At 68.1% G+C, this 373,605-nt stretch carries 337 protein-coding genes, 1 tRNA gene, 4 pseudogenes and 1 riboswitch (1 of these 343 cut by a window edge); of the genes and pseudogenes, 125 read left to right on the top strand and 217 right to left on the bottom strand.

Annotation, left to right across the window (positions count from 1 at the left end; genetic code table 11):
- The 7 genes from ACFVWG_RS04865 to coaE form a co-directional block, all read right to left on the bottom strand.
- On the bottom strand, positions 1-190 hold the beginning of the coding sequence (locus ACFVWG_RS04865) for a class I SAM-dependent methyltransferase (protein ID WP_391541802.1). 710 nt of this gene lie to the left of the window's left edge; 190 of the gene's 900 nt are visible here — the first part of the coding sequence; the start codon lies at positions 188-190; its stop codon lies off the left edge, out of view.
- A 4-nt stretch (positions 191-194) separates the two neighbouring features.
- On the bottom strand, positions 195-2,300 hold the full coding sequence (gene uvrB, locus ACFVWG_RS04870) for an excinuclease ABC subunit UvrB (protein WP_391541803.1): 2,106 nt from the start codon (positions 2,298-2,300) through the stop codon (positions 195-197).
- 63 nt (positions 2,301-2,363) lie between these two features.
- Complete coding sequence (locus ACFVWG_RS04875) at positions 2,364-3,158, bottom strand: hypothetical protein (protein ID WP_391541804.1); 795 nt, start codon at positions 3,156-3,158, stop codon at positions 2,364-2,366.
- A 28-nt stretch (positions 3,159-3,186) separates the two neighbouring features.
- Positions 3,187-4,071: a hypothetical protein gene (locus ACFVWG_RS04880; protein WP_391541805.1), complete on the bottom strand. Its 885-nt coding sequence runs from the start codon at positions 4,069-4,071 to the stop codon at positions 3,187-3,189.
- A 41-nt stretch (positions 4,072-4,112) separates the two neighbouring features.
- A complete protein-coding gene (locus ACFVWG_RS04885; RefSeq protein ID WP_391541806.1) occupies positions 4,113-5,138 on the bottom strand; it encodes a hypothetical protein in 1,026 nt (341 codons plus the stop codon).
- Complete coding sequence (locus ACFVWG_RS04890) at positions 5,135-6,340, bottom strand: PrsW family glutamic-type intramembrane protease (protein WP_391541807.1); 1,206 nt, start codon at positions 6,338-6,340, stop codon at positions 5,135-5,137. The genes ACFVWG_RS04885 and ACFVWG_RS04890 overlap by 4 nt, the downstream gene beginning before the upstream one ends.
- Positions 6,341-6,421: 81 nt before the next feature.
- The gene (gene coaE, locus ACFVWG_RS04895; protein WP_391541808.1) at positions 6,422-7,030 is read right to left on the bottom strand and encodes a dephospho-CoA kinase; all 609 of its coding nucleotides are present in this window, start codon (positions 7,028-7,030) and stop codon (positions 6,422-6,424) included.
- Between the two features lie 16 nt (positions 7,031-7,046).
- Here coaE and ACFVWG_RS04900 point away from each other — a divergent pair, with 16 nt between their 5' ends.
- A complete protein-coding gene (locus ACFVWG_RS04900) occupies positions 7,047-7,679 on the top strand; it encodes a hypothetical protein (protein ID WP_391541809.1) in 633 nt (210 codons plus the stop codon).
- 75 nt (positions 7,680-7,754) lie between these two features.
- Here ACFVWG_RS04900 and rpsA read toward each other — a convergent pair whose 3' ends face one another.
- The 3 genes from rpsA to ACFVWG_RS04915 all read right to left on the bottom strand — a co-directional run bounded on the left by rpsA (position 7,755) and on the right by ACFVWG_RS04915 (position 11,277).
- Positions 7,755-9,251: a 30S ribosomal protein S1 gene (rpsA, locus tag ACFVWG_RS04905; RefSeq protein ID WP_391541810.1), complete on the bottom strand. Its 1,497-nt coding sequence runs from the start codon at positions 9,249-9,251 to the stop codon at positions 7,755-7,757.
- Between the two features lie 249 nt (positions 9,252-9,500).
- Positions 9,501-10,376 carry a phosphotransferase family protein gene (locus tag ACFVWG_RS04910; protein ID WP_391541811.1) on the bottom strand — a complete coding sequence of 292 codons (876 nt, stop codon included), beginning with the start codon at positions 10,374-10,376 and terminating at the stop codon, positions 9,501-9,503.
- Between the two features lie 22 nt (positions 10,377-10,398).
- Entirely contained in the window at positions 10,399-11,277 is an 879-nt protein-coding gene (locus ACFVWG_RS04915; RefSeq protein ID WP_391541812.1) for an SGNH/GDSL hydrolase family protein, read from the bottom strand.
- A gap of 131 nt (positions 11,278-11,408) precedes the next feature.
- Between ACFVWG_RS04915 and ACFVWG_RS04920 the strand changes: the two genes are divergently transcribed.
- From ACFVWG_RS04920 to ACFVWG_RS04935, 4 genes are read left to right on the top strand one after another with little or no spacing between them, the layout of a single operon-like run.
- Entirely contained in the window at positions 11,409-11,975 is a 567-nt protein-coding gene (locus tag ACFVWG_RS04920) for a TetR/AcrR family transcriptional regulator (protein ID WP_391541813.1), read from the top strand.
- On the top strand, positions 11,972-12,487 hold the full coding sequence (locus tag ACFVWG_RS04925) for an SRPBCC family protein (protein ID WP_391541814.1): 516 nt from the start codon (positions 11,972-11,974) through the stop codon (positions 12,485-12,487). Before ACFVWG_RS04920 ends, ACFVWG_RS04925 begins: the two co-directional genes overlap by 4 nt.
- 9 nt (positions 12,488-12,496) lie before the next feature.
- Positions 12,497-13,297 (top strand): class I SAM-dependent methyltransferase, encoded by an 801-nt coding sequence (locus tag ACFVWG_RS04930; RefSeq protein WP_391541815.1) that lies wholly within the window; start codon positions 12,497-12,499, stop codon positions 13,295-13,297.
- Positions 13,294-14,457: an acyltransferase family protein gene (locus ACFVWG_RS04935; protein WP_391541816.1), complete on the top strand. Its 1,164-nt coding sequence runs from the start codon at positions 13,294-13,296 to the stop codon at positions 14,455-14,457. The genes ACFVWG_RS04930 and ACFVWG_RS04935 overlap by 4 nt, the downstream gene beginning before the upstream one ends.
- Positions 14,458-15,586: 1,129 nt before the next feature.
- Here ACFVWG_RS04935 and ACFVWG_RS04940 read toward each other — a convergent pair.
- A pseudogene (locus tag ACFVWG_RS04940) lies at positions 15,587-16,843 on the bottom strand (alpha-(1->3)-arabinofuranosyltransferase family protein); the annotation flags it as partial.
- Positions 16,844-16,928: 85 nt separating this feature from the next.
- Between ACFVWG_RS04940 and ACFVWG_RS04945 the strand changes: the two are divergent.
- Complete coding sequence (locus ACFVWG_RS04945; RefSeq protein WP_391541817.1) at positions 16,929-18,185, top strand: lipopolysaccharide biosynthesis protein; 1,257 nt, start codon at positions 16,929-16,931, stop codon at positions 18,183-18,185.
- On the opposite strand, the gene ACFVWG_RS04950 is transcribed toward ACFVWG_RS04945, so the two are convergent.
- From ACFVWG_RS04950 to ACFVWG_RS04960, 3 genes are read right to left on the bottom strand one after another with little or no spacing between them, the layout of a single operon-like run.
- Positions 18,115-19,089: an ABC transporter permease gene (locus ACFVWG_RS04950; protein WP_391541818.1), complete on the bottom strand. Its 975-nt coding sequence runs from the start codon at positions 19,087-19,089 to the stop codon at positions 18,115-18,117. The genes ACFVWG_RS04945 and ACFVWG_RS04950 overlap by 71 nt on opposite strands.
- Before the next feature lie 2 nt (positions 19,090-19,091).
- Entirely contained in the window at positions 19,092-20,006 is a 915-nt protein-coding gene (locus tag ACFVWG_RS04955) for a carbohydrate ABC transporter permease (protein WP_391541819.1), read from the bottom strand.
- A gap of 5 nt (positions 20,007-20,011) precedes the next feature.
- Entirely contained in the window at positions 20,012-21,751 is a 1,740-nt protein-coding gene (locus ACFVWG_RS04960) for an extracellular solute-binding protein (RefSeq protein ID WP_391541820.1), read from the bottom strand.
- Between the two features lie 159 nt (positions 21,752-21,910).
- On the opposite strand from ACFVWG_RS04960, the gene ACFVWG_RS04965 reads away from it, so the two are divergent.
- Positions 21,911-22,381 (top strand): NUDIX domain-containing protein, encoded by a 471-nt coding sequence (locus ACFVWG_RS04965; RefSeq protein ID WP_391541821.1) that lies wholly within the window; start codon positions 21,911-21,913, stop codon positions 22,379-22,381.
- Between the two features lie 54 nt (positions 22,382-22,435).
- On the opposite strand, the gene polA is transcribed toward ACFVWG_RS04965, so the two are convergent.
- The gene (gene polA / locus ACFVWG_RS04970) at positions 22,436-25,168 is read right to left on the bottom strand and encodes a DNA polymerase I (protein WP_391541822.1); all 2,733 of its coding nucleotides are present in this window, start codon (positions 25,166-25,168) and stop codon (positions 22,436-22,438) included.
- A gap of 57 nt (positions 25,169-25,225) precedes the next feature.
- On the opposite strand from polA, the gene ACFVWG_RS04975 reads away from it, so the two are divergent.
- Positions 25,226-25,645 (top strand): PaaI family thioesterase, encoded by a 420-nt coding sequence (locus ACFVWG_RS04975; protein ID WP_391541823.1) that lies wholly within the window; start codon positions 25,226-25,228, stop codon positions 25,643-25,645.
- On the opposite strand, the gene ACFVWG_RS04980 is transcribed toward ACFVWG_RS04975, so the two are convergent.
- Positions 25,608-26,228 carry a GNAT family N-acetyltransferase gene (locus tag ACFVWG_RS04980; RefSeq protein ID WP_391541824.1) on the bottom strand — a complete coding sequence of 207 codons (621 nt, stop codon included), beginning with the start codon at positions 26,226-26,228 and terminating at the stop codon, positions 25,608-25,610. The two genes, ACFVWG_RS04975 and ACFVWG_RS04980, sit on opposite strands and share 38 nt — an antisense overlap.
- Positions 26,229-26,359: 131 nt before the next feature.
- Here ACFVWG_RS04980 and ACFVWG_RS04985 point away from each other — a divergent pair, with 131 nt between their 5' ends.
- Positions 26,360-27,100 (top strand): DUF554 domain-containing protein, encoded by a 741-nt coding sequence (locus tag ACFVWG_RS04985; protein ID WP_391541825.1) that lies wholly within the window; start codon positions 26,360-26,362, stop codon positions 27,098-27,100.
- Positions 27,101-27,224: 124 nt separating this feature from the next.
- On the opposite strand, the gene ACFVWG_RS04990 is transcribed toward ACFVWG_RS04985, so the two are convergent.
- The 10 genes and pseudogenes from ACFVWG_RS04990 to ACFVWG_RS05035 all read right to left on the bottom strand — a co-directional run bounded on the left by ACFVWG_RS04990 (position 27,225) and on the right by ACFVWG_RS05035 (position 36,219).
- Positions 27,225-27,932, bottom strand: coding sequence for an ABC transporter ATP-binding protein (locus ACFVWG_RS04990; RefSeq protein WP_391542142.1), 708 nt, complete (start codon positions 27,930-27,932; stop codon positions 27,225-27,227).
- 38 nt (positions 27,933-27,970) lie between these two features.
- Positions 27,971-28,945, bottom strand: coding sequence for an ABC transporter ATP-binding protein (locus tag ACFVWG_RS04995; RefSeq protein WP_391541826.1), 975 nt, complete (start codon positions 28,943-28,945; stop codon positions 27,971-27,973).
- Entirely contained in the window at positions 28,942-30,654 is a 1,713-nt protein-coding gene (locus ACFVWG_RS05000) for a branched-chain amino acid ABC transporter permease (protein WP_391541827.1), read from the bottom strand. Before ACFVWG_RS05000 ends, ACFVWG_RS04995 begins: the two co-directional genes overlap by 4 nt.
- On the bottom strand, positions 30,651-31,610 hold the full coding sequence (locus ACFVWG_RS05005; RefSeq protein WP_391542143.1) for a branched-chain amino acid ABC transporter permease: 960 nt from the start codon (positions 31,608-31,610) through the stop codon (positions 30,651-30,653). The genes ACFVWG_RS05000 and ACFVWG_RS05005 overlap by 4 nt, the downstream gene beginning before the upstream one ends.
- Positions 31,611-31,964, bottom strand: a pseudogene (locus ACFVWG_RS05010) (branched-chain amino acid ABC transporter permease); the annotation flags it as partial.
- Positions 31,965-32,047: 83 nt separating this feature from the next.
- Positions 32,048-33,289, bottom strand: a complete 1,242-nt coding sequence (locus ACFVWG_RS05015) for a branched-chain amino acid ABC transporter substrate-binding protein (RefSeq protein ID WP_391541828.1) — start codon at positions 33,287-33,289, stop codon at positions 32,048-32,050.
- A 394-nt stretch (positions 33,290-33,683) separates the two neighbouring features.
- On the bottom strand, positions 33,684-34,271 hold the full coding sequence (locus tag ACFVWG_RS05020; RefSeq protein ID WP_391541829.1) for an ANTAR domain-containing response regulator: 588 nt from the start codon (positions 34,269-34,271) through the stop codon (positions 33,684-33,686).
- A gap of 16 nt (positions 34,272-34,287) precedes the next feature.
- Complete coding sequence (locus ACFVWG_RS05025) at positions 34,288-35,016, bottom strand: transcriptional regulator (protein ID WP_391541830.1); 729 nt, start codon at positions 35,014-35,016, stop codon at positions 34,288-34,290.
- 158 nt (positions 35,017-35,174) lie between these two features.
- Positions 35,175-35,260, bottom strand: a tRNA-Leu gene (locus ACFVWG_RS05030).
- Positions 35,261-35,664: 404 nt separating this feature from the next.
- The gene (locus tag ACFVWG_RS05035; RefSeq protein ID WP_391541831.1) at positions 35,665-36,219 is read right to left on the bottom strand and encodes a TetR/AcrR family transcriptional regulator; all 555 of its coding nucleotides are present in this window, start codon (positions 36,217-36,219) and stop codon (positions 35,665-35,667) included.
- A gap of 84 nt (positions 36,220-36,303) precedes the next feature.
- On the opposite strand from ACFVWG_RS05035, the gene ACFVWG_RS05040 reads away from it, so the two are divergent.
- Both ACFVWG_RS05040 and ACFVWG_RS05045 read left to right on the top strand, forming a co-directional pair.
- The gene (locus ACFVWG_RS05040; RefSeq protein ID WP_391541832.1) at positions 36,304-37,194 is read left to right on the top strand and encodes an SDR family oxidoreductase; all 891 of its coding nucleotides are present in this window, start codon (positions 36,304-36,306) and stop codon (positions 37,192-37,194) included.
- Positions 37,191-37,538 (top strand): darcynin family protein, encoded by a 348-nt coding sequence (locus tag ACFVWG_RS05045; protein ID WP_391541833.1) that lies wholly within the window; start codon positions 37,191-37,193, stop codon positions 37,536-37,538. Before ACFVWG_RS05040 ends, ACFVWG_RS05045 begins: the two co-directional genes overlap by 4 nt.
- 59 nt (positions 37,539-37,597) lie before the next feature.
- Here ACFVWG_RS05045 and pyk read toward each other — a convergent pair whose 3' ends face one another.
- From pyk to hisI, 17 genes are all read right to left on the bottom strand, one after another.
- A complete protein-coding gene (gene pyk / locus ACFVWG_RS05050) occupies positions 37,598-39,049 on the bottom strand; it encodes a pyruvate kinase (RefSeq protein ID WP_391541834.1) in 1,452 nt (483 codons plus the stop codon).
- Positions 39,050-39,148: 99 nt separating this feature from the next.
- Entirely contained in the window at positions 39,149-40,684 is a 1,536-nt protein-coding gene (locus ACFVWG_RS05055) for a metallophosphoesterase (protein WP_391541835.1), read from the bottom strand.
- A 165-nt stretch (positions 40,685-40,849) separates the two neighbouring features.
- Positions 40,850-42,316 carry a glutamate synthase subunit beta gene (locus tag ACFVWG_RS05060; RefSeq protein ID WP_391541836.1) on the bottom strand — a complete coding sequence of 489 codons (1,467 nt, stop codon included), beginning with the start codon at positions 42,314-42,316 and terminating at the stop codon, positions 40,850-40,852.
- The gene (gene gltB, locus ACFVWG_RS05065) at positions 42,316-46,854 is read right to left on the bottom strand and encodes a glutamate synthase large subunit (RefSeq protein WP_391541837.1); all 4,539 of its coding nucleotides are present in this window, start codon (positions 46,852-46,854) and stop codon (positions 42,316-42,318) included. The genes ACFVWG_RS05060 and gltB overlap by 1 nt, the downstream gene beginning before the upstream one ends.
- A gap of 278 nt (positions 46,855-47,132) precedes the next feature.
- Positions 47,133-47,921, bottom strand: a complete 789-nt coding sequence (locus ACFVWG_RS05070) for a hypothetical protein (RefSeq protein ID WP_391541838.1) — start codon at positions 47,919-47,921, stop codon at positions 47,133-47,135.
- Between the two features lie 310 nt (positions 47,922-48,231).
- Positions 48,232-48,957, bottom strand: coding sequence for a VIT1/CCC1 transporter family protein (locus ACFVWG_RS05075; RefSeq protein ID WP_391541839.1), 726 nt, complete (start codon positions 48,955-48,957; stop codon positions 48,232-48,234).
- The gene (gene lgt / locus ACFVWG_RS05080; protein WP_391541840.1) at positions 48,950-50,164 is read right to left on the bottom strand and encodes a prolipoprotein diacylglyceryl transferase; all 1,215 of its coding nucleotides are present in this window, start codon (positions 50,162-50,164) and stop codon (positions 48,950-48,952) included. The genes ACFVWG_RS05075 and lgt overlap by 8 nt, the downstream gene beginning before the upstream one ends.
- Positions 50,165-50,248: 84 nt before the next feature.
- Positions 50,249-50,956, bottom strand: coding sequence for a DsbA family protein (locus tag ACFVWG_RS05085; protein ID WP_391541841.1), 708 nt, complete (start codon positions 50,954-50,956; stop codon positions 50,249-50,251).
- The gene (locus tag ACFVWG_RS05090) at positions 50,953-51,432 is read right to left on the bottom strand and encodes a DoxX family protein (protein ID WP_391541842.1); all 480 of its coding nucleotides are present in this window, start codon (positions 51,430-51,432) and stop codon (positions 50,953-50,955) included. The genes ACFVWG_RS05085 and ACFVWG_RS05090 overlap by 4 nt, the downstream gene beginning before the upstream one ends.
- Positions 51,429-52,088 carry an SCO family protein gene (locus ACFVWG_RS05095; RefSeq protein ID WP_391541843.1) on the bottom strand — a complete coding sequence of 220 codons (660 nt, stop codon included), beginning with the start codon at positions 52,086-52,088 and terminating at the stop codon, positions 51,429-51,431. Before ACFVWG_RS05095 ends, ACFVWG_RS05090 begins: the two co-directional genes overlap by 4 nt.
- 7 nt (positions 52,089-52,095) lie before the next feature.
- A complete protein-coding gene (gene trpA, locus ACFVWG_RS05100; protein ID WP_391541844.1) occupies positions 52,096-52,923 on the bottom strand; it encodes a tryptophan synthase subunit alpha in 828 nt (275 codons plus the stop codon).
- Positions 52,916-54,130 (bottom strand): tryptophan synthase subunit beta, encoded by a 1,215-nt coding sequence (gene trpB, locus ACFVWG_RS05105; RefSeq protein WP_391541845.1) that lies wholly within the window; start codon positions 54,128-54,130, stop codon positions 52,916-52,918. The genes trpA and trpB overlap by 8 nt, the downstream gene beginning before the upstream one ends.
- 75 nt (positions 54,131-54,205) lie before the next feature.
- Positions 54,206-55,012 carry an indole-3-glycerol phosphate synthase TrpC gene (gene trpC, locus ACFVWG_RS05110; RefSeq protein WP_391541846.1) on the bottom strand — a complete coding sequence of 269 codons (807 nt, stop codon included), beginning with the start codon at positions 55,010-55,012 and terminating at the stop codon, positions 54,206-54,208.
- 14 nt (positions 55,013-55,026) lie between these two features.
- Positions 55,027-55,281: an HGxxPAAW family protein gene (locus ACFVWG_RS05115; protein ID WP_391541847.1), complete on the bottom strand. Its 255-nt coding sequence runs from the start codon at positions 55,279-55,281 to the stop codon at positions 55,027-55,029.
- A 56-nt stretch (positions 55,282-55,337) separates the two neighbouring features.
- Complete coding sequence (locus ACFVWG_RS05120; RefSeq protein WP_391541848.1) at positions 55,338-55,904, bottom strand: Trp biosynthesis-associated membrane protein; 567 nt, start codon at positions 55,902-55,904, stop codon at positions 55,338-55,340.
- The gene (locus ACFVWG_RS05125; protein ID WP_391541849.1) at positions 55,904-57,394 is read right to left on the bottom strand and encodes an anthranilate synthase component I; all 1,491 of its coding nucleotides are present in this window, start codon (positions 57,392-57,394) and stop codon (positions 55,904-55,906) included. Before ACFVWG_RS05125 ends, ACFVWG_RS05120 begins: the two co-directional genes overlap by 1 nt.
- On the bottom strand, positions 57,391-57,720 hold the full coding sequence (gene hisI / locus ACFVWG_RS05130) for a phosphoribosyl-AMP cyclohydrolase (protein ID WP_391541850.1): 330 nt from the start codon (positions 57,718-57,720) through the stop codon (positions 57,391-57,393). The genes ACFVWG_RS05125 and hisI overlap by 4 nt, the downstream gene beginning before the upstream one ends.
- Before the next feature lie 94 nt (positions 57,721-57,814).
- Between hisI and ACFVWG_RS05135 the strand changes: the two genes are divergently transcribed.
- Positions 57,815-58,897, top strand: a complete 1,083-nt coding sequence (locus tag ACFVWG_RS05135) for a dipeptidase (RefSeq protein WP_391541851.1) — start codon at positions 57,815-57,817, stop codon at positions 58,895-58,897.
- Here the strand turns inward: ACFVWG_RS05135 and ACFVWG_RS05140 are convergent.
- Positions 58,894-59,760, bottom strand: a complete 867-nt coding sequence (locus ACFVWG_RS05140) for a GNAT family N-acetyltransferase (RefSeq protein WP_391541852.1) — start codon at positions 59,758-59,760, stop codon at positions 58,894-58,896. The genes ACFVWG_RS05135 and ACFVWG_RS05140 overlap by 4 nt on opposite strands.
- A 527-nt stretch (positions 59,761-60,287) precedes the next feature.
- Between ACFVWG_RS05140 and ACFVWG_RS05145 the strand changes: the two genes are divergently transcribed.
- A complete protein-coding gene (locus tag ACFVWG_RS05145) occupies positions 60,288-60,590 on the top strand; it encodes a Fe-S cluster assembly protein HesB (RefSeq protein WP_391541853.1) in 303 nt (100 codons plus the stop codon).
- 103 nt (positions 60,591-60,693) lie between these two features.
- Here ACFVWG_RS05145 and ACFVWG_RS05150 read toward each other — a convergent pair whose 3' ends face one another.
- Together ACFVWG_RS05150 and ACFVWG_RS05155 are read right to left on the bottom strand one after the other, a co-directional pair.
- Complete coding sequence (locus ACFVWG_RS05150; protein WP_391541854.1) at positions 60,694-62,490, bottom strand: ABC transporter ATP-binding protein; 1,797 nt, start codon at positions 62,488-62,490, stop codon at positions 60,694-60,696.
- On the bottom strand, positions 62,487-64,331 hold the full coding sequence (locus ACFVWG_RS05155; protein ID WP_391541855.1) for an ABC transporter ATP-binding protein: 1,845 nt from the start codon (positions 64,329-64,331) through the stop codon (positions 62,487-62,489). Before ACFVWG_RS05155 ends, ACFVWG_RS05150 begins: the two co-directional genes overlap by 4 nt.
- A gap of 100 nt (positions 64,332-64,431) precedes the next feature.
- On the opposite strand from ACFVWG_RS05155, the gene ACFVWG_RS05160 reads away from it, so the two are divergent.
- Positions 64,432-65,073, top strand: coding sequence for a TIGR03085 family metal-binding protein (locus tag ACFVWG_RS05160; RefSeq protein WP_391541856.1), 642 nt, complete (start codon positions 64,432-64,434; stop codon positions 65,071-65,073).
- Here the strand turns inward: ACFVWG_RS05160 and ACFVWG_RS05165 are convergent.
- From ACFVWG_RS05165 to ACFVWG_RS05180, 4 genes are all read right to left on the bottom strand, one after another.
- Positions 65,059-65,658 carry a DedA family protein gene (locus tag ACFVWG_RS05165; RefSeq protein WP_391541857.1) on the bottom strand — a complete coding sequence of 200 codons (600 nt, stop codon included), beginning with the start codon at positions 65,656-65,658 and terminating at the stop codon, positions 65,059-65,061. The two genes, ACFVWG_RS05160 and ACFVWG_RS05165, sit on opposite strands and share 15 nt — an antisense overlap.
- A complete protein-coding gene (locus tag ACFVWG_RS05170) occupies positions 65,655-66,419 on the bottom strand; it encodes an MBL fold metallo-hydrolase (protein ID WP_391541858.1) in 765 nt (254 codons plus the stop codon). The genes ACFVWG_RS05165 and ACFVWG_RS05170 overlap by 4 nt, the downstream gene beginning before the upstream one ends.
- A gap of 3 nt (positions 66,420-66,422) precedes the next feature.
- Complete coding sequence (locus tag ACFVWG_RS05175; protein ID WP_391541859.1) at positions 66,423-68,537, bottom strand: alkaline phosphatase family protein; 2,115 nt, start codon at positions 68,535-68,537, stop codon at positions 66,423-66,425.
- Positions 68,538-68,708: 171 nt separating this feature from the next.
- Complete coding sequence (locus ACFVWG_RS05180) at positions 68,709-70,010, bottom strand: family 43 glycosylhydrolase (protein WP_391541860.1); 1,302 nt, start codon at positions 70,008-70,010, stop codon at positions 68,709-68,711.
- A 118-nt stretch (positions 70,011-70,128) separates the two neighbouring features.
- Between ACFVWG_RS05180 and dacB the strand changes: the two genes are divergently transcribed.
- On the top strand, positions 70,129-71,703 hold the full coding sequence (gene dacB / locus ACFVWG_RS05185; protein ID WP_391541861.1) for a D-alanyl-D-alanine carboxypeptidase/D-alanyl-D-alanine-endopeptidase: 1,575 nt from the start codon (positions 70,129-70,131) through the stop codon (positions 71,701-71,703).
- 40 nt (positions 71,704-71,743) lie between these two features.
- A complete protein-coding gene (locus tag ACFVWG_RS05190; RefSeq protein ID WP_391541862.1) occupies positions 71,744-72,694 on the top strand; it encodes a GNAT family N-acetyltransferase in 951 nt (316 codons plus the stop codon).
- Between the two features lie 44 nt (positions 72,695-72,738).
- Here ACFVWG_RS05190 and ACFVWG_RS05195 read toward each other — a convergent pair whose 3' ends face one another.
- Together ACFVWG_RS05195 and ACFVWG_RS05200 are read right to left on the bottom strand one after the other, a co-directional pair.
- Complete coding sequence (locus ACFVWG_RS05195) at positions 72,739-73,371, bottom strand: hypothetical protein (protein ID WP_391541863.1); 633 nt, start codon at positions 73,369-73,371, stop codon at positions 72,739-72,741.
- Positions 73,364-73,870: an RNA polymerase sigma factor gene (locus ACFVWG_RS05200; protein ID WP_391541864.1), complete on the bottom strand. Its 507-nt coding sequence runs from the start codon at positions 73,868-73,870 to the stop codon at positions 73,364-73,366. Before ACFVWG_RS05200 ends, ACFVWG_RS05195 begins: the two co-directional genes overlap by 8 nt.
- A gap of 109 nt (positions 73,871-73,979) precedes the next feature.
- On the opposite strand from ACFVWG_RS05200, the gene ACFVWG_RS05205 reads away from it, so the two are divergent.
- Positions 73,980-74,561, top strand: coding sequence for an ArsR family transcriptional regulator (locus ACFVWG_RS05205; protein WP_391541865.1), 582 nt, complete (start codon positions 73,980-73,982; stop codon positions 74,559-74,561).
- Positions 74,558-75,835: an MFS transporter gene (locus ACFVWG_RS05210; protein WP_391541866.1), complete on the top strand. Its 1,278-nt coding sequence runs from the start codon at positions 74,558-74,560 to the stop codon at positions 75,833-75,835. The genes ACFVWG_RS05205 and ACFVWG_RS05210 overlap by 4 nt, the downstream gene beginning before the upstream one ends.
- Here the strand turns inward: ACFVWG_RS05210 and ACFVWG_RS05215 are convergent.
- From ACFVWG_RS05215 to hisF, 5 genes are all read right to left on the bottom strand, one after another.
- Positions 75,802-76,452, bottom strand: a complete 651-nt coding sequence (locus tag ACFVWG_RS05215; protein WP_391541867.1) for a hypothetical protein — start codon at positions 76,450-76,452, stop codon at positions 75,802-75,804. The two genes, ACFVWG_RS05210 and ACFVWG_RS05215, sit on opposite strands and share 34 nt — an antisense overlap.
- Positions 76,453-76,510: 58 nt before the next feature.
- On the bottom strand, positions 76,511-78,091 hold the full coding sequence (locus tag ACFVWG_RS05220) for an MFS transporter (protein WP_391541868.1): 1,581 nt from the start codon (positions 78,089-78,091) through the stop codon (positions 76,511-76,513).
- Positions 78,091-78,600: a MarR family winged helix-turn-helix transcriptional regulator gene (locus ACFVWG_RS05225; RefSeq protein ID WP_391541869.1), complete on the bottom strand. Its 510-nt coding sequence runs from the start codon at positions 78,598-78,600 to the stop codon at positions 78,091-78,093. The genes ACFVWG_RS05220 and ACFVWG_RS05225 overlap by 1 nt, the downstream gene beginning before the upstream one ends.
- 78 nt (positions 78,601-78,678) lie before the next feature.
- Entirely contained in the window at positions 78,679-79,152 is a 474-nt protein-coding gene (locus ACFVWG_RS05230; RefSeq protein ID WP_391541870.1) for a MarR family winged helix-turn-helix transcriptional regulator, read from the bottom strand.
- Positions 79,149-79,910 (bottom strand): imidazole glycerol phosphate synthase subunit HisF, encoded by a 762-nt coding sequence (hisF, locus tag ACFVWG_RS05235; RefSeq protein ID WP_391541871.1) that lies wholly within the window; start codon positions 79,908-79,910, stop codon positions 79,149-79,151. Before hisF ends, ACFVWG_RS05230 begins: the two co-directional genes overlap by 4 nt.
- Before the next feature lie 121 nt (positions 79,911-80,031).
- Between hisF and ACFVWG_RS05240 the strand changes: the two genes are divergently transcribed.
- From ACFVWG_RS05240 to ACFVWG_RS05250, 3 genes are all read left to right on the top strand, one after another.
- Positions 80,032-81,558, top strand: a complete 1,527-nt coding sequence (locus ACFVWG_RS05240; RefSeq protein ID WP_391541872.1) for a M1 family metallopeptidase — start codon at positions 80,032-80,034, stop codon at positions 81,556-81,558.
- A gap of 102 nt (positions 81,559-81,660) precedes the next feature.
- Positions 81,661-81,987: a hypothetical protein gene (locus ACFVWG_RS05245; protein ID WP_391541873.1), complete on the top strand. Its 327-nt coding sequence runs from the start codon at positions 81,661-81,663 to the stop codon at positions 81,985-81,987.
- Positions 81,984-82,370 (top strand): hypothetical protein, encoded by a 387-nt coding sequence (locus ACFVWG_RS05250; RefSeq protein WP_391541874.1) that lies wholly within the window; start codon positions 81,984-81,986, stop codon positions 82,368-82,370. The genes ACFVWG_RS05245 and ACFVWG_RS05250 overlap by 4 nt, the downstream gene beginning before the upstream one ends.
- Positions 82,371-82,417: 47 nt before the next feature.
- Here the strand turns inward: ACFVWG_RS05250 and ACFVWG_RS05255 are convergent, their stop codons facing one another.
- From ACFVWG_RS05255 to priA, 6 genes are all read right to left on the bottom strand, one after another.
- On the bottom strand, positions 82,418-85,894 hold the full coding sequence (locus tag ACFVWG_RS05255) for a phosphatidylinositol-specific phospholipase C domain-containing protein (protein WP_391541875.1): 3,477 nt from the start codon (positions 85,892-85,894) through the stop codon (positions 82,418-82,420).
- A 531-nt stretch (positions 85,895-86,425) separates the two neighbouring features.
- Positions 86,426-87,361 (bottom strand): lysophospholipid acyltransferase family protein, encoded by a 936-nt coding sequence (locus ACFVWG_RS05260; RefSeq protein ID WP_391541876.1) that lies wholly within the window; start codon positions 87,359-87,361, stop codon positions 86,426-86,428.
- A complete protein-coding gene (locus ACFVWG_RS05265) occupies positions 87,361-88,941 on the bottom strand; it encodes a lactate racemase domain-containing protein (RefSeq protein WP_391541877.1) in 1,581 nt (526 codons plus the stop codon). The genes ACFVWG_RS05260 and ACFVWG_RS05265 overlap by 1 nt, the downstream gene beginning before the upstream one ends.
- Positions 88,942-88,974: 33 nt before the next feature.
- Positions 88,975-90,174: a zinc-binding dehydrogenase gene (locus tag ACFVWG_RS05270; RefSeq protein ID WP_391541878.1), complete on the bottom strand. Its 1,200-nt coding sequence runs from the start codon at positions 90,172-90,174 to the stop codon at positions 88,975-88,977.
- Positions 90,171-92,474, bottom strand: coding sequence for an HAD-IB family hydrolase (locus tag ACFVWG_RS05275; protein ID WP_391541879.1), 2,304 nt, complete (start codon positions 92,472-92,474; stop codon positions 90,171-90,173). Before ACFVWG_RS05275 ends, ACFVWG_RS05270 begins: the two co-directional genes overlap by 4 nt.
- A complete protein-coding gene (gene priA / locus ACFVWG_RS05280) occupies positions 92,471-93,244 on the bottom strand; it encodes a bifunctional 1-(5-phosphoribosyl)-5-((5-phosphoribosylamino)methylideneamino)imidazole-4-carboxamide isomerase/phosphoribosylanthranilate isomerase PriA (RefSeq protein ID WP_391541880.1) in 774 nt (257 codons plus the stop codon). Before priA ends, ACFVWG_RS05275 begins: the two co-directional genes overlap by 4 nt.
- A 203-nt stretch (positions 93,245-93,447) precedes the next feature.
- Here priA and ACFVWG_RS05285 point away from each other — a divergent pair, with 203 nt between their 5' ends.
- Positions 93,448-94,182, top strand: a complete 735-nt coding sequence (locus ACFVWG_RS05285; RefSeq protein WP_391541881.1) for a hypothetical protein — start codon at positions 93,448-93,450, stop codon at positions 94,180-94,182.
- Positions 94,183-94,199: 17 nt separating this feature from the next.
- Positions 94,200-95,348, top strand: a complete 1,149-nt coding sequence (locus tag ACFVWG_RS05290; protein WP_391541882.1) for a cytochrome P450 — start codon at positions 94,200-94,202, stop codon at positions 95,346-95,348.
- A 134-nt stretch (positions 95,349-95,482) separates the two neighbouring features.
- Here ACFVWG_RS05290 and ACFVWG_RS05295 read toward each other — a convergent pair whose 3' ends face one another.
- Entirely contained in the window at positions 95,483-96,268 is a 786-nt protein-coding gene (locus tag ACFVWG_RS05295; RefSeq protein ID WP_391541883.1) for a sulfite exporter TauE/SafE family protein, read from the bottom strand.
- 50 nt (positions 96,269-96,318) lie between these two features.
- Positions 96,319-96,552 (bottom strand): hypothetical protein, encoded by a 234-nt coding sequence (locus ACFVWG_RS05300; protein ID WP_391541884.1) that lies wholly within the window; start codon positions 96,550-96,552, stop codon positions 96,319-96,321.
- Positions 96,553-97,394: 842 nt separating this feature from the next.
- Between ACFVWG_RS05300 and ACFVWG_RS05305 the strand changes: the two genes are divergently transcribed.
- A complete protein-coding gene (locus ACFVWG_RS05305; RefSeq protein WP_391541885.1) occupies positions 97,395-99,260 on the top strand; it encodes a hypothetical protein in 1,866 nt (621 codons plus the stop codon).
- A 21-nt stretch (positions 99,261-99,281) separates the two neighbouring features.
- On the opposite strand, the gene ACFVWG_RS05310 is transcribed toward ACFVWG_RS05305, so the two are convergent.
- From ACFVWG_RS05310 to ACFVWG_RS05345, 8 genes are all read right to left on the bottom strand, one after another.
- Positions 99,282-99,692, bottom strand: a complete 411-nt coding sequence (locus ACFVWG_RS05310) for an HIT family protein (RefSeq protein WP_391541886.1) — start codon at positions 99,690-99,692, stop codon at positions 99,282-99,284.
- Positions 99,693-99,697: 5 nt separating this feature from the next.
- Entirely contained in the window at positions 99,698-101,461 is a 1,764-nt protein-coding gene (locus ACFVWG_RS05315; protein WP_391541887.1) for a proline--tRNA ligase, read from the bottom strand.
- Positions 101,462-101,560: 99 nt separating this feature from the next.
- Positions 101,561-101,932: a DoxX family protein gene (locus ACFVWG_RS05320; RefSeq protein ID WP_391541888.1), complete on the bottom strand. Its 372-nt coding sequence runs from the start codon at positions 101,930-101,932 to the stop codon at positions 101,561-101,563.
- Between the two features lie 24 nt (positions 101,933-101,956).
- Positions 101,957-102,781 carry a GNAT family N-acetyltransferase gene (locus ACFVWG_RS05325; RefSeq protein WP_391541889.1) on the bottom strand — a complete coding sequence of 275 codons (825 nt, stop codon included), beginning with the start codon at positions 102,779-102,781 and terminating at the stop codon, positions 101,957-101,959.
- Positions 102,782-102,816: 35 nt separating this feature from the next.
- Positions 102,817-104,052: an MFS transporter gene (locus ACFVWG_RS05330; protein WP_391541890.1), complete on the bottom strand. Its 1,236-nt coding sequence runs from the start codon at positions 104,050-104,052 to the stop codon at positions 102,817-102,819.
- A complete protein-coding gene (locus tag ACFVWG_RS05335) occupies positions 104,049-104,522 on the bottom strand; it encodes a GNAT family N-acetyltransferase (protein WP_391541891.1) in 474 nt (157 codons plus the stop codon). Before ACFVWG_RS05335 ends, ACFVWG_RS05330 begins: the two co-directional genes overlap by 4 nt.
- The gene (locus ACFVWG_RS05340) at positions 104,519-105,163 is read right to left on the bottom strand and encodes a VOC family protein (protein ID WP_391541892.1); all 645 of its coding nucleotides are present in this window, start codon (positions 105,161-105,163) and stop codon (positions 104,519-104,521) included. The genes ACFVWG_RS05335 and ACFVWG_RS05340 overlap by 4 nt, the downstream gene beginning before the upstream one ends.
- Positions 105,160-105,324 (bottom strand): CopG family transcriptional regulator, encoded by a 165-nt coding sequence (locus tag ACFVWG_RS05345; RefSeq protein WP_391541893.1) that lies wholly within the window; start codon positions 105,322-105,324, stop codon positions 105,160-105,162. Before ACFVWG_RS05345 ends, ACFVWG_RS05340 begins: the two co-directional genes overlap by 4 nt.
- 52 nt (positions 105,325-105,376) lie before the next feature.
- On the opposite strand from ACFVWG_RS05345, the gene ACFVWG_RS05350 reads away from it, so the two are divergent.
- Positions 105,377-105,751: a VOC family protein gene (locus ACFVWG_RS05350; RefSeq protein ID WP_391541894.1), complete on the top strand. Its 375-nt coding sequence runs from the start codon at positions 105,377-105,379 to the stop codon at positions 105,749-105,751.
- Here the strand turns inward: ACFVWG_RS05350 and ACFVWG_RS05355 are convergent.
- On the bottom strand, positions 105,727-106,767 hold the full coding sequence (locus ACFVWG_RS05355; RefSeq protein WP_391541895.1) for a LacI family DNA-binding transcriptional regulator: 1,041 nt from the start codon (positions 106,765-106,767) through the stop codon (positions 105,727-105,729). The two genes, ACFVWG_RS05350 and ACFVWG_RS05355, sit on opposite strands and share 25 nt — an antisense overlap.
- A 79-nt stretch (positions 106,768-106,846) precedes the next feature.
- Positions 106,847-107,473 (bottom strand): CGNR zinc finger domain-containing protein, encoded by a 627-nt coding sequence (locus ACFVWG_RS05360; protein WP_391541896.1) that lies wholly within the window; start codon positions 107,471-107,473, stop codon positions 106,847-106,849.
- A gap of 53 nt (positions 107,474-107,526) precedes the next feature.
- Between ACFVWG_RS05360 and ACFVWG_RS05365 the strand changes: the two genes are divergently transcribed.
- The gene (locus ACFVWG_RS05365) at positions 107,527-107,892 is read left to right on the top strand and encodes a nuclear transport factor 2 family protein (protein ID WP_391541897.1); all 366 of its coding nucleotides are present in this window, start codon (positions 107,527-107,529) and stop codon (positions 107,890-107,892) included.
- Here ACFVWG_RS05365 and trxA read toward each other — a convergent pair.
- From trxA to ACFVWG_RS05380, 3 genes are read right to left on the bottom strand one after another with little or no spacing between them, the layout of a single operon-like run.
- Positions 107,889-108,224, bottom strand: coding sequence for a thioredoxin (trxA, locus tag ACFVWG_RS05370; RefSeq protein WP_391541898.1), 336 nt, complete (start codon positions 108,222-108,224; stop codon positions 107,889-107,891). The genes ACFVWG_RS05365 and trxA overlap by 4 nt on opposite strands.
- The gene (locus tag ACFVWG_RS05375) at positions 108,221-108,589 is read right to left on the bottom strand and encodes a MerR family transcriptional regulator (protein ID WP_391541899.1); all 369 of its coding nucleotides are present in this window, start codon (positions 108,587-108,589) and stop codon (positions 108,221-108,223) included. Before ACFVWG_RS05375 ends, trxA begins: the two co-directional genes overlap by 4 nt.
- Before the next feature lie 52 nt (positions 108,590-108,641).
- On the bottom strand, positions 108,642-109,037 hold the full coding sequence (locus ACFVWG_RS05380; RefSeq protein ID WP_391541900.1) for a hypothetical protein: 396 nt from the start codon (positions 109,035-109,037) through the stop codon (positions 108,642-108,644).
- A 129-nt stretch (positions 109,038-109,166) separates the two neighbouring features.
- Between ACFVWG_RS05380 and ACFVWG_RS05385 the strand changes: the two are divergent.
- Positions 109,167-109,577: pseudogene (locus tag ACFVWG_RS05385) on the top strand (NUDIX domain-containing protein); the annotation flags it as partial.
- Here ACFVWG_RS05385 and ACFVWG_RS05390 read toward each other — a convergent pair.
- From ACFVWG_RS05390 to dxr, 4 genes are all read right to left on the bottom strand, one after another.
- On the bottom strand, positions 109,549-110,106 hold the full coding sequence (locus tag ACFVWG_RS05390; protein ID WP_391541901.1) for a nucleosidase: 558 nt from the start codon (positions 110,104-110,106) through the stop codon (positions 109,549-109,551). The pseudogene ACFVWG_RS05385 and the gene ACFVWG_RS05390 overlap by 29 nt on opposite strands.
- Positions 110,107-110,321: 215 nt before the next feature.
- The gene (gene ispG / locus ACFVWG_RS05395; protein ID WP_391541902.1) at positions 110,322-111,473 is read right to left on the bottom strand and encodes a flavodoxin-dependent (E)-4-hydroxy-3-methylbut-2-enyl-diphosphate synthase; all 1,152 of its coding nucleotides are present in this window, start codon (positions 111,471-111,473) and stop codon (positions 110,322-110,324) included.
- A 24-nt stretch (positions 111,474-111,497) separates the two neighbouring features.
- Positions 111,498-112,805 (bottom strand): M50 family metallopeptidase, encoded by a 1,308-nt coding sequence (locus tag ACFVWG_RS05400; RefSeq protein WP_391541903.1) that lies wholly within the window; start codon positions 112,803-112,805, stop codon positions 111,498-111,500.
- On the bottom strand, positions 112,802-114,013 hold the full coding sequence (dxr, locus tag ACFVWG_RS05405; RefSeq protein ID WP_391541904.1) for a 1-deoxy-D-xylulose-5-phosphate reductoisomerase: 1,212 nt from the start codon (positions 114,011-114,013) through the stop codon (positions 112,802-112,804). The genes ACFVWG_RS05400 and dxr overlap by 4 nt, the downstream gene beginning before the upstream one ends.
- 70 nt (positions 114,014-114,083) lie before the next feature.
- Between dxr and ACFVWG_RS05410 the strand changes: the two genes are divergently transcribed.
- The 5 genes from ACFVWG_RS05410 to ACFVWG_RS05430 all read left to right on the top strand — a co-directional run bounded on the left by ACFVWG_RS05410 (position 114,084) and on the right by ACFVWG_RS05430 (position 118,140).
- Positions 114,084-114,662 carry a DUF1707 domain-containing protein gene (locus ACFVWG_RS05410; protein ID WP_391541905.1) on the top strand — a complete coding sequence of 193 codons (579 nt, stop codon included), beginning with the start codon at positions 114,084-114,086 and terminating at the stop codon, positions 114,660-114,662.
- Positions 114,663-114,707: 45 nt separating this feature from the next.
- On the top strand, positions 114,708-115,871 hold the full coding sequence (locus ACFVWG_RS05415) for an acyl-CoA dehydrogenase family protein (protein WP_391541906.1): 1,164 nt from the start codon (positions 114,708-114,710) through the stop codon (positions 115,869-115,871).
- Between the two features lie 4 nt (positions 115,872-115,875).
- Entirely contained in the window at positions 115,876-116,763 is an 888-nt protein-coding gene (locus tag ACFVWG_RS05420; protein ID WP_391541907.1) for a phosphotransferase enzyme family protein, read from the top strand.
- Positions 116,764-116,834: 71 nt separating this feature from the next.
- Positions 116,835-117,134, top strand: coding sequence for a DUF6458 family protein (locus ACFVWG_RS05425; RefSeq protein ID WP_391541908.1), 300 nt, complete (start codon positions 116,835-116,837; stop codon positions 117,132-117,134).
- Between the two features lie 226 nt (positions 117,135-117,360).
- On the top strand, positions 117,361-118,140 hold the full coding sequence (locus tag ACFVWG_RS05430; protein ID WP_391541909.1) for a PIG-L deacetylase family protein: 780 nt from the start codon (positions 117,361-117,363) through the stop codon (positions 118,138-118,140).
- Here ACFVWG_RS05430 and rny read toward each other — a convergent pair.
- From rny to ACFVWG_RS05445, 3 genes are all read right to left on the bottom strand, one after another.
- Positions 118,121-119,800: a ribonuclease Y gene (gene rny / locus ACFVWG_RS05435; protein ID WP_391541910.1), complete on the bottom strand. Its 1,680-nt coding sequence runs from the start codon at positions 119,798-119,800 to the stop codon at positions 118,121-118,123. The genes ACFVWG_RS05430 and rny overlap by 20 nt on opposite strands.
- Before the next feature lie 447 nt (positions 119,801-120,247).
- The gene (locus ACFVWG_RS05440; protein WP_391541911.1) at positions 120,248-120,778 is read right to left on the bottom strand and encodes an antitoxin; all 531 of its coding nucleotides are present in this window, start codon (positions 120,776-120,778) and stop codon (positions 120,248-120,250) included.
- Positions 120,779-120,920: 142 nt separating this feature from the next.
- Positions 120,921-123,170 carry an ATP-binding cassette domain-containing protein gene (locus tag ACFVWG_RS05445; RefSeq protein ID WP_391541912.1) on the bottom strand — a complete coding sequence of 750 codons (2,250 nt, stop codon included), beginning with the start codon at positions 123,168-123,170 and terminating at the stop codon, positions 120,921-120,923.
- A gap of 62 nt (positions 123,171-123,232) precedes the next feature.
- On the opposite strand from ACFVWG_RS05445, the gene ACFVWG_RS05450 reads away from it, so the two are divergent.
- The gene (locus ACFVWG_RS05450) at positions 123,233-124,267 is read left to right on the top strand and encodes a helix-turn-helix transcriptional regulator (protein ID WP_391541913.1); all 1,035 of its coding nucleotides are present in this window, start codon (positions 123,233-123,235) and stop codon (positions 124,265-124,267) included.
- Here the strand turns inward: ACFVWG_RS05450 and ACFVWG_RS05455 are convergent.
- The 3 genes from ACFVWG_RS05455 to recA all read right to left on the bottom strand — a co-directional run bounded on the left by ACFVWG_RS05455 (position 124,150) and on the right by recA (position 127,668).
- Positions 124,150-124,563: a hypothetical protein gene (locus ACFVWG_RS05455; protein ID WP_391541914.1), complete on the bottom strand. Its 414-nt coding sequence runs from the start codon at positions 124,561-124,563 to the stop codon at positions 124,150-124,152. The two genes, ACFVWG_RS05450 and ACFVWG_RS05455, sit on opposite strands and share 118 nt — an antisense overlap.
- Positions 124,563-125,084, bottom strand: a complete 522-nt coding sequence (locus ACFVWG_RS05460) for a regulatory protein RecX (protein WP_391541915.1) — start codon at positions 125,082-125,084, stop codon at positions 124,563-124,565. Before ACFVWG_RS05460 ends, ACFVWG_RS05455 begins: the two co-directional genes overlap by 1 nt.
- Positions 125,085-126,591: 1,507 nt before the next feature.
- The gene (gene recA, locus ACFVWG_RS05465; protein WP_391541916.1) at positions 126,592-127,668 is read right to left on the bottom strand and encodes a recombinase RecA; all 1,077 of its coding nucleotides are present in this window, start codon (positions 127,666-127,668) and stop codon (positions 126,592-126,594) included.
- A gap of 252 nt (positions 127,669-127,920) precedes the next feature.
- On the opposite strand from recA, the gene ACFVWG_RS05470 reads away from it, so the two are divergent.
- Together ACFVWG_RS05470 and ACFVWG_RS05475 are read left to right on the top strand one after the other, a co-directional pair.
- Positions 127,921-128,712 (top strand): hypothetical protein, encoded by a 792-nt coding sequence (locus tag ACFVWG_RS05470; protein ID WP_391541917.1) that lies wholly within the window; start codon positions 127,921-127,923, stop codon positions 128,710-128,712.
- Between the two features lie 35 nt (positions 128,713-128,747).
- The gene (locus ACFVWG_RS05475) at positions 128,748-129,314 is read left to right on the top strand and encodes a GrpB family protein (protein ID WP_391541918.1); all 567 of its coding nucleotides are present in this window, start codon (positions 128,748-128,750) and stop codon (positions 129,312-129,314) included.
- Positions 129,315-129,321: 7 nt separating this feature from the next.
- Here ACFVWG_RS05475 and ACFVWG_RS05480 read toward each other — a convergent pair whose 3' ends face one another.
- Together ACFVWG_RS05480 and ACFVWG_RS05485 are read right to left on the bottom strand one after the other, a co-directional pair.
- Positions 129,322-129,516 carry a DUF3046 domain-containing protein gene (locus ACFVWG_RS05480; protein ID WP_391541919.1) on the bottom strand — a complete coding sequence of 65 codons (195 nt, stop codon included), beginning with the start codon at positions 129,514-129,516 and terminating at the stop codon, positions 129,322-129,324.
- Positions 129,513-130,550, bottom strand: coding sequence for an LppM family (lipo)protein (locus ACFVWG_RS05485; RefSeq protein WP_391541920.1), 1,038 nt, complete (start codon positions 130,548-130,550; stop codon positions 129,513-129,515). Before ACFVWG_RS05485 ends, ACFVWG_RS05480 begins: the two co-directional genes overlap by 4 nt.
- A 92-nt stretch (positions 130,551-130,642) precedes the next feature.
- Between ACFVWG_RS05485 and ACFVWG_RS05490 the strand changes: the two genes are divergently transcribed.
- From ACFVWG_RS05490 to ACFVWG_RS05500, 3 genes are all read left to right on the top strand, one after another.
- Positions 130,643-135,235, top strand: a complete 4,593-nt coding sequence (locus ACFVWG_RS05490) for an ATP-dependent helicase (protein WP_391541921.1) — start codon at positions 130,643-130,645, stop codon at positions 135,233-135,235.
- Positions 135,228-136,028, top strand: coding sequence for an Fpg/Nei family DNA glycosylase (locus tag ACFVWG_RS05495; RefSeq protein ID WP_391541922.1), 801 nt, complete (start codon positions 135,228-135,230; stop codon positions 136,026-136,028). Before ACFVWG_RS05490 ends, ACFVWG_RS05495 begins: the two co-directional genes overlap by 8 nt.
- A gap of 84 nt (positions 136,029-136,112) precedes the next feature.
- Positions 136,113-136,550: a DUF4262 domain-containing protein gene (locus ACFVWG_RS05500; protein ID WP_391541923.1), complete on the top strand. Its 438-nt coding sequence runs from the start codon at positions 136,113-136,115 to the stop codon at positions 136,548-136,550.
- Positions 136,551-136,582: 32 nt separating this feature from the next.
- Here the strand turns inward: ACFVWG_RS05500 and ACFVWG_RS05505 are convergent, their stop codons facing one another.
- From ACFVWG_RS05505 to ACFVWG_RS05550, 10 genes are all read right to left on the bottom strand, one after another.
- Positions 136,583-136,876: a helix-turn-helix domain-containing protein gene (locus tag ACFVWG_RS05505; RefSeq protein ID WP_391541924.1), complete on the bottom strand. Its 294-nt coding sequence runs from the start codon at positions 136,874-136,876 to the stop codon at positions 136,583-136,585.
- 163 nt (positions 136,877-137,039) lie between these two features.
- The gene (locus ACFVWG_RS05510) at positions 137,040-137,531 is read right to left on the bottom strand and encodes a CinA family protein (protein ID WP_391541925.1); all 492 of its coding nucleotides are present in this window, start codon (positions 137,529-137,531) and stop codon (positions 137,040-137,042) included.
- Positions 137,532-137,568: 37 nt separating this feature from the next.
- A complete protein-coding gene (gene pgsA / locus ACFVWG_RS05515) occupies positions 137,569-138,186 on the bottom strand; it encodes a CDP-diacylglycerol--glycerol-3-phosphate 3-phosphatidyltransferase (RefSeq protein ID WP_391541926.1) in 618 nt (205 codons plus the stop codon).
- The gene (locus tag ACFVWG_RS05520; protein ID WP_391541927.1) at positions 138,183-139,925 is read right to left on the bottom strand and encodes a MiaB/RimO family radical SAM methylthiotransferase; all 1,743 of its coding nucleotides are present in this window, start codon (positions 139,923-139,925) and stop codon (positions 138,183-138,185) included. Before ACFVWG_RS05520 ends, pgsA begins: the two co-directional genes overlap by 4 nt.
- 96 nt (positions 139,926-140,021) lie before the next feature.
- Positions 140,022-140,774, bottom strand: coding sequence for a helix-turn-helix domain-containing protein (locus tag ACFVWG_RS05525; RefSeq protein WP_391541928.1), 753 nt, complete (start codon positions 140,772-140,774; stop codon positions 140,022-140,024).
- Positions 140,775-140,902: 128 nt separating this feature from the next.
- Positions 140,903-141,481 carry a hypothetical protein gene (locus tag ACFVWG_RS05530; protein ID WP_391541929.1) on the bottom strand — a complete coding sequence of 193 codons (579 nt, stop codon included), beginning with the start codon at positions 141,479-141,481 and terminating at the stop codon, positions 140,903-140,905.
- A gap of 2 nt (positions 141,482-141,483) precedes the next feature.
- Positions 141,484-144,105 carry a DNA translocase FtsK 4TM domain-containing protein gene (locus tag ACFVWG_RS05535; protein ID WP_391541930.1) on the bottom strand — a complete coding sequence of 874 codons (2,622 nt, stop codon included), beginning with the start codon at positions 144,103-144,105 and terminating at the stop codon, positions 141,484-141,486.
- An 80-nt stretch (positions 144,106-144,185) separates the two neighbouring features.
- Complete coding sequence (locus ACFVWG_RS05540; RefSeq protein WP_391541931.1) at positions 144,186-146,276, bottom strand: DUF6351 family protein; 2,091 nt, start codon at positions 146,274-146,276, stop codon at positions 144,186-144,188.
- A gap of 86 nt (positions 146,277-146,362) precedes the next feature.
- On the bottom strand, positions 146,363-146,893 hold the full coding sequence (locus ACFVWG_RS05545; protein WP_391541932.1) for a DinB family protein: 531 nt from the start codon (positions 146,891-146,893) through the stop codon (positions 146,363-146,365).
- Positions 146,894-146,933: 40 nt separating this feature from the next.
- Positions 146,934-147,302, bottom strand: a complete 369-nt coding sequence (locus ACFVWG_RS05550) for a VOC family protein (RefSeq protein WP_391541933.1) — start codon at positions 147,300-147,302, stop codon at positions 146,934-146,936.
- 98 nt (positions 147,303-147,400) lie between these two features.
- Positions 147,401-147,514: riboswitch (SAM riboswitch) on the top strand.
- Positions 147,515-147,530: 16 nt separating this feature from the next.
- Here ACFVWG_RS05550 and ACFVWG_RS05555 point away from each other — a divergent pair.
- Positions 147,531-148,895 (top strand): aminotransferase class V-fold PLP-dependent enzyme, encoded by a 1,365-nt coding sequence (locus ACFVWG_RS05555; protein WP_391541934.1) that lies wholly within the window; start codon positions 147,531-147,533, stop codon positions 148,893-148,895.
- Positions 148,896-148,914: 19 nt separating this feature from the next.
- Here ACFVWG_RS05555 and ACFVWG_RS05560 read toward each other — a convergent pair whose 3' ends face one another.
- Both ACFVWG_RS05560 and ACFVWG_RS05565 read right to left on the bottom strand, forming a co-directional pair.
- Positions 148,915-150,978 (bottom strand): prolyl oligopeptidase family protein, encoded by a 2,064-nt coding sequence (locus tag ACFVWG_RS05560; protein ID WP_391541935.1) that lies wholly within the window; start codon positions 150,976-150,978, stop codon positions 148,915-148,917.
- A 10-nt stretch (positions 150,979-150,988) separates the two neighbouring features.
- Complete coding sequence (locus ACFVWG_RS05565; RefSeq protein ID WP_391541936.1) at positions 150,989-151,540, bottom strand: TetR/AcrR family transcriptional regulator; 552 nt, start codon at positions 151,538-151,540, stop codon at positions 150,989-150,991.
- Positions 151,541-151,594: 54 nt separating this feature from the next.
- On the opposite strand from ACFVWG_RS05565, the gene ACFVWG_RS05570 reads away from it, so the two are divergent.
- Positions 151,595-152,410, top strand: a complete 816-nt coding sequence (locus ACFVWG_RS05570) for an alpha/beta fold hydrolase (protein ID WP_391541937.1) — start codon at positions 151,595-151,597, stop codon at positions 152,408-152,410.
- Between the two features lie 74 nt (positions 152,411-152,484).
- On the opposite strand, the gene ACFVWG_RS05575 is transcribed toward ACFVWG_RS05570, so the two are convergent.
- A complete protein-coding gene (locus ACFVWG_RS05575) occupies positions 152,485-154,011 on the bottom strand; it encodes an alkaline phosphatase D family protein (RefSeq protein WP_391541938.1) in 1,527 nt (508 codons plus the stop codon).
- A gap of 187 nt (positions 154,012-154,198) precedes the next feature.
- On the opposite strand from ACFVWG_RS05575, the gene ACFVWG_RS05580 reads away from it, so the two are divergent.
- Genes ACFVWG_RS05580 through ACFVWG_RS05590 form a run of 3 tightly spaced genes read left to right on the top strand, consistent with a single transcriptional unit; the run spans position 154,199 to position 157,244 of the window.
- A complete protein-coding gene (locus tag ACFVWG_RS05580) occupies positions 154,199-155,266 on the top strand; it encodes a fatty acid desaturase family protein (RefSeq protein ID WP_391541939.1) in 1,068 nt (355 codons plus the stop codon).
- Positions 155,267-155,322: 56 nt separating this feature from the next.
- The gene (locus tag ACFVWG_RS05585) at positions 155,323-156,393 is read left to right on the top strand and encodes a fatty acid desaturase family protein (protein WP_391541940.1); all 1,071 of its coding nucleotides are present in this window, start codon (positions 155,323-155,325) and stop codon (positions 156,391-156,393) included.
- Between the two features lie 8 nt (positions 156,394-156,401).
- Positions 156,402-157,244 (top strand): hypothetical protein, encoded by an 843-nt coding sequence (locus ACFVWG_RS05590; RefSeq protein ID WP_391541941.1) that lies wholly within the window; start codon positions 156,402-156,404, stop codon positions 157,242-157,244.
- On the opposite strand, the gene ACFVWG_RS05595 is transcribed toward ACFVWG_RS05590, so the two are convergent.
- From ACFVWG_RS05595 to ACFVWG_RS05610, 4 genes are all read right to left on the bottom strand, one after another.
- On the bottom strand, positions 157,198-158,229 hold the full coding sequence (locus ACFVWG_RS05595) for a LacI family DNA-binding transcriptional regulator (protein WP_391541942.1): 1,032 nt from the start codon (positions 158,227-158,229) through the stop codon (positions 157,198-157,200). The genes ACFVWG_RS05590 and ACFVWG_RS05595 overlap by 47 nt on opposite strands.
- 24 nt (positions 158,230-158,253) lie before the next feature.
- Complete coding sequence (locus ACFVWG_RS05600; protein ID WP_391541943.1) at positions 158,254-159,948, bottom strand: ribonuclease J; 1,695 nt, start codon at positions 159,946-159,948, stop codon at positions 158,254-158,256.
- Positions 159,945-160,859, bottom strand: coding sequence for a 4-hydroxy-tetrahydrodipicolinate synthase (gene dapA, locus ACFVWG_RS05605; RefSeq protein WP_391541945.1), 915 nt, complete (start codon positions 160,857-160,859; stop codon positions 159,945-159,947). Before dapA ends, ACFVWG_RS05600 begins: the two co-directional genes overlap by 4 nt.
- A 117-nt stretch (positions 160,860-160,976) precedes the next feature.
- Positions 160,977-161,804, bottom strand: a complete 828-nt coding sequence (locus tag ACFVWG_RS05610; RefSeq protein ID WP_391542144.1) for a metal-dependent hydrolase — start codon at positions 161,802-161,804, stop codon at positions 160,977-160,979.
- 118 nt (positions 161,805-161,922) lie between these two features.
- On the opposite strand from ACFVWG_RS05610, the gene argG reads away from it, so the two are divergent.
- Positions 161,923-163,356 (top strand): argininosuccinate synthase, encoded by a 1,434-nt coding sequence (gene argG / locus ACFVWG_RS05615; RefSeq protein WP_391541946.1) that lies wholly within the window; start codon positions 161,923-161,925, stop codon positions 163,354-163,356.
- 123 nt (positions 163,357-163,479) lie between these two features.
- Here argG and ACFVWG_RS05620 read toward each other — a convergent pair whose 3' ends face one another.
- From ACFVWG_RS05620 to paaA, 6 genes are read right to left on the bottom strand one after another with little or no spacing between them, the layout of a single operon-like run.
- Positions 163,480-164,172 carry an alpha/beta fold hydrolase gene (locus ACFVWG_RS05620; RefSeq protein ID WP_391541947.1) on the bottom strand — a complete coding sequence of 231 codons (693 nt, stop codon included), beginning with the start codon at positions 164,170-164,172 and terminating at the stop codon, positions 163,480-163,482.
- Between the two features lie 27 nt (positions 164,173-164,199).
- The gene (gene paaE / locus ACFVWG_RS05625; RefSeq protein ID WP_391541948.1) at positions 164,200-165,294 is read right to left on the bottom strand and encodes a 1,2-phenylacetyl-CoA epoxidase subunit PaaE; all 1,095 of its coding nucleotides are present in this window, start codon (positions 165,292-165,294) and stop codon (positions 164,200-164,202) included.
- Between the two features lie 26 nt (positions 165,295-165,320).
- Positions 165,321-165,800, bottom strand: coding sequence for a 1,2-phenylacetyl-CoA epoxidase subunit PaaD (gene paaD, locus ACFVWG_RS05630; RefSeq protein WP_391541949.1), 480 nt, complete (start codon positions 165,798-165,800; stop codon positions 165,321-165,323).
- Positions 165,794-166,531, bottom strand: coding sequence for a 1,2-phenylacetyl-CoA epoxidase subunit PaaC (gene paaC / locus ACFVWG_RS05635; RefSeq protein WP_391541950.1), 738 nt, complete (start codon positions 166,529-166,531; stop codon positions 165,794-165,796). Before paaC ends, paaD begins: the two co-directional genes overlap by 7 nt.
- Complete coding sequence (gene paaB, locus ACFVWG_RS05640) at positions 166,528-166,806, bottom strand: 1,2-phenylacetyl-CoA epoxidase subunit PaaB (RefSeq protein WP_391541951.1); 279 nt, start codon at positions 166,804-166,806, stop codon at positions 166,528-166,530. The genes paaC and paaB overlap by 4 nt, the downstream gene beginning before the upstream one ends.
- Positions 166,803-167,720, bottom strand: coding sequence for a 1,2-phenylacetyl-CoA epoxidase subunit PaaA (gene paaA / locus ACFVWG_RS05645; protein WP_391541952.1), 918 nt, complete (start codon positions 167,718-167,720; stop codon positions 166,803-166,805). The genes paaB and paaA overlap by 4 nt, the downstream gene beginning before the upstream one ends.
- A 174-nt stretch (positions 167,721-167,894) precedes the next feature.
- Here paaA and ACFVWG_RS05650 point away from each other — a divergent pair, with 174 nt between their 5' ends.
- Both ACFVWG_RS05650 and ACFVWG_RS05655 read left to right on the top strand, forming a co-directional pair.
- Positions 167,895-169,085 carry a DUF418 domain-containing protein gene (locus tag ACFVWG_RS05650; RefSeq protein ID WP_391541953.1) on the top strand — a complete coding sequence of 397 codons (1,191 nt, stop codon included), beginning with the start codon at positions 167,895-167,897 and terminating at the stop codon, positions 169,083-169,085.
- A gap of 103 nt (positions 169,086-169,188) precedes the next feature.
- Positions 169,189-169,806, top strand: coding sequence for a GNAT family N-acetyltransferase (locus ACFVWG_RS05655; protein ID WP_391541954.1), 618 nt, complete (start codon positions 169,189-169,191; stop codon positions 169,804-169,806).
- Here the strand turns inward: ACFVWG_RS05655 and ACFVWG_RS05660 are convergent, their stop codons facing one another.
- Positions 169,807-170,244, bottom strand: a complete 438-nt coding sequence (locus tag ACFVWG_RS05660) for a VOC family protein (RefSeq protein ID WP_391541955.1) — start codon at positions 170,242-170,244, stop codon at positions 169,807-169,809. It abuts the gene before it with no gap.
- 82 nt (positions 170,245-170,326) lie between these two features.
- Here ACFVWG_RS05660 and ACFVWG_RS05665 point away from each other — a divergent pair, with 82 nt between their 5' ends.
- Both ACFVWG_RS05665 and ACFVWG_RS05670 read left to right on the top strand, forming a co-directional pair.
- Entirely contained in the window at positions 170,327-170,890 is a 564-nt protein-coding gene (locus tag ACFVWG_RS05665) for a winged helix-turn-helix domain-containing protein (protein ID WP_391541956.1), read from the top strand.
- Positions 170,891-170,968: 78 nt separating this feature from the next.
- Entirely contained in the window at positions 170,969-172,684 is a 1,716-nt protein-coding gene (locus ACFVWG_RS05670) for an alpha/beta hydrolase (RefSeq protein ID WP_391541957.1), read from the top strand.
- 451 nt (positions 172,685-173,135) lie between these two features.
- On the opposite strand, the gene ACFVWG_RS05675 is transcribed toward ACFVWG_RS05670, so the two are convergent.
- The 14 genes from ACFVWG_RS05675 to ACFVWG_RS05740 form a co-directional block, all read right to left on the bottom strand.
- Entirely contained in the window at positions 173,136-175,625 is a 2,490-nt protein-coding gene (locus ACFVWG_RS05675; protein ID WP_391541958.1) for an ATP-binding protein, read from the bottom strand.
- A gap of 134 nt (positions 175,626-175,759) precedes the next feature.
- The gene (locus tag ACFVWG_RS05680) at positions 175,760-176,206 is read right to left on the bottom strand and encodes a tetratricopeptide repeat protein (protein ID WP_391541959.1); all 447 of its coding nucleotides are present in this window, start codon (positions 176,204-176,206) and stop codon (positions 175,760-175,762) included.
- Positions 176,207-176,241: 35 nt separating this feature from the next.
- The gene (dapB, locus tag ACFVWG_RS05685; RefSeq protein WP_391541960.1) at positions 176,242-176,988 is read right to left on the bottom strand and encodes a 4-hydroxy-tetrahydrodipicolinate reductase; all 747 of its coding nucleotides are present in this window, start codon (positions 176,986-176,988) and stop codon (positions 176,242-176,244) included.
- Between the two features lie 194 nt (positions 176,989-177,182).
- Positions 177,183-178,184 carry an ABC transporter ATP-binding protein gene (locus ACFVWG_RS05690; protein WP_391541962.1) on the bottom strand — a complete coding sequence of 334 codons (1,002 nt, stop codon included), beginning with the start codon at positions 178,182-178,184 and terminating at the stop codon, positions 177,183-177,185.
- Positions 178,184-179,185 carry an ABC transporter ATP-binding protein gene (locus ACFVWG_RS05695; RefSeq protein ID WP_391541963.1) on the bottom strand — a complete coding sequence of 334 codons (1,002 nt, stop codon included), beginning with the start codon at positions 179,183-179,185 and terminating at the stop codon, positions 178,184-178,186. Before ACFVWG_RS05695 ends, ACFVWG_RS05690 begins: the two co-directional genes overlap by 1 nt.
- Positions 179,182-180,078 carry an ABC transporter permease gene (locus tag ACFVWG_RS05700; protein ID WP_391541964.1) on the bottom strand — a complete coding sequence of 299 codons (897 nt, stop codon included), beginning with the start codon at positions 180,076-180,078 and terminating at the stop codon, positions 179,182-179,184. Before ACFVWG_RS05700 ends, ACFVWG_RS05695 begins: the two co-directional genes overlap by 4 nt.
- The gene (locus ACFVWG_RS05705) at positions 180,071-180,997 is read right to left on the bottom strand and encodes an ABC transporter permease (RefSeq protein ID WP_391541965.1); all 927 of its coding nucleotides are present in this window, start codon (positions 180,995-180,997) and stop codon (positions 180,071-180,073) included. Before ACFVWG_RS05705 ends, ACFVWG_RS05700 begins: the two co-directional genes overlap by 8 nt.
- Entirely contained in the window at positions 180,998-182,605 is a 1,608-nt protein-coding gene (locus tag ACFVWG_RS05710; RefSeq protein WP_391541967.1) for an ABC transporter substrate-binding protein, read from the bottom strand.
- A gap of 1,388 nt (positions 182,606-183,993) precedes the next feature.
- Positions 183,994-185,694, bottom strand: coding sequence for an ATP-binding cassette domain-containing protein (locus ACFVWG_RS05715; protein ID WP_391541968.1), 1,701 nt, complete (start codon positions 185,692-185,694; stop codon positions 183,994-183,996).
- A 132-nt stretch (positions 185,695-185,826) separates the two neighbouring features.
- Positions 185,827-187,140: a M16 family metallopeptidase gene (locus tag ACFVWG_RS05720; RefSeq protein ID WP_391541969.1), complete on the bottom strand. Its 1,314-nt coding sequence runs from the start codon at positions 187,138-187,140 to the stop codon at positions 185,827-185,829.
- Positions 187,137-189,356 carry a polyribonucleotide nucleotidyltransferase gene (locus tag ACFVWG_RS05725; protein WP_391542145.1) on the bottom strand — a complete coding sequence of 740 codons (2,220 nt, stop codon included), beginning with the start codon at positions 189,354-189,356 and terminating at the stop codon, positions 187,137-187,139. The genes ACFVWG_RS05720 and ACFVWG_RS05725 overlap by 4 nt, the downstream gene beginning before the upstream one ends.
- 299 nt (positions 189,357-189,655) lie before the next feature.
- A complete protein-coding gene (rpsO, locus tag ACFVWG_RS05730; RefSeq protein WP_391541970.1) occupies positions 189,656-189,928 on the bottom strand; it encodes a 30S ribosomal protein S15 in 273 nt (90 codons plus the stop codon).
- 114 nt (positions 189,929-190,042) lie between these two features.
- Positions 190,043-191,005, bottom strand: a complete 963-nt coding sequence (locus ACFVWG_RS05735; protein ID WP_391541971.1) for a bifunctional riboflavin kinase/FAD synthetase — start codon at positions 191,003-191,005, stop codon at positions 190,043-190,045.
- Between the two features lie 48 nt (positions 191,006-191,053).
- On the bottom strand, positions 191,054-192,046 hold the full coding sequence (locus tag ACFVWG_RS05740; RefSeq protein ID WP_391541972.1) for a hypothetical protein: 993 nt from the start codon (positions 192,044-192,046) through the stop codon (positions 191,054-191,056).
- Between the two features lie 175 nt (positions 192,047-192,221).
- Between ACFVWG_RS05740 and ACFVWG_RS05745 the strand changes: the two genes are divergently transcribed.
- From ACFVWG_RS05745 to ACFVWG_RS05770, 6 genes are all read left to right on the top strand, one after another.
- The gene (locus ACFVWG_RS05745; protein ID WP_391541973.1) at positions 192,222-193,226 is read left to right on the top strand and encodes a LacI family DNA-binding transcriptional regulator; all 1,005 of its coding nucleotides are present in this window, start codon (positions 192,222-192,224) and stop codon (positions 193,224-193,226) included.
- Entirely contained in the window at positions 193,223-194,845 is a 1,623-nt protein-coding gene (locus tag ACFVWG_RS05750) for an FAD-dependent oxidoreductase (protein WP_391541974.1), read from the top strand. Before ACFVWG_RS05745 ends, ACFVWG_RS05750 begins: the two co-directional genes overlap by 4 nt.
- Before the next feature lie 24 nt (positions 194,846-194,869).
- Positions 194,870-196,996 (top strand): hydantoinase/oxoprolinase family protein, encoded by a 2,127-nt coding sequence (locus ACFVWG_RS05755; RefSeq protein ID WP_391541975.1) that lies wholly within the window; start codon positions 194,870-194,872, stop codon positions 196,994-196,996.
- Complete coding sequence (locus ACFVWG_RS05760; protein WP_391541976.1) at positions 196,993-197,505, top strand: hypothetical protein; 513 nt, start codon at positions 196,993-196,995, stop codon at positions 197,503-197,505. The genes ACFVWG_RS05755 and ACFVWG_RS05760 overlap by 4 nt, the downstream gene beginning before the upstream one ends.
- Before the next feature lie 2 nt (positions 197,506-197,507).
- Positions 197,508-198,779: a hypothetical protein gene (locus ACFVWG_RS05765; RefSeq protein ID WP_391541977.1), complete on the top strand. Its 1,272-nt coding sequence runs from the start codon at positions 197,508-197,510 to the stop codon at positions 198,777-198,779.
- Between the two features lie 106 nt (positions 198,780-198,885).
- The gene (locus tag ACFVWG_RS05770) at positions 198,886-199,899 is read left to right on the top strand and encodes an SGNH/GDSL hydrolase family protein (protein WP_391541978.1); all 1,014 of its coding nucleotides are present in this window, start codon (positions 198,886-198,888) and stop codon (positions 199,897-199,899) included.
- Positions 199,900-199,978: 79 nt separating this feature from the next.
- On the opposite strand, the gene ACFVWG_RS05775 is transcribed toward ACFVWG_RS05770, so the two are convergent.
- From ACFVWG_RS05775 to ACFVWG_RS05785, 3 genes are read right to left on the bottom strand one after another with little or no spacing between them, the layout of a single operon-like run.
- Positions 199,979-200,860 carry an NAD-dependent protein deacetylase gene (locus ACFVWG_RS05775; protein WP_391541979.1) on the bottom strand — a complete coding sequence of 294 codons (882 nt, stop codon included), beginning with the start codon at positions 200,858-200,860 and terminating at the stop codon, positions 199,979-199,981.
- Between the two features lie 13 nt (positions 200,861-200,873).
- Positions 200,874-201,473: a transcriptional regulator gene (locus tag ACFVWG_RS05780; protein WP_391541980.1), complete on the bottom strand. Its 600-nt coding sequence runs from the start codon at positions 201,471-201,473 to the stop codon at positions 200,874-200,876.
- Entirely contained in the window at positions 201,470-201,838 is a 369-nt protein-coding gene (locus ACFVWG_RS05785) for a hypothetical protein (RefSeq protein ID WP_391541981.1), read from the bottom strand. The genes ACFVWG_RS05780 and ACFVWG_RS05785 overlap by 4 nt, the downstream gene beginning before the upstream one ends.
- 52 nt (positions 201,839-201,890) lie before the next feature.
- On the opposite strand from ACFVWG_RS05785, the gene ACFVWG_RS05790 reads away from it, so the two are divergent.
- Positions 201,891-202,955 carry a PEP/pyruvate-binding domain-containing protein gene (locus ACFVWG_RS05790; RefSeq protein ID WP_391541982.1) on the top strand — a complete coding sequence of 355 codons (1,065 nt, stop codon included), beginning with the start codon at positions 201,891-201,893 and terminating at the stop codon, positions 202,953-202,955.
- Between the two features lie 168 nt (positions 202,956-203,123).
- On the opposite strand, the gene ACFVWG_RS05795 is transcribed toward ACFVWG_RS05790, so the two are convergent.
- Genes ACFVWG_RS05795 through ACFVWG_RS05815 form a run of 5 tightly spaced genes read right to left on the bottom strand, consistent with a single transcriptional unit; the run spans position 203,124 to position 206,757 of the window.
- The gene (locus ACFVWG_RS05795; RefSeq protein ID WP_391541983.1) at positions 203,124-203,285 is read right to left on the bottom strand and encodes a hypothetical protein; all 162 of its coding nucleotides are present in this window, start codon (positions 203,283-203,285) and stop codon (positions 203,124-203,126) included.
- A 24-nt stretch (positions 203,286-203,309) separates the two neighbouring features.
- Positions 203,310-204,503, bottom strand: coding sequence for an ABC transporter permease (locus ACFVWG_RS05800; protein WP_391541984.1), 1,194 nt, complete (start codon positions 204,501-204,503; stop codon positions 203,310-203,312).
- Positions 204,504-205,160, bottom strand: a complete 657-nt coding sequence (locus tag ACFVWG_RS05805) for an ABC transporter ATP-binding protein (RefSeq protein WP_391541985.1) — start codon at positions 205,158-205,160, stop codon at positions 204,504-204,506.
- A complete protein-coding gene (locus ACFVWG_RS05810; RefSeq protein WP_391541986.1) occupies positions 205,157-206,230 on the bottom strand; it encodes a peptidoglycan-binding protein in 1,074 nt (357 codons plus the stop codon). Before ACFVWG_RS05810 ends, ACFVWG_RS05805 begins: the two co-directional genes overlap by 4 nt.
- Complete coding sequence (locus ACFVWG_RS05815) at positions 206,230-206,757, bottom strand: hypothetical protein (protein ID WP_391541987.1); 528 nt, start codon at positions 206,755-206,757, stop codon at positions 206,230-206,232. The genes ACFVWG_RS05810 and ACFVWG_RS05815 overlap by 1 nt, the downstream gene beginning before the upstream one ends.
- 88 nt (positions 206,758-206,845) lie before the next feature.
- Here ACFVWG_RS05815 and ACFVWG_RS05820 point away from each other — a divergent pair, with 88 nt between their 5' ends.
- Together ACFVWG_RS05820 and ACFVWG_RS05825 are read left to right on the top strand one after the other, a co-directional pair.
- On the top strand, positions 206,846-207,496 hold the full coding sequence (locus tag ACFVWG_RS05820; protein ID WP_391541988.1) for a response regulator transcription factor: 651 nt from the start codon (positions 206,846-206,848) through the stop codon (positions 207,494-207,496).
- Positions 207,493-208,638: a sensor histidine kinase gene (locus ACFVWG_RS05825; RefSeq protein ID WP_391541989.1), complete on the top strand. Its 1,146-nt coding sequence runs from the start codon at positions 207,493-207,495 to the stop codon at positions 208,636-208,638. The genes ACFVWG_RS05820 and ACFVWG_RS05825 overlap by 4 nt, the downstream gene beginning before the upstream one ends.
- Before the next feature lie 210 nt (positions 208,639-208,848).
- On the opposite strand, the gene ACFVWG_RS05830 is transcribed toward ACFVWG_RS05825, so the two are convergent.
- From ACFVWG_RS05830 to rimP, 7 genes are all read right to left on the bottom strand, one after another.
- A complete protein-coding gene (locus ACFVWG_RS05830) occupies positions 208,849-209,211 on the bottom strand; it encodes a hypothetical protein (RefSeq protein ID WP_391541990.1) in 363 nt (120 codons plus the stop codon).
- A 290-nt stretch (positions 209,212-209,501) separates the two neighbouring features.
- Positions 209,502-210,389, bottom strand: a complete 888-nt coding sequence (gene truB, locus ACFVWG_RS05835) for a tRNA pseudouridine(55) synthase TruB (protein ID WP_391541991.1) — start codon at positions 210,387-210,389, stop codon at positions 209,502-209,504.
- On the bottom strand, positions 210,389-210,832 hold the full coding sequence (gene rbfA / locus ACFVWG_RS05840) for a 30S ribosome-binding factor RbfA (protein WP_391541992.1): 444 nt from the start codon (positions 210,830-210,832) through the stop codon (positions 210,389-210,391). Before rbfA ends, truB begins: the two co-directional genes overlap by 1 nt.
- 100 nt (positions 210,833-210,932) lie before the next feature.
- Entirely contained in the window at positions 210,933-214,163 is a 3,231-nt protein-coding gene (infB, locus tag ACFVWG_RS05845; RefSeq protein WP_391541993.1) for a translation initiation factor IF-2, read from the bottom strand.
- A gap of 68 nt (positions 214,164-214,231) precedes the next feature.
- On the bottom strand, positions 214,232-214,618 hold the full coding sequence (locus ACFVWG_RS05850; RefSeq protein WP_391541994.1) for a YlxR family protein: 387 nt from the start codon (positions 214,616-214,618) through the stop codon (positions 214,232-214,234).
- 45 nt (positions 214,619-214,663) lie between these two features.
- Entirely contained in the window at positions 214,664-215,656 is a 993-nt protein-coding gene (nusA, locus tag ACFVWG_RS05855) for a transcription termination factor NusA (protein ID WP_391541995.1), read from the bottom strand.
- A 1-nt stretch (position 215,657) separates the two neighbouring features.
- Positions 215,658-216,197 carry a ribosome maturation factor RimP gene (rimP, locus tag ACFVWG_RS05860; protein ID WP_391541996.1) on the bottom strand — a complete coding sequence of 180 codons (540 nt, stop codon included), beginning with the start codon at positions 216,195-216,197 and terminating at the stop codon, positions 215,658-215,660.
- 141 nt (positions 216,198-216,338) lie between these two features.
- On the opposite strand from rimP, the gene ACFVWG_RS05865 reads away from it, so the two are divergent.
- The 10 genes from ACFVWG_RS05865 to ACFVWG_RS05910 all read left to right on the top strand — a co-directional run bounded on the left by ACFVWG_RS05865 (position 216,339) and on the right by ACFVWG_RS05910 (position 226,315).
- Complete coding sequence (locus ACFVWG_RS05865) at positions 216,339-216,887, top strand: cell division protein FtsK (protein WP_391541997.1); 549 nt, start codon at positions 216,339-216,341, stop codon at positions 216,885-216,887.
- Between the two features lie 112 nt (positions 216,888-216,999).
- Entirely contained in the window at positions 217,000-217,410 is a 411-nt protein-coding gene (locus ACFVWG_RS05870) for a ferritin-like domain-containing protein (protein ID WP_391541998.1), read from the top strand.
- A gap of 329 nt (positions 217,411-217,739) precedes the next feature.
- Positions 217,740-218,093: a cupin domain-containing protein gene (locus ACFVWG_RS05875; RefSeq protein WP_391541999.1), complete on the top strand. Its 354-nt coding sequence runs from the start codon at positions 217,740-217,742 to the stop codon at positions 218,091-218,093.
- Positions 218,086-219,429 (top strand): class I tRNA ligase family protein, encoded by a 1,344-nt coding sequence (locus ACFVWG_RS05880; protein ID WP_391542000.1) that lies wholly within the window; start codon positions 218,086-218,088, stop codon positions 219,427-219,429. The genes ACFVWG_RS05875 and ACFVWG_RS05880 overlap by 8 nt, the downstream gene beginning before the upstream one ends.
- Before the next feature lie 5 nt (positions 219,430-219,434).
- Entirely contained in the window at positions 219,435-221,786 is a 2,352-nt protein-coding gene (locus ACFVWG_RS05885; protein ID WP_391542001.1) for an FAD-dependent oxidoreductase, read from the top strand.
- A 14-nt stretch (positions 221,787-221,800) separates the two neighbouring features.
- Entirely contained in the window at positions 221,801-222,169 is a 369-nt protein-coding gene (locus ACFVWG_RS05890) for a hypothetical protein (protein ID WP_391542002.1), read from the top strand.
- Between the two features lies 1 nt (position 222,170).
- The gene (locus ACFVWG_RS05895) at positions 222,171-223,412 is read left to right on the top strand and encodes an acetyl-CoA carboxylase biotin carboxylase subunit family protein (RefSeq protein ID WP_391542003.1); all 1,242 of its coding nucleotides are present in this window, start codon (positions 222,171-222,173) and stop codon (positions 223,410-223,412) included.
- Positions 223,409-224,650, top strand: coding sequence for an MFS transporter (locus tag ACFVWG_RS05900; RefSeq protein WP_391542004.1), 1,242 nt, complete (start codon positions 223,409-223,411; stop codon positions 224,648-224,650). Before ACFVWG_RS05895 ends, ACFVWG_RS05900 begins: the two co-directional genes overlap by 4 nt.
- A complete protein-coding gene (locus ACFVWG_RS05905; RefSeq protein WP_391542005.1) occupies positions 224,647-225,885 on the top strand; it encodes an ATP-grasp domain-containing protein in 1,239 nt (412 codons plus the stop codon). Before ACFVWG_RS05900 ends, ACFVWG_RS05905 begins: the two co-directional genes overlap by 4 nt.
- Positions 225,886-225,946: 61 nt before the next feature.
- A complete protein-coding gene (locus ACFVWG_RS05910; protein ID WP_391542006.1) occupies positions 225,947-226,315 on the top strand; it encodes a YchJ family protein in 369 nt (122 codons plus the stop codon).
- A gap of 97 nt (positions 226,316-226,412) precedes the next feature.
- Here the strand turns inward: ACFVWG_RS05910 and ACFVWG_RS05915 are convergent, their stop codons facing one another.
- Complete coding sequence (locus ACFVWG_RS05915; protein ID WP_391542007.1) at positions 226,413-227,303, bottom strand: SDR family oxidoreductase; 891 nt, start codon at positions 227,301-227,303, stop codon at positions 226,413-226,415.
- 85 nt (positions 227,304-227,388) lie between these two features.
- Between ACFVWG_RS05915 and ACFVWG_RS05920 the strand changes: the two genes are divergently transcribed.
- The 4 genes from ACFVWG_RS05920 (at position 227,389) to ACFVWG_RS05935 (ending at position 230,492) form a co-directional block, all read left to right on the top strand.
- On the top strand, positions 227,389-227,964 hold the full coding sequence (locus tag ACFVWG_RS05920) for a TetR/AcrR family transcriptional regulator (protein WP_391542008.1): 576 nt from the start codon (positions 227,389-227,391) through the stop codon (positions 227,962-227,964).
- A 30-nt stretch (positions 227,965-227,994) separates the two neighbouring features.
- Complete coding sequence (locus ACFVWG_RS05925; protein WP_391542009.1) at positions 227,995-228,834, top strand: AraC family transcriptional regulator; 840 nt, start codon at positions 227,995-227,997, stop codon at positions 228,832-228,834.
- A 65-nt stretch (positions 228,835-228,899) separates the two neighbouring features.
- Entirely contained in the window at positions 228,900-229,481 is a 582-nt protein-coding gene (locus ACFVWG_RS05930) for a dihydrofolate reductase family protein (RefSeq protein ID WP_391542010.1), read from the top strand.
- 156 nt (positions 229,482-229,637) lie between these two features.
- A complete protein-coding gene (locus ACFVWG_RS05935; RefSeq protein ID WP_391542011.1) occupies positions 229,638-230,492 on the top strand; it encodes a hypothetical protein in 855 nt (284 codons plus the stop codon).
- Positions 230,493-230,525: 33 nt separating this feature from the next.
- Here the strand turns inward: ACFVWG_RS05935 and ACFVWG_RS05940 are convergent, their stop codons facing one another.
- The 10 genes from ACFVWG_RS05940 to hisD form a co-directional block, all read right to left on the bottom strand.
- A complete protein-coding gene (locus tag ACFVWG_RS05940) occupies positions 230,526-231,017 on the bottom strand; it encodes an SRPBCC family protein (RefSeq protein WP_391542012.1) in 492 nt (163 codons plus the stop codon).
- 14 nt (positions 231,018-231,031) lie between these two features.
- Positions 231,032-231,652: an SRPBCC domain-containing protein gene (locus ACFVWG_RS05945; RefSeq protein ID WP_391542013.1), complete on the bottom strand. Its 621-nt coding sequence runs from the start codon at positions 231,650-231,652 to the stop codon at positions 231,032-231,034.
- Positions 231,653-231,953: 301 nt separating this feature from the next.
- Positions 231,954-232,811, bottom strand: coding sequence for a phosphotransferase family protein (locus ACFVWG_RS05950; RefSeq protein ID WP_391542014.1), 858 nt, complete (start codon positions 232,809-232,811; stop codon positions 231,954-231,956).
- Positions 232,798-233,346, bottom strand: a complete 549-nt coding sequence (locus tag ACFVWG_RS05955; protein WP_391542015.1) for a hypothetical protein — start codon at positions 233,344-233,346, stop codon at positions 232,798-232,800. Before ACFVWG_RS05955 ends, ACFVWG_RS05950 begins: the two co-directional genes overlap by 14 nt.
- A gap of 368 nt (positions 233,347-233,714) precedes the next feature.
- Positions 233,715-233,873, bottom strand: coding sequence for a hypothetical protein (locus ACFVWG_RS05960; RefSeq protein ID WP_391542016.1), 159 nt, complete (start codon positions 233,871-233,873; stop codon positions 233,715-233,717).
- A 276-nt stretch (positions 233,874-234,149) separates the two neighbouring features.
- Positions 234,150-235,538 carry an alkaline phosphatase PhoX gene (locus ACFVWG_RS05965; RefSeq protein ID WP_391542017.1) on the bottom strand — a complete coding sequence of 463 codons (1,389 nt, stop codon included), beginning with the start codon at positions 235,536-235,538 and terminating at the stop codon, positions 234,150-234,152.
- A 108-nt stretch (positions 235,539-235,646) separates the two neighbouring features.
- Positions 235,647-236,288, bottom strand: coding sequence for an imidazole glycerol phosphate synthase subunit HisH (hisH, locus tag ACFVWG_RS05970; RefSeq protein WP_391542018.1), 642 nt, complete (start codon positions 236,286-236,288; stop codon positions 235,647-235,649).
- Positions 236,285-236,884 (bottom strand): imidazoleglycerol-phosphate dehydratase HisB, encoded by a 600-nt coding sequence (gene hisB, locus ACFVWG_RS05975; protein ID WP_391542019.1) that lies wholly within the window; start codon positions 236,882-236,884, stop codon positions 236,285-236,287. Before hisB ends, hisH begins: the two co-directional genes overlap by 4 nt.
- Positions 236,881-237,999, bottom strand: a complete 1,119-nt coding sequence (locus ACFVWG_RS05980) for a histidinol-phosphate transaminase (protein WP_391542020.1) — start codon at positions 237,997-237,999, stop codon at positions 236,881-236,883. The genes hisB and ACFVWG_RS05980 overlap by 4 nt, the downstream gene beginning before the upstream one ends.
- The gene (hisD, locus tag ACFVWG_RS05985) at positions 237,999-239,324 is read right to left on the bottom strand and encodes a histidinol dehydrogenase (protein ID WP_391542021.1); all 1,326 of its coding nucleotides are present in this window, start codon (positions 239,322-239,324) and stop codon (positions 237,999-238,001) included. The genes ACFVWG_RS05980 and hisD overlap by 1 nt, the downstream gene beginning before the upstream one ends.
- Before the next feature lie 143 nt (positions 239,325-239,467).
- Between hisD and ACFVWG_RS05990 the strand changes: the two genes are divergently transcribed.
- The 3 genes from ACFVWG_RS05990 to ACFVWG_RS06000 are packed head-to-tail and all read left to right on the top strand — an operon-like array spanning position 239,468 to position 240,731.
- On the top strand, positions 239,468-240,136 hold the full coding sequence (locus ACFVWG_RS05990; protein ID WP_391542022.1) for an LON peptidase substrate-binding domain-containing protein: 669 nt from the start codon (positions 239,468-239,470) through the stop codon (positions 240,134-240,136).
- A 54-nt stretch (positions 240,137-240,190) separates the two neighbouring features.
- A complete protein-coding gene (locus tag ACFVWG_RS05995) occupies positions 240,191-240,427 on the top strand; it encodes a YlcI/YnfO family protein (RefSeq protein ID WP_132166687.1) in 237 nt (78 codons plus the stop codon).
- Between the two features lies 1 nt (position 240,428).
- Positions 240,429-240,731 (top strand): type II toxin-antitoxin system PemK/MazF family toxin, encoded by a 303-nt coding sequence (locus ACFVWG_RS06000; protein WP_391542023.1) that lies wholly within the window; start codon positions 240,429-240,431, stop codon positions 240,729-240,731.
- Here ACFVWG_RS06000 and ACFVWG_RS06005 read toward each other — a convergent pair.
- Complete coding sequence (locus tag ACFVWG_RS06005; protein ID WP_391542024.1) at positions 240,728-241,537, bottom strand: SDR family NAD(P)-dependent oxidoreductase; 810 nt, start codon at positions 241,535-241,537, stop codon at positions 240,728-240,730. The two genes, ACFVWG_RS06000 and ACFVWG_RS06005, sit on opposite strands and share 4 nt — an antisense overlap.
- Before the next feature lie 62 nt (positions 241,538-241,599).
- Between ACFVWG_RS06005 and ACFVWG_RS06010 the strand changes: the two genes are divergently transcribed.
- A complete protein-coding gene (locus ACFVWG_RS06010) occupies positions 241,600-242,385 on the top strand; it encodes a helix-turn-helix domain-containing protein (protein WP_391542025.1) in 786 nt (261 codons plus the stop codon).
- Here the strand turns inward: ACFVWG_RS06010 and ilvD are convergent.
- Positions 242,382-244,232, bottom strand: a complete 1,851-nt coding sequence (gene ilvD / locus ACFVWG_RS06015; RefSeq protein WP_391542026.1) for a dihydroxy-acid dehydratase — start codon at positions 244,230-244,232, stop codon at positions 242,382-242,384. The two genes, ACFVWG_RS06010 and ilvD, sit on opposite strands and share 4 nt — an antisense overlap.
- Positions 244,233-244,347: 115 nt before the next feature.
- Between ilvD and ACFVWG_RS06020 the strand changes: the two genes are divergently transcribed.
- From ACFVWG_RS06020 to ACFVWG_RS06045, 6 genes are all read left to right on the top strand, one after another.
- Positions 244,348-245,274 (top strand): RNA polymerase sigma factor, encoded by a 927-nt coding sequence (locus ACFVWG_RS06020; RefSeq protein ID WP_391542027.1) that lies wholly within the window; start codon positions 244,348-244,350, stop codon positions 245,272-245,274.
- Between the two features lie 54 nt (positions 245,275-245,328).
- Positions 245,329-246,342 (top strand): SAM-dependent methyltransferase, encoded by a 1,014-nt coding sequence (locus ACFVWG_RS06025; RefSeq protein WP_391542028.1) that lies wholly within the window; start codon positions 245,329-245,331, stop codon positions 246,340-246,342.
- 174 nt (positions 246,343-246,516) lie between these two features.
- Positions 246,517-247,359 carry a helix-turn-helix domain-containing protein gene (locus ACFVWG_RS06030; RefSeq protein ID WP_391542029.1) on the top strand — a complete coding sequence of 281 codons (843 nt, stop codon included), beginning with the start codon at positions 246,517-246,519 and terminating at the stop codon, positions 247,357-247,359.
- On the top strand, positions 247,356-247,766 hold the full coding sequence (locus ACFVWG_RS06035; RefSeq protein ID WP_391542030.1) for a VOC family protein: 411 nt from the start codon (positions 247,356-247,358) through the stop codon (positions 247,764-247,766). Before ACFVWG_RS06030 ends, ACFVWG_RS06035 begins: the two co-directional genes overlap by 4 nt.
- Before the next feature lie 46 nt (positions 247,767-247,812).
- Positions 247,813-249,648: a DNA helicase RecQ gene (gene recQ, locus ACFVWG_RS06040; RefSeq protein WP_391542031.1), complete on the top strand. Its 1,836-nt coding sequence runs from the start codon at positions 247,813-247,815 to the stop codon at positions 249,646-249,648.
- 60 nt (positions 249,649-249,708) lie between these two features.
- Positions 249,709-250,278 (top strand): dihydrofolate reductase family protein, encoded by a 570-nt coding sequence (locus ACFVWG_RS06045; RefSeq protein ID WP_391542032.1) that lies wholly within the window; start codon positions 249,709-249,711, stop codon positions 250,276-250,278.
- On the opposite strand, the gene ACFVWG_RS06050 is transcribed toward ACFVWG_RS06045, so the two are convergent.
- Both ACFVWG_RS06050 and ACFVWG_RS06055 read right to left on the bottom strand, forming a co-directional pair.
- Entirely contained in the window at positions 250,271-251,341 is a 1,071-nt protein-coding gene (locus tag ACFVWG_RS06050) for a serine hydrolase domain-containing protein (protein ID WP_391542033.1), read from the bottom strand. The genes ACFVWG_RS06045 and ACFVWG_RS06050 overlap by 8 nt on opposite strands.
- 16 nt (positions 251,342-251,357) lie before the next feature.
- Positions 251,358-252,236, bottom strand: coding sequence for a LysR family transcriptional regulator (locus tag ACFVWG_RS06055; RefSeq protein WP_391542034.1), 879 nt, complete (start codon positions 252,234-252,236; stop codon positions 251,358-251,360).
- Between the two features lie 98 nt (positions 252,237-252,334).
- Between ACFVWG_RS06055 and ACFVWG_RS06060 the strand changes: the two genes are divergently transcribed.
- On the top strand, positions 252,335-253,036 hold the full coding sequence (locus ACFVWG_RS06060; protein WP_391542035.1) for an SDR family oxidoreductase: 702 nt from the start codon (positions 252,335-252,337) through the stop codon (positions 253,034-253,036).
- A gap of 58 nt (positions 253,037-253,094) precedes the next feature.
- Here the strand turns inward: ACFVWG_RS06060 and ACFVWG_RS06065 are convergent, their stop codons facing one another.
- Together ACFVWG_RS06065 and ACFVWG_RS06070 are read right to left on the bottom strand one after the other, a co-directional pair.
- Positions 253,095-253,454: a VOC family protein gene (locus ACFVWG_RS06065; protein ID WP_391542036.1), complete on the bottom strand. Its 360-nt coding sequence runs from the start codon at positions 253,452-253,454 to the stop codon at positions 253,095-253,097.
- 26 nt (positions 253,455-253,480) lie between these two features.
- A complete protein-coding gene (locus tag ACFVWG_RS06070) occupies positions 253,481-254,335 on the bottom strand; it encodes a helix-turn-helix transcriptional regulator (RefSeq protein WP_391542037.1) in 855 nt (284 codons plus the stop codon).
- Positions 254,336-254,417: 82 nt separating this feature from the next.
- Here ACFVWG_RS06070 and ACFVWG_RS06075 point away from each other — a divergent pair, with 82 nt between their 5' ends.
- Positions 254,418-255,617: an MFS transporter gene (locus ACFVWG_RS06075; RefSeq protein WP_391542038.1), complete on the top strand. Its 1,200-nt coding sequence runs from the start codon at positions 254,418-254,420 to the stop codon at positions 255,615-255,617.
- Entirely contained in the window at positions 255,545-256,333 is a 789-nt protein-coding gene (locus tag ACFVWG_RS06080) for an alpha/beta fold hydrolase (RefSeq protein ID WP_391542039.1), read from the top strand. Before ACFVWG_RS06075 ends, ACFVWG_RS06080 begins: the two co-directional genes overlap by 73 nt.
- Here ACFVWG_RS06080 and ACFVWG_RS06085 read toward each other — a convergent pair.
- The 4 genes from ACFVWG_RS06085 to dnaE all read right to left on the bottom strand — a co-directional run bounded on the left by ACFVWG_RS06085 (position 256,308) and on the right by dnaE (position 263,083).
- Positions 256,308-257,939, bottom strand: coding sequence for a DUF3352 domain-containing protein (locus ACFVWG_RS06085; RefSeq protein WP_391542040.1), 1,632 nt, complete (start codon positions 257,937-257,939; stop codon positions 256,308-256,310). The genes ACFVWG_RS06080 and ACFVWG_RS06085 overlap by 26 nt on opposite strands.
- Positions 257,940-257,990: 51 nt before the next feature.
- Complete coding sequence (locus ACFVWG_RS06090; RefSeq protein WP_391542041.1) at positions 257,991-258,584, bottom strand: hypothetical protein; 594 nt, start codon at positions 258,582-258,584, stop codon at positions 257,991-257,993.
- A gap of 107 nt (positions 258,585-258,691) precedes the next feature.
- Positions 258,692-259,378, bottom strand: a complete 687-nt coding sequence (locus tag ACFVWG_RS06095) for a hypothetical protein (RefSeq protein WP_391542042.1) — start codon at positions 259,376-259,378, stop codon at positions 258,692-258,694.
- Positions 259,379-259,528: 150 nt separating this feature from the next.
- Complete coding sequence (dnaE, locus tag ACFVWG_RS06100) at positions 259,529-263,083, bottom strand: DNA polymerase III subunit alpha (RefSeq protein ID WP_391542043.1); 3,555 nt, start codon at positions 263,081-263,083, stop codon at positions 259,529-259,531.
- A gap of 190 nt (positions 263,084-263,273) precedes the next feature.
- On the opposite strand from dnaE, the gene ACFVWG_RS06105 reads away from it, so the two are divergent.
- Positions 263,274-263,903 carry a DJ-1/PfpI family protein gene (locus ACFVWG_RS06105; RefSeq protein ID WP_391542044.1) on the top strand — a complete coding sequence of 210 codons (630 nt, stop codon included), beginning with the start codon at positions 263,274-263,276 and terminating at the stop codon, positions 263,901-263,903.
- 2 nt (positions 263,904-263,905) lie between these two features.
- On the opposite strand, the gene ACFVWG_RS06110 is transcribed toward ACFVWG_RS06105, so the two are convergent.
- From ACFVWG_RS06110 to ACFVWG_RS06120, 3 genes are read right to left on the bottom strand one after another with little or no spacing between them, the layout of a single operon-like run.
- Entirely contained in the window at positions 263,906-264,814 is a 909-nt protein-coding gene (locus ACFVWG_RS06110) for an RluA family pseudouridine synthase (RefSeq protein ID WP_391542146.1), read from the bottom strand.
- Positions 264,815-264,828: 14 nt separating this feature from the next.
- Positions 264,829-265,452 (bottom strand): signal peptidase II, encoded by a 624-nt coding sequence (gene lspA, locus ACFVWG_RS06115; RefSeq protein WP_391542045.1) that lies wholly within the window; start codon positions 265,450-265,452, stop codon positions 264,829-264,831.
- Positions 265,425-265,880, bottom strand: coding sequence for a TraR/DksA family transcriptional regulator (locus tag ACFVWG_RS06120; protein WP_391542046.1), 456 nt, complete (start codon positions 265,878-265,880; stop codon positions 265,425-265,427). The genes lspA and ACFVWG_RS06120 overlap by 28 nt, the downstream gene beginning before the upstream one ends.
- Before the next feature lie 615 nt (positions 265,881-266,495).
- Between ACFVWG_RS06120 and ileS the strand changes: the two genes are divergently transcribed.
- Positions 266,496-269,642 carry an isoleucine--tRNA ligase gene (gene ileS, locus ACFVWG_RS06125; RefSeq protein ID WP_391542047.1) on the top strand — a complete coding sequence of 1,049 codons (3,147 nt, stop codon included), beginning with the start codon at positions 266,496-266,498 and terminating at the stop codon, positions 269,640-269,642.
- Positions 269,643-269,954: 312 nt separating this feature from the next.
- Here ileS and ACFVWG_RS06130 read toward each other — a convergent pair whose 3' ends face one another.
- Positions 269,955-270,431 carry a MarR family winged helix-turn-helix transcriptional regulator gene (locus ACFVWG_RS06130; RefSeq protein WP_391542048.1) on the bottom strand — a complete coding sequence of 159 codons (477 nt, stop codon included), beginning with the start codon at positions 270,429-270,431 and terminating at the stop codon, positions 269,955-269,957.
- A 46-nt stretch (positions 270,432-270,477) separates the two neighbouring features.
- Here ACFVWG_RS06130 and ACFVWG_RS06135 point away from each other — a divergent pair, with 46 nt between their 5' ends.
- Positions 270,478-270,939: a pyridoxamine 5'-phosphate oxidase family protein gene (locus ACFVWG_RS06135; RefSeq protein WP_391542049.1), complete on the top strand. Its 462-nt coding sequence runs from the start codon at positions 270,478-270,480 to the stop codon at positions 270,937-270,939.
- Positions 270,940-271,044: 105 nt separating this feature from the next.
- Here ACFVWG_RS06135 and ACFVWG_RS06140 read toward each other — a convergent pair whose 3' ends face one another.
- The 18 genes and pseudogenes from ACFVWG_RS06140 to mraZ all read right to left on the bottom strand — a co-directional run bounded on the left by ACFVWG_RS06140 (position 271,045) and on the right by mraZ (position 290,897).
- Entirely contained in the window at positions 271,045-271,815 is a 771-nt protein-coding gene (locus ACFVWG_RS06140) for a DivIVA domain-containing protein (RefSeq protein WP_391542050.1), read from the bottom strand.
- A gap of 168 nt (positions 271,816-271,983) precedes the next feature.
- On the bottom strand, positions 271,984-272,289 hold the full coding sequence (locus ACFVWG_RS06145) for a YggT family protein (RefSeq protein ID WP_391542051.1): 306 nt from the start codon (positions 272,287-272,289) through the stop codon (positions 271,984-271,986).
- Positions 272,290-272,334: 45 nt separating this feature from the next.
- Entirely contained in the window at positions 272,335-272,877 is a 543-nt protein-coding gene (locus ACFVWG_RS06150) for a cell division protein SepF (protein ID WP_391542052.1), read from the bottom strand.
- Positions 272,878-272,947: 70 nt separating this feature from the next.
- The gene (locus ACFVWG_RS06155) at positions 272,948-273,658 is read right to left on the bottom strand and encodes a YggS family pyridoxal phosphate-dependent enzyme (RefSeq protein ID WP_391542053.1); all 711 of its coding nucleotides are present in this window, start codon (positions 273,656-273,658) and stop codon (positions 272,948-272,950) included.
- The gene (locus ACFVWG_RS06160; protein WP_391542054.1) at positions 273,655-274,392 is read right to left on the bottom strand and encodes a polyphenol oxidase family protein; all 738 of its coding nucleotides are present in this window, start codon (positions 274,390-274,392) and stop codon (positions 273,655-273,657) included. The genes ACFVWG_RS06155 and ACFVWG_RS06160 overlap by 4 nt, the downstream gene beginning before the upstream one ends.
- Positions 274,393-275,128: 736 nt before the next feature.
- A pseudogene (ftsZ, locus tag ACFVWG_RS06165) lies at positions 275,129-276,070 on the bottom strand (cell division protein FtsZ); the annotation flags it as partial.
- A 151-nt stretch (positions 276,071-276,221) separates the two neighbouring features.
- Entirely contained in the window at positions 276,222-276,962 is a 741-nt protein-coding gene (locus ACFVWG_RS06170; RefSeq protein ID WP_391542055.1) for a cell division protein FtsQ/DivIB, read from the bottom strand.
- A gap of 33 nt (positions 276,963-276,995) precedes the next feature.
- Positions 276,996-278,456 (bottom strand): UDP-N-acetylmuramate--L-alanine ligase, encoded by a 1,461-nt coding sequence (gene murC, locus ACFVWG_RS06175; RefSeq protein ID WP_391542056.1) that lies wholly within the window; start codon positions 278,454-278,456, stop codon positions 276,996-276,998.
- Positions 278,453-279,541, bottom strand: coding sequence for an undecaprenyldiphospho-muramoylpentapeptide beta-N-acetylglucosaminyltransferase (gene murG, locus ACFVWG_RS06180; RefSeq protein ID WP_391542057.1), 1,089 nt, complete (start codon positions 279,539-279,541; stop codon positions 278,453-278,455). The genes murC and murG overlap by 4 nt, the downstream gene beginning before the upstream one ends.
- Positions 279,542-279,569: 28 nt before the next feature.
- The gene (gene ftsW, locus ACFVWG_RS06185) at positions 279,570-280,814 is read right to left on the bottom strand and encodes a putative lipid II flippase FtsW (protein ID WP_391542058.1); all 1,245 of its coding nucleotides are present in this window, start codon (positions 280,812-280,814) and stop codon (positions 279,570-279,572) included.
- A 15-nt stretch (positions 280,815-280,829) separates the two neighbouring features.
- Positions 280,830-282,266: a UDP-N-acetylmuramoyl-L-alanine--D-glutamate ligase gene (gene murD, locus ACFVWG_RS06190; RefSeq protein ID WP_391542059.1), complete on the bottom strand. Its 1,437-nt coding sequence runs from the start codon at positions 282,264-282,266 to the stop codon at positions 280,830-280,832.
- On the bottom strand, positions 282,263-283,339 hold the full coding sequence (gene mraY, locus ACFVWG_RS06195) for a phospho-N-acetylmuramoyl-pentapeptide-transferase (RefSeq protein ID WP_391542060.1): 1,077 nt from the start codon (positions 283,337-283,339) through the stop codon (positions 282,263-282,265). Before mraY ends, murD begins: the two co-directional genes overlap by 4 nt.
- Positions 283,336-284,730: a UDP-N-acetylmuramoyl-tripeptide--D-alanyl-D-alanine ligase gene (gene murF, locus ACFVWG_RS06200; protein WP_391542061.1), complete on the bottom strand. Its 1,395-nt coding sequence runs from the start codon at positions 284,728-284,730 to the stop codon at positions 283,336-283,338. Before murF ends, mraY begins: the two co-directional genes overlap by 4 nt.
- Positions 284,727-286,250: a UDP-N-acetylmuramoyl-L-alanyl-D-glutamate--2,6-diaminopimelate ligase gene (locus tag ACFVWG_RS06205; protein WP_391542062.1), complete on the bottom strand. Its 1,524-nt coding sequence runs from the start codon at positions 286,248-286,250 to the stop codon at positions 284,727-284,729. The genes murF and ACFVWG_RS06205 overlap by 4 nt, the downstream gene beginning before the upstream one ends.
- A gap of 62 nt (positions 286,251-286,312) precedes the next feature.
- A complete protein-coding gene (locus tag ACFVWG_RS06210; protein WP_391542063.1) occupies positions 286,313-288,568 on the bottom strand; it encodes a penicillin-binding transpeptidase domain-containing protein in 2,256 nt (751 codons plus the stop codon).
- 4 nt (positions 288,569-288,572) lie between these two features.
- On the bottom strand, positions 288,573-289,238 hold the full coding sequence (locus ACFVWG_RS06215; RefSeq protein WP_391542064.1) for a hypothetical protein: 666 nt from the start codon (positions 289,236-289,238) through the stop codon (positions 288,573-288,575).
- Positions 289,238-290,203, bottom strand: coding sequence for a 16S rRNA (cytosine(1402)-N(4))-methyltransferase RsmH (gene rsmH / locus ACFVWG_RS06220; RefSeq protein WP_391542065.1), 966 nt, complete (start codon positions 290,201-290,203; stop codon positions 289,238-289,240). The genes ACFVWG_RS06215 and rsmH overlap by 1 nt, the downstream gene beginning before the upstream one ends.
- Positions 290,204-290,465: 262 nt before the next feature.
- The gene (gene mraZ / locus ACFVWG_RS06225) at positions 290,466-290,897 is read right to left on the bottom strand and encodes a division/cell wall cluster transcriptional repressor MraZ (protein ID WP_391542066.1); all 432 of its coding nucleotides are present in this window, start codon (positions 290,895-290,897) and stop codon (positions 290,466-290,468) included.
- A 427-nt stretch (positions 290,898-291,324) separates the two neighbouring features.
- On the opposite strand from mraZ, the gene ACFVWG_RS06230 reads away from it, so the two are divergent.
- The 3 genes from ACFVWG_RS06230 to ACFVWG_RS06240 are packed head-to-tail and all read left to right on the top strand — an operon-like array spanning position 291,325 to position 295,978.
- The gene (locus ACFVWG_RS06230; protein WP_391542067.1) at positions 291,325-292,314 is read left to right on the top strand and encodes an AAA family ATPase; all 990 of its coding nucleotides are present in this window, start codon (positions 291,325-291,327) and stop codon (positions 292,312-292,314) included.
- Between the two features lie 3 nt (positions 292,315-292,317).
- Positions 292,318-293,604, top strand: a complete 1,287-nt coding sequence (locus tag ACFVWG_RS06235; protein ID WP_391542068.1) for a DUF58 domain-containing protein — start codon at positions 292,318-292,320, stop codon at positions 293,602-293,604.
- 22 nt (positions 293,605-293,626) lie between these two features.
- A complete protein-coding gene (locus ACFVWG_RS06240) occupies positions 293,627-295,978 on the top strand; it encodes a transglutaminaseTgpA domain-containing protein (protein ID WP_391542069.1) in 2,352 nt (783 codons plus the stop codon).
- 104 nt (positions 295,979-296,082) lie between these two features.
- Here ACFVWG_RS06240 and ACFVWG_RS06245 read toward each other — a convergent pair whose 3' ends face one another.
- The 4 genes from ACFVWG_RS06245 to ACFVWG_RS06260 all read right to left on the bottom strand — a co-directional run bounded on the left by ACFVWG_RS06245 (position 296,083) and on the right by ACFVWG_RS06260 (position 299,404).
- Positions 296,083-296,487, bottom strand: a complete 405-nt coding sequence (locus tag ACFVWG_RS06245; RefSeq protein WP_391542070.1) for a DUF3040 domain-containing protein — start codon at positions 296,485-296,487, stop codon at positions 296,083-296,085.
- Positions 296,488-296,759: 272 nt separating this feature from the next.
- Complete coding sequence (locus tag ACFVWG_RS06250; protein WP_391542071.1) at positions 296,760-297,506, bottom strand: class I SAM-dependent methyltransferase; 747 nt, start codon at positions 297,504-297,506, stop codon at positions 296,760-296,762.
- A gap of 849 nt (positions 297,507-298,355) precedes the next feature.
- Entirely contained in the window at positions 298,356-298,829 is a 474-nt protein-coding gene (locus tag ACFVWG_RS06255) for an SAV_6107 family HEPN domain-containing protein (protein ID WP_391542072.1), read from the bottom strand.
- Positions 298,826-299,404: a DUF6504 family protein gene (locus ACFVWG_RS06260; RefSeq protein ID WP_391542073.1), complete on the bottom strand. Its 579-nt coding sequence runs from the start codon at positions 299,402-299,404 to the stop codon at positions 298,826-298,828. Before ACFVWG_RS06260 ends, ACFVWG_RS06255 begins: the two co-directional genes overlap by 4 nt.
- Positions 299,405-299,777: 373 nt before the next feature.
- Here ACFVWG_RS06260 and ACFVWG_RS06265 point away from each other — a divergent pair, with 373 nt between their 5' ends.
- The gene (locus tag ACFVWG_RS06265; RefSeq protein WP_391542074.1) at positions 299,778-300,338 is read left to right on the top strand and encodes a DM13 domain-containing protein; all 561 of its coding nucleotides are present in this window, start codon (positions 299,778-299,780) and stop codon (positions 300,336-300,338) included.
- 10 nt (positions 300,339-300,348) lie between these two features.
- Positions 300,349-300,819 (top strand): YbaK/EbsC family protein, encoded by a 471-nt coding sequence (locus ACFVWG_RS06270; RefSeq protein WP_391542075.1) that lies wholly within the window; start codon positions 300,349-300,351, stop codon positions 300,817-300,819.
- A 1-nt stretch (position 300,820) separates the two neighbouring features.
- On the opposite strand, the gene ACFVWG_RS06275 is transcribed toward ACFVWG_RS06270, so the two are convergent.
- A complete protein-coding gene (locus tag ACFVWG_RS06275) occupies positions 300,821-302,737 on the bottom strand; it encodes an N-acetylmuramoyl-L-alanine amidase (protein ID WP_391542076.1) in 1,917 nt (638 codons plus the stop codon).
- Positions 302,738-302,879: 142 nt separating this feature from the next.
- Here ACFVWG_RS06275 and ACFVWG_RS06280 point away from each other — a divergent pair, with 142 nt between their 5' ends.
- From ACFVWG_RS06280 to ACFVWG_RS06295, 4 genes are all read left to right on the top strand, one after another.
- Positions 302,880-303,491 (top strand): DUF4126 domain-containing protein, encoded by a 612-nt coding sequence (locus ACFVWG_RS06280; RefSeq protein ID WP_391542077.1) that lies wholly within the window; start codon positions 302,880-302,882, stop codon positions 303,489-303,491.
- The gene (locus tag ACFVWG_RS06285; protein WP_391542078.1) at positions 303,491-304,798 is read left to right on the top strand and encodes a phytoene desaturase family protein; all 1,308 of its coding nucleotides are present in this window, start codon (positions 303,491-303,493) and stop codon (positions 304,796-304,798) included. Before ACFVWG_RS06280 ends, ACFVWG_RS06285 begins: the two co-directional genes overlap by 1 nt.
- Positions 304,799-304,890: 92 nt before the next feature.
- The gene (locus tag ACFVWG_RS06290; protein ID WP_391542079.1) at positions 304,891-307,107 is read left to right on the top strand and encodes a HelD family protein; all 2,217 of its coding nucleotides are present in this window, start codon (positions 304,891-304,893) and stop codon (positions 307,105-307,107) included.
- Positions 307,108-307,126: 19 nt separating this feature from the next.
- A complete protein-coding gene (locus ACFVWG_RS06295) occupies positions 307,127-308,569 on the top strand; it encodes an alpha/beta hydrolase (RefSeq protein WP_391542080.1) in 1,443 nt (480 codons plus the stop codon).
- 15 nt (positions 308,570-308,584) lie between these two features.
- Here ACFVWG_RS06295 and ACFVWG_RS06300 read toward each other — a convergent pair whose 3' ends face one another.
- Positions 308,585-310,936, bottom strand: coding sequence for a CocE/NonD family hydrolase (locus tag ACFVWG_RS06300; protein ID WP_391542081.1), 2,352 nt, complete (start codon positions 310,934-310,936; stop codon positions 308,585-308,587).
- 174 nt (positions 310,937-311,110) lie between these two features.
- Here ACFVWG_RS06300 and ACFVWG_RS06305 point away from each other — a divergent pair, with 174 nt between their 5' ends.
- Genes ACFVWG_RS06305 through ACFVWG_RS06320 form a run of 4 tightly spaced genes read left to right on the top strand, consistent with a single transcriptional unit; the run spans position 311,111 to position 315,687 of the window.
- Positions 311,111-312,019, top strand: coding sequence for a hypothetical protein (locus ACFVWG_RS06305; RefSeq protein WP_391542082.1), 909 nt, complete (start codon positions 311,111-311,113; stop codon positions 312,017-312,019).
- Positions 312,016-313,230: an aldolase/citrate lyase family protein gene (locus ACFVWG_RS06310; RefSeq protein ID WP_391542083.1), complete on the top strand. Its 1,215-nt coding sequence runs from the start codon at positions 312,016-312,018 to the stop codon at positions 313,228-313,230. The genes ACFVWG_RS06305 and ACFVWG_RS06310 overlap by 4 nt, the downstream gene beginning before the upstream one ends.
- A 41-nt stretch (positions 313,231-313,271) precedes the next feature.
- Positions 313,272-314,567, top strand: coding sequence for a DUF3500 domain-containing protein (locus ACFVWG_RS06315; RefSeq protein WP_391542084.1), 1,296 nt, complete (start codon positions 313,272-313,274; stop codon positions 314,565-314,567).
- Positions 314,568-314,577: 10 nt separating this feature from the next.
- Entirely contained in the window at positions 314,578-315,687 is a 1,110-nt protein-coding gene (locus tag ACFVWG_RS06320; protein ID WP_391542085.1) for an FAD-dependent monooxygenase, read from the top strand.
- Here the strand turns inward: ACFVWG_RS06320 and ACFVWG_RS06325 are convergent.
- Positions 315,684-316,325, bottom strand: a complete 642-nt coding sequence (locus tag ACFVWG_RS06325; protein WP_391542086.1) for a PadR family transcriptional regulator — start codon at positions 316,323-316,325, stop codon at positions 315,684-315,686. The genes ACFVWG_RS06320 and ACFVWG_RS06325 overlap by 4 nt on opposite strands.
- Before the next feature lie 159 nt (positions 316,326-316,484).
- Between ACFVWG_RS06325 and ACFVWG_RS06330 the strand changes: the two genes are divergently transcribed.
- The 3 genes from ACFVWG_RS06330 to ACFVWG_RS06340 all read left to right on the top strand — a co-directional run bounded on the left by ACFVWG_RS06330 (position 316,485) and on the right by ACFVWG_RS06340 (position 320,241).
- A complete protein-coding gene (locus ACFVWG_RS06330) occupies positions 316,485-318,032 on the top strand; it encodes a sugar ABC transporter ATP-binding protein (protein WP_391542087.1) in 1,548 nt (515 codons plus the stop codon).
- On the top strand, positions 318,029-319,027 hold the full coding sequence (locus tag ACFVWG_RS06335) for an ABC transporter permease (RefSeq protein ID WP_391542088.1): 999 nt from the start codon (positions 318,029-318,031) through the stop codon (positions 319,025-319,027). Before ACFVWG_RS06330 ends, ACFVWG_RS06335 begins: the two co-directional genes overlap by 4 nt.
- 80 nt (positions 319,028-319,107) lie before the next feature.
- Positions 319,108-320,241, top strand: coding sequence for a sugar ABC transporter substrate-binding protein (locus ACFVWG_RS06340; RefSeq protein ID WP_391542089.1), 1,134 nt, complete (start codon positions 319,108-319,110; stop codon positions 320,239-320,241).
- Positions 320,242-320,265: 24 nt separating this feature from the next.
- On the opposite strand, the gene ACFVWG_RS06345 is transcribed toward ACFVWG_RS06340, so the two are convergent.
- Positions 320,266-320,796, bottom strand: coding sequence for a SixA phosphatase family protein (locus tag ACFVWG_RS06345; RefSeq protein ID WP_391542090.1), 531 nt, complete (start codon positions 320,794-320,796; stop codon positions 320,266-320,268).
- A 16-nt stretch (positions 320,797-320,812) separates the two neighbouring features.
- Positions 320,813-321,730, bottom strand: coding sequence for a methylenetetrahydrofolate reductase [NAD(P)H] (metF, locus tag ACFVWG_RS06350; RefSeq protein WP_391542091.1), 918 nt, complete (start codon positions 321,728-321,730; stop codon positions 320,813-320,815).
- 24 nt (positions 321,731-321,754) lie between these two features.
- Between metF and ACFVWG_RS06355 the strand changes: the two genes are divergently transcribed.
- Positions 321,755-322,858: a polyprenyl synthetase family protein gene (locus ACFVWG_RS06355; protein ID WP_391542092.1), complete on the top strand. Its 1,104-nt coding sequence runs from the start codon at positions 321,755-321,757 to the stop codon at positions 322,856-322,858.
- Here ACFVWG_RS06355 and ACFVWG_RS06360 read toward each other — a convergent pair.
- The 3 genes from ACFVWG_RS06360 to thiE are packed head-to-tail and all read right to left on the bottom strand — an operon-like array spanning position 322,855 to position 324,358.
- Positions 322,855-323,280, bottom strand: coding sequence for a barstar family protein (locus ACFVWG_RS06360; RefSeq protein WP_391542093.1), 426 nt, complete (start codon positions 323,278-323,280; stop codon positions 322,855-322,857). The genes ACFVWG_RS06355 and ACFVWG_RS06360 overlap by 4 nt on opposite strands.
- The gene (locus ACFVWG_RS06365; protein ID WP_391542094.1) at positions 323,277-323,699 is read right to left on the bottom strand and encodes a ribonuclease domain-containing protein; all 423 of its coding nucleotides are present in this window, start codon (positions 323,697-323,699) and stop codon (positions 323,277-323,279) included. Before ACFVWG_RS06365 ends, ACFVWG_RS06360 begins: the two co-directional genes overlap by 4 nt.
- Entirely contained in the window at positions 323,696-324,358 is a 663-nt protein-coding gene (gene thiE, locus ACFVWG_RS06370; protein WP_391542095.1) for a thiamine phosphate synthase, read from the bottom strand. The genes ACFVWG_RS06365 and thiE overlap by 4 nt, the downstream gene beginning before the upstream one ends.
- Positions 324,359-324,400: 42 nt before the next feature.
- Here thiE and thiO point away from each other — a divergent pair, with 42 nt between their 5' ends.
- From thiO to ACFVWG_RS06395, 5 genes are all read left to right on the top strand, one after another.
- Positions 324,401-325,543: a glycine oxidase ThiO gene (thiO, locus tag ACFVWG_RS06375; protein WP_391542096.1), complete on the top strand. Its 1,143-nt coding sequence runs from the start codon at positions 324,401-324,403 to the stop codon at positions 325,541-325,543.
- Between the two features lie 109 nt (positions 325,544-325,652).
- Positions 325,653-326,630 carry a LysM peptidoglycan-binding domain-containing protein gene (locus tag ACFVWG_RS06380; protein WP_391542097.1) on the top strand — a complete coding sequence of 326 codons (978 nt, stop codon included), beginning with the start codon at positions 325,653-325,655 and terminating at the stop codon, positions 326,628-326,630.
- 125 nt (positions 326,631-326,755) lie between these two features.
- Positions 326,756-328,699, top strand: coding sequence for a Stk1 family PASTA domain-containing Ser/Thr kinase (gene pknB / locus ACFVWG_RS06385; RefSeq protein ID WP_391542098.1), 1,944 nt, complete (start codon positions 326,756-326,758; stop codon positions 328,697-328,699).
- A gap of 13 nt (positions 328,700-328,712) precedes the next feature.
- Complete coding sequence (locus ACFVWG_RS06390; RefSeq protein WP_391542099.1) at positions 328,713-329,594, top strand: DMT family transporter; 882 nt, start codon at positions 328,713-328,715, stop codon at positions 329,592-329,594.
- Positions 329,595-329,601: 7 nt separating this feature from the next.
- Positions 329,602-330,777: a glucoamylase gene (locus tag ACFVWG_RS06395; RefSeq protein ID WP_391542100.1), complete on the top strand. Its 1,176-nt coding sequence runs from the start codon at positions 329,602-329,604 to the stop codon at positions 330,775-330,777.
- Here the strand turns inward: ACFVWG_RS06395 and ACFVWG_RS06400 are convergent.
- Entirely contained in the window at positions 330,774-331,844 is a 1,071-nt protein-coding gene (locus ACFVWG_RS06400; protein WP_391542101.1) for a glycoside hydrolase family 172 protein, read from the bottom strand. The genes ACFVWG_RS06395 and ACFVWG_RS06400 overlap by 4 nt on opposite strands.
- 50 nt (positions 331,845-331,894) lie before the next feature.
- On the bottom strand, positions 331,895-332,404 hold the full coding sequence (locus tag ACFVWG_RS06405) for a hypothetical protein (protein ID WP_391542102.1): 510 nt from the start codon (positions 332,402-332,404) through the stop codon (positions 331,895-331,897).
- A 110-nt stretch (positions 332,405-332,514) separates the two neighbouring features.
- Between ACFVWG_RS06405 and ACFVWG_RS06410 the strand changes: the two genes are divergently transcribed.
- From ACFVWG_RS06410 to ACFVWG_RS06420, 3 genes are read left to right on the top strand one after another with little or no spacing between them, the layout of a single operon-like run.
- The gene (locus ACFVWG_RS06410; RefSeq protein ID WP_391542103.1) at positions 332,515-335,628 is read left to right on the top strand and encodes a DPP IV N-terminal domain-containing protein; all 3,114 of its coding nucleotides are present in this window, start codon (positions 332,515-332,517) and stop codon (positions 335,626-335,628) included.
- A 2-nt stretch (positions 335,629-335,630) separates the two neighbouring features.
- A complete protein-coding gene (locus tag ACFVWG_RS06415; protein ID WP_391542104.1) occupies positions 335,631-336,455 on the top strand; it encodes a GNAT family N-acetyltransferase in 825 nt (274 codons plus the stop codon).
- 36 nt (positions 336,456-336,491) lie between these two features.
- Positions 336,492-339,077, top strand: coding sequence for a glycoside hydrolase family 97 catalytic domain-containing protein (locus tag ACFVWG_RS06420; protein WP_391542105.1), 2,586 nt, complete (start codon positions 336,492-336,494; stop codon positions 339,075-339,077).
- Positions 339,078-339,088: 11 nt separating this feature from the next.
- Here ACFVWG_RS06420 and ACFVWG_RS06425 read toward each other — a convergent pair whose 3' ends face one another.
- The 4 genes from ACFVWG_RS06425 to ACFVWG_RS06440 form a co-directional block, all read right to left on the bottom strand.
- On the bottom strand, positions 339,089-340,066 hold the full coding sequence (locus ACFVWG_RS06425) for a ribose-phosphate diphosphokinase (protein WP_391542106.1): 978 nt from the start codon (positions 340,064-340,066) through the stop codon (positions 339,089-339,091).
- A 39-nt stretch (positions 340,067-340,105) separates the two neighbouring features.
- Positions 340,106-340,669: an NADPH-dependent FMN reductase gene (locus ACFVWG_RS06430; RefSeq protein ID WP_391542107.1), complete on the bottom strand. Its 564-nt coding sequence runs from the start codon at positions 340,667-340,669 to the stop codon at positions 340,106-340,108.
- Positions 340,670-341,790: 1,121 nt separating this feature from the next.
- On the bottom strand, positions 341,791-342,807 hold the full coding sequence (locus ACFVWG_RS06435; protein ID WP_391542108.1) for a threonine aldolase family protein: 1,017 nt from the start codon (positions 342,805-342,807) through the stop codon (positions 341,791-341,793).
- A complete protein-coding gene (locus ACFVWG_RS06440) occupies positions 342,804-344,177 on the bottom strand; it encodes a class II 3-deoxy-7-phosphoheptulonate synthase (RefSeq protein ID WP_391542109.1) in 1,374 nt (457 codons plus the stop codon). Before ACFVWG_RS06440 ends, ACFVWG_RS06435 begins: the two co-directional genes overlap by 4 nt.
- A gap of 384 nt (positions 344,178-344,561) precedes the next feature.
- On the opposite strand from ACFVWG_RS06440, the gene ACFVWG_RS06445 reads away from it, so the two are divergent.
- Positions 344,562-345,524: a hypothetical protein gene (locus ACFVWG_RS06445; protein ID WP_391542110.1), complete on the top strand. Its 963-nt coding sequence runs from the start codon at positions 344,562-344,564 to the stop codon at positions 345,522-345,524.
- A 63-nt stretch (positions 345,525-345,587) separates the two neighbouring features.
- On the opposite strand, the gene ACFVWG_RS06450 is transcribed toward ACFVWG_RS06445, so the two are convergent.
- Together ACFVWG_RS06450 and ACFVWG_RS06455 are read right to left on the bottom strand one after the other, a co-directional pair.
- Positions 345,588-346,208, bottom strand: coding sequence for a DUF4240 domain-containing protein (locus ACFVWG_RS06450; RefSeq protein WP_391542111.1), 621 nt, complete (start codon positions 346,206-346,208; stop codon positions 345,588-345,590).
- 143 nt (positions 346,209-346,351) lie between these two features.
- Entirely contained in the window at positions 346,352-347,116 is a 765-nt protein-coding gene (locus ACFVWG_RS06455; protein ID WP_391542112.1) for a lysophospholipid acyltransferase family protein, read from the bottom strand.
- A gap of 300 nt (positions 347,117-347,416) precedes the next feature.
- On the opposite strand from ACFVWG_RS06455, the gene ACFVWG_RS06460 reads away from it, so the two are divergent.
- From ACFVWG_RS06460 to ACFVWG_RS06480, 5 genes are read left to right on the top strand one after another with little or no spacing between them, the layout of a single operon-like run.
- Positions 347,417-348,187, top strand: coding sequence for an alpha/beta hydrolase (locus ACFVWG_RS06460; protein WP_391542113.1), 771 nt, complete (start codon positions 347,417-347,419; stop codon positions 348,185-348,187).
- Entirely contained in the window at positions 348,180-348,836 is a 657-nt protein-coding gene (locus ACFVWG_RS06465) for a hypothetical protein (RefSeq protein ID WP_391542114.1), read from the top strand. Before ACFVWG_RS06460 ends, ACFVWG_RS06465 begins: the two co-directional genes overlap by 8 nt.
- A 56-nt stretch (positions 348,837-348,892) precedes the next feature.
- A complete protein-coding gene (locus tag ACFVWG_RS06470; protein WP_391542115.1) occupies positions 348,893-350,122 on the top strand; it encodes a TIGR00300 family protein in 1,230 nt (409 codons plus the stop codon).
- Positions 350,123-350,126: 4 nt separating this feature from the next.
- On the top strand, positions 350,127-350,552 hold the full coding sequence (locus ACFVWG_RS06475) for a YybH family protein (protein ID WP_391542116.1): 426 nt from the start codon (positions 350,127-350,129) through the stop codon (positions 350,550-350,552).
- A gap of 5 nt (positions 350,553-350,557) precedes the next feature.
- Complete coding sequence (locus tag ACFVWG_RS06480; RefSeq protein WP_391542117.1) at positions 350,558-351,307, top strand: enoyl-CoA hydratase-related protein; 750 nt, start codon at positions 350,558-350,560, stop codon at positions 351,305-351,307.
- A gap of 856 nt (positions 351,308-352,163) precedes the next feature.
- Here ACFVWG_RS06480 and ACFVWG_RS06485 read toward each other — a convergent pair.
- From ACFVWG_RS06485 to ACFVWG_RS06515, 7 genes are read right to left on the bottom strand one after another with little or no spacing between them, the layout of a single operon-like run.
- A complete protein-coding gene (locus ACFVWG_RS06485; RefSeq protein WP_391542118.1) occupies positions 352,164-354,425 on the bottom strand; it encodes a glycoside hydrolase N-terminal domain-containing protein in 2,262 nt (753 codons plus the stop codon).
- Positions 354,426-354,454: 29 nt separating this feature from the next.
- On the bottom strand, positions 354,455-355,165 hold the full coding sequence (locus tag ACFVWG_RS06490) for an endonuclease/exonuclease/phosphatase family protein (RefSeq protein ID WP_391542119.1): 711 nt from the start codon (positions 355,163-355,165) through the stop codon (positions 354,455-354,457).
- Positions 355,162-356,301 (bottom strand): ROK family glucokinase, encoded by a 1,140-nt coding sequence (locus tag ACFVWG_RS06495; protein ID WP_391542120.1) that lies wholly within the window; start codon positions 356,299-356,301, stop codon positions 355,162-355,164. Before ACFVWG_RS06495 ends, ACFVWG_RS06490 begins: the two co-directional genes overlap by 4 nt.
- Positions 356,302-356,356: 55 nt before the next feature.
- Positions 356,357-357,331: an ROK family glucokinase gene (locus ACFVWG_RS06500; RefSeq protein ID WP_391542121.1), complete on the bottom strand. Its 975-nt coding sequence runs from the start codon at positions 357,329-357,331 to the stop codon at positions 356,357-356,359.
- Complete coding sequence (locus ACFVWG_RS06505) at positions 357,322-357,726, bottom strand: hypothetical protein (RefSeq protein WP_391542122.1); 405 nt, start codon at positions 357,724-357,726, stop codon at positions 357,322-357,324. Before ACFVWG_RS06505 ends, ACFVWG_RS06500 begins: the two co-directional genes overlap by 10 nt.
- The gene (locus ACFVWG_RS06510; protein ID WP_391542123.1) at positions 357,723-359,033 is read right to left on the bottom strand and encodes an ArsA family ATPase; all 1,311 of its coding nucleotides are present in this window, start codon (positions 359,031-359,033) and stop codon (positions 357,723-357,725) included. The genes ACFVWG_RS06505 and ACFVWG_RS06510 overlap by 4 nt, the downstream gene beginning before the upstream one ends.
- Positions 359,034-359,039: 6 nt before the next feature.
- Complete coding sequence (locus ACFVWG_RS06515; protein WP_391542124.1) at positions 359,040-359,927, bottom strand: SRPBCC family protein; 888 nt, start codon at positions 359,925-359,927, stop codon at positions 359,040-359,042.
- A 105-nt stretch (positions 359,928-360,032) separates the two neighbouring features.
- On the opposite strand from ACFVWG_RS06515, the gene ACFVWG_RS06520 reads away from it, so the two are divergent.
- The 5 genes from ACFVWG_RS06520 to ACFVWG_RS06540 all read left to right on the top strand — a co-directional run bounded on the left by ACFVWG_RS06520 (position 360,033) and on the right by ACFVWG_RS06540 (position 366,216).
- On the top strand, positions 360,033-361,832 hold the full coding sequence (locus ACFVWG_RS06520) for an AMP-dependent synthetase/ligase (RefSeq protein ID WP_391542125.1): 1,800 nt from the start codon (positions 360,033-360,035) through the stop codon (positions 361,830-361,832).
- Between the two features lie 807 nt (positions 361,833-362,639).
- Complete coding sequence (locus ACFVWG_RS06525) at positions 362,640-363,545, top strand: ABC transporter ATP-binding protein (protein ID WP_391542126.1); 906 nt, start codon at positions 362,640-362,642, stop codon at positions 363,543-363,545.
- Positions 363,542-364,315 carry an ABC transporter permease gene (locus tag ACFVWG_RS06530; protein WP_391542127.1) on the top strand — a complete coding sequence of 258 codons (774 nt, stop codon included), beginning with the start codon at positions 363,542-363,544 and terminating at the stop codon, positions 364,313-364,315. The genes ACFVWG_RS06525 and ACFVWG_RS06530 overlap by 4 nt, the downstream gene beginning before the upstream one ends.
- Before the next feature lie 24 nt (positions 364,316-364,339).
- Positions 364,340-365,581 (top strand): sensor histidine kinase, encoded by a 1,242-nt coding sequence (locus tag ACFVWG_RS06535; protein ID WP_391542128.1) that lies wholly within the window; start codon positions 364,340-364,342, stop codon positions 365,579-365,581.
- On the top strand, positions 365,578-366,216 hold the full coding sequence (locus ACFVWG_RS06540; protein ID WP_391542129.1) for a response regulator: 639 nt from the start codon (positions 365,578-365,580) through the stop codon (positions 366,214-366,216). The genes ACFVWG_RS06535 and ACFVWG_RS06540 overlap by 4 nt, the downstream gene beginning before the upstream one ends.
- A 45-nt stretch (positions 366,217-366,261) precedes the next feature.
- Here ACFVWG_RS06540 and ACFVWG_RS06545 read toward each other — a convergent pair whose 3' ends face one another.
- From ACFVWG_RS06545 to ACFVWG_RS06560, 4 genes are read right to left on the bottom strand one after another with little or no spacing between them, the layout of a single operon-like run.
- Entirely contained in the window at positions 366,262-367,089 is an 828-nt protein-coding gene (locus tag ACFVWG_RS06545; protein WP_391542130.1) for a carbohydrate ABC transporter permease, read from the bottom strand.
- On the bottom strand, positions 367,086-368,126 hold the full coding sequence (locus ACFVWG_RS06550; RefSeq protein WP_391542131.1) for a carbohydrate ABC transporter permease: 1,041 nt from the start codon (positions 368,124-368,126) through the stop codon (positions 367,086-367,088). The genes ACFVWG_RS06545 and ACFVWG_RS06550 overlap by 4 nt, the downstream gene beginning before the upstream one ends.
- On the bottom strand, positions 368,123-369,364 hold the full coding sequence (locus ACFVWG_RS06555; RefSeq protein ID WP_391542132.1) for an extracellular solute-binding protein: 1,242 nt from the start codon (positions 369,362-369,364) through the stop codon (positions 368,123-368,125). The genes ACFVWG_RS06550 and ACFVWG_RS06555 overlap by 4 nt, the downstream gene beginning before the upstream one ends.
- A gap of 10 nt (positions 369,365-369,374) precedes the next feature.
- Positions 369,375-370,574: a hypothetical protein gene (locus ACFVWG_RS06560; RefSeq protein WP_391542133.1), complete on the bottom strand. Its 1,200-nt coding sequence runs from the start codon at positions 370,572-370,574 to the stop codon at positions 369,375-369,377.
- A gap of 114 nt (positions 370,575-370,688) precedes the next feature.
- Between ACFVWG_RS06560 and ACFVWG_RS06565 the strand changes: the two genes are divergently transcribed.
- On the top strand, positions 370,689-372,419 hold the full coding sequence (locus ACFVWG_RS06565) for a glycoside hydrolase family 36 protein (RefSeq protein ID WP_391542134.1): 1,731 nt from the start codon (positions 370,689-370,691) through the stop codon (positions 372,417-372,419).
- A gap of 10 nt (positions 372,420-372,429) precedes the next feature.
- Positions 372,430-373,422 carry a LacI family DNA-binding transcriptional regulator gene (locus ACFVWG_RS06570; RefSeq protein WP_391542135.1) on the top strand — a complete coding sequence of 331 codons (993 nt, stop codon included), beginning with the start codon at positions 372,430-372,432 and terminating at the stop codon, positions 373,420-373,422.
- Positions 373,423-373,605: the final 183 nt, after the last annotated feature.

Raw genomic sequence — 373,605 nt, forward strand, 5'->3', positions numbered from 1 at the left:
GTTCGCCGCTCGCCAGCCGCGTGAGCAGGTCGATACCGACCGCGCGGACGAGCGGCTCGGCGTACCGGTCGTTGACGATCTCGGGAGACTCGCGAGACGCGATCGCCCGTGCGGCTGCGGCCGCTGTAGCGGTCGAGCCGACGCCGGATGCGAGGTCCCACGAGTCGCCCTCGTGGCGTTCCGAAACCATCGGGCTACTTGGCGCCGGCGTTGGTCATCTGGCGGAGTTCCTTCTTGAGCTCGGAGATTTCGTCGCGGTAGCGGGCAGCGACCTCGAACTGGAGCTCGGCCGCCGCGTTGTGCATCTGGTCGGTGAGCTGCTGGATGAGGTCGGCGAGGTCGGACGACGGCAGGCCGCCGGCCAGCTCCTTGGCCTTCTCGCCGGCGCGGCCCTTGCCGCCGCCGGGAACCGGAGCCTTGCCGCGGGACTGGTTGCGACCGGAGCCGAGGAGTTCGGCGGTGTCGGCGTCCTCGCGGGCGAGCATGTCGGTGATGTCGGCGATCTTCTTCCGCAGCGGCTGCGGGTCGACGCCCTTCTCGAGGTTGTAGGCGATCTGTTTGGTACGGCGCCGGTTGGTCTCGTCGATGGCCAACTCCATCGACGGGGTGATCTTGTCGGCGTACATGAAGACCTGGCCGGAGACATTTCGGGCCGCTCGGCCGATGGTCTGGATCAGGGACCGGCCGGAGCGCAGGAAGCCTTCCTTGTCCGCGTCGAGGATCGCGACCAGCGACACCTCCGGCAGGTCGAGGCCTTCGCGCAGGAGGTTGATACCGACGAGGACGTCGTACTCCCCCATCCGCAACTCGCGCAGAAGCTCGACGCGCCGCAGGGTGTCGACCTCGCTGTGCAGGTACCTGGTCCGGATGCCCATCTCCAGCAGGTAGTCGGTCAGGTCCTCCGACATCTTCTTGGTCAGCGTGGTGACGAGCACTCGCTCGTCGCGCTCGACCCGGCCGCGGATCTCGTGGATCAGGTCGTCGATCTGGCCCTTGGTCGGCTTCACGATGACCTCGGGGTCGATCAGACCGGTCGGGCGGATGATCTGCTCGACGAACCCGTCGGACTTGTCCTGCTCGTACTGCCCCGGGGTCGCGGACAGGTAGACCGTCTGGCCGATCCGCTCGAGGAACTCCTCCCAGCGCAGCGGCCGGTTGTCCATCGCCGACGGCAGCCGGAACCCGTGCTCGACCAGGGTCCGCTTGCGTGACATGTCGCCCTCGTACATCCCGCCGATCTGCGGGACCGTCACGTGCGACTCGTCGATGACGAGCAGGAAGTCCTCGGGGAAGTAGTCCAGCAGGCAGTGCGGTGCCGTCCCGGTCTCCCGGCCGTCGGTGTGCCGGGAGTAGTTCTCGATCCCGGAGCAGGTGCCGATCTGGCGCATCATCTCGATGTCGTACGTCGTCCGCATCCGGAGCCGCTGGGCTTCCAGCAGCTGGCCGCCCCGCTCGAGCTCGGCCAGCCGCTCGGCCAGCTCGGCCTCGATCGAGGTGATCGCGCGCTCCATCTTCTCGGGCGCGGTCACGTAGTGCGTCGCGGCACCGATGTAGAGCTCCTGCTCCTCGCTCAGCACCTCGCCGGTCAACGGGTGCAGCGTCATCACGCGCTCGATCTCGTCGCCGAAGAACTCCACCCGGACGGCGAGCTCCTGGTAGACGGGGAAGACCTCGAGCGTGTCGCCGCGGACCCGGAAGGTGCCGCGGGTGCCGGCCAGGTCGTTGCGCGCGTACTGCACGCCGACCAGCTTGCGGAGCAGACCGTCGCGGTCCATCTCGTCGCCGACCTTCACGTGGATCATGCGGTTCAGGTACTCGTCCGCGGAGCCCAGGCCGTAGATACAGGAGACGGTCGCCACCACCATCACGTCGCGCCGGGTCAGCAGCGACCAGGTCGCCGAGTGCCGCAGCCGCTCGACCTCCTCGTTGATCGAGGAGTCCTTCTCGATGTAGGTGTCCGTCTGCGGGACATACGCCTCGGGCTGGTAGTAGTCGTAGTACGAGACGAAGTACTCGACGGCGTTCTCGGGGAAGAAGTGCCGCAGCTCGGTCGCGAACTGCGCCGCCAGCGTCTTGTTCGGCTGCAGGATCAGCATCGGGCGCTGGATCTTCTCGGCCAGCCAGGCGATCGTGGCCGTCTTGCCGGTACCGGTCGCACCGAGCAGGACCACGTCCTGCTCACCGGAGTTGATCCGCCGCTCGAGGTCCGCGATCGCGGCCGGCTGGTCACCGGCCGGATCGAAATCGGACACCACCTTGAGCGGCGCCACCATCCGCTGGAGATCTGTCACCTGTCGCATGGGATCAAAGGTACGTGGCGGCACCGACAAAAACTGAAAACCGCAGGTCAGAGGCCCAAAAGGTCAAAAACTCCGCTCGACGCTGTCGTTCATCGACTTGAGGTTGTCCTTGCGGCGCTCGTAGACCCGCGTCTCCAGGCCCACGTCGGTCGCCGTGATCCGGTCCCACTTGTCCGAGTACGACGTGACGAAGCCCTGGTAGTCGATCAGCCCGTTCTTGGCGGTCTTGATCTTGGCGGTGTAGTTCAGCCGGTAGCAGGCCTTGATCGCCTCGTTGGCCGGCTTGCACTCCTCACCCTTGCCGATCACCACGTTCTGCATGCCGTTCGACTCGATGTCGACCAGGTGCTCGGCGAACCCCTTCGCGTCGTACAGCTCGGTCTGGCGGACCCAGAAGTACCCGTCGATCAGGCCGCGCACGTTGAACTGCTGCAGGATGTAGTTCTGCCCGGACCTGGACTTCGGGTCCGGCAGCCAGCCCTTGGCCGGGGTGAACCAGATCCCGCGGCCGACCTCGACGCCGACGTCGTTCGGCCCCTTGGAGTCGTCCGGCTTGGACCCGGCCGGCGGCGTGTACAGGGTGCCCGGCGCATCCGGGGTCTGAACCGCAGCGGGCTGGTCCTCGCCACCGCCACCGGTCACCAGCAGGACGACGCCGACAGCGACCAGTACGACGGCCAGCGCCGCGGCGCCGATGATGATGAACTGGGAGCGGTTCGACTTGGCGGGCCGGCCCTGCGGACGGTTCGGTCCGGGTCCCCAGCCGCCAGGGCCCGTGGGCGTACCGGGACCGGATCCCCAGCCACCGGGTGCGGCGGCCGGCGGCGGGCCGGGAGGCGGTCCGTACTGCTGACTCATAGCTTTTCCTCGTGGTGTCGGGGGTTCGTCACAGGCTGTCGAGAACCGACGTCTTCATCTGGGCGCCGTCCGCTTCGGCCTTGGGCGCGAAGTCGACCCGGGTCCGGAAGTCCACCGCGGTGGCCACCTTGTCCTTGCGGACGTAGACCTCCACGTAGCCCTGCACTGCGACGTCCTGTCCGGCATCGTCCTTGGCGGTGGAGGTGTAGCTCATCGCGATGCACTCCTCCAGGACGTCCTTGGGGCACGGCAGGTTCCGCTCGTCGCCGAGTTTGGCGATCTCGTTCTCGGTCTCGCCCTCGATGATCGCGAGCAGATAGGCCTTCGCCGCGACGTTCTGCTTCTGCCGGACCCAGAAGAACGCCCGCGGCTTGCCGTCCGGTGCGTAGGTGACGAGTTCCTTGCCCTGCTTCTCGGTCTCCAGCACGCTCCAGCCCGGCACCGGTACGACGGACACTCCGAACTCGACCGGGATCGCACCGGCCGGTGGCGTGTACGGCGTGGTCGGCGTCGCACTCGGCGTCGACGGGCTCGGGCCCGGGTCGGCGTCGTTGCCGTCGCCACCGGACAGCAGCACCAGCGCGACCGCGACCATCACGACCACGATCAGCCCGGCACCGATCGGCAGCAGCAGCGGTGGGATCCGCGGCCGCTTCTTCTCCGGCGCCGGGCGGCGCAGCGACGGCGGACCGACCTTGTCGCCCCAGGCCGACGACGTCTCGGTCGCCGGGCCAGGACCACTGGCTGCCGCCGGAGCTGGAGGCGGAACGGCCTCGGTGTCCGGGACCTTGTCACCGGACCACGGCGACCCCGAACCAGCGGGCGCCGGTGGGACCTCGAGGTTCCACGGGGACGGCGGCAGCGCCGGAGCCGGCGCTGCCTCGGTGTCGTCGTCGGGGCCGGGTTTACTCACCCACGGGTTGCTGTCCCCGGCCCCCTTGTCGCGTTTCCCGGTCACTGGCTCTTGAGCACCGACTGCAGCATCGCGGTGCTGTCCGGGTCCAGGGTCGCCAGCTTGTCCTTGCGTCCGTAGACCCTGATCAGCGTGATGACGCCGTCGTTGCGCTCGATCACGCCGACGAACCCGACGATCTCCGTGCTGCCCGACTGGCCGGCCGACAGACCGGAGTAGGCCTGGCTCAGCAGCACCTTGACCGGCGTCTTGTCGCCCGAGCCCGGCGTCAGCGTCTTGATGTCCTTCTTCTGCAGCGAGGTCAGGTTCTTGGTCTCGGCCGCGAAGAGCTTCGGCAGCACGTTCTCGGCGTTCTCACCGGGAGCGGCCTTGAAGACCTGCGTCATGAAGTAGCCCTCACCCGACTTGAGCAGGTAGACGCCCTTGAAGTCCTGCAGCTCCTTGCGGATGTAGCCCGTGGCCGGTTTCACGAAGACGCCCTCACCGACCTCGATGCCTTCATCGACGTTGGTCGGCTGGCTGTTGTCGCCACCACCGCCGGGGGTCGGCGGGGTCGGCTGGACCTGCTTGTCGTCGCCGCCACCGAAGATCAGTGCCAGCACGATGCCGATCACTGCGACCACGACCAGACCAGCACCGGCCAGGTACAGGATCTTGCTGTTGCTCTTACCGCGCGGAGGCTGGCCGCCGTACTGCGGCTGCCCCGGGTACCCCTGCTGCGGGAACTGCTGCTGTCCCGGGTAGCCCTGCTGCGGCGGGTACTGCTGCTGGCCGTAGCCAGGCGGTGGTCCCTGCGGAGGCTGCTGTCCGTACGGCGGTTGTCCGGGCTGCTGCCCGTATCCCGGCTGACCCTGCGGCGGTCCGTAACCAGGCGGCGGCCCCTGCGGCGGGCGGCCCTGCGGAGGCGGTCCCTGCGGAGGCGGACCGTAGCCAGGCGGCGGCCCGTACCCGGGCGGCGGTCCCTGCAGAGGCGGTCCCTGCGGAGGCGGACCGTAACCAGGCGGCGGTCCCTGCGGCGGCGGACCCTGCGGAGGCTGCTGACCGTACGGAGGTTGCTGGTTGCTCATGCCTGCGTCTCCCCAGTCGTCGCGTCGTACCCGCTCGCCGTCGCCGGTGCCGTCACACCGCGGGCCGACTTCGGCACCGAGCGGACGGAGTTGCCACAGGCGGAGCAGAAGTCCGAGTGCGGCAGCAGCGGCATCTCACAGCGCGAGCAGAAGGCCTGGTCGCCGGAGGCGTGGTTGGAGCCACCGCGAGCGGCGGACTCCAGCGCGGCCTCGAGCAGGCCCTTGTGCAGCACGGTCCGGACCCGGATGATCAGCGCGCCCAGCAGCAACAGGCCCCAGACGACACCGAGCACGGCGCCGATGGTCGAGCCGTGACCGCCGACGAAGCCGAGCAGGTAGACACCGCCCTGGAACAGCACGTTCACCGCGATGGCCTGGAGCAGGCCCATCACCCAGCGCGGCGTGAAGCCGTCGTACCCGGCACCGAGTCCGGAGAACTCCGCACCCGCGAGACCGGTGGCCGAGCCGTAGATCAGCGGCTTGATGAAACCGTGCAGGACCACGATCGAGATCCACGTCCCGGCGCTGCTGCCCGGACCGGCGAAACCGCCGCTGATCCAGCCCCAGTGCAGGACGAGCGTCTCGAAGCACGCGTACCCGACGCCGGCCACGACACCGAAGGTGAAGCCGTCCATCAGGTCGTCGTAGCGCGGGCGCGAGGCCAGGTACAGCGGGCCGATCTGACGGATCAGCTCCGAGACGACCGGGACCAGCAGGAGCAGGATCAGCAGGTCGCGTCCGGACGGGCCGACGTCGTTCGCGCCGATCGTGTCGGTGGACAGCGAGATCTTGTCCGACCACAACCAGGTGAAGACGGCCGCCAGCACGCCGGTCAGCACGAAGGCCGCCGTGACGACCGGGATCGGCTCGTCCTCCCACAGGTTCACGTCGTACAGGTAGAGGATGTAGACGATCGGGATCGAGAACGCGGCCACCATGATCGCGACCGGCAGCGCGCCGAGCGCGGCGGTGATGATCGTCAGCAGCAGCGCGACACCGAGCGCGACCTTGTACGTGTAGGGCTGCTTGCCCGAGCCCTGCGGCATGATCGTGGAGACGAGTTTGAACGACGCCACCGGCTCATCCGGCCGCGCCGCATACGCGTTCTTCCGCTCTGTGTCCCCGGACCGCAGGTCGTTGCCACAGTGGTGGCAGTACCGCGAGACCTCAGGGACGTCAGAGTTACAGCGCGGACACACCACGCCATCCTCCCTACATCGGATGTTCGGACCGCACAGATTCTCTTACAGCAGGTCCCGGAATCATCATTTACCGCGCAGGGGTCAAGCTTTCGTTGTGGGACCGTGCCCTCGCAACGTGGCCCACACCTCATCGAGGCGCGTCTCCAGCTCGGCCAGCGTCCCCGAGTTGTCGACCACGATGTCGGCGACCGCCAACCGCTGCTCGCGGGTTGCCTGGCTGGCGATCCGCTGCTCGGCCTCACCAGCGTCCATCTTTCGTTGCCGCGTCAGCCTTTCCAGCTGAACAGCCGCCGGTACGTCGACCACCAGCACCGCGTCGAACTTGTCCGCCTGGCCGGTCTCGACCAGCAACGGGATGTCGTGCACGACGATCGCGTCATCCGGCGCCGACGCCTCGATCTCGGCAGCGCGAGCCCGCACCCGCGGATGGATGACCGCCTCGAGCCGCTTGCGCGCGGCGGCGTCACCGAACACGATCTGCCCGACCGCCGGCCGATCCATCTCGCCTTCAGCGGTCAGTACCTCGGGACCGAACTCCGCTACTACCTCGGCCAGCCCCTCGGTCCCCTTGGCGACCACCTCGCGCGCCAGTACGTCGGAGTCGATCACGATCGCACCTCGCGCCGCCAGCCGCGACGACACCGCACTCTTGCCGGCGCCGATTCCACCAGTCAGTCCTACTCGTAGCACGGACCTACTATGTCTTATGGGGTGGAGGAAGAAACGCCAGGACCTGCGCGAGCTGCAGCACGTCCAGTTGATGGCCGAAGAGGACACCATCGTGTTCGGCGAAGAGCTGACCCGCTTCGGGGATGCTCATGAGCTCGATGCCGATGCCCGGCACGACTACCAGACCGCACTCGACGCCTATGAGACCGCCAAGCGGATCGTCGACAAACTGCAGTCCGTCGAGTCGATCAGCGCAGTGATCGACACCCTCACCGCCGGCCGGTACGCGTTGGCCTGTGCGCGTGCCCGGGTCGACGGCGCGCCCCCGCCAGAACGCCGTACGCCATGCTTCTTCAACCCGCAGCACGGACCCGCCAGCGCGGACGTGGTGTGGACGCCGCGCAACGGCCCGACCCGGCGGGTACCGGCCTGCGCCCAGGACGCCGCGCGGATCAAGGCCGGCGAGGATCCGCCGGTGCGGATGGTCCGGTACGGCGAACAGCAGGTGCCGGCCTGGGAGGCCGGTGCGCCGAACGAGCCGTACCGGATCGGGTTCTTCACCGGCAGCGGTGCCCGCGCGGTGGTCGTCGAGCTGAAGACCCGGATGAAGGGTGAGGGCGGCGGCACCTGGGGCAACGGCTTCCGCGACCCCAAACGCCGCGGTCCTTAACAGCGTTGAAGCAGAACGTGCGGAACCCCCGCACCCAGAAGGATGCGGGGGTTCCGAGCACTACCGGGGAGGGACTCAGCCCTGGCCCGTCAGCTTCTCGCGGAGAGCCTGCAGGGCCTCGTCGGAAGCGAGCGCACCCTCGGCGGGGGCGTCGTCCTTCGGAGCCGCGGAGGTGCCGCCGCCGGTGGCGGAGGAGTACGTGGAGGCCTCGCCGGCCTCGACGTCCGCCGTCTTGGCGTCCTCGATCTGCTTCTTGTGGGCCTCCCAGCGCGTGTGGGCCTCGGCGTACTGCCGCTCCCACTCCTCACGCTGAGCATCGAAGCCCTCGAGCCACTCGCCCGTCTCCGGGTCGAAGCCGTCGGGGTAGATGTAGTTGCCCTGCTCGTCGTACGTCGCCGCCATGCCGTACAGCGTGGGGTCGAAGTCGTCGGAGACGGGGTCGACACCCTCGTTGGCCTGCTTGAGCGACAGCGAGATCCGGCGACGCTCGAGGTCGATGTCGATGATCTTGACCATCACATCGTCGTTCACCTGGACGACCTGCTCCGGGATCTCGACGTGACGCTCGGCCAGCTCGGAGATGTGCACCAGACCCTCGATGCCCTCCTCCACGCGGACGAACGCACCGAACGGCACCAGCTTGGTGACCTTACCCGGGACGATCTGGCCCATCTGGTGGGTCCGGGCGAACTGCTGCCACGGGTCTTCCTGGGTCGCCTTCAGCGACAGCGAGACGCGCTCGCGGTCCATGTCGACGTCCAGCACCTCGACGGTGACCTCCTGGCCGACCTCGACGACCTCGGTCGGGTGGTCGATGTGCTTCCAGGACAGCTCCGAGACGTGCACCAGGCCGTCGACGCCGCCGAGGTCCACGAACGCACCGAAGTTGACGATCGAGGAGACGACACCCTTGCGGATCTGGCCCTTCTGCAGCTGGGTGAGGAAGTTCATCCGCACCTCGGACTGCGTCTGCTCCAGCCACGCCCGGCGCGACAGGACCACGTTGTTGCGGTTCTTGTCGAGCTCGATGATCTTGGCCTCGATCTCCTGGCCGACGTACGGCTGGAGGTCGCGGACCCGGCGCATCTCGACGAGCGAGGCCGGCAGGAAGCCACGGAGGCCGATGTCCAGGATGAGTCCACCCTTGACGACCTCGATGACGGTACCGGTGACGACGCCGTCCTCTTCCTTGATCTTCTCGATCGTGCCCCAGGCCTTCTCGTACTGGGCGCGCTTCTTCGAGAGGATCAGGCGGCCTTCTTTGTCCTCCTTCTGGAGAACCAGGGCCTCGACGTGGTCGCCGACGTTGACGACCTCGTTCGGGTCGACGTCGTGCTTGATCGACAGCTCGCGGGAGGGGATCACGCCTTCGGTCTTGTAACCGATGTCGAGGAGAACCTCGTCCCGGTCGACCTTGACGATGGTGCCCTCAACGATGTCGCCGTCGTTGAAGTACTTGATGGTCAGATCGATCGCCGCGAGGAAGTCTTCCTCCGACCCGATGTCATTGACCGCTACCTGCGGGGTGCTGCGTACTGCGGGGTCGAGAGGTGCCTCGATGCTGGCCGTCATGTGGTGGGTTGCTCCGTGGACTGGTGGTCTAGTCAGGTGCGTATGAGCCGTTGGATCGCATCACACCGCTGGACTGCCTGGAGAGCACAGATTCACCACCGACAAGCTGCGAGCACGAGCCTGCTCCGTCCGAGGTCGCGCAGGCTCATAGCGCATCTCACAGAATACCGGTCTTGACGGAGGCAACACAACCTGGGGCACCCGGTCACTACCGGCCGCCCGCCGAGGTGTCCCGACGTACCGCTCCGCTCAATGTACGACGTCCAGGTCCGGGCGGTCTCCGGACAGGGTCCGCGTGTCCGCCATCCGGGCGACCAGAGCCGCTGCGGAGGCGGCAACCGGGTTCTCCGTCGCCCGCGAAGCGAGGTCGAGCAGGGCCCACAAGTCGGCCGCCCGGCCCAGCTCCACCAGCGGCTCGGCGAGTCCCAGATCACTCCCCCGCAGCCCGCTCAGGACCGCTCCGGCGAGCACGGGGTCGGTCTCGAACCGCAGCAGATTGCCGAGATCGGCGTACGGCGAACCGCTGTGCGTGAACTCCCAGTCGATCAGTCCGGTGATCCGGGCGGTCTCCGGGTCCACCAGCAGGTTCTTCGGATTGAAGTCGCTGTGGACCAGACAGAACCGGTTCCCGGCTCCGTCCAGCAGGTCCTCCGCCTCGGCGAACACCTCGACCAGACCTCCGTGCACGAGGCCGAGACCGGCGGCGTACTCCTCCAGGTCGGCCTTGCCGAACGGCTCGACCGTCAGCTCGCCACCCCGGAACATGCCGGCGGTCAGGAACGGCATCCCGCTCAACCGGGCCAGCAACTCCCCCAGCTGGGTCCCGACCTTCCGGCGCTCGTCCGCCCCGGCCGTCTCCAGATAGACCTGCAGGTTCACCCCGGGCAGCCGCTCCATCAGCAGGTACGGCGGATCCTCCCACGACCCTTCGCGCTTGAGATCGAGGATCCGCGGAACCGGCAGCAGCCCGTTCACCAGTTGCAGCAGCGCCGCATCGACGACCGCGCGCCCGGGGTCCTTCACGTACAACTTCAGGACGGCATCCTCACCGCCTGCAGTCACCGCGAAGGTCTGTCCTTGATAGCCGCCGGTCAGCGGTACGGCGCTCGCCGCAAGTCCATCCACCTGCCCGATCCTGCCAGGACCCTCAAGCCTTCGAGGGCACACCCATCGCAGCAAGAACAGTCGGTACGGCGTTCCGCAGCCCGGCCGCGTTCGGGTGCAACGGGACCAGGCCGTTCGTGGTCACGCTCGGGATCAGCCCCTCGATCCACCGCGTCCCGGCCGGCTTGCACATGTCGTGACCGACGCTCGGAGTCGCCAGGTCGACGTACGTCGCTCCGTGCGCCGCAGCCTGCTCCGCCATCCGCTTGTTCAGCCGGGTCAGCGCTGCCTGCAGATAGTCCGCGTCCTGGCTCCAGACCGGGACGACCGGCCAGCAGCCGCCCTTCCGGATCCCGGTCGGGTAGCCGACCATCAGGATCTTCGCGTGCGGCGCGCGCTGCCGGATCTGTGCGATCACCGTGCCGTAGGTCGGCGCGAACGCGTCGATCTTCTGGGCCAGCTTGTCCACGCCACCAGCGGTGTTGGTCGCCTTGCAGGACGTCCCGACGCCCTCCGGCAGCAGGTTCACGCACGAGAACGCGAGCCCGACCAGGCCGATGTCGTTGCCACCGATCCCGACCGAGACGACCGTCGTGTCGGCACTCAGAGCGTCGTACTGCGGCGCTGCCGTCCCGGCGATGATGCCCGGCTGCGGGTTCGCGAAGTGCGTGGTCGTGGCACCTCCGCAGGTGACGTCGCGGAACGTCGCCGGCTGCAGGTCCTTGGCGATCAGCGACGGATAGTTGACCGCCGAGCGCGCACAGGTGAGCAGTTCCTTGGCCGGCAGCACGAGCGAGCCGGCGGCATACGAGTCGCCCATCGCGACGTACACCATCGGCGGCGCCGCGACTGCTTGCAGAGGCACCAGACCACCCACGACCAGGCCCGCGGTCGTTGCGATCGCTGTCAACATTCTCTTCATGCCGCCGCCTTTGACGTTAAGTGACCAGCCGGTAACAGTTCAGGTGCGGACCAGCTTGAGGAAAATTCACCTTTTCGGCAAGACCTCGGAGCCCTTTGATTTATTTACGCTACTGCAGTAGCGTAAATAGCATGAGCCGAGGCCGACCCCGTGACACCGCGATCGAAGGCAGACTGCTCGCCGCCGCGGCCGAAGAGCTGCGCAACGGCGGGTACGACGGCCTGTCGATCGACCGGGTCGCCGAGCGGGCCGGCGTCGCCAAGACCACGCTGTACCGGCGCTGGGCATCCAAGGCCGAGCTCGTCGTCGCGCTGATCACCACGATGCGCGAAGAGGTCCCGTTCGAGCCGTCCGACGACCCGCGGGCCGACCTGACCCGCCTCGTCAGCACGATCGCCGCCGGACTGTCCTCGACGCCGACCAGCCTGATCGCCGACCTGGCGGCCGCGGCCGCCCGTGATCCCCGCGTCGGCGAAAGCGTCCGTGCACTCTGGTCCGAGCGCCATCGAGCCGTCACCGCTGTCGTCGCGAAGGCGCAGCAGGCCGGCGTGGTGCTCGACCACGTCGCTCCCGCCGTACTGGTCGACCAGCTGGTCGGCCCGCTGTACTACCGGCTCCTCGTCACCGGTGAGCCGCTCACCCCTGAATACGCCCGGACGCTCGTCGTGAGCGTCCTCGGACCTGAGGAGTCCCCATGAAGCGTCGTCTGCTGGTAGGTCTCGGTGCCTTCGTGCTGCTACTCGTCGGCTACACCACCTACACGATCGTCCGGCCCACCGTCCTGCACACCGAGCTCGAGATCGACGCCTCCCCCGACCGGGTCTGGCAGGTCCTCACCGACCGCGCGAACTATCCCGCCTGGAACCCGTTCATCGTCTCGTCGACCGGTGACCTCACCGTCGGCGCGACGATCACCAACGTGCTGCGCGACACCAAGGGCGCGGAGACGACCTTCACCCCCGAGTTGCTGGCCGTCGTACCCGACCGCGAGCTTCGCTGGATCGGCCGGATCGGGTTCGGCGGAATCTTCGACGGTGAGCACGCCTTCCGGATCGAGCCGCTGCCGGACGGCCGGACCCGCTTGGTCCAGGAGGAGACCTTCCGCGGTGCCGCCGTCCCGTTCACGGCCGGCATGCTGCACGACACGATCGAGCCACAGTTCCACGCGATGAACCGTGCGATCGCGACTCGGGCGATCGCCGCTCGGTAGGGTGACCGGGTGGTCGAGCCGCAACGTATCGAGCTGACCGAGGCCGAGAGCTCGCACGCCAGCCGCACCTACTGGGACTCCGCCGCCGCCGAGTACCTCACCGACCACGGTGACTTTCTCGGCGACGACCGGTTCATCTGGGGACCCGAGGGTGTCGACGAGGAGAGCGCCCAGCTGCTCGGCCCGGTGCGTGGCAAGCGCATCCTCGAGGTCGGTTGCGGCGCTGCGCAGTGCTCACGCTGGTTGGTTGGCCAGGGCGCCAATGTCGTTGCCTTTGACATCTCTGTCGAGCAGCTGCGGATTTCACAGCAGCTAGATGCCCGCACTGGCACGGCTGTCCGGACTGTCGCGGCCGACGCGACCGCACTCCCCTATGCCGACAACACGTTCGACATCGTCTGCTCGGCCTTTGGCGCGCTGCCGTTCGTGGCCGACGCAACCACTGCGCTGCGCGAGATCGCCCGCACCCTCAAGCCGGGCGGTCTGCTGGTCTTCTCGGTGACCCACCCGTTCCGCTGGACGATGCCGGACGACCCGTCTGCCGATGGACTGCGGATCGACAAGTCCTACTTCGACCGCACGCCGTACGTGGAGGTCGACGACGCCGGTACGGCGGTCTACGTCGAACACCACCGGACCGTCGGCGACTGGATTCGCGCGCTCACCGAGTCCGGGTTCGTCATCGACGATCTGTTCGAGCCCGAGTGGCCGGCCGGTCACACCCTCGTCTGGGGTGGCTGGGGTCCGTACCGCGGCCGCTTCGTTCCCGGTACGGCGATCTGGTCGGCTCGCAGGGAGGGGTCCGGATGACGCGGCGCAGGTTCCCGGCACTGGACGGTCTGCGCGTTCTGGCCGCACTGGCGATGCTGACTGCCCAGGTCGCTCTGCACAGTGACGCCGGGCCGCTCTCGGGTGTGTTGTCGAGACTGGACGTCGGTGCCGCGGTCTTCTGCGCGATCTCCGGCTTCCTGCTCTACCGGCCGCATGTCGAAGCCTGGTTCGAAGGCACCCTGCCGCCGCTGACCCTGCCGTACCTGCGTAACCGGGCGGTGCGGATCCTGCCCGTTCTCTGGGTGGCCGTCCTGCTGGCCGTTGTCCTCCTGCACTCCGCCGACTGGACGACGTACCTGCAGCACGCCACGCTCACCCAGGTCTACTTCGAGGGCTTACCGGCTGAGGGCCTCACTCAGTTATGGAGCCTTGCGGCGATCGCAGCGTTCTACGTGATCCTCCCGGCACTGGCCAAGCTCCTGACCGGCTACGAGCGGCCGACCCGGCGCAGCGTGCGCTGGCGGCTCAGCGTGCTGGCTGCGCTGACCGTGGTCGGACCGGTCTGGCTGACGATCATGAGCGCCACGCATCACCCGAACGCTGGGCTCTGGCTGCCCGGGTACATCGGCTGGTTCGCAGTCGGTATGGGCTTCGCCCTGTGGCAGGTGGCTCGCAGTACCGGCCGGCTCGGCTCGTCAGCGCTCGACATCCTCACCACGATCCCCGGCACTGTCTGGGGGATCGCCGCCGCACTTCTGCTGCTCGCCTCGACCCCGCTGGCCGGTCCGTACGACCTGTCCGCCGCCAGCCCTGGACAGTCGGCAGTGAAGAGCCTTCTCTACACAGGCATCGCGGCCTGCGTGCTGTTCCCAGCACTCGCCCCGACCGACCGCGCTCTGCACTACCTGGGTGGCAGACCGGCCAGACTGGCCAGCAATCTCACGTACGGCGTCTTCGCCTATCAGGTGATCGCGCTGACGCTGCTCGCCCGCATCAGCACGCAGTTCGTCTTCCTACTTGTTACGACCCTGCTCGCATCCATCGGGCTCGCTGCAGCCAGCTACTACACCATCGAGCGGCCTTTAGCTGGTGTCCGGAGCGACGCGTCCGGCGCCGGTAGAAGATCGCCATCGCCATCACGGCGAGCACTGCAAGCGAGCCAACCAGGAGACCGGCCCGATACGCCCGGTCCGGCATGAACCGTGCGTTGACCAACTGCTCCTCGCCTGCGGGCAACACCCAGCCCTGCTGCCAGCCGGCCACCCGGATCGGCGTCAGCTTGCGCCCGCTCCCGTCGTACGCGACCCAGCCCTTGCTGTAGTTCTGCGCGACGCTCAGCACCGACTGCTTCCCCGAGGCCGGGACTTCGAGCGTCAGTGCGGCCGGGTTCGACCGCCAGACGTTCACACCCTGCACCGGCGTGACGGACACGTCGCCGAAGCCAGCCTTGGTCAGCACGGCCTCGGTCGGGACCAGGCCGCCGTTCGTCAGCACATCCACCTGGTGCCGACCAGCCTCCAGTACGACGGGCGCCGGATCACAGGTGGTGAACGCGACCGGTCGCCGCTGCAGGAGGTCGCGCATCGTCGCGGTCACGCGAGTCATGGTCGCCTTGCCGTCCACCTGCACGACCGGACCGGACCCGCAGGCCTCGCCGACGCGATCGTCGAGCCGCAGCGCCTGCCGTAGCTCGTCCGCACCCACCACACGGATCTCCGAGACTGCAACCGGCTTGGTGAAACCGATCTCAACGATCCGAGCCGTCGACTCCTGGAAGCGCACGTAGCCGTCCGCATCCAGCTTGTGAGCCGTGGCCGGGCCGCCGTCGAAGCTGAGCGTGACGTCGGTGGGCGCAGCAAGCCCCGACTCGGTCCGGAACTGGAACCCGCTCAGCTTCCTTGCCGACGGCAAGGTCAGCGTGAGCGTCGGCTTCCGGTCCGCAGCGTCGGCGACCCAACTGGTCGTGATGTCCTGATCGACGACCGCACCGGGCCGACCTTCCGGCGCAGCGACCGCACGGGAGGAGGCCTTGACCCCGATCGGTCCCGCCAGCAGGCGTTCAAGCGCAGGTCCGTCCTGCGGCAGCGCAGTGCCCTTCAGCTCGTACGACGCGGTCTGCGGCAGGTCCACCGTTCGCAACAGCCCACCCGGCTCGTCAGCGTCCCGCGCCGAGCTCGGCTGACACACCGACCGGCTGTCCAGGTGCAGGCAGGCAGACCGCCCGATCTGCGGGTTCCTGAGTACCAGTGCACTCGGCTGACGCCCAGCAGCCGGTACGTCGACCCGCTCGGCGCGACTCCCCGCGGGCTGATCCACCCCGACCTCTCGCCGCTGCAACCCGTCGGTCTGGATCAACGGCAGTTCGCCCTGCGCACTGCTCAGGTCCGGAGCGGTGATCGCCTCCCGGTCACCACCGAGTGCCGACAAGACGGCCGGTACGTCGCTTGTGCTGCCCTGCACCTCGATGAGCCGCGACTCGGGGATCAGCCGGGCCACGTTCGCCGTACCGACGTCGTAGATCTCCACAGTCGGGTAGGCGTCAACCGTCGTACCGAAATGTGCGACGCGCTTCAGGCCGGCCTCGCCCAGCGTCTCGTGCACAGCAGCGGCCGGAACGGCCAGGTCGTTGCGGATGACGACGTACCGGACGCCGGCGTGGACCAGAGCCTGCTGGAGTGTCCGGTCCCCTACACCAGAGGCGAGACGACGCTCGACCTCGTCATCCAGCCACTGCGGCTTGGCCGCTGGTACGACGAGCACGTTGCCGGCGGTGTTCTGCTTGCGGATCCACCCCCGCCACTGCGCGCTGTCTGGGTCGGTCGTCTCGCCGCGTGGTTGGGCGAGGGCGGCGGTGCGGTCTGCCGGGGTGCCGTACTGCACGACCAGGATCAGGGGGACGAGCCACCAGACGGAGACGGCGAGCACGCACCCGAGCCAGCCCACGGCCACCTTGAGCGTCCAGCGGTCCTGACGGCGAGTGAGCAGCCAGACGGCAGGGAGGACAAGAGTCAGACCTGCGGCGACCGGGTCGGCGCCACCGATCAGAGCTACCGCCATGGCCGACCAGCCGACCCGCCACCAGCCGGAGCGAGCACGCGGCGTCACCAGCGGCAGCAGCACCCACGGAGCCATGGCCAGCGGCCACACCTCTACCGAGGTGATCGACATGGCGCTGAGGAGCAGCGGGCTCAGCGCGTAGAGCAGTGCGACGGCGAACCGCGTCCACGGGACGCCGTACCGCCAGGCGTTGGCCAGCTTCCACACGCCGAGGAACGCGACGCACAGCACCACGCACCACCACACCCGCTGGCCAATCCAGTCCGGCATCGACAGTGCGTGCATCAGCCACTGGAACGGACCGACCGGCCACAGGTAGCCGAAGGCTTGGCTCTGCAGCCGGCCGAGCCCGCTGTCGGGGTCCCACAGGTGCAGCGCGCCGCTCAGCAACGCACTCGGATCATCGATACGGGAGCCGGGCGCGACCGGTCCCGGGGCGCGGTGAAAACAGAGTGCCGACAGCAACAGACAGCCCAGCACGAGCCTCGCTCGCCAGACCACCTGCTCGGACGTTCCTGCCTTCAGCACAGGCGGACCTTAACGGATCAGGAGCACGCAATCGCTGGGCGTGGCCATAGTGATATCGAACTCCCAGCGGCTTACGGTGGCAGCGATGAATTCCGTCACAGAGCCGAGGCACAGCTTCCTCCGGAGTGCCGCCGTGGTCGCGGTCGGCATGGCGATCATGAACGTCGCCGCCTACGGCTTCACGCTGATCGGGACGCACCGCCTGGTCCCGGAGCAGTTCGGCGCGATCACTGCGCTGTTGGGGCTGCTGCTGATCGGCAACGTCGCCTCGCTCGGGCTGCAGGCCACCGGTGCGCGCCGTCTGGCCACCCAGAGCGACGACGGCTCACTGGCACACGCCATGCTGCAGGCCGGCCGCCGTACCGCGACTGGGCTCACTGTGGTCTGTCTGCTCGCCGCACCGCTGATCATGTGGCTGCTGCACATCGACTCGATCATCGCCGTCCTGCTGCTGGCCCCGACGCTCGCCGGGCTGACGCTGATGGGCTCACAGCTCGGAGTGCTCCAGGGCAGCCAGCGCTGGACCGAGCTGGCCGCGGTGTACACGTCGGTCGGGCTCGGACGGCTCGTGTTCGGTGGCGGTGCGCTGTTCATCCACCCATCGCTGGACTCGGCCATGATCGGGCTCGCGCTCGGCGCCGTCGTACCGCCGGTTCTGGGCACTGTCTTCCTGCGCGGAGCGAGCGGCGGCACGCCTGCGGCCGTCAAGAGCCTCCTCCTGGAGACTGCGCACGGCACCCACACGCTGCTCGCGTTCTTCGTGATTGCGAACGCGGACGTGCTGCTGGCCCGCGGCCTGCTTGACGGGACGCACAGTGGTTACTACGCCGCCGGTGTGATCGTGGCGAAGGCTTGTCTGTTCCTCCCGCAGTTCGTCATCGTGATCGTGTTCCCGTCACTGGCCAACTCCCCCGGCGACACCGCCAAGCTCCGCCGCGCAATCCTCGCGGTCGCTGGCCTCGGCGTCTGTACGGTCCTGGGCACCCTCGTTCTGCCTGACCTGGTCGTGAAGGTCATCGGTGGGCCGGAGAAGTACGGATCGCTCGGTCCGTACACCTGGATGTTCGCGATCGCGGGCTCGGCGTACGCCGTACTGCAGATGGTTGTGTACGCCGCCATCGCGCAGCAGGAGAAGCGCGCGGCGCTGGTGATCTGGGCCGGGCTGATCGTGCTCGCGGCCACTGCCGTCATCGTGCTCGGCGACGGCATGGCCGGAGTCAAGACGCTGGTCGCCCTGACCAGCGGTTGCGCTCTCCTGCTGTCAGCGGTGCTCACCAGAGGCTTGACTTCGCGAACTTCCGCGCCAGCGTATTCGCCAGCACCAGCAGAACCAGACCAATGACCGAGCGGAACAGTCCGATCGCCGCGGCGTAGCTGAACTGCGGCACCTGCGACGCGAAGCCGAGCTTGTAGACGTAGGTGTCGAGCACCTCCGAGGTCTGCAGGTTCAGCGTGTTCTGCAGCAGCAGGACCTTCTCGAAGCCGGCGGTCATGATCGTGCCGATGTTGAGGATCATCAGGATCACCGCGACCGGCCGGATCGCCGGGAGGTCGATGTGCCAGACGCGACGCAGCCGGGAGGCACCGTCGACGATCGCGGCCTCATGCAGCTCCGGCGAGACGCTGGTCAGTGCGGCCAGGTAGATGATCGCCGAGAAGCCCATCGTCTGCCACGAGCTCGACCAGACATAGAGGTGCCGGAAGTAGTCCGGATTGTTCAGTACGTCGATCGGCCCGGCCCCGAACAGACCCAGGAACTGGTTCAGGACGCCGGTGTTCGGGTCGACGAGGACCACGATGATGCCGACCACGACCACCGTGGAGATGAAGTGCGGGGCGTAGGTGATCAGCTGCACCGACCGGCGGTACCACTTCCGCCGCGCCATGTTCAGCCCGAGCGCCAGCAGGATCGGCGGCCAGAACGTCGCGAACAGCTCGTAGATCTGCAGCACGAGCGTGTTCTTGATCAGCCGCCCGAACTGGTACGACTCGACGAACCGCTCGAAGTGCTTCAGCCCGACCCACCGGCTGCCCAGGATCCCGTCGACCACGTTGTAGTCCTTGAACGCGATGATCGCGCCGTACATCGGCCAGTAGGCGAAGATCGCCAGCCAGATCAGCGGGACCGCGAGCATCGCGTAGAGCTGCCAGTTCCGCCGCATCCGGGTGCCCAGACCGACCGCCTGCTTGGCTTTGCGGACTCCGGGGCGCGCGGGCGTACGTCGTACCAAGGTGTCGGTAGCCATCGTCAGCCTTTCAGCGAGCCGACCATGGCCCCCTTGACGAAGTGCTTCTGCACAAAGGGGTAGACCAGCAGGGGTGGGATGGTGGCGATCACGATCAGCGAGTACTTGAGCTGCTCCTGGAGCTCCTTCATCCGGATCAGCTCGGCGGTGTCGCGGACCTGGGACGGGTCGAACTGGTTCTGCAGCAGGATCTGGCGCAGCACCAGCTGCAGCGGGAACAGCTGCTCGTTGGTCAGGTAGATCAGCGCGCTGAACCACGAGTTCCACTGCGCGACCGCGTAGAAGAGCAGGTTGACCGCGATGATCGGCTTGCTCAGCGGCAGCACGATCCGCCAGAAGAAGCCGAAGTCCGTGCAGCCGTCGACCTTCGCGGCCTCGACCAGCTCCTCGGGAATCGTGTTCTGGAAGAAGGTCCGGGTGATGATCATGTTCCAGACCGCGAGGGCGGCGGGCAGGATGATCGCCCAGCGCGTGTTCAGCAGGCCGAGCCGGTCGACCACCAGGTACGACGGGATCAGGCCACCGCTGAACATCATCGTGAACACGAACAGGCCCATGATGAGGCCCTTGCCCGGCAGGCCCTTGCGCGACAACGGGTACGCCGCGAACAGAGTCAGGACGGTCGCGAGCAGCGACCCGCCGACGGCGTACAGGATCGAGTTCGAGAAGCCGCTGACGATCGAGTCGTAGTCGAAGACGGCCTTGAACGACTCGATGCTCACCCCGACCGGCCAGAGCCAGACCTTACCGGAGACGACGTTCTTCGGATCGCTCAGCGAGGCGCTGAGCACGTAGACCAAGGGATACAGCACGGCCAGCGTGAACAGGCCGAGGGCGGTGTAGTTGCAGATCATCACGATCCGGTCGGACCGGGTCTCCTGGACCGGCGCGGGTGCACTCGCAGTATCGATTGCCATGCTCATCACCCCTGATAGGTCTCGTAGGCGGCCTGCTGGATCTCCAGGTACGGCTTCAGCCCGATCTGACCGATCCGGCTCTTGTAGTCGTCCCACTGCCCGTCGTCGGCGGGATCGAGCCGGCCGGTGACGAACTTGGCCATCGAGCCGGTCACCTCGGACTTGAGGTTCAGCCCGATCTCGGCGTCCAGTGCGGCCTGGTCGGCCTCGAGCGTGACCGGCGGGAACTGCTGCTCCATCGGCTGCCGATGCGGGAACAGGTGATCCCGGGTCTGCTCGTACAGCGGCGACTCGAACGTCGGCTTCTTCGGGTCCACCCGCTCGGCCAGCCGGAAATCACCGGACCGGTACATCACGCCGTACTGGTCCCAGGTCTTGCCCTTCGTCGCGTCGGTGTTCCACGAGTCCATGCCGTAGATCGACTGCTTGCCGTTGATGCCCTTGTCGCCCTTGGCCGACCAGCGGAAGTCCGGACCGGCGTACGAACGCAGGACGACCTCGAGATCGAGCTGGTAATCGGCCCACCGGACCAGAAGGTCAGGCCGCTTGCACTTGCGGGTCACGACCAGGGTCGACACCTCGAGACCGACCTTGAGGTAGTCCCACGGCGCGACCTGTACGCCGTTCGGTCCCTTCAGCGGATCCATGGTCTCGTACTCGCGCCACCGGGCCTTGGGGTCGACGAGGTCCAGCGTCATCAACGTGCCCCAGTAATAGACGCGCGCGCCGCCGAGAAGCGCGGTACCGGGGTTGTCGCCGTACCGCTTGATCTGGTCCTCGTTCGCGGTGAAGATGTCCTTCGCCAGCAGGCCGTCGGCGTACAGGCCGTGCAGATACTTGAGGCCTTCGCGCCACTCGTCCTTGATGTAGTTCGCCTCGACCTTGCCGTCGTTGACGGCGAGCCACGGATCGCCGGCGTTGTAGAGGAACGAGTTCATGAAGAACGTGTCCAGCGGTGCGTCCTTGTAGCCGCCGAACGGGATCGTCTTGCCGCCGCCGGCGAGGTCGGCCTTCTTGAAGGCGGTCAGCACCTCACGGAATTCATCGGTGGTCTCCGGCATCGCCAGCCCGACCTTGCGCAGCCACTCGGTGTTGAGCAACGCGCGGCCGTTGGAGGCGCGGCAGTGATAGCAGTCGTTGAAGTCGGGGAAGCTGTAGACGCCTTTGTCCGGTGAGACCAGCAGCTTCGGCGTCTCGGGGTAGTCCTTCATCGCGAGCTGGAGGTTGGGGGCGTACCGCTCCAGGTACGGATTCAGGTCGACGAACAGGTTCTGTGCGCCGTACAGGTAGAGCTGCGAGCGGGTGAAGGTGATCCCGAGGAACGCGTCCGGGATGTCGCCGGCCGCCATCATCGCGTTGACCTTCGTCATCGTCTCCGGGTCGTTGCCCTTGCCGGCCACCTGCCGCCACTGGATCCGGATCCCGGTCTGCTGCTCCATCCAGCGGGTGAACTCGTTCTTGTTCCAGTCGCCGACGGTGAGACTCTGCGGGACCACCACGGTGAACGTCGCCGGCTCGGTCACGATCGTCTGCTGCCGCCGCGCCTTCGGCCCGACGTACTCCGGTGGGTAGTTGATTCCGGACTTCACCGGGCCGAGCTCCGCGACCGGCTGGGTCAGGCTCTCCGGCGCCGCGCCGACATCCGCCGTACCGGAGCCGCAACCGCTCAGCAGTCCACTCCCGCCGGTCGCTGCGACTCCGAGTGCTCCGGCCACGAACGTCCGGCGCTTCACGTCCTTGCGCATCTCGCCTCCCGCTACGGTGTGTGAGATATCCGATAGGATCTACGATCGGAATGCCCCGCAGGATGGCAGAGATCGGATCTGTCCGAAAGGGGTGAGTGAGCACCCGTTGCTACTTTCCTCAGGAAAGAAAGTTGCTCCGGGGTTCGCTAGGGTCGTCGCATGACGACCCCGAAGTTCATCCTCGAGCTGCGCGAGAAGATCGGTCACGACCTGCTCTGGCTCACCGGCCTGACCGCCGTCGTCCTCGATGACCACGACCAGGTCCTCCTGGTCCAGCGCACCGACAGCGGCCAATGGTCGCTCCCCGCCGGCATCCTCGAGCCCGGCGAACAACCCGCCGTCGCCCTGGTCCGCGAGATCCACGAAGAGACCGCCGTCCACGCCGAGGTCGAACGCCTCCTCAACGTCGAGTCGTTCCCGCCGCACACCTACCCCAACGGCGACCAGGTCCAGTTCCTCGACCTCTGCTTCCGCTGCCGCCCCATCTCCGGCGACGCCCGCGTCAACGACGACGAGTGCCTCGACGTCCGCTGGTGGCCCCTCGACAACCTCCCACCACTGCGGGAAGAAGAGCTGAGGTTCCTCCAGCGAGCCCTCTCCCCCGACGAGCTGCCGTCCTACTTCTCCTGAACAGCAACGAGCGCCGACCGCGGGTAGCAGCCGGCGCTCGTCGTGCAACAGGTGTTAGTGGGCGGCTTCGTGCCAGGTGCGGCCTACGCCGACGGAGACGTCGAGAGGGACGTCCATGTCGACGGCGGCGCCCATGTCGCGGCGGACGAGCTCTTCCAGCTGGTCGCGTTCGCCGGGGGCGACTTCGAAGACCAGCTCGTCGTGGACCTGGAGGAGCATCCGGGACTGCAGGCCCGAGGACTTCAGCGACGAGTCGACCTTGAGCATGGCCATCTTGATCACGTCGGCGGCCGAGCCCTGGATGGGGGCGTTGAGCGCCATCCGCTCGGCCATCTCGCGGCGCTGGCGGTTGTCGCTGGTGAGGTCGGGCAGGTAGCGGCGGCGGCCGAGGATGGTCTCGGTGTAGCCGCTCTTGCCGGCCTCGAGGACGATGCTGCGCAGGTAGTCGCGGACACCGCCGAAGCCCTCGAAGTACTCGTCCATCAGGCCCTTGGCCTCGTCGACGCCGATCTTCAGCTGCTGGCTCAGCCCGTAGGCCGACAGGCCGTAGGCGAGGCCGTAGTTCATCGCCTTGATCTTGGCGCGCTGCTCCTGGGTGACCTCGCCCGGCTCGACCTGGAAGACCCGCGACGCGGTCACCGAGTGAAAGTCCATGCCGGAGTTGAAGGCCGCGATCAGGCCCTCGTCCTTCGACACGTGCGCCATGATCCGCATCTCGATCTGGCTGTAGTCGGCCGACATCAGCGACTCGTAGCCCTCGCCGACGACGAACGCCTGCCGGATCCGGCGGCCCTCCTCGGTGCGGATCGGGATGTTCTGCAGGTTCGGGTCGGTGGAGCTGAGCCGGCCCGTCGCGGCGATCGTCTGGTTGAACGTCGTGTGGATGCGCGCGTCGCGCGGGCTGATCGTCTTGAGCAGGCCCTCGACGGTCTGCCGCAGCCGGGTCGCGTCGCGGTGCGCGAGCAGGTACGCCAGGAACGGGTGCTCGGTCTTCTCGAACAGCGCCTGCAGCGAATCCGCATCCGTGGTGTAGCCGGTCTTGGTCCGCTTCGTCTTCGGCATCTGCAGTTCGTCGAACAGCACCACCTGCAGCTGCTTGGGCGAACCGAGGTTGATCTCCTTGCCGATCACCTCGTACGCCGCTGTTGCGGCCTCGCGCACACCGGTCGCGAACCGCTCTTCCAGCTCCTCGAGATACGGGCGGTCGACCGCGATGCCGTCGCGCTCCAGCCCGGCGATCACGTCGATCAGCGGCAACTCGACGTCCGCGAGGAGCGCCGTACCGGCCTGCTTCTCGAGCTCGGCGTCGAGCGTGTCCGCCAGGTCGGCGATCGCGCGCGCCCGCAGCATCGTGTGGTCCGCGGCCGGACCGCCTTCGATGTCGTCGAAGCTGAGCTGACCGTTCTCGACCTCTTCGGTCCGGAGCTCACGCTTCAGATACCGGACGGTCAGGTCGGCCAAGTCGTACGACCGCTGATCCGGACGGGCCAGATACGCACTCAGCTGGGTGTCCGAGCTCAGGCCGGCCAGCGTCCAGCCGCGCTCCAGGAAGCCGAGCAGCGGACCCTTCGCATCGTGCAGAGCCTTCGGCTGCTTCGGATCCGCGAGCCACGCCTTCCAGGCGGACTCGTCCTCCGGGGTCAGCACGGTCGGGTCGAACCACGCCGCCGCACCTTCGGTGTTGGCCAGCGCCAGCCCGGTGATCTCACCGGTTCCGCGCCCCCAACTGCCCTGCACCGCGACGCCGACGCGCTCGCCGGCGCTCACGTGCTTCTGCAGCCAGGCCGCGACCTCGCCAGGCTTCAGCTGCACACCATCCAGCTCGAAACCCTGCTCGACCGTCGCGTCGACCTCTTCGTGCTCAGCGACCAGCCGCTCGCGCAGCACCCGGAACTCCAGGCTGTCGAACAGCGTGTGCACCTGCTCGCGGTCCCACGGCACCCGCACCAGGTCGTCGACGGTGACGTCGAGCGTGAGGTCGCGGATCAGCTCGTTGATCTGCCGGTTCCGGATCACGTCGGACAGGTGCTCGCGCAGCGACTCACCGGCCTTGCCCTTGATCTCGTTGACCCGGTCGATCACATCGTTCAGCGAACCGAACTGGTTCAGCCACTTCGCGGCGGTCTTGTCACCCACGCCCGGAACACCCGGCAGGTTGTCGCTCTTCTCGCCGACCAGCGCGGCCAGGTCCGGATACAGCCGCGGCGGGACGCCGTACTTCGCCTCGACCGCGGCCGGGTCCATCCGGGCGATCTCGGAGACCCCGCGCTTGGGGTAGAGCACCGTGACGTTCTCGTTGACGAGCTGGAACGAGTCGCGGTCACCGGAGCTGATCAGCACCTCGAACCCCTGCTCGGAGGCCTGGGTCGCCAGCGTCGCGATGATGTCGTCGGCCTCCCAGCCGTCGATCTCCGTGGTCGGGATCCGGAGCGCGTCCAGGACCTCCTTGACCAGCGACACCTGTCCCTTGAACTCGTCCGGGGACTTCGTCCGGCCGGCCTTGTACTCCGTGTACTGCTCGGAGCGGAAGGTCTTGCGGGACACGTCGAACGCGACGCAGATGTGCGTCGGCTGCTCGTCGCGGAGCATGTTGATCAGCATCGAGGTGAACCCGTACACCGCGTTGGTGTGCTGCCCGGTCGAGGTGGAGAAGTTCTCCACCGGCAGCGCGTAGAACGCGCGGTAGGCCAGCGAGTGCCCGTCCAGCAGCAGGACCCGCGGCCGGCCGTTACCTGCCGCCGCAACCGGATCCTTGGTCGTCGTAGAAGTGTCGGTATCTGGAGCCACACACCGACTCTAGTGGTTCCCTGGGACAGTTTCCGACACGGCGGTTAGGCTGCTGCGGTGACAGACATTAATGCGCTCCCGCCCGGCATGGACGTCGAAGGCAGCCTGCTGCAGCTGATGGGCATCACGATCAGCGAGGCCTCGCCGGAGCGGGTCGTCGCGACCATGCCGGTCAAGGGCAACACCCAGCCGTACGGACTGCTGCACGGCGGCGCGTCCTGCGTGCTCGCCGAGAGCCTCGGCTCGGTCGGCGCCGCGCTGCACGCCGCGTCGTACGGGAAGGTCGCGGTCGGCGTCGACATCAACGCCACCCACCACCGCGCCGTCCGCGACGGGTCGGTCACCGGGGTCGCGACCCCGATCTACCTCGGCCGGACGACCGCGTCGTACGAGATCGTCATCACCGACGACCGCGACAAGCGGGTCTGTACGGCGCGGATCACGTGCCAGCTGATTCAGGCTCCGGCGGGTAGCTGACCGACTCGGCCAGGGCCGGCCGCGCGAGCTGAGCGCGGCGCTGGCCGATCACGGACCGTCGCGACGACAGCAGGGCCAGCAGGTTCGGCGCGTGCTCGGCTGCGAGCCGGCGGGCGACCGTGTGCGTGTTCGCAAAACGCAGTACGCCGGCCTGTCCGAGCCCGAGCCTGGCCAGGAACCGGTTCGCCTCCCGGGCGATCGCCGGTGCGACCACGGCCAGGTGCGGGCAGCTCTCGTGCTCGGCCCAGGCGACCGCCTCGGCGATCATCGCCTTGCCCAGCCCGTGCCGGCGGGCAGCGTCGCTGACGTGCAGGTACTCGACCGTGAGCGTGGTGTCATCGTGCAGCGGGCTGACCGCGGCCCGGCGCAGATAGGCCATCGCGTGCACCTGGCCGTCCAGCTCACCGACCACCAGCCGGCCCGACGGGTCGGCCAGATGCTTGCTGACGGCAACCTCCGCCGCGGCGACGGTGGGCACCCCCGGCAAGCGGCTGGCACCGGTCGTGGTCAGCTCACGCCACAGCGCGACCAAAGCGGCGGCATCACCCCGCTGGGCGTCCCTCACCGCAATGGCAGCTGCCACGGCGACCTCCTGGGTCTGGTCCACCCCCGAGGTGAACGGAACGGGCCCGATATACGCTCGCCCTCGCGCAACAGTAGGCCCTCCGGGGTCACTTGCAAAGCTGCGCCCCGGAGAGTGAGTGGAGACCTGGTTTGTTCATCGGAATCGGCACTGTCGTCAACGTTGCAACGGTTCTGGCCGGGTCGACACTCGGTGTGCTCGTCGGGCATCGACTGAGTCACCGGACCCGTGATCTGGTCACCGACGCACTCGGTCTGGTGACGCTGCTGATCGCGATCACCTCGGCACTCACCGTGGGCGACAAGGCGCTCAGCGACGCGGTCGGCGACAGCGCACCGGTACTCATCGTGCTCGGCGCGATGCTGATCGGCGGCATCACGGGGTCGCTACTCCGGATCGAGCAGCGGCTGGAGGGCTTCGGCGCCTGGCTGCATCACCGGTTCCGCCGGACCGACGGAGAAAGCACCTTCGTGGAAGGTTTTGTTACCGCGTCAATGGTCTTCTGCGTCGGCCCGCTGACGTTCCTCGGCGCGTTGTCCGACGGACTCGGTCGCGGCGCGGACCAACTGTTCCTCAAGGCGGTGCTCGACGGCTTCGCCTCGATCGCGTTCGCCGCGTCCCTCGGCTGGGGCGTGATGGCGTCGGCGCTCGTCGTACTGGTGATCCAGGGCCTGATGACCGCGGTCGGCGCCGTACTGGGCGACGTACTGCCCGAGGCCCACGTGACCGCCCTGGGCGCCACCGGCGGCGTGATGCTGATCGGCGTCGCCCTGCGACTCCTCAAAATCAAGCAGATCGCGGTCGCGGACATGCTGCCCGCCCTGATCGTCGCCCCCCTCCTCGTCCAACTCCTCGTCATCATCCGCCACTGACCAATTTCCCTGGCTAGGCACGGAAATTGGGGGTTCTGCACTCTTGTTCAGAGTGCAGAACCCCCAATTCGACTGGCTAGCCAGGGAAATGCGGTGGGTCAGTCCTCGCCGAGGCTGTGTTTGATCAATCCTCGCCGAGGTAGGCCTTGCGGACGTCGTCGTTGACCAGGAGCTCACGGCCGGTGCCGGACAGTTTGATCTGACCGACCTCCAGCACGTAGCCGAAGTCCGCCCGCTTCAGGGCGGCCTGGGCGTTCTGCTCCACCAGCAGGATCGTCGTGCCCTGCTTCTGCAGCTCGGTCACCGTCGACATGATCCGCTTCATCATGATCGGCGACAGACCCATCGACGGCTCGTCCAGCATCAGCAGCTTCGGCCGGCTCATCATCGCCCGGCCCATCGCCAGCATCTGCTGCTCACCACCGGAGAACGTCCCGGCCGGCTGCTTGCGCCGCTCCCCCAGGATCGGGAACAGGTCGTACGCCGAGTCCAGGTCGGTGCGGACACCGGCCGGGTCCCGGCGCGAGAACGCGCCGAGCAGCAGGTTCTCCTCGACGGTCAGCCGCGGGAAGATCCGCCGGCCCTCCGGCGAGTGCGCCAGCCCGCGGGTGACGATGTCGTGCGCGGCGACGTTGTCGATCCGCTCGCCCTGGAACCAGATCTCGCCGTGGGTCGGCCGGAGCAGACCCGAGATCGTCCGCAGCGTGGTGGTCTTGCCGGCGCCGTTGGTGCCGATCAGCGACACCACCTGCCCCTGCTCCACGCTGAAGCTGATCTTCTTCACCGCGACGATCTTGCCGTAGGCAACCTCGAGGTCGCGGACCTCGAGCATCGCCGTGAGCGGCCGGTCCTGGGTAGTGTCAGGTGCCGTCATGCCTGCACCTCCTCGTCGTCATCGTCGTCGTCCTCGCCGGTGCCGATGTAGGCCTCGATCACCCGCGGGTCGGACTGCACCTCACCCGGTGTGCCCTCGATCAGGGTCTCACCACGGACCAGACAGAGCACCCGGTCACAGAGGTTGAAGATGAACCGCATGTCGTGCTCGATCACCACGACCGCCAGGCCGGCGTCCCGGATCTTGAAGATCAGGTCCATCGCCTGCTTGGTCTCCTGCGGGTTCATCCCGGCCGTCGGCTCGTCCAGCAGGATGAGCTTCGGGTCGGTGGCCAGCGCCCGCGCGATCTCGAGCCGGCGCTGGTCGCCGTACGGCATGTTCCGGGCCAGGTGCTCGGTCGACCGGCCGAGCCCGACGAACTCGAGCAGCTCCTGGGCACGAGCCCGGGTGGCCGCCTCCTCGCGACGGAACTTCGGGCCGTGCAGCACCGAGGTGAGCGCACCCGCCGACGTCCGGCAGTACCGGCCGACCATGACGTTCTCGAGCGCCGTCATGTTCGCGAACAACCGGATGTTCTGGAACGTCCGCGCCATCCCGGCCCGGACGACCGCCCGCGGCTTCGGCGGCAGTCCCGCCAGAGCACTGGCGACCGGCGGAGTCAGGGTGACCGGCCCCGGAGCCTGCTCCGGAACCTCCAGCTCCTCCAGCGTCGTCACCTGGCCGTTGATCGCGACCTTCCGCCGGTTCCGCTGCACCTTCTGGTTCGGCGACGGCGCGAACCGCACCTGACCACTGGTCGGCTTGTAGAGCCCGGTCAGGCAGTTGAAGAACGTCGTCTTCCCGGCACCGTTCGGGCCGATCAGCCCGACGATCTCGCCCTGGCGGACGGTCAGGTTGACGTTGTTGACCGCCAGCAGACCACCGAAGCGCATCGTCACACCGGTTGCCTCGAGCACCGGTTCGCCGACGGTCGGTGCCGCAGTGACCGGCACCGTGTCCTGGACGCTCATTTCGCCTCCTCGACCAGCAGCTGACTCTCGACCGCTTCGGCCAGCTCCTCGTCCTCTTCGTGGAACTCGAGCTGCCGCCGTCTGCTCGCCACCAGCCCCTCGGGCCGGAAGCGCATCATCAGCACCAGCGTGATGCCGAACAGCAGCAGCCGGTACTCCGAGAAGAACCGCAGCTTCTCCGGCAGCAGCTTCAGGATCGTTGCTCCCAGCAACACGCCCGCGATGGTGCCCATACCGCCGAGCACGATCGCGGCCAGCAGGAACGCCGACTCCAGGAAGATGTACTGGTCCGGACTGACCGCGCCGTCCTGATGGGCCTTGATGGTGCCGGCCAGACCGGCCAGGAACGCGCCGACCGCGAACGCGAGCAGCTTCAGCCCGAAGACGTTCACGCCCATCGCCTCGGCCGCCTTCTCGTCCTCCCGGATCGCCACCCAGCCACGCCCGATCCGGCTGTTGTTCAGCCGGGAGAAGACCAGGATGACGCCGCCGGTCAGGATCAGCAGCAGGAAGTAGTAGTTCGAGAACCGGCCGAGCTCGATCCCCAGCGGCGCGTGCGTGTCACCGAAGTTGAACCCGCCGATCTCCAGATCGGGGATACCGGGAATACCGTTCGGGCCGTTGGTCAGGTTCGGGCCGTTGTTGCCGTCCAGGTTGAACATCGCGAACCGGAAGATCTCACCGAAGCCCAGCGTCACGATGGCCAGGTAGTCACCCGAGACCCGCAGCGTCGGCGAACCGATCACCAGGCCCAGCAGCGCGGCCACACAGGCACCGACCAGCACGACCACCAGGAACGGCGGCTTCCAGCCGATCGTCGCGAACGCCGACTGCGACAGCGTCGCCGCGACGTAGGCACCCGAACCCAGGAACGCGATGTACCCGAGGTCGAGCAGACCGGCCAGACCGACGACGATGTTCAGGCCCATCGCGGTGGCCGCGAAGACCAGCACCGAGGTCGCGATCGACATGTTCGCGTCCGACCCGTTCTGCGTGAACGGGAACAGGAACGCCACCGCGAACGACGCCAGCGTCAGCACCTTGCGGTGCCGCTGCCCGGCATGCGAGAGCCACGACATCACGCCGGTGCGGAACAGCGCCACCACAACGGTGGCGATGAACACCAGGCAGAGCACGAACGACCAGGCGTCCTCCAGCCCGAGCGCGTACGCCGCGACGAACAGCAACGCTGCCATCAGCACCGCGATTGCGACGATGTCGGCCCAAGCCGGCAGCCGCGCCTCGCTCATCGCCCGCAGCTGCCGCAACGGCAGCATCCACGCGCACACCGCGATCAGCAGTGCGCCGACCAGCGTGACGTAGCCGCCGGGGTTGACGTTGATCAGACCGTCGGACTCGGTCGAGATCGCGGCCAGCACCAGCACCATGTAGAGCGACAGACCGGCGCCGAGCGCACGCAGGCCGGTGGTCGAGTCCACCCAGGAACCCAGACCGCCCAGCACGCCCTTCTCGATCAGCAGCAGCGCGAGCGCGACCACGGCGACGATGATCGCCAGGATCTGCAGACCACCCGGGTAGAAGTCGATCGACAGATCGTTGAGGATCGTGCCGTCGTAGCTCCAGGACAGGAACGATCCGACGATCACCAGTGCCACACCGGCCAGGCCGAGCGGCCAGGCGATCGGCTTGGCCTTCGGTGCGGCCGGAACCTCCGGCACCGCCGGAGTCTCGGTACGTACGTCCGTCATGCGCGGTCCACCACCCTCGCGCCCAGCAGGCCCTGCGGCCTGAACACCAGAACCAGAATCAGGATCACGAACGCCCAGACGTCCTTCCAGGTGCTACCACCGAACTGCCCGGGGATGTACTGCGTCGCCATCGCCTCGACGACCCCGAGCACGAGGCCACCGACGACAGCGCCGTAGATGTTGCCGATACCACCCAGTACGGCGGCGGTGAACGCCTTCAGACCGGCCAGGAAGCCCATCCGGTACTGGATGTTGCTGTTCTGCAGCCCCTGCGATACACCTGCGATCGCAGCGAGTACAGCGCCCAGGGCGAACGCGACCACGATGATCCGGTCGACGTTGATGCCCATCAGGCGAGCGGTGTCCGGGTCCTGCGAGACGGCCTGCATACCGCGGCCGACCCGGGTCCGGTTGATGAAGAACCACAACACGATGGCGCAGATCGCCAGTGCCGCGACCGTGAAGATCGCCGAGCGCTGGATCGTCACGCCGCCCACGGTGAGCGCCGTACCGGAGACCACGTCCAACTGCGGGAACGGGATGCTCTGCTTGGCACTCGGCCACTCGACGTGAGTGATCAGCGTCCGCCAGAGCACCCAGCCGATCTCGGCGGCCACGACGGCGGACCCGGCGGCGATGGCGAGCGTCTGCAGACCGAAGTGGACCCGGGCGGTCTTCTTGACGCTGACCGACAGCGCCCAACCGATCAGGGTGCCGACGACAGCACCGGCGACGATGATGCCGATGATCAGTGCGTTCAGCTCCCGGACCGCGAGCCGGGCGATGATCCAGAGCAGCACGGCGCCGCCGGCCGCACCGAGCAGCGGGGCCCGGTCGGACCACTTGGACACCGGGTGATTCAGGTTCGGCCGGCCGGGCCGCGCACCCGCGACGAACCCGAGCGCCAGCGCACCGCCGGCGAACACGACGACCGTCCAGGCCGGCTGGTCGTACATCAGCCGGATGAACTCCTGGAGGAACACCGAGATCCCGATCGCGGTGATCAGCGGCGCCAGCCGTGGCGCGTTCCGCAGGGGACGGTACGCGACACGTTCCATCAGCACCGCGGTGCCGACCGACGCGATCATCGCGCCGATGATCATCACCGGCAGGATCCAGACCGAGGTCTTGCCCTCGAAGAACAACAGATATGTGGTCAGTGCGCCGAACGCACCGATCATGAACACCTCGCCATGGGCGAAGTTGATGAGCTGCACGATGCCGTAGACGACGGTGTACCCGACGGCGATCAGGGCGTACAGCGATCCCAGGGTCAGCCCATTGACGAGCTGCTGGAAGAACTGGTCCACGTCGACCTCCCAACTGCCTCAGTTCCGACATGCCACGGGGGCGGGAGGATCACTCCCACCCCCGAGACATGAGGTCGACTTGCTTACTTGGTTTCGAACGCCTTGGTCTCCACGGTGGCCCACGCACCCGCGTCGACCTTGTAGACGGTCAGCACCTTGGAGGTGCTGTCGCCGTACTGGTCGAACGCGACCTTGCCGGTCACGCCCTCGAAGGAGACCTTGCTCATGGCATCGACCGTCTTCTGACGGGCCGACTCCACGTCCGTGGCCCCGGCCAGCGACGTCTTCAGCGCGTTGATGATCGCGTTGGCGGCGTCGTAGGAGTAACCGCCGTACGCGGCGGAGTCCTCCTTGTAACCGGCGGTCTTGTAGTCGGCGAGGAACTTCTTGCCGGCGTCGGTCGAGTCGGTCGGGGCGCCGACCGAGGTCGAGAGGTCGTTGGTGCTGTTCTTACCGGCCAGCGTGATGTACTTCGGGTCCTTGATGCCGTCGCCGCCCATCAGCGGGACGTTCAGGCCGGCGGCCTTCATCTGCTGCGAGAGCGGCCCGGCCTGCGGGTACTCACCGCCGTAGTAGATCGCCTGCGGGCCGGCCGGCTTGACCGCCGAGATGACCGCGCTGAAGTTCGTGTCGTCGGGGTTGATCGTCTGCGCCGCGACGACGGTGCCACCGAGCTTCTTGAACTCCTCGGTGAAGGTGCCGACCAGACCCTGGCCGTAGGCCTTCTTGTCGTGGATCGTGGCGACCTTGGTGATCTTCGCGGTCTCGTACAGGTACCGGGCCGCGAACGGGCCCTGGACCGCGTCGGTCGTGCAGGTACGGAAGTAGTTGGTGTACGGGCGCTTCGGCGCCGTCTGCCAGTCCGCACCCTGGGTCAGGCCCGGGCCGGTGTTGGCCGGCGAGACCTGCACGATGTGCTTCGGGTCGAGCACCGGCTGCACCTGCTGGGCGACGCTGGTGTTCAGCGTGCCGACAACGCCGATGACGTCCTTGTCGCCGGCCAGCGCGGTGGCCGCGTTCTTGCCCGGCTCGGTCTTGCCCTCGTCGTCCTTCGGCACGGCCTCGAGCTTCCAGCCCGGGATCGTGTTGTTGTCGTTGGCCTGCTTGATGGCCAGCTCGACGGAGTGCTGGATACCGAGGCCCAGCGCCGACAGGTCGCCCGACAGCGGCGCGATGATGCCGATCTTGGCGGTCTTGGTGCCGCCGCCACTCCCCCCGGCGTTGTCGCCACCACTGCGAGAACCGCAGGCAGTCAGGGCCAACGACGCAACGATCAGCGACGCGCCGACCCTTACTACGGAACGCTGGTGCACTGTTCCTCCCATGTCTGGATAGTCCGGCCGATCCCCGGACTCCCGCGTTTGCCGCGAGCATCCGCAGGTTAGACCGCCTGGTGCTCCCAAGCGAACAGCGCACTGGCTGTGTTGTGAGGTCGTTACCGCTGTAAGGACCATCGTGCATTCTGAGAACTGTCCCAGCCGTCATCCGATGACACAGAGTCAGTAGATCAGTCGATTGCGTGAAGAATCACGAGTCTGGAATTGCCGCGTTCAGTACCGTCCGTGACAAATCTTCACCAGATATCACCTTCGGGTGACAATCCGTGCCCCTCCGGGCCCCGCACCGCCGGTACGTCGCCCGTCCGCCCCCGCTCGCGGTCGCCCCGACGGGCAGTTCGCCGGATCGATGCCGTCGGCAACCAGACCGCCGGACCGGCACTCAGCTACCGCCGGCCTCGTCCACCACCAGCTCCGCCACCTGCCGCATCGAGACCCGCTTGTCCATCGCGGTCTTCTGGATCCACCGGAACGAGTCCGGCTCCGACAGCCCGAACTTCGTCTGCAGCACCGACTTCGCCCGGTCCACCAGCTTGCGCGTCTCCAGCCGCTCGGCCAGATCCGCCACCTCGCGCTCCAGCTCGGCCAGCTCCACATACCGCGACGCCGCGATCTCGATCGCCGGCAACAGATCCGCCTTCGAGAACGGCTTCACCAGGTAAGCCATCGCCCCCGCGTCCCGGGCCCGCTCCACCAGCTCCCGCTGCGAGAACGCCGTCAGCATCAGCACCGGCGCGATCCGCTCCCCCGCGATCTTCTCCGCCGCACTCAGCCCGTCGAGCTTCGGCATCTTCACATCCAGGATCACCAGATCCGGCCGCAACTCGGTCGCCAGCCGAATGGCCTCCTCCCCGTCGCCGGCCTGCCCGACGACGTCGTACCCCTCCTCGGCCAGCATCTCGGCCAGATCCATCCGGATCAACGCCTCGTCCTCAGCGATCACCACACGCTTAGCAGTCACGGTGAACACTGTATCGAGCCCCCTCTCAACTCTTCGGACCGACGAAGGTGTCGAGCCTGTCCACCCCCTCCCGCCGACTCACCGCGATCACATTCCGCCGCGGCTGCCGCCAAGGAATCCCCAGCACATCCAACGTGTCCGTCAGGATCTTCCGAATGTCGTCGGACTCGTTGGAGAAGTGATAGCGCACGTATTCATACACCTTCTCCCGCCCCGGCTTGCTCGCCCAGTTGACGAACCGGCAACCATCCGAGTGGAACAAGCCCCGCAGCAACTGTTCGGGGTACTTGGCAACGATCTCCAATTGCCAGTCCACCAACTCAATCTTGCGCAGGTGCTTCCGCCCCGGCCCATGCTGCGGAAACAAACAGGGCCAGTGCTTCCACCGCGCCTCAGTCATGATGCAACCCGTTCCGCGTCGAGGCACCGGGCTGGCAGTCGGCTTCACCCGGATGATTGTCTCGGCAATCTCCCGATTGAGGTCGGCGTACCTGGCGTCGTTCACAATCTGCAGCGTGAACACGCCCCGCCGGGCCTTGGCGATGCACCCATCCCCCAGATACCACCCCAACAACAGCGCGTACGCCGCTTCATCCAGGTAGGCGCCATCACACCGCGGACACGGCGTCCCCTGAAACCCGGTCCCCCGCGGCAACCCGCGCCGCTGATACAACCGCCGCCACCGCCGGATCGTCTTGATGGCAACGCCATGTTTGGCCGCATTGGCCCGATCGCTGAACCCCTCGTCCGACATCCGCAACGCGGAATCAACCGTCTCCTGCGACCTGATGTGCCCCATATCTCATGCTCTCGAAGCCCACCGACACTTTCTGTGGCCGGAGCCGAGCAAAGCAGAAGAGCTGAACCCACCGTCGATGGGTTCAGCTCTTGGCCGATCTACGAGAGATCAGATGGTGCCGAGTGTGGGATTCGAACCCACAAGCCCTTGCGGGCAATGGTGTTTGAGACCATAGCGTATGCCGTTCCGCCAACTCGGCCAGGGCACTCCATGAGTACTCTAACTGCTCGATCCGCGGTTGGGAAAATCGACCCCGCAATCGATCCGGCGGCGGCCGACCGGAGGCGCCGGCTGGAGTCGAGCCAACATCGAGAGCCGTCACCAATAAGGCCGCTAGCCGCGGAGGACGCATCTGATTGGGTAGTACCTGGGCGACGGCTGTCTGTCGGAGCATCGCCGACAGGTCTACGCGTTGCGGATCGCATGCGACGACAAGTACCCGCGGCTGACCGACGAGGTTGCGGCGGCGATCACCGCCGTACATCCGAGCCGTCCGGTTCATCGGACGCAGGCCGTTGGGTGCACCTCAGTGGTGTCGTACTGGAAGCACTGGCCTTGTTTGTTCCCGCAGCATGGACCGGGGCCTCCTGGTGGGACCGAGTCCTAGCTCTCGTAGGTGGCGAGGAAGGTGCGGGCCAGCTCGGCGGGTTTGAGGTCGGTCGGGTTTTGGCCGGTCATAATCGCATAGAAGACGGGGCCGATCAGGTGGGTGGCGGCTTGATCTGGGGGTGCGGCCGGTAGGGCTTGGGTGAGGACTGTGCGAGCACTGTCGCCTAGGACGTCTTTGGTGGCTACCAGGCGGGCCACTTCGGGGTCGTGCTGAGCTTCGCCCAGGAGCGCCCGGTAGGCGATGCCGGCTTGGGAGTGGGCGAGGAAGCGAATGAGGGCCTTCAGGTAGGCGGTGAGGTCTGCTTGGGGGTTGCCGGTGGGGGCCACGGCTAGTTCTTCTTCGGCATCGGTGGCGCTGGCTTCGAAGAGGATCTCGGCCTTGGTGGACCACCAGCGGTAGACCGTCTGGCGGGAGACGCCGGCGCGTTCGGCGATGCCTTTCATGGACATGGCCGCGTAGCCGCCTTCGACGAGGAGGTCGTCGACGGCGTGCAGGACGGCTTCTCTGGCTTGTTCGCTGCGCGGGCGGCCGACCTTGGCGTGCTCCATGGCAGCACTATACCTGGACACGGTGACTCGATATTGCTAGATTACTGGACACAGTGCACCGAAATTAAAAGGGAGGGACACGACATGCGTGTCTTCATCACTGGAGCATCCGGCTGGATCGGGTCCGCCACCGTCGACGAGCTGCTCACCGCCGGCCATGAGGTCGTCGGGCTGGCTCGCTCGGACGAATCCGCCGCCAAAATCACCGCGAAGGGCGCGCTCGCACCTCGCGGCGACCTCGACGACCTCAACTCGCTGCGGGAAGGCGCCGGGAGCTCGGACGCCGTCGTACACCTGGCCAACAAGCACGACTGGGGCAACCCGGCAGAGTCGGACCGCGCAGAGCGTGCCGCCGTCGAGACCATGCTCGACGCCTTGGCCGGTTCCGACCGTCCATTCGTGATTGCCAACGGCCTGTCCGGCATCGTCGAAGGGCGCGCGGTACTCGAGAGCGACCCGTCGCCGGCGGTCGGCCCCGGCTCGGACCGAGGAGGCAGCGAGAACCTTGCGCTGGAATCCGCCGTACGGCGCGTGCGGGCCTCGGCGGTCAGGTTCGCACCGTCGGTGCACGGGCGCGGGGACTGGGGGTTCGTCACCTGGCTCGCAGCCGCCGCGCGCAAGCACGGTGTGTCCGGCTACATCGGCGACGGTGAGACCACCTGGTCGGCCGTCCATCGCACGGACGCGGCGCACCTGATCCGGCTCGCCATCGAACAGGCACCGGCGGGGTCACGCCTGCACGCGGTGGCCGAGGAGACCATCACCACCAAGGCGATCGCCGAAGCGCTCGGCGCCGCCCTCGACGTACCGGTCGTGTCGATCGACCCAGCCGAAGCCGGCGAGCACTTCGGAGTCGTCGGCCACTTCTTCGCTACCACGATGACCGCGAAGTCCGACATCACCCGCGATCTGCTCGGCTGGAAGCCCACCGGTCCCGGCTTGATCGAGGACATCACCGCGGGGGCCTACACATGAGCGAACTGACAGCCTTCATCCTCGTCAAGACCCGCCGCGAGTGGCTCGACCTGACTGTGCCCGAGCGCATCGAGGCGTTCGAGACCGCCGTACTGCCGACGGTGCGCGACCGGGTCAGCAATGTCCGCTCGCGTTTCTACGACACCGAGTTCTACTCGGCGCGCGTCACCGACATCTGGGTCTGGGAGGCCGATGACCACGAAGCCTTCCAGCTCGTCATCGAGGCGCTCCGCGAGACGCTGTTCTGGGATCACTACTTCGACATCGTCGAGATCCTGGTCGGAGTGGAGAACGGCTACGCCAAGCACTACGGCACTGCCACTCCCACCACCATCAACGCCTGACTAGCGGCACATAAACAAACGAGGCGGACAGCTGGTCAGCTGTCCGCCTCGAGTGCGTCTTACGGGTTGGGAGTGCGGTAGGCCGGGGCCCGGCCTTCGATGGCGTCACCCATGCGGTGGACGCGGAGGGCGTTGGTGGAACCGGGGATCGAGGGCGGCGAACCGGCGACGATGACCACCAGGTCGCCCTTCTGCAGCTTGCCCAGCTCCAGCAGGCGCTGGTCGACCTGACGCACCATCTCGTCGGTGTGGTCGACGGTCGGGACGATGTGGGTCTCGATGCCCCAGACAACGCTCAGCCAGGCGCTCACCGACGGAACCGGCGTGAAGGCCAGCACCGGGATCTCGGTGCGGTACCGGGCCAGCCGGAGCGCCGTGTCACCGGACTGGGTGAACGCGACCAGGAGCTTGGCGTCGAGACGCTCGGCCACATCGGCGGCCGCGCGGGCGATGACGCCGCCCTTGGTGCGCGGCTCCCACTCCATCTCCTTGATCCGGGACAGGCCGTGTTCCTCGGTCGACTCGACGATCCGGGCCATCGTGTTGACGGTCTCGATCGGGAACCGGCCGACGCTGGTCTCACCGGACAGCATCACCGCGTCGGCGCCGTCGAGGACGGCGTTGGCGACGTCGGAGGCCTCGGCCCGGGTCGGGCGCGGGGCGGAGATCATCGACTCCAGCATCTGGGTGGCGACGATCACCGGCTTCGCGTTCAGCCGGGCCTGGTCGATGATCAGCTTCTGGACCAGCGGCACCTCTTCGAGCGGGAGCTCGACGCCGAGGTCACCGCGGGCGACCATGAAGCCGTCGAAGGCCTCGATGATCTCGTCGAGGTTGGCGACCGCCTGCGGCTTCTCGATCTTGGCGATGACCGGGAGCCGCAGCCCCTCCTCGTCCATGATCTTGTGCACGAGCTGGATGTCGGCACCGTCCCGGACGAAGGACAGCGCGATCATGTCGGCGGGCAGGTGCAGCGCCCACCGCAGGTCTTCGACGTCCTTCTCGGACATCGCCGGCACGCTGACCGCGACGCCGGGCAGGTTGATGCCCTTGTGGTTCGACACCGGCCCGCCGACGGTGACGCGGCAGATCACGTCGGTCGCGGTCACCTCCTCGGCGACGAGCGCGATCCGGCCGTCGTCGATGAGCAGCTGGTCACCGGGTTTCACATCGCCGGGCAGACCGTCGTACGTCGTTCCGCAGATGGTCACGTCACCCGGCACCTCCCGGGTGGTGATGGTGAACCGCTCACCGTAGGTCAGCGTGGCCTTGCCTTCGGCGAACTCGGCCAACCGGATCTTCGGACCCTGCAGGTCGACCAGGATGCCGACGTTCTTGCCGGTCTCAGCGGCGGCGGTGCGGATCCGCTGATAGATCCGCTCGTGCTCGGCATGGGCACCGTGGCTCAGGTTGAGACGAGCCACGTCCATACCGGCTTGGACGAGTTCCAGGATGCGCTCGGGGGCGGCAGTAGCCGGGCCGAGCGTACAAACGATCTTTGCGCGACGCACGTCACAAAACCCTACTCCTACAAGACCACTGCTCCGCTGGTCCACCCCCATTACTGACGGGTTAACACCTTGTGACGAGCCGCGGCAGAGCCTGAAAAGTCAGGAAGGTAAGGGCGTGTAGGCGCCGACGGTGATCTCTCCGGCCAGGCCGGCGGTGACCGTCTGGAGGCCGATCGGCTTGCCGTCGGTATAGGTGACCAGCGTCATCTCCCCCGGCCGCCGCAGGGTGTACCCGAGCGCGAACGCGTACGCCGCTCCCCCGGTGGTGCCATTCGTGTACGTCGTCACCGGCCGCTCGTCGACGACCTTCGTCTCCGGCCCGACCTGCCGGTGCAGATGCCCGGACAGCAGCAGCGTGGCGCAGCCCCGGGCGGCCGTGTCGGCGAACGAGGACGGATCGTGGACGACCATCGTCGAGATGCGCTTGTCCTCGGGCTGGTCACAGGCGATGTCGGCGAGCCGTTTGGACTGCTCGGCGGTCGTCTCGTCGCCGGGGCTGTCCGCGCTGCCGAGGCCCGTCTTGGTCGGGTCGCTGTCGCCCAGGAACCGGATCCCCTCAACCTCGACCGGTTTGCTGTCGAGGACGGTGAAGCCGTTCTTCCGCATCGCGTCCTCGATGTGCCCACCGGCGTCGTGGTTGCCGGCCACCGCGACCACCTTGAGGTCCTTGAAGTGCTCCCGCAGCGAGTGGATGCTGAACACCTCCCAGGACTGCCCGGACGAGGAGTCGTCACCGGCGTCGATCAGCAGCTTCGCGCCGGCCACCTTGGCGACCTCGCTCGCGACGGGGTCCATCCCGATGTTGTCGTGCCGGTCCGAGACCAGCAGCGCGACGGTCTCCTTCTCGGTCGCCTGGTGGATCCGCCCACCGACCTTGTTGACCTGGTCCCGCAACCGCCCGTAGAACGCGGTGGAACGCTCGTACGTCTCGACCGCCGTCTTGATCACGCCCACCCCGCCGGTGGTGGAGAACCCGGACGCTACCTCGACCCGCTTCAGCCGCGGATCGAGCGACAACTGCGGGAGCAGTTCGGCCAGTGGTCGCCATTCGGTCGGCGCGACCTCCGCCGTACGCATCCGTCCTGGCCCGAAGATCGACGCGATCGTGATCAGCATCGCGACCAGGATGACGACCGCGCGGTGCTCGAACCGCCGTTCGTGCCGGTGCACGAGATCCCACAGCTCACGGCGCCGCCGCCGGCCGAGCGACGTCCACAAGGTCGTCACCACCACGACCACGAGCAGCCCGGAACCGGCTCCGGCGACCAGGTTGTCGACCGCCATCTCCTGGATGACCTGCTGGATCCGCGCGATCTCACCGTCGGGCTGGGATGCGATCAGCGCGTCCCGGTTGAGCAACTCGGTCAGGTTATCGGCGTCAGTTTCCTGTACGTCGACGTTCACGCCGATCCCGCCTGGCGTGTCGGTCGCGATCCGCAGCCGAGGCAGTACCGCTCCGAGGTCGAGCGTCGCGTGCCCGTCGAACGTCGGCGAGATCGTTGCCGCGTGCGCCCCAATGGTGACCCGCTCGGAGTCGTGGGAGAACCCCATCGCCCCGATCACCACCGTGGTCACCGCCCAGAGCACGAACAGCCCGGCCCACGGCGCCACCGCGCGGACCCGCCTCCGTGTCACCAACCGTCCAACCACAGTTCCAACCTATCGGCCAACGCCACCCGGACAACCGGCCATCCGCACCGCGTCGTACCGATTTGCCTGGCTGGCCACGCAAATTGGGGGTTCTGCACTCGCAACCACGGTGCGGAACCCCCAACGGCGGTGGCTAGCCAGCGAAATGGGTCAGACGGCCAGGGGGCGGGCGGTGGGTGGGATGGGGGTGGGGAGGGTGGAGGAGCCGGTGAGGTGGGAGTCGACGCCGTTGGCGCAGGAACGGCCTTCGGCGATCGCCCAGACGATCAGCGACTGGCCGCGGCCGGCGTCGCCGCAGGCGAAGACGCCCTCGACCGAGGTGTGGTAGTTCTTGTCCCGCTTGACGTTGCCACGCTCGTCGAGCTCGACGCCGAGCTGCTCGAGGAAGCCCTCGCGCTCGGGACCGAGGAAGCCCATCGCCAGCAGTACGAGCTGCGTGGGGATGGTCCGCTCCGAGCCCTCGACCGGGTTGAACTTGCCGCCCTCGAACTTCACCTCGACCAGGTTCAGCCCGGACACGTTGCCGTCGGCATCGGCCTCGAAGTTCACGGTGGAGACGGCGTACACGCGCTCGCCGCCCTCCTCGTGCGCCGAGGCGACCCGGTAGATCATCGGGTACGTCGGCCACGGCTGACCGGCCGGACGGTCGTCACCGGGCCGCGGCATGATCTCGAGCTGGGTGACCGAGCGCGCGCCCTGGCGGTGCGCCGTACCGAGGCAGTCGGCGCCGGTGTCACCGCCACCGATGATGACCACGTCCTTGCCGGTGGCAACGATCTGGTCCTCGACCGGCTTGCCGAGGGCGACTCGGTTGGCCTGCGGCAGGTACTCCATCGCCTGGTGGATGCCGCCGAACTCACGGCCCGGCACCGGGAGATCACGCGCCGCGGTGGCGCCGGTCGCGATCACGACCGCGTCGTAGCGCTGCTTGAGCTGGGTGCCGGTGACGTCCACGCCGACGTTGACGCCGGAGCGGAAGACCGTGCCCTCTTCCTTCATCTGCTGGATCCGGCGGACGACCTGCGACTTCTCCATCTTGAACTCGGGAATGCCGAACCGCAGCAGCCCGCCCGGCGCCTCGGCGCGCTCGTAGACGGCGACGGTGTGCCCGGCGCGCGTCAGCTGCTGTGCGACCGACAGCCCGGCCGGGCCGGAACCCACGACGGCGATCGTCTTGCCGGTCAGCCACTCCGGCGGTTGCGGCTGGACGTGCCCGGTCTCCCAGGCCTTGTCGATGATCGCCACCTCGACGTTCTTGATCGTGACCGGGTCCTGGTTGATGCCGAGCACGCACGAGGTCTCGCACGGCGCCGGGCACAGCCGCCCGGTGAACTCCGGGAAGTTGTTGGTGGCGTGCAACCGCTCGATCGCCGAGGACCAGTCGTCGCGCCAGACCAGGTCGTTCCACTCCGGGATCAGGTTGCCCAGCGGGCAGCCGCTGTGGCAGAACGGGATCCCGCAGTCCATGCAGCGGCCGGCCTGCTTGGTGATGATCGGCAGCAGCGCCTTGCCCGGTCCACCGGGGTAGACCTCTTTCCAGTCCTGCAACCGCTCCTCGACCGGACGCCGCTCGGCGACCTCACGACCAGTGGTGAGAAAACCCTTCGGGTCAGCCATCAGATGGCCTCCATCATCGCTCGCGTGGTGGCATCCTCGTCCAGCCCGTCGCGCTCGGCGGCCGCCTTGGCCGCCAGCACCCGGGCGTAGTCGCGGGGCATCACTGTTGTAAATCGCGAACCTGCCGCTGACCAGTCGCCGAGCAGCTTGGCCGCCCGTTCCGATCCGGTCTCCTCGTGATGACGCCGGACCAAGTCCTGCAACAGGTCGGACTCGGCCTCGGTGAGCGGGAGCAGGTCCACCAGCTCCTTGTTCACCAGGGCGCGGTCCAGGTCGAGCACGTGGGCCACGCCGCCCGACATGCCCGCTGCGAAGTTCCGCCCGACAGCGCCCAGTACGACGACGCGCCCGCCGGTCATGTATTCGCAGGCGTGGTCGCCGACTGCCTCGACGACCGCGGTGGCTCCGGAGTTCCGGACACAGAACCGTTGCCCGGCGCCACCACTGATGAACAGTTCACCGGACGTCGCGCCGTACGCGATGACGTTGCCGGCGATGATCTGGTCGGCCGCGTCGAACCGGGCATGCCGGTCCGGGCGGATGACGACGCGACCACCGGACAGGCCCTTGCCGACGTAGTCGTTGGCGTCGCCTTCGAGGCGCAGCGTGACACCGCGCGGGACGAAGGCGGCGAACGAGTTCCCGGCCGAACCGGTGAAGGTCAGGTCGATGGTGCCGTCGGCCAGGCCGGCCGCGCGGTACCGCTTGGTGATCTCGTGGCCGAGCATGGTGCCGACGGTCCGGTTGACGTTGCGGATCGCGAGCTGGGCCCGGACCGGTTCGCCGTTCTCGAGCGCCGGCCGGCAGATCCGGATCAGCTCGTTGTCCAGGGCCTTGTCGAGGCCGTGGTCCTGCTCGACGACCTGGTGCCGGGAGGCGCCCTCGGGCAGCGACGGCACGTGCAGGATCGGCGTCAGGTCGAGACCGTCGGCCTTCCAGTGGTCGACCGCGCGCTTGATGTCCAGCACCTCGGCGTGCCCGACCGCCTCTTCCAGCGTCCGGAACCCGAGCTCCGCCAGGTACTCGCGGACCTCTTCGGCGATGAACTCGAAGAAGTTCACCACGAACTCCGGCTTGCCCGAGAAGCGCTCGCGCAGGACCGGGTTCTGGGTGGCGACGCCGACCGGGCAGGTGTCCAGGTGGCAGACGCGCATCATGATGCAGCCCGACACGACCAGCGGCGCACTGGCGAACCCGTACTCCTCCGCTCCCAGCAGGGCCGCGATCACGACGTCCCGGCCGGTCTTGAGCTGTCCATCGGTCTGTACGACGATCCGGTCGCGCAACCCGTTGAGCAGCAGCGTCTGCTGGGTCTCGGCCAGGCCGAGCTCCCACGGACCACCTGCGTGCTTGAGCGACGTCAGCGGCGCCGCGCCGGTGCCACCATCGTGCCCGGAGATCAGTACGACGTCCGCGTGCGCCTTCGAAACGCCTGCGGCAATCGTGCCGACGCCGACCTCGGAGACCAGCTTCACGTGGATGCGGGCCTTCGGGTTCGCGTTCTTCAGGTCGTGGATCAGCTGCGCGAGATCCTCGATCGAGTAGATGTCGTGGTGCGGCGGCGGCGAGATCAGGCCGACGCCGGGCGTCGAGTGCCGGGTGCTGGCCACCCACGGGTAGACCTTGTTCCCGGGGAGCTGACCACCCTCACCGGGCTTGGCACCCTGCGCCATCTTGATCTGGATGTCGTCGGAGTTCGTCAGGTACTCCGACGTGACACCGAACCGGCCGGACGCGACCTGCTTGATCGAGCTCCGCCGAGCGGGGTCGTGCAGCCGGTCGGAGTCCTCGCCGCCCTCCCCCGTGTTCGACTTGGCGCCGAGCTGGTTCATCGCGATCGCGAGCGTGGTGTGCGCCTCGGCGCTGATCGAGCCGTAGCTCATCGCACCGGTGGAGAACCGCTTGACGATCTCGCTGACCGGCTCGACCTCGTCGATCGAGATCGGCTCGCGGCCTTCCTTACTGTGCTGATCTTTGAAGGCGAACAGCCCCCGCAGCGTCATCAGCCGCTCGGACTGCTCGTCCACGCGCGCCGTGTACTGCTTGAAGATGTCGTACCGTCCGCTCCGGGTGCTGTGCTGCAGCCGGAACACGGTCTCGGGGTCGAACAGGTGCGGCTCACCTTCACGCCGCCACTGGTACTCACCGCCGACCTCGAGCTTGCGGTGCGCGGTCAGGATGCCGTCGGCCGGGTAGGCGCGCAGGTGGCGCTGCCGGACCTCCTCGGCGATCGTGTCCAGGCCGATCCCGCCGAGCTTGGACGACGTACCGGTGAAGTACTGCTCGACCAGCTCCGGCGACAGGCCGTTGGCCTCGAAGATCTGCGCACCCGTGTACGACGCGACCGTCGACACGCCCATCTTCGACATCACCTTGAGGACGCCCTTGCCGAGCGACTTCACGACGTTGCGGACGGCCTGCTCGGGCTCGACACCCGGCAAGTAGGTGCCGCGCCGGCACAGGTCCTCGACCGACTCCAGCGCGAGATACGGGTTGATCGCCGCAGCGCCGTACCCCATCAGGAGCGCGACATGATGAACTTCGCGCACATCTCCTGCCTCGACGACCAGACCGACCTGGGTGCGGGTCTTCTCCCGGACCAGGTGGTGGTGCACGGCCGCGGTCAGCAACAGCGACGGGATCGGCGCGCTGTCGGCGTTCGAGTGCCGGTCGGACAGTACGACGATGCGCGCGCCCTCCCGAATCGCCTCGTCGGCCTCGGCGCAGATCTCGTCGAGCCGTGTCTTGAGAGCCTCGCCGCCGCCCTCGACGTCGTACACGCCACGCAGGACCGTGGTGGCCAGGCCGGGCATGTCGCCGTCGAGGTTGATGTGGCGGAGCTTCGCGAGCTCGTCGTTGGTGATCACCGGGAACGGGATCACCACCTGACGGCAGGACGACGGACTCGGGTCGAGCAGGTTCGACTCCGGACCGACGCTCGACGACAGCGAGGTGACGAGCTCCTCGCGGATCGCGTCCAGCGGCGGGTTGGTGACCTGGGCGAACAGCTGCGCGAAGTAGTCGAACAGCGGCCGCGACCGGTCACTCAGCATCGCCATCGGCGTGTCGGTACCCATCGAGCCGATCGGCTCGGTGCCGCTCTTGGCCATCGGGGTGAGGATGACCCGCAGCTCCTCCTCGGTGTACCCGAAGACCTGCTGGCGACGCGTCACCGACGCGTGGCTGTGCACCACGTGTTCGCGCTCGTGCAGGTCGTCGAAGCGGATCAGGCCGCCGTGCAGCCATTCGTCGTACGGCGCCTCGTTGGCGAGCGCGTTCTTCACCTCGGCATCGGTGATGATCCGGTGCGCCGCGACGTCGACGAGGAAGATCCGGCCCGGCTCGAGCCGGCCCTTCTCGGTGATGGTCGCCGGGTCGATGTCCAGGACACCGGCCTCGGACGCGAGGACGACGAGGCCGTCCTCGGTCACCCAGTACCGCGAGGGGCGCAGACCGTTGCGGTCGAGCACCGCACCGACCTTGGTGCCGTCGGAGAACACGACCGAGGCCGGTCCGTCCCAGGGCTCCATCATGGTCGAGTGGAACTCGTAGAACGCGCGCCGCTTCGGATCCATCGTGGTGGCGTTCTCCCACGCCTCCGGGATCATCATCAGCATCGCGTGCGGCAGTGAGCGACCACCGAGGTGCAGAAGTTCGAGCACCTCGTCGAACGACGCCGAGTCCGAAGCGCCCGGCGTACAGATCGGGTAGAGCTGCTCCAAGTCACCCGGGATCAGCTCACTGGACAGGAGCGCCTCACGGGCGCGCATCCAGTTCCGGTTGCCCTGGACGGTGTTGATCTCGCCGTTGTGGGCGATGTACCGGTACGGGTGGGCCAGCGGCCACGACGGGAACGTGTTGGTGGAGAACCGGCTGTGCACGACGCCGATCGCCGAAGCGAGGTCAGGGTCGGTCAGCTCGGGGAAGAACTTGTCCAGCTGGTCGGTGGTCAGCATCCCCTTGTAGGTGATGGTCCGGCCGGACAGCGACGGGAAGTAGGTCTCGGTCTCCTTCTCGGCGCGCTTGCGCAGCCGGAAGGCCATCCGCTCCAGGGCGAGCCCCAGCACCCGGCCGGCCCGCGCCGCCACGAACAGCTGCTTGAACGTCGGCATCACCGAACGCGCCGTGTTACCGAGCAGCTCCGGCGTGGTCGGCACGTCGCGCCAGCCCAGCACGGTCAGCTTCTCCTCGGCCGCGATCTCCTCGATCCGCGCGATCGCCTTCGCGGCGTCGTCGGCCTCGGCCGGCAGGAACGCGATCCCGGTCGCGTACCCACGCGCGACCGGCAGCTCGAAGTCGCACACCTTGCGGTAGTACGCATCCGGGACCTGGATCAGGATGCCGGCGCCGTCGCCGGAATCCGGCTCCGCGCCGGACGCACCACGATGCTCGAGATTACGCAGGGCGGTCAAAGCCTTCGCCACGATGTCGTGGCTGGGTTCTCCGGTCAAGGTTGCTACGAAGGCAACGCCACACGCATCGTGCTCGTGGCGGCCGTCGTACAAGCCCTCAGCTGGAAAGGGGGCGCGACCATACATTCAGGGGCTCCCGTCGTCCTACGGTCAACAACTGGCCGCGGGACAACATTGGCCCAAGCCGGGTGTCCCGAGACTACCTCATGACGCCCGACAGGTGGACAGACATTCCACCGCCGCAACGCCTTTCAGAGTTCACAGTCACGCCCCGTAAGCAAGCGCTCACTGGTTCGTCGACCCATGGTGACACCGTCGGGTGAAATCCGGGAGATGAGAGCGGCGTCGCGGGCCGCTGGGCAGCCGTCGCCTGGTGATCACCTTGAGCGGCTGCGGACGCTGGGTTATGTCATTGAGGAGGCTTCTAGCCAGGCGCTGTAGAAGGCCTGGTAGCTGTCGAAGCGGGTGGTGGTGGCTTGGTGGAGGACGGCGTACTGGCCGTCGGTGCCGCGGAAGGCGGGGCGGTCGAGGGTGCCGTCGCCGAGGAGGACGAGGGCGGTGCGCGCCATCACGAACGCGGTGGTGCTGTCGTCGATGACGGCGTCCAGGGTGAGCTGTTCGGGGGCCATGAAGCGGGTGGAGCCGAACATGCGGCCCATGTCGTTGCGGTAGGCACCTGGGCGGTAGTCGTCGAGGTCCATGACGGTCAGCTGGCGGGTGTCGAAGTCGTAGAGCATCGCGCCGTCGTAGAAGTCGCCTTCGACCCAGCCGGACGAGGTCAGGACGTCGTGCAGGTCGTAGAGCTGGTCGAGGGCTTCGCTGATCTCGTCGGCGGACAAGGCGCGGAAGCGGTCGAGGTGGGTGCCGAGATGATCGCCTTCGCGCCAGTCGAAGACGAGGGCCGGGCCCCACGGAGTCTCGATCAGGCCGTGGTACGCCGGGAGCAGGTCGTGCTCGATCTCGGCGGCGAGGCGGCCGGCGCGGCGGACTGCTTCCTGGCGGCGGGGTGCTGGGGCGAACGGCTTGGGATCATCCGGGATGCCGGGCGTTTTGACGAAGTAGCGGTAGCCGTCGATCGTCACGCCGTACGAGATGTTGCCGGAGTCCTGGGTGTGCTCGCCGAACTCGGCGAAGACCTCGCCGACGCTCTTCAGGTAGGTATCGGGCTGCTCATCGATCTTCGCGGGAAACACCCGCTGGCGGTAGCCGATGCCAGGCGCGTCCAGTTGCCGGGGCTTGAACAGGACTGGTGGGGTTTGAACAAGTCATAACCTGTCCAAACCCCCGGTGGCTTGGGTGCGCCCCGGCCGGATGTGGGTCGTCCGGCATGTTCGGCCGCACGGCAGCTTCGCCGCCGCCGTCCCGCCGGCAACTTGGCCGGATCTCCCCTCAAGTTGCCCCTTCTCCCCTCAAAATTTGAGGGGAGAACCAGCAACCTCAACGGAGATCCCCTCAAATTCCGCCACGCCCCAACCTCGCTGCTTAGCCGTGCGGATTTCGCGCTCAGCCGATGCCGGGGCCGACGAGGGTGCCGACGAAGTAGGTGAGGGCTGCGGCGAGTCCGCCGAGGAGGAGTTGGCGGAGGCCTGAGTACCACCAGGAGCGGCTGGTGACCCGGCTGACGACCGCACCGGCGGCGAAGAGGGCGGTGAGGCTCATGATGAGCGCCGGTACGACGGTCGTCGCGCCGAGGAGGTACGGCAGGAGCGGGATGAATGCTCCGACGGCGAAGCAGACGAAGGACGAGCCGGCCGCGAGCACGGGGCTCGGGAGGTCGTTGGGGTCGATGCCGAGCTCTTCGCGGACGTGTTCGTCGAGGGCCTGGTCGGGGTTGGTGTGGAACTGCTTGGCGACCTTGTCGGCCAGGTCGGGGTCCAGGCCCTTGGCGCGATAGGTCTCGGCCAGCTCGATCTCTTCGTCGATCGGATGACGGGCGATCTCCAGCCGCTCGACCTCGATCTCAGCGCGGGCGAGCTCACGCTGGGAGGCGACCGAGGTGTACTCCCCCGCCGCCATCGAGAACGCTCCGGCAGCCAGCCCGGCCAGTCCGGCGAGCACGATGAACTTGGAGCCCGATTGCGTGCCGCCGTCCATACCGGCGATCAGCGCGAAGTTCGACACCAGGCCGTCCATCGCGCCGAACACGGCCGGCCGCAGCCAGCCGCCGTTCACATCACGGTGCTTGTGGTCACCGTGATGCTCGGGGGAAACCTGCGGACGATCAGTCACGAGCCCCATCGCCCGGTACGGCGGGAGCGGTGGTGTGCGCGGCCTCAGTGGCCTCAGTGGCCTCAGTGGCCTCGGTGCTGGTCAGCTCTCCACTTGCAGCCGGTACGTCGTTCGCCGGGTCGGCGTTCTCCACCACGATCGCCTCCGCATCCGTGACTGCCGCGGCACTTGGTGAGGTTGCTGCGTCGGGGCCGGTTCCACCCGTCGCGTCGAGCTCCGCGTCGGCGGTCGCCGTACCGGTGGCTGACTCGGTAGTGGCTGAGTCGGTGGTGGCTGAGTCGGTGGTGGCGGACTCGGTCGTGGCGGACTCGGTCGTGGCGGACTCGGTCGTGGCGACGATCGGCGTCGGGTGGCCGGCTGCGGGACCGCTGGAGAGGTCTTCCTGGCCGGGCTTGGTCCGGGCGCTGATGATCAGCGCGACGACGGCCAGCACGAACAGGATGATCGACGTCCAGACGTTCAGGCGCAGGCCGAGGAAGTGGTTGACCGTGTCGATCCGCATGTTCTCGATCCAGACGCGGCCGGCGCAGTACGCGGCGACGTACAGGAAGAACGCGCGGCCGTGGCCGAGGGTGAAGCGGCGGCCGGCCAGGATCACGAGGGCGACGACGCCGAGGTTCCAGATCGCTTCGTACAGGAAGGTCGGGTGGAAGGTCGCGAAGTCGGCGAAGCCGTCGGGGCGGTGCGCCGGGTCGATCTCGAGGCCCCAGGGGCGGGTGGTGGGCCGGCCGAAGAGTTCCTGGTTGAAGTAGTTGCCGAAGCGGCCGAAGATCTGGGCCAGCGCGATGCCGGGGGCGACCGCGTCGAGGAAGCCCAGGAACGGGACTCCGGCGCGGCGGCAGGCCAGGTAGGCGCCGAGGCAGCCGAAGCCGACCGCGCCCCAGATGCCGAGGCCGCCGTGCCAGATCTTCAGGGCGTCGATCGGGTGCCGGCCCGCGCCGAAGTAGAGCTCGGCGTCGGTGGCGACGTGGTAGATCCGCGCGCCGACCAGGCCGAACGGGATCGCCCAGAACATCACGTCGGACAGCACCGTCGGCGAACCGCCGCGGGCGACCCAGCGCCGCCGGGTCAGCCAGTAGCCGGCGAAGATCCCGGCCAGGATGCACAGTGCGTAGGCACGGATCGGCAGGCCGAGGACGTGCCAGACACCTTGGCTGGGACTGGGAATGAAGGCCGGCACGATCACGGCGGGGATCAGACTAGACATGGCATCCGGAACGCTACTCGACGGCCCAGCCCACCGGCCAGGAACCCAGGGTCACGATGGGGACTCGGTGCGTGAGACACGTCGTCAGCTCGCCGGCTTCACCGCGTCGTCGACCGCCTTCTGCAGCCCTTCCGCGGTCAGGTCCTTGGTCTCCAGCTTCTTGCCGTTGACGAAGACCGTCGGCGTACCGGTCACGCCGCGCGTGTCGGCGGCCTTGCCGACCGACTCGACCCAGCTGCCGTAGGTGTTGTTCTGGACGGCCTGCTGGAACTTCGCGTCGCCGATCCCGAGCTGCTTGCCCAGCTCGATCAGCTGGTCCTCCGACCAGGTCTTGCTGAAGTCGGCGTACATCTCGTCGGCGTAGCCCAGCGCCTTCCCGTTCGCCGCCGCTGCCGCGAACGCGTTCGCCAACCGCGGTGAGGCCTCCGGGTTCACGAAGGCCAACGGCCAGTACGTGAGCTTCGCCGTACCGTCCTGGACGAGTTTGTCGACCGTCGACCCGGTCATCTCCTCGAACTCCGCGCAGTGCGGGCAGCGGAAGTCCAGGTACAGGTCGATCTGCGCCTTCGCGCCGGCCTGACCGACCGTGACGCCTTGTCCGGACTGTCCCGGCCCCGTGATGACGGCCGGTTCGGTGTGGTTCGTCCCGGTGACCTCGACCTTGGAGTGACCGCGCAGGTACTGGAACCCGACACCGGCCAGCAGCGCCAGCACCAGGACGATCACCACGACGACGCCGGGTGGGACCCGCTTCTTCTGCTCCTGCAGCGGGTTGGCGTTGGTGTTGCTCACGGTACGGCGTCTCCTGTCGAGGTGTTCGGATCAGTTTCCAGCGCAAATCTGCTGGCCGGCTTCGCGCAGAGCCAGATCGCCAGCACGAGCAGACCGACATCGCGGAGGATCTCCTCGAGGTACTTCGTCCGGCCGGGATCGACCCGTCCGCCGCCACCGAAGCAGCCGCAGTCGATGGCCAGCCCGCGCGCCCAGGCGGAGCCCACGGCGGCGATGAACACCACCATGAAAACACCTGCGGCGGCTGCCGAGTGCCGGACACCGAAACCGAGGACCAACAGCAATCCGATCGCGATCTCCAGGAACGGCAGGCCCCAGCCGACCGGGTCGGCCAGCCCCGGCGGCAGGATCTCGTACGCGCGGACGGCCTGCGCCGCGGTCTCCGGATCGGAGACCTTCAGCGCGCCCGCGACCAGCATCACCCCTCCGAGAATCAGCCGTGCAACCAGTGAGACCCAGGCCCCCCGAGGCTTCACTGGTTCGCCTCGACCAGCTTCCCGAAGTCGTGCACCATGTCACCGATCGACGTGTTCGACATCCACAGCACGGTGGCCTTGTCGTCCTTGCCGAACCCGAGCACCTGCGCGCCGTGACCGATCTCGTAGCCACCCGAGGGCAGCTTCTTCATCCCTTCGACCGGTACGCCGACCGCCTGCGCGATGTCCTTGATCGAGGTCAGCGACCCGGTCAGGCCGACGAACGACGGATCGAACCGGTCCAGGTACTTGTGGATCACCGGGCCGGTGTCGCGCGCCGGGTCGGTGGTGATGAACAGCACCTGCACCTGCTTGCGCACCGACTCGTCCAGCTTGGTCAGCGCGGACGCGACATCGGCCATCACCGTCGGGCACACGTCCGGGCAGTTCGTGTACCCGAAGAAGATCAGCGTGACCGGCTTCTTGGTCGAAGTGACCAGGTTGAACGGACTCCCGCCGGTGTCGGTCAGCGTGGCCGCGGGCAACTTGTACGGCTGGTCGAGCGTGGCACCCCGCATCCCGTTCGGGTCCTGGCTGGTGCGGATGATCGCACCGCCGGGGTTGTCGGGTTTCTCTTCCTTGCCACTGCTGCAGCCCGCGAGGGCAAGCAGACCCACCGCGGCAAGGAAAACGGCCGCGTTCCTGGTTCGACTCACAGCTGGCTCAACGTCCGGCCGCCGCTGACGGTTCCCGGCGAACGCCCTCGGCCAGGCTCTCCGTGAGCGATCGCACACCTGCCGGTCCTTCACCGTCGAGCAGCCGCTTCACGAACGCCGATCCGACGATGACCGCATCGGTGAACGCACCGATGGCGGCCGCCTGCTCCGCGTTCGAGACGCCGATCCCGACCCCGACCGGCAGCCCGGTCGTGGCCTTGGTCCGGGCAACCAATGGCTCGGCCAGATCCGAGGCAGCCGACCGGATGCCGGTGACACCCATCACCGCGGTCGCGTAGACGAACCCGCGGCACGCGGCCGTGGTCGACCGGATCCGCGCGTCCGTCGAGGACGGCGAGACCAGGAACACCTTGTCCAGCTCGTTCTTGTCGGCGGCCGCGATCCACTCCGCGGCCTCCTCCGGGATCAGGTCGGGCGTGATCAGGCCCGCTCCCCCGACACCGGCGAAATCGGTGGCCCAGCGATCGACTCCGTACCGCTCGATCGGGTTCCAATACGTCATGACGAGCACCGGTACGTCGGAGTACGCGGCGATCGTCTCGACCGTGCGCAGCAGGTCCTTCACCCGGAACCCGCCGGCCAGCGCGGCCTCGGCGGCCCGCTGGATCGCCGGACCGTCCATCACCGGGTCGCTGTACGGCAGGCCGATCTCGAGCACGTCGACACCGCCGTCGACGAGCGCCTTGATCGCGTCCACGCCACCGTCGTACGACGGGTAACCGGCCGGCAGGTAACCGACCAGACCCGCGCGGCCTTCGGCGTTCGCCTTCCGGATCGCGGTCCCGGCCTTGCCCAGGGCAACTACTTCACTCACGGCCGGCCTCCGGGGCGTCGATCAGGTTGAACCACGAGCTCGCCGTGTCCATGTCCTTGTCACCGCGACCGGACAGGTTCACCAGGAGGGTGGAGTCCGGACCCAGCTCCTTCGCGATCTCCAGCGCACCGGCGACCGCGTGCGCCGACTCGATCGCCGGGATGATGCCCTCGGTCCGCGACAGCAGCCGGAACGCCTCCATCGCGTCGGCGTCCGTCACCGGCCGGTATGTCGCCCGCTTGGTCTCGGCCAGCCACGAGTGCTCCGGCCCGACACCGGGATAGTCCAGCCCGGCCGAGATCGAGTGCGACTCGATCGTCTGACCGTCCTCGTCCTGCAACAGGAACGACCGCGCACCATGCAGTACGCCGACCTGTCCGGCCGTGATCGTGGCTGCGTGCCGACCGGTCTCGAACCCGTCACCACCGGGCTCGATGCCGTACAGCTTCACGTCCTCGTCGGGGATGAACGCGGCGAACAGACCGATCGCGTTCGACCCGCCGCCGACCGCGGCGACCGCGGCGTCGGGAAGCTTGCCGAGCAGCTCGAGCGACTGCGCTCTCGCCTCGTCACCGATGCCGCGGACGAAGTCGCGCACCATCGCCGGGAACGGGTGCGCGCCGGCCGCCGTACCGAGCAGGTAGTGGGTCTTGTCGACGCTGGCGACCCAGTCGCGCAGCGCCTCGTTGATCGCGTCCTTGAGGGTCCGGCTGCCGCTCGTCACCGGGATCACCTCGGCGCCGAGCAGCTTCATCCGGGCCACGTTCAGCGCCTGGCGCTGGGTGTCGACCTCGCCCATGTAGACCACGCACTCGAGGTCCAGGTAGGCACACGCGGTCGCGGTCGCGACGCCGTGCTGGCCGGCGCCGGTCTCCGCGATCACCCGCGGCTTGCCCATCCGCTTGGTCAGCAAGGCCTGCCCGAGCGCGTTGCGGACCTTGTGCGCACCGGTGTGGTTGAGGTCCTCGCGCTTGAGCAGGATGCGCGCCCCGGCCACCTCGGACAGCCGGGTCGCGTCGTACAGCAGGCTCGGGACGCCGGCCCACTCGCGCAGCATCCGGTCGAACTCGCCCGTGAACTCCGGATCGGCCATGGCGCTCTGCCAGGCCTGCGTGAGCTCGTCGAGCGGCGCGATCAGCGCCTCCGGCATGAACCGGCCGCCGAAACGGCCGAAGTGCCCGAGCTGGTCGGGCAGCGTGTTACTCATCCGACAAACCTTCCAAACCCGGCCCAAGGGCACGGGAGAGTCTCTGCCCCGTGCCGTTTGGACCGGCCGGAGAGGTCAGTGCCGCTGCTGGATGGCGGGATGCGATCCGGCGGCGACGAGGTCGGCGACCGAGGCGCGAGGATCGCGGCCGGTCACCAGGGTTTCACCGACGAGGACGACATCGGCCCCGGCGCGCGCGAACTCGATTACATCATGCGGGCCCCGGACCCCGGACTCCGCCACCCGGACCAGGTTGTTCGGGATGATCGGCGCGACCCGGGCGAACGTGGTCCGGTCGACCTCGAGGGTCTTCAGGTTCCGGTTGTTCACGCCGATGAGCTGGGCGCCGGCGTCCACCGCACGCCGGGTCTCCTCCTCGTCGTGGACCTCGACCAGCGGGCACAGCCCGATCGAATGCGCGCGCTCGATCAGCGAGACCAGCGCCTCCTGCTCGAGCGCCGCGACGATCAGCAGGGCCATGTCGGCGCCGGCCGCCCGCGCTTCCCAGAGCTGGTACGAGGAGACGATGAAGTCCTTGCACAGCACGGGTACGTCGACCCGTCCGCGCACCGCTCGCAGGTCGTCCAGGCTGCCGTTGAACCGGCGCTGCTCGGTCAGCACGGAGATCGCGGACGCGCCGCCGGCCTCGTACTCACCGGACAGTGCGGCCGGGTCGGTGATCTCGGCCAGCTCACCCTTGGAGGGGCTGGACCGCTTCACCTCGGCGATCACCGCGATCCCGTCGCCGCGGAACACCGGCATCGGGTCCTTGGCGTCGGGCTTGCGCTGCGCCTCCAGCTTGAGGTCGTCCAGGCCGACTAGAGCCTGGCGCTCCGCGAGGTCCTCGCGAACCCCGGCGAGAATGTCGTCAAGCACAGTCATGGTCCGTCCGCCCTTCAGTGGTCGTCGGTGGGGACGCCGAAGCCGAGCAGCTGCAACACCTTGCCGGCCAGTGCCCCCAGCACCACGATCCCGACCGAGATCCAGAACAGCAGCCAGTTCGGGCCGAGCACCATCGCGATGGCACCGACGGTGAACCCCACCAGGATGATCGCCACCGCGGTCCAGGCCGCGGTGCTGTTGCCGTGCGCGTCGTGGGGAGCCTCGTCGCTCACCCGGGTCGCCCCTTGATCGGCAGTCGTATTGTCCATGGTTGCCGCCACTCCTCGTCGTCGTCCTGTCCTATTGTGGCGGTAGCCCGCCGCGATCAGAGAGTCGGGTCCTCTCCCGCGTCGATCGCCTTCCACTGATCGACCCCGTCCTCGGTGCCGGGGGCTGTTTGCTTGCCGGCGGTCGTCGCCACCGGTTCACGCTCATACCGATCGGTAGGGCGCCTCCATCGATGTGCGGTCACCGCGGTGACCAGACCGGCGAGCAGCAACGCCACTCCTCCGGCCAACGCCGGCCACGGCGCCGGTCCGGCGCTCAACGTGACGGTGTCGGTCACTGCCTGGCTGAGCTCGGGCCGCAACCGGCTGAGCTCCGCGACATCCGGCCGCACCTGCAGCGACACTGCGATCGCCGCGACACCCAGCAGCGCGATCAGTACGCCGATGATGCGGCGGAGCGCCGTACCGGCGAGCTTGGTGACCACAACGGCGACCACGGCGGCCATAGCCAGCGTCACTGGCCCTCTGGTGACGCTGTAGCCGTTGAAATGGATCACCGGCCGCCCGTTGCCCGGATCGGCCGTTGACCACGTCAGATAGGCAGACAGCGCCAGCAGGGCCAGGGCGATCAGAGTGAGTAGGTCGACCAGTCGCTGTGGACGCATCAGACCTCGCTGAACGTTCCTGCGACCGCGATCGCATTCAGCACGGCCGCTGCCTTCGTCCGGCACTCGGCGTCCTCGGACGCCGGGTCGGAGTCGGCGACGATGCCTGCTCCGGCCTGCACGTAGGCCGTGGAGCCGCGCAGGACCGCAGTACGGATGGCGATCGCGGTGTCGGCGTCACCGGCGAAGTCGAGGTAACCGACCACACCGCCGTACACACCGCGGCGCGTCACCTCGAGCTTGTCGATGATCTCCATCGCGCGCGGCTTCGGGGCGCCCGACAAGGTGCCGGCCGGGAAGGTCGCGGTGAGGGCGTCGAACGCGGTCTTGCCGGCGAGGAGCTGGCCGGTGACGGTCGACTCCAGGTGCATCACGTGGCTGTAGCGGCGCACGTCCATGAAGTCGATCACCTCGACCGTGCCGGCCACACACACCTTGCCCACGTCGTTGCGGCCCAGGTCGACGAGCATCAGGTGCTCGGCGCGCTCCTTGGCATCGGCGCGCAGCTCCTCTTCGAGAGCGTGGTCCTCCTCCGGCGTCGCGCCGCGGCGGCGGGTGCCGGCGATCGGGTGCACGATCACCTTGTTGTCGGTGACCTTCACCAGCGCCTCTGGACTGGAGCCGACGATGTCGAACCCGTCCAGGCGAACCAGATACATGTAAGGGCTCGGGTTCGAGCGACGCAGGACCCGGTAGATGTCGAGCGCGGAGGCGGTGGTCTGCAGCTCGAAGCGCTGCGAGACGACGACCTGGAACGCCTCGCCGGCCCGGATCTCCTCCTTGGCCGTCTCGACCGCCTCCCGGTACTCGACGCTCGAGCGCTGCCGGTGCGGGTCCGGCTGCGCGTCGCGATCGGCACGGACCACGTACGACGGGGTGGGCCGAGCCAGGTCGGCCTCCATCGCGTCCAGCCGGCGGACCGCATCGGCGAACGCGTCGTCGACCCGCTCGTCGGTGTCGTCCCAGTTGATCGCGTTCGCGATCAGCCAGATCTCACCGGTCTCGTGGTCGAGCGCGGCCAGGTCGGTCGCGAACAGGAACGTCAGCTCGGGCAGGCCGAGGTCGTCGGTCGTTGTGTCCGGCAACTTCTCCAGCCGGCGGACGGCGTCGTACCCGAGGAAGCCGACCATGCCGCCGGTCAGCGGGGGCAGGTCCGGGAGCCGGGGTGTGTGCAGGATCTCGAGCGTCTCGCGCAGCGCGGCCAGTGGGTCACCGGTCTGCGGCAGGCCGACCGGCGGGTTGCCGGTCCACACCGCCTGACCGTTCCGCTCGGTCAGGGTCGCGGCCGAGCGAACGCCGATGAAGGAGTAGCGCGACCAGACGCCACCGTTCTCCGCGGACTCGAGCAGGAAGGTGCCCTCGCGCTCGGCGGCGAGCTTGCCGTAGACGCCGATCGGCGTCTCGGCGTCGGCGAGCAGCCGGCGCGTCACCGGGATGACGCGGCGGTCCTTGGCATAGTCGCGGAAGGTCTCGAGGTCGGGGATGTTCATGCCGTCACCTTGATCGATCCGTGCTCGAAGCAGCTGCGGGTGCCGGTGTGACAGGCCGGGCCTTCCTGGTCGACCAGGACCAGCAGGGTGTCGGCGTCACAGTCGACGAGGATCTCCTTCACGTGCTGGCGGTGACCACTGGTCTCGCCCTTCACCCAGAACTCCTGGCGGCTCCGCGACCAGAACGTGCTCCGGCCCGTCGCCGCCGTCCGGCGAACAGCCTCGGCGTTCATCCAGCCCACCATCAGCACTTCGCGCGTGTCGTACTGCTGCACGACGGCCGGGATCAGCCCGGCCGCGTCGAAGGTCAGCTCGTCGATACTCACTCACCTATTGTCACCGATGGCTCGGACAGTTCTGACCAGGGAGGGTGTCGATGGACTGCGGGCGTCGGACGAGCAGAGCTGACAGGATGAGTGCATGACGAGTCCGCACCTGGTGATCGACGGGCACAACGATCTTCCGATCGCGTTCTACGAGCTCTGCGAGTACGACTTGGACGCGCACGACCTGAGTGGGTCGGTGCCGCAGCTGCACACCGATCTGCCGCGGCTGCGAGCAGGGAACGTCGGTGCGCAGTTCTGGTCACTGTGGGTTCCGCAGGACGAACACGCTGTACGGCGCACGTTCGAGCAGCTCGACTTCGTGCACCAGCTCGTCGCACGCTTCCCGGATTCGCTGCAGCTCGCGACGACCGCCGATGACGTGGAGGCGGCGATCAAGGCCGGCCGGATCGCGTCATTGATGGGGATGGAGGGCGGCTACTCGATCGGTGAGTCGCTCGGCGTCCTGCGCACCATGCGCACGCTCGGGGTGCGCTACATGACGCTCACGCACAACAACAACGTCCCGTGGGCAGACTCCGCCACTGACAAGCCAGTGCTGGGCGGACTGAACGACTTCGGTGAGCAGGTTGTTCGGGAGATGAACCGGATCGGCATGCTGGTCGACCTGTCTCACGTCTCGGCCGACACGATGCGGCACGCTCTGCGCATCACCAGTGCACCGGTGATCTTCAGCCACTCATCAGCCCGTGCGGTCTGCGACGTACCGCGGAACGCGCCGGACGACGTCCTCGAGACGCTGGCCGGCAACGACGGGGTGTGCATGGTCACGTTCGTTCCGTACTTCGTCTCACAGGAGTACGTCGACTGGGTCGCCGGCGCCGACGAGATCGCCAAGGCCAACGGCCTGAACGCACAGAAGCCGTCGGACCACGAGAAGCTCGGCGAGCTCTACGGCACGCCGAAACCCGTGGTCAGGCTGGCCGATGTGGTCCAGCATGTCGAGCACGTCCGCGAGGTGGCCGGGATCGATCACGTCGGGATCGGCGGCGACTACGACGGGGTTCCGGAGACTCCGGTGGACCTGCCGGACGTCTCGTCGTACCCGCTGCTCTTCGAGGCACTGGCCGAGCGCAAGTGGAGCGACCAGGACCTCGAAAAGCTTGCCGGAGGCAACATCCTCCGGGTACTGCGCGCCTCCGACGACGTGGCGGACTAGCCGTCGCGGCGGAGGTCCCTCAGGTCCTCACCGCGGACGAAGCCGGCGGCCTCGTAGGTGGCGATCGCGCCGACGTTGAAGCCGGGTGTGCAGGTGTAGGCGACCGACGCGCCCATCTCCTGCAGGGCGCGTGCAGCCGCGACCGTGATCGCCTCGCCGTAGCCGCGACCACGGTGCATCCGATGCACGCCCATCGGCTCCAGGTAGCCCGGCTTGCCTTCGCCGGCCGACCACACCGTCACGGCCGCTACTGATTCGCCGAGCTGGTTGCGGCCGACGAGACAGCGCGCATCGGCGTACGGGATGCCGTCCGCCATCGTGAACCACCGCTCGTTGGTGAACGTCGACCCGTCGAACGACTCCCGCTGCACCGTGACTCGCTCGTGCGCCTCCTCAGAGCCGATCACGTCCACTCGCAGTTCTGGTGCAGGCACCGGCTGGCTGAGATCACGCCGTACCGGCACCCACGGCTCGTCGAGGTTCCAGCCCGCCTTGAACAGCACGTCCTTCACCAGCGCACCAGGCGGCGCCTCCACGAACACCTTGCCCGCAACCAGTACGCCGCGCTCCGGCTCCGCCACGTCAGCAGCCACTCGCTCGGCCAGCTCCGCATCCTGCAACGCAGCGGGATCAAACGCGATCCGAATCAGGTCAGCCTCGTCCAGCAACCCCAGTGCGACGATCGCCCCGTCCCGCCGCCACGTCCGGATCGACGCCGCCGCCTTCTCCGCCCCGAACCGCCAGAACCACCCGACGTCCCCGGGGTGCAGCTGATGCGGAGTGTCATCACGCTGCCAGTCCCGCAACGCGCCCACCACATCGCCCAGACCGTCAACGCCGGCCGTCGCCATCTCAATCGCCATCCCCCGATCTCACACCATCCACCCCACCCGCACCCCCACCACCCCACCTTGAGCACGCCTCAACCACCCGCGGCGCGCGGATCTGGTTGAGGGGTGCACAAAGTGGAGAGCCGGCACCTTGAGCACGGGTCAACCACTTGCGGGACGCGGATCTGGTCGAACGGTGCACGAAGTGAATGCGGCGCATCACCTTGAGCACGGCTCAACCACCTGCGCCGCGTGGATCTGGTTGAGGGGTGCACAAAGTGGAGAGCCGGCACCTTGAGCACGGGTCAACCATTTGCGGGACGCGGATCCGGTTGAGGGGTGCACAAAGTCAGCCCGCGCATCACCTTGAGCACGGGTCAACCATTGCGGGACGCGGATCCGGTTGAGGGGTGCACAAAGTGAGTGAGAGGCATCACCTTGAGCACGGGTCGACCACTTGGGGCGCGTGGATCTGGTTGAGGGGTGCTCAAAGTGGGGGTTTGGGGTGTGGGTGGCCGGGCACGGGGTGGGTTCAGTGATGTCTAGAGGTTGGAGCTGTTGTGCTTACCCTGACTGAGAACGCGACCCTGGTGATCAAGAGCATCACGGGGGTCGAGGGCGCGCCGGAAGGTGCAGGCGTGCGGATCTCGCAGGAGAATCCGGCGGATCCGGCGCTGGCGGTGACCACGACGGAGGCGCCGCGACCGGGCGACCAGGTGGTCGAAGAGGCTGGGGCGCGGGTGTTCCTGGAGGAGAACGCGGCCAGCACGCTCGATGACAAGATCCTCGATGCGGCGGTGGACGACAAGGGCGGGGTCGAGTTCCTGCTGGTGCCGCAGCCCGGTGCCGGCGCCCCGGCCTGAAGACCGGGTACGGCGGGGGCACCAACCTGACTGTGGTGCCACGGAGTACCTGAACCCGGTGCGGCCGGTTCGTCCCTCCCAGGGACCGGCCGCACCCGGGGGTTCAGATGGCGCTGCGCTGAGCGATCCAGCTCTCGTGCAGCCGTGAGTAGACACCGTCCGCGTTGACGAGTTCCGCGTGCGGTCCGCGTTCGACGACCTCGCCGTTGTCGAACACCAGCACCTCGTCCGCCGCTTCGGCCGTGGACAGCCGGTGCGCGATAGTGACCGAGGTACGGCCGGTCATCAGTCGCTCCAGCGCCGCATTGACCCGGACCTCGGTGCCGGGGTCGACTGCGGACGTTGCCTCGTCCAGGACGAGCAGGTCGGGGTCTGCGATGTTCGCCCGGACCAGTGCGACCAGCTGACGCTCCCCTGCCGACAGGGACTCACCACGCTGGCCGACTGGCGACTGCAGTCCGTCCGGCAGGGACTCCAGCCAGTCCGTGAGACCGAGTGACTCGAAGGCCGTCAGCAACTCGGCGTCCGTCACCTCAGGACGTCCGAAGCGGACGTTCTCGGCCAGCGACGCGTCGAAGAGGTAGCCGTCCTGCGGCACCATCACGACTCGCTCCCGCAGGGTCTCGAACGAGATCTCTCGCGCGTCCACACCGTCCAGCAGTACGGCGCCGGACGTCGGATCCATCAGTCGGGTGAGCAGCTTCGCGAAGGTCGTCTTGCCGGAGCCCGTCTCCCCCACGACCGCCACTCGCCGATGCGGTTGCAGGCGGACGTCGACGTCGCGCAGTACCAGCTCACCTTCGGGGTAGGCGAAGTTCACGTCCGCGAACTCGACGGTGATCGGTCCGCGCGCCTGCTGCACCCCGTCCTCACCTGGGTCGACCACATCGGCCGGAGTGTTGATGACGCCGAGCACTCGCCTCCAGCCGGCGAACGCGCTCTGCGCATCGGTCAGTACCTGGGTGGCGATCTGCACCGGGTCCGAGAACAGCGCGACCAGGAACATGAACGCGAGGATCTCGCCCAGCGTCGCGTGACCGTCCACTCCGAGCAGCACACCGGCGGTCAGTACACCTGCGTTTGCCAGACCGGCGGCCAGACCGCCGATGGAGAAGGTGATTCCGGTCAGCGTCTGCGCACTGGTCGCCGTACGGCGGTAGTCGTCGACGGTCGCGTCGATCCGGGCCTGCGTGCGCTGCTCGATCGAGTACGCCCGCACCACCTGCGCACCGACCACCGGTTCGGCGACTGCGGACAGCATCTCGCCGACCTTCGCCCGGACCACGCCGTACGCGACCGACATCCGGCGCTGCAGAGCGCGCAGGCTCGCGAACAGCGGGATGAAGCAGACCAGCACCACCAGGGCCAGCTGCCACGAGTAGAAGAACATCACCACGGTCGCGAGCAGCATCTGCCCGAGGCTGACCAGGAAGATGAACCCACCGAACTGCAGGAACTGCGAGACCGTGTCCACGTCCGACGTCACCCGGCTGACCAGTGCACCCCGCCGCTCGGTGCTCTGCGTCAGCACTGGCAGGTCGTGCACGTGCCGGAAGGCCTTGATCCGCATGGTGGCCAGTCCGCGCTCTGAGTTCACTGCAAGCCGCACAGTCGTCAGGTACGACGCTCCGGCGGTCACGACCACTCCGACTGCGCACACCACGACCATCCAGGCCACGAACGACATGTTCGGTCCGCCGGGCCCGGACAGGCCCTTGTCGATGGTCTGCTGGACAGCGATCGGGATGACGATCCGGCCGGCCGTCATGGTCAACGCAAGCAGCCCAGTGATCCACCAGCCCTGCGCGAGCTCGGGTGAGATCCGCAGACCCTGCCGCAGCGTCTCCAGACCACCGGCCTCATCACCATGGTCAAGCCGCGTGGCCTCAGCGGCACTCATGCCCTCACTCCGTCCAGGTCATCAAGCTCTTTGTCCAGCTCGGCTTCTTCGAGCCTGCGCTCGGCGTCCTTCTCGTAGGCGTCCACCAGCTCCCGGTACGCCGCTGAGGTCTCCTGCAGCTCGGTGTGCGTGCCCTGGGCCGTGATCCGGCCCTCGTCCAGGAACAGCACCTCGTCGGCGAGCGAGATGGTGGCCTTGCGGTAGGCGATCACCAGCACAGTGGTCGCCGCAGTCGCGTCCTCGCGCACTCTGGACCGCAGCCCGGCAAGGATGCGCGCTTCGACCTGCGGGTCCACCGCACTGGTCGCGTCGTCCAGGATCAGCAGCCGCGGCCGCCGTACCAGCGCACGAGCCAGTGCGATCCGCTGCCGCTGCCCACCGGACAGCGTCGTACCGCGTTCGCCGACCTTGGTGTCCAGACCGTCCGACAGCGTCTTCACGAAGCCGTCGCCCTGGGCGATCCGCAGTGCGTCCCAGATGTCGTCGTCGCTGTAGTCGCCGCCCAGCGTGATGTTGCCGCGGATGCTGTCGTCGAAGAGGAAGGCCGTCTGCGCCACCAGCGCGACTGACCCCGCCAGCTCACCACTGGCCAGCGCACGCAGGTCAGTGCCGTCGACCTGGACCGACCCCTCTTCCGGATCGACCAGTCTGGTCAGCAGCGTCGTCATCGTCGACTTGCCTGCACCAGTCGGACCCACGACGGCAACTGTCCGGCCGGGCTCGACGGTGAAGTCCATGCCGCTCAGTACGTCGCGGTCCGGCAGGTACCCGAACCGCAGTCCGGACACGTCGAGCCGGGCCGCCGTAGTCGACGTCAGCTGGTCCTCGCCGTACTCCATGCCGCCCTCGGCGGTCAGCACCCGCTGCACGCGGTCCCAGCCGACCACGGACCGCGGCAGCTCTCCGAGCACCCAGCCCAGCGCCCGGATCGGGAACCCGATCAGCGTGAACAGGAACGCGACCTGCACCACGTCACCCGCATCGGCAGCACCAGAACGCACGCGGCCCACACCGACCAGCAGCACGATCAGTACGCCGATCCGCGGCAGCGCGTCGATCACCGGGTCGAACATGCCGCGTGCCTTGTTCACTGCGATGTTGGCGTCCCGCAGCGCGTACGTCGGCGCTCGGAAGCGCTCGGTCTCCGCAGCCTCGCGGCCGAGCGTCTTCACCACCAGTGCACCGTCGAACGACTCATGCGCGACCTCAGACACGTCTGCCCGCAATTGCTGCGCGCGAGTGGCCAGGGGCTGCAGGATGCGCTGGAAGATCACATTGGCCACGAAGACCAAGGGAAAGACCAGACAGCCGACCAGAGCGAGCCACGTGTCGGCCATGAACATCGCCACCGTCGCGAAGGCCAGCATGGCGAGCACACCGATCGCCATCGGCAGCGGTGCGATCACGAACCAGATCGACTCCACGTCAGCGTTCGCGTTGGACAGCAGCTGACCGGTCGGGTGCTGGTGGTGCCACTCGAGCGGCAGCTTCTGGTACTGCCGGGTCACGCGGCGCCGGTACGTCGCTTGGAGGCGGAACTGCATCACCCCGGCCCCGACGCGTCGTCCGACGACGCCGATGGCGCGCAGGATCGCGATCCCGAGGAACAGCGAGACCAGCGCGGCGAGGGCACCGAAGGTGGTGTCACCGCGTTCGAGGGCCGGCCGGATCACGTGGTCGGTGGCCCAGCCCAGCGCCCAGCCGTCGGCCACGGTCATCGCGCCGTACAGCATGCTGGCGACCACCGAGAGCGCGAAGACCCACGGCTCCTCCCAGATGGCGACCCGCAGGACCGCGAACCCACGCCGGGTCGCGCTCCCTTTGTCAGGGACTTTCGGCACGGGCAAGAGTCACTCCAGGACAGTCAGGTGCGAACAGCAGTCACAATCATGACAACGATTGACATTCTGCCATTCCCGTCCGACAACTACGATCGGGAATGTGACTGACTACAGCCGGGTGGAAAGACTTGCTCTGTGTGACCTCTTCGACGAGCTAGGACCGGACCAGCCGACGCTGTGCGAGGGCTGGAACACCTTCGACCTCGCCGTGCACCTGTATGTGCGCGAGTCCGATCCGATGGCCGGTCCGGGCATCATGATCTCCGCGCTCGCCGACACCACCGAGAAGCGGATGGAGCGGGCGAAGGCGAAGCTCGGCTTCGCCGGTGCGGTGAACAAGGTCCGCAGCGGGCCGCCACGCGCCTCCATCTACGGGCTGCCGCTGATCGGGCACCAGCTGAACACCACCGAGTACCTCGTGCACCACGAGGACGTCCGCCGCGCTCAGCCGGACTTCACTGTGCGCACGCTGCCCGCCGACCAGCAGGCCAGCCTGTGGAAGGGGCTCCGGGTCGCATCGCGCGCGATGGCCCGCAAGGCGACGAGCGGCATCGTGCTCCAGCTGCCGGACGGCCGCTCGACGGTCGCCAAGGCACCGGTCGACGGCCGCACGGTCACCGTGATCGGTGCGCCGGTCGAGTTGACCCTGTTCTGCTTCGGGCGGCAGCAGGTGGCCGACGTTCAGATCGAGGGCGACGCAGCGGTCATCGACGAGCTGAAGACCACGTCATTCGGCTTCTGAGGCCGCAGCCGCCGCCCGCTTGTGGCGGAGCTTCTGGACCAGACTGCTGACCACCGTGGTCAGCAGCACCAGACCGATCGCCGCCACGACGCCCTGCCACGGCTCAGGGAAGAGCGCGTAGCCGAGCAGTCCGATCGCCATGTAGACCGCGGCCCACAGTGACGACGCGGCAAGGTCGACCACCGCGAACCGTTCCCACTTGTAGCCGGCCAGACCGGCGGCCAGCAGCACTGGGACCCGTCCGCCGGGGACCAACCGCGACGTCAGCAGTACGCCGATCTCGTGCTCGCTGAGGCGCTCCCGGAGAGCATCCAGCTTCTCGTTGTCGCGCAACCACCCGATCCGCTTCGCTAGCTTCTCCCCGCCGAACCGGCAGCCGGCGTACACAATCAGGTCGCCCACGTACGCGCCGGCGGCACCGGCGATGAGCACACCGACCAGTCCGATCGGATTGCTGTGTGAAGCCAGCACTGCACCTGCCGAGACAGCCGCACCGGTCGGCAGCACGGGCAGGACGGCACCGATCAGTACGGCGCCCGCGAGCGCGAACAGGTACCAGAGGTCGAAGTCAGCGTTCCCTGTCATCCGGCCACCTCGGTCGACTCTCCTGGTACCAACACATCCACCTTCACCGCAGGATCCACCTCAGCCATGGCGGTTCGGAACTGCTCCCCCGGCGGCAGGAACAGTTCGGGCTTGATCCGCTCGAACCCGATCGGCCAGAACGTGCCGAAGTGGATCGGGATCGCCACGCTCGCTCCGACGCGCTGGACCGCCTCAGCGGCGCGCGACGGGTTCAGATGACCGGGCCCGAGAGACGGTCCCCAGCCACCGACCGGGACCAGCGCCAGGTCGACCGGACCCGCCTCAGCCGCCAGGTCGTCGTACAGGTCGGTGTCTCCGGCGAACCAGACGCTCGGCGCGCTGTCGACGCGATAGCCGACCGCAGGTCCGTCGTACGACGACCAGGGCAGGCGGCGACCGTCGTGATGCGCAGTGATCACGGTGATGTCGAGTGAGCCGATCCTGATCTGATGTCCCGGCGCTACCTCGATGCAGCGGTCTGAGAAGGCCGCACCGTAGTCATGGTGGATCAGCCGGGCCGCACCGCGCGGTACGACGAGTGCAGCGTCCGGGTTGACCCGTGGCAACGAGGTCATGTGCAGATGGTCGGCGTGCATGTGTGAGATCAGTACGGCGTCGCACTGGCCGGCCTCTGCTGTCGGCACCGGACCACGACGACGCCGCAGGTGGGCGATGCGTGAGGTCAGTACCGGGTCGGTCAGGAGCCGCGTACCGTCCGCCTCGATCGTGGTGGTCGCATGCCCCCACCAGGTGATCCGCACGCTTCAGGCCTCTACCTTCGTCTCGACCGGCTCCTCGACGTCCTTGCGCTGACCGAGCTTCTCAAGCCAGCCAACCAGCAGCGCATGGACCGCGTCGGAGCCTACGGGAGGCTCCTTCAGCTCCCAGCGGGACGGGTGCACCAGCACCGCCTCGGTCTGCCAGCCACCGATACCGCCGTGGCAGCCGACCAGCTCCTCGAACGCGGCCACCTCCCGTGTGTAGTCGTCGACCCGGCTGACCACGACGACGTCGCCGTTGTGCGGCAGCTCGGCCTGCCGCAGGATCGACGCCGGCGCAAACGGCCCGTACGGCGCCAGCGGGTCCTCGCCTTCGATCCGCCCAGACTTGAGAACCCGGACACCGGCCCGGCCGATCGCGACCGGTCCCTCGGCCAGGGAGTCGACGACGACGAACCCGACGCCCGGGTGCGTCGCCAGGCCGGGGATCAGCTTCGGATGCAGCAGTTCGAGCTCTTCCAGCGGCACCCGTCCCGGTGTGGTCGCCAGGTAGATCAGCGCCAGGTTGCCTGAGGCCGTGACCACCATCTGTTCGTCGGAGTTCACCGCCGGCTCACAGTCCTTCGGCCCCAGCTCTACCTCGCCCCGGCCGGCCTTGCCGTGCAGTGCCTTCCGCGTCACCGAGCCGGCCACGCTGCGACGCAAAGAGAGCTCTGTCAGGAACGCGTTCACCGGTCCCCAGCCCTCGGACCTCCCGACCGCCGCCACCGGTTCACTGGTCGTGTCGACCAGCTCGTCGACCACCTCGGTCAGCGTCCGGCCGTACCGCTGCAGGAACGTCGCTCCCTGGCTCTGACCGTGGTCGGACAGGACGACGATCTCGTACGAGTGCGGGAGGATGTCGATGAACCGCTGGAGCGCACCGAGCACCCGGTCCAGCCCCTCCAGCGTCTGCAGGGACTCCGGCCGAGTCGGACCGGCGTGGTGCGCCACCTCGTCGTAGTCGACGAAGTCGCAGTAGATGACCGGTGTGCCCTTCACCAGCTCGTCGGTGATCAGCGAGACGTTCAGATCGCGCAGCAGCACGTTGGTGATCGCCCGCAGGAAGATGTAGCTGCCGCCACGCTTCACCCGTGGCACCAGGTTGCGCCGGCGCTGCCTGCGCGCCTGGAACAGCTCCTTCACCATCTCGGCGACGCACAGCACCAGTCCGCGGGCAGCACCCTGCGGACTGGAGAAGAACCGGACGTAGCCCCGGCTGCGGCTGTTCGGCAGCGCGGCGCGGCTGAACACCAGCTCACAGTGCTCGGCGTCTCCGGACCAGTTGTTGCTGATGCTGACGCCACCGTCCGCGAGCAGCCCGCGGCCGGTCGACATCCGTGCCTCGATCTCGGCGGCGTCCCGGCCCCGGTTCGTCACCATCACCCGGCCGGTCTCTTTCTCGTACCACCGGAACGCGGGGATCTGGCCGGAGCCGCCGTGCAGGATGCCGGCCTGACTGGCCGGAGTCGTGGCCGGTACGCCGGTGTGCCACTCCACCATCGAGTGCTTGCCGTCACGGATCCAGCCACCCAGATGCGGCAGGTTGCCGGACATCACCATCCAGTTGAGCAGCGGTGCCGACAGACCGTCGATCTGGATGATCAGCATCCCGGTCCTCGGCGCTGCGGTGGCCCTGCGGGCCCGGCGGCGCACCACCCGCATCACCTCGGCGACGTACGCGTCGTCACTCCCGGCGTACGCGAACCAGCCGACGAAGGCGCTGACCGACGACATCACGATCGACACCACCAGCAGTGCCTCGGGACCGCCGTGCAGGTTCACGCCAGGGTCGACGGTGATGCCGAGGTAGACCACTCCGAACTGGGACAGCAGTCCGCCGACCAGTACGCCGATCGAGCCGATCAGGACCGCGACTCCGGCGAGTATCCAGCGCATCAACACGCTGAAGACCGCCAGCAGCACGACCAGCCGCAGAATCGGCATCCGACCGTCGCTGCTGATCTGGGGCAGCGTCCAGAACGTGATGATCAACGAGATCAGGGACAGCAGCCCGCCGACGAGCATCGCCTGCAGACCGCGGCCGGTTCGCCGCCAGTCCAGCCAGAACGGCCGACGTGATCTCCGGTCGCCGGAGACCTGTTCCGGTGGTTTCGCCATGTCCTGCCCGTGCTCCCCGTGCCCGTCCGGTGTGGTGCTGTCGCTGTGGTGCAGTACCGAGCGTACGAGGCGAGGTACCGCCGGGACGCACCGCGCCACGCACCGGACGGGCTGTTCCCGGGTCAGGGCCGGGGTCGTGCCCGGTAGGTCCCTGACCCGACAGCATGGCCGCTACTGCAGTTCCAGGTGGTCCACCTCGGTGTAGAGATCGCCCTTGGAGAGCCGGACGGTGTTCCAGCCGGCATTCAGAGTGACCGGGACCGCGCTCTCCTGCCAGTTGTCCCAGCCGGTGACCGGGTAGCTCACGGAGCCCTGGCTCACACCATTCACCGACAGGCCGTGGCTCGCCGTACCGGCAGAGCCGTTGGCGTACCGCACGTTCAGCGTGTAGCCCCCGGCAACCGGTGCGTAGACCCGGTTCTCCACCCAGGAGTCCGCGTAGTCGATGTAGCCGACCACCTTGCCGTCAGAGGCGCCATTGGCGTTGGCGCGCACCACACAGTGGTTCAGTTGGCCGCTCTCGGACTCGGTCCGGACCCGGCTGCCGCGCACGACCGGGTAGTCGTTCGGCCAGCCGACATCGGCGACGTACAGGTGTCGGTCGTTGTTCTTCCAGCCGTGCATGAACACCTTGTCCCCGACGAAGTCGGCACCACCCGGCCCGCACACGTGGCCGTCGAAGGTCTGGGTGGTCATCAGCGGACGCCCGGCGACGCTCCAGGGTCCGGTCAGGCTGGTCGCGGTCGCGTACGACGTCTGGTAGTTGCAGTCGTTGTAGCCACCGGTCGAGAAGAACAACAGGTAGCGACTGTCGCGCTGGACGAGGTCCGGCGCCTCGATGATCCCGCTCGAGCTCAGCAGCGCCGTGTCAGCGCCGACCAGGGTCCGGCCGTTGTTCGTGGTCTTGGTCAGCCACAGCGTCGACGGCTTGCCGATCGCGTTGCCGTCGTTCTTCCAGACCAGGTAGCGGGTCCCGTTCCGGTCGACGAAGGTGTTGGGGTCGATCGCTCCGCCGAGGTCGAGCGGACAGATGAGCGGTTCGGTCCCGACCGGCGTGAACGGGCCGCGGGGTGACGTGGCGGTCGCTACTCCGATGCACTGGCGGCCGGAGGCCTTGTGCCAGGCGGTGTAGGTCAGCGTGTAGGTGCCATCGGGATTCGGGTACACGTCCGGCGCCCAGGTGCGGCCCGGCTGAGCCCAAGCGGCAGACGGGCCACCAGGCATCGCGTCACCCCGGATCGTCCACGGTCCGCTAGCGCTGGTGGCTGTGGCGACCGGGACGGCCCAGGGGGTGCTGTTGGTCGAGTAGGCGTACCAGGTGCCGTTCTGCTGGAAGACATCCGGATCCGGGAAGTCCTGGGCGACGATGTCGGCCGGGAAGACCGCACCGGCCAGCTCTTGTGCAGCCTGGACAGGAGCAGCGGTCAGGCTGAGGGCCGCGGCAAGTGTCGCCACGAGTAGTCGTCGAAGCATCTGACTCCTTGGAGTGGGGGCGGGACCTGCAGTTTTACATCGATTCACCTAGGGCGCGAGACCCCGTTAGGGTGAAGACTTCAGCTAGTCGGATTCTGCCTGGTCAAGGGAGTGTGGAGTGAGCTATTCACCGTGGGTTTCAAGGCGCAAGCTGCTCGCAGCTGCGGCAGTACTCGCCGTAGCCGCGGGGGCCGTGGTCTCGCAGGCCGTCGGCTCGACCGCGTCGGCTGACGAGACCCCGCTGCAGACCCAGCTGGACCAGCTGCTGACCAACCCGGCCTACACCGGGTCGCAGGTCGGCCTGGTCGTCCGGGACGCCACCACCGGCGAGACGCTGTACAACCGCAACGGCGGCAACCGCCTGATGCCAGCGTCGAACACCAAGTTCTTCAGCTCCACCGCCGCACTCGCAGTGCTCGGTCCGTCGTTCCGCTTCCACACCGACGTGCTGGCGAGCACTCCGGCCAAGAACGGCAAGCTCAAGGGCAACCTGTACCTCAAGGGGTACGGTGACCCGACCACGCTGGAGGCGGACTACATCGCCCTGGCCAAGCAGCTCAAGACTGCCGGTGTGACCCGTGTCGACGGCGACCTGGTGGCCGACGACTCCTACTTCGACCACACCCGTCTGGGCGACGGCTGGGCCGGCGACGACGAGTCGTCGTACTACTCCGCGCAGATCTCCGCACTGACGCTCGCCCCGAACGGCGACCTCGACTCCGGTACGGCGATCATCGAGACGCTGCCCGGCGCTGCGGCCGGTGACCCGGTGAAGCTCAACACCGTGCCGGCGAACGACGTACTCAAGGTCGTCAACACCGCCACCACCGGTGCGACCGGCTCCGCCAGCACTCTGGTCGTCGAGCGTGAGCACGGCACCAACACCGTCCGGGTCAGCGGCTCATTCCCGCTCGGTGCCGCCAAGTCGAGCAAGTGGGTGACCGTCTGGGAGCCGGAGCTGTACGCGGCCGACGTGTTCCGCCGGGCGCTCACCGCCGAGGGCATCTGGGTCCACGGCAAGATCAAGAACGCCACCACACCGACCGGCGCCACCGTGCTGGCCAAGGACGAGTCGATGACCGTCGGCGAACTGATGAACCCGTTCCTGAAGCTGTCGAACAACATGCACGCCGAGCACCTGGTGAAGACCATGGGCGCTGTCAAGAAGGGCCAGGGCACCTGGGCTGCCGGTCTGGCCGTCGTCAACGACTACGTCAAGAGCAAGGGCGTGGACACCAGCACCATCCGGCTCAGCGACGGCTCCGGTCTGGCCCGCAAGGTGAACGTGACCGCGAACTCGATCACCACGCTGCTGCTCGCCGTACAGCAGGAGCCGTGGTTCCAGCAGTGGTACACCGCTCTGCCGATCGCGGGTAACCCGGACCGCTTCACCGGAGGCACTTTGAGTGCCCGGATGCGCAACACTCCGGCCGCCAACAACCTGCACGGCAAGACCGGATCCCTGACCGGTGCCACTGCCCTTTCGGGCTACGTCACCAACAAGGACGGGCGCAAGCTCGTGTTCTCCATGCTAAGCAACAACTACATCACTTCGCCCCGCCCCGTGGAGGACCAGGTAGGCGTGCTGCTCGCCTCCTGGAGTGACCAGACTCCCCCGGCTGCAGCGATCGCACCGCAGACCCGTCAGAGCGACCAGCCGGCTTGTGAGTCGGAGTGGGTCAAGGCCTGTTAAACCAGTCGACAGTACGGCGGTTGTTCTCCACGCTGTGGACATGACCGCCGTACTGCCAGACACCTTCATTGTGCGACCACCTGTCGAAGCCGACGCTCAAGCCGTCTTCGACCTGGTCGCCGCGTACAACACGAGCGTGGTCGGTTTCGCCGACTACACCCTCGACGATGCCGTCGACGAGCTCACCGAGCCCGGGTTCGATCCGACGACCGACGGCTGGCTGGTCTTCGACGGCAACCAACTGGTTGGTTACGGCTCGATCTTCGGCAAGGGCGAGTTCCACGTCCTCGACATGGACGCCGTCACCAGTGACCCGGCCGTCGAGGCCTACCTGCTCGGCGAGATCACCCGGCGCGGCCGCGAACTCGCCGCCGCCCACGGGCACACCTCGGTGCAGCTCGACACCGGCGTCTACCGTCTCGACACCGCCCGCCGCGAGCGCCTCGAGGCCCAGGGCTACCTTCGCGGTACGACGTTCCACCGGATGCGGGTCGACCACCACGGACCCGTGCCCACGCCGGAGACACCTGCCGGCGTCGTAGTCCGTCGAGGCACTCCGGACGAGCAGTCGCAGAAAGCGGCCCACCAGGTGCTGAACGAAGCCTTCGCTGGGCAGTACGGCTTCGAGACGCGGTCGTTCGAGGAGTGGCGCGCCTCCCACGAGGCACAGTCGACCTTCGACTGGTCCGGGATGACGCTGCTCGAGATCGACGGCAAAGCCGTCGCCATGTGCGAGTGCACCGACGCCTTTGTCCCAGACGACAACTGCAACTACATCGGCCGCCTGGGGGTGCTCGACGAGGCCCGCGGCAAGGGACTGGCCAAGTTCCTGCTCCGCGACCAGTTCGCCCTGGACGCTGCCGCCGGACGCACCGGCACCCTCCTGCACGTCGACACCAACAACCCGACCCCGGCGCTGGGTCTCTACCTGTCCGTCGGCATGACGGAGTCTCTCGTCATCGACTCTTTGCGCTGCACGATCGACGTGTGAAGCGACGGCCGGCCGGGGTGGTCGCGGTCCACCCCGGCGAGCCGTCAGTACTGGAGGATGCGCTTCCCCGTCGCGCCGGCGTAGACCGTGCGGGCGCCCAGTAGACGGCGCAAGTTGAGCTGGATCAGCAGAAACTCGCCGTTGGTCCGCGGCGGATAGCACTGCTGCCCCTCGGCCTCGTCCGAACCCAGCCGGTAGCGGTACGCGGCCACCCGGATCGAACTCTCGTCCTGACTCAGGATCCGGACCACCGTGTCCGGAAGACAACTCGAGTACGACGAAGTCATGTCGTACGGCAGTTCGACCGTCAGGTACTCCGGATGATCCGGGTCTGCGTTGACCGCGGCGATCCGGAGCTCACCGGCCAGCACCATGGTCGTTTTGCCGATCTTGAACTCCTTCGGCGGCGGACCGTCGTCCAGCAGGCCCGGCACGATCGGCTCACCCGTGTCAGCATCCAGGGTGACGACCATCTCCGGTCCGGCCGGTGCTGGGTCGGCCTGGGGCCGGTCGATCACCGCGAGCGTGGCTCCACCGGCCACAACGACAGCGGTCACCAGTGCAGCCGTCACCCGGTTGCGGGTCTTCCGGCCGCGGGCGGCGCGTTCGACGTACTCGAACGGCGGCGCCTCCTCGGGCGTCTGCTCGTCGACGTACTGGGTCAGTAACTCACGCATTCTCAGGCACCTCCTTGACCTCCAGCAGCGGCTGTAGCGCCTGCCGCGCCCGGGCCAGCCGGGACTTCACCGTGCCCATCGGCACCTGTAGCTCCTCAGCGATCTGGTCCAGCGGCAGATCTATCACGTGGTGCAGCACCACCACCGCCCGCTGTGCAGGCGGCAGTGTGGCCAGCGCCGACGAGACGTCCAGCGCCTCACCATCAGGTGGCGCCACGACCTCGGCCCTGCGTCCAGTGAGCCGCGTCAGCGCCTTGGCCGCCACCTGCTGCCGGCGAAGCCGGCTGATCAGCGTCCGGACCGCCACCGACCGCACCCACGCCTCCGGATCCTCGTACTTGCTGATCGACTCCCACCGGCCGAGCAGCTTCACGTAGGCGTCCTGCGCCACTTCCTCGGCGTCGGGCCGGGACCCACCGATCGACACCAGGACACCGATCAGCCGCGGCCAGCTCCGCCGGTACAGCACGGCCACATCCGGCACCTGATCCCGATCCACCGAGCTCCCTCTTCCCGCCGCCTGTGGTGATAACACGCGCTACCCCACCACCAGGTTCCACGAAATCCAGAACTTGTCGAGAGGAGATCTGAGAGATTACTCTCGAAACATGTCTCTCAGAAATCCGTACGGCGATTTCGAGATCACCGACCCGCAGGCGATGCGGGCGCTGGCTCACCCCGTCCGGCTGGCCGCGCTCAGCTGGCTGCAACGGCACGGGCCGGCCACCGCGACGCAGCTGTCGGAGCACGTCGGCGCCTCTCCCTCGGTGACCAGCTGGCATCTCCGCCACCTGGCTCAGTTCGGCCTCGTCACCGACGGCCCGCCCCCCACCGGCACCGACAAACGCCAACGCTGGTGGAACGCGGTGAGCCGCGGGTTCCGCTACCAACTGCCGGAAACTCCCGAGGGCGCCGCGGCCGGCCGGCTGCTGCGCGTCGAGGTGATGAACCAGATTCTCGAGACCGCACAGCAGTGGCTGGTCGAGACCGAGCCCGGACTCGACCCCACGTGGAGCCGGGCGGCCGACTCGGCCAACACGCGCTTGGTCATCACGCCCGAGGAGGCCGACGAGATCGGATCCGCGATCGAGCAGGTACTCGCGCCGTACGTGCAGCGCCGGAACTCCGAAGAACCACCAGAGGGCGCCGCCTCGGTTCGCTACCTGCACCTGCTCCTGCCGGAAGCATGAAGCGCCCGGCCGTCACCAGTCTGTGGCGCGACCGCCGGTTCCGGCGGTTCTGGTCCGCACAGTCGGTCTCCGAGTTCGGAGACCGCATCAGTGAACTCGCGCTGCCGCTGATCGCGGTCACCCTGCTCGATGCATCCCCCAGCCAGGCCGGTCTGCTGACCGCCGCCGTCTGGCTGCCGAACCTGCTGTCGCTGTTCATCGGCACCTGGGTCGACCACCGGCCGGACAAGCGGCCGCTGATGATCGCGGCCGACCTGTCCCGGACGATGCTGCTGCTCAGCCTTCCGGCGGCGTACTGGCTGGACGTCCTCACCCTCGGCCAGCTCTACCTGATCGCCCTCCTGGCCGGAGCCGCGCGGGTCGTGTTCAACACTGCCTATTCGGCGTTCTTCGTCCGGCTGGTCGATCGCGACCATTTCCTCGAGGCGAACAGCAAACTCTCCAGCACCCGGTCGATCTCGTTCATGGCCGGACCGGCGGCCGGAGGCGTCCTGATCCAGTGGCTGACCGCCCCGATCGCACTCGTCGTGGACGCGGTGACCTTCGCGTTCTCGGCCCTCCAGCTCTCCCGGACGAAGGTCGCCCCCGCCCCGGCCGAGGCGACCACCGAGTCGTTGCTCCGCCGGGCCCGGGCCGGCATGGGGTACCTGCTGCGGCACCGGTATCTCCGGCACACTCTGGCCTGCTCGACCACGATCAACTTCTTCAACCTGATCGGTAGCGCGATGCTGGTCCTGTTCGCCAGCCGCGAGCTGCACCTGCCGGCCGGCACGATCGGCCTGGCCTTCGGTATCGGCTCGACCGGCGCACTGGTCGGCGCGGTGGCCGCGGCACCACTCAGTCGCGTGATCGGGGTAGGGCCGTTGATCGCCGTCGGCGCGATCGTCTTTCCGGGCGCGATCGCGATCGCGGCGCTCGCCGACGGGCCGATCTGGATGAAGGCCACCGCGCTTGCCGCCGCTCAGTTCGTCGGCGGGTTCGCGGTGATGTGTTACGACATCCCGAACAACTCACTGCAGGCCGCGGTCACCGACGACCGGATGCGCAGCCGGGTCTCGGGGGCCTACAGCAGCATCAATTACGGGATCAGGCCGCTCGGTGCGGTGGTCGGCGGGTTCCTCGGCACCTGGATCGGTGTCCGCGAGACCCTGTTCGTCTCCGCGGCCGGCGGCCTGTTCGCCGTACTGTGGCTGATCCGGTCGCCGATCCTGAGCACGCGCGACCTGGACGGCCTGGAGCCTCAGCTCTTGTCGATGTCGGAGAAGCCGGAGTAGAAGGCGTTGATGCACCAGCCGGAGCTGTCCTGGCGGGCGGAGACGCCACCGGTGTAGATCAGGTGCTTCTCGTTGCCGACGGCCGGGACCTTGGGGACCTCACGCTTGCCGAGCTTCCCGCCGAGCTCCAGCCCGGCCAGGTTCAGCACCGACTTGCCGGAGTTGCCGTACTCGATCACGTAATGGGGGCCCTGGGCAACCGCTGCGTTCACCCGCGGGATCGTCAGCCGCTTGCTCTTCTCGTCCTTGCAGGTCATCGCGTTCGCGGCGGCGGCATTGCGCGCGTTCACCTTGGCGACGAAGGACTCCATCGGCTTCATGTACGCCGGGTCCTGCTCGATCCCCGTCGACGAGGTCGGCACGGACGAGGTGGGCTGCTCACTCTGCTCCGAACTGGGCGGGGCCGACGACGCCGGGAACGTCGAGTTGGGCGCCGGGTTCGCAGTGTCCGAGTCGCCGCCGACCAGGAAGCCCGGCGCGAAGAACGCGGTCACCACGAAGACGATCAGCATCACGCCGAACGCCACGGAGGAGACGATCAGTCCGGTGTTGCGCGGCGTCTGCGGAGGAGGCGACGGCGGAACACTCCATTGCGGCTGCTGGTACCCCGAGCTCATGACACCCTTTCCGGCCAGTGGTCTGTACCGCAAACTTAACCACTGACCGGTTCAGGAATCAGTCGTGCACGGCTCGGTCAGCCAGGTCCTCGATGTCGTCGACCTTCTTCACGGTGGTCCGCAGCGGAACCTCCTTGATGAACAGGACCGCGATCAGGCTGACCGCCGCACACGCGGCCGCGATCAGGAAGATCCGACCGGTCGCATCGCCGTACGCGTGCCGAACCAGCTCCGCCAACTGCGGCGGCAGGTGGTTCACGTCGAGCAGGCTCTGCCCGCCCCCGGACGCCTGACCACGTGCACTCGCCGGCAGGCCGGCCAGGATCAGGTCCTTCACCCGGGCAGCCAGTACGGCGCCCAGCGCCGCGACGCCGACCGCACCACCCAGGCTGCGGAAGAACGACACCGTCGCACTCGAGGCACCGATCTGCGAGACGTCCACCGTGTTCTGTACGGCGAGCACCAGGTTCTGCATCATCATGCCCATGCCGATGCCCATCGACAGCATGCCGAGACCGACATACCAGTACGGCGTGGTGTGGTCGATCGTGCCGAGGATCACCAGGCCGATGACCAGAAGGATGCCACCGGCAACCAAGTAACGCTTCCACTTGCCGAACCGGGTGATCATCTGGCCCGATCCGACCGACCCGATGAACGAACCGAGCATCATCGGGATGGTGAGCAGACCGGCCTCGGTCGGGCTGTAACCGCGGGCGACCTGGAAGTACTGCCCGAGGAACAGCGCGCTGCCGAACATCGCGACACCGACCGCCAGGCTGGCCACGATCGCCAGGGCGGTGGTCCGCTCCCGGACGACCTTGAGCGGGACGAGCGGCTCGGAGACCTTGCTCTCGACCAGGACGGCGAGGGCCCCGAAGACCAGCGTGCCGACGACGAAGAGCGCGGACTGCCAGGACATCCAGTCGAAGTCCGTACCGGCGAAGGTGACCCACAGCAGCGGCAGGCTGGCCGCGATGCTGATCAGGATCGCGCCGAGGTAGTCGACCTGGACCTTGCGCTTGAGCAGCGGCAGGTGCAGGTACTTCTGCAGGATGATCAGGCTGATCACGGCCAGCGGGACGCAGACGTAGAAGCACCAGCGCCAGCCGAGCCACGAGGTGTCGACGATGACACCACCGATGAGCGGACCGGATACGGTCGCGACCGCCATCACCGCACCCATGTAGCCGGAGTACCGGCCGCGGTTACGGGGCGGGATCGCCGCACCGATGATCGACTGGGCCAGCGCCATCAGGCCACCCATCGCCAGCCCCTGCAGGACCCGGGCGCCGATCAGGAACGGCATGTTGTGCGCCGTACCGGCGAGAGCAGAACCGACCACGAACAGCGAGATCGCGAGCTGGACGAGCAGCTTCTTGCTCATCAGGTCGGACAGCTTGCCCCAGATCGGGGTGGAGACCGTGGTGGCCAGCAGGCTCGCGGTCAGCACCCAGGTGTACTGCGTCTGGGTCCCTTGCAGGTCGGCGGTGATCGTCGGCAGCGCGTTGCTGACGATCGTCGAGCTGAGCATCGCCGTGAACAGCGCGGCCAGCAGGCCGATCAGGATCTCGAGAATCTCGCGGTGGGTGAGTTCCGGAGCGCTGGGCGCTTGGCTCCGGGTCTCGGTGACAGTCATCAGTCTCCCGTTGTGTGTGAACGCCTCACGGAGTCGGCGGCCTCGGTGACGGCGCGGGCCAGCCGCTTCAGGACACCGGCGGCCTCACTGAGCGCGTCATCGTCGAAGTCCGCCAAGGCGGAGCGCAGTTGCTTGGTATAGGCGGAGTACATGGCCTCCAGCCGGATCTTGCCGTCGTCCGACACCCGGACCAGCCCCACCCGGGCATCTGCCGGGTCCGGCCGACGGCTCACCAGGCCGTCGGCTTCGAGGGTGGTCAGCTGCCGGCTCACGACGGACGCGTCGACGCCGAGCTTCGCGGCGATCTCTCCGCCGCGCTGCTCACCGTCGACCATCAGGACCTTCAGCACACTGGCGTCGGAGCGGCGCAGGCCGCTGTTGCCCGGCATCAGGTGCTTGTGCTCGATACAGCGCACGGCCCGGATCAACGAGCTGACCCCTTCGATCAGCTCCGAGGCCGACGCGTCCCGCTCTACCCCCGGGACGAGGGGTTCCTGAGCTAGTTGCATAACTCAACTATATACACGAATAGTTGGTTTCTGCAACCATATGTGCGGAGCGAACCGGTCCGGCCACGGAGGGTTACCTCAGGTCAGGTCGCCGTTCAGGCGGCCCAGGAGGCGGCCGAGGTCGGAGAGGTCGTCGGGGTTCCAGCCGTTGAAGATGGCGCGGAACTCGAGCTGGCGCTGGGCGCGCAGGGCGTTGAAGCGTTCGGCGCCGACGTCGGTGAGTTTGAGCAGGCGGGCGCGGCCGTCGTCGGGGTCGCCGATACGTTCGAGCAGGCCGAGGCTCTCGAGCTGGGTGATGCCACGACTCACCGTGGACTTGTCGAGTCCGAGGGACTGCGCGACGTCGGAGGCGCGGACACCGGCGCCGGCACCGCCCATGAACTCGACCTGGGAGATCAGCGCGTACCCGGCCGCGTCCATGTCGGGGTGCACGCGGCGGGCCATCATCATCGAGGCCGAGCGGGCGCGGCGGAAGAGCGCGGACAGCTGCTGCTCGATGTCGGCGACCAGCGGCTCGGGCGCCCGCTGGACCTCGGGGGTGGTCTCGGTCATCGGACCACGATCCCGGCGTCGCGCAACGCCTTCTTGACGTCGGCGATCCGGAAGTCGCCGAAGTGGAACACACTGGCAGCCAGTACGGCGTCCGCCCCGGCCTCGACCGCGGGCGGGAAGTGCTCGGGCGCACCCGCTCCCCCACTGGCGATCAGCGGTACGTCGACCACCGCGCGAACCGCCGCGATCAGCTCCAGATCGAAACCCTTTTTGGTGCCGTCGGCATCCATCGAGTTCAGCAGGATCTCGCCCGCACCGAGCTCGCAGCCGCGCCGGGCCCACTCGATCGCGTCCAGTCCGGCCGACCGCCGGCCGCCGTGCGTGGTCACCTCGAAACCGCTCGGCTGCCCGGGCGAACGCCGTACGTCGAGAGACAGCACCAGCACCTGGTTGCCGAACCGGTGCGCGATCTCCTTGATCACGTCCGGCCGCGCGATCGCGCCGGTGTTGATCCCGACCTTGTCGGCGCCGGCGCGCAGCAACCGGTCGACGTCGCCGACCTCACGCACTCCCCCGCCGACCGTCAGCGGGATGAAGACCTGCTCCGCCGTCCGGCCGACCACGTCGTACGTCGTCTCCCGGGATCCCGAGGACGCGGTGATGTCGAGGAAGGTGAGCTCGTCGGCCCCCTCCGCGTCGTACACCTTGGCCATCTCGACCGGGTCGCCGGCATCCCGCAGCCCGACGAAGTTCACACCCTTGACCACCCGCCCGGCATCCACGTCCAGGCAGGGAATCACTCGCACGGCAAGAGTCACGCGGGCCAGGATATCGGGCGACCCCTGAAACCCCGGTCGAATAGTCCCGTGTTCCCAACTCCTGGCCGGTCCGCTGAATCAGACTGTCCGATGCAACCCCATCCCCTGGAGGTAGTTGTTCATGCAGCGAACGGTGCGCCGGATCGGCGTCACGGCGGCAGTGGCGAGTCTGGCCCTGCTGTCGACGGCCGCGATCAGCACGGCGTCCACGGCCGGAACAGGGACACCGGGCGCTCCCGGCGTCGGTGACACGGTCTTCCCGAACCTCGGCAACGGCGGCTACCAGGCCGAGCACTACCTGATCGAGATGAAGTACGACGCCGCGACCAAGCTCATCGACGCCACGATGACGATGGACGCGCGATCCACCCAGCACCTGACCACCTTCGACCTGGACTCCTACGGGCTCGACATCCGGACCGTGGAGGTCGACGGCGAACCGGCGCAGTACCAGCAGGACGGGCACGAACTGGTGATCACACCAGCCGGCGAGCTCAGCTCGACCTTCACCGTCAAGGTGCACTACCAGGCCGACCCGCGCCTGCTGAAGCCGCCGCTCGGCGGGTTCGTGGCAACGCCGGACGGTTTCAGTACGGCGCCGCAGCCCGACGTCGCACACACGGTCTTCCCGGGCAATGACCACCCGTCGGACAAGGCGAGCTACACCTTCAAGGTCACCGCGCCCGCAGGCACGATCGGTGTCGCCAACGGGTCCAAGACCGGCGAAGAACCCAACGCCGACGGCAGTACGACGTACACGTATCAGTCCCGTGAGCCCCTGCCGACCGAGCTCGTGCAGATCTCCGTCGGCGACTTCGACGTGATCGACCGCGGTACGACGCCCGGCGGCGCGCGGCTGCGGGACGTCGTACCGAAAGCTCGCGTGGCCGACCTCGAGCCCGCATTGCAGCTCACCAAGGGGCAGCTCGGCTGGGTCGAGGAGCGGCTGGGTCCGTACCCGTTCGAGGCGTACGGCCTGCTGCCGGCGAACTCCGATGCGTCGGACGCGTTCGACTTCACCGGGCTGGAGACGCAGACGCTGACGCTCTACAAGCCGAACTACCTCAAGCGGCCGGAGAACCAGATCGGCACCCACATGGTGCACGAGGTCACCCACAGCTGGTTCGGCAACAGCGTCTCCCCCGCCGACTGGGGCAGCCTGTGGCTGAACGAAGGCAACGCCAACTACTACTCGTTCCTCTACCAGTACGAGCGCGGCTGGACCGACACCCACGGCAAGACCACCATGCTCGACCGGATGAAGGAGACCTACGGCAACGGCGACATCTGGCGGGCCAAGTCGGGCCCGGTCGCGAAGCCGAACGCCGCGCACCTGTTCGACGACATCCGCTACACCGGTGGCACGCTGACACTGTTCGCGCTGTCGGAGAAGATCGGGCTGGAGAAGTTCAACCAGATCCAGCTGGCCTACCTGCGCACCTTCAAGAACCGCTCCGCCACCACCGAGGACTACATCGCCCTGGCCACCCAGGTCTCCGGCGACCCGACCGTCCGTCCCTTCCTCGAGGACTGGCTCTACGGCACGAAGGAGCCTCCGATGCCGAACCACCCCGACTGGACCATCACCCCGCCGACCGCCAAGGCGCTGCGCACCATCGACGTGCAGCGAGACCGCTACGACGGCTGATCCGGATCTGCTCGGCCGCCCCCGTGGGTGGCCGAGCAGGCGGGCGGTTCAGATAGCCAGACCGAATCGACGGCGGTGCTACCGGGGTAGTACCGTAGGATCATGGCTGTTGAAAAGCTGAGTGTCTCCCTTCCGGACACCGTCGCGACCCGAGCCCGGCAGGCGGCCGAGCGGGCTGGTCTCCCCTTGTCCGCCTGGCTGGCCGAGGCCGCCGAGACCGCGGCGAATCTGGCCGAAGCGCATCTGGCCGCCGAAGAGTACGAGGCGACCTACGGCACGCCCGATCCGCAGGAGTTGCAGGCCGGCCGCGCGCAACTGGCGGAGGCCGGTGTCATCATCGGCGCGGCCGAAACGGCGGAGTACGCGGCCAGCCGCAGAGCGGCCTTGGCGCGTCTGCTCGGACTGCCTGAAGAGAAGCGGCTGGGATGACCGGCTTGATTCTGGACGCCGGCGCGCTGATCCACGTGGAGAACAAGCCGCGGGGTCGTGTCTACGGCCTGTGCCGTGATGCCCTGGACAGCGGAATTCATGCGCAGATACCGACAGTCGTGCTCGCGCAGGTGTGGCGTGCCAGCGCACGACAAGCACCGATCGCCACGCTGCGAAGGATCTGTCAAACGATCCCCTTCACCGACGACACAGCCGAGGCAGTCGGTCGGCTTCTGGCGCTGTCAGGTACCGCGGACGTGGTGGACGCGGCCGTGGTGGTGGCCGCACTCAGCCACGGTGGAGCAGTGTTGACCTCGGATCCCAGCGACATCAGCAAGCTCGCCGATGCCGCGGGGATCGCCGTACCGCTCATGGTTGTCTGACCCGGAACTGCGCGGCCGTCCCCTGTGGCGACCGCGCAGACGGGTGGTCAGCTAGCCGGGCCGATCAGCTTCCACGGTTCGTGGTCGGGGTCGGGCCCGGTTCCCGGGGCGTTGTTCTGGGTCCACCATTTGGCTTTCCAGACCTTGCCGTTGTACTTCACCGTGACCTGCTCGACCGCTTGGGTGGTCGGGTCGTAGACCTTGGCCGAGTCCCAGTTACCGGCGCTACATCCGCCGGCGGGTGGGGTCGCCGTACCGAGTCCCTTGAGGTTGTCGGTCACCGGCGCGTACGCCGTTCCTCCGATCGACAGGCTCGTGTTCACCGGGCCCGTGATCGGGAGGAAGTAGATGATCGGCAGATCAAGAGTCTTCCCCGCCGGGATGATCTGGCAGTAGTCCAGCGTCGTGCTCACCCGATGGAAGGTCGAACCGGACGTCAACTGCCACTGGCCTCCCTGGTCACCGGTCTGCCAGTTCACGTCCTTGACCAGCGGGGACGTGGACGCCGGGATGTCGAACGACAGCTTGGTGTCCTTACCGCCGCCGAGCGTCCGGCCGGTGTTGTTGGTGATCCGGACGGTCGGCTGCAACGGCCAGAGGTTCGCCGTGGCGGTCGGGTAGTTGACCATGTCCACGCTGATATTCGCTGTCACGGCAGGCGCCGTACCGGAGCTTCCACTGCGGAGATTGTTGTCATAGGCACCTGAATTGCCGAGCTTCTCGTTGAGCCGCGTGGTCAGCGTGTAGCCCATCCCGCAGGGGTGCTGGGCGTCGACTGTATCGGGGCACGCGAAGTCGCCACCGAGTTCCCACATCATCACGCCACCGGCTCCCGTGGACTTCACCAGATCGGTGACCGCGTCGATGCCCTGCTCGTCCTCGGTGGACAGGAACACCTTCTTGTCGTTGTTCCAGAGCCAGGAGGTCTTCGTGGTGTTGTCCCAGTAGCGGGAGTACTGACCGCTCAGCTTGTCAGCGGCGTCATTCGGGTCCAGGCCGACGTTCGGCGCGTACCTGGGGAAGATGTTCTTCTCCAGGTTCTTCGTGTGCCACAAGGGGTTCGTCCCCGAGCCGAGCTCACCGCCGTTGGACGTCTCGTCGTGCCAGATGTTGTCGATCCCGATCGCGCCGTCACCACAAGGACGCCGTACGCCGGTCCCTGGTTCGCAACCGTTCTTCTGCGAGTTGCCCCACAGACCGTTCGTCCCACCGGTGACGTTCTTCCAGCCGCGCGTGTAGTACGGGATGCCGATGTTGACCCGCCCGGCCTGCATGGCGCCGCGCAGGTACTTCATCGCCCAACTCGTGTTGAAGTAGCCGATCCCGCCGTACTCAGGTGTCGAGTACTGGTCAGCGAGTTCCGGGTCCTTGCCGTCGTCGAACAACGCGGCGTTCGGACCGACCACGTCGTTCCAGGTGCCGTGGTAGTCGTAGGCCATCAGGTTGGTGAAGTCTTGATAGTCCAGCGCAGTCTGGTTGGCCATGCCACGCACGAGGTAGCCGGAGGCCGAGGACGCCGAGGTGAGCTGGTAGTACTTGTCATCGGCAACAGACGCCCGGTTGAGTGCATCGCGCAGCGTCTTCATCAAGGCCGCGTACGACGTGGGCAATCCCTTGCGACGCGGATTCGCCGTACTCCAGTCGTTGGGGTTGCCGGTGTCGTCCAGCACGGTCGGGTACTCGAAGTCGATGTCCACCCCGTCGAACCCGTAGGTGCGCAGGAAGTCCACGACCGAACTCGAGAACGTGTCGATCGCACCCTGGTTGACCGAACCGTCAGCATTCGTGGTCATCGAGTAGAACCCACCCGACCCCGCCCAGCCGCCAACGGAGATGAGCGTCTTCACCCGCGGGTGCAGGCGCTTGTACTTCGTGAGCTGGTTGAAGTGACCCTTGTACGGCAGCGACGGGTCCATCTCGGCACCCGTCTGACCCGGCCACTCCATCGTGGTCGCCGCATCGTCGACGCTGATGTGGTTATTGTTCACGGACGCGAACGCGTAGTTGATATGCGTGACCTTCGACCACGGGATGTTCTTCACCAGATAGTGCGGCGTCCCGTCGGCCCCGGTCCGCCCACCGTTGAAGTAGGCAACAACCCGGCGGTCACGACCCTGGCCCAGCCACTCCCGGCCGTCCCCTTGATAGATCTTGCAGTACGGCGTTGCCACGCCCGGCGTCGTCGCCAGACCGTCCGGCCGGCAATCAGCGGCTGTCGTCTTCGACGCAGGCCGCGTGCCGCCGTCGTCACCACCCGGGTGCTGCTCCATCGGGTCGCCGACTCCCCCGTTGTCGTCCACGGGATCCGGGCCGGTGCGGTTGCGCTCGACGATCTCGTCGATCAACCCGCCACCCGGGAAGTCCATCATGATCACGCCGGTCCGCGACATCGACGGCTCACCGCCGAACTTGTCGTCACGACCCGGGTAGAACTCGGGACACCGGCCGTCGGTGTCATGCAGGCACTGGATCAGGAACTCGTTGACGCCGTTCGCGGTCGGCGTACCACCGGCGACGGTGAACGGGTGCGCGCCCGAACCCGAACCGCTGGTGTAGTTCACGTACATCGAGTTCGGCTGGTAGACGTGCTCCTTCTCGCCCGGCCGGCTCAGGTCCCAGACGCCGTTCGTCCGGCGCAGATGGGTGCGGACCTTCTCCCACTTGTCGTCGATGTCGCTGATGTCGTCGACCTGGTAGTCGTCCTGGACCCACTCGTCGTTGGACCCACCGCCGGGATACGGAATCTTCAGGCCGTAGCCGCCGTAGATCCCACCCCGCACACCGCGGAACGTCGTCAGCACGATCTTGCCGCGCGTCTCGCTCAGCTTCGGGGTGTCGGCCTGGTCGGTACCGGTCACCGACGGCGCCCAGAACAGGCTGCTCCAGTTGGTCGCCGGGTTCGAGTTGTCGCCGTCACCCGTGTACGCCTTGCCCTCCAGGTACGACCGCAGCGTCTTCAGCCGCCACTCGTCGTTCCCGTAGCCGTCGGCGTCGTTGCAGGACCCGGTCTCACCGGTGCACTCGGCCTTCAGATGCAGCAGGATCGTCTCGCGTGGATGCGCGGCGAGGAAGTCCCGCGCCTTCGTCAGTACGTCGGTGAAGTTCGCCCACTGGTAGTAGGTCCCGTGGTGGACGGTGAAGCTCATCCCGGCATCGCCCTTGTCCACGCGGACCCGGATGTCGATGGCGCGGATCCCGGCGTTGAACTGCGTGGTCAGCGTCTGCGCGCTGTACCCGTGGTTCTCCTGGGTCTTGGTGATGCTGGTGGTCACAGGGTCACAACTGTCGCCGCCAGTACCGGAGTACCCGCAGAGCGCGAGGCTGTCATGGGTACCGGGGACGGAGAGCTTGTCGAGCGTGGTGTCGCCGGGGACGCGGCTCATCCAGTCGACGTTCGAGGCCGAGGCGCTCTCGATGCTGTTGTAGTACTCGTTAGCGGAGGCAACTCCACTCGTCATCACCAGCGATGCGGCGGTGATCGCGAGCGTTGTCACGGCAGCCAGAAGCAGCCGGGATCTGGGCATGGGTCTTCACCTTCGGTCGACAGGGGGCGGACGTCGAACGCGACGAGCATAGGCCCCATGAAAGCGCTCCCACAATCCCCTGGAAACGATCCCACAACGTTGTAACGCTCCAATCCCACGCCAACGTCCGAACACCCGCAGTACCTGGTCGGCGTGTCTTCGGACGTTGTGGTGTTTGCTGCCGGGGCTGGTGATGCGAAGGCGGGCGAAGCCGCCTTTGTGGTAACAAATGGGCAATAGGCGACCAGGATGTTCCACAAAGCGAGCAACTCCCGGGGACACCTGCGGTCGTCACAGGCTAACGTCCGAAAACACGGAGACGGGCACTCCGGTCCTTCGGACGTTGGCTGAATCCCCCCGTTAACGTCCGAAAACGCGGAGACGGGCACTCCGGTCGTTCGGACGTTAGCCGGGTGCAACGGCAAGGGGAGCGGCGGCTGACCGGGGTCTACTTCCTGACCTTCTCGATCGCCCCTCGCGAGACGACCGACCCGAGTCAACCCTTACCGTCAGGTCGGCCGCCGCGTCAGACTACTTCCAGGCTTTGCGGCGGCTGTCGGCTGCCTGGACCGGGCGGGTGGATTCCCAGACGCGACGCCAGCGGGCGGAGGTGTCGGGGCCGGTCTGGGCGGGCGAGGTGCCCGCGGCGACGCGGCGGCGGGACTCGTACCAGGTGGTCGACTCCTCGTCGAGCAGCGCGGCGACGGCGGCGGCGATGCGCGGGGCGAAGTCACGAGGGCTCTCCCCCTCGGCGGCGTGCAGCGGGTCGCCGTACCGCACTGCGACCGTCGGGCGGCCGGGGACCGGCCAGCCGCGGCCGCGCGGCATCGCGGCGAACGAGCCCTTGATGCCGACCGGGATCACCGGCACGTTGTGCTCGACCGCGAGGTAGGCCGCGCCCATCCGGAAGCGCTGCAGCCAGCCGTCCGGGGAGCGGGTGCCCTCGGGGAAGACCACGACGTTCCAGCCGTCGGCGAGCAGGTCGCCGGGCGTCGCGCTGAGCTTGCCGCCGCGACGCTCGATCGGGAACGTGTTGAACACGATCGCCGAACCGGCCGCCCGCCACCAGGTGTCGAAGAAGTAGTCGGCGGCCGCCGCCATCGCCGTACGGCGACGCATCGCGTCCGGCAACGACAGCAGCAACAGCGGCGTGTCCAGGTGCGACGAGTGGTTCGCCACGATCAGCGCCGGGCCGTCGAGCTTGAGCAGCGAGTCGAGCCCGCTCACCTGCGGCTTGACGGTGCCGTTGACGATCGCGTTCAGCGGGCCCTTCTGGAGCAGATCGCGAACGGCGATCGCACCCGGCGTACGGGCCCACTTGGTCGGGAAGACCGAGGTCTCCTTCGGTACGACGTACGGCTCGGCCGAGCGCGGGACCTGCGCCCGCCGGCCCCAGCGCCAGCCGCGCGCGACCAGCTTGACGTCCTTCGTGGTCTCGGAGGCGAACTTCACCAAGCTGTTCCCCATCAGTGCACGTCCGCGATCAGGTGCGGCGGGTTGTGCAGATAGGTGATCGACGGCGACCGGCCGACCGAGTGGCTGACCATCTCGAGCGCGTCCTGCAGCGTCGAGGCGGAGCGGAAGCCCATCCGCTCGACCGTCTTGCGGTTCGCGCCGACCCAGACGATGTCACCGCAGTGGTCCAGGGCGTGGCTGATCCAGTACCACATGTAGAACGGGTGCACGCCGTGGTACGCGTACGACGTCCGGTACAGGTGGATGTACCACGGGTCCTCGGCGTACTGCTTCTCGAACTTCGCCTCGATGGTGGCCGGGTCGGTGGACTCCGACAGCACCTCCTCGAAGAAGTCGACGTACGACGGGTGGTGCAGCTGGCTGAACTCGTACGGCACCGGGTGGTAGAGGATCAGCGCGCCGTCCTTGCGGACGATCGGGTTCCCCTTGTACGAGTTGAAGTGGTAGCCCATCCCCATCACCGCGGCGAGGATCGGGTTCATCACCGAGTTCACGTTGTAGGGGCTCAGGTACGGCACGCCGATGACGCCGACGTCGGCCTGCCCCTGCACCTCGACCAGGTGCTGACGGTGCACCATCTCGAGCGTCTTCTCGTGCACCGGCTCGATCTTGCCGGCGTTGATCCCGGTCAGCCCGTACGGCGAGCGCACGTCGGTGTAGATCTTGTGCCGGATCTTGCTGCCCGCGGCGGCCAGCCCACGCTTGGCGCCCAGCATCGAGGCCTGGTCCTTGAGCGACCACTCCCACTCCCGCTTCTGCAGGAACCCGAGGCCGCCGGTGAACAGGTCGTTGTTGAGCGTGGTCTCGATCTGGAAGACCTTGACGTGCTCGGTCAGCACCTCACCCATCCGCCAGGCCGAGTGGTGCATCTTCGAGGCCTTGTGGTCCATGAAGGACCGCGAGTGGATCATCGTGTGGCTGTTGTGGTGGTGCTTCAGCGACTTGTACGACGCCAGCCCGATCGAGGTGGACTTGTGGCCGCCGTCCATCGCCACCAGGTTCACGTTCACGTAGACCAGCAGGTCGGACTCGGCCGCCCGCTTGGAGATCTCGACGTCCTCGCCGTGCCGGGTCTGGCCCAGGTGGGTCAGGTTGCCGGCGTCCTCGGCGTCGAAGTTGTAGAGCTTGCCCTCGGGGAAGAACGACCGGAAGATCCGCTCGCCGACGATGTCGCGCAGCTCGTTCGGCGTCAGCCGCCGGTGCAGCGCGTTGGCCGAGATGATCTCGACGTCGTCGACCCCGGCCTGGGCGGCCAGCTCGAGCACCGCCTCCATCACGCGCTGGCGGATGTCCGGCTTCTTCATCGGCGGCAGCGGCAGCGAGATGTCGTCGAACGCGATCGTCAGCCGCATCCCCGCGTGCAGGAGCTCGGGCAGCGGCTCGGACTCGATCGGGTTCAGCAGCGCGTTCTGAATCGCCTCCTCCACGTCGCGCACCGCCGGCAGTGCCTCCGGCGGGTACACCACGCGGGTGCCGAGCGGGAACCGCTCCAGCAGGAAGCCCTCACCGTTGTGCACGATCAACGGCGGCGTGCGGTCGTCCACCTCAAGCACAAAACCTGGCCGGGACATGTCAGAAACCCTCTCGTCGTACGGCGGGCGCCCTCATGAGGCCCTCACATCGAAAGCAACCTTGACCGTGCCGAGGCGGCCGGCCGAATGCGCGTGGTCGAGTGCCTCACGCCAGCGGTACAGCGGGTACTTGGCCCCGACGACCCCGTCCAGCGGGGCCTTCGCGGCGAGCTCCAGCGCGGTCTCGAAGGCCGGGCGGCCGTTCGGCTCCGACGTCGAGGACGCGTAGGTTCCGGCCACCTCCAGCTCCCGGAACCACACCGGGGACAGGTCGACACCGGTCGACGGCATGCCGGACAGGACCACCCGGCCACCGGCCTTGGTGACCCGCAGCACGGTGTCGATCGAGTCCTTGCTGCCGACCGCGTCGACAGCGACGTCGACACCGCCGAGCAGGAACTCCTTGGCGCCGAGGTCCGGCTTCAGCCGGAACGCACCGGTCGCGCGGCGCACGCCCCGGAACACCTCATCAGGCGCGACCACATCGCTGGCGCCGAACGCCCGAGCGAGCTCGCGCTGCTTGGCGTGCTTGGCGACCACGGTGATCCGGCCGGCCTGGGTCAGCTCACGGATCGCCAGCGTGGCGAACAGACCGACTGCACCGGCGCCACTGATCAGCACCGACTGTCCAGCCTGCACGTTGGCACGCAGCGCAGCATGCACAGCACCTGCCAGCGGCTCAACCAGTACGGCGCGCTCGTCGCTCAGCCCCTCCGGTACGGCGTACAGCTGGCTGCGGTGAGCGATCATCACGTTGCCCCAGCCACCGCCGGTGTCCTGGCAGAAGCCTGTCTGCAGACCGGGCTTGAGGTGGCCGACCGTGATCCGGTCGCACCGGTTGGTGTGGCCGGACACGCAGCCCTCGCACAGCTCGACGCCGCGGGTGGCACACGTCAGGACGCTGTCCATGACGACCCGGGTGCCCTTCGGCAGGTCCTCGCAGTCGTCCAGCAGCTCACCGACGACCTCGTGACCGGGCACGAACGGCAGCGATACCACGGCGGAGAAGTACATCTTGGTCGAGCCGAACACCATGCCGAGGTCCGAGCCGCAGATCCCGGACAGGATCGGCCGGATCCGTGCCCAGCCCTCCCGATCGGCCTTCGGTTCGTTGATGGTGACGAGGCGCAGCGGCGCCGCCGGTCCGGTCAGCACGCTGGGGATGCGGCCGCCGACCGCCTTGGCCGCCAGGTACTTGGCCGGCGACCGGTACATCTCAAGGGCCAGCATCATCGGGCGTTCACCCCCGGAAGCTCGAGACGGGACGAAGTGGACGGGGTCTTCCAGTCGACGATCTGCCAGCGCCCCGCCCGCGCGGCGCGGAACAGCGAGACGTCCGGCGAGACGGCGACCGGGTTGCCGACGGTTGCCAGCATCGGCAGGTCCGAGTGGCTGTCGGCGTACGCGAAGGACTTCGACAGATCGATGTTGCCGGTCCGGGCGCGGTGCTTGATCCACGCGGCCCGGGCCTCACCGACCAGCGGCGGCCCGGACAGGTAGCCGGTGCAGCGGCCGCGGTCGTCGACGGCCAGCTCCGCCGCGACGATCTCGTCGAACAACGGCTCCAGCGGACGGGTCAGCGGCCGGATCGCTCCGGTGATCAGGATCGTCTTGTGCCCGGCAGCCCGGTGCTCCCGAATCCGCCGTACCGCAGCGCCACTCAGGCGCTCGAGCACGTGCTCGGCGAGGATCTCGTCGACGATCCGGTTGAGCTCTTCCAGGTCGGCACCCTTGTACCGGCGGTAGATCGCGCGCAGGAACGCACCGCGGTCCTTGCGCTCGGCCGAGACCAGCTTCGGCAGGCGCCGCAGCATCTGCCCGATCTCGCCGACCCGCTGCGGACCGTCCAGCTCGGGCAGCCGCATCCACAGGTAGGTCTCGATCACGTTCGACGACAGCAGCGTGCCGTCCATGTCGAACGCGGCGATGATCTCGCCGTCGTCGGAAGGCTTCACCTTCTTGAGGACGCCCGCGGTCTCGGCCAGCCCCTTGTTCCGCTTCTTGCGGACGACGTCGAGGCGGCGCATCGACTCGGTGATGCTCGGGCAGTGCACTTCCTGGATGTAGTGCTGCCAGTCGACCACCGCGGTGTCGCAGGCGAACTTCACCCGGTCGTCACCCTCGAGCGCGTTGTGCAGCGCGAGCACGTTGTCGTCGATGAACTGCAGCTCGACCTGCGCGTACTCGGAGTACAGGTCCATGTAACGGCGCAGGAAGTCGATCCGGCGCTTCTGCACGTCCAGCTCGCGAGCGAACTTGCGGGCGCGCTCACCCCGCGGGACCCGCGTGACGACCGCGTCCGCGATCTTGTGCGCGCGTTCGCCGTACCGGAGCATCGACTCGACCGAGTCGCCACCGGGGAACTTCCAGACCGGCAGCCGGACCGCGCCGCGCTCGCCCAGGTCGAACGGGTGCTTGGAGAAGTACGCGCGGATCCCCTTGTACAGCTGCTCGAACGTGAGCGGGTTCCGGGCGCCGGAGCCGACGTGGTAGTACTCCGGCTTGTTCAGCTCGGGCTCGGTCGCCATCACCGCGCAGATCGCGCCGACCACGTGGTCGACCGCGACGATCTCGATCACCGCGTCCGGGCTGGCCGGGAACTCCGGCAGCTCACCGCGGCCGTAGGCCAGGATCAGCGGCTCGGCCATCTTGAAGCCCTCGATCCAGCCCGGGTGCGGGCTCTCGACCGCGGACTCGATGATGGCCGGCCGGACGATCGAGGTCGGGAACTTCGCCGAGAACTCCTCCACCACGCGCTCGCCGAGCGCCTTGGTGAACGTGTAGCAGTCGGTCCAGCCGAGGCTGCGGGCGCGCTCGGTACCGGTGTCGACGAGCCGCTTCGCGACCCACTCGGTACGGCGGCGCTCGGTGTCGGCCGCCGCGGTCAGGTGACCGGCGCGGCGGTGGATCTTCTCGGCCGCCTTGCGGAACTTGGCCAGCATCGGCGCGGACCGCGACTGCTCCTCGATCCGGGGCCGCATCGACATCCCGGCCTCGGCCTCGACCCGCCAGTCGACGGTGTGGTCGACCGACGCCTCCGGGATCGCGCCGCGCCGGCGACCGGCCGTGTAAGCGGTGGAGATGTGCACGTAGTGGATCTTGCGATCCGTGCCCTGCCGGCTCTCGTCGATCCGCTCCAGCAGGCTCTTGGTGCCGAGCACGTTGGTCGTGAACGCCTCGTGGATCGGCGGGTCGAAGCTGACGTCGCCGGCACAGTGCACGACGATGTCGAGATCGTTCGGCAGCGCCGGTACGTCGGACAGGTCGCCCTCGACCACCTCGATCCGGGCCGCGGTCAGCGCCTCGGCATCGGCGTACGGGGTGCCCTCGCCGTAGAACGGCTTGAAGATGTCCTTCTTCAGCAACTGCGCCATCCGCATGGCGCCGGTCAGCGAGCCCTTCGGCCGGATGATCGCCACCACGGTCGTGCCGGGCAGATCGCCGATCATCCGGTGCAGCAGTGCCTCACCGACGAAACCGGTGATCCCGGTAACGAGGACCTTCTTGTCCTTCAGTTGGTCGGCCAGACTCACTTGTCGCCTCCACGCGTGAGTTCGAGTGCCTCGGTCAGAGTGAACGCGCCGGCGTACAGAGCCTTACCCACAATGACGCCCTCGACCCCGTCTTGGACCAGCGTGCTCAACGCGCGCAGGTCGTCGAGGCTCGAGACGCCACCCGAGGCGATGATCGGCTTGTCCGTGCGCGCACACAGGTCGCGATACAGGTCCAGGTTGGGCCCCTGCAGCATGCCGTCCTTCGTCACATCGGTGACCACGTAGCGCTCACAGCCGGCCGTCTCCAGCCGCTCGAGCACCTCGTACAGGTCACCGCCTTCCTTCGTCCAGCCCCGCGCGGCCAGCGTCCGGCCCCGCACGTCCAGCCCGATCGCGACCCGGTCGCCGTACTGCTGGATGATCCGGTCGCACCACACCGGGTCCTCGAGCGCCGCCGTACCGATGTTTACCCGACGGGCACCGGTCGCCAGCGCAGCCTCCAGGGAGTCGTCGTCGCGGATCCCGCCCGACAACTCGACCTGCACATCCAGCTTCCCGGTCACCTCGGCCAGCAGTTCACGGTTGCTCCCGCGCCCGAACGCCGCGTCCAGGTCAACCAGGTGCACCCACTCCGCCCCAGCCTCCTGCCACGCCAGCGCCGCCGCCAAGGGCTCGCCGTACGACGTCTCACTCCCCGCCGCACCCTGCACCAGCCGAACCGCCTGACCGTCCGCCACATCGACGGCAGGCAGCAGCACCAGATTGCCAGCCCGGGGCGGTGGGGTGGGGGCCGAATCAGACACAGACATGGGCCACACCCTAGAGGGCGTTGATGGCCGTTTCGTAACCCACTGCCCTCCTGAATCACTCAGAATCAATCTGTCTCAGCAATACCAGTGGAGTAAGTGGTCTACCTGGAACAGGTACTCACAGCAAGCCCCCAGGTAGCTTGCAGGGATCTCGCAAGGACGCGCGGCACTGTCGGTGACACAGCACCGATAGGAGTCTCACCATGAACACAGCGTCACTGAAGAAGAGGTGGATGGTCGTCGCCGGCCTGATGGTTGCCGTCCTCGGCTTCGCCACCGCCTGCTCGGCCTCGACGTCCGCATCGTCGACGCCGTCGTCGACCCCGTCGTCGTCCTCGTCGTCGACCGCGCAACCGCCGGGACCTGGTGGAGCGGGCGGCGAGGGCGGGTCCAACGCTCGATCGGGCGCGGCCGCGGGTGGCACCGCCGGCACCATCACCGAGGTGTCCGACACCGGCTTCACGCTGACGACCGGCGCGGGCCAGGCTGTCACCATCACCCGGTCCGACTCGACGACGTACCTGAACGGAACAGCCAAGGCCACCGCAAGCATCGTCGCCCAAGGCGCGACCGTGCTGGTGCTCGGCACTGCGAACGGGACCGCCATCACCGCTGCCCAGGTGATCGTCCAGTCGGCAGACGTCGGCAGTACGGCGGCATCCACCGCGGCCGGCGTGGTTCCGTTCGAGCGCGGTGCGCCGAGTGCGGCCAAGCAGGCCGGCGCGATCCCGGCGAACTACACCGAGGGATCCGGAACCATCGTCAGCGGGGACACGGCGTACAAGGCGACCGAAGCCGCCCTCGCTGCCTACCCGGGTGGCGTCGTGGATCGTGTCGTCCAGCTCAGCAGCGGTGAGTACGAGGTGCACTACGTCGGCGTGAACTGGCCGCACCACATCTTCGTCGACGCGAACTTCAAGGTGGTCGGTGCCTCGTAAAACGTAGGCTCGTGGGTATGACCACCCTGGCAGACCTGGAACTCGACCCGCATCCCGCACTGGCCGCTGTCCGGCCGGTCGGCTGGGTCGATGCGCTCCAGGGCTGGGTGGTCACCTCACGCACGCTGGCCCTCGCGGTCCTGCGCGATCCGGAGACCTTCACCGTCGACGACCCGCGCTTCTCCACGGCTCAAGTGGTCGGTCCCTCCATGCTCTCCCTCGACGGCTCGGCCCACACCACCCATCGGGCTCCCTTCGAGTCCCCCTTCGGCCTGGCAGAAACCCGCCGCCGCTTCACCCAACCGGTAGAACAAACAGTCGCCGACCTCGTCACCGCACTCCGGGCCACCGCCGCCGTACCTGGTCTGCACGGCCACCCTGAACGCCGGTCCGCCGATTTGCGGACGACGCTGGCCGGCCCGCTCTCCGTGGCGGTCGTCGCGTACTCGCTCGGCCTCCCCCAGGCTTCCGCCGCCACTGTCCTCGACTGGTACACCGCGATCTCCGACTCGGTCACGGGCGTTGCCGCCGGCCGCGCGGTCACCCCCGAAGGCGCGGCCGCCTTCGCCGAACTCCACAAACACGTTGCCTCAGGCATCGAATCCGACGGGCTGCTGTCCACCGCCGCCCACGACCTGACCATCGACCAGGTGGTGGCGAACGCCGCCGTACTGATGTTCGGCGGGATCGAGACCACCGAGGGCATGATCACCAACGCCCTCTGGCATCTCCTCACCCACCCCGACCAGCTCGCCCTCGTCCGGGCCGACCCCACACTCCTCCCCAACGCCCTCGAGGAATCCCTCCGCCTCGAACCCGCCGCGGCCGTCGTCGACCGCTACGCGACCCGCGACATCGAGCTCGCCGACGCCCACATCCGCCGCGGCGACCTCGTCGTCGTCTCGCTCGCCGGAGCCGGCCGCGATCCCGAGATCTTCACCGACCCCGACATCTTCGACGTACGGCGAACCAACGCGCGCCGCCATCTCGCCTTCGCGAGCGGCCCGCACATCTGCCTCGGCATGCACCTGACCCGACTCGAAACACAGACCGCGGTCGCCGCCGTACTGGACCTTCCCGACCTGCAACTCCAGCCCGACTCACCAGCCCCTCGCGGACTCGTGTTCCGCAAGGTGCCCGCGCTCAACGTCGCGTGGAAGGGATGATCCCGTCCGGCGTCAGGACAACGGTCCACAACCCGGGGCTTGAACAGCAACTGGGGGCCTTGAACAAGGTATTGCCTGTTCATGCCCCCCACTGGGGGTACGCACCCACACGTCAGCGGGAGTGCCCATTGAGTTCAGCTGAAGAAGACGTCGTAGCCGAGGCGGAGGATCAGGCCGGAGACGACCACCAGGAAGACGACGCGGACGAACTTGCTGCCGCGAGCCACCGCCGTGCGCGCTCCGAGCAGACCGCCAACCATATTGGCCGCGCCCATGATCAGACCGAGCTGCCACAACGGCGCGCCGTGCAGAGCGAAGATGCCGATCGCGCCGAGGTTCGTGGCCACGTTGGCGATCTTGGCCTTGGCGCTCGCCTGCAGGAAGTTGTACCCGAGCAGTCCGACCAGTGCGAAGATCAGGAACGAACCCGTACCCGGCCCGACCGCGCCGTCGTAGAAGCCGATCACGACGCCGACGCCACATGCCGCGAGATAGTGCTCGCGCCCGTCGAACCGCAACGCGGTCCGCGCCCCGAGCGTCGGCTTCATCGCCGTGTAGATCGCGACGCCGAGCAGCAGTACCAGCACGATCGGCTTGAACCACGACATCGGGATCTGCGTCGCGACCAGCGCCCCCGCCGCCGATCCGAGCCCGGCCAGGATCGCGAGCGGGATCACGGTCCGCTTGTCCGGCCGCACCTTGACGCCGAACGTGACCGCGCTCGTCGCCGTACCGAACAACGACGAGATCTTGTTGGTGGACAGGATCTGCGCCGGTGAGGCGTTCGGCAGCCCCAGCAGCATCGCCGGGAGCTGCAGCAACCCTCCCCCACCGACCACAGCATCGATCCAGCCCGCCGAGAAGGCGGCCAGCACGAGAAAGATCAGGGTCCAGGTGGAGATATCAGGCACACGCACCATTCTCTGGTAATGCCATTGTCCCGAACAACCTTTACGTGACCCATCCCACCTCAGCGCACCAGTACGGCGGCCAGCACCTCGCGCAGCTCGGATTCCGGATCGACCGACGCTCCGGCGGATCGCCAGGCCACGAACCCGTCCGGGCGAACGAGGGCGGCGCCATCCCCCTTGATTCCATAGGCCCGCCAGTACGCACTCGAGGCCCCGAACAACCCGGACGGCCTACGGCTACTGGCGTGGGGCGGCCTCGGGTACGCCAGACAGTACGGCGGGTAGTCGTCCACCGCGTCCGGACCAGCCTCCGATGCAGATCACCAACCCCGCGCCGATCGGCTGCAACGCTCCGTCGACGAGATCCGCGCCTTACAAACGGCTGGCACATTGCCCGCGGAGCTCGACCCAGCCTGCCTGCTGGTCATGCTGATGGGCGCGGCCATCCCCCCGTGATCGAAGGTCTCGGCCAGACCAACCCCGGCTCCCCCGAGTTCATCCGGTACTACGCCGACCAACTCGCCGTACTGACCACCCACCTCGGCCTCGCCCTAACCTCCCAACGTCCGAACGATCGGAGACCCGCTCTCCGGATTTTCGGACGTTGGGAAAGACCCAGAGCTAACGTCCGAACGATCGCAGTACGTGGTCGGCGTGTTTTCGGACGTTAGCCGAGCTCCGTGCGGTCGGGCTCGCTTTGTGGATACCTACTGCCGCTAGGTGGCAGTAGGTACCCACAAACCCGTACCCGGGGGCGACTCGACCGCAGCACTCCATGAATATCCGACGACCACGCCTTCGGATTCATCGCACATTGGCACAGCAGCAGCCTGATCGGCCGCAGCCTCCTCCTCCTCCCACCACCACCGGCGCCGGCGCCGACCCGCGCCGCATTACGGGCCGCCTTTCGCCTTGCTCACCTCAAGCCGCACTCCCTGGCAATTAGTCAAGATCTCTTGTACAAGATCCATTGCAACCCTGAAAACCACCACCTCCAGCCGGCACCTCCAGGCCAACCCGCACGATGTATATCCACTTTTGGCGTGCAATCGATGTGACGTTTCCCCTTGTGGATAAGGCATTCTGGACTCACGGCGATTTGGCGAGGAGCGCATGGCGGCGTAATCTCGAACACATGTTCGAGGGAGATCTGAAGACGCTGTCGACGCGCGACCTACTGGAGTCGTGCGCCGATACCCAGGCGGCTGAGCAGGACGCCGCCGCGCGGCAGCTCGAACATGCCGTGGAGTATGCCGACCGTTTCCATCCTGATGCAGTCGCGGACCGCGCCGACTGCGCGGCCCGGGTGGAGCGCCGAGCCGGCAATGGTCGTGAACGTGCCGTGGTGCTGGGTGGTGATGGATGCCCACCAGTGCTGGAGTTCTGTGTCTCCGAGTTCGGTGTCGTGCTGGGGATCTCTCCCGGGGTGGCTCGGGACCGGATTGCCACTGCCTTGGCGCTGCGGTCGCGATTCCCGTTCCTCTGGGCGCGTCTCCTCGATCGCAAGGCGATCGCCTGGAAGGCCCGCAACCTCGCCCGGGACTGCGAGAAGCTCTCTCTGGAGGCCGCGCTGTCCGTCGACCGCGAGGTCGCACCGATCCTCGACACCATCTCCCCCACTCGCCTGGCCAAGATCATCAAGGCCGCCAAGATCCGCGCCGATCCCGCGCGGGCCAAGGCCGAAGCCGACGCGAAGGCCAAGGAGCGCGGTGTCTGGATCAGCCACACCGACGAACACGGCACGAAGACCACCGTCATCAAAGCCAGTTCCGCTGACACACGACGGCACTACGCAGGCCTCAACGAGATCGCCAAGGCCCTCGTACTCCTTGGCGACAAGCGCGGTATCGATGCCCGCCGCGCCACCGCCGTCGGCATCATGGCCGATCACCCCTATGCCAACGAACTCCTGGCCCAAGCCCGCGCCCACCACCAAACCACCCCCACCCCAGAGCCCACTCCCGCGTCAGAGCCTGCTTCCACCCAGGCCCCGGATCCAGCTTCTGCCCCAGCTCACACGCCGCCGCCGACCGACGGCCTCGCCCCCGCACCCGCTCACCGTCGGGCCGCGGTCACCGGGGGGCCGGCACCTGCGTCTGCACCCGCACAGGCTTGCAAGCCGTCGGGTGACGACGACTTGAGCTGCCTCGACGTCGAATCTCATCCTGATGACGAAGCCGATCGCGACGCACCCCACCCGAGCTTCAGCGATCTCCCCGACCCACTAGACCAACCTTCGGCCTACGCAACCGAACCGTTCGACCTGCGACCCGACACCACCACCGACGGTGAGCCGATGACGGTCGACGAACAGCGGGCACTCACGGCCCGGCTCGCCCAGATCAAACGTGACGCGTACACCCGCGACCGCGACCGGCATCGAGACTGCCGTTGCGGAAACACCTCCGGCAACCCTGCCGGCGAATGCTGTGGCGGCGGATCGGACGATCGATCAAGCGACCTTGCCCGTGGTCGCTCTACCCCGCCACGCCCCGGGAAGACCGAGGTGTACGTGCACCTCACCGACCACACTCTTGCCACCGGCACCGGCGTCATCCGTGCCGAAGAGATCGGACCGCTGCTGGCTGCCCAGCTCACCGAAGTCGTTGGCTACGGCCCCTACATCGTGAAGCCCGTCATCGACCTCAACAAGGCAGTGAGCTCCGACCCCTACGAGGCCACCAACCAGATCCGCGAGCACATCAAGCTCATCCACCCTGCCGAACTGTTCCCCTACGGCACCCGCGAAACCACCAACAGCATCGATCTCGATCACATCAAGCCCTACGACCCCCTCGGGCCACCCGGTCAGACCAACACACAGAACCTCGCGCCGCTGGGCCGCTTCGGTCGCCGCGTCAAGACGCACGCCCGCGGCTGGAAGGTGCGGCGCATCGACCCCCAAACCATCGAGTGGACAACACCCCACGGCTTCGTGGTCCGTGTCGATCCCACCGGAACCCAGCCCGTGCCCACGCCCCCATCGGAGTCCAGCCAATGACGGAACTCCCGCCTACCTATCTCAGCCCTGTCCGCCCAGCTGGAGGTGAACCTCATCCAGAGTCGTCGAGGCCCCTAGATCCTCGGTCCAATCATTCAGCGGGCGGTCGCCCGTCCACCGCGGGACCAGGTGGAAGTGGAGGTGGAAGACCTCCTGACCGCCGGCGACGCGGTTGGCCTGGAGCACGCTGAGACCGTCGGCCGGAAGGCGGTCGATCAGCAGCCGCGAGGTTGCCTGCAGGGCTGCGGCCACAGCAGTGATGGCCTCGGCGGCACCGTCCGAGGTCAGGTCGACGACATGAGCACGCGGTACGACGAGAGTGTGTCCTCGGCGCAGTGGGCGAATGTCCAGGAACGCCACTGCCCGGTCGTCCTGGTGGACGAACCGGGCAGGGAGGTGTCCCGCGATGATGCCGCAGAACGTGCAGTCCACTGAGCTCAGCTGCGGACCGTGGTGACGAGGTGCTCGACGACGTCGGCAACCGGGACGTCGGCGCGCTCGCCGGAGCGGCGGTCCTTGACCTCGATGGTGCCATCGACGAGCCCCTTGCCGACCACGGCGATGGTCGGTACGCCGATCAGCTCGGCGTCCTTGAACTTCACGCCGGGGCTGACCTTCTCGCGGTCGTCGTACAGCACGGTGAGACCGTGCGACGCCAGCTCGGCGGCGATCTCGGCCGCCTTCGCGAACAGCTCGGGGTCCTTGCCGGTGGCAACGAGGTGGACATCGGCGGGAGCGATCTCGCGCGGCCAGACCAGGCCGAGCTCGTCGTGGTTGCCCTCGGCAATCGCGGCCACCGCGCGGGTGACACCGACGCCGTACGAGCCCATGGTGACCGTGACGAGCTTGCCGTTCTGGTCGAGCACCTTCAGGTCGAGCGCGTCGGCGTACTTGCGGCCGAGCTGGAAGATGTGGCCCATCTCGATCCCGCGCGCCGACTCCAGCGGACCGGAACCGTCCGGCGCGTCGTCACCGTCGCGCACCTCGGCGGCCTGGATCGTGCCGTCGGCGGTGAAGTCGCGGCCGTGCACCAGGTTGATCACGTGGAAGCCGGTCTTGTCCGCACCGGTCACCCACGCCGAGCCCTCGGCCACCCGTGGGTCGAGCAGGTACCGGATCTTGGAGGCGTTCTCCGAACCCAGCACGCCCGGCCCGATGTAGCCCTTGGCCAGCGACGGGTTCTTCTCGAAGTCGGACTCCTCGAACGCGACGACCTCGGCCGGCTCGACCTGCGCGCCCAGCCGCTTCTCGTCGATCGCCCGGTCCCCCGGTACGCCGATCGCCAGCGGCTCGCGGGAGCCGTCCGGGTTCACCAGCATCACGATCACGTTCTTCAGGGTGTCCGCGGCGGTCCAGTCGCGACCGTCGGTCCGCGGGTGCTTCGCGTTCAGCGCGTCGACCAGAGTGTCGATGGTCGGGGTGTCCGGGGTATCGACGACCTCGGCCGCCGGGAGGGCGGACGCGTCGACCGCCGGGGACTGCGCGACCACGACGGCCTCGACGTTCGCGGCGTACCCACCGGCGGAGCGGACGAAGGTGTCCTCACCGTTCTCGGCGATCGCCAGGAACTCCTCGGAGCGCGATCCACCCATCGCCCCGGACATCGCCTGGACGATCACGTAGTCGAACCCGAGCCGGTCGAAGATCTTGATGTACGCCCCGCGGTGCGCCTCGTACGACGCGGCCAGGCCGGCGTCGTCGATGTCGAACGAGTACGAGTCCTTCATCACGAACTCACGCCCACGCAGCACGCCGGCCCGCGGCCGGGCCTCGTCGCGGTACTTGTTCTGGATCTGGTAGATCGACAGCGGCAGGTCCTTGTACGACGAGTAGAGGTCCTTCACCACCAGGGTGAACATCTCCTCGTGCGTCGGGCCGAGCAGCATGTCCGCGCCCTTGCGGTCCTTGAGCCGGAACAGGTTCGGCCCGTACTCGGTCCAGCGGCCGGTCGCCTCGTACGGCTCGCGGGGCAGGATCGCCGGGAAGACCAGCTCCTGCGCGCCGATCGCGTCCATCTCCTCGCGGACGATCCGCTCGACCTTGCGCAGCACTCGCAGGCCGAGCGGCAGCCAGGTGTAGACACCAGGCGCCGTACGGCGGATGTAGCCGGCGCGGACGAGCAGCTTGTGGCTCGGGACCTCCGCGTCCGCCGGATCCTCGCGAAGGGTGCGGAGGAACAGCGACGACATACGCAGAATCACGGGAACTCCAAAAGAGATGGAACAAAAGGACGTCTTAGAGGATATCCGTCTCCCGGACCTCGCCCGACCAGTTATCCCCAGGCGGGTTGTCCCCGGGCCTCATTTCGTTTCGCGGGAGGCTTTCAGCGCCCATTTGATCAGCGGCAGCTGGAGCGGCAGCCGCGTCCAGCCGATCGCCTTCGCGCGTGCCGACCCCTTGCGCTGCAGGTCGGTCGCCATCTGCACGTTGGCCGGGAACACGGCCACTAGCAAGCCCGCACTCGCGAGGCCCGCGAGCCTCCGCGTCTTCGGGTGCAGCAATCCGGCCGCACAGGCCAGCTCGGCAACTCCTGACGCGTAAACCAGTTCCTTCTTCCGCGGCAACGCCTTCGGCACGATCCGCTCGTACGGCGCCGGCCGGGCGAAATGGAGGACGCCGGAGACGCCGAACAACACTGCCAGGGCCGTGGTGGTCTTGCTACGGGACGCCATAGGCGCCACCTTACTACCGGGTAATCAGAACAAGATGGTGGCAAACGTCTCGACGGTCCGGAAGCCCACCCGCTCGTAAGACCGCCGGGCCGGAGTGTTGAACGCATTCACGTAGAGCGTGACCACCGGCGCGATCTGCCGGGCCAGTTCGACCACTGCCGCCATCCCCGGCGCGGCGATCCCCTGCCCGCGGTACTCCGGGTCCACCCAGACGCCCTGGATCTGGCACACCCCGGTGCCCACCGATCCGACCTCGGCCTTGAACACGACCCGGCCGTCCTCGATCCGCGCGAAGGCCCGGCCGGCCCGGATCAGCTCGGCCACCCGCGACCGGTAGAAGGTCCCGTCGGGCCCGGTCTGCGGCGGTACGCCGACTTCTTCGGTGTACATCGCGACACACGCCGGGTAGAGGATCGGCAGCTCGACCGGTTCGACCGCGCGGACAAGTGGATCGGGCTCGACGGCCGGCGCGCCCTCGATCACCATGAACGGCTGCTCGCCGCGCACCTCCCGGGCCGGACCCCAGTGGGGTTCGAGCGCGGTCCACAGCAGGTCGACCGAGCGGGCCGGGCCGAGGATCTGGAAACAGTTCCGCCCCCGGCGCAGCGCGTACGCCGCGAAGGCGCGTAGCGCGGGATCGTCGGCGCCGACTGGAACCATGTTCCCGCCGGCATGACACAACGCCTCGAGCACGCCCTTGTCGACGTACCCCCAGACCTCGGCACCACGCCGCGGATCGAGTCCGGAGGCTTGCACAAGACTGTCGACGAACACGTTGACGACCGGGTCACGGGCGATCACCGCGCGCGCCGCCGCGAGGTCACGAGGACCGAGAACCCGTACGCCCACGCGCAGAACCTAGCGGATGAATCACCCAAAGGCACTTAACGGGGGTGCCGCAGCGGTGAGGTCCAGGCCACAATGACGCCGACGAAACTGGCAGTGCCGACCAGCACCATCGCGCTGCGGATGCCGACCTGGTTGCCGAGCAACCCGCCCACCAGCGCGCCCAGCGTCCAGCCGACTGCCCAGGACAGCATCCGGCCGACCATGTTCACCCGGCCGAGCAGATGCTCCGGTGTGACCTGCTGCCGGTAGGAGACCGAGTTGACGATCACCAGCACGTACGCCGAACCCCAGACCAGCAAGGCGAACGCGGCCACCACCCAGTCTGGCGACAGCGGCGCAAGCACTCCGATCACTGCGGACGCCGGGAGCGCGTAGAGCGTGATCACGGCAGGCGTGCGGCGTTTCAGCAGCCGCGGCAAGGCGAGTGCGGCGATGAGCCCACCGATCCCCCACGTCCCCCAGACCAGTCCGAAGCGGAGTCCCGACGTACCGACATGCAGCACGCGGTCGCACCACACGACCATCAGCGCCATGAACCCGCCGCCCGCGAAGGACTGCAGGCTGCCCACGATCGTCATCGTCCGGACGCCCGGGTGGCGGACCAGGTAGAGGACTCCGTCGGAGATGTCCCTGAGCACCACCCGCGGCCGCAGCGGCGCTTGGCCGTCGCGCGGCTCCGACATCGCCCGTACGATCCCGCGCACCGCCAGTGCGGACGCCACGAAGCTCAGAGCATCCAACGCAAGCAGTCCGGCCGGGTTGAGCACTGCCAGCGACAGTCCGACCAGTGGTGGCACGAAGAGCTCGATCAGGCTGGAGGTCGACCAGACTGCTGAGTTCGCTTGTGCCACACGGGCCCGGCCGACCAGCACCGGGAGTGCGCCGAAGTTCGCGCCGTCGAAGAACGTGTAGACCGCCTGTACGACGAAGGCGACCGCCAGCACCTGCACAACCGTCAGTACCCCGAGCAACTGCGCTACTGGCACCGATCCGATCAGTACGGCGTTCACCAGGTCGGCCGTCACCATCACGCGCCGCCGGTTCCACCGATCGGCCAGTGCGCCCGCAAACAGCCCGGTCACCAGGTACGGCGCTGCCTCGAGCGCAGTCACCGCAGCCGTCAGCACGGTTGAGCCACTGAGCCGGTAGACCAGCACCGGCAACGCAATCGCCGTCGCCATCGACCCAGTGATCGACAGCGCCCGCGCCAACCAGTACCGCCGGAAGTCCGGATCGTCGCGCAACCGCACTGGCGGTACTGCTGTCGTCATAGCCCGAGTCTCATCCACATCAGCTCGTCTCCGAGCTCCCGATCCGGAGTCGTGAGCGGCGCTCCGAACCCGTAGGCCTCATAGAAGCCGATCGCCTTCGTGTTGTCGACCATGACATCGAGCAGCAGCTCCGGCGTACCGGCTGGGAGTGCTTTGACCGCAGCGTCGAGCAGTGCCTTGCCTGCGCCCTTCCCCTGCTGGCCCGGTAGTACGTAGAGCTTCCACAGCACCCAGAAGCCGTCGTTCTGCCCAAGACCAGCCATGCCGATCAGTACGCCGTTCTCCTCGGCCACCAAGGTGATACCGGTCCGGATGCCGCGCTCGACCGCCTCAGGCGACCACCACTGCGCTAGCCCGTCGGCGATGAACTCAGGGGACGCCAGACCGGCGTACGCGACCGGCCACGTAGTGAGCCCGATCTGCCGCACCGCGTCGACATCCGCGACCACAGCCCGCCGTACGGCGATCATCCGCGGACAACGACGGTTTGGCCGTCCGGGTCGGTGATCTCGAGAGTGTCGTCAACGCGGGTGGCCTTGTGACCCGCAGCTGTCAGCCGCTGGAGTACGTCGTCCAGCGGCTCAGTGGTGGTGAACTCCAACCGCACCTCGTCGCCGGGCGAACCGAACCGGAAGGTGTCAGTCAGTCCGAGCACGGTCAGCAGCTTCTGCCACCCTGCCTGGCTCGCGGCGTCCAACAACGGCGTGAGCGTCACACGCTCGTCCGGACGGCCGCCGCCCAGCTTGTAGCCGTACAGGTCGTCGTTGCGCTCGTCGATCCAGAGGCTCTCGCCGGCCGGTCCCGACACGCGCAGCACGCGCCCATAGGCCTCGTCCCAGATCGCGACGTCGCCGTACCCAGCACGCTCCAGGGCGTCCTTCAGCCGGTCGATGTCAGCGGCCTCGAACGACAGCCGCGTCTGACCCTGCTGGCCACCGGTCGAGCTGGACGCCGCGCTGTGCAGGGCGACCATCCCGCGCCCGGCCAGCATGTCCACCCAGCCCCCGCTTTCGGACTCGAGCCGTGACTGCAGCCCCAGCGTCTCCAGGAACGCCCGCATCTCCGCCACCTGGTCCGTGAACCGCAACGGCCGCACCACCACGTCACTCATCCGCGTGCCTCTCCATGCTTGTCCAGGTACTCAGTGAGGGCCTGCTCGACCAGAGCCGACAGACTCGCCGCCTCGTCGATCGCCTTGTGCTTCACCCGCCGCACCAGCCCGGGCGGCAGGTACACGTTGAACTGCACCTTCTTGTCACCGTCACCGCTCATGGCTATATTGCTAGCATCCTAGAGAGCTACCAGTCAACACAGGAGAGCGACGATGAATCTGAGCTTCGACCACCTCGGCCTGCTCAGCGACACAGCCGAGAAGAACCAGGACCTGGCCGAGTTCTTCGCCGGCATTCTCGGCCTCGAGATCGACGGCGACGCGAGCCAGGGGTACGCCGAGGTGAAGGCGGGCGCGATCACGATCGCCCTGCACACCGGAGCGATGATCGACGACTTCGGCGCCCACGGCGGCACCCTGCTGCAGTTCCGCAGCGACGACGTCCGCGCCGATGTGGAAGAGATCCGCGGCCGCGGCGGGAAGATCGCCCTCGAGGCGGTCGACACCGATTGGGGCACGACCTCGGCGTACGTCGCCGGTCCGCACGGCGTCCTCGTGGAGCTCTACGAATGGACGACGCGCAAGTAGGTGGTGTCGCGTTTGTGCAGAGTGATCGGCAGTACGACGTTGCGCGGGGCGGCCGGGTTGGCCAGCAGATCGACTGCGGCGCGACCCATGTCGTGGACCGGAAGGGACGCGGCGGCGACGGTGAGCGGAAGGACGCTCGCGGGGCCGGCGTCGTCCATTCCGGCCAGCTCGATGTCGCCGGGGACCTCGTAGCCGAGGTGGGCGAGGTCGCGGGCAGCTGTGGTGACGATGAAGCCGTCTGAGCACAGCAGCACGGTCGGCGGCTCGGAGTGGTTCAGCAGCGCGGCCAACCGAGTCTTGCGGGACTCAGGGGTCAGGAACTGGTGCGTGGTGAGCGCAGTGAGGTCCGGCCGGGTCACAAGGCCGTGGGCGCGGAGCGCTTGCTGGTGACCGCTGAGGCGGTCGCGCACACTGGTGCAGTCGACCTCGCCCCACAGCGTGGCCATCCGTCGGTGCCCTAGCCCGATCAGGTACGTCGTGAGCTCGTAGCCGACGGCGAATTGGTCAGCCAGCACCGCGTCGGTCGGCACATCGGGTTGGTACCGGTCAATCAGCACCACGGGCAGCGAGAGGTCCCGGAGTACCTGCGACGAACCCTCCACTGGGTAGAGCGCGATCCCACTCACTCCGCCGGCCACTGCACGCCGTAGCGCGCGCTCCTGGAGTTCCAGCGAGCCCTTGCTGTCATAGAGGACCAGCTCGAACCCCAACTCCTCGCACCGCGACTCCACGCCGCTGATGATGCCCTCCTTCACCGGCCCTTGCCCGTGAATCACCAGCGCGACAGCACGCCGCCGTACCGGCGCAGGTGCCGACTCTGCAACCGGACGCTCGGCGACGAACGTCCCACGCCCCTGCTGCCGGACCAGCACCCCCTCGGCGACCAGATCGTTCAGCGCGCGGATCGCAGTCGTCGTGCTGACGCCGTACCGCTCACAGACCTCGCGCTGGGTGATGAACGGCCGGTCCGGGGTGTGACCGCCCTGGGCGATCAGTGCGAGCAGTTCCCGCTTCACCTGCTCGTACCTCGGGAGCATGTGCACCGCCCTCGGATCCTTTGCCGCGTTAATGCATTAAACCCTACGGGGGGATCCGCTAGTCGGTGTGGCGGGTGCGGTAGTTGCCGACCTTGTGGCGGTTGCCGCACCGCTGCATCGAGCACCAGCGGCGGTTGCCGGGGCGTGAGGTGTCGTAGAACATCAGGGCGCAGTTGTTGCCTTCGCACATCCGGAGACGAACGACCTTGTCGCTGCCGATGATGTCGATCAGGTCCTGGGCGGCTGCACCCAGGACCTGACGCATGGTGATGGGGGTACGGCGGCGGATCCGGCCGGTCTCGTCGAGCTCGGCGAGCGGCGGTTCGCCGACCGTGGCGTTGATGAGCGCGCGATCCTCGGGGGCCAGCTGCCGCGTGGTGATGCCGGGCAGCGTCTTCGCGTCGGGGATCAGGCCTGGTACGACGTGCCACAACGTCGCGCGGAATTCCTTCAGTCTTGCCAGGTCCGCTTTGGTGACTCGGACATCGTCCGCGGTGAAGGGCAGGTCGGCCGCGAGGTAGGACTCAGCCAACCAGGCGGCCGCTTCGTCAGGGGTGTGCAGGAGTTCGTAGCGGTCCCAGGGCGGCGGACCGCCGCTGAGGATCAGCTCCAGCGCGAAGCTGCCCGGATCGAAGGCGTGGCTCACCCCGTCCGTGCCGGTCAGACGCCTTGCCCCTGGCTTCATGTAACCACTATAGTCGGTGTCTCACACCGGTTTAACCAGTTACAGGAGCTTTCATGTCCGTCACGGAGACCCTGCTCGACCTCGAAGACCAGCTGTGGCGCGCGAACCGGGAAGGCGACGGATCGTTCTACGCCCACTGGCTGCGCGACGACGCGCTGGCCGTCAGCAAGTACGGCATCATCGACAAGACCGCCGCCGTCCCCGGGATCCAGGCCAACCACAATCCCTACCTGAAGACCCCGCGGACGGACGAGAAGGTGATCGTCGTCGACGACCACACCGCGATCGTCACCTACCGCGTCGAGGTCACCGTCCTACTGGACGGCCAGGAACAGCAGTTCCCGTCGTACGCGAGCACCGTGTGGAACAACGGTTCCGGCGACTGGCGCGTCATCTTCCACCAGCAGACGGCCCTCTAGACAGCAGCAAGTAGGGCGTCGTCGAGTTCCTTGAGGAGCTTGGCCTTGGGGCGGGCGCCGACAACCGCCCAGATCGGCTGACCGTGATGGAAGAGCATCAGGGTCGGCAGGGCCATCACGCGATACGCGGCGGAGACGGCCGGGTTCTCGTCCGCGTTGAGCTTGACGACCGTGAGCTGATCGTTGCGCTCGGCACCTATCTGGGTGAGGACCGGCAGGATCTGGTGGCACGGCCCGCACCACTGGGCCCAGAACTCCACGAGCACCGGCTTGTCGGAGCGCAGTACCAGTTCGTCGAAGGTGGTCTCGTCGACTGATTGCAGGTCACTCATGATCGGTTCGTCCTCCAGCTCTCGGCATCGGTCAGGAGGTCGGTCAGCCTGGACCGCAGATCGGTGAGCTCAGCGATCCGCTGATCCACCTCGGCGATCCGGATCCGGTACGCCGTCAGCGACGCCGGGCACACGTCGGCCCGGTCGTTACCGGCGCGCAGGCACTCGATGAACGGGTACGTCTGCTCCGCGGTCAGGCCAAGGCTCAGCAACGCCTTCACCTCCCGCACGATCACCACGTCCTCGGCGTCGTACGCGCGGTACCCGTTCGGCTCGCGGCGCGGCTTCAGCAACCCCTGCGACTCGTAGTACCGCACCGCCTTGATCGTCACGCCGGCCGCTTCCGCCAAGTCCCCGATCCGCATCCCGCCTCCTCTGCCTAGACGCTAAACCCTGCCCCCAGGGTCAAGGTCAAGCCTAGGCTTCGTCGATGCTGCCGTCGAAGCCGCAGCGTTGACACTCGGGGTTGGTGCCCCGGTAGTCGTGCACGTAGCTCCGCGACTGCTGCGCTCTGCACACCGTGCAGGCCACGATCTTCAGGCAGTCGTCACCGGTCTGCTCCTGGTACACGTGCGCGACGTCCGTCTTCTGCTCACCGCACTCCGCACAGGTGAAGACCGCCGTACAAGAATTGCCAGCAGATCTGCGCGGGGCTCCCCAGTCGTGGAACGCCTCCGCCTGCATCTCCAGCTCGCATCGCTTGCAGCGCCGAACCTGCTCGCAGGGATGGCCATCGGAGCGCATGCTCCACGCGTCGACCCGATGGAACGTCAACCGGCACAACAGCGGCCGGCTTGCCTGGAGTTGAGACATCAGGCATTCTCCGTCGCACCACGCCTCGCCGTCCACCTCCAGGAGCGCAGTTGAGCGCACACCTCGGCACGTTCACCGCACCGGGCCTCCCCGCCGACGGACGGCTCGTCGAACGTACGGCGGTCCGCGGCGTGCTGTTCGACGGGCCGCGATTGTTGTTTCAAGTTCCCCGGGGGCGGAGTAGAGGCGGGTGAGTCGTTCGCGGTGGCGCTGGTGCGCGAGTTCCAGGAGGAGTGCGGGTACGACGGAGTCGTGGTCGGCGCGGAGCTGGGCACGACTCGGGAAGATGTGCCGGCCGAGGAGGCGGAGTACGACGTGTTCGGCATGACGTCGTACTACTTCGCCTGCGCAGGCGGCACGGCCATGGGTGCCCAGCAACTGGAGGACTACGAAGCTGAGCTCGAACTGACACCGCGGTGGGTCACCGTCGCCGAGGCTTTGGCAGCCAACCGCGGTGTGCTGGAGAGCGGTGTCGGCGTGACGCGGTGGTTGGTGCGGGAGACCGCCGTACTCAGCTGGCTGAACGCACGAACTGGGTGAGCCACTCCCCCAGGACCTTGGCGCTGGCGTCGACCATGGCGGGCCAGTCGAAGGCGGCGTCGTCGGCTGAGTCGGAGACGTGCTTGACGACCTTCACCGGTACGCCGAACTCGCGGCAGGCGTAGACGACGCCGTACGCCTCCATGTCCACCAGGTGCGCCCGCTCGGCCAGCCGATCCCGTACGGCGGGGTCGGCCACGAACACGTCGCCGGATGCCAGCACCGTCCCGTCACCGCCGTCGACCGGCAACTCCTCCTGCGGATCAAGCCCGATCGCCCGGATCGCCTCGGCGTTCAGGTCGTGGTTGATCACCGAGCTCGGCAGGTAGATCCCGGACAGCCCGTCGCGCAACGCGCCCGTCGTACCGACGTTCAGGACGACGAGGTCCGAGGTATCACGCGCTGCCAGCCACCGCGCCATGGCAACCGCCGCCTGCGTCTTGCCGACGCCAGTGAGCAGCACCGGTAATCCCTCCGGGACATACCTAGCCTCACCCGGCACCGCACTCACCACGACGTATTCGGTCACGCGGAGAGGTTACCGGAGGTCGACTCTCGCGCCTTAACCACGAGCCTGTCGAGATCCCGGCCCCCGCCGTACCGCCATCCATCGGGCGACGCCGGGGCGAACTCCATCTCGACCTCGTTCAAGGCCGCAATGAGCCCGTCAGCACGTCCGCGACTCCACGGCTCTCCGTCGCCGGTACGAAGGTTCTCGATGTCCACGGAGTCGCTCCCGGTCGTTCAGCCGACGGTGACGGTGGGTTCGCCGGTGCTGGTGGTCTCGCCCATTTCTTCGGCGATGCGCATGGCTTCTTCGATCAGGGTCTCGACGATCTTGGACTCGGGGACGGTCTTGATGACCTCGCCCTTGACGAAGATCTGGCCCTTGCCGTTGCCGGAGGCAACACCGAGGTCGGCCTCGCGGGCCTCGCCGGGACCGTTCACGACGCAGCCCATGACGGCGACGCGGAGCGGGACCTCCATGCCTTCGAGGCCGGCGGTGACCTGCTCGGCCAGCGTGTAGACGTCCACCTGGGCGCGGCCGCAGGAGGGGCAGGAGACGATCTCGAGCTTGCGCTCGCGCAGGTTCAGCGACTGCAGGATCTGCAGGCCGACCTTGACCTCCTCGACCGGCGGGGCCGACAGCGAGACGCGGATGGTGTCGCCGATGCCCTTGGAGAGCAGCGCGCCGAACGCGGTCGCGGACTTGATCGTGCCCTGGAAGGCCGGGCCGGCCTCGGTGACGCCGAGGTGCAGCGGCCAGTCGCCTCGCTCGGACAGCAGCTCGTAGGCGCGGACCATGATCACGGGGTCGTTGTGCTTCACCGAGATCTTGAAGTCGTGGAAGTCGTGCTCCTCGAACAGCGAGGCCTCCCAGACCGCGGACTCGACCAGCGCCTCGGGCGTGGCCTTGCCGTACTTCTTCAGCAGTCGCGGGTCGAGCGAGCCGGCGTTGACGCCGATCCGGATCGAGGTGCCGTGGTCCTTGGCGGCGGCCGCGATCTCCTTGACCTGGTCGTCGAACTTGCGGATGTTGCCCGGGTTCACCCGGACCGCCGCGCAGCCGGCCTCGATCGCGGCGAACACGTACTTCGGCTGGAAGTGGATGTCGGCGATCACCGGGATCTGCGAGTGCTGCGCGATCTCCGGCAACGCGTCGGCGTCGTCCTGCGACGGGCAGGCGACCCGGACGATGTCGCAGCCTGCCGCGGTCAGCTCCGCGATCTGCTGCAGCGTGGTGTTGACGTCGGAGGTCAGGGTCGTCGTCATCGACTGCACCGAGACCGGCGCGTCGCCACCGACCAGCACCTTGCCCACCTTGATCTGGCGGGTCTTACGGCGCGGGGCCAGGACGGGCGGCGGCAGCGCGGGCATACCCAGGGAGATGCTCATGGTTCCTTACTCGTTAAGTGGGAGTCAGCCGTTGAACAGACGGATCGGGTTCACGATGTCGGCGATGACGAGCAGCACACCCATCACCACGATCACACTCGCCATCACGTAGGCGATCGGGAGCAGCTTGGCGACGTCGACATACCCGGGGTCGGGGCGGCCGAACAGCTTCGCGAAGCCGCGCCGGATCCCTTCCCAGATCGCGCCGATCATGTGGCCACCGTCCAGCGGCAGCAGCGGGATGAAGTTGAACAGGGCAAGGAAGAGGTTGAGCGAGGCCAGCAGCGTGATCAGGGCATAGAGCTTCTGGCCGACGCTGAGGTCACTGGAGGCCACCTCGCCGGCCACCCGGCTGGCACCGACGACGCTCATCGGGCTGTCCTGGTCCCGCTCGCCGCCGACGATCGACTTGGCCACCCCGACCAGCTTCTCGGGGAAGCGGCCGAGCGCCTTGACGGTGAGGACGGTCATCTCGCCCATCTGGTCGACCACGTAGCCGGGGCCCTGACGCACGATCTTCATCTCCGGCGAGACGCCGAGGAAGCCGACCGAGACGATCTTGTCCGACCCGGCCTTCTCGGTGACCTGGTTGACGATCGTCTTGGTCTGCAGGGTCTGCTGCGCACCGTTGCGCTCGACAACGATCGTGGCCGGCTTGTCGGTGTTCGCGCGGATCAGCGGGGTGAGCTGGTCCCAGCTGGAGATCTGGGTGCCGTTGAACGACACGATCCGGTCGCCGACCTGGAAGCCGGCGGTCTTGGCCGGCGACACCTTGTCAGTGTCGGTGCACTTGCGGTCCGCGGTGGCCTGGCTGGCCGGGATCACGCAGTCGGTGACGGTGGAGACGGTCGTCTGCGCGACATTGGCGCCGTACAGCATGAAGAGGCCGCCGAAGAGCAGGAACGCGATCACGACGTTGACCAGCGGGCCGGAGGCCATCACGATCAGCTTCTGCCACCACGGCTTCTGGTAGAACAGGCGGCCGTCGTCGGCGGGGTCGATCGTCTCGTACTCCGCGGTGCGCGCGTTTTCCGCGATCGACTGGATCGGGCCGGTGCTCGCCTTGCGTACCTTCGCGGGGTCCTGTCCCTTCGCCGGCGGCATCATCCCGATGATCCGGACGAAGCCACCGGCCGGGATCGCCTTGAAGCCGTACTCGGTCTCGCCCCGCTTGGTCGACCAGACCGTCCGGCCGAAGCCGACGAAGAACTGGGTGACCTTCATCCCGAACGCCTTGGCCGGGAGCATGTGACCCATCTCGTGCAGCGCCACCGACACGATGATGCCGACGGCGAAGACCACGATGCCGAGGATGTTGAGCAAGACGGTCATGCGTTGGTGGTCTCCTGTACTCCAGTGATCTCGCGCGCCCGGGTCCGCGCCCAGGCGTCTGCCGCGAGGACGTCGTCGACGGACAGCTCCTCGTACGAGGGTACGTCGTGATCGGTCAGCACCTGAGCGACTGTGTCGACGATCGCCAGGAACGGCAGCCGGCCGTCGCGGAAGGCCTGCACGCAGACCTCGTTGGCCGCGTTGAAGACGGCCGGGGCAGTCCCGCCGAGCGTCCCGGCCTCCCGGGCCAGGCCGACGGCGGGGAACGCCTCGTCGTCGAGCGGCAGGAACTGCCAGCTGCTCGCGGTGGCCCAGTCCCAGGGCGGCGACGCGTCCGGTATCCGGTCGGGCCAGCCGATCCCGAGGGCGATCGGGAGCGTCATCGTCGGCGGCGAGACCTGCGCGATCGTCGAGCCGTCGTGGAACTCGACCATCGAGTGCACCGCCTGCTGCGGGTGGACGACGACGTCCACGCGGTCCATCGGGATGCCGAAGAGCAGGTGCGCCTCGATCAGTTCGAGTCCCTTGTTGACCAGGGTCGCGGAGTTGATCGTCACGACCGGGCCCATCGCGAAGTTCGGGTGGGCGAGCGCCTGGTCGACGGTGACGTTCGCGAGTTCGGACCGCTTGCGGCCGAGGAAGGGACCACCGCTCGCGGTCAGGAGCAACCGTCGTACCTCGTCTGAAGCCCCGCCACGGAGGCACTGCGCGATCGCACTGTGCTCGGAGTCGACCGGCACGATCTGGCCGGGCTTCACCCGCCGCGTGACGACGGGGCCGCCGATGACGAGAGACTCCTTGTTGGCCAGCGCGAGAGTGTTCCCCGCGTCGAGCGCAGCCAGCGTCGGACGCAGACCGACCGAGCCGGTGATGCCATTCAGTACGACGTCGCACGGGGTCGCGGCCAGTTCGCTCGACGCATCCGGACCGGTGATGATCTTCGGGATGCGGAACTCGCCCTGCGCGTACCCCTGGCGCTGCGCCTCGGCGTAGAACGCCAGCTGCAGATCCTGCGCCACTGTGGCCTTCGCCACCGCGACCACCTCGACCTCGAACGCCAGCGCCTGTTCCGCCAGCAGTCCGACGTTGTCGCCGCCGGCCGACAACCCGAGCACCCGGAACCGGTCGCGATTGCGTCCGATCAGCTCAAGGGCTTGAGTGCCGATCGAACCGGTCGAGCCGAGGATGACGACGGAGCGCGGGTTCACACCGCCATTGTCCCAGGTGGTGGTGTGAGCTGTAACCGTCGCCCCGGAGTAAACGGCGTACCGTTGTCCCATGAGTCTGGAGCAGCCGCCGCCCAGTCAACGGGCCTCTGACAAAGACCGCGAGCGCGCCGCCTCCGTACTTCAGGAAGCGCACACCGACGGCCGCCTCGACTTCCAGGAGCTGGACGAGCGCCTGACCCAGGTGTACTCGGCGAAGACCCAGCTCGAACTGCGCGACGCGACCGCGGACCTGGTCCCGGTCCGCGACACCAGCAGGCCGGCCGAGGTGACGATCCGCGCCACTCACAGTTCGCAGAAGCGTGAGGGCGCCTGGCACGTCCCCGAGCGCGTCGGTGCCGAACTGGTGCACTCCTCAGCGCGCCTCGACTTCACCGACGCCGCCGTGCAGTGGCCCGAGGTGGCCGTCACCGCGAACCTCACCCACAGCTCGATCACGATGATCGTCCCCATCGGCTGGTCCGTCACTCTCGACGACGTCGAACTCCACGGCGGCTCCGTCTCGAACAAGACCGCCCCCGCCGGACCGAACGCCGTACACCTGATCGTGAACGGCAGCGCCCGCTACAGCTCCCTGACCGTCCGCCACCCCCGCAAACGCCACTGGTGGTGGCCCTGGTACCGCAAGTGACCTAAACCTCGTTCGCGGTGGTCTGGTTGCCGATACCGTGAGCGCATGACCGTTTCGCTGGATCTTGTGGACGTGGACTCGTTGCTCACCTCGGAGGAGGTCGACGTCCGTACGGCGGCTCGGCGGTTCGCGGACGAGCGGTTGCGGCCTTCGTTGCCGGAGTGGTTCGAGAGCGCGAGTATTCCGGCGCGGGAGCTGGCCAAGGAGTTGGGGGCGCTCGGGTTCCTGGGCATGCACCTGACCGGGTACGGGTGTGCGGGACTGGGGCCAGTGGCTTACGGGCTGGCGTGTCTGGAGATCGAGGCGGCCGACTCGGGGATGCGGTCGCTGGTCTCGGTGCAGGGGTCGCTGGCGATGTACGCGATCTGGAAGTACGGCAGTGACGAGCAGAAGAACGAGTGGCTGCCCCGGATGTCCGCGGGTGAGGCGATCGGGTGCTTCGGGCTGACCGAGCCCGACTTCGGCTCCAACCCCGGTGGGATGCGCACCAACGCGCGGCGCGACGGTGACGACTGGGTGCTGAACGGGTCGAAGATGTGGATCACCAACGGGTCAGTGGCCGACGTGGCGGTGGTGTGGGCACGGACCGACGAGGGCGTGCGCGGATTCGTCGTACCGACGGCGACACCCGGCTTCTCCGCTCCGGAGATCAAGGTGAAGATGTCGCTGCGGGCCTCTGTCACGTCAGAGCTGGTGCTATCAGATGTGCGGCTGCCGGCGAATGCTGTGCTGCCTGAGGCGCGTGGGCTGTCGGGTCCGTTGGGCTGCCTGAACGAGGCGCGCTTCGGCATCATCTTCGGCGCGATGGGCGCAGCCCGCGACTGCCTGGAGACGGCGATCGCGTACGCCAACGAGCGGACCGTCTTCGACAAGCCGCTGTCCGGCTACCAGCTCACCCAGGCCAAGATCGCCGACATGGCGGTTGAGCTCAACAAGGGCATCCTGCTGGCCGTCCACCTCGGCCGGCTGAAGGAGAAGGGCTCGCTGCGCCCGGAGCAGGTCAGCGTCGGCAAGCTCAACAACACCCGCGAGGCCATTGGCATCGCCCGCGAGTGCCGCACCATCCTCGCCGCCAACGGCATCAGCGGCGAGTACCCGATCATGCGGCACGCCAACAACCTCGAGTCCGTCCTCACCTACGAGGGCACCTCCGAGATCCACCAGCTCGTCATCGGCCAAGCCCTCACCGGCCAAAACGCCTTCCGCTGACCACATGCTCGCCGAACCCCCGGTCGACCGCGAAGCACTGCTCACAGCGATCAGTACGTCGTACGGCGTATCTGGCGAGCTAACGTTCATCCCGCTCGGCTGGGGCTCGGTCTGCTACCGCCTAGACGAGAGGTACTTCGTCAAACTCTGGACCACGCCCGACGACGCGACCAACGCACTCATCCGCTTTCCGTTGGTCGCGCAACTGCGGGGCTCCGGTTTCCGCGTGCCCTACGCGATTCCAACCGGCACTGGTGAGCTTTCCATCACCACCTCCGACGGCGTCGTCGCCTTGTTTCCGCTCTTGCCGGGCAGGTCGCCTGAGGAGTGGACCGTCCCACTGCTCCACGAACTCGGCAGGGTGCTGGCGAGACTCCATTCGGTCGTTCCGACCTCAACACTCCTCCGCGAGGACTTCGCCGTACCGCACCAGCCACAACGCGAACGGCTCCTACGGCTGCAGAGCACAGTACGACGATTACCGGAGCAGATGGTCGTCTGTCACACCGACCTGCACGGTGGGAACCTGTTGGTGGACGACTCCGGACAACTGAGTCTGCTCGACTGGGAAGGCGCTCGATGGGCTCCGCCTGAGTGCGAGCTGGCTCTTCTCCTCCAGGCAGAGCAGCCTGTCGACGCGCGTCAGCTCAAGCATGTGCTGGAGACCTATCCGGCTGATGTTCCACTGCACCTCGACTTGTTCGCGTTCTTCCTGCTGCGGCGCTACGTGGCCGACTACTCGGCGCGGGCCTGGCGGCTGAAGCAGAGCGGTCTGACGGCTGCGGACGAGGCTGAAGCGCGCGAGGGGATGGTGACGTGGGGATCGGCGCAGTGGGAGGCGTTGGATCGAACGCTCGAACTAGTGCGTGATGTGTTGCGCATGCGGGAGTGACGGGACGGGTACAGTGAGTTAGGACCGCTACTCCACGTCACGGGGCCAGGAAGTTCCGAGAGGAGTCAGGCATGCGTATCGGAGTCGGAATCGCACTCGTCACGGTCGGGGCGATCATTGCGTTCGCTGTTCGCGACACGTCGGACAGCCTGAACCTCCACGCCCTGGGGATCATCATCATGCTGGCCGGCGCTGCCGGCATCTGGCTGTCCTACCGGCTGGCCAATCCGCGCACCCGCGAGGAGGCCACGATGCTGAAGCCCCAGGTCGAGCAGCAGTACAGCGTCGCGCCGCACGAGAAGGTCGCCGAGACCGTGATCGACGTGACGCCGACCCATCTGCGCGACGATCACAACGACTTGAGCAAGTAGTCGCATTCATCGGCATCTGACCGTACGACGGTCCCGTCCGCGGCCCGCTCGGTCCACTCGGCAGCCTTCGGGCCACCGGCCTGGCGGGCGAAGTACGTGCTCGGCGATTTACTGCACGGTCGGGCCGCTGCACCTGGCCGATGGGGCATGCTCTTCGCCGCGCACCGGCTCGGCCGGTGCCGGGATGCTCAACTGGAAAGAAACCTTCCAGTTGCCGGAGGCATCGATGCCCGACCGACCGATCATGGTGGTTTCACCTCATCTCGACGACGCCGTACTGAGCATTGGCGCGACACTGGCTGCCTTGACCGGCCGGGGTCGCGACGTGACCGTCTGCACGGTGTTCGCCGGTGAACCGGCGCCGCCGTACTCGGAGTTCGCTCACGCGTTCCACACCATCTGCGGGCTCGGCGACGACGCCGTGATCCGGCGGCATCACGAGGACCGCAAGGCCACCGAGATCATCGGAGCACAGTCGCTCCATCTGCCCTTCCTGGACTCGATCTACCGGCAGGACGAGAACGGTTGGCTCTTCGAGTCCTTTGATTCCTTGTTCGAGCCCACGACGGACGACGTACTGGTCGAAGAGATCGCTCAGGCCGTCCACAAGGCGTTCGGCGATGAGTGGCCGGCCGAACTCTGGACCTGCGCGGCCTTCGGCGACCATGTCGATCATCGGCTCACCCGGGACGCGGTCACCCTGCTGGCGCGGGAGTACAACCTGAAGCTGGTGTTGTGGGAGGACTTCCCCTACGCAGCCGGGCAGGCGAACTCCGCAGTCGGCCGGCCGGTACCCGTGCCCGACGTGACACCGGCGCATCTGCAGCAGAAGCTGGACGCCGTCGCCCGCTACCCGTCGCAGCTCGCCATGCTGTACGGCGCGGAGCGGGACTGGCGCGAAGGCAAGACTCTGGATTGGCGTTCAGAGCTGCTCGACCATGCGGCCGATCGCCTCGAGCACGGCGGCTACGAGCTGCTCTGGGACGCTACTTCGCGACCTCGGTAGCCCGCGACTCCCGTACGACGGTGACCCGGATCTGGCCCGGGTAGGTGAGCTCTTCCTCGACCTGTTTGGCGATGTCGCGCGCCATCACCTGCGCGGCGATGTCGTCGACGGCGTCCGGCAGCACCATCACCCGGATCTCCCGGCCGGCCTGCATCGCGAAGACCTTCTCGACTCCGTCGTGGTGCATCGCGATCTCCTCGAGCCGCTCGAGCCGCTGCACGTAGGCCTCCAGCGACTCACGCCGCGCGCCCGGGCGACCACCGCTGACCGCGTCCGCGGCCTGGGTCAGCACCGCCTCGACGGTCCGCACCTCGACCTCGTTGTGGTGCGCCTCGATGCAGTGCACGACGTCGTCGTTCTCGCCCCACTTGCGCGCCAGGTCGGCACCGACGATCGCGTGACTGCCCTCGGACTCGTGCGTGAGCGCCTTGCCGATGTCGTGCAGGAACGCGCCGCGCTTGCACAGCTTCGGATCGAGCCCGAGCTCGGCCGCCATCATCCCGGCGATGTGCGCGGACTCGATCAGGTGCTTGAGCACGTTCTGCCCGTACGACGTCCGGTAACGCAGCAGGCCCATCGTCCGGATCAGCTCCGGGTGCAGATCGGTGATCCCGACCTCGGCCATCGCGTCCTCGGCCGCCCGCTCGCACAGCTCGGCGACTTCGCCCTTGCTGCGCTCGTAGATCTCCTCGATCCGGCTCGGGTGGATCCGCCCGTCCAGGACCAGCGAGTCCAGGGTCAGCCGCGCGGTCTCCCGCCGTACCGGGTCGAAGCACGACAGCAGCACGGCTTCAGGGGTGTCGTCGATGATCAGGTTCACGCCGGTGGTCTGCTCGAACGAGCGGATGTTCCGCCCCTCGCGGCCGATGATCCGGCCCTTCATGTCGTCGCTGGGCAGATGCACCACCGACACCACGGACTCACTCGTCTGCTCCGATGCCAGTCGTTGCACGGCCCCGGTGATGATCTTGCGCGCTTTGGTCTCGCCCTCGTCGAGCGCCTGCCGCTCGATGTCGCGAACGATCGTGTGCGCGTGCCGCTTCGCCTCGGCCTCGATCGACGCGACCAGCTCGGCCCGCGCCTGCTCGGTGGTCAGGTTCGCGACGCCTTCGAGGATCCGACGGCGTTCCTCCTCGAGGTCCTTGATCTCCGCCTTGCGCTGATCCAGCTCGGCCAGCTGCGCGGTCAGCTCGACCTGCCGCTCCTCGCCCTGGCGGTGCTGCTCGTCGATCCGCTCCTCGCGCTCGGTCAGCCGGTGATCACGCCGCTCCATCTCCAGCCGCTGCTCCCGGAGGTCGTCACGGATCGACTGCGCCTCCGCCTCGGCCTCCCGCCGTACGTCGGCTGCCCGCTGCTCGGCATCCCGCCGTACCTCCGAAGCCCGGTCCTCCGCGGCGCGGCGAATCTCCTCCGCGCGCTGCTCAGAGGTCTCCGCCCGCACCCGCAGGACGGCGGCCTCCTCCTCGGCCTGGCGCTTGATCAGCTCGGCCTGGGACTTGGCGCCCGACGTGATCGTGCTCGCCTCGAGCTGGGCGTTCGCCAGCGCCGCGGTGTTGTCGGCGGCCTTGCGGCGGGAGAGTGTGAAGCCGATCCAGGCCAGCAGACCTGTGATCACCAGACCGATTACGGTCAGGCCGGCGGAGCTCGCCATCGGCAACATCGGCCTCTCCCCTCGTCGAGTCACGCACCGGGCGGGACTGTGTCAGTCGGTCGAAGGGGTCACGCAGTGTCACCGGGTACGGCGACTCGCCCTACCGGCAACGGGGGCATCGTCGCCAGCGGTTCTCCGGACAACGTCTGTGCGGTCGCACCGTCCGGTACCTGTCCTGGCCGCCGGAGCGCCGTCGATCCGGCGGCATGTGCAGATCGCCGCCGATCCAGTCAGCTCGCTATAACCGCCACCGTGAGGTGGAGTGATCCCTTCGTATTCCCGAGGCTAGGCGTGCCCCACCACCCGGTCAAGACGGACACTCACCCACGCCTCGACCGCATTCGCGACCCATTCGCATCCACAGACCAGCCATCTCACTGGTCCACCGATGCCAGGCGTGCGCCGCGGTCGCGGCGCCGCCCTCAGCGCTACGGAACGACTACTGTCCGCAGTCGACTACTCCCGTGGACCTGGGAGGCCGGTCGCGGTTCCACCGGTCTCAGCGCCCGCGGTGGAGGAGCCGGCCGAGGCCGCGTCTCCTGCCTCGGGCACCTCGCCGCCCACGGTCCAGCTCTCAGGATCTGCCGGCGCGGCGTCTTCCTCGGCGCCGGCTGCATCTTCTTCAGCGCCAGCCGCATCTTCTGCTGCGCCAGCCGCGTCTTCTTCAGCTCCAGCGGCGTCTTCTGCTGCGCCAGCGGCGTCTTCTTCAGCGCCTACGGCGTCGTCGGCCGCTCCGGCCGTGTCAGCTGCGGGGGTCGTGGCGTCCGTCGGTTGCGGCGCGCTGTCGGCCGCGGTGGTCTCACCAGTTTGGGAGTCGACGAAAGAGCCGACCTTTTCCTGTACCGCGTCGACCTTGGCCGCGTACTTCCCACCAGTCTGCTGGTCGATCAGATCGCCGGCTTTCGTGACGCCGGCCTTGATCTTGTCCGGGTTCTGCTTGACGACGTTCCGGAGCCAGTTCTTCGCCTGTTCCTGGAATTCGTTCATTGCACCCTCCGCGGTGTGTCAGGGGCGGATCGACGGAAAATCCCCAGCGTACGGTCCCAGCCAAAACAACTGAGTCCTCTTCGGATAACACACCGTTGCAACCGACCCGTCAACGCCCCTCGCCGCCGACACCGTCACGGATTCAGCCGGCGAGCGCCCGGCTGGTCGGTGTCTCCCGGCCCGAATAGTCCCCCGGCCGCCCCTCGAACAGCACCGTTCCACCGTGCCGGCCCGGTCCGGGCCCGAGGTCGATCAGCCAATCGGCCCGCCGGATCACCTCCAGATTGTGCTCGACCACGACCACGCTGTGCCCGTGCTCGACCAGCCGGTCCAGCACCCCGAGCAGCGTCTCGACGTCGTCCAGGTGCAGCCCGGTCGTCGGTTCATCCAGCACGTACGTCGTACTGTCGTCTGCCGCGCTGAGCTCCTTCGCGATTTTCACCCGCTGGCATTCCCCACCGGAAAGCGTGTCCAGCGACTGGCCCAGCCGTAAATATCCCAGCCCGACCGCCGCCAGCTGCCGCAGTCCGCGCGCGATCCCGGCATCGGAAAACTCGGTGATCGCCTGGTCGATCGTCAGCTCGCCGACATCCGCGATCGAATACCCGTTCACCAGGTAGGTCAGGGATTCCGGCGAAAAACGCCGTCCGCCACACGCCGGGCAAACAACCTCCTGGCCTTCCATAAAGGCGAGATCGGTCCGCAGCACACCCAGCCCGCGGCACTCCGGACAAGCACCGGCCGAATTCGCACTGAACGTCGCCACCGGTACGCCGTTGCGCTGGGCAAACAGCTTCCGAATCGCCGGCGCGATCCCGGTATACGTGACCGGCGTCGACCGCCGGCTCGTCCCGACCGCCTTCTGATCGATCACCACCGCCGGGCACTGCGCCACCAACTCGGCCGCCAAACTCGACTTCCCCGACCCCGCGACGCCGGTCAGCACCGTCATCACGCCGGCCGGAATCCGCACCGTCACATCCCGCAGGTTGTTCCGTACGGCGTTCGCCACCACCAACTCCCCCACTCCCGACCGAGCCCGCTCATCCACCAGCAGCCCACCGCGCTCATCGGCCCGCCTCAGGGCCCGGCCCGTCGGGGTCTCCGCCGCCCGGAGTTCGTCGTACGGGCCCTGGAACACCACGCGCCCACCCGCGGCGCCGGCTTCCGGTCCGACCTCGATGATCTGGTCCGCGTGCCGCATCACCGCCGGGTCGTGCTCCACCACGAGCACGCTGTTCCCGCTGTCGCGCAACTGCTCGAGCAACGCGATCATCGACTCCACATCGGTCGGATGCAGGCCGACGGTCGGCTCATCGACGACGTACGTCAGCTCCGTCAGGCTCGAGCCCAGCTGCTTCACCGTCTTGATCCGCTGCGACTCCCCACCCGACAAACTCGTCGTCGCCCGCGCGAGCGCCAGATACCCGAGCCCGATGGTGACCATTGCCTCCAGCCGTTCGGTGAGTGCCGCCACCACCGGCGCGACAGCCGGTACGTCGATCCCCCGCACGAACTCCAGCAGCTCAGTGATCTCCCACCGCGCCAACTCACCGATCGTCCACCCGTCCACGGTCGCGGTCCGCGCGTCCTTCGCGAGCCGATCGCCGTCGCACTCCGGGCAGGCACCCGACTGCGTGAACCTCTGAATCGCCTCCTGCTTACGCTCCGAGAGGTTGTCCGCGGTGTGCAGGTAGATGCGCTCGAACCGCTCGACCACACCCTCGTAGTCCTTCGGCAGCTTGCGACCCAGCTCGGCCGCAGCGCGTCCGCCGTACAGGAGTGCCTCGCGCTCGCCCTTCGACCACTCGCGCAGTGGGGTGTCGATGTCGAACGCGCCGATGTCGGCGTACTGCGAGTACCAGTACTTGCCCGGCCCGAAGCCAGGCAGCCTGATGGCTCCCTGGTTGAGCGACTTGTCGAGGTCGAGGAATCGGTCGACGGCGCTCACCACGACCTCGCCGAGCCCCGAGCAGGCCGGGCACATCCCGCTCGGGTCGTTGAACGAGAACCGGTTCGACTCACCGACGTACGGCTCGCTGAGTCGCGAGAACAGCAGCCGCAGGTACGTCCACGCATCCGTCACTGTGCCGACCGTCGATCGCGCGTTGCCGCCGATCCGGCGCTGGTCGATCACGATCACCGGCGTCAGGCCGTCGATGTGGTCGACCTCCGGTCGCGTCCACTTCGGCAGCCGGTTCCGCGCGAACGGCGGGAACGTCTCGTTCAGCTGAAACCCCGCCTCGGCGGCGATCGTGTCGAACACCAGCGACGACTTCCCCGACCCTGAGCGCCCGACGAACACCACCAACTGATTCCGCGGTACGTCGAGGTCGACGTCCGCGAGATTGTTGGTCCGGGCCCGGCGCAAGGTGATGGCTCGTTGGTTCATAGGGACGACGCTATGAGCAGATGTGGCCGGATTCTGGCCGCATCTTTTGTCATCATGGGTGGATGGCCGATGTCACCGCTCGCATGCTCGCGCTGCTGTCGACGCTGCAGACCGGGCGCTCGTTCAGCGGCGACGAGCTGGTGCAGCGCCTCGGTACCAGCCCCCGCACGCTGCGCCGCGACGTCGACCGGCTGCGCGGCTACGGCTATCCGGTGGAGACCCAGCCCGGTCCTGGCGGCTACTACCGGCTCACTGCGGGGCGCACGATGCCGCCGCTGGTGCTGGACGACGACGAGGCGGTCGCGACGCTGCTCGCGCTGGCGTCACTGGGCTCGGTCGGCTCGTCGGCCGAGGGTGGGATCGACGATGCGGCCACGCGGGCCTACGGGAAGGTCGACCAGTTCCTGCCGGCCCGGCTTCGCTCCCGGGCCGTCGCAGTCCGGGAGAGCGTGGAGACGAGTCATCAGGACGCGCCGAGCGTGCCGGCCGAGCAACTCGGCGAGCTCGCTGAAGCCATCGGACGCCAGGAGCAGATCTCGTTCGCCTACCGCAGTGCGCGCGGCTCCGAGACGATCCGCCGCGTTGAGCCGCACCGGCAGATCCACCATCTGCTGCGCTGGTACCTGCTCGCCTGGGACCTCGCCCGCGACGACTGGCGCGTCTTCCGCGTCGACCGCATCAACGACCTACGCCGCAGCACAACCCGCTACACCGCGCGTCCCCTGCCGGCCGACTCGGCCACGGCCTACCTCCGCGAGGGTCTCCACAAGGCGAAGCACGCCGTCCGCCTCGTCATCGACGCGCCGGCGGAGGCAGTCATCGACGCCTTCAAGTACCAGGACGCCGAGATCCAGGCAGTGGGTCCCACCACGACCGAACTCACTGTCGCCCTGGACACCTGGCACTGGCTTCTACTGCCGCTGGCGTTTCTCGACGTCAGCTACCGCATCGTCGGCGCGCCACCCGACTTCGCCGCCGCCTATCGATCCTTCGCCGAGCGTCTCCTCGAGGCGAGTACGTCTTTCGCTTCTGCTGCTGGGGCGAAGACCAGCCAGCCGTCGAGCAGGGCGTCCCTGAGGACAGGCTCGGAGACCTGATCCAGCTCGACCAGTACGGCGGCGTAGTTGTCGAAATGCGGGATCGTGAAGAAGCCGTCGTCCGAACGGGCTGTCAGGACCGCTTCCTTCTCGCCCAGGTCCTCGACCCGGATCGCGAGAATCGGCTCGGCCGGCGGGGTCTCGTCGCCGAAGCGCTTCAGATCCGCCTTGCTGTACGGGCGTTCCCAGGCATACGCCTTGCCGCCGACCGCCCAGGTGCGATGTCCGTGCCGCGTGGTCTCCTCGGTCCCGGGCAGCTCCGCGACCAGCCGCTCGACATCCTCCAGGCTCGCCATCACTCGACCTCGATTCCCGACGAATCCAGCAACGGAAACTCTTCGTGGGACGCGTCGAGCTCCTGCTTGATGATGCTCATCGCCATCCCACCGGGATAGCCCTTGCGGGCCAGCATCCCCAGCAAACGTCGCATGGCGACCTGCCGATCCAGCGAACGCACCGACCGCAGCTTCTTCCGAACCAGCTCCCGAGCCTTCTCTTCCTCCTGCTCAGGAGCAAGCTCCTCCAGCGCATCCCGCGACAGCTCGTCGTCCACCCCGCGCCGCCGCAGCTCCTGCGCCAGCGCCCGCTTCCCCAGCCCACGCCCCCGGTGCCGCGACTCCACCCAGGCCGTCGCGAACGCCGCATCATCGATCAGCCCGACCTCGGTGAACCGATCCAGCACCTCATCGGCCACCTCGTCCGGAATCCCGCGCTCCGCCAGCACATCCGCCAGCTCCGCCCGAGTCCGCGGTTGCCCCGACAACTTGTCCAGCAAGATCCCCCGCGCCACCTGCGCCGGATCAGACTCCCCATCCATACCCACATCCACCGGTGGCTCATCCCTCTCATCCCGCCGCCGACGCCCACCCCCTACCGGCCGCCGAGCCCCCAACCCCCGCCGAACCCCACTCCGCTCCCCCGAACCACTCCCACCCGATCCCCAGCCCCCACCCGAACCACCAAACCCGCGCCCAGACCCCGCCCCACGAGTCCCCCCAGCCCCACGCGAACCACGAGCCCCACCGGCCTCGCTGTCCTCGCTGTCCTCGCTCAGCCCAAGAGCCCCACTCGACCCACGAGCTTCAGCAACCCCGTCCGCCCCGTCCAGATCCTGAGCCTCATCAACCCCACCAGCCCTGCGAGCCCCACCCGCCTTGCCAACCCCACCGGAACCACAAGTCTCAGCGGACTCATTGGCCTCATCGACAGCACGAGCCCCAGCCACCCCGCTAGCCCCACGCGATGCGATGGCCCCGTTAGCCCCACGGGCCTCGGGTGCCGCACATGCCTCAGGCTCGGGTACGGCAGTTCCGTCAGCCTCGGCCACCACAGTCGCCTCGCGCTCGGCCACCGCGGGCGTCGCAAGGTCGGTCACCAGAGGCGTCTCCCGCTCGGTCAGCACAGACGCCTCAGCCTCCGACGGTGCACGCACCTTGGATCTGGACCCCGCGCGCGTCTCGGGCACGGACTGCGGTCGCGGCTCAGGCACGGACGTGTTCATCTCAGCGTCGGTTGCGCCCTCATCAGGTACGTCAGACCTGGCTGACTCGGGATCCCCCGCGCGGGCGGCGCTGCGGGCTGAGGTGCTTCGGGGCGGCTTGCTTGCCATTGGGGTGGGGGCGACCGTTGCGCCGTCACCCCATGGGTCGAATGGCTCGGCGACATCTCCTACCTCAGAGTCCCCAGCCTCTCGCGAGGTGGCATCTCCACCGCCCTCGCCGCCTCCCGCAAACGCTTTAGCCTCGGCCAGGTAGTCAGTGGCAACCGTCCGCCGAATCCCAGTACTCCGCCGCCGCGTACTCCCCGGGTCATCCCCGGCAAAGTCCTCGTCCAGGTCACCCCACGGATCAGCCGTCTGAGCAGCAGTCGGGCGGGCAGCTCTTCGCTTACCAGCTCCGGCCCCAGCGTCGTCCCCGAGCTTCTCGTCGGGCACCTGCTCACGCCGAGCCGAACCACGCTCCCGAGCGGGCTCCGCCGCTGGCCCGCCAGCCGCCGTACGGCGAGCGCCCGACGCGCGCGCACCACCAGCACGCCCGCCGGAACCACGGGCCGCGCCAGACTTCCGCGCTGTCCCCTCTGCCGCTCCGGCCCCCACATCCGAACCAGCGGCGCCCGCAGGGCTCGCAGAGCCGGAGGCGGCTGCGCGACCGCGCCCGCGTGCGGCGGGAGCGGCCGGCGTACTTGCTGCACCGTCGAGCGCCGCCGCGCCGCGAGCCAAAAGCTCGCGGGCGTAGGCGAGGCGCTCTTCGTGTGGGAGAGACAGCGCCGCGGGGGCAGCTTCGGCGGGTGAGTGCCGAGGATCGCTGCCGCCCGCGGTGGGTCGATCAGAAGTCGACATCGACCTCGGCCGTGGCCTTGGGGTCGGCCGGCGCGTCCAGCGTCGGGCCGATGCCCATCTTCTCCTTGATCTTCTTCTCCAGCTCGTTGGCCAGATCGGGGTTGTCGCGCAGGAAGTTCCGCGCGTTCTCCCGGCCCTGACCGAGCTGGTCGCTCTCGTAGGTGAACCACGCACCGGCCTTGCGGACGAAGCCCTGGTCGACACCGAGGTCGAGCAGGCTGCCCTCGCGGCTGATGCCCTGGCCGTAGATGATGTCGAACTCGGCCTGCTTGAACGGCGGGGCCACCTTGTTCTTCACGACCTTGACGCGGGTCCGGTTACCGACCACGTCGGTGCCGTCCTTGAGCGACTCGATCCGGCGCACGTCGAGGCGCACCGACGCGTAGAACTTCAGCGCCTTACCACCGGTCGTGGTCTCCGGGGAGCCGAACATCACGCCGATCTTCTCGCGCAGCTGGTTGATGAAGATCGCGGTGGTGTTCGTCCCGCTGACCGCACCGGTCATCTTTCGCAGCGCCTGGCTCATCAGCCGGGCCTGCAGACCGACGTGGCTGTCACCCATCTCGCCCTCGATCTCGGCCCGGGGCACCAGCGCGGCCACCGAGTCGATCACGACGATGTCGATCGCGCCGGAGCGGACCAGCATGTCGGCGATCTCGAGCGCCTGCTCACCGGAGTCGGGCTGCGAGACCAGCAGCGCGTCGGTGTCGACACCCAGCTTCTTCGCGTAGTCCGGGTCGAGGGCGTGCTCGGCGTCGATGAAGGCGGCGATGCCGCCGGCGCGCTGGGCGTTCGCCACCGCGTGCAGGGCGACCGTCGTCTTACCGGAGGATTCCGGGCCGTAGATCTCCACGACGCGACCGCGCGGCAGACCGCCGATCCCGAGCGCGATGTCGAGCGCGATCGAACCGGTCGGGATGACCTCGATCGGCGGCCTGTTCTGCTCGCCCAAACGCATCACCGAGCCCTTGCCACACGCGCGCTCGATCTGCGTCAGCGCGGTCGCAAGCGCCTTCTCGCGATCGGCTTCCTTGCGCTCCGCGCTCGCTGTTGCACCAGCCATCTGACTGCCACCTGACCCATCTCGTCATTGGGGCGAACTTCCCAGCCGCCCGGAGGATTTCCATCTCGCCAGAGAAGATATTCGGCGCCACGGACAGTTTTCGCCGCCACCGCGAATCTGTGGACAACCCGACCGTCCGCCGCCCTTCCCAGGAGCACAAACTATCCCGAACACCTGTTCGAATCACAAACTGACACGCCGAAGGTTGCCAAGCCGGCCGGACTGGCCCACCGGGTCCCTACTCTTGCGGGCGTGACCGACCGTCCGGACGTCCCCGATTCCGCCGTCGTCCTCGCCCTCAGCCGGGTCGAGTTCGGCATCGACTCCGTCCTGGACGCGCTTCGCACCCAGGATCCGTTCGGCATCCGCAGCCTGCTCACCGAGTACTCCGCCCAGGAGCGTCCCAACCTGGCCGAGCGGGGCCTGATCCTGGCGATCGACCGGCTGCTGCAGATGAAGGTCCCCGGTCATGCCGAGTGGCCGACGCTGCCGCTGGCCAAGCGCTGCGACTGGTGGGTCGAGCGGCTCGGTGGGTTCGCCGCCGTGATCGCGGGCCTGCCCCGGATCAGCGGCGCCGCGGCCGACCGGCTGCCGATCAAGGACACCCTGGGCGCCTCCGTCCAGGCGATGGTGATCGGTGCGGTCTGCCGCGAGTACGGCGTCGAGGCCCATGCCGACCGGACCGCGGTCATCGCCCGCGTCCTCACCGACCGCCCGATCACCCCGGACGACGTCCTCCAGTACGACGACCCGACCATCGCGGGCCAGGATGTCGCCAAGCAGCTCGGCATCGGTGACGACTCCGAGGAGGCCGGACTGCGCAAGGGAGTCCGGCTGGTCTGGCGGATCAGCAAGCTGCTCGGCGGGCTCGGCGAGGTCTTCGAGGACCGTCCGCGCGGCAGTCTGGGTGCGCGGTTCATCGGCCAGTTGCCCGGGATCGGAGTGGTCGGCGGGTTCTTCGACGAGCGCAAGGGCATCCGCAAAGCGGCGTACAAGGCAGCGGATCTGCTCACCACCGGCACATTCCGGGTCAAGCCGCTCTGATCGACCGGGGACTGCGCGGCTGGGATGATCAGGTCATGAACGCGATCGCCATCGTGCGCCCCGACGACACCTGGCCGGCCCAGTTCGAGAAGACCGCGCAGACGGTCCGGGGTGTGCTCGACGAGCTGGCCCAGCGAATCGACCACATCGGCTCGACGTCGGTGCCCGGGCTACCGGCCAAGGACATCCTCGACATGCAGGTGACGGTCGCCGCGGAGCCGGACCTGGACGAGGCCGTCGAGCGGATGGTCGCCGCGAACTGGGACTTCCGTCAGAAGGCCCAGCGCGACCATCCGGTGCCCGGACTGCCCGAGGACGAGCATCAGTGGGTGAAGCGACTTGTGGTCGAGCCCATGTACCGGCGCCGGGTGAATCTGCACATCCGCGTGGCCGGTCGCGCCAACCAGCGCTATGCGTTGCTGTTCCGCGACTACCTGCGCAGCCACCCGGAGACAGCGCAGGCGTACGGCGAGTTCAAGCGCCGCGCAGCCGCCTTGCCGTTCGACAACGTCGGCGACTACGCGGACCTCAAGGACCCGGTCTGCGACCTGATCTACCTTCCCGCGGAGGAGTGGGCCACCCGCACGGGCTGGGCCGTCTGAGCGCCGCTCAGCGCTCGCTGGCTGGGAGCCGCAGGTGCGCCCACACCGCTCGCCAGACGGTCTTCGCGGCTTCACCGTCGGCCAGGGCCTCGATGACCGTGCGGCCGTCCAGCTCCTCCACCACCTGGGTCTCGGCCCAGGTCCGTGCGTACGCGGGACCCAGATGATGGTCCATGCGGGTCCAGAATTCGGTCAGTCTCATGCGGGCCCGTCGTTGTCCTTCGGAGGCTGCTGGCTCCATCCGCCCTGCTGAGGCGGCTGCTGCCCGTACGGCGGTCCCTGAGGGGGCGGCGGCCCCCACTGACCGGGCTGTGGCTGACCCGGGTACTGCGGCTGTCCGGGCTGCGGCCCCGGGTACGGCGCCTGCCCCTGACCCGGCTGGGGTCCGGGCTGACCGCCGTACTGTCCGGGCTGACCCTGACCGGGCTGCGGGCCGTACTGACCCGGCTGGCCGTACTGGCCAGGGCCTTGGCCCGGACCCTGCGGCGGGTACTGCTGGCCGGGACCGTAGCCCGGCTGACCGCCGTACTGAGGTCCCCACTGGCCCGGCTGCGGCTGTCCCGGATACTGCTGGCCCGGATACTGCCCGTAGCCCTGCTGCGCCTTGGCCTTGCGGCCGCGCAGCACGAAGAAGACGACAGCGCCGGCCGCGAGCAGCAACAGCACCACGATGAGGATGATCGCCCAGACCGGGAACCCGCCGCCGGCCTTCGAGGTCAGCGAGATGTTGCCCAGCTTGTCGATGCTGTCGTACGTCGCCGTCCGGCCGTCGACCTTCGCCCCGTTGTCGTGCTCGAGAATCGTGCCCGGCATGGTGATCTTGAAGTTCACCTGCGGCTGCTGCCCAGCGCCGACCAGCGAGCTGAGATCGGGCGCCTGAACCGTGACGGTGACCTTGCCGTCGGCCTTGCGGAAGTTGACCCCGTCACCGCTCGACTGGCCCATCTTCTCGAACGGCACGCTGTCGAGCGTGCACTTCTCGCCGACGGTCCGGTCGTCGTCGACGGCGCTGCAGGTCACGCCGTCCGTGGTCAGCTGCTTGATGCTGGTAGCGATCTGCTGCTGGATCTTCTCCACCGACTGGCCACTGGCCGTCAGCAGTTGCTTGTCGACGCCGATCTGCATCGTCCCGGAGACGGTCTCGTCCGATCCGACCTTGAGGTCGGCATCGAACGTCCCGCACCCGGCGAGGGCGAACAGACAGGCCACGACGATCGCGGCACGGACGCGTTTCATCATGTCTCCGATCATTCCAGACCGTTCCGACAACCATCACATCGGACGAGTGGCGACCACGCTGCTCGAAACTGTCGGAGGCACCCGGCAAGATGGTCGTCGTGCAGAAGTCCAGCGCGTTGAGCCGGTTCTCGCCCGCCACCCGGGCGTGGTTCGGCGACGTCTTCGAGGCGGCCACCCCGGCCCAGCTCGAGGCGTGGGACGCGATCACCGCGGGCCGGGATGCGCTGGTGGTCGCCCCGACGGGCTCCGGCAAGACGCTGGCCGCGTTCCTGTGGGCGCTCGACCGGCTCGCGACGACCCCGCCGCCGGAGGATCCGAAGCTGCGCTGCCGCGTGCTCTACGTGTCTCCGCTGAAGGCGCTGGCGGTCGACGTCGAGCGCAACCTGCGGGCGCCGCTGATCGGGATCCGGGAGACCGCGCGGCGGCTCGGCGAGGCTCCGGTCGACGTCGAGGTCGCGGTGCGATCCGGCGACACCCCGGCGGCTGATCGGCGACGGTTCGCCACCCGGCCGTCCGACGTACTGATCACCACCCCGGAGTCGTTGTTCCTGCTGCTGACCTCGCAGGGGCGTGAGTCGCTGCGAGGCGTCGAGACCGTCATCGTCGACGAGGTGCACGCGGTCGCCGGGACGAAGCGCGGAGCGCACCTGGCGCTGACGCTGGAGCGGCTGGATTCGCTGCTCCCCAAGCCCGCGCAGCGGATCGGGTTGTCGGCGACGGTGCGTCCGGTCGAGGAGGTCGCGCGGTTCCTCGGCGGGGAGCGGCCGGTCACGGTGGTGCAGCCGAAGTTCACCAAGCAGTGGGACCTGAGCGTCGTCGTACCGGTCGAAGACATGGCCGAGCTGGCGAGCACAGAGCTGGAGACCTCGGGTTCGGCCGCTGGGCCGCCGCAGCACGCGTCGATCTGGCCACATGTCGAGGAGCAGGTGTTCAACCTGATCGAGCAGCACCGCTCGACGATCGTCTTCGCGAACTCGCGCCGCCTCGCGGAGCGCCTGACCGCCCGGCTGAACGAGATCGCTGCCGAGCGCGCCGAGCGCGAGCTGGCCGACGAGGGATCGCCGGCGCAGGTGATGGCGCAGTCCGGCGCCTCGCTCGCGGCGCCGCCGTTGATCGCCAAGGCGCACCACGGTTCGGTCAGCAAGGAGCAACGCGCGCTGATCGAGGCGGATCTGAAGTCCGGCCGATTGCCTTGTGTGGTGGCCACGAGCAGTCTTGAGCTCGGTATCGACATGGGCGCGGTCGACCTCGTCGTCCAGGTCGAGGCACCGCCGTCGGTCGCGAGCGGACTGCAGCGGGTCGGACGCGCCGGTCACCAGGTCGGTGCGGTGTCGCGTGGTGTGCTGTTCCCGAAGTTCCGCGGCGATCTGATCGATACCGCGGTGGTCGTGCAGCGGATGCGGGACGGGTTGATCGAGAGCCTGCACATCCCGGCCAATCCGCTCGACGTGCTCGCTCAGCAGATCGTGTCGATCGTCGCGCTCGATGCCGTCGACGTCGACGAGCTCTTCACGCTGGTACGGCGCTCTGCCCCGTTCGCGGCGTTGCCCCGCTCGGCGTATGACGGGGTGCTCGACATGTTGTCCGGCCGCTACCCGTCGGACGAGTTCGCGGAGTTGCGGCCGCGGATCGTGTTCGACCGGGTCAGTGGTGAGATCACCGGCCGGCCCGGAGCTCAGCGGCTCGCGGTGACCAGTGGGGGCACGATTCCCGACCGCGGGCTGTTCGGCGTCTTCCTGGTCGGCGAGTCGACCAATCACCGCGTCGGCGAGCTGGACGAGGAGATGGTCTACGAGTCGCGCGTCGGTGACGTGTTCACGCTCGGGGCGTCGAGCTGGCGGATCGAGGACATCACCCACGACCGGGTGCTGGTCTCCCCCGCGCCCGGTCAGCCGGGGCGGTTGCCGTTCTGGAAGGGTGACGCGGTCGGGCGACCGGCCGAGCTGGGCGCGGCGACGGGTGCCTTCGTGCGCAAGATGGCTGCGTTGCCGGCGGCCAAGGCGATCGAGCGGGCGCGAGCCGCGGGCCTCGACGAGTATGCGGCGAACAACCTCGTGTCGTACCTGGCTGAACAGCGCGAAGCGACGAGCCGGGTGCCGGACGACGTGACGATTCTCGTGGAGCGATTCCGCGATGAGCTGGGCGACTGGCGAGTCTGCATCCATTCGCCGTACGGCGGCCAGGTGCACGGACCGTGGGCACTGGCGATCGCAGCGCGGTTGCGCGAGCGGTACGGGATGGATGCACAGTCGGTGTCCGGGGACGACGGGATCGTGCTGCGGCTGCCGGAGACCGACGAGGCGCCGCCCGGTGCCGAGCTGGTGCTGTTCGATGCAGCCGACATCGAAGATCTGGTCACGACCGAGGTCGGCGGGTCGGCGCTGTTCGCCGCGAGATTCCGCGAGTGTGCGGCGCGCGCGCTGCTGCTCCCCCGGCGGAATCCGGGGCGCCGGTCACCGCTGTGGCAGCAGCGTCAGCGATCCGCGCAGCTGCTGAGTGTCGCGAGCAAGTACGGCTCGTTCCCGATCGTGCTCGAGACCCTGCGTGAGGTGCTGCAGGACGTTTACGACCTGCCCGCGTTGAAGGATCTGCTGACCGGGATCAGCGAGCGCCGGATCTCGGTGGTCGAGGTCGAGACCTCCGAGGCGTCGCCGTTCGCGAAGTCGCTGCTGTTCGGCTATGTGGGCGCCTTCATGTACGAGGGCGATACGCCGCTGGCGGAGAAGCGGGCAGCGGCGCTTTCGCTGGATCAGAGCCTGCTCTCGGAGCTGCTCGGGCGCACCGAGCTGCGGGAGCTGCTCGACGCCGAGGTCGTCTTGCGGACCGAGGCCGAGCTGCAGCGCCTGGCCGAGGATCGGCGAGCGCGGGATGCCGAGGGACTGTTCGACGTACTGCGTCTGGTCGGGCCGCTGTCGGTGTCCGAGGCGTCGCAGCGTTGTGTCGACGGCGCGGATGCCGAGGCCTGGTTGACGGATCTGGCCGCCGCCCGCCGGGTCGTGCGGGTCAGGATCGCCGGTGAACATCGCTGGGCGGTCGTTGAGGACGTGGCGCGCCTGCGCGACGCACTCGGCGTACCGCTGCCGCCGGGGATCGCCGAAGCGCATGCCGAGCCGGTCGCGGATCCACTCGGCGATCTGGTCTCCCGGTACGCGCGGACGCATGGTCCGTTCCGCGCGATCGATCTTGCGACCCATCTCGGCATCGGTGTTGCCGTCGTCAACGAAGCGTTGCGTCGGCTGGGCGCGGCCGGGCGTGTGGTCGAGGGTGAGTTCCTGCCCGGCGGAATCGCGATGGAGTGGTGTGACAGCGAGATCCTGCGACTGCTCCGCCGTCGTTCACTGGCCGCGCTGCGCAAGGAGGTCGAGCCCGTCGATCCGTCGGCGCTCGCCCGGTTCCTGCCTGCGTGGCAAGGCATCACCAGCAGCCGCGGCCGTGGGTACGACGTACTCCTGGGAGCCGTTGAGCAGTTGGCCGGATGCGCCGTACCGGCGTCCGCGCTCGAGTCGATCGTGCTGCCCTCGCGAGTCCCCGGCTATCAGCCGTCGATGCTGGACGAGCTGACCGCGACCGGTGAGGTGGTGTGGGCCGGGTCGGGCTCGTTGCCGGGCACGGACGGCTGGGTGTCGCTGCATCTGGCCGACAACTGCGATCTGACGTTGCCTGATCCGGATCCGGCGTTCGAGATCGGTGAGACACACCAAGCGGTGCTCGACGCCTTGTCCACAGGCGGCGCATTCTTCTTCCGTCAGCTCAGCGATGCCGTGGGCGCGCCAACCGGAGTGGTCGATGACGAGACCATGGTGACCGTGCTGTGGGACCTCGTCTGGGCCGGCCACCTCACCAACGACACCCTCACCCCGGTGCGGTCGCTGGTCGGTGGCGGTCGAGGCAGTCATCGCACGCGTCGGGCCACCCCTCGCGCGCGGCCTGGGCGTCCGATGCGGCCGGGTCGGCCGGCGATGCCTGCGCGCAGTGGTCCACCGACAGCGGGTGGTCGCTGGTCGTTGCTTCCGGCCCGCAACGAGGACACGACGCGCCGAGCTCATGCGGCGGCGGAGACTTTGCTCGACCGGTACGGGATCGTCACCCGTGGTTCGGTGATCACCGAGCGGACTCCCGGTGGGTTTGCGGCGGTCTACAAGGTGCTGAGTGCCTTCGAGGAGTCCGGGCGCTGCCGTCGCGGATACTTCGTCGCCGGGTTGGGCGCTGCGCAGTTCGCGCTGCCGGGTGCGGTCGATCGGCTGCGCGCGCTGGCTGAGCTGCCTGGATCCCTCGGCGGCAGCGGGCGCGGCAAGCGCGACGAGGAGCCGGCGACGCGGGCCGTCGTACTGGCCGCGTCCGATCCTGCGAACCCGTACGGCGCCGCGCTCCCCTGGCCGGAGCGTGACGGTGCGAGTGGGCATCGACCGGGGCGTAAGGCCGGGGCTCTGGTCGTCATGGTCGACGGCCGGTTGATCGTCTATGTCGAGCGCGGCGGGCGGACCGTGCTGAGCTTCACGGAGGATGTCGAGCTGCTGCAGCCCGCGGTGGATGCGCTGGCGCTGTCGATCCGGGACGGCCAGCTCGGGAAGTTGAGTGTCGAGACTGCGGACGGCGAGCAGGTTCGGCATACGGCGTTCGGGGATGCGCTGGCCAAGGCCGGCTTCCACGCGACTCCTCGCGGACTCCGGCTCCGTGCCTGAGGGAGACACCGTCTGGCGGGCCTGCCAGCGCCTCAACCAGGCGCTCGGCGGCCAGGAGCTGGTGCGGACGGACTTCCGGGTGCCGACGCTCGCGACGACCGACCTCAGCGGCCGGACCGTGCTCGAGGTCGTTGCTCGCGGCAAGCATCTGCTGATGCGGCTGTCCGGCGATGTGACCATCCACAGTCACTTCCGGATGGACGGGAGCTGGCACTTGTACCGGCCTGGTGAGAAGTGGCGTGGCGGAGCGTCCCATCAGATCCGTGCCGTGCTTGAGACAGCATCCTGGACCGCCGTGGGTTACCGGCTGCCGGTGCTCGACCTGGTCGCGACAGACGCGGAGAACTCCGTCGTCGGGCACCTTGGCCCCGATCTACTGGCTCCCGACTTCGACCGGTCGCTGGCGATCGCCAATCTGGAAGCCGAACCTGACCGCACCATCAGCGAGGCCTTGCTCGATCAGCGCAACCTCGCCGGCATCGGCAACTTCTACCGCACCGAGGTCTGTTTCCTGCTCGGCCTGCATCCCTGGCGGCCGGTCTCATCGGTCGACCTCGCGGCCGCGGTCGATCTGAGCCGCCGGCTGCTGAAGGCCAACCTCCGCAACGGCACCCAGGTCAGTACCGGCGTCGACCGGCCCGGGCAACGCACCTGGGTCTTCGAGCGGGCCGGCAAACCCTGCCGCCGCTGCCGGACCACGATCAGTACGGCGATGATCGGCGAACCGCCCCGCGACCGGATCACCTACTGGTGCCCGGCCTGTCAGCCCGCGGTCGATTCCGGCACGAACTGACCTGTGGACAACTCCGGCCGCGGGCCGGAACGCGGATATCTTCTCTGGCGTATCGAACATGTGTTCGACCGAGAGGAGAGGCTGATGTGTGACGTCTGCGGTGGCATCACCGCCCAGGAGTATGCGGACTCGATCGAGGCGAGGATCCGGACCTACGGCTGGACCGTGCAGTACGTCGAGGGCGACGGCGAGCGGAATCCCGGCTTCGGGTACACGATCGGCCTGACGCAGTACGACCATCCCGAGATCATCGTCTTCGATCCGGGGTCGGACTCGGCCTATCTGAGCCTGGAGCCGCTCGCGTGGGCGGTGCTCGCGGGTGACAGCTTCGGCGAGGGCGATGACCTGTCGGAGTTCTTTCCACCACCGGACCGGGCGGAGCTCCTGAGCTTCCCCGACTCGGCGACGCACCTGTTCACCGCGAACACGATCTTCCGGGACGTAGGTGACCCACCAGTGCCCGCGCTGCAACTCGTCCGCACCGCGCGGAACCCCTTCCGCACCGCGTCCGGGGGTCGCTGATGCCGGCCGCATGGGCCGGGTGGCGGGGCCGATCAGGCCGCGGAGGCCACGACCTCGGCTTCGATGGTCGTCGGATGTGCCAGGACGAGAGCCTCTTCGCGGGCCAGGTCTTCACTCACCTCGGCGAACACGGCCGACAGCGGCACCTCGAGGGCCATGCAGATCGCCGCCAGCAGCTCGCTGGAGGCCTCCTTCTGGCCGCGCTCGACCTCGGAGAGATAGCCGAGACTGACGCGCGCGTCGGCGGACACCTCGCGAAGAGTGCGCCCCTGGCGCAGCCGCTTACGCCGCAGGACGTCGCCCAGCAGGCCACGAACCAGCACCATGAGGTTTCTCCCTTCCGCCTGTCCGGCCGTCGCTACTCGCACCGTAGCCCGACCGTGGGAACCAACGGTACCCGTTGCCGGGTCACTACTCCTCGCAATGTCCACCTTCGGTGCGCCGTGCCAGTCTGCCCTACCTGTCGCCATGCTGGTCTCAACACCCCGATCAGTCCAGTTCTTCCGTCACAAGTGACGCCACGAGCTCCAGCGCGGCCTCCACAGTTGCCTTCCGCACCGCGCTGCGATCACCACTCAACAGCAGCTTCCGCACCTGTACGGCGCTTGGTCCGGCCGCCGCGATGTACACCGTGCCCGCCTCGACCCCCGCCTGCGGGTCAGGTCCGGCCACGCCGGTCGTGGCAAGCCCGTAGGTGGCCTCCAGGCGCTCCCGGACGCCGGTGGCGAGCGCTGCTGCAGTGTCGGGGTGCACCGGGCCTACAGCGTCCAAAAGGTCCTGAGGGACGCCCGCAAGCTTGGCCTTCAGGTCGGTCGCATAGACCACCACCCCACCCCGGTACACCGCAGACACCCCCGCCACGTCCGTCAGGGCCGCACCGACCATTCCCCCGGTCAACGACTCAGCAGTAGCCAAAGTCTCGCCCCGCGCCTTCAAAACTCCGACCAACCAGGCGACGCCGCCCCAACCGGTGCTCTCCATGCCCCCATTCCACCCCATCGGGCCGGGTGGCGGCGGGTTACGGGAGGGGGTGTTTGGCGGCAGCGCGGAGGCGGAGCGCGCGGACGAGGTAGTCCCCGCCGGTGATCAGGGTGACGGCTACGGCGGCGGTCATGATGACGATCGCGCTCCAGTGCAGGAGGCCGAAGGACTGCCACGGCAGCAGGTAGAGGCCCAGAGCGATGGCCTGGAGGACTGTCTTGAGCTTGCCGCCGCGGCTGGCAGGCATGACGCCGTGCCGGATGACCCAGAAACGGAGGGCAGTGACACCCCATTCACGGACCAGGACGACGACAGTCACCCACCACGGCAGTTCGTGGAGCAGGGAGAGGCCGATGAAGGCGGCTCCGGTGAGGGCCTTGTCGGCGATCGGATCGGCGATCTTGCCGAAGTTCGTGACCAGGTTCCAGCGGCGGGCGATGTCACCGTCGAAGCGGTCGGTGACGATCGCGACGACGAAGGCGGCCGTGGCCAGCAGGCGGGTCCCGGTGTCGGTGCCGTCGTGGCGGAGCAGCAGCCAGACGAACAGCGGGACCAGGACGAGCCGCAGCACGGTGAGCGCGTTCGGGACGTTCCACGCGCTCGGCGCGTGGACCCGCCCGGCGGCGCGCGGAACCGGGTTCGACGGGTTGGTCACGCGGTCAGGTTAGCGGCCGGACGGTCGTCCTGGGGATTCACCACCGCGGCGAACTCCGCGATCAGGTCGACACCGTCGCTGCCGACCACCTTCGCGGCGACCAGATCACCGATCCGGACACCCTCGGGAAGACCGACCAGCGTGGTCGAACCGTCCACCTCGGGGCCCTGGTGGGCGGCCCGGCCTTCGCCGGTCTGACCGGCGGCAGCCGTGTCCGCCGCGGCTGCAGCATCGTCAATGCCGGCGCCGTCGGTGTCGTCGGTGGCGGTGTCGTCGGTGGCGGTGTCGTCGGTGGAGGTGCCGAGGGATTCGACGAGGACCTCGACGAGTTCGCCGATGCGGGCTTCGGCGCGGGCGGAGGTGAGGTCTTCGGCGAGGCGGGTGACGCGGTCGAGGCGGGCGGCGATGGTGTCCTCGTCGAGTTTGCCGTCGTAGCTCTCGGCCTCGGTGCCGTCCTCGTCGGAGTACCCGAAGACGCCGATGGCGTCCAGGCCGGCGCGGGACAGGAAGTCGCAGAGGATGTCGACGTCTTCCTCGGTCTCACCGGGGAAGCCGACGATGACGTTGCTGCGGATGCCGGCGGCGGGCGCGGCGGCGCGGACCTGGGCGATCAGTTCGAGGAAGCGTTCGGAGTCACCGAAGCGGCGCATGCGGCGCAGGAGCGGGCCGGAGGCGTGCTGGAAGGAGAGATCGAAGTACGGGACGACACCAGGGGTCGAGGTCATCGCAGCGAGCAGCGTCGGACGCATCTCGGCGGGCTGCAGGTAGGAGACGCGGACGCGGGTGATGCCGGGAACCTCGGCGATCTCGCCGACGAGGGTCTCGAGCAGGCGGAGGTCGCCGAGGTCCTTGCCGTAGGAGGTGGAGTTCTCGGAGACGAGGAAGAGTTCGCGTACGCCGTTCTCCGCGAGCCACTGGGCTTCGCCGAGCACCTCGGTGGGGCGGCGGGAGATGAACGCACCGCGGAACATCGGGATCGCGCAGAAGGCACACCGACGGTCGCAGCCGGACGCCAGCTTCAGCGGAGCCATCGGGCCACCGTCGAGGCGACGCCGGACGACGCGCGGGCCGCTGGCCGGGGCCGACGCGAGGTCCGGGGCGTCGATCTTCAGTTCCTCGCCTGCGCCGGAGGGGCTGACCATGCGGCCCTTCAACGGCTGGCCGGCGGCCGAATCCACGATGCTCTGGTCCGCAGCGCCACCGGTTCCGACCGGCTTGAGCGCGGACGGGATGTGGTCACCGAGCGTGCCCGGGCCGTGGGTGTGGTCGCCGTGGCCGGGAGTGGCAACCGGGGCGGCGGACTGGCGGGCAGCCGGCGAGAGCGGGAGGAGCTTGCGGCGGTCCCGCGGCGTGTGCGGGTGGTGCTTGTTGCCCGCCAGGATCGAGCGGAGGCGGTCGGAGATGTCGGCGTAGTCGTCGAAGCTCAGGACTGCGTCGGTCTCGGGGAGGGCGTCGGCGAGCTGGTCGCCGTAGCGCTCGGCCAGGCAGCCGACGGCGACGACGGCCTGGGTGCGGCCGGAGTCCTTGTAGTCGGCCGCGGCCAGCAGCGTGTCGACGGAGTCCTTCTTCGCGGCCTCGACGAAACCACAGGTGTTCACCACCACGGTGTCCGCGTCGGCGGCGTCATCGACGAGGCGGAAGCCGCCCGCTTCGAGACGGCCGGCGAGCTCCTCGGAGTCGACGTCGTTGCGGGCACAGCCCAGCGTGACCAGGGCAACAGTGACGGGTGGCGTAGTCATCACACCGAGTATGACGCGCGGCCCAGCCTCACACCTAACCGCGACCGGGCTCCGGCACGCACTGACGCCGTGAGCGTGGCCACACGCTGTGAGTCGCTACTTCTTCGCGAGGGTGCCGTCAGGGTGGGCGACGAAGCGGTAGAGCTTGGTCGCCTGCGGTTTCCCGTTGACCTTGATGACGAGATTGCCAGGAGCACCGGCGGAGACCCTGATGTCACCCACGGCGGTCACCGTCTGCACCGAGCCCGGACCGACGAGGCCCTGGAAGAGCCGCTTGCCCTTCTTGTCGCGCAGCGTGACGTAGGAGCCGTTGTTCTTCGCGGTCAGCGTGAGCGTGGTCTTGGTGGGAACGACCGGCGGTGCGACGGGCTTCTTCTTCGTCGGGACCACAGTCGGTTTCGGCGTCGGCTTCGACGGCTGAGTGGTGACCGTGGCGGTCGCGGTCGTCTGCGACGCGTTGGCCTCGATATCACTCGGCACCTTGTAGAGGCGGATCATCCCCCAGCCCATCAGAGCGACCAGAATCGCGCCGAGGACGATGCCCCAGCGCGGGCGGGCCGGGTGCAGGGTCGGGCCCTTGATCGCGGCACGTTCCTCGCGGCGGGACTTCTCCTCCTCGGCGGCGTGCTCGGCGTCGAACTTCGCCACCAGCGGGTCCGGGTCGGCCTTGACCACGCGCGCGATCGAACGGATGTGACCGCGCGCGTAGAAATTGCCGCCACAGCGGGAGAAGTCGTCGGCCTCCATGGCGGTGAGCAGCCCGGATCTGATCCGGGTGGCGGCACTCAGCTGCTCGATCGTCATGTCGGCCCGTTCACGGGCCGCCGTGAGCTCGCTACCGATGCTCACGTGGTCACCGTCCTCTCCGTCGCCCGATCCGAAGTGCGGGCCATCAGCATCGAAAAGATTCATCAATGCCGGCAGCCGGACCGCCGACACCAAGTCAACGGTCGTCGCCCGATGGGGTCACGGACAAGTCAGAGTTGCTCGCGCACCGGACATCTGGCGTCCGCGAGCATATGCAAAGCCTGGACCACTTCCCCGTTCGACGGCCGTGCCGTCAACCCGAACGGTACCGCGAGTGAGGACCCGGTCAGACGACGGTTCGCATCCGTGATCTTGCGCGTCGTACTCGGCATCGCGGCCAGCGTGGGCCCAGGATCCAGCAGGTGCACGGCAATCCGGCCGTCGTCGAGCGGGTGCCGGCGCTTCAGCACCGTCACTTCCTCGATGTCCTGCCAGCGTGTCCCGATCCATTCGTTGCGGATCCGCAACCGGATCCCGACGTCGTCGGCGACCAGCATGTCCCCGACGGTCAGGGCCCGGGCACAGATCACTGCCAGTACGGCGAACGCTGCCGCCGCGAACCAGCGCAGCACGCCGGTCGCCGTACCGGACGCGGACGTCGCAAAACCGACGGCCACCAGGGCGGCGCCGAGGGCCAATCCCCCGTGCACCTTCTGGGAGGCGCGGATGGTGAAGGGAACGGGCCGGTCGTCGAGGTCGAACCCCTCAGGACGTGGCTGATGATGTGTCACGGCGCTCGCTTCGGTCACGATCACTCTCCTCGGAGGGTGGTGATGAAGTCTTCCAGGTCGTCCGGTTTCACCAGGACGTCCCGTGCCTTGGATCCCTCACTGGGTCCGACGACACCCCGGCTCTCGAGGATGTCCATCAACCGGCCGGCCTTGGCGAAGCCGACCCGCAGCTTGCGTTGCAGCATCGACGTCGAGCCGAACTGGGTCGAGACGATCAGTTCGGCGGCCTGGACGACCAGGTCCATGTCGTCGCCGATCTCGTCGTCGAGATCCTTGCTCGGCGCCGCGGCGACGGTGACGTCCTCGCGGTACGTCGGCTCCAGCTGGGTCTTGGTGTGCTCGACCACCGCGTGGATCTCGGCCTCCGTGACCCAGGCACCCTGGATACGCATCGGCTTGCTCGCACCCATCGGCAGGAACAGACCGTCACCCTGACCGACCAGCTTCTCCGCGCCGGGCTGGTCCAGGATGACCCGGCTGTCGGCCAGCGACGAGGTCGCGAACGCGAGCCGGGACGGCACGTTCGCCTTGATCAGGCCGGTGACGACATCCACCGACGGCCGCTGCGTGGCGAGCACGAGGTGGATACCGGCCGCCCGGGCCAGCTGCGTGATGCGGACGATCGAGTCCTCGACGTCGCGCGGCGCGACCATCATCAGGTCGGCCAACTCGTCGACGATCACCAACAGATACGGGTACGGCGTGAGCACGCGCTCGGATCCTGGTGGCGGCTTCACCTTGCCACCGCGGACCGCCTTGTTGAAGTCGTCCACGTGCCGGAACCCGAACGCCGCCAGGTCGTCGTACCGCATGTCCATCTCGCGGACGACCCACTGCAGTGCCTCGGCGGCCTTCTTGGCGTTGGTGATGATCGGCGTGATCAGGTGCGGGATGCCCTCGTAGCTGTTCAGCTCGACCCGCTTGGGGTCGACCAGGATCATCCGCACCTCGTCCGGGGTGGCCCGCATCAGCACCGAGGTGATCAGCGAGTTCACGAACACCGACTTACCCGATCCGGTCGCGCCGGCGACCAGCAGGTGCGGCATCTTCGCCATGTTCGCGACCACGAAGCCGCCCTCGACGTCCTTGCCCAGGCCGGCCACCATCGGGTGGTGGTCGTTGCGGGCGGTCGCCGAGCGGATCACGTCGCCGAGGCTGACGATCTCCTTGTCGGTGTTCGGGATCTCGATCCCGATCGCGGACTTGCCGGGGATCGGCGACAGGATCCGGACGTCGGCCGAGGCGACGGCGTACGCGATGTTCTTGGACAGCGCGGTGACCTTCTCGACCTTCACCGCGGAGCCGAGCTCGACCTCGTAGCGCGTCACTGTCGGGCCGCGGGTGTAGGCGGTGACCTGGGCGTCGATGCCGAACTGCTCGAACACCTCGGTGAGCCGGTCGACGACCGCGTCGGACGCCTTGGTCCGGGCCTTGTGCACCGAACCGGGCTTGAGGATCTGGCCGTCGGGCAGCGTGTACGTGATGTCACCGGACAGTTTGAGCTGCTCGACGCGCTGCGGCATCGGGGTGTGCGGCGGCGGCTCCGGAGGCGGCGCGTCGGTCACCTTGAAGCTCGGCTTGGCAGGCGCGGCGGCCTCGGAGGCACCGGCCTCCGATGCGTCGACGTCGTACGCGTCCTCGTCCGGGACCGGTGCGACCTTCGGCTTGCGGCCGCGCTTGGAGATCTCGCGTCCTTCGAGCACGGGCGAGTCGTACGGCTTGAGCAGCGGCTCGCCGTCCTCCTCGAGTGCGGCCTTGGCGCGGCGCTCCTTGCGGGTCAGCCGCACGGTGTCGTCGGTGGGCGCCTCGTTCGCGGGCGCAGCCTCCTCCGGCAGTTCCGTCCGGCCCATCAGTACGTCGAACGCCGCGCGCACTCGGACCGGGATGGCGTAGATCGCCGTCCCGGTGATGATCAGCAGGCCGAAGATCGACAGCAGCACGAGCAGCGGAGCGGCGACGTACTGGGTGAGCAGATCCGAGAGCACGGCCGAGACGGCGTACCCGATCGCGCCGCCGGCGTCGTGCAGCGGGGCGTCGTTCGGGTTGCTGGGCCGCGGGATGCCGTTGGCGATGTGCACCAGACCGAGCACGCCGAACGTCAGCAGTGTCCAGCCGATGACCTGGCGTCCAGCGGGTCCGTTGCGCTCCGGGTTGCGCAGGGTGCGGTAGGCCATCGCCAGCAGGAGTAGCGGGACAGCCCAGCCGACCATGCCGACGCTCTCGCCGACGACAGTCCGGACGCCCTTGCCGACCGCGCTGGGCATTTGCCACCAGACCGAGGCAGCGACCACGATCGCCAGCGCGATCAGGAGCAGGCCGGCGCCGTCACGGCGGTGCTCCGGGTCCAGGTCGCGGGCACCGTTGCCGATCCCGCGGACCATCTTGCCGAGCAGGTGGGCGATCCCGATCCACAGCCTGACGATGCCGCGGCCGATCGCGAGCATGGCGGCCGCGAAGGGCCCCGGTCCACTGTTTTTGGGTGTGCTGGTCCGCGCAGCGGTGCTACCACCGCGCTTGGAACTCTGCCCACGCTTCTGGGCGGCTGACGTACGGGAGCGTCCACCGGAAGCCGTTCGGGCCGTACTCGGCCGTTTGGCTGCCGACTTCTGCGCCCGCGCCGGGGAAGACGTGCGGGTCGCCATATCTAGCAGGCTACCTCCAATACCACTCGAGTCTCACGTGTCACACGCCGATCACGCTGCCCCATCCGTAGCGTCACGGCTCAGAAGGCTGGCCACGTCCCAGTGGGACGCTGCTGACCGGTACCTGGTGCCTTCCAGTCACAAACACCCTGCGGGAAGGCCTTCCGGAGGGCGCCCCACTGGGCCGCACTGAACCGGATCTTGTAGTCGGCCGGTGACAGTGGGCGCAGTTGGCACTTGATGATGTCGTTGGCGACGGATGCGCCGGCTACCTGACGCGGTGCCGGCCAGACGGGGTACAGGCTGTTGCAGCGCGTCGTACCGATGCCGTTGACCTGCTTCTCGACGATCTTGGCGCCCTGTGGAGTCCAGCAGGCCTCCACGAGTGACGACGGCTTGTTGCGAACCAGCCGCGCATGCGCCGAGCCAGGGCCGTTGTCGGCGTCCATGGCGTCCATCCACTGGTCCAGCGCCTTCAGTGCGGACAGAACGACCGGATTGCTGCTGTTGAAGCCGGCGGTCGATTCGCCGGACTGCACCAGCATCACCTGGTTGTCCGCGTCGCCATTGGCCTTGATCAGCCGCTGCCGCAGCGAGAAGGAGTGGAACATCAGGTGGATGTCGCCGTTCGGCAGTTCGTCCAGGTACTGCCGGTAGTCGATGATCGGCGTGTTCGCCAGTCCCCCACCGCCGTTGAGCAACTGTCCGGTCCGGTACGCCGTTCTGATCGCCGACGGATCGGCCACCGTGCGACCGGGGACGAAGTTGGCGTCGGCGTCGAAGCCGCCGATCGCTCGGTTCAGGTCGACGAACTGGGCAGCGGTGATCCTGCCCGCGTTGAGCGCGGCCAGGCCGTACTGGATCCCGACGTTGTCGAGCGGCCGCCGAAGGACACCGGAAGCGTTCTTGCCCCAGATGTTGACCTGGTGGTCGTAGACGTCGCATCGCGCGCCGTCCGGGTTGCCCACCGGGTCGTAGCGCTGTTCGACGGGTAGTTGCTCAGGGCAATAAACCCGCGGGTCGATCCGGCGCCCGGCGGCGGCCAGGTTCGCGATCGTCCCGACTTTGCCGAACCCGGCCGCGGCCTGCTTCTCGGCATCGCTCCAGCCGTCGGCCGACTGGAAGTAGTGATCGAGCAGCAGCGCGTCGGTGATCGTGTGCAGCGTAGCGAACCCGACCTCGGGGAACACGCACGACGCGATGATCCCGTCCAGCAGGCCCGGGTAGTTGTCGGCGATCTGGAACACCTGGTACGAACCGCCCGAGCAGCCCCAGCCGATGGTCTGCCGAGGTACGCCGATCGTCTCGATGATGTGCTCACGCGTCATCGCCATCGTCTCGGCGGCGAGCACCCCGTTGCAGTTCACCCCGAACACGTTCAGGGTCGATGAGGCAACGGCGTACCCGCGACCCAGCAGGACGTCGTCGTTGATGCCACCGGTAGCGCTCCCCTGCTGGTACCACCCGCCCGGGCAACCACCACCGAAGGTGTAGATCAGTCGGCCGTTCCAGCCCGACGGCGGCCGCAATGCGCTCGGCGCACCCTCAGCGCGATCGTGCAGTACGGCATACTCGTAGATCGACCGGTTGATCACACCGGTCTCGACGCGGACGATGTACGGCACCCGCCGCCCGTCCGACGTGGTCGTGGTGGCCAGGTCGGCCGGTTTCGTTGCCGGAAGCACCTTGAGCGACCGGTCGACCGTCGAGCGGTACAGGTAGTCGACCCGGGTCGGCACCGAGCAGTCTGGTCCGGTCGCCGGACCGAGCTTTACCTTCGCGAGCGTGACGAAGCCCGCCGTCCCGCAGATGTACGGCGTCTCGTGCGGACCCGCCAGCATCGGGCCGGAGCGCGGATAGTTCGTGAGGCCGAGCCGAGCCTCACCCGCGGTCACCGTATTCCGCCCGACGACCAGACCGCGCACCAGACCAACCAGTTGACCCGCGGTCCTGGTGAAGGCGTCGGTGACGTCACGCCCGTTCAGCTCGACAGTGAGGTTCTCGAGGTTGCGGCCGGTGATGCCGATCAGCGCATTACCGTCACTGACGAAGTCGGGCCGCGGCGTCGACAACACCTCGATCCGGACGCCGTACGCAGCACTCGCCGGCGCAACGAGCAACGCGGTCAACACCGCGAAGATCAGCGCGACGAGGGCGGCCGGACGCTTCATGGCAGGAAGTTGACCACAGCGCCCGGGCCATCGGAAGGGTTGTTACCAGATCGATCAGAGGGTGTGTGGGGTTCCCAGACAGCCTCTTAAGCTCCGGTGGTGCCGTCGAGTTGTTCCCGCAGCAGGTCGGCATGCCCGCAGTGCCGGGCGTACTCGCCGACCAGGTGGATGTAGATCATCCGGAGCGTCGACTCCGTGCCGCCGAACTCGAACCGCTCGTCGAACGACCGCCCGGCCGCTGCTTCGTCGGACAGCTTCCATTCCGCGATCAGACCCTCGTACGCCGTTTCCGCGTCCGCCGGATCGATGATCTCGAAGTCGGCGTCCTTGCCGAGCTCGGGCGCGAACAGCGGTTCGGCCTTCTCGCCGGCCGCGAAGTGGATCCGGAACCAGATCCGCTCGACCTTGGTCAGATGCCGGATCAGCCCGAGCAACGACAGGTTCGACGGCGGCGACGGCCGGCTGGCGAGCTGCTCGGCGGTCAGACCAGCGCACTTGTGCAGCAACGTGGTCCGGTAAAAGTCCAGATAACCGCGCAGCAGCTCGGTTTCCGGTGCCGTCAACGAGCCTTCGGGCCGCTCAACCTCAGGTGCGGTCCACGCCGCGATGTCGATCATCCCGCCATCCAACACGTCGTACCGGGCCATCGCGAACCGATTACGGGTTGACCGGCGGCGCCCAGCCCGGCCGAGGGATCAGGCAGAACGGATGACCGGCCGGATCCTCGTAGACCGCGCCGCTCAGGTGGCGAGCCCCCAACGCGATGACGGCCGCCCCGGCCGCGTCGACGTCGTCCACCATGACGTCGAGATGCATCTGCTGTGGCTGCGCAGGATCGGGCCAGCGCGGCGGGATGTGATCCGCCGCACGCTGGAAGGCGAGCCCGGAGGTCCGGTCGTTGTCCGCCACGACCACCCAGTCGGCACTGCGGTAGGTGATCGGTTTGCCGAGCACCGCGGCGTAGAACCCGGCCAGCCGCAGTGGATCCGGGCAGTCGATCGCGAGGTGGTGCAGTCGTCCGATCACGCCTCATTCCTCCCTGTCGTCCCACGATGTGTTCGGCCATCTCAAATAACGAGAAGAGGGCTGGCGCGTTCGTGGCCCGTTCGTTACCGTTCTCGGCAGGTCATGAGCGCCAGCGTCAAGCCCCGGCTCGCTGGCCGGCAACCCTCCTCCGCGGTGGGGTGCCCCGGGTGAAGACCAGGCCGTGCGGATACGCCGCTCGGCAAGTGCGGACTTCCCGGGAGCGAAGCCATGTCGATCCTCTCCATCCTCGAGCCGGCCAGCAGCACCACCCCTCGTGCGGCCGTCACCCGGCTCACGACCGGCACCATCCCCGCCACCGTCGGCTCGGACCTGCTGGTCCCGCTGGCCGACGGCCGGGTGACGGACTACGCCAACTTCGACCACGGTGCGAGCGCGCCGTGTCTGGAGTCGGTGCGGGCCAGCGTCGAGGCGGCGCTGCCGTCGTACGCGTCGGTCCACCGCGGCAACGGCTACGCCTCCCGCATCACCACCCAGTGGTACGAGCGGGCCCGCGCCGAGGTGCACAGCTTCGTCGGCGCCCGTGCGGACGACCAGGTGATCTTCACCCGGCAGACCACAGACGCGCTGAACCTGCTCTCGCACGCCGTCCCGGCCGACGCGACCGTGATCGTCTTCGAGTCCGAGCACCACGCCGCTCTGCTGCCCTGGGGCGAGGAGCGCACCGTCCGGCTCGCTGCCCCGGCCTCGGCCGGTGAGACTGTGGCTGCCGTCGCCAACGCGCTGCGGGCCGCTCCGGAGGGCCCGCGCCTGGTCGTCGTCACCGGCGCTTCGAACGTGACCGGTGAGATCTTCCCGATCGCCGAGCTCGCCGCCGTCGCCAAGGCCCACGGCGCCCGGATCTGCTTGGACGCCGCACAGCTCGCGCCGCACCGCATCGTCGACATCGCCGAGCTGGACGTCGACTGGGTCGCGCTCTCCGGTCACAAGCTCTACGCGCCGTACGGCGCCGGTGCCCTCATTGGCCGGGCCGACTGGCTCGACGCCGCCGACCCCTACCTGTACGGCGGCGGCGCGACCACCTCGGTCACCGGCGACGGCGTGGTCTGGGCGACCGGTCCCTCCCGGCACGAGGGTGGCTCCCCCAATGTGATCGGCGCGATCGCGCTGGCCTCGGCCTGCGCGACGATCAGCCGGAACCGCGACGCGATCGAGCAGCACGAGCGCAGCCTGCTCGCCCGGCTCCGCACCGGACTGGCTCAGATCGCCGAGGTCACGACGTACTCGATCTTCGGCGCCGAGGCCGACCGTGTCGGCACGGTCTGCTTCACCATCAAGGGTCTGAGCTCCACGCTCGTCTCCGCCGCTCTCAGCGCGGAGTACGGCATCGGAGTCCGCGACGGCAAGTTCTGCGCGCACCCGCTGGTCGGCCACCTGCTCGCCGACGCACCCGAGCACGGTACGGCGGTCCGCGCCAGCCTCGGCCTCGGGACGACCCGCGAGCACGTGGACCGGCTCGTCGGAGCAGTGCGCTCCCTGGCCACCAATGGGCTGCGCGCGGAGTACGAGGACACCGACCACGGCTGTCAGCCGGCCGATGACCCTCGTGACCTCCACGCACCCCGCATCTGGTGACACAACAGTCCTAGCGCTCCTACTGCTCAGGAGTCTGCTCAGGAGTTTTCAGGCCTACATGGTGAGCAGCGAACGCCAGTAGGTCCGCCCACTCCGCCGCGATCATCGCGGCGGGTTTACCGAAGCCGTGACCGGTGTTGACCTCCACTCGGGTCAAGACGGGTTCGGCCGCGGACTGGGCATGCTGCAACGCAGCGATGAACTTATGACTGTGCAACGGGACGACCCGGTCATCGTGGTCACCGGTGACCACCAGCGTGGCCGGGTACGCCGTACCGTCCTGCACGCGATGCAGCGGCGAGTAGGCCAGCAGGTCCTCGAACTGCTCCGGGTTGTCCGGATGCCCGAAGTCGGAAGCCCACGCGGCACCCACCGTGAAGAGGTGGAACCGCAGCATGTCCAGTACGCCGACTCCCGGCAGCGCGACCTTGAACAGGTCCGGGCGCTGCGTCATGGCCGCTCCGACGAGCAGTCCGCCGTTGCTTCGACCGTGAATGGCCAGCTGCGCCGGAGTGGTCACGCCGGTGTCCCGCAGGTGTTCCGCGACCGCGATGAAGTCGTCGAACACCTGCTGCTTGTTCTTGAGCCGCCCGGCGTCGTGCCAGGCGCTCCCGTACTCACCGCCGCCGCGGAGGTTGGCGATCGCCAGCACTCCCCCGGCCGCGAGCCACGCCGGCCAGCCGGGCTTGTAGTCGGCCAGGATCGAGATGCGGAAGCCGCCGTACCCGTAGAGCAGTGCCGGGCGCGGTGCGCTGAAGTCGAGGTCAGAGCGACTGATCAGGAAGTACGGGACGTCGCCGGCCACCTGGCGCGTGACGATCACCGACGGCGACTCGTAACCACCAGAGCCGCGAACCAGCTCGGGCAAGGCCCGCACTGCGCCGGTCGACGCCGAGACGACGTACGAGACCGTCGGGTCGGTAGTGGTCGACAGACCGATGAAGAGCTCGTCGTGCTTCGTGCTGCCGTTCAGAGCAAGCACACCGCCACCCTGTACGTCGACCACCTGCGCACCGGAACCGTCGAGCGCGTAGAGCGTCAGCACGGGCTGGGCGTCGACCAGCGTGATGGTCGCCAGCCCTGACGCCGTACCGCGGACAGCCTGCAGCGTTTCGGGCCCCTCAGGGATGAGGTCTGTGAAGGTGCCGTCCAGCGACGCGAGCACCACACGACCACGGGACGCATCACGGTCGGTCTGCAGCACCAGCTGGTCACCCGACATCCGGATGAAGAAGATCTCGTCGACCAGCTCGTCCACTACCTTGATCGGCTCACCCAGACCGTCAGACGTGATCGGGTAGACCCACAGCCGCGACGCGGGATCAGTGCCGGCGTTGACGTGCACAACGACGTACCGGTCGTCGTCGGACACCACCGGGCTGATGAACAGCCGGTCATCCTCAGGGAACACCAGGACCAGCTCGTCGTCGGACTGCGGCGTACCGACGCGGTGCAGCTTCAGCTGTCCACCGGAGAGCGTCTTCGTCTCGGTGCCCTCGCTGCGCCCACTCGTCGGGTAGTGCAGATACAGGTACGACGAACCGTCCGGCAGCCAGGTGGCCTCACAGAACTTGGCCTCGGTCACCACGTCTTCCACCGGATCCCCAGTGGCGATGTCGAGCAGCCGGAACGTCGTCCAGTCGCTGCCGCTCTCGTTGATGCCGTAGGCAAAGTACTTGCCGTCCGGACTCACAGTGAACGTCCCCAGTGAGTCGGTGCCGTCGGCAGACAGGGTGTTCGGGTCGATCAGCACCCGGCCGCTGTCCACCAGTTCCTCAAGGGACTCTGCGACGTACACGACGTCCTGGGCCTGGGTGCCGTCGTTGCGGCCGACGAAATACCAGCCGCTCTTCTTGGCCGGCACTCCGGCCCGCGGCCGGGCCAGGATCGCGGACAGGGTGGTCTGGAACCACTCCCGCTCCGGATAGCCGGCCAGCTCGGCCTGGGTGAACGCGTTCTGCCGGTCCACCCAGTCCTGGGTCTCGGCGGAGTCAGGGTCTTCCAGCCAGCGGTAGGGGTCGGCGATCGCGTGCCCATGCAGGGTTTCGACCACATCGTCGCGGCGGGTGTCCGGGTAGGTCATGCGGACAAACCTAACCCGCTCCGGGAATCACCGCCCGGGCAATCAGCTCGAACACCGGCCGCGGATCATCGTCGTCGTACCGGGCGATCCGGTGCAGGATCAGCCCCTCGGACACCGCTGCGACCGTCTGAGCAGCCACCGCCGGGTCAGCGACCCCCAGCGAGGCCAGGGCCTCGGTGACACCTGCCTTCAGCGCCGCGTGACCGCGTGACAACGCTTCTCGCAGGACTGGGTCGTGGCTGCCCTCCAGAAACAGGATCAGCCGCGCTGTGGTCCGCACGCGATTCACCCGGGTGATGAGGTCGAACAATCCACACATCACGTCCACGAATTCGGCCGCCGTCGCCGGCCGGAACGCCGGCCCGGCTGCCTGCCGGTCGGCCTCGGCGAGCCAGTCGACAACACCTGACAGCAGGGCCGCCCGGCTGCGGAAGTAGTTCGACGCCGACCCCTTCGGGAGTCCGGCGCGGTCGTCGACCCGGGCGTGCGTGAGCGATCGGAGTCCTTCGGTGCCGAGCAGCTCGACGGCGGCCTGGAGTGCGCGGGTACGCGGTGATTCCACTCGGTCACTATAAACGTAGTAGACGCCGTACTACGTTCGTAGTACGGTCGATGGATGGAACTTCAGGGGGTGAGCCACCGCTTCGTCGACCTGTCCGGCGTGCGTCTGCACGTGACGGAGGCCGGGAGCGGTGAGGCCGTCGTACTGCTGCACGGGTTTCCGCAGCACTGGTGGGAGTGGCGTGACGTCATCCCCACCCTGGCCCGGCACTACCGGGTGATCTGTCCCGATCTGCGTGGTGCCGGGCAGTCCGGTGCACCGGCCACCGGCTACGACCGGGAGTCGCTCCTGGCAGACCTCACCGGACTGCTGGATGCACTGGAACTTGACCGGGTCCACCTGCTCACGCATGACTGGTCCGGGATCCTCGGCTACCTGTTCTGCCTGGAGCATCCCGAGCGCGTCCGCGACCACCTGGTCCTGGCGATCCCCTCGTTCGATGCGAAGGTCGAGCCGGCGATGTTCGGGCGGGCGCTGCGCTATGGGTGGTTCAACCTGGTGCTCCCCTGGCCGGGACTCGGTCCGTGGGCGCTACGGCGTACTGGACTGGCCAAGACGATGCTGCGTGGGCACACGGTCGGCATGAGCGAGGACCTGGTCGAGTTGTTCGCCAGCCAGTTCCAGGAGCCGGAGCGTGCCGTGGCGGGGTCGTTGCTGTACCGGAAGTTCATTCAGCCCGAGGGCATGCGCATCATGCGCGGCCAGTACCGCGATCGGCAGCTCACCACTCCGACCAGGTTCCTGATCGGTGCGGAGGACCACGTCGTACGGGCGGGCGCCGGCGCGCAGGAGATCGCGGGTGCGTCGCATTTCCTGGTCGACGACCGGCCGGACGCCGTCATCGAGCACGCACTCGAGTTCTTCGGGTAAAACGCGTCGCACCCACCTCCCCCGGCCGGCGGCATCCCGCGCAGACGCCGGAGGCAGGTGGGTACGACGGGCCCCTAGTGCTGGGCCGGATTGATGTCCTTGGTCCAGAGGACCGTGCCGAACAGGTCCCGCAGTGACGCGGTGAACACGCCCGTGTGCGGATCGATCTCGACGTGGCCGAAGAACTGGTTGCCACCGCTCGGCGGCTGGTTCGGGAAGTCGGCCGCCTTGACGAACTCCGCCTTCGGTCCGAACGTCGGGTCCAGCTTGTTCGGGCCGAACGTGCCGGCGTTCACCGGACCGGCGACGAGCTCCCAGAACGGGTCGAAGTCGGTGAAGGCCGCCCGCGACGGGTCGTAGTGGTGGGCGGCGCAGTAGTGCACGTCTGCGGTCAGCCAGACCGCGTTGCGCACCTTGCGCTTCTTGAACTGGCTCAGCACCCACGCGATCTCGTGCTCCCGGCCACCGGGTGCACCGGCGACGCCGTTCGCGACCGCCTCGATCAGCGGGCCGTCCGGCACCAGCAGCCCGAGCGGCATGTCGCTGGCGATCACCTTCCAAGTGGCCTTGGACGCGGCCGCCTCGCGGACCAGCCATTCGGCCTGCTCGGCGCCGAGCATCGCCACCGGGCCGACCGTGTCAGGTGTCGGGTTGGCACCGCGGTAGGTGCGCATGTCGAGGCAGAAGACATCGAGCAGCGGACCGTAGCTGACCTTGCGGTAGATACGGTTCCGGCCCGCGGTGTGCACCATCGGCAGGTACTCGAGGAACGCTTGCCGAGATCGGGCCGCCAGGACGTCGACCCGCCGCTCGGTGTAGCGCACATCGTCGAGGATCTCGCCCGGGTACCAGTTGTTCAGCGTCTCGTGGTCGTCCCACTGGCTGACGATCGGTACGTCGGCGTACAGGTCCCGCACGTTGTGATCGAGCAGGTTGTACTTGTACCGGCCGCGGTACTCGGCCAGCGTCTCGGCGACCTTGGAGACCTCCTCGGTCACCACGTTCTTCCAGACCGTGCCGTCCGGGATGGCGACCGAGGCCGCGATCGGGCCGTCGGCGTAGATGTTGTCGCCGGAGTGCAGGAAGAAGTCCGGCCGGGTCTCGTGCATCGCCTTGTACGCGATCATGCCGCCGAGGTCCGGGTTGATGCCGTAGCCCTGGCCGGCGGTGTCCCCGGTCCAGACGAACGACAGGCCGCGGTTGCGTCCCGGCGTACTGAAGGTGCCCTCGAGGGACTCACCGCGGCGCCCGTACGCGTCCTCGAACGCGATCCGGTAGTCGTAGCGCTGTCCGGGCCGCAAGCCCCGCAGCGGCACCTGCGCGGTGTAGTCCTGGTCCGGACCGGTGATCGGCCCGTGCAACCGCACTGCCCGGTCGAAGCGGCCGTGGCTCGTCAGGTCGACGACCATCCGGGCCTTGCGATCGGTGCGCGACCAGACCACCGCAGAGTTCGGTGACACATCGCCCGACATGATCCCGGACGGCAGTGCGGGCCGGTCTCGCCGTACGACGTTGGGGGCCGCAGCGGCGACGCCTGGCAGAGCCAGGGAAGCACCGGCGGCAGTGGATGCAGCCAAGAGTTGGCGGCGGCTCAATTTCATACGGCAAGCGTGATCCTGCCGAGTGGCTTCCGCGTGAACTGGCGGTGATCCCTTGGCGCGGCGCGAGACTCGCCTTGCGAAGGGTTGCCTTACGTGGTTCCGTTGGGGCCAACAGCCACAGTTGTGGCGCTGCCCAGGACCCGGTAGCGCATCGACACGATGTACTAACGGACCGGGGTGTCTTCTTTTGTCACAGCTCGTCGCGGACAGTAATCCGCAACAGCGCTTCACGAACCTCTACACCGATCTCGCTCGCACAGTCCGCGAACTGGGCCTGCTGCGCCGGCGGCAGGGCTACTACTGGGTCCGCATCGCTGCGGTGCTGGTTGCCTTCGCCGGGGTCTGGGTAGGGGTCGGACTGCTCGGAAACTCGTGGTTCCAGCTCCTGATGGCTGGCGCCTTCGCGCTCGTGCTGACCCAGGTCGCGTTCCTCAGCCACGACAGCTCACACCGGCAGATCTTCGAGTCGGCCAAGTGGAACGACTGGACCGCGCGGCTGCTGGCCGGCGGCCTGATCGGGATCAGCTCCGCCTGGTGGAAGTCGAAGCACAGCCGGCACCACGCCGCCCCGAACCAGCTGAACCGCGACCCTGACCTCGACATCGGCGTGATCGCGTTCACGCCGGACCAGGCCGCGCAGCGCACCGGCTTCCAGGCCTGGCTGACCGCGCGCCAGGGCTGGCTGTTCTTCCCGCTGCTGACGCTCGAAGGCCTCAGCCTGTACGTCTCGAGCGTCGGTCACGTGTTCCGTCGGGGCGCGAGCAAGATCGAGCGGGTCGAAGGCGCCCTCGTGCTGAGCCGGATCGGCATCTACCTCGGTCTGCTGTTCTTCCTGCTCCCGCCCGGCAAGGCGTTCGCCTTCCTCGGGTTGCAGCTCGCCGTCTTCGGCGTCTGCCTCGGAGGTTCGTTCGCACCGAACCACAAGGGCATGCCGCTGGTCCCGGCATCCATGAAGGTGGACTTCCTGCGCCGCCAGGTGCTGATGTCGCGCAACATCCGCGGCGGTCTGTTCACCGACTGGGCGATGGGCGGGCTCAACTACCAGATCGAGCACCACCTGTTCCCGAGCATGCCGCGACCGACGCTGCGCAAGGTGCAGCCGATCGTCCGCGAGTACTGCGCACTGCACGGGGTGAACTACACCGAGGTGTCCTTGGTGGCGTCGTACAAGATAGTCGTGGACTATCTGAACAACGTGGGGCTCCGGGCGCGGGATCCGTTCCAGTGCCCGCTGGCCACGGCCTACCGAGCGTAGGCACCAACCTTTGCCCGCCCGACCACGCTGGTCTACCTGAGCGCACACGGAGTGTCATGAGCGATGTCGATCCTGGGCGTGTGCGCCCTCAGCAGCAGTACGCCAGTCTGTACACGGACCTGCTCCGGACCGTGCAGGAGCTCGGGCTGCTCCGCCGGCGCCGTGGGTACTACTACACGCGGCTGAGCCTGGTCGGCGTAGCCCTCGTGGGTGTAGCAGCCGGCGTCCTCGTGCTGGGTGACTCGTGGTTCCAGCTGGTGATGGCCGCGGTTCTGGCGCTGGTGCTCGTGCAGGTGGCGTTCCTGAGCCATGACAGCGCGCATCGGCAGATCTTCGCCTCGCCTGCGCGCAACGACTGGACAGCTCGGGTGCTCTCCGGCGGCGTGCTGGGGATGAGCGTGAGCTGGTGGCGGACGAAGCACAACCGCCACCACGGTGCACCGAACCAGGTGGACAAGGATCCGGACGTGCAGATGAAGGTGCTCGCCTTCTCGCCGGACGACGTCGTACGACGTAAGCCGCTCGGCAAGTGGCTCGCTGCGCGGCAGGGGTGGTTCTTCTTCCCGTTGCTGATGCTGGAGGGCGTCGCACTGCACGTGTCGAGCATCCGGCACCTCATGCGGCGAGATGCGAGCCGCATGGAGCGCATCGACCTCGCAGTGGTGGTCACACGGCTCACGGTGTACGTCGGCGCGGTGTACCTGCTGTTGCCGGTGGAGAAGGCCACTGCCTTCCTGGCACTGCAGCTGGCGATCTTCGGCCTGTTCCTGGGTGCTGCGTTCGCACCGAACCACAAGGGCATGCCACTGGTGCCGGCCGGGATGAAGCTCGACTTCCTGCGCCGCCAGGTGCTGACCTCGCGCAACATCCGCGGCGGCATTCTGACCGACTTCGCCATGGGCGGCCTCAACTACCAGATCGAGCACCACCTCTTCCCCAGCATGCCGCGACCGACGCTGCGTCACGTCCGGCCGATCGTCCGCGAGTACTGCGAACTGCACGGCGTCGACTACACCGAGGTCGGCCTGTTCTCGTCGTACGGGATCGTCGTCGACTACCTGAACAACGTCGGGCTGCGGGCCCGCGATCCGTTCCAATGCCCGTTGGCGGGCTCACTGCGTGGTTAAGTGGCCCCATGGGGTTGCTGTGTGCGCTTGCTGCTGCGGTGGCCTACGGACTGGCGTCGGTGTTGCAAGCCGCGGCCGCGCGAAGTACTCCGGATGAGAGTGCGCGCGGCGTCCTCCGCGTCGTCGGCCAGTGGCGGTTCCTGGTCGGCATCGGGATGGACCTGCTCGGCTTCGGGCTCCAGATGGTCGCACTGCAGTCGCTGCCGTTGTTCCTCGTCCAGGCCGCGCTCGCAGCAAGTCTCGCCGTCACCGCGGTAGCGGCGCGGGTGCTCGGCGTACGGCTTGGCACGAAGGAGTGGTCAGCAGTCGCCGCAGTCTGCACTGGGCTTGCGCTGCTGGGGATGTCGGCCGGTAGCGAAGGCAGTACTCCGGTCAGCCACGGGTTCCGGCTGTCGTTGATCGGGGCAACGATCGTGCTCGGCCTCGCCGGACTCGCGACGCACCGCGCGCCGCAGCGGCTGCGAGCTCCCCTGCTCGGCCTCGTCGCGGGGCTCGCGTTCGGCGTGGTCGCGATCTCGGGCCGGATCATCTCCGACTTCCACCCACTCAAGCTGCTCGCCGAGCCCGCCCTCTACACCGCGGTCGTGAGCGGCGCACTGGCGATGTACTTCTACGCCTCGGCGCTACAGCGCGGTGGCGTCACGATGGCGACGGCCATGCTGGTCGTCGGTGAGACCGTGTTCCCGGCACTGGTCGGACTGATCGCGCTCGGCGACCACTCGCGACCTGGGTACGGCGCACTGGCGGTCGGCGGCTTCCTCGTCGCGGTCGCCGCCGCCGTCGTACTGGCTCGGTACGGCGAGATTACGACGCCGGCGGAATCTCTCCCGAGCCACGAATCGTCAGCTTGACCGGCACCCGAACGGTGCGCCCCGGCCGGTGCGGCTCGGGAAGCCGCTCGGTCATCAGCTGAATCGCCGTACGGGCCATGACGTCAGCCGACTGAGCGACCGCGGTAAGACCCGGCTTGAGCAGGTCACCGAGAGCCAGGTCGTCGAACGAGACGAGCGCAACCTGATCACGCCGACCGGCGAGACCACGCAGTACCTCAGCGGTCGTCATGTTGTTGGCCGACAGCAACGCCGTGGCCGGCTCCGGCCGATCCAGTACGGCGGACAGTGTGATGCCGATGCCCTCCGTGGTGGGCTCGGACAGGTGCACGAGGTCTTCGTCGACGTCGATGCGGTGCCGGGCCATCGCGGCCCGGTAGGCGACCACGCGCTCGCGCGCGGTGAAGATCCGCTCGTCGTCACCGAGGTAGGCGATCCGCCGGTGGCCCTGGCGAACCAGGTGGTCGATCGCCTGATCGATACCGCCCGCGTTGTCGGCCAGTACGGCGTCCGCCTCGATACCGTGCGCGGGGCGGTCGATCGTGACGACCGCCATCCCCGCGTCGACGTGCGGCGCGAGGTACTCCTGGGTCTCCCCGATCGGCGCCATGATCAGAGCGTCCGGGCGGCGAGCCACGAACTCGAGACAGACGTCCCGCTCGCGCTCGGGGTCCTCGTCGGTCAGACCGATCATCACCACGGAACCCGACGAGCGGGCCCACAGCTCGACCGCGCGACCGAGCGAGGCGAAGAACGGGTCACCGATGTCGCGGATGACGACCGCGATCGTGCCGGTCTTGCCGCGGCGCAGCATCCGGGCCGACTCGTTCGGTGTGTAGTTCAGATCCTTGATCGCAGCCTGGACCTTGGCGGTCAGCTCGGGGCTGACGTTCGGCTCCTCGTTGACCACGCGCGACACCGTCTTCAGTGCCACCCCGGCCCGGGCCGCGACCTCCTTCATCGTGGGCCGGCGCTGGCCCGTTCCGTTCACACCGTTGATGCTCATCGCCGGCCCACTCTCTCTGTGTAACTAGCTCTGCACGACGACCGGGATGATCATCGGGCGGCGGCGGTGGGTGTCACTGACCCACTTGCCGACCACCCGGCGGATCACCTGCTGCAACTGGTAGATGTCGTCCACGCCGCCGCCGATCGCCTTGGCCATCTCCGCCTCGATCTTCGGCTTCAGGTCGTCGAAGACAGTGTCGTCCTCGGCGAACCCGCGCGCCTGGATCTCCGGCCCGGCGGTCAGCTTCCCGGTGACGGAGTCCATCACGGCGATCACCGAAATGAAACCCTCGTCGCCCAGAATCCGCCGGTCCTTCAGCGAGGTCTCGGTGATGTCGCCGACCGTCGAGCCGTCCACGAAGACGTACCCGCAGTCGACCTTGCCGGCCACCACGGCCTTGCGGTCGATCAGGTCGACCACCACACCGTCCTCGACGACGACCACGTTCTCGCGCGGGACGCCGGTCTGGATGGCCAGCTCGGCGTTCGCGTGCAGGTGCCGGATCTCGCCGTGCACCGGCATCACGTTGCGCGGCTTGACGATGTTGTAGCAGTAGAGCAGCTCGCCCGCACTCGCGTGACCCGAGACGTGCACCAGGGCGTTGCCCTTGTGGATCACGTTCGCGCCGTGCCGGGTCAGCCCGTTGATCACCCGGTAGACGGAGTTCTCGTTGCCGGGAATCAGCGACGACGCCAGTACGACGGTGTCGCCGGGCTGGATCTGGACGACGTGGTGGTCGTTGGCCGCGATCCGGGACAGCGCCGACATCGGCTCGCCCTGGGAACCGGTGGAGACCAGCACGACCTGCTCGGGCGGGTAGTTCTCCAGCTCGCGCATGTCGATCAGCGTGTCGCCGGGCACGGTCAGGAAGCCCAGATCGCGGGCGACCGCCATGTTGCGCACCATCGAGCGGCCGACGTACGCGACCTTGCGGCGGTGCTTCACGGCGGCGTCCATGACCTGCTGGACGCGGTGCACGTGGGAGGCGAAACAGGCCACGATGATGCGCTGGTTCCTGGCCTTGGTGAAGACGCCGTCCAGCACCGGCGCGATGTCGCGCTCGTGCGTGGTGAAGCCGGGCACCTCGGAGTTGGTGGAGTCGACGCAGAACAGGTCGACCCCCTCCTCGCCGAGCCGCGCGAACGCGTTCAGGTCGGTGATCCGGCCGTCCAGCGGCAGCTGGTCCATCTTGAAGTCACCGGTGTGCAGCACCATGCCGGCCGGCGTCCGGATCGCCACCGCGAGCGCGTCCGGGATGGAGTGGTTGACCGCGACGAACTCGCAGACGAACGGGCCGATCTGCAGCTTCTCGCCCTCGACCACGGTCTGCTGCGGCACGTTGCGGTGCCGGTGCTCCTTCAGCTTGCCCTCGAGCAGCGCGAGCGTGAGCTGCGACCCGATGACCGGGATGTCGCCGCGCTCGCGCAGCAGGTAGGGCAACCCGCCGATGTGGTCCTCGTGGCCGTGCGTCAGGACGACGGCGACGACGTCGTTCAGCCGGTCCCGGATCGGCTGGAAGTCCGGCAGGATCAGGTCCACGCCGGGCTGGTTCTCGTCCGGGAACAGCACACCGCAGTCGACGATCAGCAGTTTGCCGTCGTACTCGAACACGGTCATGTTGCGGCCTACTTCACCGAGGCCGCCGAGCGGGATGACCCGCAAAGCGCCCGGAGCCAGCGGTCCGGGCGCGGAGAGATCTGGATGGGGATGGCTCATGCAATCAGTCCTGCCTGTTTCAAGTCGGTGGTGAGCCGGTCCACTTGCGCGGGCGTCGCCTCGATCAGCGGCGACCGGAGGGTCGCGTGCTCGAGGACGCCGGCCAGCTTGAGTGCGGCCTTCACCATGATGGCGCCCTGGGTAATGGTCATAATCGTTTCGACAGCGGGCACCAGCCGTCGATCAATCTCCTGTGCGGTGGCGAGGTCGCCGGCCACCACGGCGTCGATCAGCTGCCGGTACTCCGGGCTTGCGACGTGGCCCACGACACTCGCGATGCCGACGGCACCGATCGCCAGCATGGCGAGGTTCAGCTCGTCCGCACCGCAGTAGTAGAACAGATCGGTGTTCGCCAGCACCTTGGTGGTCGCGGCGAGGTCACCCTTGGCGTCCTTGACCGCGACGATCCGCGGGTGCTCGGCGAGCGCGATCAGCGTCTCGGTCGTGATCTCCACCCCGGCCCGGCCGGGGATGTCGTACAGCAGGTTCGGCAGGCCGGTCGCATCGGCAACCTGGAGGAAGTGCTGACGCAGACCCTCCTGCGGAGGCTTGTTGTAGTACGGCGTGACAACCAGCAGCCCGTCGGCACCGGCGGCCTCGGCCTGCCGGGCGAGCTCGATGGTGTGCGCCGTGTCGTTCGTGCCGACGCCGGCGACGAGCTTGACCCGGTCACCGAGCGCCTCGCGGACGGCGCGAATCAGGTCGGTCTTCTCCTGGTCCGAGGTGGTCGGCGACTCGCCGGTCGTCCCGTTCAGGATCAGCGCGTCGTTCCCGCCGTCGGCGAGATGGATGGCCACCTTCTGGGCCGCGGCGAGATCAAGGGATCCGTCCGCGCGGAAGGGTGTGACCATAGCCGTCGTCAGGCGGCCGAAGGGCGGCGCCGGTGCGGCGAGAGTTTCTGGCGAGGGCATGGTGCTCAGATTACCGTCCCGACGCCCTGAAGAAATGGGTAGGCCTGGTAGCTGTCCGCTCGGGGGTCCGGGCAGCTACCAGGCTCACTCGTCCTATCGGGTGAGCCCGGGGAGTCGTTACACGTTCCACGAAAAAAGTCCGGAAAAAATTCTGTGAACACTTTGCGTAGCACTCCCATCACTGAATGTAGACAAAACGAACGGAAAGACGCCTGGCAGGAGCAGTACGCCGGCCACCAGCAACACCGGTACGACGACCAGCCGCTCGACCCAGCTGTTCGTACTGAACCGAAGAAGGCGGGGCAGCCGGATCTCGTACCAGGTCTCACCCCGGATCGGGAGTGGCCAAAGCCACGGACAGCCCGAGCGGGTCAGGCTGTCTCCCAGACAGTGCGTGAACATGCCGAGGCCTACCGCCACCCCGATCCAGCCGCCGATCCCGGACAAGCCCGCCTGGAGGTAGTCAGCAGGCGTCGTACCGGGAAGCGCCGTACCGAAGACCGAGTAGGCGGTGGCTCCGAGGGTGGCGATCAGGATCCAGTCGCCGAGCACGTGGGCTGCGAGCAGCAGACCCGTGACGGCGACGGCCAGGACTGCCCACTTGCCGTGGTCTCCCAGGCTTCCGGCCAGGAAGCCGAGCCCGATCGCGGCCGCGAGGGTGTGCGTGGCGTGGCGGTGCTTGCCGGTGCTGTCCTCGTCACGCGGACCCTTGGTGAGTTTGTAGAGCACACCGGAGAAGGTCCGGATCCCACTGGAGATCAGTCCGGTGACCGGTCCGAGCACGCGCGAGGCGCTCCCGCCCGGGTGATCCAGGTCCGGGACCAACGCGTAGCCCGCCGTGGCGGCCGCGAACGGCACCACCTCGGCCACCGAGGTCAACCCGACCATCGGCGCCACCGCGAGCCCCAGGACCCACCCCGACAACGCATGCGACCGCCCCATCATGGTGCGCCTCACTCCCCTCCAGCTACCCCCATCCTCTCAATCCAGCCTCATCAGTCACAACAGCCACACCCATCACCGCCGTTTTGCATAATCATTCAGAGGCATGCATACTCTTCCTATGTCCAAGGTGCTTACGTCGTTGCCGGTTGGTGAGCGGGTCGGGATCGCGTTCTCGGGAGGTCTCGACACGTCCGTCGCGGTCGCGTGGATGCGCGACAAGGGAGCGGTGCCCTGCACGTACACCGCCGATCTCGGTCAGGCCGACGAGCCCGACATCGCGTCGGTTCCGGGGCGGGCGACGGCGTACGGCGCCGAGCTCACGCGACTCGTGGACTGCCGCGCGGCGATGGTCGAGGAGGGCCTGGCCGCGCTCACCTGCGGCGCCTTCCACATCCGGTCCGGCGGGCGGACGTACTTCAACACCACGCCGATCGGGCGGGCCGTGACCGGCACGCTGCTGGTCCGGGCGATGCTCGAGGACGACGTCCAGATCTGGGGCGACGGCTCGACCTTCAAGGGCAACGACATCGAGCGGTTCTACCGCTACGGGCTGCTGACCAACCCGAACCTGCGGATCTACAAGCCGTGGCTCGACGCCGACTTCGTCACCGAGCTCGGTGGGCGCAAGGAGATGAGCGAGTGGCTGGTCGCCCACGACCTGCCGTACCGCGACAGCACCGAGAAGGCCTACTCCACCGACGCGAACATCTGGGGCGCGACGCACGAGGCGAAGACGCTCGAGCACCTGGACACCGGGATCGAGACGGTCGACCCGATCATGGGCGTGAAGTTCTGGGATCCCTCGGTGGAGATCGCCACCGAGGACGTCAGCATCGGCTTCGTCCAGGGCCGGCCGGTGACGATCAACGGCAAGGAGTTCGGCTCCGCGGTCGACCTGGTCCTGGAGGCGAACGCGGTCGGCGGCCGGCACGGGCTGGGCATGTCCGACCAGATCGAGAACCGGATCATCGAGGCCAAGAGCCGGGGCATCTACGAGGCACCGGGAATGGCGCTGCTGCACGCCGCCTACGAGCGGCTGGTGAACGCGATCCACAACGAGGACACCCTCGCGGCGTACCACAACGAGGGCCGCAAGCTCGGCCGGCTGATGTACGAAGGCCGCTGGCTGGACCCGCAGTCGCTGATGATCCGTGAGTCGCTGCAGCGCTGGGTCGGTTCGGCCATCACCGGCGAGGTCACCCTGCGGCTGCGGCGGGGCGAGGACTACTCGGTCATCAACACCACCGGCCCGGCGTTCAGCTACCACCCGGACAAGCTGTCGATGGAGCGCACCGAGGACTCCGCCTTCGGCCCGGTCGACCGGATCGGTCAGCTGACCATGCGGAACCTCGACATCGCCGACTCCCGCGCCAAGCTTGAGCAGTACGCCGGCCTCGGCCTCTTCGGTACGTCGAACCCGGCGCTGGCCGCATCCACCGACCTCATCGGCCCGATGCCGACCGGTGGCGCCCAGGCGATCGCCTCCCGCGGCGAAGCCTCCGAGGAAGACCTGCTCCTCGACCGCGCCGCCATGGAGTCCGGCACCGACTGACCGCCGTACCCAACAGCCCGGCCCTCCTCAGGTGGAGAGCCGGGCTGCGCATTTCGCTGGCTAGGCAGCCATATCGGGGGTTCTGCACTCTGGTTATGGGTGCAGAACCCCCAATGTGCGTGCTCAGCCAGCCAAATGGGGTGGGGGGAAGCGGGCGGCGAGGGCGGCGAGGAACTCGGCGGGGCGGGTTTGGTGGATGGTGTGGCCGGCGCCTTCGATGGAGACCAGGGTGCAGTCGGGGATGGTTGCGGCGGCTTCGGCGAGGAGGTGCTGGGGCGCTGGACTGGTGGAGCCGCCGCCGAGGATCAGCGTGGGCGTTGTGATCTTGGCGAGGTCGGCCTGCCAGGCGGGGTCAGGGGTGGCCATCTGGGCGAAGATGGCCACCAGGCAGTCCCAGTCGAAGTCGAGCTCCTCGGCCGGACGAGGCGGCACAGTCCAGTCACCATCGCCGTCCGGCGGCACCGAGTCGACGAGAACGAGTCCGGTGAGGCGGTCGGCGTACTGCTCGGCGTAGATGGCGGCGACGGTGCCGCCCATGGAGTGACCGACGAGCAGGAAGGTCTCCAGCCCGAGGTGATCGACGAACTCCGTCAGGTCGTCGACCAGGGACTCATACGAGTACGACGGGGTCCGCACGCTCGCGCCGTGGCCGCGCTGGTCGAGGGCGAGCACCCGGCGGTGCTTGGCGAGCTGCGGCGCAACCAGATCCCAACGGGTCGCGTTACCGCGGAGCCCGTGCAGGAGCACCGCGGGTGGAGCGGCCGGGTCACCACTGTCGACGTACTCGAACTCCCCTGCAGACAAAGAGATGCGCATGCCTGCAGTACTAACCCCGCCAGGGGGTCAGGCGTCGAAGTCGACGGTCACAGCCGAAGTGGTCGGGTGGGACTGGCAGGTGAGGACGTAGCCGGCTTTGATCTCCTCGGGCTCCAGAGCCCAGTTGGTGTCCATCCGGACCTCGCCGTCGATGACCTTGGCACGGCAGGTGCCGCAGACGCCGCCCTTGCAGGCGAAGGGTGCGTCGGAGCGGACTGCCAGCGTGGCGTCGAGGATCGGCTTGGCGCGCTCACCGAGCGGGAAGGTCGAGCGACGGCCGTCGAGGATGACGGTGACCTGGGCTGCGTCCGCGTCGGAGGTGGTGTCCTCGACGGGAGCCTTGGGGGCTTCGTCACCGACGTGGAAGAGCTCGGCGTGCACGTGGGCGCGGTCGACGCCCTCGGCGAGCAGGAGCTCCTGGGCACCGACCACCATGGCGTACGGGCCGCAGAGGAACCACTCGTCCACACCGGCGACCGGCAGGATGGTGGCGAACATGCGCTTCAGCCGGTCCGCGTCGATGCGGCCGCTGAACAGCTCCACCTCGGTGGACTCACGCGACAACACGTGCACGAGGTGCAGGCGTTCGGCGTACACGTCCTTGAGGTCGGCCAGCTCGTCAGCGAACATCACCGAGCCCGCAGTGCGGTTGCCGTAGAGCAGGGTGACCCGGCTGTCCTGTTCCACGGACAGGATGGTGGCGAGCAGTGAGAGAACAGGCGTGATGCCGCTGCCCGCCGCCACGAACGCGTAGTGCTTGGCGTTGGCCGGGTCGAGCGTCGTACCGAATCGGCCGAGCGGTGTCATCACCTCGAGTTCGTCGCCCGGCTTGAGCTCACTGGCCGCGTACGCCGAGAACGTGCCACCGGGGATCCGCTTCACGCCGATCCGCAGCACACCGGAACCAGCGGGTGAGCAGATCGAGTAGCTGCGCCGGACGTCCTCACCAGTACGGCGAACAGTCAGGTGCTGGCCCGCGGTGAAGTCGTACTCCCCCGCAAGCTCCTCCGGTACGACGAAGGTGATCGCTACCGAGTCGTCGGTGATCGCTTCGATCGCTGCCACCTTCAGCGCATGGAACGACGCCCTGCGCCGGGCAGCCACGGGACTAGTAGTAGTCATCTAGATCGCCTTACTGCACTGGATTTTCAAAGGTTTTTGAAGTGGTCGAAGGGCTCACGGCAGCTGTTGCAGCGCCAGAGCGACTTGCAGGACGTGGAACCGAAGTGGCTGAGCTCCGAGGTGTCAGGCGAGCCACACAACGGGCAGCGGATCGTCAGCGACAGCATCACCGGTCCGCCGACAGCACGGCGTCCCGTCGGCGGTGCGATCCCGTACTCGGTCAGCTTCGCCTTACCCGCCTCACTCATCCAGTCCGTCGTCCAAGCCGGTGACAGCACCGTCTCGACATGACCGTCGACGCCAAGGTGGTTCAGAGTCAGCTCGACCTCGTGACGGATCAGATCCATCGCCGGACAGCCCGAGTACGTCGGGGTGATCGTCACGACGACCTCATCACCCTCATGTCGCACACCACGCAGCACTCCGAGGTCAGCGATCGTCAGCACCGGCACCTCGGGGTCAGCGACCTCACCGACCGCGTCGAGGATCGCAGCGTCGGTCACCATGTCGCCCCCGGGTGCGAGCGAGCCACATGCTGCAGCTCGGCCAGCAGGTAGCCCATGTGCTCCGTGTGTCGACCACTCCGGCCACCCTTGTGCTGGTACGACGCTTCCGGCCGACTGCACGTGGACTCGTCGATCACTGCGAACACCCGACGCTCCCACTCATCGCGGAGCGTCGACGGATCCACAGCGACCGGCAGACGCCGTACAAGCTCGTCAGACTCGAACAGCTCGGCGGTGTACGGCCAGAGCTCCTGCAGTGCCGCCTGCATCCGACTGTGGCTTTCCGAAGTCCCGTCACCGAGCCGCACGACCCACTGGGTCGCGTGGTCGACGTGGTACGCGACCTCCTTGACGGCCTTGCCCGAGACGCCGGCCAGCGTCTCGTCGGCGCTGCCACGGAGCTCGTCGTACAGGAGGTGCTGGTACGTCGCGAAGTACAGCAGGCGGGCCATCGCATGCGCGAAGTCGCCGTTCGGCAGCTCGCACAGCTGCACGTTGAGGAACTCGCGCTCCTCACGGAAGTACGCCAGGTCGTCCTCGGTGCGGCCGTCCAGCGAACCGGCGTACTGCAGCAGCGTCCGGGCCTGGCCCAGCTGGTCGAGGCCGATGTTGCCGAGGGCAACGTCTTCCTCGAGCTGCGGCGCGTTCGCGATCCACTCGGCGGTCCGCTGCGCCGCGATCAGCGCGTCGTCACCGAGCCGGAGGGCGTAGACGAAGAGGTCGTCGCTCACAGGTGGTCGACACCTTCCGGGACGTCGTAGAACGTCGGGTGCCGGTAGACCTTGTCACCCGCCGGGTCGAAGAACTCGTCCTTCTCGTCCGGGCTGGACGCGGTGATGTCGGTCGCCGGCACCACCCAGATCGACACACCCTCCTGGCGACGGGTGTAGACGTCACGCGCGTTCCGCAGCGCCATGGTGGCGTCAGGGGCGTGCAGCGAGCCCACATGCGTGTGGGACAAGCCACGCCGCGAGCGTACGAAAACCTCCCAGAGCGGCTCGATCATGCGGCACGCTCCAGCTGCTTCGCTGCGTACGCCGCTGCGGCCTCACGGACCCAGGCGCCGTCCTCATGAGCCTTGACCCGGTTGGCGAGCCGCTTCTCGTTGCACGGCCCGTTGCCCTTCACCACCTCGTACAGCTCGGTGTAGTCCGGCTCGGTGAAGCTGTAGTGACCAGTGGCCTCGTCGTACACCAGTCCGTCGTCGGGGACGCGCAGTCCGAGGACGTCGGCCTGCGGGACGGTCATGTCGACGAAGCGCTGCCGCAGCTCGTCGTTGCTGTGCCGCTTGATCCCCCACGCCATCGACTGCTCGGAGTGTGTGGACGACGCGTCCGGCGGGCCGAACATCATCAGCGACGGCCACCACCAGCGGTCGAGCGCATCCTGCGCCATCGCCTGCTGCCCTGGAGTGCCAGTGGACAGCGTGTGCAGGATCTCGAAGCCCTGCCGCTGGTGGAACGACTCCTCCTTGCAGACCCGGACCATGGCGCGCGCATACGGCCCATAGGAGCAGCGGCACAGCGGCACCTGGTTCACGATCGCGGCGCCGTCGACCAGCCAGCCGATCGCACCGATGTCGGCCCAGGTGAGGGTCGGGTAGTTGAAGATGCTGGAGTACTTCTGCCGGCCCTGGTGCAGCAGGTCCAGCAGGTCGGCCCGGTCCACGCCGAGCGTCTCGGCCGCGGCGTACAGGTAGAGGCCGTGACCGGCCTCGTCCTGCACCTTGGCCATCAGGATCGCCTTGCGGCGCAGCGACGGCGCCCGGCTGATCCAGTTGCCCTCCGGCTGCATGCCGATGATCTCGGAGTGTGCGTGCTGCGCGATCTGCCGGATCAGGGTCTTGCGGTAGCCGTCGGGCATGGCGTCCCGCGGCTCGATCCGGCCGTCGGCGTCGATGGTCGCCTGGAAGCTGTCCATACCCCCGAGCATAGCCCAGATGTGACACTTTTTCTCCAGATCGACAAGAAGTGTCACAAGGGTGGTGCTGGACCCACCGTGAGAAGGGGGCTCAGCGCACTGGGGCGGGCCCGGCCGCGGCGGGAGGATCGTCTCAACAGTTCAAGGGCTAAACAGTTCGGAAGGACCCTCCCCGTGACGATCCAGCAAACCCTCCCGACGGACCACCGTGGTCCGGTCACCGGCAAGGAGCGGGCACTCGCCCCCGACCTGATCCGCGGCGCGATGCTGCTGCTGATCGGCCTGGCCAACAGCTCCAACTTCGCGTTCGCCGGTCAGCCCGGTGTCGAGACCGCCCCCCAGGGCTTCGAGCGCATCCTGAACTTCCTCAAACTCACCTTCGTCGACGCCCGGGCCTACCCGGTCTTCGCGGTCATGTTCGGCTACGGCCTCGTCCAGCTCGCCCGGCGGCAGAAGTCGTCCGGCGCCACGCCGGGTGCAGTCCGACGGATCCTGCTGAAGCGGAACGCCTGGCTGATCGCTTTCGGCGCGGTGCACGCGACGCTGCTCTACTTCGGCGACTTCCTCGGGGCGTACGGCATCGTCGGCATCATCTGCACCCTGCTGCTCCTCAACCGCGGCGACAAGTTCCACCGGATCGTCATCGGTATCTGGGCCTTCGAGATCCTGTACGTCGTCTGGGTCGGCATCCAAGCCGTCGTCACGGCACTGGCCAGCTCTGGCCCGGCGCACGCCATCATCAACGAGCCGAACCCGTCGCTCGCGGCATCGTCGTACGGGGCGAGTCTGCTGGACCGGCTGCACGAGTACCCGCTGCACACCGCGAGCGTGATCCCGTTCATCATGGTCGTCTGGCTCGGCATCTGGGCCGCCCGCAAGCAGATCCTGGAGAACCCGGCCGCGCACCGCACTCTGCTCACCCGCGTTGCCGTGGTCAGCATGGGCATCACAATCCTGGGCGGTCTGCCGTACGCACTGGTCGGGGCCGGGTGGCTGCACGTCGACGAGGCCGCGGTCGATGCGCTGAGCATGCTGTCCCACGTGAGCGGGATGTTCGGTGGCCCCGGCTACATCGCGCTCTTCGGTCTACTGGTCTCGCGGATCACCACGGTATCGCTGCCGGTCCGGGCGATCTCCTCACTCGGCCAGCGGTCGATGTCGGGCTACCTGTTCCAGTCCGTCGCCTGGATGACCCTGCTGGCTCCGTTCACCCTCGACCTCGGTCACCGCTTCGGCAGTACGGCGTACACGGCACTCGCAGTCGCCGTCGGGGTCTGGCTGGTCTCGGTGATCGGCGCTTACACGATGAGCCGCCGCTCCTACCGCGGTCCCGCCGAAACCCTGCTCCGCCGACTCGTCTACTAAGCCCCACCTTGAGCACCCATCAGTCACTTCCTACGGGGGAATGTGACTGATGGGTGCTCAACGTGAGTCCCCGGGCGGCGGCGGGGCGAGGAGGTTTGGGAGGATGCGGGGTGTGAGTGACGACTTCGGCGTACCCGAGCCTGCCAACCTGTCCGACCTGTCCGGTGAGCCGCCGGTGGCCGAGACGAGTGTGCGGCTGGCGTTGCCCGCCGAGGCCAATGCGATCGGCGAGATCCAGGTCGCGGCCTGGCGGGCGTCGTACGCGGGTCTGCTTCCGGCCGACGTACTGGCTGACCTGAACCCGGCCCAGTTCGCCGCGCAGTGGCGGGCCGCGCTGATCGCCCCGGGCGAGGCGCGCAACCGAGTCATGGTCGCACTGGCGGGTCGCACGCTGGTCGGGTTCGCGGCCATCACCACGTCGGACGACCCGGACGCCGATAGCCGGTACGACGCTCTGATCGCCGAACTGGCCGTCCAGCCCGACGCCACCCGCGCCGGCCACGGCTCGCGGCTCCTGAACGCAGTCGTCGACACCGTCCGCGCCGACGGCTTCCGCCGGATCACCGTCTGGATCAACTCCACCGACGACGTCACCCGCGCCTTCTACACCGAAGCCGGCTGGGCCCCTGACTCCGCGCACCGCGAGCTCGACCTGTACGGCGACGGCTCGGTCCGCATCAAGCAGGTCCGGCTACACACCGACCCCGCCGCCGAAGACTGATCAGGCGACGCAGAACTCGTTCGACTCGGGGTCCTGCATGACCACGAAGTAGCCGTCCGGCTCGTCCGTCCGCCGCACGACTCCCCCGCCGAGCTCGATCAGCCGGTCCACCTCGGCGTCGATCGCCGTACGACGATCGTCGCCGGCCAGGCCGGGTGCCACCTTGATGTCCAGGTGCAACCGGTTCTTGAACAGCTTCTCCTCGGGTACCTGCAGGAAGAAGATGTCCGGCCGGTCGCGCACCTTGTCCACCAAGGTCCGTCCGGTCGGCCGCTTCTCGACCGGGATCTGCTGCGAGTCCGCCCAGTCGTCCCAGGTCAGGAACCCGTCCGGCACCGGCATCGGGAAGTCGTACCCACCGAGCGCCGCTCGCCAGAACTGCGCCACCCGCTCCGGATCCGCGCAGTCGAACACGATGTGCAGGTCGAAGGCCGTCATGCCCCGACCTTAGAGGGTGTCTGGGGGCTCCCCGCAGTAGGCGTGGAGCCCGCAGACACCCTCTTAGGGCACTCTTACCGGCATGGGTGAGGTACGAGTGAACGAGGTCGGGGACATGGTGCTCACGGGCGCCGAGGCGATGCGGGTGCTGGCGGAGCCGGTGCGGCTGGCGATCACCGATCGGCTGACGCGGCACGGGGCGACGACGACCGCGGAACTCGCCGAGGCGGTGGGCGTCGCTGCGGACGAGGTCGTGGGCCATGCCGAGCGGCTGGCCGAGGTAGGGCTGGTCAAGCGCGACGGCGACAGCTGGGAGGCCTGTGGGCGCGGGATCTTCTTCGAGATTCCGGAAGACGGCGATGGAGAGGTTCAGCAGGCGGCTCGTGCGTTGAGCAATGCGATGCTGCTGAGCTACGAGCACCTTCCGCGCCAATGGGTTGCGGGCACCGAGCCTGAACTGGAGCTCGACTGGGCTCGGTCGGCCGGGTTGTTCAACGCGGGGATGTGGCTGACCGCCGAGGAGCTGCGCAAGGTGCAGGAGGATCTAGAGGTCCTGCTGATGCCTTATCTGCAACGCAAAGAGCCGATCCCGGACGCACGCCGGGTCCGGATGCTCGCGTATTTCCTGCCGCCGAAAAGCGACTAGCCGGGGGTGGTGCTCGACCCTGGTCGGCTGACATGACAGATTGCGACGGTCCGATCACGCTTTGCCGTTGGAGTCTTCATGAAGCTCGTCTCCCTGGCCGTCGGCCTGGGGCTGTCCGCCGCCGCCGTACTGGTTGTTCCCGGATCGGGAGCCACTGCCTCGATGACCGCGGGGGTGATCGTCGACAAGGCGCGGCCGGTGGCGAACAAGTACCTGCAGCAGAAGCTCAGCTGGCGGCGCTGCGGTGACGAGGAGCTGCGGACCTCCTGCGCGAAAATCACCGCGCCGCGCGACTGGGCCAACCAGTACGCCGGGAACGACATCCAGCTCGCGATCAGCAAGGTCACCCCAGCCCACGGCAAGCCGAGCCGGGTCGTGTTCGGCAACCCGGGCGGCCCGGGCGGCGCCGGGCTCGGCATGGCGCCGTACCTCGCCAGTCAGGCGCCACTGGCCAAGGACCACCTCGCGGTCGGGTTCGACCCGCGCGGTACCGGCGACAGCACCAACGTCACCTGCCAAGGCGCTCCCGGTTACACGATGGATGCCCGCGACCGCGACGCCTGGAACCTGGAGCTGATTTCACAGGCCTCCAAGCTCGCCCAGCCGTACTGCGACCGCCAGTCCCGCGGCCTGCTCCCCTACCTCACCACCGGGCAGACCGTGCAGGACATGGACCTGATCCGGCAACTGCTCGGCTTCGAAAAGATCGACTTCGTCGGGTACTCCGGCGGCACCTGGATGGGCGCGTATTACCAGACCTACTTCCCGCAGCACGTCGGCCGCTTCGTGCTCGACTCGAACACCGACTTCACCAAGCCGTGGCTCGACACGTTCGCGGCCCAGCCGGCCGCGTTCCAGCGCCGGTTCGAGCAGGACTTCGCGACCTGGGCGGCCAAGTACGACGACAAGCTGCACCTCGGGACGACGTCCCGCCAGGTGGTACGCAACTACGAAAAGTTACGAGCGGCGCTGAAGAAGCAGCCCGTCGTCGAGGAGTTCCTCGAGGCCTCGGTCCGGATCACCTACGACCAGAACACCCTGGACGACATGGTCTCCGGGGATATGTATACAAAACTCGACTTCTACTCGCTGGCCCTTGATCTGGCATTTCTCCGCGGCCTTTCCGAAACCCAGACAAAGAGCGGTCCGCAGGCCGCGCAACGCACCGTCGACGCACTCTCCCCGGCCCGTCAGCAAGAGCTGGTACGGCGCGCGCACCGCAGCACTGTCGGCATGCCCTCACTCGGCGACGACTACGAGAGCGCGACCTTCACCGCGATCACCTGCAACGACACCGACTGGCCGCAGGGTCGCGAGTACGCCGACCAGCTCGCCGGCCGCATCGGTCCGCGGAGCCCGCTGATCGGCTGGAGCATGAACGAGAATCCGTGCTTCTACTGGGACCGCCCGCGGCTGAACCTGCCCGAGCCGACCGGCGCCGGACTGCCCACAACGCTGATGGTGCAGAGCCAGAACGACCCTGCCACCAACTACACGCTGGCCGCTGACGCTCATCACCGCTACGCCGGTTCGCGGCTGCTGACCATCACCGGCGAGGGCGACCACGGCGTGTACGGCGGCGTGAACAAGTGCGCCGACCGGATCATCAACACGTTCCTCACTACCGGCAAGACGCCGGCCACCGACGTCAGTTGCCGCGGCGAAGGCATCCCGGCACCGTCCACCCCGGAGCCGGTCGGTACCGAGGGCGGCGAGGCCGCCGGGACGCCGACCGGATCGCCGTTGCGCCGGGTCGCGGGATTCACCATGGCTATTTCCGGCTATCTCCACTGAATGCACTACCTAAACGCTTGACCCACGCTCCGGACCGGCAATTCCCGGAGCCCAGGAAATCACCCACCGGCAGCTCCCGATCACGGTCGGCGAAATCCGGTGGGTGCTTTCGTTGTCAGGACATATTTGTCAGGGCGATGTCAGGGTTACGTCCCTGTGCGACAGAGCGTGACTTCGACACTCTTGTGTCAGCGCGGGAGAGCCGGGCGTCGACCGGGAGGGCTCGACGAATGGCTCGAACGCCGGACGTGGCTTCGGCCGGCTGCAAGGTGGGGGGACTGCCTGGGGGGTCAGACAGAGGCGCAGCCGGCCGAGTCACGCATCGGGCGTACCACGCACACCCAAGTCCCTCGCGGGGCATCGTCGATCCCCCAGGTCGTGATGCTCCGCGAGGCATGTGCGGAGGGCCGGGCCGATCAGCAGATCTGGTGGACTGCTGATCGGCTGGGTCTCACAGGTACCTGGAACCGTCCGGGGCGTTGTGCACTGGATAGCCGTCAGCCACTGCGGCCAACGGCGCTGCTCGGCCGGCCGACCAGGCCGTCCGGAAGGCGCGCCGCTCGAGTGACTCCTCGACCGCACTGCGAGTAGCGAGGTAGTCAGGCTTCTCGACCTCGGGCACCGGTGCCTGGATCACATCCCGTACGCCGTCCGCCGCACCCAGCAGGAATGCCGCGTACTCGCTCCGGCCCCGCTGTTGAGCGACAGCCGCGAGCTCTTCCAGCACACTGGCCGATCGCCACCGGTCACCCAGGTCTCGGTGCTCAGCCAGACTCTCGTCGAGCAGGTGCACCGCACGCTCGGTCAGACCGCGACGCCGCTCCACAATGCCGAGCTGGTTGAGCGACCACGCCACACCCTCGCGATAGCCGAGCCGCTGCGACAGCGTCAGGCTCTCCTGCAGCAGGTCCTCCGCCTCGACCAGCTCACCCTTGTACTGCGCGATCGCGCCGAGGCTGATCAGCGACCAGGCAAGCCCTTCGCCGTCACGCAGGACCCGGAAGCTGTCCCGTGCCTTGATGCAGCGACGCCGGGCGATGTCCAGATCACCGCGCAGCCACGCGGCGAAGCCCAGATGGTTATGTGCCCACGACATCCCCGACTGGTCGCCAACGCTCTCGAACTTGTCGTAGCTCTGGCAGTGCAGCTCCTCAGCGGCCCGGTAATCGCCGCGCTCCCGCGCCACTCCCCCGAGTCGTTGCAGCACCAGTCCCGTACCAGCGTCGTCCTTCAGTTCCTTGTACTGCGTGAGCGCGGTCTCGAGCCGGGTGGTCGCCACGTCGTACTCGCATTGCAGGAACGCCAGCATGCCGGCGCCGAGGTTCGCCTTCGCCAGTGCCGGAGTCATGTCCTCAGCTGCAGGCAAGAGCGCGAGTGAGCGCTCTAGCCACTGACTGCCCTCGGCGTAGTGACCACGCAGGTAGCAGAACAGCCAGAGCGCACCAGACAGTCGCAGTGCTTCGCTGACCGACCTGGTCTGCAAGGCCCACGCCATGGCTGCTCGCAGGTTGTCCAGCTCGCTCTGCAACCGCTCGAGCCACTCCTCCTGGTTGGCACCGCGCAGCTCGCGCTCCGCCTGCTCGGCCAAGCCGATGTAGAAGTGCGCATGTCGACGAACCGCCTCGTCCACACTGGCCGTCGCACGCAGGCGGTCAGCCGCGAACTCCCGGATCACGGCGAGCATGTAGTACCGCGCGACACCACCCTGCCGAGTCACCCGGATCAGCGACTTGTCGACGAGCCGCCCGGTCAGATCGAGCGCCTCTGCCCGAGCCACTGGCCCAGGAGCGCTCTCCCCCGACATGACCATCGCTGCCGCGCCCAGCGTCCACCCGCCGACGAACACCGACAGCTGCGCAAAGACATCCCGCTCCGCCGGGGTGAGCAGGTCATGGCTCCACTCGATCGCGCCACGCATCGACTGCTGCCGCGGCGACGCCGTCCGGTCGCCACCGGCCAGGATGCCGAACGACGTCTCCAGCTCACCGGCCAGCTCTTCGATCGTCATCACATTTGTCCGAGCAGCTGCCAGCTCGATCGCTAGCGGCATCCCCTCCAGCCGGCGCACGACTCGCGCCACCTGGTCCAGCTGCCCGGTCAGGTCGTAGCCGCGTGCCCTCGCCCGGTCCACGAACAGCCGGACTGCGGCCGACACCTCGGTCTGATCATCATCCGGCGGCAGCGCGAGCGGCGGAACGACGTACACGTTCTCGCCGGGGACTCGGAGCAGCTCGCGGCTGGAGGCGAGGATGGAAAGGTTCGGGCAGGACTCCAGGAGCACTGCGCACAGCTGCCCAACGGTCGACACCACGTGCGAGCAGTTGTCGAACGCCAGCAACAGACTCCGCTGAGCGATCTGCTCGGCGATCTCCTCGGTCAGACGGGTGGTGTCCAGCGGGTGCAGCCCGATCGAGGCTGCCACGGCCTGGGCGACCGCATCCGCATCGGTCAGCGCAGCGAGCGGCACCCAGCAGACGCCGTCGGGAAAGTCATCGGAGAGCTCGCTTGCGACAGCCATGGCGAGCCGGCTCTTCCCGACACCGCCCGGACCGGTCAGCGTGAGCAGCCGGGTGATGCGCTGGCCCAGCAGCCGCCTGGCCGCGGTCAGCTCGGCAGTCCGGCCGATCAGCTCGTTCGGCGGCGCAGGTGGGCGGCGCAGCACCGGCTGCGGCGACTCGGTGTCGTTGCGAGCGGAGGTGGTGAGTTGAGTGCGCTCAGCGCTGTTCAGTCGCAGTGCGTCCGCGAGCAGTCGCAGAGTGTGTGCTCTCGGAGCACGTCGGCGTCCACGCTCCAGCGCGGCGATCGCGTCGACACTCAGACCGGCCAGCTCCGCCAGGCCCTCCTGCGACAGCCCGGCGTCTCGCCGATGCCGGCGCAACAGGCCGCCGAACCCAGCCCCCTGCACGTCGTCCGAACCGCGGCGTGATCCGTCGGACGACACAGGACGGCTCCACCCAGTTTCCGGCCTGTACGTGGCGGTTGCCACGTACGTTTATCGAAAATATCGCGATCCGGGCCGCCTTGTCAGGCGATCCGGGCCGTTCCCAGCGAACTCACAGGAAACATGCAGCCTGCTCAGCCCGCCTCGGCGGCGTGCCGGGCGATCGCCTGGCGCATGGTCGCCCGTGCGCGCTTACGGTCCCCAGCGGCGTCGTACGCCGTCGACAGCCGGAACCATACCCGCCAATCGTCAGGTGAAGCCTCCGCTTCGGTTCGGTACTGCTCGAACGCCGAATCCGCCGCTGCCCGGTCGATCCGCCCCGACGGCCGCCGCGGCAGGTCGTCGACCGGCAGACCACCGCTCGCCTCCAGCTCCCGGGCGAGCCCCTCGGTCTGGGACCCGAACCGCAACTCACGCCAGACCAGATAGGCCCCGAGCACCGGAATCACCAGTACGGCGACGCCGAGCCCGACCGCGAACGGATCCCCGGTCCCGATCAGCAACACCCCACGCCAGCCGAGCAGCACGGCGTACGCGACGAACACGACCGCCACAACGATCGCTACGGTCTTGGCCTTCATCGCTGTTTCATACCTTCCCCGCCCCGCCGCCCCGGTCAGGCGAGGTCCATGAAGTGCTCAAGGCCTACGGTCAGTCCCGGCGTGGTCACAACATTGCGGACGCCAAGCAGCACACCCGCCATGAACGACACCCGGGCCATCGAGTCGTGGCGGATCGTCAGCGTCTCGCCCTCGTCACCGAACAGCACCTCCTGGTGCGCGATCAGCCCTCGCAGCCGGACGCCGTGCACCCGAATCCCCTCGACATCCGCGCCACGCGCCCCGTCGAGCGCCGTCGTGGTCGCGTCCGGGATCGGCCCGCTGCCCGCCGCACGGCGTGCGGCCGCGACCAGTTCCGCCGTACGGCGTGCTGTTCCGGAGGGTGCATCGACCTTGTCCGGGTGGTGCAGTTCGATGATCTCGACCGACTCGTAGAACCGGGCCGCCTTCTCCGCGAACTGCATCATCAGCACAGCACCGATGGAGAAGTTCGGCGCGATCAGCACGCCGACCCCCGGCGCCGCGTCCAGCCACGACTGCAGCTTCGCGAGCCGGTCCTCGTCCCAGCCGGTGGTGCCGACGACCGCGTGGATCCCGTTCGCGATGCACCACTCGAGGTTGTCCATCACGACCTCGGGCCGGGTGAAGTCCACCACGACCTGCGTGCCCGCCTTGGTCAGCTCGGCCAAGTCATCACCGACGTCCAACTGGGCGACCAACTGCACGTCCGCGGCCTCGTCCACCGCAAGGCACGTCTGAGCGCCCATCTTGCCCTTGGCTCCCAGCACACCGACCGTGATCATCCGCACCCTCTCAACGCACCGACAAGACCCCAAGGATCTCATCCACCCCTCACGCCCTCCGCCCAGCCCACCCCAGCAACGTCCGAAGAGACGCCGTACCTGGTCGGCGTGTTTTCGGACGCTAGCTGAGTGAGCCCCGGCCAACCGCACAACGTCCGAAGAGGTGGAGGGCGTGGTCGGCGTGTTTTCGGACGTTAGGTGAGGGAGGGGGTGTAGGCGGACTGGGCGTCTTCGGCGAAGTGGCAGGCGACCGTTTGGCCGGAAGGGATCGGGCGGAGTTGGGGTTCTTCGGTGCTGCAGCGGGACTCGGCGCGGAGGCAGCGGGTGTGGAAGCGGCAGCCGGAGGGCGGTGAGACCGGGGAGGGCGGGTCGCCGGCCAGGACGATCCGCTTGCGGCCTTGGCGGGCCAGGCCTGGTTCGGCGGACAGCAGCGCTTGGGTGTACGGGTGCGCCGGTACGTCGTACACGTTCTGGTGATCGCCGAGCTCCGCGACGCGGCCGAGGTACATGACCGCGACCCGATCAGAGACATGCCGTACGACGGACAGGTCGTGCGCCACGAAGATGATGCTCAGGCCGAGCTCACGCTGCAGCCGCATCAACAGGTTGACGACCTGCGCCTGGACCGACAGGTCGAGCGCCGAGACCGGCTCGTCGCAGAGCAGGATGTCCGGGTTGAGCGCGATCGCGCGGGCGATCCCGATCCGCTGCCGCTGGCCACCGGAGAACTGGTGCGGGAACTTCGTCTCGTCCTCGGTCCGCAGACCGACCAGCTCCAGCAGCTCGCGCACGCGCTTGCGGATGTCCATTCCCTTGGAGACATCCGGGTGGACCTCCAGCGGTTCGGCGATGATCTCGCCGACACGCATCCGTGGGTTGAGGCTGGAGTACGGGTCCTGGAAGACGACCTGGACGTTCTGCCGCCACTTCCGCAGTTCGCGACCACGCAGCTTGTTCACCTCGACACCGCCGTACAGGAGCTGCCCGGACGTCGGCTTCTCCAGTGCGGCAAGCAACCGGACGAGCGTGGATTTGCCGCAGCCGGACTCACCGACGATGCCGAGCGATTCGCCCTTGCGCAGCGTCAGGTTGACGCCCTCGACCGCGCGGACCAGGACCTTCGACCCGAGATGCAGCGCCGGGCTGATGTCGTAGTGCTTCACCAGATCCGTTGCCACCAGCAACTCTTCGGCCATCAGACGGCCTCCCTCTCGGCCAGCGTCGTCCGGCGGATACACGCGGCATCCCGGCCGGGCGCGACGGTCAGCAACGGCGGTACGTCGTGCGCACATTCCTCGATCGCGATCGGGCACCGCGGCCGGAACGCACACCCGGACGGGATCGACCGCAACGACGGCGGCGTACCGGGAATCGTCGGCAACTCCTGCCCCTTGAGGTCCGCCGACGGCATCGAGCCGAGCAGTCCCTCGGTGTACGGATGCACGGGGTGGTCAAGCGCCGCGGCCGTAGAGGCCCGCTCGACGACATGACCGGCGTACATCACCACCACGTTGTCGGCCACATCACTCACCACACCGAGGTCGTGAGTGATCAGTACGACGCCCATGTCCCGCTCGGCCTGCAGTTCCGCGATCAGCTCGAGAATCTGTGCCTGCACGGTCACGTCCAGCGCGGTCGTCGGCTCGTCAGCAATCAGTACGTCGGGATCGAGCGCGAGCGCCATGGCCAGCATCACGCGCTGCCGCATCCCGCCGGAGAACTCGTGCGGATAGTCGCGCACCCGCTTCGACGCGGCCGGAATCCGCACCTGGTCGAGCATCTCGGCCGCCCGCTTCATGGCGTCCTTCTTCGACAACCCACGATGCACCCGGAAGCACTCGGCGATCTGCGTCCCGACCGACTGCACCGGGTTCAGCGCCGACAACGAGTCCTGGAACACCATCGTGATCCGGTCCCCGACAATCTTCCGCCGCTCCTTCGTGGTCATCGCGATGAGGTCAGCGCCGCGATACTCCGCCGTACCGGAGACGATCCGCCCCGGCGGCATCTCCAGGATCCCGGTCAACGCCTGCGTCGACACGCTCTTGCCCGACCCCGACTCCCCCAGGATCGCCAGCGTCTCCCCCGCCCGCACCTGCCACGACACTCCATCGACGGCCCGCACCGGGCCCCGCGGAGTGTCGAACTCGACGGTCAGGTTGTCGACCTTGAGCAGTACTTCACCAGTCGCAGTCATCGCATGAGTTTCGGGTCGAGGGCATCTCTGATCGAGTCGCCGATGATCATGAACGAGATCGTCATCGTGGAGATGAACAACGCCGGCCAGATGAACAGGTGCGGGGTGTCCCGGTACGACGCGGCCACGCCGAACTGTGATCCCCACGAGATCGACGGCGGCTGCAGTCCCACGCCGAGGAAGGTCAGCGCGGCCTCAAGCCCGACCATGCCACCGATACCGAGCGTGGTCATCGCGAGCAGCGGCGCCATTGCGTTCGGGAACACGTGCTTGCGCAGAATCCGTAACGGTGGAACGCCGATCGACCGCGCGGCCAGCACGTATTCGCGGTTGCGGACCGAGAACACCGTCGCCCGCATCAGCCGCATACCGCCGGGCCAGCCGATCAGCAGGATGACGCCGACGATGATCCAGATGCTGCGGTTCGGCACCGAGTTCAGGATCACGATCAGCACCACGAGACCGGGAATCGAGAACAGCACATCCGCGGTCCGCGAGATCACCGCGTCGACGGCGCCCGGGAAGTAGCCGGCGAGCAGGCCGAAGGTACCGGCCAGCACGAAGACACCGAAGCTCGCGCAGATACTGACCAGGACCGACGGGCGAGCGCCGTACACGACGTTGGCGAAGTAGTCGCAGCCCTGGATGTCGAAGCCGAACGGGTGCCCGGGGCCGTGGCCCTGGCGGCTCTTGCCCAGCTCGCAGAAGCGCGGGTCGGCCGAGGTGAACAGCTTCGGCACGGCCGCCATCGCGAAGAACGCGAGCAGCAACAGGCTGCACAGGACGAACTGCGGTTTGCGCAGCAGAGCCCGCAGCAGCTCGCGATTCGACAGAGTCCGCCCATCGCCGAGCTCCTGCGCCTCGGCGCTGACGACCGCGGTGACATCAGACATGGCGCACCCTCGGATCCAGGATTCCGTAGAGGAGATCCACGAGCAGGTTGATCACGATGAACGACAGGAACGCCAGCGTCGACAGCAGCACCACGACCCCGCCCTCCTTCAGCTTGATCGCCTGGAACATGAACTGCCCCAGCCCCGGCAGGTTGAAGATGGACTCGGTGATGATCGCGCCGCCGAACATGCCGGCCAGGTCGAGACCGATGAACGTGACCACGGGCAGCAATGCGTTCGGCAGGATGTGCCGCCACAAGACCCGCTGCTCCCCCAGCCCCTTGGCCCGGGCCGTCTTCACGAAGTCGGCGTTCACCGTCTCCACGATCGACGTCCGCATCAGCCGGGCGAGCCCGGCGAAACCGAGCAGCCCGATCACGAGCGCGGGCAGCAGGTACGACGTCGGGAAGCCTTCCAGCACGCCGGAAACCGGGAACCACTTGAGCTGGACACCGAACACGAACTGCGCGGCGAAGTACGCCACCAGCCCCGGGACGGCGAGCAGCACGAGTGTTGCCAGCAGCAACGACCGGTCGACCCAGCCGTTCCGCTTGAACCCGGCGTAGATCCCGAACAGCAGCCCGAACGTCCACTGGAACGCGTTGGCCAGCAGGGTCAGTTTGAGCGTGACCGGGATCCGCAGCCGGAGCTGGTCGGCGATGTCGGCGCCGGCGAACGTCGTACCGAAGTTGCCGGTGAGGATGTCCTTCATGCTCAGCAGGTACTGGACGATGAAGGGATCGTCGAGGTGGAACTGGGCCCGCTTGGCGGCCAGCACCGCGGCCGGGATCGGCTTGTCACCGGCCAGTTCCCGCAGGGGGTCTCCGGGCATCGCGAAGACGAGCGCGTAGACCCCCAGCGTGACGACGATCCCGATCGGAATCGCCGCGATGACGCGGCGAAGGATGTACCGGATCATCTACTTGAACGTCGCCCACAGCGCCGAGACACCGACGTACTTGGAGACCCGCGGCTCGATCTTGTCCGAGTGCAGGTAGGCGTTGGCCTTGGTGAACGTCGGGATCAGCGGCATGTCCTCGAGCGCGATGTCCTCGGCCTGCTGGTAGAACGCGATCGCCTTCTCCGGGTTCGATTCGGCGTCACCCTTGGCCAGGACGGCGTCCAGGGCCGGGTTGTTGTAGCCGGAGAAGTTCGCGTCGCCGTTCGACTTGAACATCGGGGTGAGGTAGTCCTCGATCGACGGGTAGTCGTGACCCCAGCCGCTGAACCGCAGACCGTCCAGCTTGCGGGTGTCGGCGAGTTCGGTGATCTCCGAGCCCTGCTTACCGGTGTACTTCACCTCGAGCCCGAGGTTCTGCCGGATCATGTTGCCGATCGCCTCGGCGAAGATCTGGCCGGTCGCGGACGTGGTGTTGTAGTTGATGTTCACCGGGTCGGAGAAGCCGCCGGCCTCGGCCAGGAGCTGCTTGGCCTTGGTGGGGTCGAAGTCGCAGTACTTGCAGGCGTCCGCGCGGTAGCCGTCCATGTCCGGCGAGACCAGGGCCTTGGCCGGCTCGGACAGCCCGACCAGGTCGGCGAACGCCTTCCGGTCGATCGCCATCGAGAACGCGTGCCGCAGCTTCGGGTTCTTGTAGCGCGGATCCCAGGCCGGCAGCGTCAGGTAGTTGGCACCGGAACTGGTGCTGACCACCCACTTGTCCGGCGCGTCCTGTTTGAACGTCTTCACCTTGGTCGCCGGCACATCGACGAAGTCGACGTTCCCGGCCAGGAACTCGTTGTACGCCGTGTCCCCGTTCGGGATGAAGCGGTACGTGATCGAGTCCGCGTCGGGCGCGGTCTGCTTGTAGCCGTCCCACTTGGCCAGCTTGAGGTCGTCACCGGCGTTCCAGTCAGCGGCCAGCTTGTACGGGCCGTTGCCGATCGGCTTGCGCTTGTAGGCGTCGGGGTTCTTGCGGACCTCCTCCGGCAGCGGCGCGAGACCGAAGTACTGCAGGGTCAGCCCGAACTGTGAGAACGGCACCTTGAGCTTGACCGTGAAGGTCAGGTCGTCGACCTGCTTCAGGCCGCTGAGGGCCTTGACCGAGGTCGGCTTCGGGGTCGCGCCGTCGGGCGTCTCCGGGTTCAGCGCCTCGTAACCCTCGACCTTGGAGAAGAAGCCGTTGTTCTTCCAGGCGTTCGAGCCCTGGGCGGTCAGGTTCCAGCTGTCGACGTAGTCCTTCGCGGTCAGCGGCTGGCCGTTCTGGAAGGTCTGGCCCGGCTTGAGCTTGACCGTCCAGGTCTGGCTGGTCTTGTCCGGCGTGACGGACTCGGCCATCACGTTCTGCAGCTTGCCGGTGTTCGGGTCCGTGGTCACCAGCGGGGCGAAGATCGCCATCGCGACCCCGATCCCCACGGTGCCGTTGTCGTTCAGCGGGTTGATGTACTCCAGCGGGTCGGCCGCGATCGCGATCACCTCGCTCTTGGCCCCACCGCCCGAGCTGTCCCCACCACCCGACTTGCCACCACACGAGGCAAGCACCAGCGAGAGCCCGAGTGCCACCCCCACAATCCCAGTCAGACGTCGCACGGTCGAACCAACTTCCTCGGCAAAGCGCCGATCGGCGGGCGGATCAAGCGTCATGGTCGCTGGTCGAAACTGCGCATGTCAACGTTGTCAGCACTCAAACAAGGACGCGTAACGCAGGCGTTACCAACCAAGACCTCAGATGACCCTGCGCTCACTACCCGCAACCGGCCCACTTTAATCGCCCAGACCCCCGAAGTCATCAGATGTCACGCCAGATCCCTGCCAAGCCAGTTTGTGCACACAACTGCGCACTCACCGCCCACCCCGCATGCTCGTCCCGCTACCCTCCTCACCACGGTTCGGGGTGAAGTCGAGGTGCGGTTGGGCTCCCTACGTCCGAATGGTCCGAGTACGTGGTCGGCGTGTTTTCGGACGTTGTTGTGAATCTCGGCCGGTGGAGGTGCTTCACGCGGTTGTCCGGCGACGCCGGCGACCAAAGTGACCGAAATCGACGGGTAGAAGTCCCCGCCGCCGCGGGGCCCACGCCACCACTTGCGGCCGGAGACAGGGAGTCACGGCCGGAGACCCCGGGCAACAGGTCTCCAGCAATCACAAGGTGTCTCCGGGCACCACTAGTGGCGCGGGCCCGTCAGCTGTTCGGCTTCGGCGCTCCACCATCCGTGGCTAACGTCCGAACGCCCGGAGACGGGCCCTCCGTTCCTTCGGACGTTAACGGGGGTACGGCGCCAACGTCCGAACACCCGGAGACAGGCCCTCCGCTCCTTCGGACGTTGCGGGGGGTACGGCGCCAACGTCCGAACACCCGGAGACGGGCCCTCCGTTCCTTCGGACGTTGCGGGGGGTACGGCGCTAACGTCCGAACATCCGGAGACGGGCCCTGCGGTTCTTCGGACGTTGCGGGTTCGAGGGGTCCGCCGACGCCGCCGTCGTACCGGATCAGGGCGGGGCGTCGGCAGCGGTCGCCGGGCGCGGCTCAGGTCGTGTGCCGACCCCTCGCCATTTCAGGGGATATCCGTTGAAACGGACCCTTCTCCCCTCAAAATCTCAGGGGAGAACCGTCAACTTGAGCCGATATCCCCTGACTTTGCCGCAGCAGTCGCGGCCAGCGAGTCACCTTGAGCACCGCTCAACCATGCGACGGCCGACGAAACGGTTGAACCGTGCTCAAGGTCGAACGCCACGTCCGCCTTGAGCACCGCTCAACCACGCGACGGCGGCCGGAATGGTTGAACCGTGCTCAAGGTGGGACGGGTCGCCCACTTTGAGCACCGGCCGACCACGTTCGGCCCCACCAAATGGCTGAGCGGTGCTCAACGTCGTACCGGCTCGCGCGGAGGGGCGGTGTCGCCATGGAGCTAACGTCCGAAGACTCGCCGACGACGTGCTCCGGCTGTTCGGACGTTGGCTGCGAGCTGCGGGTGGCGGGGTCAGTCTTGCTGGGTGGCGAAGAGGCGGGCGAAGCGGCCGGCGGGGTCGGCGATCAGGTCGGGGTAGGTGCCCTGCTGGACCACTGACCCGGCGTCGATGACGTAGATGCGGTCCATTTCGGTGAGGGTGGACGCCCGGTGCGAGACCACGATGGTGATGCGGGTGTCCTTGGTACGGCGGAGGTCCGCGAAGATCTCGCGTTCCGCCTCGGCGTCGATGGCCGAGGTGGGTTCGTCGAGGATCCACACGCCGGCTCCGCGCAGGTGGATCCGCGCCAGCGCCACCCGCTGCCACTGGCCGCCAGAGATCCCGGTACCGCCCCACTGCTGACCGAGCTGGGTGTCGAGCGGAAGGTCGGCCGCGAAGGTGCCGGCCAGCGCACGCCGTACCGCATCATCTGATACGGCCTCCGGCGAGCCGAGGGCAACGGCATCACGCAAGGTGAACTCGAACCGCCCGAACTCCTGCACCAGCAACCCGAAGTGCCCCAGCCGCTCGGACTCACTCATCCCAGCAGCATCCCGCCCATCGATCAGCACCCGTCCTGCCGACGGCATGAGCCCACCCACCAAGAGGTTGATCGCAGTGGTCTTACCCGCACCGTTCACCCCGACCAGGGCGATCATCTCCCCGCGTCGCGCCGCGATCGACGCGACCTGCAGTGAAGCCCGAGCGGCCCCCGGATACTGGAAAGTGACGTTGTCGAGGGCAACAGACTCCACCGCCGGTACGACGCTCTGCGGTGCCGCGGCCGGCACGCTGCCCACGAACTGCCGGTACGTCGTCGCCCGGGGTGCCGCGGTGACGATGAGCCCGAAAGCGTAGCCACACAAGCGAATCGCGTTCAGCCCGGAGATGGTCCCAGCGACCGCAGCGGCTGCCGCTCCCCCACTGGCTCCACCGACGACCAGCGCAACCAAAGCACCGCCGAACAATACGACGGTCGCGAGAGCAGCCGCCAGTTCGAAGCTCATCGCCGTACGGATCATCCGATCGAGCACCCGGGTCGCGATGGCGCGGTAAGTGATCGCCAGGCTGGCGACCTGTCCGCCCGATCCGAGGACTGCCAGTTCGGTGCCGGAGCGCTGCTGCAGGAGCTGCTCGGTCGCGTAAACCGCGCGCCGGTCGTTCGCCGCGACCTCAGGCCAGCCGCGGCCCTCCATCCGCGCGATGGCGGTGAACGCCAACACCGTCGGAACCAACGCGGCCAGGACGAGCAGACCAGACAGCAGATTGATCGCTCCGATCGCCGCGCAGAGGACGACTGCGGTCACCCCGGCACCCAGCACCTGCACGGGCTGGTTCGCGACGGTACTCATCGGATCGATCGCGGCCTGGCTGCCCTCCAGCTCGGTGGCGACCTTGGGATCAGCCAGCCGGCTCGGACTCAGCCGAGCAGAGGCGTGCAGGAGTTCAGAGCGGTAGTGCAGCCGAAGCTGCAGCATCAGTCGCTGCCCGGCATCCCGTGCCATCGCACTCAGCGGGTACATCGACCCGACGACGATGGTCAGCGTGATCAGCAGCCCCCAGGGGCGCTCGCCGACAGTGAGCCGGTCGACCAGTTGCCCGATCAGAACGACCTGTAGGCCGGGCAGTGCGGCCTGAGCCAGCACCAGCACCGAACACAGCGCCAGCAGACCGGGTGCAACCCGGGCCGCGTCGGTCAGGGAGTCGCGGGCGGTACGGAACGCGTCGGTCACCGTGATCCTCTTTCACAAGACAGGCCGGAGCCGCGCTGCGAAAAACAGCGCGGATACCGTCGGCCGTCAAGTGCATGTGATCGCGTTCAGAGTGCGATCCAGCGGCAGATCACGTGTGACGTGCAGATGAGATTACAGCGTGAAGGCGGTGGTGTCTTCGTCGAAGGGGCCCATGACCGTGAGGGCCGGCGTACCGGCGTAGAGCTCGGTGGCGAGGGCTGTGACGTCGTCGAGGGTGACGGCGTCGATCTGGTGCAGGATCTCGTCGACCGTGGGCAGCTCGCCGTAGACGAGTTCGGCCTTGGCGATCCGGGTCATCTTGGCGCCGGTGTCTTCGAGGCCCATCACGACCGAGCCACGCATCTGGCCCTTGCCGCGGAGGAGCTCGTCGGGCGTGATCGTGCCGGACGCGATCGACTCGAGCTCGGCACGGACCACCTCCAGCACCTCGGGCGCCTTCTTCGGCAGGCAGCCGGCGTACAGGCCGACCATGCCGGCATCGGCGTAGGCCGAGCCGAAGGTGAAGACCGAGTAGGCCAGGCCGCGCTTCTCGCGGACCTCCTGGAACAGCCGCGACGACATCCCGCCGCCGACGATTCCGTGCAGGACCCCGGCGACATAGCGACGCGGGTCGTTGCGGACCAGGCCGGGCATGCCCAGCACGAGGTGCGCCTGCTCGACATCGCGGTGGTGGACGCGAGTTCCGCCGTACGTCGGAATCCGGCGACCGGATGGGCGTCGTACCGGGGCGGGTTCGGCCTCGTCGGTCACCCAGTGGCGCTCGAAGGCCTTGCGGACAAGGCGAACGACGTCGGAGTGCTCGACGTTGCCGGCGACCGAGACGACGATGTTGGCCGGCTTGTAGCGACGGCGGTACCAGCCGACGACCTGCTGACGGGTGAGCGCGGCCACCGATTCCGGCGTACCGGTGATCGAGCGGCCGAGTGGCGAGGTGCCCCACAACTGCTCGGCGAAGAGGTCGTGGATGTGGTCCGACGTCTCGTCGGCGTGCATCGCGATCTCTTCGTCGATGACGTCGCGCTCACTCTCGACGTCCGCGCTGGTCAGCGTCGCGGAGGTGATCATGTCGCAGATGACGTCGACCGCGAGCGGCAGGTCGGAGTCGAGCACCCGCGCGTAGTAGCAGGTGTACTCCTTGCCGGTGAACGCGTTCATCTCACCGCCGACCGCGTCGATCTCGGCCGAGATCTCCAGGGCGTCGCGGCGCTCGGTGCCCTTGAACAGCAGGTGTTCGAGGAAGTGCGTCGCGCCGTTCAGCTGTTCGGGCTCGTCGCGGGAGCCGACGCCGACCCACACGCCGAAGGTGACCGAGCGGAAGCCCGGTACGGACTGGGACAGCACACGAAGCCCGGAGGGCAGGACGGTCCGTTTGACCGGACCGCCCGCCTCCGGGCTCAGCAACGTGCTGGTGATGGCTCTGCTCACTCGGCGGAGTCAGCACCCTTCTCGTCGTCAGCCTTCTCTTCACCCTCGACAACCGGGATCAGCGAAAGCTTGCCGCGGTCGTCGATCTCGGCGATCTCGACCTGGAGCTTCTGACCGACCGAGAGAACGTCCTCGACGGCCTCGACCCGCTTGCCACCGGCCAGGCCACGCAGCTTGCTGATGTGCAGCAGGCCGTCCTTGCCCGGGAGCAGGCTGATGAACGCACCGAAGTTGGTCGTCTTCACGACCGTGCCCAGGTAGCGCTCACCCTTCTCCGGCATCGTCGGGTTGGCGATCGCGTTGATCATCGCGCGCGCCGCGTCGGCCGACGGGCCGTCGGTCGCACCGATGTACACCGTGCCGTCGTCCTCGATGGAGATGTCGGCACCGGTCTCGTCGGTGATCTGGTTGATCATCTTGCCCTTCGGGCCGATGACCTCCCCGATCTTGTCCACAGGGACCTTCACCGAGATGACCCGCGGCGCGAACTCGCTCATCTCACCCGGGGCGTCGATGGCCTTGGCCATCACGTCGAGGATGGTCAGGCGGGCTTCCTTGGCCTGGGTCAGCGCGCCGGCGAGCACGCTCGCCGGGATGCCGTCGAGCTTCGTGTCCAGCTGGAGGGCCGTGACGAAGTCCTTGGTTCCGGCGACCTTGAAGTCCATGTCGCCGAACGCGTCCTCGGCACCGAGGATGTCGGTCAGCGCGACGTACTCGAGCTTGCCGTCGACCTCACCGGAGATGAGGCCCATCGCGATACCGGCGACGGGGGCCTTCAGCGGCACACCGGCGTTCAGCAGCGACAGGGTCGAGGCGCAGACCGAGCCCATCGAGGTGGAGCCGTTCGACCCGAGGGCCTCGGACACCTGACGCAGCGCGTACGGGAAGTCCTCACGCGACGGCAGCACGGGCACCAGGGCCCGCTCGGCCAGCGCGCCGTGACCGATCTCGCGGCGCTTCGGCGAACCGACCCGGCCGGTCTCACCGGTCGAGTACGGCGGGAAGTTGTAGTTGTGCATGTAGCGCTTGCGCGTCTCCGGGGAGAGCGTGTCGAGCTGCTGCTCCATCCGGAGCATGTTCAGCGTGGTGACACCCATGATCTGGGTCTCGCCGCGCTCGAACAGCGCCGAACCGTGGACGCGCGGCAGGACGCCGATCTGCGCCTTCAGCGGGCGGATGTCGGCCAGCCCGCGGCCGTCCATCCGGACCTTGTCCTTGAGGACGCGGTTGCGGACGAGCTTCTTGGTCAGCGAGCGGAACGCTGCGGACAGCTCCTTCTCGCGGCCCTCGAAGCCGTCGGCCAGCTTGGCCACGACGGCGGCCTTGACGGCGTCGGTGGCGTCGTCGCGGTCGTGCTTGCCGGTGATCGCGAGAGCCTCGGTCAGCTCCTCGGTCGCGGCGGCCTCGACGGCGGCGAACGCGTCCTCGAGGTAGTCCGGGAAGACCGGGAACTCGCCGGTCGGCTTGGACGCCTTGGCGGCCAGCTCGGACTGCGCGTCGACCAGGGTCTTGATGAAGCCCTTGGCGGCTTCGAGGCCCTCGGCAACGATCTCCTCGGTCGGCGCCTGCTTGCCGGCGGCAACGGCGTCGAAGGTGCCCGGGGTGGACTCGGCCTCGACCATCATGATCGCGACGTCACCGGCATCGGTGACGCGACCCGCGACCACCATGTCGAAGACGGCGTCCGCGAGCTCGGTGTGGGTCGGGAACGCGACCCACTGGTTGCCGATCAGGGCGACGCGGACGGCGCCGATCGGGCCCGAGAACGGCAGCCCGGCGATCTGGGTGGACATCGACGCCGCGTTGATCGCGAGCACGTCGTACAGCTTGTCCGGGTTCAGGGCCAGGACCGTGATGACGACCTGGATCTCGTTACGCAGGCCGGAGACGAACGACGGCCGCAGCGGGCGGTCGATCAGCCGGCAGGTCAGGATGGCCTCTTCCGAGGGCCGTCCCTCGCGACGGAAGAACGAGCCCGGGATGCGACCGGCGGCGTACATCCGCTCTTCGACGTCCACCGTCAGCGGGAAGAAGTCGAACTGGTCCTTGGGCTTCTTGCTGGCCGTGGTGGCCGAAAGCACCATCGTGTCGCCGTCGAGGTAGGCGGCGGCGGAGCCGGCGGCCTGCTGGGCCAGACGGCCCGTCTCGAAGCGGATGGTGCGGGTGCCGAAGCTGCCGTTGTCGACGACGGCCTCTGCGAATTGTGCGCCGTCCATCGGCGCGTTGGTGGATCCCGACACGGGATACCCCTCTCTCCTACACAGTGTTGACGACTGCGAGGCGCGAGCTTCCGGGGTGCCGGTCTTCGATCGAGGCCCGCGGATCCCCAGTCCCGTTTGAAATCAACAGAGCCTGGAATCCGAAGGTCACTACCGAGGACCGGTCGTCCTCCCGCCACGCGCTTCGCGTTCGCCTCGTTACGTCAGTTATTCAGTTGTGCCAGGCCCTCGCCGTGTGCGCGGGCCTGGATACGCGAGAAGCGGCCACCCAACCTCGGCGGCCGCTCCTCACGACGTCATCGGCGAAGGCCGAGCCGCTCGATCAGGGACCGGTAGCGGTTGATGTCCTTCTTCGCCAGGTAGTTCAGCAGCCGGCGGCGCTGACCGACGAGCAGCAGCAGGCCACGACGGCTGTGGTGGTCGTGCTTGTGCTCCTTCAGGTGCTCGGTCAGGTGTGCGATCCGGAACGTCAGCAGCGCAACCTGGACCTCGGGGGAGCCGGTGTCACCCTCGGTCAGGGCGTACTCACCCATGATCTTCTTCTTCGTGGCAGCATCAACAGATGACACGGAGTTCCTCTCGATTTCCGTTGCGCGGCGCACCGGGGCTTCGTCACCCGAGCACTCTCGATCCGCGGCCGTCAGACGGCAGGGTCCACGGTATCAGTCCGTGGACGCGTCACCCTAATTCTGCGTAAGGACGTGTCGCGCTCCGTCGACGTCGGCCTTCATCTGGACCAGCAGCTCGTCGATGGTTTCGAACCGGATCTGGCTCCCCCGCAGCCGCGCCACGAAGTCGATCGCGACCTTGGCGCCGTACAGCTCCAGGTCGTCGCGGTCGAGCACGTAGGACTCCACCCGCCGGTCCACGCCGTCGAAGGTCGGGTTGCTGCCGACACTGATCGCCGCGGGCATCCTTTCGCCGTACGACGGTCCGCCCTCAGCCGGCGTGAGCACGGTCAGCCAACCGGCGTACACGCCATCCTGCGGTACGGCGGCAGTCGGGTCGGCCGGGATGTTCGCGGTCGGATAGCCGAGCTCACGACCGCGCTTGTCACCCTCGATGACCACGCCGGTGACTCGCAACGGGCGACCCAGCGCCTCGGCGGCGGCCTCCACGTGCCCGTCGGCCAACTGCTGCCGCACGTACGTCGACGACCACGGCTGAGCGTCACCCGCCAGGCTCAGGCCCTCGACCTGGAACCCGTACGTCGTACCGGCCGCGACCAGCGTGTCGACGTGCCCCGCGGCGCGGTGACCGAAGCGGAAGTTCTCCCCCACCACGATCGCCTTGGCGTGCAGCGTGCCGACCAGGACGCGCTCGATGAACTCCTCCGGCGACCAGCTCGCCACGTCCTTGTCGAACGGGAGGATGAGAACTGCGTCCGCGCCGTGCTGACCGAGCAGCTCGGCCCGCTGACCGGGCTCGCTGAGCATCAGCGGCGCGTGGTCCGGCCGCAGTACCCGCATCGGGTGTGGGTCGAAGGTGAGCGCGACCACCGGCAGACCACCCAGCTCGGCCGCGCGCGCCTTGGCGTGCGCGAGCACCTCCTGGTGACCGCGGTGCACCCCGTCGAAGTTGCCGATGGTGACGACCGACGGGCCGAACTCCGCACCCACCTCGTCCAACCCGTGCCAGACCTGCATGCCACCAGGATTTCATGTCTGACCCGTCCGGACCCAACCGCCCCGGGGTCAGACCGCGCGAGCGATGGCGATGGCCCCGGCCAGCCGCTCCCCCGCCTCGTAGAACATGTACTCCTTGCCGTCCATGGTCCCGAACGACGCGGCGGCGCAGCGCCCGTTGTCGGGAGCCCCGGCCAGCGGATTGTGGAACACCCCGAGGTGGTTGCGCATGGTGAAGTCGTTGCCCACCTCGGTGATCAGCATCCGGCCCCCGGACGCCTTGTCCTGGTGGTAGATCACGTACGTCGAGTTGTTGCGATGCACCACCGACGGCGCCCCGATATCCACCGAGCCGACCTCCTCCGGGCGGATCAGCGAGTTGGGCGAGAAGACCCAGGTGCGCCCGTCGACCGACCGCCCCCAGCCGATGGAACGGCGGTTCGCGGTGGTGTTGATCATGAAGACCATCACGTACTTCGACCCCTTGGCCGGGAGCTCGTGCTCGAACACCTTCGCGTACGACGTCTCCGTCGTACCGGTCGGCATCATCGAGGTCGACAGCACCACCTTGTCGTAGGTGAAGTGGATGCCGTCCTTGGAGCGCGCGAGCCGGGTCGTGGTGTTCTCACCGTGGTAGTACAGCCACATCTCCTGGGCCGACTCGTTCCAGAGCACGTACGGCGACGAGACGTGGCTGACGTTGTAGTACGGGCTCCAGTTGTTCGCCACGATCGGGTTGTTCGGGTACTCGATGAACGGACCCTCGAGGCTGTCGCTGTAGCTCAGGCAGATGCCACCCGGTGCTTCGTGCGGTGCGTAGTAGAGGTAGTAACGCCCGAGTGCGTTCGGCACGCGTCCCGCCGTCCCGCGGATGCACGGAAAGATCACCTCACTCCGCGCCGGCTCGTACTTCAGCTTGGTCTTGTCGAACGCGTTCCGGACATACCTGTACGTCGGGAAGCCGGCCGGCGCGGCACTCGCCGGAGCGGCGCTCAGCAGCGGCAGGCCCAGCCCTGCTCCGGCGGTTCCCAACAGCACGGTACGGCGGGATATCTGCGTCATACGACCACTTCCTCGGGGCGGGGTTGGTGTCTCCGACTCTGGGCGGGTCTTGTTGTGGGTGTCAACACGCTAATGCGTATTAGTTTTGGATCTGCGCCATTTTCTGACGTCTTGACATTTCCGGGAATCCGCTCGAAGCTCGGCTAAATCGCATTAGCCGACCGGGATGGACGAGATGAGCACAGAACGTCGCATGCCGCGCCAGGCGGACATCGCCCGGATCGCCGGCGTCTCGCAGGCCGCGGTCTCGGTCGTGCTCGGGGGCAACCAGTCGGTCCGGATGGCCGAAGCGACCCGGGCGCGGATCCTGGAGGTCGCCGACGAGCTCGGCTACGTCCCGCACCCGGTCGCCAAGCGGCTCGCGCACTCGCGGTCGAACCTGCTCGGTCTCTACACGTTCCGCACCGCGTTCCCGACGAACGAGGCGGACATCTACCACCCGATCCTGTCGGGGGTGGAGGCCGAGGCCGCGTCGCTCGGTCAGGACCTGATCCTGTTCACCGGCACCAGTGGCCCGGAAGCCACGGAGGAGGCGGCAATCCGCCGTACCAGGATGGCCGACGGCTGCCTGTTCTTCGGACGGCACGTGCCAGAGGCTCCGGTGGCCCGGCTGGTCGATGCGGGCTTCCCGCTCGTCTACATCGGTCGACGGCCTGAGCTGGGCGGCCGGATCCCCTACGTGGGCGCGGACTACGTCGCCGCCTCGGCAGAGGTGCTGGAGCGGCTGATCGGTCTGGGCCATCGCAAGATCCGGTACGTCCGCGAGCCCGACGAAGCCCCGTCATCCGAGGACCGCCTCCTCGGCGTACTGCAGGCAGCACCAGACACCGAGGTGGTCCGCCTCGACGGACCGCAGCTACCGGTGGCCGCAGTGCGCTCCTGGATCGCCGACGGCGTCACCGCACTAGTGGTCGAAGGAACAGACACCGGTACGGCGTACCGGGCGGTGCGCGCGGCAGTCGACGCGGCCGGGCTGTCCGTGCCGGACGACCTGTCGCTCGCAGTGCTGGGTGGGCCGCCCGACGTCAGTGGCTTCGAGGTGCCGATGCAGGAGATGGGGCGGCAGGCCGTGCGGCTGCTCATCGAGCTCATCACCGACCAGCCGAACACGCCCCAGCAGTTGCTGTGGTGTCCGCCCGTAGCCGGCCGCGAGGTCGGACCGCCAAGGAGTACTGCATGACTGAGCTTGGTCCCGAGATCCTCGTCGTCGGTGGCGGGGTCGGTGGCGTCGCTGCTGCGCTGGCTGCCGCGTCGCTGGGACACAGCGTCGTACTGACCGAGGAGACCGACTGGATCGGCGGTCAGTTCACCGCCCAGGCGGTCCCACCGGATGAGAACCCGTGGATCGAGCAGTTCGGCAGCACAGCGTCGTACCGGCGGTTTCGGGAGGGCGTGCGGGACTACTACCGCCGGCACTACCCGCTGCGGGCGGAGGCGGCCGCGCTGGCCGACCTGAACCCAGGTGCTGGCCGGGTCAGCAAGCTGTGCCACGAGCCGCGGGCCGCACTCGCAGTGCTGGAGGCGATGCTGGCGCCGCATCGGTCGGCTGGACGGCTGACCGTGCTGCTGCAGCATCGGGCGGTCGCAGCCGACGTCACCGGCGACCGCGTAGAGGCTGTGACGCTGGAGGGGCCTGATGGCACGCGGACCACGGTCAAAGCGACGTACGTGCTCGACGCGACCGAGAACGGCGACCTGCTGCCGCTGACCGGCACGGAGTTCGCGGTCGGTGCCGAGGCACAGTCCGAGTACGGCGAACCACACGCACCGGAGCAGGCGAACCCCGCAAACCTGCAGGGCATCACGTACTGCTTCGCGCTCTCGCATCATGCCGGGCAGGACCACACCATCGACCGGCCGCGGATGTACGGGTTCTGGCGGGACTACCGGCCGGAGTTCTGGCCCGGCCCGCTGCTCGGGTTCCTTGCGCCGGACCCCCGGTCGCTGGAGCCGGTCCCGCGGACGTTCGATCCCAACCCGGACACCGATCCGCTGGCGATCAGCGCCGACCAGAGCGCCGACGCGGGCGACAAGGAGCTGTGGGGCTTCCGCCGGATCCTCGCTCGCAAGCTGCATCGGCCGGGCGCGTTCGACTCCGACATCACGCTGGTCAACTGGCCGCTCAACGACTACTGGCTCCGGCCGGCGCTCGAGATCGACGGCGTCACCACCGCCGCGGACGTGGCGCAGGCTCACGACGAGGCCAAGCAACTGTCGCTCTCGGTCCTGTACTGGCTGCAGACCGAGGCGCCTCGAATCGACGGTGGCACTGGCTTCCCGGGGCTGCGGCTGCGCCATGACGTGGTCGGGACCGCCGACGGGCTGGCCAAGTCCGCCTACGTGCGGGAAGGCCGCCGGATCCACGCGCAGACCACGATCGTCGAGCAGGACGTATCGCTCGACATCCTCGGACCGACCGGCCGCAAGCGCCGTGAGGACTCGGTCGGCGTCGGTAGCTACCGGCTCGACCTGCACCCGTCAACTGCGGGCGACACCTACGTCGACGTACCGAGTGTGCCGTTCGAACTGCCGCTGGGCGCCTTGCTACCAAGGCGGATGCGCAACCTGCTACCGGCCGGCAAGAACATCGGTACGACGCACATCACGAATGGTTGCCATCGGCTACATCCGGTCGAATGGAACATCGGCGAGGTGGCCGGATACCTGGCCGCCTTCGCGCTGGACGGCGGAACCGAGCCACACCAGGTCGGCGAGAACGCGGGTGTCTTCGAGGACTTCGCCCGGCTGCTCGACCGCTCCGGTGTCGAGCGCCGCTGGCCCGACGTCCGCGGGTACTGACTTTCCCCTCTGGAGGTGCGGACCATGACGTTCCAGCCAGGTGCTGTGCGGGTCGGGATCGACGTCGGTGGCACGTTCACCGACGCGGTCGCCGTCGACGCGCACACCTTCGAACTGCTCGGCCAGGTGAAGGTACCGACCAGCCACGAGCACAGCGACGGTGTCGCCCACGGCATCCTCGAGGCGTTGGAGAAGCTGCGTGCCGACCTCGGTCTGAACGCGGACGACGTCTCGTTCCTCGCGCACGGCACGACGCAGGCGACCAACGCCTTGCTGGAAGGCGATGTGGCCACGGTCGGCATCGCCGGTGTCGGCACCGGGTACGACGCCTTCGCCACCCAGCGCCTTCGCTCCTTCGGCAAGATGGAGCTAGCGCCGGGTCGCAAGCTGCCGGTCCGCTTCGCCGCAGTGCGCGACCCAGCGACCGCAGGTGCAGCCGTCGACGAGCTCGTGCGGGCCGGTGCCGAGGTGGTCGTCGCGGTCGAACCCTTCAGCGTGGACGACCCCGGCGGCGAGGACGCCGTCACCACTGCCGCCCGTGAGCGTGGGGTGCTCGCCACTGCCACCCACGAGATCACCGGTCTCTACGGACTGACCAAACGAGCCCGTACGGCGGTGCTGAACGCGGGGATCATGCCGCGGATGGTGTCAACCGCTGACCTGGTCGAGAGCAGCGTCCGGCGCGCAGGCATCACCGCAACGCTCATGGTGGTGCGCGGCGACGGCGGAGTCATGTCCCTAGCGGAGATGCGCCGTCGGCCGTTACTCACCGCCCTGTCCGGGCCCGCTGCGGGTGTGGCTGGTGCACTGATGGCGGAGCGGCTCAGCGAGGGCTTGTTCCTGGAGACCGGTGGCACCTCCACTGATATCAGCGTGGTGCGCCGCGGCCGGGTACTGGTCCGGCACGCACAGTTGGGCGGCCATGAGACGTACCTGCCGGCTCTTGACGTCCGCACGGTCGGTATCGGCGGCGGCTCTCTGATCAGGTACTCCGGCAAGGCCATCACCGAGATCGGGCCGCGCAGCGCGCACATCGCCGGACTGCCGTACGCCTGCTTCGCACCGGCCGCAGTGTGGTCCGGCGCCAAGCTGATCACCGTTTCGCCGCGGCCTGGTGACCCGGCGGACTACGTGGCGATCGAGACCGCGGACGGCACCCGTTACGCCCTCACACTGACCTGTGCCGCCAACGCGCTCGGTGTGGTGCCGGCCGACAGCTACGCCTACGCAAACCCGGCGACTGCGCAGGCAGCGCTGCAACCGCTCGCTACAGCGCTGGGGCTCTCCGTGGAAGCGGCAGCACGGGCTGTGCTCAAGCAGGCGGTGAAGCCTGTGCGCGCAGTGGTCGACCAGCTCGTGCAGGAGTACCGGCTCGACCACCCAACACTGGTGGGCGGTGGAGGCGGTGCGGCCGCAGTCACGCCGTACCTGGGCACCGAGACCGGCCACGACTGGCGCATCGCCGCGCACGCGGAGGTCATCAGCCCGCTTGGCGCCGCGCTGGCGCTGGTCCGGGAGTCCGTGGAGCGCATCGTGCCGAACCCGTCCAACGCCGACATCCTCGCCACGCGGACCCAGGCTGAGGCCGCGGTCGTTGCTCAGGGCGCCGACCCCGCGGGAGTCGAGGTTGACGTCACCGTCGACCCACAGCGCAATCTGATTCGCGCAGTCGCGACCGGTGCCACCGAGCTCCGCACGAAAGACCGGTCCGCCACTCTCGACGCCAGTGTGGTCCGCTCCGACGTGGCGCGCAGCATCGGCGTCGACCCAGCAGACGTGCACGAGCTAGCAACCACTCCGCAGTACGGCGTCTTCGGTGCGCGAACACGACGACACCGCTTCGCCAGATCCGCCGTACGGGTCCGAGTGGTCGACGGCGAAGGCGTGATCCGCCTGCACGGCAACGGCGCCACAGTGGAGACCGTCGATGCCGGTACGGCGCCCGCCCGGCTGGCCGCCCTTACCGATCAGCACACCCGGTACGGCGACGGTGGTGCACGCGTTCCCGCGGTGTGGCTGCTCGTCGGTCCGAAGATCGCTGACCTGTCCGGAGTGCTCGACCGCGACCAGCTGATCGCCCTGGCCGGCGCCGAACTGAAGACCCGAGCAGACGACGAGCCGGTCGTCCTGATCCTGGAGGACCGCGGATGAACGACCTGGACCTGGCGGTCAGCCTCCTGCGGGACACGCCCACCCACGAGAACCGGACCGACGAGCAACTGCGCTCCTGGGCCCGAACGGCCCTCGAGTACGGCGACGAACTGGCCGACGGCACTGATGATGCGACCGTCCAGATCGTCGAGCGCGAGGGCGGCGTACGGAAAGGTGAGCTGCTGCTGGCCGAACACCAGCGCGGAACCGTCATCGTCTACACCGACTCACTGCGCTTCGCCGAAAAGCTAGCCAGGCAACGAGGTTGGCCGGTCACCCGCGCATCGCTACGACAGGCCGCCGTCGCACACGAGGTGGCACATCATCGCCTCGACGTCCGCGAACTGAATCGGCGCCTCGGCCACACCGCGCTGCGCCTCGGACGCTTCCGTCTCCGCGGACACGTCGCGGGCGCCGACGAGATCGCCGCGCACCGATTCGCCCACCGTCGCAGCGGACTGGCCGTCAGCCCGCTGCTGCTCACCGCCGCCCTCGCCGGAAGGAACTGATCATGGGAATCGCGATCCTGATCCTGATGGCCGTCGGGGTGCTGCTGATGCTCACGCGCATCCTGCCGACCGCCTTCGCGCTCGCCCTGCTCGCCCTGGGCATCGCGCTGATCTCCGGCGCCCCACTGACCGGTGCGAAGGACAGCATCCTGACCGGCGTCCTGCAGAACGGCGCCATCACGCTCGCGGCCACGATGATCGCCGTACTGCTGGGGTCCTGGCTTGGCACGTTGCTCGACCAGACCGGGATCGGTGGCACGCTCGTCCGCAAGATCGTGGAGTTCGGCGGCGAGCGCCCGGCGGTCGTCGCGCTCGGCGTGTTCGCGGTGTCGATCCTGTGCGGAAGCATCACCGGATCGGCCCCGGCAGCAATGCTGGCCGGAGTCATCGGCATCCCGGCGATGATCGCGGTCGGGCTGCGCCCGGTCGCCGCGGCCGGCACCGTCCTGATGGGGATCTCGGCCGGGTCTCCCCTGGAGCTGCCGGTGTGGCAGTTCATGTCCGATGCGCTCGGCGCACCGGTCTCTGAGGTTCGCACCGTGATGATCCGGCTGTTCCCGATCGCATTGGTGGTCGGGATCGCCTACGTCCTCGTCCAGACCCGCCGCGGTGCCCGGCATGCGTGGGCGGTCCAGCTCGACCGGCCAAAGGCCCGGGTACGACGCGGCGACGCGCCCTGGTACGCCCTGGTCACTCCGCTGATCCCGATCGTGCTCGCCCTCGGACTCACGGTCCCGATCGTGCCGTCGCTGCTCGCCGGGGTGGTCTATGCGCTGGTCACCACGACCAAATGGGGGGACCTGAACGAGCGGGCGCTCCGCTCGCTGTACAAGGGGTTTGAGGTCGCCGCTCCCCCGATCGCGTTGTTCGTCTCGATCGGGATGCTGCTGGCAGCCGTGAAATTGCCAGGCGCCAAGACCGCGCTCACCCCGATCGTCGCGGCGATCAGCCCGTCCGGTCCGATCTGGTTCGTCATCGTCTTCGCCGCATTGGTCCCGCTCTGCCTGTTCCGTGGTCCGCTCAACGTGTTCGGCCTCGGCGCCGGAGTCGCGGGTGTGCTGGTGACCGGCGGCATCTACCCGCTGACCGCGGTGGTCGGGCTGATGGCGTCGTACAACCAGGTCTTCAGCGTCTCCGATCCGACCAGCACCCAGACGGTGTGGGCGGCTCAGTACGCCGGTGTGCGGCCGGAGCGGTCGATGCTGTCGACACTGCCCTTCACCTGGCTGGTCGGACTGGGCGGCATGGTGCTCACCGCGGTTCTCTATCTCTGAGGTTGATCATCTCTGAGGTTGATCATCGCTGAGGTTGGTCACCCCTTGTAATCGGAGCGTCACTCAACTTAGTGTGGGCGGCGTTGCCGAGCCTTGGGGAGGCCAAGTGAAGTTTCACCGTGCGATCGCGGCGGTCACCGGGTTGCTGATGACGACGGCGCTGACCGTCGCAGCGGTCGCGCCGGCTGATGCCGGACAGCATCGCTTCCGCGAGTACGTCGCGCTCGGTGACTCCTACACCTCGGCGCCGTTCGTGCCGATCCCGGACCTGCTGTCGCTCGGCTGCGCCCGGTCGTACAGCAACTACCCGAAGATGGTCGCCGCCGCGCTCGGCATCTACGACTTCACCGATGCGAGCTGCGGTGGTGCGGACACCACGAACATGCTGAACCCGCAGAGCACGATTCTCGGGACGGCGGCGCCGCAGTTCGACGCACTGAGTTCCGAGACCGACCTCGTCACGCTCGGGATCGGCGGCAACGACTTCGGCGTCTTCGGCTCGATCGTCGGCACCTGCCCAGGGCTGCGCGCCTCGGACCCCACCGGCGCACCCTGCAAGGCGCACTTCACGGTCGACGGCGTGGACACGCTGAAGGCCGATCTGGTGAAGACCGAGGCCCGGATCAAAGTTGTTGTCCAAGGCATCAAACAACGGTCGCCCGAGGCAACCGTCGTACTGGTCGGGTATCCGCAGATCGCGCCCGCGCACGGCACCTGCCCGGACATCCTGCCGTTCGCGGACGGCGACTACGCCTACCTGTACTCGATCGAGCAGGCACTGAACGCAGCGGTGTCGAACGCGGCCGCTGCGACCGGAGCGACGTACGTCGACACCGTCGGACCGTCGACCGGTCACGACGCCTGTGCGCCGGACGGCGTGGCGTGGATCCAGGGCAAGGACCTCAACCTGCTGCGGGCGGCCAACTACCACCCGCGCTACGAAGGCCAGGCCGGCGTCGCCTCACTCACCCTCAAGAAGCTGACCGGCAAGCCCGCCACCATCACGGCGTCCGAGCAGGCCACGTGGGCCGCGAAGGGCCGTCAACTGACCAAACAGGCAGCAACCTCACCGGCCGTCAAGGCCGCCAATGACCGCGTACGGACCAGCGCGCAACGCTGACCCTTTCCAATCCGTACGCCGGACCCCGGGCTGGGCCACCTCACGCATGGCCCGGCCCGGTGGTGTCTGGACGCCGGTGTCAGGGCAGCTGTGCTGTCAGCTCAGTGAGCGCTTGGCCGAGCGGCAGGTTGATGCGGTGCAGCGCATACGGGTCGCCGCGGGTGATGCCCTGGTTGACGATCAGGACCGGCGTACCGGCCTTGGCTGCATGGCGGACGAAGCGGAAGCCGGACATGACGGTCAGGGACGAGCCCAGGACCAGTACGGCGTTTGCTGCGTCGATCAGGCGGTAGCAGCGTTCGACACGCGGTTTGGGGACGTTCTCGCCGAAGAAGACCACGTCGGGTTTGAGCACTCCCCCGCAGACCGTGCACGGGACAACGGTGAAGGACTGCACGACGTCCTCGGGCAGGTCGACGTCACCATCGGGGTTGATCCGGGTCGCCTCGGCCTCGAAGTCTTCGTTGGCTGCGCGGAGTCTCGCGTCGAGGACTTCACGCGCGGACGTCGTACCGCAGTTCAGGCAGATGACCCGGTCGAGGTTGCCGTGCAACTCGATCACGTCTTTGGTGCCGGCGGCGGTGTGCAGGCCGTCGACGTTCTGGGTGATGACGCCGCTGAGGTAGCCGCGCGCTTGCAGGCTCGCGACGGCGCGGTGGCCGACGTTCGGGTGCGCGCGGGCGATCGTGCGCCAGCCGAGGTGGCTGCGCGCCCAGTAGCGCTGGCGGCCGGACTCGCTGCTCGCGAAATCGTCGTACGTCATCGGGGTGTGCGTGCGCAGGCTGCCGGTCTCGCCGCGGTAGTCGGGGATGCCCGACTCGGTGGAGAGACCGGCGCCACTCAGTACGACGACGTTCCGGTCCGCCACGATCTCGGCCAGCGGGGTGACATCCGTCGTACCGGGTTCGAGCGCGAGGACGTCGGGGCCGGGGGCCCACTGCAGAGTTGGACGGGAACGCACGGCTCCAGCGTACTTACCGGCGCACGCCGAGGGTGGCGATCAGGTCCTCGTGCAGCTCGAACCACACGCGGTGGCAGGAGTCGACCGTCGTACTGTCGACGCAGCCGGCCTGGTGCGCTCGCGTGTAGCGGGTGTCGTAGCCGGCGAAGCGGTCGAGGGTCGCCGTGAGCTGCGTGGCGAGCGGGGTGAGCTCCTGACCGATCGCTGCGAGCTCGTCGAGGACAGCCTGGTCCCATGCGGGGTCGGTGTGGTCGTTGAAGGCCATGGCGTCGCCTGGGGCTGGTTTGAGCTGCCATTGGGTGCAGGCGGCCTGGAGACGTCCGTTGAGCGGCAGGAAGGCGGAGTACGCCGTACTGACCGTGTCGGCGTCTGAGCCGAGCTCTGCGGCCAGACCGCGTTCGTTCTCGGCGCGGCCGGACTCGGTGAGCGACCAGCCGCCGATGTCGGCGAACTGGCTCCAGCTGATCCAGCCGAAGGCTTGGTGGTCCAGGAGCAGCTCTTTGGTGCTGGCCAGGTCGAGGGCGAACCGGTCTGCGATGGCCTGCTCGTCGCCGACGCCGAGCAGCCGGACGGCATGCAGAGTGAGCAGCTCGGGTGTGGATGCGCGGCTCATGACTCTCCGTGGCGATTCGTCAGGCGGTCGAGACGCTGCTGGCAGGCCTGCGGTGAGTTCAGGCCGAGTGCGCGGGCCATCTCCGCCCAGGTGATGCCGAGGCCGCGTGCGGTGAACATCAGGCCGGTCTCCAGGTGGTCGAGCTCGGCCCGGGCTGCGGGGAGGAGCTGGAGTGCTGCGACGGCGGCGTCCCGGTTGTCCGTGGTGCTCGAGAGGAAGAACTGGATGAGGTCCACGGCCGAGGGCGGTACGGGCGCGGGCTGCCAGGGACGGCGTTCGAGCTGATCAGCGCCGAGCTCCAGCAGCTCGCGGCGGGCGTCCGCCTCGCTCTCTGCCTGCGCCTGGTCGTCGTTCTTGCTTCGCATGCTGAAACAGTGGAGTATCAACAAAGTGTTGTCAATATTTTGTTGAAAGGGTATGCGGGTGATCAGTCTCGCGGTTGCCGGTCCGGAGGCGGGCGCCAAGGCAGCGAACCTGGGTGCGCTGCTGCGCGCCGGCTTCCCGGTGCCACCTGGGATCGTGCTGCTGCCTGGCGCTTCGTTGGACGTCGTCGAGGACCGCCTGTACGCCGTTCGCTCGTCCGCCTCGACCGAGGACACCGGGGCGCAGTCCGCGGCGGGTGTGTACGACTCGTTCCTTGGGGTCAGCCGGGCTGCGCTGCCGGATCGGATCGCGGCGACACGGGCGTCGCTGTGGTCTCCACGCGCGGCCGCGTACCGCCGTACCGGCGCATCGATGGCGGTGATCGTGCAGCAGCACGTGGATGCGGATGTGTCGGGTGTGCTCTTCACTGGCGCGACTGCGTTCGTCGAGGCGTCGTGGGGACTCGGCGAGAGTGTCGTCGGCGGCCGCGTCACGCCGGACGCCTTCACCATCGTGGAAGGCTCGGTCGTCGACCGCAGCCTCGGCTCCAAGGCCACCCGCGTTGATCGCACCACCACGACCCCGGTCGCCTTGTCGGATCGCTCCCGCTACTGCCTCACCGACGACCAGTTGGCTCAGCTGTGGCAACTCGGCCAGGACGTGGAGCAGTTGCTCGGTGGACCGCAGGACATCGAGTTCGCCTTCGAGCACGACCGCCTCTGGCTCCTCCAAGCCCGCCCGATCACCGCTCCCCTGCACGGCATCTCCGGCAGCCCCGGTACGGCGACCGGCCCCGCCCGCCTCGTCCACGGCCCCGCCGACTTCCCCCGCGTCTGCCCCGGCGACATCCTCGTCTGCCGCTACACCGACCCCGCCTGGACCCCACTCTTCCAAGTCATCGCCGGCATCGTCACCGAAACCGGCGGCCGCCTCTCCCACGCCGCCATCCTCGCCCGCGAACGCCGCCTCCCCGCCATCCTCGCCGTCCCCCACGCCCTCACCCTCCTCCGCGACGGCGTCCCCCTAACCCTCAACGCCACCACCGCCACCCTCCACCAGCCCGAACGCGCCCCCACCTTGAGCACCCCTCAACCAAATTCCGCGCGCCGAACCGACTGACCCGTGCTCAACGTCGCGCCCCCACCTTGAGCACCTATCAACCATTCCCCACCCGCACACCTGACCGACCCGTGCACAAAGTCACGCACCAAGCCGACCTTGTGCACCCATCAACCGCTGACCGCGCGCGGAAACGACTGAACCGTGCACAAGGTCCCAGGCCCAGCCCTAGCGAAACGATCGCCAGAGCCAGCGGCTCGCCAGCACCATCGCGACCGCCAACGCACTCACCACGCCCTGCCCGACCCGAGCAACCGTAGGCCCCTGGTAGCCGTTGGCCAGCGCGTCCGCGACCAGCACCGCACTCCCGAGCACAAGACCCGCTCTCATGGGCGACCCGGCGGTCCGCAGGGCTCACGGCGTCGCGAGAGCCGCGGTCGGTGGTAGACGGGCCGCTCGGATGGCTGGATACAGGCCCGCGATCGCGCCGATCAGCAAGGTCGCGGTGACGCCGCCGACCATCGCCCATGCCGGAACGACGGTGGGCCAGTCGCGGGTGACTGCGTAGCCGCCGGTGACCCCGATGCCGAGGAAGACGCCACTGACTCCGCCGATGGCGGACAGCAGCAGCGCTTCGGCGACGAACTGGAGACGTATCTGGCCGCGGGTCGCGCCGAGCGAGCGGCGCAGGCCGATTTCGGCGCGTCGTTCCAGGACCGAGATCACCATCGTGTTGGCGACGCCGACCCCACCGACCAGCAGGGCGACGGCGCCGAGACCGAGGAGGAGACCGGTGAACGCGCGGTCCGCAGCCTGGCGTGCGGCGAGGGCGTCGGACGGGCGGGACACCTTGACCTCGTTGGGTGCCTGGGGGTTCGCGGTCGCGGCGAGGACGCCCCGTACCGCCTCGACTGCTGCGTCGGCGGCCCGCGTGTAGACGGTCGTCGGGTAGCCGTCGAAGTCCAGGTACGACTGCGCGGCCGGCCAGCCGACGAGCGCGGCGGTGTCCAGTTCGGGCGCGAGCGGGCTGGCATTGAGGATGCCCACCACGGTGAACCACAGTCCACCGAGATAGATGCGGACGTCCTCGCCCACCGACGTGATGCCCAGCACTGACGCGGCTTCCGATCCGAGCACCACGGCGGGATAGCGGGAGGTGGCCCCGTTCAACCACGTGCCGTCGGCAAGCGTCACGCCCACGGTGCGAGGAAGGTCGAGGTGGGCGGCCAGAACCGCCAGGCCGCCGGTCTGCGCCGCCGGAATCCGGTCGTTGCGGTAGACGTTGGTGTCGGGCACTTTGCCGCTCGCGGACACCGCCTGGACGGGCTTGATGCGGCGAATCATGTCGATCGACTCGGTCGGCAGCCTCGCGGTCTCACCAGTCATGGTGCTGCCGGGTGCCACGGTGAGCAGGTTCGTGCCGAGAGCCGCTAGTTCACGGTCGAGCTCGGCGCGGCTGGACGACGACACCCCTACCACCGCAGTCATGGCCGCGATGCCGATCGCGATACCCAGCGCGGAGAGGAAGACGCGCAGGGGGCGGGTTCGCAGGCCGGCGCTGCCGACCCTGAGTACGTCACCAAGGTTCAGGCGTGCAGGTGCGAGCATTCAGACCACCTCCCCGTCGCGCAGCCGGACCTGTCTTGGCAGGCTGTCGGCGATCTCCCGGTCGTGGGTGATGACCAGGACGGTAGTGCCGGCGGCATGCAGTTCCCACAGCAGCTCCATCACACCGGCGCCTGCGACTGAGTCCAGATTCCCGGTCGGCTCGTCCGCGAGTAGCAGGGCCGGATCGCCCACGACCGCTCGCGCGATCGCCACCCGCTGCCGTTCGCCGCCGGACATCTCGTGCGGCCGGTGGTCGAGACGACCGGCGAGTCCGACGCGGACCAGTGCTGCTTCGGCACGCCTTGCCCGCTCGCGAGCCGGCATTCCTGTGTACAGCAGGCCGTCGGCCACGTTGTCCAGGGCGGACTGGCCTGGCGTCAGGTGGAACTGCTGGAACACGAACCCGATTCGGCGGGCACGCAACGCGGACAGTTGACGGTCCGACAGCCGCGCCACGTCGTGCCCATCAATCCGTACGACGCCGGTCGACGGTCGGTCGAGCGTGCCGATCAGATGCAGCATCGTCGACTTGCCCGAGCCGGACGGACCGACGATCGCGACCAACTCGCCGTACTCCACCACCAGTGAGACATCCCACAACGCAGCCACCCCCGTGTACGACTTTCCGACCGCGTCGAGTTCCACGACCGCGGTCATGACGGCATCCCCACTGTCGCGCCCTCGGCGACGCCGTCGCCGGAGATCTCGACACGGCCGTCGGCGAACAGACCGGTCTTGACCGCGACGGTCTTGGTCGTCGATCCGTTCACCACCTCGACGCCGTAGCCGCCTTCGGACAGCGCGAGCAGCGCGGCCACCGGAACGGTCAGCACGTTCTTCCGTTGCGCTGCTGTGAACCCGACCTTCACGGACGCACGGTCGAGTCCCGCAAGCGCCTTCTGGTCGGCGACTGTGACAGTGACGTCGACCCTGGTCGACGCGTTACTGCCCGGACTGCCGTCGGCGGGCACGACGATGGTCTTGGTGTCGCCGATAGTTCCGCGGACGGTTTTGCCGTCCGGCAAGGTGACGGTCACCACGGCGCCTTTCACCGCGAGCCGCTCGTCGGCCACATCCATGGAAACCGTCACTAACCGAGCCGACCCGGTGTACTTGAGCAGCGGTGCGTCCGGCCCCACACCGCTGCCCGGCACGGCCTCCTGACTGTCCACGCGCACCGGGCCGGTCGCATAGTAGATCCGTCCCTGCTCGACCGTGCCCGTCTGGGGCAAACCCAGGGCCTTCTGCCATTTCTTGACCGCCGCGGCCGTCCTCTGGGTGTACTGCCTGTCCGCGGTGAAACCGGTGTAACCCAGCGCGGCCAGGTTGTTCTCGAACTGCGCGACATCGGTGCCTTCTGTACCGACCACGAGGTTGCGGTACGCCGGCAGCGCGCCGTACAGCAACACGACAGGCGTGTCGTCGACCCTGTAGACCGTGTCCCCGCGCCCGATCGTGGAACCGATGGCCGCCAGCGCCGTCAATGTTCCTGAGAGTTTGGCGCTCACGACCACGGGGGCACCATGGCCGAGCTCACCGCTCTCGGTCTGCTTGTCGACGAGCGTCTGTCTGGTCACCTTCGCGGTTGCCGCTGGCGTCTCGGCTGCGCTTTGGGTGGGTTGTCTGCCGTCCAGCACCCCGGTCGCCGCGGCCGCACCGGCGCCGGCGGCGACCACCGCGACCACCGCGATCACGACGCGACCGGCCCGTCGCCTCCGCCGCGCCATCACTTCGCCCCCGGCTGGAAGCCGCCGCCACCGGGCAGGAGGTGCTGGCACGTCTCGTGCGCTGCCTTGTAGTCCGCGCCGTTGAGGTCGATCCCCTCGAGCCGGAGGCGACCTTCCGCGTCGGGATCCGGGAACTTCGGCATGCCGTTCTGCCGCATGCACCCGGCGTACTCCCGGAGCTTCTTCGCATCCTCCGCGCTCATCTGCTCCGGCGACCCTCCGTGCGGCAGATACTGCTGGCATTTCTCCTGCGCCGCCTGAGCGGTCTCGAGCTTCACGCCTTTCGGCAGGCTCATGTCCTCGATCTCGCCGTCCGCGCCGAACTTCGGGTCCTGGAAGTCCGGCACCCCGTTCTCGCGCATGCACTGCGCGAACTTCAGCGCCGCCTCCTTCGTGGACACCGTCGCGGCTGCGCCCGGCGAGGAGTCGCCGCCTGCGGTGGCCACGCCTGGGTCGGTGGGGGACGAGCAGCCGGCGAGTCCAGCCAGCAGCAACGATCCGATGGCGAGCGTGATGTGTCGTTTCATGTCACGAAGTACAGACGGCGAGGCGTCAAGGCGGCGTCTCCGAAAGCGTTGACGCGGAATTGACGACACCCTGCGTCACCATGGGCGTATGCGAATACTGGTGGTCGAAGACGAACCACTCCTCGCGGACGCGGTGGCCGAGGGGTTGCGGGCCGACGCGCACGCTGTCGATGTGGTGTACGACGGCGCGGCCGCGCTCGAGCGCGTCGCGGTCAACGACTACGACGTGGTCGTGCTCGACCGGGACCTGCCGATCGTCCACGGCGACGAGGTGTGCCGGGCACTGGCCGGCGGCGAGACAAAGGTGCTGATGCTGACAGCCGCCTCGGACGTCGACGACCGGGTCGCCGGTCTCGCGCTCGGCGCCGACGACTACCTGCCCAAGCCGTTCGCGTTCCGTGAGCTGGCCGCCCGGGTGACAGCGCTCGGCCGGCGCTCCCGCCCCGCGGCACCGCCCGCCCTGACCCGGGCCGGCATCCGGCTGGACCCCCATCGTCGCGAGGTCTATCGCGACGGTCGCTACGTCCCGCTGTCCCGAAAGGAATTCGCCGTTCTGGCAGAGCTCCTGCGCGCCGACGGCGGTGCCGTCTCCACGGAGCAATTGCTGGAGAAGGCATGGGACGAGCACGCGGACCCGTTCACTCACACCGTGCGGATGACGATTCTCAAGCTCCGCCGCAAGCTCGGGGATCCGCCGGTCGTGCTGACCGATCCCGGCGTCGGGTACCGGATCCCGTGAAGCGACTGACGATCCGCACCCGGCTGACCTTGATGTACGGCGGGTTGTTCGTGCTGGCCGCCGTACTCCTGCTCGGCGCGACGTACGCGTTGATGTCGCGGCAGCTGGCCAACGACATCTCACTGACGGACGTCATGAACGTCCCAGGTGTAACGGCCGACGCGGACGGCCGCCGACAGGCCGTCGAGGAGTCCCGGGCCGACGCGCTCACGGCTCTGCTCACCCAGGGCGCGATCGCGCTCGTACTGGTCGGGGCCGGCGCGGTCGCGATCGGCTGGCTGATCGCCGGCCGGATGCTGCAACCGATCGACCGGATGACCCGGGTCGCGCGGCGCATCGCCGACTCACCCGGCGCGGACCGCGGGCTGCACGAACGCATCGCCCTCGACGGGCCACCGGACGAAGTCAAACGGCTGGCCGACACCTTCGACCTGATGCTCGAACGACTCGACCAGTCCTTCGAAGGACAGCGCCGCTTCGTCGCCAACGCATCCCACGAACTGCGCACACCGCTCACTCTCAACCGCACCCTGCTCGAGATCGCGGTGCAGCGTGGTGACGCGCACGAACAGGTGCGCCAGCTCGGCGCGACCCTGCTCGACATCAACAGCCGGCACGAGCGCCTGATCGACGGGCTGCTCACGCTTGCCAAGTCCGACGGCGAGCTCGGCGAGCTCTCCTACGTGGATCTCGCGGACGTCGTGACCCACGTGGCCGGACAGCATCCGGGAGTGATCGTGTCAGCCGGCGAGGCGCCGACGATGGGCAATGCGGCCTTGCTCGAACGGCTCGTCCAGAACCTGGTGGAGAACGGCATCAACTACAACGTGCCCGACGGCTGGGTTCGGGTCACCACCGACACCAGCCCCCACGGCACCGTCCAGCTGGTCGTCAGCAACACCGGTCCTGTGATACCGCCGTACGAGGTCTCCGGACTGTTCGAGCCGTTCCGCCGATTCACAGCAGACCGCCTGGCCGGCCGGCCCGGTGCAGGACTCGGGTTGTCGATCGTCCGCGCGGTGGCCCACGCCCACGGCGGCCACGTGCACGCGCGGGTTCGCGAAGGCGGCGGCCTGCTCGTCAAGGTCACGCTCCCCTCCGCGGCCAGGTCCCCAAGGCACCGCGCGACCGCGACCGAGTAGCCCGCGGCACGCCATCACCCTCAACGCCACCACAGCCACCCTCCACCAGCCCTAGCGAACGCCCCACCTTGAGCACGACTCAACCATCATTCGCACGCGGAAGTGACTGAACGGTGCACAAGGTCGCACCCGAGCGGCACCTTGAGCACCGTTCAGTCACTTTCCGCGCGCGGAAACGACTGAACCGTGCACAAGGTCCAGGGCCGGCCCCTAGCGAAACGATCGCCAGAGCCAGCGGCTCGCCAGCACCATCGCGACCGCCAACGCACTCACCACACCCTGCCCGACCCTTGCAATCGTGGGCCCCTGATGCAGCCCGTACACCGCGTAGCCGTTGGCCAGCGCGTCCGCGACCAGCACCGCACTCCCGAGCACGAGGCCGGCACGTCGTCGCATCGCGATCAGTACGGCGCATGCCGCGTCCAGCACGATCAGCGCCGTGTAGAACCCACGCAGCCAACCGGGATAGCCGGCGTACGCATCAAGCCCGCCCCGCAACAGGTCATACGCGTGGACCGCAGTCCCATAGGCGAACACCACCACCGCCGCAACCCGCACCGCCCCCTCACGCACCCCACTCAGGCTACCCACCCGGACGCCCAGCACTGAGTAACCGCTCGTCCGACCACCACGCGGGGCGGCGCTGAGCGTGAAGCCCGGCACGGCGAGCGAGTTGATCAGTGGTGGCGGTCCGCTTCGCCCGCGAACGGGTCCCCACCGTCGCAAGCCCCACCTTGAGCACCCCTCAACCACATTCCGCGCTCGGAAGTGACTGAACGGTGCTCAAGGTCGCTTACGAACCTCACCTTGAGCACCCGTCAACGAGAGGCACGTGGAAATGGTTGAACCGTGCTCAAGGTGGCCTAGCCGACGAAGACGGCGGTGGGTTTGGCTAGGGGGCCGTGGGGTTCGTAGAGGGCCAGGAAGGTGCCGGAGGGGTCGAACATGGCGGTTTGGCCGGAGGCGAGGTTGAGGCCGGGGAGGGGGCGGCCGGTGCGGATGGCGGCGGCTTGTTCGTCGTCGGCGTTGTAGCGGGGAAAGGTGCCTGCGGCAACATCCGCGATCGGCAGCCAGACGAAGTCCTCGGCGAGCGACTCGAGGGTGTGCGCCGCCGACAGGTCGAAAGATCCGACGCGGGTACGGCGAAGTGCGGTGAGGTGGCCGCCGACACTCAGATCGGTGCCGAGATCCCGAGCCAGCGCACGGATGTACGTGCCGCTCGAGCAGTCCACCGACACATCGACGTCGATCCACTCGTCACTGATGCGAATGTCGAGGATGTCGTATCGCGACACCGTCACGGTGCGCGCCTTGAGGGCGACCTCTTCGCCGGCGCGGACGCGTTCATAGGCCCGCTTGCCGTCGACCTTGATCGCGGACACCGCGGACGGGATCTGCGAGATCTCACCCTTGTACGCCGTCGTCGCCGACGAGATCGCCTCGGCCGTGACGCCGGCCACGGAGGCGGTCTCGAGGATCTCCCCCTCGGCGTCGTCGGTCGTCGTACTGGCACCGAGCCGGATGGTCGCGTCGTACGACTTGTCGGCGAGCTGGAGGTGGCCGAGGAGCCGGGTGGCGCGGTTGAGGCCGGCGACCAGGACACCGGTCGCCATCGGGTCCAGCGTGCCGGCGTGCCCCACCTTGCGGGTGCCCGCCAGCCGCCGGACCTTCGCGACGACCGTGTGCGAGGTCATCCCCGCCGGCTTGTCCACCACGACGATGCCGTCCGAGGACGGCGTGAAAGCAACCACTAGTCCTGCTCGTCCTCGTCCTCGTCGTCGTTCTTCTTCTTGTACGGGTCCGCGTCGCCGGCCGGCTTGGCGCCGGCGGCGGCCGCGGCCACCTTGGCGTCGGCGTGCCGGGCCTTGGACAGCAGCTCCTCGATCTGGCCCGCGGTCTCCGGGATCGAGTCCAGGTAGAACGCCAGGCTCGGAGCGCGCCGCAACCCGAGCGCCTTGCCGACCTCGCTGCGGATCAGGCCACGCGCCGACTCCAGCGCCGCGGCCGTGGACGCGCGCTCCTGCTCGCCGCCGTACACCGTGTAGAAGACGCTCGCCTCGCCCAGGTCGGCGGTCAGCTTCGCGTCCGTCACGGTGACGAAGCCGAGCCGCGGGTCCTTGACCCGGCGCTCCAGCAGCTCCGCGACCAGGACCTGGATCCGGTCGGCCAACTGCTTCGCCCTTGCTTCACCCATCGGGGCTCACTCCCTCTGTCACCTGAATCAATCATGCGAAACGTCCGGAGCGGCGGTGGTCGAACCCGCCACTCCGGACGTTACTAGAGCAGTACCGCGGTTAGTTGCGCGGCTTCTCGCGCAGCTCGAACGACTCCACGACATCGCCGATCTTGATGTCGTTGTAGTTGTTCACGGTCAGACCACACTCGAAGCCCTCGCGGACCTCGGACGCGTCGTCCTTGAACCTCTTCAGCGACGAGAGCTCGCCGTTCTCCACCACGACCGCGCCGTCCCGGATCAACCGGATCTTGGCGTTGCGGCGGATCAGGCCGCTGGTGACCCAGCAACCGGCGATGTTTCCGACCTTCGAGGAGCGGAAGATCTCGCGGATCTCCGCCTGCCCCAGCACGACCTCTTCGTAGATCGGCTTGAGCATGCCCTTCAGGGCCGCCTCGATGTCGTCGATCGCGGCGTAGATCACCGAGTAGTGCCGGATGTCGACACCCTCGCGCTCGGCCACGTCTCCGGCCTTGCCGGCCGGCCGCACGTTGAAGCCGATGATGACGGCGTTCGACGCGATGGCCAGGTTGACGTCGTTCTCGTTGATCGCACCGACGCCACGGTCGATGACGCGCAGGTTGACCTCGTCGCCGACCTCGATCCGGACCAGGGCGTCTTCCAGCGCCTCGACCGAACCGGACACGTCGCCCTTGAGGATGAGCAGCAGTTCCTGCGTCTCGCCCTTCTCCATCGAGGCCATGAAGTCCTCGAGGGTCCGGCGCGCACGACGCTTGGCGTTGGCGGCCGCACGAGCCCGGGCTTCGCGCTTCTCAGCGATCTGCCGGGCCATCCGGTCGTCGTCCACCACCAGGAACTTGTCACCCGCACCTGGCACGGCGGTCAGACCGAGCACCAGGACCGGACGCGACGGTGTGGCCTCTTCGACCGCGTCGCCGTGCTCGTCGAGCATGGCCCGGACCCGGCCGTACGCCGGTCCCGCGACCATCGAGTCGCCGACCCGCAGCGTTCCGCGCTGTACCAGCACGGTCGCCACCGGACCACGGCCCTTGTCGAGGTTGGCCTCGATCGCGATGCCCTGGGCCGGCATGTTCGGGTTGGCCCGCAGATCCAGCGACGCGTCCGCGGTGAGGATGACACCCTCGAGCAGCCCGTCGATGTTGATCCGCGACTTCGCCGAGACGTCGACGAACATCGTGTCGCCGCCGTACTCCTCGGGGACCAGGCCGTACTCGGTCAGCTGACCGCGCACCTTGGCCGGGTCGGCACTCGGTACGTCGATCTTGTTGACCGCGACCACGATCGGGACACCGGCCGCACGGGCGTGGTTCAGGGCCTCGATCGTCTGCGGCATCACGCCGTCGTCGGCCGCGACCACCAGGATGACGATGTCGGTGGCCTGCGCACCACGAGCACGCATGGCGGTGAACGCCTCGTGACCCGGGGTGTCAACGAAGGTGATGGCGCGCTCTTCGCCGTCGACCGTGGTGGTCACCTGGTAGGCACCGATGTGCTGGGTGATGCCACCGGCTTCCTTGGCGACGACGTTGGCCTCACGGACCGCGTCCAGAAGCTTCGTCTTACCGTGGTCGACGTGACCCATCACGGTCACGACCGGCGGCCGCTTGACCAGCTCGGCCTCGCCGCCCTCGTCCGACCCGAAGTCGATGTCGAACGACTGCAGCAGCTCGCGGTCCTCGTCTTCGGGGGACACGACCTGAACGTCGTAGTTCAGCTCGGTACCCAGCAGCTGCAGGACCTCTTCGTTGACCGACTGCGTGGCAGTGACCATCTCACCGAGGTGGAACAGCACCTGCACCAGCGACGCCGGGTCGACGCCGACCTTCTCGGCGAAGTCCGTCAGGGACGCGCCACGGGCCAGCTTCACGACCTCGCCGTCACCGTGGCGGACGCGAACGCCGCCGACCGCGGGGGCCTGCATGTTGTCGAATTCCTGGCGCTTGGCGCGCTTCGACTTCCGGCCACGACGCGCCGGACCGCCCGGACGCCCGAAGGCACCCTGCGTTCCGCCACGACCCCGGTTGCCCGGGCCGGGACGGCCACCGCCGCCACCACCGGGAGGGCCGCTCGGGCCGCCGCCGGGACGGAAACCGCCGCCACCGCCGCCGCCACCCGGACGGGCACCGGCACCCGGTCCACCCGGACCGCCGCCGCCACCGGGACGACCACGACCACCAGCGCCACCGCCGCCGCCAGGGCCCCCACCGGGACCCGAGGGGCGACCGGTGAAGGTACCGGCCGAGGACTTCGGCATCATCGCCGGGTTCGGGCGCGGTGCACCCGGTACGCCGCCGGAACGCGGCGGACGGTCGTTACCGCCGCGACGGTCGTCACGGCCGCCACCGTCGCGGGCTGCCGGCGGACGCGGAGCCATTCCGGCCGGGCTGGGAGCACCCGGACCGCCTTGACCGCCACCCTGGCCGCCGGGGCCCGGGCGTGCGCCACCGCGCTGCATACCTTGAGTCGAGCTGAAGGGGTTGTTGCCCGGACGCGGCGCACCCGGACGCGGGCCACCACCCTGACCACCCGGACGCTGGTTGCCACCGGGCCGCGGCGCACCCGGACGCGGCGCGGAGCCACCCGGACGCGGTGCGGAAGCACCCGGACGCGGCGCAGAGCCACCCTGACCACCGGAGCTCTGACCAGCCGGACGCGGGCCCGGACGGACCGGAGCGTCGGCAGCCGGACGCGGCGTCGCCGGGGCAGCCGGAGCGGCAGCCTCGGGAGCCGGAGCGGCCTTGGCCGCCGGAGCCTCGAACGCCGGCGTGGCCACGGGGGCCTCCACCTTCGGGGCGGCCGGTGCGGCCGGAGTCTCGACCGGAGCCGCCGCAGCGGCGGGGGTCTCGACCGGAGCGGCCGGGGTCTCGGCGCGCGGACCCGGCTTCGGGCCCGGACGCGGACCCGGCTTGATACCGGGTGTCGCTGCCTTGGCAGCCGGAGCCACCGGAGCGGCCGCGGCCGGCTCGGCCACCGGGGCCTGCGCCACCGGTGCGGGAGCCGACTCGGCGACAGGCGCCGGACGCTCGGCCGGCGCCGCGGGGGCAACCGGCTCGGACTGCTGAACCGGCTCGGCAGGAGCGACCGGAGCGGTCGCCTGCGGCGCGGCAGACGTGCTGGCGGCGGCCTTCTTGGCCGCGCGCTTCTTCGGCGGGTTCTTCTCGAACTCTTCCGCCAACCGCCGGACAACCGGCGCCTCGATGGTCGAGGATGCCGATCGAACGAACTCACCCATGTCGTTCAGCCTGGTCAGAACGACCTTGCTGGTAACTCCGAGCTCTTTTGCGAGCTCGTAGACTCGGACCTTTGCCACTACTCTCCCTCTGGTCCGAGCCTGGGGCCGCGGACCGTTAGTTGACGTACATGCTCATCGCATTGCACTCATCGGTAGACACTCATCGAGTGGTCATGAGTCGATGACCCGCCTTCATGTCGGTCACGACGGCCCGGTTGGACCGCCGCGGACGGCCGGTTGGCCGCCGTGTTCACATCTTGCCTATCACGCTGCGCGAGGAACTCCTGCAGCCCGGTCACGTCGAGCGGGCCCGGGACCTTGAAGGCCCGCGGGAACGCCTTGCGCCGGACAGCGAGCTCGAAGCACTCGAGTGTGGGGTGCACATGCGCCCCACGGCCGGGTGCCCGGCGCTCTGGATCCGGGAGGACAAGTCCTCCGGACACCGTCGTCCGCAGCAGGTCTGTCGGACTGGATCGCTTCCGGCACCCGATACAGGTGCGCTCCCGAGCCTTGCCAGGACGCGCGTCTGTCACATCTTCCTCAGGGTGTGGTTGCGACTCAGTCGGCCGACCGAGAGATCAGTCTACCTTCTTGTCCTCACCAGTCACATCGGTATCCGGCCGGATGTCGATCCGCCAGCCCGTCAGCCGGGCCGCGAGGCGTGCGTTCTGGCCCTCTTTGCCGATGGCGAGGGACAACTGATAGTCCGGTACGACGACGCGCGCGGCGCGAGCCGCAGCGTCGACGACCTCCACCGACGTGACCTGCGCCGGGGACAGCGCATTCCCGACGAAGGTGGCCGGGTCGTCGCTGTGGTCGATGATGTCGATCTTCTCACCGTGCAGCTCGTGCATGATGTTGCGCACCCGCTGGCCCATCGGGCCGATGCAGGCACCCTTGCCGTTCACCGACGGGTTGAGCGTCCGGACCGCGATCTTGGTCCGGTGCCCCGCCTCGCGGGCGATCGCGGTGATCTCGACGGTGCCGTCGGCGACCTCCGGGACCTCCAGCGCGAACAGCTTCTTGACCAGGTTCGGGTGCGTCCGGCTGACGGTGATCTGCGGGCCCTTGAAGCCCTTGCGGACCCCGACCACGTAGACCCGCAGCCGCGAACCGTGCTCGTACTTCTCCCCCGGCACCTGCTCCGGCGCCGGCAGCACGGCCTCGATCTTGCCGAGGTCGACCATCACCGAGCGCGGGTCGCGGCCCTGCTGGACGACGCCGGACACGATGTCGCCCTCCTTGCCGGAGAACTCGCCGTACCGGACGTCGTCCTCGGCGTCGCGCAGCCGCTGCAGGATGATCTGCTTGGCCGTCGTGGCCGCGATCCGGCCGAAGTCCTTCGGGGTGTCGTCGAACTCGCGCAGCAGCGCGCCCTCTTCGTCGACCTCGCGCGCCGTCACCGTCACGTGCCCGGTCTTGCGGTCCAGCTCGGCGCGCGCGTGCTGCTGGGCGCCCTCGGTGCGGTGGTAGGCCACCAGCAGGGCCGCCTCGATCGCGTCCACGACGATGTCGAGGGAGATGTCCTTCTCCCGTTCGAGCGACCGCAGGACGGCCATGTCGATATCCATGTCAGTTCTCCTCCACCGCGTCGCCGGCGAGTTCGTCGCCTTCGGCAGGTGCTTCAGTGTCGTCAGTGCCGGTGGGCCGGTTGAACTCGATCTGGACCTTGGCCTTCTCCACGTCGCCGTAGGCGACCGTGCGGAGCTTGCCCTTGACGTCCAGTTCGGCCGCCTCGTCGGAGGCGGTCTTGATGCGGCCGGTCAGTTTCTGGCCGTTGGCCAGCGTGACGGCGACCAAGCGGGTGACGTTGCGGCGCCAGTGCCGGGGCAGCGTGAGCGGCCGGTCGACGCCGGGACTGGAGACCTCCAGCGTGTATTTGCCTTCACCCATGATGTTGCCGTCGTCGAGCGCCTTGGAGAGCGCGCGGGTGACCTCGGCGATGTCATCGAGGTTGATCCCGCCGTCGCGGTCGACCAGCACCCGCAGGATGCGGTGCTTGCCGACCGGGATGATGCCGGTCTCCTCCAGGTCGCAGCCGAACTGCGCGACGATCGGCTGGAGGAAGTTCTCGAGGCCAGAGGTGTCCGTGTGGTCAGTCTTTCGGCTCACAGGTAGACCTGCCTCTCTGCAGTTGTGCGCCCGTTCCGCCACTCGGCAATCCGTCCGAGGGCAGTAGCCCACCTTATCTGCCCCCGGAGGGTGCTCACGTCACCACCTCGTCACAGACCAGTCACCGGGTAAGGTTCCGGGGTGCCGAACGAACCCCTCCGACTCTCGCGCCGCGTCGCGCTGCAGTCCGTCGCTCTGGCCTCAGGTGCCGTCCTGCTGGCCGGGTGCAAGGACGACCAGGCAAGTTCCGGTACGCCGGGAGCCGTCGACCCCGAGTCCGGCAAAACCGTTCCAGCCACTCCGACCGTGGACCCGGCAGTCGTCGCGGCTCTCACCGCTGCGGCCGGCCTGGTGAACGGACTGGTCAGCCAGTACACGCTGATCGGCACGAAGTACCCGGCCTTGAAGGCCAAGCTCGCCGCCGGTGCGAAGTACCACGCGAGCCACCTGGCCAAGCTGCAGGAGACCGAAGGGGTCACTGCCGCCAAGCCCGGGGCGACCTCAGCTCCGACGAGCGCGGCCGCGGCACTGGCTCTGCTGGGCAAGCTCGAGAAGCAGGCCTCGATCGCCCACGCGACCGCCGCCGCCAAAGTGACCGGTCCGCAGGCCCGCCTGCTCGCGATGATCGCCGCCTCCGAGCTTCAGCTCGGCTCGACCCTGCTCCCCACCAAGAAGGGGGCCTCCTCATGACCGTGCACATTGCCACGCTCCGCGCGGCGGGTCCTGAGGCCTGGTTCCCTTTCTTCCCTCGTCACTCCAGTCGCTGCGCTCCCTCCGCTCCTCAGTCCAGAAAGGGGGCCTCATGACCGAGCTCGAAGCTCTGCAGGCCGCGCTGGCCGGCGAGCACGCGGCCCTGTACGGCGTCGGCGTGGCCGGCGGCAAGCTCAGTGGCGCCAAGTTCAAGGCCGCGACCGACACCTTCGACCGGCACCGCGACAACCGCGACCAGTTGAGCGCCCTCATCACAGCGGCCGGTGAGACTCCGGTCGCCGCGGAACCGGCGTACGACCTGCCCAGCCCGGTCACCAACGCGGTCAGCGCCTCAGCGCTGATCCTGGGCATCGAGCGCCGTCTGGCCGCCGTGTACGGCGATCTGGTCGAGGCGGCCGAGCAGCCGCCGGTCCGTCAATTGGCGATCGACCAACTGCTGGCGACCGCGTCGGCACAGGTGGTCTGGGGCGGCGCGCCGATCGCACTGCCCGGCGCCGTTTAGATCCGTTCGGTGACTGGGCGGACACGGTCCGCCGCCAAATACCGATCGCAACGAAGGAATTCCGGCAGAGTTACGAACCGGCCGGAAATTCATAGCGTATTCCCCTTTACTCGCAGCGCGACCTTCCCTATATTTTCGGCCACGGAGACTGGGGGGTCACCGGCTTTCACGACGACCGCGTTGGTGGCGCAGGTCGCGTGCGCAGCAGAGCTCTGAGTGCTGCGATTTCGGCGCGTTCGTAGCGCCTTGTTCCGTGTGTTCACGCTCGTAATTGAGCACCTCAACTTCTTCGGTCCCGCTCGCGGCGTGATCATGGAGGGTGGCGAAGCATGCGTACGTTCGACCTGCGCACCGGCGACGACCAGTTCGTGAAAGACCTGCGAGTGGTCCGGTGGGAACAATACGAACTGGATCGCGAACTGCCGTTCCAGGCCATGTGGTACTCCGTTCCCCCTGGTTCGGAGAGCCCACTCGATCAGCATCCCGAGCTCGAACTGTCCCTGGTCGTTGCCGGTACGGCGCATGTGCTGTCCGGCGGCAACGAGTACGAAGTCCAGCAGGGCAACGCGTTCCTGATGTCGAGCACCGAGCAGCACGTCGTACAGAATCGGTCTGATTCTGTTGAGCTGACGGTCTTCAGTGCGTACTGGATGCCCATCACTGGACTGCACAGCCATGAGTGAGATCAGTGTCTTCACGTTTCCGCAGCCGACCGTCAACGGGCCGCTGCACGTCGGCCACCTGTCCGGCCCGTACCTGGCCGCCGACCTCGCAGCCCGGGCAGCACGTGCTCGCGGCGAGCAGGTCGTGGTCACGAGCGGCCTCGACGTCCATCAGAACTACGTGCTGACGCGGGCCGAGCACGAGGGCCGCGATCCGCACGCGATGACCGCCGAGTTCCGCGACGACATCCTCGACACCTACGCCCGGGCCCGAATCGGTTACGACCGTTTCACCGACCCGCTCGAGGCCGGCTACCCGCCGGTGATCCGGCAACTGATGAACCACCTCGTCACCTCGGGCGCGGCGCCGATGCGCGAGATCACCTTGTATGCCTGCAGTGATTGCGATCGCACCCTGCACGAGTCCTACCTCAGCGGACTCTGCGGCGAGTGCAAGGAACCCGCGGCCGGTGGCGCGTGCGAGGTCTGCGGCACCTTCACGCAGGTCGAGACGATGGTCGATCCGGTCTGCGGCCGCTGTGGTGGTGAGCCCCGTCCGTTCCAGGCCACCGTGCCGGTACTGCGGATGGAGGACCACCGCGCTGCCCTGATCGAAACGTGGCTCCGGGCCGAACTGCCACCGCCCGTGCGCGAACTCGTCGGCCGCGTCCTGCGCGCCGGGCTGCCCGAGATCCCGCTCGCCTACCCGACCAACTGGGGCATCGACGGCGACGGCCCGCTGACCGGCCTGCGGATCGGCGCGTACACCGAAGTCGCGCTCGCCGACCTGTCCGGCATCGCCCGCGCCGTCGATCCCGGCGCCGACGACCTCGCCGGCTACCTGGCCGCGATCGGCCGCATCGGCCGGCTCTGGCATTTCCTCGGCCTCGACAACGCATTCTGGTACGCCGTCTACTGGCCGGCCGTCTGGGCGGCCGCGGGAGTCGGCCGGTCACCGCTTTCCGGTCTGATTGTCAACGAGTTCTTCACCTTCGACGGCGCGAAATTCTCGACCAGCCGGAGACACGGAATCACCGCCACGGAATTACTCCGCGGTCACGACCCGTCAATCGTTCGCTTGTTTCTGGCGTGGGAGCGGCCGGACCGCTATCAAAGCGATTTCCGCCAGCATTCTTTCGAAGCTTTCAGCCGGTACGCCGAACCGCTCCTGGCCGGCCTCAGAACAGTGTCGGAGCCGCTTGATCCGGCGCTCGCGGCGATCGAGCTGGCCCGCGGAGAGGCGGCGCTCACGCCAATCGCCTTCGATCCGCCGCTGGCCGCGCGCTGCCTGCTCACGCTGCTGGCCGGCGGTGCCGACACCGGCTCTCTCCGGGCCGCGCTGACCGGGCTGGGGTGAGCCGGATGCGCATCGGTGTGATCGGCGCTGGCATCGCCGGAGCGCTGCTGGCCTGGCGCCTGAGCAGCCAAGCAACCGTCGACCTCATCACCGGTCTTCCCGAGACCGACGCAACCGCGTCCTCGGGCGGCGGCGTCCGCGGGTTCGAGACGCATCCGCTCCAGCGCCGCCTGGCCATCGAGAGCCTGGCTGAGCTCCTCGGCACGCTCCACGACCAAGCGGCGTACACAGAGACCGGGTGCACGTACCTGCTGCCGTCGTACGACGGACTGGCCGCGGCCGTGGCCGAGGTCGAACACGCCCACCCGGGCTCGACGACCGTCGTCGACCGCACCGAACTGCGTCGCCGCGGCTGGCAAGGCCTGCCCGAGGGCACGGTCGGTGTCTGTGAACGCCGGGCCGGCTTCATCAACCCCGACCGGCTGCGCCAGACCGTCGTACGGCGGTTGGCCACCGGCCGGACGAGTCGGGTTCTCACCGGACCTGTCCTGCGGGTGCTCCCCCAACCCGACGGATCGGTCGCCTGTCGACTCCTAGGCCGGGCCGAGCGGTACGACGCGGTCGTGGTCGCCGCCGGCTCGTGGACCTCGGCGTTCCTGGCCGAGAACCAGTTGCCCGCTCACACCAAGACCAAGTCGATCCAGATCGCCACCTACACCGTGGCCGGCGACCTGCCGACGATGTTCGTCGACGAGACCAGCGACCTGTTCGGACGGCCGACGGCGGACGGCCGGCTCCTCCTCGGGGTCGACACGCAGCGCTGGTCAGTTCCTCCCGGCAGCAGTGCCCCGGTCCCGGACCTGGCCGCCCAGGCGGTCCGGATCGCGGGCGAGCGGCTGCCACACCTCGAGTTGTCGGCGCCTGACCACGTGGTCAGCACGGCCGACAGTTATGCCGATCCACCGGTACTGACCCTCTGGCCGGTCCCTGGTGGAACGCATCGGCTCTACACCTTCACCGGTGGGTCCGGGGGCAGCGTGAAGACCGCGCTGGCCGCAAGCCGGGCCGCAGCAACCGAACTACTGGCAACAGCCAACTCCACTTCGCGGACGGAGCACCAGCGCATGACGATCACCGAACGAGGTATTCAGCAGCAGGTCCGAACCCTGCCCCGCTACCACACCGTGGGTATCGGGGCCGGACCTTCCAACCTGTCCCTGGCCGCGCTCTACAAGAGCGTCACCAGTGACCGGCTCGCCCTGTTCGACTCCCGGCCGGGATCCGGCTGGCACACTCCGTTGCTCTACCCCGGGGTCCGGATGCAGACCGGCTGGATGAAGGACCTCGTCTCGCTGGTCGATCCCCGTCATGAGCTGACCTTCCTGAACTACCTGGTCACCTCCGGGCGGCTCTACGCGCTGATCAACTCCCAGTTCGACTCGCTCCCCCGGATCGAGTACGAGCGCTACCTGACCTGGGCCACCGAACGGCTCGGCGTCGTGCAGTTCGGTGCCCAGGTGGACTCGATCTCGATCACCGACGACGGCTTCGAGATCAGCGTCGACGGCGTACCGACCGCTGTGTCCGAGCACCTCGTCCTCGGACTCGGTACCCGCGCTGTGCGACCGGCGTACCTGAATGGGCTGCCGGCCGAGCGGGCCTTCATCGCCGACGACCTCGGCCAGCGGCTGGCCGCGCTCGACCGCACCGCACCGACCGCCGTGGTCGGCGGCGGCCAAACCGGTCTCGAGTCGGTACTACGTCTGCTCGGCTCAGGATTCACCGACGTGAAGTGGATCGGCCGGAACCAGTGGTTCCGCAGCATCGACGACTCCCCGATGGCCAACGAGCTCTACCGGCCGTCGCATATCCAGTACCTGCAAGGCCTGAACCGCACCACTCGCCGGCAGATGATCGACGACTCGCGCTACAGCGGCGACGCCATCACGCCGGGTGGCCTGCGGGCGCTCTACCAGGCCAACTACGACGGCTTCCTCTCGCTCGGTCAGTTCCCCATCACGCTGCTGCCCGGTCGCGATGTCCGTACGTCGGATCTGCTGTCCGACGACACTATCCGCCTCTGCTGCTCGACGTCCACGCTGCCCGAGGAGCACGTCGTACGGCAGGTGGTTGTCGCCGCCGGCCGCGAGCACGTGCGGGCGCCGCTCGACGACGAGCTGCGGGAGCGGATCGAGACCGACGACGACGGGCACGCGGTGGTCGAGTCGGACTACTCGGTGCGCTGGAAGGGCATGAACGGGCACAAGATCTTCACGTTCAACGCGAGCCGGTACAGCCACGGCCTGACGAACGCCGGGCTGACCCAGCTGCCGGTCCGGGCCGCGATCGTGCTCAACTCGATGTTCGAGCGCGAGATCTACCCGATCTCCGACGACGTCTGCGCGGTGCACTGGTGATCGCTGGCCGAGAAATGACACTGCCGGAACCCGTGTTCCCCGACGTCGACGGGCTGTGGTTCCGGCTCGAGAGCGACGACCCGGACAACGAAGCGCCGTACGGGCAGTATCACCGCGCGGACGACCTCATCTGGGCGGAGTTCTATGCCGGCGGCACGTTGCGCAGCGGCCGGCTGGTCGGTCGGCTCCGCGCCGACGGCACGTTCGACGCGTCGTACTGCCTGCTGACCGAGAGCGGTGAGCTGATCAGCGGCGGCTGCCACAGCGTCCCGGAGTTCGATGCCCAGGGCAACATCGTGATCTCCGACCACTTCGAGCGGGCCGACGGTTCGCGCGGCGTGAGCCGGATCCGGCAGATCCCCAGCCCGATCAGGGAGGCGTGACATGACGAGGCCTCATCTGCTGGTGGTTGCCACCGGCATGCGGTTGTTCCGGGAGTACATCCTGCGGTCGATCTCTCCGCAGTACCGGCTGCACATGTTCCTGCACAGCGAGCCGACCTGGGAGAAGGAGTACCTGGACGGCTGGACCGTGCTGGAGTCCACGCTCGACGCCGAGGCGCTCGTCGCAGCAGCGCGCACGTTGAATGAGGGCGACCCGATCGACGGCGTGCTCTGCTGGGACGAGGCGCGGATCCTGCAGACCGCCCATGTCGCCGAAGCACTCGGTCTTCCGGGCGGTGACGTTGCCATGATCAACCGATGCCGTGACAAACACCTGACCCGTACGGCGCTTGCCGAGCACGGCGTACCGCAGCCGAAGTCGGTGCTGGTGAACACGGTGGACGAAGCGTTGGCGACCGCGGACGAACTTGGCTACCCGATCATCCTCAAACCCCGCGCGCTGGCAGCGAGCCTGGGTGTGGTGAAGGTGAACGACGCCACCGAACTGCGGGACAACTGGGCGTTCGCCCATGACACGACCGTGCCCGAAGCGCCGCACTACGACGTGAAGGTGCTGGTCGAAGAGTTCGCCGACGGCTACGAGATCAGCATCGACGCCGCGGTCTTCCACGGTCAGGTGACGCCGTTCTGCCTTGCTCGTAAGGAGATCGGCTACCCGCCGTACGCGGAGGAGATCGGCCACTTCGTCGACGCCACCGACCCGCTGCTCGCCGACGACCAGCTGCAGCAGGTGCTGGTCGACGCGCATAAGGCGATCGCGTTCACCGACGGCGTCACGCACACCGAGATCATGATGACGGCGGACGGGCCGAAGGTCATCGAGATTAACGCCCGGATCGGCGGTGACCTCATTCCCTATCTAGGCCTGCAGGCGACCGGTGCCGATCCAGGTCTGGCTGCCGCTGCGGTGGCGTGTGGTCGTGCACCCGACCTGGCACCGACGCGGACGCAGGTCGGCGGGGTGCGGTTCTTCTACGTCGACGAGAACGACACCGTGCTCGACTCGGTCGCCTTCGACCCGGTCGATGCGCCGGCGATCGACCAACTCGTCGTACTGATGGAGGCCGGTGAGACGACCAGTCCTCCGCCGGACGGCACGCTGTGGGGCCGGATCGCTTACGCGACCGCCGTCGCCGGCTCGATCGCGGAGAGCCGGGCCGGTCTGGACGAGGCCGAGCGCGCACTGCGCTGGTCCGGTCATCCGAAGGAGCCCGCATCATGAGCGCTGTCGAAGAGCAGGGCACCGGGATCTGGCAGACCATCAGGGAGGCGCCCGCGCCGGTGAAGGCGTTGCTGGTCGGCGTCTTCGTGAACAAGCTCGGCTGGTTCCTGCAGGTCTTCCTGGTGCTGTTCCTGACCACGTCGAAGGGCTTCACCCCGGTTCAGGCCGGTACGGCGCTCGGCGTGTACGGCGGTGGCTCGGTGATCGGCCTGATCATCGGCGGCTCGTTGACGGACAAGATCGGTCCGCGGGCGGCCGTGATGATCAGCATGTTCGGGATGGCCGGGTTCGTCCTGGCGATCGCGTATGTGCCGAACTACGCGACGGTGATCGTCGTGGTCGCCCTGGCCGGCGCGGTCGGGCAGTTCTATCGGCCGGCCTCGGCCGCGCTGCTGACCGAGCTGACGCAGGCGAACCGGCAAGTGATGACGTTCGCGATCTACCGGCTGGCGATGAACCTCGGTACGACGGCCGCGCCGCTGATCGGTGCCGCGTTGGTCGCGATCTCGTGGAACCTGCTCTTCATCGGCGAAGCGATCGCCGCCCTCGCCTATGCGCTGGTCGCGATCGTCGCGCTCCCTGGCCGGAAGCAGGCTGCCCCGGCAGAGTCCACGGAGCCAGAACCGAAGGGCAGCTACCTCGCCGTACTGCGGGATCACAAGTACGTGCTGTTCCTCGTCTGCATGTTCATCAACGCGGCGATCTACATGCAGTACCTCGCCGTGCTGCCGCTGCACATGAAGGCCGACGGGTTCTCGACGTGGTGGTACAGCGCGATGGTCGCGCTGAACGGCTTCATCGTGATCACCTGCGAGTTGCTGGTGACCAAGGTCGTGCAGAACAAGCCGGCCCGCACGGTCGCGATGCTCGGCTTCGTCCTGCTCGGCGGCGGGCTCGCCTTCTACGCCCTGCCCGGCGGGCTGGCGATCTTCGTGATCGGCACGCTGCTCTGGACACTGGCCGAGATCGTCGGCGGGCCGACCATGTTCGCCTATCCCGGCATGGCCGCGCCGAAGCCGTTGCTCGGCCGGTACGTCGGTGGGGCGCACGCGATGTTCGGTCTCGGCTCCGCCCTCGGCCCGTTCCTCGGGGTCTGGGTGTGGAACAGCGCCGGAACCCAGGTGTGGTTGTGGTGCGGCGCACTCGGTGCCGTCGGGTTGGTCCTGGCGTACTTCGGGATGGCGCCGGCGCGCGCTGAAGAGCTCGCCTCTGTTGTTGTCGAAGGAGAACCGGCATGAGTGATTTCGCGATCATCGTGGATCCGTTGTCCACGGGTCAGGAGTATCCGGCCGCGTTCCGGACCGCGGGCCGGCGGCCGGTCGCCGTACTGAGTGGGTTGGAGCCACCACCGGCGTACACGACGAGCTGGAACCCGCAGGATTTCGACCACGTGCACTACTTCACTGGCGACGTACAGGCGTTGGCCGAGGAACTGCGGCAGTACGAGCCGGAGTATCTGGTGCCGGGCGCCGAGAGTGGCGTCGAGCTGTGTGATCAGCTCATCGAGATCCTGCTGCCGGGGACGGGCAACGTGCCCTCGTTGGCTTCAGCGCGGCGTCACAAGTGGGACATGGCGCAGGCTTTGACGGCGGCCGGCGTACCTCGGTTGCGGCAGGTGCTGACCGCCGATGAGGCCGAGGCCGAGGAATGGTTGCGGGCCAACGATCTGCTCGGCCGGCGGCTGGTGATCAAGCCGCCGAAGAGCGCGGCCGGTGACGAGGTGTACGTCGTCTTCGAGGGCGGCGACTGGCGTGAGCGCTTCCACCGCGTGCTCGGCCGGGCGAACAAGCTGGGGCTGATCAACGACGCCGTACTGATTCAGGAGTACGCCGAGGGGACGGAGTACCTGGTCGACACCTACAGCGTCGACGGCGTGCACGCGCTCGTCGACGTCTGCCGGTACACGAAGGTCGGTCGCGGCGACAAGATCGGCATCTACCGGCGGATCGACTTCCTCGCCGAGGACGACCCGGAGGTGCAGGCGCTTTGGCCGTACACCCGCGACGTCCTCGACGCGGTCGGCATCCGGATCGGCTGCGGGCACGTCGAGGTGATGATGACGGCCGACGGTCCGCGCCTGATCGAGGTCGCGGCCCGCCCGGCCGGCGGCGGTCACCAGATGGTCAGCGAACTGGCCACCGGGGACAACCACATCAAGCGAACCGTCGCGCATCGCGTGCGCGGTGAGGTGCGGGACGGGTTCGACCTGGTCCAGCACCTGCGCGGCATCTTCATCATCGCGCCTTCGGAGGGCTACTTCCGCAATCGCGAAGTGTTCGACGGCATCGAGTCGCTGAAGTCGTTCCACTGGATGAAGGTGCTGCACGAGGCGGACGCCGTCGTACCGGCCACGGTCGACCTGTTCACCTGCCTGGCCTGGGTGATCCTGATCCACAGCGACCCTCAGACCCTCGACGAGGACTACCAACGTGTCCTGGAGATGGAGGCCAAGATCGTCATCGAGACCCCCTAGTACGTCGTACCGGGTCCGGGCGGACCACCAACCGCCCGGGCCCAGTGCAAGAATCCCCTGCATGCCAGGTCCGACTTCTCCCTGCCCGTGCGGCCTCCCCGCGACGTACGCCGACTGCTGCGGCGCCTTGCACAACGGCACCCGTACGGCGGCCACCGCTGAGCAGCTGATGCGGTCGCGCTACTCCGCCTTCGTGGTCGGCGACACGGCGTACCTGCTCCGCACCTGGCACTCGACAACCCGCCCACCCCAGCTGGAGCTCTCCCCCAACATCCGCTGGACCGGCCTCGAGATCCTCAGCACCACCGACGGCACCCCCTTCCACACCGAAGGCACCGTCTCCTTCCGCGCTCGTTATGCGGGCGGCGCCCAGCAGGAGAACAGCCACTTCACGCGCGAAGCCGGCGAATGGAAGTACGTAGGGCAGTGAACCCCTCCGGCCCAGCCATCTCATGGGTTCACCCATGAGGTTGTGGGTTCTGGACCCGCATGCGAGTACAGAACCCACAAGCGGATGGGTTAACCCATCAGATGGTGAGGGGCTGGATGTTCTCGAGGTCGGCGAGGAGGCTGAGGTGCTGGGGGTTCCAGCCGAGGGCTTGGCGGGTGTGGGCGCTCGACGAGGGCTGGTCGGCAGCGAAGTTTGGGCCGATCAGGCCGAACTCCTCGACGGAGACCGCTTTGACGGGGAGGTTGAGGCGGCGGCCGATGACCTCGGCGATGTCGGCGACCTGGTCACCTTCGTCGGCGACGGCGTGCCAGTAGGTACCGGCTTCGGCGTTCTCTAGCGCCAGCCGGAAGAGGACGGCCGCATCGAGGGCGTGTACGGCGGGCCAGCGCTGGGTGCCGTCGCCCGGGTAGGTGACGACGCCGGTGCGGCGGGCCATCAAGGCCAGTAGGCCGGCGAAACCACCGTCGCCGTTGTTGTGCACCGTGCGCGGCAGGCGGACGGCCGAACTCCGGACGCCCCGATCGGCCAGCGCCACCACACCAGCGACCGCGAGACTGCGCCCACCGACCAGACCTTCGGTAGCTAGCGTGTCGGTCTCGAGAGACGGCCGGCCCGGTGCGGTCGGCGTACCGGAGACTGTGACGAACGGCTTGCCACTTCCGGCCAGCTCCTCCCCCAGAGCCTGCAGAGCGGCCGTCTCCTCAGCCACGTTGGCCGCCAACGCCTCGGCGCTACTGAAGTCGTTGCCAAAGGCAAGGTGGATGACGCCGTCAGCCTGAGCCGCGCCGCTTTGGAGTACGTCGAGGTCGGTGAGAGCGCCGCGTACCGTCTCGGCCCCAGCCTGTACGGCGGCCTGTGCCGAGGCGTCGGAGCGGGTGAGGGCGAGGACGGTGTGGCCGTTGCTGAGCAGTTCGGCGACGACGGCGGAACCGACTAAACCGGTACCGCCGGTGATGAAGACCTTCATGAGAGCTCTCCTGCAAGTGATGGGACCTTTGTCCCATCACTCTACGCCGCGATGGGACAAAAGTCCCGTCACCTATGATGGTGCTATGAGTCGCTGGGAACCGGGAGCGCGCGAACGCCTCGTGCTGGCCGCCGTCGACCTGTTCACCGAGCAGGGGTACGACGCGACCACAGTGGCGCAGATCGCGGAGCGTGCCGGCGTCACCAAGAGCACGTTCTTCCGCCACTTCCCCGACAAGCGTGAACTCCTCTCAGCCGGCCAAGAAGCCCTCAGCCAACTCCTCACCGAAGGCGTCGCCGAAGCACCCGCCGACGCCACACCCCTCGAAGCAGTCGCCGCCGGTCTGGCCCGCGCCGCAACGTTCATGGGTCCCCTGAACCGCGAGCTGGCCCCCCGCCTCAAGGCAGCCATCGCCGCCAGCACCGAACTCCAGCAACGCGACGCCCTCAAAACAGTCGGCCTCACCGCCGCCATGGTGGATGCGCTGGTCGCCCGAGGCATCCCTGACCCAGTCGCCGCGCTCGCCGCCGAACTAGGCGCCCTCGCCTTCAAACGCGGCCACCTCACCTGGTCCGAAAGCGACCGCGCCGACGCCGAGTTCGCGCCGTACGCGCTGGCGGCCCTCAAAGAACTCCAAGCCGCAACCACCGCCCTCGGCTAACACGCACCGGCGGTAGGCGATGCTATGGGGATGGAGTACGTGTCCAGAGCGCCGCGACCGCCGCTGGATGGGCTCGTCGACGACCTCTACTACCTGGAGGGTGCGTCGCCGTACGCGCGGCTGACGCTGCCGCCGATGCCCGGTGCGTTGCTCATCGTCAACCTCGGGGCGCCGTTCCGCATCCGGGCCGGCACGGACATCAAGACAGCCGAGTACGCCGATGGCTGCGTGATCACGACGCCCACCCGCGCAGTGGAGTTCGGCTATCCACCGCGGACGCGGTCCGTCGGCGTGCACCTCAAACCTTGGGGCCTGGCGCCGTTGCTGCTGATGCCCGCGGCCGAACTGTGCGACCGGCCGGTGACGATAGAGCAAGTGTGGGGCCGGCCCGCCGTCGCCGAGCTGCGAGACCGGCTGGCCACGGCGGCCGGACCACACGAGATGCTGACGCTGCTCGAGGAAGAGCTAAGACGACGGCTCCGCGAGACCGCCGGACTGGGGCTGGTCCGCCATACGAGCAAGGTGATCGCGGCGACCAACGGGGCTGTGGCGATCGGCGATCTGAGCATGGCAGCCGGTGTCAGCACCACTCACCTCGCACAGCGGTTCAAGGAACTCGTCGGCGTCACACCGAAGCGGCTGGCCCGCACCCAGCGCTTCGCCACCACCGTATTGGCGATCAACCCCGCCGTACCGATCGACTGGGGCGACGTCGCCGCTCGCGCAGGCTACTTCGACCAGGCTCACTTCACCCACGAGTTCCGCGCGTTCACCGGGCTCACACCAACCCAGTACGTCGAGGTCCGGCGACGCTTCCTGCGCGAGCATCCCGACCACACGCTCGACAGCTGGCCGCTGCCGGCCGATTGATTTCTTACAAGAGTGGCGGCTCACCACACGCTAATTTGGGGGCACCCAAAGCAGAGGAGAGCCCCGTGGGCAAGGTTGTCATGTACAGCACGGTGTCGGTGGACGGTTTCGTCGCGGACGAGAACGATATGCCCGGCCCGCTGTTCGACTGGTTGACCAGCGGTGACGTCCCGCTGGACGAGAGTGGCCAGCTCAAGGTGTCGCAGACCTCCTACGACTACACCCGCCCGTACTGGGACCAGATCGGCACGATGGTCGCCGGCCGCCACGTCTTCGACATGACGGACGGCTGGGACGGCAAACCTCCAGGCGGCATGGACCACGTGGTCGTCGTCACCCACCGGCCGGCCCCCGAGGGCTGGGACCCCGAGGCGCCGTTCCACTTCGTCAACGGCATCGAGGCAGCCATGGCCAAAGCACAGGAGCTAGCCGGTGACCGCCTGGTCGAGGTCGCCGCCGGCGACGTCGGCGGCCAGATCCTCGCCGCCGGCCTGGTCGACGAGGTCCGCATGGACGTCGTACCCGTCGTCTTCGGCTCCGGAAAACGCTACTTCGGATCAGTCAACGCCCAGCACCTGCTGGAAGATCCCGACGTCGTACTCCAGGCCAACCGAGTCCTCCACCTCCGCTACCAGGTCCGCCACTGACCGATCGCGGGCCAATTTCGTCGGGGTTGTTCTTCGCTTCTTCCGGCTCGCGTCCGCACGCGATCCGACTGTGACCAGCGGATGTGAATCACAGCGCCGCGACCGGTACTCCCTACTACTGCGAGGCGGAGATCCGCCGGGCGGGACGGGGAAGCGATGAGCATCGACAGCCAATGGCAATACGGCCGACCGTACCGCCGGAGCCGCCTTCGCCAGTTTGTGACGTCCCCGTTCAGGTTCGCGAAATGGCTCGTCGTACCGGAGGGCGACCGCGCTCTTCCCGGCGGCTACCAGATCCTGTACTACGTCCGATCAGTGGTCGCCCTCGCGGTGATCCTCGGCATCAGGGCGTACCTCGGCATTCCGCAGGCGGACGAGGCACCGACCGCGGTCGTGTTCGCGCCGTACGTACAGATCTCGATCATGCTCACTCTGACGATCCTGGCCACCGCTGTCCTGCCGTTCACCAACTGGGGACGCGGAACCCACCTCGGCACGTCACCCGGGCGGCAGCGACCGCGGCACCGGCCGGCCTGGGCCGTACCGATTCAGAGCGTGCTCCTGTCCCTGGTCAGCGCGGTGATCACCATCGCCGCCGCCGCGACGATCGGATGGGTGACCATCGACGTCACCGATCGCAAGGAAACCGAACTCGCCCAATTCATCGATGCCCACCTGTGGTCAAGCGCCCTGCTGGTCGCCACCTGGCCGTTCTTCCTGTGGTGCATCGCGTTCCTGTTCACCATCCAGTGGATGGTCGTCATCCACGGGTTCCGTTGGGCTGACGGTCACCCTTTCCTCGCGCCCATCCTGAGTGCCTGCACCGCTTGGGGCATGAGCATTTACGGGATGGTCTACGGCGACGCAGCAACCATGGGCGCCGGCCCGGGACAGGTGCCCCCGAAATTCGCTCTGTTCCTCAACATCACCGGGCCCGTCGTAGTGACCGCGCTGGCGGCCGGCGAGATCTGGTACCGGCGCCGCATCGCGCGGCAAAGCGGACGCTACTGATGAGGAGCCCTCGCCAGCCTTGCTAGGAGCAGATCAGTCCTTCTCTTCGCGGACGTCTTTCCCTTGTTCGGCGAACGCCTTGAAATCCTGCAGGTGCTGATGCGATTGCTTGTGAAAGGCGCGGGGCATCAGGAGCGCCATCACTCGCATCAACAGACCGCTGAACCGGAACTCGCTCTCGCTCTCCCAGTACGTCGTCTCCGGAGTGGCTGCGGTCAGCCGATCGCGAACGACGCTCCACATGCCCGCGCCGACGATCTCGCGATCGAAGTGAACGACGGTCCCTTCGGGGATCCCGTGGAGGTCAGCCGGCTCCCGGCGCGTGATCGTTTCGGTGCATTCCATCTTTCGCTGTCCAGACTGCATCACGACCCGCGACGTCGTACCGAGCTCTCCGTGGATGCCGCTGAGCGGCTCGTGCAGCACCACGCCCCGCAGCCATTTCGGTAGGTGTTCTGGGTCCGCGAGCAGTTGGGCCACCTTCTCCAGCGGCAGGGCGATCTCGATCGAGTTGGTGTATTTCATGGCGTGCATTCCTTCTAGGTGACGTCGGGTGCGTAGAACCTGGTAGTGGCCTCGACTGCGGCCGCGACCTGCGCCGGTTCGCCACCGGCGGCCAAGTGAGCCTCGCCCCAGGCTGCGGCGCTGCGCCGGATGAACTCACGCGGCTCCTCGTCGTTGCCGGAATCGCCATCGGCCAACAGCCGGGCCAGGGCCAGGAGAGCCAGGTCCCAACCAACGCCGCCGGCACCAGGGCCGTAGGTCGGGAAGAGAGGCTCGTCGACGAACGCCGAATGGATCAGCTCGAACTCGGTGTCGCCGGTCGAGCCCGGGACCAAGCGCACTTCCACCTCGCTGATGCCGGGCCTGGCGTCGGCCCCGTAGAGCCAGGACACCTTGAGCAGACGCGGCGGCTCACACCCGAGGATCTCGCCGTGTTCGCCACCGTCCAACTCGAACTTCCCGCCCAGCCGCAGATCCCCACTGACCGGCCGCAACCATCGACGCACCCGGTCAGGGTTGGTCAGGGCGTCCCAGACATCGTCGATCTGCGCTTGATACCGGCGCCGCACCTCAATCGTGTAAGCCTCACCGGCCGGCACGCTCCCCTTGCCCATAGCTCGCTGCGCAGCGGCCAGTTCGTCCAGCACGTCCTTCACGTCATGTCCCCATCACTGACAAATCGGGCTGCACTCCTACCCGTGGCATGACGGGAGAATACCGACTTCCACTTATATAAGCCACACCTGCTATTCAGACGCCGGTGGTGAAGAACTGGCGTACGACGAGGCCGCCTGAGGCGGTGATGAGGGGTGGCAGGGCAATCCACAGGGTTCGAACAGGCACTTGCGCCGAGGAGCGTCGTCTTTGTGGAGTCTCGTTGCCACATAGCGGCCTCAGCACTCCACAAAGCAGCCCTCAGAACCGAGCTGGGCGGCCCTGCGTGGTCGGAGTGTCGCTCTACCAGACGACGTCGTTGAGCGCGGGCCACGGCGGACCGTCTCGCAGGGCGCGAAGGAACGCCACTCCCGATTCTCTGCCACTCGGGTGCTGGTCGCCGAGACTCCAGCGATGCGTTGCGACGATGGCGAGTACGACGCCCCGGCACTCGCCGACCACGTCTTGGTCAGCGTCGGGATAGTGCCGGCTGACCTCGCTGGGCACCCACGCCAGGTCGTACTCGACAGGCCCGCGGGCGGTGTTCTCGAAGTCGATGAAGAGCGGCCCGTCCTTCGTGGTGAGGATGTTCAACGGGTGCGGCTCGCCATGCAGCACTTGTACGGCGCCGCGCCGGTTGACGATTGATCGCCCCAGATCGTGCAGCGTATTAGCGAGCAGCGCTCGATCCGTCTCCCCGAGATCGGGAGTGACGTCACGGTTGGCAATGTCTCGTTGAGTAGCAGCCACTCGATCCATGAAGTGTGGCGTCACGACCTCGATCCGCCGCAGGCCGGCATGTAGACCTGCGAGCGCCCGTGCGTACTCAGCCGGTGGAAACATTCGAGACTGCGCAGGTTCGAGGTGGGCCCACAGGGTGATCTTGAAGCCGTCGTTGACGAAGACGCGTGGTTCGACCCGAGGCTCGACCGGGGCAACCGGGCTGTCCATCTGCGCTAGCTGTCTCACGAGTTCAACCTCTTGCTCTGCGCTGGCGAAATGCGTCATGGGCGTGACTCGGGCGACGGTGTCGCAGGGCATCAGGCGGATGACGAGCCGGTTCGAGTCGCTGAGAACGATCGCGTCGTCGACGGCCAAGTCGAGTTCTGAGGCGATCGACATCGCCGCGGCGACGGCACGCCGTACCTCAGTCGCTTCCATCGCGGCGTCCCCTCCCGTCGAGGAACTCCCTGATCGCCTGTTTGGACTTGAGCACATGCAGGGTCGCGTGTTGCCCGTATCGGGCGATGATCGCCTGCTCGCGTTCGAGTTCCGTACGCCGGTTTCGCCAGATGAGCGGGATCAGGCGCCATTCATCGCGCAATCGTTGCCAGGCCGTGTACTCGCATCCTTCAGGCAGCTTGTCCGGCATTCGGCAGCCGCGCAGCAACGCTCGTCCCGCGCACCGCCACCACGGCGTGGCCAGGACCACCACGGTGTCGGCGCGTTCGAGCCGGAGATCGAGCGTCTCGGTGTAGTTGCCATCGGCAACCCACGCCTCGCCGGCGAGGAGGCCGCGTTGTTTCTCGCGCCATTCGGCCTCCGACGGTTCGGTCCAGCCCGCCTTCCAGAAGTGCAGGTCCAGATGAATGAGCGGCAGGCCGGACTTGACCGCAAGTGCCCGGGAGAACGTCGACTTCCCGGATCCAGCCATCCCGGTAACGACGATGCGGCGTTGAGTTTCGTTGGGGTACATGACACCTTCGCAGGATTCGCAGTGGTGCCAGGTTCGACTACCTGTTGGCTGTCTGCACCGTGGTGTCGAAGCTGGCAAATGGCCTTCTGCGACACGGCAGGATCAAGGATGCCCCGGCGGCGTTCTCGGGACTGCCAAGCACGCCAAACAGGGCCACCGGGCAAGACTCCCCCGCGATCAGAGAGTTCCCGGCAGCATCGCCATGCTGCATACCTCCGCAGCACGCGACGACACGTCCATACCTACCGTGTCAGCGCGTGCCCCACCGGCCGGGTAGGTGGCGATGCACCCGACCCCAGACGCCATCTGCCATGAGCAGCCTCTCCAACGAAAGTTCAAGGAACGGCCCGCAAACGCCAGCCGTCCATTCACAACGATCCTAACCGCTCGCGCGGCAAGCGCAGCCGGGCGGCAGCCCACGGCGTCCGGCCCTTGGCGAGACCGACGTACTCGTGTCCGAGTTTCTCCCGGACGACGGCCGCGGCACGCCCCGACTGTGCGGAGTATGCCGCCGGTAAACGTTGCATCACGGCACACCTCCCCCACTCGACGGTGATAGCCCGGTCGCCCGGCAGCGCCGAGTCGTGTACCGACGGACGGGTAGAGGTTCGACCAGCCCTGGATCGCGCCGCCTGCGGGCACAAGCGCAGACGGATTACAGGGAGCACTACCCGTTGGTCGGCACGCCCCACCGGCGCCACTGACCAACTCACCTTCACCAAAGGCCGTCAGCCGAGCACAGGATCCACGACCACCCGCGCCACGGGATGCGTGCACGGGTGGGGTTGACCATATGGGCCGGATTAGCGGCGGCGGCGCCAGGGGCCGGTGATGGCGTAGGTGATGCCGGGGTTGTAGACGTTGAAGAACATGGTGCGGCCGTCGGCGGAGAAGCCGACACCCGTTAGCTCGCCGTACTCGGGGTCGGTGGGGGTGCCGATGTTGACGGTGTTCTTGGCGAACTTGAAGACCTGGCCGTCCTCCGTCGTACCGAGGATGTGCTGGTCGCCGATGCCGTCCTCGCACATCATCAGGCCACCGTACGGCGACATGGTGATGTTGTCGGGGGCATCGAACTCGGGGTTGTCGGAGCCGGGCTTGGAGCGCTTGAAGATGACTTCGAGGCGGAGGGTGTGTTTGCGCGGGTCGTAGCGCCAGACCTGGCCGTCGTGGTCGATCTTGGGGCCGAGTTCGGTGCGGGCGAACGAGGAAACGAAGTACACGCAGCGATCGCGGGTCCCCCACCAGCAGCCTTCGAGTTTGTAGCCGCCAGTGATGGGCTTGGCGTAGTCCTGCGCTCGCACGGACTCGGTCTTGGCCAGCGGGTCCGGGACCTTCACCCATTGGACGCCGTGGAAGATCGTGCCGGCTTCTTGGACGGTCGACATGTCGAGCAGGCCTGGGATGTGCATGGCCTGCAGTTCGCCGCCGTGGCGGAGCGAACCCCAGCCGCCGCGGGGGTGGTTCGGGAGGAAGCGGTAGAAGCCGCCGAGGGGTGCGACGAAGGCGTCTTCGGTTTCGTAGACGATGCCGGTCGAGGGGTCGATCGCTACTGCCTCGTGCTGGAAGCGGCCCATCTCCTTCAGCGGGAACGGGTTGTTGTTGCGGCGGTCGTCGTACGGGTCGACCTCGAAGATGAAGCCGTGGTCCTTGGTGTAGCCGCTGTTGCCGGCCTTGAGTTCGGTCTCCTCGCAGGTCAGCCAGGTGCGCCACGGGGTGATGCCGCCGGAACAGTTGATCGCCGTACCGCCGAGGCTCACGTACTCCTTGGTCGCCCGCAGATGCCGGTTGACGATCAGCGTGCTGGTACCGCCGGCGCCGCCTGGGTCGTAGGTCCGCTCCGGCGGTGCGACGACCTTGATCTTCGAGGTCGGGCTGCACTCGTGGTTGCGGACCAGCCGTGCGCCGCCGTCGCGGTCGGGGAAGGTACCCATCCCGTCGAAGCGGCTCGGGGTCTTCAGGCCGTCGGGACGGACGGTGCCTTCGCGCGACAGGACGTCGTACCGGAATCCGCGGGGCAGGTCGAGCATGCCCGCGGGATCCTCGATGAGTGGGCCGTAGCCGATCTTGGGGCCGGACGTGCCGAGCGCCGGCTGCGCGGTGTAGAGCGCCTCCACCGAGCCTGCCACCGTGACGGCGGCTCCGGCCGCGGCGGCGGTACCGACGAACTGACGTCTGGACAACTGAGACATGCGGGCGGCCTCCGAAGCTCGAGAACAAGCAGTGGTCGCCAGTGAACGTACGGTAAACGAATGGCGAACGGCAAGTGAACGAGTGTTCCCGATTTACTCAGGGGAGCCTTAGAGCGAGCGGACCCAGTTCTCCAGGACGGTCGCGCCGGCGTCGCCGGACTTCTCGGGGTGGAACTGGGTGGCGGCGAGCGGCCCGTTCTCGACGGCAGCAACGAAACGATCTTCGCCGTACGTCGTCCAGGTGACCAGCGGCGCGACCGACTCGCGGGCGTCGTTGAGCTCCCACGTGCGGACGCCGTACGAGTGGACGAAGTAGAAGCGTTCCTTGTCGACGCCGTCGAACAACGACGTGCCAGCTGGTACGTCGATGGTGTTCCAGCCCATGTGTGGGACCGGCTGAGCGTCTGCGGGCTGGAGGCGCTCGACGACGCCGGGCCATTGCTCGCAGCCGTCGGTCTCGACGCCGTGCTCGATACCGCGGGCGAACAGGATCTGCATGCCGACGCAGATGCCGAGGACCGGACGGCTGCCGGTCAGGCGGCGGTCGACGATGACGTCGCCGCGGACCGACTTGAGGCCGGCCATGCAGGCGGCGAAGGCGCCGACGCCGGGGACCAGGAGGCCGTCGGCGTTCAGCGCTTCGTCGAAGTCCGAGGTGACGGTGACGTCGGCGCCGACGCGTTGCAGGGCTCGCTCTCCGGACCGGATGTTGCCTGATCCGTAGTCGAGCAGCACGACCTTCTTGGTCACAGGGCGCCCTTGGTGGACGGGATGCCCGGCTGCCGCGGGTCGAGCTCGGCGGCTGCCCGCAGCGCGCGGGCGAACGCCTTGAACTGGGCCTCGACGATGTGGTGCGGGTCGCGCCCGGACAGCACGCGGATGTGGATGCAGATCGCGGCGTTGAAGGCGAGCGTCTCGAAGACGTGCTGGGTCAGCGAGCCGGCGTAGTCGCCGCCAATGATCGCGTAGACCTGGCCTTCGGGCTCACCGGTGTGCACGCAGTACGGGCGGCCGGACAGGTCGACCGTGCAGTGCACGAGCGCCTCGTCGAGCGGGACGGTCGCGTCACCGAAGCGACGGATGCCGCGCTTGTCCCCCAGCGCCTCCTTCAAGGCCTGGCCGATGCCGATCGCGGTGTCCTCGACCGTGTGGTGCGCGTCGATCTCGAGGTCGCCGACCGTGTTCACGTGCAGGTCGAGCAGCGCGTGCTTGGCCAGCGCGTTGAGCATGTGGTCGTAGAAACCGACACCGGTCGAGATGTCCGCCCGGCCCGTGCCATCGAGGTTCAGGTCGACCAGGACCTTCGACTCACTCGTCTCGCGATCAACTCGCCCCGTGCGCGTCATGAGAACCTTCCCGTGTCTGCTTTGAGGATGCGTTCCAGAGAAGCACGGAACGCGGCCATCTCCTCGCTGGTACCGATCGAGACCCGCAGCCAGCCGTCCGGGCCGGTTTCGCGGATCAGGATGCCGTCGTCGAGCAGCGCCTGCCAGACCGCGTGCCGGTCGGCGAAGGTACCGAAGAGGACGAAGTTCGCGTCCGAGTCGACCGCGCGCAGACCTTGGGCGCGCAGCCAGTTGACGGTCTCGTCCCGCTCGGTCCGCAACTGCTCGACCCGGCCGAGCAGCTCGTCGGAGTGCCGCAGTGCGGCCCGGGCGACCGCCTGGGTCACCGCGGACAGGTGGTACGGCAGCCGCACGATCCGCAGCGCGTCGACCAATTGGTTGCTCGCGGCAAGGTATCCGACCCGGCCGCCGGCCAGCGCGAACGCCTTCGACATCGTCCGGGCGACCGCGAGATTCGGGTACGACGGAAGGAGCGAGAGCGCGCTCGGAGTCCCGGTACGACGGAATTCGCCGTACGCCTCGTCGACGACGAGCACCGCGCCGATCGCCGCGGTCCGGGCCGCGATCGCCTCGACGACCTGGATCGGCAACGCCGTACCGGTCGGGTTGTTCGGTGAGGCGAGCAGCACCACCGACGGGCGGTGCCGGGAGATCGCGGCGAGCGCCTTGCTCTGGTCGAGCGTGAAGTCCTCGGACCGGCGGCCGGTGACCCAGCCGGTGTTGGTGTCTCGCGCGTACTCGGGGTACATCGAGTACGTCGGCGCGAACGAGAGCGCCGTCCGGCCCGGACCACCGAAGGCCTGCAGGATGTGCAGCATGACCTCGTTGGAACCGTTGGCCGCCCAGATCTGCTCGGCGGTCAGGTGTGCGCCGGACTCCCGGCCGAGGTAGGCCGCGAGGTCGGCCCGCAGGTCCAGGAACTCGCGGCCCGGGTAGCGGTTGAGTCCACGAGCGGCGGCCGTCACCGAGGCTGCGATATCGGCAACCACAGCCTCACTCGGGGCATACGGGTTCTCGTTGACGTTCAGCAGGATCGGTACGTCGAGCTGCGGAGCGCCGTACGGTTCGAGGCTTTTCAGCTCGTCCCGGATCGGTAATCCGTCGAAGCGACTCATCAATTGGCTCCGGGGAAGCGGACGGAGACGGCTGCGCCGTGGGCGGGCAGGTCTTCGGCGTTGGCGAGGGCAACTACGTGGCGGGCGACCTCTTCGAGAGCGTCGCGCGAGTAGTTGATGACGTGCACGGCCTTCAGGAAGCTGCGCACGGACAGGCCCGACGAGTGGCAGGCGCACCCGGCGGTCGGGAGCACGTGGTTCGACCCGGCGCAGTAGTCGCCGAGCGAGACCGGCGACCAGCCGCCGACGAAGATCGCGCCGGCGTTGGTGATCCGGGCCGCACGCTCCTCGGCGTCGACGGTCTGAATCTCCAGGTGCTCAGCGGCGTACGCGTCCACAACCGCAGTTCCCTGGTCAAGATCATCGACCAGTACGACGGCCGACTGCTGACCGTCGAGTGCCTCGTTCACGCGGTCGCTGTGCTTGGTCCGAGCGACCTGGACCGGCAGCTCGGCCTCGACCGCCGCCGCGAGCGTCTCACTCGGGGTGACCAGGACTGCAGCTGCCATCGGGTCGTGCTCCGCCTGGCTGATCAGGTCGGCGGCGACGTGCTGCGCGTTGGCGGAGTCGTCGGCGAGGATCGCGATCTCGGTCGGCCCGGCCTCGGAGTCGATGCCGACCTCACTCTGGAGGAATCGCTTCGCGGCAACGACGTAGATGTTGCCGGGACCCGTGATCAGGTTGACCTTGCGGCAGCCGTCGAAGCCGTACGCGAAACCGGCGATCGCCTGCGCGCCGCCCATCGCGTAGACCTCGGTGATGCCGAGCATCGCGCAGACCGCCAGCACCGTCGGGTGCGGCAGACCCCCAAATTCCTTCTGCGGCGGCGATGCGACCGCAAGCGAAGGCACGCCGGCAACCTGAGCCGGTACGACGTTCATCACGACACTCGATGCCAGCGGGGCCCGGCCACCAGGCACGTACAGCCCGACGCGCTGAACCGGGACGAAGCGCTGCGTGACGCGACCACCCGGCGCCGGCTCGGAGGCGATGTCGGCGGTCTTCTCGTCCTCGCTGACCTCGCGAACCCGGCGGATCGACTCCTCGAACGCCGCCCGCACGGTCGGGTCGAGCTCCTCGAGCGCGGTCTTGAGCGCCGCCTCCGGCACCCGGACGTCGTCCACGTGCACATGGTCGAACTTCTCGCCGTACTCCCGAATGGCTGTCAGTCCGCGCTGGCGGACGTCCAGACAGATGGGTCGGACGACGTCGAGAGCCTTCTCGACGTCGAACACGGCTCGGGGGACGAGGGCGTTCACGTCGGCTTGGAGGTCGGACACCTCACCGGCCGCCACTCGGCCCCGCAGGTCGACGCGGCGAATCATGCGCCCAGTCTAGTGCTGACCCGCCCGGCCTCCGACCGCATATCCAACCACCGAGCCATCCAGCGGGCCGCACGCACCGTCACGCCACGTAGTGAGATGCGTTGTCCACTAGGTCATGCCTGGCATGGCCTAGGCTCATTGGTATGGACTCCCGCCTGCCGTTGCTCACTGTCGACACGGTGATCTTTCCCGGGCTGGTGCTTCCGATCCCGGTGACCGATGTCCAGGGGCGTGCGGTGATCCGCGACCTGGTCGAGAACGGCGGCGAGATGGCGTGTGGCGCGCTCGCTGTCCGTGACGGCTACGAGCTCGGCGAACGCGTCTTCCGCTCGCTCTACGGCACCGGCTGCTCGGCCACGATCTCCGAGATCCGCCTCGACGCGGACGACGACGGCCCGGTCGAGATCACGCTCACCGGCAACCGCCGGTTCAAGGTCGCCGAGCTGGACGGCGGCGGTGACTACCTGGTCGCCGACGTCGAATGGCTCGAGGAGGAGCTCGGCGAAGACCCGCTCGGCGCCGCGACCATCGCGGTCGCCCGCTTCCGCCGGTACGCCGAAGCCGTCTCCGCCATCAGCCGTCCCGGCCTCCACCTGGGCGACCTCCCGGACGACCCCAGCACCCTGTCCTACCTGATGTCCGCCGCCATGACCCTCCTGACGCCGGACCGCCAAAAGCTCCTCGAGGCCACCGACACCACCAGCCGCCTCACCCAACTCGTCGGCCACCTGGACGCCGAGCTCTCCGCCATCACCGCCCTTCCCTCCCTCCCCGCCACCGACCTCAGCTGGTCCAGCATGTCCCCCAACTGAGCCAGACCGTACGCAGCGCTACCGAAGTGAATCCCGGGGCGGTATGGTTTTGGTATGAGTAAGCAGATTACGGTGCGGTTGCCGGACGAGCTGGTGGAGTTCATGGACCAGTTGGTGGCGACGGACAAGGCGACCAGCCGGGCCTCGGTAGTGGCTCGGGCGATGGAGCGTGAGCGGCGGCGGGAGCTGGCGACGCGCGATCTGGCGATTCTGGCGGAGTACGGCGAGGATCCCGAGCTCGAGGGACTGGCGTCGGCCGTGTCCGGGACCGCGTTGAACGACCTCGACTGAGATGCGGCCGCTGCACATCGCCCGGCTGGACAAGCCGCGGCCGGTGGTTGTGCTCACGCGCGAACTGATCCGCCCGCGCCTGACCAATGTCACCGTCGCACCGATCACCAGCACGATCCGTGGGCTCTCCACCGAGGTGCTGGTCGGCCCGCAGAACGGGCTCGACCACCCCAGCGCGATCTCCTGCGACAACATCCAGACCATCCCGAAGTCCCAGCTCGGCCGCCTGATCGGCTACCTGCACCCCGACCAGGAGCCGGCCCTCGCCGAGGCGATCAGCCTGGCCTACGACCTGGAGATCTAGGCCTTGGCCGCGAGCGGTCGCCAAGCGTCCCACGTCTCCAGGCGCTGCCGATAGGCGGCCTCGATCACCGGATACGGGTACTCCCCCAGGAACAGCCGCAGCGGCGGCTCCTCGGTGTCGACCAGTTCGAGAATGACGTCCGCGGTCGCCTGCGGATCCTGGGGAGCGCGCGCCGTGGCACCGGCCCGCCGCGCCTCACGAATGACCTCGTACGCCGGAATCGGTGCAGCGTGGTCCGCCGAGACACCCGACCAGTCGGTCCCATAAGGCCCGGGCTCGACGATCGTGACGCGAATGCCGAGCGGCCCGACCTCCTGAGCAAGCGCCTCACTCAAACCCTCAAGCCCCCACTTGGACGCGTTGTACAGCCCAAGCGTCGGGAACGCGGCGAGCCCTCCGACGCTGGACACCTGCAGGATGTGCCCACTCCCCTGGGCCCGCAGGAACGGCAACACAGCCTGCGTCACCCACAACGGCCCGAGCAGGTTGACCTCGAGCTGCGCGCGAGCCTGCTCCTCACTGATCTCCTCGACCATCCCGAACAGGCCGTACCCCGCATTGTTCACGACTACGTCCAGCCGGCCAAAAGCAGCAACCGCCTCCTGTACGGCGATTGCCACGCCACCCCGATCGGTGACGTCGAGGCGGATCGGCAGCACGCGTTCGCCGTACTGGTCGACGAGCGGTTTCAAGGACTCGACGGTGCGAGCCGTGGCGGCGACGCGGTCGCCGCGGGACAGGGCGGCGCTCGCCCAGATCCGGCCGAAGCCGCGGGACGCGCCGGTGATGAACCAGGTCTTTGTCATGTCTCGACCCTCTGACTTTGGCCGTGAGGCAACCAGCACCCCGCCAGGGTTACCCTTCGAAGGTGGCCGCCGAGAACGTGCTGGGAGAGTTCCTGAAGGCCCGGCGGGCCCGGGTCCCGGCCGCTCGCGCCGATCTCCCCACGTCGACCAGGCGCCGGGTCGCGGGGCTCCGCCGCGACGAGTTGGCCCGGTTGGCAGGGATCAGCGAGCCCTATCTGACCCGCCTGGAACAAGGCGTCGATCAGAATCCGTCGCCGCAGGTGCTGCGGTCGCTCGCGCGCGCCTTGGAGCTGGACGCCGACACCTCGACGTACCTGTACTCACTCGCGAACCCGGACCCCGAGCGGCGGCCCGAGACCGCAGTCTCCGAGGACGTCCACCAACTGCTCGACATGTGGTCGCACACTCCGGCATACGTGCGGAACCGGCGCTTCGACGTACTGGCTGCCAACAAATGGGCTCGCGCGCTCGCACCGATGTACGAGCCCGGGCACAACCTGGCTCGCGACATGTTTCTCGACCCGACAACCCGAGACCTGTTCCCGGACTGGCCGCTGATCGCCGCCCAGACCGCAGCCGCCCTGCGCGCCGAGGCGGATCCGCGCGACGCGAGAACCGCCCAGCTCATCGCCGATCTGGAGACGGACGCCGACTTCCGCGCCCTGTGGGCGCAACACGACGCGAGGCCGTCCCGTGACGAGCTCAAGCGCTTCGCGCATCCGGTCGTCGGTGACCTCGCCGTACGGCGTCAGGCTCTGACGGTCGGCGGCTCCGAGGACCAGGTGATCATCGTCTACCAGGCCGCTCCCGGCAGCTCGTCGGAAGCGGCACTGGCCCGGCTGGTCTAACCCAGCTTCGAGACGTCCCGTACGGCGCCCTTGTCCGCGCTGGTCGCCATCGCGGCGTACGCGCGCAGTGCTTGGGAGACCTTGCGCTCGCGGGCCTTGGGGGCGTAGACGCCGTTCAATCCTGTACGGCGGACCTCCAGCTCGGCGTCGTCGACCAGCAGCTCGATCGAGCGGTTCGGGATGTCGATGCGGATCTGGTCGCCGTCCTGGACGAGCGCGATCGTGCCACCCGAGGCGGCCTCCGGTGATGCGTGCCCGATGGACAGACCCGACGTACCGCCGGAGAACCGGCCGTCGGTGACGAGGGCGCAGACCTTACCCAGGCCGCGGCCCTTCAGGAAGGAGGTCGGGTACAGCATCTCCTGCATCCCCGGCCCGCCCTTCGGACCCTCGTAGCGGATCACCACGACGTCACCCGGCTGCACCTTCTTGGCCAGGATCTTCTCGACCGCTTCCTCCTGCGACTCACACACCACCGCAGGACCCTGGAACGTCCAGATCGACTCGTCCACGCCGGCCGTCTTCACGACGCAGCCGTCGACGGCCAGGTTGCCCTTGAGCACCGCCAGCCCGCCATCGGCAGAGTAGGCGTGCTCGAAGTCGCGGATGCACCCACCGGCAGCGTCGGTGTCCAGCGTCTCCCAACGCTCCGACTGCGAGAACGCCGTCGCGGACCGCTTGCAGCCGGGCGCTGCGTGCCACAGCTCGACCGCCTCGGCGGATGGCGAACCGCTGCGCACATCCCAGTTCTTCAGCCAGTCACCGATCGATGCGCTGTGCACGGTGTGGATGTCCTCGTTCAGCAGGCCGGCCCGGTACAGCTCGCCCAGGATCGCGGGGATGCCGCCGGCGCGGTGCACATCCTCCATGTAGTACGTGCCGCCGGGAGCGACGTTCGGCGCGACCTTCGCCAAGCAGGGCACGCGGCGCGAGACGGCGTTGATGTCGTCCAGGTCGAAGTCGACCTCGGCTTCCTGGGCCGCGGCGAGCAGGTGCAGGATCGTGTTCGTCGAACCGCCCATCGCGATGTCGAGCGCCATCGCGTTCTCGAACGCGGCCCGCGACGCGACGGTCCGCGGCAGCACCGTGTCGTCGTCGGTGTCGTAGTACCGCTTGGTGATCTCGACGACCGTCCGGCCGGCGTTCTCGTACAGCGCCTTGCGGGCGGTGTGCGTGGCCAGCACCGAGCCGTTGCCGGGCAGCGACAGGCCGATCGCCTCGGTCAGGCAGTTCATCGAGTTCGCGGTGAACATGCCCGAGCACGAACCGCAGGTCGGGCAGGCGTTCTCCTCGATCCGCTGGATGTCCTCGTCGGAGACGTTCTCGTTGACGGCCTCGGACATCGCGTCGATCAGGTCCAGCTTGCGCACGGTCCCGTCGACCAGCGTGGCCCGGCCGGCCTCCATCGGGCCACCGGAGACGAACACGGTCGGGATGTTCAGCCGGAGCGCGGCCATCAGCATGCCCGGGGTGATCTTGTCGCAGTTCGAGATGCAGACCAGCGCGTCCGCGCAGTGCGCCTCGACCATGTACTCGACCGAGTCCGCGATCAGGTCGCGCGAGGGCAGGCTGTAGAGCATGCCGCCGTGGCCCATCGCGATCCCGTCGTCGACGGCGATCGTGTTGAACTCGCGCGCGATCCCGCCGGCCTGCTTGATCGCCTCGGACACGATCCGGCCGACCGGGGCGAGGTGGGTGTGCCCGGGGACGAACTCGGTGAAGCTGTTCGCCACCGCGACGATCGGTTTGCCGAAGTCTCCCCGATCGACGCCGGAGGCCATCATGAGGGCGCGGGCGCCCGCCATGTTGCGGCCGTGGGTGACGGTACGGGACCTCAGATCAGGCACGTCAATCTCCAGAACTCGAGCTGCGAACGGCTCCGTCCATGGTGCCACTCGCGTCCCGAATGCCGAAACGGCGGTCCCGTATGACGGATTCCCGGGCCTACGTATCGTGGTGGACATGGACGACTCCGAGCTGGTGCGGGCCGCACAGTCCGGTGCGATCGGTGCCCTCGGCACCCTGCTCACCCGGCATCGTCCCGGGATGACCGCGGTGGCGGTCTCGGTCCTGGGCGCCGGCCCGGACGCGGAGGACGCCGTACAGGACGCAACGACCACCGCGCTCGCCCGGATCGGCGATGTCCGGGATCCGGCCGCGATCGGGCCGTGGCTCCGGCAGGTCGTCCGGAATGCTTGCCGCACGCAACTGCGCACCCGGCGCGCGCTCCCCCTCGACGACCACCTGTACGACGCTCTGCCGTCCACCGAGCCGGATCCCGCCGTACTGCTGGAGCAGCACGCGAACCGGGACTGGGTATGGCGTGCACTGGAAGACCTCTCGCCGCCCCTGCGGTTGGTGATGATGCTGCGGCATTTCAGCGGCGTCACGACGTACGAGGACATCGCTACTGCTTGCGGCGTCCCAGTTGGCACGGTGCGCAGTCGGCTCGCAAAGGCTCGCGGTCAGCTGAGCGCCCGTCTGCTGGCGACCGCCGACGACCCGTACGGCGACGTGGCCGCCCAGACCGCCGTACGACGACGCGAGGTCGAGGAGGTGCTGGACGGGGCCGCGCGCGGCACGCTGAACGACGTACTGGCGGCGTACTGGCGTCCGGATGCCAAGTACAGCTGGTCCGGCGGTGGCGGCGACACGACGTCCTTCCTCCGCGCGATGTACCAGGACATTGAAGACGGCGTCCGCGGCCGGGTGACGAACGTCCTCTCCAGCCGAGACGTCGCTGTGTGCGAGATCGACCTGACCAGCCCACCCGAGGACCCGTTCCACTGCCCGCCTGCCGTGGTCTGGATCCAGCATCTGCAGGCAGGCCGGACGAGCAGCCTGCACCTCTTCCACCCGCGCCGGAGTGCGCAGGCCGTCCCGGCGTGACTCAGGTCACTGCCAATCCAGTGAACTCCAGAGTCGCTGCAGCATCCTGTCTGTGTGAGCAACCAAGACGATCAACTCGCACGCTTCGGTCTCGCCGCTGAGGCCCGGACCGCGGTCAAGGCCTGGGTCGACGGCGCACAGATCCTGTCCCTCGTGACAGCGCTGCGGGACAAGGGCTGGACGACGTACCTGACCGAACCGCGCACGCTCGACGCGCTGACCGCGTTCTCGGGTCTGCCGCCGGAGCGCGTTGCCGACCTCGTGACCGTGCTCGAGGCGCATGGTGTCGTGACGTCTGGCGAGACAGTTCGGCTAACCGACTCGTTCGCGGCGCTGACGGCTGACGACGCCTACGTCGGTCTGGACGACGTACTCGACCAGGCGGAGCTGCTGACCCGGACGGTCCGGGCGGCCGCCGAGGACCCGGGCCCGCTGCCGCTGTCCGAGGCGGATGCGCTGGTCACCGCGCGGGCCACCGGCGGCAAGGCCAGCCCGGTCACCGAGGCGCTGTACAACAAGCTGTTCCTCCCCCAGATCCCCGAACTGCCGGAGCTGATCCACACCGACCGCTTCCTGGACGTCGGCTGTGGTGTCGCGGGGGCGACGACGACGCTGGCCGGGATGTTCCCCGATCTGCGCGGTACGGCGATCGAGCTGATCCCGACCGTGGCTGCGGAGACTCAGCGCCGCATCGACGCACTCGGCGTCGGCGATCGGGTCGACCTCAAGGTGATGGACGCGCGCGACTTCGACGAGAAGGACGCGTTCGGAGCCGCCTTCTGGGCCCAGCCGTTCTTCCCGGCGCCGACCCGTCAGGCCACGCTCGAAATGATCCTGCGCGCGCTCCGGCCCGGCGGGATTCTCTTCGTGCAGGAGATGGAGCCGACGCCGGACGACGCCGGACGCCCGTCGTACACGCTGCGCAAGCTGGTCGCTCAGGGCTGGGGCGTCCCGTTCGGGCCGACCGCCGAGGACCTAGCCGACGAGGCCGTCGCGGTCGGCTTCGAACTGGTCCGAGTGGCGCAGACCGACTTCGGCCGCATGGTTCTTGTCCGTAGGCCGATCTAGTGCCCCGCGTTAGAAGTTGTTTGAGTGATTGCGGCGTCCAGGTGCGTGCATCGGGGTGCCGGAGGAGCGGCCTCGATGCTTTTCCATCGTGGCTGTTCCTCCGGTGCCGCGAGGTGCGTGCCTGGGCGTCGCAAGCGCCAAAGAACTTCTGACGCGGGGCACTACATTGGTGGCATGGGAGGGTTCACGCATGTTCATCGTGTGGTGCACCCTGCCTTGCGCCCGTTTGTCGGTGATCTGAGCGGTTACGCGTACGACGGCGAGCCGCCGGCGCTGCATCGCGGTCTGCCGTCGCAGTACCTGACACTCGTGATCACGATGGACGAACCGCTCGGGATCACCTGGCCGGGTCAGCCTCCCGGGAAGTACGACGCGGGAGTCGGCGGGCTGCATTCGCGGGCGGTGCATGTCGGTGGGTCGCCGAGCCGGGCCGGCGTGCAGCTCGCGCTCACGCCGGCTGGGTCTCGCGCGCTGCTCGGGCTGCCGCCGGGTGAGATCGCTTGGCGTGTGATCGAGCTCGACGAGTTCATCGGTCCGTCGGCACACGTGTTGGTGGAGCAGTTGCGGGAGGCCAGCAGCTGGGAGTCGCGGTTCGAGCTGCTGGAATCCGCGTTGCTGCGGCGATGGGCCGCCTCCCCGGCGTCCGCCGTACGGGATGAGGTGGATTGGGTTTGGCGGCGGTTGCGGTCGTCGCATGGTGCGGTGAGGGTTCAGGAGCTGGCCGCTGAGGTCGGGTGGAGTCGGCGGCACCTGACGGATCGGTTCACCACAGAGTTCGGGCTGGCGCCAAAGGTGGCGGCGCGGGTGCTGCGTTTCGAGCAGGCGGTCCAGCGGGTGCGGCGACAGCCGACGGTGCGGCTCGCGGACCTGGCCGCCGACCTCGGGTACGCCGATCAGGCGCACCTGACCCGGGAGTGGCAGGCGATCGCCGGGTGCTCGCCGCGGCAGTGGATCGCCGAGGAGCTCCCAAACGTTCAAGACCAGACGGGCCTGGTGAGCGCAGAGTCAGGCGTATGACATCTCTGACGAAGACAGTCGGCGTCTGGCCGACACTGGTGTACCTGAACGGCCAAGCGGCACTGCAGTTCCTCACCGACGGCCTGGGCTTCGAGCTGGTCGCGTCGTACCCGGGCGCGGCCGAGGGTTCGGTCGCGCATGCCGAGCTGACCTGGCCGGCGGGTGGCGGCGTGATGGTGAGCTCGACCGACGCGCAGTCCGAGCCGAACGAGTTCACGCTGCTCGCGGACCAGGCTCAGTCGGTGTATCTCGTCCACGACGACCCCGACGCGTTGATCGGACGAGCGATCGGCGCCGGAGCGATCGTCGTACGGGGTCTGCAGGACAGTGACTACGGATCCCGGGGCTTCACCGTCCGGGATCCGGAGGGGAATCTGTGGAGTATCGGAACTTATGCGGGCGAGTAAAGGTTTTTCGGCGATTCGGGCTCGGAGAGCTGCCTAGAATCGCGGGGTGACGGATTCACCTGACTCTCTGCCGAGCGAAGCTCTTGATGTCCTGCGCCGTGTCTTCGGGTACGACGCTTTCCGCGGCGAGCAGGGCGACATCATCGACACCGTGATCGGCGGCGGCGACGCGCTCGTGCTGATGCCGACCGGTGGCGGCAAGTCACTGTGCTACCAGATTCCCTCCCTGGTGCGGTCCGGCGTCGGCGTGGTGATCTCGCCGCTGATCGCGCTGATGCAGGACCAGGTCGACGCGCTGACAGCGCTCGGCGTCCGGGCGGGATTCCTGAACTCCACGCAGGACTACGAGCAGCGGCGTGAGGTCGAGCAGGCGTTCCTGGCCGGTGAGCTGGATCTGCTCTACCTCGCGCCCGAGCGGTTGCGCGTCGAGGCAACCGTGCGGCTGCTCGACCAGGGCAAGATCGCGCTGTTCGCGATCGACGAGGCGCACTGTGTGTCGCAGTGGGGCCACGACTTCCGGCCCGACTACCTGATGCTGTCGGAGCTGCACGAGCGCTGGCCCGACGTACCGCGGATCGCTTTGACCGCGACGGCGACCGAGGCGACCCACCAGGAGATCGCGACCCGGCTGAACCTGACGGACGCCAAGCACTTCGTCGCGAGCTTCGACCGGCCGAACATCCAGTACCGGATCGTGCCGAAGGACAACCCACAGCGGCAACTGCTCGACCTGCTGCGCACCGAGCACGCCGGTGACGCGGGCATCGTCTACTGCCTGTCCCGCAACAGCGTCGAGAAGACCGCGGCCTTCCTGACCCAGAACGGGATCGAGGCCGTCCCGTACCACGCGGGTCTCGACAGCCGGGTCCGCTCCAGGAACCAATCCCGCTTCCTGCGCGAGGACGGTCTGGTGGTGGTCGCGACGATCGCGTTCGGGATGGGGATCGACAAGCCGGATGTCCGGTTCGTCGCCCACCTCGATCTGCCGAAGTCCGTCGAGGGCTACTACCAGGAGACCGGTCGCGCCGGTCGTGACGGACTCCCGTCGACCGCCTGGCTCGCCTACGGCCTGCAGGACGTCGTCCAGCAACGCAAGATGATCGACACCTCCGAAGGCGATCTCGCGCACCGGCGCCGGCTGAGCGCGCACCTCGACGCGATGCTCGCGTTGTGCGAGACCGTGCAGTGCCGTCGTTCCCAGCTACTCGCGTACTTCGGTCAGCACGGCGACTCCTGCAACAACTGCGACACCTGCCTGACGCCGCCGGAGTCCTGGGACGGCACGATCCCCGCGCAGAAGCTGCTCTCGACGGTCTACCGCCTGCAGCACGAGCGCGGCCAGAAGTTCGGCGCCGGTCAGGTGATCGACATCCTGCTCGGCAAGGAGACCGAGAAGGTCAAACAGTTCCGCCACGAACAACTATCGGTCTTCGGCATCGGCACCGAACTCAAGGACACCGAGTGGCGCGGCGTCATCCGCCAACTCCTCGCCCTGCGCCTGCTCACCGTCGAAGGCGACTACGGCACCCTCGTCCTCACCGACGACAGCGCCGAGGTCCTCGGCCGCCGCCGCGACGTGATGATGCGCCGCGAACCCGAGCGCACCAAGTCCAAGTCCCGCTCCAGCGGCGGCAAGAAGTCGCCCGCCGCCGACCTCCCCGCCGAACTGGTCCCCGTCTTCGAGCGCCTCCGTACCTGGCGCGCCGCCGTCGCGAAAGAGCAGGGCGTCCCCGCCTACGTCATCTTCCACGACGCCACCCTCCGCCAGATCGCCATCGACCTGCCGACCAGCCTGTCCGCCCTCGGCACCATCAGCGGCATCGGCGAGAACAAACTCGCCAAGTACGGCGAAGGAGTCCTGGAAGCCCTCGCCGAGGAGTAGATGTCGATTCGGCGTGCTCCTGTTCGACGAGTAGTCGAATGCTCGGGAAGGAGCACCCAGATGTCCAACTCAGTGCTGTTGATGTCGATGTCGCTCGACGGGTTCATCGCCGGCCCCAACGATGTTCCCGGGAATCCCGGTGGGGACGAGTTCATGCGTCTGCACGACTGGTACCAGCAGGCCGACGGCAGCTTCGGCCGTCCGATCGGGCCGGCGGGCGAGATCTGGGACGAGGTCCACTCCAGTGGTGCCGTCTTCGTTGGCCGTCGTACCGCCGAGCAGGTCGACTACTACGGCGGGACGCATCACGGCGTACCGCTGTTCGTCCTCACTCGTCGCGCGCCCGATCCGCGCTTCCCCCAGGTCCATTTCGTGACCGACGTGGCCGAAGGAATGGCCGCCGCCAAAGCCGCCGCCGGTGACCGCGACGTCCTGGTTCACGGCGCGTCCGCGGCCCGCGCAGCATTGGAGGCTGGGGTCCTCGACGAGCTTCAGGTCGATCAGATCCCAGTCCTGCTTGGCGAAGGCCGCCGCCTCTTCGACGTCCTCCCCCACCGCATCGAGCTCGAGGTCGCCCGGGTCATCGACACGCCCGCAGCCACGCACATCCGCTATCGAGTCGTCAGGTGAGCAGCGGCTGCAGTGCCGTCAGGAAATTCGCCATCGTGTCGTCGACGCGTTTGTTGCCTTCGGCAAGGAGGAGAGCGACGACGAGGTGCCGGTCCGGGAAGACCAGCAGCAGGCTGTTGTGGTCGGACGATTCGCCACGGTGGCCGTAGGACAGACCAGGTGGGAACTGGCGAGAGAAGAGCATCGTGCCGAGGCCGTACCGACCGTCACCGGCAATCATTTGGGCGACCAGGCCCGGTGGGAGTACGTGGCCGAAGTACAACTGTGCGCCCCAGCGCGCGATGGTCGGAGCGTCGGCGGCCAAGCCTGCGTTCGCGGCGGAGAGGCTGGCAATGGCTCGGCAGGGAAGGTAGCCGTCGGGTGGGCCGCAGACGGGATTGATGTCCTGGGCAGCTGGGGGTTGGGGCTTCTCGGCGTCTTGGAAGGCTGCGTGTTGCAGGCCGGCCGGGGCGGCTAGGTCGCGACGGAGGACCGTGGCGAGCGGTTGGCCGGTGACGTTCTCGATGAGAAGTCCGAGCAGGACGTAGCTGGGGTTGCTGTAGTTGAAGGTGCCCGGTGGGCCGACCGGAGCGGTGGCATAGCCGAGCGCCTGTTCCGGGGTCCAGTGTTTGGTGGGCGCCGCCTTGATCACCGTGTCGAGTCGGGCGTAGTCGTCGCCGAGGTAGTCCGGGACGCCGGACGTCATCGACAGATGCTGGCGGACGGTGGCACCGTTCGCGGTCAGCTTGTTCTTCACGTACGTCGAGATCGGCGCATCGAGGTCGACCTTGCCGGCCTTGACCAGCAGCATCACCTCGGCGGCCACGAAGGTCTTGGTGATGCTGGCGACGCCCATCGCGGTCGTCGGCTGGAGCGGCGTACCGACGGCGTCCTTTCCGGCAGCGCCGGACCAGGTCCACTGGTCGGTGATCACGCTGGCGGTGACTCCGCGGGCACCCGACTCGAGAGCCTGGTCGGCGACGATCTTGTCGAGCGCGGCCTGCAGGACAGCTGCCCGGTCGGGAGCGTTGGTGCAACCGGTCACTGCCACCAGCAGGATGGCGACCAGCCCGCAGAGCCTCATCGTTCGATGATCGCACTCAGCGGGTCATGGTCCAGTCGACTGTGCCCACTAGGGCAGCGAAGTCTTGGAGGGCTCGGGTGCGGCGGGAGGCGAGCCAGGCGAGGGACACCTTGTTGGGGGCGAGGCTGGTCACTGGTACGGCGCTGACGTCGGAGCGCGCGTAGTAGGCGGCGACCGAGAGGGGGAGGATCGAGATACCTCGGCCGCTGGCGACGTGTTCGAGTTTCTCCTCGACACTGTTGAAGTCGGGGACCGGGCGGCGCCCGCCGGAGCGCAGTTCGAGGGCGAGATCGCGCCACTCGGGGACCTGGTCGGGGTGCTGGAGGAGGTGTTCGCCGGCCAGGTCGGTGATGTCGATCGAGGCCTTGCCGGCCAGGCGGTGGTCGGCGGGGAGCATGGCCAGGCGAGGTTCCTCGAACAGGGGGCGGATGCTCAGCCCACGCTGGTCGATCGGGAGGCGGACCACGCTCACGTCGGCGCGGCCGTCGTACAGGACCTGGACCTGATCGAAGCTCGTGGTTCGGACCATCTCGACGGTGAGGTCGGGGCGGAGTGCTTCGAAGGCGCGCACGGCCGGGGTGAGGGTGATGCCGGGCATGAAGCCGATGGTGAAGATCTTCGGGCCGCGGGCGGTCTGGGCGACGCGGCGGCGGAGCGCCTCGGCCGAACTGAGGAGCGGACGGGCGTCGTCGAGGAGCTGGCGACCGGCCGCGGTCAGCTCGGTCGAGCGTTTGGTGCGGGCGAACAGTTGCGCGCCCAGCTCGTGCTCGAGCGCGCGGATCTGCCGGGACAGCACCGGCTGCGCGATGTGCAGGCACTCGGCCGCGCGGCCGAAATGCAGCTCCTCGGCGACCGCGACGAAGTACCGCAGCTTCCGCAGATCGACGTCGCTCATACCCTCAGGGTATGACAGACGCCCGAACAGGTCTTGGACCGCGACCACCCCGCGGGCGCATCGTGGCAGGGAACCCCCACCACGAAAGGCACCTCATCATGACCCTGCAAGACCAGCGCGTCGTCCTCCTCGGCGGTACGTCGGGCATCGGGCTGGCCACCGCCCGCCTGGCCGCCGAGCACGGCGCCACCGTGATCGTTGCCTCCAGCAACCCTTCCTCGGTCGAGCGAGCGCTGAAGGAGCTGCCGCCGACCGCCTCCGGTACGGCGGTTGACCTGACCAACCCCGAAGCCGTCGAAGCGTTCTTCGGCGGACTCGACCCCTTCGATCACCTCGTCTACACCGCCGGTGAAGCCCTTAGCCTGCTCGAGGTCCGGTCGATGGATCTCGCCCGCGCCAAACAGGCCTTCGAACTCCGCTACTTCGGAGCCCTGCAAGCCGTGCACGCAGCTGTCGGCAAGATCCGCCCCGGCGGCTCCATCGTCCTGACCAGCGGTACGGCGGCCGAACGCCCCGGACCGGGTTGGTCCATCGCGGCCAGCATCTGCGGCGCCGCCGACTCTCTGGCCCGCGCGCTCGCCGTCGAGCTCGCGCCGATCCGCGTCAACGCCGTCAAGCCCGGCGTCGTCCGAACCCCCTTGTGGCCCGACGGTTTCGACTACGACGCCGCCGCCGAGTCCCTCCCGGTCGGCCGGATCGGCGAGCCCGAGGACATCGCCGAGGCCTACGTCTTCCTGATGAACCAGCACTACGCCACCGGCTCGATCGTCACCGTCGGCGGCGGCAATGTGCTCGTCTGACGCCAACGTCCGAGAGACACGCGCACCTGGTCGGCGTGTCTTCGGACGTTAGGCATCTTCAGTCCTGACCGACGTACAGGGTGTTCCCGTCGGGGTCCTGGAAGGTGAACATCGGCGGGACGCCCGGCCAGGCCAGCAGCTCGCTGGTGTTCACCTGCTCGTCGTTGAGGTGCTGATGCGCGGCCGCGGCATCCGGGGTGGCCAGGCGGATTCCGGTGTCCACCGGGCCAGCGCCGGGAGTCAGAGCGAGGCTGGCGCCGCCGTTGGGCGCGGCGACGACGATCCAGCGGCCGCCGAGCTGCGGTAGGGGTGCGTCCGAGACCAGCGTGAAGCCGAGGGTCTCGGTGTAGAACTCCAGCGCGCGGTCCTGGTCGGTCACGGGGATACCGACGGTGCGGACGCTCGTGAAGTGGTTCATGGTTTCTCCTCTGTCGGAAGGTGCTTTCACCCAGAGGTAGAGACCGCGCCGGAGATTTCGACATCGGCCGGCAAAGGATTTTCGAGCCCGTACAGCACGAGGTACTGATCAGGCGCGTCGAGTACGGCGAGGACCTCGTGCCGGACGGTCAGTTCGCCGAGCACCGGGTGATTGAGACGCCGCTCCCCCGATACGTGCCGTTTGACGTCGCGCCGCGGCCACCGCTCGGCGAACTCCGGAATCGCGAGCAGTTCCTCGACCAGTACGCCGTACTCCGGATCATCAACGAGGTGCCCGGCCGCCGCGCGGAGGTGGGCGACGACGTCATCCGCCACCTCGTCCCAGCCCAGGTAGAGCTCGCGAGCCGCCGGGCTGAAGGCGTAGCGCGCGTTGTGCAGTTGCCGCTCCACCTGCTCCCCCGGCTTCGGGAAGCGGCCGGGAAAGAGGAAGTCGGCCGCATCGTTCCAGGCCAGCACCTCACCGATCCGCCCGAGCACGACAGCTGCCGTGGGCACGACCAGGAAGTTCATCGTGCGAAGCGCTGACTCGGACACTGGCTCCACCACGACCGCCGACGCAGTGCTTGATTCCTTCCCCACCCCACCGCCCCGGTCGTCGGCAGCCAGCGCTCGGAGGTGGGTCGCCTCGTCGTCGGTCAGCCCAAGCGCGCGGATCAGGGCGTCGAGCACGCTGTCCGACGGGTGTGGGGCGCGGCCCTGCTCCAGCCGCGTGTAGTAGCCGACGCTCACCCCGGCCAGGTCGGCAAGCTCGGTCCGCCGCAGTCCCGGCGTACGGCGTGGCTCGTCGGCGACCGGCGGCGTCAGGCGGCCGCGGCGCTCCCGCAGGAACTCGCCCAGCTCCCGCTGCCGTCCCGATCGCACCCTGCCCTCCAACCCCGGGTGTCCCTGTCAGGTCCACCCAGCAACCTTTTGTCCGTCCGTAGCAGGGTCCACGGTAGTAGTTGTGCCCATTCAACGATCCGCTACTACTGCCGCTGCGTTGTCCTTCTTCCTGATCACGCTCAATGCCTCAACGGTCACCACCGCGCTACCGGTCATCGGCCGCGACCTCAACGCGCAGGCCGGTCTGGCCTGGATTCTCACCGGCTACTCGCTGGTCTTCGCGCTCTTCCTGCTTCCGGCCGGAGCGTGGGCCGATCGGATCGGTGCGCGGCGGGCGTTCGTGGCCGGTCTCGCCTTGTTCGCGGCGACCTCCGTGGTCTGCGCGCTCGCCCTGAACCTCACGGTCCTGCTCGCGGCGCGTGCTGTCCAAGGCATCGCCGCCGCGGTCATCCTGCCGTCCGGCCTGTCGATGCTCAATGCGGCGTACCCCGAAGCGCCGGAACGTGCTCGCGCCGTCGGCCGCTGGAGTGCAGCCGGCGCGATCGCGCTCGTCATCGGCTCGCCGCTCGGTGGCGCGATCACGTCGGCGATCGGTTGGCAGGGCACGTTCTGGCTCACTGTTCCGCCGACCGCGCTGGCGCTCGTGGTGGCACTGCGGGTCCCCGCCGCACCTCGGCAGTCCCCGGTACGGCGGACGTCGTCGTACCGGGGGCTGGTCACCAAACCGGCGGTCGTGCTCAGCTCGGTGACCGGGTTCGCGCTGAACTTCGCGACGTACGGCATGATCTTCGTGGTGACGCTGTACCTGCAGCAGAGCCGCGGCCAGTCCGCGTGGGTGAGCGGGCTGGTGTTCATCCCGATGACCCTGCTCATCGTTCCGGCGAACCTGCTGACCGGCCGGCTGACTGCCCGCATCGGTGTCCGCCGGACGTTGCTGCTCGGTCAGTTCCTGATGGTGACCGGCTTCGCCGGCCTGGTCTTCGCCGACCGCGTGGCGCCCGTGTGGCAGCTCGCGCTCTGGCTGCTCCCGGCCGGTGTCGGCGGTGGGCTGATCGCTCCGACCACCACGACGCTGATGCTGAACGGCCTGCCGCCCACGCACAGCGGGTTCGGCGCCGGCCTGCTCAACGCGATCCGGCAACTCGGCAGCGCGGCGGCTCCCGCCGTACTGGCTCCCCTCGGGTTCCGGGTCAGCATGACGGTGGCAGCCGTCATCATCGTCCTGCCTGCAATCCTCGGAAGGAAGCAATGCCTACCGTCGACCTCCCCCACGGCCGATTCCACTACGAGGACGCCGGCGGCCGCGGGCTCCCAGTCCTAGCCCTCCACGGCACCTTCGGCCGCGGCCGGACCTTCGCCGCGCTCGCGGAGCGGCTGCTGCCGGACTACCGGATGATCGCGCCCGACCTCCGCGGCCACGGCCTCACCACAGCCGGTGGCGACTTCAACCGGGAGGCGTTCGTGGCGGACGCGGCCCAGTTCGTCGAGACGCTCGGCCTCGCACCCGTGCTGCTGTACGGGCATTCACTCGGCGGAGTCACGGCGTACCAGCTCGCTGCCCGGCGGCCTGAGCTGGTGCAGGCCGTGGTCGTCGAGGACGTGGGCGCCGTCACCGACGAGACCGCGGTGCCGGAGCCGGTGCTCGATGTGACGGGCTGGCCGCGCCGCTTCGCGACTCCGGCGGAGGCTGCCGAGTTCTTCGCCACCACTCCGGCGCAGGAGTACTTCCTCGAAAGTGTCGTCGACGGCGAGCTGCTCTTCGACCTGGACACGATGATGCAGGTCCAGGACGGCTGCCGCGGAGTGTGGTGGACCGACTGGGAGGCGGTTGGCTGCCCGTTGTTGTTGCTACGGGCAAGCAACAGCTTCCTGCTCGGGCCGGAGCTCGCCACCGAGATGGTACGGCGTCTGCGCGGTGCCGAGCTGGTGGTGCTGGACGACACCGGGCACTGGATGCATCGAAAAGACCCGGACGGTTGTGGTGCTGCCGTCCGGGCCTTCTTCGGGCGAACTACTTCGCGACGACCCGGAGGGTGAACTCACCCTCGAAGTTGCCGGTGTTGCGGGCGACCAGGCCGGCCGAGCGGATGGCCTTGACGTCGGCGCTGGTCTTCTCGCCGATCGCTTCGAGGACACCGTTCGCGTTGTCGAAGTCGACGTAGACGATGCCCGTCGCACCCTTCACGTCCGGGAGAGCCACCTTGAAGTTCTCCGAGTCACCGAGGTCGCCGTTCTCGAGCACCTTGGCGGCGTAGTCCTTGTCCGTCGAGACGACCAGGGTGTCACCGTCCTTGGCGGTCTCGATCGGGACCTGGACCGGCGACTGCTGCTGCAGCAGCGTGGTCAACTTCTGGACCACCGGCTCGGCCTTCGCCGGGTCGGTCTCGAACCGGGCGGCGATCTTCGGACCCGCCGAGGCGTCCTTGTCGACGACGACCGACAGGTTCTTGCCGAGCAGGCTCTTGAGATCGTCCGGCAGCTTCAGGCCGGTCTGCTCCGAGAAGCCCTGCACGAGATCGCCGATCTCGCCCTTCTCGAGGTTCTTCCAGAGCGCGTCGATCGACGAGTCGACCCCCGAGACGCTGACCGCGGCCGCCGTCGTACCGGGCAGCTTGGTGACCAGCTCGCTGGCGTCGGACGCCTTCGCCACGAGCTCCTGGTCGGACCGCGCGATGCCCTTCAACTCGACGTACTGCGCGTCGAACCGCAGCGCCGCGGCGACGCTCCCGTTACCGACCGGGTTCGCCTTGACCGGGGCCTTGTCGCCGACCAGCTTGGCCACGCCCGCGAAATCCGCCCACAGGGTTGCGAAGCCGGGCTCGCCGAGCTTGGCCAGGTCGGCCTTGTACTTCTCGTTGTCCGCCAGTACGCCGTTCTTCGCGGCCGCGACGGCGGAGTCGACCTCGGCCTGGGTCTCGCCGACCAGCAGGTAGCCGTCGCTGAACGCGCGGCCGGCCTTCTCGTCCGGCTTGCTGCCCTTGTCGAGCGCCTTGGCGGCAGCCTCGTCGTCCTTCGACTCGATGGCGAAGACGACGCCAGGCTCCTTCTTGCCCTCCGGGGCCGGCAGGACGGCGAGGCCGATCCGGTCACCCATCCAGGGCTTGACGTCCTTGGCGTAGTCGACGTCCTTGAGGTCGCCGGAGTCGTCGTTCGACTTGATCGCCTCGAAGATCTTCTGGCGCAGGTCGTCCTTGTCGCCGGTCAGCTTCAGCTTGTCCTTGGCGGACGGGAACTTCATCAGGAACCGCAGCGCGGCCAGCTTCTGGCCGGCCGACGGGTTCAGATCCACGCGCAGGTAGCCGATCGCCGTACCGGGCAGGACTGCGTCCGGCTGCTTGCCGCCGTTGAGCTTGCCGTAGGCAAAGATTCCGCCGCCGGCGACGACGATCACCATGGCCAGGGCCGCGATGATCGGAATCAGCTTGCCACGCTGCTTCTTCGGCGGCTCCTGCTGCCACCCGCCACCAACCTGCACCTGCTCATAGGGAGCGTTCGGCTGCTGGTACGGCGCCTGCTGCTGCGGCGGATACGGCTGCTGCTGCGGCTGGAACTGCGGCGGCTGCTGCGGCCCCCCGGCACCTGGGTACTGCGGACCACCCTGACCCGGGAACTGCGGGCCGGGCGGAGTGTTCTGGTCAGACATCAACTTCCCCCTCGTACGGACCGATGGCCTCACCCACCGGACCAGGACACCCTAGTGCACCGGGGGCATGCCCTCTGACGCAACAGGTTTCGAACCGGTTGCAACCGGTTCGGCCCGCCAGGTGACGGCCGCGATCACCGCAGCGGCCAGCGCGGCACCCACCAGCCACGCCACCGCCGGCGTCCACGTATGCAGCTCCAGAGGGGCCGCCACCAGGTCACCCGGCTTCGCGGCCTGCAACCGCGGGGTCAGCGGATCATGCCCGAGCAGCATCCCGACACCCCAGGAAATCCCAGACCCCAGGCAGGCGCCCAGCCCCACGATCGCCACCGACCACGGGCCGTAGTTCCGCAGCCACCAGAACAGCGCACCACCCAGCAGAAAAGCAGCCACGAACCCGATCGCCGTGAACGTGCCGTCCGGCCCGAACACCCGGGTCATCTGCTCCTCCCCCAGCGCCCCACCTTGCTCGTCCACCGTGTACTGCGCCAGCGGCGAGAACTGCTGCCAAGCCCAGCCCCCGACGACACCAGCCACCAGGAACACCACCACAGTCACCAGAATCGCCTTGGCCCACGGCATCTCCGGCTCAGGCTCCGGCGGCGTCCCGAACGGATTCGTCGTCGGCGGCGCCAGATACTGCATCGGCTGTCCGTAAACCGGCCTCGGGGGCAACGAGTCACTCACCTCGTCAGTGTGCCGCATAGGTGGTTGAAGCAATTCACCACCCATCGGCGAGCCGCAGACGCAAGTCAGCTTGGCGATCCGCAGGGGCGTTCTAGGAGCACAGCAGGAACTCGGCTGACCGCCTCGATACGCTCGCTCAGCCGCGGTGAGATACGGCCGGCGACATCGCGTACGCGGTCATGTTCCGCGGCCAGATCCCAGCTGTGGATCGGCTCATGGTGCGCGATCCGGTTCCGCAGGCGTCGCAGCTCGTTCAGCTCGGAGTGCATCCGGGTCCGGCGTACCGGACCGTCGAACGCGTACTGCAAGCAGGGCTGCCACAGCCGCCGGTTGTACTCGTCGGCCAGGAGCGACCACCAGAATCCGAGCATCAATTCAGCAATCACCTTGCCGTGAAGCTCCGGCCGGCCGCCGCGGGTCGCGTTATTCCGCGCCACTTCGACTTTGCGGCGGGTCGGCGGGGTCAGAGGTACTCGCAGGTCGCGGTACCACGGGCGCTCTGCACCCAACTCCGTCGCCCAGGTGGCGAGCTGACCATCCATCGCATTGCGGAGCCCGACCTCGACATAGTGCAAGACCTCCTGGAATGCCGAGCTGATCCGCGCGTTCCATTGGTACAGCCGGTGAGCGGCGGCGAGGCTACCCTCCGACGCGTGCAGATAAGGCCCCAAACGGGCCTCCGAGAGGAGATTTTCCAAGGTCCAGGGCGTCCTGCGTGGAGCCTGAGTCTGCGACTGGTGATCGCTGTTCATCACATGTGTGTCTTTTCTAGCGTCCGTCGGCACTGATATGCTGGTCGAGCACGAGAGCCCCGGGATTCATGGTGTACCGGCTTAGGCCAGGGAAACCCCCCGGGGCCTTTGCATGTCCGGCCCCGGGCGCACATCCCTCCGTCACCCCTGTCAGCCCGCCAGGCAGGAGGGGCCTAGGAGGGCTTTCAGGTCGGCCATGAGGGAGGAGGTGGGGGTGACGCGGAAGCGGTCGCCGATGCGCATGACGGTGGTTTTCTGGCGTGCTTCGAGGCGGAGCTGGACCTCGGTCATGCCAGGGTGGGACTGGAGGACGTCACGGAGCTGGTCGACGACCGGCTTGGTGCAGCGGGTGACGGGCATGGTGATGACGACGGGGCCGCTGGGGCCTTCGGTGAGGTCGGGGACGACGACCTCGTCGCCGCTCAGCTCGACGCGGTCCTCGCGGCGGCGGATGCGGCCCTTCATCAAGATGATGGCGTCGTTGCTGAGCAGGTGCGCGTGCAGCTGGTACGCCGAGGAGAACATCATCACCTCGATCGAACCTTCGAGGTCCTCGATGGTGACGATGGCGTAGATGTCGCCGCGCTTGTTCACCTTGCGCTGGACAGCGGTGACCAGGCCGCCGATCGTGACGCGGGTGCCGTCGGGACGGTCCTCGTCGGACAAAAGCTGCCCGATCGTGCAGTCAGTGCCGTTGGTGAGCACGTGCTCGACGCCGAACAGCGGGTGGTCCGAGACGTAGAGACCGAGCATGTCGCGCTCGTGCGCGAGCTTGGTCGCCTTGTCCCACTCCTCGATCTCGGGGACGCGCACCGACAGCCGGCTGTTCAGCTCGCCGTCGTCGCCGGCCGGGTCGTCGTCACCCATCGAGAACAGGTCGAACTGGCCGTGTGCCTCGTTGCGCTTGAGGTCGATCGCCTCGTCGACGGCCTGCTCGTGGACCGCGACCACCGCGCGCCGGGCGTGGTTCATCGAGTCGAACGAACCGGCCTTGGCCAGCGACTCGATGACGCGCTTGTTGCAGACCGGCAGCGAGACCTTGTCGATGAAGTCGACGAAGTCGGTGAACCGGCCCTTCTCCTCGCGGGCCGCGACGATCTCGGCCACCACGTTGACGCCGACGTTGCGGATCCCGGACAGGCCGAAGCGGACGTCGGTACCGACCGGGGTGAAGTTCGAGTCGGACTCGTTCACATCCGGCGGCAGCACCTTGATGCCCATCCGGCGGCACTCGTTCAGGTAGATGGCCATCTTGTCCTTGTCGTCCTTCACGGACGTCAGCACGGCAGCCATGTACTCGGCGGGGTAGTTCGCCTTCAGGTAGGCGGTCCAGTACGAGACCAGCCCGTACGCCGCGGAGTGCGCCTTGTTGAAGGCGTAGTCGGAGAACGGGAGCAGGATGTCCCACAGCGCCTTGATCGACTCCGCGGAGTACCCGTTCGCCTTCATGCCCTCGGCGAAGCCGACGTACTCGGCGTCCAGCACCTCGCGCTTCTTCTTACCCATCGCCCGGCGGAGCAGGTCCGCCTTGCCCAGCGAGTAGCCGGCCAGGCGCTGGGCGATCTCCATCACCTGCTCCTGATAGACGATCAGGCCGTAGGTGACACCGAGGACCGGCTCGAGCGCTTCCTCGAGCGAGTCATGCGGATAACTGATCTCCTGCTGCTTGTTCTTGCGCAGGGCGTAGTTGGTGTGGCTGTTCGCACCCATCGGGCCCGGCCGGTAGAGCGCCGTACTCGCGGAGATGTCCTCGAAGTTGTCGGGCTTCATCAGCCGCAGCAGCGCCCGCATCGGGCCACCGTCGAACTGGAAGACGCCGAGCGTGTCACCGCGGGCCAGCAGGTCGTACGTCGCCTGGTCGTCGAGCGACTTGCTCAGCGCGTCGAGGTCGATCGTGATGCCGTGCGCGGCCTGGATGTTCTTGACCGCGTCGTCCATGATCGTCAGGTTGCGCAGACCCAGGAAGTCCATCTTGACCAGGCCGAGCGTCTCGCAGCTCGGGTAGTCGAACTGGGTGATGATCTGGCCGTCCTGGTCGCGGCGCATGATCGGGATCAGCTCGATCAGCGGCTCGCTGGACATGATCACGCCGGCCGCGTGCACACCCCACTGGCGCTTCAGGTTCTCCAGGCCGCGAGCGGTGTCGACGATCTTGCGGACGTCCTGGTCGGACTCGTAGAGACCGCGGAACTCGCCGGCCTCGGAGTACCGCTTGTGCGCGGGGTCGAAGATGCCGGACAGCGGCACGTCCTTGCCCATCACCGCGGGCGGCATCGCCTTGGTGATCCGGTCGCCCATCGCGAACGGGTAGTCGAGCACCCGGCCGGCGTCCTTGATCGCCTGCTTGGCCTTGATCGTTCCGTAGGTGACGATCATCGCGACCCGGTCGTCGCCGTACTTCTCGGTGACGTAGCGGATCACCTCGGGGCGGCGGCGGTCGTCGAAGTCGATGTCGAAGTCGGGCATCGACATGCGTTCCGGGTTCAGGAAGCGCTCGAAGAACAGACCGTGCAGCAGCGGGTCGAGGTCGGTGATCTTCATCGCGTACGCGCACATCGACCCGGCACCGGAACCACGGCCCGGACCGACCCGGATGCCGTTGGCCTTGGCCCAGTTGATGAAGTCGGCGACGACCAGGAAGTAGCCGGCGTACCCCTTGGAGGTGATGACCTCGATCTCGTAGTCGGTCCGCTTGCGGACCGGGTCCGGGACGCCCTCGGGGTAGCGGTAGTGCAGCCCGGTCTCGACCTCGGCGATGAACCAGGACTCCTCGTTGTGCCCCTCCGGGCAGGGGAAGCGCGGCATGAACCGGCCCTCCCCCTCGGTGAAGCTGACGTCGCACTGCTCGGCGATCAGCAGCGTGTTGTCACACGCCTCCGGGAAGTCCTTCCAGACCTCGCGCATCTCGGCCGCGGTCTTCACGTAGAACTCGTTGGCGTCGAACTTGAACCGGTTCGGGTCCGACAGCGTCGAGCCGGACTGCACACACAGCAGCGCCGCGTGCGAGGTCGCGTCCTCGGCCTTGGTGTAGTGCAGGTCATTGGTGGCCACCAGCGGCAGCCCGAGCTCCTTGGCCAGCCGCAGCAGGTCGCCCTGGATGTTCCGCTCGATGCCGAGACCGTGGTCCATCAGCTCGCAGTAGAAGTTCTCCTTGCCGAAGATGTCGCGGAACTCCGACGCGGCCTTGATGGCCTCGTCGTACTGCCCGAGCCGCAGCCGCGTCTGCACCTCGCCCGACGGGCAGCCGGTGGTCGCGATCAGGCCCTGGCCATAGGTCTGCAGCAGCTCGCGGTCCATCCGGGGCTTGAAGTAATAGCCCTCGAGGCTGGCCAGCGAGCTCATCTTGAACAGGTTGTGCATACCCGAGGTGTTCTTCGCGAGCAGCGTCATGTGGGTGTAGGCACCCGAGCCGGAGACGTCGTCACGGCCGGAGTTCGCGTCGCCCCACTTGACCCGCTTGCGCTCGGTCCGGTGCGTGTGCGGCGTCAGGTAGGCCTCGACGCCGATGATCGGCTTGACGTCGTACTTCTTCGCGGTCTTCCAGAACTCGTAGGCCCCGAAGACGAAGCCGTGGTCGGTGGTCGCGATCGCCGGCTGGCCCATCTCCTGGGCCGTTTTGAACAACTCGTCGATCCTTGCCGCGCCATCCAGCATCGAGTACTCGGTGTGCACGTGGAGATGCACAAAACTGTCGCTGGACCCCATATCGGCGCGGACCTCCCAGGGCGTGAATGAGCGGGACCGGTACAGAGTATGCGGGCCCACGGACAGTTCTGAATCGGCTCACCGGCGACGCCCGCAACGCCCGCTATCCGGGCGCATCTCGATCGGGGCGGTGGGGTGGGGAAGGAATTGAGGATTGACAGCATGTTGTCAATAACGACATCATGCTGTCATGACCGAGAACAGCGCGATCCCCGTCCATGTCGCCGTCTACGACACCTACGCCGACTGGGAGGCCGGCTTCGCCACCGCGCACATCAACCGGCCCGACTGGCAGCGCGAACCCGGCCGGTACGTCGTCCGCACCGTCGCCGCGACCGCGGACCCGATCCGGACCAGCGGCGGGATGCGGGTGCTCCCGGATCTGACCCTCGACGAACTGTCACCAGCTGAGAGCGCGATGCTGATCCTGCCGGGGAACGACCTCTTCCCGACTCCGGCGTACCAGCCGTTCGTCGCGAAGGCGCGCGAGTTCCTGGAGGCCGACGTACCGGTGGCTGCGATCTGTGGCGCGACCGGCGGGCTGGCGCTGGCCGGACTGCTGGACAACCGGCCGCACACCAGCAACGCGCTCGAGTTCCTGCAGAGCCTCGGGTACGGCGGCTCCGCGTTCTACCGCGATGAGCTGGCCGTGACGGATGGGGCGCTGATCACCGGGAAGGCGCAGGCACCGGTCGAGTTCGCCAGAGAGATCCTGGCGAAGCTCGAGGTGTACGAACCCGCGGTCCTCGACTCCTGGTACAAGCTCTATGGAGCCAAGGATCCGGCTGGCTTCTTTGAATTGAACACAGTGACGAACTGATGTCAGTCTGAGTCGGCGAGCTTGTCGAGGGCCTGGTCCAGGTCCTCGGGGTACTGCGAGGTGAACTCGACGTACTGACCGCTGCCCGGGTGGTCGAAGCCGAGCCGCATGGCGTGCAGCCACTGACGCTTCAACTCGAGCCGCTCGGCGAGCACGGGGTCCGCGCCGTACGTGAGGTCGCCGCAGCACGGGTGACCGATCGCGGACATGTGGACGCGGATCTGGTGCGTGCGGCCGGTCTCGAGGGTGATCTCGAGCAAGGTCGCGTAGCGGAAGGCCTCGAGCGTCTCGTAGTGCGTGACGCTGGGCTTGCCGCCGGCGATGACCCCGAACTTGTAGTCGTGGTTCGGGTGCCGGTCGATCGGAGCGTCCACGGTGCCTGTGAACGGGTCGGGGTGACCCTGCACCAGCGCGTGGTAGATCTTCTTGACCGTCCGCTCCTTGAAGGCGCGCTTGAGGACGGTGTAGGAGTACTCCGTCTTGGCGACGACCATCAGGCCGGACGTGCCGACGTCGAGGCGGTGCACGATGCCCTTGCGCTCGGCCGCGCCGCTGGTGGAGATGTTGAAGCCGGCTCCGGCGAGGTGACCGATCACGGTCGGGCCGGTCCAGCCCGGTGACGGGTGGGCGGCGACGCCGACCGGCTTGTCGACCACGACGATCTCGTCGTCGTCGTGCACGATCCGCAGGTTGTCGACGGTCTGCGGTACGACGGTCACCTCGGAAGGCGGTGCGGGAAGCTCGACATCGAGCATCACACCGGCCGCGACACGGGCAGACTTGAGTGCCGCGACGCCGTCGACCTGAACCAGGCCGGACTCGATCATCTCGGCGGCCTTGGTGCGGGAGACGCCGAAGAGGCGGGACAGGGCCGCGTCGAGCCGCTCACCGGCCAGCCCGTCCGGGACCATGACGGTGCGGGCGCTCACTTGCGCTGCTCCGTTGTCCCGTCGAGGCGGATCCCCCGCAAGGTCTGGATGACCAGCAGGATGGCGGCCGAGGTGACGGCCATGTCCGCGACGTTGAAGATCGCCCAGTGCGGCGTCTGCAGGAAGTCGACGACATGCCCGTGGAACGGCGAGGGCTCACGGAAGATCCGGTCGGTGATATTGCCGACCGCGCCGCCGAACAGCAGCCCGAACGCGATCGCCCAGCCGGTCGATCCGAGCCGGCGCGACAGGTAGATGACCCCGACCGCGACCGCGATCTGGATCACGCTGATCACCGGCGTGTACCCGGCGCCGAGGCTGAACGCGGCACCCGAGTTCCGGATCAGGGTGAACTTCAGCAGGCTGCCGATCACGTTCACCGGCTCCCCCGGCGTCAGATGCGCCAGCGCGAGAGCCTTGGTCAGCTGATCGAGACCCAGCACCACGATCCCGGCCACCGCGAACAACCCGATCCACTTCCAGGACCGGGCCGGAGGCTCGGAAGACGACGGAGAACCGGCCGACTCGAGGTCGGCCGGTTCTGAAGCCGGTACGTCGTCCCCGGGCCGGCGGGGCGAGGGGGCGTCGTCGTTCAGCGACGTTCTTCGCGTTCTTTGCATGAGACGCACAGTGTCGCACGCGGGAAAGCCTGGAGCCGACCCTTGCCGATGGCCTTGCCGCAGGACTCGCAGACGCCGTACGTGCCGTCCTCGATCCGGGACAGGGCGCGCTCGTCCTGGTCCAGCATGTCGCGGGCATTGTTGGCCAGCGACATCTCGTGGTCGCGCTCCAGCGTCGTGGAGCCCACGTCGGCCTGGTCGTTACCGGCGCCGTCCCCGCCGTCGCGCAGCAGCCCGACGATCTCCTTCTCGGCGACCTTGATCTCGTCGCGGAGGTGGACCACATCGGCCTCGAGCTCGGCACGCAACTCGGCCAGCTCGGCCGCCGTCCACGGCGCCTCGCCGTCCTTGACTGCCAGGGTCTCGGCCTTGTGCACCGGGGACTTCGCCGGCGCCGTCGCCGGTGTCCTGTTCTCGTTCGTCTTCATGGCCACCCTCTTCTTCGCCGGTGCCTTACGGGTTGTCGTGCTGGACTCACTCGATCCCGAGGCGCTCTTCTTGGCCGCGGTGGAACGTTGGGGGGCGGACTTCCTGGGAGCCGTAGCCATGGCAGCTACCCCCTCGTCGTCGGAGACTGAAGCAGACTGGTCGCCAGACAGTAGGCCAGCTTCCAGAGCCTGGCCAGTCCGACGCGCAGACCGTGGACATACGGTAGTCGCTTCTTCAAGTTCACTCGATGTTCCGCGCGTCACAGCCGCGTCTCACCCGCTACCGACAGTGACAATTACGTGAACATCACGCAGCATTCTCACGGATCCGCCCCCGATCGGCGAGTCATTAACGATTCGTAGTTGCCCGGTACGACGCCGTACACTGACAACCGCGACCTGCAAGGCAGTGATGGGGCCATCACCCCGGAGCCGCCGGAAGAACAGTCCGTGGCGACCTATTAGAACCGGCAGCGGCGCGCGAAGGAAGTGGGTAACTCCCCGGGTTTCACCCTGAGAGTCGCCAAGGAGGGTGGTACCGCGCGGTGCCCGGCCGATCCGGCCACGGCATTCCGTCCCTCGTCGGGCAGGCAACGGCGACGAAGGACTTCAGAAATGGCGACCCCGAACACTCCCTGGCGGCAAGTGCCCGCCCAGGTCGACTTCCCCGCGCTGGAGCGCGAGGTGCTCACCCACTGGGACGAGCACGACACCTTCGCGCGGAGCCTCGAGCAGTCCGCCGGCGGCACGCCGTGGACCTTCTTCGAGGGTCCCCCGACCGCGAACGGGATGCCCGGCACGCACCACATCGAGGCGCGCGTCTTCAAGGACGTCTTCCCGCGCTACCGGACCATGAAGGGCTTCTCGGTCGAGCGCAAGGCCGGCTGGGACTGCCACGGCCTGCCGGTCGAGGTCGCGGTGGAGAAGGAGCTCGGCTTCAACGGCAAGAACGACATCGAGGCCTACGGCATCGCCGAGTTCAACGCCAAGTGCCGCGAGTCCGTGCTGCGGCACGTCGACGCCTTCGCCGAGCTGACCACCCGGATGGGCTACTGGGTCGACATGGAGCACCCGTACCGGACGATGGACCCGGAGTACGTCCAGTCCGTCTGGTGGTCGCTCAAGCAGATCCACGACAAGGGCCTCCTGGTCGAGGACTACCGGATCACGCCGTACTGCCCGCGCTGTGGCACCGGTCTGTCCGACCACGAGCTGGCCCAGGGCTACGAGACGGTCGTCGACCCCTCCGTCTACGTCCGCTTCCCGCTCACCTCCGGCCCCCTGGCCGGCAAAGCGTCGCTGCTGGTCTGGACGACCACCCCTTGGACGCTCGTCTCCAACACGGCCGTCGCCGTGCACCCCGACGTCCAGTACGTCGTCGCTACCGACGGCACCGAGTCCCTCGTTGTGGCCGAGCCGCTGCTGGACCGCCTCGGCGAGGGCTGGACGGTGACCGGCCAGTACGTCGGCCGTGACATGGAGCGCTGGAACTACCAGCGCCCGTTCGAGCTGGTGGAATTCCCCGAGCCGGCGCATTACGTCGTACTGGCTGAGTATGTGACCACTGAGGACGGCACCGGTCTGGTGCACCAGTCCCCCGCGTTCGGTGCGGACGACCTCATCGTCTGCCGTGCGTACGGTCTGCCGGTTGTGAAGCCGGTCGAGGCCGACGGGACGTTCTCCGCGGACATCCCGCTGGTGGGCGGTCAGTTCTTCAAGAAGGCCGACGCGGACCTGGTCAAGGACCTCGACGCGCGCGGTGTGCTCTTCAAGCACGTGCCCTACGAGCACCCGTACCCACACTGCTGGCGCTGCCACACGCCGGTCATGTACTACGCCCTCCCGTCCTGGTACATCCGCACCACGCAGGTGAAGGACGCACTGCTCCGGGAGAACGAGAAGACCAACTGGTACCCGGAGTCGGTCCAGTGGGGCCGGTACGGCGACTGGCTGCGGAACAACATCGACTGGGCGGTCTCCCGCTCCCGCTACTGGGGTACGCCGCTGCCGATCTGGCGCTGCGAGGAGGACCACCAGGTGTGCGTCGGCTCGCTGGCCGAGCTCGGCGAGCTCGCCGGGCAGGATCTGAGCGCGACCGACCCGCACCGGCCGTACGTCGACGACATCACCTTCGCCTGCCCGACCTGCGGCGGTGAGTCGCACCGGGTCGCCGAGGTGATCGACGCCTGGTACGACTCGGGTGCGATGCCGTTCGCGCAGTGGGGCTACCCGTGGGCCGAGGGGTCGCAGGAGAAGTTCCAGAAGGCCTACCCGGCCGACTTCATCTCCGAGGCGATCGACCAGACCCGTGGCTGGTTCTACACGCTGATGGCGATCGGCACGCTGGTGTTCGACGAGTCGTCGTACCGCAACGTCGTCTGCCTCGGCCACATCATGGCCGAGGACGGCCGGAAGATGTCCAAGCACCTGGGCAACATCCTCGAGCCGATCCCGCTGATGGACGACCACAGCGCGGACGCGGTGCGCTGGTTCATGGCCGCCTCCGGGTCGCCGTGGAAGGCGCGCGGCATCGGGCCGAACGTGCTGAACGAGATCGTCCGGAAGGTGCTGCTCACCTACTGGAACACGGCCGCGTTCCACTCCCTGTACGCGCGGCTGGCCAACTGGTCGCCGTCCGACGTGCCGCCGGTCGCGGAGCGCTCAGTGCTGGACCGCTGGCTGGTCAGCGAGACGCACCGGCTGGTGCGCGACACGGACGAGGCCTATGCGGCGTACGACACTCAGAAGCTCGGTCTGCTGGTCAGCCAGTTCGTCGACACGCTCTCGAACTGGTACGTCCGGCGGTCGCGGCGGCGGTTCTGGGCCGGTGACGCCGGTGCGCTGGCGACGCTGCACGAGACGCTCGACGTGCTCACCCGGGTGATGGCGCCGCTGACGCCGTTCGTCACCGAGCGGGTCTGGCAGGACGTGTTCCGCCCGGTCACGCCGTCGCTGCCGGAATCCGTGCACCTGGCGAGCTTCCCGACGTACGACGCTGGGCTGATCGACGACGTACTGGCGCAGCACGTGTCGATGGCCAAGCGCGTCGTCGAGCTCGGCCGCTCGGCGCGGGCCGATGCCAAGGTCCGGACGCGGCAGCCGTTGTGCCGGGCACTGGTCGGGTCGGCTGCGATCGCCGACCTGTCCGCCGAGCTGCGGCAGGAGATCGCGGACGAGCTGAACGTCGGTTCGGTCGAGCCGCTGTCGTCGGCGGGTGCGGACCTGGTCGAGTTCTCCGCGAAGGGCAACTTCCGCGAGCTCGGCAAGCGGTTCGCCAAGCAGACCCCGGTCGTCGCCGCCGCGATCGCCGCCGCGGATGCCGCCGTACTGGCCGCATCCCTGAAGGCCTCCGGTACGGCGACAGTCGTGGTCGACGGCGCTGACGTCGAGGTGACCGAGGCCGACGTACTGCTGTCCGAGCGGCCCAAGGAAGGCTGGTCGGTGGTGAACGAGCAGGGCGAGACCGTTGCCCTCGACCTCGAGATCACCCCCGAGCTCAAGCAGGCCGGCCTCGCCCGCGAGGTGGTCCGGACGTTGCAGGAGGCCCGCAAGTCGGCCGGCCTCGAGGTCTCCGACCGCATCAAGGTCTGGCTCACCACCACCGACACCGAACTGGCCGATGCCCTCGGCAAGCACGGCGAAGACCTCGCGCGCGAGGTCCTGGCCGTAGAGCTCACCCTCTCGACCCCGGCCGACTCGGCAACCCTCGTCACCGGCAGCGAGCCCGACCTCAACCTCACCTACTGGCTCACCAAAGCCTGACCCGCCTCCCCTCCCGCCATTTGATGGGTCCGCCCATCAAATGGTGCGAGGACCCATCGCATGCGGCTGGCCCACCCCCAACGGCGTGGGCCAGCCCACCAAATGGGGGCGACCCAGTCCCGGGTCCGGGCCGAAAGCACTCGCGCGCCGCGTCGTACCGGCTCACGCGTGGGAGGCCGACCATCTCGTGGGTTCACCCATGAGGTTGTGGGTTCCTTACCCGCCCATGCGAGTCCAGAACCCACAAGCGGATGGGGGAACCCATCAGATGGGGAGGGGTCCTCAGTGGGGTGTGCAGATGGGGAGGGGTGGCTAGTGGGGTGGGCGGACGGTGCGGGTGCGGAGGGCTGGGGTGGCGTTCAGGTGGGTTAGGGCGTCTACCAGGAGCTGGCGGGCGGCTTCTAGTCGGTCGTTGCCCAGGGCTTCTCGGAGTTCGGCATCCACCGCTGCCCGATGCTTCCGGGCGGCGGCGATGACCGCTTGGCCTCGGTCGGCGAGTGCGACTTGTTTGGCGCGGGCGTCGGCCGGGTCGGTACGGCGGGTTACGTAGCGGCGGGCCTGGAGATCGGCAACTGTCTTCGAGGCGGCTTGCTGGGTGACACCGAGTGACTCCGCGAGCGTGGTGATTGTCACGGGGCCGGCGACCAGATGCTGGAACACGACGCCGTCGGCGAAGCGGGAGTCCGCGAAGCCGTCGGCCGCCAACCGGCGTTGCAGCTCGTCGGCGAGGGCCCAGCCCGTGAAGAGCGAGGCGAGGGACAGGTCGGCACCGGCCGGATCGAACTCCATGCACCCAAATATACAACCGAGGTTGTGTATTTGGTAATCTACAACCATGGTTGTGCAAAAGGAGTTCATCGAGAGAGCGCACAAGATCGTCTGGTGCACGGTGGCGACCGTGGGACCGGACAACCGGCCGCGGAGCCGGATCCTGCACCCGATCTGGGAGATCGACGCGGACGAAGGGCTGGCCGGCTGGATCGTCACCCGGGCGACACCCGTGAAGGTGCGGCACCTTGCGTACAGCAACTACTTGAGCTGTAGCTACTGGGAACCCGGCCAGGAAGTGGCGATCGCGGACTGCCAGGCGGAGTGGATCGACGATACGGCGACCAGGCAACGGGTCTGGGAGCTGTACGCCGCTGCTCCGGCGCCGCTCGGTTACGACTTCTGGAGTGTGTTCCCCGAAGGACCGGCTGGGGAATCACCCTCGCTGCTGCGGCTGACGCCGTACCGGCTGAGGCTCTTCGATGTCGAGACTCTCACCGGTCGGAGGCGACCGCCCGCGTGGCCCTGACTCTCAGTCACTGGTTACGGACAGTGAGTCAAAAGTACCCGGACACGCCGAAGAGGCGGTGCTGCCGGAAAGCACCGCCCCTTCACAGGTTCAGACGTTACAAACTCAGACTCCGTGACCGCCGTGCGCCTGCGCACGGGCCTCGGGACGGAATCCGTTCCGCGGGCTCAGCGTGTCGTCGCCGTTGCCCAGCGCCTTGAGCTGCTCGGTGAAGTACGTCTTCAGCCGGCTGCGGTACTCGCGCTCGTAGGCGTGCAGGTCGTCGATCGTGCGCTCCAGCTGGCCCTTCTGCTTCTCCAGGGTGCCCAGCATCTGGGCGCGGCGCTCGGCGATCTCGCCGTCCAGCTTCTCGGCGCGGGCGCGGGCCTCACCGGTCATCCGGTCGGCCTTGCCACGTGCCTCGTTCTCCAGGCGCTCGGCCTTGGCGCGGGCCTCGCCGATGATCTTGTCGGCGGTGTCCTTCGCCTCCTGGACCAGGTCGTCGGAGTGCTTGGTGGCCATCTCCAGCAGCCGCACCGCGGAGCTGGAGGCGTCGCCGACGGTGCCGGCTGCCGCAGCAGCCCCCGCGGCCACGACCGCGGGCACCACGACCGGCGGCTTCTCCTCGATGATGGGCTTCTCGACCACCACCGGCGGCTTCGGCTGCTGCACGACGGGCGGCAGTGCGGCGGTCTGGTCGACCGGCCGCTCCTGACCGGCGCCAGCGCGCTGGGCGGCCGCGAGCTTGGCCCGCAGTTCCTCGTTCTCGGCGAGAAGGCGCTCGAGCTCGGCCTCCACCTCGTCGAGGAAGGAGTCGACCTCTGTGACGTCGTAGCCCTCCCGTAGTCGGACGGGCGTGAACTGCTTCGAGCGGACGTCATCCGGCGTCAGCGGCATCTTTCACCTCGTTTGTCTGTGTCTTGGCGGAGTCCCCGTGGCCTTCACCTCGGCGACTCAGTAGATCACGTTATCGCTTCGTTGTGTTCTGACGGAATCCGGGCGGGCGACAACGGTCGACGACTTCGGTTCTCCGAGACTCTACCTACCCCGTCCCAAGCCCCTCATTCACAGGGAATTCAGGGCCGTGTTGTTGATCGACATCGCCACGGAGACGATCACGAACAGCATCAGCATGGACAGGTCGATCCGGATCCCGCCGGCCCCGATCGGCGGCAGGGCCCGCCGCAGCGGGCGCACGAACGGGTCCGTGATCGAGTAGATGGCCTCGAGCAGGATCAGCAGCGGACCCTTCGGGTGCCACTGCGGAGCGAACATGACGATCAACTGGAGTACGAAGCGCGCCACCAGCACGAGGAAGAAGGCGAGCAGGGCGTACCCGATGATTTGGAGGACGAGCACTAGAGCAACCATGTCGTCAATGAGTGTAGAAGACGGCGGAAGTCAGCACAGCCGCGGTCAGCTCTGGTTGTAGAACCCGTCCGCGGCGATCTTCTCCTTCTCCTCCGCGGCGACCGTCACGTTCGGCGGGCAGACCAGGAACACCTTGGTGGTGATCCGCTCGATGGAGCCCCGGCAGCAGAAGATCAGCCCGGCGGCGAAGTCCACCAGCCGCTTGGCGTCCGCGTGGTCCATCTCGGTCAGGTTCATGATGACGGGCGTGCCGTCACGGAAGTGCTCACCGATCACGCGCGCTTCGTTGTAGCTGCGCGGGTGCACGGTGGTGATGCGGGCCAACTCGGTAACCTCCGGGGACGGTGCGACACCACGTCGTTCTGGGAACTTGCTGACCGTGCCGCCCGGCTCCTCGCGCGTTACTTCGCGGGACTCGCGGCTCTCCCGGCCGGCGACCACCGGCTCGGCCTCTGGGGAGTCCCCGTCGACGGCTTCGTCGTCGTACTCGTCGTAGTCGTCGTACTCGTCGTCGTAGCGAGCGTTGTAGCGCTCCCCGTCCTCGACCAAGCCGAGGTACACACCCATCTTGCGCAGTGCGCCGCTCATGGCCCTCCAGCCTCTCGATCCCGGTTCGACGACAACAGTGAGCAGGAAGGAAACCTGCTCGATGTCGACACTAACCGAGTGAAGGACGCGTACCGAGTAAGGCGCGCCCGAGCCGGACGTGTGTTGCTCCGTGCCGGATCGCCGCCTCCAGATCCCCGGTCATCCCCGCCGAGATCCAGGCGGCACCGGCGTGTTCGGAGCGTAGCCGGGCGGCCACTTCCTGCAGACCGGCGAACGCCTTGTCCGGCTCCGATCCGAGCGGCGCGACGGCCATCACCCCACCAAGCTCCAGACCGTCCGCGGCCGCGACCTCAGCAGCCAACTCCGGTACGTCGGCCGGTGCCACCCCGCCGCGGTCCGCACCGGTCGCCGCGTCCTCAGGCCCATACGACGCCAGGCTCACCTGCAGCAGGCACCGGAGCGCCTTCTCCTCAGCCACCGCCGCCTTCGACAGCGCAGTGACAAGAGACACGCGGTCGACCGAGTGGACAACCGAAGCGTGTCGCACGACCGAGCGAGCTTTCTTCGACTGCAGCTGACCAACGAAGTGCCAGGTGAGCTCCGGACACTCGGGAGCCTTCACTTTCAGCTCCTGCTCGCGGTTCTCCCCGACGTCCACGACTCCGAGGGCCGCCAACGCCGCTACGTCGCTGACTGGGAAGGTTTTGGTGATCGCGACGAGGGTGACCTCCTCCCGAGCTCTCCCGGCCGCCACACAGGCCTTCTCGATTCGCTCCTGCACTCGTTGCAGATTGTCGCGGAGCTCTTGCTCTCGGCTCATACGAGCTTCACCAGACCGGCGAGCCGGCCGCTCTGCTTGCCTTCACGGCGGTACGAGTAGAGGTCCGCTGATTCCATCGTGCAACCGCGCGCGTCCTCGATCACGTCGACCCCGAGCTCCTCCAGTTGCGCTTTGACCCCAGCAGCCACATCGAGCGCCGGAGTCCCCCAGCTGGTCTCCGAGTACGACGCCGGCACGCGCTCGCTGATCTCAGCCCGCATCGCGTCCGGCACCTCGTAGCACTTGCCACACGCGTTCGGCCCGAGGACTGCGGTGATCCGGTCGGCGCCGAGCGCCCGCATCGCCTCCACAGTCGCGGGCGCAACACCGACGTACATGCCAGGTCGTCCCGAGTGAGCGGCGCCGATGATGCCGTTCTCACTGTCAGCAAGCAGAACTGGCAGACAGTCAGCAGCCCGTACGGCGAGCACGATGTCCGTGCGCGTGGTGACCAACCCATCCACCCGCGGTACCGGGTCGAGCGGAATCGGATCGCCCGGCCGGATGACGTGCACGTCCCGCCCATGCACCTGGCTCACTCGGATGACGTGCTCCGGAGCGACGCCGAACGCCGCACCCACCCGGCGGAAGTTCTCCCCGATCCGGGTGGGATCCTCCCCCAGCTCCCCCGCTCCGCCGAGGTTCAGCTCGCCGTACGGCGGTTCGCTGATCCCCCCGAAGCGGTCGGTCACAGCAAACCGCGCAGACCCATGAACCGCGTCATAGCTGAACACCATCCAAGGCTACCCAGCCGACCCGCGGTCCCACGTCCCCGCCGCGAGCCACATCCATCACACCCCTGCCACCAGTGGTGGCAGGAGACAAGAAATGGTGGCCGGAGACCTATGGCAACAGGTCTCCGGCCACCAGATGTGGTCTCGAGCCACCAGTGGTGGCGCGGGCGGATTACTTGAGGAAGTCGGGGATGTCGAGATCGTCCTCGGCCGGATCCGGCTTGGGGGCCGGACGGGCGGGAGCGGCCGGACGGGTCTGTGCCGGAGGCGGCGTGGACGTGCTGGGTCCGTTGGTCGGCCAGGTGCCGCCCTGGGTGGCCGGCGCGGGCTGCGTCGGCTGCACGGTGCGGACCGGGTCGCCGGTCTGCGGACGAGCCGAGTGCGTGGTGCCTTGGCCCGGACGGCCGTCGTTCTGCGTCGGGACCGGGACGGTGTCGTCGGTCGGCGACGTCGGGAACGGCGACGCGGCAGGCTGGCTCGCCGGAGCTGACTGCTGAGCCGGAGCCGACTGCTGGGCAGGCTGCTGCTGCTGAGCAGGCGGAGTCTGCGGCTGAGCCGGAGTAGACATCTGCTCCGAGTAAGACGACTGCTGCGGCGGCTGCTGTTGGGCAGGCGGCTGCTGAGCCGGAGCCGACTGCTGGGCAGGCTGCTGCTGGGCAAGCGGCGGAGTGGTGGCCGGGCGGCTGGTCTGCGGGCGAGCCTGGCTGGTGGCCTGCTCGCGGCGCTTCGGCATGCCGCCGTCGAACCCGGCCGCGATCACCGTGACCCGCACCTCGTCACCGAGGGCGTCGTCGATGACCGCACCGAAGATGATGTTCGCGTCGGTGTGCGCGGACTCGGAGACGAGCTGGGCCGCCTCGTTGATCTCGAACAGGCCCAGGTCGGAGCCACCGGCGATCGACAGCAGCACGCCGTGCGCACCCTCGATGCTTGCCTCCAGCAACGGAGATGAGATGGCCGCCTCGGCTGCCGCGACCGCGCGGTCCTCACCGCGCGACGAGCCGATCCCCATCAGCGCGGAGCCGGCGTTCGACATGACCGCCTTGACGTCGGCGAAGTCCACGTTGATCAGACCCGGCGTCGTGATCAGGTCGGTGATACCGGAGACACCCTGCAGCAGCACCTGGTCGGCCTGCTTGAAGGCGTCCAGCACGGACACCGCCCGGTCGGAGATGGTGAGCAGCCGGTCGTTCGGGATCACTATCAGCGTGTCGACCTCTTCGCGGAGCGCGGCGATGCCGTCCTCCGCCTGGGTCGCCCGGCGCTTGCCCTCGAAGGAGAACGGCCGGGTCACCACACCGATGGTCAGCGCGCCGAGCGAGCGCGCGATCCGCGAGACGACCGGTGCGCCGCCGGTTCCGGTGCCACCGCCCTCACCGGCGGTGACGAAGACCATGTCGGCGCCCTTGAGCGCCTCCTCGATCTCCTCGGCGTGATCTTCCGCGGCCTTCTGCCCGATCGCCGGGTTCGCCCCGGCGCCGAGGCCGCGGGTCTCCTCGCGGCCGATGTCGAGCTTGACGTCCGCGTCGCTCATCAACAACGCTTGCGCGTCGGTGTTGATGGCGATGAACTCAACGCCCTTCAGACCGTGCTCGATCATCCGGTTGACGGCGTTCACGCCGCCTCCGCCGATACCGACGACCTTGATGAGTGCCAGGTAGTTCTGCGGTGCCGCCACAGTCCGCGCCTCTCGCCTCGTTCTGTTCCCGTTGTCCAGCGAAAAGACTGAACCTCAACTGAATACTTAGACTTATGTCAACTTTAGATTACGTCGCACCGTACGGGACGCTTGACAGCAAAGTCCACGCGCCTCGCCGTGGTGAGACGCCTCACCGCTTTTCCCCTTTGGTGACAGGAAGATCGGGCGCCGAGACGTCGTACACGACAGCTTTGCGTTTCATCAGCACGGTGAGTACTTCGGCCTTGCGCGCGCTGTCATCGGAGCTCCCCCAGACAACCTTCACGCCACCGCCGAGGTTCAGTGTGATGGAGTCCGGTGACGCGGCCGAGATCGACCCCACCTGACCCCGCAGAACCTCCGGCAGCGCGGCCGAGACCGTCACCACTGAACGAATCGTTTGATCCCGCCTCGGACCGGTCACCTTGGCCTCCGGCAACCCCGCCGGCCGGGTCGTCAAAGTCTTGAACGACGTACCGGTCGCGTCGACCAGCTCCCACCGCGTGCCGTCGGTCACCACGACCACCGGCAACCGCTCGGTGACCACGATCACCACCTTGTTCGGCCACGCCCGGGTCACCTGCGCGTCGGCCACCGCCGGAATGGTCCGCACCCGGGTCGCGATCGCGCCCAGATCGACCTTCGCCAGCGGTGTTCCGACCGGTGCCGCCGCAGTCTGCTCGATCGTTGCCACCGGCACCGTATCGGCGCCGCTCACCCGGACACCTTGGACAGCGAACGCGGAGGAGAAGTAGAACAACCAGACGACCAGAGCGCCGAGCAGAACCACCGCACCGCCGATCGCCCACGGCAACCAGCTGCGCCAGCGCACCAGCCGTTGCCGGCGCGCGAACCGCTGTTGAGCCCGAGCCAGATCAGCGCTCTGGCTCATGCAGCAACCCCACGTTCAGCAAACCCCACGCAATTACTTCAGCACAGCGTCGGCGGAGACCGGCGCAGACTCGCGGAGAGCGGCCCGTTCGGCCAGCAAACCAACGACTTCCGGGCCGATCAAGGTCACGTCACCCGCGCCGAGGGTCACCACGAGGTCGCCCGGTACGGCGAGATCCGCGACCAACTGCGGTACGGCGGACCACGACGGCTCGAACCGCACCTGCTCGGGCTTCAGCGGCACGTGGTTGGCCAGCAAGGCACCGGTGATACCAGGCTCAGGGTCCTCGCGGGCCGCGAACACATCCATCACCACGACCTCGTCGGCCAGCGCCAGCGCCTCGGAGAACTCGGCCGCGAAGATCCGCGTCCGGCTGAACAGATGCGGCTGGAAGCACGCGATCACGCGCCCCTCCCCCGCCACCTGCCGGGCTGCGGTCAGGTCGACCGCCAGCTCGGTCGGGTGATGCGCATACGAGTCGAAGACCCGGACGCCGTCCTCAAGGCCCTTGAACTCGAACCGACGTCCGGTCCCGGTGAACGCCGCCAGCCCCTCGGCCAGGTCGGCCGCGGAGAAACCGAGCCCGAGCCCGACCGTCAGCGCCGCCGACGCGTTCAGCACGTTGTGCTTGCCCGCCTGCTGCAGCTGCACCATCGGCAGCCTCCGCCCGCGGTAGATCGGTACGAACGTCTGCGTGGCGCCGCTCGCGGTGAGCTCGGTCACCTGCAGGTCGACCTCGTCGGACTCGCCGTACGTCCGGACGTCGATCCCACGCTCCCGCGCGTACGCCGTCAGCTTCCGCGCGCCGGCGTCGTCGTGGCAGATGACCATGAATCCGCCCGGCAGCACGCGCGCCGTGAAGTCCTCGAACGCCTGCCGGTAGTTCTCCTCGGTCCCGTAGTTGTCCAGGTGATCAGGCTCGACCGACGTGACGATCGACACCTCGGGCGCGTAGGTCAGGAACGACTTGTCCGACTCGTCGGCCTCGGCGACGAACAGGTCACCCGTGCCGTCGTGGGCGTTGGAACCGGACTCGTTCAGGTTGCCGCCGATCGCGTACGACGGATCCACGGCGCAGTGCTGCAACGCCACGGTCAGCATCGAGGTGGTGGTCGTCTTGCCGTGCGTCCCCGCGACCGCGATCGTCCGGCGACCGACCATCACCGCGGCCAGCGCAGCGGCTCGCGGCAGGATCGGAATCCCAGCAGCGCGGGCAGCAACAACCTCGGGGTTGGTCTCGCGGATCGCGGTCGACACGACCACGGTGTCCACGTCTGCGACATGCGACGCGTCATGGCCGACCCAGCAGGTGGCGCCGAGCGCGCGCAGGGCGGCCAGCACCTTGCCGTCCTTGGCGTCCGAGCCGGACACCTCGATTCCTCGCGACGCCATGATCCGGGCGATCCCGGACATCCCGGCGCCGCCGATTCCGACGAAATGCACCCGGCCGAGCTTCTCAGCCGGCAACAGGGTGTCAGGAGCGGTGACGATCACGAAGCAGACCTCACCACATCGAGGATGATCCGCGCCAATCGGTCGTCGGCGTCCGTCCGGATAACGCCTGTCGCTGCTGTGGACATGGCTGTCAGACGCGCGGAGTCGTGCAGAAGTTGCGGCACGGTCGCCCGCACCCACTCCGGAGTCACCTCGGAGTTGTCGACGAGCAGGCCGCCGCCCGCATCCACGACAGGCTTGGCGTTCTGTCGCTGCTCACCGTTACCGTGCGGCAACGGAACGTAGATCGCGGGCAGCCCGACACCGGACACCTCGGTGACCGTGTTCGCCCCCGAGCGGCACACGACCAGGTCGGCCGCGGCGTAGGCCAGGTCCATCCGGTCGACGTACGAAAGCACCCGGTACGGCGCTGGGCCCGTCTGGGCGACCTCGAGCGAGTTCTTCGGGCCGATCACGTGCAGCACCTGGATCCCGGCCGCCTGCAGGTCCGCGGCGGCACCGGCGAAGGCGTTGTTCAGCTGCTGCGCGCCCTGCGAACCACCGGTCACGAGCAAGGTCGGCAGCTGCGGGTTCAGGCCGAAGAAGGCCTGGGCCTCCGCGCGAACCGCGGCCCGGTCGAGAGTCGAGATCGCGCGCCGGATCGGGAGGCCGACGTACTGGGCGTGTGGCAGCTCTGAGCCGGGGAAGGACGTGATGACGTGCTGCGTGCAGTACTTGGCCGCGAACTTGTTCGCGATGCCCGGTACGGCGTTGCCCTCGTGCACGACGATCGGCGTCTTACGGCGCCACGCGGCGACGTAGGCCGGGGTGGACACGTAACCGCCGAAGCCGACCAGAACGTCGGCCTTGGCCTCGTCCAGGGCCTTTCGGGCGGCCGAGACCGAGGCCAGCATCTTCCCCGGGACGGCGAGCAGCGCGGGCGTGGGCTTGCGGGGCAGCGGGACCGGCGGGATCAGCTCGAGCCGGTAACCGGCCTCGGGGACCACCCAGGTCTCGATCCCGCGCTCGGTGCCGAGGGCGAGGATCTCGATGGTCGGGTCGATCCGGCGCAGTGCGTCGGCGGTGGCGATCAGCGGGGAGGTATGGCCGGCGGTACCGCCACCGGCCAGGACGATGCTGGGCACAGCGTTCAAATCTCCTGCACGTTTCTGGTCAGGACGAACGCGACGGCAGCCACCGGAACCGGGACCGTCTCGTCTCCTTGAGAGCGGCCTGCGCACCGGGTTCGACCTTCGCGAAGGACAGCAGCATGCCGATCGCGATCAGCGTCGGCAGCAGTGCGGAACCACCGTACGACAAAAGCGGGAGCGGAATTCCCACGATCGGTAGCAGTCCGATCACGGCGCCCAGGTTGACCAGCGTCTGGGCCATGATCCAGACCGTGATCCCGGCGGCCGCATAGCGGACGAAGGGCTCGGTGTTCCGGGTCGCGATCCGGCAGCCGGCGTAGGCCAGCGTGAGGAACAGGGCGAGCACGGTGAGTGACCCGAACAGGCCGAGCTCCTCACCGATCACCGAGAAGATGAAGTCGGTGTGCGCCTCCGGCAGGTTGCCCCACTTCTGCCGGCTGTTCCCGATCCCGACGCCCCACCAGCCGCCGGTCGAGAGCGCGTAGAACGAGTGGTAGGCCTGCCAGCCGATCGCGGTCGGGTCGGCCATCGGGTTCATGAACGAGGTGACCCGGTCCAGCCGGTGGCTGGCGGTGGTGACGAAGTACGTCGCGATCAGGCCGACCGCCGTGATCGTCGCGACGAACAGGCGGGTCGGCGCGCCGACCACCCAGATCATCCCGATCATGATCGCCATCAGGACGAGCGACGTCCCGAGGTCGTGCTGGCCGACCACCAGCGCGATCACCAGACCGCAGACCGGGATCATCGGCACCAGCAGGTGCTTCCACTGGGTGAGCAGTTTCTGCTTGCGGGCATAGAGATCCGCGCACCACATCACCAGCGCGAGCTTGGCGAACTCGCTCGGCTGGATCTGCAGCGGACCGCCCAGGGTCAGCCAGTTGTTGTTGCCCTTGACGCCCTTGCCCAGCCCCGGAACATACGTGAGCACCAGCAGGAAGACCGCGCCGAGCAGCGCGAGATACGCCAGCATCCGGAAGTGCCGCGGCGTCATCCGGGAGGCGACGTACGCCATCGGCAGACCGACACCGACCCAGATCAGCTGGCGGACGAAGATCGTGTAGCTGTTCCCGTTGGCGCGCAGTGACAGCACGCTGGAGGCCGACAGCACCATCAGCAGCCCGAGCACCAGCAACAGGCCGGTCGCCCCGAGCAGGATGTGGTACGACGTCAGCGGCCGGTCCAGCACCTCGCGGATCGCAGCGATCCAGGGGCGCTCTGGAGATCGGGTCTTGCTGTCATCCGGCGGATCCGCGATCGACGTCACGCGATCACCTCCGGATCAGTCCGCGAGGCCGCGTACGGCTTCGGCGAAGGCGTCCCCACGGGCTCCGTAGTTGGCGAACATGTCCCAGGATGCGCAGCCCGGCGCGAGCAGCACGGTGTCTCCCACCTGTGCGAGCTTCGCCGTCTCCCCCACCACGATCTCCATGGCTCCAGTGTCCGTTGACTCGACGACGATCCTCGGCACATCGGGAGCGTGTCGCTCAAGTGCTTCCGCGATGACGGCCTTATCTTGGCCCAGCAGGACTACGGCCCGGAGCCGGTCCTTGGCCGCGATCACCAGGTCGTCGAACGTCGCACCCTTGGCCTGGCCGCCGGCGATCCACACCACGTGCTCGTAGGCGAGCAGCGATGCCTGTGCCGCGTGCGGGTTGGTCGCCTTGGAGTCGTCGACATAGTTGACCCCGGCAACCTCTGCGACGTGCGCGATCCGGTGCTTGTCCGGCCGGAACCCCCGCAGACCATCCCGTACGGCGGCCGCCGGGACGCCGAATGCCCGGGCCAGCGCGGCCGCGGCCAGCGCGTTCGCCACGTTGTGCGGCGCGGGCGGGTTGACGTCGTCGATCTTGGCCAGCTCCAGCGCGGAGGTCTGCCGCTGCTCGACGAACGCCCGGTCGACGAGCAGGTCCTCCACCAGGCCGACCATCGACAGTCCCGGCGTACCGAGCGTGAACCCGACCGCGCGGCAGCCCTCGATCACGTCGGCCTCTTCGACCAGGTGCTCGGTCACCTTGTCGGCGACGTTGTACACGCAGGCGACCTGGCAGTTCGTGAAGATCCGGCCCTTGTCCGCCGCGTAGGCGTCCATCGAGCCGTGCCAGTCGATGTGGTCCGGCGCCAGGTTCAGTACGGCGGCCGAGTGGGCGGACATCGAGTGCGTGAAGTGCAGTTGGTAGCTGGACAGCTCGACCGCGATCACGTCGTACGGTTCGGGGTCCATGACGGCTTCCAGCAGCGGCAGGCCGACGTTGCCCGCGGCAACGGCTCGGTGCCCGGCCGCGGTCAGGATCGCGGTCAGCATCTGCACGGTCGTGGTCTTGCCGTTGGTGCCGGTGACGCACAACCAGGGCGCGGCGTTGGCGGGATCGCGCAGGCGCCAGGCCAGCTCGATCTCACTCCAGATCGGGATCTCCCGCTCGGCCGCCTGCGCCAGCAACGGTGCGGTCGGCGGTACGCCGGGGGACGTCACCACGATGTCGACCTCCGGCGGGAGCGTCGCCGTACTGCCCGGGCCGAGCGTGATGGTCGCGCCGAGCACCTCGAGGATCTGGCCCTTGTCGCGCAGATCCTCGTTGTCGCGGTCGTCGACGACGATCACGTGCTCGGCACCGGCCTGCAACAACGAGTCGGCGCACGCGTAGCCCGCCGTACCGAAGCCCAGGACGACGAACCGGGTGGTCGCCCAGCCGTCGTCGGTGCGATGGGTGAGGGTCATCCGGCCACCCACTCCGCGTAGAACAGACCGAGACCGACGACCGTGCACAAACCCTGGATGATCCAGAACCGGATCACCACGTTGATCTGCTCCCAGCCGAGCATCTCGAAGTGGTGGTGCAGCGGAGTCATCAGGAAGAGCCGTCGACCGGTACCGGTCGTGGCCTTGGTGAACTTGAAGATGCTGACCTGCAGGATGACCGAGGCGGTGATCATCACGAACAGCCCGCCGAGCAGCAGCACGAGCAGCTCGGTCCGGGTCATCACCGCGAGGCCGGCCATCGCACCGCCCAGTGACAGGGAGCCGGTGTCGCCCATGAAGATCTTGGCCGGCGACGCGTTCCACCACAGGAAGCCGAACAGCGCGCCCGTCAACGCGGCGGCCACCACCGCCAGGTCGTGGGGATCTCGCACCTCGTAACACTTCGAGCCCGGAGCGGTCGCGCAGCTCTGGTTGAACTGCCAGATGCAGATCAGCGTGTACGCGCCGAACACCATCATCGACGCACCGGCCGACAGCCCGTCCAGACCGTCGGCCAGGTTGACGGCGTTCGACATGCCGTTGATCAGCAGCAGCAGCCAGACCACGACCAGGATCGGCAGCAGGTGCAGCCAGCTGATGTCGCGGATGAACGAGATGAACGGCGACGCCGGCCGCTGTCCCCGCGCGTCCGGGAACTGCAGCGCGAGCACCGCGAACGTCACCGCGACGATCGTCTGCCCGGCCAGCTTCGCCTTGCTCCGCAACCCCAGGCTGCGCTGCCGGAAGATCTTGATGAAGTCGTCCACGAACCCGACCGCGCCGCACCCCGCGAGCAGGAACAGCACCAGCAGCGCCGACGCGGTCGGCTCGGTCATCGTGAACAGCTTCGCCGCGAAGTATCCGATGACGGTCGCGATGATGAAGACCAGGCCGCCCATCGTCGGCGTACCGCGCTTGGTCGCGTGCGACGTCGGACCGTCGGTCCGGATCTCCTGGCCGTACCCGCGTTTGGCCAGGAGTGCGATCGCCCACCGGGTACCGATCAGCGTCAGCACCATCGAGACGGCGCCGGCGAACAGGATCGAGATCACAGACCGTCCTCCTCAATCAGCGCGGTCGCCAGTTTGTCCAGCCCGACGTACCGGGATGCTTTCACCAGCACCACATCACCCTGCTGCAGTTCCTTGCCCAGCAGCTCGAGCGCTTCGTCCATGGTGTCGACGTAGGCCGACTCGTTGCCCCACGATCCTTCCAGGGACGCACCGAGGTGGATCGGGCGGGCCTCTGCGCCGACGACAACCAGCCGCTGCACGTCCAGCCGGACGACCAGGCGGCCGATCCCGTCGTGCTCCTCGGTGTGGCTGTCCCCCAGCTCGCCCATCGGGCCGAGCACCGCCCAGGTCCGGGCGCCACGGGCGCGGCCGATCGCGACCAGCGCCTTGAGGGCGGCCCGCACCGACTCGGGGTTGGCGTTGTACGCGTCGTTGATGATCGTCACGCCGTCCGCGCGCTCGGTCACTTCCATGCGCCACTTCGAAGCAGCCGTCGCAGCAGCGAGACCCTCGGCGATCTGCGCCGGCGTCAGACCAACAGCCTGTACGGCGGCCGCCGCCGCGAGCGCGTTCGCGACCTGGTGCTCGCCGACAACCTGCAGCTGTACGGCGTGCTCCTCGCCACCGATGTGCAGTGTGAACGAGGGGCGGCCGAGCGGATCGAGCTCCACTCCGGTCGCGCGCACGTCCGCATCGGGGCCCTCGCCCCAGGTGACCACGGTCTCCTTGGTGCGGCTGGCCATCGCGGCCACGCGCGGGTCATCGGCGTTCAGGATGGCGACCCCGCCCGGCTGGACGGCTTCGATCAGCTCACCCTTGGCGACGGCGATCGCGTCCTGGCCGCCGAACTCACCGATGTGCGAGTGACCGACGTTCAGTACGAGCCCGACCCTGGGCGGCGTGATCCGGCACAGGTAGGTGATGTCGCCGGCGTGCCGGGCGCCCATCTCCGCGACCAGGAAGCGCGTGGAGAGGTCCGCCTTCAGTGCGGTCCGCGGGTGCCCGATCTCGTTGTTCTCCGAACCGACCGCGGCCACCGTCGGGCCGTACGGCGCGAGCAGCTGGGCGATCAGGTCCTTGGTGCTGGTCTTCCCGGAGGAACCGGTCAGGCCGATGATCGTCAGGTCCGGCAGGCGGCTGATGACCAGCGCGGCCAGGTCGCCGAGGGCCTTCTGGGTGTCGCCGACGACGATGCAGGGACAACCGTCGATCGGGCGGGTCGTGAACGAGACGGTGACCCCGGCCGCCGTGACCGCGGCCACGAAGTCGTGGCCGTCGGCGCGCTCACCGGGGAGGGCGACGAACAGTCCGCCGGGGACGGCCTGGCGGGAGTCGGTCACCACGGCGCCGTCGACGACGGCTGCGGGGTCCACCCCCGCCAGTTCGCCGTGGACCGCTGTGGCGATCTCGTCGCACCTGACGCCTATCACTGCTCTGCCTCCAACAACTCACGCACGGTTTCGCGGTCGTCGAACGGGTGGATCACACCGCCGACGTCCTGGCCTGTCTCATGGCCCTTGCCCAGTACGACGACTGTGTCGCCCGGCCCGGCCAGCTCGATCGCGGTGGCGATCGCCTGCCGGCGGTCGCCGATCTCGTGCAGGTCGACGGCCGGGACCGCCTCGCGGGCTCCGGTGATCGCAGCGGCCCGGATGCTGGCCGGGTCCTCGCTGCGCGGGTTGTCGTCGGTGACGATCACGACATCCGCCGTACGGGCTGCTGCCGCACCCATCGCCGGCCGCTTGCCCGGGTCACGGTCACCACCGCAGCCCACCACGGCGAACAGGCGGCCCTTGGTCGCACCACGCGCCGCCTGCAGCGCCAGCGCGACCGCATCCGGCGTGTGCGCGTAGTCGACGATCACGGCGACACCGTCCTGCCGGACGAAGCGCTCCATCCGCCCTGGTACAGCGGCGTCCTTCAGCCCGGCGGCGATCGCCTCAGCGGAGACACCCACCTGCCGCAGCATCACCGTGGCCAGCAGTGCGTTCGCCACGTTGAAGTCCCCCGGCAGGGAGATCTCCACGGTCAGCGTCTCGCCCGGGCCTTGGATGTCGATGACGGTGGTGCCGTGGTCGGACTGGTGCGTGTCAGCGACCGTCCAGTCGGCTGCGCGCGTCGTAGAGACGGTCAGGAGCGGTACGACGGTCTGCGCGGCCAGGCGGCGACCGTACTCGTCGTCGATGTTCACGACGGCCAGATCGCACCGCTCCGGGGTGAACAGCGATGCCTTGGCGGCGAAGTACTCCTCGAACGTCTTGTGGAAGTCCAGGTGGTCCTGCGTGAGGTTGGTGAAGCCGGCGACCGCGTATCGCGCGCCGTCCACCCGCCCCATCGCCAGCGCATGGCTGGAGACCTCCATCGAGCACCACTGCACGGCGTGCTCGCGCATCACCGCGAACAGTGCCTGCAGGTCAGTGGCTTCCGGAGTGGTCCGGACGCTCTTCACGACCTCGTCACCGACGCGGGTCTGGATCGTGCCGATCATCCCGGCCGGACCGAGCTGCCGCAGTACCGAGTCGAGCAGGAAGCTGGTGGTGGTCTTGCCGTTCGTCCCAGTGATCCCCAGGAGCCGCATCTGGCTCGTCGGCTCACCGTAGACGTGCGAGGCGACCGCACCGAGCACGTCACGGGGCTTGTCGATCACGAGGACGGGCAGGCCGGTCGCCCGGGCACGCTCCGCGCCGGTCGGGTCGGTCAGTACGGCGACCGCTCCCGCCTCGGCCGCCTTGGCCACGAACGCCGCGCCATGCGTGTTCGCGCCGGGCAGAGCGGCGTACAGGTCGCCAGGGAACACGGAACGGGAGTCGAGGGTGACTCCGGTGATCTCGACCGGCCGGTCAGGGGCGGCTGCCCCGACCAGGAACGCCAGGTCGGAGAGGGCAACCGGCACCACGTGCCGGGGTCTGATCGCTGCTACGGCACCGCCTGCGGCGGTAGGGGTGGACACGGGCCCAGAGGCTACCGCTCCGGACCCCGGTCCACCTACCTGACGCTCAGTCACAACGGGGATCACCAGGTGATCGGGACGTTCTGCTGCTTCGCCCCCGTCGGCGGGACAGCGTACTTCTGCAGTGCGTAACTCATCACGTCACGGAACACCGGTCCTCCTTGGAAACCGCCACCCCGAGCACCTGTCGGGTCGTGCAGTACGACGTACACAACGAAGCGCGGGTTGTCGGCCGGAGCAAATCCGGCGAAAGAAGTCGCCCACTTCTGGTAGCAACTGCACGCCGAGTCGACCTGTTGCGCCGTACCGGTCTTGCCGGCGACCAGGTAGCCGTCGATCGCCGCCTGCGGCGCGGTGCCCTTCTCGGCGGTCACCGCCTCCATCATGGTGGCGACCTCCTTGGCGGCCTTCTCGCTCACCACGCGGCGCGGCGGTGCCGTCGTGTTCGGGGTCAGGCTGCCGTTGGGCTCGATCCAGTTCCGGACCAGCTTCGGGGGCACGTAGACGCCGCCGTTGGCGACCGCGTTGACCGCAGAGGTCTCCTGGACCGCGTTCACCGACAGGCCCTGACCGAACGCGACGTTCGAGCGGGTGATCTCCGGCCACTCGTCGCCCTGCATCAGCCGGCCCTTGCTCTCACCGGGGAAACCCAGACCGGTGGGCTCGCCGAAGCCGAAGTCGTGCAGGTACTTCACGAACGTCGGGATCCGCATCTGCTGCGCGGCCATGATCGTGCCGACGTTCGACGACTTCGCGATCACGCCGGCGATGGTCAGCTTGAGGTCACCGTGGTCCCAGTGGTCCTTGACCTTGCCGCCCGGCACCTTGATGCTGCCCGGCACCTTGAGCTTGGTGTTCAGGTCGATCAGCCCGGCGTCGGCCAGTGCCGCCATCGTGACGACCTTCTGCACGCTGCCCGGCTCGTAGGTGCGCTCGAGCGCGGGGTTGTTCAGGTCGCTGGACTTGAAGTTCTTGCTGTTCGGGTCGAAGGTCGGGTAGTTGGCCATCGCCAGGATCTCGCCCGACTTGACCTCCTGCACGATCACCGTGCCGCCGCTGGCCTGGTACTGCTTGACGGCCTGCTCGATCCGCTTCTCGGCGAACCACTGCAGGTCGGAGTCCAGGGTCAGCTGCGCGCCGACACCCGGCCGCGGCTCTTCGACCGTGTGATTCGCGTTCGGGATCTTGTTGCCGTTCGCATCGACCTCGTAGATCGCCTGACCGTCCTGACCGGACAGTTTGTCGTTCAGGCCGTACTCCAGCCCGGACTTGCCTTTACCGTCGTCACCGGTGACACCCACCACGGTCGCGGCGATGCTGCCGTTCGGGTGGTTGCGGGTGGGGTCGGCCTCGGTGTAGAGCCCGAGCAGCGCAGGCGCCTTCTGATCCAGCGCCTTGCCCTTGTTCTGCTGGGCGATCGCCTTGTTCCCGGCCTTGACCTCGGCCTGGATCTCGTTCCACGTCTGCGGCGCGACCTTGTCGGCCAGCTTGACGTACCGGCCCTTGCCGGTGAGGCGGGTGAGCAGGTCGGCCGGCGTGATGATCCCGGCGAGCTTCGGCGCCAGGATCGACACCAGCTGCGGCGCGACCGGCTTGGTCTGGCTCGGGTCCGCGGTGATCGCGACGGTGTCCTCGGTGACCGAGAACTCGACGCCGTTCCGGTCCGTGATCGAGCCGCGCGCCGCGTGCAGGACGAAGGTCTTGTTGTTCTCCTTGCTCGCGGCCAGCGCGTAGCTGTCCGGGTCCACGCCCTGCAGCAGGACGAGGCGGCCGGCGAACAGCGACAGCACGAACGCCATCACGCCGAAGGTCAGCCGCAGCCGCAGCGTCGACCGTCCCAGCTTCAGCGTCCGCGGTGGCTTCTTGACCCTTGGCTTCTTCGGCCGCGGCTGCGGACGATTCTGCGGCGGCCGCTTGCGTGCAGTGCTCTTCTTGGCCGGGCTCTTCTTGGCCGGCGCCTTCTTGGCGGCACCCTTCTTGGCTGCCACCTTCCGCGGACCACTGCTGGCGGCGGGTCGACGCGTCGGCGCTCCCTCCGGGCGAGGACGGGCGGCCTTGGGCGCGGCCCGCTTGCGGGGCGCATCGCCGGTCGGCCGTGGGCGGCGTGGGGCGGCAGCTGCCTGCTCGCGCGCCTCCTGCTCACGCGCCTCCTGCTCACGGGCCTGGCGGAGGAGGCGTTCGCGGGTGGACTCGGGACGCTGCGGCGTGGCGCGCGTGCGGTCCGTAGCGGGTGACGGACGAGACGGGGTGGAACGCGGCGGTGTGCCGCGGCCGGATCCGCCCTTGCGTGGCGGCTCGTTACCCCGTCGGTCCGTCATCCGATCATCCCCCGGTGGTCGTGTTTGCGGGCGGCTTCGTCGTACCGGGCTTGTTCGTGCCCGGCGTGACCGGCTTGTTGGTCTGCGCGTTCGCCGGTGGCTTGGTCGCCGTACCGGCTGGTGGCTTCGTCGCCGTACCGGCGGGCGGCTTGGTCGTCGTACTGGCCGGTGGCTTGGTCGTGGTCGCGGCCGGAGGCTTGGTCGTGGCCGCAGGCTTCGGCTGCGCGCCGTCCGGCGTACCGGGCCCGAACATCGCCTTGCCCGTCCCTGCCTTGCCTTCCTTCGGTACGCCGAGCACCTGCCCGTCGGACAGCCGCAGGAACACCGGGTTCGGGTTCGGCACCATGCCCATCTTCAGCGCGCGGTCCGCCAGGTTCTGCGGCGACTCCAGCGTGCGGACCTGCTTCTCCAGCTGCTCCTGCTGGTCGCGCAGCTGACCCGCCTGGTCGTTCAGCTTGGTGATCCCGAAGGTCCCGCGCTGCAGCTCGGTGTTGAGCAGCAGCAGGCCGATCAGGCCGGCCGCGAGCAGCGACACGACGAAGATCACGAACGGCATCCGCGGCGGCCGGAACGGCGCGCCGTACACGACGCGGAGCTTCGGCTCCGAGCGCTTCGCCGGCGCCGCGGCCGGCTGGACCCGCGCCTTCTGCGGGCTGAACACAGTGCTCATCAGGCCACCATTCCCTTCACCCGGACGCGTTCGGCCGCCCGCACGCGAACAGAGGTCGCCCGCGGGTTCGCCGCGAGCTCCTCCTCGGTCGGCCGCTCGGCGCCCCGAGTCAGGATCTTCAGATACGGCTCGTGGCCCGCCGGAATCACCGGCAGGTCGTCCGGTACGTCGGTCTTGGTGCCGGCCGCCAGTGTCTGCTTGGCGATCCGGTCCTCGAGCGACTGGTAGCTCATCACGACGATCCGCCCGTGCAGAGCCAGTGACCGCAACGCATTCGGCAACGCCCGACGCAGTACCTCGAGCTCACCGTTCACCTCGATCCGCAGCGCCTGGAAGGTGCGCTTGGCCGGGTGACCGCCGGTACGGCGGGCCGCCTGCGGGATCGAGTCGCGCACCAGCTCGGACAGTCGTGCACTGTTGGTGAACGGCTCCACCTCGCGCTCACGAACGATCCGGTCCGCGATCCGGCGAGAGAACTTCTCCTCGCCGTACTGGAAGAGGATGCGCGCCAGCTCGGCCGAGCTGTACGTGTTGAGGATGTCGGCCGCGGTGGTCGGGCCGGTCGAGTCCATCCGCATGTCCAGCGGCGCGTCCTGCGCATAGGCGAAGCCACGGTCGGCCTCGTCCAGCTGCATCGAGGAGACACCCAGGTCGAACAGGATGCCGTTGATCGCCGGTACGCCGAGGTCCTCGAGCACCTGCGGCAGTTCGTCGTACACGGCGTGCACGAACGTGGTCCGGTCCGCGTACGGCGCCAGCCGCTCACCGGCCAGCCGCAGCGCAGCGGGATCCCGGTCGAGGCCGATCAGCCGGATGCCGGGGAACTGCTGCAGGAACGCCTCGGAGTGACCACCGAGGCCGAGCGTCGCGTCAACGAGAACAGCGCCGGGCTGCGCGAGTGCGGGAGCCAGCAGCGCGACCACGCGCTCCAGCATCACCGGCACATGCCGCTCCGACGCATCCATGTCTCGACCCTTCTCGTCGCTGCGGGAGCGACCCTGCCCCCGCAGGTCCCTGATGTACTTGGTGCTGTGGTGAGTTGACGACCGCCGGATATGACTCCGTCCGGTCAGATCGCGGGTACGACGTCCGGGGAAGTACTTCGTCGTTTGCCGCCGGGGAAGTGGCGTCAACACTCGAAGTCGGAGGTCGGACCCGTGATCTCACCGGACGGCCGGTGTGCTCGCGCGCCGCAAACTCATTCTTTTGTTCAGCAGCTCTGTTGCCTTAGAAGATGCCGGGAAGTACCTCTTCGGAGAGATCGGCGAACGCCTGCTCCTGCTCCTGGGAGTACCTGTTCCAGTTCTCCGTGTTCCAGATCTCCACCCGGTTCATCGCCCCGATGACGACACAGTCGCGATCCAGTCCCGCGTAATCGCGCAGCATCGGCGGGATGGTGACCCGGCCCTGCTTGTCCGGCACCTCGTTGGAGGCTCCGGCGAACAACATCCGTAGGTAGTCCCGCGCACCCTTGTTGGTGATCGGCGCCTGCTTCAACTGCTCGGTCAGCTGGACGAACTCACCTTCGGGCCACACAGCCAGCGACCGCTCCTGACCACGGGTGATCACCAGGCCTTCAGCCAGTTCGTCCCGGAACTTCGCCGGCAGGAACAGCCGTCCTTTGTCGTCGAGCTTGGGGAAGTGAGTTCCGAGGAACACGCTCCACCTCCCCGTTGCGGACTCTCCGTCTCAGGCGAGCTGTTTTCCACCACTTCGGTTCCACTGCGCTCCACCTTACTCCACTTCGCCCCACCGTCAACCAACTTCCGCCCCCCATCCCCCACTCCAAGCGCAAATCGGGTGGGCGTGTCCCGCGTGTCGTTGCGCCTGCAGGGACCCGTCCGGGGGCCCGGTGGAGGAAAAGGGAGGACCGAGTGGAGGGAAGTGGGGTGAAGGTGCAGAACGGGTAGAAGAAAGGTGCGAACCGATCGGCTGTTTCCGGCGTCGAACGGCGCACCTGGCATTTCCCTCGCCCGTACGCTGGGAGGGCACCGAAACGCCAGGTAACGAAACATCCGCTGCTCTAGGTCCGACCCTCACTCCGGGTGAGAATGTGTCGGCCGTCAATCAATGGGGAGGACTCAGGGTGAGCACCACCGCGACCAGCCCGCTGGCAGGAGGCGGAGACTTCGACGAACTGTCCGAAGTCGCCGGCCGCGTCCGCCGCGCGATCGAGCAGGTGATCGAAGGCAAGCCCGACGTGGTCGAGGTCGCCATCACCGTCCTGCTGGCCGAAGGCCATCTCCTGATCGAGGACGTACCGGGCGTCGGCAAGACGATGCTCGCGAAGGCGCTGGCCAAGTCGATCGACTGCAGCGTCCGCCGCATCCAGTTCACGCCGGACCTGCTGCCGTCCGACATCACCGGCGTCTCGGTCTTCAACCAGGAGATCCGCGACTTCGAGTTCAAGCCGGGCGCGGTGTTCGCGAACATCGTCGTCGGCGACGAGATCAACCGCGCCTCGCCGAAGACCCAGGCCGCACTGCTGGAGTCGATGGAGGAGCGCCAGGTCACCGTCGACACCACGACGTACCTGCTCGAGGCGCCGTTCATGGTGATCGCGACCCAGAACCCGATCGAGATGGAGGGCACGTACCCGCTGCCCGAGGCGCAGCGCGACCGGTTCATGGCCCGGGTCTCGATGGGGTACCCCGAGCCGGCGGCCGAGCTGCGGATGCTCGACGGTCACGCGGCCGACAACCCGCTGGCCAACCTGCAGGCCGTCACCGACGGCCAGCAGATCCTCCGGCTGGTGAAGACCGTGCAGTCCGTCCACGTCTCGGAGTCGGTCAAGGAGTACGCGATCGCCCTGGTCGGTGCGACCCGTCGCTCGCAGGAGCTGCGCCTCGGGGCATCCCCGCGGGCAACGCTGCACCTGATCCGGGCAGCTCGGGCCGCGGCGGCGCTGGACTCCCGTGAGTTCGTCCTGCCCGATGACATCCAGGAGCTGGCGGTGCCGGTGCTCGCGCACCGCGTCCTCCCCGCGGCTGAAGCGCATCTCGGTGGGCGCGGCTCAGCTGACATCGTCGCTGGGCTGGTCTCCTCGGTGCCGCTGCCTCGCACACGTCGGGACTGAGCCATGCGGCAGGCTTTGCGCGGGCTGACCACCAGAGGGCGGGCGTTCGTGGCGGCCGGGATCACCGCGTCGCTGTGCGCGCTCCTGCTCGGGCAGAAGGACCTGTTGCGCGTCGGCATCCTGCTCGTCGCGCTTCCGGTCGTCGCCGCCCTGGTCGTCGGCCGCACCCGGCTGCGGCTGCAGGTCCGCCGCAGCCTCACCCCGAACCAGATCCCGGTCGGGACCCAGGCCACCGTCGAGCTCACGTTGAGCAACGAGGGCCGGATGCCGGCCGGGTTGCTGCTGCTCGAGGACCGCATTCCTTATGTACTGGGGCATCGGCCCCGGTTCGTGGTCGACCGCGTCAGCCCGAACTGGCGTCGTACCGTCTCGTATCCGGTGAAGTCCGACGTCCGGGGACTCTTCCAGGTCGGGCCGTTGATGCTGACGGTGGCCGACCCGTTCGGTCTGGTCGAGACGAACCGGACGTTCACCCGCAGCCAGCACCTGCTGGTCACGCCGCGGGTCTACAAGCTGCCTGAGATCCGGCTGGGTGCGGACCGGGCCGGCTCGGGTGAGAACCGGCCGCGCGCGATCGCCTCGGCGGGTGAAGAGGACGCGACCGTCCGCGAGTACCGCGACGGCGACGACCTGCGCCGAGTGCACTGGCGCTCGACCGCACGCCGCGGCGAGCTGATGGTGCGCCGGGAAGAGCAGCCCTGGCAGAGCCGGTGCTCGATCTTCATCGACGCACGGACGATCTCCCACCACGGTCACGGACCGTCGTCCAGCCTGGAGTGGGCGGTCAGCGCGGCCGCCTCGATCGGCGCCGACCGGATCCGCCGCGGCTACGCGACCACCATGCTCGGCGGACCGACCACCCTCTCGGCGATCAACCATCGTTCATCGACGGCCGTCCACCAACCACTGAGCTCGCAACAGTTGCTCACCGAGTGCGCGACCGTCGAGGAACACCGGTACGCCGAGATCGGGCCACTGCTCACCGTCGACCGGCACACCCAGGAGCCGAGTCTGGTGATCGCGATCCTCGGCGCTTGCACCGGTGACGACATCACCGCACTCAATCGCTGGCGGACCAGCCAGGCCACCGGCGTCGCACTCGTGCTCGACGCAGCCAGCTGGGCGGTCGGCGCCGAGGCGACCGAGAAGGCTGCCCGGCTGACGGCTGCCACGGACGCCACCGAGAGCGAGCTGCGCCGGAACGGCTGGCGAGTCGCCAGAGTCCAGCGCGGCGACCAGCTACCCACTGTGTGGTCCGGCCTCGGACTACGAACCGGGAGAATCGCATGACGGTTCTGATTCTGGAGGCCCCATGACCGGACACGCTCGGATCTCACTCGCCGCCTGGGCAGCCACCGTGCTCGGATCGCTCGTCCTGACGCCTGTGTTCTCCGGGCCGTTCCTGTTCATCAGTGCGTTCCTGTGCGCGATCATCACCGGCGTCGGCGTGCTGCTGCAGAACCTGCGCGCGCCACGGGTCGTCGTACCGATCGTGCAGTTGCTCGTGCTCGTCGAGCTGCTCTCCTTGTTCTTCCTGCACGACACCATGAAGTTCGGCCTGGTGCCCACCGGCGGGACCGCGATCGAGTTCAACTCACAGCTGGTCAACGCGATGAGCTCGATCAATCAGTACAGCGCTCCGCTGCCCCCGGACGGGAACCTGCTGCTGTTCGCCACCACGGTGATCGCGGTCACCGGTCTGCTGATCCATGTCATCGCCGTCCAGTTGCGGCAGGCGGCCTGGGCCGGACTGTTGCTGCTGATCATGTACACGGTGCCGGCCGCGACCGTGCACGGCGGACTGCCCGCACTGCTCTTCATCCCGCCCGCGGTGGGCTACATCGTGTTGCTGTCGGCAGAGGGCCGCAGCCGGCTCAGCCGCTGGGGCCGACGGATCTCCGGCGTCTCCCATCTGGACGCGGCCGAGCCGGTCGAGGCCTCCGCCCTCGGCCAGGCCGGGCGACGGATCGGTCTCAGCGTGGTCGCCTTGGCCGCGTTGATTCCCGCCCTGCTGCCGGCCCTGCCGGAAGGTGTCATCGGCAACGGTCTGGCCGGTGGCGGGACCGGCGGCACCGGCATCGGAACCTCGATCTCGACCACCGACCCGATGCTCGACATGGGCAAGAACCTCAAGCAAGGGGCGAACAACGTCGCTCTGACCTACAAGGGCGGTCCGTCCGGCGGCACCTACCTGCGGCTGACCGCGCTCGACCAGTTCGACGGCAACACCTGGCGGATCTCCGACCGCGGCAAGGGCCGCAAGATCGACGACGAACTGGTCCCGCCGGGTTACACCGGTGATCGGAGCCAGCTGCCGAAGGTCAAGATGGAGGTCGAGGTCGGCAAGTACTTCCGGTCCCAGTTCGCCCCGATCCCCTACCCGGCCCAGTCGATCTCCCTGCGCCGCGACTGGGCGTACAACGTCAGTTCGCTGGATGTCTTCTCCTCCGACGGCGCTGTCGTCAGCGGCAAGAAGTACACGGTGACCTCCTACGACCTGCGGCCGACCGAAGCGCAACTGCGCAACGTCATCTCCCGCGGGGCGCCGGACCAGTTCACCGATCAGGTCCCGCGCGTTCCGCAGAAGATCAAGGATCTGGCCCTCCAGGTCACCGCGGGTACCGACAACAACAAGTACGCCCAGGCGGTGGCCCTGCAGAAGTACTTCCGCACCGACGGTGGCTTCACCTACAGCACCGCGAACCAGCGCGGCAGCGGCATGAAGGCGATCGAGGACTTCCTGCTCGAGAACAAGACCGGGTACTGCGAGCAGTTCGCCACCGGCATGGCGCTGATGGCACGGCTCGTCGGCATCCCGTCCCGCGTCGGCATCGGCTTCCTGCCCGGCCAAGCCGGCAAGGACGGTCAGTACACGGTCCGCATGCACGACATGCACGCCTGGCCCGAGCTGTACTTCGAGGGTATCGGCTGGGTGCGGTTCGAACCGACCCCGGCCGCCCGGGTCGCGAGTACGCCGGACTGGACGGTTCCGTCGCCGGACTCGGCCAACCCGACCACGGCGCCGACCACCGTGCCGACCACGCCGGGCCAGACCGAGGACCCGAACATCTCGAAGCCCAACAACGGTCGCGATCAGACCGACCTCGGCGGTGGCGCGGCCTTCGACAGCGGCAACTGGTTCACCAACGGTGGGGCGCGGACGATCGGGATCGTGGCGCTCGTCGTACTGGTGCTGCTGATTCCGTGGATCCTGCGCAGCCTGAACCGGCGGAAGCGGTTCAGCCGGCCGCCGAGCCGCCTCGCGGCGGAAGGGCTCTGGTCGGAGATCCGCGACACGTCCCGCGACCTGGGCCTGGACTGGAACGACGTCGCGACGCCACGCCAGTCCGGCGAATGGCTGATCACCAAACTGCCCGATGAGGCACATCCGTCGGCGCTCCGGCTTGCCCGCAGTATCGAAGCGATGCGGTACGCCGGCGCTGCCGACCTGGACGTGGACCTCCGCCCGGACACGTCAGCGATCCGTAAGGCACTGTGGAAGCAGGCCACGGCTCGTCGTCGCTGGCGCGCCCGGCTGCTGCCGCCGTCGTGGCGCTGGTACTTGAGCCGCGGGACCACGGAGGCGTCCGACCTGCTGGACGAGTTCGACCTGCTGCTGGCCCGGCTGCGGAGCACGATCCTCCGCCGCCGGCACGCCAACTAGATCAGCCCACCAGCCAATTCAGGGATGGCAAAAGAACCGCACCCGAGTCCACCAGGGAGTCGGGTGCGGTTCTTGCGTAACGCCTTCGATTCTTGCGTAACGCCTTAGAGGTCTTCGTCGCGCCGGCGGCGCCAGCGGTCTTCCATGCGCTCCATGAAGCTGCCGGAGGAGTCGTGTTTGGTCCGGTGCCGCTTCGAGGACGGCGGCGGGGGCGGGAGATCGTCCGCGTCGCCCGCGTTGCTGATCCGCTTCATACTCAGCGCGGCGATGTACAGGCAGGCGACCATCATCACGAAGCCGATGACTCCGATGATGGTGTTGGGGAGGATCGCGCCGGTCATCAGCACCACGATGCCGAGCACGAACCCAACACCGGCGAGCACTGCCCGCCGCTTGTAATAAGCGCGCACATTCGTCCCTCGCATGGCGGAGACGAACTTCGGGTCTTCCGCTGCCAGGGCGCGTTCGAGCTGCTCGAACTGGCGCTGCTCTTCTTCCGAGAGGGGCACCGTCGATCCCTCCATGGTGAGCGCGATCTCGATAGGCCACCTTCAGTCTAGGCCGCGCCAGCGTCACACGAAACCCTGACCGCCTGTCCCGCGCGTCACGGTCCCGCAACTCCCCCCATCACACTGCCCCCGAACCCGCCACCCGGCGGCGTGTCAGCACCCCTTCGGGCACCTCAGAACGCTCAGATCCGTCCCGGAACCGCTCCCGGAACAGATACTGCGTGATCAACCACACTCCGCAACCGTCACCCGATTGCGTGGCCTCTGAGAGGTCAGCGAGTGGCGAGAATGTGCAGCTGCGTGGCCAGCGCCCGGAAAGCTGGGTGCTGGCTGGCAGTTCGCTCCAACTCGGCGAGCGACTCGGCCGCCCCCGGTTCGGAGTCCACGAACGCCGACGGAACCAGATCGGCGAACGTCCGCACCCCGTGCACGGTGTGCACCATGAAGCCGGCATCCGCGAGCTGCGCACTGATCCCGGCCTCGTCGAACCGGCGCGGCATCGGATCGTTCGCACCCCAGCGACCATCCGCATCCTGCAACGCAACCCGCGCCTCGGTCAGATGACCGGCCAGCGCCCGGGCGAGCACCACCGCGTTGCGCTGGGCAACAAGCAGACTCAGTACGCCGCCCTCCCGCAACACCGAGGCCATCGCCTGCAAGGCCTGCACGGGATCGTCGACGTACTCGAGCACGCCGTGACACAGCACGGCATCCGCACTCGACTCCCCCGCCAACCCGGGAAGCTCGGCGGCATCACCCTGCACTCCCCGAACCAGCTCGCTGACACCTTCGTCACGAGCCCGTCGCTCCAGCGACGCCAACGCGTCCGGGCTCGGATCGACGACCGTCACCCGGTGTCCTTCGACGGCCAGCGGCACCGCGAACCCACCGGTGCCACCACCCAGGTCCACGATGTCCAGCCCCGCTCCAGGATCGACCCGGCCCCGCCCCGCCAACGCAACGCGCAGAGCCTCGCCCACCAGCGCCGTCCGCACGGCCCGCCGCCGCCGATCCACCATCACGCAAACCCTTCCACGACACCAACCCCCGACGCGCCACACCCTACTTCCCGCCTCGCCACAACCGGCAAACCCCGTTCTGCCGGTGACCGACCGCCGGTGACCGAAGCCAGCGTGCCGGCCGGCAGAAAATTGGACGGATCTCCCCTCAATGTGCTGGTTCTCCCCTCAAAATTTGAGGGGAGAACCGTCAACCTCAACGGAGATCCCCTCAAATTCCGCCGGGGCGTGGGCGGTCCAGTCGGGCACGGGTGTGCAGACGGACTGTTAGTAGGCGGCCGGAGCGGTCGTGCTGCACGCATGGCAGAGGGATTGAAGGAGGCGGCTGGTAGGCGCACTGACAGTCGGTGTGTACGCGACCATCTCAGCTGCGCTCAAAGTCGTCAGCCAGAGCACCCCTTGAGCACCCATCCGCCCGACACCCGCCGGAACGGTTGAACCGTGCTCAAGGCCGCACCAGCACACCTTGAGCACCCCGCAACCACCGCCCGACCCCACAAACGGCTGAACCGTGCCCAAAGCCGCCGCACCAGCACACCTTGAGCACCCCCCAACCACCGCCCGACCCCACCAACGGTCGAACCGTGCCCAAAGCCGCCACACCAGCACACCTTGAGCACCCCTCAACCGCCCGACACCCGCCGGACCCCACCAACGGTCGAACCGTGCCCAAAGCCGCCGCACCAGCACACCTTGAGCACCCCGCAACCGCCCGACACCCGCCGAAACGGTTGAACCGTGCTCAAGGTCGGTGCGGGTGCGGGGGCCGTGAGCGGGTGGGCAGTGGGGGGCATGAGTCAGCCCATCACCCCGCGCCTGTGGGGTGATGGGCTGACTGCTGGGCGGCGGTTAGCTGGCTTGCATCCAGGGTTGGGCCAGGACGGAGGCCGGGTCGGTGGTGGCGGTGAGGGCCGGGGTGGTGGAGAGGCGGAGGCTTGCTTCCACCTGGGCGTAGAAGGTCTCGACGGCGCGGATGAGGTCGTCGGCCTCGCGGGTGGTGACGGAACGCTCGAGGCCGGCCTCGGCGGCGGCGCGCTGGGCGGCGCCGGCGGCGAAGAAGGTGGCCCACTCGGCGAACTCGGGAGCCACCTCGGCGAGCAGGACCCACGCGTTGCGCTGGGCTCGCCGGCGGCTGCCGGAGCGGACCGGGCGGGCACGGACGGCAAGGACTGCGGCCGCGACCCGGAGGCCTGCGATGTGCGCGCTCGAGTAGCGGAGCAGGTGGTCGTTCGTGTCGATCGCCTCGGCCAGGGCGGCGCGGGCGCGGGACAGCTCGCGGCCGGCTGCGCCGGCGGCGATCGGAGACACCGGAGAAACGGTCATCGGTCGGTCACCCTTTCCAGTTGCCAGCGGCCGGAGTCCGGGTCGTGCGCCAGGTCGAACAGCTCCCGCCGTCCGTGCCGGCCACAGCCCGCCTCCACTCGGTACACCGCGCGCCGCGGACCCCAGTCCGCGTCCAAGACACCAACGGCGGCCGGGCTGTTCGCCATTCCCGAGCCGGCCGGGTGGGCGTCGAACATGCCGGCGGCGGCCATCACGGCGCCCACGGTCGCCATCCCGGGCGCGCACTCTTCCGGGGTCCCGGCGGGGGCGTAGGTGGCGGCGCCCCCGCCGGGAGCGTGCGTGGCGACGCACTCGGCGCGGGAACGGGGATGCACCGGCGTCGCCACGCGGTTCGGAACCCGCTGCGACCAGGGGCCGCGGCGGTCGTCGACCAGCCGGTCGTCGTACGAAGAGGTGCCGATCACGCCGCGCTCCCACCAGGCGGCGGTCTCGGTCCAGTGCGCCTGCACGGAGCAGACCCGCCACAACCGGCCACGCCAGAGGAACTGCTCAGGAGACTCGACGCCGTCCACGACACCCGAACGCACCTCGACGGCCTCGTCGAACTCCCACATGCTCCATCGCCTCCTGTGAACGAACTGCCCATTGCGTCCATGACCGGCACTGCGCCGATGACCGGCATCGACGGCGGGGTCGGAGTCCCGATGGGCGGGACCGTGATGGGGGTCGAGGTCCACCACGGCGCCCGGCCCATCGGGAGCACCGGATCCCGATGCGGCCGCAACTCCGCACCGGGGCCGTCCAGCTGCCCGGGTCACCTCCGGCCGGTCTCCCGACGAGGCCGGACCGAAGGTAATCGAACATCTGTTCGAACACTTGAAGAGTAGCGTCGCCCGGCGGCAATCGTCAACGCCCCGTAAGCCCGGCGCGCCGCCGCGCGACCGATCCGGCCCACAGACTTGAGGCACCCCACCGAGAGGACGGTCCATGAAGCGGACAGCACTGGTCGCCACGGCGGCGGCCGCCGTGGTCGTGGCGGCAGCGATCGCGCTGCCGCTCTTCCAGCCCTGGCGGCTGCTCACCGGCAAGGTCGTCGACGAGGCGCTCCCCAGCGCTTCCCCGAGTGCTGTTCCGATCTCCATGAAGCCATCGTCGACGACGCCACCGACAGTTTCCGGAGCGCCGAAGCCGGCAGCCGCCAGCACGGTCCGGGCCAAGGGCACCTTGATCTCGCACGAACACGGCACCTCGGGCAGCGCCGCCGTACTGCGGCTTCCGGATGGCTCCCGCGTACTACGGCTGGAGAATCTCGACACCTCCGACGGTCCTGATCTGAGGGTCTGGCTCAGCGACGCCGAGGTGCGGCCCGGTCGGGCCGGCTGGCACGTCTTCGACGACGGCCGCTACCGCTCGCTCGGTCGCCTGAAAGGCAACCAGGGCAATCAGAACTACCCCATCCCCGCCGATGTCGAGCTCGCCGACTTCCGCAGCGTCGCCATCTGGTGCGACCGATTTAATGTGTCTTTCGGGGCAGCACCCCTGAAATAAGCTCCGGAGGGTGAGCAATCATTCCAACGTGCAACGCGTCGCCGACGCACTCCAAGCAGCCGGAGCCACCGGTGCGATCAAGATTCTGGACGAGGCGGTCCCGACAGCCGCGGCCGCTGCGGCCGAGCTGGGTTGTGCGGTCGGCGCGATCGCGAACAGCCTGATCTTCGACGGCGACGGCACACCGGTCCTGATCCTGACCTCGGGCGCGCACCGGGTCGACACGGCGAAGGTCGCCGCCGAGCTCGGCATCACCAAGCTGCGGCGCGCGACACCGGAGTTCGTGAAGGAACACACCGGTCAGTCGATCGGCGGAGTGGCGCCGGTCGGCCACCCCGCGCCGGTGCCGACGTACGTCGACACCGCACTGCAGCAGTACGACGTGATCTGGGCGGCCGCCGGCATTCCGCACTCGGTGTTCCCGACGAGCTACACCGAGCTGCTCAGCCTCACCGGGGCGACCCAGATCACCGTCAACTAACTCAGAACGCCGGCTTGATGTCCACGTCGGCGGCCCGGACGTAGAACATCCGGTGGCCGAACCAGATCTGGTAGTAGCGGTCCTTACCCAGCACCTGGACGTGGTCGCCCGGCGTGGTCGTGTCGAACGTGACGGCCCGGTAGTAGTCGGTCTCGATGGACGCATCGCTCAACGGATAGGACTGCCCCGCACCGATCGTGTACTGCAGCGGCGTGACGGTCTGGTACGGAATACCCGTCGGGTACGCCGCCTGCTCCGGGTACGCGCGTCCGTACACCGGCACGGATGCCTTGCCCTCCTTCGGCTTCACCACGAGCCCCGGCTTCGCGAACGCGTCCGGTGCCGACTGTGGGCTCTTGAACCAGCCGATCGCCCCGAGGTACCAGACCCCGACCCAGTCACCCTGGCGCTGCGCCACGACGTACTGCGAGCCGGCCGCGACGCGAGCGCCGTGGTCGGAGACCTGTGTCGTGCTGTCGGAGCCGTCCGGCCGCAGACCGAGGTCCTTGACCAGCGGTGCGTTGTCGTCCGGCGCTTGGCGCAGGTAGACGAAGTTGGTGCCCTGGGCCGGACAGGCGGTGCCTGCCGTCGTGCAGCCGGTGACGACCTGTGCGTTGCCCGCGAAGCCCGGCTTGATGGTGACGATCGAGCCGGCCTTGACCGGGAAGATCGAGTGCCCGTAGATCGGCGCACCGAGCAGGTCGAAGTAGTGCTCCCAGTCCCAGTACGGGCCCGGGTCCCAGTGCATGCCGCGGACGGTGGTGGGCAGGGTGCCCGGCACCTGGTCGTGGCCGATGATGTGCGCCCGGTCGAGCGGGATGTGGTTCTTGGCGGCCAGGTACTTCACCAGCTTGGCCGAGTTGCGGTAGAGCGACTCGGTGTACCAGGTGGCGCCCTGGGCCGCGAAGCCCTCGTGCTCGATGCCGATGCTGTGCATGTTGATGTACCAGTTGCCGGCCTGCCAGGCGACGTCCTTCGCCTTCACGTGCTGCCAGACGTGGCCGTCGGACGAGCGGATCGTGTACTGCCAGCTCACGTACGTCGGGTCCTGCACGAGGTTGATCGTGCCCTGCCAGCCACCCTCGGTGTCGTGGATGATGATGTAGTCGATCTTGCCGGTCTTCGGCCGGTTGGCCAGGTCATGGTTGCCATAGTCACCGGCGCCGAACTCGGCGTACGGGGCGGGCAGCCACTCACAATCCAGTGCGGCCGGACACTCGACATCGGAGTTCGACTGCTTCACTCCAGCCGGCAGTGCCAGCTTGGTGGCCTGCGCCTTGTCCGGCGCGACACTGACGGCCGGCATCACGATCTGCTGCCCGGTGTTCGTCGTACGGGCCGCACCGCGGGCCATGATCGAGTAGACGTCATCCGCGAAGGCTGCGGCGCCTGCACGGTCTGCCGCCTCGGCGTACGACGCCACAGCGCCGTACCACTGGGCTGCTGACGTGTCCGAGCCGACAGGAAGGCCAAGCGACCGCTGGTACGACGCAAGCAGCGCAGCACCGCCGGTGATGTTGGCAACCGTGTCGGTGCGCAGAGCGACCGGGTCCAACCCGGTCAGCTGGGACGCCTTGTACAGCGTGCGCAGCGAGTCGACCTTGGCCACCTTCTGCTTACCGGACAGGTCGGCCACGGTGCTCGGGTCGACAGCGGTGAGGTGCATCGGGCCGTAGCCACCGGAGGAGCTCGACGCGCCCTGGTGGTCGTCCCAGCGGCTCTCCGCATACGACACCGCGAGCAGCACGGACTCCGGTACGCCGTACTTCGCAGCTGCGACGCTGTACGCCGACGCGGCGACGCCGGCCGGATCCGGTGGTGCGGCGGCCGCGGGCGGCCCACCTGACGACACGCCGGTCACGGTGATCGGCAACGCTACCGCCACAAGTGCGGCGAGAATCTTCGAACGACGGAGCATGTGGTTTTCTCCTGACCCGAGGGCGGGGCTGCCGGTCACACAGGCTGGCATTCTGATCACTGTTAGTCGAGGCGACCCGCGATGTCAACGGTTTACCAAGACTCGCCCTTCAGAGGTTCGATTCTGACGAAAAGGTATCCAGGTGGAAGCACTGCCGTTGGCGTTCACAGCGGGCTGGGCCAGTGGGGTCAACGCCTACGCCTGTGTGCTGATTCTCGGGCTGCTCGGCCGGTTCGCCGGAGCTGAGGACGTCCCCACCGCACTGACCGGCAACGGCGTGCTGATCGCCGCCGCCGTGCTGTTCGCCTTCGAGTTCGTCGCGGACAAGATCCCGTACATCGACTCGGCCTGGGACGCGATCTCGACCGTGATCCGGCCGACCGTCGGAGCCGTCATCGCGGCGCTGATGTCGGGCGAGGCCGGCACCCTTCACCAGGCGGTGATCGTGGCCACCGGCGGTCTCACCGCACTGCTCTCGCATGCGGTGAAGTCCAGCCTCCGGCTCGCGATCAACACCTCCCCCGAGCCTGTCACCAACATCGCTGCCTCCTCCGGTGAGGACGTCGCCGTCGCCGGTGTGATGTCACTGGCGGCCTTCCACCCGGAGATCGCGCTCATCATCGCCGCGGTCCTGCTGCTGCTCGGGCTGATCGGTGTGTACGTCGCCTTCCGGTTCATCCGGCGCGGCTGGCTGCGGTTCAAGGCCTGGCGAGACAAACGCGGCAATCCAGCGACCGGGAGCAGTGCTGCCTGATGTCCGACGTGATCGTCATCGGGGCCGGCCTCGCCGGTCTCGCGAGTGCCGTGCGACTGGCCAAGCAAGGGCATAGCGTCACCATCTGCGAGCAGGACGAGCGGCTGGGCGGTGTCCTCGGCCGCATCGAGGCCGACGGCTTCCAGTGGGATGCCGGAGCCGCCAGTACGACGCTCCCGGCCGCCCTGCGCGACCTGTTCCGCAAGAGCGGCCGCCCGATCGAGAGTCTCGTCAACTTGGAGCCTGTGCTCGACGCACGTCGGCACATGTTCGCTGACGGCTCGGTGCTCGACCTGCCGCTGAATGATCGCGGTACCCAGCACGAGGCCTGGACCGACCTGGCCGGTGCAGCAGTGGCCCAGCAGTGGACCGATCTGGTCGACGGCTACGGCGACACGTGGCAGCTACTGCGCAAGACGTCACTCGAACCGCCGCTGGAGAGCAAGCTGCCTCTCAGCGCAGTGCGCGCGCTCAAGCCGTGGCAGTCCCTGGAGAAGGTCGCCCAGCGCCACCTGTCCGACGAGCGGGCCCGCTCCGTACTGCGGCACTTCGCCGCCCAAGGCGGATCCGATGCATCACTCACTCCCGGCTATGTCGGAGTGTGGTCCTACCTGGAGCGCACATTCGGCCGGTGGACCATCCCCGGCGGTTTCGGTGCGATCGCTGACGCACTGGTACAGCGAGCCAGCGAACGCAAGATCACTGTCCGCACCAACGCCACCGTCGTCGCTGTCACCACAAACCGCGGCACTGTGACCGGCGTCCGCCTCGCTGACGGCGAGGAGTTGGCTGGAGATGTCGTAGTCAGCGACATCGACCCACAGGTGCTCTACGGACAACTGGTCGACGACTCAGCAGCCAAGAAGGTGCGCAAGCGCGTTCTGGCGACCCACCAAGCCCAGGCGGCGTACGTCGTCCACCTCGGTCTCCAGGAGCCTCTACCGGCCCTGCCGTTCGAGACCGTCCTGCACGGTACGCCGACGGTCGTGGTGCGCACCGGCGGTCAGGCACCGGCCGGACACCAGGCCTGGTCGGTCCTCGTCCACGGCTACCCCACGGACGACGTACTGGATCTGCTGGTCGCTCGTGGTCTCCACATCCGGGACAAGGTGGTCTCCCGCCAGGTGTCCCCGTCATGGTGGGCCGGAGTGGCATGGGAGGGCTACCGGACCGCCCGCCGCCGGGCCGGCAACGTCTCCCCCGTCAAAGGCCTGTACTGCGTCGGAGCCGGCGCCCACCCCGGATCCGGCGTACCCGCCACCACCCTGGGCGCAGCCATAGTTGCTGACGCAATCGGGAAGGCCTGAGCCCCGTCGGCTGTTGGTTCAACACAGCGCCGTAAGATTGGTCGTTCCTGTGTTTCGTGTCGGGGTGGTGCCCGGCGGTAGAGAGGATCTCGGTGGATCAAACCCCCCTGCCGGCCGATGACGAGAATGTCGAGCGGGCTGAGCTGGCGGCTGAGCAACAGCACGTTGACCTGGTGTACGGCCGGGTCGACGTAGCGGCTCGATCGGCATCCCGGATCGCCGTAGACGGTCACGCGCGCGCCCAGGCCCAGAACGTGGGCCGCGTCCGTGACGAGGAGCAGACCGGCCTGTACGAGCGGGACGTGCTGGTGTTCGCAGCCGCCCGCCGGATCGCCGAGCTGGACGCGGAGCACGAGGGCCTGGTCTTCGGGCGGCTCGACTCCGACCATGGCGACGACCAGCCGGCCGCTGCGGCCGCGAGCGAGCTCGAGAAGCTGTACGTCGGCCGGATCGGGGTCCGTGACGCCGAGTACGAGCCACTCGTCATCGACTGGCGCGCACCGGCCGCGGAGCCGTTCTACCGCGCGACCGGAACGGACCGGCTGAAGGTCGTCCGCCGCCGCGTGCTGCGGAACAAGGGTCCGCGCATCATCGGCATCGAGGACGACCTGCTCGCGCCGGAGCGTGCGCCGGGGGATCTGCCGGTGATGGGCGAGGGCGCGCTGATGGCGTCGCTGTCCCGGGCTCGCGGTCACACGATGCGCGACATCGTCGCCACCATTCAGGCCGAGCAGGACAAGGCGATCCGGGCACCTGCCCGCGGCGTCACCGTGATCGGTGGTGGACCGGGCACTGGCAAGACGGTGGTCGCCCTGCACCGCGCGGCGTTCCTGCTCTACAGCGACCGCCGCCGGTTCGAGCGTGGCGGCGTACTGGTCGTGGGTCCGTCGGCTGCCTTCATGGCTTATATCGAGCGCGTCCTGCCGAGCCTTGGTGAGAACACCGTGTCACTGCGCGCCGTCGGTGAGCTGGTGGACGGTGTGAAGGCCACTACGGTCGACGACGCCGATGCGGCCGCGATCAAGGGCTCCTTGCGGATGAGCGGCGTACTGTCGCGCGCTGCCCGTGACCGCGTGCCCAATGCACCGACCACGCTGCGGGTCTTCATCGGCGGTGCCACCGTCGAGGTGGACACCAACCAGCTGGACAACGTACGCCGGAACGCGCTGCGCCGGACGCCGCGCAACCGAGCCGCCGGTGAGGCCCGCAAGGGTCTGGTAGCCGCACTGTGGCAGCGGTTCCCCGAGGACCTGCGCACCGGGGTGTACGCCGACCGTGAAGCGTTTGGTGACCGCGTCACCGACACTCCGGCGTTCCGGACGTTCTTCAGCCAGTGGTGGCCCGTGCTGACGCCCGAGGCCGTGCTGCGCTGGCTCGGCGACGCACGCCGCTTGCAGCGCTGGGCCCGCAACGAGCTGACGCCGGTCGAGATCGACACCCTGGCTGCGGCGATCCGCGGCACGGACGAGTTCACTGTCGCCGATGTGGCATTGCTGGACGAGCTCGGCACGTCCCTGGGTCGTCCGCCGGTCCAGGAGGTCCGCGACGAAGAGTTCGACTGGCTGGAAGGTCTGTCGGACGGTGTGAACGAGGTGCTGACCACCTCGGAGCGCCGTGCCCGCGCGGCGGCTGCTCGCGAGGCCGAGGAGCCGGAGGACTACGCGCACGTCCTGGTGGACGAGGCGCAGGACCTGTCCCCCATGCAGTGGCGGATGGTCACCCGGCGCGGCCCGCAGGCCAGCTGGACGATCGTCGGCGACCCGGCCCAGAGCTCCTGGCCGGACCCGGACGAGGCCCGTGCCGCGATGGACTCGATGCTGTCGCACCTGCAGCGGCACAGCTTCCGGCTGTCCACCAACTACCGGAACTCGGCCGAGATCTACGCGTTCGCCGGTGAGGTGATCCGCCAGACCCTGCCGGATGCCGACCTGCCGAACGCAGTGCGTCAGACCGGGATCGACCCCGAGCACCGGATCTTCGATGCCGGCAAGATCGCCGAGGCCGCCGGCGATGCGGCAGCCGAGCTCCTGCAGCTCGTCGAGGGCACGGTCGGCGTCATCGTGACGCCGGCACAGCGTCCGGCTGTGGAGAGCGTGCTGGCCGAGCTCGGGGACCCTAGAGTGGTTGCACTGACCCCACTGGAGTCCAAGGGCCTCGAGTACGACGCTGTCGTGGTGGTCGAGCCGGACCGGATCGTCAGCGACACGCTGGGCGGTGTTCGGGCGCTATATGTCGTGCTGACCCGGGCGACCCAGCGGATGATTACTGTGAACAGCACAACCCATTGGCTGCCCGCCCGCGCCTCTTAACGAGGAAAGCTGGCTTGTCTTGCCGAAGGTTCTGCGCGCGGCCGCGATCGGCGTTGCCGTCGTATCGCTGGCCGCGCAGCTCACAGTTCCCGCGACAGCCGCACCGGTCAAGCTCAAGTGGGGCGACTGCCCACTGGACTCCGGAGCCGCCCGGCAGACCACGTGCGCGACGCTGAAAGTCCCACTCGACTACGCGAAGCCCAACGGCCGGCCGATCACACTGACCATCTCCCGCGTCGGCGACCTGACAGCATCCCGCGTCCTGCTGACGAACCCCGGTGGACCAGGCGTCCCCGGGATCGGCATGGAGCAGGGCATCCGGGTGTCGTTGTCGCAGAAGCTCTACGACCAGTACGCCGTTCTGAGCTTCGACCCGCGCGGAGTCGGGGACAGCACGCCGGTCAACTGTGGTGACCTGAGTAAGTTCGGCAAGCACCCGTCCGCGCCGTACCGGCCTGCCACTGCTCGACAGGAGCAGGCGCGCGTGCAGCAGGCGAAGGAGGCCGCAGAGCAGTGCGGTCGTAAGGCCAAGGACCTGCTGCCCTACATCACCACCGAGAACGCGGCGCGGGACCTGGACCGGATCCGCATCGCGCTGGGTAGGGACAAGATCGACTACCTGGGCTACTCGTACGGCACCAAGCTCGGTGCGACGTACGCGACGATGTTCCCGCAGCACACCGGCCGGATGATCCTCAACAGCGTGGTCGATCCGCTGACCTCGACGTACCGGCAGACGTTCGCGCAGAACGCCGGCTTCCAGGCGCGGGCCGATGCGATGTTCCAGTGGATCGCTGCGCGGGACAAGACCTACCGCCTGGGCAAGACAGCTAAGGCGGTTCAGGCGAGCTGGCAGAAGGTGCGCACCGACGCAGCCAAGAAGCCGCTGGGCGGACGGGCCGGGATCAACGAGGTGGACGACGCTCTGGTCGGAGCGCTGTACAGCGACGGCCTGTGGTCGTCTATGGCCGATGCGGTCGTCCAGCTCCGCAAGGGCCACTCAGACGACCTGCTGTCGCTCGTCGACCAGTACGGACTGGGGACGGTGGACCCAGGAATGCTGGCCTACAGCTGCACAGACCCGGGCTGGCCGCGCAGCTGGACCAGAGTGCACCTCGACACCACGGTCTCGGACCGCCGGGCGCCACTGGTCGCTTGGGGCAACACGTGGTTCACCGCGCCCTGCATGTTCTGGCCGACGGGACCAGTACCGCAGCGCCGGATCGGCTCCGCGAAGGTGCCGCCGATTCTGCTGATCCAACCGCGCTACGACGCGGCGACACCGCTGCTCGGCGCACGCCGGATGCAGGCGGTCCTGCCCGGCTCACGGATGCTGCTGAAGAACGACGGCAACCACGCGGCGTACCTGACCGAGCAGAACGACTGCGTCAACAGCCGGGCGGAGAAGTACCTGCTCACCGGACAGTTGCCGGCCAACACAACCTGTCCGGCCAGCACCTGAGCCACGAAGGAGCCGTCAGCCGGCCGCCTTGCCACCGACCAGGACGAAGGCGATGACGCAGGGAGCGGCCGAGCGGTTGGACCAGGCGTGGTTGGTGCCGCGCTGGATCAAGACGTCTCCTGCGGACAGGCGAGTCTCCTCCGCGTCGAGCACCGCCCAGATCTCGCCGCTGAGGACGATGCAGTAGTCGAGGGAGTCGGTGGCGTGGATCTGCCGGCGGGCCATCTCTTCACCGGCGGATCCCGCCGGCCGCCAGACGGAGTCCGGGGGAAATTCGACCGTCCGGAAGACCGAGCCTTCGCGTGGCGGAGCCACCGGCAGCGGCTCGGCCGGGAGGTCGACCGCCGGACCTTCGTTGCCCACCGGGGTCTGGATGGTTCGCCACAGTTGCGTGACGACGAACTGGTCTGTGCCCGCCTGGCAACTGACGTGCGGGCTGATGTCGTCGATGGCGATGACCGACTCGTTGTCGCTGTTGAGTGCGGTCACCACACGCCGGATCTTGCGAGTGCTGGGCGCGGGGGTGAGCTCGAGCGACGCGACGAGGTTCTCTGCCATTGGCTGCTCCCTTTCAGAGGGGGAACGGTCAGTCGGGGATGACCGGGAGGAGGAGTGCGAGGGGTGCTCGGTGTCGTGGAAGACGTGGTGGAGCGTCGTCCGGGAACTGCTGATGTGGTACGGCACGTACTCCACGTCGGTGGCACCGGCGACGCCGGTCGGCCGGTCCATGCTGGTGATCTCCAGACAGATCCGATGACCGGCGCGGAAGAGGTTCGCAGTCGCCAGGACCTCGATGTCGTATTCCACGATCTCGTTGGGCACAACGGGTTCCGCGGCCTCGCGAGTGAGTCGGTGGAACGGCTTCCACGGCGTACTGCGGTCCTGGTCGAGGGCCCGGTTCGACGCCTTGAGCCAGCCACGGCTGAGCTCACGCTCCGGCAGGCCGGAGGGGATCTCGAACTCCCCCTCGCGCGCGGTCCGGACCGACGGGTCAGGTCCGACGTCCTTGAGGACGACCATCCAGTTGGTGTCGTCCTGGTCGATCGATGCCCACAACTTGAGCTTGGCCGGCCCCGCGATCAGGACGTCGCGGGGCAGCGGGTCGGTCAGGAACCGCAGCTTCGCGACCTGACGCGTATGGGTGAGTGGCATCTGGACGAACGAGTCCGGCGGGATGAGATCGTCGGCCGAGCCGGGAGTGAACTCCTGGCTGCGCAGTCGTTCCCAGCTGGTCAGGTAGAGCTTCGTCCACTGCGTCTCCGGCAGGGGCCAGTCGGTGCCGGTCCGCCAGTCGTTGAGGCCGCTGACCCAGTACCGAACCGGCGGCTCGTCGAGCATGCCGGTGTCGATGCCCTTCAGCCAGTGGTCGTACCAGCGGACGATCTCGTGGTGCAGACCGTGGAAGGGGCGCTCGAGATGGGTGTGACTGAGGAAGAGCAGCTTCTTCGGGATGTTCGTCAGGTTGCGCCAGTAGCTCTGGGCACCCTGGAGGTGGGTCTTGTAGGTGTAACCGTACCAGCCGGCCCCGGTGTAGACAGGGATCCGGATGTTGCCGAACTCCGCCTCGCTGCGCTCGACCGTGCCGGGCTGTTCGAAGGGATCGATGAGGGTCTCGAAGACGGCCGGCATGTGCTGACCCTTCATGCTCAGCACGTTGAGGATGTGTCCGAACATCCGGTAGTCGGGGTTCGCCATCGCCTCGCGCCACAGCGCGTCTCTGGCTGGCGGCAACTCCCCCGGCGCGCCCTTGTCCTGGTGGAACACCCCGAAGTGGCCGACCAGGTAGCGGAACAGGCTCAGTACGCCGCCGGGGTGTTCTTCCCGGAAGCCGCCGAGCGTCCCGTAGGCACCGCGGGGGTCGTAGGGGAAGATCGCCTTCAGTGCGGGCGGATTCTGCCGGGCGACGTGCATCTGCTCGGCACCGAAGCCGGAGATCCCGATCATCCCGACGTTGCCGTCGCACCACGGCTGGGCGGCGATCCACTCGATCAGGTCGTAGGAGTCGAACTCACGCGAGCCGCCGCCCTCGGACTTGCCGATACCGCGCGGCATGCCGACCACATGGACGTAGCCGCGGGACGTAATGAAGCGGGTGTCCCCGGCCTCGGTCGGGCCCATCCAGAGCGGTGACCACGCCGGCTGCGGCGGCAGTGTCGTCGCCTCCGGCGACAGCAGTTCCTTGTTGTAGATCGAGAACGCCAGCAGCACCGGCAACGGCTCGTCGGTGACCGGGCGGTGCACGTCGACGCAGAGCCGCACCCCGTCGCGCATCGCGACGTAGACATCCGGCTCGCTCACCAGGCCGGAGTGGGTGGCCTCGCGGCGGTAGGCGGTGGGCAGTTCCGGAGAGGGAGCGAGCTCGCTCATCGAGGCATCTCGATTCTTCGGTGGATACGGCGCGATGCAGCGAGAGACTGACATGTAAAGAATTACTGGTCAAGGCCTCACCAGCCGATGAGACTTCCCCGATACCTATGACAGACTTGACATGTTGAAGCCGGCAGAGCAGATTGGCCTTCGGTCCGACAGAAGGAGGTCGCGGTGACGGCGGCGTACCCACCTGGTGATCCCCGCGCGGTGCTGGCCGGCCAGGCCCCGCAGGCGACCGCTCCGCGTCCGGCCGAGGTGTTCGAGCTGTCGGCGGAAGAACCCGATCGAGTACTGCGGAACGGCACCCGCTCGTGGCTCGTGCGAGCTCAGAACTTCTGTCTCGAGGTCACGGCGCTCGTCACCGGCGACGAACTGGCCGAGGCATCGCTCCCCGAGGAGCACATCGTGCTCGTGCAGAGCGGAGCCGTTCGCGTATCGCACGAGGACGACGGTCCGGTGGAAGTCGCCGACCCGTCGGTCGTCATCGTGCCCCCAGGATCGAGCCGGCTCCAGGCCGGTACCGATGCCCTGATCGTCAGATTGTTCTCGGCTCACATGGACCAGGTCGTAGCCCGGGCACGGAACGCGGGCTCCTACCGGACCGCCGACCCGACAGTACGGCGACTGCCGGCACCCGAAATGACGAACAGGCCAGGCCTTCGCGTCCACCGACTGGCCGACGTACCGGTGTCGCCCGGCCGGCTCGGGCGGATCTTCCGGTCCTCGACCCTGATGGTCAACTGGTTCGCCGACGAGCACCAGCCTCGTGATCCGGCCAGGTTGTCGCCGCATTCTCACGACGACTTCGAACAGGGCTCGATCACGCTGGCCGGGGACTTCGTCCATCACCTGCGCACGCCCTGGACCCCGCGGCTGGCCGATTGGCGCGAGGACGAGCATCACCTGGTCACGAGTCCGTCGGTGACGATCATCCCGCCGCCCGTGGTCCACACCACGCAGGGCGTCGGCGAGGGACTTCACCAGCTCGTTGACGTCTTCGCCCCGCCGCGCGCGGACTTCCTCGCCCAGGGCTGGGTCCTGAACGCCGCCGACTACCCCGAGCCGGGCGATCCGTCATGACTGCCGGGAATCTCGTCGGCACGTGGGTGAAGTTCCCGGCCCCGGAAGTCGTGGAGGTCCTCGCCGCGGCCGGGCTCGACGTGGTGGTCATCGACCTGGAGCACGCGACCCTCGACCTGACGACCGTCGCCCGGATGATCGGCGTCGCCCGAGACCGCGGCATCCGGCCGTTCGTCCGGGTGCCCGGCCGGACCGCCCGTGATGTCCAGCCGGTCCTGGACGCGGGTGCGGCCGGCATCGTCGTACCGCACGTGGACGATGTCGCCGCGGCGCGCGAGGCAGTGCAGGCGATCAGATTTCCGCCGCTCGGTCAGCGGGGAGCGAGTCCCTCCGGTCGCGCCGGTGGCTGGGGACAGACGTCCCTGCCCGACTATCTGGGCACCGGGGCGGACGTCTGCGTGGTCGCCCAGATCGAGAGTCTCGAGGGGCTCGACAACATCGGCGCGATCGCCGGCGTACTCGGCATCGACGCCGTCTTCATCGGCGAGGTCGACCTGGCCGCCTCGACCGGGATGGCCGTCGACGTGCCCGCACTCCGGGCCAGGATCAAGCAGGCCGAGGCGGTCTGCCACGCGGGCGGATTCGTGCTGGCCGACGGCGCTGCCGACGGCGCCGAAGCCGCCCTCCGGTTCGCTCGCGGCTACCAGTTGGTGCTGGTCGGCACGGACGTCGGCCACCTCCACCGCAGTACGGCGCAAGCGGTACTCGCCGCGCGGACCGCCGAACCGGCCTCGGCCGGCCCGGTGCGGCCAGGCCCCACGTCGATGACGGCCGACCAGCTGACTGCGTCGGTCGAGCTGACGCGACTCGTCACCGAGGTCTGGTTCGAGATCGACCACACCGACGGCGCTGCGGTCGCTGAACACTTCACCGTAGAAGCCTCCCTGACCATCACCGGCAGCGCCTTGCACGGCAGGGCGGCGATCGACGAGTTCTACCGGTCGCGGCACGCCCGTGGACCGCGGGTCTCGCGGCACCTCGTCACCAACCTGCATTTCCTCGAGGTCGGCGAGCGATCGGCCCACGCGCTCTCGGCGCTCGTCCTGTACGCCGAGGACGGGGCGGCGCCCCGGCGCCAGATGTCCCCCGCGCTGGTCGCCGACGTGTACGACGACTTCGTCCATCAGGACGGTCGATGGCTGATCGACGACCGGCGGATCGTCGCCCAGTTCCTCCCGGAGAACAACACCCTCACCGTCCCGGCCCCGTAGCCCCACGCCCATGCACGGAACACCATCGAAGGAGCCAAGCGATGACAGAGCTCACTGCCGGAGATCACGACACCGGCGACCTCCCGGACCGCTCGCGCTTCCCGCTGCCCGCCGAGAAGGGCGCGCTACCGCTCGTCGACTCGTTCCTCTACACCGATCTGCTGCCCGAGGTTCCTGCCTTCGAGCTCTCGGCCGGAGAGCGGCACTACCAGGATCCCTTTGTCGGCATCACCATTGACGGCTCGCCGCGACCAGGCCTGTACTCCCTCGCCGACACGGGGGAACGGCCGCTGGCGGCGATGTCCGCGGCGCGCGCCTACCTCGACGTACTGGCGCCGTACCAGCTCACGATCGCCCAGCTGCCGATGGACTCCGCGGACTGGCGGTTGTGGACGAACGCGATCCCGACCTGGATGCCGAAAGGCATGCGGCTGGAGCGGCTCGACGAAGGTCAGCGCCGACGCGCGCTGGACGTGATCGAGGCCAGTCTCAGCCCCGCCGGGTTCACCCTGGTCCGGGCCGCGATGAAGCTGAACGGCGCGCTGGGTGAGCTCGTCGACGACTACAACGACACGCTGACCGAGTTCGCCTACTGGTTCACCGTCTTCGGTGATCCCGGGTCCGGCGAGCCGTGGGGATGGCAGTTGATGGGGCATCACATCGATCTGCACTGCGTCTTCGTCGGCAGCCAGCTCGTCTTCGCGCCCGTCTTCATCGGCGCCGAGCCGACCGTCGCCGTCACCGGTGTGCACCGTGGCGTCCGGGCCCTCGACGAGGAGACCCAGCGCGGGCTGGACTTTCGCAGGTCGCTGAACCCGGCCCAGGAGCCCGGCTTCCTGCTCAGCAGCTCCATCGCCGCGGCCGCCTTGCCGCCGGAGCTGGCCGGCCCCTGGAACGGCCGGCATCTGGGTGGTGCCGGTGCCGACAATCTCGTGCTGCCGCCCGAAGGCATCCGCGCGGACGAGCTGACCAGCGGCCAGCAGGACCGCCTCGTCGAGCTGTTGCGGGTCTACCTCGACCGAATGCCCGGCCAGCACGCCAAAGCCAAGCTCGACCAGGTAGTCCGGCACTTCGACGAGACCCGCTTCATCTGGCGGGGCGGCCAGGACGACGAGGCCGCCTTCTACTACCGCATCCATTCGCCGGTCCTGCTGGTGGAGTACGACAACCATCCGGGCGTCTTCCTCGCCAACCCCGAGCCCGACCGGTTCCACGTCCACACGATCGTGCGCGAACCCAACGGGAACGACTACGCCAAGAACCTGCTCGCCCAGCACTACGCACTCCACCACGGCGGCTCGATGGCCCACCAGGTCGATGCCGGCGGCAACCGATGAGCCGCGGCCGGTGAGAGTCCTCGTCGTCGGGGCCGGCATCGGCGGGATGTCGGCCGGGATCGCACTCGACCAGCACGGCATCGATGTCGAGCTGATCGACATCGACCCACTCTGGCGGGTGTACGGCGCCGGCATCACCATCGCCGGTGCGACCTTGCGCGCTTTCAGCGAACTCGGCGTCTACGAAGAACTCCGGACCCGCGGGTACGTCGGTCACGGGATCCGCGTGTGCTCCGTGGCTGGCGAGCCGCTCTGGGACGTGCCGACCCCGATGCCCGCCGAAGCCGGGGTGGCCGGCTGCGGCGGCATCCTGCGGCCGGTGCTGCACCAGATCCTCTCGGGCCGGATCCTGGATGCCGGGATCGGCGTCCGGCTGGGAATCTCGGTCGACAGCCTGCGTCAGGGCGACGGATTCGTCGATGTCGGGTTCAGCGACGGCAGCACCGGTCGTTACGACCTTGTCGTCGGGGCCGACGGCATCTACTCGCGGACGAGACGGCAGATCTTCCCCGACGCGCCCGAGCCGGAATACACCGGCCAGAGTGTGTGGCGGATCCTCACCGACCGGCCGGATCACGTGGATCGGCGGCACTACTTCCTCGGCGGCCCCGCCAAGGTCGGCTTCACGCCGGTCTCGGCGACCCAGATGTACCTCTTCGTCGCCGAGCGGACCGCGCAGGAGTTCCGCGAACCCGGCGAACTCTACGAGACCTTCGTCGAGCTGCTGGCCGGCTACGGCGGCATCGTCGCCGACATCCGGGCCAAGGTCACGCCCGAGACCGAGATCGTGTTCCGTCCACTCGAGGCCTTTCACCTGCCCGCGCCCTGGCATTCCGGCCGGGTGGCGCTGATCGGCGACGCCGCCCATCCCACGACGCCTCAGCTGGCTTCAGGGGCTGGGATCGCGGTCGAGGACGCTCTGGTCCTGGCCGAGGAGCTGGCGAGTCACGGCGACGTACCTGCGGCGCTCAACGCCTTCCTGCGACGACGAGAAGAGCGCTGCCGGTACGTCGTCGACAGCTCGATCGAGATCGGGCGCCTGGAGCAGGAGGGTGCTCCCCCGGAACAGCAGACCGCCGTGGTCGAGCGTGCCCTCGCGAAACTGGCCGAGCCCATTTAAGGCGAGCCCAGCTCAACAGGCTCGACGCTGACCATCGGGCTGTGCTGGTCGCGATAGCGCCGTTCGTACGCGTCGAGTGCCCGGAGGGCGCGCTGGGCCCAGGCGATCTCGAGCTCGGCGCGCTCCACCTCGCCGTCGTAGGCGATCTCCCGCAGCAGCAGTGTGAAGGCCTGCTGTGCGGGGGTCCGGCCGGCCACCCGTTGCTGGACCCGGGCATGCTTGCCGGCCGAGATCAGGTCTCGCGTCTGGCGCACCTGGTCACGCCGTCGGACGTAGTACTCGACGTGCAACTCGAGATGGCTTCGGACGGACTGCGAGCTGGCGAGGTCGGAGAAGATCAGCTGGATCCGCTCGGGATCGCGATTGGGCCGGTACTGCGGGGCCTTCGAGACCCAGGCCACCAGCTCGGCGAGACCTGTCGGGGTGATGGCGTAGACGCGCTTCTCGAGCTTCTCGCCGACGGTCGTGACCGCCCCCTCGATGAGTCCGGCCTCTTCGAGCCGGCGCAGCTCGGGATAGATCTGGCTGTGGGACGCGGACCAGAACCACCCCAGGCCGAGGTTGAACTGCCGGGCGAGGTCATAGCCGGAGTTGGGCTCGGTGGAGAGCGTTCCCAGGATCGCGTAGCGCAGAGACACATGTACATCCTGCCATAATCCGGCTGCATTTCGCGCCGTCAGGCGAAATGAAGATGTAACTCTTTGAATGTCACTATTGACATGATTTGCGCCGCATCATACGTTCGGCCCGCCGGCTCGGGGAGACCGCCGGCCGATCTGCGGGAGACGGAGGCCAGCATGAGCGTGGCGATGCCGGCAGGCGATCAGCGGACTCGCCCCGTCGTTCAGCTCGAACGCTTCGCCAAGACGTTCGGCGCGGTGCGGGTGCTCAGCGACATCGGCCTGCAGGTGCTGCCGGGCGAGATGCGAGCGCTGATCGGGCACAACGGCTCGGGCAAGTCGACGCTGGTGAAGTGCTTGAGCGGGTTCTACCGGCCGGACGCCGGATCCAGCGCCACTGTCCGCGGCACTCCGCTCGATCTCGGCGACGCGCGCTCGGCCGACGCCGCCGGGATCCAGTTCATCCATCAGGACCTCGGCCTGATCCCCGACCTCAGCGTCACCGACAACGTCGCGCTGGATGTCGGCTACCGCCGTCGCCGGTCCGGCCGGATCGACTGGCGGGCGACGCACCAGCAGACCCGGGAGCTACTCGAGCAGATCGGGTACGACATCGACGTACGCCGTCCTGTCCGGGAGCTCGCGATGGCCGAACAGACCGGTGTCGCCATCGCTCGTGCGGTCGCGCCGCGGCGCGGGCACGGGACCTGTCTCGTCGTGCTCGACGAACCGACGGCCAATCTCAACACCTCGGAGGCCGACCACCTGTTCGCCGTCCTCGAACGCCTGCTGGAAGGCGGTATCGGAGCCCTGCTCATCACCCATCACCTCGAGGAAGTGATGCGCCACGCAGACTCCGTGACGGTGCTCCGGGACGGCAAGGTCGTCGCGGCGAAGCCGATGTCCGCAGTGGATTCGTCCGACGACCTCGTGGCGCTCATGCTCGGCGCGGAAGCCCAGCAGGACCTGGCGATTCCCGTCCCGGCCGGCTCGCGGAACCCGGCCGGCTCGGCCCTGACCGTTCGGGGGCTCGGCTCGCGGACGATCCGGACCCTGGATCTCGAGGTGGGCAGCGGTGAGATCGTCGGGATCGCCGGCATCACCGGCTCCGGCCGCGAGGAGGTCGCCGCGGCCGTCTTCGGCGGGCTCCCCCGCACCGGCGAGGTGCTCGTCACCGGGCGCACGCTGCCGCCGGCCCGGCCAGGCACTTCGGTACGCCGGGGAGTGTCCCTGCTGCCCGCCCGGCGACGCGAGCACGGCATCTTCCCCGGCCTCGATGTCGCCGAGAACCTCACCCTGGCACGGATCCCGGCGCACGGTCGCGTCGTACTGGACTCCGGCCGGCGCCGCGAGATCGCCCTCCAGTGGATCAATCAACTGAGGATCAGGCCCGGGCTGCCGGCCATGCCGATCGAGCGACTCAGCGGCGGCAACCAGCAGAAGGTGATGCTGGCGCGCAGCCTGGAGACCACTCCCGCCGTTCTCCTGCTCGACGAACCGACGCAGGGCGTGGACGTCAGCAGCGCGGGCGTCATCCACGCCCGCATCCGGCAGGCCGCGCAGGAGGGGGCAGCGGTCCTGGTCGCTTCCTCGGACAACGACGAGCTCGTCCGGCTGTGCACGCGCGTCCTGGTGATGCGCCGCGGCGAGGTCGCCGCCGAGGTCCGGGGTGCCGAGCTCGACCGGGATCGGATCGACTCGCTGACGCTCAAGGAGCAGCCATGACCGAGGACCATGCTGTGAAGACCCTCCGCACCCGGTCCGGCGGTACGCCGGATGCCGTCCGCAGTGGTTTCAGGTGGCTCGACCGGCACGTGATCCTGCTGGTCTGGGCCGGCGTCATCGTCCTGTTCGGTGTCCTCGAACCCGACATCTTCCTGACCGAGCTCACCGTCAAGACGGTGCTTGCCGACCAAGCCATCACCTGCGCCCTGGCGGTCGGCCTGACCTTCGCACTCGCCGCCGGCGTCATCGACCTGTCCTTCGCGGCGATGGCCGGGCTGTCGATGGTGATCGTGACCAAGCTCAGCATCACCACCGGCCTCGGCATCCTGCCCAGCGCGCTGATCGCGATCGCGGCGTGCGCGGGGCTGGCGCTGGTGACCGCGTTCCTCGTCACCTGGCTACGGGTGGACAGCCTGATCGCCACGCTCGGCATGATGAGCGTGGCGACGGGGCTGACCATGAAGCTCACCGCGGGCACGACGCTGACCGGAAAGTTCAGTGATTCCTTCGCGGCCTTCGGTCAGGGGTACTGGGGTCCCTTCCCGCGCCCCTTCGGCTACGCCGTCGTCCTCGGCGTCGCCGGCTACCTCGTTCTCGAGCACACCCCGGCCGGCCGGCGGATCCTGGCCGTCGGGAGCAACATCGAGGCAGCGCGGCTGACCGGGATCCGGGCGTCGGGGTTCCAGGTGACCGCGATCCTGGCCTCCTCGGGCGTGGCCGCGGCGGTCGGCGTCGTCCTGGCCGCGAAGATCGGCCAGGCCACGGACACGACCGGCACCGGGTACCTGCTGCCGGTCATCGCGGCCGTCTTCCTCGGCAGCACCCAGTTCAAGGGCCGCGTCAACGTCGTCGGCTCGTTGGTGTCGGCGCTGGCCATCGGTACCGGGATCAAAGGTCTCCAGCTCATCGGCGCCACGCCTTGGGTCGCCGACTTCTTCAACGGGGCGGTCCTGCTGCTCGCGGTGGCGTTCGCCGCGCGCCGCCGCCGGCAGTAGCCCGCGATCACCCGGCTGCCCACGACTTCGACGTACCGGCACTGTCCTTTCGCACCACCAAGAACCAAGGAGCTCAGCGCATGCCCATCCGAATCTCGGCGGCGATTGCCGTCCTCGCTGCGACGTCTCTGCTGACTGCTTGCGGTAGCGGGACCGGAACAACAGCTGCTGGTGGCGGGGCCGGGCCGTCCGGTACCAAGGCGCAGACGGCGCTGGCCCCCTACCTTCAGCCTCCGGCCGCTCTTCCGGTCAGCAAGCCGTTGTCGAAGACTCCGCCGCAGGGAAAGCAGGTGTACTTCCTCTCCGACGGGATCGGCCTGTCGCAGACGATCTACTCGGGGTTCCAGGCTGCCTCGAAGGAACTCGGCTGGACGGCGCACGTGCAGACCTGGGATGCGGCCAACCCCGCGACTCTCAACTCGGCCATGCTCTCGGCCGTCAACGCGGGTGCGGATGCCGTGGCCTTCGTCGCGATGGATGCCGCGGCGATCAAGGAAGGGCTCAAGGCGGCCGCGGACAAGCACGTGATCGTCGTCGGCGCCGCGACGGGCAACAAGCCTGGTACGGCGGGGATCTCGGCCGAGGTCAACTCCGCACTGGTGGCCGGTGTCACCCGGGGCAAGATGATCGGCCTCGGCATCGCGGCAGCCGCCGAGAAGTCCGGGAAGGCCGCGCACGTCGTCAACGTGACGGCGCCGGTCTACTCCAGCATCCTCAAGCCAACCGACGACGCCGTGGCCTCGACCCTCGAGGAGTACTGCTCGTCCTGCAGCTTCGACAACCTGAACATCGCCGCCGCTGATCTCTTCTCCGGCAAGGTCCCACAGCTCGTGGTCTCCTACCTGCAGGCCCACCCGGACACGAACACCATCAGCATTCGCGCCGCCGGCCTGATGCAGAACGGCCTGGTCGCGGCTCTCAAGGCGGCGGGCCTGCCCAGCATCGCGATCTACGGCGACTCCCCGCTGGAGGCGCAGATCGGCGAACTCCAGAAGGGGGATGCGACCGGATACACGGGCAACCCGCTCGCCGTACAGGGGTGGCAGATCGTCGACGCGATCGCGCGAGAGGTGGTGGACGGGAACGGCGATGTCTACAGCTCGGCGGACGCCCCGGAGTGGTGGCTGACCACCGACGCCAAGCTGTCCTCGGCGCAACCGGAGTTCCCCGCGGGCTACGAGGCACAGTTCAAGAAGCTCTGGAAGCTGCCGTAGGACAAGCCTGGCTCAGGAGGGGACTCAGCCGCGTGGGACGACGTACGACGTCAGGTCGGCGTCGTCGGCCGCGAGGTCAGTCCAGCGACACGTGAGATGCAGGATGGTCAGACCGGAAGTCGGGTACTTCTGGGTGAGCTGGACGCGCTCGGGGCTGGTGCCGTCCAGCGCGAGCTCGTCGGCCAGCCACGGGATGCCCGGCGCGTGCCCGACCATGATCACCGTGCGTGCCTCGGACGGAGTGTCGTGCAGTACGTCGAGCAGCTCGTCCGTGCCGGCGCTGTAGATCCGTCGGTCGTACCAGACGTCCGTGGCGGTCGCTCCGGCTTCGGCGGCGTACTGCCAGGTCTCCCTGGTGCGCTGCGACGGTGAACACAGGACCAGGTCCGCTTCGATGCCCTGGGCAACCAGATAGCGACCGGCCGCGGCGGCGTCCGCGCGACCGCGGTCGGCCAGCGGCCGCTGCGGGTCCGGCATCGACTCCGGCGGGACCGCCTTGGCGTGCCGGAGCAGGACGAGAGTGCGGTCGACCAACAGGTCGGACGGATCAGCCATCCGACCAGAATAGGGCTCAGGAGTGGACGTGGCTGCCCAGGTTCTGGAAGACCTGCCGGGTGGCCGTCGAACGGTTCAGCGTGATGAAGTGAATGCCCGGTGCTCCACCGGCCAGCAACTGCTCACACAGCTCGGTCGCGAGCTCCACACCGACCTGCCGCACCGCGGCCGGGTCCTCCTCGACCGCCAGCAGTCGCTCGGTGACGGCCGTCGGGAGCGCCATCCCGGTCAGCTCGGCCATTCGCTGGATCTGCTTGATGTTGGTCACCGGCATGATGCCCGGCAGCACCGGGATGTCACAGCCGAGCGCCGCGGCCCGATCGACCAGCCGGAAGTAGTCGTCCGCACCGAAGAACATCTGGGTGATCGCGTAGTCCGCACCGGCCTGTGCCTTGGCCGCGAGCACCTGCGCGTCCGCCTCCAGTGACGAGGCCTCCGGGTGCTTGTCCGGGAACGCCGCCACTCCGACACAGAAGTCGCCGAGCTCACGAATCAGCTCGACCAGCTCGACCGCGTGGTTCAGACCCTCCGGGTGCGCGACCCACGGCTGGTTCGGACCGCCAGGCGGGTCGCCCCGCAGCGCCAGCATGTTCCGGACGCCGGAACCGGCATACGCACCGATCACCGAACGCAGCTCGTCACGGGAGTGCGAGACGCAGGTGAGGTGACCGATCGGCGTCAGGGAGGTGTCCTGCGCGACTCGCTCGGTGACGCGGATGGTGCCGTCCCGGGTCGTCCCGCCGGCGCCGTACGTGATGGAGACGAAGGTGGGGCGCAGCTGCTCGATCTCGCGCAGCGAGCGCCACAGCACCTCCTCCGCCTCCGGAGTCTTCGGTGGGAAGAACTCGAAGGAGAAGGAACGGCTTCCGCTGGCCAGCAGCTCACGGACAGTCGGTGTGCTGCCGGGGAGCGTCGAGGGAAGACCGTTTGCCATGCGCCAAGGTTACCCGCGCTGTCGATGCCCGCGCAGGCACCGACTACGCTCCGAGACGTGTATGGCGAAGTGGACATCCCCGCCGAGGTACAGCGTGCGCTGACAGGCTTCCTGGACCTTCAGCAGCAGCGACTGACCGACATCGGGCCGGAGCTGGCCGAGGTGGTGCAGGCCGCTCGGGACGCGACCAGCGGTGGCAAGCGGCTCCGGCCGGCGTTCTGCTACTGGGGGTTCCGGGCCGCCGGTGGTGACCTGACCCAGCCGATCCTCACCGCCGCAGCCAGTCTGGAGATGCTGCACGTCAGCGCTCTGGTCCACGACGACGTCATGGACTCCTCCGACGTACGGCGTGGCGCTCCGGCTGCACACCGCCGTTTCGAAGCGTTACAGCGGGCTCGCTCGCAGACGTCCGGCCGCGGTGGCGATCCGGTGAACTTCGGCGTCGGTGCGGCGATTCTGCTCGGCGACCTGTGCCTCATCTGGGCAGACGAACTCCTGCACACCTCCGGCTTCGACGCCGCCGCCCTGGCTCGGGCCTCCCGCTTCTTCGACTCGGTGCGAGTTGAGGTGACCGCTGGCCAGTACCTCGACCTCGTCGCCCAAGCCAGTGGCGAGTCCGACATGGACCTGGCTCTGCGAGTCCTTCGCTACAAGGCAGCGACGTACACGGTCGAGCGCCCACTCCACGTGGGTGCGGCACTGGCCGGCTGCGACCAGCCCCTGATCGACTCCCTCTCGGCCTACGGCCGCCCGATCGGTGAGGCCTTCCAGCTGCGCGACGACCTGCTCGGCGTCTTCGGTGACCCGGCTCTGACCGGCAAGCCTGCCGGCGACGACCTCCGCGAAGGCAAGCGAACCGTCCTGGTCGCCTACGCCGTCGACCACGCCTCCGAAGTCCAGCTGGCGGAGTTCGACCGCCTCTTCGGCCGCCCCGACCTCGACGACGAGGAGATCCAGCTCCTGCGCGAGATCCTCCAGGACTCCCGCGCAGTCCAAGCCTGCGAGGACCTCATCACCGAACGCACCGAAGACGCCCTCGATGCCCTCGACCGCGCTCAGCTGGCCGACGACACGGCTCGAAAGGGCCTGACCGACCTCGCGATCGCCGCAACCTCCCGCGTGCTCTAAAGCGCCGGCAGTGCGCTGAGGAGGTCGGCTTTCGGCGGGTCTTTGACGATGACTCGGAGCTGGCCGGAGTTGGTGGTGTCTTCGGTGAGGATCTGCAGGGCTACGTCGACGGTGTCGTGGTCGTGTTCGAGCAGGTGCTCCAGGCCGGTCCACAGGACGATCTCGGGTTCACCGGTCGAGCGGTCGCTGAGTGAGTCGGCCAGGGCATCCCAGTTGCGGCCGAACCAGCGCGGGAAGTCGAAGGCGGTGGCGCAGAGGTCCAGGAAGCCTGCTTTGTCGTGGATGTCACTGGTGTCCAGCAGGACGAAGTCCCAGCCGGCCGCAGCGACCTCACGGCGTACCTCGTCGGTCGTGTGGGCGGACTGCCAGCGGTAGACGCCGGGGCGCAGGCCCTTGGTCAGCAAGGCACGCAGGTCGGTCATCCGTTGTCCTCCGCGATCCGGCGGAACGACACGTAGTGGTCGTCCGTGTAGTAGCGCTCGTCGCTCTTGCCTGTCACGATCCGCCGGGCGCCGCGGTCGCTCTCCCCCGGCGTCTTCACGGTGTACTCGTGGTAGTAGCCGTTGTTTTGCTTGGGCAGGATCTTCTCGCGATTACCGAAGACCACACCGTCGCGGCTGTACGGGTACGGGCCGCCCTTGTCGATCAGCTTCAGCATGTCCCGAGCTTCCTTGGGCAGATCGGCCACTGCGACGTACCGCAGGCCGCTGACGGGATCGACACTCGGTGTCGCGGACGGCTGCTTCTGTGGCGAGCAGCCAAACAGTGAGGCGGCCAGCGTGAGCACCAGCATCGCGATCACCACGGCCGCGACGATGCGTACCGTCTTCGGATTGTTCACCCGAGACCTCGCAGACGATGGCTGAACTCCGCGGCGGCCGCACCTGGGTCGTCAGCCGCAGTGATAGCCCGTACGACGACCACTCGGGTCGCGCCGGCCTCGACTACCTCGTCCAGCCGGACCAGATCGATACCGCCGATCGCGAACCAGGGTTTTGATTGCTGACGGCTTGCAGCGTACGAAACCAGCTCCAGCCCGGCTGCCTGCCGCCCCGGCTTGGTCGGCGTCTCCCACGTCGGACCGACACAGAAGTACTCCGACCCCTGCTCGGCCACGGCCGCGTTCACCTGGCTGAAGGTGTGCGTGGACCGGCCGATGATCGGCTCCGGTCCCACCACCCCACGCGCCGCGTGCACTGGCAGGTCACGCTGTCCTAGATGCAGTACGTCGGCCCCAGCGGCGAAGGCGATGTCTGCCCGGTCGTTGACCGCCAGCAGCTTGCCGTGCCGCTTGCAGGCGTCCGCGAACACCTCCAGCGCCGCAAGCTCGTCAGCAGCCTCCATGTCCTTCTGACGGAGCTGCACGATGTCGACGCCGCCGGCCAGGGCAGCGTCCAGGAACTGTTCGAGGTCACCCTGCTTCTCGCGTGCATCCGTGCACAGGTACAGGCGGGCATCCCGGAGGCGATCAGTCTGCAGGCGGTCCGTGGACTCAGTCACACGGCACAGCCTGCCACGTCGTACCGGACGTAGGCTGACGGCATGCCTGAGCACACGTCTGATGTGGTGGTAATCGGCGGTGGGCTGATCGGTCTGGCGATCGCCTGGCAGTTGGCCACGGACGGTCTGCAGGTGACGGTCTGCGACCCGACTCCGGGCGCACAGACCTCCATCGTCGCCGCCGGCATGCTCGCCCCGGTCACCGAGGTCGAGTACGGCGAGGACGACCTGCTCGCGCTGAACCTGGCCGGTGTCGAAGCGTGGCCCGGGTTCGCGGCCCGACTCGAGGAAGCGACCGGTCTGTCCGCCGGACTGCACCAGACGGGAACCCTGTCGGTCGCGTACGACGTTGACGACGCCGCCGAGCTACGCAGGCTCGCGGAGTACCAGCGTGGCCTCGGCTTGGCAGTGGAGGTGCTGTCCGGTCGTGAGGCACGTAAACGTGAGCCCCTACTGGCAACTGGTGTCTCCGGCGGCGTCTGGGTCCCTGGCGACCACTCCGTCGACAACCGGCAGGCAGTCACCGCACTCCTCCGCGCAGTGGAGGTCTCCGGCGTCACCCTGATCCGCCAGAGCGTCTCCCACGTCATCACCGCCGGTACGACGGCAATCGGCGTCCAGCTCGCGGACGGGAGCGCCGTACATGCTGGTCAAGTGATTGCCGCGACCGGACCGTGGTCGGCACAACTGAATGGAGTACCCGCGGAATTGCGGGCTCCGGTCCGCCCGGTCAAAGGCGAAGTACTGCGGCTGCGCGTACCCGAGGCATATCGCCCGGCACTCAATCACACCGTCCGTGCGACGGCCCGTGGATTTTCCGTCTATTTGGTCCCACGGCCCGGCGGCGAGCTGGTGATCGGTGCCACGAGCAACGAGCTCGGCTACGACACCCGGGTGCTCGCCGGTGGGGTGTTCGCTTTGTTGCGCGATGCAAGGACCGTGCTCCCGGTGACCGACGAACTCGAACTGGTGGAGACGATCGCCGGGCTCCGGCCGGCCACTCCCGACAACGCGCCGATCCTCGGGCCGTCCGGCCTCGAAGGGTTGCTCTGGGCAACTGGTCACTACCGCAACGGCGTGCTGCTGACTCCGATCACCGCGGCGATCATCGGCGAGACCGTCCGCACCGGCGTCCTCCCGGATCTCGGTAAACCCTTTTTGCGGAGCCGTTTCGGTCAGTTCTGACCAAACAATATAAACATTGAGTTACAGGCGTAACAATCACCCCATTCGCCTCTGTTGTCACATCCGTACCAGCACTTACGGTCAAGTGACGTGACACGGGGAGATGGATATGCGGAACGTCGTACGTGTACTGACCGGAATCGCGGTCCCGGTACTGGTGGCCGGGGTGATCACCGCCGGGTCGCCGGGCTTCGGCGCCTACACCGTCAAGAGCGGTGACACCCTCAGCCACATCGCCAGCCGCTACGGCACCAGCGTCAAGACGCTGGTCGCCCTGAACAAGCTCCCGGGCAACGGCAACGCCATCTACGCCGGTGAGGTCATCAAGCTGCCGGGCACACCCAAGGCCGCGCCGAAGAGCCGGACCGCCGCCAAGGCACCCGCCAAGCGCTCTCAGCTCCGCATGAGCAGGTACGTCGTCAAGCCGGGCGACACGGTCTCCAAGATCGCCAAGCGCTTCCGGTGCTCCCAGGCCAACCTGCTGGCGGCCAACCGGATGCGGTCCAGCGACCGCATCTACGCCGGCAAGACCCTCCGGGTCCCGGTCAAGCTCAAGGTGAAGGCAAAAGCCAAGCCGAAGGCGACCAAGAACAACACCTTCGCCGGCCGTACCTACGCCGACCACATAGTCGCCCAGGCGGACCGGAACCGGGCCACGCTCAAGAAGCGCAAGCTCCCGAGCCGGGCGCAGATGCGGACGCTCATCATCAAGACGGCCAAGCGGTACGGCGTCGATCCGGAACTGGCGCTCGCCGTGAGCTGGCAGGAGTCCGGCTGGAAGCAGCGCGTCGTCTCCCCCGCCAACGCCATCGGCGCCATGCAGGTGATCCCGTCCACCGGACGGTTCTCGTCGAGCATCGTCGGACGCGACCTGGACCTGCTCAAGGCCCAGGACAACATCACCGCCGGAGTGGTGCTGCTGGACCGGCTCACCGGTGCCGCCAAGCTCGACATCGCGGTCGCGGGCTACTACCAGGGCCTCGGCGGGGTGCGGAAGAACGGCATGTACCCCGACACCAAGCAGTACGTGAAGAGCGTGCTGCGCCTGAAGGGTCAGTTCGAGAAGGGCTGGAACCCGCTCAAGTGATCGTTTGACTCGGACACCACCTGAGGCCGGCAGCGGTGCGCCTGGCGCTGTCGGCCTTGAGCCTTATCTACACTCTCTGGAGCAGAGGTAGCTTGAGAGGCGGCTCACCAGCAGTGACGGATGACGTGGACACGCAGGTTGGCGATCGCCTCGTCGGGCGTGTGCTCGACGGCCGCTACCGCGTGGGCGCCCGTGTCGCGAAGGGCGGCATGGCCACCGTCTACCAGGCGCTGGACATGCGCCTGGACCGGACCATCGCACTGAAGATCATGCACGACGGGCTCGGTGACGACGCCCAGTTCGCCCGCCGCTTCGTCGCCGAGGCCCGGGCCGCCGCCAAGCTCTCCCACCCCAATGTGGTGGCCGTGTTCGACCAGGGCGACGACAACGGCACGCTGTTCCTCGCCATGGAGTACATCCCCGGCCGCACGCTGCGTGACCTGATCCGTGAACACGCACCGCTGTCGCCTGCCCGCGCTCTGGACCTGCTGACGCCGATCCTGTCCGCACTGTCAGCAGCGCACGACGCCGGAATCGTCCACCGGGATATCAAGCCGGAGAACGTCCTGCTCTCCGACAACGGCGTGGTGAAGGTCGCCGACTTCGGTCTGGCCCGTGCGGTCAGCGCTACCGGCAACACCGCGACCCAGGGCCTGCTGATGGGCACCGTCTCCTACCTGGCTCCTGAGCTGGTCACCGACGGCAGTGCCGACGCCCGCTCGGACGTGTACTCGTCCGGCATCCTGCTCTACGAGCTCCTGACCGGGGAGAAGCCGCACAGCGGTGACACCCCGATCCAGGTGGCCTACGCGCATGTGCACGCCGACGTGCGCGCCCCGTCACTCCTGCAGCCGGAGATCCCGCCGTACGTCGATGCGCTCGTGCAGCGCGCCACCGCCCGCGAGCGCGACCTGCGCCCGGCAGATGCGCGCGTGCTGAGCCGCCAGGTACGCCGGGTGCGCAGCGCCCTCGAGGAGGGCCTACCGGACGACCCGGAGCTGACCGGCGACCTGACCGTGCCGATCCAGCAGATCCGGCAGGACAGCGACTACGACGACGGGTACACGCGGGAGGTGTCGAACCCCAACGTGCTCAGGCACGAGACCATCGTCGTACCGGTGGACCGTGGGCGCCCGACCGGCCAGCCGGCACCGCGGAAGCCACCCCCGGCACCCGTACGGCGTCGGCCGAGCCGCGGTCTGATCGCGCTGATCATCATCCTGCTGGCGGCGATCGGTATCGGCACGACAGCCTGGTACTACGGCGTGCACCTCTACACGACCGCTCCGGACCTCGTGAAGCTCACTCCGGCCGCAGCGGCTGTGGAGGCCGAGAAGTACGGGCTGCGGACCACGCTGTCCAACCAGGACTACTCGGAGGACGTCCCCAAGGGACAGGTCGTGTCGACCGACCCCAAGTCGGGCGACCGGATCCGCAAGGACGGTGAGATCAACCTCACCGTCTCCAAGGGCCCGGAGCGCTACCGCGTGCCGCAGCTGGCCGGTCTGGATCTGGACGCCGCGAACCTGGCGCTCGCACCGGTCAAACTCGTGCAGGGCCAGGTCAAGGAGCAGTACGACGAGACCGTGCCGGCCGGTCGGGTGGTTGCCTTCTACCCCCGGTTCGACATGGTCGTGAAGCCGAACACCGCCGTCAACTTCGTTGTCAGCAAGGGCAAGAAGCCGATCGCGGTCCCCGACTTCACCGGCAAGACGTACCGCGAGGCGAACCGCGCGCTGCGCAAGCTCGGCTTCGTCGTCAAGCGCACCGACCAGTACGACGCGAAGGTGCCCGAGGGCGCCCTGATCAGCCAGACGCCGAAGGGCGGCACACTGCACGCCAAGGACACGGTGCAGGTGGTCGTCTCCAAGGGCCCGCCGCTGGTCGACGTACCGAATGTGAAGCGCAAGTCGCTCGCCGACGCCCAGCAGATCCTCAAGCAGGCCGGGTTCCTGGTGAAGGTCGAGAAGGCCGCGCTGAACCTCGGTCTGAACATCGTCGCGGCCCAGAATCCGGGCGCTGGTCAGAAGGCGAAGCCAGGCAGCACCATCACCGTCACGGTGCTGTGATTAGCTGTCCCGTGTGAATCGCTCGCGCCTTGCCGTACTGGCATTGCTCACCGTGGCGGCGGCCTGGGGATCGACGTTCTTCCTCACCAAGGACCTGCTCACCAGGATGGACGTCGCCGACTACCTGGCGTTGCGATTCCTCATAGCGTCCGTCGCGCTGCTGCTGGTCCACCCGCCGGCCATTGCCCGCCTCAACCGGCTGGACCGTGGCCGGGCCGTTGCCCTGGGCATCACTTACGGCATCGCGCAGCTGGTGCAGACCGAAGGCCTCCGGCACACGCCCGCGTCCGTCTCGGGCTTCGTCACCGGCATGTACGTCGTCTTCACGCCGCTGCTGGCCGCAGTGATCCTCCGGCACAAGATCGGCCGCTGGGCGTGGGTAGCGGTAGTACTGGCCACCGTTGGTCTCGGTGTCCTGTCGCTGCGCGGCTTCACCATGGGTACCGGTGAGCTGCTCACTCTGGCCTCGGCAGGTCTCTATGCCTTGCACATCATCGGTCTGGGCGCCTGGTCCACTCCAGAGAACGCCTTCGGGCTGTCCGCGCTGCAGATGGTCGTCATCACCTGTGTCTGCGCGATCGGCGCCATCCCTGGTGGATTCTCGGTGCCGGGCAACACCCGGGACTGGATCAGCGTGGTCTACATGGCTTTGATCGCCGGTGCGCTCGCACTGATCGTGCAGACCTGGGCACAGGCCCATCTGACCCCGACCCGGGCTGCGATTGCCATGACGATGGAGCCGGTGTTCGCGTCGACGTTCGCGGTGCTGTTCGGCTCGGAGAGTGTGACCTGGCGGATGCTGACCGGCGGCGCTCTGGTGCTGGCCGCGATGTTCCTGGTCGAGCTGGCGCCACGACGGAAGTTCGAGGCCGAAGTGCAGCACCTCGCCCAGTAGGAGAGCCATGCGGGACAACAGCGCCCGGCGGGTCCGGTGGTTCCCCACCGCGGCCATCGCCGTACTGCTGGCTGTCCTGGCCGGAGGTGGTGCTGTGAACATCGCTCACCACCCACAGCCGAACCTCGTCATCACCGGCGTACCGCAGCGGGCTCCAGCACCGGACCTGCGCTCCCAGGCCCTCGCCGACCTGGACGCGCTCACGCTGCCCAACGGCGCCACGCTGGCCGGCTGGGACGGCCCCTGGCGCTACGTCTGGCCGCGGGACGCGTCCTTCGTCGCAGCGGCCCGCTGCGCGGTCGGCCAGAACACCGAGGCCGCCCGCGTGCTCGACTTTCTGGAGCGGGTGAAGCCGACCACTGGTCGCTGGGAGGCTCGGTACCGCGAGACCGGCGAACCGGTCGACGACGGTCGCGAGCAACAGCTCGACGGATCCGGCTGGGTGCCCTGGGCGGTCTGGTTCTGCCGGACCGGTGAGCAGCACTGGGACATGGTGCGTGAGTCCGCCGACCAGATCACCCGCGAGCTCCGGCCAAGCGGACTGCCCGCGCCCTCACCCGACTACTGGGAGCAGCACGAGTCTCAGGTCACTCTGGGCACCGTCGCGCCACTGCTGACCGGACTACGCGCTGCGATCCGGATCGCCACCGACCTCGGTCGCACCGCCGAGGCCGGCCGCTGGCAGGCCGCTCTGCAGACTCTGGCCGCGGCAACCGAGCGCCGGTTCGCACCGACCTTCCCCCGCACCCCGGCGTACGCAGAAAGCTTCTTGGAGCCCGGTCTGCCGCCGACCCGGCTCGGTGGCGGTGCTGATGCCATCGTCACCGTGCTGGGTCCACCGTTCGCTCCGGAGCGGGCCGAGGTCAGTCAGGCGATCGCCAACACCCGCGCTGTCCTGACCCAGCCGAACGGCGGCCAGGCGCCCGGCGAGGACTGGCGAGCAGACGGCGTCGCCTGGACACCGCAGACCGCTCTGTTCGCGCTGAGCGCTGCAGCCCGCGGTGACCGCGCCACGGCCGAGTCGATCCTGAGCTGGCTCGACCACTACCGCACACCGAGCGGACACCTCTCGGAGAAGGTCAACCGTGACAAGCAGCCTGCCGGCGAGGTACCCCTGGGCTGGACCGCCGCCCTGGTCGTCCTCGCCGATCAGGCCCTGCAGAGGCCACTACCGATCCCCTAGCAAATCTCCATCACGTCGTGCACCGGCGCCTCCGGCCGCGTCGTACTGGTCTTGGCCGAGTAGAAGAACGCGGTCGACGCAATGTCGTCCTGCAACGGCAGATAGCGTCCACCCGACCGCCAGCCCAGCGCCTGTACGTCGGCGCGCAGCCGCGTGCGGAACCGGATCGGGTCCGGCAGGTGGAAGCGGTACATCCCGAACCGCTGCTGGCTCGCGTACTGCCCGTCCGGCCGGATCACCTGCGGCATCCCGAGGTACGGCGTACTGAACTCGGTGTACCCACCCAGGTGCGGTACGTCGAAGTTCCACGCACCCCCGAAGTAGTCCTCAGTACCGGTACCGCAGATGGTCGGGAACTCCTCGTCTCCGTCCAGGTAGAACTTCACCTCGCCCTCACCCCACCAGCCACTGCTGTTGACGCCCCACGCGAGGTACGTGCCCACGTAGTGCCCCGGACCCTCCACGCCGTCCAGCAGCGTGTGCACGGTCGCAGCCGCGAGCGGGTTGCTCCTACGCCACTGCGCATGCAGGTACGCCGACTTGTCCGGTACGGCGCCCAGCCAGTAGTCCACCTGGAAGTAGACCACCACAGCCTCGTCGTGAGTGTTCTCCAGCGTCAGAGTGGCCTGGGACTGGAACGGCATCTCCCAGTAGCAGTTGAAGCCGCCGTTCGGGTTCACAGCGACCGGCAGCGAGTTCACCTGAGCGAACTTGCCCCAGCCCGAGCAGAAGAAGTCACCGACCGGAGTCTCGATCGCCGGAGCCTCATCGCCGTCCCAGTGCGCCCGGAGCACCAGCCGCCGCCAGTGGTCTACATGAGTTGTCAGCCAGATGTGGGTGATGGCCCCGGAGCCGGTGATGTCGGCCAGGGTGGCGGTCTCCCCCGGACCGATCTGGATCGACGGCGACACCTTCCAGCCCTGACCGAGGTCCCGGGCCGCGTGAGCGCCCGTTCCTTCGGTACGACGGCCGCCCTGGCCCGGCTCACCGGTCGGGTTCTCCGCGCTGATGGAGCGCGTCTCGACGTCCGCGAGCGCGCTGATTCCGGACAGGTTCCCAAGAGTCATAATGCGACCCTAGGCGATGAGAAATCGATTGCCCAGCCCCTCAGGGGCGATCAGCAGGGACGAACCTTGGCGTCCAGGCCGGTGAAGCTCAGGCAGGCCCACGGCCGCCCCAGCGCCGGATTGGCCCGCAGAATGAGCGGATAGGCGTCAGCGCCGCGAGCGTCCACCGGCGACCCGACCGCTCCACCACGTGCCGTGGCGGCCGCCTTCACATCGTCGATCGTGACCGCCGAGCGGCTGGCCTTCTGAGCAGCCGCCGCAGCGTCCGAAGCGACCTGCAGGGCGAAGTCGATCTCCGGCGGACTCGCCCAGGTCGTGGTCGTCACCGGGAAGACCACTCCGAACATCGCCAGCCCGACCGCGACGATGATCCGCCGCAGCCGCCGGCTCTGGTCACCGGCCAGCAGGGCCGCACAACACAACGCCAGCGCGAGCGTCATCCCCCGCAGGATCCAATGCCGGTCGAGCCGGCCGTCCACCAGCACCCCGGCCAGCACCGCCACCAGAACACAGAAAGCGCTCACTGCCAGGGCCTGCACCCGCGAAGACACCGAAACCATGCCGCAGACAATAGACGAGCGTGTGCGACGCGCCGGTCAGGTCGTTGCTGACCTATCAGCCTGGCAGTGTCGGAGGAGCCCCCTTCGCCCTCCCAGCGATTGGAACGACCGTGGTTCACGAGGAATCGACCGACCCCGGCGCCTGGAGCATCTCGCGGCGCCGCGCCCTGCAACTGAGCGGCGGAGTCGCCGCAGTAAGCGCTCTCTCGACCGCTCCCGCCACCGCAACCGCAGCCGGTACGACGGCGCCCGGCCAAGCGGTCCTGAGCGAAGGCACCAACATCATGGTCGCGGCCTCGCCGGACGGCCGCTGGCTGGCCTTCGACCTGGTCACCGCGATCTGGGTGACCCCGGCCGCCGGTGGCGCCTCCCGGCGACTGACCGACGACCTGCAGGACGCCACCCGGCCGCGATGGTCACCGGACAGCCGGCGGATCGTGTTCCAGTCCTATCGCGACGGCAACTTCCACCTCTGGTCAATCGATGCTGACGGCAACAACCTGAGCCAGCTCAGCACCGGCCCGAAGGATCACCGCGAACCGCACTTCACCCCGGACGGCCGTGCCGTCGTGTTCTCCTCCGACCGCGGCAGCACCGGCAGCTACGGCATCTATCGGCTCGACCTCGACACGTCGAAGATCACCGCGCTGACCGACGATCCGACCGAGGAGGCCGAGCCCACCGTCTCCGCCGACGGCACGAGGCTCGCGTTCACCGTCGACGCGTCGTCGATCGCGGAGGTCGACCTCGGCACCGGCGCCCGCCGTACCGTGGTCCCGGCGCAGACCGGCAGCACCGTCTACGGCCCGGCCTACTCCCCCACCGGCCAGCTCGCGTATGTCCGCCTCAGCGGACCGGTCTGCGACCTCGTGATCGGCGACCAGAAGGTAACCAGCGGCAAGGACGTCTTCGCGCTGCCGCCGTCCTGGGTGTCGGCGAACGAGCTCGTGTACACGGCCGACGGCCACGTCGTCCGTCATCAGGTCGGCGGCGCGCACACCGTCGTACCGTTCGCTGCCACAGTGCCGATCACCTCACGCCGCCCGCGCCCGAAGTCGCCGGAGCTGGAACCGACCGGTTCGCGTCCGGTACTGGGGATCGCCGGCCCGACGGCGTCACCGGACGGACACTGGATCGCCTTCCGCGCCCTGAACGCCTTGTGGCTGGCGGCAACGAGTGGCCGGGGGCAACCACGCAAACTCGTTGCTGACGGCTACTTCAACAGCGATCCCGACTTCTCCCCCGACGGCAAGTCGTTGCTGTACGCAAGCGATCGCGACGGCGCCGCCGACCTCTGGCTGCACGATCTCAAGGCTGGAACGGATCGCAAGCTCTCTGCACTGCCCGGCGCTCAGACCGCGCCCCGCTTCTCGCCGGACGGCAAGCAGGTCGCGTACCAGGACCAGGACGGGATCGCCTGGGTACTGGATCTCGCCACCAACGCCTTGCGCCAACTGACCCCGACGCTCTTCCAGCCGGGCCGCGTCAGCTGGTCCCGGGACGGCAAGACTCTGGTCCTCGCCGCGGTCAAGCCGACCTCCAAACGCTTCCGCGAAGGCACCAGCCAGCTCCTGTACGTCGATGTCGCCACCGCTGCCCTCGAGTACGTCGAACCGATGCCGTTCCGCTCACTCGCCACCCGCGGCGACGACGGCCCGGTCTTCTCCCCCGACGGCCGCCACCTCGCGTTCGTGGTCGAGAGCCTCCTGTACGTCGTTCCGGTCGACCAACGCGGTCGCTTCACCGGCGAACCGCGAGCGATCACGTCCGAAGTCACCGACTCCCCGGTCTGGCAGGACAGCACCACGCTGCTCTACCTGAACAACGGCAGCCTCCGCCGGACCGACCTTCACGGCTCCCGGCCACGCACAGTCGCCATCGACCTGCAGTGGCGCCGGGCAACGATCAACCAGCACGTCACGATCCACGCGGGAGCGCTGTGGGACGGCCGGGAGACCGCTCTCCGGCGGGACGTCGACGTCGTCCTCGACGGGTCCCGGATCGCCGCCGTCCGGCCGCATCACGGGCGCGCGGACATCGACGCGTCGAAGCTCACCGTGATGCCCGGGCTGATCGACGCCCACAACCACTGGCATCTGCGCGGCCGGGCCTGGGGTGCGCGGCAAGGCAACCTCTGGCTGGTCTACGGGATCACGAGTACGCGCTCTCCCGGCGACCCGGCGTACCAGATGCAGGAAACCCGGGAAGCGCTCTCTCACGGTTCTCTGACCGGTCCGCGGTACTTCGCCACCGGCGAGGCGATCGACGGTTCACGCATCTACTACAACTTCATGCGACCGACCCTGACCGTGAAACAACTGGGACTCGAGCTCGACCGGGTCGAAGGGCTCGCCTATGACCTGGTGAAGACCTACGTCCGGCTGCCGATCGACTTCCAGCGACGCGCGATCGCCGCCGTCCATCGGCTTGGGCTGCAGTTGTCGTCGCACTACCTCTACCCGGCCGAGCATCTCGGCATGGACGGGATGGAACACACCGGCGCGACCAACCGCCTCGGCTACTCACACACGGTCAGCCGGCTCGGGCGCGCGTATGCCGATGTCGTCACGTTGTTCACCAAGGCCGGACTGTCCGTCACGCCGACCCTGTTCAACTCGACGATGGCGCACGTCGATGACCCGTCGCTGCTCACAGATCGCCGTACGACGACGCTGTATCCGTCCTGGGAGTACACCTACCTGCAAGGCGAGGTCGACACCGCCAAAGGACCGGCCGGGGTGACCACGCGCGAGTTGCTGCGCGGGAACGTCGATATGGTGCTGCGGATCCATCGCGGCGGCGGCCTGGTCATCTCGGGAACCGACACCCCGCTGGACAACATGGCGATCTCACTGCACGCCAACTTGCGGTCGATGGTGGCCGGCGGCTTCACGCCGTACGAGGCACTCACGACGGCGACCCGGAACCCGGCGCGCTGGCTCCGGCTCGAGGACAAGCTCGGCGTGATCAAGCCGGGCGCTCAGGCCGACCTCTCGTTCGTCACCGGCGATCCGCTGGCCGACATTCGGGCAGCAGCCGCGGTCGATCGGGTCATGGTCGCGGGCAAACTCCACACGGTCGACCAACTCCTGGCACCGTGGGTCGGGAAGGAGACGGCGACCGCGGGCCCGGCGCCGCTCAGCCGGGCGCAGGCGCATGCCCACGACCCGGAATACTGGTGGCACGAGCCCGAGTGGCTGCACCGACTGTGTTGTGAAGGGTAAAGATGTTCGAGATCGACACGGCAAGCGCGGCGGATGTGCAGCGGTTCAGCGAATGGGCCGCTGCCGAAGGCTGGAATCCGGGCCAGTTGGACTCCCTCGCGTTCACCGCCGCCGACCCGGCCGGCTTCCTGGTCGGCCGGCTCGACGGTGAGCCGATCGCGTCGATCTCCGGTGTCCGGTACGGCGGTGACTTCGCTTTCCTCGGCCTGTACATCGTCCGGCCCGCAGAGCGCGGCAAGGGCTATGGGATCCAGATGTGGCGCGCACTGATGGAGCAGCTTGCCGGCCGCAACGTCGCCCTCGACGGAGTGAGCGACCAGCAGCCCAACTACCGCAAGTCCGGCTTCCGCCACGCCTACAACCACATCCGCCACGAAGGCATCCCCGAGTCGGTCACGACAGAGGTCGAGCTGGTCGACGGACGATCCGTCCCGTTCGATCAGCTGGCCGCCTACGACCGCCGGTTCTTCCCGGCGGCCCGCGATGCCTTCCTGGCGCTGTGGGTGAGCCTGCCCGGGCACCGCTCACTCGCGGCGGTCCGGGACGGCCGGCTCGAAGGGTTCGCCGTACTGCGGCCGTCCCACAACGGAGCGCGGATCGGCCCGCTCTACGCGGCATCGCCGGAGATCGCCGCCGCGCTCGTTGCAAGCCTCGCCAAGGACATCCACATCGCGGTGGACGTCCCCGACAACAACCCGCCCGCCCTGAAACTGGCCGAGCAGCTCGGACTGCGCCCGACCTTCGAGTGCGCCCGGATGTACACCGGCGCCGTGCCGGACGTCGATACGACAGGCATCTTCGCGACGACCACTCTCGAGCTGGGCTAGCCTTGGGATCGTTTCCAACGATCGTGAGGACCGCCCATGTCCCGTCTCGCTCTCGTTCTCAGCACCGCCCTACTCATCCCCACCCTCCCAGCAACTGCCGCCGCGGACACCACTTGGACGCTTCCCGGCGTCGGCTCTGTCGGCGCGACCGTGGAGTCGTCCGCCGGCACCCTCCGGCTAAAGGTCCACAGCGGATCCATTGAAGCGGTCGAAGTCGCCGACCTCGGCCTGATCACTACCGCCGGTGACCTGTCGAAGGATCTGACCTTGCGCGCCGAGAGCCATCGGCCCGTGCGCACGTCGTACACGATGACGACCGGCAAACAGCGGCAGCGCAACGTCGTACAGGAAGAGAGTCGCCTGACCTTCGGCAACGCCAGTGGGTCGTTCACACTCGTGGTCCGCGTGTCGGATGACGGCGTTGGATTCCGGTACGAACTGCCGGGCCCGGTGACCGTGAAGCGCGAGACCGGCGGCTACGAGCTGGCGCCCAGCGCAGCCAGCTGGCTGCAGCCGTACAGTCCGCAACACGAGAACGAGCACGCCCAGGCCACAGCGTCGACCGCACCCACCGGACAGTTCGGCCACCCCGCACTCTTCCGCACCGGCAGCACCTATGCACTGCTGGCCGAATCCGGACTCGACGGCCGCTACTCCGGCGCGCGCCTCACGCACACCCAGGGCTCCAGCCGGTACGACGTACAGCTGGCCGACCCGGAGGTGGTGACCACGGCAACCGCCTGGCGGACGATGATCGTCGGCGACCTCGCGACCGTGACCGGGTCCACCCTGGTGGACGACCTGGCCGACCCCGCGCGGTTCACCGACACCAGCTGGATCAAGCCCGGGCTGTCCTCGTGGTCGTGGCTGGCCGAGAACTCCAGTCCCCGCGACTTCGAACGACAGAAGGACTATGTCGACTCCGCCGCGAAGAGCAACCTCAAATACGTCCTTGTCGATGAAGGGTGGAGCCCGGCCTGGATACCGGCCCTGACCCGGTACGCGCGGGCGCGTGGCGTCGAGGTGCTCGTCTGGTTCCACTGGACGAATCTGGAGACGCAGGCGCAGCGCGACGACTGGCTCCCGAAACTCGTTGCCTGGGGCATCAAGGGAATCAAGGTCGACTTCATGGAGTCCGATACCCAGGCCCGCTACCAGTGGTACGACGCGATCCTGGCCGACACCGCCGAACGCCACCTGATGATCAACTTCCACGGCTCGACCGTGCCGCACGGCCTGGCCCGGACCTGGCCGCACCTGATGACGATGGAAGGCGTCCGCGGCGAGGAGAACGGGCTGAACGCGACCCGGAACACGATCCTGCCCTTCACCCGCAACGTGATCGGCTCGATGGACTACACGCCGACCCGCTTCGCCACCTCCAAGCCGCAGACCTCCAACGCACACGAACTAGCGCTGCCCGTGGTGTACGAGTCCGGCTGGACGCACATCGTCAGCTCCCCCGAGGAGCTCGATTCCCAACCCGAGGGCGCTCGGTTCCTCGGTCAGTTGCCGACGGCATGGGATGAGACTCGGCTGATCTCCGGTGCACCTGGTGAGCAAGCGGTGATTGCCCGGCGCAACGGAACCACCTGGTTCGTCGGCGGAATCAGTTCCGGTACGGCGGGAGCGATCGCCGTACCGCTGTCGTTCCTGAGCGGCGGCGGCCGATGGCTGGTCGAGACGATCACCGACAACGGCCCGACCCTGGTGCGGTCGAGCAGCGTCCGGACCGGCGAGGATCAGCTCACGATCGACACCGCCGAGCACGGAGGCTTCGTCCTGCAGGCCTGCCCGTACAAGACCGGCCGTACCACCTGCGACCAACTGCATCAGGTTGCACCCAGTACGACGGTCCTGGTCGACGCAACGCCGACCACCGTCACCACCGGCGGCACGGTGAAGGTCCAAGGCATCTTCGTGGCCCGAACCGGTGGTCCGGTCCGCGATCTCGTGCTGGCTCCCGACGTACCGGCCGGATGGTCGTTATCGGGCAAGCCCGTCCGCAAGAGCCTGCTCCGCGACGGCGAGAGCGTCAGCGGATCGTGGACCTTGAAGGTCGGGCCCAACGGCGTCCGCGGCGATCTGGATCTCGTTGTCGGCGGCAACTACACGGCGCCGGACGGACGGAAGATCTACTCCGCGGACGCGGCCCGGATCTTCGCCGAACCGCTGCCGCCCCGCGGCTCGACGTACGTGAGTGATCTGCCCTGGACGGACGAGACCAACGGCTTCGGACGACCGCAACAACGCGACCACAGTCACGGCGGCGAGAACCCACCGGCGACGTTGACGATCGGCGGGAAGACCTACGCGAAGGGCATCGGATCCCATGCGGCCAGCTCGTTGACCACCTGGCTGGGCGCAGCCTGCACCCGATTCGTCGCCGAGGTCGGCGTGGACGACGACGTCACGACCGACGAAGGTTCGGTCACCTTCGTGGTGACGGGTGACGGCCGAACCCTCGCCAGTACGCCGGTCATCCGGCGCGGCGCCGCGACCTTGCTCGACCTTGATCTCACCGGGGTCAAACGGCTCACTCTCGCCACCACGGACGGCGGCAACGGCAAGAACTCCGACCATGCCGATTGGGGGCTGGCCGCGCTGACCTGTCGGCCTTAGCTCTGCCGTCTCTAGAAGGGAAGCTTCGGCTGCGGCGGCCCGTGGGTCGGGTCGACGCCGTCGAACAGACTGCTGACCGACTCGCCGCCGTGGATCCGCTTGATCGCCTCGGCGAACAGGCCGGCCACCGAGCTGACCTGCAGCTCGGGGAAGCCGTCGGGCCGCGGAACCGTGTCCGTGCTGATCACCTCGGTGATCAGCGGATGCGACCGCAACCGCTCGACGGCCTTCCCGGCGAACAGGCCGTGGGTACAGGCGATCGCGGCCTCGGTGACGCCGCGCTCCTTCAGCCGGTCGAGCAGCTCGATGATCGAACCGCCGGTGGCGATCTCGTCGTCGAGCACGATCGCCCGCTTCCCGGTGACGTCACCGACGATCGCGTCGATCACGACCCGGTCGTCGGCCAGCCGCTGCTTGCTGCCCGCAGCCACCGGCAGCCCGAGCAGCCGGGCGAACTGGGTCGCGGTCTTCGCGGCGCCGAGGTCCGGGCTGACCACGACCGTGTCGCTGAGATCGCGGCCGCGGAAGTGATCAGCCAGTACGCCGATCGCGGTCAGGTGGTCGACCGGTACGGAGAAGAACCCGTGCACCTGGGGTGCGTGGAGTGCCATCGTCAGCACCCGATCGACCCCGGCCGCGACCAGCAGGTCGGCAACCAGCCGGCCGCCGATCGAGATCCGGGACGCGTCCTTCTTGTCCGACCGCGCGTACGCGTAGTGCGGCATCACCGCGGTGATCTGCTGCGCCGAGGCGCCGCGGGCGGCGTCGATCATCAGCAGCAGCTCCATCAGGTGCTCCTGCGTCGGCGGCACCAACGGCTGCACGATGTAGACGTCGCGCTGCCGGCAGTTCGCCTGCAACTGCGCCTGCAGGCAGTCATTGCTGAAACGATGGATCTCCACCGGTGAGAGCTGAACGCCGAGGTCGGCGCAGATCCGCTCTGCAAATTCGGTGTGGGCATTTCCGCTGAACACGACGATCTCTCGCACGGCTCTCCCCGAACGCTGCCGACTACGACACTGCGAACCCTACTTGGCCGCGGTGCGGATCTTGTCGGCGAGGGCGTCCACGAGCGAGGTGACCAGCTTGATGGTGCCCTCGTCGACCAGGTTCCCGGCCTCGTCGAACCGCTCGTGCGCCCGGAAAGCCATCACCTCGGGCTTCACCACGACATCGGAGTGCGTCCAGACGAACACCTGCCGCAACGCCAGCTGCGCCCGAACCGTCCCGAAGTTCGTCGGCGCCGCCCCCATGATCGCCACCGGCTTGTGCAGCAACGACGACGTCGCCGACGGCCGCGAAGCCCAGTCGATCAGGTTCTTCAGCCCACCCGGGATCGAGTAGTTGTACTCCGGAGTCGCGAACAGCACCCCGTCCGCCGCGTGAATCCGCTCCCGCAACGCCCGCACCTGAGCAGGCAGGTTCTCCTCGGTATCCAGGTCCCCGTCGTAATACGGCAGCTCCGCCAACCCGTCGTACAGGTCGATCGCCACCCCCGCCGGCGCATGCTTCTGCGCCGCCCGCAGCAGCGCAGTGTTCAGCGAGCCGGCCCGCAACGAGCCCGAGATCCCCAGAATGTCCAAGTCAGTCATAGAACAATTGAAACATAAACTACCTCAGCCCGACCCAGCACCCCCGCTCCGTGGAGTCCCACCGCCGCTGGACAGGTCGGCGGGTGGGTGGGTGGGTGGGTGGGCATCAGCTGTGCACCCCGCCCGAGCGTCTTGGCCCCGATCACAGTGCGGAATTTGAGGGGATCTCCCCCCAAGTCGCTGGTTCTCCCCTCGTTTTTTGGCCAGAGAAGGGTCAACTTGAACGGATCTCCCCTCAAATGGACGCCAGCCAACGGCCCCTCGCCACGGCCGGCAACCACAGCCCCTCCAGCCCCCGGCAAGGTTGCACCTCCGGCCACCGTCCTTGCCCCCAGCCACCGGACCGACCGGCCACACTCCCGAGTTGATCAGCCGCGACGACAACCAACCGCCTGTACGCCGGCCACGGCCGACCGGCGTACAACCAGCCAACCCCCGTCACCACCCCGCCCATGCGCCGGTGTCACCAGTCAGGGGCTTGTCGAAGATCGCACCGTGGTGCCGGTGTCCCCACCCGAACCCGTGGTGCCGGCGTCCCCACCCCAACCCGTGGTGCCGGCGTCCCCACCCCAACCCGTGGTGCCGGCGTCCCCACCCCAACCCGTGGTGCCGGCGTCCCCACCCCGCCCATGCGCCGGTGTCACCAGGCAGGAGCTCGTCGAAGATCGCACCGTCGTGCTGGCGTCACCACCCCCACCCGTGGTGCCGGTGTCCCCAGCCCCACCCGTGATGCCGTAACCCCGCCCGTCCCGCCGCCCCGTCCCCCCGCCCTCGCCCAATCCGCATTTCGCTGGCTAGGCACTCAAATGGGGGGTTCAGCACCCTTAACCACGGTGCAGAACCCCCAAGCGCGGTGCCTAGCCAGGCAAATCGGCGGGGCGGAACGGCCGGGGCGGCGGGCGGGAACCGCTGAATCGGCGGCGCGGGAACGGGTGGGGCGGGAGCGGCCGGGTCAGCGGGTGGGAGGGTCAGCGGGGTGGAGGGCCGGGGCGGGAACGGCCCGGCGGCGGGAACGGCGCGGCGGCGGGCGGGGACCGCTGGATCGGCGGGATGGAAGCGGTGAGGCGAGGGGGTTAGCCGGTGAGCAGGCGGGCTAGGAGGTCTGCGGTGAGGCGAGGGGGTTAGCTGGTGAGGAGGCGGGCTAGGAGGTCTGCGGCGGTGCGGCAGTCCGCAGTGGAGGCGTCCAGGTGGGTGACTACTCGGAGCTGGGTGGCGCCCACGCCGCCGACGAGGACGCCTTCGGCGCGGGCGGCGGCGACTACCTCGGGGACCGACTTGCCGGTGGTGGCGAGGTCGGCGATGACGATGTTGGTGTCGACCTGGTCGGGTTTGACCGAGCCGGGGGCCGCGTCGGCGAGGGCTTCGGCGATCAGGCGGGCGTTGGCGTGGTCTTCGGCGAGGCGGTCGATGTTGTGCTCGAGCGCATACAGACCAGCAGCAGCCAGTACGCCGGCCTGTCGCCAGCCCGCGCCGAGTCGCTTGCGCCAGACCCGGGCCTCGCGAATCAGTTCGGTGGAACCGACGAGGACGGAACCGACCGGGGCGCCCAGGCCCTTGGAGAGGCAGACGCTGGCAGCCGCTGCGCGACCGGCGTACGAGGCCGGTGTCCGACCGGTGGCGACGGCCGCGTTCCACAACCGTGCGCCGTCGAGGTGCAGCGGGATGTTGCGGGATTCGAGTTCGTCGGCCAGTGCGTCGTACCCGTGCTGGATCGCGCCGCCGCCGAAGTTGTGCGTGTTCTCGACCGAGACGGCCGAGGTGGTGACGAAGTACGGGCCGAGATCAGGCGCGATCAACGCCTGGACCTGCGTGAGGTCGGTCGGCCCGATCCACGTGCGCGTGGTGACGCCGCTGACGGCCGCGTGCGCGCCCAGCTCGGCACGCACCACATGGGCGCTCGCCTCACACAGCAGCTCCCCGCCGCGCGGCACCAGAGCCTGTACGCCGAGGAGATTCGCGAGTGAACCCGTGACCGTGAAGAGCCCGGCCTCATGACCCAGCAGCCCGGCGACGGTCTCCTCGAGCTGGTTGGCCGTCGGGTCTTCGCCGTACACGTCGTCGCCGAGCGGAGCGCTCGTCATCGCCGCCAGCATCCCCGCCGACGGCTGGGTGACGGTGTCCGACCGCAGGTCGATCATGCCCGTGCAGCCCGCAGCCGCTCGGCGACCAGGAACGCGAGCTCGAGCGACTGGTGCCGGTTCAGCCGCGGGTCGCAGGCGGTCTCGTACCGGTTCGCGAGGTCCTCGGCGACGAGCGCCTCACCGCCGCCGACGCACTCGGTGACGTCGTCGCCGGTCAGCTCGATGTGGATGCCGCCCGGCCAGGTGCCGACCTGCTCGTGCGCGTCGAAGAAGCCCTGGACCTCGTCCATGACCGCGTCGAAGCTGCGGGTCTTGTACCCGTTCGGGGTCTCGAAGGTGTTGCCGTGCATCGGGTCGCAGACCCACGCGATCGGCGAACCGTGGTCGCGCACGGCCTCCAGCAGCGGCGGCAGCCCGTCGCGGATCTTGCCCGCGCCCATCCGGGTGATGAAGGTCAGCCGGCCCTCGATCCCCTTCGGGTTCAGCTTGTCGGTCAGCGCCCGGATGTACTCCGGCGTCGTGGTCGGGCCGATCTTCACGCCGAGCGGGTTGGACAGCGAGGACAGGAACTCGATGTGGGCCCCATCCAGCTGACGCGTCCGCTCCCCCACCCACAGCAGGTGGCCGCCGACGTCGTACGGCTGCTCGGTGCGCGAGTCGATCCGGGTCAGCGCGTGTTCGTACTCGAGGATGAGCGCCTCGTGCGACGCGTAGAAATCAACGGTCCGGAACTCGTCGGCGGTCGCGCCACAGGCGCGCATGAACGCCAGCGCCCGCTCGATCTCGGTCGCCAGCTGCTCGTACCGCCGGCCGACCGGCGAGGACTTCACGAAGTCGGTGTTCCAGGCGTGCACCTGGTGCAGGTCGGCGTACCCACCCGTGGTGAACGCGCGCGTCAGGTTCAGCGTCGCGGCGGCCGCGTTGTAGACCCCGCGCAGCCGGCGCGGGTCCGGGATCCGCGCCTCGGGCGTGAACTCCAGCCCGTTGACGGCATCTCCCCGGTACGACGGCAGCGTCACGCCGTCCCGAGTCTCCTCACCAGAACTGCGCGGCTTCGCGTACTGCCCGGCGATCCGCCCGACCTTCACGACCGGCACACTCGCGGCGTACTGCAGCACGACGGACATCTGCAGCAGCACCCGGAGCTTGGCCCGGATGTTCTCCGCGGTCACCCCGTCGAAGGTCTCCGCGCAGTCCCCACCCTGCAGCAGGAACGCCTCACCCCGCGCCACCGCACCGATCTTGGTCGTCAGGTCGTCACACTCACCCGCGAACACCAGCGGCGGCAGCCTCCGCAGCTCCGCGATCACCTGCTCCAACGCCACCGGATCAGGCCACTCCGGCTGCTGCAACGGCTTCAGCCCCCGCAGCTCGTCCAGACTCGGCACGCCAGGCACTTCACCGGCACTCAACGTCGCGAATTGCATGCCCCAACCCTATTCGAGCCCCACCACCCCCCGCACTCCCGTCTCAGTCACACCCCTCCCCGCCTGCCTCCCTCCCTCCTCCCCAAACCGCTTTGGGGCGGATCCACCTCCCGAATCCGTCCCAGATCCTCCCCAAACCAATAACCCCCGCTCCCCCTCCCCAAAACCGGTTTGGGGAGGGCTGACGCCTTCCTCGATCACGTTCGGGGAGGATCCACCCCCCGAACCGGGCCCGGATCCTCCCCAGATCGGCTGCGGCCGTTGCGTGGACTCCCCAAACCGGTTTGGGGAGTTGTCCACAGATGAGAGATGGGAAGAACGAGACAGGGGTGAGAGGTGCATCTTCTTGGCGACGGAGTTCGTTCGGCGGGAAGGGGTGCACTGGTGAGGGACGACGAGGTGTCGGCCGCGTTTGGGGAATTGCGGGGTCGGCAGGCGGGGGCGTTCAGCAGGGCACAGGCGCTGGCCCACGGAGTCAGCGAGAAGGTACTGCAGGGACGGTGCCGGGCGCGTCAGTTGCAACGGGTGCGTGCAGGGGTGTACGCCGACTTCACTGGACCCCTGCCATGGGAGATCCGGATGTGGGCAGCCTGGCTCGGCTGCGGGCCGGACGCTGCGCTGGCTGGGGAGACTTCTCTTCGCCGCTTCGGCGGCGAAGGCGATTGGCGCGATGACCAGGTCCACCTCGCGGTGCCGCACGCACGGCGACTCGACCCTCGACCGGGCATCCGCGTCACCCGGCACCGCGACTTCGAGGCGTTGGTTCTGGATGCGCGCGAGCCACCGATGATCCGCTTGGAGGCGGCGCTGCTGACGACCGCGAGCTCGTATCGCGATGCCTTCCGGCAAGCTGCCGTGCTCCTCGACGCATGCCGGCAGCGCAGAACGACCCCAGCGCGGCTCCTGACCGAACTGGACTCCTTTGCCCGGCTGCGAGGCCGCCAATTCCTCCGGCAGATTCTGCTCGACGCGGGCCAGGGTGTTCACTCCATCCTCGAGCGTGCGTATCTGCAGCGTGTCGAGCGCGCTCATGGGCTCCCGCGCGCGACCCGGCAGGTGCGGGTGTCCGGGAGTGGCGGGACGATCTACCGCGACACCGAGCACGAGCCGTCCGGGGTCATCGTCGAGCTCGACGGTCAGGCCGGGCACCTGGATCCGATCAGCCGATGGCGCGACATGAGCCGGGACAACGCTGCCGCGACCAGCGGCAAGATAACCCTCCGCTTCGGCTACCAGTTGGTCACCCGCCCCTGCGAGGCCGCCGCGCAAGTCGCCGCGGCCCTGCAGTACCGAGGCTGGCCAGGCCGCCCTCAGCCCTGCTCGCCCACCTGTCCGGTCGGCCGCTGACCCAGAGTGGGGTGGATTTCAGCCCTGACCGGCCCAATCAACGCCCCACCTCGACTCGACAGCTCAGCGGCGGGGGGTCCAGGCGTCGCCGTACGGGGTGGGCTGGTCGTCGTCTTCGTCGTCCTCTTCGTCTGGTTCGTCTGGTTCGTCTTCGGGGTCGGCCTCTAGGGACTCGATGACGGCGTAGAGGCGGGGCAGGCGGGTTTGGAGCTCGGCGTCGTCGTCGAAGTCGAAGGGGTCGCCAGCCAGTACGGCGGCCTGGGTGGCGGTGGGTGGGAGTGGGGAGTTGGTCACGCGTTCATGGGCGGTGGCGGCGGCGTACATGACCAGCTCACCGTCGAAGTCGGCGTCGGCGCTGGGGTCGAGGAGGTTGGCCAGGGAGTCGGGGCTGGTGAGGGTGGCGTCCCAGGCGGGTCGGCCCTGGGCGACCAGCCAGGCGCGGAAGTAGTCGAAGGCGTCGTCGGAGGCACCGCCACAGATCAGGTACGCCGCCGCCCAGAGGTCGATCCGGTACGACTCCGCCTGCAGCTGCTGGAATTCGTGGTCGAAGGCAGCGATCTCGGCCGGCTCCAGCTCGGCCAGTACGTCGGTCAGTGCCTCCGCGAACTCCTCGGTGTCGCCGTACGTGTCCTCGACCGAGGCTCGCGCCCGGGCAATCGTGTCCCAAAACCCCTGTCGATCCATGGCGCCCATGATTACGTACCCGAGCGGGTCATCCGAACAGTGCGATTCCCACTTCACCGGGGTAGGCGGCGTGCTCGGCCTCGGCCACCATCAGCGCCGCGATGCCGGCCCGCGGCGACAGCGGCGCGCGCCGTACTGGGAGGTCAGGAAGCCTTGGTGTCGCCGAGCCGCAGGTGATCGTCGATCGACTCGCCGGCCTTGAGCAGTTCCTTGGCCTTGTCGGCGTACATGTCGACGTACTCCTGGCCGGACAGGTCCATCAGCGCGTACATGATCTCGTCGGTGACCGAGCGCAGCACGAAGCGGTCGCGCTCCATGCCCTCGTAGCGCGAGAAGTCCAGCGGCTCGCCGACCGCGACGCCCGGACGGTTCATCCGCGGGAACAGCTTGCCCGGCTCACGCCGCCAGACCTTCGGCAGCACCGAGCCCGGGGGCTGCAGCTTGTGGGTGTCGATCATCGCGACCGGGATCACCGGGACACCGGCGACGATCGCCATCCGGGCCACGCCGGTCTTGCCCTTGTACAGGCGGCCGTCGGGTGACCGGGTGCCCTCGGGGTAGATCCCGAACAGCTGGCCCTTCTTCAGGATGTCCAGGCCGGTGTTCAGCGCGGCCAGCGAGGCCCGCCCGCCGGAGCGGTCGATCGGGATCTGGCCGATGGAGCGGAAGAAGGTCGCCATCAGCTTGCCCTTGATCCCGGGCGCGGTGAAGTACTCCGACTTGGCCGGGAAGACGATCTGCCGGGGTACCGCGACCGGCAGGAAGATCGAGTCCGAGAACGCGAGGTGGTTGCTGACCAGCAGCGCCGGGCCCTCGCTCGGGATGTGGTGCAACCCCGTCACCTTGGGCCGGAAGAAGAGCTTCACGAATGGTGCAACGATGAACTGTCTGATGAGCAGGTACAGCATCCGCCTCGACCTCCGTCACTCGCCCGACATCGTTCATCACAGATACAGAACCACGGTACCCGTTCATGGTCCGCCCGTACCGCCGCCGGCACCAGTGCCCGCCGGTGCGGAGACTACGTTCCAGCTTCCCCCTCAGGCAATGTCACCGCCAGGAATGCCCACGTTGCTCACCGTGTTGTCATCTGGATGCAGACTGGAGGAAGTCCAGATGCGACCATTGGTGACGCGGCGGGGTGGGGGCTCGATGCCACCGCCCTATGCCGCGTGTGAGGAACCCCACGACCGGGCGAGGAGTCGACCGTGCCAGTGCAAGTCCACGCGGAGGAGTTCCGCAGTGCCGGGACCGGCGCGAACGCCGCCGTCGGCGTCCTGTTGAGTCACGGATTCACCGGTACGCCGTACTCGATGCGCCCCTGGGGTGAGCATCTGGCCGCACTGGGGTACGGCGTGGCCGTGCCGCGGCTGCCCGGCCACGGAACCACCTGGCAGGAAGCCAACCGCACCACCTGGCAGGACTGGTACGCCGTTCTCGACAACGAGCTGGCCAGATTACGCAAGGAGCACGACCAGGTGGTCGTGGCCGGACTGTCGATGGGCGGTTGCCTGGCGCTGCGCCTGGCCGAGGAGCACGGGGCGGACATCGCCGGCCTGGTGCTGGTGAACCCGTCGGTGAGCACCGAGGACAAGCGGGCCGCGCTGCTGCCGGTGATCGCCAAGGTGATCCCGTCCTTCCCGCCGATCGCGAACGACATCAAGAAGCCGGGCGTGGACGAGCACGGGTACGCGCGGATGCCGCTGCGGGCGATGCTCTCGCTGTCGCAGCTGTGGAAGGTGACCCGAGCAGATCTGGCCAAAGTCACCCAGCCGCTGCTGTTGTTCCGGAGTACTGTCGATCATGTCGTGGAGGCGAGCTCGGCGCGCAACGTGCTGGCAGCCGTATCGTCGCGCGACGTGACCGAGACCCTGCTCGAGAACAGCTACCACGTGGCCACTCTGGACAACGACGCTCCGCGGATCTTCGAGGACAGCGCGGCCTTCATTGCGCGCGTGACCGGTCCCGCCGATGCGTGACAACGGCCTGACCGCCGCGAAGTACACCTCGTTCGGCCGGATCGACTCCCTGGTCGCCGAGCCGGTCCTGGCCGCCCTGGCCACGGCGGGCATCGCGGCGTACTGCGAAAGCTCCGACGACGTACCGGACGAGCTGTTCGTCGACGCCGACCAGGTCGAGCAGGCCCGCCCCGTGATCGCGCGCGCCACCGAGGACGCCGAGTGGAAGTCGCTGGTCGAGCAGTTCAACGCGCCGTCCGCGCCCGGCCACGACGGCGGTGAGACACCGGTCCCGCGGTGGCCGGTCAGCGAGGACGTGGACGAGAAGTACGAACCGCTGATCGACGTACCGGCCGGTCTGATCGTCGGCGACGACCCCGAGGACGAGCCCGAGGCCCGCCCGAAGCGACCTGCTGATGACCCGCATGACCACTTCGTGCCGCCGGAGCCTCCGCGCGGCCCGAAGCTGGACTGGGCCAGCCGGCTCGCCTGGCTCGGCGCGCTCGGCGGGCCGATCCTGCTGATCCTGGCCGCGGTCCTCGACTTCGGCGACCGCCGGATCACCGCGGTCGCCGTCGCCGGTTTCATCGGCGGCTTCCTGACGCTGGTGATCCGGATGAAGGACCGCCCGGCCCAGGACGACACCCCCGACGACGGGGCCGTAGTGTGAGTTAGCATCAGCAGATCGTCGGACAATCTGACGTTTTTGTTGAGGGAGGTCACCCCGTGCAGGTCAGCGAGACGGTCGAGATCACCGGCCACCTGATGGACTCCGGGCTGCTCTCCCGGGTGCTCGACGACATCCGCGGGTACGGCGGTGAGTACACGCTGGACAAGTTCGACCTCGGCTACGACAAGGACGACCCGTCCACGGTCCGGATGACGGTCGGGGCGGACGACGAGGAATCGCTGCAGCGGCTGCTGATGCGGATCCAGACCAAGGGCGCGAACCTGGTCGACCCCGGCACGCCGGAGATCGCCGAGGTGACCCGGGACGGCGTCTTCCCGGACGGCTTCTACTCCACCACGAACCTGCCGACGAGCGTCCGCCTCAACGGCCACTGGGTCGCCGTCCAGAACCCGGAGATGGACTGCGGTCTGCTCGTCGAGGGTGAGATCGTCCGGACCATCCCGATGTCCGACGTGAAGGCCGGGATGCGGATCATCTCCAGCGCGCAGGGCGTCAAGGTGACCCCGCCGATCGTCGCGAACACCGAAGAGGCCTTCGGCTTCATGGAGTCGGAGGTCTCCAGCGAGAAGCCGCAGCGGGTCCTGGTCAAGCAGGTCGCCGACGGCATGCGGGAGGCGAAGGCCAACGGCCTGAAGGTGCTCTGGGTCGGTGGTCCCGGCATCGTGCACACCGGCGCGGCGCCGGCCATGGTCGCGCTCGTCGAGGCCGGGTTCGTCGACGTCCTGTTCGCCGGGAACGCGCTGGCCACCCACGACATCGAGTCGTCCCTCTACGGTACGTCGCTCGGTGTCGACCTGGCCCGTGGTCGCGGGGTCGAGCACGGGCACGAGCACCACATCCGCGCGATCAACACCGTCCGCAAGGCCGGTTCGATCGCGGCCGCGGTCGAGCAGGGCGTGCTCACCTCCGGCGTCATGCACGCGCTGGTCAAGCAGGGCAAGAAGTTCGTGCTGGTCGGTTCGGTCCGCGACGACGGCCCGCTGCCCGACGTCTACACCGACGTCCTCGACGGCCAGCGCGCGATGCGCAACGAACTGCCCGGCGTCGGGTACTGCCTGATGGCCGCGACCATGCTGCATTCGGTTGCCACCGGCAACATTCTGCCCGCCTCCATCCCGCTGACCTGCGTGGACATCAACCCGGCCACCGTCACCAAGCTCGCCGACCGGGGCTCGTCCCAGGCCCGCGGCATCGTCACCGACGTCGGCCTGTTCGTCGAGCACCTGGCCCGCGAGCTCAGCCCGTCGTACGCCGAGGCAAAATAGCCGGGTGACCCAAGCCTTCGCCGCGTTCCTGCACGAGTTCGAAGAAGCCAACTCCGCGTTCGTGAACGGCGATGTCTCGCGGTGGATGCCGCTGGTGTCGCGGAGCGAGGTGAGCTCGATCTTCGGTGGTTTCGGCGGCCACGAGACCGGCTGGTCGCAGGTCGGCCCGCGCTACGCATGGGCGTCGGCCCAGTTCGCACCCAGCGGCGCGGAGGTCGAGTTCGAGTACCTGGACCAGCACGTCGGCTCCGACTCGGCGTACACGGTCGCGATCGAGCGCTGCACGGTCCGGTACGTCGATCGCCCGGGTGAGCATCGTCACGAACTGCGGGTGACGATGGTGTTCAGGGTCGAGGATGGCGGCTGGAAGATGGTCCACCGGCATGCGGACCCAATGGCAGCCCCGCCGACCCCTCAACTGCTTGGATGACCCCTATGACCGAGCTTGTGCACCTGACCGTGACCGACGGCGTCGCGACGCTGACCCTGGATTCGCCGCACAACAAGAACGCGCTCTCCCAGCAGCTCACCGGTGAACTGCTCGAGCACCTGGAGAGCGCGGCCGGCGACGACGCGGTCCGGGTGATCGTGATCCGGTCGGCCCTCGACGTGTTCTGCTCCGGTGCGGACATGTCCGAGGCGACCAGCGTCGGCATGGGTGTCGGCGCGCAGCGGATGGTCGACGTACAGCGAGCGATCGTCGCCAACCCCAAGCCGGTGGTGGCCCGCGTCGCCGGACCGGTCCGGGCCGGCGGCATCGGCATCGTCGCCGCGGCCGACATCAGCGTGGCCGCGGCCAGTACGACGTTCGCGCTGACCGAGGTGCGCCTTGGACTCGCGGCAGCGACGATCTCGCTGACCGTGCTCCCCCGCCTGACCGACCGCGCGGCGGCGTACACGTTCCTGACCGGCAACGGCTTCGACGGCCTGGAGGCCGCCCGCCTCGGGCTCGTCACGCTCACCGTCAACGACGACGAGCTCGACGAGGTCCTCGAGTCCATGGTCGAGTCCGTCCTCCTCGGCGTCCCCCAGGGTCTCCGCGAGACCAAGAAGCTGCTCAACCGCGAGCTCCTCGCCGACATCGACGCCCGCGGCACCGAGCTGGCCGAGCTGTCCGCGTCCCTGTTCGGCTCCCCCGCCGCCCAGGAAGCCATGCTCGCCTTCTTGAACCGCCGCAAGAAGTAACCCACCCCAACGGCGCCATCTCATGGGTTAACCCACGAGCATGTGGGTTCTCCACCCGCATGCGAGTCCAACACCCACCACCTGATGGGTAAGCCCACCAAATGGGCCTGTTCTGACCCATTCGTGGGTGGTGCGGCGTACCGGTCTTCCTCGTGTGATGGGGCTGTTGACCTGGCGTGCTGGTGGGCTGGCTGGGTGCTGTTCCAGCGTTGGCAGTAGGTGGCCTGCGTGCAGTTGCTGAGGTGTGGACAGGAAATGGGGACTGTGAACAAGGCATAGCTTGTTCAAGGCCCCCGTTGGGGGTGCGCACCCCCCGGGTTGTATCCGGCGCCCCCGCGGACCTGTGCCACTGTCTAACCTCTCGTGCGGCGACTCGTGCAGGTGGTGCCGAGCGTGAACTGTCCGAGCCGCGCAGAGTTAGTCAGTGCTGGCGGTCCGCCCCCGCCCCGCCACTCCACGCCCTCCCGCCGCATCCCTCCGCCCTCGGCGAGCACGGTGGGTTCAGTCGCCGTGCAGAAAACAGCGGTACGACGTCGAGTGGAAGGAGATTGCCGCCAGCAATCGATGTCCAGCAGCACAGTGCGTCCAGTCGGCGACCTACTCCCCCCACTCGCCGACCACATCGGCCGAGGCCCTGCGCTCGGACGGCAACCCGCCGGTCCGACAACGCGCGAACCACCCACAGCTACGTCACAAAAGCCCCAAATGGTGGGAGGGCCCACCGCATGTCATTGGCCTCCCACCACGCCATGGGCAGGCCTACGAAATGTCAGAGAGTTTACGCGGCGATCTCTAGCTAACGTCCGAAAACACGCCGACCAGGTACGGCGGTTGTTCGGACGCAAGGGTCTCGGGGTCAGAGGATCAGGTGGTGGGGTTGGGCGGCGGTGAGGGGGAGGTTGGTGCGGGTGTCGCCGTGGCGGAGGGTGATGCGTTGGTCTTGGTCGGGGGTGAGGACCGCTTCACGGACGCCCGGTGACCAGGTGAGGTCGACGGTGACACCACCGCGGGCGCGGAGACCGGTGATGGTGCCGGTCGGCCATTCCGCGGGGAGAGCCGGGAAGAGTTCGAGCTCGCCGGTGTGGCTTTGGAGGAGCATTTCGGCGATACCGGCGGTGGCGCCGAAGTTGCCGTCGATCTGGAACGGCGGGTGCGCGCACAACAGGTTCGCGTAGACGCCCGCGCCGCTGCCGACGTAGTCGGTCTCGGTGTCGTCGGCCAAGGTCAGGAACGCGCGAATCAACCGATGGGCGGCCGCACCATCACGAAGCCGGGCGCGCAGGTTGATCTTCCAGGCCAGTGACCAACCGGTGGCCTCGTCACCGCGCAGGTCCATCGTCCGGGTGGCCGCGGCCGCGAGCTCGGGGGTGCCGTCCGGGGTGATCAGGTCGCCGGGGTGCAGACCGATCAGGTGCGACATGTGCCGGTGGTGCGGTTCCTGCTCCGGCAGATCAGCCGCCCACTCCTGCAACTGTCCCCGGCTGCCGATCGACGGATCGGGGATGCGCTTCCGCGCCGCCGCGAACTGATCCACCAGTACGTCGGTCAGTCCGAGCACCGAGGCGGTCTCGACACACCGGTCGAACAGGTCGGCGATCAGCGCGAGATCCATCGTCGACGAGACCGTGACCGACGCCGGCTCCCCGTCCGCCGCGACGAACTCGTTCTCGGGCGACGTGGAAGGCGACGTACCGAGGCTTCCGTCGGGCAGCTCGGTCAGCCAGTCCAGGCAGAACTCAGCGGCCCCACGCAACACCGGCCAGGCCTGCTCGAGGAACTCGCGGTCGCCGGTGAACGCGTAGTGGTCCCACAGATGCCGGACCAGCCAGGTGCCGGCCATCGGCCAGTTGGACCACTTCGGGTTGCCGTCGACCGGGACCGTCCAGCACCAGGCGTCGGCGTTGTGGTGCGCGACCCAACCGGCCGCGTCATAGCGCTCAGTCGCCGTACGACGGCCTGCCGTGGCGAGGTGACCGAGATAAGTGAGCAGTGGTTCGTGGCACTCGGACAGGTTGGTGGTCTCGGCCGGCCAGTAGTTCATCTCGGTGTTGATGTTGACCGTGTAGTTGGAGCTCCACGGCGGCTGCAGGATGTCGTTCCAGATCCCCTGCAGCGTGGTCGGCAGACCGCCCTGCCGCGAGCTCGCGATCATCAGGTAGCGGCCGTAGTTGAAGATCAGCGCGGCCAGCGACGGGTCGTCGTTGTGCGCCAGCCGCTCGTCGGTCGGCAACTCGGCAACCGCGGTCTGCTTGGCCGGAAGGTCAAGCGTCGAGCGGCGGTAGAGGGCGCGGTAGTCGGCCACATGCTCGGCCAGCAGGTCGTCGTACCCACGAGTGAGCGCGGCCTGGACCCGCGCGTCCGCCTCGGCGAAGCACTCCTCGCGGGTGCGCGTCGGCGCGACAGCAGGACCGTCGTACCCGGTCGCGGTCGACAGCACGAAGGTGAACTCGGTCGCGTCCTTGCTCGCGCTGCGGAGTGCAATCGCCGCCGCCATGCCGCGATCAGGACCGTCGGAATAGCGCACAGCCTCAACACCATCGCGGTGCGGCGGGGCCACGTCGGCCGGCGCCTGAACCAGCAGGCCGTTCTCGACCGCGGAGGACTGCAGTTGCGAGGTCAGCCGAGCAGTGACCCCGATCGGCCCCGAAGCTGTCACGCGGACGACGAGCACACCCGCCGGGTGACTGACGAAGGTCTCCTGCCGCAGCGACAGACCTCCGATCTCATACTCGACCGTGGCGACCGCCGTATCCAGGTCCAGCTCCCGCCGGTACGACGTCGCGTCGCCGCTGACCGTGTAGCCGAGCAGCAGGTCACCCAGCGGTAGATACGCCTGCGAGTGGCCGGCCTGGAATCCGGTGGCCAACTCCTCGGCCCGCCGTACGTCGCCTGCCGCGACCGCGTCGCGAACCGCCTGCAGGGCCTGCGATCCGACCGCACCCTTGGGCTGCGAGAGGAGTCGCTGGGTCTCCGGACTGCCGGACCACAGCGTCTCGTCGTTGAGTGCGAGCCGCTCGGTGCCGGGGCGGCCGAAGCACATCACCCCGATCCGGCCGTTGCCCAGCGGCAACGCCTCCACCCACTCCCCCGCCGGACGGTCGTAGCGCAAGCTGCTCACCGGATTCACCATGCGAGAGATCCTATGTCTCAGAGGTGCAGCTCGATCAAGAGGGGAAGGTGATCAGATGCCTGCGGTAGATCGTCCGCCACCTCGCCCGGGATCGGCAGCACCCGGCCGGAGAGCTCCGGCGAGGCATGCGCCCCGTCGATCCGCCGCTGCGGATCCGACGAGCTGAACGTCGGCCCGGCATCCGCCCCGAGGTCGACCAGCCCCTCCTCGGCCAACCGCTTCCACACCGGCCCGTCCGGCGTCTCGTTGAGATCACCCACCAGCAGGAACGGCGTACCGAAGGAGCGGCAGCCGCGCAGGACCTGCTCCAGCTCATGCTGCCGGCCAAGAATGTGCAGCCCCAGATGGCACACCACCAACGCCACCTCGGCCGACCCCACCGTCACCCGTCCACCGACCGCACCACCGGGCAGCTGAGTAGCAATGAACCGCAACCTCCGCCGCACGAACGGCCGCCAGATCCGCCAGTGCAACGGCTCGACCAGATCGATGCTGTCAGCAACCAAAACCGCGTTGCGTGCCGACGCCGCGAGGTACCGCAACCCAAAGGTCGCAGCCATCGCCCGCCGCTTCCGCCGAGTCCCCCACCAGGTAGGAGCCTCCTGCACCAACATCACGTCGGGAGCACAGGCCCGCACCACCCGCGCCAAAGCCTCGCGGTCGTCACCCCACCGATGGACGTTGTAGGAGAGGACCCTCAGCGCAGCGGGCGGATGCGGTTCGGTCATGCCTCCGAGTCGTTCAGGTCGACGGACTGGAGATCAGGATCAGGAGTTGCAGCGCGCAGCCCGGTACGACGGGCCGCGGACTTGCGGGCTGCCCTTTCCACTCGGGTGGAGCGGCCTCGCGCCGCGGCGGTCTTCGCCGTGACAGCGGTTGTCTTGACGCGGACCCGGCGGAGCCAGGTGGCTTCTTCGCGAGCCAGGTCAGCCGCGCCGACCATGCCTGCCTCAGGGCCGAGCACCGCGCGCACGATGCGCGCCTCGGGCCGGAAGCCGCGACCGGTCAGAGTCCGCTTGAACGCCTCACGTGCAGGAGCAAGTAGCAGCTCACCTGCATCCGAGACGCCACCGCCGATCACGAAGGTACCCGGGTCCAGCGCCGCTGCGAGGTTGGCCAGGCCGATGCCGAGCCACCGGCCGACATCTTCGAGCAGCTCAACGGCAACCGGGTCGCCGTCCTTGGCCAGCTCGGTGACCATCGGCCCGTTGATCTTCCGCGGATCACCACCGGCGGCCCGCAGCAGGTTGTGCGCAACCGGCGAACCGGACAGCGCCAGCTCGCGGGCCTCGCGGGTCAGCGCGTTGCCAGAGGCGTACTGCTCCCAGCAGCCACGGTTCCCGCACTCGCAGCGGTGCCCGCCCGGCACGACCTGCATGTGCCCGAACTCGCCCGCGATACCGAACTTCCCGCGCTGCAGAGCGCCGTCGTTCAGGATCGCGCCGCCGATGCCCGTGCCCAGCGTGACGCAGACCAGGTGGCTCTCGCCTTGCCCGCCACCGAAGCGCCACTCCGACCACGCGGCCGCGTTCGCATCGTTCTCGACCACGACCGGCAGGCCGAGGCGCCGTTCGACCGCATCCCGCAGCGGCTCGTGCCGCCAGGCGAGGTGGGGCGCGAACAGCACCGAGGAGCGCGTCCCGTCGACGAAGCCGGCCGCACCGATCCCGACCGCGATCACGTCGTGCCGCGACTCGAGGTCGTGCACGATCTCGGCGATCGCGTCCTCGGTCTCCTTCGGGTCCTTGGTCGGCGTGTCCCGGCGCAGCCGGTCCAGGATGTTGCCCTCCGGGTCGACCACCCCGGCGGCCACCTTGGTGCCACCGATGTCGATACCGATCGTCAAAGCCTGCGTCAGAGCCACACGAGCCTCCTCGTCGTGTCCCCCTCGGTAGATCCAGTATCCAGCATCGGCTGAATCACTCGACCGGCCCGAGGGCCGGGACCGGGCGGCGGGCCAGGTCGGCCGCACCGATCAGGCCGGCGTCGTTGCCCAGCTGCGCCAAACCAAAAGTCGGGTGCGGCCGGTTCGCCTTGGCCGGGAGGTTCTTCTCGAAGGCGACCTGCGCCGACTTCATCAGCAGCTCCTTGGCCGCGCTCACGCCACCGCCGATCACGACCGTGGTCGGGTCGAACAGGGTCGCGATACTCGCCAACCCCTCACCCAGCCAGCGCCCGAGATCCTCCAGCAGCTCCACCGCACACGGATCCCCCGCGGCCGCTGCCTCGGTGATCATCGGACCGGTCAGCTCGGCCGGATCCGTGATCCCGCACACGCTCAGCATCTGCGCGGCCGACAACGAACCCGACTCCGCCTGCGCACGTCCTTCACGCACCAGCGCACGCCCGGACGCGTACTGCTCCCAGCACCCGCGCGCGCCACATCCACACCGATGACCACCCGGTACGACGCGCATGTGCCCCAGCTCGGCGGCCACACCGTGCGCACCCCGGAGCAGCTGCCCGTCGATCACCACGCCACCACCGATACCGGTCCCGACCGTCACGCACACCATGTGCTCGGCCTCGCGCGCGGCACCGAAGGCGAACTCGCCCCAGGCCGCGGCGTTCGCGTCGTTCTCGACGACGACCGGGATCTTCAGCTTCTCGCCGACCCGGGCGCCGAGCGGCTCGTCCCGCCAGGCCAGGTTCGGCGCGAACAGGACCGTCGACCGATCTGACGACACGAACCCGGCCGCACCGATCCCGACCGCTTCCACGTCGTCGTGCGCGGCGATCAGCTCGGCCGCCGCGTCGATGATCGCCTCGGCGGTCGCGTCGACCGAGTCAGCCGGGGTGTCCCGATGTGTCCGGGCGCCGATCGTGCCGTGCGCGTCCACGACGCCGGCCGCGATCTTCGTCCCGCCGACATCGATGCCGATGGTCAGTCCCATGGTTCGGGGTCCTCACTCACGTCGATCCGGTCCACCTTGGGCGGTGCGGCCGGCTCGTCCTTCGCTTCCGGGGAACGCGACGCTGCGTCCTCCTGCTTCTGCCGGGCGACCTCGGCCGCCGACTCCAGCAACGTCCGCACCGAGCCGAGCACGTGCGCGGCAGCAGTGGAAAGCTGCTCGATCGTCTCCGGGCTGGTGTTGCGCACCTTGTTGATCAGCTGGCACACCGGGCACCAGACGCAGTCCGGCCCCGACTTGTGCTCATGTGGCTCTTCTGGGGAAGGCTCCTCAGCAGCAGGAGGAGGTCCAGCGTGCGTGTCAGCAGCAGACTGCAGTACGGCGAACAGCCGGGCGGCCTCCTCGGCGAGTGACCCCACCGGTTCCTTGGGACTCATCGGCCCTCCCCGATCGCCGCCTCGCGCGCCTCCTGCTTGGCGTGGTACTCAGCCGTCAACCCCTGAGCCAGCTCGGAAGCGGACTCCAACGGTCCCGCCGCGCTAGGGATCTCCACCGGCCGTGCGACCTCGCGCGGCGCGAACCGCACCTGCAGCCGCCCGTCGTCCAGCCGGGCTCCAGCCACCACACCGCGAGCCAGCGCAGCCGGCAACGGCAGCACCCGACGGTACGACCCGACCGTGATGATCAGCTCATCACCATGCCGGGCCAGCTCCAGCTCGCTGGCGGACGCCAGCGGCAACGGCATCGTCAACGTGTAGGTGCGACCGTCGGTGTCGATATGCCGGTCCACCCACAACGAAGTCTCTTCGGTCGCCCGCGCGAACGGGTCGTCCCCGCCGTACATCTCGACGGCGAACGCGGCCAGCTCCTCGACGCCGACCGGCTCACACACCCGGTACGGCGACTCCCAGATCGGCAGCGGCCGGAACGAGTCCGCGACCTCTTCGAGGATCCCGCGCTGCGCGGCAACCCACTGCCGCCGCCACGTGTCGGCGCCGGCCGCCGGGAACACCCGGTTGGCCACCACACCGTCGACTCGGTAGCCGTACAAGGACAAGCGCGTGAGCGAACGGCGAGCCTCAGCGACCACCACGGCCTCCGGCGTCAGCACCAGCCGCACCGAAGCGTCCGGTCCGGCCAGCAGCGCGCGGATGTCCGACAGGTCGCTCTGCAACCGCCGCAAGGCGTCGAAGACGGTGTCGTCCGGCATCGGAATGCTCGACGAGCGGCTCAGGAACGGCCGGAAGGTCCGCATCACCTTGCGCTCGGCGTTGAAGATCCGCTCCATGTACCAGTTGAGCGCGTCGGGCAATGCCAGCAGCCGCAGCGTCTCCGCGGTCGGCGCACAGTCGACGACGATCACGTCCCAGCGCCCGGACCGGACGTGGTCGCGGACCTCGAGCAGCGCGAGCACCTCCTCGGCACCCGGCAGCACGGTCAGCTCCTCGGCCTCGATCGGGTCGACACCGACCATGTGCAGCACGGAGCGCAGATAGGCCTGGATGTCACCCCAGGACCGCTCGAACCGGCGTTGCGCGTCGATCTGCTGAACGAACAGCAGGTCGTCGATCTCGGTCGGCTCCAGGCCGACCTCGGAGTCGAAGGCATCGGACAACGAGTGCGAGGCGTCCGTGGACAGCACCAGCGTGCGCAGACCGCGCAACGCGGCGAGCGTCGCGGTCCCCGCGGCCGACGTCGTCTTGCCGACGCCGCCTTTCCCTGTGTACAGCAGTACCCGAGTCACGTCAGATCAGGACTCGACGCGCTTCTTGAGCCCCTTCAGGGCTGTGTCGATGATGACTTTCTCGGCCTTGCGCTTCAGCATGCCGATCATCGGGATGGCGATGTCGACCGCCAGCCGGTAGGTCACTTCCGTTCCCCCGTTTGATCCAGGGCCGAGCTCTCGTAAGACATACGCGCCGTCCATGCCCTTGACCATCTTGGCCTCGACCAGCGTCCAGGTCACCTCGTTGCGGGACCAGACGTAGTCCAGCGTGTACTCGTCGGAGATCGCGCCGGCGTCGACCTTGAACCGGACCTGCTTGGGCCGGCCGGCCTCGTCGGTGGACAGCACCTGGGTCTCCCGCATCGAGTCGGCCCACTCCGGGTACGCCGCGAAGTCCGCGATCACCGCCATGATCTCTTTGGGGGTCGCGTTCACCACGATGGTCGAGGTGGTCTGTTCCGCCATCGATTCACCTCTTAGCTGCCGGGACTGCACCGTCGGGAGTTGCTCAGAGCGAGAGACTATCGCGGGTTGGTCCCCGGTACGTCGCTCGCCCGCGGCGCGGCCCGTTTCGGCTTCGTCCTTGAACGCCCACAACCGCTCCCGGTACTGCGTCACATACCGTTCCCGCAGCCTGGTGAGCGCCCGGCCCCGGACCGGGCGGGCCGGATCGACCCGCAGGTACCAGTGCACGACGACCCCGTCGCGAACCCGCTCCAGCCACCACTCCGCCGTACCGATCGCGGCCCCGGTGACAGCCCACCGCACACCCTCCGCACCACGCCGCTCGGACGGGGTCAGCGTGAGCTCCGGCCACCACTCACGCCAGAGGGTGTCCGAGCCGAGCCGCTCGGCAACGTAGGCTGGATCAGCAACGACCATGTCGTCGCAACTGATGTCTAGCGTGGGCATGAACTAAACCTAGTTCCCTGGGTCACATTCACCTGGCTACTTGCGGGTAAGTGACTGTAGCGTGCGCCGGAAGTCGACAATTCGTGACCGACTGAGGAGACGCGGATGCGTGAGTACACCGTTCCTGCTGTGACTGAGCCGCCCGGCGGCAGCTTGAGCGATCCTGTGTGGGCGAACGCGTCCTCCCACCCGGACACCGCCGTGTTCAGCAAGCGTGCGGGTGACACTGGTGCTGGCAATTGGCAGGACGTGACGGCGGCCGAGTTCGCCGCCGAGGTGACCGGAGTCGCCAAGGGCCTGATCGCGGCCGGTGTGAAGCACGGCGAGCGGGTCGCACTGCTCAGCCCGACCCGCTACGAGTGGACTCTGATCGACTACGCGATCTGGAGCATCGGCGCCGTCACCGTGCCGATCTACGAGACCTCGTCGGCGTCGCAGATCCAGTGGATCCTGACCGACTCCGAGGCCGTCGTCGCCCTCGTCGAGAACGCCACCCACGGTGCCGTGGTCGAGTCGGCCCGCGCCGAGGCCCCTGCCCTGCAGGAGGTCTGGCAGATCGAGGCCGGCGCGGTCGACCAGCTCACCGAGCTCGGCCGCGACGTCACCGACGCCGAGTGGGACAAGCGCCGTACCGAGGTAACACCTGACGACCTGGCGACGCTGATCTACACCTCCGGCACCACCGGCCGGCCGAAGGGCTGCCGGATCAGCCACGGGAACTTCATGGCCGAGCTCGAGCCGGCGGTCAAGATTCTCGACGAGCTCTTCGACACCACCGGCGCGAGCACCCTGCTGTTCCTCCCGCTGGCGCACGTGTTCGCCCGGATCATCCAGGTCGGCTGCGTGATGCGGCGGGTCAAGGTCGCGCACAGCCCGGACGTGAAGAACCTGGTCCCCGACCTGGGCTCGTTCCGGCCCACCTTCATCCTGAGCGTGCCGCGGGTCTTCGAGAAGGTCTACAACTCGGCCAGCCAGAACGCGCACTCCAGCGGCAAGGGCAAGATCTTCGACGCCGCCGCCGAGACCGCGATCGCCTACTCGCAGGCGCAGGAAAAGGGCGGCGCTTCGTTCGGCCTGAAGGCCAAGCACGCCCTGTTCGACCGCCTCGTCTTCAGCAAGCTCCGCGCGGTCCTGGGCGGCAAGGTCCAGTACGCCGTCTCCGGCGGCGCACCGCTCGGTGACAAGCTCGGCCACTTCTTCCGTGGCATCGGCGTACCGGTCCTGGAGGGCTACGGCCTCACCGAGACCACCGCCGCCGTCGCGGTGAACCTGCCCGACGACATCCGCATCGGCACTGTCGGCCGACCGCTTCCTGGTGTGACGGTCGGCGTGGCGGAGGATGGCGAGCTGCTCTTCAAGGGCGGCCAGGTCATGCAGGGCTACTGGAAGAACGACGAGGCCACCACGGCCGCGATCGACGGCGACGGCTGGTTCCACACCGGCGACCTGGGTGAGTTCGACGTCGACGGCTTCATCAAGATCACCGGCCGCAAGAAGGAGATCCTGGTCACGGCCGGCGGCAAGAACGTCGCCCCGACCGTCCTCGAGGACCAGATCCGCCTGCACCCGCTGGTCAGCCAGTGCATGGTCGTCGGCGACGGCAAGCCCTTCATCGCCGCCCTGATCACCATCGACCCCGAAACGATCGTGCCGTGGGCCACCGAACGCGGCAAGCCCACCGACGTCGCGTCCCTCACCGACGACGCCGACCTGATCGCCGAGATCCAGAAGGCCGTCGACGAGGCCAACAACTCGGTCTCCAAGGCCGAGGCGATCCGCAAGTTCCAGATCCTCCCCACCGACTGGACCCAGGAGTCCGGCGAGCTCTCCCTCAAGCTCTCGCTGCGCCGCCACATCGTCATGGCCAACCACGGCGACGACGTAGAAGCCCTCTACACCAAGTAGTCCCCACCCCAGCTGGTCGCCGCTCCAGCGCCCGAAGCCCCGCAAGACGTCGTCGTCGGGCCCTACGTTCCTTCGGACGTCAAGGCGGACGCGGCGCCAACGTCCGACACCCGGAGACAGGCCCTCCGCTCCTTCGGACGTTAACGGGGATACGGCGCCAACGTCCGAACACCCGGAGACAGGCCCTCCGCTCCTTCGGACGTTAACGGGGATACGGCGCCAACGTCCGAACACCCGGAGACAGGCCCTGCGGTTCTTCGGACGTTGCGGGTTCGAGGGGTCCGCCGACGCCGACGTACCGGATCCGGCCGTGTGCCGGCCCTCGCCATTTCAGGGGATATCCGTTGAAACGGACCCTTCTCCCCTCAAAATCTCAGGGGAGAACCGTGAACTTGAGCCGATATCCCCTGACTTTGCCGCAGCAGCCGCGGCCGGCGAGTCACCTTGAGCACCGCTCAACCACGCGACGGCCGACGAAACGGTTGAACCGTGCTCAAAGTCGAACGCCACGTCCACCTTGAGCACCGCTCAACCACGCGACGGCCGACGAAACGGTTGAACCGTGCTCAAAGTCGGATGCCCCGTCCACCTTGAGCACCCACCGACCGCTTTTGGGCCCGGCGAGTGGCTGAGCCGTGCTCAAGGTGGGACGGGGCCAACGCCGTTAATGTCCGAAGACGCGCCGACCATGTACTGCGATCGTTCGGACATTGGGGCAGTGGGGTGGGTGGATCAGCCGATCGGTTGATGGTTGGGCGAGCTTGTCGGGTGATGTGGGCCGGGGGCGCGGTCCGGCAAGCTCGGGGTATGAATCCGGTTGTCGAGGTCAGTGGTCTGCGGAAGTCGTACGGCGGCCGGACCGTCGTGGACGATGTGTCGTTCACGGTTGGCGAGGGGGAGATCTTCGGGATCCTCGGGCCGAACGGGGCGGGGAAGACCACCACTGTCGAGTGCATCTCGGGGTTGCGGGTGCCCGACAGCGGTCGGGTGCGGGTGACCGGGCTGGACCCGGCCAGCGATCGCGAGGCGGTCACCGAGGTGCTGGGGTCGCAGCTGCAGGAGAGTGAGTTGCAGGCCAAGCTCACTGTGCGGGAGGCCCTTGAGCTGTACGCCGCTTTCTACCCGCGCCCGGCCGAGTGGCGGTCACTCGCGGAGCGGTTGGGGCTCACTGCCCTGCTGACGAAGCGGTTCGGCGTACTGAGTGGTGGTCAGAAGCAGCGGTTGTTCATCGCGCTCGCGCTGATCGGCAACCCGCGGATCGTCGTACTGGACGAGTTGACGACCGGGCTCGACCCGCGGGCTCGCCGCGAGACCTGGGAGGTTGTCGAGGACGTCCGGGCGCGCGGTGTCACGGTGCTGCTGGTGACGCACTTCATGGAGGAAGCGCAGCGTTTGTGCGACCGGATCGCCCTCATCGACCAGGGCCGGATCACCGCACTCGATACCCCGCAGGGTCTGATCGCGCGATCCGCGGGCGCGACCGTCATCTCGTTCACGCCGTCGTCCCCGATCGACGACGAGGAGCTGGCCGCACTCCCCGCGCTCGCCTCGGTCGAGCACAAGAACGGCCGGATCACCTTGAGCGGATCCGACGAGACCGTCAACGCGGTCATCTCGCTGCTCGTCCGGCACCACATCACCGCGCACCAGCTTCGCGTCACCGACGCGACCCTGGATGACGCCTTCCTGAACCTCACCGGAGCCACCTCATGACCGCGACCGCGACCGCACCGACCCTAAGGACTTCGCCGTACGCCGCTGTCCTCCGCACCGAGACCAAGCTGTTCTGGCGTGAGCCCGGCGTACTGTTCTGGGGGCTGGCCTTTCCGTCGATCCTGCTCGTGATTCTCGGCTCCATCACATCCTTCCGGAAGGCAGATCCGGGGCTCGGCGGGCTGCGGTTGATCGACGTCTACGTGCCGGTTCTGGTCCTGGTCTCGGTGGTGACGACCAGTCTGCAGATGCTGCCGCCGGTCCTCACCGGGTACCGCGAGCGAGGCATCCTGCGCCGGATGTCGGCGACTCCGGTCCGCCCGTCCGCGCTGTTGTCCGCGCAGGTGGTCCTGGCCGGGGGCGCTGCGCTGGCCTCGGTCGTGCTCTGTCTGGCGATCGGCCGGATCGCGTTCGGCGTCAAGTTGCCGAGCCAGCCGATCGGCTACGCGATCACGCTGGTTCTCACAGCGGCCGCGGCGCTGTCCCTGGGCGCGTTGATTACCGCCGTGGCGCGGACCGCCAAGATCGCCTCCGCGATCGGCACTGTCGCCTACTTCCCCGCGCTGTTCACCACGGGCGTGTGGGTCCCGGTGCAGGCGATGCCGGACGCGATGGCTCGCATCATCACCCTCACCCCCTTCGGCGCGGCTGCGAAGGCACTCGGCGAGGCGGCGGCCGGCGATTGGCCAGCGTGGTCACAGCTCGGCGTACTGGCTGCCTGGGCGATCGTTCTGTCGGCCGCTGCGATGCGCTGGTTCCGGTGGGAGTGAGCCCCGCTCGTGCAGACTGAGGCTGTGACGACCGCAAGCGATCATGCCATCGATCGGCGCCGGGCGATGTTCAATCGCCTGGCGTCGCCGTTGCTGCTCGTCATCGCCGGCATTCTGGCGTTCATCACCAAAGACGTGATCACGCCGGAGCACTGGAAGCAGCAGCTCACCATCGCGGTGGTCGCCGCGACCGCGGTCCTCCAGCTCTTCTGGTTGTGGGCCGGCCCCCGGCGCTCCCGCCCGGATACGCTCTCGGTGACCTACTTCGTGGTCCGCTGGTTGCTGGGCTCCACGCTCTCGCTGCTGAACGGCTTCTTCGCGTTCTTCATGGCCGCGGGCTACTTCGACTCCGCCGTCCTGATCCCCGGCAAGCGCCGGCGGCGGTTTGCCCTGTTCGCCTGTTCGGTGCCGATCTCGTTCGCGCAGGTCGGCGGCATCCCGACCGACGGGCCCGTGGGCTGGATCGTGTTCGCGTGCCTGCTGACGGCCAACAACGCGTTGCTGAACTTCGTCGGCCGCATGGGCGAGCAGGAGGAGGAGCGCTCGCGGGCGCGCGCCGCCACCATCGCCGAACTCCAGCAGGCACAGGCGGAGAACGCCGCTCTGCACACGCAGCTCCTCATCCAGGCTCGCGAGGCCGGGGTCGCCGACGAACGCCGACGGCTCGCCGCGGAGATCCACGACACGCTCGCCCAGGGGCTGACCGGCATCATCGCCCAGCTCCAGGTCGTCGCGACCACGGCGGATCCGAAGGTCGCCGAGGAGCACGTCGGCCGCGCGACCGACCTCGCCCGGCACAGCCTCGGCGAAGCCCGTCGATCGGTCCAGAACCTAGCTCCAGAAGGGCTTTCGCACGACGGCCTGCCGGAGACGCTGCGCAAGACGGTCGACCAGTGGGCGGAGCGGACCGGCGTACAGACGGAGTTGACTGTCACCGGTACCGCGCAACAGTTGCACGGCGAGATCTCCGCGACCTTGCTCCGGATCACCCAGGAGGCGCTGGCGAATGTCGGCAAGCACGCAAATGCATCGCGGGCCGGCGTGACGCTCAGCTTCATGGATGGTGAGGTGACGCTGGACGTTCGCGACGACGGGTCCGGCTTCGACCCCTTGCGCCTGCCGGTCCGCACCGGCACCGGCGGCTTCGGCCTGGACGGCATGCGCGCCCGCGCCGAGCGCATCGCCGGCTCACTCACCGTGGAAGCAGAACCAGGAGCCGGTACGGCGGTCTCAGCCCGCGTACCGTTGGTGGTCGACGAACGATGACTGGGGAACGCGTGATCTCGCTGCTACTGGTAGACGACCACCCGGTGGTCCGCAATGGGCTGCGCGGCATGTTCGAGTCCACCGAGGGATTCACCGTGCTCGCCGAGGCCTCGAACGGTGTCGAGGCGGTCGCGCTGGCTGCTGAGCTCGACCCCGACGTGATCCTGATGGACCTACGGATGCCCGGCGGCAGTGGACTCGAGGCGATCGCCGAGCTGCAGCGTCGCCGGGCCCGCGCGAAGGTGCTGGTCCTGACGACCTGGGACACCGACACCGACACAGTCCCCGCAATCGAGGCCGGCGCGACCGGCTACCTGCTCAAGGACGCTCCCCCGGAGGAGCTGTTCCTCGGGGTTCGCGAGGCCGCGGCCGGGCGGGCAGTCCTCTCCCCCGCAGTCGCTTCCCGGCTGGTGTCCGCCGTACAGACGCCGGCGCCGAGCCCGTTGGCTGCGCGGGAGCGTGAGGTCCTCGTCCTGGTCGCGAAGGCTACGTCGAACCGCGAGATCGCCCGCGAGCTGTTCATCAGCGAGGCCACGGTGAAGACGCACCTCAGCCACATCTTCACCAAGCTGGACGTGAACGATCGCGCGGCCGCGGTCGCGAAGGGTTACGAGCAAGGGATTCTGGGCCGGTAGTGTCCCGGTCCGCCGGCAGGTGCGGACCGGACCACGTCGACCAGCTCACTTGCCGCCCGTGAAGGTAATCCCTTGGGTGATCTGCTTCTGGGCGACGAAGAACAGCACCAGGCACGGCAGCGTGATCAGCAGCGAGGTTGCCATCAGCAACGGGGTGTCCGTGCCGTTCACCGACTGGAACCCGGCCAGGGCCAACGGCAACGTTTTCCACTCGTCGGAGTTGATGTAGATCGCCGGCCCGAGGAAGTTGTTCCAGTACCCCATGAACAGCAGGATCGAGACCGCCACCACCGCCGGCCGGGCCAGCGGCAGGTAGACCAGCCAGAAGGTCTTGAACCATCCACACCCGTCGACGACCGCCGCGTCCGCCAGCTCCGACGGCATCCGCGCGAAGAACTGCCGGAACAGGAAGATGAAGAACGGCGACCCGAAGAACGCGGGCAGGATCAGCGGATAGAGCGTGTCGATCATGCCGAGGTTGTTGAAGAGCATGAACTGCGGAACCATCGTCACCTCCCCCGGCAGCAGCATCGTCGCCAGCACGACGCCGAACACCAGCCCGGAGAACCGCACCCGCAGCCGCGCGAACGCGAACCCGGCCAGCGAGCACGAGAAGACCGTGCCGACGATCGGGATCAGGGTCGTCAGCGCCGAGTTCAGCGTGTAGCGCCAGAACGGGAACGACGTCACCGCCCGCCGGTAGTTGTCCCACAAGAACTCATGCGGTACGACGCTCGCCCCCGAACTGCCTACTCCGGCCAGCGACCGCAGTGAGGTGGCGATCATCCACAGGAACGGGTACACGAACACCACCGAGCCGACGGCGAGTACGACGTACAGGCTGATCGTGGTGGCCACACTGCGGCGTCTCATTTCTTCCTCCGCTTGGTCCCGAGCTCAGTCTCGTAGTACACAGCGAAAGCACTCCCCCGCAGCGTCACCGTGGTCAGCGCCAGGATGACGACGAACAGGATCCAGGCCAGCGCGGAGGCGTAGCCCATCCGGAAGTTCTTGAACGCGTTGTCGTACAGGTAGTAGACGAAGAACAGCAGCGAGTCCTTCGGGCCGCCGTTCGCGATGAAGCCCTGGGTGAAGATCTGCAGCGAGCCGATGATCCCGGTGAGCGCGTTGAACAGGATGATCGGCGACATCTGCGGCATCGTCACGTGCCAGAACATCCGCAGCGTTCCGGCCCCGTCGATGGCGGCCGCCTCGTACAGGTTCGCCGGCACGTCCTTCAGCCCGGCCAGGTAGATCACCATCGCCCCGCCGACCGTCCACAGGCTCATCAGGATCACCGTCGGCAGCGCCCAGGCCGAGTCGTTGAACCAGCCCGGTCCCTCGATCCCGATCTTGGCCAGTACGTCGTTCGCGAGCCCGTACCGCGGGTTGAACACCCAGAGGAACAGGACCATCTGGGCCACGCCGGACACCAGGCTCGGCAGGTACCAGATGGTCCGGAAGAACCGCATCCCGGGGAGTTCGGCGTTCAGCAGCAGCGCGACCACGAAGGCGAGCGCGGTCTGCAACGGCACGCTGATCACCCCGTACAGCAGCGTCACCTTGAGCGCCTGACCGACCCGCGGGTCCTGGAACGCCTCGGTGTAGTTGGCGAAGCCGACGAACCGCGGCGGCGTGATCAGGTCCCACGACGTCAGGCTGACGAAGATCGACGAGATCATCGGCCCGACCGTGAAGATCGCGAACCCGATCAGCCAGGGCGAGATGAACAGCCAGAACGCGATCGTCTTGTCGGCCCGCGGCCACCGGCGTCGCGCCCCGTACGCCGCCAGCCCGATGACGGCGTACAGGACGATCAGCAACAGCAGGAACGGGACCAGCGGGACCAGCGCGGTGGGGACTCCCCACGACGCCACCAGGTCCCGGATCCAGCCAATTGTCGGATTCACTTTTTGAGAGCCGCCGTGCACTTGGCCATCAGGTCAGGCAGCACCTTGGCGACGTCGTCCTTGCCGGTGCCCAGCGCGGTGTAGCTGTTCATCCCCTTCTCGGCATCACCGGAGACCTGGTTCTCCTTGACCACCGACGGACCGACGACGCCGGTCTTCAGCGCGGTGGTGAAGGCGGCCAGGTTGCGATCGGCCGGAAGCACCTTCTCCAGGGTCCCCGACGACGCAGCGATCACCGGTACGCCGAGGGCGGTGTTGCCCTGGATGAGCTGATCCTGCGCGACCTGCTGGGTACCGGCGAACTCGACGAACTTCTTCGCCGTCTCCAACTGCTTGCCGGTCGCCTTCTTGCTGATCGCGAGCCCGTCGACCTCCATCTGGAATCCCTTGCCCGGCACCGGGACGAGCGTCCAGTTCGGCTTGCTGATCTTCGCGAAGTCGGCCACCGTCCACGGACCGAAGTCGCTGAACATGGCCAGCCTGCCGGCCGCGAACCACTGCGCCTGGTCCTGGCCCTGGATATCGGTCGAGGTCGGCGCCGACTTCTGGTTCTGCAGATCGATGACGTACTGCGCGGCCTTCACCCCGGTCTCGTCGCCGAAGGTGCACGCGGTCCCGTCGGCGTTGTAGTAGCTGCCGCCGGCCGCCGTGAGCCAGCCGCGGTAGTACAGGTTGCTCGACCCGAAGACGCGCGCCTTGCCGTCACCGTGCGACAGCTTGGCGGCCAGCGTCTTGAACTCGTCGAGGGTCAGCGGGGTGGTTGCGCTAGGCAACGGTACGCCGGCGGCCTTGAAGGCGTCGACGTTGATCGCCATCACCTTCGGCTTGGCCGCGAACGGCATCGCGTAGTACTTGCCCTGGAACTGCAGCGCCGACGAGATGTTCGGCTGGACGTACTTGCCCGGGTCGACCTGCTGCTCGGCGAAGCTGGGCACGAACCCGGCCAGGCTGTTGTTGCTGATCTCCATCACGGTCGACTGGGTGCCACCGGCGATCGAGGTCAGGACCTTCTGCTCGTAGTCGGCCTGGATCCAGTTGGTGGTCACCTTGGTTCCGGGGTTGGCCTGCTCGAAGGCGGCGGCGATGGCCTTCAGCGAGGCGGCCTCGGAGTTCGTGCCCCAGAAGGAGAACGTGATATCGGCGGAGTCGCTGTTGGTGTTGCTCGCGGGCTGACTGCTGGTCGCGCAGCCCGCGGCGAGCACAAGCGCGGCGGCGACTGGGATCAAACGGAGCTTCATGAGGGGGTCCTTAAAGGGTGAAGCGGGCCGTCTGGCCCGGTTCGAGGGGATGTGTTTCGGCGCCGACCGTCACCGGCAGCGGTCCGGGTCCGCTGTGCACGGTGACTTCAGTGCTCTGCCGGGCCTCCTGCGTAATGCGGAGGTCCCAGTCGCCGACCTTCACGTGGTCGGCGGTCAGCCACCCGATCTCTTCCGGCAGGTGGGACTCGATGGTCAAGGCTGACCCGGCCGTGGGACGCAGACCGAGCAGGCCGACGACGAGGTGGTCGACGACCGTGAACGAGATCTCCGGGTAGTCGTCCCGGCTGTCGATCAGGTGCTTGGTCCAGCGCCAGGCCGACTCGTCGCGCCCGTACTTGAACAGCAGTTCGGGGTAGTAGCTGAGCGATTCGATGTTCTTCGGCGGGTCCGAGTTCATCTTGGACTCGAGCCAATCGAGCGACTGCTCGGTACCGCCGAGCCCGAACAGCGGCGGCAGCGTGTGCGACTCCAACCCCCAGTCGAAGTCCAGACCGTCCTTGGTCACGCCGCGGGCGAAGTGATCACCACCCCACCAGCTCTCGTACGTCGCCTGGATCTTCTCCGCCTCGGCGTCCCGGCCGAGTTTGCGCAGTACGGCGTAGTGCGTCGCGAGGCCGTCGCCCGCGATCAGGAGCGGAGCCTCCCGCTCGTTGTAGGTCGCGGTGCCGAGGAAGATGTCGGCGGTGCCGCCGGCCTCCGGGATGCCGTCACCATCGGCATCATGGGCCGTCACGAACGAGCCGACACTGTTCTCGTAGTACGCCGCGAGGTCGGGGTCGTCGATCCATCGGCGGTCGCCGGTCCAGTCGTACTGTTCCAGCGCCCGGTAGCAGAGGTCGAACACCGCGGGGATCTCCCGGACGAAGTGCTCGTCGCTGTGATAGTCCAGGGCCGCGATCCGGCCGTCGAAGTGGAACGCCCAGATCGGGAACCATCCCCGGGCCGGCGTCGCGGACCGGGCGAAATGCCGGAACATCGTGAAGTTCTCGGCGTCCAGGCCGAGCAGGTGCGCACCGGCCGCCTGGTGGCAGATGTCGCGCGAGTAGAACATGTCCCGCGACGGGTAGCCCGCCCAGTACGACGGAAGGTTGTCGGGCGCCTTCCCGGTCTGGACCCAGTCCAGAGCACGCCGCGAGGCCCAGGCGAAGCCCTCCTCGACGATGCCGGAGTCGGAGCTCACAGTGAGCACTTGACACTCCTCGGAGATCGGATATTAGCGGTAAAATTTCCTTGCTAAAGTAAGCACATAGGCCAATTCCGTCAATACTTCAGCCGCGCCGGTTTTACCGCTATAGTCGCCGCCGTGACGAGCTTTGAGATCCTGGCTGGGAGCATTCAGCGGACCGGTACGGCGACCGGTGCGCGCTCGGTGACCGAGCTACCGAGCGCGGAGTCCGGCGTACTGCGCTTCGAGGTGGTCGCGGACGGTCCGGTGACGCTGCGCTGGACCTGGCCGACCGGGTCGGCGGTGACGCTGTGGCGGGCCTCGTGTGGCGCGCGCCGCGAGCTCCCGACCGACTGGGGTTCGCGGCGCCGGATCAACTCGGTCCGGTCTGCCCCGGTCGGCAGTCTGGTCGACGATCGCGATCGCAGCCTGCTCACCGTGGCTTTGTCGGCGCACGTTCGCGGCTGTGAGTTCGCGATCGGGGTGAACGAGGAGACCGCCGAGCAGCTGATCGAGGTGGTTGCCGACGACATCGAGCTGACCGGCGGTGTGGCCCGGTTCGTCCTCCGGATCGATCTGCGCGACGTCCATTTCGCCGAGGCGCTGCGCGGTGTGACGGCCGAATGGACGGCCGACCTCGGTGACCGGGTGGCCGTCGTACCGGAGATTGCGCGGCAGGCCATGTACTCGACCTGGTACAGCGACCATCAGCACGTGACCGCTGCAACTGTCGAGCACCACGCGGGCGCCAGCGCGGCGTACGGGTGTGAGGCGATCATCGTCGACGACGGCTGGCAGACGGACAGCACTGCGCGCGGGTATGCGTACTGCGGTGACTGGGAGCCGACCAGCGGCAAGTTCCCCGACATGGCCGAGCATGTCCGGCGGGTGCACGAACTCGGGCTGCGTTACGTGCTGTGGATCGCGCCGCCGCTGATCGGCGTGCACTCCAAGGCGTGGGAGCGGTTGAAGGACCGCGTGCTCGGGTTCGCCGACGGTGAGGTGGTCGCAGTGCTGGATCCGCGGTATCCCGAGGTGCGCGAGCATCTGGTCGAGTGCTGCGTCCGTCCGGTGCGTGACTGGGGCGTCGACGGGCTGAAGATCGACTTCATCGACTCCTGGGCGTGGGAAGGTCCTGTCCCGGATGCGCCAGATGCCGACTGCACGTCGATCGATGAGGGCGTGGAGCGGTTGCTGCAGGCCGTTCGCGACGAGGTGCAGCGGCTGCGGGACGACGTACTGATCGAGTTCCGGCAGGACTATGTGAACCCGCGGCTGTGGCAGTTCGGCACCTTCCTGCGAGCCGGCGACTGCGCGATGGATCCGGTGGAGAACCGGGTCCGCACGATCGATACCCGGTTGCTGGCCGGGGATCGCGCGGTGCACTCGGACATGCTGATGTGGCATCGCTCGGCCGCTCCGGAGACGGTGGCGCAGCAGTTCATCAGTGCGCTGTTCAGCGCGGTGCAGGTGTCGATGGAGCTCGAGGCGTTGCCGGCTGAGCACGATCGCGTCGTTCGGTACTGGTTGGCGTTCATGCGCGAGCACTTCGACGTACTGCACCATGGGGTGCTGCTGCCGTCCCGGTCGGACGCACGGTATCCGCAGATCAAGGCGGTGGGCGCGACGACCGTGGTGGCCGTGTTCACGAACCCCGTCGTGCAGCTGACATCGAGTGACCGCTCGGTTGTTGTGGTCAACGGTGGTAGCGAACCGCGACTCCTGGTCGAGGGTGCCGGTCCCGGACCGGTCGACCTCGTAGTGTCGGACTGTTCGGGGGCTGAGGTGTACCGCCGTACGGAAACGCCGTCTGCACTGTGGGCGATCGACGTACCGGTGGCTGGAGTAGCGCGCATCGAACGGAACTAAGGGGGCTGGATTGGTAACACGACCACGCCGTACGACGGTTGCGGATGTAGCGCGCCTCGCGGGGGTGTCCGCGATGACGGTGTCGAACGTCTTGAACGCACCGCACCGCGTGAGCGAGCCGACGGTCCGCACCGTGCAGGCGGCGATCGACGAACTCGGCTACATCCCGAACCACGCGGCCCGGGCGCTGTCGTCGGGCCGCAGCCAGGTCATCGGCCTGCCCCTGTACGACGAGTTCAGTGAGGAGAACCCAGGACTCAGCGGGTTCCTGCACGGCCTGCTCGACGGCCTGGTGCGCGCTGCGGCGATCTCCGGGTACGGCGTTCATGTCACCACGCCGACCGTGGGAGCAACCGAGATAGCGCTCTACGAGAAGCTGATCGCGGCCCGCCAGGTCGACGCGATCGTGGTACTGGAGACGATGCCGAACGACGCGCGGATCGAGTTCCTCAGCCAGCGCCGGTTCCCGTTCGTCGCGTTCGGGCGCACGGGTCCGCAGCACCGGCAGTGCTGGGTCGACGTGGACAACGAGACCTCGATGGCCGGGATCGCCCAGCACCTGCGAGAGAGCGGCAGGGAGAGCGCTCTCTACCTGAGAACGGACAGCTCCCTGCCGTGGGTTCACCAGCGGGAGGACGGCTTCGTCCGCGAGTTCCCGTCGACCGTGGTGCGCTCCTTCGGAACGCTCGAAGAGGTCGACGAGTACGTGTCGTCGGAGAGCGCTCCCCCGGATGTTCTCGTCGCGGACAACGACGCCTTCGCGGTGGTCGCGATGCGCGCGCTACAGCGCCGAGGTATCCACGTCGGCGAGGACGTCGCGGTCACCGGCTTCAACGACTTCCCGTTCGCCAGCATGCTCGACACTCCCCTGACCACCGCGCGCATCCCCTTGCGCGACATCGCGGCCTGCCTGTTCGACCGCGCACTGCTGGAGATCAACGGCGACCCCGATCAGCCCGGCCGACTCGTCACTGCACCGCTGGTGGTTCGGTCGAGTGCCTGACGGGCAATGCCTAACACCACGATCGTGCCGAGGACGCCGGCCGCGGCGATGGTCAGACTCGGTTCGAGGTAGGTGCCGACGACGCCCGCTAGCCTCGGGATTTCATGTCGGTGGGGTTGGGTTCGGCGTGTAACGCACGGAAGTGCCTGTCTGGCGCGGGATTCTTGGCTTGTCGAAGGTCAA

Source organism: Kribbella sp. NPDC058245 (assembly GCF_042882005.1).
GTDB lineage: Bacteria > Actinomycetota > Actinomycetes > Propionibacteriales > Kribbellaceae > Kribbella.

Excerpts from the sequence above, each read along its gene's own strand:
- uvrB (WP_391541803.1), bottom strand. The coding sequence starts at position 2,300 with ATGCGACAGGTGACAGATCTCCAGCGGATGGTGGCGCCGCTCAAGGTG.
- ACFVWG_RS04875 (WP_391541804.1), bottom strand. The coding sequence starts at position 3,158 with ATGAGTCAGCAGTACGGACCGCCTCCCGGCCCGCCGCCGGCCGCCGCA.
- ACFVWG_RS04885 (WP_391541806.1), bottom strand. The coding sequence starts at position 5,138 with ATGAGCAACCAGCAACCTCCGTACGGTCAGCAGCCTCCGCAGGGTCCG.
- ACFVWG_RS04900 (WP_391541809.1), top strand. The coding sequence starts at position 7,047 with ATGGGGTGGAGGAAGAAACGCCAGGACCTGCGCGAGCTGCAGCACGTC.
- rpsA (WP_391541810.1), bottom strand. The coding sequence starts at position 9,251 with ATGACGGCCAGCATCGAGGCACCTCTCGACCCCGCAGTACGCAGCACC.
- ACFVWG_RS04915 (WP_391541812.1), bottom strand. The coding sequence starts at position 11,277 with ATGAAGAGAATGTTGACAGCGATCGCAACGACCGCGGGCCTGGTCGTG.
- ACFVWG_RS04920 (WP_391541813.1), top strand. The coding sequence starts at position 11,409 with ATGAGCCGAGGCCGACCCCGTGACACCGCGATCGAAGGCAGACTGCTC.
- ACFVWG_RS04925 (WP_391541814.1), top strand. The coding sequence starts at position 11,972 with ATGAAGCGTCGTCTGCTGGTAGGTCTCGGTGCCTTCGTGCTGCTACTC.
- ACFVWG_RS04935 (WP_391541816.1), top strand. The coding sequence starts at position 13,294 with ATGACGCGGCGCAGGTTCCCGGCACTGGACGGTCTGCGCGTTCTGGCC.
- ACFVWG_RS04945 (WP_391541817.1), top strand. The coding sequence starts at position 16,929 with ATGAATTCCGTCACAGAGCCGAGGCACAGCTTCCTCCGGAGTGCCGCC.
- ACFVWG_RS04950 (WP_391541818.1), bottom strand. The coding sequence starts at position 19,089 with ATGGCTACCGACACCTTGGTACGACGTACGCCCGCGCGCCCCGGAGTC.
- ACFVWG_RS04955 (WP_391541819.1), bottom strand. The coding sequence starts at position 20,006 with ATGGCAATCGATACTGCGAGTGCACCCGCGCCGGTCCAGGAGACCCGG.
- ACFVWG_RS04960 (WP_391541820.1), bottom strand. The coding sequence starts at position 21,751 with ATGCGCAAGGACGTGAAGCGCCGGACGTTCGTGGCCGGAGCACTCGGA.
- ACFVWG_RS04965 (WP_391541821.1), top strand. The coding sequence starts at position 21,911 with ATGACGACCCCGAAGTTCATCCTCGAGCTGCGCGAGAAGATCGGTCAC.
- ACFVWG_RS04990 (WP_391542142.1), bottom strand. The coding sequence starts at position 27,932 with ATGCTCGAGGTCCGCGACCTCGAGGTTGCCTACGGCAAGATCGTCGCG.
- ACFVWG_RS04995 (WP_391541826.1), bottom strand. The coding sequence starts at position 28,945 with ATGAGCGTCCAGGACACGGTGCCGGTCACTGCGGCACCGACCGTCGGC.
- ACFVWG_RS05000 (WP_391541827.1), bottom strand. The coding sequence starts at position 30,654 with ATGACGGACGTACGTACCGAGACTCCGGCGGTGCCGGAGGTTCCGGCC.
- ACFVWG_RS05005 (WP_391542143.1), bottom strand. The coding sequence starts at position 31,610 with ATGTACGACCAGCCGGCCTGGACGGTCGTCGTGTTCGCCGGCGGTGCG.
- ACFVWG_RS05015 (WP_391541828.1), bottom strand. The coding sequence starts at position 33,289 with ATGGGAGGAACAGTGCACCAGCGTTCCGTAGTAAGGGTCGGCGCGTCG.
- ACFVWG_RS05025 (WP_391541830.1), bottom strand. The coding sequence starts at position 35,016 with ATGTCGGACGAGGGGTTCAGCGATCGGGCCAATGCGGCCAAACATGGC.
- ACFVWG_RS05035 (WP_391541831.1), bottom strand. The coding sequence starts at position 36,219 with ATGGAGCACGCCAAGGTCGGCCGCCCGCGCAGCGAACAAGCCAGAGAA.
- ACFVWG_RS05040 (WP_391541832.1), top strand. The coding sequence starts at position 36,304 with ATGCGTGTCTTCATCACTGGAGCATCCGGCTGGATCGGGTCCGCCACC.
- ACFVWG_RS05045 (WP_391541833.1), top strand. The coding sequence starts at position 37,191 with ATGAGCGAACTGACAGCCTTCATCCTCGTCAAGACCCGCCGCGAGTGG.
- ACFVWG_RS05060 (WP_391541836.1), bottom strand. The coding sequence starts at position 42,316 with ATGGCTGACCCGAAGGGTTTTCTCACCACTGGTCGTGAGGTCGCCGAG.
- gltB (WP_391541837.1), bottom strand. The coding sequence starts at position 46,854 with ATGTATGGTCGCGCCCCCTTTCCAGCTGAGGGCTTGTACGACGGCCGC.
- lgt (WP_391541840.1), bottom strand. The coding sequence starts at position 50,164 with ATGTCTAGTCTGATCCCCGCCGTGATCGTGCCGGCCTTCATTCCCAGT.
- trpB (WP_391541845.1), bottom strand. The coding sequence starts at position 54,130 with ATGAGTAACACGCTGCCCGACCAGCTCGGGCACTTCGGCCGTTTCGGC.
- trpC (WP_391541846.1), bottom strand. The coding sequence starts at position 55,012 with ATGACTGTGCTTGACGACATTCTCGCCGGGGTTCGCGAGGACCTCGCG.
- ACFVWG_RS05115 (WP_391541847.1), bottom strand. The coding sequence starts at position 55,281 with ATGGACAATACGACTGCCGATCAAGGGGCGACCCGGGTGAGCGACGAG.
- ACFVWG_RS05120 (WP_391541848.1), bottom strand. The coding sequence starts at position 55,904 with ATGCGTCCACAGCGACTGGTCGACCTACTCACTCTGATCGCCCTGGCC.
- ACFVWG_RS05125 (WP_391541849.1), bottom strand. The coding sequence starts at position 57,394 with ATGAACATCCCCGACCTCGAGACCTTCCGCGACTATGCCAAGGACCGC.
- ACFVWG_RS05135 (WP_391541851.1), top strand. The coding sequence starts at position 57,815 with ATGACGAGTCCGCACCTGGTGATCGACGGGCACAACGATCTTCCGATC.
- ACFVWG_RS05140 (WP_391541852.1), bottom strand. The coding sequence starts at position 59,760 with ATGGCGATTGAGATGGCGACGGCCGGCGTTGACGGTCTGGGCGATGTG.
- ACFVWG_RS05150 (WP_391541854.1), bottom strand. The coding sequence starts at position 62,490 with ATGAGTGCCGCTGAGGCCACGCGGCTTGACCATGGTGATGAGGCCGGT.
- ACFVWG_RS05165 (WP_391541857.1), bottom strand. The coding sequence starts at position 65,658 with ATGACAGGGAACGCTGACTTCGACCTCTGGTACCTGTTCGCGCTCGCG.
- ACFVWG_RS05175 (WP_391541859.1), bottom strand. The coding sequence starts at position 68,537 with ATGGCGAAACCACCGGAACAGGTCTCCGGCGACCGGAGATCACGTCGG.
- ACFVWG_RS05180 (WP_391541860.1), bottom strand. The coding sequence starts at position 70,010 with ATGCTTCGACGACTACTCGTGGCGACACTTGCCGCGGCCCTCAGCCTG.
- ACFVWG_RS05190 (WP_391541862.1), top strand. The coding sequence starts at position 71,744 with ATGACCGCCGTACTGCCAGACACCTTCATTGTGCGACCACCTGTCGAA.
- ACFVWG_RS05195 (WP_391541863.1), bottom strand. The coding sequence starts at position 73,371 with ATGCGTGAGTTACTGACCCAGTACGTCGACGAGCAGACGCCCGAGGAG.
- ACFVWG_RS05205 (WP_391541865.1), top strand. The coding sequence starts at position 73,980 with ATGTCTCTCAGAAATCCGTACGGCGATTTCGAGATCACCGACCCGCAG.
- ACFVWG_RS05210 (WP_391541866.1), top strand. The coding sequence starts at position 74,558 with ATGAAGCGCCCGGCCGTCACCAGTCTGTGGCGCGACCGCCGGTTCCGG.
- ACFVWG_RS05215 (WP_391541867.1), bottom strand. The coding sequence starts at position 76,452 with ATGAGCTCGGGGTACCAGCAGCCGCAATGGAGTGTTCCGCCGTCGCCT.
- ACFVWG_RS05220 (WP_391541868.1), bottom strand. The coding sequence starts at position 78,091 with ATGACTGTCACCGAGACCCGGAGCCAAGCGCCCAGCGCTCCGGAACTC.
- ACFVWG_RS05225 (WP_391541869.1), bottom strand. The coding sequence starts at position 78,600 with ATGCAACTAGCTCAGGAACCCCTCGTCCCGGGGGTAGAGCGGGACGCG.
- ACFVWG_RS05230 (WP_391541870.1), bottom strand. The coding sequence starts at position 79,152 with ATGACCGAGACCACCCCCGAGGTCCAGCGGGCGCCCGAGCCGCTGGTC.
- ACFVWG_RS05240 (WP_391541872.1), top strand. The coding sequence starts at position 80,032 with ATGCAGCGAACGGTGCGCCGGATCGGCGTCACGGCGGCAGTGGCGAGT.
- ACFVWG_RS05245 (WP_391541873.1), top strand. The coding sequence starts at position 81,661 with ATGGCTGTTGAAAAGCTGAGTGTCTCCCTTCCGGACACCGTCGCGACC.
- ACFVWG_RS05250 (WP_391541874.1), top strand. The coding sequence starts at position 81,984 with ATGACCGGCTTGATTCTGGACGCCGGCGCGCTGATCCACGTGGAGAAC.
- ACFVWG_RS05255 (WP_391541875.1), bottom strand. The coding sequence starts at position 85,894 with ATGCCCAGATCCCGGCTGCTTCTGGCTGCCGTGACAACGCTCGCGATC.
- ACFVWG_RS05260 (WP_391541876.1), bottom strand. The coding sequence starts at position 87,361 with ATGGGGAACAGCTTGGTGAAGTTCGCCTCCGAGACCACGAAGGACGTC.
- ACFVWG_RS05265 (WP_391541877.1), bottom strand. The coding sequence starts at position 88,941 with ATGTCCCGGCCAGGTTTTGTGCTTGAGGTGGACGACCGCACGCCGCCG.
- ACFVWG_RS05270 (WP_391541878.1), bottom strand. The coding sequence starts at position 90,174 with ATGATGCTGGCCCTTGAGATGTACCGGTCGCCGGCCAAGTACCTGGCG.
- priA (WP_391541880.1), bottom strand. The coding sequence starts at position 93,244 with ATGTCTGTGTCTGATTCGGCCCCCACCCCACCGCCCCGGGCTGGCAAT.
- ACFVWG_RS05285 (WP_391541881.1), top strand. The coding sequence starts at position 93,448 with ATGAACACAGCGTCACTGAAGAAGAGGTGGATGGTCGTCGCCGGCCTG.
- ACFVWG_RS05290 (WP_391541882.1), top strand. The coding sequence starts at position 94,200 with ATGACCACCCTGGCAGACCTGGAACTCGACCCGCATCCCGCACTGGCC.
- ACFVWG_RS05295 (WP_391541883.1), bottom strand. The coding sequence starts at position 96,268 with ATGGTGCGTGTGCCTGATATCTCCACCTGGACCCTGATCTTTCTCGTG.
- ACFVWG_RS05305 (WP_391541885.1), top strand. The coding sequence starts at position 97,395 with ATGTTCGAGGGAGATCTGAAGACGCTGTCGACGCGCGACCTACTGGAG.
- ACFVWG_RS05320 (WP_391541888.1), bottom strand. The coding sequence starts at position 101,932 with ATGGCGTCCCGTAGCAAGACCACCACGGCCCTGGCAGTGTTGTTCGGC.
- ACFVWG_RS05330 (WP_391541890.1), bottom strand. The coding sequence starts at position 104,052 with ATGACGACAGCAGTACCGCCAGTGCGGTTGCGCGACGATCCGGACTTC.
- ACFVWG_RS05335 (WP_391541891.1), bottom strand. The coding sequence starts at position 104,522 with ATGATCGCCGTACGGCGGGCTGTGGTCGCGGATGTCGACGCGGTGCGG.
- ACFVWG_RS05340 (WP_391541892.1), bottom strand. The coding sequence starts at position 105,163 with ATGAGTGACGTGGTGGTGCGGCCGTTGCGGTTCACGGACCAGGTGGCG.
- ACFVWG_RS05345 (WP_391541893.1), bottom strand. The coding sequence starts at position 105,324 with ATGAGCGGTGACGGTGACAAGAAGGTGCAGTTCAACGTGTACCTGCCG.
- ACFVWG_RS05350 (WP_391541894.1), top strand. The coding sequence starts at position 105,377 with ATGAATCTGAGCTTCGACCACCTCGGCCTGCTCAGCGACACAGCCGAG.
- ACFVWG_RS05360 (WP_391541896.1), bottom strand. The coding sequence starts at position 107,473 with ATGAAGCCAGGGGCAAGGCGTCTGACCGGCACGGACGGGGTGAGCCAC.
- ACFVWG_RS05365 (WP_391541897.1), top strand. The coding sequence starts at position 107,527 with ATGTCCGTCACGGAGACCCTGCTCGACCTCGAAGACCAGCTGTGGCGC.
- trxA (WP_391541898.1), bottom strand. The coding sequence starts at position 108,224 with ATGAGTGACCTGCAATCAGTCGACGAGACCACCTTCGACGAACTGGTA.
- ACFVWG_RS05375 (WP_391541899.1), bottom strand. The coding sequence starts at position 108,589 with ATGCGGATCGGGGACTTGGCGGAAGCGGCCGGCGTGACGATCAAGGCG.
- ACFVWG_RS05380 (WP_391541900.1), bottom strand. The coding sequence starts at position 109,037 with ATGTCTCAACTCCAGGCAAGCCGGCCGCTGTTGTGCCGGTTGACGTTC.
- ispG (WP_391541902.1), bottom strand. The coding sequence starts at position 111,473 with ATGAGCATCTCCCTGGGTATGCCCGCGCTGCCGCCGCCCGTCCTGGCC.
- ACFVWG_RS05400 (WP_391541903.1), bottom strand. The coding sequence starts at position 112,805 with ATGACCGTCTTGCTCAACATCCTCGGCATCGTGGTCTTCGCCGTCGGC.
- ACFVWG_RS05410 (WP_391541905.1), top strand. The coding sequence starts at position 114,084 with ATGAGTCTGGAGCAGCCGCCGCCCAGTCAACGGGCCTCTGACAAAGAC.
- ACFVWG_RS05415 (WP_391541906.1), top strand. The coding sequence starts at position 114,708 with ATGACCGTTTCGCTGGATCTTGTGGACGTGGACTCGTTGCTCACCTCG.
- ACFVWG_RS05420 (WP_391541907.1), top strand. The coding sequence starts at position 115,876 with ATGCTCGCCGAACCCCCGGTCGACCGCGAAGCACTGCTCACAGCGATC.
- ACFVWG_RS05425 (WP_391541908.1), top strand. The coding sequence starts at position 116,835 with ATGCGTATCGGAGTCGGAATCGCACTCGTCACGGTCGGGGCGATCATT.
- ACFVWG_RS05430 (WP_391541909.1), top strand. The coding sequence starts at position 117,361 with ATGCCCGACCGACCGATCATGGTGGTTTCACCTCATCTCGACGACGCC.
- rny (WP_391541910.1), bottom strand. The coding sequence starts at position 119,800 with ATGTTGCCGATGGCGAGCTCCGCCGGCCTGACCGTAATCGGTCTGGTG.
- ACFVWG_RS05440 (WP_391541911.1), bottom strand. The coding sequence starts at position 120,778 with ATGAACGAATTCCAGGAACAGGCGAAGAACTGGCTCCGGAACGTCGTC.
- ACFVWG_RS05445 (WP_391541912.1), bottom strand. The coding sequence starts at position 123,170 with ATGAACCAACGAGCCATCACCTTGCGCCGGGCCCGGACCAACAATCTC.
- ACFVWG_RS05450 (WP_391541913.1), top strand. The coding sequence starts at position 123,233 with ATGGCCGATGTCACCGCTCGCATGCTCGCGCTGCTGTCGACGCTGCAG.
- ACFVWG_RS05455 (WP_391541914.1), bottom strand. The coding sequence starts at position 124,563 with ATGGCGAGCCTGGAGGATGTCGAGCGGCTGGTCGCGGAGCTGCCCGGG.
- ACFVWG_RS05460 (WP_391541915.1), bottom strand. The coding sequence starts at position 125,084 with ATGGATGGGGAGTCTGATCCGGCGCAGGTGGCGCGGGGGATCTTGCTG.
- recA (WP_391541916.1), bottom strand. The coding sequence starts at position 127,668 with ATGGCTGGTGCAACAGCGAGCGCGGAGCGCAAGGAAGCCGATCGCGAG.
- ACFVWG_RS05475 (WP_391541918.1), top strand. The coding sequence starts at position 128,748 with ATGAACGCGATCGCCATCGTGCGCCCCGACGACACCTGGCCGGCCCAG.
- ACFVWG_RS05480 (WP_391541919.1), bottom strand. The coding sequence starts at position 129,516 with ATGAGACTGACCGAATTCTGGACCCGCATGGACCATCATCTGGGTCCC.
- ACFVWG_RS05485 (WP_391541920.1), bottom strand. The coding sequence starts at position 130,550 with ATGAAACGCGTCCGTGCCGCGATCGTCGTGGCCTGTCTGTTCGCCCTC.
- ACFVWG_RS05490 (WP_391541921.1), top strand. The coding sequence starts at position 130,643 with ATGGTCGTCGTGCAGAAGTCCAGCGCGTTGAGCCGGTTCTCGCCCGCC.
- ACFVWG_RS05500 (WP_391541923.1), top strand. The coding sequence starts at position 136,113 with ATGTGTGACGTCTGCGGTGGCATCACCGCCCAGGAGTATGCGGACTCG.
- ACFVWG_RS05505 (WP_391541924.1), bottom strand. The coding sequence starts at position 136,876 with ATGGTGCTGGTTCGTGGCCTGCTGGGCGACGTCCTGCGGCGTAAGCGG.
- ACFVWG_RS05510 (WP_391541925.1), bottom strand. The coding sequence starts at position 137,531 with ATGGAGAGCACCGGTTGGGGCGGCGTCGCCTGGTTGGTCGGAGTTTTG.
- ACFVWG_RS05520 (WP_391541927.1), bottom strand. The coding sequence starts at position 139,925 with ATGACTACGCCACCCGTCACTGTTGCCCTGGTCACGCTGGGCTGTGCC.
- ACFVWG_RS05535 (WP_391541930.1), bottom strand. The coding sequence starts at position 144,105 with ATGGCGACCCGCACGTCTTCCCCGGCGCGGGCGCAGAAGTCGGCAGCC.
- ACFVWG_RS05540 (WP_391541931.1), bottom strand. The coding sequence starts at position 146,276 with ATGAAGCGTCCGGCCGCCCTCGTCGCGCTGATCTTCGCGGTGTTGACC.
- ACFVWG_RS05545 (WP_391541932.1), bottom strand. The coding sequence starts at position 146,893 with ATGATCGACATCGCGGCGTGGACCGCACCTGAGGTTGAGCGGCCCGAA.
- ACFVWG_RS05555 (WP_391541934.1), top strand. The coding sequence starts at position 147,531 with ATGTCGATCCTCTCCATCCTCGAGCCGGCCAGCAGCACCACCCCTCGT.
- ACFVWG_RS05560 (WP_391541935.1), bottom strand. The coding sequence starts at position 150,978 with ATGACCTACCCGGACACCCGCCGCGACGATGTGGTCGAAACCCTGCAT.
- ACFVWG_RS05570 (WP_391541937.1), top strand. The coding sequence starts at position 151,595 with ATGGAACTTCAGGGGGTGAGCCACCGCTTCGTCGACCTGTCCGGCGTG.
- ACFVWG_RS05575 (WP_391541938.1), bottom strand. The coding sequence starts at position 154,011 with ATGAAATTGAGCCGCCGCCAACTCTTGGCTGCATCCACTGCCGCCGGT.
- ACFVWG_RS05585 (WP_391541940.1), top strand. The coding sequence starts at position 155,323 with ATGAGCGATGTCGATCCTGGGCGTGTGCGCCCTCAGCAGCAGTACGCC.
- ACFVWG_RS05590 (WP_391541941.1), top strand. The coding sequence starts at position 156,402 with ATGGGGTTGCTGTGTGCGCTTGCTGCTGCGGTGGCCTACGGACTGGCG.
- ACFVWG_RS05595 (WP_391541942.1), bottom strand. The coding sequence starts at position 158,229 with ATGAGCATCAACGGTGTGAACGGAACGGGCCAGCGCCGGCCCACGATG.
- ACFVWG_RS05600 (WP_391541943.1), bottom strand. The coding sequence starts at position 159,948 with ATGAGCCATCCCCATCCAGATCTCTCCGCGCCCGGACCGCTGGCTCCG.
- dapA (WP_391541945.1), bottom strand. The coding sequence starts at position 160,859 with ATGCCCTCGCCAGAAACTCTCGCCGCACCGGCGCCGCCCTTCGGCCGC.
- ACFVWG_RS05610 (WP_391542144.1), bottom strand. The coding sequence starts at position 161,804 with ATGATGGGGCGGTCGCATGCGTTGTCGGGGTGGGTCCTGGGGCTCGCG.
- argG (WP_391541946.1), top strand. The coding sequence starts at position 161,923 with ATGTCCAAGGTGCTTACGTCGTTGCCGGTTGGTGAGCGGGTCGGGATC.
- ACFVWG_RS05620 (WP_391541947.1), bottom strand. The coding sequence starts at position 164,172 with ATGCGCATCTCTTTGTCTGCAGGGGAGTTCGAGTACGTCGACAGTGGT.
- paaE (WP_391541948.1), bottom strand. The coding sequence starts at position 165,294 with ATGACTACTACTAGTCCCGTGGCTGCCCGGCGCAGGGCGTCGTTCCAT.
- paaD (WP_391541949.1), bottom strand. The coding sequence starts at position 165,800 with ATGGTGACCGACGCTGCGATCCTCGACGCGGTCGGTGAGGTCGCTGAC.
- paaB (WP_391541951.1), bottom strand. The coding sequence starts at position 166,806 with ATGATCGAGCCGCTCTGGGAGGTTTTCGTACGCTCGCGGCGTGGCTTG.
- paaA (WP_391541952.1), bottom strand. The coding sequence starts at position 167,720 with ATGGACAGCTTCCAGGCGACCATCGACGCCGACGGCCGGATCGAGCCG.
- ACFVWG_RS05655 (WP_391541954.1), top strand. The coding sequence starts at position 169,189 with ATGCGGGGTGTGAGTGACGACTTCGGCGTACCCGAGCCTGCCAACCTG.
- ACFVWG_RS05660 (WP_391541955.1), bottom strand. The coding sequence starts at position 170,244 with ATGACGGCCTTCGACCTGCACATCGTGTTCGACTGCGCGGATCCGGAG.
- ACFVWG_RS05665 (WP_391541956.1), top strand. The coding sequence starts at position 170,327 with ATGGGTGAGGTACGAGTGAACGAGGTCGGGGACATGGTGCTCACGGGC.
- ACFVWG_RS05670 (WP_391541957.1), top strand. The coding sequence starts at position 170,969 with ATGAAGCTCGTCTCCCTGGCCGTCGGCCTGGGGCTGTCCGCCGCCGCC.
- ACFVWG_RS05680 (WP_391541959.1), bottom strand. The coding sequence starts at position 176,206 with ATGAAGGCCAAGACCGTAGCGATCGTTGTGGCGGTCGTGTTCGTCGCG.
- dapB (WP_391541960.1), bottom strand. The coding sequence starts at position 176,988 with ATGATCACGGTCGGTGTGCTGGGAGCCAAGGGCAAGATGGGCGCTCAG.
- ACFVWG_RS05690 (WP_391541962.1), bottom strand. The coding sequence starts at position 178,184 with ATGGCCGAAGAGTTGCTGGTGGCAACGGATCTGGTGAAGCACTACGAC.
- ACFVWG_RS05695 (WP_391541963.1), bottom strand. The coding sequence starts at position 179,185 with ATGACTGCGACTGGTGAAGTACTGCTCAAGGTCGACAACCTGACCGTC.
- ACFVWG_RS05700 (WP_391541964.1), bottom strand. The coding sequence starts at position 180,078 with ATGTCTGATGTCACCGCGGTCGTCAGCGCCGAGGCGCAGGAGCTCGGC.
- ACFVWG_RS05705 (WP_391541965.1), bottom strand. The coding sequence starts at position 180,997 with ATGATCCGGTACATCCTTCGCCGCGTCATCGCGGCGATTCCGATCGGG.
- ACFVWG_RS05725 (WP_391542145.1), bottom strand. The coding sequence starts at position 189,356 with ATGGACGGCGCACAATTCGCAGAGGCCGTCGTCGACAACGGCAGCTTC.
- ACFVWG_RS05735 (WP_391541971.1), bottom strand. The coding sequence starts at position 191,005 with ATGCAGGTCTGGCACGGGTTGGACGAGGTGGGTGCGGAGTTCGGCCCG.
- ACFVWG_RS05740 (WP_391541972.1), bottom strand. The coding sequence starts at position 192,046 with ATGACGCAGATATCCCGCCGTACCGTGCTGTTGGGAACCGCCGGAGCA.
- ACFVWG_RS05745 (WP_391541973.1), top strand. The coding sequence starts at position 192,222 with ATGAGCACAGAACGTCGCATGCCGCGCCAGGCGGACATCGCCCGGATC.
- ACFVWG_RS05750 (WP_391541974.1), top strand. The coding sequence starts at position 193,223 with ATGACTGAGCTTGGTCCCGAGATCCTCGTCGTCGGTGGCGGGGTCGGT.
- ACFVWG_RS05755 (WP_391541975.1), top strand. The coding sequence starts at position 194,870 with ATGACGTTCCAGCCAGGTGCTGTGCGGGTCGGGATCGACGTCGGTGGC.
- ACFVWG_RS05760 (WP_391541976.1), top strand. The coding sequence starts at position 196,993 with ATGAACGACCTGGACCTGGCGGTCAGCCTCCTGCGGGACACGCCCACC.
- ACFVWG_RS05765 (WP_391541977.1), top strand. The coding sequence starts at position 197,508 with ATGGGAATCGCGATCCTGATCCTGATGGCCGTCGGGGTGCTGCTGATG.
- ACFVWG_RS05780 (WP_391541980.1), bottom strand. The coding sequence starts at position 201,473 with ATGAGCCGCGCATCCACACCCGAGCTGCTCACTCTGCATGCCGTCCGG.
- ACFVWG_RS05785 (WP_391541981.1), bottom strand. The coding sequence starts at position 201,838 with ATGCGAAGCAAGAACGACGACCAGGCGCAGGCAGAGAGCGAGGCGGAC.
- ACFVWG_RS05790 (WP_391541982.1), top strand. The coding sequence starts at position 201,891 with ATGCGGGTGATCAGTCTCGCGGTTGCCGGTCCGGAGGCGGGCGCCAAG.
- ACFVWG_RS05795 (WP_391541983.1), bottom strand. The coding sequence starts at position 203,285 with ATGAGAGCGGGTCTTGTGCTCGGGAGTGCGGTGCTGGTCGCGGACGCG.
- ACFVWG_RS05800 (WP_391541984.1), bottom strand. The coding sequence starts at position 204,503 with ATGCTCGCACCTGCACGCCTGAACCTTGGTGACGTACTCAGGGTCGGC.
- ACFVWG_RS05805 (WP_391541985.1), bottom strand. The coding sequence starts at position 205,160 with ATGACCGCGGTCGTGGAACTCGACGCGGTCGGAAAGTCGTACACGGGG.
- ACFVWG_RS05810 (WP_391541986.1), bottom strand. The coding sequence starts at position 206,230 with ATGGCGCGGCGGAGGCGACGGGCCGGTCGCGTCGTGATCGCGGTGGTC.
- ACFVWG_RS05815 (WP_391541987.1), bottom strand. The coding sequence starts at position 206,757 with ATGAAACGACACATCACGCTCGCCATCGGATCGTTGCTGCTGGCTGGA.
- ACFVWG_RS05820 (WP_391541988.1), top strand. The coding sequence starts at position 206,846 with ATGCGAATACTGGTGGTCGAAGACGAACCACTCCTCGCGGACGCGGTG.
- rbfA (WP_391541992.1), bottom strand. The coding sequence starts at position 210,832 with ATGGGTGAAGCAAGGGCGAAGCAGTTGGCCGACCGGATCCAGGTCCTG.
- nusA (WP_391541995.1), bottom strand. The coding sequence starts at position 215,656 with ATGGATATCGACATGGCCGTCCTGCGGTCGCTCGAACGGGAGAAGGAC.
- ACFVWG_RS05870 (WP_391541998.1), top strand. The coding sequence starts at position 217,000 with ATGACCGAGCTCGAAGCTCTGCAGGCCGCGCTGGCCGGCGAGCACGCG.
- ACFVWG_RS05875 (WP_391541999.1), top strand. The coding sequence starts at position 217,740 with ATGCGTACGTTCGACCTGCGCACCGGCGACGACCAGTTCGTGAAAGAC.
- ACFVWG_RS05880 (WP_391542000.1), top strand. The coding sequence starts at position 218,086 with ATGAGTGAGATCAGTGTCTTCACGTTTCCGCAGCCGACCGTCAACGGG.
- ACFVWG_RS05885 (WP_391542001.1), top strand. The coding sequence starts at position 219,435 with ATGCGCATCGGTGTGATCGGCGCTGGCATCGCCGGAGCGCTGCTGGCC.
- ACFVWG_RS05890 (WP_391542002.1), top strand. The coding sequence starts at position 221,801 with ATGACACTGCCGGAACCCGTGTTCCCCGACGTCGACGGGCTGTGGTTC.
- ACFVWG_RS05895 (WP_391542003.1), top strand. The coding sequence starts at position 222,171 with ATGACGAGGCCTCATCTGCTGGTGGTTGCCACCGGCATGCGGTTGTTC.
- ACFVWG_RS05900 (WP_391542004.1), top strand. The coding sequence starts at position 223,409 with ATGAGCGCTGTCGAAGAGCAGGGCACCGGGATCTGGCAGACCATCAGG.
- ACFVWG_RS05905 (WP_391542005.1), top strand. The coding sequence starts at position 224,647 with ATGAGTGATTTCGCGATCATCGTGGATCCGTTGTCCACGGGTCAGGAG.
- ACFVWG_RS05910 (WP_391542006.1), top strand. The coding sequence starts at position 225,947 with ATGCCAGGTCCGACTTCTCCCTGCCCGTGCGGCCTCCCCGCGACGTAC.
- ACFVWG_RS05915 (WP_391542007.1), bottom strand. The coding sequence starts at position 227,303 with ATGAAGGTCTTCATCACCGGCGGTACCGGTTTAGTCGGTTCCGCCGTC.
- ACFVWG_RS05920 (WP_391542008.1), top strand. The coding sequence starts at position 227,389 with ATGAGTCGCTGGGAACCGGGAGCGCGCGAACGCCTCGTGCTGGCCGCC.
- ACFVWG_RS05925 (WP_391542009.1), top strand. The coding sequence starts at position 227,995 with ATGGAGTACGTGTCCAGAGCGCCGCGACCGCCGCTGGATGGGCTCGTC.
- ACFVWG_RS05935 (WP_391542011.1), top strand. The coding sequence starts at position 229,638 with ATGAGCATCGACAGCCAATGGCAATACGGCCGACCGTACCGCCGGAGC.
- ACFVWG_RS05940 (WP_391542012.1), bottom strand. The coding sequence starts at position 231,017 with ATGAAATACACCAACTCGATCGAGATCGCCCTGCCGCTGGAGAAGGTG.
- ACFVWG_RS05950 (WP_391542014.1), bottom strand. The coding sequence starts at position 232,811 with ATGGAAGCGACTGAGGTACGGCGTGCCGTCGCCGCGGCGATGTCGATC.
- ACFVWG_RS05955 (WP_391542015.1), bottom strand. The coding sequence starts at position 233,346 with ATGTACCCCAACGAAACTCAACGCCGCATCGTCGTTACCGGGATGGCT.
- ACFVWG_RS05960 (WP_391542016.1), bottom strand. The coding sequence starts at position 233,873 with ATGCAACGTTTACCGGCGGCATACTCCGCACAGTCGGGGCGTGCCGCG.
- ACFVWG_RS05965 (WP_391542017.1), bottom strand. The coding sequence starts at position 235,538 with ATGTCTCAGTTGTCCAGACGTCAGTTCGTCGGTACCGCCGCCGCGGCC.
- hisB (WP_391542019.1), bottom strand. The coding sequence starts at position 236,884 with ATGACGCGCACGGGGCGAGTTGATCGCGAGACGAGTGAGTCGAAGGTC.
- ACFVWG_RS05980 (WP_391542020.1), bottom strand. The coding sequence starts at position 237,999 with ATGAGTCGCTTCGACGGATTACCGATCCGGGACGAGCTGAAAAGCCTC.
- hisD (WP_391542021.1), bottom strand. The coding sequence starts at position 239,324 with ATGATTCGCCGCGTCGACCTGCGGGGCCGAGTGGCGGCCGGTGAGGTG.
- ACFVWG_RS05990 (WP_391542022.1), top strand. The coding sequence starts at position 239,468 with ATGGACTCCCGCCTGCCGTTGCTCACTGTCGACACGGTGATCTTTCCC.
- ACFVWG_RS05995 (WP_132166687.1), top strand. The coding sequence starts at position 240,191 with ATGAGTAAGCAGATTACGGTGCGGTTGCCGGACGAGCTGGTGGAGTTC.
- ACFVWG_RS06000 (WP_391542023.1), top strand. The coding sequence starts at position 240,429 with ATGCGGCCGCTGCACATCGCCCGGCTGGACAAGCCGCGGCCGGTGGTT.
- ACFVWG_RS06005 (WP_391542024.1), bottom strand. The coding sequence starts at position 241,537 with ATGACAAAGACCTGGTTCATCACCGGCGCGTCCCGCGGCTTCGGCCGG.
- ACFVWG_RS06020 (WP_391542027.1), top strand. The coding sequence starts at position 244,348 with ATGGACGACTCCGAGCTGGTGCGGGCCGCACAGTCCGGTGCGATCGGT.
- ACFVWG_RS06030 (WP_391542029.1), top strand. The coding sequence starts at position 246,517 with ATGGGAGGGTTCACGCATGTTCATCGTGTGGTGCACCCTGCCTTGCGC.
- ACFVWG_RS06035 (WP_391542030.1), top strand. The coding sequence starts at position 247,356 with ATGACATCTCTGACGAAGACAGTCGGCGTCTGGCCGACACTGGTGTAC.
- ACFVWG_RS06045 (WP_391542032.1), top strand. The coding sequence starts at position 249,709 with ATGTCCAACTCAGTGCTGTTGATGTCGATGTCGCTCGACGGGTTCATC.
- ACFVWG_RS06050 (WP_391542033.1), bottom strand. The coding sequence starts at position 251,341 with ATGAGGCTCTGCGGGCTGGTCGCCATCCTGCTGGTGGCAGTGACCGGT.
- ACFVWG_RS06055 (WP_391542034.1), bottom strand. The coding sequence starts at position 252,236 with ATGAGCGACGTCGATCTGCGGAAGCTGCGGTACTTCGTCGCGGTCGCC.
- ACFVWG_RS06060 (WP_391542035.1), top strand. The coding sequence starts at position 252,335 with ATGACCCTGCAAGACCAGCGCGTCGTCCTCCTCGGCGGTACGTCGGGC.
- ACFVWG_RS06065 (WP_391542036.1), bottom strand. The coding sequence starts at position 253,454 with ATGAACCACTTCACGAGCGTCCGCACCGTCGGTATCCCCGTGACCGAC.
- ACFVWG_RS06080 (WP_391542039.1), top strand. The coding sequence starts at position 255,545 with ATGCCTACCGTCGACCTCCCCCACGGCCGATTCCACTACGAGGACGCC.
- ACFVWG_RS06085 (WP_391542040.1), bottom strand. The coding sequence starts at position 257,939 with ATGTCTGACCAGAACACTCCGCCCGGCCCGCAGTTCCCGGGTCAGGGT.
- ACFVWG_RS06090 (WP_391542041.1), bottom strand. The coding sequence starts at position 258,584 with ATGCAGTATCTGGCGCCGCCGACGACGAATCCGTTCGGGACGCCGCCG.
- ACFVWG_RS06095 (WP_391542042.1), bottom strand. The coding sequence starts at position 259,378 with ATGAACAGCGATCACCAGTCGCAGACTCAGGCTCCACGCAGGACGCCC.
- dnaE (WP_391542043.1), bottom strand. The coding sequence starts at position 263,083 with ATGGGGTCCAGCGACAGTTTTGTGCATCTCCACGTGCACACCGAGTAC.
- ACFVWG_RS06105 (WP_391542044.1), top strand. The coding sequence starts at position 263,274 with ATGACCGAGAACAGCGCGATCCCCGTCCATGTCGCCGTCTACGACACC.
- ACFVWG_RS06110 (WP_391542146.1), bottom strand. The coding sequence starts at position 264,814 with ATGGTCCCGGACGGGCTGGCCGGTGAGCGGCTCGACGCGGCCCTGTCC.
- lspA (WP_391542045.1), bottom strand. The coding sequence starts at position 265,452 with ATGCAAAGAACGCGAAGAACGTCGCTGAACGACGACGCCCCCTCGCCC.
- ACFVWG_RS06120 (WP_391542046.1), bottom strand. The coding sequence starts at position 265,880 with ATGAAGACGAACGAGAACAGGACACCGGCGACGGCGCCGGCGAAGTCC.
- ileS (WP_391542047.1), top strand. The coding sequence starts at position 266,496 with ATGGCGACCCCGAACACTCCCTGGCGGCAAGTGCCCGCCCAGGTCGAC.
- ACFVWG_RS06130 (WP_391542048.1), bottom strand. The coding sequence starts at position 270,431 with ATGGAGTTCGATCCGGCCGGTGCCGACCTGTCCCTCGCCTCGCTCTTC.
- ACFVWG_RS06135 (WP_391542049.1), top strand. The coding sequence starts at position 270,478 with ATGGTTGTGCAAAAGGAGTTCATCGAGAGAGCGCACAAGATCGTCTGG.
- ACFVWG_RS06140 (WP_391542050.1), bottom strand. The coding sequence starts at position 271,815 with ATGCCGCTGACGCCGGATGACGTCCGCTCGAAGCAGTTCACGCCCGTC.
- ACFVWG_RS06145 (WP_391542051.1), bottom strand. The coding sequence starts at position 272,289 with ATGGTTGCTCTAGTGCTCGTCCTCCAAATCATCGGGTACGCCCTGCTC.
- ACFVWG_RS06150 (WP_391542052.1), bottom strand. The coding sequence starts at position 272,877 with ATGAGCGGCGCACTGCGCAAGATGGGTGTGTACCTCGGCTTGGTCGAG.
- ACFVWG_RS06155 (WP_391542053.1), bottom strand. The coding sequence starts at position 273,658 with ATGAGCCGAGAGCAAGAGCTCCGCGACAATCTGCAACGAGTGCAGGAG.
- ACFVWG_RS06170 (WP_391542055.1), bottom strand. The coding sequence starts at position 276,962 with ATGAGCCAGAGCGCTGATCTGGCTCGGGCTCAACAGCGGTTCGCGCGC.
- murD (WP_391542059.1), bottom strand. The coding sequence starts at position 282,266 with ATGACCCTCACCCATCGCACCGACGACGGCTGGGCGACCACCCGGTTC.
- ACFVWG_RS06210 (WP_391542063.1), bottom strand. The coding sequence starts at position 288,568 with ATGACGGACCGACGGGGTAACGAGCCGCCACGCAAGGGCGGATCCGGC.
- ACFVWG_RS06215 (WP_391542064.1), bottom strand. The coding sequence starts at position 289,238 with ATGAGCACTGTGTTCAGCCCGCAGAAGGCGCGGGTCCAGCCGGCCGCG.
- rsmH (WP_391542065.1), bottom strand. The coding sequence starts at position 290,203 with ATGGATGCGTCGGAGCGGCATGTGCCGGTGATGCTGGAGCGCGTGGTC.
- ACFVWG_RS06235 (WP_391542068.1), top strand. The coding sequence starts at position 292,318 with ATGCGGCAGGCTTTGCGCGGGCTGACCACCAGAGGGCGGGCGTTCGTG.
- ACFVWG_RS06240 (WP_391542069.1), top strand. The coding sequence starts at position 293,627 with ATGACCGGACACGCTCGGATCTCACTCGCCGCCTGGGCAGCCACCGTG.
- ACFVWG_RS06250 (WP_391542071.1), bottom strand. The coding sequence starts at position 297,506 with ATGGTGGATCGGCGGCGGCGGGCCGTGCGGACGGCGCTGGTGGGCGAG.
- ACFVWG_RS06255 (WP_391542072.1), bottom strand. The coding sequence starts at position 298,829 with ATGACCGTTTCTCCGGTGTCTCCGATCGCCGCCGGCGCAGCCGGCCGC.
- ACFVWG_RS06260 (WP_391542073.1), bottom strand. The coding sequence starts at position 299,404 with ATGTGGGAGTTCGACGAGGCCGTCGAGGTGCGTTCGGGTGTCGTGGAC.
- ACFVWG_RS06265 (WP_391542074.1), top strand. The coding sequence starts at position 299,778 with ATGAAGCGGACAGCACTGGTCGCCACGGCGGCGGCCGCCGTGGTCGTG.
- ACFVWG_RS06275 (WP_391542076.1), bottom strand. The coding sequence starts at position 302,737 with ATGCTCCGTCGTTCGAAGATTCTCGCCGCACTTGTGGCGGTAGCGTTG.
- ACFVWG_RS06285 (WP_391542078.1), top strand. The coding sequence starts at position 303,491 with ATGTCCGACGTGATCGTCATCGGGGCCGGCCTCGCCGGTCTCGCGAGT.
- ACFVWG_RS06300 (WP_391542081.1), bottom strand. The coding sequence starts at position 310,936 with ATGAGCGAGCTCGCTCCCTCTCCGGAACTGCCCACCGCCTACCGCCGC.
- ACFVWG_RS06310 (WP_391542083.1), top strand. The coding sequence starts at position 312,016 with ATGACTGCCGGGAATCTCGTCGGCACGTGGGTGAAGTTCCCGGCCCCG.
- ACFVWG_RS06315 (WP_391542084.1), top strand. The coding sequence starts at position 313,272 with ATGACAGAGCTCACTGCCGGAGATCACGACACCGGCGACCTCCCGGAC.
- ACFVWG_RS06330 (WP_391542087.1), top strand. The coding sequence starts at position 316,485 with ATGAGCGTGGCGATGCCGGCAGGCGATCAGCGGACTCGCCCCGTCGTT.
- ACFVWG_RS06335 (WP_391542088.1), top strand. The coding sequence starts at position 318,029 with ATGACCGAGGACCATGCTGTGAAGACCCTCCGCACCCGGTCCGGCGGT.
- ACFVWG_RS06340 (WP_391542089.1), top strand. The coding sequence starts at position 319,108 with ATGCCCATCCGAATCTCGGCGGCGATTGCCGTCCTCGCTGCGACGTCT.
- ACFVWG_RS06345 (WP_391542090.1), bottom strand. The coding sequence starts at position 320,796 with ATGGCTGATCCGTCCGACCTGTTGGTCGACCGCACTCTCGTCCTGCTC.
- metF (WP_391542091.1), bottom strand. The coding sequence starts at position 321,730 with ATGGCAAACGGTCTTCCCTCGACGCTCCCCGGCAGCACACCGACTGTC.
- ACFVWG_RS06355 (WP_391542092.1), top strand. The coding sequence starts at position 321,755 with ATGCCCGCGCAGGCACCGACTACGCTCCGAGACGTGTATGGCGAAGTG.
- ACFVWG_RS06360 (WP_391542093.1), bottom strand. The coding sequence starts at position 323,280 with ATGACCGACCTGCGTGCCTTGCTGACCAAGGGCCTGCGCCCCGGCGTC.
- thiO (WP_391542096.1), top strand. The coding sequence starts at position 324,401 with ATGCCTGAGCACACGTCTGATGTGGTGGTAATCGGCGGTGGGCTGATC.
- ACFVWG_RS06380 (WP_391542097.1), top strand. The coding sequence starts at position 325,653 with ATGCGGAACGTCGTACGTGTACTGACCGGAATCGCGGTCCCGGTACTG.
- ACFVWG_RS06395 (WP_391542100.1), top strand. The coding sequence starts at position 329,602 with ATGCGGGACAACAGCGCCCGGCGGGTCCGGTGGTTCCCCACCGCGGCC.
- ACFVWG_RS06400 (WP_391542101.1), bottom strand. The coding sequence starts at position 331,844 with ATGACTCTTGGGAACCTGTCCGGAATCAGCGCGCTCGCGGACGTCGAG.
- ACFVWG_RS06405 (WP_391542102.1), bottom strand. The coding sequence starts at position 332,404 with ATGGTTTCGGTGTCTTCGCGGGTGCAGGCCCTGGCAGTGAGCGCTTTC.
- ACFVWG_RS06415 (WP_391542104.1), top strand. The coding sequence starts at position 335,631 with ATGTTCGAGATCGACACGGCAAGCGCGGCGGATGTGCAGCGGTTCAGC.
- ACFVWG_RS06420 (WP_391542105.1), top strand. The coding sequence starts at position 336,492 with ATGTCCCGTCTCGCTCTCGTTCTCAGCACCGCCCTACTCATCCCCACC.
- ACFVWG_RS06430 (WP_391542107.1), bottom strand. The coding sequence starts at position 340,669 with ATGACTGACTTGGACATTCTGGGGATCTCGGGCTCGTTGCGGGCCGGC.
- ACFVWG_RS06435 (WP_391542108.1), bottom strand. The coding sequence starts at position 342,807 with ATGATCGACCTGCGGTCGGACACCGTCACCCAGCCGTCGGCGGGGATG.
- ACFVWG_RS06440 (WP_391542109.1), bottom strand. The coding sequence starts at position 344,177 with ATGCAATTCGCGACGTTGAGTGCCGGTGAAGTGCCTGGCGTGCCGAGT.
- ACFVWG_RS06450 (WP_391542111.1), bottom strand. The coding sequence starts at position 346,208 with ATGGATCGACAGGGGTTTTGGGACACGATTGCCCGGGCGCGAGCCTCG.
- ACFVWG_RS06455 (WP_391542112.1), bottom strand. The coding sequence starts at position 347,116 with ATGCTGTACCTGCTCATCAGACAGTTCATCGTTGCACCATTCGTGAAG.
- ACFVWG_RS06465 (WP_391542114.1), top strand. The coding sequence starts at position 348,180 with ATGCGTGACAACGGCCTGACCGCCGCGAAGTACACCTCGTTCGGCCGG.
- ACFVWG_RS06480 (WP_391542117.1), top strand. The coding sequence starts at position 350,558 with ATGACCGAGCTTGTGCACCTGACCGTGACCGACGGCGTCGCGACGCTG.
- ACFVWG_RS06490 (WP_391542119.1), bottom strand. The coding sequence starts at position 355,165 with ATGACCGAACCGCATCCGCCCGCTGCGCTGAGGGTCCTCTCCTACAAC.
- ACFVWG_RS06500 (WP_391542121.1), bottom strand. The coding sequence starts at position 357,331 with ATGGGACTGACCATCGGCATCGATGTCGGCGGGACGAAGATCGCGGCC.
- ACFVWG_RS06505 (WP_391542122.1), bottom strand. The coding sequence starts at position 357,726 with ATGAGTCCCAAGGAACCGGTGGGGTCACTCGCCGAGGAGGCCGCCCGG.
- ACFVWG_RS06515 (WP_391542124.1), bottom strand. The coding sequence starts at position 359,927 with ATGCCCACGCTAGACATCAGTTGCGACGACATGGTCGTTGCTGATCCA.
- ACFVWG_RS06520 (WP_391542125.1), top strand. The coding sequence starts at position 360,033 with ATGCGTGAGTACACCGTTCCTGCTGTGACTGAGCCGCCCGGCGGCAGC.
- ACFVWG_RS06525 (WP_391542126.1), top strand. The coding sequence starts at position 362,640 with ATGAATCCGGTTGTCGAGGTCAGTGGTCTGCGGAAGTCGTACGGCGGC.
- ACFVWG_RS06530 (WP_391542127.1), top strand. The coding sequence starts at position 363,542 with ATGACCGCGACCGCGACCGCACCGACCCTAAGGACTTCGCCGTACGCC.
- ACFVWG_RS06540 (WP_391542129.1), top strand. The coding sequence starts at position 365,578 with ATGACTGGGGAACGCGTGATCTCGCTGCTACTGGTAGACGACCACCCG.
- ACFVWG_RS06545 (WP_391542130.1), bottom strand. The coding sequence starts at position 367,089 with ATGAGACGCCGCAGTGTGGCCACCACGATCAGCCTGTACGTCGTACTC.
- ACFVWG_RS06555 (WP_391542132.1), bottom strand. The coding sequence starts at position 369,364 with ATGAAGCTCCGTTTGATCCCAGTCGCCGCCGCGCTTGTGCTCGCCGCG.